The sequence below is a fragment of the Actinomadura craniellae genome, assembly GCF_003289645.1.
GTDB lineage: Bacteria > Actinomycetota > Actinomycetes > Streptosporangiales > Streptosporangiaceae > Actinomadura_D > Actinomadura_D craniellae.
The window spans coordinates 223,953-582,755 of record NZ_QLYX01000003.1 but is presented as its reverse complement, the minus strand read 5'-3'; the positions used below and the strand labels follow the sequence as shown (position 1 = coordinate 582,755).

The window sequence follows — 358,803 nt, the reverse complement described above, 5'->3', positions numbered from 1 at the left end:
GCCAACACACCCAATGAAATACGATCCGTCAACCGCACAGACGAAGAATCGCTGTCAGCAACCTTTACCTGTCCAATTCGAGCCATCCAAGAACCGTACCACTCAAACACTTAACTTAGTGGCATTGACTTAGAGGAGGGTAGATAAACCACCCTATAGAATTCGATAGTTTTCATATTTCCCAGTTAGCGAGATCGATGCCGCTGCCGCAACGTCCTCGCGATAACCTGTGCACTCGGTGAGAAAATCGCGAATACGCTGGCCATGCCAACCGGCAGCAGCCACTGCGGGCCAGAAACGAAGGCTATCCTCCGAAAGCCTCCCATCAAGACAATCTAGAATGCGATTAATTGTAGGTTCATCAGGCACCATTCGCAGCATTGCCATAGCCCGAAAAGCGCCATCAATAAGTGTCCAATTGCTCGTATCCATACACCAGTGCAGAATGCTACTATCGCGCCCTCCATCTCCACCCAAACGTACTATAGCGTCACCAACTGCACACTGGACCGCCGCATTGCCGACTCGATGAAGTGCGAATTCTTTGAGATCGGGAATTGCCTGCCTATAGCTACATGCCGATATTGCCATAACCATATGATATTGAGTCTCCCAAGTTCGAGGGTCCTCAACCTCGCGATGAAGTACCTCAAGCAATACTCTGCCTGCAGATGGATCTCCGAGGCTTCGAAGCCTTTTTGCTGCAGCTCGGCGACGACTTGACGAACGATTATTAAGTTGCCCAATTGCCTCTTCGGCACTAAGCGCCATTTAAACCCTCCAAAATTATCACTACATCTATATTCTCCATTCATGCCAGGGGTTTCTCATCTATGGATTCCTCCTTCTCGGGAACATTCCTCAGGCATACTGCCCTCAGGGATCCCCACCGTCGCAGACCTGGGATACCTCGGCGTCGAGGGCATCGACACCGTCCCGATCAAGCGGCCCCAAGCGCGAACTCTGCGACTGCGACAAGGAATTCAACACGGCATTGCCAAGGTCCGATCACTCAACGAGCAGGCCGTCGCACATTTCAAGGGATGGCGGATGATGAGCGAGGAAGGCGGCCACTGCCACATCCCAATCCACAAATTCGAAGAGGCACTTCAAGCGATCATCGGGCTAACACTCTTCAGATACTATTCCTTGCCGCGCCAATTAGTGCAGTCGCATCTGCATCACGGCCCGCAAGTGCCGCAGCCTCAATAATTTCAGCATCTGTCATTGTGCGAGCCATTTGAATAGCCTCATGAATGCCATCACCATCCTCAAAATCGAGCATCTTGAGGAACCATCGCACAGCTTCAATCTTGTCAATTTTTCCACCCACACCCTCAGCGCACCATTTTCCAAGCGTGAACATTACGCCAGGCATTCCTCCATTAGCCGCAGCGGAATAAAGATTTCTTGCCCGCGCATATTCTTCCTTGTCTGCGTACCAGTCCGCCAACAAAGCCGCAGCTGGGGCAACTCCCGCCAAAGCGGCCTTCTCCAAGAATTCAACGGCCTTATTCTCGTCGACAGGAACCCCTATTCCCATCAAGAGCATCTTCCCCAAATTGAATGAGGCAATCAAATCACCGGCTTCAGCGGCAGCTTTAAATAGGCTTGCGGCCTCGGAAGTATCCTGTTCCACACCGATACCATTGGCCAGCATGTGACCAAGACCACGCTGTCCAGCAGGATGACCCGCCTCAGCAGCCATTTTAAAATAGCGCAATGCAGCTTCCGCATTATTTATGTACTCAAGGGCCAAACCACCCACCAAAGCCTGAGCATCGGCACGTCCAGCGTCCGCCGCTTTCTGAAGAGTTGGGAAAACTTGTGACATCTCCTTTCGCGCTCCGGGAATGTTGCCCTTGATGGCATCAAGAATTTCCTCGCATCGAGCAACTATGTCGCCACTCAACTTATCTAAGCCTCTCGTCTAGCAACCAACTCACCACAACCCCACAGAGGTTGATCTATCCCCAGCCTATCAGTAAGTCCAGTTGCTACGGGTCAAAATGGTAGGGGCCACTAGGGTCTCTGACCGTATGCCTCCTACCTGTGGCCCGAGCCAGGTCAATAAAGAACTGGAAGCAGTCATCACACATCGGTTTAGTTACCGTTACCTCACTTCTAGGGCGCAAGACAATCGCCTGCTTCTCTGCGTGCGAGAGATAATAAGCACCATCCCCGGCATTGTTATCCATGAAAAATGGAACCCGGTCCTTGCCAATAAGGTTCTGCAATCGCAAAACTTGCCGGAGTGCTGGCCTCAAGAATCCAGCCGGAACGTCACTAGAATAGCCACTTAGGGTGAACACCCCATCAGCATGTGCTGCTGCCTTTCCAGTGTCGTGCTCCGGGAAGCAAAGCTCGGGCCGAGGCTCGTCATTATGGATGAGGATGGGATCGCCACCCGCTACCACGTGGTAGGTGTGGTCTCCGGTGGTGGTGAGGTTGTGGACGCGCTGGTTCTTGGCGGTGCGGTGGTCCAGGGCGGTGATCTGGGTCCAGGTGCCGGTGGAGGTGCGTAGCCACATGCCGGTTTTGAGGTCGGCGGCTTCGGCCCAGCGTGATTCGTGGGGGAGCCAGAAGGGGTGGTTATCGGTGGCCGTCAGCTTGCCGGTTTTGGTGCCGTGTTTCCCGTCGGTGTCGATGGTGATCTGGACCAGGTGTTTGGTGCCCTTGCTGGTGGAGAGGTGGGTGACCGTCTGAGCACGATTTTTGTCGGTGTTGGGGTCGCCGGCCAGGATTTTGTCGCCGACCTTGATCTGCTCGATGGGTTTGGTGGTCCCATCGGCCATCAGCACCTGGGTGCCTGGTACGAAGCTGTGGCGGCGCCCGCGCCCCTGACCTGGGTCCGGTGGTGGAATCGGGCAGGAGGTGGCGCCTTGCAGCGGCGTGAACCCCACCACCCCGGCCAGTCCCTCGCCCACCGACGGCACCGTCGGCAGCGCCAGACCGAAGTCAGCCGCCATGTCGGCGGCGTCTTGGGCTCGTCCGAGGACTTCTTGTGCGCGGGTGAAGGTGTCTTGGATTTTGTTGAGGACGTTGCGTGCGTTTTGTGCTGCTTTTTGTAGTGGTGGGCGGGCGGCCGGGGTCATGGCCCGGTTGCGGATGATCTGCGCCAGCGTCGGCTTCGGTTTGGCCCTGGGCGTCACCCTGCCGCCGCCGCTGGCGCTCTTGCTCCCGCCGCGACTGACGGCCTTGCCACCGCGTCCGGTGCTGCGCGTGACCGATCTGGAGCCGGTGGAGTGGCTGGCCCGTCGCACCACCGATTTGACCGGCTTGTACTTGGGCTTGTAGCGGATCTTCGGGCGTGGGGAGTATCTGGGCCGGTAGCTGGGTTTGGCCTTCGGTTTGGGCTTGTAGCGTTTGGCGGACTTGGCGACGCTGCGGGCGGCTTTCAGTCCCTTGGCGAGGATTTTTCCGCCGGGGATCGCTCCGGCCATGGCGTAGGCGGCGGCTCCCCAGTTGCCGGAGGCGGCGTAGATCCCGGCGTTGGCGACGCTGGCCACCACCCCGACCGGGCCGGGGATGTAGGAGGCGGCGTTGAGTACCCGCTGGGTCCATTTCTTGAACCCCCAGTGCCCGGTGGGGTCGGTGGTGACCAGCGGGTCCGCGCTGCCGTAGGTGTAGCGGTTGGCCTCCACCGAGGGGTCGGGGTCCAGTAGGTAGTCATCGCGGGAGATGAAGGCGCCAAGTTCGGGGCTGTACCAGCGGGCGTGCATGTTCACCAAACCGGTGCCCGGGTCGGTGAACTCGCCCTGGAACCCCAGCGACACACCTGTCCCGGAGGTGGCCACCGGTTGGCCGAACGGGTCGTAGGCGGTGGAGGACTGCACCTGCCCGGTGTCGGGGTCGAAGGTGCCCGTCACGTCGGTGTGCAGGTTGGTCAGCACGCTGGCGGCGGTGCCGCCGCCGGTCTGCTTGGACAGCGGCTCGCCGAACGGGTCGCGGGCGAACGTGGTGGAGCCGTCGGAGACCGGGTTGTTGTCCAGCCCGGCGTAGACCATCGACCCCGTGCCCCGGGTGACCATCCGGCCCAGGGCGTCGTAGGCGAACGTGGTGGTGCCGTCCCCGGTCATCCGGTCCAGGGCGTCGAAGGAGAAGTTGCGGACCACCCCGGCCTCGGTGCGCGCCGCCAGCGTCCCGCGCGGGGTCCACGAGTAGGTGGCGGGCCCGGCGGTCAGCACCCGGTTGCGCTCGTCGTAGGTGGCGACCTGGGTGCCGGCCTTGGTGCGGTTCCCGGCGGCGTCCCACTCGTAGCTGGTCAACGCTCCGGCCGGGGACGTCCACGAGGTCAGCCGGCCCGCGTGGTCGTAGGTGTAGGTGCTGGTGCCCGCGCCCGCGACCCCGGCGGTGACCTTCTCGGTGAGCCGGTCCTCCAGGTCGTACCCGTAGGTGGTGGACGCGGTGGCCGTCCCGCCGGGGGCCTTGAGCCGGTCGGCCTTCAACCGGCCAAGGTCGTCGTACTCGAACTCCCGTGTCCCGGCGCCGGCGCCGTACCCGACGTTCTCCAACTCCCCGCCGGAGCCGTACCCGTAGGTCATCGACTGGCCGGTCAGCGGGTCGGTGACCGCGGTCAGGTCGTCGGCGTTGTTCCACCCGAACACGGTGGTCCCGGCCGTGTCCGCACGCTGGGTCATCCGGCTGCGGCCGTCATAGGCGAACGTGGCGTTGCCCGACGGCCCGGCGGTCGACAGCAGGTTGCCGCGGTCGTCCCAGGTGAAGGTGTTGTTCCCGAGCGGCGCGGAGGCCGAGGTCATCCGCCCGGCGAGGTCGTACCCGAAGGTCCGGGGCGCAGTGGTGCCGGTGCCGGTGCCGGTTTCCTCGGTCAGCCGGTCGAGATTGTCGAACGTGCGGGTGGCGGTGACGCCGCCGGGCTTGCGGATCTCGGTGGGGCGGCCGGCCGCGTCGTACACCATCGTGTAGGTGCGGTCCGAAAGCGCCGGGTGCGCGGTGGTCGAGGGTTCGACCACCGACTGGATCAGGCCCCACGGGTTGAACGTGTAGTCGGTGACGTTCCCGCGCCCGTCGGTCAGCCGGGTGCGGTTGCCGTCGGCGTCGTACCCGAACCCGGTGGTGATCGACGCCACCCCGGACACCGGCTCGACGAGCTGGGTCAGCCGCCCGCCGGCGTCGAACGTCCGCTGGGTGACGCGGTTCAGCGCGTCGGTCTGGGTGATCGGGTTGTCGTCGGGGTCGTAGCCGACGGTGCGCCGCCGCAGCTCGGTGCCGGCGGGCTTCTCGTCGATCTGGTCGGTGGGCCGCCCGGCCTCGTCGAACAGGGTGCGGGAGACCAGGCCGGTCGGCTCGGTCATTCGGTTCTGCCGCCCGGCCAGGTCGTAGCCGAAGGTCGTCTGCCGGTTCTGCGGGTCGGTGACCTTGGTGGGTTCGCCGGCCGCGTTGTACTCGGTCGTCTCCGTCCCGCCGCCGGGCAACTGCACGGTCACCGGGTTGTCGTCGTCGTCGTAGCCGACGGTGGTGGTATGCGCGGCGGGCGCGGGGACGCGCTCGATCTCGGTGCCGGTGATCGGGCGGCCGAGGTCGTCGTAGGTGGCCTCGGTGCGGGCGCCGAGCGGGTTCTCCGTCCACAGCCGCTCGCCGAGCGGCGTGTACCCGTGCCGCCAGACCGGGGAGTTCCCCCCGACGGCCGGCTGGACGGTCTTCACCAGGTTGCCGAGCTGGTCATAGGTGTGGGTGGTGACCCGGCCGAGCGGGTCGGACTGGGTGAGCAGGTTCCCGGCGGCGTCGTAGCCGTAGTCCGTGGTGGACACCAGCTGCGTCCCGCCGGGCGGCGTGTAGGACGGCAGGCTGGTGGAGACGACCCGGCCGTCCTTGTCGAAGGTGTAGTTGACGATGTTGCCGCGGGCGTCCTTGACGTGGGTGCGGTCGTCGAAGGCGTTGAAGCCCTGCACCATCTCGGGGCGCTGCACGGCCGGCGCGCCACCCTGGGTGACCTGCACCGGCGGCAGCTTGGTCTTCACCAGGTTCCCGGCGGGGTCGTACTCGTAGTTCGTGGTGTGGTCGGCGGGGTCGGCGCCGGGCGCGTTCCCGCGCGGGGACGTCCGCGTCAGCGGGTTGCCGAACTGGTCGTAGGTGAACGTGGTGACCAGGTCCTGCGAACCGTTGCGGACGGTCTGCCGGGTCAGGTTGTCGTGGACGTCGTAGACCATGTCGACGACCTCGGTGCGAGTGGTGCCCGCCGCCGACAGGGTGCGTCTGGTGACGTTGTCGTGGCCGTCGTAGACGAGTTCGGTGCGCCGGGCCAGGCCGCCGGGGTCCAGCACGGCGGCGACGGTGCGGCCGGCGGCGTCGACCTCCAGGTCGGTGCGCACCTGGCCGCCGCCCGTGATCTGGCGGGTCAGGTCGCCGGCAGCGTTGTAGGTGTTGGCTTCCAGGACGATGTCGCGGGTCGTCCCGTTCGCGTTGCGGAAGCCGGTGAGCGTCCGGTCGGCGAGCTCGCCGTCGTCGTAGTACTGGTAGGCGATGGTGCGGCCCATCGCGTCGGTGTGCGAGGCGAGCCGGCCGGCGGGGTCGTAGGCGTAGGAGTCCAGCACCAGGTCCTGGGGGGTGCCGGGGGTGGCGGTGCCGCCGGTGTAGCCGAGCAGCTTCACCTCGATGAGCTGGTCGCGGGGCGAGTAGGCGTAGTCGAAGACGTTGCCGCGGGGGTCGGTGCGGCGCGTCCGGTTGCCGAGGTCGTCCCAGCCGTAGGTCTCGGTGCCGCCCTGCGGGCTGGTTTCCGTGAGCGTCCGGCCGTGGCCGTCGTAGGTCCAGGAGGTGATCCGGGGCGGGTCGCCGCCCAGCAGGTCGTGGACGGCCTCGGTGAGCGGGTTGCCGTCGGCGTCGTAGGTGTGCCGGATCTCCGGCCGGTGCTGCTGGCCGTTGACGGCGTTGGTCCTGGCCGGGTGGGTCTCGGTGGTGATCCGCGAGTCGCCGTCGTAGGCGAAGGTGACGGTCAGCCCGGCGGGGTGGTCGGTGCTGGTCCGGGTCTCGGTGAGTTTCCGGCCGAGGGCGTCGTAGGTGTAGCCGAGTTTCAGCCCGTTGGGGTGGGTGACCTCGGCGACGTCCCCGGCGGCGGTGTACTTGCGTTCGGTGACGCGGGGGCCGGGTTCGGTGGTGGTGGCGGGCAGCCCGGCGGGGACGGTGCCGCCGCCGACGGCCGGTTCGGTGCCGTCGGTGTAGGTGTGCGAGGTGGTGCGGCCGCCGGGGAACCCGGCCACCGGCGGGGTGGTCGCCGACTGCAGGTCGCCGTGCGCGGTGTAGGCGTACGCGGTCAGGTAGGTGTCGTCGGTCGGGCCGGACGAGCGGGGGTCGCGTTCGCCGACGAGCTGGCCGTTGCGCGGGTCGAGCGGATCCGCGGCGTTCCAGTGGTACGCGTAGTGGGTGGTCTGGCAGTCGTTCTCGGCCCGGCAGGTGGTGCGGGAGATCTGGTTGCCGCGCTCGTCGTACCCGAGCCGGGTGGCGTTGCCGTTCTCGTCGGTGATCTGGGCGAGGAAGCCGCCCTCGTCGTAGGTGAAGCCGGTGCCCGCGCCGGTGGGGTCCCGCTGGGAGACGACACGGGAGCCGCGCAGCAGGTCGAGGACGAAGGACGAGGCGCGCTCCCGGGGGTCGGTGACGGTGACCGTCGCGGTGACGACGCCGGCCCCCTCCTCCCCGTCGTCGGGCTGGTCGAGCACCGGCGGGGACAGCTTCCAGCTCCCGCCGTCGGCGTCGGTGTACTGGATCACCCGCTCGGTGCCGGGGTCGTAGGTGACCAGCACGTCCCGCCGGCCGGACGGGAGGGTGACCTCGGTCAGCCGGGCGGTGGCCTGCGCGGCGCCGATCTGGCCGGCGATGGCGGGGGCGCCCAGCGGACGGTCGTGGACGACGACCTCGTCGATGTCGCCGTTGAAGAAGCCGCGGTCGCCGGTGGTGGCGGGCCAGTTCGTCCAGGTCCCGGCGCCGAGCGCGACGTACTTCTGCTCGTAGCCGACGATGTTGCCGGTGCGGGTGCCGACGGGGACGCCGTCCAGGTAGAGGGTCTGGGTGGTGCCGGCGGCGGTGATCAGGGCGTGGTGCCAGTTCCCGTCGTTGACCGTCTGGGCGGAGGTGATCGGGTCGATCGAGCCGTGCCAGAACTGGCCGCGCAGCTTCCCGTCCGTCCCCACGTACAGGGCGGGGGTGTAGGTGTTGGCGATGGCGTCGCTGTCGACGGGGCGGTTGTCGTAGGAGAACAGCACGCCGCCGGTCGCGGTGGTGCGGAACCGCAGGCCGATGGTGAAGTGCGCCAGGTTCTCCGGCACCAGCCCCTCGGGCAGGGCCACGTGCGAGGTGGTGCCGTTGAAGCGGGCGGCGGTGTCGGTGCCGCCGGCGACGGCGCCGGGCACGCCGAGCTGCACCTCGTTGTAGATGCCGTTGTCGGTGCCGCCCCGGCTCAGCACGGTGCTGGCCGCGGCGGTGCCGCCGGACTCGCCGAGCCGCCAGTACGAGCTCGGGTTGGTGTCGTCGATGATCGTCCGCTGGTGGGAGCCGGTCTGGTAGGTGTACTCGGTGCACGCGCCGGGGGTGTCCTCGGGTGAGCACACCTCGGTCAGCAGGTCCCCGGAGTAGGTGTAGGTCCAGCGCAGCGGCTGCGCCCCGGCGGTCGGGGCGTCGGTGGCGACCTCGGTGACGTGGTCGCCGGTCCAGGTGAAGTGCAGCCGCCGGTTCCCGGGGGCGGTGATGGTCTGCAGCTTGCCGCCGGTGCCGTAGGTGAGGGTCTGGGTGCGGCCGCGGTGGTCGGTCAGCTCGGTGAGCCGGCCGGCGGCGTCGAAGACGTAGCTGTCCTGGGCCTTGTCGGCGAGCGTCCAGCCGCCGCCGGGGTTCGCCACGAACGTGGCGTACCGGCCCGCCGGCGGCTGGTAGGTGCCGTCGGGGTTCCGGCCGAAGCGGACCTGCTGCCCGTCGGGGTAGATCACCACCACGTTGCCGGACCCGTCGGCGTCGGGGACGGCGCGCATGTCGTAGCGGGTGGACCAGCCCGCGCCGAACACGTTGCCGGTGCGCGGGTCGCGGCTGTTGTAGGTGCGGACCACCGAGATCGGCGGGCCGGCCGCGGCGACCTCCGCGTCGGTGACCGTGGTGGTGTAGTTGCCGACCTTGGGGTCGACGTCGCGGTCGGCGTCGGGGGCGGCGCCCGCCAGGTGGTGGGTGACGGCGGGCTGCTCGACGGCGGTGGTGAAGTAGTGCGGGGGTGTCTGCGGGCCGGCGGTGCCGCCCTCCCGGGCGGTGCCCTGCCAGAAGTACGTCTCGCCCCACTCCAGCTCACCGGCGGGCGCCTCCCAGCCGTTGGCGCCCCACGGCGAGGTGGTGCAGTCCACCGGTTCCTCCGGGGTGCCGCCGCACACCGTGAACTGGTACTCGTGCGTGGCGCCCGGCGGGTAGGAGTCGACGGTCTGCGTCCGCAGGTGCAGCTGCGGGGTCAGCGACGACACGTGCGCGTTGTTGCGCGGATGCACCTCGGTGACCCGGGGGCCGACGTCGATCGACTCGACCAGCAGCGACTCGACCCGCACGCCGTAGGAGGAGAACCAGCGTTTGTCCACCGGGCGGTACATGTCCAGCACCGCGTAGTACTGGCCGGGCGGGACCTGCGGGATCCGGGCGGTGACGGTCGTCTGGTTGCCGACCATCAGGGCCGCCGGCAGCTGGGTCAGCGCGCGGGCGTCCAGCTCGGTGTTGGTGGTGGCGTTGAACATCCGCACGCCGAGGCGGGCCTCGTCGTTGCCGGTCGCGGCCCAGTTGTAGTGGCCGGTGTTGGCCACCCTGATCTTGATCTCGCCGGCCTGCCCGTTGGTCGGTGAAGCGATCAGCCCGCCGACCGTCTCGTAGGTGGCGCCGAAGGCGGTGTGGGTGATCTCCAGGTAGGGCTTGTTGGCGCTGTTGGCCGAGGCGAACGCCTTCCCCCCGGGGGCGTCGGCCGCGGCCCGCAGGCTCAGGCCGTGGTTGGTGCCGCCATCGGCCCACTGGTCGACCAGGTCGATACCGCCGTCGCCGAGGTCGATCAGCTCCCAGGCGGGGGCGCAGCCGGTGCCGCCGTGCGCGAAGACCTTGGACGCGATGCTCGGCCCGTAGCTCGCTCCGGGCCAGGCCGTCAGGGTCGCGGAATCCCATGCCTGGGTGACCGGATGCACGTTGACCGGGATGGTCGTGGCGCAGTTGGCGGACCAGATGTTGTAGAGCCCGAGCCTGACGTCGACGACGTACGAGCCCTGGAGCTGGGCGGCGACGTTGTTGAACTTCAGGTAGCTGGCGGAGAGGCTGGTGGTGCTGGGGATGTTCCCGACCCTCAGCTCGACGTCGCCGGAGCGGTTGCCGGGCGCGTTCGTCCGCACGTAGGTGTCGCTGTCGCCGTCCACCACGGACGGGTCGACCTGGACGGGGTAGACCCGCGCGGGGTCGTTGAGCCACTCCTCGTCCAGGGTCACCTGGAGGACCGGGACGCCGGCGACGTTGACCAGCCGGTACTCGACCTCGCCGGTCTGGTCGGTCTCGGCGGAGTCGGCCATCCAGCCCTCGGGGATGACCGCCCGCACCGCTCCCCGGGAGTCGCGGAACTCGACGTGGCCGGCCTCGGCCAGCACGGGGGTCAGGTCGCCGACGAGGTGCAGGGGGAAGTGCCAGACCTTCGGGTCGTCCGGGGAGGCCAGGGTGATGATCTCCTTGATGCCCCCGCTCTGGGCGGTCAAGGTGATGTCGGCCCCGCCGCGCACGTCCGCGTAGCGGACCGACGAGCCGTTCACCTGGCCCGTGGCCGCGGCCCCCTCGGCGAGCCCGAACCGCACCGAGGTGCGGTCGTCCAGCGGGAGCTCGCCCAGCACCGGGTCGTTGGCCCGGGGGGCGAAGGACATCCGGCGGTCGTCGGCCTTGACCCGCAGCCGCCCGGACGGGTCGGCGGCCAGGTTCATGTCGATCTTCTGCCAGTTCCCCTGCGCGTCCTTGAAGTGGACGTCGCCCTGGTGGATGCGGGTGGTCTCGGTGCCGTCGGGGTTCCGGAAGACCTGGGAGTCGGGGCCGCGGCGGCCGGGGAGTTCCGTGCTGGTCTTCGGGTCGAACCCGCGGGGCCCGTCGGTCTGGCCGGCCAGGGCGGCGCGCACCTTCGCAGGGGGCTCGCCCGGCCGGCCGATCTGCTTGATGGGGGCCTGGGGTTCGGGGAGGGAACCGGTGGGGCGGTTCTTCTCCAGCGGCAGCGCGCCCGGGGTCGCGCCGGGGGTGCGCTCGGTGCCCGTTCCGGCGTCGGTCTGCCGCGCGCCCGCCGTGTGCGACCGGTTCGCGGCGCTGCCGGCGCGCTGGTCAGGGGTGTCCGGCCGGCTCTGCGCCTGGGCGCGGGCGGTCTCGAAGAGCGCGGCGGGCAGCAGGCCCACCGTGACCACCACCACGAGCGCGGCCGAGGCGGCGCGCCTGCCCCGCCAGCCGGCGAGGAGCCGGCCCGCGGGTCGCCCGCTCTCGGTGTCCCGACTTTCAGAACGCACCCGAAGCACCCATCCCGAAATCAGTTTTCAACAACCCGGAATTGATTAACGGACATGGCAACCAAAGCGCACCGGACTCGGTCCAATACACCCGTTGTTCATGTTGTTCACGTCGAAGACATCTATTGCCGAGTGACAAGCGACTGGAAAGTAACCCGGAAAACAAGCAAGATCAAGACCTTTTTTTAGCGGCCAGGCAATGCCTATGATCTTCTCTGGTCGGTCCCGGAAGGGGCTGCCCAGACCTCGTTCCCGACCGGCGTGAGGATCCGGATGCGATATCGACTCATCGCCTCTCTCACGCTCGGCGCGGCGATACTAGTAACCATTCCTGCGGGGAGCGTGAACGCGGCCACCCCCGCCGCGCCCGGTGACTTCAACGGCGACGACATCATCGACGTGGCCATCGGCATTCCCAGCCAGACCATCGGCGGGGACGTGCGCGCCGGAGCGGTCGTCATCGCGCGGGGCAGGTCCGGCGCTCCCCCGAACTCCGGCCAGTACATCCACCAGGACCTGCCGGACGTTCCCGGGGTCGCCGAACCCTCCGACGGCTACGGCGAGGTCCTCGCCAGCGCCGACTTCGACTCCGACGGCTACGCCGACCTCGCCATGGGCGTCTCGCAGAAGAACATCGGCGGCTTCTCCAACGCCGGCGGCCTCGTCGTCTGCTACGGCTCGGCCACCGGGCTGTCGGTCACCCGCTGCTCGGCCATCACCCAGGACTCCGGCAGCGTCTTCGGCGGCTCCGAGGCCGAGGACCACTTCGGCTACAGCCTGGCCGCGGGCGACCTGACCGGCGACGGCTACGCCGACCTCGTCATCGGCGCCCCGCTGGAGGGCATCGGCACCCAGCACGACGCCGGCGCCGTCAAGATCGTCAAGGGTGGCGCGAGCGGGCTGAGCGGCGCCATCGACCTCACCCAGGACTCACCGAACGTGCCCAGCTCCGCCGAGGCCGGCGACCGGTTCGGCGAGTCCCTGGCCGTCGGCGACATCGACGACGACGGCCACAACGACCTCGTCGTCGGCGTCAACTCCGAGCAGATCGCCGGCTCCTCGGCCCGCGGCGCCCTCAACGTCCTCTACGGCCCCTTCACCGACCGGCCCGCACGCGGCCAGGTCGTCGACGCCGCGGACGTCCCCGGGGCCGGCGAGTTCCTCGGCACCACGCTGGCGCTCGGCGACTTCAACGGCGACGACTACACCGACATCGCCACCGGCATGGGCGAGCAGATCGTGTCCGGCGCCGGGTTCGCCGGGCAGGTCGCCGTCTTCACCGGCGACCGCACCGGGGTCTCCGCGGGCCGGGTGCGGACCATGCACCAGGACTCGCCGTACGTCGCGGACGGCGTCGAACCCGAGGACGCCTTCGGCAGCGCCGTCGCCGCCGGCGACTTCGACGGCGACGGCCGCGACGACCTCCTCGTCGGCATCCGCGGCGAGGACCTCGGCACCACCCCGGCCACCGGGGCCGCCCAGGTCTTCTTCGGGGACCCGGCCAAGACGATCACGGGTGCCGCCCAGGTCTGGATCCACCAGGACCAGCCCCCCGTCCCGTCGGTCAACTGGGCGGGCGACCACTTCGGCTGGGCCGTGGCCGCCGCCGACGTCGACGGCGACGGCAAGGACGAGGCGCTGATCGGCGGCCCGGTGAACGACGACGGCGCCGTCTGGATCGTGCACCTCGACGGGCGCGCCCTCGCCTCGTCCACCCTCTTCGGGCGGGCCGAACTCGGGCTCACGGCCGGGGTCCGCGGGGACTTCTTCGGCCAGAGCCTCGCCCCCTGACCCTCCGGCGCGGCGCGGGTCAGAGGGGTTCGGTGGTCCAGTGCCAGCCGTCGGCGGCGCACACCGGGGTGACGAGGTGGGCGTCACCGGTGTCGGTGAGTTCGGTGAGGACGCGGATCAGGCGGCGGTGGAAGTCGTCCGGGGGGTGGGTGCCGACGGAGCCGTCGACGAGGGTCACCGAGACCCGGGCCTCGTCGTGCAGTTGCGCCGTCACCCGGCCGCCGCCGTCGAAACGGACGACCGTGATCGCGTCGGCGCGGATCATGTCGCGGCCGTCGGAGGTCGCGATCCAGATGTCGGGCGAGGTTCCGCTCATGGCTTCCTCCCAGGTCGGCGCGGCTCGCCTCCCCTTCCAGGGTGACACGGCGACGGGCCCGATCGGCGTTTACGAGGCCGGACAGGCCACATGCTAGGGTGGTGGCGGTTGCAGTTGTGATTCCCACGAACTCGTGCGCCCGCCGATCGACGGGCGCGTTTCTGTTTCCTCCGGGTCTCCAGGCAGGGCGATCATCGCGGCGACACCGGGCCCGCACCGTGCGGGTCCCCGGTCCCCGGCACCTGCCGGCCCCACCTCCACCACTTCCCCGGCTCGACCGCGATCCCGTCCCCACGGCACAGTGCCGCCGGACGCCCGCGGGAGCCGACGAAAGGTTCCATCATCACCACCCCGCGTTCCTCCTCCCGCAGGCGCCGCCCGGCACGTGGCCGGTCCGCGGGCGCCCCCGCGCACAACCGGCCCGCGGACTCCGCGCCGCCGGTCTCCCGCACCCCCGCACGCCCGCCCGCGGCCTCCTTCGCCGAACTGGACATGCCCGCCGCGCTGCTGGCGACCCTGGGCGGCCAGGGCGTCACCGAGCCGTTCCCGATCCAGGCCGCGACCCTGCCCGACTCCCTGGCCGGGCGCGACGTCCTCGGGCGGGGCCGCACCGGCTCCGGGAAGACCCTCGCGTTCGGCCTGCCGCTGCTCGCCCGCCTCGACGGGGCGCGCGCCGAACCGGGCCGCCCGCTCGCGCTGGTGCTCGTCCCCACCCGGGAGCTGGCCCAGCAGGTCACCGCCGCCCTCACCCCGTACGCCCAGGCCCTGCGGCTGCGGACGGTCACCGTGGTCGGCGGGATGCCCCTGCCCCGCCAGGCGAACGCGCTCAGGCGCGGCGCCGAGGTCGTCGTCGCCACCCCCGGCCGCCTCGCCGACCTGATCGACCGGGGTGACTGCCGGCTGGACCGGGTGGGCGTCACCGTCCTGGACGAGGCCGACCAGATGGCCGACATGGGCTTCCTGCCCCAGGTCACCGCCCTCCTGGAGCAGGTCGCGCCGGACGGGCAGCGCATGCTGTTCTCCGCGACCCTGGACCGCAACGTCGACCGGCTCGTCCGCCGGTTCCTCACCGACCCGGTGTCGCACTCGGTCGACCCGGTCGCGGGCGCCGTCACCACCATGGAACACCACCTGCTGCACCTGTCGGCCGAGGACAAGCACGACGTCACGCTGCGCATCGCCGCCCGCGACGGCCGCGTGATCATGTTCGTCGCCAAGAAGCACGCCGCCGACCGGCTGGCCCGCAGGCTGCGCACCGGCGGCGTCCCCGCCGCGGCCCTGCACGGCGGCAAGACCCAGCCGCAGCGCAACCGCGTCCTGGAACAGTTCAAGTCCGGGCAGGTCACCGCGCTGGTCGCCACCAACGTGGCGGCCCGCGGCATCCACATCGACGGGCTGGACCTGGTCCTCAACGTCGACCCGCCCGAGGACCACAAGGACTACCTGCACCGCGGCGGCCGCACCGCCCGCGCCGGCGAGACCGGCACCGTCGTCACCCTTGTACTGCCCGAGCAGCGCACCGAGGTGAACCGGATGACGGCCACCGCGGGCGTCACCGCCCGGACCACCCGGGTACGGCCCGGCGACGCCGAACTCGCCCGCATCACCGGCGCCCGGGCCCCCTCCGGCATCCCCGTCACGCTCCCGGCACCGGAGCCGGCCGCCGCGCCCCGCCGCTCCGGGCCCGCACGCCGGCGGCCCGCACGCCGCCGCCGGACGCCCGCCTGACACCCCGGCTCCGGGCTCGGCGGGGCGCCCCGCATCGGCGCCGGATCAGCGGGCAGGTGGGGCGCATGGAGCAGATGAGGATCCGCAGCGCCGCGTTCGCCGACCACGCGATCATCCCCCCGGAGTACTCCCACGCCGCCGGGGACGTGTCACCCCCGCTGGAGTGGTGGGACGTCCCCGACGAGGCGACCGAACTCGTGCTGCTGTGCGAGGACCCCGACGCCCCCGGCGGGACGTTCACCCACTGGCTGCTCGCCGGGATCCCGCCGGAGACCGCGGAGCTGGCGGCGGGCGAGCGTCCGGCCGGGGCCGTCGAGGGGCGCAACGACTACGGCGAACCGGGCTACGGGGGGCCGCACCCGCCGGTGGGCGACGACCCGCACCGCTACTTCTTCCGCCTGTACGCGCTGGCCGGGCCGTCCGGGCTGAAACCGGGGTTCACCGCCGAGGACCTGCGCTCCGGGATCCTCGACGACCCCCTGGCGACCGGCACCGCCGTCGGCAGGTTCGGGCGGTGACCGCCGGCCCGCCGGCCGGCCTGGACCCGTTCGAGATCTTCGACGCCGAGGCCGCCCGGCTGGACCGCTTCTTCGCGTCGCTGGACGAGGAGGGGTGGCGGAAACCGTCCCGGAACTCGGGGTGGTCGGTGCGGGACGTCCTCGGCCACCTGGCCGGGGAGGAGCTGTACAACCACGCCTGCCTCGACGACGACCTCGACGGGTTCCTGGCCGCGGTCGGCGGTGTCGGCGGCGGGGTCGATGGTTTCAACGAGTGGTGCGTGCGGGAGCGGCGTTCCCGGCCGGTCGGCGAGGTGCTGGCCGAGTGGCGGGAGAAGAACGCCCGGACGCGGCGGCGGATGCGCGCGCTGGGCCGGGACGCGCCCCTACCGACCCTGGCCGGGCCGTACCCGGCGGGACGGCAGGCGCTGCACTACTCCTCGGAGTACGCCACCCACGCCGACGACGTGGCGGCGCCCGTCACGGCGGACGAGGCCGCCGGGCGCACCGGATGGCGCGTCCTGGTGGGCCTGCTCGCGCTGGCCGAACGGGACGCGCCGGTCTCGGTCGCCACGACGGTGCCCGACCGGCGGCTACGGGTCCGGGCCGCCGAGGACGAGGCGAACCTGACCCCCGCGCAGTTCGTGGAAGCCACCGTCGGGCGGCTGCCCGACGACCGCCCGCTCATCACGGCGCTACGCTGCCTGGCCTGAGCACCCGGACGGGGTAGACGCGTTCGGTGAGCCGTTGCAGAGGCAGTCGCCCGCAACGCCCTGAACCCGGATCAAGGACTCCTTCGCCCGCGCCGAAGAAGTCCTCGGCCGGGTCCAGGACGCCGCAGACATCGCGGCCGACTTCGGTTTGGCGCTGCCTACGGTGCCGTCGGCGGGCGAGGGCCTGGCCGGGGTAATGGGGTCCACGCCACCAACCGGTGGCGAGACATGCGAGATACCGCGGCGGGACGACGATGACGGCCGGAGCAGGGAACGCCGGCACAGCTTCGTACCAGGCACCCAGGTGCTGATGGCCGACGGGACCACCAAACCCATCGAGCAGATCAAGGTCAGCGACAAGATCCTGGCCGGCAATCCCAACACCGGCAAAAACCGCCCTCAGACCGTCACCCACCTGACCACCAGCAAAGGCACCAAACACCTGGTGCAGATCACCATCGACACCGACGGAAAACGCGGCACTAAAACCGGTGAACTGACGGCCACCGACAACCACCCCTTCTGGCTCCCCAACGAATCCCGCTGGGCCGAGGCCAGCGATCTCAAACCTGGCATGTGGCTACGCACCTCTACCGGCACCTGGGTGCAGGTCACCGCCCTGGACCATCGCACCGCCAAGAATCAGCGTGTTCACAACCTCACCATCACCGGCGACCACACCTACCATGTAGAGGTCGGCGACACGCCAGTCCTCGTCCACAACTGCGGGAACCATCCAAATGATCGAGCGGGCCTCGATTTCACAGATGCTGGAAGAAACGCTGTTTATGCAGAAAATGAAGCCAGAAATGGCGGGCAACCTAAGTGTGACTACTGCGGCGTCAATGTTGTGAGAAGACCTTCGATTAGAGGAGTAAAAGGCCTTCCCGACGATGCCCAAATTGATCACGTCATAACAAGAGCAAGCGGTGGCTGTGGTTCGCCGCACAATGGTTGTGTTGCGTGTCGCCGATGCAACGGCCCAGGAGTTGGGAAGCATACCAAATCGCTCCCGGACTGGGACGATGAGTTGAGGGAATTCCTGCCTGACCCTATAGTCGATGCAAGGCATCTCAATCTGATAACCCTAGACTAGGCGAAAGGGCGTCGAAATAAAGGTGACTACTCGACCGCCAGGAATGTTCAAGGTTGCCTTTGACCTGGAGATGGTAAGTCCGACTTGGCCGCCATTTTCTACAGAGCGAATCTGGACCAAGAAGGCGCCAGGGCCGTATGAGCTTGAACTAATTAATTCGCCCTTCTTTGTCCGAGGGATTTCGCGTGGTGACATTATTCGCGCCCGCCCGGACCATGAGCGCAGAGAACTTGTTTTTGATGGGCTGGTTCGACATTGCGGGAATTCAACCATCCGCGCGATTCTCCTGAAAGGCGATCTGTGTCCCCGCGATGAAATATTTGAAACATTGCGCGATGCGGACTGCGAATGGGAATTTAGCGACAGCGACTTGCATTTTGCGGCCAACATCCCTGAGGATTGCGACTATTTTAATCTGCGGTCAAAGTTGATTTCATTCATCTCGAACGGATTTATTGAAGTCGAGGAGTCATTTATTGCCGAAGGCCATGGTGGCGCCTTCGGTGAGGATTGAAACCAGGGTCCCGGCAAAGTGGTTTAGAGCGTGCCCAATGTGGCGAATTGAACGGATATCCTACCGAGGAGCTTTGGTAGGACACATGGGGCGATGGCGATGACCGCGAAGTCCGCCGCGGCCCCGGCCGTATGCGCGGCACGGGCTGACGGGCCCCAGACCTTCAGGGTCTCGGGCCCCCGCGAGTTGGCGATGGCCGCGCGGGTGATCTGGCTTCCGGCCGCGTCCGCGCCGACGATTCCGATCGTGGTCATGGGGGCGTCTCCGCCTCAGGGTTGTGCTGAGAGGTGTTCGTCGCTTCGCGTGTCCGACGTGGGCAGCCCTGCGGACGCGAGCAGTGTGAGTTTGTCCGCGTCGCCGGACCCGGCGTCCGGGTGGTACACGACGAGCATCAGGTCCTCGGCTCCGCCGATGCTCAGTCGTTCCCGGTTGAGGGTCAGTTCCCCGACCTGCGGGTGCTGCAGCCGCAGCGGCGCCCCGCGCTGTCCCCGTACCTCATGGCGGGCCCAGAGCTGACGAAATCGAGGGCTCGCCAGTGAGAGCTCTCCGGTGAGCTCGATGAAGCGGGGATCCTCGACGTCGTTGCCCACGGCCTGCCGCAGGTTCGCGATGAAGCACTCCGTGACGTCCTTCCAGTCCGGGTGCAGAGCCTGCTCGGCCGGGTCCAGGAACAAGTCCCGCAGCTGGTTTCCCCCGGCGGCGAGGCGGGGCGAGAGTGCTCTGGCCAGGTCGTTCGAGGCCAGGATGTCGAAATACCGGTCTTCAATGAACGCGGGTTGGACGAGGGAATCCAGGAGTTTGAGGGCGCCGGGCGGCGGGGTCCCCTTGCGCGGTGGGCGGCGCCGCCGGGGGACCTCCGCCACCAGCGCCAGCATGTGGGCCATGTGGTCGTCGTCGAGGTGCAGCACGCGTGCGATCGACTCGAGCACCTGCACGGAGGGGTTGCGGTCACGGCCCCGCTCCAACCGCAGGTAGTAGTCGGCGCTGATGCCGGCGAGCATGGCGACCTCCTCGCGCCGCAGCCCGGGCACCCGTCTCACACCCACGTCGGGGATGCCCGCCTGCTGCGGTGTCACCTGCTCGCGCCGGGCACGCAGGTACGTGCCGAGGGCGTTCGTCATCTCGCTCACGAGGCGTGCCTAGGGCGCTGCGGGACGGGCAGAGGGGGGCCTGTCACACCCCAGGCTGGAGAGGGCTCTGGTAGCCGAAAGGAACTGCTCATAGCGTGAACAACGGCCTGCTCGGGCCACCTATTCCGAAAGGATAAGCATGACTGTCACGCTGATCACCGGAGCGAACAAAGGTATTGGTTTTGAGACCGCCAAACAGCTTCTGGAATTGGGGCACAAGGTCTACATCGGTGCACGTGATGTTGAGAGGGGTGAGAAGGCCGCGGCCGCTCTCGGCGCGCACTTCGTGCAGCTCGATGTGACCGATGACGCGTCGGTGAGCGGCGCGCTGGCGACGATCGGCTCGGCCGAGGGCCGGCTCGACGTCCTGGTGCACAACGCGGGCATTTTGGGGACGGAGTCGGCCGACGGTCCCACGGCGCTGCGGGTTTTCGACACCAACGCGGTGGGAATCGTGCGCGTCACGGAGGCGGCGCTACCCCTGCTGCGCAAATCCTCGAACCCTACCGTGGTGACCGTTTCCAGCAGCGCCGGGTCCTTCTGGGCGGTGAACAACCCGGACCGGCCGGAGTTCCACCTGTCGCTCGCGCTCTACTCCGCGTCCAAATCGGCAGCCACCATGCTGACGATCCAGTACGCCAAGTCCCAGCCGGGCATCAAGTTCAACGCGCTCGAGCCCGGCACCACCGCGACCGACATGACCGCCGCCTTCGGAATCGGCAGGCCGGTTGAAGAGAGCGCCAGAACCGTCGTACGACTGGCAACTCTCGGTCCGGACGGCCCCACCGGAACTTTCCACGACGAAACCGGAGAATTGCCCTGGTAAGCAGCTCAGCCATGCCCGGCGCCAAGGTGAGCCCGCGGAGCACGTCCGGCAAGGCGTCCGGAAAATGCGGGAGGTCCCGCATTTTCCGGACAGCTTTCTGACGGGTGATCTGCTGCTGCCCGGGAGCACCGTGCCGGGAGCACGGACGGAGTTTCGCTTCCTCAGCGGCCGGCCGGGACGGGTTCTGCGGTGCAGATGCAGGCCGGGGTGACCTCGACCGAGCACAGGACCGCGCCGGAGCGGACCACCGCGGCCAGCAGCGGGGGCAGCGCGGCCCGGGTGTCGGTCACCGTCAGGTCGAGTTCGGCTCCGGCGCCGCCGATCCGCCGTAGCCCGGGTAGTGCTCGCAGCGCCGCCACCGCCCGCGCCCGGTCCCCCTCGATGGTGAGGACCACCCGTCCCGTCATCGGCCGACCGCCTCAGCTCGTCCTGGTCTGGATGGGGATGTCGCGGAGCAGCGCCCACAGGAGGCCTGCGGCGACCAGGAAGCCGCTGAGGCACTGGACCATGCTGGTGGGGGCGGTCACGTCGTCGAAGGGCAGGTTCTGGTCGCTGGTGATGTCCCCGGCGAGGATGATCAGGGCCACCGCGACCGGCACCGTCAGCAGGCCCGTCCCGCTGCCCCGGTAGAACGCCGTGGAGACGAGTGCCCCGACGGACATCCAGACCAGGAACGCCCCCCAGTACGCGGCGAAGACGAGGGGGTACTCGTCCACGGCGAACGTCTGCTCGGCCGGGATGTTCCGCGGGCGGTCCAGGCCCTGGTACAGCAGCCCCTCCAGGGCGTAGCCGGCGGTCATCAGCGCGGCGCCGGCGGCCGTGACGAGCACGATGGACGCGAGGGCGTGGGCGGTGAACTGCCGGCGGGTCCGGCCGTGGCCGACGTGCATGGGCAGGTAGATCCGGATCAGGTAGATGCCGATCCCGAACATGAACCAGCGCGGCAGTTGCCCGCCCGCCACGTTGTAGACGCTGTCGTCCAGGGACCCGAAGGTGTGGATCCCGACGGCGACGGCCATGGCGAGGGCCGTGAACGCCGCCCAGATGCCCGCGGTGTAGACGCTCAGCCCGAGGACGATGAAGGACCCTGGAGCGAGTTTGCCCGTGCGGCTCATGCCGGTTCTCCCTTCGCTGCGGTGAGGTGGACGAACAGGTCCTGGAGCGCGATCGGCCCCAGTTCGAGCCCGCGCTCGCGGGCGGCGCGGCGGCGGTCGTCGTCGAGTTCGCCGTAGACCGTGACGGCCTTGGTGGGCCCCAGTTGCTGCTCGCCGAGGACGGTGAGCCCGGCCACGAAGCGGTCGACCTCGGCGGCGGGGCCGGTGACGGCCACGCCGCGGGCGCGCAGGTCGTCGGCGTCCTCGTGCAGGACGAGCCGGCCCCGGTCGATGATCACGACCTGTTCGAACAGCGGGGCGACCTCCTCGATCAGGTGGGTGGCCAGGACGATCGTGCGGGGGTGCTGCATGAAGTCGGCGAGCACCTCGTCCCGGAAGAGGTAGCGGGCGGGGGCGTCCATGCCGAGGTAGGACTCGTCGAACAGGGTCACGGGGGTCCGGCTGGCCAGCCCGACGGTCACGCCCAGGGCCGACAGTTTCCCCCGGGACAGCGCGCCGACGCTGGTGCCGGGCAGGACCTGGAACTTCTCCAGCAGCGTGCCGGCGTAGTCGCCGTCCCAGGTCGCGCGCAGGTTCTCGGCGACCTCCAGCACCTCCTTCACCTTGACGGAGTGGTGGGCCATGTCGAGGGTTTCGCGGATCAGGCAGATCCCGGCGGTGGCCGTCCCGTTCTCGAACACCGGGTGGCCGCCGACCCGGACGGTGCCGGCGGTGGGGCGGCGGAAGCCGGCCAGCAGGGACAGCAGGCTGGTCTTGCCCGAGCCGTTGCGGCCCAGCAGCCCGTAGATCCGGCCGCCGGGGAGGTTCAGGGTGAGGCCGTCCAGGGCGACGGTCTTGCCGTAGCGGAGCCGCACTCCGTCCAGTTCGATGTTCATCGCTCGTCTCCTTCGGCGAGCCGGGTGATCCGTTCGACGACGTCGGTGATCGGGATGCCGATGGCTCTGGCCTCGGTCACCATCGGGTCGACGACGTCGCTGAAGAAGCTCTCCCGGCGCTCCGCGCGGAGGGAGTCGCGGGCCTGCGGGCTGACGAACATGCCGATGCCTCGTCTCTTGTAGAGCACGCCCTCGTCCACCAGTTGTTGGAAGGCCTTCGCCGCGGTGGCGGGGTTGATCCGGTAGTAGGCCGCGTACTGGTTGGTGGACATGACCTGCTCGTCGCCCTGCAGGGTTCCGGCCAGTACCTCGGTTTTGATCCGGTCGGCGATCTGCCGGTAGATCGGGCTCCGATCGTCGAACACCGGCGCACCTCCTCGGCTTCCGTGGTTCATTACTTAACTAATGAACCATGTTGGTCCTGGTTTGTCCACTTCTCGTGGGAGATCCGTGGCGACATCCACAGACGGCGGCGCTTCCCTTTGGTGGAATAGAGGAGATCGAGAGAGGGGCTGCATGGAGCTGGCTCGGATGTCCCGGAGCGACCTGCCACGGCTGTACCGGGTCGCCTCGGACACCTCCCGCTCGGGGCAGCGGGCCACCGTCGCGCTGACCGCACTGCTGCTGCTCGCCGGCCTCGCCTCCGCGATCCTCGCGCTGGCCGGCGGGAGGGACGGGCCGTCCTGGCACGGGGCCGCCGACCTGGGCGCCGCCCTGCTGTTCGCGCTGGCCACCCTGGGCGGCGCCTGGCTGGGCGGCGGCGAGGCCCAGCGCCGCTGGTACGACGGCCGGGCCGCAGCCGAGTCGATCAAGACGATGAGCTGGAAGTACGTCATGCGCGCCGCGCCCTTCGAGGACGACGCGACGGCCGACGGCCTCTTCCTGGAGCGGATGCGGGCGATCCTGGCGTCGCTCCAGCACCTGCGGCTGGCGCATCCCCCGCCGGACGACCCGCACTTCACGATCAGCCCGGCCATGCACGCCCTGCGGGACGCCCCGCTGGAGGTCAAGCGCGCCTCCTACATCCGGTACCGGGTGCAGGACCAGATCGACTGGTACCAGGGCAAGGCCCGGCGGGTGGAGCAACTCGCCCGCCGCTGGCGCGTCCTGACCGTCACCCTCGGCGCGGCCGGATTCGCCGGCGCGCTGCTGCGGGCCACCGGAAAGATCGACCTCGACGCGCTCGGCATCGCCGCCGCCTGCCTCGCGTCGATCACCGCCTGGACGCAACTGCGCCAATATTGGCCGCTTACGGCCGCCTACCGGCTGGCGGTGAACGAACTGCTCGTCATCAGCACCGAATCCGAACAGGTCGGCGACGATCCGGCGCAATGGGCCGCATTCTGCGAGCGGTCGGAGACCGCCGTCTCCCGAGAGCACACCATGTGGCGGGCGCGCGCACGCTGATGACAAACCGCTATTCGTCACCTAGCCTGACGACGAGAACTCCATACCACTAACGCCGACTTCGTGTCATGGCTGCGGGGAGGAATCGGCAATGGGCCCCACGGAACTCGCCCTCGAAGAAATCCCGGTCCCCGATGTACGAGACGTACCGCTGGGCCGGTTGGGCACGGATCCCGGCGGAATCGTCGACGCCCTCGTCGGCCGCATTCTCGATGAGGCCGACGACCCCGAGCGGGTCCGGGTCGCGACGTTCAACTCCTGCATCTGAGCCGACCCCGTGCCGGCGGCGATCACCCAGTTCGTGGTGAAGGTCCACAGCCGCTGCAACCTCTCCTGCGACCACTGCTACGTCTACGAGCACGCCGACCAGAGCTGGCGGCGGCAACCCCCGGCGATGGCGCCGGCCACGGTGCGGCAGGCGGCCCGCCGGATCGCCGAGCACGCCGCCGCCCACCGCGTCGACGGCGTGCTCGTGGTCCTGCACGGCGGTGAGCCGACCCTGCTCGGCCCCGCCGGGCTCCGGGCCGTCCTGGCCGAACTGCGCGCCGCGATCGAGCCGGTCACCCGGCTGGACCTGCGGATCCACACCAACGGCGTGCTGCTCGACGAGCGGCTGTGCGAGTTGTTCGCCGAGTACGGCGTGCGGGTGGGCGTCTCGCTGGACGGCGACCGGCAGGCCAACGACCTGCACCGCAGGTACGCCGACGGCCGCAGCAGCCACCGGCAGGTGCTCCGCGGCCTCGCCCTGCTGCGCAGGCCCGAGTACCGGCACCTGTACGCGGGCATCCTGTGCACGGTCGACCTGGCCGCCGACCCGATCCGGGTCTACGAGGCGTTGCTCGCCGAGCGGCCGCCCCGGATCGACCTGCTTCTGCCGCACGCGACCTGGGACGCGCCGCCGCCCCGGCCCGCGGGCGTCCCGACCCCGTACGCCGACTGGCTCGGCCGCGTCCACGCCCGCTGGACGGCGGACGGCCGCCCCGTGCCCGTCCGGCTGTTCGACTCGATCTCCGCGGCGGCGCGGGGCGGGCCGAGCGGGTCCGAGGCGATCGGGCTCGACCCGGTCGGCCTGGCGACCGTCGAGACCGACGGGAGCTGGGAGCAGGCCGACTCGCTGAAGACGGCGTTCGACGGCGCGGCCGCCACCGGCATGGACGTGTTCTCCCACTCGGTCGACGACCTGGCGGCGCACCCGGGGGCCGCCGCGCGCCGGGGCGGGCTGGCGGCGCTGTGCGCGACCTGCCGCGCCTGCCCGGTGGTGCGGATCTGCGGCGGCGGCCTCTACGCGCACCGGCACCGCGCCGGCCACGGGTTCGACAACCCGTCGGTGTACTGCGCCGACCTCAAGGCGCTCATCGCCCGGACGGCGGGCGCGCCGCGTCCGCAGGCCCCGCGGCACGCCCTGCCCGAGGGCGCCTTCGACGCGCTCGCCGCGGGCCCCGGCGACGCGGCGGCGGTGACCGCGCTGGCCGAGATGCGGCTGTCCCTCACCCGGGCGCTGGTCGCCGCGGTGGCCGGCGCGGGGGAGCCGAACCGGCTCGCGGCCGACGGCTGGGCGCTGCTCGCCGACCTGGACACCGCGCGGCCGGAGGCCGTCCGCGCGGCCTTCATGCACCCCTACACCCAGGCCTGGGCGGTGCGGTGCCTGCGCCCGCCGGCCGGCGCCGACCCCGAACTCGACCGGGCGCACCTGGCCGGGGTTGCCGCGGCCGCCGCGATGCACGCCGGCGAGCGGCCCGACCTCCTCCTGCCGGTGCGGGACGGGGCGCTGCACGTCCCGGGGCACGGCGCCCTGCGGGTGGGGGCGGCGGGACACGCCGCGCCACCGCGGCCCGAGGACGGCGAGTGGCTGCCGGTGCGCCGGGCCGGCGGGCTGGCGGTGGACGACCTCGACCCGTTCCGCGACTGCCAGGACTGGCCGGCCGCCGGGCGGCTCTCCCCCGCCGGGTGGGACGCCTGGTCGGCGGCCCTGGAGGCCGCGCTGGGGGAACTGCGCCGGGAACTGCCCGGGTACGCGGCCGGGCTCGACGCCGGGCTGCGCGCCGTGGTGCCGCTGCGGCCGGACCCCGCCGGGCACGGGCGCAGCGGCACCGCGCGGCACGCGTTCGGCGCGGTGGCGGTGGCCCTGCCGCCGTCCGCCGCGGACCTGAGTGTCCTGCTGGTGCACGAGTTCCAGCACGTCAAGCTGAGCGCGCTGCTCGACATGTACGGCCTGTTCGACCCCGCGGAGCGGGTCCTGCTGCGGGTGCCGTGGCGGCCCGACCCGCGCCCGGTGGAGGGCGTGCTGCACGGGGTGTACGCGCATCTGGCGATCGCCGAGCTGTGGCGGGTGCGGGCCCGGGCCGGCCGCCCCGGGGCCGAGGCCCGCTTCGAGCGGCACCGGTCGGAGGTGCGCGACGCGATCGAGGCCGTCCGGGCGACCAGGGCGCTGACGGCGCACGGCGAGCGGTTCGTCGCGGGGATGCACGCGACCGTGACGGGCTGGTCCTGACCCTTTCTCCCGGTACCAATCGAATTCGGATACGACCGATTTTCGTCACATGACACAGGTCGGCGAGAATTACTGAGAAAGAATCACGGCGGACGCCGATGCCGAAGATCCGCCCGCTACGCTGGGGCCGGCGCGGCGGGCGAGAGAACAGGACGCGGGGTGTGCAGCGATCTCGACCCCAGGGCACCGCTGTTCTTCCTCAGTTACGCGCATACGGGCCGGGGAAAGCGCTCGGCCGGTCCCGCGCAGGAACCCAATCGGCAAGTGATCAAGTTCTTCGACGACCTTTCGGACAACCTTTCCCAGCTGGTGAGCCGCCCGCCCGGAGCCGATCCGGGATTCATCGACCGGTCGATCCCCGACGGCGGGCGATGGTCCGACGAACTGATGCACGCGGTGGGAACCTGCCAGATCTTCGTCGCGCTGCTGTCGATGCCGTATCTCACCAGCGAATGGTGCGGGATGGAATGGCACGCGTTCTCGCAGCGTACGGTCACCAAACTGCGCGAGTCCGGCTCCGACCGGACGACCGCCATCCTCCCCGTGCTGTGGGCGCCCACCCCCCGCGAGATCATCCCGCCGGTGGTCAGCAAGGTCCAGCGCTTCACACCGGCCGGGCTGCCCGACCCCAACTACACCGAGCACTACCGGAACGAAGGCGTCTTCGGCCTGACCAAAACCAGCCCGGACGCCTACGAGGCGATCGTCTGGCAACTCGCCCGGCGGATCTCCGACCTCCACTACAGCCACCGCGTCGAGCCCCGAGCGCTCCAGCGCGACCAACTGCGCAACATCTTCCTGGAGTGAGACCGTGACCGGCACCGACAAGGCAGCCGAGGGCAGCGAGCGGCGCGGCGGCTACTTCTTCCTCAGCTACGCGCACTCACCGCCGCTGGCCGGGCACGACCGGTCCGACCCCGACCAGTGGGTGCAGCAGTTCTTCGACGACCTCACCGCGGCGGTCCGGCGGGCCGCGCCCGGCTCCGGCCCGGCGCCCGGCTTCCTCGACCGGGAGATCCCGCTGGGCGCGGACTGGAAGGAGTCCTTCACCGCCGCACTGGGCCGGGCCGAGGTCTTCGTCCCGCTGTACTCGCCGGGCTACTTCGCCCGGTCCTGGCCCGGGCGCGAGTGGGCGTGCTTCCACCGGCGGATGGTCTGGGCCGGGCAACCGCAGCCGCTGCGGCGGTTCGTCCCCGCACTGTGGATCCCGCTCCCCCGCGGCCAGGACCCGCCCGGGCTGCGGGAGGCCCTGGAGGTCGGGGCCGCCGAACCCGAGTACGCCGAGAACGGGCTGCGGGCCCTGCTCCGGCTGCGCCCCTACCGCGACACCTACCGGCAGGTCGTCGACCGGCTGGCGGAACGGATCGTGACGCTCGCCGAGAACGAGCCGCTCGGCCCCTCGGCCGTGCCCGACATCGGCGAGATCGGCAGCGCGTTCGGCCCCGAGGAGTCCCCCGCCGTCTTCACGATCCTGGTCGCGTCCACCGACGGCCGGTGGCGGCCCTTCCCGCCGCAGCAGCGGCTCCCCCTGGCCGAGTACGCGGCCGAGATCGCCGAACGGCTGGACTTCGCCGTCGTCACCGAAGGAATCGGCAAAGCCGGGCGCCCGCCCACCGACCGGCCCGGCATCGTCCTGATCGACCCGCCTTTCGCCGCCGCGGACGAGGAGGGCGCCGTGCTGCGGGCGTTGCTGCGCGACCTGCCGCCCTGGATGCTGCCCGTGCTGGTGCTCGACCGGGCCGGCGGGCCGGCCGACGACGCCAGGGCGGCGATCGGCCGGGCCGGCACCCCGGCGGCCCGCCAGGCCGCGGCGGGCATCGGCTCGCTCCGCGACTTCGTCGCGCTGCTGCCCTCGCTCATCACCGAGGCCGAACGGCAGTACCTCCGGCACGCCCGGGCCCCGCGGCGGGAGCGCCCGCCGGCCCCCGAACTGAGCCGTCCCCGGCTGAGCCCCCCGACCCCACCCGAGCCTCCCCTGGAGGAGCACGATGCCTGACCGGCGCGACGGCAAGATCGTCACCTTCTACTCGTACAAGGGCGGCACCGGGCGGACGATGGCACTCGCCAACGTGGCCTGGATCCTCGCCGCCAACGGGCGCCGGGTACTGGTCGCGGACTGGGACCTGGAGTCACCCGGCCTGTACCGCTTCTACCGCCCGTTCATGGACACCGAGATCCGGGACGCCCCCGGCGTCATCGACATGATCCGCAAGTACGAGCGGGACGCCTCCGCCGTGGTCATGAAGGCCGGGGCGGAGTTCGAGGACGACGACGAGGCCGACGCCGCCGTCGCGGAACGGATCCAGCCGGTCGTCGACGACTGCGCCCGGGTCCAGCGGTACGCCTTCTCCCTGGACTGGGACTTCCCCGACGGGGGCGGCCTGGACTTCCTGTCCTCGGGCCGGCAGAACGACTACTACGTCGCGACGCTGGGCGCCCTCGACTGGGACCGCTTCTACACCGACCTGCGCGGCGCCCTGTTCTTCGACCGGCTGCGCGCCGACATGAAACGGCACTACGACTACGTCCTCATCGACAGCCGGACCGGGCTGAGCGACATCGCCGACATCTGCACCGTCCACCTGCCGGACGTGCTGGTCGACTGCTTCACCCTGAGCATCCAGGGCACCGAGGGCGCCGCCCAGGTCGCCCGGACCATCAAGGAGACCTACGCCGCCAAGGGCATCCGCATCCTGCCCGTCCCGATGCGCGTCGACCCGGCCGAGAAGGAGATGGCCGACACCGGGCGGGCCGTCGCGGCCCGGCTGTTCCACGACCTGCCGGCCGGGCTGACCGCGGAGCAGCGGCAGGAGTACTGGGGTTCGGTCGAGGTGCCCTACCAGCCCTTCTACGCCTACGAGGAGACCCTCGCGGTCTTCGGCGACCCGCCGGGCTCGCCGCGGTCGCTGCTGTCGTCCTTCGAACGCCTCACCGCGCAGATCACCGAGCACGAGATCACCGCGCTGCCGCCGCTGGACCCGTCGGTGCGGCTGTACACCAGGTCGCTGTTCACCCGGCGGCTCCCGGCCGAGACCAACAAGATCCTCCTCGACCACAGCCAGGACGACGAGTTGTGGGCCGAATGGATCGCCGGCGTCCTGCGCGCCGCCGGCCTGGACGTCGCGCCGCAACCCGCCGAGGAGACGCCCCTGCCGGAGGTGGGCGGGCCGGCGGCCCCCCGGGTGCTCTCCCTGATCACCCCCGCCTACCTGGAAGCGCGCCGCGAGCCGCCGTCCCCGGACGCCGGGGCCCTGGCCGTCTACGTCACGGACATGCGCCCGCCGGCGCACTACCCCTCGACCGGGTCGGTCTCCCTGGCCGGGATGCACGAACAGGAGGCCATCAAGTACCTGTTCCGGCTGGTGGGCATCGTCGGCCGGGCCTCGGCCCAGGCGGCGGAGGCCGCCACGCCCCGCTACCCCGGCGACGAACCGAAGATCTTCCAGGCTCCCGCCCGGAACGTCCGCTTCACCGGGCGCCAGGAGGACCTGCGGCGGCTCCGCACGGAACTGAACGCGCACCACACCGCGGTCGTCCTCCCCGTCGCGCTCCAGGGGCTCGGCGGCGTCGGTAAGACCCAGGTCGCGCTGGAGTACGCCTACCAGTACAAGTCCGACTACGACCTGGTGTGGTGGATCGACTGCGAGCAGCCGCAGTTCATCGACGCCTCGCTGGTCGACCTCGGCTGGCAGATCCAGAACGTCTACCAGGCCGGGCCGAGCACCAGCGTGGCGGAGGTCGACGTCGCCCGGACGGTGCTGACCCTGCTCAGCCAGAGCCGGGTGGTGGACCGCTGGCTCGTGGTCTTCGACAACGCCGAACTGCCCGAGAAGGTCATGCCGCTCGTGCCGTCCGGCAGCGGCCACGTGCTGATCACCTCCCGGAACCGGGCGTGGAGCGACCGCGCCCGACCGCTGACCGTCGACGTGTTCAGCCGGGCCGAAAGCGTCCAGCACCTGCACGACCGGGTCGGGTCGATCACCGACGAGGAGGCCGACCAGGTCGCCGAGGTCCTGGGCGACCTGCCCCTCGCGGTCGCCACCGCCGCCGCCTGGCTCGACGAGACCGGCACCCCGGTCGCGGACTACCTGCTCGAACTGGAACGGCAGGGCCCGCAGACCCTGTCCATCAGCCAGATCACCAACTACCCGCTGCCGCTGGCACGTGCCTGGGACCTGTCCCTCGACCGGCTGCGGCAGCACTCCCCGGCCGCCGCCCGGCTGTTCGAACTGTGCTCGGTGCTGGCCCCCGACATCGGCCTCGAACTGCTCTACAACCCGGCCATGGCCGCCGCGCTGGTGCCGCTGGACCCCGCCCTGTCCGAACCGATGGTCATGGGACGGGTGATCCAGGAGATCAACCGGCTGGCCCTGCTCAAACTCGACTCCAACGGCCGGCAGATCAAGATCCACCGGCTGGTCCAGGCGGTGGTGCGCGACCGGATGACCGAGGCCGAGATCTCCGCCGCGCGCCGCATCGTCCACGAGGTGCTCGCCGCCGCGCGGCCCCGCGAGGACGTCGACGACCCGCGCACCTGGGACCGTTACCGGCTCATCTGGCCGCACCTGCAGCCGTCCGGGGCCGTGCGATCCACCGAGGAACCGGTCCGCCAGCTGTTCATCGACCGGGTGCGCTACCTGTGGCAGCGCGACGACCTGGAACCGGGCGAATCGCAGGCCCGCCAGATCGAGGCCGACTGGGCGGAGATGCTCGCCGCCGGCGACGACCCGGCGTTGCGGCGGCAACTGCTGCACCTGCAGTTCCACCTGGCCAACATCCTGCGCGACCTGGCGCGGTTCAAGGAAAGCCACGAACTGAACCAGGCCCTGCTGGTCCGGCAGCGGGAACTGCTGGGCGAGGAGCACCCGCACACCCTGCTGACCTCGGGCAGCCTGGCCGCCGGCCTGCGGGCGCTGGGCGAGTACGCGAACGCGCTCGACCAGGACAAGGTGACGCACCGATCCTGGTCCGAGCTGTTCAACGAGAACCACTCCCGGACGCTGGCGGCGGCCAACAACCTCGCCACCTCCCACCGGCTGATGGGCGACTACGCGGCGGCCTTCGCCCTCGACACCGACATCCTCGCCCGGCGCCAGGCCACGCTCGGCACCCAGCACCCGCTCACGCTGCACTCCGCCACCTCCGTCGGGTGTGACCTGCTGGAGGCCGGCCAGTACGCGGAGGCCGCCACCCGGATGGCCGACGTGGTGCAGACCTCCGTCCAGGCCCTCGGCAGGGACTTCCGGGCCACCCTGAACGCCCAGGTGCTGCTCGGGGTGGCGCTGCGCGGCACCGGCCGGGCCGAGGAGGCCGAGCAGCACTTCACCGAGGCGGCCCGCCGGCTCGAACGCCGGTTCGGCGCCGACAGCAGCGACATGCTCGCCTGCCGGCTGAGCCGCGCGGCCAACTGGCTCGTCCTCGACCGGTTCGACCAGGCCCGGACGGAGATCCGCGCGGTCCAGGACATCTACGAGCGGCGGCTCGGCCCCGACCACCCGCACACGCTCGCCTGCGGGGTGAACCTGGTCTCCGCCCTGCGGCTCTCCGGCGACGGATCATCCGCCCTGCCCCTGGCCGAGACCACGGCCGCACGGCTGCGGGAAACGCTCGGCCCCGAGCACCCCTACACGCTGGCGGCACGGATGGTGCTGGCGGTCCTGCTGGCCGACGAGGGCGTCCGGGAGCGGGCCGCGGAGATCGAAGAGGAGACCGTGGAGCTGATGGACCGCAAGCTGAAGCCCACCCACCCCGACGCGCTCCGCTGCCGGGCGAACCTGCTGCTCACCCGGCACGAGCTCGGAGAGCACGACGCCCTGGAGGAACGTCAAATGATCATCGACCGGCTGGGCGCCCGGCTGGGCGCCGGGCACCCCAACATCGTCACCCTGCGGGAAGGCCGGAGGCTGCTGCGCGCCCTGGATCCGCAGCGGTTCTGAGACCGGCCGCCTCCGGGCGCGAAGCGGCGGGTTCGGCGATCCACGCCAGGATCCGGGGCAGGATCTCCACCGCGCCGAAATGCGCCAGGCCAGGCTCCACGCGGAGCAGGGCGCCGGGGATCCGCTCGGCCAGCCAGCGGGTGTGGCCGACCGGGGAGAACATGTCCTCGGCGCCGTGCCACAGCAGCACCGGCACCCTGATGGCCGGCAGCTCGAACCCCCAGTCGCGGCGGAAGGCCAGCACGTCGTCGATCCACCCGTCGGCGCCGAGCCGTACGGCCTCCCGGTACGTCTGGCCGAGCAACCGGCGCAGCCCGACGTCCTCGACGACCCTGCGGTCGGCCCGTTCCAGTTCCGGTAGCAGGCGGCGGACCAGGCTGTCGGGATCTTCCTGGATCTGCTTGGCCCGGTCGATCAGGTCGGCGGCCAGGAAGTCGACGTCGTCGTCGGTGGTGCGGTACTCCCGCCGGTTGGAGTCGTTCATGCCCCCGTACCAGTCGAGGCCGTCGGCGTCGCCGGGGGCCAGGCTGACCAGGGCCGCGACCCGCACCACCCGCCGCCGGAGCCGCGCCGCGCAGGCCAGCGCGTGCGGCCCGCCACCGGAACGCCCCACCACACCGAACCGCTCGACGCCGAGGGCGGTCGCGATGGTCTCGACGTCGCGTGCCGCGTCGGCGACGGTCCGGCCCGGTTGCCGGTCGGAACGCCCGTACCCCGGCCGGTCATAGGAGATCAGCCGGACGCCGAGGCGATGCAGGACGATGTCGCGGGGTCGGGGGCCGCTGCGGCTGCCCGGGGTGCCGTGCAGCAGGAACACCGGCATTCCGTCGGGGGCTCCCCAGGTCTCGACGGCGAGTTTCCGGCCGTCGCCCGCGTCGATCAACCGCACCACCCGCCGCCTCCTCCCGCCTTCGGACCGCGGAGGCCGCCCGCTCCGCGGGGCGGCAGCCGTGCCCTCCTCAGACTGGCACCGTTCCCCACCGAACGGTACTGCCAATACCGCTGTTCTTGGGTGCCCTCCGGAAGGCCGGTCGCGGCCGGATGCGCGGCGCCCTCCGGTGGTCACCATGCCGTCGCAAGGGGGCCTGCCCCGTTCGTGGACGCTGATGCGAGCGGGGGAAGACCGCCGGCCCGCCGGTGCGGTACGCGGCCGCTCTCGTGGAGCGGTTTCCACGTGCTGCCCGATCACCGGCCGGGCTCGGGCGATCAACATCGGGTCGTTTCCCCTGCCGCTCAGGTTGGTGGACGCCGATTGACGGCCGATCACCTGCCGGTGAATCCCCTGTTACCGATGGCGCACCGGCTCGGCCCCGAAACGGGCCGCCTGTACGCAGTAAGGTCAGCACAGGATCGGGTCCGCCCCTGGCGGAGCGGACCCGGGTTCTCGTCTCGGTCAGGTGATCGGCGCCTCGAACGAGGCCTTCCAGGTGTGCGGCCCGACGATCCCGTCGACCGTCAGGTGCTTCTCCCGCTGGAACTCGCGGCAGACATTCTCGCTTCTCGGCCCGTACGCCCCATCGACCTTGATGCGCCAGCCGCGTTTGAGCATCTGGACCTGCCAGATCCGCACGTCGTCACCGCGCATCAGCGGTGGCTGGGTGAGCAGACGACCGGGGAACGGCAGGACCCGGATGGCCTGGATGACGTTGGCCATGGATCGCTCCTCACTGGACGAGGACTCGACGGCCGGGCACCGGCTCTACCACCACAATCGTCGATCGAATGCCCCTCCTGGCCGCCACTTTGTTTGCCTCCAAGGATAGGGTGATCGTCTATTTCGCGCAGGACCGTAACCGGCAAGGCTCGGTTATCTGTTCACTTCACGCGGATGGCCGACCGGCTGGAAAAGTTAACCTGCAAGATTTGAACCGCATATCCTCGGCCACTTTTCCTTGTCCCGGCGGGGCGCCCGGCCGTCAGGTGAGCGGCTGGATGATCTCGGTCTCCCAGGTCTCGGGGTCCGGGCGCTCGCCGGGGTCGGTCAGGTAGATCTCCCGCGGGGGTCCCGCCGCCGACCGGCCCTCGTCCTGGATCCAGGACTCGATCACCTGGTAGGTCTCCGGAAGGCGCTCGTACGGGCCGTGGTGGATGGCCACGGCCGCCGGCCCGGCGGGGATGGTGAGCGCCTCGATGCCGTCGCCGGGCTCGTGCGGTGCGGGTGCGGCGAGCTGCACCCCTCCCTCGATGACGAGGGACCCCATGCCGATCTCCGGGTAGCGGGCGAACGGCGGCCCGCTCATGGCCAGGCCGTGCCGCTGGGCGTAGGCGAACAGCACGGGCAGGAACTCGCCGAGCGTCGCGGCCACCTCCTCGCGGGCAATGCGCCGGCGCATGATGAGCGCATACGTGACGGGCAGTTCCTTGACGACGATGTCGACGGGCACGGGGGGATTCCTCTCGGTGGTGGTCCTGCGGTACAGCCCCACGCACGGCGCCACCGCCGACACGGTGGCCGCGTGGACGGCGGCGGCCCGGTCGTCGTCGACGTGCAGGCCACGGGCCCGGTAGGTGCGCGGGCTGACGCCGAAGTGGCGGGTGAACGCCCGGGTGAAGACCTCGTGGCTGCCGAACCCGTGGTCGAGGGCGATCGCCGACGTGGCGCGGTCGGTGGACAGCAGTTCGGCGGCCGCCCGGGCCAGCCGGACCCGGGACGTGTACGCCTTGGGCGTCTCGCCCACCGCCTGGCGGAACCTGCGGTGCAGGTTGAACGGCGAGCGGTGCGCCAGCGCGGACAGGGCCGACAGCGAGACGTCGCCGCGGCGGCGGTCGTTCACCGCCGCCAGCAGCCGCAGGATGTCACGGGTCAGGGTCACGGCCACAACCTAACAACGCGCCGGGCGCCCCACTTGACCATTCTTGCCCGCCTGCCGCACCTGCGCGGCGGGCCCGCCTCCCCTCGGGCCCCTTCCGTCCGGGTGGTGGCGGCCGGTACCAACGGAGCACGAAGCAGGCGAATCGCTTTTCAGCGCACGCTACGGGGATTCCGCACGCCGGAACAGCCCGAAAGAACGCACCGGAATCTGCGGGCATTCATTTCGGCTACCCTATTTTAAGAATTTCCGAAATCCCCTTGATCCGCCACTGGCGCGACGGCGGAAACAGAATTCGATTCGACCAGAGAAAGTCATTGACCTGGCCAGGACCGAACCGCATCATTACGGCAGCACTCCTCCCACCTCACCCCTCGGAGTCCATTTTGGCCATGGCCCTGCCCCCCCAAATCCAGAAAGACATCAGGCGAGTCAACCAGCTGTCCCAGCATTGGGGCGACTGCGGGAACACCGCGAACGCCACCGTGGCCGCACTGCGCACCGCGGGGTTCACCATCGCGCCCCCGCAGGTGCAGAACTTTCCCGCCGGGGGCCAGACCGCCGCGCAGGCCGGGACCGCGCTGACCACTCTGCTGCGCGCCCCCGTCGCCCACATCACCCTGTTCAACATCGACCTCGACGGCGTGCACATCTGCGTCCTGGAGAAGCACCCCAACGGAAACGCCCTGCTCAGCCAGGGATACCGCGGCACCTACCTCCCGTGGTGGTGGCAGGGCCTCACCCGGACGGCCCTGCCCGCCCCCGTGCGCCTCGCGCTCGGCGATGACACCTCCGACAGGGTCCTGGAGATGGAGGTGACCGACGGCCCGATCGCGGCCCACGCCGCGGCGCTGACGCAGGTGCACGCCGACTACGGCGGAGAGCAGAACCTCGCGGGGACGAAATTCAACACCCTGACGCGGAACCTCGGCACGCTGATCGCGCTGGACTACTGGGGCGGCACCCCGGGCGTGGCCCGCCCGGCGACCGTGGCGGCCTGGGCCGCCCTGCCGTTCTCCCCCAACGACAGCACGGTGATCGGAACCAGCGGGCGGGCGGGCGAGGTCGCGCGCAACACGGTCCGGGCGATCGTCACCTCCCACGCGGTCACCGGCATGCCCCACCCCGGCGACACCGCGGCGGCCCGCGCCGCCCTCGGCGTGCCGGCCGGTGACTTCCTCACCGCCATGGTCATCAGGAGCGCCAAGCACCAGATCGACCTGGCCCGCTACGGCGCCGCGGTCACCGCCGCCCTCCCCTGAGCCGGACACCGCGGCCGCCCGCCACGACGCCGCCCTCCCCTTGACCGGAGCGCCGGCGTGACGTCGCCGGGGCCGCCCGCACGGCCCCGGCGACACGGCGCGAGGCGTCGCCCGCGCCACGTCTCTCCGGCGAAGAACCGCCTGCCAGATCCGTTCTCCGCGGTGCACAGCCATCGTCCTGATCCCGTCGTGAGGTGCTCATGCATTCCGCTTCCAGCCCGGATGCGATCATCAAGAAATACTTCTCCTCCGAACTCGACTCCGGTGCCGAGAAGTCCGGGGAGACCGCCCCGAGGCAGCAGACGCTCAGCGAGGTCCAGAGCAACATCGTCAAGGCGTACATCGACGGCACCGCCTACTTCGAGGCGCTCGACGACGAGATCACCGCACTGATCAACTCCAGCGCCCAGGACCGGTACTTCTACATGACGGCCTGGTGGCTGGGGCTCCTCGACGTCTCCGGGCACATCCCCGTCGTCCCGTTCGGCCCCACCGTCGGCGTGCTGGCCAAGAACTTCCCCAAGGTGGGCGAGCAGTGGTCGATCCAGGTCGTCCGGACCGGCATCAAGCTGCCCAAGAGCAAGAAGACCCTGCTCTCCCGGCTCGTCGACCTGCACGCCGCCGGGGTGGACGTGCGGGTGCTGGCCTGGACGTCGCCGTTCGCGCCCAAGTACGAGCTGGTGGGCAAGACCGCCGGGGGGATCACCACCCTGAACATCCAGACGCTGCTGAGCGTGGCCGAGCTGCGCAAGAAGTTCGGCTCCGGGCACGAGGGCCGGATCATGCTCAACACGATGGCCCATCCGCTCGGCGCCGCCCACCTCAAGACCGTCGTCTGCGGTGACTTCACGAAGACGTGCGCCTACGTGGGCGGGCTCGACCCGGCGCCCGGCCGGCAGGAGGCCGGATGGCACGATGTGGCGGTCAAGGTGCAGGGGCCCGCCGCACAGGCCGTCCACTCCTTCTTCGGGCAACTGTGGACGGAGCAGTCCGGCCAGCCCGTCGAGGCCTTCCACGTCAACAACCTGGAGATACCGTCCCGGTTCTCGTCGGCACCGAAGTTCGTCCCGATCAAGCCGATCGCCGTCCGGAAGGACACCGGCCAGTGCGTCCAGGTGTTGCGCACCGTGCCGCAGATGAACTTCACCTCGTCCGGGCCCACCTGGCTGTACCCGGAGAACTCGCTGATGCGCTTCCTGATGACGCAGGCGACCGGTTTCCAGCGCAAGCCGCTGAGCTTCGCGCCGCACGGCACCTTCGAGTTCAAGGTGGCGCTGCGCAAGGCGATCTCCAAGGCCGAACGCTACGTCTTCATCGCCGACCAGGCGTTCAGCAGCCAGGACGTCATGGACTGGCTGCACATCCGGCTGGGCGAGGTGCCCGACCTCAAGGTGATCCTGCTGCACGGCGGCGACCCGGAGGACCCGCCGACCGGTGACATGTCCGAGGCGGTCAACAACCACCTGCTCAAGGGGCTCAAACCCGACCCGGTCAAGGTCGGCGAGTTCCCGAACGTGGTCTGCTACGGGTGGGAGGGGACGGTGGTGCACGCCAAGACGGTGATCATCGACGACCTGTGGTGCGCGGTCGGCTCGGCCAACTGCATGCGCCGCAGCCTCTTCACCGACATCGAACTGTCGATCGCGATGATCGACCCCAACCCGAAGTCCGTCGTCCACAAGCTGCGCCGCGACCTGTGGGCCAAGTACTGCGGGCTCACCCTGGAGGAGGACCGCCTCGACCTGTACCAGGCGGAGCGCGAGGAACTGAACGACCTCGACCGGGCACTCGGCCTCTGGAAGCCCACCTGGCTCAAGGGCGCACCCCCGACCGCGAAACTCCAGGCCGAGATCAAGCCCTACGTCCTGCCGGTCCCGGCCGGCGCCCCCTACTCGGAGGACGACCACAACCGGTTCGACGCGGACTCCCGCAAGAAGTTCTGACCCGCGCCCTCCCCGGAGTCACCCGCCCGTCCCCGCAGCGGGCGGGCGGCTCCGGGGCTCCGATCGAGGAGGTCAGGGCTGGTGGTCGAGCCAGCGGAGCCAGTTGGCGAACTTGGTGAGGGTGGCGGCCTGCTCGGCGCTCACGGGGGTGGGGCGGAAGTGCATGACCTCGTTGCGGATCGTCTTGACCGCTCTCAGCCGCTCGACGAAGTAGCCCCGGTCCAGGTCCCACTGGAGGCGCTTCCAGATGTGCTCCTTCTCCAGGACGAGCATGGCCTGGAAGAAGGTGAGCTCGTGCACGGAGTCGACGTCCGCGGGCTTCTTCGCGCTCTGTGACGCGGCGGCCTGGAGTTCCGTCAGGTCGGGGCAGACCTTCTCGATCTGCCGCCGGATGCGGCGCTCGATCTCGCTGATCAGCAGGAACGGGCCGGTGAGCCGGGCGAACTGCAGGGAGATGTCGGCGGTGGTGACGATGCCTCGCAGTCCGGCGGTGTCCGCGACGAAGGCGAAGCCCCGCTCGTTGATGTGCTCGATCTTGTCGAGCAGCTTGTCCTTGGGGTGCAGGACCGCGGGCGACTCCGGCATGAGCGCGCCGCGCAGCGAGCCGTCGAAGCCCGCGATGCGCGCCGCCGAGATGGAACTCCAGCTGATCGCCCCGCGGAGAAGGCTGCCGTCGAGCACCGCGAGTTGCGAGTAGTCGGAATCCATCATCAGCGTCTGGGCACGCTGGAGCGGTTCGTTGATTCCGACCGAAAGCACTCCGGCGCTCGCGCTCGGCAACTCTTCCACGCACAGCGAGACCGCAGGGAAGCGGTCTTCGATGTCGGGGGGTTCGTCGCCGGTCTCGTCCTCCGCCTCGGCCTGCGGGGCGAGCGGAGCGACCGTCACCGGTTCCCGGACGTCTCTGATCCCGTCGAACGGCGGGGACGTGGTCAATCCGGCCTGGGCGAGGTCGGAGCCGATGTCCGCGACGGCCTTGGACGTGCGCGTCGCGTATCCCCAGATCGCCAGGAGGTCCCGGACGGTGATCTTCATCGGGTCGGCGGCCCCGCGGCCGGCCGCGTCGGTCAGGAACTCCTCGGGGGTCACGACTCCTCCTCGGCGCGGACGGCCTTGCGGCCCATGGCCTCCTCGATGAGGCGGACCAGCTCGGCCATCCGCCGGGCGAAGAAGGCGTCGAAGTCGCCGGCCCGCAGCGGCAGCGGTTCGATCAGGTGGGTGAGGAGGGCGTCGTCCAGCCAGTTGGGCTGGATGCCGGACTCGCGCTCCAGCACCTTGAGGTACACGTCCGGTGGGCGGGTGGTGAGGGCCCGGCTCGCGCGGTGCGAGAGCAGGGTCTTGTTGACCACGCTGTTCTGCCGCTGGGCCTCGATGCCCTGCTTCTTGCACCAGGCGGCCGGGAAGATCCGGTAGATGTCGACCTTGTAGTCGTCGATCAGGTCGCCGGTCAGCGGCTTGTCGCTGTAGAACCAGTCGGTGCACCCCTGCTTGAGCAGCAGCGCGAACACGCCGGTGTAGGCCGCGCTGTTGCGGGTGGTCATGCTCAGCAGCCGGGTCTCGACGAAGCGCGCGTCCTGCACCGAGTCGGGCGCCCGGCCGCCGCGGATCCAGCCGACCACCTGCTCGACGTCGCGGGGGAAGCGGCTGTCGGGCGAGCCGCCGTACTGCTCGCCGAACACGCCGCACCAGTACCAGCGCGCCAGCTTCTCGCGGGCCTCCGCGCCGTCGGTGCCGGCGCCCAGCACGGTGCGGATCGCGGCGAGCGGCTGGAGCTGCTGGCGGTACGGCAGGTCCTCGGGGCGGAAGACGCACTGCTCCTCCAGGAACCGGCCCGCCCAGTGCAGCGCGTCGGTGACCTTCGGCGCCCAGTCGAGGTAGGTGCCGAGCTTGAGTTCGAGCATGTCCTTGCGCTTGCAGCTCACCGCGACGCCGGGCTCGTGGTACGTCGAGGCGAGGCAGACCGCCTGGAGGAAGTCGGTGCTCTGCAACCCCGACAGCACGGGGTAGGCGGCCGACAGTTCCTCGTGCGTGCTCGCCCAGTGGTCGGGCAGGTGGAAGTCGTGCCCGTGCTCGGCCGAGTACGCCTCCTCGGCGGCGAAGGTGGCGGTCAGCAGCTCGAACACGGTGAGCGGGACGCCGCCGGTGTTGACCTTCTCGAAGACCGTGCAGACGGCGACCTTCGGCGTGTCCTTGGACAGCTTGATGATCGGCACCCGGTACTGGGTGAGATTGTCGATCACCATCGCCTTGAACGTGGTCCAGGTCGCCCGCCGCCCGGAATCGGCCCCGACGTACTGGAACATCCAATCCATCATCCGGTCGTTGTCGAAGGCCAGATGCAGCGGAAAATGCGCCTGCGCGCGTTCCCGGTCGCCGGTGCTGAGATCCAGTTCGATCTTGCGCCCGAAATCAGACCGGATAATACGGTCTTCGGGTACCGACCGAATTGCGAGTTCCCGGTCGGTCAGCGGGTCGATCGCCTGGTGAATGTCGATGTAGTACCAGCGCTTGAGCTCCTTGCCCCGCTGGTCGACCGTCTCCACCACATGGCCCGAGCGCAGCGCCTGGAACAGCGAGGTCATCCGCTGCTGCCCGTCCAGCAGCAGCTGCTCGGCCTGGCGGGCGGCGTCCTGCGTGCCCTCCAGCGGCCGGGTCTTGAAGACCGCGCCCGGCCCGCCCGTCTCCAGCGTCATGATGACGCCCATCGGGTAGCTCATCGTCACCGTGGCGAGGATCGAGATGATCCTTTCGTCGTCCCAGAGCCAGTTCCGCTGGAAATCCGGCAGCCGGATGCGCCCGTCGGCGACTTCGTCGAGAACGGTGCTCAGCGGCGGCTCGTCGAGAGGCATGGGCATCTCCGGAGGGGCGACGGCGACATTGGCGTGACTCAACGTTAGCGAGTATCACAACGCCATTCACTCCCATTTGATCGAAAACCCTTTCGCCGGCCCGCGCCGCCCCTGTCCAGCCGTAAGCTTGCTACTCCGCGACGGCATGCATGGAGGGGGCGGGGTGTCCAACCGCTGGTGGGGTCCGCGGTCCGACTTCCCCTGGGAGGAGGACGCGCTCCGGCACGTCCGCGACCAGATGCCGCGGACCGACCCCTACCGCGCCTGGCAGACGTTCACCTTCACCGCCCGGACGGGCCACGTCCGCGAGGTCGACCTGTTCGCCGCCACCCGGGCCGGCCTCTTCCTCGTCGAGATCAAGAGCCACCCCGGCCGGGCGATCAACAGCGGCGGCACCTGGATCTTCCACGGCCACGACCGGACGCGCTCGTTCGACAACCCGCTGCACCTGGCCGACCTGAAGTGCAAGCAGCTCAGGGAGCAGCTCGAGTGGGCGGCCAAGGAACTCGGCCTCACCCGGCTCCGCATCCCCTACATCGCCCCCGCGGTGTTCCTGTCCGCCCCCGACCTGCGCTGCGAGTTCGACGACGTCCAGAAGATCAACGTCTACGGCCGGGACGGCGCCGGAACCGGCCTGCCCGGCATCTGGCGGGGCCTGCTGGGCGGCCCGCCGCGCGGCGACCTGGTCCCCGTCTCCAAGCAGCTGCACAAGCTGCTCACCAAGATCGGCGTCGCCGGGCTGCGCAGGCACCGCCGGGTCGGCCCGTTCGAGCTGGCCCCCAAGGCGTTCGACGCCGGCCCCACCTGGGAGGACTACCTCGCCGAGAACACCGCCCTGCCGGGCGACCAGCCGCGGCGCATCCGCGTCTACCTGTCGGAGCTGGGCGCCACCCGGGACGACCGGCTCTCCACCCGCCGGGCCGCCCGCCGCGAGTACCTGGCGTTGCAGGGCATCTCGCACGAGGGCATCGTCCAGGCCGAGCAGTTCAGCGACGAGCACGAGGCCGGGCCGTCGATCGTGTTCCGGCACGGCGCGGCCTGGACGCGGCTCGACCACTTCATGGCCGAGCGGGGCGCCGAGCTGCCGGTCGAGACCCGGGCCGAGATGGTGCGCCAGCTCGGCGAGGCGCTCGACCACGCGCACCGCCGGCACCTCTACCACCGGGCGCTGGCCGCCCGGAGCGTCCACGTGGAGCTGGACGGTCGCTACCCGCGGCTGCGGATCTGCGACTGGCAGGTCGCGGCCCGGCCCGACACCAGCGCCACCAGCGACACCTCCCTCGACGCGCACATCGAGAACTCGGCGGGCCCGTACCTGGCCCCGGAGTTCGGCAGCCGGGAGGCCGAGGGCGCGCAGCTCGACGTGTTCGGGCTGGGCGCGCTCACCCACCTGATCCTGACCGCCCGGCCGCCCGCCCCCGACCGCCGGGAGCTGGCGCAGCGGCTGGGCGCGGAGGGCGCGCTGGTGCCGTCGGCGGTCGACGACGCGATGAGCCCGGCCATGGACGAGCTGGTGCGGCGCGCGACCGCGCTCCAGCCGGCCGACCGGTACGAGTCGGTGCGGAGCTTCCTCGACCAGCTGGAGGCGGTCGAGGACGAGCTCACCGCGCCCGACCGGGCCGACGAGCCCGACCTGCTGGAGGCCACCCGCGGCGCGACCGTGGCGGGCTGGCGGATCGAGAAGGTGCTCGGCAAGGGCTCCACCGCCAAGGCCCTGCTGGTCACCCGCGACGGTCACGAGCGGGTGCTGAAGGTGGCGCTGAGCGCGGCGGGCCGCACCCGGCTGGAGCACGAGGCCGCCCAGCTCGGCCGGCTGGGCAGCCCGTACATCGTCCGTCTGGTCGGCGGCCCGCACGAGATCGGCGATCGCACCTACCTGGTGCTGGAGCAGGCGGGGCGGCAGACCCTGGCGCAGGCGCTCAAGAGCCAGGGCAGGCTGACCATCGACGAGCTGCAGACCCTGGGCGGCCACCTGTTCCAGGCCGTCCAGTACCTGGAGGACGAGGGGGTCTGGCACCGCGACATCAAGCCGGACAACCTGGCGCTGAAGGAGCTGCCGAAGAAGGGCCGCCGCCTGGTCCTGTTCGACTTCTCGCTGGCGGACGCCGCGGACCGCAACACCCACGTCGGCACCCCGCCGTACCTCGACCCGTTCCTGGGCGGCGACCGGCGCCCGGTCTACGACGCGGCGGCCGAGCGGTACGCGGTGGCGATGACCCTGCACGAGATGGCCGGGGCCGAGCTGCCGGCCTGGGGCGACGGGGTGGTGGAGCCGCGGCTGCTGCCCGAGGGCGAGCAGGTGCCGCAGCTCGCCGAGGACAGCTTCGACCCGCTGCTGCGCGACCGGCTGGTCGCGTTCTTCCGCACCGCGCTGCACCGCGACCCGGCCCGGCGGCACGCCTCCCTCACCGAGATGACGCTCGCCTGGTCGGACGTGTTCCGCGACCTCGACGAGACGCTGCCCGCGACCACGGCCGGCACCGTCGGCGAGCGGGCCGGCACCCCCGAGGACGCCCGGGAGACGGCGGCGGCCCTGGCGACCGAGGCGACCCCGCTGGTGGCGGCCGGCCTGTCGGCCCGGGCGCTGTCGGCCGCGTTGCAGCAGCTCGGGGTCTCCACGGTCGGCGAGCTGGCCCGGATCCCGGCCACCCGGGTGCAGCGGCTGCGCGGGGTGGGGCTGGGCCCGCGCAACGAGCTGCAGCGGCGGGCCCGGGAGTGGCGGCAGCAGCTCGCGGTCGCCGAGCGGTCGCCGGAGTCCGACGTCGCGGTGGTCACCGACCTGCGCCGGCTGGGCCTGGACGAGGTCGCCGACCGGCTGCCGCCGAAGGACGCCGACGGCATCGGGTCCCGGGTGGTGCGGCTGCTGCTCGCCCTGCCCGACGCCGAGGGCCGCCCCTCCCCTGTGCCGCCCTGGGCGCCGCACGCCGAGGTGGCCGCCTACCTGGAGATGGACCCGTCCCAGGTGGCCCGGCTGCTGGGCGCGGCCCGCGCCCGGTGGACCAAGAGCGCGCGGGCGGTCACCGCGCTGCGGGCCACCGTGCTGGAGTTGCTGAACGCGCACGGCCGGGTGATGGAGGCGGGGCAGCTCGCCGCCGCGCTGCTGGCCGCCCGGGGCTGCGCGCTGGACGACCCGGCGGCCCGGCAGGCGGTGGCCGCCGCGTGCGTCCGCGCGGCGGTGGAGACCGAGGAGCACCTGGAGAACCCGCGGCTGGCCAAGCGCCGGGCGCACGACCGGGTGCTGGTCGCCGCGGTGGCCGAGGACGACCCGTCGGCCCCGGTGGAGGAGGAGCTGCTCGACTACGCGGTGGAGCTCGGCGCGCGCGCCGACCGGCTGGTGGCGCTGCCGGACGCCGCCGCGCCGTTGCCGAGCCCCGCGGCGGTGAACCGGGAGCTGTCGGCGGTGCCCCGGCCGGAGGGCATGCCGCCGCTGTCGGACACCGACCTGGTGTCGCTGGCGGCGGGGGCGTCCCGGAACGCGGCGGCGACGGCCCGGCTGGAGCTGTATCCCCGCGACCTCGACCCGGCGAAGGCGCTGACGCTCGCCCAGGCGGCCGGTTTCCTGGGCGGCCGGGGCATCGAGCCGGGCCGGCTGCGCGAGCGGGTGCTGGCCCGGTTCCCGGAGCTGGCGAACCTGCCCGAGGGGTCCGGTGACCTGCGCCGGCTGCTGCAACGCGAGCTGGGCGTCACCGTCCTGGTGGACGGCGTGGGCGAGGATTCCCGCTTCGTGCTGCGGGGCCGGACCCTGACCGGCATGTCCGGCGGGCGTCCCCCGCTGCCCGGCACCGGCACCCGGCTGGGGGCCGACACCCCCGCCGACGAGACGTGGCAGCGGCTGCGCCACGCGGTGGAGCGCGGCGGGTTCCTGGCGGTGAAGGCGTGGGCGGACGAGGCCGCGGCGGTCCGCGACGCGCTGTGCACGGTGCCCGGCGTGACCGTGCTGCACGTGGCCGACACGTTCGTGGCGGAGCTGCGGGCGATCGTCACCGAGCGGGGGAGGCCGCGCTGGGAGACGGTGCTGGCCGCCGACTCCCCCGACGCGTCCCCCGCCGCCCGCACCGGCCTGGCCCGGCTGGTCGCGGAGGCGTTCGCCCGCATCGAGGAGCGGGTGCGCGCCCTGGACGGCACCGTGCTGCTGCACGACCCGGCCCCGCTGGGCCGGTACCCCGGCGGGCTGGAGCTGCTGACCCGGCTGCGGCTGGCGGCCGGCGACCCGGCCGAACGCCCCGACGGGCTGTGGCTGCTGTGCCCGATGCCCGACCCCCGGCACGACGCCGCGTTCGACGGGCACGCCGTCGGCGCGCAGGGCGAGAGCGAACAGGTGGCCGTGCCCAGCGGCTTCACCTCCGATCTGATCAGGAGTATGTGAGTTGATCGACCCGGTTGCGCTGCTCGCCGACCTGAAGAAGCGGGTCTCCGCGCTGGAGACGGACCTGCGGGAGCGGGCCACCGACCCCGAGGGGAAGTTCCACGGGACGCTGACGGCCGAGTGGGGTCGGGCCCGCGCGAAGGGGCGGACGGCCGCGACGTACGAGTCGTGGCTGGAGGGCCGGGTCACCCAGTCCGCGGTGGCGTGGGTGCTGGGCACGGTGTTCCTGCGGTTCTGCGAGGACAACGGGCTGATCGACCTGCCGTGGCTGGCCGGCCCGGGCGAGCGGCTGGACATCGCCCGGGAGCGGCAGCAGGCGTTCTTCGAGGACCCCGCGCACGCCGCCGACACCGACCGCGAGTGGATCGTGGACGGGTTCCGGGCGCTGGGCCAGGCGTCCCCCGTCGCCGGCGGGCTGTTCGACCGTGCCCACAACCCGATGTGGCAGGTCACCCCGTCGCTGGAGGCCGCCAAGAAGCTGATCGCGTTCTGGCGGGAGCAGAAGGACGGCGAGGAGGCCGCGCTCGTCCACGACTTCACCGACCCCGGGTGGAACACCCGGTTCCTCGGCGACCTGTACCAGGACCTGTCCGAGCACGCCAAGAAGACGTACGCGCTGCTCCAGACACCCGAGTTCGTCGAGGAGTTCATCCTCGATTTGACTTTGGACCCGGCGCTGGACGAGTTCGGGCTCGACCCCGAACCGCCCGCCGCCTCCCCCGCCCACCTGGACCTGCCGCGCGGCCTACGGCTGATCGACCCGACCTGCGGGTCCGGGCACTTCCTGCTCGGCGCGTTCCACCGGCTGCTGGCCCGGTGGGAGCGGCAGGCCCCCGGGGCCGAACGGTGGGAACTGATCAGCCGGGTGCTGTACAGCGTGCACGGGGTGGACAAGAACCCGTTCGCGGTGCTGATCGCCCGGTTCCGGCTGATGATCGCCGCCATGCGGGCCGGGGGGGTGGAGCGGCTGGCGGAGGCGCCGGAGTTCATCGTCAACATCGCCATCGGCGACTCCCTGATGCACGGGCGTGGTGCGCCGGCGCCCGACCAAGGGGAGATGGACTTCTGGGCCGAGGACGAGAGCGACGAGTCGAAGGTCTTCACCTACGCGACCGAGGACGTGTCCGAGTACGTCAAGACGGTGGACCTGCTCGGCATCGGCAGCTACCACGTGGTGGTCGGCAACCCGCCTTATATCACACCCAAGGACAAGGCTGAAAACGAGTACTACCGCGTTTACAAGAGTTCCAGTGGCCTCTATGCCCTCTCCGTACCTTTCGCCGAGCGGTTTTTCCAGCTAGCCATTCGGGGCGGCCAAGATCGTGAGGGCGCTGGTCACGTTGGTCAGATAACTGCAAACTCTTTCATGAAACGTGAATTCGGAAAGAAGCTGATCGTCGAATTCTTTCCAACCATTGAACTCACTCACATAATTGATACTTCTGGGGCATATATTCCCGGCCATGGCACTCCGACGATTATATTGATTGGCCGACGCACCTGGCCGCGAACAGATATGATCCGAGCCGCCCTTGGTATCCGGGGCGAGCTCAATCAACCCAAAAATGCCGAAGATGGGTTGGTGTGGAACGCTATCGTCCAGCAAGTTAAAAATCCAGGGGATAGCGAAAGCGGCTGGATCAGCATTACTCAGATGGAGCGAAAGAACTTTGGATCTCACCCTTGGAGCCTAAGCGGTGGCGGTGCCTATGAACTTTCCCAAGCTATAGAAGGTTCCGCCACTCGCACTCTACAGTCAGCCATAACCCGCATCGGATTCTATGGTGACACTCATGCAGATGAAGCATTTTCATTCCCGGCAAGTGGACGACTCGCGCAAATTGCCGACCATCTACATGCGAAAAAATCTCACCGCGGAGATCACATCAGGGATTGGGGAGCAAAAGATTCAGATTTCCTAATATTTCCCTATAACGAAAAAAAGCAACTGATCCGCCAGGAATCACTGAACCCAGAACTACTAAAGCTACTATGGCCACTACGAACATCACTCTGGCTTAGAGGGACCTTTAATGGAACCTACCTGAGCGACGGGCGCACATGGTACGAGTGGCATCAGCTACCAAGTGATGAGACATCAGAAATAGCAGCAATTGCGTTTGCGTTTGTAGCAACACACAATCACTTTTTCATCGATCGAGACGGGAGGGTATTCAACCGCTCCGCTCCAGTCATTAAGCTCCCTAAGGGAGCAACAGAAAGTGACCACATAGCGCTCCAGGGCACACTTAACAGTTCCACTGCCTGCTTCTGGCTTAAACAGGTTAGCCAAGACAAAGGAAACCGAGGCGGGGAACGATCCACTGGTCGCTATGCCTGGGAAAGCTACTACGAGTTCACAAGCACTAAGCTCCAAAAATTTCCCCTTGCCAACAAACTGCCACTTGAAACGGGAAAGAAACTGGACGCGCTCGCGCAACGTTTGGTTGATGTTCAACCAACTAAAATCTGCGCCAACGGCGTCCCTACACGCGAGCAACTAGATTCCGCCTTCATGGAATGCATCCACCTACAAGGACAAATGATTGCACTTCAAGAGGAGTTGGATTGGGAGGTATATCAACTTTACGGATTTCTATCCGAATCAGAGGCTGTCGAACTACGAGCAGATCCAGAAAACATCCCCGATCTAAAACTTGGGGAGCGCGCATTCGAGCTTATGATTGCACCTAGCGCGGAGCGTGATGAAGCCGTAGCGCAGTGGTTTGTCCGGCACCGCTCACACCCCGTTTCAGAAATTCCTGCCTGGCCGGAGGAATATCGACGGGTGGTGAAGAAGCGCATCGAGACTATTGAGAGGCTATCTCGAACAATCGGATTGATCGAACGACCTGAATATAAGCGCCGCTGGGAATGGGAACCATGGGAGAAGAAAGAAAAGGTCGCACTGCGGAACTGGCTGCTCGATCGATGCGAAAACCAGGAACTATGGTTCACGTCAGATGAGACAGGGGTCATGCAGCCGAGAACAATAACGGTGAACCGGCTAGCAGACCACCTCCGCAAGGATGCCAACTTTGTTTCGGTAGTAGAATTGTATGCGGGTAAGGATATCGATCTCTCAGCCATTTTGGTGGAGATTCTGGACACCGAACACGTGCCATATCTATCAGCCCTACGGTACAAGGAAGCTGGCCTGCGAATTCGGGCACAGTGGGAAAGTGTCTGGGAGCTACAGCGCGATGAGGACTCCACCCAGAAGAAGCTTGATATCCCGGTACCAGACAAGTACAAAGGGGCTGACTTTATCAAACAATCGTACTGGTCCAACCGAGGGAAGTTCGACGTGCCTAAGGAGCGGTTCATCTCATATCTGGGTGGGAGTACAGACGGAGACGAATCGTTGTTGCTCGGATGGGCCGGATGGAATCACCGTGAGCAAGCACACGCACTGATGATGCTAATCGAGCAGCGAACAACTAGCGATGGGTGGGGTAGAGAGAGGCTGACTCCACTGATCGCGGGGTTGGCAGAGGTGATGCCCTGGGTGAAGCAGTGGCACGGAGAAATCGATCCGCTCTTTGGCCAGAGCCCAGCTCAAGCGTACGAGGCTTACCTGGAAGCTCAAAAGCAACGCCACGGCCTTACCGACGACGATCTCAAGGCATGGCGTCTGCCGAAAAGAACTTCCCGAAGACCTCAGGACAAGAAGACCAAGTGAGCGCTCAAGCAGATTTGCGGCTGTTCTGGCAGCAGACTGTGACTCGTTGGGTCTAGAGGCTCACAAGGGTAAAGAAGAAATAGTTGATACTAGCTACAGAAGAGCCCTTGTCAGCAGAGAGATCACTCCCTAGATGGGACAGTCAGACGTCCAAGTCACCAGCCTTCACCTGGGCTAGTAGACCACGGAACTCTGTGTGGCACACGAGCAACCGGGAACCCTCAGGGTTCTTGCTATCCCTAATGGCGATGGTCATGCCTGAGAGCGCTGCCACTTCAACGCACTCTCCGCCCTCGTCACTGCTGTGGCTGCTCTTGCGCCATTGGGGGGCTGCGAAGTCTCGCATCAACTCTCCAAGATCTTGCGGAGGAGTTCCAGTGACTCTTCCTGCGACAGGGCTGACGCCCTGATCCGGTCGAACCGTATCTGGAGATATTCCACCGCTGAGTCCTCTTCGATCAACTGTCCGCCTCCGTGCGCCTCAGCGTATGCGGCATCAGGATCTTCCTTGAAGCCGAGAATCGTGAGGGGCCCGGCCAGTCCGGGGTATGAGCCACGGTCAGCAGGTACCACTTGAATGGTGACGTTAGGCCGCTGAGACAGCTCGATGAGGTGTCTGAGCTGGTCCTTCATCACCTCGCCCGTGCCGATCTGGCGATGCAGCAGCATCTCGTCGAGGACCACCCAGAGCATCGGCGGGTCCTCGCGGTTCAGGATCTCCTGGCGTTTCATCCGCACGTCCACCAGCTGTTCGAGCCTGTCGGGCTCCTGGTTGCTGCGCAGTACCTCGGTGGCGTACGCCTCGGTCTGGAGGAGGCCGTGGACGAGGGTGAGGCTGAAGATGCAGATGGAGTTGGCCTCGGGTTCCAGGTCGGCGTAGGGGCGGAACCAGGTCGGCAGGATCTCGTTCTTGGCCAGTTTCCACAGTTCCTGGAAGTACTCGCCCGTGCCGAAGACCCGGTCGAACGCGACCGTGGTGTCCCAGGCCGGCATCCGCCGGGCCAGCTCGATCTTGCTGATCATGTCGCCGGTGCAGAACACCTTCGTCCCGAGTTCTTCCTGGGACCAGCCCCGCTCCTCCCGGAACCTGCGGACCTTGGCGCCGAGGAGGGCGGCGGCCGAGGCGGTCGGGTCGAGTTCCTTCGGGCGGCGTCCCATCGCAACCTCCAGAGCAGGACAGAGCGGTCCTCCGACGCATTCCACCTAACGCAGAGTGGTCGTCCGGCCACAGGTTAAATCGCCCACCCCGACCCCGCAGGAAAACGGCCCACCGGGCACCCCCGAAAAATCGACAACCACTCCCTGTCGAGAACCGGAACGTCCCGCTCCCGGTGACCGCGGCGACCGCATCGGGGCGCGGCCGCGTGGCCGCCGACACCGTCGTGCCCGCAGACGTCCCGCCCGCGCCCTCGTCATGGGCACCGCCGGGTCCGTCCGCCCGGGTACGGCTCCCGCCCCGGGACCGCCGGGCGAAGACGGACGGGAGGGTGACCGGCTCGATCCGGGATCAGCGGACCAGGCGCCTGATGGTGATGCCGACGATGATCGTGACGAGCAGCAGGCCCGTCACGGTGAAGGTCACCGCCAGCGCCGTCCACCGGCCGGTGCCCAGCCCCTGGGGCAGTCCCGTGCCGACGTTGAACCACAGCGCCGCCGCCAGCGTCAGCCCGGCCGGCAGGTCTCCGGGGCTGACCGCCTTCCCTGCCCCGGTCGCGGTGAGGACGAGCCCGGTGACCAGGATCCCCAGCGACAGCGCCCGGACGGGCGGCACGATGCTGACGCCCCAGCCCAACACCCCGCCGAGGACGTAGCGGCCGAGCCAGCGGCGGTGCCAGGGCAGGAACCGGACCTCGGCGTGCCGCTGCAGGAAGTAGCAGAGGTCCTCCTCGCGCATGCGCTGCCGGACCGCGAAGGCCGCGCGCAGCACGCCGTAGGCGGTGGCACCGCTCTCCCCGAAGTGCCGGTCGGCCAACTCGCGCAGGCGGGCGGTGCTGCCCACCGGCGTCGGGGGGAGCTGCACGTCGCCGATCGTGGTCACGCCCTCGATGCGGTACCTGGGCGAGGGTGCGGGGAAGGTGAGCCGTCCGTCGACCGCCGTGTCCCGGAGGATCACCTCGCCCGGCTGGGTGGCCAGCGTGACGCCGATCGACGACCCGACGGCCGATCCCGTCAAGGTCAGGACCGGGGACCCGTCGGCGGGACTCCGGAGCCGCTCGCCCTCCAGGCCGTCCCGCAGCGTGCTGCCAGTGATCAGGATGGCGGCCCGGCTGGTGACTCCACCCAGGAACAGGCGGCCCTCGCAGCGGACGTCGTCGAGGACGACCTGCCCCGTGGCGGACAGCCGGCGCAGCCGGAGGTTCCGGTCGACGAGACAGTCACGGAGGTCGACGGCCAGTACCCGGAGATCGTGGATCTCCAGGTTGTCCATGACCCGGACCCGGCTGAGGCGGATCCGCACGTCCGGCGCGGCGGTGAGCTGCTCGCCCAGCGAGACCGACTTGGCGGTGACCCGGTTGAGCTCGACCTGCCCGCGGATGCCGGTGACGGTGACGCCGCCCTGGCACTCGATCGCGTCCAGGGAGATCTCACCGACGTCGTGGATGGAGATCCGCTCGTAGTCGCCCTCGGAGACGCTCACCCCGCTCCCCGGCGGGAGGTTACGGATCACCAGCCGCTGGACGTGACAGCCGGCGATCACGATCCCCTCGGCGGCGCAGCCGCTGAGGCGCAGGTCGTCGATGAAGCAGTCGCGCAGCAGCAACGGCCCGTCGACGTCGCAGCCGGTGAGCTCCAGGCGCTCGGCCCGAACGCCTTCGAGGCAGATGGGGGCATCCGCCTCGCCGTCGTCGATGCGGCAGGACCGGCCGTCCGCCGTCGCGCCGAAGACGGCGGCCAGCTCTGTCAGTGAGGTCGGCCGGTGCACGGGTCCCTCCCTGCCGGGGAGCGGTCAGCCGCTCCGGGTGATCTCCTCCACCAGGGCGGCCACCGCGGCGGGGTCGCCCGCCCGCGCGCTCACCGCGCGGTCTATCAGGCGGGCGGCGTGCCCGGGCGCCGTCCGGTCGGTGCGGATCGCCAGGTCGAAGTCACCGGGCCCGCTCCGCGCCAGTTCCGCGGCGGTCTCGTCCCAGACCGACAGCCGCCACCCGGTGTCCGCGTCGCCCCGCCCGGCCGAGCGGCGGGCCGTGGTGTCGCGGTCGCACCACAGCAGGACGGACAGGAAGGGAGCCGCCAGCCCTCCGCGGAGCGTGCGCAGGTCGGCGAGCCGGCCCGTGTGCAGGACGGGGATCCCCCCGGCGGCCCACACGCCCTCGACCTCGACGCGATCGACCGCGTAGGTGTTGCCGTAACGGCTGTGCTGCTGGACGATCCGGCCGTCCCGGCGCAGCTCCGCCAGTTCCCGGGCCGTCGCCATGCGGTAGCCGCGGTCGTTCCCCGAACCCACCTTGACCTTCACCACCGGCCGGTACTCGGCGCGGACGCCGCCCAGAGCCGCGGTGAGGGTGTCCTTGCCGGCCGCGGGCGGGCCGTACAGGATCACTCCGCGCATGCGCGGACCTCCAGCGAGCGGACGAGCGAGGCCACCTGGTCGGCCAGCGGGAACTGGGCGTCGATCCGGTTGTCGATGACGAAGTGCGGGCAGCTCGGCAGCATCTCCGGGTCGACGTCGCTCAGGTAGTCGTCCCAGTTGGCCAGCTTCCACATGTCCCGCTCCGCGCCCCGCGACACCAGCCGCATCCGCATCGTGTCGGCGTCCGAGGCGACCCAGACGACCCGCAGCTCCACGCCGAACCGCTGGCAGCGCCGCCGGGTGCGCCGTATCCAGGCGGCGTCGTTCACCTCCCGGATGAACGGCGCCGACAGGATCACCGAGGTGCCGCAGGCCAGGTTCTCCCACCCGGCCTTCATCAGGCAGGAGTACTCCAGCGGGCGCACCCCCTCGGCGTAGACCGGGGAGTGCCGGTCGTGCGGGTCGCCGGCCAGCCGCAGCAGGAGGCTCTCGACCAAGGGCCGGGTCAGGGTGTCCTTGTCCAGCAGTGCCCACCCGGTCAGGCCCGACAGCAGCTTGCCCGTCTCGGTCTTCCCCGACCCGGCCAGCCCGGCGACGACCAGCATCGTCGGCTGCGCGCCCCCGGCACCTAAGTCGCTCGTCACCACCCGCCAAGGCTCGCACGGCACGAAACCGCGCGGCAAGGCCGTTCGCGAGGCGCCCGGGCCGCCGGTGGCCGGATCCGACAGCGGGGGGCGTCGAATAATTCCGGTTACCCGGTGTGGTCGGGTCGGGACAGGCTAGGGCGAGCGCTCAGTCCCCTGCCGAGAACGAATCGACGGATCAGAGGCCATGACCACACCATCCCCCTCCCCCGGCGCGGCCCGGCCCGCGTACTTCCTCATGATCGCGCCCAATCCGCGGGCGGCGCGGGCCGCGCGGCTGCTCGTCCGGGCCGCGCTGTCCGACTGGTCGCTGCCCCACCTCGTGGAGGACGCCACCCTGGTCGCCACCGAACTCGTCTCCAACGCGATCCGCTCCGCGGAGGCCATCTCGCTGGAGGTCTCGCTGGAGGCCGGGTCCGTCCGCGTGGAGGTCTTCGACACCAGCCGCGAGCTGCCCAAGAAGGGCGAGGGCCGCCTCCTCGACGAGCACGGCAAGGGGCTCCTCCTGGTGGAGGCGCTGGCCGCCGACTGGGGCTACCGGCTGGTCAGGGGAGGGAAGGTCGTGTGGGCGCGGTGCGGTCCGGCGTCCAGTTGATCTCCGCTGTCCGGGGATGGCCGTCTACGGTCTTTCAACGTGCTTAAACCGGTGTACGGATATAGCCTTCTTGGCTCGGGCCTCCCCTGCGCGGGGTCGGGGCGGGCCGACCGAGCGACCGGAGATCACAGGGCGACATGACCGAGCCGTTGCTGCGCGATCTGATCGAGATCCCCGAGCGGGTGCACGCCGGAGACTTCGTGCTCTCCCTCGCCAAGGGGGTGCACGACGACTCCACCCTCCGCGACTACGTGGTGACCGACCAGCTCGCCGGTTGCTTCGATGGTGCCTTGGGCTTGATCAGGTCCGCGGTCGAAGGCCGGGCCTCCCAGGCCACCTACCTCGACGGTTCCTTCGGTTCCGGCAAGAGCCACTTCATGGCCGTCCTGCACGCGATCCTGCGGCACCAGCCCGAGGCCCGAGAGAAGACCGGGTTGATCGAGATCGTCCGCGGGCACGACTCCTGGCTGAAGGGCCGCAGCTTCCTGCTGGTCCCCTTCCACATGATCGGCGCCACCTCACTGGAGTCCGCGGTGCTCGGCGGCTACGTCGACCACGTGCACAAGACGGCGCCCGGCAAGCCATTGCCCGCCGTCTACCGGGACGAAGGGCTGCTCGCCGATACAAGGGAACTGCGCGCCACCCTGGGCGACGAGAGCTTCATCGCCGGGTTGCCCGAGAGCGACGACGAATGGGGTGAACCCGCCTGGGACTCCCGGAGCCTCGACGCGGCCCTCGCGGCACCCCCCGGAGACGCCGAGCGCCGGCGGTTGGTCACCGACCTGACCGCCTCCTACTTCAAGCGGTACGCCAGGGCGGTCGGCGGCACCGACTCCTTCATCGAACTCGACAAGGGCCTGGCCGAGATCAGCCGGCACGCCAAGGACGTGATGGGAGTCGATGCCATCGTCCTGCTGCTCGACGAGCTGGTGCTCTGGTTGGCCAGCTACATCAGCGACACCCAGCGGGTGAAAGCCGAGGCGCTGAAGATCGCCAAGCTGGTCGAGTCCGCCGAGCATCACCGGCCCGCCCCGATCATCAGCTTCGTGCCGCGTCAGCGCGACCTGCGTGACCTGGTCGGCCGCGACGTCACCGGGGCCGAGACGACCAGCCTGTTCGACACCCTGAAATACGGGGACGGCCGCTTCAACATCATCAGGCTTGAAGATCGCAATCTGCCTGCCATCGTCAAGAACCGGCTGCTGCGCCTCAACCCCGACCGGCCCGACGCCCGGGCCGTGCTCGAGGAGGCGTTCGAGCGCACCCGGCACTCCCGGTCCGAGGTGCGCGAGACGCTGCTCGACGCGCAGGGCGGCCCGGCCGACTGGGAGTCCTTCCGCGACACCTACCCGTTCAGCCCGGCGTTCCTGCACACCATGGTCGACGTGTCCGGCGCGCTGCAGCGGCAGCGCACCGCGCTGAAGCTGATGCAGCAGCTCCTCGTCGACTACCGGGACACGCTGCCGGTCGGGCGGCTGATCCCGCTCGGCGCGATCTACGACGTGCTCGCGGCCGGCGCCGACCGGCCGTTCACCGACAAGCTCCGCGGCGAGTTCGAACGCGCCAAGACCTTCTACCTCACCGGGCTGCTGCCGTTCCTGCTGAAGAAGCACCGGCTGGCCGAGGACCAGCTCCGCTCGCTGCCGGGCGAGCACGCCTTCCGCGGCGACGACCTGGTGGTCAAGACGCTGCTGCTGGCGGCGCTGGTGCCGAACGTGCCCGCGCTGCGCAACCTCACCGCGGGACGGCTCGCCGCGCTCAACCACGGGTCGATCGTGACGATGCTGCCCGGGCAGGACCGCGCCATGGTCGCCAAGACGCTGCGCGACCTCGCGGCCGAGTTCGGCGAGATCCGCGTCTCCGGGGCCGACGACCCCCTGGTGGAGGTCGCGCTGATCGGGGTCGACACCCAGGGCGTGCTCCGCGACGTCAACCACGTCGACGACGGGGCGTCCCGGCGGCGGCTCGTCAAGAGCCTGCTGTGGGCCGAGTTCGGCGTCCACGAGCGGGGCGAGACCGTCACCGACCGGCCCTTCGTCTGGCGGGGCACCGAGCGGGTCGCCGAGCTGGTCTTCGGCAACGTCCGCGACCCCGACCTGGCCGACCACCAGTTCGAGCCCCAGATCACCGGCAACCTCCGGGTGGTCGTCGACTACCCCTTCGACGAGGGCACCCACACCCCGACCGAGGACCGCAACCGGGTGATGGAGCTGCGCGACCGGCTCGACCGGCCGCTCACCCTCGCCTGGCTGCCGTCGTTCCTGTCCGGCGAGCGGCTGACCGAGCTCGGCGACCTGGTCCGCATCACCTACATCCTGGAGCAGCGCGACCGGCTCGAGCAGCTCACCCCGACCTGGACCGCCGACGACCGGCACCACGCCCGCGCCCAGTTCGAGGCGCGCCGCGCCGCGCTGACCACCCGGCTGCTGGAGGCGCTCAAACGCGCCTACGGGGTGGCCGCCGCCGACGACGCCGACCTGGGCGCCCGCTCCGAGGAGCCGGTGCTGGCACTCGACTCGCGGGCCGAGGGGATCCGGCCGCCGGCCGGGCTCTCCCTCGGCGACGCCCTGGAGCGCATCTGCTGCCGGCTGCTCGACCACGCCCACCCCAAACACCCCGACTTCGACCCGCAGGGCCGGCGGCAGCCGCTGCGCCGCGCCGAGCTGGTCACCGCCCTCAAGGCCGTCGAGCTGGCCTGCGCGCACAAGACGGGCCGGGCCGAGGTGGCCAAGGGCGACATCCCCGCCCTCAAGCGCGTCCTCAACCCGCTCGGCGTCGGCACCGTCGGCGAGGTCCTGGTGCTGCGCGACGAGTGGAAGATGCTGCTCAACCGGCGGGCCGCCCAGTCCGGGCGGCCGACCGGCGAGCTGCGGGTCCGCGAGCTGCTGGACTGGATCGAGGAGGAACAGCCCGGCCTGCCCGAGCTGGTCGCCCAGTTGCTGGTGGCCTGCTACGCGTTGCAGGACGACCGGGCCTGGCTGCGCGCCGGGAAGCCGATCCCGGCCCCGGAACTCGGCCGGATCACCACCGACATGGTGCTGCGCAGCCAGGAGCTGCCGGGCGAGGAGGACTTCCGGCTGGCCGGCGAGCGGGCCTCGGCCGTCTTCGGGGCGGGGCGGCAGCCGGTGCGCACCGCCCGCGCCGTCCAGGCCCTGGCCCGGGAGGTCGGCGGCGCGGCCGGCGCGCTGCTGGAGGCCGCCGAGACGCTCGTCCTGGGCCTGGAGGAGCACCGGGCGACGCTCGGGCTGGACGACGGCACCCCCCGGCTGGTCACCGCGCGGACCGCCGCCGACCTGGTGAACTCGCTGGCCGGGGTCGCCGACCCGACCCGCCTGCTCAACACCCTGGCCGGGGCCGACCTGTCGCAGCCGTACGGCATCTACCGGGCGAGCCTGGACTCCGCCGCGGAGCTGAACGAGCGGTTCGCCCTGATCAGGTGGCCGATCCTCGACCAGTTGCCGCTGCGTGCCGGGGAGAACGGGCCGCAGCGGGAACGGGCGCGGGCGATCCTCGACCGGCTGCGTGAGGCCGCCGCCCGGGACGAGCACGGCGTCGCCCTGGCCGGTGTGCTCGCCGAGGCCGAGCACGAGGCCATCGACGTCGTCATCGAATCGGCGAACACCGGTGCTCCCCCGCTCCGCGAGTCCGCGGAGCCCGCTCCCGGCGCCACCGACTCTCGCCGCACCTACTTCTCCGGTCTGGAGCGTCGCGGCACTGGCATTTCCATGGTCGGTCCGGACACCGCCGATGCCGGTCGTGAAGAAAACGCGCAGGAGGCCGAAGAGAGCGTACGGATGATCTCCATCGCCCCGGTGGAGGCCGAGGAAGGCATACCGATGATCGACGTCGCTCCGCCGGAGGTGCCCGGAAGCACCGTCCGGCGGGTGCGGGCCGACGAGGTGAAGAAGGTGGCGGCGGAGCTGCGCAATGACGCTGCCGCCCACCCGGACGCGGTCTACGAGATCAGCTGGCGGATCATACGGCCATGACCGAAGCGACGTCCCACGGCGGCTCCCGGGGCGGCGTGCCCGAGGCGAACCGGGCGGTCGTCGAGGGGGCGCTGCGCTCCGCGCTGAAGCGGGCCGCCGAGCGCCGCCGCTCGCGCACGATCCCGGTGGGCGACGAGCGCGTGCTGCTGCTGCGGGCCGCGCCCGGATGGCGCGGGCCGCAGCGGTTGACCGTGCAGGCCGAGGACGGCCCGGTGGCGGCGACCGTCCAGGGCTGCGGCACCGTGCTCGCCGTGCTCGACGCGCTGTCCCGGCCCCGCGACCCCGGCTCCTACCTCGTCGTCCTGACCCCGTGCGACGCCGGCGAGCTGGGCACCACCGTCCTCGCCCAGGCCCTCGGCAACGAGGTCCGGCGGATCGACCGCTGGGACCTGGTCGCCGACGCCTTCGGCCCGCGCAGGCTGGACCCGCGGCTGACCCGCAGCAGCAACCGCTGGCTGGCCGAGGCGCTGCTGGACGCCCAGCCCGCGGGCGGCTGGAAGCGCGTCGGCGGGCCGGTGCTCCAGCTCGACACCGCGCTGGCCCGGCTGGCCGCCGTCCGGTTCGGCCCGGACGGAGCGGTCCCCGGCCGGGACGAGGAGCAGCGCATCGACGCCGCCGCACTCCTGGAGTGGAGCCAGGACGACCACCAGGTGGGCCGGTTCCTGAAGCTTCCCGACGAGGAGCAGGAAGGTCTGATCGGCTGGCTGGAGCGGTCGGTCGGCCCGGTCGCCGAGGTGGTGTTCCGGCTGCTGCGCAGCGGCCAGGCCCACGAGGCGATCTCGTTCGGGCTCGCCGCCGCCGAGCTCTACGCCGCCCCGGTCGAGCGTGACAGGGTCGCCGAGCGGGCCCGGATCCGCGCCGAGGAGCGGTTCCTGGGCCGGAGCAGCCTGCCCGTGCCGGCCCTGCACGCCTTCGCCGAGGCCACCGGCTCGCTGATCCTGCGGTGGAGCGACAACGGCCGCGGCGCCAGGGCCGCCGTGCTCTGCTCCCGGGCCGAGGAGATCCTGGGCGAGCTGCGCGCCGGCGAGCTCGCCGGGAACAGCATCATGCTGGACGCCGGCCTGGACGCCCGGCTCGCCGACCTGGCCGACGAGATCACCGCCGCGCTGCCCGGCCCGTCCGCCGCCGACCTCGGCCCGGTCGAGGCGGCGCTCGACCGGCTGCTGGAACACCGGCGCGGCGGCGACCGGGCCCGCGAGGTGTCGGCGGCCGTCTCGGCGGTACGGCTGCTGCGCTGGCTGGTCCGCTCCCCCGGGGAACGCCCGGTGACCGTCGCCGGAGGGGCCCGCGAGCACCTGCGCTCCTGGGGGTGGGCCGACCGCGCCACCGCGGAGATCTTCAACGCCGAGTCGCCCCGGGCGCGCGCGGCCTACGCCGCCCTGTTCGAGGCCGTGCGGGCCGAGCGGGCCGAACTCGACCGGGCGTTCGCCGAGCGGCTCGCGGCCTGGACCGCCACCGGGGGCGGCACCGAGGACCTGCTGCTGGCCGAGAACGTGCTGGAGCGCATCGCCCGGCCGGTCGCCGAGCGGGCGGCACCCCTGGTCGTCGTGCTCGACGGGATGAGCGCGGCGGCGGCCTGCGCGCTGGCCGAGGAGATCACCGCGATGCGCGCCTGGACCGAGGTCGGCCGCGAACCCACGGGCCGCGAGCCGGTACTGGCCACCATCCCCTCCACCACGGCCTTCTCCCGGGCCAGCCTGCTGTGCGGGCGGCTCGCCTCCGGCGGGCAGTCCGCCGAGCGGGCCGGGTTCGCCGCGTTCTGGCAAGGACGGCGGTCCGCGCTGTTCCACAAGGGCGACCTCGCCGGCGGGCCGGGCGCGGCGCTGGGCGACGCCCTCCGGGAGGCGCTCCAGGCCACCGGAACCGTGGTCGGCGTCGTCCTCAACTCCATCGACGACGCGCTGGCCGGCGACTTCCGGACCGGCTCCCCCACCTGGAAGGTGGACCAGGTCGACCACCTCCGGCCGCTGCTGGAGGCGGCCGAGACCGCGGGGCGGCCGGTGATCCTCACCTCCGACCACGGCCACGTGCTCGAGTACGGCTCCGGCGTCCGGCCCGTCCCGGCCGAGTCTGCCCGCCACCGCACCGGCACGCCGGGCGAGGGGGAACTGGCCGTCCGGGGGCCGCGGGTGCTCGCCACCGGCGGGCACGTCACCGTGCCCTGGGACGAGCGCATCCGGTACCTGCCCCGCAGGGCGGGCTACCACGGCGGCGTCTCCCCCGCCGAGATGGTCTTCCCCGCGCTCGTCTTCGTGCCCGACCCGGCGCTGTGCCCCAGGGGCTGGGTCCGTTACGAGAACCCGTCCCTGCACGAGCCGCCCTGGTGGACGGCGTCTCCCGACGAGACCCCGCCCGCCGTGCCCGACGACGCGATGCCCGACGACGGGACGCTCTTCACTCCCGAGCAGGCCACCGGGGAACCGGGGCTCGGCACGGCCGTCGTGACCTCCGGCATGTACGCCGAGCAGCGGAGGTTCGTCCGCAAGGCGCCCGACCCGGAGGCCGTCGCCGCGCTCGTCGACGCGCTGGCCGCCGCGGGCGGGCGGCTGCCCACGGCCGTCGCCGCGCAGGTGGTCGGCCGGCCGCCCTTCCGGATGGCCGGTCACCTGTCCACCCTCGGCCGGCTGCTGAACGTCGACGGCTACCAGGTCGTCTCCAGCGCCGACGAGGGCCGCACGGTCCAGCTCGACGTCCGGCTGCTGAAACTGCAGTTCCTGGGGGAGCCATGACGGTCAGCGCCGCCCGGCGCCGCGAGGTGATCGACGCGCTGCGGCGCGGCACCGTCCCGCGGGCCGGGCTGGACCTGTTCGCGGTCGGGCTCGACCGGTTCGCCGGCGCGATCGAGGAGGAACTCGAAACGGTCGCCGGGGGCGGGGCCGTGTTCAAGGCCGTCCGCGGCGAGTACGGCTCCGGCAAGACGTTCTTCGCCCGCTGGATGGCCGAGCGGGCCAAGCGGCACGGCTTCGCCGTCACCGAGATCCAGATCTCCGAGACCGAGACGCCGCTGCACCGGCTGGAGACCGTCTACCGGCGGCTGGTGGAGCGGCTGGCCACGGCCTCCCACCCGCCGAGCGCGCTGCGGGACGTCCTCCACGCCTGGTTCTACGCGCTGGAGGAGGACGTGCTCGCCGCGCGCTCCGGCCCGCTGGACGAGGCCGCGCTCACCCGGGAGGTCGACGAGCTGATGGAGCGGCGGCTGGCCGCCGTGGCCCGCACCACCCCGGCGTTCGCGGCCGCGCTGCGCGCGTACCGGCGGGCCCTGGTGGCCGGGGACGCGCCGGCCGCGGAGGGGCTGATCGCCTGGATCGGCGGGCAGCCCAACGTCGCGGCGGCGGCCAAGCGGCCGGCCGGGATCAAGGGCGACCTCGACCACTTCGGGGCGCTGGGCTTCCTCCAGGGGCTGCTCACCCTGCTGCGCGACTCGGGGCACCCGGGGCTGCTCGTGGTGCTCGACGAGATCGAGACCCTGCAGCGGGTGCGCGGCGACGTCCGGGAGAAGGGCCTCAACGCGCTGCGGCAGCTCATCGACGAGATCGACGGCGGGCGGTTCCCCGGCCTCTACCTCATGATCACCGGTACGCCCGCCTTCTTCGACGGGCCGCAGGGGGTCCGCCGGCTGGCCCCCCTGGCCCAGCGGCTCGCCGCCGACTTCGGCGACCCCCGGTTCGACAACCCCCGGGCCGCGCAGATCAGGCTCGCCGGGTTCGACCCGGGCGGGCTCGTCGAGCTGGGAGCCGCCGTCCGGGACCTGTACGCCGCCGGGGCGTCGCCACGGGTGCCCGCCGTCGTCGACGACGGCTACCTCGCCGAGCTGGCCGGGGCGGTCACCGGAGGGCTCGGCGGGCAGGCCGGGATCGCCCCGCGCGTCTTCCTCCGCAAGCTCGTCGAGCAGGTGCTCGACCGGGTCGACCAGTTCCCCGACTTCGACCCCCGGCGGCACTACACGCTCACCCTGTCGGCGGCCGAACTGACCGACGTCGAGCGCGAAGCCTGGACCCCGGTCGCGGGCGACGCCGACGACGTGGAGCTCGACCTCCGGTGAGCGAGGCGGTCGGGCGGCTGCACCCGTCGCTGGCGCATCATCTCGCGAACACGCTGGGCTGGACGGACCTGCGCCCGTTGCAGGAGCACGCCGTCCGCCCGCTGCTCGCCGGGGAGGACGCCCTGCTGCTCGCCCCGACGGCGGGCGGCAAAACCGAGGCGGCCCTGTTCCCGCTGCTGTCGGCCATGGCGGAACAGGAGTGGGGGGCGCCCTCCCTGGTGTACCTGGCTCCGCTCAAGGCGCTGCTGAACAACCTGCTGCCCCGGGTGGAGACCTACGCGGGGTGGCTGGGCCGCCGCGCCGCCCTCTGGCACGGCGACGTGACGGCCGGCGCGCGCGCCCGGCTGCTGCGCGAGCCGCCGGACGTCCTGCTCACCACCCCGGAGTCGCTGGAGGCGACGCTGGTCAGCGCCAAGGTCGACCACCGGCGCTGGTTCGCCGGGCTGCGCGCCGTGGTCGTCGACGAGGTGCACGCCTTCGCGGGCGACGACCGTGGATGGCACCTGCTGGCGGTGCTGGAACGGCTGTCCCGGGTGGCGGGCCGGCCGCTCCAGCGGGTCGGATTGTCGGCGACCGTGGGGAACCCCGACGAGCTGCTGGGCTGGTTGCAGGGCTCGTTCACGGGCCGGCCCCGGCGGGTCGTGGCGCCGGAGGTGTCCCCGCCCGCCGGGCGGCCGGGCGGCCACCCCTCGTTCCCCCTGGCCGAACCTGACGATCCGCCGCTGGGGGACGTCCAGCTCGACCACGTCGGGTCCGTCGCCAACGCGGCCAAGGTGATCGCGGCGCTGCACCAGGGTGAGAAGCGGCTGGTGTTCTGCGACTCCAGGAAGACCGTCGAAGAGCTCGGCGCGGCGCTCCTGGCCCGAGGGGTGACGACCTTCCTGTCGCACGCGTCCCTCTCGCTGGACGAGCGGCGGCGGGCCGAGCGGGCCTTCGCCGAGGCGCGCGACTGCGTGATCGTCTCGACCAGCACCCTGGAGCTGGGCATCGACGTCGGCGACCTCGACCGGGTCGTCCAGATCAACGCCCCCTCCTCCGTCGCCTCGTTCCTCCAGCGGCTCGGCCGGACGGGGCGGCGGCCGGGCGCCGTGCGCAACTGCCTCTTCCTGGGACTGGGCGAGGAGGGTTTCCTGCACGCCGCGGGGCTGCTGCTGCTGTGGGGCCACGGCTGGGTCGAGCCGGTCACGCCCCCGCCGGAACCCCGGCACATCGCCGCGCAGCAGATCCTCGCCCTGTGCCTGCAAGAAGGCCGGATCGGTTCCCGGACGCTTCCCGGCTGGTGGGGAGGGCTCTTCGGCGGGGCGAGCGAGCCGATCGCCCGGCACCTCGTCGGCGAGGGCTTCCTGGAGTCCGACGGGGGGATGCTGTTCGTCGGACCCGCGGCGGAGATGCGCTTCGGGCACCGCCACTTCATGGAGCTGACCACCGCGTTCACCGCGATGCCGGAGTTCACGGTCCTCACCGGCCGGGAGGAGATCGGCCGCACCGACCCGGCGCTGCTGACCGACAAGGTCGACGGGCCCCGGCTGCTGCTGCTCGCCGGGCACAGCTGGCGGGTCACCTGGATCGACTGGCGGCGCCGCCGCTGCTTCGTCGAACCCGCGGCCGACGGCGGCGGCCGGGCCCGCTGGCTCGTCCCGGGAACCGGCGGGGCCTCGTTCGCCGTAGCCCGGGCCGTACGCGAGGTGCTGCTCGGCACCGACCCGCCGGTCCGGCTCACCCGGCGTGCCCGGGCGCTGCTGGCCGACCTGCGCGCGAGCGCGGCCCCCGCGGTGCACCCGGGCGGCAACGTGGTGTGCCGGACCGGCCCGGACGTGCGCTGGTGGACCTGGGCCGGGCACCGCGCCAACGCCACCCTGAAGGCCACCCTCACCACGGTGGCCGACCCGGAGCACCGGACCGAGGACTTCCACGTCCGGCTGCGCGGCGACCTCTCCCCGCAGATCTGGCAGGCCGCCCTGCGCGAAGCCCGGCTCACCCTTCCGCCGGCCTCCGAGCAGGCCGTCGAGGGCCTGAAGTTCCGCGACGCGCTCCCCCGCCGCCTCGCGGAGGCCACCCTGTCCGCCCGCCTGGCGGATCTGACCGGCGCCGCGCTCGTCCTCGCCGAGCCGCACAGGTTCCGGCTCACCGCCTCGCCCTGAACCGGGGATCCCGGCGATCAGTACCCCGAGCCGAGCGATCCGAGGAAGGCGGAGCAGGCGCCTAGTACGACGAGCAGCACGAAGGACAGCACGAAGAAAGCACCGATCGCCTTGAGGAAAGCCTGCAAGGGAGGATCGGGCCACCGCGGGCGCATGCCGGGGTGCACGGGCGGCCGGCCGGGCGCGGGCACCATCGGTGGCGGTCCCGGATACCGTGTCGGCACCGGAGGCACGGGGTGCGGAGGACGGCCGGGGGGAGGCCCGTACCCAGGCGGTGCGTACGTCGGCACCCCGCCCACACCCGCCGGAGGAGGGAAGAACACCTCCCTGGTCGGGCCGCCCGGTGGCGGTCCGTGCCCCGGAGTCCTCCGAGGGCGTGCGGGGTACGGCGGGCGGGGCCCCGTAGGCAGGGTCCGGCGCGGGAAGCGCGGGCCCTCTCCGTGTTCACCGGGCCCGCCCGGAGGGACCCGGCGGGAGGGAACGACCAGTGTCGTCGCGTCGGTGGCCGTCGCCCGGTCCGTGTCGCAGCTCTGGCACGACGCCCGCTCCGGGATGTTCAGGACATCGCAGTACAGGCACTGCCAGTTCACCGGCCCGCTTTCCCCGGCACGGGTCTCTTCAGCGGCCGTCACGACCGGTCTCCTCGTCCGCATCCGCTCGTTCGGTCAGGCCGCCGAGAAGTTCCTCGGTCTCCGGTGTCGGCCGGAAGCTGATCCAGTCGGTGTCATTTCCCGGGGTCCCCGGCGCGGTCCCCGGCCCGGCGTCGTCCCTGCGCGACCGCCCGATCCGCCGCAGGGGAATCACAGGCTGTTCACAATGGTGTTGACGATCTCGTCCATCTCGAACTCCTCCAGTCCCTCGCCGGCCTTGGACGGGAAGTGCAGGGTCAGGTTCCACTCCTCGGCGATGTCCGTCCACGGCTGGACGTCGGGTGCGAAAAGCACCAGGCGCTTGGCCGAGTTCTCCATCACCGCGCTCTGGCTCCGGGCGTATCCCCACTGCTCCATCAGCTCATCCAGGCTCCCGGCGATCCCCTTGGGATACGTGTAAGCCGTGATCGCGTGCGGTGCGCCGAGCGGATGGGCCGGTGCGTCGGTGAACATCACGATGACATGGCGGCGGCGGTCCAGGCCCTTCTCCCACGGCGCCCCGATGGCGAGGGCCAGCGCCTCCAACCCCGATTCGGGGATGTCACCGCCGCCGCCCGCCGCCAGCCCGCGCACGAAGGTCCCGAACTCGTCCGCCCGGTCCGGGAGCAGCAGGAAGTCGGTCTCCTCGATGGCGTCGTCCGCGTGGTCTCCGAAGTCCCGGAAGGCGATGACCTTCAGCCGGAGTTGACTGATGGCCTTGCCCTTCGCCTTCATCACCGCGTCCAGCCGCTGGTGGAACGACAGGGCGCTCTCCTTCACCGTGTCGAGCACGGGCCACATGCTGTCGGTCACGTCCACGCACAGCACGATGTCCACGGCGTACTGCAGGTTTCCGGCGTACTGCCCCTGCCTGCTCATCATTGGAACTCCTCTTCGATCAGGGTTCTCGGTACGGTCAGCGGCCCTCGACGTTGATCCGGACCCGGGACGCCCGACCCGGGAACGGTCCGTCGGCCTTTCCGGCCTGCGGCGGGTGAGGCAGTTCCTCGCCGCCGCGGCCCAGCAGGCACACGTCCGGATCCCGCAGTGCCGCGAGGAAGTCATCGGCGTCCGGCCTGGCCTCCGGCTCGGGGGAGACCATGGCCAGGAGCAGCGACTGCATGGCCGGCGTCAGGCGCTCGTCGACCGACAGCCACGCTCCAGCGTTCGCCGCCTCGGCGGGGGAACCGAACTCGCCGTCGTGGCGGGGCACGGAACCGGTCAGGTACTGGTGCGCCATCAGTCCGAGCGAGAACATGTCCGCCTTCGTGGTCAGCCGGCCGGGATCCGCGGTCTCGTCGCCCCGCAGGTACGCCAGCCACTCTGGAGCGCCGAAGAAGGAGTCTCCGGCGATGATTCCGGGGTCGGGAGGGCTACCCGAGAGGTAGGAATCGTCGAAGTCGATGAGCTTGGCCGTGTAGAAGGCGTTGGCGGCCTTCTGCTGGACCAGCACGTTGGCGGGCTTCAGATCGCCGTGCACGACGCCGATTCCGTGCAGCAAGCGCAGGCTCAGCGCCAGCGTCCGCAGCAGCACCACCTTCCGGCGGGTGTCGAGGGAGTGCGGGCTCACCAGGCTGGTGGTGTCCACCCGTTCCGTCACCTTGTAGTAGGTGGACCCCGCGTGGAAGAAGTCGGCGGCGAGCACGAGGTTGCCCGCCCCGTCAGCGTCGGGCCTGAGCCGTTCCATGATCGTGCGATGCCGCTGCTCGAACTCCGCGCACTCCTCCAGGCGCAGGCGCCTGCTGGTCGCGCTCCCGCCGGAACCCTCTCGCGGGCGTTTCGGTTCCAGGAAGCGCTTGATGAAGAACTCCCCGCCGGCCCTCTCGGCGAAGGCCCACACGCATTTCCCGCCGCCCTCGTTGGTCGGCTCGGTGACGATCCGGTATCCCTGGATGACGTCGCCCCGCTTCATTCCGGCTCCTCGCCGACAGGGGGCGGCATGCGCGACTCGTAACCCAGGCGGTAGTCGTCCCATGCCTCCAGTCGCCACCGCCGCAGTTCGGTGTGGCTCCGGCCGGTCCGGGCCGCGTCACCCCAGTAGCGGCCCAGTACCGCCCTCGCCCGGGGACCGAAGCTTCTCCGCAGTTGCCGGAAATCGCGGTACCCCAGCCCCACGAGGCTCAGCGAGGCGTCGTCAGCCGTGTAGGCCGAGACGCGTTCGGCCAGCAGGCGAGCCCATTCCGCCGCATCCGCCGAGTCCTGCAAAGCGCCGAGCAGGTGGCACTCGAAGTGGGCAGGAGTGTCGACGTACCCGAAGAACCCGTCGGTGGCGCACACCAGCACGCAGGGCAGGTCGAGAAGCAGGGCCCGGGAGTCGACCTCGAACCTCCCGCCGGCGCACAGGACGTTGGTCAGCGGAGGATCCTGGAGCAACTGCTCCAGCGCGTCGGTCTCCACCGTGTGGTCTCGGGTGAGCGCCTGCAGTCCAGCGCGGGGGGACAGCACGTACGCCCTGGAGTCTCCCGCCCACAGCGCCTGGCACTCGGCCCGCCGGCCGTCGAGGCGGTAACGGACGACCGCCATCGTCGTAGGCAGGTCCTTGCGCGCGCTGCCGACCAGCTTGCCACGGCGGTGCGGCCGCATCCCGGTGAGCGCCACGTCCAACCGTCCCCGCAGGGACTCGGCGTCGAACTCCGCGGAACGTCCGACGCCGTCGCGGAACCAGGATTCGACCCCAGCACGCGCCACCCTGGCCCCCACCCACGCACCGCTGCGCGGTGTTCCGCCCGGTGACTCGTAGGCGAATGCCGAGCCCGAACCGCCCGAACCGTCGAAGACCCCGGCGACGCCCTCCCCGGTCGGCACGTGATGGACGAGCAGTGGCTCCGCGTCCTCACCATGCCCTGGCCTGCGCTCCGTCCAGACCCCGACGGCCAGCACGGAGGCATCCTCGTACTGCCATACCGCGTGGCCCGCGACCGGGCCCGTGACCGGCTCGATCCTCATGTGCACCCCTCCTCGCCCATGAGGTCACCAGTCCTCGACCGGCCGCCGGACGCCGCGGACCCTACTCGCTGGCCGGGGGTAGCTCCGGTCCTCGACCGTGTCGGCGGCTCCCCCGGCGGGCTCGTCATCGGGAGGGATGTTCACGTCCGGCGCGCCGGACGTTTCCCCGGCAGAACCCGGCGGCCGGCGTCTGGAGCCGTCGGCCCCCGGCCCGGCGGCCTCCACGGCCTTGCCCCGCCCGGACTCGCCGGGCACGAGCGACCCGCGCAGCCGGCTGGGCCGGGTCCCGCCGAAGGCGACCGTCGAACCGCCGAGCAAGCGCTGCACGACCTGGTCCTGGGCGTCCACCAGGTCGAACGGTTCCCGGTCGCCGTCCCCGTCGCGCAGCAGGGCTTGGAGTGTGCGCAACAGTTCGTCGCGCTCGGTCGCCTCGGCCTTCGCGATCCATTCGAGGGCCGCGCGAGGCCCCTCACGGGCAACGATCATCGCGAGCAGGCCCTCCGCCCCCTCCGCGCGCATCATTTCCAGATGGTGAACGCGCCGCCTGGACTCCAGCCTGAACTCGCGTTCGATGTCCCGGAACCGCCGCCCGCTGGTGAGGATCTCCTCGTCGTCGACCACGAGCTCCACATAGATGTTGCGCAGCCGCAACGCGGAATCACCGGGGAAGTCACGCACCTCCGCGTTCAACGCCTGTTCGGCCGCGTGGAGCTCGGGAATGTCGAACCGGCGGGAGACCATCCGCAGCATGTGCTTGATCGGCTCCTGCAGGGCCGCACCGACATCCCGGATCATCCGCGTCACCACGGCGGCCGGATCCCCCACCTGACAGCTCAGCGTGACCCTGCTGCGGAAGGCGAAGCCGGGATCCTTGCTGAGCAGCGGGATGTCCAGCACCAGCCGGTGCTCGGTGACGTCCACCAGGAAGCTGTACTGGTAGGTGCCGTAACGGGCTTCGGGAACCGGTTCGCCATGCCGGATCGTGGTCGGGTTGCCCTCGTACGGGACGAGGACGAGGGCCATGCCAGGCCCAGGAGCGCGCAACGGTCTCAGCAGCCGGAGTCTGGGGAGCTCCTGCTGCTCCAGGACGGGGTTGTAGGTCAACTGCTCCACCTCTGTTCCTCGGGTATCCGGAATCACGGCGCGCTGCTCATGACCGGGCGTGCCAGTGCCGCGCGGATCGCCGCGGCGGAACGGGAGCCGTCTCTCGCCCATTCGTCGAGGTACCACTCCAGCCTGCGGCGATGGCGCCCCGGCCTCGCCGCGATCTCCAGCAGGATGGCCCGGATCTCGTGCAGGGACGCCGGATCGCGGTCTGCGTAAACGTCCAGGTACTCGCGCAGCACTTCGAGCGCCTGGATCTGGGCGGGCTTGCGGGCGAGCGCCCTGGCCCACAGTTCCGCGGTCAGCGGCCGATGCTCGCGAGCATGCACGAGCGGCGGCGAGACGGCGTCCGGTCCTTCCTCGCCTCCCGGGGGCGGCGCCGACGCCACGAAGAGGAAGACCGACAGGGCCTTGGTCACCAGCGGGGAGGAGTCCTGCGGTTCCGACCATTCGAGCAAAGCTGTCAGCACCTCGGGGACCTGGCCCAACTCGACCAGGCGCAGCACGCTCAGCCCGACCGAGACCAGCCCGTCCCAGTCATTGTCGAGGACGGTGCGCAGCACCTCCAGGGCCCGCCCGGGCCGGCGGGCCCCCAACGGCCCGCCCGCCACGCTCGCCGCGGTCAGGCTCAACCGCCGCTGGAAAGCGGAGCCCTCCTCCGCGGACCACGCCTCGACCACGTCCCAGACCGGCTCGGCCAGTTCCGGGCGGCTTGCCACGATCTCCAGAGCCGTGCCGGCACCCTCCCGCACTGGACGGGAGGAGTCTCCCGCCCAGGGACGCAGGTAGCGCTGCAGCGCATGGTCATGGTCGCTCCACGCGATGATGCCGGCCGCAACCGCCGCGCGAGCCCGTACCTGGACGTCCCGGTGGACGAGCAGCCCGCGGATCCAGCGCAGGATCACCGACCGTGCGCCGTCCAGGTAGGTCCAGGCGTAACCGAGCACCGCCTGCCGCACGTGCCGGTTGCGGAACCTGACCTGGGGCAGTCCTGTGGAGACCCGGTTCGCCCCGTCACGTGGGTGCTGCGCCAGTTCGAGCCAGGAGTGATCCGATCCGAGCCGGTCACGGAATCGCAGGTCCGGGGGATGATCGGACTCGGGGGTGAGCATTTTGTACAGGCCGACGGCCGCGTCGGAGACCGTGAGGTAGCCGCTGTCCTCCAGCACCGCCGCCGCCAGCGCGAAGGAGATGGCCTCGGCGCCCCGGTGCCGGCTGAACCAGCCGTGCACCTGCCCCGCCGGGTCCCGGAGCTCCCTGACTTCGACCTCGAGATCGCCGCCCGTCTCGATCACCGAGGCCAGGCGCACCGCCATCGTCGGCTCGGGGAACTCCTCCAGCAGGTCCTGGGCGCCGGACTCCACAAGTGAGCGGCGGAGTTCCGCCATGTCCTCGGGGCCCGGGTCGGTTCCCAGGACCCGCCGGGCGATGACGAGCACCAGGTCGATGTCGCCGAGGGAGGTCAGCACCCGGCTGGAGCGGGTCGCGACCTCGACCAGGGCTCCGCGCGCTTCCCCAGTCAGGACGACCATGTAACCGCCCGTGCCCCTGACCGCGGCCGCCATCGTGTCGATCCACCGCTCGTCGATGGTGCTCGCGATCGGACCCGCCCGGTCCGGGGGCCCTCCGTCGAGATCGACCAGGTATCCCGAGTCCCGTGAGGGCGGCTTCCAGCCGGGCTCACCCAGCACCGCGGGATCGGCGACGAGATGGCAGGCGATGTCCTCGTCGGCCGCGTTCGCCGCCAGCGCCTCGACGAGCAGGTTGACGGCCGCGGCGTCCCGGCCCGTGCCCGGCCGGGACGCCAGGACCAGCAGGCGGCCTTCCCGCAGGCTCTCCAGCCCCTCCGTGAACCGGGGCGGGCGGACGTAGTACCGCGTGTGCGCGGTGATCTGGTCCCCGTCGAGCCGGAGCACGCCTGCCGCCGAGCCTCCACCGCCGCCGCCCGGAGACCGGCCGCCGACGGTGAATTCCCCACCCACGTTGACCGAATCGTTGAAGAAGGTGAAGTTCTCGATCCGCACCTCCGCGAAATCGCCCTCAAGCGACTTGAACGCGTGTTCGACGATGGATCTGAGCTGGGCGTATTCTGCTCGCTCCGCGGCGCCGGCACGACCTAACAGGGCCTTGAGCGCGCTTTCCTCGTCCTCCCTGGCGTCATTCTCCTCGCCATCGGCGTCCTTCTGCCGGTCCGCGTCCTCCTCTACCGGTCCGCGGGATCCCTCTCCCGCGGAAGCGTTCCCCGGACGGGCCGCCTCCTCGCGCTCGTGGAACCGGCGGGGCTCCTCGGCCCCGTCCTCAGGTGGCTTCTTCATGACCATGCGTCTTCCATGTGTTCTGCGTTCCGGCCGGAGCCGGAGGGGTCCGGTTCAGGAGTTGCCGATCCTCAGGTCGCCGGTGACCTCGACCTTCTCGTTGAACACCTGAGCGTTCTTGATCGTCTTAGCGTTGATCGTGACTCCACGGCCCGTGCTTTCGGCCTTCGGCTCCGGCCTCACCAGACGTCTCACCTCGACCGCGAAAGAATCGTCCCGCACCAGGTAAGCCATGATCACGCGCCGCAGCCGCTCGAGCATCTCGGAGTCGCCCGGGTTCCTTTCGACCCAGGCGAGCGCGGCCTCGTCGGCCCGGTCGTCGCTGAGCCGGACGCGCACTCGCTCGACCAGTTCGCTTCGGGGACCGGATCCGGCTTCCCCGGTGCGGCCCGCCCGTACGGCCTCCGCGATGAGCCGTACGGCGTCGGCCGCGAGTGTCTCGGTCCCGTTGTCTCCGGCATGGTCGTCGGGTGTCGTCATGTTCGCTCCGGTCTGATCAGGTGGCAGGTGGAGAGCGTCGTCCTCGTCAAGGATCTGCTGGTGGAGCCGGACGAGCCCGGGGCCGGGGTCGCTCCCGATCTCGTCGACCAGTCGCTGCCGGACGATCTGGTAGGTCTGCAACGCCTCGGCCCGGCGGCCGGCCCGGTAGTAGGCGAGCATGAGCATGCAGGCGATCTGCTCGTCGGGTGGATCGACGCCGACCAGATGCGCCAGTTCGGGAATGAGCCGGTCGTGTTCGCCGCACCTCAATTCCGCGCCCAGACAGGCGATCAAGGTGCTGCGGTGCTCCTCCCGCAGGGTGTGGCGGTAGTTGGCCGCCCAGCGGCCAGGCAGCCCCGCCAGAGGTTCACCTCCCTGCGTGCCGACCGCCTCGGCGGGCCACTGCGCGAGTGCCGCCCGGTAGAGCCGGACGGCCTCGATCCCGGCCTCCCTGCCGGCGTTCCGGTCGAGTTCGCGCGCGGACTCGACCAGGTCGTGGAAACGGTGCAGGTCGACCTGCCGCCGATCGACGACGGCCCGGTACCCGCCGTCATGCCTCGGGAGCATCCCGCCATCTCCACCCACGTGCCGGCGCAGTTTGTTGAGATAGGAGTGCACCAGGTCCCGGCAGGTCCCCGGAGGGTTCTCGTCCCACATCCGGTCGATCAGCCGCTCAGTACTCACGGCATGGCCCCCGGCGACCAGCAGCACCGCCAGGAGCAGGCGCTCCCTCAGGTGCCCCAGGTCGAGACGCCGGCCGTCCGACCTGGCCTCGACCGGACCCAGCAGGCGAAACTCCACGATCCCGCACGCTGGATGCTCGAATATCTCCATGGATGGTCCCTCAGGGGTCACGTGGAACGCGGTGGGCGATCAGGAAAGCGCTGTGGGGGCCACGGCCCGGTCGAAGCATGCCAGAGACCTCCCGGGTTTCGTCCCGAAAATCCACCAGAACTCCACCTAGAACGGAATTCGATCCTCGATCTCGACAGGACACAGCGCCATATCGAGAAACGAAAGGTCGACGACGATGGACGCCATCAAGAAGCTGGAGCACGGCACGGCCTGGACCAAGAGTTCGTGGAGCGAAGGGGCCGACGACTGCGTCGAGATCGCCATCACTCCTGTGGTCGGGCTGCGCGACTCCAAGGACCCGGACGGCCCGACCCTGTGTTTCAACAGGTCGGAATGGATCGCCTTCCTGAAGGGCGCCAAGGCCGGCGAGTTCGACATCGCTTGATTCACAGCGATTCAGGTGTGGGGCTTTCCGGTCGCGCGGCCGGAAAGCCCCACACCACCCCCGCCGGGTCCTCGGCATGTTCGTCACTCCCCCGCCTGGACCTCGGCCCGCAGGTCGGTCAGGAACGCCCGGGCCTCATCGCCGAAGATCGCCATCTGCTGAAGCAGCGACCACCGGTTCCGGTAGAGCTCCACGTCCTCCGGGTCGTTCACGGTCAGCTTCGCGTGGATCGCCTCCACGGTGACGAACGGCGCGTCGTCGTCGGGCCCTCCGTAGATGACGAATCCGTGGGAGACGAAGGTGACCGCCTGGGCCCGGTACGGAATGAGTCCGACGCGGACGTTCTCCAGAGTGCTCAGCGACGCGACCCGGTCGAGCTGCGCGGCCAGCAGCCTCGCCGGACCCGGCCGCCACCGTAGCGCGGCCTCCGTGATCAGAAACTCGAAGCGTTTGCCCTCCTCGTACAGGATGAGCTGGCGGTCCAGCCGGCCGGCGACGGCGGCCGCGATCTCTTCCTCGGTGTAGGGAACCTCCCGGAAAAGCGAGAACACCCGGCGGGAGTACTCCGCGGTCTGCAGCAGGCCGGGAACGACGGAGGGCTGGAAGGAGCACGAGAGGCGAGCCCCGGCCTCCCGCGCCCGGACCTCCCCCTGCAGGTGGGGCTTGTTCCGCAGGGATGTGCGCCAGGTGCGCACCTCGGTGAAGACCCCCTCGGTGGTGGCGACCAGCCATTCGCGGGTCTCGGCCGGCGCATCCACCGCCTCGCTCCAGGCCGTCACCTCCGGCAGCGTGGGCAGCGTGGCGCCCGACTCGATGCGCGACACCTTGGACTGGCTGATTCCGATCCGTCGCGACAGCTCACGACCGGACATGCCGGAAAGATCGCGCAGGCGCCGCAACTCGGCCGCCAGCCGCCGGCGCTTGGCGTCCGCCCCCTCACGGCCACCGGACATCGCACCCCTCACCACTCGAACCGACCCCCGGATGACATCGACCCAGAACAATGCCGAATGATGCAGGATGATGCCACTCGTTCCACACGCCGTCAAACCGGAGATCAACGAAGTATCACCTGATACGACGTGGAGACTCTTACTGTTGAGCCAGAGGATGAGAGCGAAGCAAGTTGGATTGATTCAGCCCCAACCAGATCTGTGAGCAGGGCCCCGGACCCCAGACCACCCGCCCGAGCACCGGACACGGGGGCGGCGACAAGGAGCGTGCGCCTTCCGGGGACAACCCGATACACCCACCACGGACCAATTAAAAAAATTCCAGAAATAAGACCCCACCCGAACAGGAACAATCGCCCATCCAAGGAATCCAGGGATGCCAAGAATCAGCTCCGGCCGATATGTAATCTTTACGTGCGATATCGCATCCTATAATTCCCCACAGCGAAGCGACCACGTCCGACTTCATCTTCGCGAAGAGCTGCACAAGCGGTTGCGCCGAAGTTTCGAGGAGTCGCACATCCCATTCGGCATGTGCTATCTCGAAGGTTATGGAGACGGCGTAATGGTCATTCCTCCCGCCGGAACTCCAGCTAGCCGGATGATCTCTCCACTGGCCGAACAGTTGGACGCCGAGCTCCGGCGGCAGCACGAGGTGGCCAGCCCGGTGGCCCGGATCCGGCTGCGCGCAGCGCTGCACATCGGTGAGGTGCACTCCGACGACCATGGCATCGCCGGAGCCGCAGTGAATCACGCTTTTCGCCTGCTGGAGGCCCCCAGCTTCAAACAGATCTCCGGTGACTCGAGAGCCCGGCTGGCCCTGATCGTGTCCCAGCTCCTACATGACGACGTCGTACGGCATGCGGTAGGTCTCGTCAACCCCGCGAACTACCGCCAGATCATCGTCGAGAACAAGGAGACCAGGACCACCGGCTGGATACGGCTGCTCGGCACGCCGGGCGAGGACCGGACACCCGACCCACCCGCAGACCATCCGATCCCACCGGAAAAGTTGATGAACGCCGTCGAACGGCTGCTTGAGCTGCCCATCATGAAGAGCGGGCAGGGCCGCGATCTCGTAGTCGGCGCGCTCGGCGACGACATCGCGCGGTCGGTTCCCCGGCAGCCCGAAGATCGCCTGGACGTCTACTGCATCCTTGACACCTGCCTGGACCGGCCGGGCGCCCTACGGAAGCTCCTCGATGTCCTCGACCGCTGGGAGCACGGCTCCCCCGCTCTGCGCGAAGCCGAGCGGGTCATCACCCTCACGCTCGGCCAGTCGCCCGTGTGACCCTGGTCCCCACAGGCTCGCCCGTAGATCGTCCCATGCCGGGATGCTCCGCCGGGCGGTCAGTCGTGTTGGAGGATCTCCTCCAGGACCAGGCTGGTGCCGATGCCGACCAGCCAGACGTCCTTGGCCAGGAGGATGCCCTGCTGGGACGGGCGCAGGCTGCCCGCCACCCGCATGCCGGGCGTCCTGAGGTAGAGGCCGACCAGGCCGGCGCTGAAGGCGGTGAGCGCGAGGCCCACCGGCAGTGACGGGATGACGGGGATCAGCAGTGCGGTGCCCAGGGCCATCTCGGTCCTGGAGAGCAGTTCGGTGAACCGCCGTGGCTCCAGTTGGCCCAGGAAGGGGTAGGTTCCGGCCGCCATGCCGTGCAGTCCGCCGGCGGTCTCCTCGTCGGCGCCCTGCTTCGAGAGGCCGGAGTTCAGGATGAACATCCCGGCCACCAGGCGGGCCGGGATCTGGTGGGGGCGGGCCGTCAGGCGCATGGTCACTCCTTCGGGACGGGGTCCTCGGTGGCACCCTGCCCACCGGGGACCCCGCCTCACGCCGGGGTCAGCGCCGGGCCCGCCGCACGGCGCGGACGTCGACCCAGCCGACGCGGTCGTCGGCGCGCTTCGACCGCACCGCGAGGTAGGTCATCTCGTCGCGGAAGTCGTAGCGTGTCCGGGGCTGGCAGCCCGCCGACCGCAGCGCGTCTCCTTTGCGCACGCGTTCCAGCACGTCGGAGTGCTTGCGGGCCTCCTCGCGGACGCTCGCGGGGTGCACCACCTCCCACCGGTTGCGGCAGCGGGGGTGGGCCGCCACGGGGGCGGCGGGGCGCGGCACGGCGGCGGCCACGATCTTGTCGGGGGACGGTGCCCGGACCGCGGCGGACGCCGCGGGCGGCGCGCTCGCCACGCCGCAGGCCAGCACGGCGGCGGCGAAGGAAAGGACGGCCCTGCGGCGGGCATGCTCGAATCTGTTCACGGGAGAAATCACCTTTCTGCGCATTCGGCGGGGAGCGGAGGAGCGAATCGCCTTCCACCGGCCCGGGTAAAGAAGGGCCCCCGAAGGGGTGCCGAGAGTGCGCGCTGCGGAAACTCAGCTGGTGTGCGCAGCAAGGTATAGCACGTGAACGTCCATCGAATTCACCAGCGCAAACCCAAGGGCGGGTATATTCAGCGCCGATCAACACCATTACCGGAATAGCACGAACATGCCACCGATTCCGGTTTCCCCGCCAGAAGGCGCCCCCGCACAAAGCGGCGGGGCGCGCCGGGTGTCCCGGCGCGCCCCCGCAGCGAGGTCGATCAGGTCAGCGCGCTGCCCTTCTTCCACTGCGCGTAGGGCATCTGCCAGTAGCTCCAGCCGTTGTCCCACTCGACCTGGCGGCTGGTTCCGGTCAGCTCGATGATGTCGCCGCGCTGCATGACGCCGTAGTACCAGACGGCGTTGGCGGGGCTGACGTTGAGGCAGCCGTGGCTGACGTTGGCCCGGCCCTGCGAGCCGACCGACCAGGGCGCGGAGTGGACGTACTCGCCGCTGTTGGAGAACCGCACCGCGTGGTCCACGACCTCCTTGTAGTAGCCGGGGTCGCCCTCCTTGCGGCCGGGCGAGATCATCGTGACCGGGTTGCCCTTCTCCATCAGCAGGTGGACGCCGCTGGTGGTGGTGTACTCCCTGGTCTGCCCGTTGCCCGCGCTGAACGGGATGGTGCGGAGCTTCTTGCCGTCGCGGGTGACGGTCATGTGGTGCTGGTTGATGTTCCCCTTGGTGATCTGGGCGGCGCCGATCTTGATGGTGTGCTGGGTGTCCCGCATGCCGTACATGTCGGGGGCGCCCTGCAGCCCGGCGATCCTGGCGGTGAACTGGACGTTCTGGTGCGCGGGCCAGTACGTCTTGGTCCGGTAGATGGCCAGCTGGGAGTCGATCCAGCGCCAGGCCCCCTCGACCGGCTTCTCGGCCTTGACCTCCAGGGCCTTCTCGACCAGCGCCTTGTTGGTGATCGGCGCGGTGAACCGCAGCATGATCGGCATGCCCACGCCGACGGTCTCACCCTTGATGCCGGGGGTGACGTCGGCGATGCCGAACGTCTTCTGTGGCTTCAGCGTGGTGAACTGGCTGGTCGCCGTGACGACCTTGCCGTCGTCGTTCTTGGCCTGGGCGGTCACCGTGTAGGTGGCGCCGGGGGTCAGCGTGCGGCCGGACTTCCAGGTCGTGTTGCCCGCCCCCATCTGGCCGGTGACGGCCACGCCGGTGCCCTGCACTTTGACGTCCTGGAGGGTGCCGTCGGCCACCTTGACCTCGATCGGCGCGTCCGGCTTGGTCTGGCCGGCGCCGTTGGCCGGCGTGATGGTGACGACCGCGTCCTTGGTCTCGCCGAGGGCGCCGGCGACGCCCGAACCGCTGCATCCCGCGGCGAGCACCGCCGCGGCCGCGGTCCCGGCGGCTACGCCCCAAACCCGAACATGCATGGCCACTGAGTCACCAACTTCTTGCGTTGCCTTGACGGCTGCGAACCCCTACGTCAGTAGTAGATTGTCCGAACCCCGAAAAAGTTTCCGCGAACCTGACCGAAAACTCGCCTACGTCTGGGATGCCCAGGGTAGTCGCGGCCATGCGTGCTCCGGTCAGGCGGCCCGGGCCGGCCCCTCCGCGGTGACGGCGCGGGCGAAGTCGCCGATCTCCCCGATCGCGGCGAGTCCCTCCCGGGCCAGGTCGGCGAAGATCTGGAAGACGTGCATCTGCCCGGCCCAGATCTGCAGCGTGCACGGTACGTTCGCGGCGCCCAGCCGCTCGGCCATCAGTTCGGCGTCCACCCGGAGCACCTCGATCCCGCCCGCCTGGATCAGCACCGGCGGCAGGCCGCCCAGGTCGGCGCGGACCGGTGCCAGCCGGGGGTCGGCGGGCTCCACCCCGGGGAAGACCGCGGCCACCATGCGGCCCAGCCGCCCGGCCGGGATGAACGGGTCGGTGGCGGCGCAGGGGTGCGCGAGCCTGGCCGCGCCGTCCAGGTCGAGGAAGGGCGACAGGCCGACGATCCCGGCGGGCCGGGGCAGCCCGGCGCGCAGCGCGTGCAGGGTCGCGACGAAGGCGAGGTAACCGCCCGCCGAGTCGCCGGCGACCACGACGTCGCCGGGCCGGTACCCCTGGTCGAGCAGGTGGCGGTAGGCGCGCACGCAGTCCTCGACGGTCTCCCCGATCGTCACCCGGGGCGGTTTGCGGTAGGCCACCGCCAGCGCGGGCATGCCTGCCGCCGTGGAGATCCGGGCGATCATCCGCCGGTGGGTGCGCAGCCCGCAGGCCACGAAGCCGCCGCCGTGGAAGTAGAGGATCACCCGGCGGGAGTCCGGGGCGACCCGCGGGCCGCGCACCCACTCCGCGGCGCAGCCCAGCCCGGTGACCCGGGTCCGGCGGGTGCCGCGGGGGGCGATCATGGGGAACGCGAGGGCGTCCACCGTCCAGGCCCAGCGCAGTGCCCACGGCCGCCAGGACAGCCGGGAGAACGCGGGCAGGAGCAGCAGCCGCGCCAGCCGGGCCGCGAGCCGGGCGCCCCGGCCGCAGCCGGGACGTTCCTCGATCCTGGGCGGGACGGGCACGGGGACCACCTCCGGGCCCGATCCTGCCACCCTAATAAGTGCTTGGGTACCCCGGGTGGCGCATAGAACCCCCGGCCCCGGGCAGGCGACGCTCACGAGGTCTTCGAACAGGAAGAGTGCGCCATGACCCAGGTCGACGAGATGAGGGAGCAGGCCCTACCGCTGGAGGAGGAGACCGACCTCGGGCCGCTGCTCGACCGGATCGGCGACGCCCGCTGCGTCCTGATCGGCGAGGCGAGCCACGGGAACCACGAGTACTACGCGTGGCGCGCCGCGCTCACCCGCCATCTGATCGCCGACCGCGGCTTCTCCTTCGTGGCCGTGGAGGGCGACTGGCCCGACTGCTGGGCCGTCCACCGCTCGGTGACCCTGGTGCCCACCGCCCCGACCGACCCCCGGCAGGCGCTCGACGGCTTCCGGCGCTGGCCCACCTGGATGTGGGCCAACCTGGAGACCACCCACTTCTGCCGCTGGCTGCGCGAGCACAACGCGGAGCTCCCCGCCGACCGCCGCGCCGGGTTCTACGGGCTCGACATCTACAGCCTGCAGGACTCGTTGCGCGCCATCACCGCCTACCTGGCCCGGCACCGTCCCGAGGCCGTCGACACCGCGCTGGACGCCTACCGCTGCTTCGAGCCGTACGGCGAGTGCCCGCAGACCTACGGCCGGCTCGTCCCGCCCGACTGCGCGGACGAGGTGCTGGAACTGCTGGCCCGGGTGCGCACCGCCAGTGCCGGCACCGACCCCGACCGGTTGAACGCCTGGCAGAACGCCGAGGTCGCCACGGAGGCCGAACGCTACTACCGCATCATGTTCGAGGGCGGGCCGCACTCGTGGAACCTCCGCGACACCCACATGGCCGACACGCTCGACCGGCTGCTGGACTTCCACAGGGCCGATGCCAAGGCCGTGGTGTGGGCCCACAACAGCCACATCGGCGACGCCCGCGCCACCGACCTGGCCGACACGGGGCTGATCAGCCTCGGCCAGCTTGCCCGGGAACGGCACGGCACCGGCGACGTGGTACTGGTCGGCTTCGCCGGCGGGCACGGCGAGGTGGTGGCCGCCCCCTCCTGGGGCGGCCGGGCAGAGATCATGAACGTGCCGGCACCGCCGGCCGGCTCGCTGGAGGCGCTGCTGACCGAGGCGCACCTGACGCAGGCCCTGTTCATCTGCTCCGACGCCCCCCGGGCCTCCTGGCTGAACGACCGGCTGGAACACCGCGCCATCGGGGTGGTCTACGACCCCGCGCACGACCGGCGCAACCAGGTGCCCACCCGGCTCGGCGAGCGCTACGACGCCCTGGGCTGGTTCCACCGCGTCTCGCCCATCCAGCCGCTGCACGCGGAGAGCGCCGCCCGCGGCGAACTGGAGACGATGCCCAGCGGGGTCTGACCTGCGTTACCCGCCCGCCGTGGCGGGCACGCGGACCGCAGGACGCCGTGGTCTTTCCGGAGGTGGGACGTGCCGACGTACCAGTACCGCTGTCCCGGGTGCGGGCCGTTCGAGCTGCCGCCCCCGATGGCCGGGGCCGGCGCCGGGCGGCGCTGCGCGGGGTGCGGCCGGCCGGCCCAGCGCGTGTACTGCGCGCCCGGGGGCGGCGCGCAACCTCGTCCTGAGGTCAGGGGGCCGCGAGTTCGGCCAGGTCCTCGGGGGTGAGCCGGACCCCGGCGGCGCCCATGTTCTCCTCCAGGTGGTCGAGCGCGCCCGTGCCGGGGATGGCGAGCGCGACCGGGGAGACGGCCAGCACCCAGGCCAGCGCGACCTGCACGGTGGTCGCGCCGTGCCGGGCCGCCACCGCGGCGAGCCGGGCCGGGTCGATCGGCCGGTCGCCGCCGCCGAGCGGGAAGAACGGGACGTACGCCGTCCCGTCCGCCTCGCACGCGGCGAGCAGTTCGGCGTCGGCCCGGTGCTGGAGGTGGAAGTGGTTCTGCACGGCGGCGACCGGGGCGACCTCGCGGGCCTCCGCGTACTGCTTCGCGTCGACGTTGCTGACCCCGAGGTGGCGGATCAGCCCCTCCTCCCGGAGGGCCGCCAGCGCCGCGAACCGCTCGGCGATCGGCTCCCCGCCGGGCGGGGCCAGGGCACCCACCCGCAGGTACACCAGGTCCAGCCGGTCCAGGCCGAGCCGGCGCAGGTCCTCCTCGACCAGGCCGCGCAGCTCGCCGGGGGTCGCCTGGCGGCTGGGGAAGCCGTGCTCGTCGGGGAGCGGGCCGACCTTGGTGGCGATCACCAGGCCGTCGGGGTAGGGGGACAGCGCCGCGCGGATCAGCTCGTGGGAGCGGGCGTCGCCGCGCCCGTAGAAACCCGCCGTGTCGATGTGGTCCACGCCGAGTTCCACGGCGCGCCGCAACACCGCGACACCGGTCTCCGGCGGCCGGGTGGGGCCGGAGTAGTCGTTGCCGGCCAGGCGCATCGCGCCGAAGCCGAGCCGGTGGATCCGCAGGTCGCCACCGAGGAGGAAGTCGTTCGTCATGGGGTCCAGGCTGCCGTCCGGCGGGGCGGGCGGGCCAGCCGGTGGCAGCAAGCTGCCACTCCGGCCGCTGTGGCACACTGCCCGCATGGACGTCATCACCGTCCGCGGGGAGGCCGAGCTGGCTGCCCGCAGCGCCCCCCTGTTCGCGGACATCCGCACCGAGTTCGTCTGCGCCGCCACCGACCTGAACACCTGGTCCCAGCCCGGCAGCCGCCGGGTCGTCGCCGAGCACATGCGCCCGTCGCTGGCCGCCGGCATCGTGGTCCGCAAGCTGTACACCACGGGCGCGCTGACCGACTGCGAGCAGCGGAACCACCTGCTGGAGATCATGGCCATGGGCGCCCAGGTGCGGGTCAGCCCGGCGGCCTTCCCGCACGAGACGATCATCGCTGACCGGCGGGCCATGGTCCTGGCCGGCGCCCCGGTACGCGGTGACCGCGAGTTCACCGTCACCACCTCCCCCACCCTGATCGCGGGGGTGTACGCGCTGCTCGAGGCCGCCTGGGACGCCGCCACCGACCTGCGCGACCACCTGCGCCGGGACGTTCCCGCGATCGGCCCGGAGGGGCGGGCCGTGCTCGACGCGCTCGGCGCCGGGCTCACCGACGAGGTCGCGGCCCGCCGGCTCGGCCTGTCCCTGCGCACCTACCGCCGCCGCGTCGCCGAGCTGCTGCGGCTGCTGGACGCCGACTCCCGGTTCCAGGCGGGCCTGCACGCCGCCCGGCACGGCCTGGCCCGCTGAGCGAATCCGCGGTTGAACTGCCGGGACGGCCACGACACGTGTATAAATCAGCCGGATCGGTCGGCATATCGGGGCCCGGGCCGATCGCATCGTGCGCGGAGGTTTCCATGGGTACTTGGGGCGCTTTCCTCGCCTGCCGGACCCCGGCCGACCCCCGGTCGGTCTGGCCGGAGGCCGAGATCTGGGGCGAGCCGGTGGGCGGCTGGGCGCTGGTGGTGACCGGGCTGGAGGAACGTTCGGGGCTGGCCGAGGCACTGGCCGCCCTGCCCGGGCCGGCACTGGCCGCCGAGATCTACGACAGCGACTACGCGTACGTGGCGGGGGCGGTGGACGGGAACGTCCGGTGGGAGGTCCTGCTCGACGAGGCGACGGCCGCCGAGGACGGTGTGGCGGTGCCCGAGACCCCCGCGGCCGACGACCCCGCCCTGCACGAGCGGATCGCGGAGTGGGCCGCCGGGTACGGCACCGCGGTCGCCCGCGCCGAGCTGCGCCGGGTGCTGGCGGCCGAGCACGTGTTCGTCGACGACACCCTGCACGAGCTGGCGCGGGTGCTGGGCATCCTCGACCCCGCCGCCGCTCCGCCGCAGGGCGGCGACAAGGTGGGCCCGGAGATCGAGATCCGCTTCCCGGCCGACGTCTGGGTCGAGCGCCAGGACGCCGTCGCCGAACCGCTGGACGCCCTGGCCGGCGAGCTGGACGCGGAGGTCTACGAGCATCCGGCGGAGCCCGACGGGCAGACCCTCGCCCTGCTCACCACCGGCCCCCTCGTCCCGGACGAGGTGCTGCGCCGGGTCGCCGCCCACCTGCGCGACCTGGGCCTGCCGCCGACCGTGCGGATCCGGCCCGACGACGCCGCTCCCTGGCGGAGCATCGCCGACTGCTGACCTCGGCGCATGAGCCCCCGGTCGCCGGGTACCGGCGGTCTGGGGGTGAGCTGCGATGAGCGTCACACTCGACCTCGCGGACGCCGCGGTGCAGGGGGACCTGGAGGTCCCGGACGGGGCGACCGGCGTCGTGCTCTTCGCCCACGGCAGCGGGAGTTCCCGGCACAGCCCGCGGAACCGCTCCGTCGCGGCGGGCCTGCGCCGGGCCGGGCTGGGCACGCTGCTGCTGGACCTGCTGACGCCCGAGGAGGGGGAACTCGACGCCGCCACGGGGACGCTGCGGTTCGACATCGACCTGCTGACCCGGCGGCTGGTCGGGGCGGTGGACTGGCTGGCCTGCGCGGCGCGACCGCCGATCGGGCTGTTCGGGGCGAGCACCGGCGCCGCGGCCGCGCTGGCCGCCTCCGCCCGGCGGCCCGGCCTGGTGCGCGCGGTCGTCTCGCGGGGCGGCCGGCCCGACCTGGCGTGGCATGAGCTGGAGCTGGTGCGGGCGCCGGTCCTGCTGATCGTCGGCGGGAACGACGCGCAAGTGCTGGAGCTGAACGAGATGGCCGGGCGGCGGCTGGCCGTCCCGCACCGGATGGAGGTCGTGCCGGGCGCCACCCACCTGTTCGAGGAGCCCGGCGCCCTGGAGCGGGTGACCGAACTCGCCGCCGGCTGGTTCCGCGAACACCTTCTTTTCGAGGGTTGATCGCGATTTTGGCTTCCGTTTGGTGACGAACACGGAGGGTAGTACCGCGGACCTGGGGGACTACGAAGGAGGCGAGGTGTTCTTCACACCCGCCGATGAAGGATTTCAGCGGCGGCACACCCGGCTTTCCGGCGGGCTGCTCGGCGTGGGCACCACGGTCTTCGTCGAGGAGATCCTGCTGACCAGGGTGCTGCACTGGGAGCGCGCGTACGACATGGTCGACGCGCGGGCGATCTCCGGTGGGCTCTTCCACGTGGTCGGCCTGCTGGTGGCCGTCGTGGGGCTGTTCCTGCTGGTGGACCTGCGGCGGCAGCAGGCGCTGCTGGTGAGGATGTGGTGGGCCTCCTGGTTCATCGGGACCGGCGGGTTCCAGCTGTGGTGCATCATCCTGCGGTATGGCCCGCTGGACATGTACCGGCGGTTGCCGTACGCCGACGTCGTCGCCTTCGCCGCCGCGGCGTTCCTGGCGATCGGCCTCGCCCTGGCCGCCTCCTCGTACCGGCGGCGGTCGGAGCGGCAGCGACCGGACCAGCCCGCCGAACCGGCGCCGAAACCGCCGGAGCGCGTGCCCTAGGCGGTTCCGGGAGCGGGCCCGCCGTCACGCACCGTGACGTCCCGCGGTCGGCTGTTCAAGGTTAATAGTCAATGATATGACTACTCCTAAAGTTGAATAGGAGGAGCCCATGAACACTGCCGACCGCTTCCGCATCGCCGTGGAGGAGCGCGACCTGGCGGCCATCGACCGGTTGTTCGCCGAGGACGTGCGGTTCTTCAGCCCGGTGAAGTTCACCCCGTTCGAGGGCCTGCCGATGGTCCGGGGGCTGTTCCGGGTGCTGCTGCGCACCTTCGAGGACTTCCGGTACGTCGGCGAACTGCGGGGCGAGGTCGAACTGACCGAACAGGGGCCGGCCGAGTCGCACGTCCTGGTCTTCCGGGCGACCGTGAACGGGCGGGCCATCCACGGCATCGACCTGATCCAGGTCGACGACCAGGGGCTGATCAAGGAGTTCACCGTGATGGTGCGTCCCCGCTCCGCCGTCGACGCCCTCAGCGAGGCGGTCTACGCCGGGCTGGTCGCCGACGGTCTCGTGCCCGCTCCCTGACCGGAACCGGACTTCGGCCGCCTCATGCGGCCATTTCGGTTCAAGAAGGGTCTCCTTCTGCGACGATCCCGGGCGGAGCGCCACCGGCCTCCGCTCCGAGACGATCTACGAGGGACCCAGCGCGATGAACCCCTACCAGGACCCGAACCACCCCCCGCCGCCCGGGTCGTACCCGCTCCCGCCCCCTGACGTCCAGCGGCGGCACGCCGGCTGCGCGGTCGCGGTCGCGGTCGTCCTGTTCGTCCTCATCACCGGTGCCGTGGTCATCGTGGCGGCCCTGCTCTTCCTCCGCTCCGACCCCGACGAACCCGCCGCGACGGGGCCGCCGGCCGCGGTGTCCACACCGCCCTCGGCGTCCGCGCCGTCCTCGGTGGCCCTCGCCGGGCGCTGGGAGGGCAACTACGAGTGCAACCAGGGCACGACCGGGATGCGGCTGACCCTCACCGACCCGAGGCCGGACGGCACGCTGACGGCGACCTTCGACTTCTTCTCCGTCCCGGGCAACCGGTCGGTCCCCACGGGGTCCTTCGTGATGCTGGGCACCTACCGGGAGGGGGCCCTCTCGCTCCGGGGCGACCGCTGGATCAACCGGCCGGACGGCTACCTCATGATCAACCTCAACGCGCAGATCCGGGAGGACCGCCCCACCAACATCTCGGGAACGGTGGACGGCACGGGCTGCCACACCTTCAGCGTCAACCGCGTCTCCGGCTGACCCGCGCCGCCGGGACCCGGCCGGCCGGGTCCCGATCAGGGGGCGCGGCGTACCGGTCCGATCCCCGCACCCAGCGGGAAGCATGTCCTGACCTGCGGAGTTGTACCGAATCCGGGCTCCGATCCCGGAGCAGCCACGCCGAGAGGGACATTGCCATGACCGATACAGAACTCGCGGGGCGCGTCGCCCTCGTGACCGGCGCGACCAGCGGCATCGGCGCGGCCACGGCGGCGGCCCTGGCGAAACGGGGCTCCCACGTCCTGGTCTGCGGCCGGAACCGGGCCCGTGGCGACGCGGTGGTCGACGGGATCCGGGCGGACGGCGGCAAGGCCGACTTCGTCCCGGCCGACCTGCGGGACGCCGACTCGGCCCGGACGCTGGCCCGCCGGGCGACCGAACTCGGCGGCGGCCGGGTCGACATCCTGGTCAACAACGCGGGGATCTTCCCGCTCGCGCCGACCGAGCAGGTCACCGAGGAGGACGCCGACGCCGTCTACGCCCTCAACGTGAAGGTCCCGCTGTTCCTGGTCGGCGAGCTGGCGCCGGCGATGGCCGAGCGCGGCGCGGGCGCGATCGTCAACGTGAGCACCATGGTGGCCTCGTTCGGCGTCCCCGACACGGCGCTGTACGCCTCCAGCAAGGCCGCGCTGAACCAGCTCACCAGGACGTGGGCCGCCGAGTACGGCCCGCGCGGGGTCCGGGTCAACGCCGTCGCCCTCGGCCCCACCCGGACCGAGGGGACCGAGATCCTGGGCGAGGGCCCGGACCAGCTCGCGGCGGCCGCCCCGGTCGGGCGGCAGGCCTCGCCGGAGGAGATCGCGAACGCCATCACCTACCTCGCGAGCGACGCCGCCAGCTACGTGTACGGCGCCGTACTCCCCGTCGACGGCGGCCGCACCGCCGTCTGAGGACGAGCGGCCGCTCCCGCGGAGCGCCACGATGCTCCGCGGGGGCACGCCGCCGCCCTGGCATCGCTCTCGCCGGCTATCGGCACCAGAACTCCAGGAAAGTAGATATTTCACATATTTTGACGGTGTGTCGAGTCCGCCGTTTCCATTAAAAGGCAGATTGTCCCACCCCGCCGCCGGCCTATCAGATCGAGCCGACGAGCGAACGGATGCCAGGTGAATAATCAGATCCAAATACCTGGTAGAAGCCATGGGGGCGGGCCGGAGACAGCGCGATGTGAGCGCTTCTCGAATTCGATGAAATCCGATTCCCCATTCCTTGAATACGACCCCCTCGCGCACGGGCGAGCACGTACAGTGACAGCAGAGGAACCGAATGGTGAACCTCAGAGCAAAACACCCTTTCCGCGAGTTCCGCCCACCCGGGCGGGTGTGCGGCGACCCCGCCTCCCGCCGGACCGGCCCGAGAGACATCCGAGCCTTCGGCGGTGAACGTTCCCCCGTCCCCCGACACCCGTCCGGAACCCTCCATGCCCGCCTTCCCCGCCGAGCGGCACGAGCCGAGGCCGCTGTTCTGCTCCGACCCCCGTGATCCCGACCACGACACCGCCCGGCTGCGGTTGGCCGCCCTGCCCACCGCGGTCGGCTGCGGGCGCAGGTTCGTCACCGCCCAGCTCAGCACCTGGCGGCTCGACCGCCTGACCGCCGACTGCGCCCTGGTGGCCAGCGAACTGCTCACCAACGCCGTCACCGCCACCGGCACCAAGACCACCCCCGCCACCTACGCCGAACTGCACGACCGCACCCCGGGCACCGTCGTCATCCAGCTCCGCCGCACCGGGAACAAGCTGGTCTGCGAGGTCTGGGACGGCAGCGACCGGCCCCCCGTCCCGGCCGACCCCGGCCGCTACGATGAGGGCGGTCGCGGGCTCCTTCTCGTCGCCGCCCTGGCCCACGACTGGGCCAGCTACCCCAGCCCCGCCGGCGGCAAGGTCGTCCTCGCCTGGTGGGGGCTCCACCAGCCGCCCGCCGGCACGCTCCCGGCCGCCCGGACCGCCGACCTGCTCACGCCCACCGAGGTCACCCGGGCCTTCCGCGTCGACCCCGAGATCGTCTCCCGCTGGGCCGTCGAAGGGAGGCTCACCCACATCCGCACACTCACCGGGCGCCGCCGCTACCGCCGGGCGGAGATCGAACGACTCCTCCACGCCGAGGTCAGTGGGCGCCGCCCAGGTTGAGCACGACGACGCCCGTGATGATCAGGACGATGCCGATCACCTTGGCGGCGTTGACGGGCTCGTTCAGGAACGTCACCCCGATGGCGACGATCGCCGCCGTCCCCAACCCGGACCACAGCGCGTACGCCACCCCGACCTGGACGTCCTTCACCGCCTGGGCCAGCCAGACGAACGCCAGCGCGTACGCGCCCAGGCACGCCGCCGTGGGCACGAGGCGGCTGAACCCCTCGGTGCTCTTCAGCAGGCTCGTCCCGACGACCTCGCAGGCGATCGCCAGCACCAGGAACACGTAACCCAACGCCCGCTCCTCGTCTCCCGTACCGGGCACGCCGGCCGGGGTCCCGGCGGGGCGAGCCGCTCGCGCCGGACCCTACCGGGTCCTACCAGCCGAGTTCGTCGCAGCCCTGGTGGGTGGCGGGTTCCACCTGGAGGGTGGCGTGGGCGACGCCGTGCCGCTCGCGGAGCAGGTGGCCGGCGCGGTCGAGGACGGCGTGCGAGTCGGCGTCGTCCTCGGTCACCAGGTGGGCGGTGGCCACGTGCATGCCCGAGGTGAGCGTCCACAGGTGCAGGTCGTGGACGTCCTTGACGCCCTCGACCGCGGCCAGGTCGGCCGAGACCACGTCGAGGTCCATGCCCTCGGGGACGTGCTGCCCGAGCACGGCGAAGACCTGGCGGCCCAGCGCGAGGGCGCGCACCGCCACGAACGCGCCGATGCCCAGCGCGACCACGGTGTCCCAGAGGGGCTGCCCGGTCGCCGCGACCAGCCCGCCCGCCACGATGACCCCGACCGAGCCGGCGGTGTCGGCCACCACCTCCAGGTAGGCGCCCCTGACGTTCAGGCTCTCCGCGGCCCCCGAGCGGAGCAGCAGCAGGGCGACGGCGTTGACGGCCAGGCCCAGGACGCCCACCGCGAGCATCGGCCCGGCGGCGACCTCGGGCGCCCCGCCGATCCGGCCGATCGCCTCGGCGACCACGTACACCGAGACGCCGAGCATCAGAAGCACCGCCAGCAGCGAGGCGAAGACCTCCGCGCGGTAGGAGCCGTAGGTGCGGCGGCCGGTGGTGTCGGGACGGGCCGCGATCCGGGTCGCCACCAGCGCCGCGCCCAGCGCCACCACGTCGGCGGCCATGTGCCCGGCGTCCGACAGCAGCGCCAGCGAGTCCGCCAGCAGCGCGTACACCAGCTCGACCACGAAGAACGAGCCGATCAGCCCGAACGAGACGGCCAGCCGCCACCGGTGGCGGGCGCCCGCGTGCCCGTGGCCGTGCCCGTGCCCCGCCCCCATCACAGCTCCCGTTCGGGGTGCACGGCTTCGGTGTGCTCGATGTGCGCGACGGCCACGTCCAGCAGCATCCGCACGTGGGCGTCGTCGAGCCGGTAGTAGGCCATCCGCCCGGCCCGGCGGACGGACACCACCCGGTGCGCCCGCAGCAGGCGCAGCGCGTGGGAGGCCGCCGACTCGCTCAGCCCGCTCACCGCGGCCAGGTCGCACACGCACAGTTCCCCGTCGAGCAGCGCCATCAGCATCCGCAGCCGCTTGGGGTCCGACAGCAGGCCGAAGACGTCGGCGGTGTCGACCACGTCGCGGTCGGCCGGCATCCGCTCGCACACCGAGGCGACCCGGGCCGCGTCCACCACCCGGACGGCGCAGCCGTCGATGTCCACGGCCGGAACATCTGAAGAGCTGTTCACATATCCACTCAACCGCCCGCGACGCCCCGCCGTCAACCCCCGGCGCACCGCCGCACGGCTCACCCTTCCCGCCCTGACCCTGCTGACCTGCCGGGGTGTGGAGGAGACGCGCGCGGGCCCTGGCCGCCGGGCATCCCGCTCCGGGCGAGGGCGACGGAACCGGACGGCCGGCTCGTGGCACCCGGTGCGGAAGGATGTCGGCGATGGACGACGAACCTGTGCGGCTGCTGGGCGACGCGGCGCTGGAGCGGTCGGCGGTGGTGGCCAACCGTGCGATGAACCGGGAGCGCCGGCTGGCCGGTTACGGCCGGGAGCTGGGCATCGACGTTCTCGGCGAGATCCGGGAGCGGCTGGCGCGACGCGACCGGGTGTGCTGGGTGGACCTGTGCTGCGGCGAGGGGCGGGCGCTGACCGAGGTGGCGCTCCGGCTGGCGGACGAGGGGCTGGACGCCCGTGCCGACCTGGTCGGCGTCGACCTGGTCGGCCACTTCGCGCCCGCACCGCCGGCGGTGCGGCTGGTGACCGCCTCGGTGACGGCCTGGGAGCCCGGGCGCCCGGTGGATCTGGTGACGTGCGTGCACGGCCTGCACTACGTGGGCGACAAGCTCGGGGCGCTGGCCCGGATCGCGTCCTGGCTGGCGCCGGACGGTCTGGCGGTCGCCAGCTTCGACCCCGGGTCCGTCCGCCTCGCCGGTGGCGCGCCGGCCGGGCGGCGGCTCACCGCCGCGCTCCGGGCGGCCGGGCTGGAGTACGTCTCCCGGCGGCGCCGGGTGGTGTGCCGGGGACGGCGGGACCTCGACCCGCCCTACCGCTACCTGGGCGCCGACGACCGGGCCGGGCCCAACTACACCGGCCAGCCCGCGGTGGACTCCTACTACGAACCGCGCCGGTGAACCGCCGTTTCACGGTAAAACCCGTGGCGGCCGTACTACGTATGACCTAGGTTCGACCTGGAATTCCACCCGGAGGAAGGGGAGGCCGATGCGGCTGCGCCGGCAAGTGCTGATCTTCGATGCCGATGACACGCTCTGGGAGAACAACATCCTGTTCGAGCGGGTCATCGACGACTACCTCGACTGGCTGGCGCACCCCACCCTGGGGAAGGTCGAGTTGCGGACGATCCTCGACGACATCGAGCGCGCCAACGCGGTCGTCCACGGGTACGGGTCCAAGGTGCTGCTGCGCAGCCTGGGCGAGTGCTTCGAGCGGCTGTACGAGCGGCCGGTCGACGAGCGGGAACGCCGCGAGATCGAGGCCCTGGCCGTGGCGATCGCCGAGCACCGGGTGGAGCCGATGCCCGGGGTCGCCGACACGCTCGCCGACCTCGGCTCCCGGCACGACCTGCTACTGCTCACCAAGGGCGACCCGGAGGAGCAGCAGCGCAAGCTGGACGCCTCACAGCTCGCCCCGCACTTCGGGCACGTCCACATCGTGCGCGAGAAGGACACCGACACCTACCTGCGGCTCACCGCCCAGCACACCCTGACGCCGGCCGAGACCTGGATGATCGGCAACTCCCCCAAGTCCGACATCCTCCCCGCCCGCCGAGCCGGGATGAACGCGGTGTTCATCCCCTACGAGCACACCTGGGTCCTGGAACACGACGAACTCGACCCGACCGACGACCGCGTCCTCCACCTGACCGCCTTCCCCGACCTGCTCCACCACTTCTGACCGCCCACCGACTCGGGTACCACCCGGATGGCGAGGTACGGGTCGCCGGGCGATGCCCGTCAGCCGGTGTGGGGATGCTTCACCGGCATGACCGCCAGCAGGTCCTGGAGTCCCTCGAAGTCGCCGGGATTGGTGGTGAACAGCGGGAGACGGTGGGCGATGGCGACACTCGCGATCATGAGATCGGGTACGCGGCCACGCGGTTTGCGGCCGGTCGCCAGAACCGCCGCCGAGACCCGCCCGAAGGCCCGGGCGGCCTCGGCGTCGAAGGGCAGGGGGTCGAACTCGGCCTCGGTGCGTTGCAGCACGTCGAGACGGCGGGCGCGCTCCCGAGGATCGTCGGTGTGGTGGGGGCCCGCCGAGAGCTCGGCCAGGGTGATGGCGCTGATGGACACGATGTCGGGGAGTTCGGCGTGGTCGATCTCCCGCCGGAGGATCAGGATGTTGGTGTCCAGCAGCCCGTGCGTCTCACCGCGCATAGGGATCTGACAGCTCGGTGTCGGTGATCGAGTCCAGGTCGGCGCGGAACCGGTCGGCGTCGATGACCGGTGCGTTCGCGGACATGGCCGCAAACTGCTCGCGCGTCACCGTCCGGCGGCGGCGCAGCGGGATCAGTTCCCCGATCGGGGTTCCGTTGCGGGTGACGATGAAGGCCTCGCCGTGCTCGACGGCGTCCATGATCTCCCCGGATCTCCCCCGGAGGTCCCGCTGAGTGATCTCATCCGGTGCGGTCATCCACCCATCGTACTCCCCGGTGCCACCCGGTGCCACCCGGTGCTACCGAGTGGCACCAGTGACTCGAAGGCGTTACGGAGACGGGCGGGCCGCCCATCCCATGGAATGTCAGGTGTGTTCTGAATGTGACTTAAAGGTGGAAAAGTTCCCGGCATGAATGCGTTGGAGATCAATGCTGTCTCCAAGCGGTTCGGAGACGTGGTCGCCCTGCGGGAGATGACGTTCGAGGTCCGCGCCGGAGAGATATTCGGGTTCGTCGGGAGCAACGGGGCCGGCAAGACCACGACCATGCGGATCGTGCTCGGCGTGCTGGCCGCCGACTCCGGCGAGGTCCGCTGGCGGGGCGAGCCGCTCGGGCTGGAGAGCAGGCGCCGGATCGGTTACATGCCGGAGGAGCGCGGGCTCTACCCGCGGATGAAGGTCGGCGAACAGCTGGTCTACCTGGCCCGGCTGCACGGGCTGTCGGCGGCCGACGCCCGGCGGTCGATGGAGGCGTGGACGGAGCGGCTCGGCGTCGCGGGCCGCCGCGGCGACGACGTGCAGAAGCTCAGCCTGGGCAACCAGCAGCGCGTCCAGCTCGCCGCCGCGCTGGTCCACGACCCCGAGGTCCTGGTGCTCGACGAGCCGTTCTCCGGGCTGGACCCGGTGGCCGTGGACGTGATGAGCGACGTACTGCGGGAGAAGGCCGGCGAGGGCGTCCCGGTGGTGTTCTCCAGCCACCAGCTCGACCTGGTCGAGCGGCAGTGCGACCGGGTGGGCATCGTGAGCGCCGGCCGGATGGTCGCCGCCGGCACCGTGGACGAGCTGCGCACGGGCGGAACGGTCCAGCTCCTGGTGGACGCCCCCGAGGCGCCCGACGGCTGGGCGGACGGGTTGCCGGGCATCCAGGTGGTGGGCCGGGAGGGCACGGTCACCGTCCTGGAAACCGAACCCGGCGCCGACGACCAGGCCGTGCTGCGGGCGGCGCTGGCCACCGGGCCGGTCCGCGAGTTCGTCCGCCGCCGCCCCTCCCTCACCGAGCTGTTCCGGCACGTGGTGGCCGACGACCAGAAGGAAGACACGCGATGAGCGCGCTGAGCGCACGGCAGGCCGTCCTCCTGGTCACCCGCCGCGAGATCGAGACCCGCATCCTGTCGAAGATGTTCCTGATCTTCACCGGGCTGATGCTGGTCACCGTCATCGGCGGCTCCGTCATCTTCACCCTGATCGGCGGCAGCTCGGCCGTCACCGTCGGCGTCACCGACCCCGCGCTGGCCCGGCCGCTGGCCGCCGCCGCGGACGCCCTCGGCGAGGACGTCGAGACGCGCACCGTGCCCGCCGCCACCGGCGAAAAGCAGGTCCTGGACGGCGAGCTGGACGTGTTCGTCACCGGCACGGCCACGGCGCCCAAGGCCGTGGTGAAGCGGCAACTGGACCCCGCGCTGCAGGCCGCGCTCGCCTCGATCGCCCGGCAGACCGCGCTCGACGCCGAGATCGCCCGCACCGGGGGCGACCCGGCCGCGGCCAACCGGGCGGCGGCCGCCGCGAAGGTCGACGTCCAGCGGCTGGACCCGCAGGCCGAGGGGTTCGGGGAGCGGATCGGCCTCGGCATGTTCGCCGGGATCCTGGTGTACCTGATCCTGCTGGTCTACGGGCAGACGGTGGTCCAGGGCGTGGTGGAGGAGAAGTCCAGCCGGGTCGTCGAACTGCTGCTGACCTCGATCAGGCCGACGCAGCTGTTGTTCGGCAAGGTGCTGGGCATCGGGGTCGTCGGCACGGTGCAGATGCTCCTCGTGGTCGTCGCCGGGGTCGTCAGCGCGCAGGTCACCGGGCTCTTCTCCATCCCGGCCTCGGTCATCACCTGGGCCGGTTTCTGGGCGCTGGTGTGGTTCCTGCTGGGGTACGTGATGTACGCGCTGATGTTCGCGGCCCTGGGGTCGCTGGTGTCCCGGCAGGAGGACGCCAACGGGGTGGTCACCCCCGTGATGATGCTGATCATCGTGCCGTACGTGATCGGGGTCTCGGTGCTGCCGGCGGACCCCGACAGCGGGCTGGTGGAACTCCTGTCGCTGATCCCGTTCTTCTCCCCCACGCTGATGCCGATGCGCGCCGCGTTCGACGTCCCCGCCTGGCAGGTCGCGCTGACGCTCACGCTCACCGTGCTGCTGATCGCCCTGATGATCCAGCTGGCCGGCCGGATCTACCGCAACTCCGTCCTGCGCACCGGCACCCGCATCAGACTCGCCGACGCCTTCCGCGACGCCTGAGCCGACGCCTGAGCCGACGAGGGAGCGGAGTGGACCGCGAGGGACGAGCGACCCGCGCAGCGACCGAGGAGGCTCCGGCGTCCATGAGCAGGGCCTGAGCTCCCGGGTGGGGGTGGTGTGCTCCGCCCCCACCCGCCGGTCGTGTCCTGGCGCCCCGTCGCCGGGGGCCTGCGCAACCCGATCCCCTGAGCGTGCATGAGCCCGGATCTGGCGGGGAGCACCAGAACGGCTGAAGGATCGGGGGAGCCATGGCCGTAAAAGCGATGATCTTTGCGCCGGTGCCCGTGCTGACGGTCACCATCGAGGAGGAGGACGGCCGGCCGGACGTCCACCTGCACGCGGGCGGGCAGGGGGTCTGGCAGGCCCGGGTGCTGTCCGCGCTCCGGGTGCCCACGGTGCTGTGCGGCTGCTTCGGCGGGGAGACGGGGGCCGTGCTGCGGGAGCTGATCTCGTGTGAGGGGATCGACGCCCGCGCGGTGCACCGAACCGGGCGCAACAGCGCCTACGTGCACGACCGGCGCGGCGGCTCGCGCGCCACCGTCGCCCAGTCGCCCGGTGACCCGGTCACCCGGCACGAAATGGACCAGCTCTACAACGTGGCGCTGGCCGAGGGGCTGTCGGCCGACGTCTGCCTGCTGTCCGGCCCCGCCGAGCCGCACCTGGTGCGCACCGACGTCTACCGGCGGCTCAGCCACGACCTGCGCGCCAACGGCCGGCGGGTCGTCGTCGACCTGACCGGGAAGCCGCTGGGCTCGTGCCTGTGCGCCGGGGTGGACGTTCTCAAGATCAGTCACGAGGAGCTGATCGCGGACGGCCGGGCCGAGCGGGACGAGCCCGCCGAACTGGTCGCCGCCATGCGGCGGCTGCGTGAGGAGGGCGCCGACACGGTCGTGGTGTCGCGGGAGGGCCGGCCGGCCCTGGTGCTGATCGGCGACGAGGTGCACGCCGTGCCGCTGCCGGACCTGGAACCGGTCGAGCCGCGCGGCGCCGGGGACTCGATGACGGCCGGTATCAGCGCCGGGCTGGCCACCGGCCTCTGCATCGACGACGCCATCCGGCTCGGGGTGGCCGCGGGCGCCCTGAACGTGACCCGGCACGGCCTGGGCACCGTCGACCCGCGGGCCGCCCACCGGCTCGCCCAGCAGGTCGAGCTGCACCCGCTCGAGGGCGGGGAGCGGCAGAGCTGGTGCCTGTCGCCGCGCGAGCTCGCCGAGCGGACCCGGCCGTGACCGGGTGACGGAGGAGGCCCCTGATGCCTGAGAAGGACGGCGCCGGGCCGGGCCTGGAGGACGAATTCTGCCCGAGCCGGGAGAGGGCGCTGAAACAGCCGGTGAAGACGTTCCGCCGGGCGCTGGTGACCAACGACGACGGCATCAGCTCCGAGGGGCTGCACCGGCTGGCGATGCTGGCCCAGGAGGCCGGGTTGGAGGCCGTGGTCGCCGCGCCCCGGGAGGAGGCCAGCGGCAGCAGCGCCGGCCTGACCTCGGTGCAGCACGAGGGCCGGGTGATCGTGGACAAGCGGGACATTCCCGCGCTGGAGGGCGTTCCCGCCTACGCGGTGTCCGCCGCCCCCGCCTACATCGCCCTGGTGGGGATCAACGGCGCCTTCGGCGACCCGCCGGACATCGTGCTGTCGGGCGTCAACCACGGCGCCAACACCGGGAACGCCATCCTGCACTCGGGCACCGTGGGCGCGGCGCTGACCGCCCGCGCCAACGGGCTGCCCGCACTGGCCATCTCGCTCGACACGGGACCCAGCCTGTACTGGGACACCGCGGTGGCGGTGGCCGCCGAGATGCTGACGGCGATGCTGGCCTCGGGCGCGCTGGTGACCTGCAACGTCAACGCGCCGAACATCCCGCCCGAGAAGGTACGGGGCGTGCGGCGGGCCCCGCTGGCCGGCTTCGGTGCCGTGCAGACCACGATCTCCGAGACCGGCCACGGGTTCTTCCGCACCTCGGTCCAGGCGATCGACCCGTCCGAGGAGCCCGACAGCGACGCCGGGCTGCTCGCCCAGGGCTACGCCACCTACACCTTCCTGACCCCGGTCTGCGAGTCCACCGCCCCGCCCGGCTGGCCGCGCCCCTGAAGCGTGTTTCGAAGTGGGTCGAGTGCCGATGATCCTGGCTCGCTCGCGCAGGACCCGGCCGCCCGCCACAAGCGCCTGCGCCGGTGATCGTTGAGGATAGGTGGGGCCCCAGCCCCACCTATCCTCAACGATCACGCGAGCAAGGGGCCGGAGACGGGCGTCGGTGGTACCGCCAGAGGCTGTCGGCCTCACTTGGAGACACGCCTCAGCTCCCGGAGAGGACCGCGCGGTAGGGGGCGTGGGCCACCTCGACCTCGTCGAGAGCTTCGGATTCGACCCACAGGTCGTACCACTCGTTGTCGTCGGGCCGGAACGCGCGGTCGAACACGCGCACGGCCAGGGCGCGGAACTCGGCGTCGAGCTCCGGGCCCAGCCGCCCGGCGCACACCTCGGCCTCGTCCTCGTCGTCCAGCAGGGCGGGGTCGATCCGCCCGGCCACCACGGAGGCGGCCGCGAGGGCCTGGTTCATCTCCCAGGCGTCGACGGGACTGCCGGCGTCGAGCACCTTGAGCATCGTGGCCCGCAGCTCGGGCACCGTCTCGCCCGCCGGCCGGTCGGCCAGGTCCCCCACCAGGTCCAGCGCGCTGTCGTTGTCGAACGGCCCGTAGTCCCAGGTGCCCATGCCCGCCCTCCCGCCGCGTCCGGTCCCCGCACGGTACCGGCGGGCGCCGACAACCGCGCCTCTCACTCCACGGGATGCCGGGACTGGTAGGCCAGGCGGGCGTCGGCGCCGGCGGCGAGGTCGGCCAGGATGTCGTCCAGCGTCATGAACGCCGCCCACGGCTCCTGGCCGCCCACCGCCGCCAGCCGCTCGACCAGGAGCATCTCCAGAGCCTCGACGCGCTTGCCCTTCCACACCTTGTCGGCCAGGCTGACCAGCAGGTCCTCCACCGTGGCGCCCGGGGCGTCCCAGGCGGCGTGGTCGCGGGCGAACCGGGCGAGTTCCTCGGGGACGCCGCGCTCCAGCAGCAGCCGGTGGCCGGCGGGCTCGTGCTCGGCGCCCGGCCCGGACAGCTCCGCGGGGTGCAGCGCCTTGCCGATGTCGTGCGTCGCCGCCCCGAACAGCACCGCGGCCCGGTCGAACTCCAGGGCGGGCCAGGCGGCGGCCAGCCGGCCGGTCAGCCGGTGCGCCACGTCGTGGACCAGCCGCAGGTGCGCCACCAGCCGCGGCGGCGCCCCCACCGACGCCAGCAGTTCGGCCGCCCGGTCCGGCAGCGGTTCCACAGGCGCCCCCGGAACGGTCAGAGGCCGTCGGCGAGGTCGGCCCAGAAAGCGGTTTCGTAGGCGTGCAGCATACGGGCCGCGTGCAGGGCGTCGGCGGGGTCGTCGCCGGCGTCGAGGCCCGCCTGGACGACCGCGAGCGCCTGCTCCTCCAGGCCGGGCGGGGGCTCGGCGAAGAACCGGAAGAAGGCGACCGCCGGTTCCGGCAGGTCGTAGCGGTCGCGCAGCGCCACGGCGGCCCGGCCGCAGTACTCGCCCCACTCGGCCAGGTTGGCGGCCATGCCCAGCGCCACCTCGGCGCGGGTGCCCTGCCAGGCGAGCCGGGCCAGGTAGTTGGGGTACGCCTGGGCGGCCGGCCTGGGCCGGTACGCCCGCAGGTCCTGCTCGTCCCAGCCCAGCGCGGCGGCGAAGTCGGCCAGCAGGCCGAACGCGGCCGTCTCGCCCTGGGCCATCCCCAGGAACCAGTCGCCGGCGGGCGGCGCGGCGAACCGGGACGCCAGCAACGCGAAACCGCGCCGGTCGCTGTCGACGATCCGCCACTCCTCCCCGGCGAGCCGGTGCAGCCGCTCGCGGGGCGCCTCCCCCGCCTCCAGCAGTTCGAGGAACCGGTTCCCGGTCGCCTCGGCCGCGATCTCGGCCCGGGCCCGGGCCGCCAGGTCCACCGCAGAACGTCCGTCCATGCCGACCACCGGATCATCCCCGCCCGCGCCCGTCAACCGCCCAGGACGTCAGCCAGTGGGCGAGTCAGGCCCACCAGCAGAACCACCAGCCCACATCATCACTGTCAGGGGATGACCGTGACGGTCAGGCCGGGCAGCGCCGGGACCCGGTACTCGCCGGGCTCGGCCCGGACGGCGGCGGCCAGTTCCGCCACCGGCCCGGCGGGGAGGGTGATCTCCAGGGCCTCGCCGGTGCCGTCGTGGCCGAACTCCGGGCCGGGCAGGAAGACCACGGGCCGGCCGCTGCCGCCGCGCAGGATCAGCGGGGCGCCGTGCGGGATCCGGCCGGGCAGCACCCGGGTGAACTGCGGGACGTGCTCGGCGCCGAGCGTCAGCCGCACCTCGTCGCCGGCGGCCGAGTCGAGCCGGTGGAAGAACAGGAACCCGGTGCCCGATCCCTCCTGGCGGGCGCCGTCCGCCACCGCCGACACCACTTCGGGGGTCTCGGCCAGCGAGGTCCGGTCCAGGTCGGTGAGCAGCACCGGCAGCCGCGGCTGCAACGCGCCCAGCAGCCCGCGGACGTTCCACGACTGGGCGGCGTGCAACTCGTCGGTGGTGATGCCGACGAACTGCAGGAACGTCACCTTGCCGAGGGCGGTGTCCAGCTCGCCCAGCTCGGGGTCGAGCGCGAACCCGCCCGCGCGGATCTCGGACCCGGGCCGGGCGGGGTCGATCGGTTCCGGGTACTCGATGTAGTGGCCCTCGGCGAAGTCGTTGCCGCTGCGGGCGACATAGGAGGCCAGCGACTCCAGGTGGGGCATCGCCCAGCCGGGCAGCTCGGTGTCCTCCGGAGCCCGCGGCACCCGCAGGGTGAACTCGTACCCGCGCTGCTCGAACGGGGCGGTCATCGCGTACCCGATCAGGTGCCAGTGCGGGACGGGGTCCGTCCGCGGGTAGGCGACGATCAGGTTGGTGACGTACCGGCCGATCGGGGTGGGACCGGCCGGCCGGTACGGCACCGGGGGCGCCCACTCGAGGCGGTCGGCGTCCCCGTAGCGCTCCTTGAGCACCACGTCGATCGCTTCCCAGTTCTGGTAGACGAGCATGCGCGTCCCATCGTCGTCGATGTCGGGCGAATGCGGATACCGACGTTCCCGGAGCCGCCCCCCGATCCCTCATGTGACTCATGTCACATCGACGGTTCAGTCCTCGGCGCAGGCGGCGGCGCGGTCGAGGAGCAGGGTGCGTTCGCGCTCGTTGCGGGTCAGGGACGCGGCGCGCTCGAACTCCGCGCGCGCCTCGGCCGGGCGGCCGAGCCTGGCCAGCAGGTCACCGCGGACGCTCGGCAGCAGGTGGTAGCCGCGCAGCGCCGGCTCACCGGTCAGCTCGTCGACGATCGCCAGGCCGGCGGCCGGGCCGAGCGCCATCGACAGCGCGACCGCGCGGTTTAGCTCCACCACCGGGGACGGTTCGAGCAGCTCGTAGAGGGCGGCGATGCGCGTCCAGTCGGTCTCCTCCGGGGTGTGCGCCCGGGCGTGGCACGCGGCGATGGCGGCCTGCACCGTGTAGGGGCCGGGCGTCCCGCCGAGCTCCTCGGCGCGTTCCAGCGCCGCGAGGCCGCGCCGGATCAGCAGCCGGTCCCAGCGCGACCGGTCCTGGTCGAGCAGCAGGATCGGCTCGCCGTCCGGGCCGCTCCGGGCCGCCGACCGGGACGCCTGGATCTCCAGCAGCGCGATGAGGCCGTGCACCTCGGGCTCCCGGGGCATCAGCCCGGCCAGGACGCGGCCGAGCCGGAGCGCGTCCTCGCAGAGCGCGGGGCGCATCCAGTCGTCCCCGGCGGTCGCCGAGTAGCCCTCGTTGAAGATGAGGTAGACGACCTCCAGCACGGACGCCAGCCGCTCGACCAGCTCGGCCCCCTGCGGGACCTCGTAGGGGACCTTCCGGTCGGCGATGGTGCGCTTGGCCCGGACGATCCGCTGCGCGACGGTCGGCTCGGAGACCAGGAACGCCCGGGCGATCTCCTCGGTCTTCAGGCCGCCGAGCAGGCGGAGGGTGAGCGCGACCCGCGCCTCGGTGGACAGCACCGGGTGGCAGGCGGTGAACACCAGGCGCAGCAGGTCGTCCTCGATCTCGGTGTCGAAGTCCGGCTCGGGCGTCTCCTCGGTCTCCAGCCCGCGGCCGATCTCCTCGATCTTGCGGTCGAGGCGTTCCCGGCGGCGGATCAGGTCGATCGCACGGCGCTTGGCGACGGCCGTCAGCCACGCCCCCGGGTTGTCGGGGACACCGGACCCGGGCCACTGTTCGAGCGCGGCGACCAGCGCGTCCTGCGCCAGCTCCTCGGCGACGCCGACGTCGCCGCGCATCAGCCGGGCCAACCCCGCGATGAGCCGGGGCGACTCCAGCCGCCAGACCGCGTCGATCGAGCGATGAACGTCCATGTCGGCCACGGCCCTCATCAGAGCACCTCATATCCACGTGCCGCAACACACCCGGAACTGCGACCATCCCGGCATGGGTACGGATGACCTGCCGCACAGCGACGACCCCGCCGAGCGGCTGCGGGCGCTGATCCGGCTGGACGAACGGATCACCGAGTCGGGGCCGGGCCCGGAGCTCGCCGCGCTGCTGCCCGCCTCGCCGGCCGGGCTACCGCCGGAGGGGGCGTTGCTGCTGGCCCGGCTGCACGAGCGGCTACGGGCCCACACCGGCCCGCCCCGGTGGGACCCGGCCGGGTGGCCCGCCCGGGTACGGATCGCCTGGCGGCGCGCCGAAGTGCTCGCCCGTCCGGAGATCCTGCGCGAGCCGCCCGCCGACGGGCCACCGCACCAGGCCGGGCACCACCACGGCATGGGCGGGGAGCGGCCACCCGACGAGACGCTGTACCAGGCTGTGCACTCCATCGAGGCGGCCGACGCGGACGACCCCGACCTGCTGATCGGCGAGCTGATCCGGGGAGCCGACCCGGTGCTGTGCGCCGCGGCGCTGCGGCTGACCCGGGAGGCCCTGCACCAGGGTCTGCTGTCGCCCGCGCGGGCGCGGGCGCACCTCGCCGGGCTGGCGGGGTCGGCCGCCCCTCAGGTGGCCGAGGGCGCCCAGCGCGAGCTGGCCGAACCGTGGGCGGCGCTCGACCCGCTGCCGGAGTCCGGCCTGCCGGACGGCCCGGCGATCGCCGAGGTCGCGGCCCGGCACGGTCACCCCGGGCCGCTGTGGGAGGTCGCCGCCGACCCGGACCGGCCGCCCCGGCTGCGGCGGCGGGCCCTGGAACTCCTCGGCGGCCTCGCGACGCGGGCGGACGCCCCCCGGCTCGTCCGGCTCGCCGCGACGGACCCGCTGCTGCTGGGCGGGCCCCTGTTCGGCTGCCTGGGCGAGATGCACCGGCGCGGGCACTTCGCCGGGGACGACCAGGTGCCCGCCCTGCTGGGCCTGGCGCTCGCCGACCACACGATCCCCGCCGAGACGTCAGCTACCGTCCTGTTCACCTGCCGGGACGCGATGCTCCGCACGCTGGCGGCGGCGCCCACCGACGCGCCGGACTGGCCCCGGCGGCTGGACCTGCTGGTCGCCCTGGCCGGGCAGGGCACCGGCGACCCGGACATCGGGGACACGATCACCCGCATGCTGGCCGAGGCCGGCGACCCGCGCCCGTTCCTGCGCGCCGTCCGCGCGCTCCGCCACCGGCCCGCCGAGGACGCGGTCCTCGCCGCACTGCCCCTGGCGGCCGGCGCCGCGCTCGACGCGCTGGAGGCCGTCGGCGGGCCGCGGACGGCGGCGATGCTGCGCGACGGCCTCGACGGGGAGGTCGCGCCGTACCTGCGGCCCGTCCGGCACCGGGCACTGGAACTGCTGTGGCTGCTGACCGAGGACACCGGGGAGCGCGGGCGGCTGCTCGACCGCCTCGACCCCCGCGACCTGCCCGCCCGGATCGCGGCCGACCTCGGCGGCCCGGACGAGCGTGAACTGGCCGTGCTGCGCGCCGCCCTGGACCCCGACCGTCCGGTGGACGCGCTGTGCCGGCTGGCCCGGCACGGCACCGCCGGCACCGTCCCGGCCCTCACCGACCTGCTCCTGCGCGTCGTCTCCGACCTGGCGGCGGGCGCGGCCATCTCCGGCCAGCCCGCCGGCAGGCACAGCCTCCACCCCGGCGCCCAGCCCGGCAGTGAGCACAGCGCCCAACACAGCGGCCGGCACGGCGTCCAGCCCGGCGACCGGCACAGCAATGGGCACAGCGGCCCACTCGGCAGCGGGCACGGTGGCGGGCACAGCCCCCAGCCTGGCGGCCAGCCCGGCAGCGGGTACAGCGGCCAACACAGCGATCGGCACGGCATCCAGCCCGGCGACCGGCACGGCGGTGGACACGGCGTCCAGCCCGGCAGTGGGCACCGCGGCCAACACAGCGATCGGCACGGCGTCCAGCCCGGTGGCGGGCATGACGGCGGGCATCTCGGCGGAGTGGGCGATGCCGAGGATCGCGCGCGGCGCCGCAAGGCGGGAGTCGCGGAGCCCGCGGTGCCGGCCGAGGTGATCGACGCGGTGTGCGGGCTGGGGGCCCGGCTGTACCGGCGAGGGCGGATCCGGCCGGTGTGCCTGCTCGACGCCGGCACGGCGGAGGAGGCCGGGCGGGCGCTCGTCGCGACGATGGCGCTGGATCTGCTGGAGCGGCCCGACCTGGCCGACGCCGAGCGGGCGATCCTGCTGGAACTGCTGGGCCGGGTCCCCCACCCGGCCACCCGGGCGCGGGTGCACCGGCTGCTGCGGCACCGCGACCCGCAGGTGCGCAAGCACGTGATCGCGCTGCTCGCCGGGCCGGACGCCCGGGCCCTGTCGGCGAGCCTGCTCCCGCTGACCGCCTCCGGCGACGCGCGGACCGTCCGGCAGGCGCTGCTCGCGCTCGGGAACGCGAACGCCCGCTGGGCGAGCCCGGCGATCGCCGCGGCCCTCGACCACCCCACCATGAACATCAAGAAAACGGCCGCGGCGGCGCTCGGCACGGCGGGCGACCCGGCGGCGGTACCGAAGCTGCTGTACTGGCTCGGCCGGCACGACAACCCCGGGCTGCGCGACTCCCTCACCGCGGCGCTGCGCGCGATCCTCGGCACCGCCTACCCGGCCACCGTGCTCGCCGCCGCCGAGCGCGCCGACGGCGACCGCACCCGCACCCTGCTGCTCGAAGGGCTGCACCGGACGCTGTCCGCCCGCGCCGTCGGCGCCCTGGCCGACCAGGGGTCCCCGGCCGGACCGGCCCTGCTCGAACTGCTCGCGAACGGCCGGATCGCGCTCGGCTCCGGGGCACTCGACGACCTGGCCACATACGGCGTCACCCCACGCGACCAAACACCGCGACCGGACGCCGACGCCGCCCTGCTGGCCGAACACGGCTGGGACGCCGCGGCGGCCCGGCGCCTCCTCGACCGCCCCACCGGCGACCTGGCCGACCGCTCGGCCGACCATCCAGCCGACCGCTCGGCTGACCACTCGGCCAACGATCCGGCCAGTGACCTGGCCGACCGGCACCTGGCCGGGCTGCGCCCGCTCCTGGACCGCTGGCTGGAACTGGTCGAAGCCGACCGGGCCCGCCGCGAACCCGCCCTGCGGCTGGTGCTGCGGCTGTGCCCGGCCCCCTGGACGGACGGCGAGGTCGAGGCGTTCGCCCGGTCCGCTCCCCTGCTGGCCGGCGCGCTGGCACGGGCCAGCGGGGCGTACCGCGACGGCCTGCTCTCCGTTCTGGACGCGGCCGTCCCCCGGCTGCCCGCCGAGTCCGCCTTCGACCTCGCCGGCCGGCTCCGCGCGCTGCCCGGCCCGGTCCCGCTCGGCCTGCTCCGCCGCTGCGGCGCGGTGCTCACCCGCGCCGACGTGGAACGGGCGCTGGCCGCGGCGCGCACCGGCCCCGACCCGTGGCGCGTCGAACGCCGGGTGCTCCACGACGCCTTCGGCCTCGCCGACTCCGGCCCGGACAGCACGGCACCCCACCACCCGGGTCCGGAGGAGCGCTCCCGCCCGGCTGTCTCAGCCGATTCCTGGCGCACCGACCTGGAAACCGCGGCCCGCACCCCGCGCGGTCTCCAGGAGTTCCGCAGCCGTAACGGGACTCACCGAGGCACCGGCCCGGCCGCCCGTGGCAGCGCCTGCGGCACGGCTCCTGACGGCACTCATGCCCCAGCCAGTGGCAGCGCCGGCACGACCGCTCGTGACGGTGTTCACGCCGCAGCCCCCGGCGGCGCTCATGGCTCGACCGGTGCTCATGGCGACGGCCGTGCCGATCCGCGCGGCGGTGATTCCCGCGGCGAAGTGCCCGGTGCGCGCGGTGAACGGGCCGTCGGCTCGCGGGAGAAGCTGGCCGCGCTGGCCGAGGTCTACCCGCACGCCGCCGGGCCGGAGATCCGGGCGGCTCTGCTGGACTGGATGGTCGAGCTCCAGCCCGTCGACGCCCCCGCCTGGACCCTCGCGGAGGAGGCCCGGCGGCCCGTCCAGGCGGAGCGCGTGCCGCGGGCCGGTGACCTGGACCAGCCCCGCTCGGCGGCGCTGCGCGACCGGTTGCTCGCCCTGCTGGGCGGCCCCGACGCCGACCGACGGCAGCTCGCGGCCCGGGCGCTGCGCGGCTGGCCGGAGCCGGAGGTCAGGGCCGCCGTGCTGCGGGCGCACCTGGCGGGCCGCGTGGACGTGCCGGTCACCGCCGAGCTGGCCCGGGCGCTGCCCGCCCTGGATCCGGCCGAGCTGGGCGAGGGGACGCGCGCCGCTGAGGTCGCCGCCCTGCTGATCGAGAAGGCGGGTGCCGACGCGGACCTCGGCCCGGTGGCGCGGCTGCTGCCGGAGTGGTGGCGGCGCGGCGTGCCCGCCGCCGGGCGGGCGCTGCGCCGGATGCCCGCCGACATGCTGGCCGACCTCCTGGCCGACCGGCTTGCGGCCAGGGAGTGGGGGTTCCTCGACCTCCTCGCCGACCGTCCGGTGCTGAACACCCCGCCGCTGGCCGAGGCGCGCCGGCGGTCGGGCGACGAGCGGCTCGTCCTGGTGGACGGGCCACTGCGCCCGCCCGGTGCCGCCCGCGAGGACACCGCCGCGCTGGCGGCCCTGCGCGCCCGGCCCGACCTCCCGGAGGCGGCGTCCCGGCCGTCCCGCCGGGAACTGCTGGAGCTGGCCCGGACCGGCCCGCCCGAGCAGGCGCGCCGGGCACTGTCGTCGCTGGCCGAGCAGCCCGCGGACGAGGAACTGGCGGAACTGCTCGCCGAGTTGCTCGGCCACCCCGAGCACCGGGTCCGGCTGCACGCGCACCGGATCTCGCGCCGGGTGCTCGACCGGCCAGCCCACCTCCGGCTCACCGAGCTGCTGCTCGACGACCCCCGGCCGGACGTGGTCCGCTCTGCGGTCAACACCCTGTGCCATGCGGGCTGGGAACCCGCGCTGCCCGCGGTGGCGGACCTGCTCCTGCACCCGGACCCGACCGTCCGCCGGGCGGCGGCCGACGGCCTGGTCCTGGTGGGCGGCCCGGCGGTCCCCGCGCTGCGGCACGCCGCCGGGCGGGCCCGCCCCGACCGCCGCCCCCGCTACACCGCCGTCCTCGACCGGATCACCGCCGGCTGACCCCGGCGGGTCCGGGGAACGTGTCCGCCCCGGCGGACGGGTTCCGCGGACCCGCCAGGGCCGATCGGCGGCCCACCGGTCGCCGGCACAGACCCGCACCGGCGGCTTCGCCGGGCCCCACCGCAGCCGAACCTACGGATTCGCGGAACCCGGTCACAGCCGGACCCACAGGTCCACGGAACCCGAGGCCGACGTAGCTCGAACCGCCGCCGTGCAATCCGGGTCGCAGCCGGACCCACAGGTCCACGGAACCCGTCCGTGGCCAGTCCCGCAGGCTCACAACACCCGCCCACGGTCAGATCTGCAGGTTCACGGAACCCAGCCGCAATCGAACCCGGTCGTGATCAAACCTGCGGTTCACGGAGCCCATCGGCAACCGCACCTGCAAGTTCGCGGGACCCGGCCGCAACCGAACCCGCACGTTCACAGAACCGCCCGTGGCCGGGCCCGCGGGTTCACAAGGACGTGTTCGCCAGCCAGCGGTCCAGGAGGTCGTCGCGGCCCGAGACCTTCAGCCGGTCCGGCGGCAGGCGCCGGAGGAGGGCCAGGAGCAGGTCCGTGACGGGGCCGCTCGCGGTGACGTCGGCGGCGGCTCCGGGCGCGAGCTCGGGGCCGGCCGGGGCCAGCCGGACCTGCCACTCCCCCGTGCCGGGCGCGTGGAAGCGCAGGGTCTCGCCCGAGCCGCGCAGGGCCTCCTCGTTCCCGCGGAGGGCCAGCACCATCTCCAGCGCCTCCGTCAGGGCGTCCGCCGCGAGGTCCGGCGCCAGGTCGTAGGGCCGGCCCAGGGCCAGGCAGGCGTCGGCCCGGTGCACGACGGTCTCGTGGGTCATCCGGCGGGCCCAGTAACCGGCCGACCGCTCGTCGGTCCACGTCCACACCGGCACCTCGGGACCCGCCTCGCCGAGGACGGCGACCAGGCGCGCCGCGCACTCGCGCAGGTACGCCGGGTGGTCGTCGGGGCTCTCCTGGCGCTCGGGCTTGAGGAACTCCGTGGCGCGGCGCTCCACGAGCGTGGCGGCCCACAGGTGCGCCCCGCCGACGTGCCGGACGAGCTTGTCCAGGTTCCATCGGGGGCAGGTGGGCACCGCCAGCGCGAGATCGGAGCCGGCGATCGTGTCGGCCAGCGCGTCCGTCTGGGCCGCGATCTCGGTGCGGTACCGGTCGAAGGTGAGCATGGCGGCAACGGTAGGCGGCGGGCTCGATCAAGCTCAAGGCCGGGGTGGCGTCCGCCGTGCTCCGGCCGCGGGCACGGGCAGGTGGGGCGCGCCCTCGCGGTCACCTGCATGTGAGCGGATCCAGTGGGTAGGGCCGCCGCTGACGCCGCCTCGCATCGACGCGAAGGAGGAGGCAGCCATGCCGGAGCGCGATGACATGCCCTCGACCGTCAGGCGTTCGTCGAAGGAGGCCCAGGACACCTGGGCGAAGGTGCGTGACTCCGCGGTCGAGCAGTACGGCGAGGGCCGCCGGGCGTACCAGACCGCGTACGCCGCCCTCAAGCACAAGTTCGAGAAGGTCGGTGACCACTGGCGCCGCAAGGCCCACGGGAGGAAGGGCCCCTCGGACGAGGAGGCCGCCAAGCCCCGGGCCCGGCGCGACACCCGCAAAACCGCCGAGGGGGTGGACGCCAAAGCCAGCAAGCAGCACCTCTACGAGGTGGCCAAGGCCCTCGGCATCAAGGGCCGCTCCTCAATGAGCAAGAGCGAACTGGTGGACGCCATCAAGAAGGCCAACCGCAGGGAGACCGCCCGCGCCCGCAGGTGAACCCGCCTGCGGTCACTCGTCCCAGGTCCGCCAGCGGGTGGTGTCGATCTCGATGCCGAACGGGTCGGGCAGCCTGACGAGCTCTCCGAACTCCCACGACTCCTCGTGCAGGTACGCCCCGGCGCCCTGGTCGGGGATCGAGAACAGCGTGGTGCGGGCGACCTTGGGATCCCGGTCCGCCAGCAGGTAGTACGGCACCTCGGATCGTGCGTAGCCGCTCCACTTCGTGGCCTTCCTCCGGTCCTGGAGTGAACGACGATCGTCGGCCGCGTTGGAAGGTGAAGTCACCTCGACCACCAGTTCGACCTGGTCGGGGACCAGGTGCCGTACCCCGGCCGCCCTGGCGGCGGCGAAAGCGGCCCCGTCCATCACGACGAGGTCAGGGATGTAACCGTCCCGGACACCGAACAGGTCCAAGCCCACGCCCTGGAACGCCTCCCAGGGAAAGGCCGGGTCGGCCGCGGCCGCCCGGAACACGGCCCGTGTGATGTCCTGGACGATCCCGCCGTGCTCCAGCACGGGTGCGGGTGACACGACGACCTCTCCCCCGATGACCTCGACCCGATGACCTTCCGGCACGTGGAGGAAGTCACCGAGTTCACCGCGCGCCCACATGGCGTAGGCGCTGTCCGGCAGGACGACCGCGGGCTGCCGCAACACGGTGACGCTCATGTCAGGTGACTCCTCCCGCACGACCGGCTCCACATCGTAGGGAAAGCGTCCGTTCAGCGTACCGAGGACGAGCGATCCGCTACCGCTTCGTCACCTCGAAAGACCGGCCTGGTCAGCCGATGCCGTCGGCCAGGTGCCACGATCAGGTAGGCGGAGACGGGAACCACCTGACGCCTCCCGTCAGGCGTGGCCGCCTGGGCGACTGCGAAAACGGTAGGAACACGTTCCTACCGCACGCTATGGTGGAGCCATGACCGCACGGAAGCTGTCGATCTCGGTGCCACCGGAGGTCGAGGAGACGATCAAGGCGGCGGCCGCGGAAGAGGGCAAACCGGTCTCCGCGTGGCTGGCCGAAGCAGCCGTGGAAAAGGCCCGCATCGCCGCGCTCCACGCTGCGGGCCGGGCCGCAGCCCGGGAGTTGGTGGCCGAGTACGAGAGCGAGCACGGGAAGCTCCCCGAGGAGTCCCGGCAGCGTGCCCGCGAGTTCCTGCTGGAAGCCGGGCTGCTCGACGACGAGCCGTGGCGAGCGGCCGGGTAGTGCGCACGATCGTCTACGACACTGGCGCCCTGCTCGCCGCTGAACGGCGAAACCCGGACTTCCTCGCCCTGCACAACGAGCTGATCGCCGCCCGCATCCGGCCGGTCGTTCCAGTGGTGGTCCTCGCTCAGGCATGGCGCGGCGGACCACAGCACCAGATCTCGCGCGTGCTCAGGGGCTGTGACATTCGCTCCGACGACGAGCGCACCGGCCGCGCCGCCGGTGTTGCCTGCGCGGCATCCGGGACTGCGGACGTCGTCGACGCGATCGTCGTCACCACCGCCGTCCAGTACCAGGCTGCGGCGGTCACCAGCGATCCCGAAGATCTCAACCACCTTGCCAACGCCATCGGCGTCAAGCTGCGGCTCTTTACCGTCTGACAGCCCGCGACGGTCACGTGACCACGGACGGTGTAATCACGGGCTCCGCCTGGCTACCCCGCCCCTGCCTCTGACAGTCGCCGGCGCACCCGGTCGGGCCGGGCGGGACGCGGGGGCGCGTCCCGCCCGGCCTCGCCGGTCAGGGGCCGTCCGGGGTTTCCAGTTCCAGGCCCCCGGAGAGGAAGCGGATCTGCTCTTCGGTCAGGGCGCTCTGGTAGGCCCACACGTCGTCCATCGCGTCCGGCCAGTACTCGCCGTTAAAGGCCGAGCGGCCGATCTGGAGTCCGCCGGTGGACGCGGCCGTCGTCAGGACGTCCCGCGTGACGGACCTGCTCTGATCCAGGTTGCCGTTCACGTACAGCCGCATCTCGCCGCGGAGGGCGTCGTAGACCACTGCCAGGTGGATCCAGTAGTAGGGGGAGTAATCGAAGTGCGACGCGTGCTTGCGGGGTGCGTCCGCCGCGTCGGCTTCGGCCAGTTCGAAGCGCCAGCCGCCGAAGGGCAGTTCGGGTGACTGCGTGACGTACCGCAGGGCGAACACGTCGGTGTGCTCTCCGGGCTGGGAGAGCAGGGTGGCGTTCCCGGTCGGCCCGCCGCCCATCGTGCTCGCCCAGGTGGTGATCGTGAAGCTTCGGGTGGTGTCCACCACCGGGGCGGCGGTGTGCGCGTACGCGTCGGTGCCGTTCAGCAGCAGCCCACCCGCGGAGGCCCACCAGAACCCGGAGTTCGGGTCGATGGTCGCGCCGCCCGCGAGCGTGAGGGTGTGCCCGTTGCCGGTGTCGTCGGTGCCGTCGGTGTTCAGCTTCCACCGGGCGGCCCGCACCGTGGGCCGGACGAGCATCCCGGCGACCTCGCCGTCGCCGAGGAACCGGTCGAACACCCGGACGTCGTCGAGGTCGCCCGGCCACTGGCCGGCCATGGTGCCCTCGTCCATGCCCCGGCCCAGGTACAGCGGGCCGGTGGCGTTCCACGCCGCGTCCACGGTCGCGGCCTCGCCCGGCTCGCCGTTGACGAAGATCTCCAGCTTGCCGGTGGCCTCGTTGTACATGCCGGCCAGATGCGTCCAGCGGCCGAGCCGGGCCGGGTCCTTGGAGGTCGCCTCGAACCGGCCGGCCCCGTCCGCGTCGGCCTTCGCCATGGCGAACACCCACTTGCGCGACTCGCCGTCGTAGCGCAGGGACAGGCCGCTCTGCCGGGTGCCGGCCTGGCTGACCGCGACGTAGGACTTCGCCGGGTCGGTGGCCGTCGGGCGCACCCAGGCCGAGATCGCGAAGCTCTTGGTGGTGTCCACCAGCGGGCCCGCCGTCTGCGCGTGGCCGGTGGCGCCGTCCAGCCGCATCGCCGTGCCCTCCTGGCCGTCCGCGCCGAGGGTGACCCCGCCCTGCGGCGTGGCGGAGATCGCGGGTTCGCCGGGGCGGGTGGCCGCAGTGACCGTCGCCGACCCGGCCGGCTCGTCCAGCCCGAAGTGGGCCTTCGGGGGCGTGCCCGCGCGAGCCCGGAACATGTGGATCGTCGATGCGCTGCCCTGGTTGGCCCGGGTGAACGACCGGACGTACACCTGGTTCGTGCCGGACCTGACCGGCGCCAGGAGCACCTGCCGGGGCGCTCCGTCGGTGGTGGCGACGGTCCTGGCGTGCCTGCCGTTGACCTCGATCTCGTACCTGACCGCGATCCCGCCGGGGTCGGCGATGGTGAACGTGCCGGCCCGCCCGACGCCGTCGTGCTCCTTCCCGTCGTCGGGGTAGTCCGTCGAGGTCACGGTGGGCGGCACGGGCGAGGTCGGGTCGTAGACGAAGTGGCAGCCCGCCTGCGGTTCGGCATGGCTCCACGGCCCCCACGCCGTGCCGTCCCAGGTGCGCACGCTCCAGGCGATCGGCTTCTTCTGCGGGATGGTGCCGGGCAGGGTGACGCTGACCCTGCTACCGGAACTCGTCGCCCCGGTCAGCGAGGAGGTCCACCGGACGTCGAAGCCGGTGCCGTCGTCCCACGCCGCCCGGAACTCGCCCTGTACCCGATCGCCGTCCGGGTCGGTCAGGTGGGCGTAGAGAATCGGAATGCCGGTCATCCACGGAGCCGCATCGGAGTCCGTCACGCACGGGCCACCGGGAAACGTGCTCATGCCGGCGGGGTCCGGCCGATCCGGGAGCCTGTTGTAGACGAGCCGCAGGTAGGCGTCGGAGGCGAAGCGCTTCCACCCGGCCACCGAGTTTTCGTCGGCGGCCCGCAGCCCGAAGGTGATCGACGGGTCGCCGCGGTCCGCGGCGGCCTGGACGACCGCCAGCAGGTCCGTGCCGCCGAACTCCACCCCGACTCGGGAGCAGTACGCGACGTCGCGTGTCGCCAGGTGCTTCAGCCAGCCGTTCGCGGTGCTCCGCCAGGTCGCGTCCGGTTCGAGCGCGCGGGTGTGCCAGAGCTGGACGGGGGCGGGGACGCCGCACTCGCGGGCGTGCGTCTCGTATCCGATGAACTCGGCGGACTGGATCTGTGCGTTCGCGACGGTCGTCAGCGGCAGTTCGTAGAGCAGCCGCTTCTTCTGCGGCACGGCGCAGTCGTCGTCCAGGGCGGGACGGCAGCGACCCACGCCCTCGGTCGGGTTGCCGGCGAACTTGTAGTACGACCTGTTCCGGAAGGTGCTGGACACCATCGCCCAGCCGGCGTCCAGGGAACTGGCCGTCCAGGTCGGGTCGACGTACACCGGGTAGCGGGTGGTGGGCGCGGTCAGCAGGTCCCGGTCGGGGCGCAGCGCGAGTTCGCCTCGGTTCAGCTTGACCCCCACCTGGGCGGTCCGGGCGCCCTCGCCGGGGCCGTCCGCCGGGTCGTGCCCGGCGGCGGGCGGGTGGGAGGAGTCCCACATCACGGGAGCGGGCGCCTCGAACACGGCGCCGCGGCTCGCGGGGGCGGTGGCGCGCAGGCCGCCCGCGGCGTCGGCGGAGACCGACAGCCCGGAGGCGCCCAGCTTGAGCTTCAGCTCCGCGAGCCGCGGGTCGCGGGCGGCCTGCGGGGTCTTGATCACCAGCACGTGGGCGAAGCCGTCGGGTTCCGCGCGCAGCCGCAGGTCCACGTCGGGCAGCACCGACCGGTAGGTCGCGGTGTCGCCGTCGAGCACCGGCTGTGGCAGCTTGCCCGGCCAGGTGAGCGACAGTTCCCGGGAGGCCCGGGCCATGCGCACCATGGGGGCGTCGCCGCCGGCGGAGAACGCCATGCGCGCCGAGGTGGCGGTGGGGACGACCTTGCCGTTCACCAGCTTCAGGGTGGTGTCGACGCCGACCCACCTGCCGTTCTGCACCGTCCGGACCGGGCGCAGGTGCTGGGTCACCTCGAACCTGCCGGTCGGCAGTGCCCGGACGGTCCGGGTCTCGCCGCGGCGGGACAGCACCTCGACCGGTTTGCCGGACTTGCGGGCGGCCGCCAGTGCCTGCGCGTCGGTGAACGGTGTCGCCGGCCGGTCCTCGGCCAGCGCCGGTGCGGGACGGGCCAGGGCCGGTATCTGGGCGAGCGAGGCGACCATGGTCACCGCCAGCCCCATCGCGCCCGCGCGCCGCCGTATCCCCATGCCTCATCGCCTCCGCACCGTGAGACGTACAGGGATAGCCGCATACGTCGCACAAGCCCCAGATGAAATCGATCTCCGCAAGGGTCCTTGATCATTTGGCCGACGTCAAGATCAATAATTGGTCACGGCCGTCTCCGGCCAGGGACGGCTCCCGGGCCAGGGTGCCCGCCGCCGGACCCGGGGCAGGCACTCCGACCAGGTCAGACGCGGACGGGCTCGCGGGCCGGAGCTCCCGCCGCCGGGGCCGGGGGCGGGGTGTCGGCCAGCGGGCGGAAGCGGCGCAGCCGCAGGCTGTTGGCGACCACGAAGACCGAGGAGAACGCCATCGCCGCGCCGGCGATCATCGGGTTGAGTAGGCCCGCCGCCGCCAGCGGCAGCGCGGCGACGTTGTAGCCGAAGGCCCAGAACAGGTTGCCCTGGATGGTGCGCAGGGTGCGCCGCGACAGCCGGATCGCGTCGGCCGCCACCCGCAGGTCGCCGCGGACCAGGGTGAGGTCGGCGGCCTCGATCGCCACGTCGGTGCCGGTGCCCATGGCCAGGCCCAGATCGGCCTGGGCCAGGGCGGCCGCGTCGTTGACGCCGTCGCCGACCATCGCGACCGTGCGGCCCTCGGCCTGCAGGCGCCTGACCACGTCGACCTTGCCGGCGGGCAGCACCTCGGCGATCACCTCGTCGATGCCGACCTGCCGGGCGACCGTGCGGGCCACGGTCTCGTTGTCGCCGGTCAGCAGCACCGGGCGCAGGCCCAGCTCGCGCAGCCGGGCGACGGCCTGCGCGGAGGTCGGCTTGACCTGGTCGGCCACGGTGATGACCGCCCGCGCGGCGCCGTCCCAGCCGACCGCCACGACGGTGTGGCCGGCCGCCTGGGCGGCGGCCGTCACCCGCTCCAGCTCGGCGGGCAGGTGCTGGGACCACTCGGCCAGCAGCCGGGGCCGGCCGGCCAGCACGGCGTGGCCGTCCACCATGCCCTGGACGCCCAGGCCCGCGATGTTCTCGAAGTCCGTCACGGGCTCCAGCGGGCCGAACCGGTCGCGGGCCGCCCGCGCGATGGCCTGGGCGATCGGGTGCTCGGAGGCGTCCTCCAGCGCGCCGGCCAGGCGCAGTGCCGCGGCGGCGGTCGTCCCCTCGGCGGTGTGGACGTCGACCAGCGCCATCTTCCCGGTGGTGACGGTGCCGGTCTTGTCCAGCACGACGGTGTCGACGCGGCGGGTGGACTCCAGCACCTCGGGGCCCTTGATCAGGATGCCGAGTTGGGCGCCCCGGCCGGTGCCGACCAGCAGCGCGGTGGGGGTGGCCAGGCCGAGCGCGCACGGGCAGGCGATGATCAGCACGGCCACGGCGGCGGTGAACGCCGCGGCGGCCCCGCCGCCGGCGCCCAGCCAGAAGCCCAGGGTGCCCACGGCCAGGGCGATCACGATCGGGACGAAGATCCCGGAGATCCGGTCGGCCAGCCGCTGTACCTTCGCCTTGCCGCTCTGCGCCTCCTCCACCAGGCGGGCCATCTGGGCCAGGCGGGTGTCGGCGCCGACCCGGGTGGCGCGGATCGCCAGCCGGCCGCCCGCGTTCACGGTCGCGCCGACCACGGAGTCGCCGGGGCCGACCTCGACCGGCACGGACTCGCCCGTCAGCATGGACGCGTCCACCGCCGAGGAGCCCTCCTCCACCACCCCGTCGGTGGCGATCTTCTCCCCGGGTCGGGCCACGAACAGGTCGCCGGCGGCCAGCCGGTCGATCGGGATCCGCTCCTCGCGGCCGTCCCGCAGCACGGAGACGTCCTTGGCGCCCAGTTCCAGCAGGGCGCGCAGCGCGCTGCCGGCGCGGCGCTTGGCGCGAGCCTCGAAGTAGCGGCCGGCCAGGATGAACATGGTCACCCCGGCGGCGGCCTCCAGGTAGATGTTCATCGACCCGTCGGTGCGGGTCATGCCGAACTCGAAGCCGTGCCGCATCCCGGGGTCGCCCGCCGTCCCGAAGAACAGCGCCCACAGCGACCAGCCGAACGCCGCCAGCGTCCCCATCGATACCAGGGTGTCCATGGTCGCGGCGCCGTGCCGCAGGTTCGTCCACGCCGCCCGGTGGAACGGCCATCCCCCGTACACCACGACCGGGGCGGCCAGCGTGAGCGACAGCCACTGCCAGTTCTCGAACTGCAGGGCCGGGACCATCGCCATCGCGATCACCGGGACGGACAGGGCCACCGAGACGGCCAGCCGGCGCCGTACCGGCAGCAGCTCGTCGGCCGCCGCGGCGGGGGTCTCGTCCTCCTCTGGGCGGGGCGGTTCGGCGGTGTAGCCGGCCTGCTCGACGGCGGCCACCAGGTCCTCGGGGGTGACGCCGGGCGCGTAGGAGACCGCGGCCTTCTCGGTGGCGTAGTTGACGGTCGCGGTCACGCCCGCCAGCTTGTTCAGCTTCTTCTCGATGCGGTTGGCGCACGCCGCGCACGTCATGCCGCCGATCGCCAGCTCGATCCGACCGGGCGTGTCGCCGGAAGTCATCGCTCCTCCTCCTGCACCGAACCGACGCCATGGTCGCAGGTCGTTCCGGTGACCTCGTCAGTATGCGTGCTCATCGCCGCCCCCTTTCCATCCCGTACCCCCTAGGGGTATATGACCCGCCTGATGGTGCCATGCATCGTCACCGGCTACAACACTTACCCCCTTGGGGTATCTTCCAGGATCTGTCACCTTTCTTTGGGCGGGGTGTAACGCCGCGGACTGTCCGGACATCTGCCTCAATAGCCAGGGGAAGGGAGCCGGTGTGGACGAGCCTCCGGACGGGCGGCGCTTCGAAGAGCTCTACCGGGCGCACTACGCCGCGGTCGGGCGCTACGCGCTGCGCCGCACCGAGTCCCCCGACGACGCCGTCGACGTGCTCGGCGAGACGTTCCTCGTCGCCTGGCGGCGGCTGGACGACGTGCCGCCGGGCGAGGAGGCGCGGCTGTGGCTGTACGGCGTGGCCCGCCGGGTGCTCGCCAACCACCGCCGCGGGACGGCCCGCCGCGAGCTGCTGGCCGAGCGGCTACGGGCCGAGTTCACCGAGGCCGCCCCGGAACGGGAACAAACCGGGGACCGGGCGGGCGTGCGCGCCGCCCTGGACCGGCTGTCGCCCGAGGACCGGGAACTGCTGACCCTGACCGGCTGGGAGGGGCTGGCCCCGGGCGAGATCGCCACGGTGCTCGGCTGCCGGCCCGGCACCGTGCGGGTGCGGCTGCACCGGGCGCGCCGGCGCTTCGCCCGGGAACTGGAACGGGCGGGCGTGGACACGGCACGGCTGGGCGCCCGGACCGTGGCGCTGGCGGAGGGGTGAGCGAGATGGACGTGAACGAGATCCTGCGAAGCGCCGAACCGGCGCACGCCGTACCGCCGATGGGGGCCGGCGCGGACGAACTGCTGGCCGAGATCACGGCCGTCCCGCGGCGCGCCCCGGCCCGGCGGCGGGCGCCCCGGTGGACGCTCGTACCGCTGACCGCCGGGCTGGCCCTGGCCGCCCTGGCGATCGGCTGGCTGGTCCCCGGCACGTTCGGGGCGGCCCCGGCCGAAGCCGCCCTCGACATCCGACGGGAGGGCGACCAGTACGTCATCACCGTCAAGGACGCCTTCGCCGCCCCCGAGCGCTACACCGAACAGCTGCACAGCAGGGGCATCCCCGTCTCGCTGCGGCTGGAGCCGGTGTCGCCGAGCCTGGAGGGGAGCATCTCCGGGCCCCACGACCCCCGGCAGAACGGCCTGACCCTGGAGGACGTCGCCCGGCGCAGGGACCTCATCTCCCCCATCCAGCCGCCGGGCGGCTGCGTGCGCACCGTCCGCTGCCCCATCGGCGTGCGGATCCCCGTCGGCTACCGGCCGCACCCGGACGCGGACCGGCCCGGGCTGCGCGAGATCATGCTGGGCCGCAAGGCCCGCCCCGGCGAGCGGTACCGAGCGTTCGGCCAGCTCAACAACCCCGGTGAGCCGCTGGCCTGCGTCCCGTTCGTCAACCAGACCTTCGGCCGGGTGCGGGCCATGCTGCTGGAGCGTGGCATCGCCGTCACGACGGTCGCCGTCCCGGACCAGGGGTCGCGGGCGGCCGTGCCCGCGTCCTGGTACGTCCACGAGGGGTGGGCCAACGAGCCCGGCAAAGCGGTCCTGGTCGCCGACGCCCGGCCCGGCCCCCGCCCCTGGTCGCTGAGCGAGCAGTGCCCTAAGCGCGGCTGAACCTCCGTCCCGTCCCAGCGTGTCCGCGGCGCGGACGCGCCGGCTCGCCCTGCCCGCACCCCGAGGAGTTCCCCATGAAACGCATGATCGTTCTGCTCGCCCTGGCGCCGCTGGCCGCGTGCGGCGGCGGTCCCGCCGGCGACGGGATCGCCGGCGCCACCGGTGAGACCGCCGCCTCGGCGCGGCCGTCGGGCGGGCCCGACGCGGCCCGGATCCGGTGGGCCCGCTGCCTGCGGGAGAACGGCGTCGACATGCCTGACGATCCCAAGGACCTGCCGCCGGGCGGTCTGCGCCTGCCCGACCGGGCGCTACAGGCGTGCGAAAAGCACCGGGACGGCATGGGCGGCCAGCTGATCGACAAGAACGACCCCGAGGTCCGCGACCGGTTCGCCCGGTTCTCCCGGTGCATGCGGCAGCACGGCTACGACATGCCCGACGACGCGCCACCGGACATCCACCTGAAGGACCCGGCGCTGTGGGAGAAGGCGTCCAGGTCCTGCTCGCACCTCCTGCGGGAGAACGCGCCCCGATGAGACGCAAACAGGGACTCGCCGCCGCGGCGGCCGTGCTGGCCTGCGGTGCTGCCGCGGGCCTGGTCCTCACCGGCCGGGACGCACCGGCCGCCGCACCCGAACCGCTCGCCACGGCCGAGGTGACCCGCGGCGACCTGGTCGACACCGTCTCGGTGGAGGGCGAGCTCGGCCACCGGGGCGAGCGCGAGCTCACCGCGGCGCGGGCGGGCACCGTCACGTCCGTTCCGGCGCCGGGCGCCGTGGTCGGGCAGGGCGGCGCTCTCTACGCGGTCGATCTGGAGCCGGTGGTGCTGATGTACGGGACCGTCCCCCTGTACCGGCCGTTGCGGATGGGCGTCCCGGACGGCCCGGACGTCCGCCAGCTCGAACGGGCGCTGCGAGCGCTGGGGTACGGCGCGGGACTGACCGTCGACCGGCACTTCTCCGCCGCGACCGCGCACGCCGTGCGCCGGTGGCAACACGCCGCCGGGCTGCCGCGGACCGGGGCGGTGACCGCCGGGCAGGTGGTCTTCCTGCCGAGCCAGGCCCGGATCGCCGAGACGCCGGCGGCGGTCGGCGCCGCGGTCGCCCCGGGCCGGCCCGTGCTCACCGTGACCGGCACCGCGCGGGCCGTCCACGTCGAGCTGCGGGCGAGCCGGCGGGACCTGGTGCGGAAGGGCGTCCAGGTGACCGTCGAGCTGCCCGGCGGGACGACCGCCCGCGGCCGGGTCGTGTCCGTCGGGGCGACCGCCCGCAAGCCCGAGGAGGAGGGCGCCGAGGCCACGCTCGACGTCAAGATCGAGCTGACCGGGCGGGCCGGGACCGGCGGGCTGGACCGGGCGCCGGTGACGGTCGCGCTGGCGGCCGAGCGCCGCCGGAACGTGCTCAGCGTGCCGGTCGAGGCGCTGCTCGCGCTGCGCGCGGGCGGGTACGGCGTCGAGGTGGTCGAACCCTCCGGGGCCCGGCGCGTCCTCGCCGTCCGGACCGGCGCGTACGGGAGCGGGCGGGTCGAGGTCTCCGCCGCGGGGCTGCGCGCCGGGCTGCGGGTGGGGGTGCCGGAGCTGTGATCGTCGAACTCACCGGCGTCACCCGGCGGCACGGCCGGACCTGGGCGCTGCGCGGGGTGGACCTGGCCGTCGGGGCGGGCGAACTGGTCGCCGTCACCGGGCCGTCCGGGTCGGGCAAGTCCACGCTGCTGCACCTGATGGGCACGCTGGACCGGCCCTCCTCCGGCGAGGTGCGCGTCGCTGGGCATCCGGTCGGCGCGCTGCCGGACCGGCGGCTGTCGGCGCTGCGGGCCCGGGCCATCGGGTTCGTGTTCCAGCAGTTCCACCTGACGGCCGGGGTGCCCGCGCTGGACCAGGTGGCCGGCGGGATGATCTACCGCGGCTGGTCCCGGCGCGCCCGACGCGAGCGGGCCGCCGCCGCGCTGGACCGGGTCGGGCTGGGCCACCGGCTGCGGCACCGGCCGCACGAGCTGTCGGGCGGCGAGATGCAACGGGTGGCGATCGCCCGGGCGGTGGCGGGCGAGCCCGCGCTGCTGCTCGCCGACGAGCCGACCGGCAGCCTCGACTCCGCCGCCGGCGAGGAGGTGCTCGCCGTGCTGCGGGACCTGCACCGGGCGGGCACCGCCGTGGTCGTCGTCACCCACGACCCCGACGTCGCCGCGCGCTGCCCGCGGCGGGTGCGGATGCGGGACGGCCTGGTCGTCGAGGACGGGGGGCTCCGATGACCGGCCCGCTCACCCCGGCCCGGCTGCGGCCCCGGGACCTGGCCGAGGTCGGCGCCGCGGGGCTGCGCGCCCGCCCGGCCCGGGTGGTGCTGTCGGCGCTGGGCGTCGCGCTGGGGATCGCGACCATGGTCGCGGTGCTCGGCGTCTCCGCCTCCGGGCAGGAGAGGTTGCGCAGCGAGCTGGACCGGCTGGGCACCGACCTGCTGCGGGTCCAGCCGGGGCGGACGCTCCAGGGCGGGGAGGCCCGGCTGCCGGTCGAGTCGGTGGCGATGGTGCGCCGGATCGGCCCGGTCCGGGCCGTGAGCGCCACCGGCGAACTGCCCGCCACGGTCCGCCGCACCGACCGGGTCCCGCGGGCGGAGACCGGCGGGCTCACGGTGCGGGCCGCCTCCCTCAACCTGCTGGGCACCCTGGACGGCCGCGTCCGCTCAGGGACCTGGCTGAACGCCGCGACCGAGCGGTACCCGGCCGCCGTGCTCGGGTCGGTGGCGGCGCGGCGGCTGGGCGGGCCGCGCCCCGGCACCCCGGTGTGGATCGGCGACCGGTGGTTCACCGTGGTCGGCGTCCTCGACCCGCTGCCGCTGGCCCCGGAGATCGAGCGGGCCGCGCTGGTCGGCTTCCCGGCCGCGCGGGCGCACCTGGGCTTCGACGGCCACCCCACCACGCTGTACCAGCGGTCGGCGGAGGCGTCGGTGGACGCGGTGCGCGCCGTGCTCCCCCGCACGGTGAACCCGGAACGCCCCGAGGAGGTCGAGGTGTCCCGGCCCTCGGACGCGCTGGCCGCCCGGGCCGCCGCCGAGGGGGCCCTCACCGGGCTGCTCCTGGGCCTGGGCGCGGTGGCGCTGCTGGTGGGCGGGGTGGGGATCGCCAACACCATGGTGATCTCCGTGCTGGAGCGGCGCCGGGAGATCGGGCTGCGCCGCGCGCTGGGCGCCACCCGGGGGCAGATCCGGGCGCAGTTCCTGGCCGAGTCGCTGATCCTGTCGGCGCTCGGCGGGGTGGCGGGGGTGGCGGCGGGGGCACTGTTCACCGCGGGGTACGCGCTGTGGCGGGACTGGCCGCCGGTCGTGCCGGGCTGGGCGCTGGTCGCCGCCCCGGCCGCGGCCCTGGGCGCCGGCGCGCTGGCCGGCCTCTACCCGGCGGTCCGCGCCGCCCGGCTCGCCCCGACCGCCGCGCTCAACACCCCGGCCGGGTGACCCGTTCAGCCGGTACAGGGGGCGCAGCAGGGCTTCGGTGACCCACCCCTCGGCCGGGTGACCCGTTCAGCCGGTGCAGGGGGCGCAGCCGGTGAGGGCGCGCACCACCGCCCGGGCGGCCTCCTCCGCGCCCCGGCGGGCGGGGGCCTCCGGCAGCGGCCGCTGCGCCTCGTAGTCGGGCAGCCCGAACTCGCCCACGGGACGGTCGTGGCCGCCGTACCCGACCTCGACGACGGCGTTGCGGAGCCGGACGTGGACGGCGCCCCTGCCCGCCGCGCCGATGACCTTGCTGACCGCGTACCGGGAGAACGCCTCGTCGCCCACCCCGGGCAGGGCGGTGAGCGGGCCGCCGCCGGTCTCGAACGCCCGGCCCGCCGCGCCGGGGGTCGCGGCGGCGCGGTCGCGGGCGAGGGCGTCCGCGGCGTCCTGCGCCCCCTCGTACAGCTCCACCCGCAGGGTCAGGCTCCGCTGCCCGGTCTCGCCGCCGCGCCGCCGCTCGGCCACGCGGGTGCACGACCACCGCCGGCCGGACGTCTCCGGCCGGGGCGCCGCGGTGCCGGGGAGCAGCCGCCGGGCGACGCCCGCCGGGAGCAGCCCGCAGATGTCGGTGACCGTGGTGAACTCGGGGCCGGACGAGGTCACCGACGGGCTCGCCCGGGCGGTCCACTCCGGCGGGAAGGCGAGTTCGGGCCGCCGGTCGGGGCGGTCGGGGCGGGCGGCGTCCACCGCGACGGCGGCCAGGACGATCGTGCTCAGCAGGATGGTCGCGCCCGCCACGGCGAGCGTCACCGCGCGGCCCGCGCGCTGCGGCTCCGGGGGCGGCGGGGGTGGCTGGCCGTACGGGGGGATCGGCGGGACCCCGGGCAGATGAGGGTGGCGCGGCTCGTGGGGCTGCACCCGTCCACCCTACGTCCCGTCCAGTGGGACGCCCGTCCGCGCCGGGCTGCCCGGCCCGGCAGGCTGCCGGTGAGCACTGCAGGGGAGGAGGCGTCCGTGGACGACATCCGCCGGGCCGCCGACGGCCTGCTCGGCGCGTACGCCTCGGGCGAGCCCGTCGAGCCGCTGACGACGGTGTACGCCGGGCTGACGCTGGGCGACGCGTACGCGATCCAGCTCGCGCAGATCGAGGAGTTCCGGGCCAAGGGCGCCCGGATCAAGGGCCACAAGGTCGGGCTGACCTCGGCCGCCATGCAGCGGCAGATGAACGTGGACCAGCCGGACTTCGGGGTCCTGCTCGACACCATGTTCCACCTGGACAGCGCCCCGATCGACGCCGGCGCGTTCCTCCAGCCCCGGGTCGAGCCGGAGATCGCGTTCGTGCTCGGCCGGCCGCTGGCCGGGCCCGGTGTCACGGCCGCGGAGGCCGCCGCCGCGGTGGACTTCGTGCTCCCCGCACTGGAGATCATCGACTCGCGGATCCGCGACTGGAAGATCTCGCTGGTGGACACCGTCGCCGACAACGCCTCCAGCGGCGGGGTGGTGCTCGGCACCCGGCCCGCCCCGCTGGACGCCGTGGACCTGCGGTTGGCGGGCTGCTTGCTGTACCGCAACGGCGAACTGATCAACACGGGTGCCGCCGGGGCGGCGCTGGGCTCGCCGCTGAACGCGCTGGTCTGGCTGGCCAACACGCTGGGCGAGCGCGGCGTGTCGCTGGAGGCGGGGCACGTGGTGCTGCCCGGCTCGATCACCTCGGCCGAGCCGATCTCCGCCGGGGACGTCCTCACCGCCGAGTTCGCCGGGCTCGGCACCGTCACCGCGAACTTCAAGGGGGGCTCGTGAGTCTCACCGCCGCCATCGTCGGGCCCGGGAACATCGGGACCGACCTGCTGGTGAAGTTGCTGCGCAGCGAGCACCTCCAGGTCCACTCCATGGTGGGGGTGGACCCCGGCTCCGAGGGGCTGGCGCGGGCCCGGGAGATGGGGGTGCCCGCCTCCGCCGAGGGGGTGGACTGGCTGCTGGCCCAGGACCCGCTGCCGGACCTGGTGTTCGAGGCGACCTCGGCGCGCGCCCACCTGGCCAACGCGCCCCGCTACGAGGCCGCCGGGATCAAGGCCCTCGACCTGACCCCGGCCGCGGTCGGGCCGCTGGTGTGCCCGCCGGTCAACCTGGACGACCTGGCCGACGTCCCGAACCTCAACATGATCACCTGCGGCGGGCAGGCGACGATCCCGATCGTGCACGCGGTCTCCTCGGTGGTGCCGGTGCCCTACGCCGAGATCGTCGCCTCGATCGCGTCCCGGTCGGCCGGGCCCGGCACCCGGGCCAACATCGACGAGTTCACCCAGACCACCGCCCGGGCGATCGAGCAGGTCGGCGGGGCCGGGCGCGGGAAGGCGATCATCATCCTCAATCCGGTGGACCCGCCGATGATCATGCGGGACACCGTGTACTGCGCCCTGCCCGCCGACGCCGACACCGAGGCGATCGCCGCCTCCGTCCACGCCATGGTCGAGCGGGTGGCGACGTACGTGCCCGGCTACACGCTGCGCGCCGAACCGCAGTTCGACGGCCCCCGCGACATCTGGAACGGGCACGCCCGCGTCGCGGTGTTCCTGGAGGTCAAGGGCAACGGCGACTACCTGCCGCCCTGGGCCGGCAACCTCGACATCATGACCGCCACCGCGGCCCAGGTCGGCGAGCGGCTGGCGGCCGGGCGAGACGGCGGGGACGGCACGGGCGGCAGGGGCGAAAGGGACACGGCATGAACGACGTCCGGATCACGGACTCCACGCTGCGCGACGGCTCCCACGCGATGGCCCACCGCTTCACCGAGGAGCAGGTGCGCGGGGTGGTGTACGCGCTCGACTCGGCCGGGGTGGAGGTCATCGAGGTCACCCACGGCGACGGGCTCGGCGGGTCGTCCTTCAACTACGGGTTCTCCCTCGAAGACGAGATCAAGCTGGTCTCCGCCGCCGTGGACGAGGCGACCCGGGCGCGGATCGCGGTGCTGCTGCTGCCCGGTCTCGGCACCGTGGAGGACCTGAGGAAGGCGCATGGGGTGGGCGCCTCGGTGGCCCGCATCGCCACCCACTGCACCGAGGCCGACGTCTCGCTCCAGCACTTCGCCGCCGCCCGCGATCTGGGCATGGAAACGGTCGGGTTCCTCATGCTGTCGCACCGGGTCGGCCCGGCGGAGCTGGCCCGCCAGGCGCGCATCATGGTGGACGGCGGCGCCCAGTGCGTCTACGTGGTGGACTCCGCCGGGGCCCTGGTGCTCGGGGACGCCCAGGCCCGGGTCTCGGCCCTGGTGCAGGAGATCGGCCACCAGGCCGAGGTCGGCTTCCACGGGCACCAGAACCTGTCGCTGGGGGTGGCCAACTCCGTCCTGGCGGCGCAGAACGGCGCCCGCCAGATCGACGGTGCGCTGTGCGCGCTGGGCGCCGGGGCGGGCAACGCCCCCACCGAGGTGGTGGCGGCGACCTTCGACCGCCTCGGCATCCGGACCGGGGTGGACATCCAGGGCGTCATGGCGGCGGCCGAGGACGTGGTCAAGCCGTTCCTGCACCGGCTGCCGTTCGCCGACCGGGGCGCCATCACCCAGGGCTACGCCGGTGTCTACTCCAGCTTCCTCCTGCACGCCGAGCGCGCGGCGGAACGCTACGAGGTCCCCGTCCACGAGATCCTGCAGAAGGTCGGCGAGGCCGGGTACGTCGGCGGCCAGGAGGACATGATCATCGACGTCGCCCTGCAGCTCGCGGCCGAACGCGACCGCGCCTCCTGACAAGGCCGGCGGCGGTGCGCGGACCGTCCGGGCTCCCACTCGGCCAGGGCGACTGGCCGGGTTTGTCCGGCATTGGGCATCGGCTTTGCCGTCACGTGGTGAACAGATGTGAAAACCGTTAATACGACCGCCCGGATCGAGCAGGTCCCTTGAGGGAGTGTTGGGCCTTTCGAGGGAGTGCGGGCCCGCGGGCCCGCCTACGGGAGGAGTCCCATGTTCGCCAAGCTGATCGCGACCGCCGTGCTCGCCCTCGCCGCCGTTGGCGGCCTGACCGGCACCGCCTCCGCCGACATCGAGACCACCGGCCGCGGGAGCCGGGTGCTGTCCAACGCTCTGGTCATCGCCCCGGTCTCGGTCCCCACCAACGCCTGCGCCAACAACATCCACTCGACGGGCCGCTGCCACGGCGACTCCGAGGTCGAGGTCGCCGACTGAGCCGGGGGCGCGGCGGCCGGCTCGGCCGGTGAGCAGGGAAAACAAAATCGTCGAACGAATTTCGGGTGGAATGTCGATTCCGGGTACGGCTCTTCGACGCGTGGCTGGAAGATGTTCCGGCCGATGCCGATCGGCCCTGATCGGAGAAGAGACGACGATGCGCTACCTGCTGCTGCTGAAGACCGAGGAGAACCCGGGCCTGGGCGCCCCGCCCCAGGAGCTGATGGACGCCATCGCGCGGCACGGCGAGGCGGAGGCCAAGTCCGGGCGGCTGCTGGACACGGGAGGGCTGGCACCGACCGCGATGAGCGCCCGGGTGCGGCTGGCCGGCGGGAAACTGACCACGACCGACGGTCCCTTCACCGAGGCCAAGGAAGTGATCGCCAGCTACGCCATGTTCGACGTGGGTTCCCAGGAGGAGGCGATCGAGCTCGCCACGACCTTCATGGAACTGCACAAGATCCACTGGCCCGGCTGGGAGGGCGAGTCCGAGGTCCGGCAGGTCTTCGGGCCCGCGGACTTCGCCTCCGACGGCTGACCGCCACGGCTCGGCGGCCCCGCGCCCGGATCCCGGGCGCGGGGCCGGGCGGTCACATCTCGAAGCCCGCGGAGAACATGACCGCGCGGACCTCGATGCCGAACCCCTCGACCGAAGCGTCCGGGATGAGGGCGGCCAGTTCGATCGCGCGCTCCCTGCTCTCGCAGTCCACCAGGTAGTAGCCGGCCAGGAACTCCTTGGCCTCCAGGTACGGGCCGTCGGTCACCACGGGGACACCGCCGCGCACCCGGACCACCGCGCTGTTCGCCGGGTCGGCCAGCGCCTGGGTTCCGATCATCTCCCCGGACTCGGTGATCGTCTTGATGAAGCCGTCGTGGCCGTTCATCACCTCGGTGCGCTTCTCCTCCGGCAGCGCGTCCCAGGCCGCCGGGTTCATGTGCATGATCAGCAGATATTTCACGACTTCGCTCCTCACGGTGCGGCACCCGATCGCGGGCGCCTCTCACCCATGGATCGGAGCGCCCACCGGCTTCTCGACGTCCCGGCGAAAAGATTCCGAACGGAGCCGGCGCCCCGCCCGGTCACGATACGCCGGGCCCGTCCGCCGTCACGTCACAGGAAGGCGGTCCGGCCGATAGAGACCGCGGCATTCGATGTAGTCGGCCACGGCGGCCGGCACCAGATGGCGGATCGGCTCGCCGCAACCGACCCGCCTCCTGATCGAGGTCGACGAGATGCCCCTCTCCGGGACGTGCAGCAGGGTGACCCGTTCCGGCGGCAGGCCGACGGCGAGCAACCGGTGTCCCGGCCGGGAGCAGAAGACGAAATTGGTCAGTTCGGGCAGCAGACGAGCCTCCCGCCAGGTGAGGATTCCCTTCAACACGTCGGCGCCCGCGATGAGGAACAGTTCGACCTGCTCGCCGAGGACCCGCCGTAACTCCTGGAAGGTGTCCACCGTGTAGGTGGGGCCGCCCCGGTCGATTTCCACCCGGCTCACCGAAAATCTGGGGTCCGTGGCCGTCGCGATGACCGTCATGGCGTAGCGGTCCGCAGCGGAGGAGACCTCGGCCATGTTCTTATGCCAGGGCTGGCCCGCGGGAATGAAAACGACCGCATCGAGCCCGAGGCTGCGCGCCACCACATCAGCTTTCAGTAAATGTGCGTTGTGAATAGGATCGAAAGTGCCGCCCATAATCCCCAGACGCAGTCCCATGCCTCAGTATGAGAGAAACCCCGGAAATATCTGTGTCGGATTACGCACAAGCGAGATCCGTGGCGATCCAGGATGTTGCCATGGAATTCACTAGAAACGCGATGAACGATCGCGGGACGACACGCATGCGCCGTGTGATATTACGACTGGCCGTCGTGATCGACCGGATCGGCCGGGGGAGGATCACCGCGAACACGGTGACCGCCGCCGGTGTCGGGATCCAGGCCCTGGCCGCCGGCCTGGTGGCGCTCGGCCACCTGCTCCCAGGTGCGCTGCTCCTGGCCGTGTCCCTGCCCGCCGATCTCCTTGATGGGGAACTCGCACGCCTACAAGGGCGGGCGAGTGCCCGCGGGATGCTGCTGGACGCCACCGCGGACCGGGTGTCCGAAGTGGTGCTCTTCTGCGGCATCGCCTACCACCTCACCATGACCGGCCCCCGCGGCGCCGCCGTATGGGCGGTCGCGGCCTGCGGCGCCGCACTCTGCGTGAGCTATGTCAAAGCCAAGGGCGAAGCGGCCATCGCGACCCGAGAGATGACCCACGACGCACTGAATCGCATTTTTCAAATGGGCCTCGCCCCGCTCACGAACCGCAAAAGAATTCTGATCCTCGGCTTGGTCGTCGACCAGTTGCTCCTGGCGACGATCGCCGTGGCCTTGCTCTCCTCCATCACCATCGGCCAGCGCTGGGTGGCGATCAGCCAGCGGCTGTGAACACGCCCGCAACAGGATCGCGGGGCCGTCCGGCATTGTCAGGGCCGGTGGCCGGGCGCAGAATCTTGGGCAGCGAATCCGGAGCGGGGGTCCTTCCCGTGTTCAACGTGTTCAGTGGCGCCGGTCTTTCCGCCGATCCCCCCGCGGCCCTGCCTCTCGGCGCCGCGTTCCATCACGATCTGATCGACGTATGCCTGGACGCCGCCGACGCCGTCGCCCCGGGCGTGGTCACCGCGGCGGGGCGCACGACGCTGCGGACCCGCCACTGGAACGTGATCGCCCGGTTGCACGCCTGCGCGGAACCCGGCGACGGCCACGCCGCGGCGGTACTGTCATGCTTCGGCCTGGTGGTGCCAGGTGCGGCGCACCTGCTGTCCGCCTGGCGGCTCGCGACGTCCGGCATGCATGTCACGCTCAACTTCGACGACGGCATCGAGCGCGCTTATGCGCTGCTCTCCGGCCGAGCCGACCTGCCCCCCGGAACACCCGGGTGCTTCTTCCCCGCTCTGGCCGCCTGGCGGAAACGGTTCCCACGCGACGCACCACCGCTGACCGTCGTCACCCGCCCGCGCGACCTCGGCCGGACGAACGGGGCGCTGCTGGTCAAACTGCGTGGCTCAGCGGGTTCTCCGGAGATGCTGCTACCGGCCCGCCCCCCGATGGACCTCGCCGAGTCCGTCCATCTGGGCGCGGCCCGCCTCGCGGTGCTCGACTCGCTCACCGGCAGCGGGTTCGTCCTGGTCACCGGCTACTCCGGTGCCGACCTCGACTGTGCGGACGCACTGGTGTCCCGCCTGCGCCCGGGAGCCTTCGCGTGGGTCGCCCAACGCGTCGATCCCCATCTGGCCGGCCGGCTCCGGGAGATCAGCCCGGAACAACCGGTGCTGGCCGATCCGGAGAGCGGGCTGCGGGCCACGCTCGCGGAGGACCTGCCGCCCTGGCCGCGGGTCCACGCCGCCACGGCCGGATACGCGACGGCGTTCGAGGCCTGGCGCCGGCTGCCCACCGGGCTTCCGGCGCAGGCATGCGCGTGGATGCTGTCGGACTCCGGCCGTCACGACGAGGCGATCGAAGTGTTCCGCCGGTTGAGCACGCGGATCCCGACCGCCCGCATCAAGGCCAGGCTCGCCACGGCCCTGGATCGCCGGGATGCTCCTGGGGACCGCGCCGAGGCCCGGGCGCTCCGGCTCCGAGCCGCCCGCACCCCGGGCGCCCCCGCACAGGTGCGCGCCTACGCGCTGGCCGGGCTCGCGCACTCCGCCCCCGCCTCGGCCCTGATCTCCTTGGCGGGCGGGGACCGGGTCAGGGCGGTGGAAGCCGCGGCCACCGCGATGCTGCTGCGCGGCCCGCGCCGCCGGTGGTGGCGGTGGGCGCTCGGCCGATACCTCACCGTCCTGGTGCGCCGTGCCCTCGCCCGAGCCGAGACACGGATCCCCGGGGTCGGGCGGACGCACGCGTCCCTGTGCGTCCGGCACGTGCAGTTGGCCCTGCTGCTCCGCCGCCCCGTCTCCGCGCGGATGCTCCGCGAACTCGACTGGGCCGCCCGGGTCTACGCCCATCTGGACGACCCGGCCGGGCTGGCGGAGATCGCGGCCGTGCGGGCTCGGCTCAACCCTCCGCCCGCACTGCGGCAAGCCCGGCCGAGACCTCCACGACCTCGGGCAGCCGCACGTCCACGTGCCAGGGCAGCACCGCGAACACCTCCGCCCGGGTCAACCGGGAGCCGAGCAGCCCGCCGGTGATGGCGGCGACGGTGTCGGTGTCGCCACCGAGCCGCACCGCCCGGAGCAGGCCATCACGCAGGTCGCGGGCCTCCAGCACGCAGGACAGTGCGGCCGTGACGGTCTCTCCCGGGTCCAGGCCGATGCCCTGATCCGGAGACCGCCACCGCCCGGCGGCCAGTTCGGCGAGCAGGCCCGCCAGCCGGTCACCGGCCCCGTACTCCCGCGCGGCGGCCCGTTCCTCCTCGACCGCCACCTCCAGCAGCAGCCGCGGTGACGCTCCCTCCAAAGCCCAGGACGCACAAGCGGCGACCACGCCGGCCGCGCAGGCCGCGTCCGGGTCGGGGTGGGTCGCCCGGGTCATCTCCAGGGCGAGTTGCCGCCGCCGGTCGGGGGCGTCCAGCGGAGTGGCCCAACCGACCGGAAGCGCCCGCATCGGAGCCCCGTTGGAAGTCCCGCCCGACTCGGGCGGCCGCCCGGTACGGCGGAAGTGTTCGATCGCCGCGGTCGTCGACGGGCCCATCCCGGGAACCGGCGGATCCTGTGCCGCCAGCAGTTCCAGGAACGCGTGCGCGGCGCCGTTCCCCTCCCGCTCGACCAGATGCCGGGCCACCAGCATGGTGAGCGCGGTGTCGTCCGAAGTGGCGCCCGGCGCCCAGCCCTCCCGGGGGCGCAGCCGTTCGATCTGCTCCGCGGCGGCCTCCGACGGCGGGGAACCCTCGTACGGGAGACCGAGCGCGTCACCGCAGGCGTAGGCGGTGAGCGCACCTGCAACACGGTCCGCGAGCGGGTACGCCGTCTCCGGGCGGATGCGGCGCAGCAGCCCGTACCGCTTGGACTCGATCGAGGCCCGGGCAGCGGCGGCGAGCTCGACCCCGGCCCGTTCCCGGCCGGTTGCCAGGGTCGCGGCGGCGAGGGTGACCCGCGCGTGTGTGACGTCGTAGTGCGTCCGGGTCCGGGAGAACACCTCGAGCGCGGAGCCCACCAGTTCGGCGGCCGCCACGGGGTCGCCCGCACGCAGCCTCAGTTCTCCCCGGGTGTGCGCGAGCTTCGCCCTTTCCAGCGCCTCGCCGAGATCCGCGGCAAGGCGCTCGGTCTCGGCGTACAGCGCATGGCCCCCGTTGACGTCGCCGAGCCCGATCCGGCACCGGCCAAGGGCATGCAGGCTGTGCAGTGCACCCCGGGCGTCGGCCACCTCCCGGCGTAGCCGCAGCGCCTCCGCATGGCGCTGTTCGGCCGCCGCCCAGTCTCCCTGCGCCTCGGCGACGTTGCCCAGGTTGCCGAGCAGAGTCGCGTATGCGAGCACGTCCAGTTCGTTCTCCGGCTCGTCGAGCAGCAATCGGAGCGCCTCCTCGAAACGCGTTCTGCCCTCGTCGACGTCACCCGCGAAGAACTCGGTGGCGCCCAGCATGCCCAGGCAACGGGCCCGCAACGGGACCAGGCCGGGACCGATCGTGTCGAGCGCCCGGCGGACGTGTTCCTGGGCGGCGGGAAATTCGCCCAGGTAGAGCTCGATGTCCGCGAGTTTCACCAGCGCCTCGGCAGTACGGGTGTCCAGCGCCGCCCGGGCCTCTACCCGGGCGCCGTGGAAGTCGCCGCGCACGAACCGCAGCTCCGCGCGGAGCAGTCGGACCCCTCCGTCGTCCTCGGGTAACTGGTCGATCAGTTCCTGTGCCTGGTCCCAGTTCCCCATGGTGATGAGGGCCCGGCCGAGCGGTGGGCCGATCTGTTCGATTTCCACGTAGGGCCGTGCCTTCTGGTAGAACCCGAGCGCCGAGTGGTACATCCCGGCCTGTTCGGCGTGGGACGCTGCCTCCAGCGCGGCCCGCACCATGCTCTCGATGTTCTCGGCCCGTTCGAAATGAAACGCGGCCGACGCGAAGCGCCCCTCGCGCTCGAACCACTCCGCCGCCCGGGAGTGCAGGAAACGCCGGGAGTTGGCCCCCATGTCCTGGTAGACCGCGCGCTGCATCAACGCGTGGATGAAACCGATCTCGCCGTTGGCGCCTTCCCGCATCAGGCGCAGTTCACAGGCAGCCGTCAGGGCCTGGATCGCGGCGGCCAGGTCGGCGTCCATCACGTGCGCGACGGGCTCGATCTCCTGCGCCGTCTCCACGACGACCGCGGCGGCCTCCAGGAAGCGCATGACCTGGGTGTCGGCCCGGCCCAGCCGCCGCCGCAGCACGGCGTCGACCCGTGGTGGGATGGAGACCGGTTCCGTGCCCGCCGGAGGATCCTGAGCGGAAAGCAGTTGGAGCGTCTCCTTCAGGAAGAACGGGTTCCCGCCGGTCAGCCCGAACAGCCGGTCGACCAGTTTGTCATCGGGCGGCTCACCCAGCGCCGCAGCCATCTGCACGTACTCGCCGACGTGCGCCCGCTCCAGTGGGAGCACGGTCAGCACGCCGTAGCCCTCGGCGGTCCACTGCGCCACCAGGTCGGCCAGCTGGGGGACGTCCCGCAACCGCTCTTCTTGCATGGTGAACACGGCCAGCACCCGGTGGCCTCGGATCTTGCGCAGCAGGTAGTTCAGGAAGAACAGTGTGTCCTGGTCGGCCTGGTGCAGGTCCTCGACCAGCAGGAGCAGGCCGTGCCGTTCCGAGATGCCGATCAGCACCCCGGCCAGCGCCTCGTACACGCCTTCGGTGGAGGCGCCGCGAGGTTGCCGGCCTTCCACCCAGGTCTCGCCGAGCTTGCCGAGGAACGTCCCGATGAACGGGATCGCGTCCAGCAGCCTCGGCGCGGCCCCGGTCAGCGTCCGGCGGATGCTCTCGGAGTTGCGGCCCAGGTGGATCGCCATCGCGTCCCGGATGGGCAGCAGCGGCTCCGCGCCGTGGCCGAGGCACTGCGCCGTGATGGCGAAGGTCCCCAGCCGATCGGCCTCGGCCACCGCCTCACCCGCAAGGCGTGACTTGCCGACGCCGGACTCCCCGAGCAGCAGCACCGCGTGGCCCGGCTCGCCCCGTATCACCCGGGCCAGATGCTCCTTGAGCAGGTCCAGCTCCAGCGTTCGGTTGACCATCGGCTCGGCCGGCGGCTCGATGCGGCCCGCTCCTCGGTTCCGTCTCGCCCGGCGTGGCATCAACGACCTCCGAAAGCGCCTTGCGCGGACACTGCCCGGTGGAACGCCCCCAGCCTTGCCCCTCATCGGTACCGGCCACAAGTCCCCGGGTGGCCACCCTCGCCCGCATCCCGGGTCCGGATCGCGAAGATGCAGGGGGCATGAAGTGACATCGGCCCGTATGCGGCCTGGGTCACGAATTAGAAGGTATGCATTAGAGGTTACGACCGATTGCTGCCGTGTCATCTATAGACTGGGGCCATGGCGCCCTCGACGAACGGCGACTCCCCGGCGGAGCTCAAACTGCCGCGGACGCAGAGCGGACCCCAGCCGCAGCATCTTCTCATCACCCTGCTGGGCGACTACTGGTACGGCCGGGACGAGCATCTGCCCTCGGCCGCGCTGGTGGAACTGCTCGGCGAGTTCGGGATCTCGGCGGTGGCCGCCCGGGCCGCGCTCAGCCGGCTGGCCCGGCGCGGGCTGCTGGAGTCGTCCAAGCTGGGGCGCCGCACCTCCTACGGCCTCACCGACCGGGCCGCCCGGGTGCTCAGCGACGGCATGCAGCGGATCATGTCGTTCGGCCTCGCCACCCGGCCCTGGGACGGGCTGTGGCGGGTCGTGGCCTTCTCCGTCCCCGAAGAGCAGCGCGACGTGCGGCACGCCGCGCGCAACCGGCTGCGCTGGTACGGGTTCGCCCCGCTCTACGACGGGGTGTGGGTGTCACCGCGGGACGGGGAGCAGGCCGCCGCCGAGTCGCTGGCCGAACTGGGCGTGCGCACCTACACCGTGCTCACCGCGCAGGCGCCCCCCGGCGTCCCGCAGGGCTGCGACCCGCTCGACGCCTGGGACCTCGACGACCTGCGATCCCACTACGACGCGTTCGTCGCCGAGCGGGGGGACCTGCTCGCGCGCACCCGGGCGGGCGCGATCAGCGCCGCCGAGGCGCTGCTGGCCCGCACCGCGGTGATGGACACCTGGCGGCACTTCCCCAACCTGGACCCGGAGCTGCCCGAGGAACTACTGCCCGCCGACTGGCCCCGGCGCCGGGCCTACGAGGTGTTCGTCGAACTCTACAACTCGCTCGGCCCGCTCGCCGAAATCCGCGTCCGCCAGGTCGTCGCCCGCCACTCCCCCACCCTGGCCCCCCTAGTCCACCAGCACACCGCCACCACGGCCCCCACCCACCCCTGACCAGGGCCCCTGCCCCGTGATCCTTCGGCTTTCGAGGCGCTCTGACGCCTCGAAAGCCGAAGGATCACGGATCCAAGGCAGGTGTTCGCTGATCCTTCAGGATCCAGAGCGCTACAGCGCCCGGATGCTGAAGGATCAGCGAACACCTGCCTCCCGGACGTGATCCTTATCCTTCGGCTTTCGAGGCGCTATGGCGCACCGAAAGCCGAAGGGTCACCTGGTGAGGGCGCATGTGGCCGTGATCCTTCAGCATCCGGGGCGCTGTGACGCACCGGATGCTGAAGGATCAGGGGAGCAGGGCGGTCAGTGGAGGTTGACCGGGAGGCCGACGGGGCCGTACTCCGGCCAGCGGGTCATTTCGGGGGTGCCCGCCAGTTCGAAGCCGCGGGTGGCGGCGAGGAGTTCGGTGAGGCCGACGCGCAGTTCCATCCGGGCCAGTTCGACGCCCGCGCACATGTGCGGGCCCTGGCCGAAGGCCAGGTGCCGGCCCGGGGGGCGGTCCAGGTCGAAGCGGGCGGGGTCGGTGAAGACCGACTCGTCGCGGTTGGCCGAGGTGAACACCAGCGCGATGGGTTCGCCCGCGCGGATCTCCCGGCCGCCGATCTCCACGTCGCGGACGGCGGTGCGGGCGAACCCCCGGTAGGGCGAGTACAGCCGCAGGAACTCCTCCACCGCCCGGGGCACCAGGTCCGACGCGGCGCGCAGCCGGTCCTGGAGCTCGGGGTCGCCGGCCAGGTGCGCCACCATGCTGCCGAGCGTGACGGTCGGCGCCACCATGCCGGTCACCATCACCTGCCGGACCGTTCCGACGATCATCTCGGCGGGCAGTGGCTCGCCCTTGTGCCGGGCCGCCAGCAGGGCGGTGACCGGGTCGACGGCGGGGTCGGCGGGGTCCCGCCGCCGGGCGTCCACCAGGTCGCGGGCGATCGCGTAGAGCACCAGGCTCTGCGCCTTGACCTGCTCGTCGTCGGCGTCCTGGAGTGCCCGGTTGTAGCGCAGCCAGGCGTCCTTGATGGCCTCCATGTCCGCGTCGGACACGTTGAGGAAGCGGGCGAACGTGTAGATCGGGATGCGCGCCGCGTACTCCGCCGACAGGTCGGCCGGGCCGGCCCGGCCGGTCAGCCCGGCCAGCAGGGACCGGGCGTGCTCCCGCGTCCCGGGCTCCAGGACGGCGGCCCGGGCGCGGGTCAGCAGCGGGTTGAGCGCCCGCCGGTAGGGGGTGTGCTCGGGCGGGTCGAGGTGCAGCGGCGGGCGGCGGCCGGTGAAGGCCACCTTCGGCACCACGTTCTGCACCGAGGTCACGAACGTCCGGGAGTCGCGCAGCACCTCGCGGATGTCCTCGTAGCGGAACAGCGCCCAGAACCCGTTCCAGCGCTCGCTGTGCGCGACCGGGCAGCCCTGCCGCAGCTCCGTGTACAGGCCGTGCGGGTCGTCCAGTGCCCGCTCCGACAGCGGGTCGAACTCCATCCCGCTCACCGGCCCGCCGCCAGCCGGATCGGGAGGGTGGCGGGGCCGTGCACCGGCCAGCGCAGCGGTTCGGGTTCGCCGGCGGGGGCGAACCCGGTGGTGGCGTCCAGCAGGGCGGTGAGGCCGGTCCGCAGTTCCAGGCGGGCCAGCGCCATCCCGACGCACTTGTGCACGCCGTGCCCGAAGGCCAGGTGCCGGGCGGGACGGCCGAACTCGAAGCGGTCGGGGTCGGGGAAGACCGCGGGGTCGCGGTTGGCCGCCGTGTAGACGAGCGCCACCTGCTCGCCCGCACGCACCGGGCATCCGGCGATTTCGACGTCGCGGGTGGCCGTCCGGGCGAAGCCCTGGTTGGGGGTGTGCAGCCGGAGCAGTTCCTCCACCGCGGCCGGGACCAGGTCGGGTTCCGCCCGCAGCCGGTCCTGCAAGGCGGGGTCGCCGGCCAGGTGGCCGATCGCGCTGCCCAGCCCGGCGGCCACCGCGATGTGCCCGGCGATGAAGATCTGGCGGACGGCGCCCAGCACCTCGTCGTCGTCCAGCCCGCCGGCCAGCAGCGCGCCGACCACCCCGGCGGGTTCGTCGCGGCGGGCGGCGAGCACCTCGCGGGCCTGGCCGTACAGCTCCGTGTTGGCGGCCTCGACCGCGGCGGCGTCGCCGGCGTCCTGGGCGCGTTCGAAGCGCACGCTCTGCTCCTCCAGCCGGGTGCCGAACCCGTCCGGCATGCCGAGGAAGGCGGCCAGCGCGTGGGAGGCCAGCGGTGAGGCGTACTCGGCGACCATCTCGCCGGCGCCGCGGTCCAGCAGGGGGGCGAGCAGCCGGTCGGCCACCGCCCGCACGGCGGGGTCGAGCGCGGTCACCCGGTCGGGGTGGAAGGCGGGGTTGAGCATCCGGCGGTAGGTGGTGTGCTCGGGCGGGTCGAAGTGCATCGGCAGCCGCCGCCCGGCCAGCGGGTTGATCGGGATCACCACGCCGGACTCGCTGCTGAAGGTGTGCGGAGCGGTCCCCGCGGCGGACACCTCGGCATGGCCGGTCAGCGCCCAGAAACCGCCCCAGCGCGCGCCCCGGGCGATCGGGCGGGCGGCGCGCAGCCGGGCGTAGGTGCCGTGCGGGTCGCGCAGGGTCGTCTCGTCGAAGGGGTCGAAGTCGGCCGTCAGGGCGTCGTCCGTGGTCGTCATCGTCGCACCGCCGGGATTCAAGGGGTCCGTCGTACCGCTCTATTACTTCATGCTTTGTGTCGCTCGTCTACGAAACTGTCTTGCCTATCGAAGGATCTTCCGCCTGACGGAAGCCACGGATCGGGCCGCCTGAGCTGTTCTGCGACCCTCCTGGACAGCCAAGATCGCCCTGACAGCAGGCGAGGAGCGTGGTTATGCGCAGGTCAGGGATTATCTGCACCCCATTGACCGGTCGTCGCGTGTGATGTATAACACCCGCAGACAGCCCGCTGGCCAGCGATCCCGTCTCCACCCCCATCGCGGTCCCCTTCCAGGACTCACGATCACCGCCCCGGAGGAAAGATGATCCGCCGACGCTTCGGGCGAGCAGCGTCCGTACTGACGGCAGCGTGCGCCGCCCTCACCCTCACGGCGGGTTGCGGCGGTGGCGGCGGGAACGCCACCGCCATCCCGGCCGACGCATCCCCCGCCCTCAAGAAACTGATCGAGGCCGCCCAGAAGGAAGGCGAGCTGGTCTGGTACAGCGTGCCGGCCGAGAACATCGCCAAGGCGGTCTCCGACGACTTCGCCAAGAAGTACGGCATCAAGGTCAAGTTCGTCCGGCTGACCTCCAGCGACCTGTCCCAGCGGTTCGCCGCCGAGGCCGAGACGGGCAAGCCCGCCGCCGACCTGTTCGTCGGCTCGTTCACACCGTTCGTCGTGGACGCGAACAAGAAGGGGTGGACCACCCCGCTGCCCCAGGCCGGCATCCCCGAGTACCCGGGCGACTTCCCGCAGCAGTACCTGGTGTCCGACCCGGGCACCGCCGTCGTCCAGGTCCAGCCGTCCGGGATCTCGGTGAACACCAAGGAGACCGGCGGCGCGATCAAGGACTGGAACGACATCCTCGACCCGCGCTGGAAGGGGAAGATCATCCTGGTCGACCCGCGCGCCTCCGCCGCCTACACCCCGTTCTGGAACCTGATCATCAAGGAGCTGGGCGAGGACTTCCTGACGAAGCTCAAGGCACAGAACCCGATCATCTCCCCCAGCGCGGCCCCGGCCACCCAGCAGCTCGCCGCGGGCGAGGGCGCCATCGTGATGCCCGGCGTGCAGTCGATCATCGAGGACCTGAAGAAGAAGGGCGCCCCGGTCGGCTACGTGCAGCCGCCCGCCTCCACCGGGCCCGAGATCGTCCCGGGGCTGGCCGCCAAGGCCCCGCACCCCAACGCCGCCAAGCTGTTCGTGCACTACCTGATGTCCGCGGCGGGCAACAAGGTGCTCAACACCGAGCCCGGCTCCGGATCGCCCCGCGACCCGGGTTCGCTGCCGGCCCGCTACACCTTCAACCGGGAGCTCACCGGCGTCCCCGCCGACCGGATCCACTCCCTGCTCGGCCTGGACTGATCAGTGGCCGTCAACGTACCGAGGGTGCGGGCGTGGGCCTCCGGGCTCACGCCCTTCACCCTGCTCGCCACCGTCCTGGCGGTCGGGCTCGGCCTGCTGGCGGTCTACCCGCTGGCCCTGGTGGTGACCCGGCCGTTCATCACCGACGGCCGGGTCGACCTGACCCCGGTCCGCGACACCCTCGCCCAGCCCGACCTGGACACCCTGCTGTGGCACACCGCGGTGGTGGTCGGCGCCAGCGGCCTGGCCGCGCTGGTGGTCGGCGCCGGCCTGGCCTGGCTGAACGAGCGCACCGACGCCCGGCTGGGCCTGGCCACCGACATCGTGCCGCTGGTGCCCTTCCTGCTGCCGCCGATCGCCGGCGCGGTCGGCTGGGCGCTGCTGGGCTCGGAGCGGTCGGGCTACCTCAACCTGGCGCTGCGCCCGCTGCTGGGCGCCGTGGGGATCGACCTCGACCAGGGACCGATCAACATCCACTCCTGGTACGGCCTGATCTTCGTCTACACGATCTACCAGGTGCCCTTCGTGTTCATGATCGTGTCGGCCGGGCTGCGCAACACCGACGCCGGGATGGAGGAGCAGTCGCGGATCTGCGGGGCCGGCCCGCTGACCACGCTGCGCCGCATCTCGCTGCCCGCCGTCCGGCCCAGCCTGGGCGCGGCGGGACTGCTCATGGTCTGGCTCGGCTTCGGCCTGTTCTCCGTGCCGACGATCCTGGCCACCCAGACCGACATCGACATCCTCTCCGTCCGGGTGGTGCAACTGCTGTCGTTCACCTACCCGCCCGAGACGGGGGTGGCGATCGGCCTGAACCTCATCGTCATGCTGGTCGTCACCGCGGTCTGGTACCTGCAGACGCGCATCCTGCGCAGCGACCGCAACAGCGGGATCGGCGGCAAGGGGGCGCGGACCCGGCCGCTGCGGCTCGGCCGCTGGCGCCCGCTGGCCCGGCTGGCCGTGCTGGGCTACCTGGCGCTGACCTCGATCCTGCCGCTGGGCGCCCTGGTGCTGGTCTCGCTGAGCGGGTACTGGAGCTCCTCGGTCGACTTCGGCGCGCTCAACCTCGACGCCTTCCGGCGCACGCTCAGCGACGTCACCACCCAGGAGGCGCTGGTCAACAGCCTGCTGCTGGGCGTCGCCGGGGCCACCATCGGGATGCTCGCCGCCGCGGTGGTGTCGATGCTGGTCCGCCGGTCGGGCCGGGGCGCCGGGCTGCTGGTCGACGCGGCGATCAAGTTCCCGCCGACCCTGTCGCACCTGGTCATCGCCGTCGGGTTCGTGCTCGCCTTCAGCGGCGCGCCCTTCTACATGGGCGGCACCCTGTGGATCCTGCTGCTGGCGTACGTGTCGCTGCACATGCCGCAGGCCACCACGGCGTCGGACGCGGCGATCAGCCAGATCGGCGCGGAGCTGACCGAGGCGTCCCGGCTCAGCGGCGCCGGGCCCGGCCGGACGTTCCGGCGGGTCACCCTGCCGCTGATGATGCCCGGGCTGCTGGCCGGCTGGGCGCTGCTGTTCGTCACCATCGCGGGCGACATCAGCGCGTCCGCGATCCTGGCCGGCACCGGCAACGAGGTGGTGGGCTTCCGGATCCTGGAGGTCTTCGCCAGCGGCGACTACGCGATGCTCGGCTCCCTTTCGATCATGCTGGCCGGGGCGACCGCCCTGGTCGTGGTCCCGGTGACGTGGTACGCGCGGCGCCGGACCCGGACCGGAACTCCGCCGCCGCCCGGCGGACGTCCCTGAACGAGGCGGTTGCGGATGAGGCTGATGAACGACGAGAAGAAGCAGGACGAGGCCACGGCGACGGGACCGGTGGTCCGGGTGGACGGGCTGCGCCGGCACTTCCGGCGGGCCGACGGCGCGATCACCCCCGCGATCGACGGGGTGACGCTGGACGTGGCCGCCGGGGAGTTCCTGGTGCTGCTCGGCCCCAGCGGCTGCGGCAAGACCACGCTGCTGCGGTCGATCGCCGGGCTGGAACACCCCGACGCGGGCCGGATCGAGATCGGCGGGCAGACCGTCCTGGACACCGCCGCCCGGACCGACGTGCCGCCCGAGCGCCGCGGCCTGAGCATGATGTTCCAGTCGTACGCGCTCTGGCCGCACATGACGGTCGCCGCCAACGTGGCGTACCCGCTGGAGAACCGGCGGGCCGGCCGGCTCGGCAAGACCGAGATCGCCGGGCGGGTGACCGAGGTGCTGGAACTGGTCGGCATCCCCGAACTGGCCCGCCAGTACCCCGGCGAGATGAGCGGCGGCCAGCAGCAGCGGGTGGCGCTGGCCCGGGCCCTGGTCGCCGGCGACGACCTGGTGCTCTTCGACGAGCCGCTGTCGAACGTGGACGCCAAGGTGCGCGAGCGGCTGCGGGTGGAGCTGCTGGCGATGCAGCGGCGGCTCGGCTTCGCCGCGGTGTACGTCACGCATGACCAGGCCGAGGCGATGGAGCTGGCCACCCGGATCGCGGTGATGCGGCTGGGCCGGGTCGAGCAGCTCGGCCCGCCCCGGGAGATCTACGAGCGGCCCGCCACCCGGTACGTGGCGAGCTTCGTCGGGGTCGCCAACGAGATCCCCGGCACGGTCGCGCTGCTGGACGGCGACCGGGCGGTGCTGGACACCGCCTGCGGCCGGGTCACCGGCGCGGCCGGGGCCGGGCTGGCCGAGGGCGACCCGGCGGTGGCGATCTGGCGGCCCGAGGACGGCCGGCTGCACCCCGCCGAGCCCGACACGGCCAACCGGTGGTCCGCGGAGCTGCGGATCTCCATGTTCGCCGGCCCGCACACCGAACACCACCTCACCGCGTCCGGCCTGGACTGGCGCGTCTGGTCAGGCGAGGCCGGGGACCCCGGCGCGACCTGGGTCTCGGTGGACCCGTCCCGCACCCGGATCCTGGCCGCCGACGAACCGGCGGCCTGACAGGCGTCCCGCGGCCGGCCCCGGGGCGGGAGCCGGCCGCGGGCGACTCACCAGGTGCGAAGCGGCCCGGTCGGCCGGGGTTGGGCGCCGTCGCGCAGGACTGGCCGGTGTTCGGGTCGCCGGTGGGTGCGGAGACGAGAAGACCCCGGATGAGCAGCACGGGGGAACACCGCTCATCCGGGGAGTCAGGTGCGTTCGGGCGTGGAGTCGTCGGCGATGAGTTCAGCCGGTTGGGCTCCCAGCGCGCGGGACAGCTGACCGATGATGATCAGCGAGACGGGTCTGCCGCGTTCGGCGTTTTGGATGGTGGTGACGTGGCGGCGGAGCCTGGCACCGAGTTCGGCGGCGCTCAGCCCGGTTGCCTCACGTAGTTCCCGGATGCGTGCTCCGTTGGGGATCACTGTGGGCGTGGGAGGCATCTGGCAGTCCTCAAGTCCGCTTCCGATCATTGTCCCGTTCTCACCCGAGGTCATCTGCATGGCCCGGCTTCGGTTTTGACCGCAGCCCAGGTCACTTTTCCGCTCTTCGCTGTGCTGGGCGGGGTCTCTTTGTCGTGTGGCCATGAGGTGGGTCCAGGCCATGGTTTCGCGCCGGTCTCTTCGTCTGTCAGCGGGTGCGCGGGCTGGTAGTAGCCCCACTCTTGGGAGACTGCTTCCACCAGCAGCAGCCCCCGCCCGTTTTCCTCACCCGCTCCGGGAGACTGTCGTACCGGCAGGCAGGGGGCTTGATCCCATACCTGTACCGTCACCAGCGAGCCGCCCGGACCGAGATCGGCCGTCAGCCGGAGCCGCACCACCGACGGCCCGTCCGGCACCGCCTGTTCCAGTGCGGTCACGCTGTTGGTGACCAGTTCACTGACCACCAGCCGCATCGCCTCACACGCCCCCGACAGACCCCACTCGGCCAGCGCCTGCACCACCAAGCGCCGTGCCTGTCCCGCAGCACTCGGCGCGGCGTCCAAGGTGGCCTCCAATTCGCGGGGATGGCCGCCGGGGTTCGGTTCGCTCTTCACCGTCGTGCCTCCAGATGAGCGCGCAGCACCAGCGGCGAGGTGGCCGTCACCGTTGCCGTGCGTCCCCGCATGGCCGTCCAGGTACGGTCACCGTCGTAGAAGAACGCCCACCCGGGGAACGAAGTCCGCAGGTCTGCCAGCCATTGAGCGGTAAAGTCCGCCAGGTCGATCTGTATTTCGGGAGCGCTCGGCATCCGCCTTCACCCTTGTTCGTCACGTCACCTCGCTGTTAACGCTCAGTTTTGCGACCTAACGCAGCGAAGCGGTAGCCCCCCTACACAGCCCGTATTACTCTCCCGCCATGGAGAACCCGACTCTTCCCCAAGCCTTAAATCTGATCATGGAGCAGCGGGGATGGAGCCAAAACCAACTCGCCCGCGAAATGAGCACCCCCGACGACCGTGTCACCCAAGGGTGGATATCCAACGTCTCGCGCGGCACCCGCGACCCGGGCATTGGACGCGTATCGGGCTATCTCCAACGCGTAGGGTGGGAAGTCCGGATAGTCCCCATCGGGGAGGTGGACCCCGTAGACCGTAGAGAGTTCATCGCCGCCGCCGCATCCGTGGCCTTCATCCCTTCACCCCAGGCGGGCCCATATCAAGATCCGCAATATGTCCGGGCCCTTGCCGGACGGCTGGAGCAAATGACCGGTGAAGGCGGCGGAATTCCCCTCATCCGGTCCGCGCTACGCCACGCCAACGCCGTCAAACCGGCTTTACGGGGACGCGACCGGCAGTTGCAGGCAGCCTCCGCCGACCTGGCCCGAAAAGCCTCTCTTGTGCTTTATGACGCCCAGCAGCGGACCCAGGCCGAGCACGTGGCCACCCTCGGGCTCGACCTCGCCCGCAAAGCCGGGTACGTCGAGAGCGCAGCGCACGCGTTCGAGAACCTGTGCACCTTCAACGCCCAACATGACCCGCTCAGAGCCGCCGCCTACGCCCAACACGGCCTGCAACTGCGCGGGCTGGCCGACGAAGACCGTGTCCGGCTCCGCGTCCGGCTCGCCACAGCGCTCACAGCCTCTAGCGCAAACCCCAAACGCCAAGCCCGCCAAGCGCTGGACCAAGCACGCACCATGCTCGATGATCTGTCCCCGATCTCGGCCGCCATGGTCCTGGGCAACGCGGGCATCGCCCTCGGCAGATTGAAGTTGCACGAGGAAGCCGACCAGTCCCTAGCCCAAGCGGTCCGCCTCTTCGGGCACATGCCCCAACTCAGCGCCCTCTACCTGGCCCAGCAGATCAAAGCCGCACTACACGCCAACGACCCCGACAAAGCAGCACACCAGATCCACGCCCTGACCCGCCTCACCCCGCTGGTGGAATCCGCCCGGCTGGACCAGCACATCACCGACATCCTCAAATCCTCGACACCCTGGGCGAACTCCCGAGACATGCGCAACGCACGAGAACACCTACACACCGTCGCCAGCGGAACCCTGCCGCCCTGACGGGGTGTGCCCTGTGCGTGACGAAAGTGGGTCGGAAGCCTCACTACGGATACCGGTAACGGCTGCGCCGCCTCCCGGTGCTGCCGCCTGCGTGATCCTTCAGCTTTGAGGGCGCCATGGCGCACCGGATGCTGAAGGATCACGCAGGCAGAGGGGACGCGGTTGTTGCCGGTGCCGTTAGTGAGGCTCCTGACCTTGCTTTGAGACACGCCCTAGAGGTCCCTACGCCGACGGTGGGCTGGGTGGGGGTTGCTCAGAGGGCCGGTCTGTCGCTCTTAAGACGGCTCAGGAGGGTGGCGAAGCTGTCGGATGACAGGGTGAGGTGACCGGCGTCGGGGTTCTTGGAGTCTCTGAGGCCGATGCCGCCGTCCAGGTCGGCGATCTCGATGCACTCTTGTCCGCCGAGGCCACCAGTGCCGCTGTGGGTGGATTTGCGCCATTGGGGGGTGCTCATGACGTGACCTCCATCAATTGGGTGATCAGCTTGCGGGTGGCGTTGCGGGATAGGGCATCGGGGCCGATTTGGTCATATCGTACGTGCAGCGCGTCGCGCTTGGTGGGGTCCACAATGAGCCTTCCACCACCGGCGGCTTCCATGAACGCCGAGCCCCCTCGGGGCATGGTGCCCGGCCGAACCTGGACAGGTCACCGAGAGCACGGCCGCATTCGGGAAGGTGACCTGGGCCGTAGTCACAGACGCAGGCGGAAGCCCCCACGGCCGCAGCAACGGGAACCCGTGGTAGGACCGCCGAGCGATTCGCTTCAACAAATCGAACACCATGGTGGCGGATAGGTCGCGCGTCAATATGCTTCAACGAATCGGAGAGTGAGGGTGTCGGGTGGCCGTGAGGTACCGGCAGATCGCCGAGAAGCTGCGGGAACGCGTCAACGCCGGTGAGTGGCGGCCCGGCGACACCCTCCCGCGACATATCGACCTCGCCGAGGAGTACCGCGCATCCCGTAACGTCATCGCCCGCGCCATCGGCGTCCTGGAGGACGAAGGGCTGCTGTGGGCCGTGCCGCGCCGGGCACGGTCGTACGCTCGGACAAGCGCCGCGTGATCATCAGGACCAACGTGGTCCGCCGCAACACCCGGCACGTCATCGACGGGCGACCCGCCTCGGGCGGCTACAGCTTCCCGGCCGCCCAGGGCAACGAGTTGTGGATCCACCACGTCCAGCCCAGCGTGACCACCGAGCCGATGACCGATCCCCGCCTGTCGCACATGCTCAACGTCGCGGTCGGCTCCGAGATCCTGCGACGGCGCCGGGTGACCGGCCCGGACGGCGAACCCCCGTTCCAGATCAGCACCACCTGGATCCACCCCCGAGGCGTCGCCGACGCGCCCCTGGTCGCCGAACCCTACGGAACCGGCCCCGGCGCGTGGATCGACCGACTGGAAGAAGCCGGCCACGGCCCCCTCGAATGGATGGAGCGCCGCCGGGCCCGCTTGCCTCAGCAGGACGAGGCCGACGCCCTGCAGATCCCCGTCTCCCTGCCCGTCTGGGAGATCGTCCGCATCGGCTACTCCGCCAAGGACACCAACGCCATCGAAGTCACCCAGGTCATCATCCCCAGCGACCGCATGGAAGAGATCTCCCGCCTGCAACGCGACGACTCCGCCACCTGGCCGCCCACCCCCAGCGGACCCGACGGCCGACCCGTGGCGCGACGGCCCGACTGACCGCACAGGCGGGTTCGGGGTGCCTGGACGTGCCGAAGGCCGAAGGATCACGGGGTACGGGACGGCGGAGTGTTCAGCGGGTGCGGGGCAGGACGGTTTCGGTGAGCCAGGTGCCGATGGACGTGGCGACGGAGTCGGGGTCGTAGCCGCGGGCGTCGACGTTGTCGGCTTCGATTTCGATCACCGGGATGCCGGCCGTCTCCAGGGCGCGGGTGGTGAAGTAGCTGCCGCGCGGGTCGTCGGAGACCAGGTGGACCACGCCGTCGACGCCGTGCAGCCGAGCCTCCTTGACGTACCACTCGGCCGACCACGGCGGGGTGTAGAGCTGGTCGCCGAAGGCGGCGAAGCGGGCGGCCAGGGCGCGTAGCGGGTCGCCGCCGTAGCGGAGGTAGCCGTCGGCGGCCACCGCCAGGTACATGGACCAGACGAAGACGGCGCCGTACTCGTCCTGGAACCGCTGGTAGAAGTCCATGTCGTACCAGAGGCCGCGGCCGATCCACATCAGCCGGGCGCGCTCGCCGGGGCAGGCGGCCTCGCCCGCGGCCACCCGGTCGCGCACCTCCTCGTAGAACGAGCGGGCGGCGTCCCGGCCCCACTCGGTGCCGCGGTGCCACTGCGGCACCATCACGGCGGGGATGCCCTCGGAGACGTCCAGCGGGACGGGGCGGGTCCGGGCGATCAGGTCGCGGGCCCGGCGGTTCCACTCCTCCTGCTCGTTGACGAGCGCCATCACCTCGCGGAACCGGGTCTCGCTGAACACCCGGCCGGTGGTGGTCTCCAGGAACCTGATCAGGTTCTCCAGTTCGGCGGTCAGCAGGTCGAGCCGGGCGGTGCCGACGGCCTCCTCCCAGCGGTGCGGCATCAGGTCCCACCAGTTGACGGGCACCTCGTTCTCGGCGGCGCTCTCCAGCGCGTAGAAGGTGGTGCCGGGCCGCTCGCCCCATAGGTCGAAGATCTTGCGGGTGACGTCGCCGGTGGCGTCGGCGACCACGAGGGACGGTGCGGGCAGCCCGCCCCACGGGCCGTTCTCCGGCTCGGGGTCGAACGCCGCGCCCAGCGTCAGCGAGTTGTACTGCTCGGTGTAGTCGGGGTAGCCGCGCTCCCGCACCAACTCCAGGTAGTGGGCGGACCGCTGCTTGGCGGCGACCAGCGACGCCCACCACTGGCTCACCACGTACGGGATGTCCATCGCCCGGAAGATCTCCTGCGGGACGTCCGCGTTCACCAGCGCCAGCGGCTCGCCGGCCGCCACCCGTTCCCGCAGGCCGGCGAACCACTCCCGCTGGTACCGGCCGGCCGCGGCGGCGGAGGCCAGGCTGCGCGTCCTCATCGGATTCCCTCCAGGTCGATCCGGCCGTACTCCTGGCGTTCGAGGAGGGCGGCGGGCAGTTCGGGCAGGGCCGCGCGCTGGGCGGGGAAGTCCCAGGGCGGTGCCTCGTCGCCGCGCCGGGCGTAGCCGACCAGGGCTTCGGCGCGGCAGGCGCGGGCCGCCGCCGCGGTGTGCGCGGCGCGGGCGCGGGTGGTGGCGCGCTGCGCGGTGGGGCCGTTGTGCTGGTAGCGCTCGGCCAGCGCGGTCAGGGTCCCGGTTCCGACCTGGCGCAGGTGGAGCAGGTCGCCCCAGTCGTGGTCCTCGCCGACCACGAGGTGCCCGGCGCCCTCCAGCGCCCGGTAGACCTCGGGGGTGTCGTGGCCGCTGCCGGTGAGGAAGATCCGGCGGCCGGTGTGCTCGGGCAGGTCGGCGGCCTCGGCGAGCAGCCGGCGCAGCAGGTCGAGGTGTTCGGTGACCGGTAGCACGGTGCCGGCCCCGGCCACGGCCAGGAACTCGGTGCCGGTCAGCCGGGCGGGCACCGCCCGGCGCAGTTCGGCGGCCTCGGCCAGCAGCCGGCGCTGCTCGTCGTGCCGCGCGATCGCGCCGGGCAGGTCGGCGGTGGTGCCCGTCCAGTCGTGCAGGCGGTCGCGGAACTGTTCCAGCCGGGCCCGCACGTAGCGGGTGGTGGTGCGGTGCGGCAGGTGCAGGACGTCCACCAGGTACGGCTCGGGCAGGTCCAGTTCCGGCTCCACCCGGCGCAGCTCGCGCAGCGCGTAGAACAGCCGCAGCGACGCCTCGCAGTCGCGCGACACCACCACCCGGTCGAGCGTCCCGTACGCCCCGGCCAGCAGCCGGGTCAGCACCGAGCGGGCGACGGGGTCCAGCCCCTTGCCCAGGTACCGGTCCCCGGGCGCGGTGTCGCCGGCCGGGTCGCCCCACAGCCGTACCGGCAGCACCCCGGCGGCGGTGAGCTGTTCCACCGGCACGTCCGCTCCGACGTAGCCGTACACCGGGCCGCCGCGGGCCGCCGCCGCCCGGTCGGTGTAGATCCGGGTCAGTTCCGCCAGCGCGGTCACGTCAGATCACCCCGTCGGCGGCGAGGGCGGCGAGGCGCTCGGCGTCGTAGCCCAGCAGGTCGCCGTAGATTTCGGCGTTGTGCTCGCCCAGCGCGGGGGCCGGCTCGTCGAGGGCGGTCTCCGCGGCGGAGAAGACGATGGGGACGCCGGTGCCGTACAGCTCCCCGGCCCGGTCGTACCGGGGGTGGGCCAGCGGGACGACCTCGCCGCGGTCGCGGACCAGCGGGTCGCGTACCGCCTCGGCGGGCCCGCGCACGGGGGCGGCGGGCACGCCGTGCCGGGTGAGGGTCGCCAGGACCTCGGTGAGGGGGCGCTCCGCCGACCACTCCCCGATCAGGGCGTGCAGTTCGGCGGCGTGGGTCACCCGCCCGTCGCGGTCGGCGAACCGCTCGTCCCGCGTCAGTTCGGGGCGGCCGAGCGCGGCAAGGACCCCGTGGGCGAAGGAGTCGACCGGCGCACACAGCGCGAACCACCCGTCGGCGGCCTCGAAGATCCCGAACGGGGCGAGCCGGGGGACGGTCGTCCCGGTGCGCAGCGGCAGGCCGATCTCCTCGAAGGCGTCGAACGGCTCGCAGGCCACCAGCGAGGTCAGCGCGCCCAGCATCGACACGTCGACGTGCTGGCCCTCGCCGGTCGCGTCGGCCTGGACGACCGCGGCGAGGGTGCCGATCACCGCGTAGAGGGGGGCGAGCAGGTCGGCGACCGGCAGCCCGAACCGCACCGGCGGTTCGCCGGGCGCGCCCGCCGTCATCATGATCCCGCTGAGCGCCTGGACGATGGTGTCCATCGCCTTGCCCGAGCCGGGGCCGCCCTGCGCCCCGAACCCGCTGATCGAGGTGTAGACGATGCGCGGGTTGGCGGCGCGGGCGAACGCGTAGTCGATGCCGAGTCGGCCGGTGACGCCCGCGCTGTAGTTCTCCACGACGACGTCGGCGGCCCGGACCAGGTCGGCGAAGACCTCGCGGCCGGCGGGGTGCTTGAGGTTCAGGGTGATGCCGCGCTTGTTGCGCCCGCGGAGCAGCATCGACACGGACATGTCGTCGGTGTGCTGGCGGGTGAGGGACAGCCCCTCGGCGCCGAGGTACGGCGCGTTGCCGCGGGCCGGGTCGCCCCCGGTGGCGGGGTTCTCCACCTTGATGACGCGGGCGCCCAGCCCGGCCAGCAGCAGGGTCGCGTACGGGCCGGCCAGGGCGGTGGTCAGATCGACGACGGTCCGCCCGGCCAGAGGACGGTGGGCCACCGCACCCTCCAGAGTGTGACATCAAGAAAACGATCGTCTCGATTGATGTCACACATTGCTGAGGGGTGTCAAGGAAGGGCTCCGGCAGGCGGAAGCCCGCCCGCCGGAGCCGCCGGATCAGACCTTGCCCACCCCGGCACCGGCCATGACGATGGACTTCACGTCCTGGGCCGCGTCGGGGGCGTAGGAGTAGGGGATCGCCCGCACCAGGGTGGGGTACCTCGACTGCGGGGTGCCCGAGCCGACCAGGTGGTTGCCCGCCAGGCTGAGGTAGCCGGAGGACGACTCGCCCGTCTGGGTGACCGTGGGCTGGCGGGTGTTCTCGAAGTAGTTGCGCTCGACGTACACTCCGGCCTGGTTGGTGGAGGCCACGCCGTAGCTGCCGATGTTCCGGTAGTAGTTGTTCACCACGTGCACCGGGTTGCCGAAGCGCACCCGGGGCTGCCGCTGGTTGGTCCCGTCGAAGTAGTTGTGCACGTAGGTCACCCGCAGCCGGCCCCGGTCCTGGGCGCCGTTGTCGTCGGAGTGCCCGAGCAGCATCGCCTTGTCCTGGCCGTACACCCGGTTCCAGGAGACCGTGACGTAGTCGGAGCCGCGCTTGATGTCGAGCACGCCGTCATAGGCGTCGGTCAGGTCGTTGTGGTCGATCCAGACGTTGGTCGTCGAGTCCTGGATGTTGATCGCGTCGTCGTTGGCGCCGCTGAAGGTCAGGTTCCGGATGATGACGTTCCGGACCCCGTTGAGGGTGAGCCCGCCGCCGACGATCCGGCCCGACGTGCCGACACCGATGATCGTCTTGTCGGAGGCGACCCGCTGCATCCCGGACAGCGAGATCGTGCCGGTCACCTGGATGACGTACCGGCCGCTCGCGTTGGCGTACTGCCGGAACTGCGTGGCGTTGCCGACGGTCACCGTGGTGCCGCCGGCCCCTCCGGTGGTGCCGCCGTTCATGCTCGCGTACCCGACGGGGGCACTCTCGTAGGCCGCGGCCTGCGGGGCGCCCTGCGCCGGCACCGCCCAGCCCGCCGCCGTCAGGGCGAGCACGGCGGTCCCGCCGAGGATCTTGAAGGACGTTCGCATCGTGCGCTCCTTTCTTCCCGTCACCACACGTACGGCCAGCCGGCCGCGTCGATGCCGAGGTAGTTGATGCCGAGCTTGTGCCGGCCGCCGTCCGTCCGGTCGTAGTAGTGGTAGACGAGCAGGTCCTGGGTGCCGTCGCGGTAGACGCTCTGCCCGCCCGGCCCGATCACCCGGCCGCCGTGGGTCGCCAGCACCTCGGTGCCGCCGCCGCTGGTCAGCCGGACGCCGTTGCGGTCGACGTACGGGCCGGTGATGCTCGCCGAGCGGCCGACCATGATCTTGTAGGTGCTGCCCGTGCCGCGGCAGCACAGGTCCCACGAGGTGAACAGGTAGTAGTAGCCGCCCCGGTGGACGATGTGCGGTGCCTCGATGCCCAGGTCGGTCCGGGTCCGGCCGGCCAGGCTGTGGATCGTCCGGTCGGCGTGCCGGTTGCCGGTGGCGGGGTCGATCCGGATCATCTTGATCCCCGTCCACCACGAGCCGAACGCCAGCCACCAGCGGCCCTGGGCGTCCACCGTGAGCTGCGGGTCGATGGCGTTGAAACTGTCACGTGAGGAGGACGTGATGACCCGGCCGCGGTCCCGCCAGCTGCCCGGCCGGCCGGTGCTGCTGATGGCCAGGCCGATCGCCGAGTGGTTGGAGCCGAACGAGGAGGCCGAGTAGTACATGTAGTACTGGCCGTTCTGGTACGACACGTCCGGCGCCCACAGCTCCCGGGCGTCGCCGCTGTACTGCCGGGCCCAGGACGCGCCGGACGGCAGCGCGGCACCGGCGGCGGCGAAGTCGATCCGGTTGGTCGACGAGCGGGCCTCCAGCCCGTTGTGGGTGGAGTAGGTGTAGTACGTCCCGTCCGAGGTGCGGATCATCGTGGGGTCGTGGGTGAAGACGTCGCCGCGGACCAGCCCCGGGTCGGGGTAGGCGGCGTGCGCCGTCCCGGTCAGGGTCGCGAAGATCAGCGTGCTCGCCGCCGCGATGGCTGTGATCTTCGAGACCCACGAGATGCCGCGGCGGTGCTCCCGCGGTGTGATGTCGGTCATTCCGGCTCCCGCTCCTCGACTCGGTCGCGAGTTCAACACGCGGCGAATCGGGGATCCAGAGGCCGGCCGCAACCCGGGGAGCGGCGCCACCGGACGGCCGGGAACCTTGTGCGACCGCACCCGTAACCTGGGCGATCTCGCCGATACCCGTGGGCCGGTGACCTAGATCACGCGAAGCGGTGGCCGGAGCGTGCTAGTCTAAGTGGCGTTGCAGTTGTGGTTCCCATGAGACTTTATGTGCGCCTGCTGGTTGACCCTCAGGCGCATTTCGTTTTTCTGGAGTCATCGCGGCGACACCGGGTCCGTAAGGTGCGGGTCCGGCACCCGTGAAGGAGTACAGACGGTATATGGCTACCGGCACCGTGAAGTGGTTCAACGCGGAAAAGGGCTTCGGCTTCATCGCCCAGGACGGCGGCGGCGCTGACGTCTTCGCGCACTACTCGAACATCCTGGGCAACGGCTTCCGTGAGCTCCAGGAGGGTCAGGCCGTGGAGTTCGAGGTCACCCAGGGCCAGAAGGGCCTGCAGGCCGAGTCGATCCGCGTCCTCTGATCCGAGACGCTGAAAGCCCCGCACCGGGAACGGTGCGGGGCTTTTCGTTTCCCAGTTGCGATCTGCCACCTCTGGCGCGCCCTCGATCTACCACCAATCCTGAAAGTGTCGGACATAGCGAACGCGGTTCCCGCACAGGGTTCGAACGGAGCGAGGAGTGACACCGGAGGAGGCTCGCATCCTCGCCGTGCTCGGCCACGAGCTGTTCCTGGCCAGCCAGGGCACCCCGCTGGCCGAGCGCATGCTCGCCCCGCGGCCGGGCGACCTCGTCCTGGAGATCACGGACTTCGGCCGGGGCTGGGACCCCAACCGGGTCGGCACGCTGACCCGGATCGAGGGCCGGCCGCCCGACGAGAAGTACCTGGTCGCCCCGCTGCACACGCCCGACCAGCAGCGGCGCTGGCGGAACTGCTCGTTCATCGCGCTGCCCACCCGGGCGGCACGGGAGTGGCTGATCGAGGCCCCGCTCCCGCCGCCGACCAGGTACCGGCCGCTGTCGGACTACCTCCTCCAGCACGGCGGGGAGCGGATCGAGATGACGTTCGACGACATCGAGGTCACCATGGGCGGCGTGCACCTGCCCCCGTCCGCCCGGAACCCGCGGCTGGCGCACTGGTGGGACAACGACTCACGGCAGGAGCAGGCGCAGGCGTGGATGTCGGCCGGCTACCACGTGGAGACCGTGGACATCCCCGGCCAGCGGGTGCGCTTCCGCGCCGTCCGCGCCTGAACTCACAGCTCCCAGAGCTCGGCCAGCAGTTCCAGGGAGCGCAGCCGGGCGGCGGGGTCGAAGGGCTCGCTCACCACGATCAGCTCGTCCGCGCCGGTGCGCTCGACGAACTCCAGCAGGCCGCGGCGGACGGTCCCGGGCGCGCCGACGACGGCCTCGCGCAGCATGGAACCGACGGCCTGCGCCTCGGCGGGGGTCCAGAGGGCGTCGATGTCCGCGACCGGCGGCGGCATCCCGATGTCGCCGCGGACGATCGACAGCACCCGCTGCTGCACGCTGCTGAACTCGTACCGGGCCCGCTCGTCGGTGTCGGCCACCATGACGTTGAGCCCGGCCATCGCGTGCGGCCGGTCCAGTTCGGCGGAGGGGCGGAACTCCCGCCGGTACACCTCCAGGGCCGCGTGCAGCTGGTCGGGCGCGAAGTGCGAGGCGAACGCGAACGGCAGCCCCTCCCGGGCCGCCAGCCGGGCGCTGAACAGGCTGGATCCCAGCAGCCAGACGGGCACCTGCGTCCCCTCGCCGGGAATGGCGCGGACCCGGCGGCCGGGGGTCGGGGGCGCCAGGTAGCCGCGCAGCTCGGCGACCTGGTCGGGGAAGTCCAGCCCGCCCGACGGGTCGCGGTGCAGCGCCCGGGCGGTCCAGGGGTCGGTGCCGGGCGCGCGGCCCAACCCCAGGTCGATCCGGTCCGGGTACAGCGTGGCGAGGGTGCCGAACTGCTCGGCGATGATGTACGGCGCGTGGTTGGGCAGCATGACGCCGCCCGAGCCGACCCTGATCCGGGACGTGGCTCCGGCGAGGTGCCCGATCAGGATGGACGTGGCGGAGCTGGCCACCGCCGGCATGTTGTGGTGCTCGGCCACCCAGAACCGCAGGTAGTTCCACTCCTCGGCGCGCCGCGCCTGCTCGGTGGTCGCCCGCAGCGCGTCGGCGGCGGTCCGCCCCTGCGGAATCGGCGCCAGGCTGAGCACCGACAGCGGAACCCCTGCGACGGCCATGCGTTCTCCCTTGAACCCGACATTTCCCGCAATAACCGTACGACTATATGCGGATCGTCGGACTACCGGGGTCTCAGACCACCCGGTTCAGCAGGGGCTCACCCGCCGCCAGGCGGTGGCAGTTGCCGGCGGCGGCGCGGACGCTGCGTTCCATCGTCTCCAGGGTGAGCCAGGCGGCGTGCGGGGCGACGACAACGTTGTCGAGCCGCAGCAAGGGGTCGGCCGGGTCGACGGGCTCGGCGGAGAAGACGTCCAGGCCGGCCGCGCGCAGGTGCCCGGAGCGCAGCGCCGCCACCAGGGCGGGCTGGTCCACCACCCCGCCGCGCGCGGTGTTCACCAGGATCGCCCCCGGCCGCATCAGCGCCAGCCGCCGGGCGTCGATCAGCCGGTCGGTCTCCGCGGTCAGCGGCAGGTGCAGCGAGACGATGTCGGACTCGGCGAGCAGGTCGTCCAGCGTCCGCCAGCCCGGCGTCGCCGGGCCGCCGGACGGGGTGTGGTGCAGCACCGTGGCGCCCAGCGCGGCCAGCGGGGGCGCCAGTATCCGGCCGACGGAGCCGAACCCGACCAGCCCCACGGTGCGCCCGGCGATCTCGCCCATCTTCTCCGGCAGCGAGGTGTCGACCGGCCAGCCCCGCCCGGCCCGGGTGGCGGCGTCCAGCGGGACGACCCGGCGCAGCGCGGCGAGCATCAGCGCGAGCGCCTGCTCGGCCACGGCCTGGGCGTTGGCGCCGGGCATGTTGGCAACCGCCACCCCGCCCGCCCGGGCCCGGTCGAGGTCGATGGTGTTGACGCCCGTGCCCAGCTTCTGCACCAGCCGCAGCCGCGGCGCCCGGTCGAAGTCGGCCGCGGTGATCGGCCGCAACACGTGCCAGAGCACGTCGGTGTCGGGCAGCAGCCCGGCGAACCGTTCCTCGTCCTGCTCGGCGCACCAGCGCACGTCCAGGCCCGCCAGCAGCGGCACCAACCGCTCGCGCAGCGCCGGGCCCGCGTCGAAGTGGAACAGCACCCGCAGGGAGTCGATCGGCACGCCGCTCACCGTACCGGCAGCCCGAGTACGCGGCGGTGGCATGGCGTCGCTGGTCGGCTGCTTCGCCCGGCAGGCTGTGAAATGACGTCGATCCGGTAAGAATCCCGGTAAGGGAACTTTCACCTCCCGTACACAGTCAGACCCGATGACGGCGACCGCCGTCCCGCACCGACACCCGCCCTGGAGCGCCGAGAAACCACTTATTCATCCCGTTCGTGAGCGGAGCCCCCCATGAACCACCGGAACGCAGCACCCCGCCGCGCACTACTCATCGACTTCGAGAACATGCTCTTCGAGAGCGCCCGGCTGGCCGACTACGGGCTGGTCGCCGACCGCCTGATCAGGACCGTCGAGACCGCGGGCCCCGTGCACCACCGGCTGCTGGTGGCCCGCCCCTGGGCGCTCAAGCAGCACCTGGAACTGTTCATCGCCCTGCGCCTGCCGATCGCGGTCGCCCCGCGCGGCCGGGACGGCGCCGACCACGTCCTGCTGGACCGCGGCAGGTTCCTGGCCGGCCACGGCTTCACCGAGTTCTCCATCGCCAGCCGCGACCACATCTTCGCCGACTTCGCCGCCGCGCACCCCACCGACGTCATCGTCCCCACACCGCACAGCGTCTCGCGGGCCCTCGTCCGGGCCGCGCGCCGCCTGATCGTCCTGTCCCCGAACTGACGTCCGGCGATCCCTCGGTCCCCGGGACACCGCACCCCCGGGGGCCGAAGGACCACCGGACGGCCGGGCCGCGCGGAGCCGTCGTAGCCGGGCGGGGGCCGGGCCGGATCAGTCCTCGGCGAGGACGATGACCTTGTCGTCTTCGGTGAGGGTGAGCGGGGCGGACTTGTCGGGGTTGAGGACGATGCCGTACTTCGGGGGCTCGTGGAAGCGGGCGCCCAGCCGGTAGCCGAGGGCCGTCTCGCCGCGCCGGCGGGCCGACTCGATGAGGGTGGCGAAGTTGGCGGGGACGCCGGGGACCAGGTAGTCGGCCGCGGGCTTGAGGTAGAGCTCGGAGCCCAGCGGTTCCAGCAGGTCGATGAAGACGTCGTACAGGTGCCGGTTCTCGCTGAGCTGGGTCAGGGTCAGGCTGATCAGCTTGTCGCTGACCACGAAGTCGTCGGCCTTGGTGACCTGCGCGACCTCGCGGTTGGCGTCGTCGTTGATCTCGCTGACGATGGAGTACGGGTCGCCCAGGGTCTCCTCCATGTCGCGCAGGTGCAGCAGGGTCACCAGGGTGCGGGCGTCGCAGACGGCCGGGTCGAAGCCGGCGTCCGACAGCACGATGATGTGCTGGTAGGAGCCGACGTCGAGCTTCTCCAGGTCGGTGCGGTCGGTGTCGTCGCAGTGCGTGAACCCCGTCGTCAGGTTCTTCAGCCGGGGCAGTTCACCGCTGGGGTCGGCGCGCAGCGCGGCGATCTCCAGGTACGAGCCGGGCCGGACGAACTCGTCGAGCATGCCGATGATCTTCGGGGCGCGGTGGTTCCAGCCGATCAGCAGCGTCCGCGCGGGCTCCTGCGGGTGCGGGGCGGCGGTGGCGATCGCCTCCTCGTGCACCGGCGGCCGGCCGGTGGCCAGCCGGATCAGCAGGTCGTCCTCGGCCAGCACGATGACCTCGTCGTCGGCGCGGATCGCCGTGTCCATCGGCGGGTTGACCAGGACCTCCCCGTCCGCGCGCCGCAACCCGACGGGGATGCCCAGGTCGTAGGCGTCCAGCGCGGCGGCGTAGGTCACCCCGGTCAGCGCCGGCTCGGGACGCATGTAGAACTCGTGGCCCTCGAAGTTCAGCAGGTCGGTGCAGACCGTGGACAGCCCCGACTGCCGGTGGGACTGCACGATCAGCCGGATCGCCAGGTCGTCGGCGTCGATCACGTGTGCGGACGGGCCGCCGGCCAGCCGGGCCGCGGGCAGGTTGGCCGAGTCGTGCACCGCCGCGACCACGTGCGGCCGGGGCTCGTCCCAGGTCCGGGCGCCCAGCGACAGCAGCGTCTTGATGACGTGGATGTCGGGGTCCTCGACCGGCGGTGACAGCACCACGATCGACCGGGCGGTGCCGGGGCTGACCAGTTCCAGGTCGGCGACCTTGAGCGGGTTGCCGCGCCGGCACACCACCCGGGTGCGGCCGGTGTCGCCGACCCGGGCGCGGATCGCGTCCTCCATGTCGACCTTGTCGTGGTCGGCGAGGATCGCGATGCAGGAGCGGCGCCGGCTCTGGTTGGCCTCGACCAGTTCGGTGATCACCGTGAACACCTGGTCGGACCAGCCCAGCACCACGGTGTGGCGCTGCTCGACGATCCGCGACCGGCCCTTGCGCAGCTCGGTGATCTTTCCTTCGAGGCCGGTCGTCAGCACGCCGATCAGTGCGCTGACGATGAAGATGCCGCCGACGGTGGCCGCCAGCATCAGGGCCAGGAACGGCGCCGAGCCCTCGTCGTCGCCCATGGTGCCCGGGTCGAGCGTGCGCAGCAGGCTGCGCCACAGCACTCCGGGCCAGTGCCCGTTGTCGCCCGCGTCGCGCGGCGCGATCACCATGGCCAGCGAGGCCACCGCCAGGATGAGCACCCCGGAGGCCAGGCCGAGCCAGCCGATCAGCGCCGAGGTGCCCCGCGACATGGTGTTGTCGAACCAGTACCGCATCCGGTCACGCCGCTTGAGCTGACCCACCCCGTGCTACCTCCCCCGTGGCCGGCCGGGACCCTGCGGGCTCGACCGCACGCAAAAATTAGCAGCGCAGATCCCGCGAATCCGGCGAACCGGAGATCAGTGGCTGCGCCGGACGATGTACCGGGACAGCGCGGCCAGTTCCCCGGCCGCGGCGGTGTCGAGCGCCGCGGACTCAATGATCTTCAGGGCCTCTTCCAGGTGGGTCTCGGCCTGCTCCTGGGCGAAGTCCCGGCCGCCGGCCCGATCGACCAGTTCGGCGGCGAGCCGGAGCAGGTCCTCGTCGAGCGGGCGCCCGGTTTCGAGCAGGTCCGCCAGTTGCCGGCCCGGTTCGGTGTCCGACCGCAGCGCGGCGACGACCGGCAGGGTCTTCTTGTGCTGCCGCAGGTCGTTGAAAACCGGCTTGCCGGTGGTCGCCGGGTCGCCCCAGATGCCCAGCAGGTCGTCGACGGCCTGGAAGGCGATGCCGAGCAGGCGTCCCATCCGGGCCATCTCGTCGGCCAGGGCGGCCGGGCCGCCACCGAGCAGCGCGCCGACCGCCGCGGCGCAGCCGAGCAGGGAACCGGTCTTGCCCGCGGCCATCTCCTGGTACTCCTCGACGGTGACCGCCTCCGGGCCGCTCCACGGCCGGTTCTCGAAGGCGACGTCGTCGGCCTGGCCGTTGACGAGCTCGACGAGCGTGTCCGACAGCCGGGCGAGCGCGGCCACCGCGTCCCCGCCCGACGCCTGGGCGAGGGTCCCCATGGCCAGCGCCAGCAGGGCGTCCCCGGCCAGCACCGCGGGGCCGACGCCGTAGGCCTTCCAGGCGGTCTCGCGATGCCGGCGGAGCTCGTCGCCGTCCATGATGTCGTCGTGTACCAGGGAGAAGGCGTGCACGAGTTCCACCGCGACCGCCCCGGCCACCGCGGCCTCCGGCGGGGCTCCCACGGCCCGGGCCGACAGCACGGCCAGTGCCGGGCGCATCCCCTTGCCGCCGGAGCCCTCCCGGGGGGTGCCGTCAGCCTCGATCCAGCCGAACGTGAAGGCCGCCATCCGCCCCGGCCAGGGATGCAGCCCGGCGACCGCCTCACGCAGCACCGGTTCGACCAACTCCCGGCATTGCCCCAGGGTTTCGGTCACATCAATTTCGGGTTTACACAGGCCAGAAACATCGAGCGTCACGACTGGTCATTCCCTACCCAGGTCACGGAATGATGGTGATCTTTCACCTAGAATTGCAGATAAGTCGATGAATGAGAACACCACAGTCGAAAAATGCGCGAAGTTAACGTAATCTTTCCATGATCGGAGGCGCTGACCAGCCCGATTGTCACAGTGCGTTACGCCGAAGCGGCCTGCGCCGCCAGTTCCGTCACACTGAAACCGTGGGTGTCACGCGCCATGAACCAGTGGTGATGGAAACGCACACTCCGTCGCTGCCAATCGGCGATAGCGGCCAACTCGGCGGGGAAGCTTGATAGCCCGGCCTCGAACTCGACCGTGAGCTCGGCAATATGGTCGAGCACCCGTCGAATCGCCTCGTCCTCGCTCGCGCCGGCGCTCTGGAGCACGGAGATGGCATTGTGCTTGCCTTCGCGCTTCTCCCGCTCGAACGAGCGGACGTCGTTGGCCAGCCGAATGCACGAGGCCCCTACCCGGGTCGCCGATTCGATCTGCCGTGCGTGTTCGGTCACGGCCGGCTCCGGCCCGCAGACGCCCAGGGCCGCCACCCACCACAGCGGGTAGAAACACGTGACGAGACCGTTGTCGAGGTATTCGGCGTAGGAGGGAAGGGGTGCGGTCCCGGCGGTCCAGCGCCGCTCCCGGGTCAACGCCCGCTGCGCCACCTTCAACTGCTCGATCACCTCGGCGACGTGCGCCCCCGCGATGGGCCGGGCGTGGAAGCGCTCGCTCCACAGGCTCCAGGCGGCCAGCACCTGGCCCGCGGGCCCCGCCGGGTCCCACTCGCCCGCCGCGCCACCGGCCAGGACGGCGTACAGGTCCGTGGTGAAAGACTCGAACTGTTCGTCGGTACAGCTCTCGACGATTTCGTCTGTGACGTCGTCCACGCCGAACAGCAGCATGGTCAGCGCCGCCATATCGGTCAGCACGTCGATGGCCGCGCCGGGAAAGGTGGCCGCCGCCGACAGGCAGCAGAAGGCGAGCCGGCTTTCGGTGCGCCGGCCGTCGGGATAAAGAACCGAATAGGGCCGCAACAGCTCGCTCACGGAGCGTGTCGTCGCCACCGCCCCGTCGAGCACCGCGTCGAGATCCTCGACCGGGATCCCCTTCAGCGGATGAGCATCCGGGAGCACGCTGCCCACAACGGCGTTATGGATGTCGAAGTACGAACGCCGGTCTGACTGAACCACCGAAAACCCCTCGTGAGCTGCTGCTTCGCCTCGACGAAGACCTGCCGGGGCGAAGCCGGGGCATCACCCGATCAAGATCAACATAGCTGATCAGGGACGCACCATGCTAGATCAAACCGGAGTGATAGGTACATCACTCCCATAGGCCCCAAACTATGACCTTTGCGATCTTGTCCCCCAAAGAGGGGCGTGTGATACTCCCGTTGTTCATTGATGACAAATGCAACTCACCTGTCGAGCGAGGTCACAAGGCGACAGTCGATGATCGCTATCCGTAGCGAACCCACGATCTTCGCCTGCCAAGCAGGATAATGCCACACCGCGAAGTGAGGGCGGCTCTTAATGTCAACCGATCCGAGAGCGAGACCAGCTCGAACAGTTCCGCTCCGCCGACTCGCACCCGGATTCCTCCGTGACCCGCTGGCCGCTTTCGAAAAGGTCGGCACCGACGCCTCCGGGGAGATCATTCGGCTGAATGCGGGAACGTTCCGACCGTATCTGGTGACCGATCCCGATCATGTCCAGCACGTGTTGCGCGGTAATTCCGCGAACTACCGGCGTAAAGGCATGTTCTGGAACGCTCTCGAACGCCTGCTGGGCGACGGCATCCTGGGTGACGGCCCGACCTGGGAGCACAGCCGCCGCAACCTGCAGCCCGTCTTCACCTCGCGGAACGTCACATCCCTGACCGAGCGGATGGCCGAAACCGTCAACCAGGCGGTCGATCAGATGGCCTGGCGCGGCCGGTCCGGCCGGACGGTCGAGGCCTCCCAGGAGATGAACAGCGTCGTCAACCAGACCGTCATCAAGATCTTCTTCGGTGACCGGATCTCCCAGCAGGGCAATGCCCTGCTGGTTCCCGCGTTCGAGACGATCGTGCACTCCATCGCCTTCCGCCTGCTGCTGCCCTTCGTCCCCAACGCGGTCCCGCTGCCCGGCGACCGGGCCTTCCTACGCTCCGTCAAGACGGTCGACTCCGTGGTGTACCCGGTGATCCGGGAGGTCCGGCGGCTCGACGACGGCGGTGACGACGTCATCGCCACGCTGTGCCGGGTCAGGGGACCGGACGGCGAGCCCCTCACCGACCGGCAGATCCGCGACGACGTGGTCAGCATGCTCGGAGCGGGCACCGAGACCACCTCCGTGGCGCTGACCTGGTTGTGGCCCGCCCTGGAAGCGAATCCCGAGGTGGCCGAGACCCTCTACGAGGAGATCGACCGCGTGGTCGGGTCCGATCCGGTCGGCCCCCAGCACCTGCCGGACCTGGAATACACCCGGATGGTCATCCAGGAACTGCTGCGGCTGTTCCCGGTGGGCTGGCTGTTCCCCCGCACGGCCGTCGGCTCCGACGTGATCGACGGAGTGAAGATCGAGGCCGGCGCGACCATGCTGTTCAGCCCGCTCATCACCCACCACCTGGAATCCATCTGGCCGGACCCGCTCACCTTCGACCCCGAGCGGTTCCGCCCCGAGAACGCCCGGAACCGGCACCGCTACGCCTACTTCCCGTTCGGCGGGGGGCAGCACCAGTGCCTCGGCATGCACGTCTTCAACATCGAGGCGCAGCTCATCGTGGCCGCCATCCTCAGCCGCTTCCGGCCGAAGCTGACCGACCCGAGGCCCGTCAAGGGCCGGATCGCGGCGACCGTACGCCCCCGCGACAAGATAGGGATGACGCTCCAGCCGGTGATCCGCACCGGGCACCCGGCGTGAGCGCCGGCCATCCGCCGCCGGCCCGCACCGGACCGGTGGCGGAGATCGCCGCGGCCGCCCAGGAACTGGTGGACGGCCTGCTGACCGAGCCCTGGGGCAGGGTCTCGCCCTCGGTCTACGAGACCGGCCGGGTGATCAGCCTGACGCCCTGGCTGGCCGGGCACCGGCAGCGGCTGGACTACCTGGTCGCCACCCAGCGACCGGACGGCGGCTGGGGGGCGCCCGACCCCGGTTACGCGCTCGTCCCCACGCTCAGCGCGACCGAGGCGCTGCTCGCCGCCCGGCCGCACGACCCTGAGTTGGCACGGTCCGCCGAGCGCGGTGTGGCGGTGCTGCGCCGGTGGCTCTCCGGCGGCGGCCCGGCGCTCCCCGACATGCCGGCGATCGAGCACCTCGCACCCGCCCTGATCGAACTGATCAACCGCCGGCTGGCCGAGCCGCTGCCGTCCCCCCCGAAACTGGACGGAGCGCTGCTGCCGGTCATCCGGTCCGTGCTCACCGGCGGCGGCGAGATACCGGAGAAGCTGATCCACGCCCTGGAACTCGCCGGCGACGCCGCGCGCGGCCTGCCGGCGCTCCGCCCGCAGAGCACCGGCACGATCGGTGCCTCCCCCGCCGCCACCGCCGCCTGGCTCGGCGACCAGGAGCCCGAGCCCGACCATCCGGCCCGCCGTTACCTCGAGGAGGCCGCCCGCCCGCACGGGGGACCGGTGCCGTGCGGCCTGCCCATCACCGTCTTCGAACGCGGCTGGGTACTGGGCTGGCTGGCCCGGGCCGGCATCCCGGTCACCGTGCCGGACACGCTGGTGCGCGAACTGGCGGACGCCGTCGGGGAGCGGGGCGCCCCGGCCGCCGCGGGCCTGCCGGCGGACGCCGACACCACGTCCGGGGCGTTGTACGCGCTGGCCCTGCTCGGCGCCCCGCGTCGTCCCGACCCGCTGTGGGCGTACGAGGCCGGCGCCCACTTCGCCACCTGGCCGGGCGAGGACGGGGTCTCCGTCAGCACCAACGCGCACGTGCTGGAGGCGTTCGGGCAGTACGCCGCCGCCGTGCCCGCCGAGGCTCCGCGCTACGCCGCCACGATCGCCCGGGTCGGGGCCTGGCTGGCCGGCCGCCAGGAACCCGACGGAAGCTGGCGGGATCGCTGGCACGCCTCGCCCTACTACGCGACGGCCTGTTGTGCGCTCGCACTGGAACGCTTCGGCGGCGCGACGGGCGGCCCCGCGGTGCACCGGGCCCGGCGGTGGGTGCTGGACTCCCAGCGTCCCGACGGCTCGTGGGGCCACTGGTCCGGCACCGCCGAGGAGACGGCGTACGCGATGCAGATCCTGCTCCTCTCCCGGCCCGCCGACGGCGAGAGTGCCGAGGCGGCGCGCGCCGCCGTGGCCCGGGGTCTGGACCGGCTGCCGGCCACCGCGCCGGGTCCCGACGAGCCCGCCCTGTGGCATGACAAGGATCTCTATCTGCCCACGGCGATCGTACGATCGGCCGTACTCGCCGCACGCGGACTCGCGCTGGACAACGCGCACGTTTCATCTAGATGAAATCTCACCTACCGCTTATTACCTGGGCATACGCCCCGTCTATGGCGATGTAGACGATTCACCTTGAGCGGGTTTGATGGTGTTGCTAAGGTTCTGCGCAGCGTGGGACGGTTACGAGCCACCGCCCATGCGCCCGACACCAGATGCTTCGCAACCGTTAAATTCTTCGGACCAATGCGAGCATCTCTTAATTCTTTGTTGAGGCCATGTAATGCGCTTCCGCAACTCCCGTCTGCGGACCAAGGTCACCGCGCTGATCCTGTCACTCACCGCGCTGTGGATGTTCGCCGCCTGGGTGACCGTGCGCGAGGGCCTGAACATGCTCTGGGTCGCCACACTCGACTCGAGCGTGGTGCAGCCCAGCGAACCGCTGCTCGCCGAACTGCAGCAGGAGCGCCGGCTCACCCTGGTCGCCCTCGGCAGCGGCGGGCAGCGTGCAGCCCTGGACACGCAGCGGGCCCGCACCGACCGGGCCCGGGCGAAGTTCATCGAGGGGATCGGCTCCCGCAACGTCGACCTGGCGGCCAGCGACACGCTGAAGCGGCACCTCACGGAGATGACCCGACGGCTGAACGGCCTCGCCGCCACCCGCCAGGACGTCGACGGCCGGGTGTTGGACCGTACCCGGGCGGCCACCGCGTACTCGGACACGATCAGCACGCTGTTCCAGATGTACACCTACATGGCGACCCTGGACGACAAGAAACTCGCCCAGGACACCCGGACCCTGATCGAGATGACCCGGGCCACCGAACTCCTCTCGGAGGAGGACGCCCTGCTGGCGGGCATGATCTCCGCCGGCCGGGTGACCGCCGCCGAGCACAACGAGTTCGTCCAGATGGTCGGCGCCCGGCGGCTCTTCATGGGCGACGCCCAGACCAAGCTCGCCGACGTCGACCCGGCACTGGCCCCGCGGTTGAACGCCAGCCCGGCGCTCAACCGGCTGCGGGCCACCGAGGACCTCGTGATCCAGCACGGCCGGCTCAGCCAGCGACCGCCGCTCACCGGCGAGCAGTGGCAGAACGTCACCCGGCCGGCGCTGGACGAGATCACGAAGACGACGCTGGGCGCCGGTGACAAGCTCGTCGACGCGGCCAAGCCGGTCGCCGCGGGCGTCATCGTCCGGCTGGTGCTGGCCGGTGGGCTGGGACTGCTCGCGGTCATCGCCTCCGTCATCGTCTCCATCACCACGGCCCGGGCCCTGGTCCGCCAACTGGAGAAGCTGCGGGACGCCGCGCACGACCTGGCCGACAACCGGCTGCCCCGCGTGGTCGACCGGCTCGGTCACGGCGAGACCGTGGACGTCGCCAAGGAGGCCCCGCCGCTGCAGTTCGGTGACGACGAGATCGGCCAGGTGGGCCAGGCGTTCAACGTGGTCCAGGAGACCGCGATCCGGACCGCCGTCGAGCAGGCCGAACTGCGCCGCGGCATCCGCGACATCCTGCTCAGCCTGGCCCGCCGCAGCCAGACCCTGGTGCACCGGCAACTGACCCTGCTGGACGCGATGGAACGCCGCGAGGTCGAGGAGCAGGAACTGGAGGACCTGTTCCGCCTGGACCACCTCGCCACCCGCATGCGGCGCAACGCCGAGAACCTCATCGTCCTGTCGGGCTCCACCCCGGCCCGTGGCTGGAAGAAGTCGGTCACGATGGTCGACGTCGTCCGCGCCGCGGTCGGCGAGGTCGAGGACTACACCCGGGTCACCGTGTCGCCGATGGGCCCGGTCTCGCTGACCGGCCGCGCCGTCGGTGACATCACCCACCTGCTCGCCGAGCTGATCGAGAACGCGGTCTCCTTCTCCCCGCCCTACACCCTGGTCCAGGTGAGCGGTCACATGGTCGCCAGCGGGTACGCGGTGGAGATCGAGGACCGCGGGCTCGGCATGACCGACGAGCGGCTCGCCGAGATCAACAGCCGGATCATGGACCCGCCCGAGTTCAACATGTCGAGCTCCGTGCAGCTCGGCCTGTACGTGGTCGGCCGGCTGGCCCAGCGGTACGAACTGCAGGTCTCCCTCAAGCGTTCCGCCTACGGCGGTACCACGGCCGTCGTGCTCGTCCCGCGCGAGCTGGTGGAGGACATCGAAGGCGGCGACAGCGCGGCCAGCGGCGAGACCCCGGTGCCCGCGGCCGTCGGCGCCCGGCGGAACGGCGAGCCCGTGAAGATCGATGATCTCCGCACCGCCCGTGCGGAAAGGCCGATGGTCCAGGTCGAGAAGAACGTCTCGGCCGTGCCCCGGCCCGTACCCGAGCCCCGTACCCCCCCGGAGCCCGCCATCGAAGAGATCACCAGCGGTACCGACGCGCCGGCCGAACCGGCCGAGACCGAGACCACCCCGTCGGGGCTGCCGCTCCGGGTCCCCCAGGCGAGCCTGGCCCCGGCGCTGCGCACCGACACGCCGACCACGACCGAGAGCCTGGAGGAGGAGGAGCCCGGCAGCCGGTCGCCGGAGGAGATCCGCCAGATGTTCGGCTCCTACCAGTCGGGCACTCGCCGCGGCAGGTCGGCGGCAGCGAAGAAGCTCGGGAAGGGTCCGGCAGAACAGCCGGACGAGTGACCTGACCCGGGTTCCGCGCCCACCCAGAGTCGACAACGACCGACCCGGCGCCCGATGAGCCACGGGACCGCGGCGGCGGGAAGTAGAAAAGGACAACGAGTGGTGCAGAAGACAGGTTCATCCGTTGATCTGGCCTGGTTGCTGGACGACCTGGTCAAGCGGGTCGCCGAGACCCAGCACGCGATCGTGCTCTCCGCCGACGGGCTGCTCATGGCGGCGTCCCGCGACTTCGGCCAGGACGACGCCGAGCACCTGTCGGCCGTGGCGGCCGGGATCCAGAGCCTGGCCCGCGGGGCCGGCGAGCGGTTCGGCGGTGGCACGGTCCGGCAGACCATCATCGAGATGCAGTCGGCGTTCCTCCTGGTGACCGTGGCGGGCAAGGGCGCCTGCCTGGCGGTGCTGGCCACCGAGGACGCCGACGTCGGTCTGATCGCCTACGAGATGGCCATGCTCGTGACCAGCGTCGGTCATCACCTGACCTCGCCGTCCCGGACGGCGGCGTCCACCAACGGCACGAGCTGAGGTCATGAACTCACCCGAGGATCGCAACGAGGAACGCTGGCTCGACGAGCACGCCGGGCCGATGGTCCGCCCGTACGTGATGACGAGCGGTCGCATCCAGCCCATCCGCGGCAAGTTCGACCTCATCACGCTCGTCGAGGCCACCCAGCCCGCCCCGACCTCCGAGCCGGGGCTCGGCCCCGAGCATCTGGCCATCCTGCGGCTCTGCCAGGACATCATGTCCGTGGCCGAGCTGACCGGGCATCTCGACCTGCCGGCAGGCACCGTCCGGGTCCTGCTCGGCGACCTGCTCGACAAGGGTTACGTGGCCGTCCAGGAACCCGATTCAGAGGCCGACATGGCCGACATCAGGATGTACGAGGCGGTGATCGATGGACTCCGGGCGCTCTAGACGAGGCCGCCGGATGCCCACGGCGATCAAGATTCTGATCGCCGGCGGCTTCGGGGTCGGCAAGACCACCATGGTCGGCACCGTCTCGGAGACCAAACCGCTGCGCACCGAAGAGGTCCTCACCGACCAGGGCGTGGGCGTCGACGACATCTCCGGGGTGGAGGCCAAGAACACCACCACCGTGGCGATGGACTTCGGCCGCATCACGATGGGTGAGGAGTTCGTCCTCTACCTGTTCGGCACGCCCGGTCAGGAGCGGTTCTGGTTCGTCTGGGACGAGGTGGCGCTCGGCGCGCTGGGCGCGGTGGTCCTCGCCGACACCCGCCGGCTGGCCGACTGCTTCCCCTCGGTGGACTACTTCGAGCGGCGCGGCACCCCGTTCATCGTGGCGGTCAACTGCTTCGAGGGGGCCCGCCAGTACGAGCTGGACGAGGTGAAGCTCGCGCTGAACCTGCCGCCGAACGTGCCGGTGATGCTGTGCGACGCCCGGGACCGGGAGTCGTGCAAGGACGTCCTGATCAAGCTCGTCCGGCACGCCATGGGCATGCGGGGCACCCGGCCGAAGGAGCCCTCGCCCACGTAACCGGGCCGGGGCGCTAGGTTCGGAAGCCGTGACCACTTCTCCAGGTTCTTCAGGTTCTCCTGGTTCACCCGACGAGTACCGGCAGGCCCGCTTCCAGCCGCCCGCGGGTGCCACCGAACTGCTGCTGATCCGGCACGGCGAGTCGGAGCCGGCCCGGCCTGACCGGCCGTTCCCGCTGGTCGACGGGCACGGCGATCCGGAACTGGCGCCTGGCGGGCGCGAGCAGGCCGAGCGGGTGGCGCTCCGGCTGGGCGGCGAGCACGTGGACGCGATCCACGTCACCACGCTGCGCCGTACCGTGCAGACCGCCGCGCCGCTCGCCGCCCGGCTGGGGTTGGAGCCGGTGGTGACGGCCGGGCTGCGCGAGGTCCACCTCGGTGCGTGGGAGGGCGGGCTGTTCCGCCGGATGGTCGCCGAGAACGGCCCGGTGGCGCAGCGGCTGTGGGCCGAGGAGCGGTGGGACGTGATCCCGGGCGCCGAGCCCGCGGAGAAGTTCGCCGCCCGGGTGCGCGCAGCCGTCGACGGGCTGGCCGCCGCCAACCCGGGCCGGCGGCTGGCGGTCTTCACCCACGGCGGGGTGATCGCGCAGGCGCTGGCGCTGGCCGCGCGGTCCCGGCCGTTCGCGTTCCTGGGCTGCGACAACGGCTCGATCTCCCACCTGGTCGTCGTGGGGCCGCAGTGGATCGTCCGCCGCTACAACGACACCGCCCACCTCGACCCGGGCTTCGCCGCCGCGGCCCGGCCCCTGACCTGATGGTTCAGGGGCCGTCCTGGTCAGCTCCCTTGGCTTCCCCGGCCTCCTCGGCCTCCTCCAGTTCGTCGGGGATGACCGGCAGCCGCTGGGTGAGCAGCGCCTGCGAGGTGAGCACCCCGCTGGAGAGCACGATGTTGCGGTGCTGGAGCGCGCCGTTCTCCCGGAGCAGGTCGTCGATCTCGGTCCGCAGCCGGGTCGCCCGGCGCGCCATCCGGCGGTGCACCAGCAGGCCGCCGGCGGAGAGCCCGACGACGAAGGCGGCGAGTGCGGGCTGCCAGGGGATCGCGAGCGCCGCGATCACCAGGGTCATCACGACCACCAGCACGCGCTGGTTGGCCTCTGCCCAGTCCCAGGCGGTGTTGACGCGCTTGGGAATTCTCACTCGGCGCTCCTCTTCGGCTCGGGTCCAGGTCCTGTCACCGTGCCGACAACGTCACGGACCGGAGCGGATGTTCCGGCACCACAGTGTGACGATCGCGGCACCTGATAGGTCGTATCCCGGCAGCCGCGACACGAACATGGCCCGTGCCGACTACGATCTCGCTGGTGTCGGGGAGGTTTCGGCGTGATCCATACCGAGATGGCCGAGATGGAAGATCATGGAGGCGGGCGGACGCTGCCGCCGGAGCTGAGCCGGCTCTTCGCCGACGGCGGCGCCGGGCGGGCGCTGTCGGCCGGACTTCCTCCCGGTGCCCTGGTGTGGCCGGACCCCGGATACCGCCAGCGCCAGCGCGTCCGCCGGCCGGCCTGCTGGCTGACCGACGAGCCGGCGCGGCCCGGGCTCTGGGCCCGGCTGCGGGCCGAGCACCGCGACTCGGGCCTGTGGCCGGTGCTGCTGGACGACTCGACCCAGCCCTGGTCGGCCGGGCAGGTCGCGCCCGAGCCGGTCGGTGAGATCGACGCCTACGACGCCGGGGCCTTCGTGTCCGAGGTGTGGGCCGACTGGGTGTCCGCCCAACCGCACGGCCAGCTCGACGAGATCGACCCCTACGGGCGGCACTGCCCGGGGCTGGCCCCGCCGGGCCGGCTGGTGGAGGACCCCGACCTGGCCGCCGACCGGTACGCCGACCTGCTCGTCCGGCGCGGCACCCCGCTGGGCCTGGTGGCCGCGGGCCGCGGCGCCGACGCGCTGGCCGTGATCGGCTGGCAGGGCGCGCTCAACCACAACCACTGGACCGCCCCGCTGGCCGCGGTGGTGCGCTCCTGGGAGGACCGGTTCGGCGCGCGCGTGGTCGGCCTGGGGTTCAACACGTTGGAGCTGAGCGTGGCCGCTCCCCCGGTCACCTCCCGGCACGCCCTGCACGTGGCGGCCGAGCACTGGACCTTCTGCCCGGAGAACATCGTCCAAGGGCCGGGCACGCTGGTGGAGTACGCCGAGACGATCCGCGGCGCCCGATCCTGGTCCTTCTGGTGGGACTGAACCCCGCCGGCCCGGGACGGGCCGAGCGCTGGCGGGCGGTGCGGGCCGACCTGAACCGGCGGCGGCACGAGCTGGGCCTGGCCGCGGCGGAGCTGTACCCGGGCGTGCCCCGGGTCGAGGGCACCACGCTGCTGCACCGCCCGGAGTGGCTGCCCGCCGCCCCGGTGCCGCTGGCGGACGTCCGGCTCGGCTGGGATGCCCGCCCCGGCCCGCCCGCGGTGACCGGTGCCGGGCCGGAGCTGACGGCCGGGCTGGAGTCGTACTCCGCGGCGCTGGCCGCGCTGGCCCCGTCGGCCGTGTTCGAGAACCGCCCGGCCTACCGGCTGCTCGGCGCCGACCTGGCCGGGGAGCGCGTGCTGCGGTTCGGCCCGGCGCGGTACTTCGACGGGGTGGACGTGGGCGAGGCGCTGGGCCACGAGCTCGCCGCCGGGGGGACGGCGCTGCGCGGGGCGGTCGGCGCCCCGGGGGACCTGTCCCGGCGGCCGGCGCTGCCCGCGATCACCGTCCTGACGGTCCGCGCGGGGGCCGTGCCGGAGTTCGTCCTGCACTGGCGCGACCCGGCGAAGGTGGTACACGCGGGCGGGCTGCACCAGGTGATGCCGGTGGGGGTGTTCCAGCAGGTGGCCGACGAGCGGGCCGACCTGGACCCCTGGCGGTGCATGGTCCGCGAGTACGCGGAGGAGTTCCTGGGCGCGCCCGAGGAGTACGGCCCGAACTTCGACCAGGAGTCCTGGCCGTTCCACCGGCGGCTGACCGAGGCCCGCCGGGCGGGGCTGATCCGGGTGCACTGGCTGGGTCTGGGCGCCGATCCGCTCACGCTGAGCGTCGATCTGCTGGTCGTGGCGGTGTTCGACCCGGAGGTGTTCGACGCCGAGTTCGGCGGGCTGGTGGAGACGAACGACGAGGGCCGGGTGAGCCGGGTCCCGTTCCCGCCGGAGCCGGCGGCGGTCGAGCCGATGCAGCCCGCGGGCGCCGCCGTCCTCGCCCTCGCCCGGCGGCACCGGACGGCGCTGGGGCTCTAGCAGGCCCTTCAAGCCGGTCTGCGTCGACCACGGCCTCGCGGAGCCGGGCCGGTGCTAGGGCTCTAGCAGTCCCTTCAGCTCGTCGAGGGCGTCGTCGAGGTGGTCGATCAGCTCGCCGGGGTCGGGCACCATGTCGCGGCAGGCCACGATGCCGATGTCGAGCCGGCCGTCGTAGGAGAAGACGGTGATGTTGATCCCGCCGGTCAGGTCGCTGACGACCGAGACCGGGTGGTAGGCGAGCACCCGGGCCCCGCACAGGTACAGCGGGAACTGCGGGCCCGGCACGTTCGACACCATCAGGTTGATCGGCCGGACGGACCCGGTGCGCATCGCCAGCCGGACCAGCGGGCCCGACAGCGGGACGGGCGCGAGCTGGCTGAGCGCGTCCAGCCAGCCCCCGCCGGTGACGGCGAACCGGCGCTTGGCCGCGGCCATCCCCTGCCGCATGGCGGTGAACCGCTCGGCCGGGTCGTCCAGGTGGGTGGGCAGCTGGGCGAGCATGACCGAGACCTGGTTCGCGCCGTCCGCCGCGGCGGAGCGCCGCCGCAGCGAGGCGGGCACCGCGGCGACCAGCGGGACGTCGGGCAGCCGGCCGCGCTTGTCCAGCCAGCGCCGCAGCGCCGCGGCGCACAGCGCCATCACCACGTCGTTGACGCTGCCGCCGAGGGCCCCCCGGGCGCGCTTGACCTCCGCCAGCGGGAGCGAGCCGAAGGCGACCGAGCGGCGGCGGCCGACAGGCCCGTTGAACGGGGTCGGCGGCGCGACCAGCCGGGGGCCGGGCGGCAGCGGGTCGCGGCCGAGCGCCTCCTGGAGGGCCCGGGCCACCCGGCGCGCGCCGGGAAGCTGCCCGAGCAGCGGCACCTCGTCGAGGTAGGGGGCGGCCTGGGCCAGTGACCGCGCGGCCGCGACGGGATGGAACACCGAGCGAGTGAGGCCGGCGCTCACCATGGCGGCGGGGCTGGGGGCCGGGACGGGCTCGGCGCCGGCCTCGGGCACCGGGCGGGGTTCGGGCGACAGGTCCAGCAGCGCGGCCAGGATGTCGGCGGCGAGCACCCCGTCGGTGGCGGCGTGGTGGACCTTGGCGTAGACGGCGACCCGGCCGCCCAGCAGGCCCTGGATGATGACGGCCTCCCACAGCGGCCGGGAGCGGTCGAGTTCGCGCTCGTGCAGTAGGGCCACGGTCTCGGCGAGCTGGGCGTCGTCCCCGGGGGCGGGCAGGCCCACCTCGGAGATGTGCCAGGCCGGGTCGAAGTCGGGGTCGTCGGCCCAGTAGGGCCGGTCGAGTCCCAGCGGCACCGAGACGAGCCGCTGGCGTAGCGGTGCTGCCAGCGAGGCGCGCTCGGCGACCAGCCGGGCCAGGTCCGCGCAGGTCAGTCGGTTGCCAGGACGGGTCGTCGGGTCGAGCACCGCGAGCCCGGCGATGTGGGTGAGGGTCCCACCACCCTCGGCATTCAGGAAATTTGCGTCCAAAGCGGTCAACTGGCGCATTATCGGCTACATCCCCAGGGATCGTGGATTCTGCGTGGCCATACACCACGAAGTACGCAGTACCCAGTGGTAGGTCAACGGCTGAAAGCGGAAAGTAACGGCCCTTTAACCTGATGAACAATCGTCCGAAAAACGGCCTCGTAGATCACCAGTAAACACCCCGAACCGGCCCCGGCGCGGCACTAGGCTGAAGCCCCATGACGGGACGTCCGCTGACCGAGATCGTCGAGGCCGGTTGGGCCGCCGCACTGGAGCCGGCCGCCGGCCGCATCGCCGCGATGGGCGAGTTCCTGCGCGCCGAGGTGGCCGCGGGCCGCCGCTACCTCCCCGCCGGCGACAACATCCTGCGCGCCTTCCGGCAGCCGTTCGACCAGGTGCGGGTGCTCATCGTCGGGCAGGACCCCTACCCCACCCCGGGGCACGCGGTGGGGCTGAGCTTCTCGGTGGCGCCGCAGGTGCGGCCGCTGCCCGGCAGCCTGATCAACATCTTCCGTGAGTACTGCGACGACCTCGGCCACCCCGAGCCGAGCACCGGCGACCTCACCCCCTGGACCGAGCAGGGGGTGCTGCTGCTCAACCGGGCGCTGACCGTGGCGCCGCGCAAGCCCGCCTCGCACCGGGGCAAGGGTTGGGAAGAGGTCACCGAGCAGGCGATCCGGGCGCTGGCCGGCCGCGGCCAGCCGCTGGTGGCGATCCTCTGGGGTCGTGACGCGCGCAACCTGCGTCCCCTGCTGGGCGGGGTGCCGTGCATCGAGTCGGCGCACCCGAGCCCGATGTCCGCCGACCGGGGCTTCTTCGGCTCCCGCCCGTTCAGCCGCGCCAACCAGTCGCTGGAGCGGCAGGGTGCCGCGCCGCTCGACTGGAAACTCCCCTGAGCCGTCCGCCCCGGTGACTCGGGGGTAACGAAGAGCGTAGGTTACGGTGCCTCCATGACGGAGTTCGTGTATCCCCCGGTCATCACCGCTGCGAAGACCCTCTTCCGCGTGCTGGGCATGCGGTTCCACGTCGAGGGCGCCGAGCGGATCCCGCAGACCGGCGGTGTCGTGCTGGTGAGCAACCACATCAGCTACCTCGACTTCATCTTCGCCGGGCTCGCCGCCAACCCCTCCGGGCGGCTGGTCCGGTTCATGGCGAAGAAAGAGGTCTTCGACCACCGGATCTCCGGCCCGCTGATGCGCGGGATGCACCACATCCCCGTCGACCGGGAGGCCGGGGCCGCCTCCTACCGGGCGGCCCTGAACGCGCTGAAGGGCGGCGAGGTCATCGGCGTCTTCGCCGAGGCCACCATCAGCCAGTCCTTCACCGTCAAGGACATCAAGAACGGGGCCGCGCGGATGGCCGCCGCGGCCGGCGTCCCGATGGTGCCGATCGCGCTGTGGGGCACCCAGCGGATGTGGACCAAGAACCGGCCCAAGCGGCTGTTCCAGCGCAAGATCCCGATCACGATCCTCGTCGGCGAGCCGATGTACCCCAAGCGCGGCGACGACTTCAACAAGATCAATGAAGAGCTGCGCGCCCAGATGAGCGAGCTGGTGGACCGGGCACAGCGCGAGTACCCCGACACCCCGGCCGAGAACGAGAAGTGGTGGCTGCCCGCGCACCTGGGGGGCACCGCGCCCACCCCGGAGGAGGCCGCCGAGCTCGACCGTAAGGAGCTCGAGGAGCGCGCCGCCCGGCACGCGGCCCGGGAGGCCGAGCGGGCCAAGGGCGAACCGGCCGCGTAATTCGGTGGACGGGCACGTCCCGGGCACCTGATCATCGAAGCCATGTCCACGCCTCCCGAGAAGCTGCGCCTGGTCGAGTCCGCCGACACGGGCTCGTTCGCCATGCCGCCGACGACCCTGGGGCTCAACGACAGCCAGACCGCCACCGACGTGATCGACATGCTGGCGCTGGTGCCGTTCACCTCCGGCGAGCAGCCGTGGGCGCGGTCCACCCGGTTGCAGCGGGTGCGCGGCGAGGCGACGCTCTGCCCGCCCGACGCCCGGCCGGTGCGCTCGTCCGTGGGCGGCGACGGCGCCAGATCCGTCCTGGTCGAAGGGGACGGGTGGACCCTGCTGGCCAAACGCTGGAAAGACGGGAACGCCTACCTTGAGGTCAGCGCGGTCAGCGACGAACTGGCCGAGTCGGTGCTGGCACGCTCCACCGAGAACGCCGTCGAACCGCCCGCCGACACGGACGCCTCACAGGTCGACATGGGCTTCTGGCACCTGGCCCAGCACGGCCCGGCCCGGCGGGAGCGGGTGATCTCCGCCGCCTCCTGGGCGGAGATCCGCGGCAACTACACCGCGCCGGTGGCCGCCCGGCTCGACCGGCTGATGGCGCTGACCCGCGAGGACGTCTCCGGCCGGTTGCTGCTGCTGCACGGCCCGCCCGGCACCGGCAAGACCACCGCGCTGCGGGCGCTGGCCCGCGAGTGGGCGTCATGGTGCCAGGCCGACTGCGTGCTCGACCCCGAGGCGCTGTTCGGCAGCCCGGCCTACCTGATGGAGGTCGCCGTCGGCGGCGACGACAGCGGAGAGAACCGCCGCTGGCGGCTGCTCATCCTGGAGGACTGCGACGAGCTGATCCGCGGCGAGGCCAAGCAGTCCACCGGGCAGGGCCTGTCGCGGCTGCTCAACCTGACCGACGGGATGCTCGGCCAGGGCCGGGACGTGCTCGTGGCGATCACCACCAACGAGGACCTGACCCGGCTGCACCCGGCCGTGGTCCGGCCGGGCCGCTGCCTGGCCCAGGTCGAGGTCGGCCCGCTGACCCGCGCCGAGGCGACCACCTGGCTGGACGGCACCGGCTCCGCCGACGCGGTCGGGCCCGACGGCGCCACGCTGGCCGAACTGGTGGCGCTGCGCCGCGGCGAACCCGCCCCGCAGGACTCCGCCCCGGCGACCGACACCGGCTTCTACCTGTGAGACCCGGCCCGTGGAGTGGGCCACTTTCCCCGATTGGCACTGGTCAGCCGGGGGGCGCCCGGTCGAAGGTGGACGATATGAGCCTGCACCCCGAGACCCGCGCCGTCCACCCGCCCATCCCGCAACCCGCCGCGGGGCGGCCGCTCAGCGTGCCCCTCTACCAGGGGCACCTGTTCGGTTACACCGAAGCCGACACCCTGGCCGAGGCGTTCGACGGACCCGGTGACGCCTACTTCTACAGCCGGATGGGGAACCCGACGGTCCGTGCCCTCGAGGAGGCCGTCGCCGACCTGGAGGGCGGGACCGGCGCGCTGTCCGCCTCCTCCGGGATGGGCGTCATCAGCGCGGTGCTGCTGGGCCTGCTGAGCGCCGGTGACCACTTGGTCATCCAGCACTCCCTGTACGGCGGGACGCACGCGCTGGTCCGCGACCTGGCCGAGCGCCGGGGCGTCGAGGTCACCTACGTCTCCGGCACCGACCCCGGCGAGGTGCGGGCCGCCGTCCGGCCCACCACCCGGATGCTCTACCTGGAGACGATCGCCAACCCCAGCACCCAGGTGGCCGACCTGCCCGCGCTGATCGAGGCGGCCGGCGAGGGCGTGCTGAGCGTGGTCGACAACACCTTCGCCACCCCCCTGCTCTGCCGGCCGCTGGAGTACGGCGCGGACATCTCGCTGCACTCGGCCACCAAGTACATCTGCGGCCACGCGGACGTCCTCGGCGGGGTCGCGGTGTTCGCCGACCCCGGGGTGCACCGCACGGTGTGGAACCAGTTCACCGAGCTGGGCCCGGTCACCGACCCGTTCGCCGCCTGGCTGCTGCTGCGCGGGCTCGCCACGCTGCCGCTGCGGATCGCCCGGCACTGCTCCAACGCGCAGGAACTGGCCGAGCGGCTCGCCGCGCACCCCGCGGTGGAGCGGGTGCACTACCCCGGCCTGCCCGGCCACCCGCAGCACGAGGTGGCCCGGCGGCTACTGCCCGACGGAGCCGGCGGCGTGCTCTCGTTCGAGCTGACCGGCGGCCGGGACGCGGGCCGCGCCTTCATCGAGTCGGTGCGGCTGGCCGCGCTCGCGGTGTCGCTGGGCGACGTGAAGACGCTGGTGATGCACCCCGCCAGCACCTCGCACCGGATGCTCGACGCCGAGGGGCTGGCCGCCGCCGGGATCGGTGCGGGCACCGTCCGGGTCGCGGTGGGCATCGAGCACCCCGGCGACCTGTGGGCCGACTTCGAACAGGCGCTCGCCGCCGCGAAGGAGTGATCGGGCGGCCCCCCGGCCGCCCGACCCCCGGCTCACTCTCCGCGCCCGACCCGCCGGGCCGGGCGGCACCCCCGCCGCCCGCCCCGGTCCCCTCGGATCGGGCACTCCCCTACTGCCCTCGCCGCGCTCACTCAGCTCGGACGGCACCCCCGCCGCCCTCGCCTCGCCGCGCTCCCTCGGCTCGGACACTCCCCCTGCCGCCCGCACCTCGCTCGCTACGCTCGCTCCCTCGGCTCGGGCAGCACCCCCGCCGCCCGCACCTCGCTCACTCGCTACGCTCGCTCCCTCGGCTCGGGCGGTGGTCCGGTGCGCGCCCCCTCGCACCCCGGCACCGGACCACCTCTGTATCGGACGCGGCGCCGGAGCGTGCAATCGGCGCGTACCTTCATCCGACACCCCTATGGTGTCCCCTGACCGATATGCCGGACCATCCGGGAAAACGCGTGTTCGGTCCCTGGTTCGGTGCGCCGCGGCACGCACCCGCCCCCGTACGGCCGCTCTCAGTCCTTCGCGGTGGGGGTGGGCTTGGGCGTGGTGCTGGGCGCGGTGGGCAGATCGGCGGTGAGGTCGCCGTCGCCCTGGCCGGAGGCGCGCTGCTCGGTCACCTTCCAGCCGTCGGACTCCCGCTTGAGGGCCAGGCGCAGCAGCGTGTCGGCACCGTCGTTGGCACCCTCGGGCGTCTGCAACCTGATGTCGACCAGGATGACCGCGGTGGCCAGGTCACCGATGACGTCCCCGACATAGACCTTCTTGATCTTCGAGGACATCACCAGTTGGGGGTTCTTCCCGAAAACGTTGCCCAGGTTGGGGGCGGTGCTCCGGTTGTAGGTGGCGAGGAGGTCGCCGCCCAGCAGCCGCTGGTTGCGGGCTATCTGCTGCCGGTAGTCGACGGCGGTGTAGGAGAACGCGACGTTGCCGTACTCCCCCGCCACCTTGGCCACCGCGGCGCGCTCGTCCTGCTCGGCGGCCAGGGAGCCCGCCGTCCGCCACTGCCAGGCCAGCAGGACGGCCAGGACGACGACCAGCACCGTGACCAGCGCGGCGGTCAGCCTCGGCGAGGCCGCCAGCGCCGCCGGCCGGGACGGGGCGGCGGCCTTCCGGGCCTTAGCCGCCCGGAAGGCCGCCACCGACTCGTCGTCCCCGGCCCCGGCCGGCCGCGGCTCCTCCTCGTCGGCGTCGGGCTCGACCCGCCGGGTCCTCTTCCGGGCAGGCGCCGGCCCGGCGTCCTCTTCGAGCTCGGCGCCCCGGGTCCTCTTCCGGGCAGGCGCCGGCCCGGCGTCCTCTTCGAGCTCGGCGCCCCGGGACCGCTTCCGGGCGGGCGCAGATTCCGCATCCTCTTCGAGCTCGGCGCTCCGGGACCGTTTCCCGGCCGGCGCCGGCTCGGCGTCCTCTTCGAGCTCGGCGCTCCGGGTTCGCTTCCCAGCGGGCGCCGGTTCGGCGTCCTCTTCGAGCTCGGCGCCCCGGGACCGCCGCTTCCCAGCGGGCGCCGGCTCGGCGTCCTCTTCGCGCTCAGCGCTCCGAGCCCGCTTCCGGGCGGGCGCCGGCTCGGCGTCATCCTCGGGTTCGGCGGTCCGGGCCCGCGCGGCCGACCCGTTCTCCCTCGGGCGCCGCCTGGCGGGGGGCTCGTCCTCGTCGGCCTCGTCCAGCGCGGCCAGGACCTCGTCGAGGTCCTCGTCGTCGATGACCTCGATGACCCGGACCCTACGGACCTTCTTCCGGGCCTTCCGCTCCTGCTGCTCCTCCCGTTCCTCCCGCTCGCCGGTGTCCGCGCGGCCGTCGTTCGATGTCACTGCGATGCTCCTCGGGGGGTCGTCGGGTCAGCGCTTCCTGCGCCGGCGGGCCAGGACCGGCGCCGTACCCGCCACAACCTTGATCAACACCAGCAGGGCGATCACCGGGGGCAGGTAGATCAGCCAGGCGGGCGGGCCGCCGGGGGTCCCCTCGGTGGCGGTCTTCCGTGCCCGCTCCGGCCGGTTGACCGCCGGGTCGTGGGTCGGGAAGGTGTCGCCCGGGCGCGCGCCGACGTACGACTTCTGCGCGACCTTGCCCGGGGTGCGGCCACCGGCACAGGTCCGTGGCTTGGGGATCTCCGGCTGCGGCAGCGGGTACTTGTACTCCAGCGTGGCCGGCGTGTTCGCGGTGATCATGAACATCACCCGCAGGGTGTAGTCGCCGTCCTCGCCCCTGGAGATGATGTTGTTGAGCACGTGTCCCAGCTGGGGTGACTGGGTCAGCGTGGCGCGCAGGTTCTCCAGGTAGGCCGGCGCGGCCAGCCTGGGGAAGAAGTCGCCGAGCGCGGCCAGCGAGCAGTCGAGGTCCAGCCGGGTGTCCATGAGCAGGGTGTCGAGCCGGCCGATCAGGCCCGGCCCCTGGTCGCGCAGCGCGGTCAGCTCACCCCGGACGTCGCTGAGCGCGCCGATCAGCGCCGCAAGGTCGTCGACCCCCGCGGCGAGGTCGCCCCGGTTCTCGGCCAGCACGCGGGTGATCCGGCTCAGGTCCTTGGTGAGCCCGTCCAGCAGCTCGCCGTTCTGGGCGAAGGTGGTGGTGAGCTGGTCGGTACCGCCGATGATCTGCCGCAGCGAGTCGGCGCGGCCGTTCCACGCGATGGCCAGCTCGCTGGTCAGCACCCGGACGTCCGCCGGGTCGATCGCCCCGACCGCCTTGTTCACCGCGCCGAACAGGTCGCTGTAGGCGGGCGGCACCGAGGTCCGCTGGATCGGGATCACCGAGCCCGGCTCCATCGGCGGGGCGTTGCCTCGGCCGGGGGCGGGGGTGAGCTCGACGACCGGCTCGCCCACCGCCGACTTGCGGGCGGCGGCGGCGTGCACCCCCTGCGGGATCCTGATCCCGCGGTCGATGTCGAGCACCACCACGACCTTGCCGTTCCGCAGCCGGACGGAGTCGATCTTGCCGACCTTGAGGCCGAGGTAGTCGACCTCGAAGTTGGGGTGCAGGCCGGGCGAGGAGGCGAACTCCACGGTCAGGTGGTACGGGCGCTCGAAGACGTCGAACTTGACCACGTTCTGGAACGCCCAGAACGTCAGCATCCCGCCGAGCGTCAGGAAGACGGTCAGGTTGACCAGGATCCGCCGGTTCACCGGCCACCTCCCAGCGCACCGCCGAGGGTGGGGAACGCGCCCTGCACCCCGGCGGGCAGCCGGGCGGGCGCGGCACCGCCCCCACCGCCGGTGCTCCCGGCCGGGATGATCTTTCCGTCCGCCGTCACGAACTTGAGCACCGCGTACAGCAGCAGCTGCCCGTCGTAGGTGGCCTTGGGCAGTTGCTGCTCGAACGACACCAGGCCGTTGATCAGCCGGGTCAGCCGCTGCCGGTCGCCGGCGAGCTGGGCCAGCACCGGGTCGAGCTGGTTCACCAGGGTCTTGAACCGCTGGACCCGGCCCTCCAGCACCCGGTCGTTGAGCAGTCGCGCCATCCGGGTCAGGTTCTCGACGGTTTTGAGGATCTTGTCCTTGTTCTCGTTGAGCAGCCGGGTGGTGCGCTCCAGCTCGCGGGGGGCCCGGCCCAGCTGGTCCTCGCCCCTGGCCAGCGACCGGCTCAGCTTGGCCATCCGGTCCACCGAGGCGCCGAGTTCGGCCCGCTGGGCGCCGACGATCCGGAGCAGGTCGCTGGACTTGGCGAGCATCGCGTTGAGCTTCTCGCCGTTGCCGTCCAGGGCCGTCGCCCCGGCGTTGACCACGGTGGCGACGTCGTCGCCGGCCAGTGCCTTGAGCAGCGGGCCGGCCTGCCCGACGACCTGCTCGAACTGCGGCTGCACGCTGGTCCGCGTGATCTGCCCGCCGTCGGCGATGAACGGGCCCCGGCTCAGGCTGCCGCCCGGGGGCAGGCTCAGCCGGACGAAGTTCTCGCCCAGCAGGGAGGTCACCGCGACCTCGGCCGAAGTGCCCACCGGCAGCCGGTAGCCGTCCATGAGGGACATGGTGACCTTGGTCTTGTACGTCCTGGTGTCGAGCTCGACCCCGGTGATCGAGCCGATCTTGACGTCCGCGAGCTGGACGCTGTGCCCGCTGACCAGGTTCTGGGAGTCGGCGAAGACGGCGGTGACGGTCATGTCGCCCTGCGGCGCGCCGGTGGTGGGCAGCGAGCACCCCGCCAGTCCCCACGCCGCCGCCACCGCCAGTGCGAGCAGGACGAGACCGGATCCGCGGATCACGAGGCACCTCCGTCGTCCCAGGGACAGTTGGAGTTCGGCTTCGGCAGCGGGCAGCCGATGTCGTCGGTGCCCTCGATGCTCTTCAGCCAGGTGCGCAGGAACGCGTCGGTCGCGAACCGGATGGTCAGCGCCCGGTTCTGGGCGTCGTAACCGTTGATCAGCGCCCCGCCGATGTGCGGCAGCGCCTCCAGCAACTGGCCCAGCGAGCCCACGTTGCCCTGGAGCACCAGGACCGCCCGGGTCAGCACCGCCAGGTCCTGCGGCAGCTGCCCGTCGTACTTCTTGATGATCGCGTCGCCCTTGCGGGCCAGCACCAGGATGTTGCGGACGAGTTCCTGGATCTCGCCCCGCTCGGCGCTCAGCACCCGGCTGACCTCACCGAAGTTCTGGATCATCGTGCCGATCACCTGCTCGCGGCCGCGGACCACGCCCGCCAGCCGTTGCAGGTTCCGGGCGACCTCCAGCAGTTCCTGGTCCTGGCCGGCGATGTTCTCGGTCAGCTGGGCGGCCTGCTGCAGCGCGGCGTTGAACTCCTGGCCGTTGCCCTCGAACGAGTCGGCCGTCCGGCCCAGCGCGGCGTTCACCTTGGTCGGGTCGAGCGCGTCGGCCACCTTGGTGAACGAGCGCAGCGCGTCGTCGGTCTCGACCGGGACGTGGGTGCGCTCCATCGGGATGACGTTGCCCGGCTCCTTGGGAGTGCCGGGCTTCCACGGCGGGTGCAGGACGAGGTTGCGCTCGCCCACCAGGTTCAGCGGCACGATCGAGGCGTGCACCCCCCTGGGCAGCGGGATGTCGCCCTCGATGTGGAAGTCGACCCGGATCCGGTCACCCATGTTCCGCACCCGGTCGACCCGGCCCACATCGGCACCCATGATCTTGACCTTGGACTCGGCGAAGAACGACCGGGCCCGCGGGAAGTAGACGGTCATTTGCCGCTCGTCGGCCGGCTCGATCACCGAGCAGCCGCCGAGCGCGGTGAGGATCGCCAGGCAGCCGGCGAGCATCGGCAGGGCAGGGCGCATCAGGGCCTCCGGGTGGAGTGGGGGCCGGTGGGCTGGAGCGGGCCGAGACCGGTCATCAGCCCCTCGACCCAGGGGCCGTTGCCGCGGACGTTGGCCACCTGCCGGAACGTCGGGCCGAGCAGCGCCAGGTCGGCGTTGAGGGCGTCCATGTTGGGGGCCAGCCGCGCCGTCACCAGGTGCAGATTGTCCAGCAGCCGGTTGAGATCCCGCTCGTGCCGGCCGATGACCTGGCTCAGCGTCCGCACCGTGCGGTTGCCCTGGCCGATGGTGGCGGCCAGTTCGTTGCGGCGCTGCACCAGCGCGCGCAGCAGCACCTGGCTGTTGTCGACGATCGCCTTGAGCTGCCGGTCCTTGGCGGCCAGCGTGCCGGTGATCTTCTTGCTGTTGGCGATCAGCGCCTGGATGTTGGGGTACTCCTCGTTGAGGGCGGTCGACAGCTCCTTGAAGTCCCGCAGCATCCGCGCCAGCCGTTGCCGGTCGGGGGTCTCGATCTTCGCGACCTCGTCGAGCAGCTTGTCGACCGCCCGCTGATCCAGTGTGCCGGTGAGCTCGCTGGCCCCCTCGATCGCGTCGGTGACGGTGAACGGGACGCTGGTGCGCTCCAGCGGGACGCGCCGCCGGTCCGCCGGCAGGTCCGCCATGTACGGCCGGGCCACCGGGCCCGACAGCCGCAGGTACCGGCCGCCCAGCAGGGTGGCGGTCTGGATGTCGGCCCGGGTGCGGGAACCGAGCTGGACGCCGCCGTCGACCTGCCAGGTCATGACGATGTGCCCGCGGGTGAAGTCCGGCTCGACCGACCTGACCCGGCCGACCTTCACCCCGGCCACCCGGACGTCGTCGCCGGGCTTCATGCCGCCGGTCTCGGTGAACACCCCGCTCATCTCGTAACCGCCCTCGAACAGCCTGAGCTGGCCGGCCGCGAAGGCGAACAGGCACCCCACGGTCAGCAGGGAGATCGAGACGACCGCCACCACCCGGCGGTTCATGTCCTGCAGCGATCTGAGCGCCATCAGCCGGCCCCCTGACCCTTGAGGATCTGCTCCAGCCGCTTCAGCTCCTGCTGCGAGGCGCCCGAGCCGTTGTTCCCCGACGGGAACTCCATCTTCCAGGGGCACTCCCCGGGGCTCAGGTTGAGGCAGATCACGTTGGTGCGCAGGAAGTGGCCGCCGTTGGCCGCGGCGAACAGCTGCCGCAGCGCCAGCGGCAGGTTCTGCACCAGCTTCTCCAGCTGGTTGAGGTTGAGCCGGGCCGTGTCGGTGAACTCGGTCAGGTTCCGGATGATCCGGCCGAGCTGGACCTCGTTGCCGCCGAGCACCTGGTTGAGGCTGGTGGTGACCCCGGAGATCTCCAGCACCGCGCTCTGCAGCAGCTCGTCGTTGCGGGCGAACACCTCAGTGAGTTCCTGGAGGTTGTCGATGCTCTGCGCGATCTGCCGGTCCCGCTGTGCCACCGCGTCGCTGACCGTCTTGAAGTCCCTGGTCATCTGGGTGATCGCCGTCTTGCGGGTGGAGAAGGTCTGCAGCAGCCCCTCCAGGTTGCCGATCATCAGGTTGACGTTGCCCGAGTTGCCGTCCAGGGACTGGGCGAAGGCGTTGAGCACCTTGTTGAGCTGCTGGGGGTCGAGGCTGCGGGTCAGCGGCCCGAGGCTGTTGACGACCTCGCTCAGGTCGACCACGGACTGGGTGTGCCGCACCCGGGCGCCGTCCCCGAGCATCGTCTGTTCCCGGCCCGGGATCAGGTAGACCATCCGCTGGCCGGCCATGTTGCGCCAGCGGACCGCGGCGGTCGAGTCGACCGGTACCCGGACCGCCCGGTCGACCTCCATCTCGACCACGGCCCGGCCGCCCGCGACCCCGATCTCGGTGACCTTGCCGACCGGCGCGCCCGACACCTTGACCTGGTCGCCGGTGAGCAGCCCGGTCACGTCGTCGAAGGTGGCGGTCAGGGTGTACCGGTCGGCCAGGCTCGCGCCCAGGATCTGGTTGCCGATGGCCACCGTCAGGAACCCGGTGACCAGGGCGAACGCGAGGAACCGGTAGAGCGCGCCGCGGTCGGGGCCGCGGCTCGCGGTGCCGCGCCGTCGCCTGCCCGCCATCAGCGGCCTCCCGTTCCGGTGGTGATCGGGCCGCAGACGTCCTGGATGATCCGGCAGATGTCGAGCGGCAGGTAGTTGACCGCCTGGGCGATCACCGAACCCTCGGGGCCGGGGATCCGGATCACCGAGGCGAGCCCCTCGAAGAACCCGTTCAGGCTGTCGATCAGCAGCGGTATGTTCCGCCGCTCCTGGTAGACCACGGACACCGTCCGGCCCGCCCCGTCGACGATCTGGCCGATCCGGTACCCGTGCCGGTCGAGGAGGTCGCCCACGGTGGCGCTGAGCCGGCTCGTCCCGTCGAGCAGCTTGGCGAACTGGTCCGGCTTCCCGGCCAGCGCGGGCGAGAGCTCGTTGAGGTCGCGGGCCAGGCCCACGAAGGTGTCGCCGCGGTCCTCGAACGTTCCGGTCAGCAGGTTCACGTCGGACAGCAGCGAACCGATGGCCGCCCGGTTGGCGTGGGTCAGGTCGATCAGCTTGGCGCCGTTGTCGATCGTCCGGCGCAGCGCCGGGCCCTGCCCGTTCAGCCCCGCCGAGAAGGTGTGCATCAGGACGGTGAGGTCGTCGGGGTTGATCGCCCTGGTCAGGTTGTAGGCCGGCCAGGCGATGTCGGACAGTTCCTCGGGGTCCTTGGTCTGAGTGACCTTGGCGCCGTCCGCCAGGTACGGCCCCCGGCCCTCGCCGGCGCCGAGGTCCAGGACCAGGTCCTTGGGCCCGAACACCGAGACGGGTTCGATCTGCGCGATCGTGGTGGACGGCACCCGGACGCCCTCGTCCACCCGGAACCGGACCAGTGCCCGGCCGGCGGAGTCGAGCCGGACGGATTCGACGCCGCCGACCGCGATGCCGCGGATCTTCACGTCCGAGCGCTCGTCCAGCCCCTGGCCGGCCCGGCCGAAGGAGGCCGAGTAGTAGGTCGCGCCCGGGTGCGTGGTGCGGACGCCGGCCACGGTGGCCGCGGCCCCGGCGGCCAGGATCGACAGCCCCGCCGCCGCGTAGATCAGCCGGGACTTCAGGGAAAGGGTCTCGTCGCTCAACCTGTCAACCTCACCGAGCCGCCGTGTCCCCAGAAGATGTAGGAGAGGATCAGGTTCATCACCACGATGGCCACCATGGACTCCCGGATCGCCCGGCCCGCCGCCACGCCCACCCCGACCGGCCCGCCGGCGGCGTAGTAGCCCCGGTAGCAGTGGATGAAGATGATGATGAACGCGAACACCGCCACCTTGATGACGCTGTAGAACACGTCGATCGGCGGCAGGTACAGGTGGAAGTAGTAGTCGTAGATCCCCGGGGACAGCCCGAAGTAGTAGACGGTGATCGTCCGGGTGGCGAAGAAGCTGGCGAACAGCGACAGCAGGTAGAGCGGGATCAGCGCGAGCACCGCCGCGGTGATCCGGGTGCACACCAGGTAGGCCAGCGAGTTGATGCCCATGACCTCCAGCGCGTCGATCTCCTCGGAGATCCGCATCGCGCCGATCTCGGCGGTGAAGGACGAGCCCACCTGGGCGATCAGCGCCACCCCGGCGATGATGGGGGTGACCTCGCGGACGTTGGCGAAGCTGGCCACCAGCCCGGCGAACGCCTCGACGCCGATCCGTTCCAGGCCGGGGTAGCCCTGCATGCCGACGGTGAGCCCGGTGAAGAACGACATCGCGAAGATCACGAACACCATGCCGCCGCCCAGCACCAGGGCGCCGACGCCGATCGTGATGTCGCTCATCTGCTGCACGATCGTCTTGCCGTACTTGCGGCGCAGCGCGATGTCGAAGACCAGGTGGTAGACGACCCGGCCCAGGAAGACGGGCATCCCGGCCGCGCCGGTCAACCGGGTCGCGCGGGTCTGGACGGCCCGGCCGAGCGTCCGCACGGGTGAGGTGGCGACCATCAGAACCTCGGGGGGACGAGAACGTAGTACAGCACCGTGATGACGTAGTTGGCGGCGAACACGAGGATCGAGGTGACCACCGTCGCCTGGTTGACGGCCCGCCCCACCCCGATCGGTCCGAGGGCGCAGTTCATCCCCTTGTAGCAGGCGACCGCCGCGGCGATGAAGCCGAAGATCCACGCCTTGGCCAGGGTGACCGCGAAGTCGGAGAACTGCAGCAGCGAGGTGGCGCCGTCGAAGTAGGCGCCGGGGCTCACGCCCTGCTGGACGACGTTGAAGTAGTAGCCGCCGACCACGCCGGACATGATGATCAGGGAGCAGAGCAGCACGGCGACGGTGCTGGCCGCCCAGAGCCGGGGGGTGACCAGCCGGTGGACGGGGTTGATCCCCATCACCTCCATGGCCGACAGCTCGTCCCGGATGTGCCGGGCTCCCATGTCGGCGGTGATCGCCGACCCGGCGGCCCCGGCGATGAGGAGCGCGGCGGCCAGCGGCGCCACGTCCCGGACCAGTGCGGTGATCACGGCCGCGCCGGTGGCGGACTGGGCGCCGATCTGCCGGGAGATGTCGCCGACCTGGAGTGAGATCGTCGAGCCGAGGGGCAGCGCGATCAGGATCACCGGCAGGGCCGTCACCCGGGCGATGAACCAGCACTGCTCGATGAACTCGCCCCACCAGGTGCGGACGTCCCAGCTGCGGCGCATCCCCTCCAGGAAGGTCACCGCGAGGATGCCCGCCTCGTCGAGCGCGCGCAGGACCCGCTGCCGCAGCAGGTCAGGCGTTCTCGACAGGGTCTGCACCATCAGCGGGGGCTCTCGTCGGGGGCTGGCACAGCGGACATTCCGCCCTCCTTCGTACTGGAGGCAAGTGACGTACGCCACTGATGTGATCTGGAGCACTCTATTGGAACAGGTTCTAAAAAGCGAGTACTTACCAGGCCGCTCAGCGGGATGTGTACAGGCCAAAGTGGCACACCAGAACCGGTACCAGCGGGCACTCCTACCCAGTGGGACACCCGCTGGCGAGGACTGGTCGAACCCACAACGCCAGCTCGTACGTATTTGGTGAATAATCAGCGCACTCGGTAGAAGTTGGAGCAATCTACGCCTATGCGCGATAACGGTACGCATCGTCGGCGCGCCCGCCGGGACGACCGGTATCCCCGGCCCGGTTTGCTCCGCCGCGTCCTGACCAGCAACGTCACGTTCACCCTGGGCGCGATGGCGGTGCTGTCCGCCGTGGTGGTGAACGTCGGCTTCGGCCGGGGCGAGGCACCGGCCACCGACGCCTCCGCCGACGACCTGATGCTGTTGCTCACCCGATCCGACCGCGACATGGACAAGGTCGCCGCCGACGCGGTGGCCGCCGCGAAGAAGCGCGCCTACGAGGAACAGAAGAAGGCCGAGGAGATCGCCCGCGTCAAGGCCGAGCGCGAGCGCAAGCAGGCCAGGATCCGGGCGTCCGCCTCGGCCTCCGCCGCGCTCGCCCGGAGCAACCCCAGCGCCGCGCAGAACAAGGCGTACGGCAAGCGGATGAACGCCTACAAGGGCTGGAGCCGCTGCTGGCCGTCCCTGCTGACGCTCTGGGAGCACGAGAGCAACTGGAACGAACGGGCCGAGAACCCCTCCAGCGGCGCCTACGGCATCCCGCAGGCGCTGCCCGGCAACAAAATGGCCACGGCGGGCGCCGACTGGCGGACGAGCTCGCCCACCCAGATCGCCTGGGGACTGAGCTACATCAAGGCCCGCTACAAGGATCCGTGCGGGGCCTGGAGCTTCTGGCAGCGCAACAACTGGTACTAGGGAGTGGCGCCACCGGGCGGCATCGGACCGTCCCGGCGAGGTGTGGTGCGACGATATTGGGCATGGGAACGACGCGGCAGGTGAACGAGGCCGGTGGCGGGCGGCAGTGGGCCCGGGCCGACGCCACCCGGCAGGCACTGCTCACCGCGGCACAGCAGATCTTCGCCGACCGGGGCTACCCGGACGCGGGCATCGCCGAGATCGTGGAGCGCTCCGGCATCAGCGTCGGCAGCCTCTACCACCACTACGGCGGCAAGGCCGGCCTGTACCTGGCCCTGTGGGAGGACCACACCCGGGAGCAGGAGCGGCGGGCGGCACTGGCGGTCGCCGCGGCCCGCAAGTCCGGCGAGCCGGACCCGATGGCGCTGTTCGTCGCGGGCGCCCGCGCCTACCTGGAGGTCTGCTGGGAGCACCGGGAGGTGGCCCGGCTGTTCCAGGGAGGCGAGGGGCCACCGGGGTTCTCGCTGATGCGCCGCAGCCGGTCGCGGCAGTGGCTGGCGCAGAACCTGCGGCTGCTGCGCGGCCCGGACTCGGCCGACGAGGGCCGCTCCGCCGAGGTGCTCGGCCTGGTGCTGACCAGCGTCATCGGCGAGGCCGGCCGGGAGATCGCCACCGCCGAGGACGAGGGCCAGGCCGCCGAGATCATCGACGAGATCTGCCGCATCCTGCTGAGGCTGGCCGGATGATCCCCGCCGGCCCCGGGTTCGCCGGACGAACCGCCGCCCGGACCGCTAACCTGACCTTCCAGTCACGGTGTCCTGACGGAAGCTGACGCCCATGCCCACATCGACCTGGTTCCGGCTCGACGTCGCCAAGCGCGAGCGGGTCCTCGAAGTGGCGACGCGCGAGTTCGGCGAGAACGGCTACTCCACCGGCAGCCTCAACACCATCGCCCGCGAGGCGGGCATCGCCAAGGGCTCGCTCTTCCAGTACTTCACCGACAAGCAGGAGTTCTTCGCCTACGTCTGCGACGAGGCCTCCCGCCGGGTCCGCGAGGAGATGGAACGGCGGATGGCCCAGGTCGACCTCGACCAGCCCTTCGACGAGTGGCTGGTCGACGTGCTGTTCCTGTGGACCGAGTACATGGCCGAGCACCCGCTGGACCGGGCGATCACCGCGGCCACCAACCTGGAGATCGACAACGGCGTCCGGGGCATCGTCCGCGACACCGCCGGCCGGCACACGCTCCAGGTCGTCCGGCCGGCGCTGACGATGTGGCACCAGGGCGGCGGGATCCGGGCGGACGCCGACCTCGACGTGCTCGCCGCCGTGATCCTGCTGGTCCTGCCGTACCTGGCGCTGGCGCCCTACTACGACGGGCTCGACCAGGTCTTCGGGCTGTGCGGCCGCACCCCGGAGGAGCAGCGCCCGGTCATCAGGCAGCTGGTCGCCGGAATGCGGCCGATCTTCGCGCCGCCCGAGGATCAGCGCAGCACGTAGTCCCGGGCGCGGGCCCGGCGGGTGCCCGCCCAGTACTCGAAGGTGAAGCCCGGCCACAGGGTGCGGTTGACCCCGTTCTCGTCCAGGTACCAGCTGTCGCAGCCGCCCTCGTTCCACACGGCCTTGCGCAGCCGGCGGTGGATCCGGTCGTTGAACCGGCGCAGGGCCGTCTCGGTGGGCTCGATGGTCCCGGCACCGTGCTCGGCCAGCAGCTTCAGGCAGCTCATGACGTGGGCCACCTGCTGCTCGATCATGAAGACCACCGAGTTGTGGCCGAGCCCGGTGTTGGGGCCGAGCAGCATGAAGAAGTTCGGGAAGCCGGGCAGGGTGATGCCGTGGTGCGCCTCGATGCCGTCCCGCCAGCGCTCCTGGATCTTCAGCCCGCCGCGGCCGACGATGCGCAGGTCGGCCAGCGCGTCGACGACCTTGAAGCCGGTGCCGAAGATGATCGCGTCCACCTCGTGCTCGGTGCCGTCGGCGGTGACGACCGAGCGCTCCCGGATCTCGGTGATGCCGTCGGTGACCAGGTCGACGTTGGGCCGGGTCAGCGCCGGATAGTAGTCGTTGGACAGCAGCCCCCGCTTGCAGCCGAACGTGTAGTCGGGGGTCACCTTGGCGCGCAGTTCGGGGTCGGGGATCTGCCGCTCGATGTGCCGGAGCGCCATCCGCTCCAGCGGCTTGGCGAGCCGGGGGTCGAGGGCGAAGCCGACGGCGCGGGTCTCCAGCCCCCAGTAGATGGTGTTGCGCAGCGCCCGGGTGGCGCCGGGCACCCGCTCCAGTGCCCCCTGGAACGGGCGGGAGAAGGAGAAGTCGGGCTTGGGCTGGACCCACGGCGGCGTCCGCTGGAACAGGTGCAGCCGGTCGACCCGCTCGGCGATCTGCGGCACGAACTGGACGGCCGAGGCGCCGGTGCCGATCACCGCGACCCGCTTGCCGGTCAGGTCGTAGTCGTGGTCCCACTGGGCGGAGTGGAACGTCTTTCCGGTGAAGCGCGCCAGCCCGGGCAGGTCGGGGACGGACGGGATGTGCAGCGCGCCCACGCCCGAGACCACCGCCCGCCCGCGGACCACGTCGCCGCCCGCCAGGCTGACGTCCCAGTGGCCGGCGGCGTCGTCCCACTCCATCGACTCGACCTCGGCGCCGTAGCGGATGTGCCGTTCCAGGTCGTACTTGGCGGCGACGCGGCGCATGTAGTCCCAGATCTCCTGCTGCGGCGCGAACATCCGCGACCAGCGCGGGTTCAGCTCGAAGGAGTAGGAGTACATGTGGGACGGGACGTCGCAGGCGCAGCCGGGATAGGTGTTGTCCCGCCAGGTCCCGCCGAGCTCGGCGCATTTCTCCAGGATGGCGAAGTCGTGGAAGCCGGCCTTCTTGAGCTGGATCGCCATGCCGAGGCCGGCGAATCCGGAGCCGATGATGACGATCGCGGGACGCTCGTTCATGGAGAGATCCTTAGCCTCCGACTGTTACCTACTCCGAGTAAGTTACCATCAGTAGGTCGGTCCAGGGAGATCGAGTGGATAGGGTTTCCTCGTGAGCAGCGCCACCCCCACCCGACGGCGGCGCATGTCCCGCCCCGAGCGCGAGCGCCAGATGCTCGACGTCGCCGAGCAGGTCTTCGCCGAGCGGGGCTACCGGGCCGCCTCGATGGACGAGATCGCCGAGCGGTGCGGGGTCTCCAAGCCGATGCTGTACGAGTACTTCGGCTCCAAGGACGGGCTGCTGCTGGCCTGCGTCGCCCGGGTCCGCACCGAACTGTACGACGCCACCGCCGCCGCCATGTCCGGGGTCACCGAGCCGGAGGAGATCCTGCGCCGCGGGATGTCCGCGTACTTCGCGTTCATGGACACCCGCAGCCGCTCGTTCGCGATGCTGATCCAGGAGCCGATGGCGCTGCCGTCCGCCACCTCCGAGGCCATCGAGGCCGCCCGGCGGCAGCAGAGCGGGCTGATCGCGCCCGTCCTGGCCGCCTTCGCCCCTGATGTCCCGGCGCACGCGGTCGAGGCCTACGCCGAGATCATCATCGGCGCCTGCGAGCGGCTGGCGATCTGGCGCACGCACCACCCCGAGGTCACCGCCGAAGAGGCCGCCCGGTACATGAGCGACTTCAGCTGGCACGGCCTCAAGGTGCACGTCCCCGGGCACGGCTAGCTCCGCGGCAGCCCGTCCACCGCGGCCAGCAGCAGGTCGAGGCCGAACTCGAAGTCGGCCTCGGGGTCGTGCCGGACCAGCGCGGGGGCGAACGCCAGCACATGCGGGAACTCGGCCGGGTCGACCGACTCGAACGTCCGCTCGGGCAGCCCGTCGAGCATCTTGGCCGCGCCGATCTCGCGCATCTGGGCGCCGAGGGCGTACGCCAGCAGGGCCCGCATGATGCGCACCGCGGTGTCGCCGCCGAAGCCGGCCGCGGCGGCCAGCCCCAGGGCCCGCTCGGCGGGGCGCAGCCCGATCGGGGAGTCGATCTCGTGCGTGAGGACGACGTTCATGCAGCGCGGGTAGTCGCGGGCCACCTTGCGGAACGCGCGGGCCAGCGCCCGGGCCCGCTCCCGCCAGTCCTCGGCCGGGTCGTCGGCCAGGTCCATGCCGGCCACCACGTACTCGGCCACGCCCTCCAGCAGCGCCGCCTTGCTCGGCACGTGGTTGTACAGCGACATCACCGCGACGTCGAGCGAGGCCGCCACCCGGCGCATCGACAGGGCGGCGGTGCCCTCCCGCTCGATCAGTTCCACCGCCGCCTGCACGATGCGGGCGCGGGTGAGGGCCGGGCGGGGCAGATCGGTCGGCATCGGTCGGCTCCTCTCGCCATTGACACCCGTACTACCCCGTGCCACGTTACGTACATCGTACGTTGACGTACGGCGTACGTACGGTCAACCCTCACGGAGGTGATCCATGTCGACCCACGAGCTCTACACCTTTCCCGCCGGGCGGGACACCTGGGACGTCCCGATGGCCGGGGCCACCCGCTTCAACTGGGAGTACGACGAGAACCGGGAGAAGCTGCTGGCCCTCTACCAGAAGGGCAAAGACCGGCAGTGGGACGGCACCAAGCGCATCGACTGGGACCTGGAGGTCGACCCGCACGACGTGATGGGCGTCCCCGACCAGTCGCTGGCCATCTACGGCACCAAGTACTGGGACATGCTCACCCCCGAGCAGCGCGGTGAGCTGCGCCGGCACCAGGCGTCCTGGCAGTTCTCCCAATTCGTGCACGGCGAGCAGGGCGCGATGGTGACCGCCGCCCGGATCGTGGAGTCGGTGCCGGACGTCGACGCCAAGTTCTACTCGGCCACCCAGACCATGGACGAGGCCCGGCACGTCGAGATCTTCTCCCGGTTCCTGCACGAGAAGATCGGGATGCTCTACCCGATCAACACCAAGTTGCAGGACCTGCTGAACGACACGCTGCGGGACTCCCGGTGGGACATGCCCTACCTGGGCATGCAGGTGCTCATCGAGGGCCTGGCGCTGGCCGCGTTCGGCGTCATCCGCGACGTCACCACCAAGCCGCTGCCCAAGCAGATCCTGACCTACGTGATGCAGGACGAGGCCCGGCACGTGGCCTTCGGCCGGCTGGCGCTGCGCGACTACTACAAGCAGCTCTCGGCCGCCGAGCTCCGCGAGCGCGAGGAGTTCGTCATCGAGGGCTGCCATCTGATGCGCGACCGGATCCGCGGCCGGGAGGTCTGGACCAACTTCGGCATCGACGTGAACGAGGCCGAGAAGCTCATCGACAACTCCCCCTACGTCCGGATGTTCCAGAGCCTGCTGTTCAGCCGGATCGTGCCGTGCGTGCGGGACATCGGGCTGTGGAGCGAGCGCGTCCAGGCCGCCTACGACGACATGGGCGTGCTGGAGATGTCCAAGGCCGACCTCGAAGCCCTGATGAAGCAGGACGAGGACATCGCCGACAAGCTGGACGCCGAGCGGTTCGCCGCCGAGGAGGCCGAGCGCAAGGCCGAGGTCGACGCGGTGATCGCCACCGAGGTCGCCGGGGCCTGACCGGCCCGGCGCTCAGCGCAGCAGTTCCGCCGCCGGCCGCTCGACCACCTCGGCGGCCGGCTGGTCGAGCAGGGCCAGGCAGGCCGCGTGGCCGGGGCCGGGGTCGAGCGCGCACAGCGTGATCCGGCCGGCCAGCCCGGGCCGGCCGGCCCAGTCCAGCAGGCGGGGCGGCTCGCCCGGACCGCTCACCCGCACGTCGGTCAGCGGCACCCGCAGGCCGTCGCCGGTGACCTTGAGCACCGCCTCCTTGCGGGTCCAGTACGTCAGCAGGTCCGCGGCGTCCCGAACGCGTTCGTCCGGGCCGAGCAGCTGGGCGGCCACCTCGGCGAGCGACCGGCCGGCGGCTTCGACGTCCACCCCCACCGGCCCGTGCGCCGAGACGGCCACCGCGACCCGGTCGCCGGAGTGCGAGACGGAGATGTGCGGCCCGCCGGCGATCACGGGCCGCCCGTGCGGGGCACCGCAGTCGGGACAGGTCCGGGTCAGCGGGACTCGGTCCGGCGGCAGGCCCCGCTCCCGGCCGGCGGCCAGCCGGGTGACGGCCGCGCCGAGGGTGAACCGGTCGCGGTCGACGTCACGCAGGTACCGCTCGCGCCGGGCCCGCTCCACCTCGTCGAGCAACGCCAGGTGCGCGGGGCCGGCCTCGCGCACGCTCGCCCACCAGACGGTCACCGGTTCCACCATGCCTCCTCTGCCGCCACCTCCCGATCATTCCATCACTTATCACCGATCAGTCACTACTCGGTCACCATTCAGACACCCCCCTGCCGCCGGGCGTGCACCGGCAGGAGGGGGCGTGTTTGATCGCCATCCAATCGGGCACATCAGGAGGTTCTTCGCGAGTCATGACCATTGGTAGCCGGATTATCACTGAAATTCCAACCAGTACTCTGGCTGCGAGAGTGAGGCCTTTCCCTAATGGCCGACCACCAGGGGAGACAACGGAAGCGAGGCGTTTTCACCTTCCCCCGGATACAGGAAGACCGCCGAGCGCCCCCACGCCCGACGGTCCACCGAACCTCGTCGTTCACCTGGCCCTGGCTAGACCCAGGACACTCCACCGGGTTGTGCGCTCACGTCTTTCGCCTCCTCCTCGGGGCGCACGAAGGACGGCCCCTTCGCCGTCGCTCCCACACCACTCATCCCCACCGCCGCTCCGATGCACAACCCCGCACCGGCTCGGCTCCCACCCCTTATTGGGAAATCTCACCCTACGACTCCCGGCCTGACAAATCATGCGATCGGCCGACTTTGGTCAAGAATGGTTTAAGGGAAGCCTGCAAGCACTTCTCGGGTGACCCGCGTCGCCTCAGTCAAACATCTTTCCTCACGCGCGTCGGGGGTGCCCTTACCCGCTGCCTCCTCGCTGTAACTGACCGTTATAATTGCGTTACGCAATCGCGTCGCCACGACCCCGACGGCCGTCGGCTGCCCCTTGTCGACCTTGAACCAGCGGTACGCCTCGTCCCCCAGCCCCGGCTCCGCGCGCAGGCTCACCGTGCGGGCGATGGGGTCCGCCCCCTGCCGGGCCTGGGCGAACTGGGCGGCGAAGAAGTCGCGCGCATCCCGGGTGGGCGTCTCGCTGTCCGCCGGGGCGTGCAACCGGACCTCCACCCGCAACCACCGGAACTCCGGCCCGCTCGCCGAGTACGTACAGGTCGTCAGCGTGTTGTTCGCGCTGCGCTGCAGCATCGCGCCGGGCACCAGCCGGCGCACGGTCTCCGCCGCAGGCGCGGAGCAGGCGGGCGGCAGGCGGGTGAACGCTCGGGACACCACCGACGGGGCGGCGGTCGGGCTGCCGGACGGCCGTTCCGCGGTCGGGGACGCCGGCCGGGCCACGCGCTCCGGGTCGCGATCGCCGGACAGGAAGATCACCGCCGCGGCGACCGTCCCCGCCACCGCGGCGACGACCAGCAACGCCTTGAGCACCCTGATCGCCGACCGGCGCACCTTGCCCGGTGGCTCAGGCGGCGAGTAGACCCGCTGGAAGGGCTCTGCCGAACGCCGCACTCCCGCTCCCCTCGCTCCCGGTTCAGCCGTCCCCCCGACGGTAGGCAATCCGCCCGCCCCCGCGCCACGCCTCCGCGGACGCGACCCACACGAAGATCGGGTGGGTGTGTCGGACCCCGGGGCGACAATGAGGGAATGCTGCTGGAGGAGATCGCGCTGACCTCGCGGGCCGTGGCCGACGCGTCCGCCCGGCGGGCCAAGATCGACCTGCTCGCCGGGTGCCTGCGCGCGGCCGGGCCCGACACCGTGGCGACCGTCGTGGCGTACCTGTCCGGCGAGCTTCCCCAACGCCAGATCGGGGTCGGCTGGGCGAGCCTGCGCGACCTGCCCCCGCCCGCCGCCACCGCCTCCCTCACGGTGGCCGAGGTCGACGCCGGGTTCGGCCGGATCGGCGCGCTGTCCGGGCGGGGGTCGGTGGCCGCCCGGCGCGAGGCGGTCGGCGCCCTGCTGGCCCGGGCCACCGCGGCCGAGCAGGACTTCCTGGTCCGGTTGCTGTCCGGCGAACTGCGGCAGGGGGCGCTGCACGGAGTGATGGCCGACGCGGTGGCCGCCGCGGCCAAGGTGCCGGCCGCCGAGGTGCGCCGGGCGGTGATGCTGCGCGGGGCGCTCGGGCCAGTGGCCACCGCGGCGCTCGACGGAGGCGTGGCGGCGCTACGCGGCTTCGGGCTGGAGGTCGGCCGCCCGGTCAAGCCGATGCTCGCGGCGAGCGCGCCCTCGATCGACGCGGCGCTGGAGCGCGTGTCGCCCGCCGCGGTGGAGTGGAAGCTCGACGGCGTCCGAGCGCAGATCCACATCGCCGGCGACCGGGTCCGCGTGTTCACCCGCACGCTCGACGACATCACCGACCGGCTGCCCGAGGTGGTCGCGGCGCTGCGCGCGCTGCCGGCCCGGTCCGCCGTGCTCGACGGCGAGCTGATCGCGCTGCGCCCCGACGGGCGTCCCCGCCCGTTCCAGGAAACCGCCGCCCGCACCGCCACCCGGGCGGGCGGTACCGCCGAACTGTCGGTGTTCCTGTTCGACGCCCTGCACCTGGACGGCACCGACCTGCTCGACCGGCCCGGCGCCGAACGCTGGGCGGCGCTGGCCGCGATCGCGCCGGAACCCCTGCTGATCCCGCGCACGGTCACCGGCTCGCCGGCCGCAGCGGCCGACTTCTTCGCCGAGGCGGTGCGGCTCGGACACGAGGGGGTGGTGGTCAAGTCGCTCGACACCCCGTACACGGCGGGCCGTCGCGGCGCCGGGTGGATCAAGGTCAAGCCCCGGCACACGCTCGACCTGGTCGTGCTCGCCGTCGAGCGGGGCAACGGCCGCCGCCGCGGCTACCTGTCCAACCTGCACCTGGGCGCCCGCGACCCCGCCACCGGCGGCTTCGTCATGCTCGGCAAGACGTTCAAGGGGCTCACCGACGAGCTGCTGGCCTGGCAGACCGAGCGGTTCCGCGAACTGGCCGTGCACGACGACTCCTACACGGTGCACCTGCGCCCCGAACAGGTCGTCGAGATCGCCTTCGACGGGGTGCAGCGCAGCCCCCGCTACCCCGGCGGCCTGGCCCTGCGCTTCGCCCGGGTCCTGCGCTACCGCGACGACAAGACCGCCGCCGAGGCCGACACCATCGACACCGTCCGCGCCCTGGCGACCTTCGACGACTGACAAAGATGACATAGGTGAGCACCTCCCGCCGGGTCCACCCCGGCGGCCGACCGACCTGGGGTCTTCAACGGGACCTGCCCCCCACCCCCGCACTCCCGGCCGTATCCCGCCGGCAGACGCATCGCGCTCCGGAGGTGCGGCGGGGCACGGTGCCGCGAGAGTGACCTACCGGTGAGAGTCGTCATTTCGGCGTACAGGACACGACCCCGGGTGCAACGATGACCACTGAGGGAGCTCGGAGGGTCACGATGCGCTACTCGTTCACCGGCGCCCGCCGGACCATACGGCTCGCGGCCGGGGCAGCCGCCACCGCGGTGGTGCTGCTCGGCACCGCGGCACCCGCCGTCGCCCTGTCCCCACCGGCACCCGCGCACTGTGCGCTCCTGCCGGTCCCGGTTCTCGGCTGCCCGCCGCCGGGCCCCCGCCCGCCTCAGCCCGCGCCACGGCCTCCGGCACCGCCGCTCGCGCCACGGCCCCCGGCACCGCCGGTCGCGCCGGTGCCGCCGGGCGAGGTCCGTGGTTATCCGCCGCCCGCCTCCATCCCACCCCCCGCACCGGCGGCCACCTCGCGCCGTACCGGGGGTTCCGCGCGGCCCGCCGGGAGCACGCCTGCGCGGCCCCGAACGAGCGCGAAGCCCCTGCTCTGCACTCCCCTCACTCCCGTGGTCTGTGCCGACCCGCCGATCGGGTCCGTACCGCCGTCCGGTGCGGTCCCGCCGGTGCCGCCGGGTTCCGCGGCGCTCCTGCCGCCTGGGGGAACCTCGTCGGATCTCTGCGCGGCCCCCGGGCAGGTGGGGTGTGCCCCGCTGTCCGTCTCACTCTCGGGCGACCTGGCGATCGACGTCTCGGCCGGCCCCACGACACCGGTCTCCGGGACGATCTCCCTGCCGGGGGCTTCGGTGGCGGCGCACTGTTCCGTGCCGGGCCTGCTGTCCTGTGGCGGAACGCCGCCGGCGACGCTCGCGTACGTGACGGTGTCGCCGTCCGGGCTCTCGCTCGCACCCTGCGTCGTCCGGCGGCCGGTGCCCCGGCCCGCGGTGCCCGGCGGGACGCCGGTGCTGGTCGCGGTACCGGTCTCCCTGGTGCCGTGCGTGACCGTCACGGCGCCCGTGATCTGCGTGGACGTGCCGGTACTGCCAGTACCGCCGATCTCGGTGGCGATCCTGCCGCCCGCGGTGCACATCCCGGCCCAGTGCAGCCCGGCGGCACCGCCGCCGAAGCCGCCGGTACCCGTGCCTTCTCCGCCGTCCCCCGCCCTGCCGGTGCCACCCCCGCCCGCGCCGGAGCAGCCCGCCCCGCCGGTCGTGCCGGTGGTCCCCGCCCGCCCGGCCCCGGCGCCCGCCGCGCCCCGGCCGGTGGCGGCCGCACCGGTGGTGCCCCGGCCCCTGCCCGCGCCCGCGCCCCGCCCCCGGGCGGTGCCCAGCCAGCGGGAGCAACGCGTCCCGCCCGCCCGGATCGGAGCGAAGCGGCGTGGCCCACTACAGAAGATCTTGGTGCTGATCGTGCTCACGGTCGTCATCTCGGCCGGGACGACCGCGGTCTTCGCCAAAACCCGCTGATCACCGGCCGTACGGCGTACGCCGCACTGTTGGGTTCCAGGCGGTGCGGCCGCCCCCGCCCGACTTCGATACCCGGGTTGCGTCTCGGCCGGTGCCGGCAACCCCGGCGGCACGTCACGCGCAGGGCCCATGTCGGCCTGATCCTGCACGAGCCGACCGGGACCACCAACACCCGCCTCCGGTTCCTTGCTCAAGTGATCGTTGAGGATAGGTGGGGCCAGAACACCACCTATCCTCAATGATCATCGGTGCAGGCACTTGTGCCAGGTGGTGGGCTTCTGGTCGGGTTGGCGGGTGAGCCGGGGCGGTACCGGAGACCCCGGCGGCACGTCACCTGCGAGGCGCGCCCCGCCAGGGCCGCCTGGTCCTGCGCGAGGGAACCGGGACCACCAGCGCCCAGGCCCTTCGAGACCAGTCTCAGGGGACTCGTGAGATCTCCTGGTGGGCGTCGGTGAACGCCTCCGGGCCCACGCCCAGGCCGCCGGAGAAGGCCTGGTCGATGTCGAAGACCAGGTACATGCCGACGCCCAGCAGGGCGGCCATCACGCCCAGGGCGGCCAGGGTCATGCCGCGGGGCCGGGCACCCACCATGAAGGGGAAGACGATCATGATCACTCCGGTCAGGACCATGAAGAACAGCACCCCGGCCGGCAGCCCGGACGCGGCGTCGGACGCGCGCTGGCGGCGGGCCGCGTAGACCTCGCGGATCCGCTCCGCGGTGTCGGCGCGGGCGTCCGAGGCGTCATCGTCCTTCAGCCGGAGCGCGGCCAGCCGGGCGCGGATCGCGTCCAGCCGCCGCCAGCCCTCGGGGCTGAGCTCACCCCGGCCCATCAGCGGCCACTCCTCCCGGACCACGAAGTCGATGTACCCCCTGATCTCGTTGCGGACGGCGGCCCGGTCGGCCTCGGGCAGCCCTTCGGCCCGCCAGTACGCCTCGACCAGACCCTGCGACTCCACTCCGGTGTTGCGCTCGGCCTCGTCGGCCGTGGTCCACGGAATGATCACGGCGATCGCGAAGATGAGCAGGAACAGCGCGGAGAGCATCGACCCGGCGTGCCCGGCGGTGGCCCCGTCGGGGTCGCCGTCGCTGGTGCCGCGCCCCCGCGTCACCAGTGCGACGACCACGACCAGGGCCACCGCCGCCAGCGCGGCGAGAACGGGTTCGATCGACAACGTCAACATCGCCTCCGAGGGGTGATCATTTCACTGCGAAGCGTTACCGTTCATTGAACCCCAGCCGACCCCCCGGGCGCAGCTCTTACCCCGCCGTCCCGTGGCACGTGCGGAGATATCGTGAAGGCCATGAGCCGGTCCGCCGACCACCCCGACCCGCCGTGCCGGGCATGGGTCGCCGAAGCGATCCGCCGGGTGGAGGCCGACGCCAACCGCAGCGCCGACACCCACCTGCACGTCTTCCCGCTGCCGGAGCGCTGGGGCATCGACCTGTACCTCAAGGACGAGTCGGTGCACCCGACCGGTTCGCTCAAGCACCGCCTGGCCCGCTCGCTCTTCCTGTACAGCCTGGCCAACGGCTGGATCCGCGCCGGCACCACGATCATCGAGGCGTCCAGCGGCTCCACCGCGGTCAGCGAGGCGTACTTCGCCCGGCTGCTCGGGCTGCCGTTCGTCGCGGTGATCCCCCGGGGCACCAGCCCCGAGAAGATCGCGCTGATCGAGTTCCAGGGCGGGCGCTGCCACCTGGTCGACAACCCGTCGGAGATCTACGCCGAGTCGCGCCGGCTGGCCGCGGAGACCGGCGGCCACTACATGGACCAGTTCACCTACGCCGAGCGCGCCACCGACTGGCGCGGCAACAACAACATCGCCGAGTCGATCTTCGAGCAGATGGCGCTGGAACGCTTCCCCGAACCGACCTGGGTGGTGGTCGGCGCGGGCACCGGCGGCACCTCGGCCACCATCGGCCGGTACGCGCGCTACCGCCGCTTCCAGACCCGGGTCGCGGTGGTCGACCCCGAAGGCTCGGCCTTCTTCGGCGGCTGGGTGGACGCCGACCCCACCCGCACCGCACCCGGCTCACGCATCGAGGGCATCGGCCGCCCGCGGGTCGAGCCGTCCTTCCTGCCCACCGTGATCGACCGCATGATCCAGGTACCGGACGGTGCCTCCATCGCGGCCATGCGCTGGACCACCGAGGTCACCGGCCGCAGCGTCGGCGCCTCAACCGGCACCGCCATGTGGGGCGTCGCGGAACTGATCGCCGAAATGCTCGCCCGCGGCGAACGGGGCAGCGTCGTCACCCTGATCTGCGACGGCGGCGAACGCTACACCGACACCTACGGCTCGAACACCTGGCTGACCACCCAGGGCATCGACATCGCCCCCTACCTGAAAACCCTCCGCGCCTTCCCCACCACCGGCACCATGAACAACATCCCCGACACCCCTTGACCCGCTCCGCCCCTACGCCCTTCCGTCCAGCACCCCCAGCGCCCCTGCCCTCCCCCGCCCGGACCGAGCCCACTGCAAACCAGCCGGACGAGATAGGTGCCGATGCGAAGCGAGGCGGTCAGGGAGCGGCGCCCGCGTCGTCTGGACTGAGGAGTGGTGAAGATCGTGAGGAACGAGCGATCTTCACCACGACGAGGGAAGACGGCGCGCCGAAGGCGCCGCGACAAGCGAGCGAAGCGAGCCAAGCAAACACCGGACAAGCGCGAGGAACGAGCGCCAAGCAAACACAGCCCACTATCCCTGGAAGTGGATCGGGTTGACCAGGTCGGCGTAGATGAGCAGGGCGCCCATCACCATGAGGACGACCGCCACCACGTAGGTGAGCGGCAACGCCTTGGCCACGTCCACGTACCCGGGGTCGGGTCTGCGCAGGACGCGGGCCGCGCCGCGCTTGATGGCCTCCCACAGGGCGCCGGCGATGTGCCCGCCGTCGAGGGGCAGCAGGGGGACCAGGTTGAACATGCCGACGGCGAAGTTCACCCCGGCGAGCAGCATGATGAACCAGGAGAGCTTGTCGAGCGCCTGGTGTTCGGAGGCCAGGACCTCGCCGCCGATCCGGCTGGCGCCGACCACTCCGATCGGCCCTTCGGGGTCGCGTTCCTCACCGCCGAAGGCGGCATCCCAGACCCCGACCATTTTCTGCGGCATCTGGATCAGCGCGGTGACGGTGTGCACGGTCATGTCGCCCATGTGCGAGACGACGGCCCCGGGGCCCTGCCGTTCCCGTTCCAGCATCGAGGCGATGCCGAGGAAACCGACCGTCTCGATCTTGTCGGGGTCGTCCAGTGACTGCAGCTGGTTGGAGGTGATCGGGACGCTCTTCCTGATCTGCTGCCCGTCCCGGGATACGACGATCTCGACCGTGCGGCCCGCGGAGTCGCGGATCAGCCGCTGCATCTGCGGGTACGACTCGATCCGCTGCCCGTCGTAGGAGATGAAGCGGTCGCCGGGCCGCAGGCCCATCGCCGCGGCGGGGGTGAGCGGCTCGCCGGGCCGGCACTCGCGGCCGGCCTCCGCGGCGGGGATGGAGCACTGGTAGACCGCGCCGACCACGGGTTGTGGCTGGCTGGTGCCGATACCCATGATCAGGATGCCGAAGAACAGGATCGCCAGGAGGATGTTCATCGCGGGGCCGGCGAACATGATGATGAGCTTCTGCCACCACTTCTTGGCGTAGAAGACGCGGTTCTCGTCGCCGGGCCGCACTTCCTCCAGGGCGGCGCCGCGGGCCGAGTCGATCAGGCCCTGGAACGGCCCGGTCCGCATCGTGCGGGCCTGGCCGGGGGTGTCGCCCTTCTGCGGGGGCAGCATGCCGATCATGCGGATGTAGCCGCCGAGCGGGATCCACTTGATGCCGTACTCGGTCTCGCCCTTGTGCCGGGACCACATGGTCGGGCCGAACCCCACCATGAACTGGGTGGTGCGCACGCCGAAGAGCTTGGCGAACGAGAAGTGCCCCAGCTCGTGCAGGCCGATCGAGACCAGGAGCAGCAGGAAGAACAGCAGCGCGCCGCCCAGCACGATCAGCGATTCCATCGGTCCTCCGTGATCTCCGGCAATCCGTCCCAGGGTACGTGATCCGGGCCTGTCGCCCGGTGGTTCCGCGGGCTCGACCGGTCGGCGACCGGTCCCGGGCGGATGAGTGGGACGATTACTGTCACATGGGCTGTCACGTGTGCTCTCACGTGCCCGCGAGAAGGAGTTGCACCATGTCCGCGTCCAAAAAGACGCCGCTGCACGACGTGCACGTCGAGCTCGACGCCACCCTCGTCGACTTCGCGGGCTACGCCATGCCCCTGCGGTACGCCGGGGAGACCGTCGAGCACCGGGCGGTGCGCACCTCCGCGGGGCTGTTCGACCTCTCGCACATGGGCGAGATCTTCCTGTCCGGCCCGCAGGCCGGCGCGGCCCTCGACCATGCCCTGGTCGGCGAGATCTCGGCGCTGGCGGTGGGCCGGGCGCGTTACACGATGATCTGCAACCCGGCGGGCGGGGTGCTCGACGACCTGATCGTCTACCGGCTCGCGGATGAGACGTTCATGGTCGTCGCCAATGCCGCCAACGCCGCGACGGTGCTGGCCGAGTTGCTCGACCGCGCCGCCGGGTTCGACACGGTCGTCACCGACCGGTCCGCCGAGTACGCGCTGATCGCGCTGCAGGGCCCCCGGGCGCAGGAGATCCTGGCGGGGTTCACCGACGCGCCGCTCGCCGACCTGCGGTACTACGCGATCATGGACGGTGTGGTGGCGGGCGCCGACGCGCTGCTCGCCCGGACCGGCTACACCGGCGAGGACGGGTTCGAGCTGTTCGTCTCGGCCGGGGACGCGGTACCGCTGTGGCGGGCGCTGGCCGGGGTCGAGGGGGTCACCCCGGCGGGGCTGTCGGCGCGCGACACGCTCCGGCTGGAGGCGGGCATGCCGCTGTACGGAAACGAGCTCACCACCGAGACGACGCCGTACGAGGCGGGTCTGGGCCGGGTGGTGAAGCTCGGCAAGCCCGGCGACTTCGTGGGCAAGGAGGCGTTGACGGCGCTGTCGCGGACACCGCCCGGCCGTACCCTCGTGGGGCTGGTGGCGCGGGGGCGCCGGGCCCCGCGCCAGGGGTACGCGGTGGTCACGTCCGACGGCACGCCGTGCGGCGCCGTGACGAGCGGCGCGCCGTCGCCGACACTGGGCACGCCCATCGCCATGGCCTACCTGGACGCCGGGCACTCCGGCGAACTGGCCGTGGACGTACGGGGTAGGCAGGAGCCTGTCGACGTGGTGGCCCTGCCTTTCTACAAGAGGAGTTAACGTGAGCGTTCCCGAGCAGCTTCAGTACAGCGAAGAGCACGAGTGGGTGGCGGGCCTGGCGGACGGGGCCGGAGACGTCGTCACCGTGGGCATCACGGCGCATGCCGCGGACGCCCTGGGTGAGATCGTCTACCTGGAGTTGAACAAGGGCGAGGGCGAGCGGGTCGAGGCGGGCGAGCCCTGTGGCGAGATCGAGTCGACCAAGTCGGTCAGCGACCTGTTCTCGCCGGTGAGCGGTGAGATCACCGCGATCAACCCCGCCGCGATCGAGCAGCCCAAGGTGATCAACGACGACCCGTACGGCGAGGGCTGGATCTTCAAGGTCCGGGTCGAGGGAGAGCCCGGCGACCTGCTGGACGCCGAGGCCTACACCCGGCTCACCGACGAGTCGGCCTGAACCGAGCGATCCCGAAGGAGCACGAGCGATGACACTGTACGACTCACTCGCCGCGGTCGATCCCGAGGTGGCGGCGGCCGTCGACGCCGAGGTGCGCCGGCAGCAGTCCACGCTGGAGATGATCGCGTCGGAGAACTTCGCCCCGGTGGCGGTGCTGGAGGCGCAGGGCTCGGTCCTGACCAACAAGTACGCCGAGGGTTACCCCGGCCGGCGCTACTACGGCGGTTGCGAGTACGTCGACGTGACCGAGAGCCTGGCCATCGAGCGGGCCAAGGCGCTGTTCGGCGCCGAGCACGCCAATGTCCAGCCGCACTCGGGGGCGCAGGCCAACACGGCGGTCTACTTCGCGCTGCTCCAGCACGGCGACACGATCCTGGGCCTGGACCTGGCACACGGCGGGCACCTGACCCACGGGATGCGGCTCAACTACTCCGGCAAGACGCTGAACGTGGTGCCGTACCACGTGCGTCCCGGTGACGGCCTGGTCGACATGGACGAGGTCGCGGCGCTGGCGGCGGAGCACCGGCCCAAGATGATCATCGCGGGCTGGTCGGCCTACCCGCGGCAGCTCGACTTCGCGGCGTTCCGCGAGATCGCCGACTCGGTGGGCGCGCTGCTGATGGTCGACATGGCGCACTTCGCCGGTCTGGTGGCGGCGGGGCTGCACCCCTCCCCGGTGCCGCACGCCGACATCGTCACCACCACCACGCACAAGACGCTGGGCGGTCCGCGCGGTGGGCTGATCCTGTGCCGCGAGGAGTACGCCAAGAAGATCAACTCGGCGGTCTTCCCCGGCATGCAGGGCGGGCCGCTGGAGCACGTGATCGCGGCCAAGGCGGTGGCGCTGAAGGTCGCCGCGTCCGAGGAGTTCAAGGACCGGCAGGTCCGGACGCTGGAGGGTGCCCGGCTGATCGCCGAGCGGCTGCTGGCGGAGGACTCCGCCAAGGCCGGGGTGAAGGTGCTGACCGGCGGCACGGACGTCCACCTGGTGCTGGTCGACCTGGTCGACTCCGAGATCACCGGCCGGGACGCCGAGGACCGGCTGCACGAGATCGGCATCACGGTCAACCGGAACGCGGTGCCCAACGACCCGCGCCCGCCGATGGTGACCTCCGGGCTGCGGATCGGCACCCCCGCGCTGGCCACCCGGGGCTTCGGGGCCGACGACTTCGCCGAGGTCGCGGACATCATCGCGCTGGCGTTGCAGCCGTCCTACGACGGCGCCGCGCTGGCCGCCCGGGTGCGCGCGCTGGCCGACAAGCACCCGCTCTACCCGGGGCTGTGAACCGCTGGGACCCGGTGGCGGTCGCCCCGCCACCGGGTCCGCGTCAGTCGACGAAGTGCACCCGGACGGTGGCGGGCGGCACCGCCGGTTCCAGCGCGGTGCGCAGCCGCGGCAGCGCCTCCCGCTCGATGTGCCGGCGCAGCTCCGCGAGGTCGGCGCGGTCGGCATAGCCGACGGAGATCAGCAGCCGGGGGCGGTCCGGGTCGCCCCGGACCCGGACCCGGGCCCACCGCACGCCCGGCAGCGCCGCGACGTCGGACTCCAGCGCGGTGGCCGCGGCCCGGGTGAGAACCCGGGTGGCGCCGCCCTCGTCCGGCAGGGGGAGCGTGAGGCGGGCCGGCCGGTCGGCGTCGCCCTGGAGGATCAGCCAGCGCAGCCCGGTGAGCGCGACCGCGGCGACCAGCGTGGCGACCAGCGGCCAGAACCAGGCGTGTTCGGCGGCGAACCGGCGCATCTCGTCGGTGAGCAGCGGGGCGGCTGCCCGGTCCCGGCCCCAGCCGCCCAGCGCCCGGCCCAGCCCGGCCAGCCCCACCGCCAGCAGCAGCACGCCGGTGACGGTGAGCCCCCGCCGGGGGTCGCCGGGACGCCGCGGGGCGGGCACGGTCAGCCGTCCAGCGGGCGGGACCGGATCACGGGCTCGATCGGCCGCACCCCCAGTTCGCCGAGCCGGACCCGGACGGCGTCCTCCACCCGGCGGCCCAGGTCGTCCTCGGCGCGGGCGGGGCCGACGGGGACACGCCGCTCGCCGGCCACGTCGATCGTCACCCGGTCGCCGTGCAGCCTGACCCGGCGGACCCGCGCCACCCCGTCGACGTCCTCGGCCGCGGCGGCCAGCGTCCGGCACAGCCCGCCCCGGGTCACCCCGAACACCGGGTCCCGGCCGTCCGCGCGCAGCGGGAGCAGGCGGGGCCGGCCCGGCAGCACGCCCAGCAGCAGGGAACCCAGGCCCAGCAGGGAGACGACGGCGGTCGTCGCGATGACCGCAGGGTCGTTCCACCGCGTCCCCGCCGCCCAGGCCGCCAGGCGGTCGTAGCGGACCAGGTACCAGGGCCGGCCCGCCAGCGCGGTGACCACTTCGAGGGCGACGACCGCCCCGGCGACGGTCAGGGCCGTGGCCGCCAGCGCGGCCGGCGTGGTCCGCGCCGGCGGGAACGTCCGCCGCGCGGCCCGCACGGCGAGCGTCCGCCCCCGGACGGTCACCGGTCCGGCTCCAACTCGGTGACCTCGATGTCCACCTGATGGACGGGCAGGCCGGTCATCTGCCGGACCCGGGTGGCGATCTCCTGGCGCATCCGGTCGGCGGCCGGGCCGATCGGCACCGGGTACGGCATCGCCACCGCCACCCAGGCCAGGACGCCGCCCCGCTCGACGGTGGCCATGGCGGCGGACCCGCCGGTGGCGTGGGCAGCGATCCGGGCGATGGCCCGGTCGGTGACCGTGGTGGTGCCGCGCACCGTGGTCACGGCGACTTCCGGCGGGTCACGACCGTGCCGAGCAGTTCGCCCAGGTCCAGTTCCCCCGTCAGGGCCCGGCCGGCCAGCAGGCCGACCACGCCGAGCAGCAGCACGAGGACGAACGCCTGGAACCCCCCGAACGCGCCCGCGAAGCCCAGCGCGCTGCCGAAGCTCAACCCGGCCAGCGAAAAGATCGTGTTCTCGGCCATCCGGCCCTCCCCTCGGCGGGCGTCGCCCCCGGCGGCCCGGCCGTTCCCGGTTCTCTCATCGGCGTCAGGGCGGTGTCGTCGGGCAGGTACACGTCGTCGACCACCACGTTCACCTCGACCACTTCCAGGCCGCACATCTGCTCGACCTCGGCGGCCACGTTGCGGCGGACCGCGGCGGCCAGATCGGGGATCGAGACCCCGTAGTCGACGACGAGGTCGAGGTCGATGGCGGCCCGGCGCTCGCCGGGACCTGTGGCCGGGCCGGACAGCGTCACCCGGGGCAGCCGCTCGCCGCCCGCACCGAGGCGGGCCGAGCCCGGGCCCAGCCCGTGGACGCCGCCGACCTCGCGCGCCGCCAGACTCGCGATCTTCGCCACGACCGAGTCGACGACGCTCGTCCGCCCGCCCCCGGCGGGATCGCCTTCCGGCCGACCGCGCTGCATCACGCTTCCTCCGACTCCCCGGCGTCCGAGACAGCGCATACATACCCGATCACTGGGTGTTATCCCAGCTCAGGCGAGTCAGGACTGGCGGAACACCACGGTCTTGTCACCGTTGAGCAGCACCCGGTGCTCGGCGTGCCAGCGCACCGCGCGGGCCAGCGCCAGGCACTCCATGTCCCGGCCGACCGCCATCAGGTCGGCCGGGCTGTGGGCGTGGTCGACCCGGGCGACCTCCTGCTCGATGATCGGCCCCTCGTCGAGCGCGGCGGTGACGTAGTGCGCGGTGGCGCCGATCAGCTTGACCCCGCGGGCGTGCGCCTGGTGGTACGGCCGGGCGCCCTTGAAGCTCGGCAGGAAGGAGTGGTGGATGTTGATGATGCGGCCCGGCAGCTTGGCGCACAGGTCGTCGGAGAGCACCTGCATGTAGCGGGCGAGCACCACCAGGTCGGCCTGGTAGTGCTGGACCAGGGTCAGCACCTCGGCCTCCTGGGCGGCCTTGCCGCCCGGCCCGATCGGCAGGTGGTGGTAGTCGACGCCGTAGGACTGGGTGAGCGGGCGCAGGTCCGGGTGGTTGGAGACCACCGCGACGACGTCGATGTCGAGCAGGCCGGAGCGCTGCCGGTAGAGCAGGTCGTTCAGGCAGTGCCCGCCCTTGGAGACCATGATCAGCACTCGGGCCCGGGCGGACGCGTCGTCCAGCCGCCAGTCGAGCGCGAACTCGGGGGCCAGTGCGGCAAAGTCGGCCCGCAGGACGTCTGCCAGGTCGCCGTCCGGGATGGTGAACCGCACCCGCATGAAGAACCGGCCGGTGTCCGGGTCGCCGTACTGCTGGCTCTCCAGGATGTTGCAGCCGCGCGCCGCGAGCGCTCCGGAAACGGCCGCCACGATGCCGGGACGGTCGGGGCACGACAGGGTCAGGATGTGGTTCACGGATCGGTTCTCCCAGCGTACGGCGGGTGTGCCAACTCTACGCCGGTCGGCCTGCCGGGTTGCGCGCCCTGGGGGAACTGAACGGAGTGTTCATACATAACGACGCAAAAATAAGTCCGACCTGTCAACGATCGTGCCTGTTGTCCGACTCCGGCAGGACGGTAGACCACTCGGCATGCGCATTTCGGTCCTGTCCCTGTCGCTGTTCTCCCTGTTGTTCTTCCTGTTGCCTTCTCTGCTCGTTCCCGGACCCGCCGCCGCCGAGACCCTGCCGCCGGGCACGCACACCCGCAAGGTGACGACGCCCGACGGACTCGTCCGCGACTACCTGCTGCACGTCCCGCCGGGCCGGGCCCGGCCCCGGCCCCTGGTGATCGCCATGCACGGCGGGGGCAGCAACATGAGCGGGTTGCGCGAACTGGCCGGGCTGGACGAACTCGCCGACCGCGACGGCGTCCTGGTCGCCTACCCCAACGGGGTGCTGCGCACCTGGAACGCGGGCGGCTGCTGCGTGTTCGCCCGCGCGCTCGGCATCGACGACGTGACCTTCCTCGACATGCTGATCGACTCGCTGGTGCGGGCCGGGCTGGCCGACCCGCACCGAATCCACCTCACCGGGTTCTCCAACGGCGGCGGCATGGCCTACCGGTACGCCTGCGAGCGCCCGGGCCGGGTGGCCTCGGTGGGGGTGGTCTCCGGCGCGCTAGGCACCCCGTGCAAGCCCGAGCGCCGGGTCCCGGTGATCACCTTCCACGGCACCTGGGACATCCTCGTGCCCTACGGCGGGGGCGGGAACATGGACCTGGGCAGCGACACCCCGTTCGCCCCGGTGGAGGAGACGATCGACTTCTGGCGCCGGATCAACCGGCAGCCCCCGTTCGGCCCGCCGGTGCTGGACGAGGCGTGGACGCAGTGCCGCACCACCGGCCCCCGGCATGTGGCCGAGGTGATGTTCTGCAAGATCACCGGAGGCGGGCACGAGTGGCACCGCGGCGGGGGCCTCATCGGAGTCGACCTGACCCCGGTGCTGTGGGACTTCTTCGCGCGGCACCGGCGCGGGTTCCCCGCCCCGCCGTCGCCGTCGCCGTCACAGGGAAGTCAGTGACCGCTTCTATACGGCGTTCACTACTCACCCGAACCGGCCGGAGGATAGATCAACTAGCATGCGAATCGCCGTCCTGTGCTCCGCCGTGCTCGCACTCGTGCTCGCCCTCCTCCCGGCCGGGCCCACCCCCGAGGCGGCCGCCGGAGCCGTCCGCCCGGGAACGTACAAGCGCACGATGAAGACGCCCGGCGAGTGGGACCGCCAGTTCCTGCTGCGGGTGCCGCCCCGGACCGCCGGCCGCCGGCCGCTGGTCATCGCCCTGCACGGCGGGCTGAACGACATGCACATCATGCGCGACATGACGGGGCTGGACGCGGTCGCCGACCGGGAGGGCTTCCTGGTCGCCTATCCCGACGGGATCCTGAGCACCTGGAACGCGGGCGGCTGCTGCGTGTTCGCCCGCGCGCTCGGCATCGACGACGTGACCTTCCTCGACCGGCTGATCGACTCGCTGGTGCGCTTGGGGCTGGCCGATCCCCGCCGCGTGTACCTCACCGGGTTCTCCAACGGCGGCGGCATGGCCTACCGGTACGCCTGCGAGCGCCCGGACCGGGTGGCCGCCGTCGGGGTGGTCGCCGGCGCGCTGGCCACCTCCTGCAACCCCAGCCGAGGCACCTCGGTAATCACCTTCCACGGCACCGAGGACGGCTCCGTGCCGTTCGAGGGCGGCGGGATGATGGACTGGAACAACTGGCGGCCGTTCCCGTCGACGATGTCGGTGATCGACCGCTGGCGGCAGCTCAACCAGGTCGGCCCGCTGAGCCGGCTGGTGCTGAACCGGTCCTCGACGGAGTGCCGGGCCACCGAACGCGGCCCGCTGCGCACCGAGGTCCGGTTCTGCAAGGTCATCGACGGTATCCACCAGTGGCCGCGCGGAACCGGCAAGGGCGTCGATGCCAGCGCCACGATCTGGGACTTCTTCGAGCAGGAGCGCCTAGGCGCGGCCTGATGCGGGGGCGCTCCCGTTTACCGGGGCGTGGGCCGGTTAGATCGGTGCCCATGAGAAGGATCCTCCCCTTGTCGAGAAGGACCCTCCCCCCGTTCCTGGCCGTGCTGCTCGCCCTGGCCGGATGCGAACCCGTGGACGGCGAGCAGCCGGGCGAGGACGGCCGGCCGACCGCCGTGCGGGGGCTGCCGACCGCGGCGGGCACGCACCGGCTGAAGCTGGACGTCAAGGGCCCCGGCCATCGCGAGTACCTGCTGCACGTGCCGCCCAGGCTGGCCCGGGGGCGGTTCCGGAACGGCCGGCCCGCCCGGCCGCTGCCGCTGGTGCTGGCGATGCACGGCGGCGCGAGCACCATGGACCGGATGCGCAGGCTGACGGGCTTCGACGGGCCGGCCGACGAGCACGGGTTCCTCGTCGCCTACCCCGACGGCTTCATGCTGTCGTGGAACGCGGGCGACTGCTGCGGTCCGGCCAAGGTGGGGAACGTCGATGACGTCGGCTTCCTCACCAAGCTGGCCGACACGCTGGTCGACGCGGGCTTCGCCGACCCCGACCGGATCTACGCCACCGGCTTCTCCAACGGTGCGGGCATGGCGTACCGGCTGGCCTGCGAGGGGCCGGGCCGGTTCGCCGCGATCGGGGTGGTCTCGGCGGCCCTGGTGATGAAGCGCTGCGAGCCGTCCCGCCCGGTGCCGGTGCTGGTCTACCACGGCACGGCCGACCGCAGCGTGCCCTACGACGGCGGCGGGCGGCGGGACATCAACGACGAGCGGCCGTTCCCTCCGGTGCAGTACTCGATCGATTTCTGGCGGCGGGCCAACGGGCTGCCGGCGCTGCGGCGGACCACCCTGAACCGGTCGTCCACGCTCTGCCGGACCACCGGCCGGGGCCGTGGCGGGGCCGAGGTGGAACTGTGCCGGGTGGCGGGCGGCGGGCATCGCTGGCCGGGCACCGCCACGGAACGGCTGTGGGACTTCTTCGCCGCTCATCCGCGGAGCTGAGCAAAATATGTGAGCACTATTCATCTTTTTCCGGATGGTGTGACACGCTGAGCAGCATGGACCTCCGGGCGCGCTACGACCTCGCCACCGCCGGGCTCGACGCGCCCTTCGCCGCCGTCGACATGGACGCCTTCCACGCCAACGCCGCCGACCTGACCCGCCGGGCGGGCGGCAAGCCGATCCGGGTGGCGAGCAAGTCGGTGCGCTGCCGCCCGCTGCTCGAACGGGTCCTGGCCCTCGACGGCTTCGCCGGGATCATGGCCTTCACCCTGCCCGAGGCGCTCTGGCTGGCCGGGCACCGGCTGAGCGACGACATCCTCGTCGCGTACCCGACCGCCGACCGGGCGGCCCTCGCCGCGCTCGCCGCCGACGAGCACGCGGCCGCCACCGTGACGCTGATGGTCGACTCAGCCGACCACCTCGACCTGATCGAGGAGTGCGCGGGCGGCCGGGAGATCCGGGTCTGCATCGACATCGACGCCGGCTACCGGCCGCTCGGTGGCCGGGTCCGGATCGGCGCCCGCCGCTCCCCGCTGCACACCCCCGAACAGGTCGCCGCGCTGGCCGAGCAGATCGCCAAGCGGCCGGGCCTGCGCCTGGTCGGCCTGATGGCCTACGAGTCGCAGATCGCCGGGGTCGGCGACCGGCCCCCCGGCCGGCCCGGGCGGGCCCGGGCGATCCGCGCCATGCAAGCCCGCTCCCGGCTGGAACTGGCCCGGCGCCGGGCCGCCATCGTGCGCGCGGTACGCCGGATCGCCGAACTGGAGTTCGTCAACGGCGGCGGCACCGGCAGCGTGGAGAAGACCGCCGCCGAGCGCGCCGTCACCGAGGTCGCCGCCGGATCCGGGCTGTACCAGCCGCACCTGTTCGACCACTACTCCAACTTCACCGGCCGGCCCGCCGCGCTGTTCGCGCTGCCGGTGGTCCGGCGGCCCGGCCCCAAGGTGGTCACCTGCCTGGGCGGCGGCTACCTGGCGTCCGGCCCGGGCGACACCATGCGGCTACCCCGGCCGTACCTGCCCGCCGGGCTCTCCTACGACGGTGAGGAGGGCGCCGGTGAGGTACAGACGCCCCTGCTCGGCGACGCCGCCGACCTGCTGGGCCTGGGCGACCGGGTGTGGTTCCGGCACACCAAGGCCGGTGAGCTGTGCGAACGGTTCGACGCCCTGCACCTGATCGAGGGCGACCAGGTGACCGGGACCGTCCCCACCTACCGGGGCGAAGGACACGCCTTCCTCTGACCTCCGGTAGGTAGGTTGGGCCGCATGAGCGATGTTCCGATCATCAGTGTGCGGGGTGAAGCCGTCATCGAAGTCGAGCCGGAGATCGCTCGGCTGGCGGTGTACGTCCAGTCCAAGGACGACGACCGGCGGGCCGCGCTGGACCGGCTGACCGAACACAACCGGCGCTGTCTCGACCTGATCGAGTCCTACGGCGAGGCGGTCGAACGGGTGGAGACCGGCGGCCTGTCGATCACTCCGGTGCTGCGTTACGGACGGCGCGAGGGTGAGATCAGGCACTACCAGGGCACCGTCCTGATCAAGGTCGTGGTCACCGACTTCACCGCGCTGGGCGAGTTGGTCGCCCGGCTCGGCGACCTGGAACGCACCGAGGTCCACGGCCCGTTCTGGGAGCTGCGGCCGGACAGCGAGGTCTACCGGCAGGCCGCCGGGCAAGCCGCCGAGCGGGCGGTCGAGCGGGCACGCGGCTACGCGGCGGCGCTGGGCTGCCGGATCACCGGGCTGGTCGAGCTCTCCGACGAGGGGCTGGGCAGCCGGGGCACGGTCGACATGGACGGCGCGGTGCCGATGGCGGCCTTCGCCGTCGGCGGAGTGGGCCAGGGCGAGCCCGAAGCCATCGACCTGGCGCCCGCGACGCAGACCGTGCGGGTCTCCGTGGAGGCGCGCTTCACCGCCACCGCACCCGAGCTGGGCTGAAGGCGCACACTGTCATGACCCGCCGGTAGTGTCTGCGGCGCTGAGCCGCATCGGGGAGGCACGATGAGTTATCGGCCGCCTCCGGGAACCGTCCCGGAGCCACAGCTGAACGACCCCTGCGCCGAGCGCGAGCTGGTCGCCGACCGACTGCCCGATCTGGACACGGAACTCGACGTCTTCCTGTCCGGCCGGGTCTTCATGGACATGATCTTCACCGGCCTGCCCGGCCTGCCACCGCCCGGCACCGAACTGGTCACCGACGGGCTGGGGTCGGCCCCCGGCGGCATCGCCAACATCGCGGTGGCGATGAGCCGGCTCGGCCTGCACGTGGGGCTGGCCGCCGCCTTCGGCGACGACATGTTCGGCTCCTACCTGTGGCGCACCCTGGCCGAGCAGGAGGGCGTGGACCTGCGCTGGGCGCGGCGGATGCCCGGCTGGCCGACACCCGTCACCGTCTCACTGGGCTACGCCGCCGACCGCAGCATGGTCACCTACAGCCGGCCGCCCGCCACCCCGCCCGAGGAACTGGTCACCGCCCCGCCCCGGGCCGCCGTCTGCTTCGTCGACCTCGCCCACCCCGTCCCCGACTGGGCGGCACGGATGCGCGCGGCCGGCTCGCTGGTCTTCGCCGACCTGGGCTGGGACCACACCGAGACCTGGTGCGCCTCCGTGCTCGACCGGCTGGAACACGTCGACGTGTTCCTGCCCAACGCGGTCGAGGCGATGGCCTACACCCGCACCGACTCGCCCGAACGGGCGCTCGACGCGCTGGCCGAACGGCTACCGGTGGTGGCGGTCAAGCTGGGCGCGGCCGGCGCGATCGCGCTCGACTCGGCCACCGGCGAGCGGGCCGCCGCACCGGCGCTGCCGGTCCAGGCACTGGACCCCACCGGGGCGGGCGACGTGTTCGCCGCGGGGTTCGTCTTCGGCACGCTGGCCGGCTGGCCGCTGGACCGGCGGCTGCGCTTCGCCAACCTGTGCGCCGGGCTGTCGGTGCGCCACTACAGCGGCTCGCTGGGCGCCCCCTGCTGGGGCGAGATCGCGGCGTTCGGCGAGGGCGGCGAGGTGCCCGTCGAGGTGCTGGCCGAGTACGACTTCGTGGTGCCCTACATCCCGGAGACCGAGCTGGAGCGCGGCGCCGACTCCGTCGCCCGCGCCCAGCCGACGCTGCGCGAGACCCTCACCTGAACGACCCGGAGAGAACCGACCATGAGCACACCGAAGATCGCCGTCATCGGGGCGGGCAGCGGCTACATGCCCGGGGTGATCCGCGGGCTGCTGCACCGGGCCGGCGACCTGGCCGGGGCCGAACTGGCGCTGTACGACATCGACGCCGACCACCTGGCGCTGATGACCCGGCTGGCGACCGCCATGTTCGCCGCCCGGGGCGCCGACCTCACGGTGGTGGCGCACACCGAGCTCAAGCCCGCGCTCGACGGCGCCGGATACGTGTTCACCACCTTCCGGCCGGGCGGCATGCACGCCCGGCACCTGGACGAGTCGATCCCGCTGCGGCACGGGGTGGTGGGGCAGGAGACGGCCGGGCCGGGCGGGTTCCTGATGGCCTGCCGGTCGGTGCCGGTGCTGCTGGAGATCGCCCGTGCGGCCGACCCCGAGGCGTGGATCGTCAACTACACCAACCCCACCAGCATCGTGACCGACGCCGTGGTCCGGCACGGCGGCGGCGCCCGGATCATCGGCCTGTGCGACCAGCACGTGGGCGACACCGAGATGTGGGCCGAGTTGCTCGGCCTGCCCGCCGCCGGGCTGGAGGCCGACTGGATCGGCCTCAACCACGTCACCTGGGCCGAGCGGCTGCGGCTGCACGGGCGCGAGCTGGACCTGCCGGCGCTGCTGGCCGACCTGGAGATCCCCGCGGGCGGGGCGACCCCCTGGCGCGACCCCGTCCTGATGGCCGAACTGGCCAAGGCGCTGGGCCTGCTGCCCAACTCGTACGCCAAGTACTACTTCTTCCACGACGAGGTCGTGGCGGAGCTGCGGGCCAAGGGCACCACCCGGGCGCAGGACATCATGGCCACGCTGCCCGGCTACTACGCGGGTGTGGCCGCCGAGGCCCGGCGGGCCGACCCCGACCCCAGCCGGGAGCGGGGCGGCGGCGAGCACGGCGAGTTCGCGGTCGACGTGATCTGCGCCCTGCACCGGGACGAGAACCGCCGCGTCATCGTCAACACCCCCAACCGGGGCGCGATCTCGTCCTTGGAGCCGGACGCCGTGGTCGAGGTCCCCGCGCTGGTGGGCGCCGCGGGCCCCATCCCGCTGGTGATGGGCCCGCTCCCCCGGGTCGTGCGCGGCCTCACCCAGGCCGTCCACGAGTACGAGCGGCTGGCCGCGGACGCCGCGGTCACCGGCGACCGGTGGACTGCGCTGCAGGCCCTGATGGCGCACCCCTTCGTCCGCAGCAAGCACACCGCCGAGAAGATCCTCGACGAGGGCCTGGCCGCCCACCGCGCCCACCTGCCCCAGTTCGCAAGCTGAGCGGAGTTCAGTCGGGCAGCATGTCGGTCTGGCGGGCGACGGCCCGGCGGACGAGGGCCTCGACCGCCTCCGGATGCGCGGCGGCCTCGGTGTAGGGGACGTGGCGCAGGTAGCGGCCCGCACCACGCAGCAGGTCGGCGGGGTCGTCGAGCAGCACCCCCTTGTGGAAGACCAGGTTCACCACCCGGTCCGTGACGGCGACCGCGCACAGCCAGTGGTGCCAGTCGTCGCGCACGGTGAAGGTGAGCCGCCCCCACTTGATCGCCTCGGTCACCTCCCCGCCGGCGGCGTGCACCCGGGCGGCCAGGGCCTCCACCCGGGCACGCTGCTCGGGGCTCCACCGCTCCAGCCACTCTTCGATTTCCTGGGGTCGGCCGTCCATCATGCGTCTCTCCTCGATGTTCCGGCTCGTCCACCATGCTCGCACCGGGGTCCGACATCCGGGACGCTCCGCCACGTCGGTCACTCGGGATCCTGATGCAGAACTTTCACGCGGAACGCCCGCCGGCCGGACGCCACCACCCTGATCCGGACCACCGCCCCCAACTGGGCCTGGTGGTACCCGACCGGGTCAACCTCGTGGACCAGGGCGATGTCGGAGTGCCCGTCGTCGAGCGCGATGTAACGGAAGCGGCGATCGCTGTCCCCGTACTTCTCGTGGAACTCCCTGCGGTAGACGACCGCTCCCTCCAGCCAGAAGGCGTTCGCCCGGTCGAGCCACCACCGGACCACCCGCCAGAGCAGGAGGACGCACGCCGCCGGCAGCCACAGCAGCAGGAAGGCGGTCAGCAGGAGCAGCCCGTACACCGGGTCGTCCATGGCGACCTCGCCGCCGGTGAGGGGACCGTCCGCCAGTTCCACCGTCGCGAAGGCGGCCGCGCCCAGCACCGGCAGGCCACACGCGGCGAGGAGGAGGCCCCGGAACCGGCCCCGCCCGGGCTCCGGCCAGCGGAGCGTGACCCGCCGCCCGGGCTCACCGTAGTGGGCCTGGACCGGGTGGGAGAGGCCGTGCCCCGAGGGAACCAAAGTCACGGCCATCGACCGCCCGCCGCCGCTCCGGTGCGCTCGGCGCCCATCGTCCACCTCCGGCTCGCTCGGGCTCCTCTCCTTGAGACGCGCCCGGCCGCGACCGGTTCAATAATGGCCGGGTTGGGCCATCCGTTCCGGACGGCGACCGCGTTCCCCGACGCCGGAGCGCCGGACCCCGTCCGGGATCCGGCGCTCCAGAAGGCGAGCCGGCGGCCTGCCGTCACGTCTCGCTTCGTCCGCTACGCGGCCCGGCGGTGCCGCACCTCGCTACGCGGCTGATCGTCCCGCGCGGCCCCGCTCCGCTCGTTCCGGCGGCTCAGCGGTGGGAGCGGCGCCACAGCAGCAGGGCGGTGACGGTGACGGCCACCCCCACACCGACCGCCACGACGACCTTGCGGTCGGGGCCGGCGGCGGGCTCGTCCTCCCCGGCGGGCCGGCCGAGGCGGACCAGTTCCCCGACGGCCGAGGTGAACTGACCGGCCTCCGTCTTGACGCGGTCGACGCCGCGCCGGGCGGCGTTCTTGGGGTTGAGCCGGTCGGCGAGCTCGTCGATGGCGAGCGCCAGTTCCTCTCGGGTCCGCTCGATCTCCCGCTCCAGCGCCTCCGGGTCGTCAGCCATTGCCGTTGTCCTTATCGTCCGAGCATCAAAAGACGCATGATCGGTCAGTCTGTCAGGTGTTTCCCGGGAACGCCGCCCCCACCCGTCCCCGCGACGGCCGTGACGCCGGTACGGTGGGAGACCGACCACCTACCCGGAACGGAGAACCGGTGTCCGAACGGCTGCAGCCAGGCGATGTCGCCCCCGAGTTCGAGCTTCCCGACGCCGACGGCAAGCCGGTGTCCCTGGCCTCGCTGCGCGGCCGGCGCGTCATCCTCTACTTCTATCCTGCGGCCATGACCCCCGGGTGCACCAAGGAATCGGTCGATTTCCGCGACAGTCTGCCCGAGCTGGAGTCCGAGAACGTCACCGTGATCGGCATCTCCCCGGACGCTCCGGCCAAGCTGGCGAAGTTCCGCGACCGTGACGGGCTCACCTTCCCGCTGCTGTCCGACCCGGAGAAGACCGCCCTGCAGGCCTACGGCGCGTACGGCGAGAAGAAGCTGTACGGGAAGACCACGGTCGGCGTCATCCGCTCCACCTTCGTCATCGACGCCGAAGGGCTGGTCGAGAAGGCCTACTACAACGTGAAGGCCACGGGCCACGTCGCCCGCCTCCGCAAGGACCTCGGCGTCTGAGGAACGGCCGGCACGACCGGCGGGGCCGTAGTCCAACGGCAGGAGACGCATGACTTAGGATCATGACAGTGTGGGTTCGACTCCCACCGGCCCCACGACGAATGGACGGCTTTTCAGCCGTCCATTTCGCGTTTCCGGCCAGTCCGGCCGCTCCAGCCGAATGGTCGAGGGGTCAGCCGTGGGTTTCCAGGAGGTCGGCGAGGAGGGGGGCGAGGGCGCGGAAGGCGTGGCCACGGTGGCTGATGGCGTCCTTCTCCGCCGCGGGGAGTTCCGCCGTGGTGCGGCCATCGCCGTCGTCAGGGACGAAGATGGGGTCGTAGCCGAAGCCGCCGTCGCCGCGCGGGGCGTCGATCACCCGGCCGGTCATCCGGCCCTCGGCGACGCACTCGGTGCCGTCCGGCAGGGCCACCGCCGCGGCGCAGGCGAAGTGGGCCCCGCGGCGGGCGGGTTCGACGTCGGCGAGCTGGTCGAGCAGCAGCTCCAGGTTGGCCGTGTCCTTGTCACCAGCACCGTCACCAGCACTGGTGCCGAAGCGGCCCGACCAGCGGGCCGACAGCACCCCGGGCATCCCGTTCAGGGCGTCCACGCAGAGGCCGGAGTCGTCGGCCACCGCGGGCAGCCCGGTGTGCGCGGCGATGGCGTGCGCCTTGAGCAGCGCGTTGCCGGTGAAGGTCGGTGCGGTCTCGGGCACGTCGGGGGCGTCGGGGTAGGACTCCAGCCCGACGACCTCGACGCCGTCGAGGATGCGCCGCAGTTCGGCGATCTTCCCGGGGTTGCGGGTGGCCAGCACGACCTTCATGCGCCCAGGGCCTCCCGCTGGAGCCGGGTCAGCTCGGCGCAGCCGCCGAGCGCCAGGTCGAGCAGCGCGTCCAGTTCGGACCGGTCGAACGGCTGGCCCTCGGCGGTGCCCTGCACCTCGACGAACCGGCCGTCGCCGGTGCAGACCACGTTCATGTCGGTCTCGGCCTTCACGTCCTCGGCGTAGCAGAGGTCGAGCCGGGGTTCGCCGCCGATCACGCCGACGCTCACCGCGGCCACCGAGCCGATCAGCGGGTCGCCCTTGGTCAGCCGGCGCTCCCGCATCCAGCGCACGGCGTCGGCCAGCGCCACGTAGGCGCCGGTGATCGCCGCCGTGCGGGTGCCGCCGTCGGCCTGGAGGACGTCGCAGTCGAGCGTCACGGTGTTCTCGCCGAGCGCCTTGAAGTCGACGCACGCCCGGATGGACCGGCCGATCAGCCGCGAGATCTCCTGGGTGCGCCCGCCGAGCCGCCCCTTGACGGACTCGCGGTCGTTGCGGGTGTTGGTGGCCCGGGGCAGCATCGCGTACTCGGCGGTCAGCCAGCCGAGCCCGCTCTCGCGCCGCCATCGGGGCACCGAGTCCTGGACGGACGCCGCGCACAGCACCCGGGTGCCGCCGAACTCGACGAGCACGGAGCCCTCGGCGTGGTCGAGCCAGCCGCGCTGGATTCGGACGTCTCTGAGCTGGTCGGCCGTGCGGCCGTCGGGGCGGGACATGCCCTCACCCTAGCCAACCGGCGGGGACACCGCCGAACGACGCGATCGGCCCCTTCTCCACCGGGGGTTCCCGTGCGATTATGGCGATAAGCCCGCAATTCATGGGCCGCCTTATGCCCGGCCCCGGTGAACTGGACGGTTCCATGGACGACCTGGCCCGCATACGGTGTGATCTGGTTCAGGCCGCGGCGAGCGGAGATCCGGCCGCGGAAATGCGCGGCGTACTCCGCGACCGCCCCGCTCTGGAAACCGTATTCGACGAATCCATGGCGGTCGGCCACGTGCTCGGCTTCTACCAGTTGCAGTTGGGCGAACATGACGGGCGGTCCGTCAGGCTTCATCTGTGGGAACCCGAAAGGGTGGAGGACACCGACGAGGCTGACGACATCCATTCGCATATCTGGGGGTTCCACAGCCACCTGCTGGCCGGATATATCTCCAGCACCACCTATGAGGTCGAGCTGGGCGATTCCGGCCCCGGCGACCTCTATGCGGTCAGCTATTCAAACAACCGTTCACATCGCACCAGAACGGGCACGTGCGCCTCCTGGTGGCAGCGGGCCACCCGGCATATGGAACGCGACGAGCACTACGGCATCGACGGAACCGACTTTCACACCTCCCGGATCGGTGCCGCCGGCGCGGTGACTTTGATCGTCGCGGACGGAAGTGCCGAACGCACTCCCTACGTCATCAGGGAACGAGAACGGCCGAGCACCGAGGAATATCCCTTCCAGTACCTTTCGGGGGACGAACTCAAAAAGGTCTTCCAGCAGGTGCTCACCATGCTCACCCGCTGAGCCGATACCGAACGATCCCCGCTGGCCGCCGGACGGGCGATGTTAGATTGTCCCCGTGGGATTAGTGGAAGAACTGCGCGGTCTCGAACTCCCCGCCGACAGCTTCATCGTCGTGGGCAGCGGGCTGCTGGAGGTGCTGGGGATCCGCCCGGCCGGCGACATCGACGTGATCGTCGCCCAGTCGGTCCTCGGCCTGCTGGAGACACCCCCGTGGCAGGTCGAGGAGCGGGCCGGTGGCAAGCAAGTCCTGTCCCGTGGCCGGTTCGAGGTGAGCACGAGCTGGTCCACGCCGACCGGCGAGGCCGGGCTTGCGGAGCTGCGGACCGATCGCCTGGTCGTGGCCGGGTTCCAGTTCATCAGCATGGCTCGCCTGCTGGCCTGGAAGACCGGGATGCGCCGGGCCAAGGACCTCGACGACATCAAGCTGATCGAGAGTCATCTCGCCGGCCGTCCGGTGCAGCGGCTCGGACCCCCGACAACCGAATGATCTCGGCGACGATCGTCTCGGGCGGGCGTTCCACGTCGAGGCGGTGCAACGGCCACCTCGCCGCGAACTCCGCGCCGATCGCCTCGATCGAGCTCCGGTACTCGGCATAGCGGTCGCGCAGCCGGTCGGGTGCGTCGTCGGGCCGCCGCACGATGGCGGGGGACGCGCAGCAGGCGCCGTCCAGTGACGTCTCGTTCCCGCAGTTGGCGCAGGTCTCCCGGGCGCGGGTGCGCCGCTCGATCGTCTCGGCGGTGACCTCGAAGAGGAACCCGGTGATCGCTGGATCCGCCAGCCCGCCGGCGGCGAGCAGTTCCGGCACGGAGTCGCACTGCCGGACGCTCTTGGGGTACCCGTCGAACACCAGCGGCCCGGGCTCGGCCTCCCGGAACGCGTCCCGCACCGCGCGCAGGTAGACCTCGGGCGGGACGGGTGCGCTCGTCGGCAGGTACTCCATGAGGGTCCGGCGCAGCGCCGCGTCGGGCGACTCCGCGGCGACCCGCCGCAGCATCTCGCCGCTACGCACGGGGCGGGCACCGGTGCGCTCGGCGAACAGCGTCGCCATCGTTGTCTTGCCGGCCCCGGGCGGCCCCATCAGGAACACCGCGGCGAACCCGCCCATCAGCGGGCCCGGTACTGCTGCAGCAGGTCGATGATCTCGCGTTTCAGCTCGCCCACGAACTCCTGTGCGGGGATGTTCCGGAACTCGTCCTCGGAGGCCCACCAGATCTGCGAGTGGTTGGTGGAGTCCGGCTTGTTGTCACCGACCGGGCGGCACAGGAACCGGATTCCCGGGATCACCGGGGCGTCGGGCTCCCTGATCTCGTAGAAGCAGTGCAGGTCCGTCAGGACCTCGACGTCCATGCCCAGTTCGAACTGGAAGTGGCGTTGCACGCCCTCACCGAACGTCTCGGAGTGGCGCAGTTGCCCACCGCACCCCTCGATCTTGCCGGGGAAGAGTTGGCGGTCGGCGGACCTGCGCGCCAGCAGCAGCCGGAGCCTGCGTTCGGAGTCCTCGGCGAAGCACATGCCGGCGATGTGCACCTCGGGGGTCTCGCGCAGCCGTTCCCGCGGCACGAACTGCGACGCGATCTCCGGGGTCACCCAGACCGCCACGTCGCCGATGCCGCGCAGCCGCCGCACCTGGCGCACGAACTTCCCGGAGTCCCGGGGCAACTGGGGGAAGTCGTCCCGGTCGATCACGATGCCGAAGGGACGCGCCTCCCCGCACAGCCGGGAGCACTTGTTGAGGTTGTGGCCGGCCCAGTCGTCGCCGGTGCGGAGCACCTTCCCCCGGACGATCCCCCAGCCCAGGTTCAGCTGGGCGTCGTGCCCGATGCTCTTGCCGAATTCGGCGCAGTGCCGCTGGAAGTCCCGCTCGACCTTGGCGATCGTGTTGAGCACGCGGGCGAGCAGTTGCGTCACCTCGCGCTGTGTCTGGTTCGGGGGAAGTTGCGAAAGCAGGAGTGCGCCGTCGCCCAGCGGTTTCACGCTGTAGCGCTCCGCGGGGAAGTGCTTGTGCAGGATTTTCAGATAGCCGCCGATAAAGCTGTCGAGGTTGATGAAAACCTCATTCGCCTCGGACCATTTGGTGAACCCTCGGACGTCAACGAATATCACCAATGCCGTCTGATCTTCAGCCACTGTGGGGGGCTCTCTTTCCGTCACGCGACGATTCTATCATCCGATCTTGAAGTGACCCTGCACTCACGCGAGAAGGCATCCGGTGCGTACAGCTCCGACAAATCGCGCTTAATTTCCAATCCGCGACACCGTGTCGTTCGCGCAACTCACTTAACATGGGAGAATTCCACAGCTCGCTGAAGCTGTTCCGCCGGAGCGAGCCAACGAAGTAGTTCTTGTGCCCGCCCCAGTCGCTCACCACGTTGCAGCACATCTTGAGCCGTCCTTGATAGTCGATCGCCGCGGCGGCGACCGTGGCGTTGCACGGGTGGGTGCGCACGTAGTCCCCGTCAGACAGGGACCGCACCGTTCCGCCGCGGTCGAGGAAGTGCGCGGCGATATCGGGGAGGAGCAGTTCCACCCGCACCGAGGACCGCTGGACGACCGCCATCATCCCGTTGTGCTGCCGGACCGGATGCACCGGGAAGTCCGCGCCCAGCGCGGTTCTGGCCCAGTTCCGGACGCTCGCCACCTGCTCCCGCGGGTCGGCCTCCGCCCGCCGCGGGTACCGGGTGATCCGCATGCGCGCCACCCCGGCCGAACTCAGCCTGCCGAAGAGGCCGGGGCTCATGTAGTCGCCGTTCGTGTACAGCGTGAGGGAGGCGGCCGGCAGGGTCTCGTGCGCCAGGATGTACTCGTCCACGATCCGGTCGCTGGCCAGCGGTTCGTTGTAATTGTGCAGCGACAACTCACTGCGGAAGTCGATGGATCGCAGGTCGTTCAGTATCTTGACAAAGAGCCGCCAGGGCATATGGCGCTGCTCCGAACGGTCCACGACCACGCCGTTAGGGCACCATAAGCATTTTCTGTTGCACTTCCTGGAGGTCTCCAGCTCAACAAAATCCGGCCAATTGGTCTCCGGCGTCTCGGGACCCTTGCCCGGCGTTTCCATACTGGATCCTCGCCACTAGATGCATCCACCGCCGCGGACGCATTAGCTGCGATTGTCCCTTAGATCCCCCGGTCCAGCCAGACCCAGTAATGTGTATATTTCCACTCAGCCATGCGCTCGCCTACAGTACGTACCGGTCCCCTTCGCGGGCGAGCGTGATGTCGCCGGAGAAGCCGCTTTCCTTGGCGGCCGTGAGCGTGCGCTGCGGCCCGTCCGTCTCCCAGGGGATGAGGTGGGTCAGCACGAGCTTGTCCGCCCCCGCCCGGATGGCGTGCTCTCCCGCCTCGCGGCCGGTGAGGTGGAGGTCAGGGGTCAGGCACCGCTCGGACCAGGAGGCCTCGCACAGGAACATGTCCGCCTGATCGGCGAGGCGCACCAGGGTGTCGGACTCGCCGGTGTCGGCCGAGTAGGCGAAGGCCGCCCCGCCCTGCTCGATCCGGAGGCCGAAGGTCTCGGTCGGGTGGTTCATGCGCGCCGTCGTCACCGCGAAGGGCCCGATGTCGAACGACCCCGGGGTCAGCGTCTGGAAATCGAACGACTCCTGCATCCCGATCCCCGGCCCGGGGGAGAGGTTGCACGCGCGGGCGAGTTGCGCCTCGGTGTCGGCCGGTCCGTAGACGGGGATCTTGGGCATCATGCCCTCGGGCCCGAAGCGCCGCGCCACCCAATAACCGCAGAGGTCGATGCAGTGGTCGTAGTGCAGGTGGGAGATGTAGATGGCGTCGATGTCGTGCACGTCGTGATACCGGGCGAGTGCGCCGAGCGCCCCGCTGCCCAGGTCGATCATCAGGGTGAACCCCTCGGCTTCGACCAGGTAACAGGACGCGGCGTTCTCAGGGCCGGGGAAACTGCCGGAGCAGCCAATGATGGTGACCCTCACACTCGACTCCTCACTCGTGTCATTCGGGACGGCTTTCGGTCAGGCCAGGGGGGCGAGTGCGGACTCGACCTGTCCGATCTCCGGGCCGAGGAAGCGGCGACCGAGGGCGGCGAAAACGGCAGGGTCTCCGGTGGCGAGGAACCGGTGAACGGGCGGGGGCAGCGTGACAGCCCGTGCCAGACCCTGGTCGTGCAGCACTCGATAGACGTCCTTGGCGGTTTCGTCGGCACTCGAAACCAGTGTTACCCCGTCTCCGACCACGTAAGAGATCACACCGGTGAGTAGTGGGTAGTGGGTGCACCCGAGGATGAGGGTGTCGCAGCCCGCCGTGGAGATCGGCCGCAGGTATTCGCGCGCCGCCGCGAGCAGCTCGTCGCCCATCGTCACCCCGCTCTCCACGAACTCCACGAAACGGGGGCAGGCCACCCCGGTGAGCTCGATGTGCGGGGCGGCGGCGAAGGCGTCCTCGTAGGCGCGGCTGGTGACGGTCGCGTGGGTGGCGATCAGGCCGACGCGCCCGTTGGTGGTGGCGCGCGCCGCCCGGCGGGTGGCCGGCTTGATCACTTCGACGATGGGGACGTCGTAGCGTTCGCGGGCGTCGCGCAGCATCGCGGCGCTGGCGCTGTTGCAGGCGATCACGAGCATCTTCACGCCCTCGGCGACGAGGGCGTCGAGCATCTCCAGGGCGAACGCGCGGACCTCCGCGATCGGCCGAGGTCCGTAGGGCTGTCGCGCCGAGTCACCGAGGTACAGAATGGGCTCGTCCGGCAACTGGTCGAGAATCGCCCGAGCGACGGTCAGGCCCCCGAAGCTGCTGTCGAATATCCCGATCGGCGCATCAGACATGGTCCATTAGGCTAGGCGACAACCTGCGAAATCAGTGTGTCATGCGTCGTACATCACAGGTGGCGCGTCGCGCCGGGGCCTGGGCCTTCCGAACCGGGGGCGTGGGGTCAGCCGCGACCGGCCCGGGCGATCTGGCGGCTCTGCGCGACCAGCCGGCCGGCCGAGTCCCAGATCTCGACTTCCTCGTCGAACCAGCCGTCGCTGAACAGCCGGCCGCCGGCATGCATCGCCAGCCAGCCGGGGGCGGGAACGCCGCGCATGTGCCAGGTCAGCTCGACGGTGGGCGCCCAGCCCTTCACCCCCAGGTTCAGTACCACCGGGGGCAGCGCGTCGACCGCCAGCGCCAGGACGGCCGCGTCCGGTTCGTGGCCGGGCAGCCGGAACCAGCCGCGCATCTCGGGGCGGCCGATGGGACGCCCGTCCAGCCAGCCCAGGGTGGACGTGTCGAAGCGGAGCTCGACCCGGTCGGCGAAGCTGTCGCCGCCCGGGCGGCGGGCGGGGGTGGAGCATTCGTCGAGGGCCGGCATCGCGGGCGCCGCCCCGGCCCAGCCGGCGGCGGCACCGGCGGTGAGGGTGCCGGTGGTCATCGTGGCGTCGAGCAGGGTGCGGCCTTCCTGGACGACGGCGAGCCGCAGCGTCGCCACGCTGCGCCCGGCCCGGAGCGTCTCGACCGTGATCTCGGCCGGGCCGCCCCGGCCCGCCCGCAGGAAGGTGGTGGCGGTGGAGATGGGGTGCGGGAACGGGGAGGCGTCGTGGGCGGCCTTGGTCAGCAGGGCCATCAGGTAGCCGCCGTTGATGACTCCGCCGAAGGCGAATCCGGGGTCGAGATCGGCGCGGTAACGGCCCTCGGCCACCCGGTGGACTGCGGTGGCCGCGTCGAACTCGCTCATGCGCACCCCGATTCTAGAATCCTATTCCAGGACGCAGCATATCGGTTTCCGGATGTCGGGGTCATGGGGCCCTCCTCCTACCAACTACGCTGGCCCCACCCATTCCTCTGCGGAGACGATCTGTGACGCTGCACGAATCGAAGCACGGCGGTTTCGGCGACCTGGGCCGGTTTCACCAGCATTTCCTCGGCGACCAGTCCCGCTCCCCCTCGCTTCCGCCACAACCACCCGTTCCCCGGCGGCCGCAGCGGGCGCTCTACGAGCACGCCGACCCGGGACCGCTCCGGATCGACGACCCCTCGGCCGAGCCCGACTGCTTCGACCAGCTGGCCCGGCTGGCCCAGCCGGAGAACTGGGCGGGCCCGGCCGCCGCGCGGCACGACGACACCTGGACGCTGCGCGAGTACGTCGAGCAGACCTTCGAGCGGCACCACCGCCGGCAGGCCGTCCCGACCTCGCCCGACGGCACCCGCACCGTCTTCAACACCGGGCTGGCCACCGTCCGGCAGGAGACGATCTACGGGCTGTTCACGCGCAACCCCGACCCCCAGGGGCCGCCGTGGCGGTTCGACACCTGGCTGCCCGAGAGCGACCGCGGGCTGACCGACCACTTCGCCGAGCCGCCCGGGTTCGCCGAGTACACCGACCACCCCGCCGACCTCGTCTACGACCGGCGGCACGAGCTGGTGGTGGTACCCGCGCGCCTGCTGGAGTCCGACGGCAACCTCGCCGCGCTGCCCGATCCGCTGCGCAGCAACCCCTACCAGGCCGGGCTGGTGCTGGAGGGCGCGGTGCGCCGGGCGGAGACCCGGGTGCACCGCGACCACCGGGCCGCGGTGCCCTGCTGGGACCCGGACCTGGAGCGGGTCCAGTTGCTGCTCCCGCTCTCGCTCACCCGGCCCGAGACGGTGGACGTGGCCCTGCTCGTCGCCCGGGAGGGCGAGACCTACCGCGGCCGGATGCTGCTCGGCCTCGATCTCGCCCATGCCCGGGCGCGCGTCATCTCCCGGGCCGAGGAGTGGCTGGACGCCTGATCAGGCCCAGAGCTGGCCCTCCAGCCGGGCCTCGGCCTCCTCCAGGGTGCCGTTGTAGGCCCCGGTGGACAGGTACTTCCAGCCGCCGTCGGCGACGATGAAGGCGATGTCGGCGCGCTCACCGGCCTTGACGGCCTTGGCCGCCATGCCCAGCGCCGCGTGCAGGGCGCCGCCGGTGGAGATGCCGGCGAAGATGCCCTCCTGCTCCAGCAGCTCCCGGGTGCGGCGCAGCGCGTCGCGGGAGCCGACGGAGAACCGGGTGGTCAGCACCGACTCGTCGTACAGCTCGGGGATGAACCCCTCGTCGATGTTGCGCAGGCCGTACACCAGCTCGCCGTACCGCGGCTCGGCCGCGACGATCTTGACCTCGGGGACCTGCTCGCGCAGGTAGCGCCCCACGCCCATCAGCGTCCCGGTGGTGCCCAGCCCGGCCACGAAGTGGGTGATCGTGGGCAGGTCGGCGAGCAGTTCGGGGCCGGTGCTCTCGTAGTGCGCCCGGGCGTTGGCCTCGTTGCCGTACTGGTAGAGCATCACCCAGTCGGGGTTCTCTGCGGCCAGGCCCTTGGCCACCCGGACCGCCTCGTTGGACCCGCCGGCGGCCGGGGAGAAGATGATCCGGGCCCCCCACATCTCCAGCAGCTGGCGGCGCTCGGCCGAGGTGTTCTCGGGCATCACGCAGATCATCTGGTAACCGCGCAGCTTGGCCACCATCGCCAGCGAGATGCCGGTGTTGCCGGAGGTCGGCTCCAGGATGGTGCACCCCGGGGTGAGCAGCCCGTCCTTCTCGGCCTTCTCGATCATCCAGAAGGCGGGACGGTCCTTCACCGAGCCGGTCGGGTTGCGGTCGTCCAGCTTGGCCCACAGCCGCACTTCGGGCGACGGCGACAGTCGGGGCAGGCCGACCAGCGGCGTGCCGCCGACCGAGTCCAGCAGCGATTCGAAGCGCATGCGGCTCAGCCGCCGGCCACTGCGGGAAGCACGGTGACGGTGTCGCCGTCGGAGAGCTCGGTCTCCAGCCCGCCCAGGAAGCGCACGTCCTCGTCGTTGAGGTAGACGTTGACGAACTTGCGCAGGCCCTTCTCGTCGACCAGCCGCTCACGCAGGCCGGGGTGGCGGGAGTCCAGGTCGGCGAACAGTTCCTCGATGGTGGCGCCCTTGCCCTCGACCACCTTGTTGCCGTCGGTGTAGGTGCGCAGGATCGTCGGGATACGGACCTCGATCGCCATCGTGGTGATCTCCTTAACGTCGTGGTGGTAACCGGCGCCCCCGCGGAACAACGCGGCGGGGCACCGGCGGATTCCGGAACCGGTGGCGGGGCTCAGCGACAGTCGTAGACGACTTCGGCGCGCGAATGCCCGAACAGGAAGCTCTGGACGACCGGCGGCACGGCGCGAGGCGGCACGGGCTCGATCGTCTGCATGACCCCGAGTTTACCGATTCAGCCGTAGGCCTCCACGACGCGGACCTCCTCCTCGGTCACCTCGCCGTCCACGATGCGGTAGGAGCGGAACTCCTCGGTGTCGGGGTCACGGGTGGAGACCAGGACGTAGTGCACGTTCAGCCCGACCGGCGACTCGGTGGCGATGCCGATGTCCGTCCGCGACGGGTACGCCTCGGTGGCGGTGTGCGAGTGGTAGAGGACGACCGGCTCCTCGTCGTCGTCGTCCATGTCCCGCCACACCTGGAACTGCTCGGTGGAGTCGAACTGGTAGAAGGTCGGCGAACGCGCCGCGTTGATCATCGGGATGAAACGGGTGGGCCGGCCGGACCCCACGGCGCCCGCGATGATGCCGCACGCCTCGTCCGGGTGGTCGGCGCGGGCATGCGCAACGATCTTCTCGACGAGGGCACGTTCGATGGTCAGCATGGCTCCGAGGTTACCCAGCGGGCCCCGCGCCGCTCATCCGGCCTCCAGGGCCCGGACGAGGGCGTCCTGGATGCCGGTCAGCCGGTCGTAGGCCGCGTACAGCGGGTACCGGGGGTCCTCCCAGTCGACCTCCTCCTCGTACCGCTCCTCGGTGATTTCCAGCCGGGTGCCCAGCGCCAGCCGCACGTCGTTGAGCGCGCGCAGCCACGCGTGGGACTCGCCCTCGTCGAGGACGACCCGCTCGCCGGGGCGCAGCGTGTCGAGCACGGTCTGCGCGGCGGCCCGCTTGCCGTCCCGCAGCCCCGCCTCGGTGTACCGGCGGAACTCGCCGGCCGCCTCGTCGTCGCCCTGGTAGGCGTCCGGGAGCAGCCGGGCGAGCACCGGGTCGTCGGGCGGCCTCGCGTCCGTCGCGATGCCCAGCGCGGCCAGTTCGTCGCCCGGGTCGGGCGGGTCGCCGAGCAGGGCCAGCAACTGTTCCACCAGGGCGCGCAGCAGTTCCGCGTCGTCCCGCACCAGCAGGAGCGCCACGCCCTTCTCGTCACGTCCGATCCAGCTCATCAGTCGTCCCGTTTCACGGTCGCCCACAGCCCGTAGGAGTGCAGGATCTCGACGTCGCGCTCCATTTCCTCACGGGTGCCGCTGGCCACCACCGCCCGGCCCTTGTGGTGGACGTCGAGCATCAGCTTCTCGGCCTTGGACTTGGTATAGCCGAACACCGTCTGGAACACGTACGTCACATACGACATCAGGTTGATCGGGTCGTTCCAGACGATCGCCAGCCAGGGCCGGTCGGCCGCGTGGTCCTCCTCTGACTTCGGCCGGTCGAGCTCCACCGGCGCAGTGCCCGTCGGGCTCACTTTGGCGTGCCTCCCCCCGTCGGATGACCTGCTTTCCATCGTGCACACATCGCAGCCTAGGGTTCCACTCGTGGACCTCGGCTACAGCACGGCACTCCTGACAGATCACTACGAACTGACCATGGTGCGGGCCGCGCTGCACAGCGGGGTGGCGCAGCGGCGCGCCGTCTTCGAGGTGTTCGCCCGCCGGCTGCCGCCCGGCCGGCGGTACGGCGTGGTGACGGGCACCGGGCGGCTGCTGGACGCGCTGGCGGCGTACACCTTCGACGAGGCGGCGCTGGAGTACCTGACCTCCCACGGGGTGCTCGACGAGGCCACCGCCACCTGGGCGGCCGGCTACCGGTTCACCGGGAACGTCTGGGGCTACGCCGAGGGCGAGTGCTTCTTCCCCGGCTCGCCGATCCTCGTCGTCGAGGGGACGTTCGCCGAGGCGGTCGTGCTGGAGACGCTGGTGCTGTCGATCCTCAACCACGACTGCGCGATCGCCGCCGCCGCGTCCCGGATGGCGACGGCCGCCGGCGACCGCCCACTGATCGAGATGGGCTCCCGGCGCACCCACGAGGAGGCCGCGGTGGCGGCGGCCCGAGCCGCCTACGTCGCCGGGTTCGCCACCACCTCCAACCTGGCGGCCGGGCGGCGGTACGGCCTGCCCACGGCGGGCACCGCGGCGCACGCGTTCACCCTGCTGCACGACGGCGAGCGGAACGCCTTCGCCGCCCAGCTCGCCGCGCTCGGCCCCGACACGACCCTGCTGGTGGACACCTACGACGTGCCCCGGGCGGTCCGCACCGCGGTGGACCTGGCCGGGCCGGCGCTCGGCGCGGTGCGCATCGACAGCGGCGATCTCGGCGCGGTGGCCCGCGAGGTGCGGGAGCAGCTCGACTCGCTGGGCGCCCCCGGCACCCGGATCGTGGTGACCGGCGACCTCGACGAGTACGGCATCGCGGCGCTGGCGGCCGCACCGGTGAACGGCTACGGCGTGGGCACCTCGCTGGTCACCGGATCGGGCGCGCCGACCGCCTCGCTCGTCTACAAGCTGGTGGCGCGCGCCGACTCCGCCGCGCCCGGCTCGCCGCTGCGCCCGGTGGCCAAGCGCTCGGTGGGCAAACCCAGCCGAGGCGGGCGCAAGGCGGCGCTGCGCCGGCGGAACTCCCACGGCACCGCCACGGCCGAGGTCGTCACGCTCGGCGAGCCGGCGCCCGCCCCGAACGACCGGGTGCTGCTGCGCCCCCTGGTCCGGAACGGCGAGATCGTCGGCCGCGAGCCCCTCGCCGCGGCCCGCGACCGGCACGCCGCCGCCCTCCGCGAGCTGCCGCCCACCGCCCGGCAGCTCTCCGCCGGCGACCCGGCGGTTCCCACCGAGTTCCTCGGCAGGCCCTGATCGGGCGCTGAGCGTCAGAACAGGACATGCGGGGTAGCGTCCATATCGGTCCGGGACGGTCGAATATTCGAATATGAGGGGAACGGGCGGATGCGCAAGGCTTTGATCATCGTGGATGTACAGAACGACTTCTGCGAGGGCGGCTCGCTGGCCGTGACCGGGGGCGCGGAGGTGGCCACCGCCATCTCGGCGTACACCGCCGGGCACCGCGGCGAGTACCGGCACATCGTGGCCACCCGCGACTTCCACCTCGACCCCGGAGCGCACTTCTCCGACACGCCCGACTACGCCGACAGCTGGCCGCCGCACTGCGTGGTCGGCACCGAGGGCGCCGACTTCCACCCCAACCTGGCGCTGGGGCCGATCGAGACGGTGTTCAGCAAGGGCCGGAACACCGCCGCCTACAGCGGCTTCGAGGGGGCGGCCGACGACGGCACCCCGCTCGGCGACTGGCTGCGCGGGCGCGGGGTGGACACGGTCGACGTGGTCGGCATCGCCACTGACCACTGCGTGCGGGCCACCGCGCTCGACGCCGCCCGGGCCGGGTTCCGCACCACGGTGCTGCTGGACCTGACGGTCGGGGTGACGCCGGAGACCATCGAGCGGGCCCTCGGCGAGTTCCGCGCCGCCGGCATCGCCCTGACCGGCACTCCGGTGGTCGGGCAGGCCGAAGTCGCCGTGCGCGAGCCGGCCCCGCCCGTCCTGGACTGAGGCCCGCCCGGCCGTGATCACGGCCTTCGAGTGGGTAAGGGGGGTCTCGTGGCAGACGACGACGCGATCCCCGCGCGGATCATCATGGTGATGGGCGTCTCCGGCAGCGGCAAGACCACCATCGGCAAGGGGCTGGCCGAGCGGCTGGGCTGGGAGTACGCCGACGCCGACGAATTCCACCCGCGGGCCAACGTGCTCAAGATGGAGGCGGGCACCCCGCTGACCGACGCCGACCGGATGCCCTGGCTGGCGGCGATCGGCGACTGGATGGACGCCCGGCTGGCCGCCGGGACCCGGGCGGTGGTGAGCTGCTCGGCCCTCAAGCGCGCCTACCGCGACCTGCTGGCCAAGGGCCGGCCCGACGTCCGGATCGTCCACCTCGACGGCGACCGCGCGCTGATCCAGCGGCGCATCACCGCCCGGCACGGGCACTTCTTCCCGCCGTCCATGCTCGACAGCCAGTTCCGCGACCTCGAACCGCCCGAGCCCGACGAGAACGTGGTCAGCGTCCCGATCACGGGAACCCCGGAGGAGACCGTCGAGGCGGCGCTGGCGGGTCTGGCCGGCTGAACCGGCCGGGAGCCCGAGCCGGCGGGAGGTGCTCACCCGCCTCGGCTCCGTCAGTCGCGGCGGCGGGTCGCCCACTCGCGGATCTTGGCGATGCGGCGGCGGATGTCCTCGGCGGAGGCCTGCGCGGCCGGCGGGCCGCCACAGGTGCGGCGCAGTTCGGTGTGGATGACGCCGTGCGGCTGGCCGGTGCGGTGGTTCCAGGCCCCCACCAGGCCGTTCAGTTCCTTGCGCAGGGCGTGCAGGTCCTCGGCGGCGGTGCGCTGCTCCCCGTCACCCGCCTCGGCCCGGTCGGCCCGCGGGTCGCCGGTCTTGGCCCTGCGCTGGGCGGCCATCTGCTCGGCCTGCCGCTTGCGCAGCAGCGCGGTCACCTGGTCGGGCTCCAGCAGCCCGGGGATGCCCAGGAAGTCCTCCTCCTCGACCGAGCCGGGGGCCGCCTGCATGCCGAACTCGCCGCCGTCGTAGAGCACCCGGTCGAACTGGGCGGACGCCTCGACCGTCTCGAACGGCAGCTCCTCCCCCACGTCAGGGCTGTCGTCGCGGCGGTTGGCCTCGGCGATCAGGTCGTCGTCGAGGCCGTCCTCGCGGACCGGCCGGTCGAGCACGTGGTCGCGCTCGGTCTCCATCTCGGCCGCGTGCCCCATCAGTGTCGGTACCGACGGGAGGAAGACCGAAGCGGTCTCGCCGCGCCGCCGGGCCCGGACGAACCGGCCGATCGCCTGGGCGAAGAACAGCGGGGTGCTGGTGCTGGTGGCGTAGACCCCGACGGCCAGCCGGGGGATGTCGACCCCTTCGGAGACCATGCGCACCGCGACCAGCCAGCGCTCGTCCGACTCGCCGAACTGTTTGATCTTCTTGCTCGCGCCGGGGTCGTCGGACAGCACGACGGTCACGCGCTGCCCGGTCAGCTCGCGGATCATCTTGGCGTACGCGCGGGCCGTCTCGTGGTCGCTGGCGATGGCCATCGCCCCCGCGTCGGGCATCGCCCGCCGGACCTCGGTCAGCCGCCGGTCGGCCGCCTTGATCACCTGGCGGATCCAGTCGCCCTTGGGGTCGAGCGCGGCCCGCCAGGCCTGCGCGGTCTGGTCCTGGGTCAGCGGCTGCCCCAGGGTGGCGGTGATCTCGTCGCCGGCCCGAGTGCGCCAGCGCATCTCGCCCGCGTAGGCCAGGAAGATCACCGGCCGGACGACCCCGTCGGCCAGTGCCGGCCCGTACCCGTAGGTGTAGTCGGCCCGGCTGCGCCGGATGCCGTCGGGCCCCTCCTCGTACAGGACGAACGGGATCGGGTTGATGTCGGTGCGGAACGGGGTGCCCGACAGCGACAGCCGCCGCGCGGCCGGCTCGAACGACTCGCGGATCGCATCGCCCCACGAGAGGCCGTCGCCCGCGTGGTGCACCTCGTCGAGGATGACCAGGGTCTTGCGGTTCTCGGTGCGGCCCCGGTGCAACGCGGGGTGCGCGGCCACCTGGGCGTAGGTCACCGCCACCCCGACGAAGTCCTTGCCGACCCGGCCCTGCGAGTTCTTGAACTCCGGGTCGATCTTGATGCCGACCCGGGCGGCGGACTCGGCCCACTGCCGCTTCAGGTGCTCGGTCGGGCAGACCACGGTGATCGCGGCGATCGCGCGCCGGTCGAGCAGTTCGCGGGCGAGCCGCAGCGCGAAGGTCGTCTTGCCGGCGCCGGGCGTCGCGACGGTGAGGAAGTCACGCGGCCCGGCCTCGGTACGGAAGTAGGCCTCCAGCGCCTGCTGCTGCCAGGCGCGCAGCGACGACGCGGTTCCCCAGGCGGCCCGTTCGGGGAAGGCGGGGGGCATGCTCGAAGCGGCGAAGGTACTCACGGTCCTAAGAGGCTACAGAGCCGCACCGACAGGACGTGCGGGGCACACCGGCCTCCGCCGCTTCGCCGCCGCGGCGTGCTAGGCCCGGTACGCCGCCCAGGCGGCCCGGATCGCCCGGCCCTGACCTGCGGTGAACTCCCGCATGCAGACGTCCCAGGAGTAGTCCATGAAGTTGTGCACGGCGTCCATGCCCGGCTCGGGACAGGTGTCCTTGCCCACAGGACAGTTGTTGGTGGCCGTGCGCTGGTACGGCGTGTCGGCCACCCCGTCGCCCGGCGCCTGGCAGCCGTTCTCGAACGTGTGGAACAGGCCGAGCCAGTGCCCGATCTCGTGCACGGCGGTGTGGCCCCGGTTGTAGTTGCGGTACGTCCCGCCCGGCAGGCTGCGGTAGTCGACCACCACCCCGTCGAGGACGGGCATCGCGCTGTACGCCTGCGGGAAGGTCGAGAAGCCGAGCACCGCCGCGCCCACCGCCGCGCTGTACAGGTTGAGGGTGCCGCGCCCGCCGCGGCGCAGCGCCTGCTTCATCTGGCGCTCGTGCTGCTGCGGGCCGCGGAACCAGGCGGGGTTGTCCACCACGGTGAACGAGTCGAGCCGGAACCGCACACCGGTGTCGGCGCCGCCGGCCCGGCCGCCGTAGGCGGCGTTCATCGCCCCGATCTGCCGCTCGACCGTGGCCCGGGGCAGCCGGCCGGCGGACCCGGAGGAGATCGCGTGGAAATGCACCGGGACGGTGATCGCGGCCCGGCGCTCTCCTGACCCGAGCCTGTCGGGGTCGGCGTGGCCGTACCGGCGGATCAGCGTGCGGCGCACGTCCTGGATCATCTCGACCACCCGGGCGCGGCCGAGGTGGTGGTGGTCACGCGGTCCGAAATCCCGTGGCCCGCCGCGCAGGCGGGCCGCGCAGGGCGGGGCGTCGGGGGCCTGGGCCGCCGCCCGTGCCGGGCGCTCTTCGATGTGCCCGGCCCCGGCCAGACACCCCAGGGCCATTGAAAGAACGCAGAACAGAGCGGCTGCGCGCGCCCACCTCATGACCACTCCGAACTGTAGCCGTCCGATCACTGTGCGCACTGATCGTACGGCTACGGGGTCCGGCGTGCACCCGACAAGAGCCGGTCGGTGTTATTCCTCGCCGCCGCCCAGCGGCATGGACTCGTAAATCTCCTTGCACTCCGGGCATACCGGGTACTTCTTGGGGTCCCTGTTCGGCACCCAGACCTTGCCGCACAGGGCGATCACCGGCGTGCCGGTAACGGCGCTTTCGGTGATTTTCGCCTTCTTGACGTAGTGCGCGAAACGCTCATGATCGCCGTCGCCGTGCGAAAGATCCGGCCGGACATCACTCTCGGGAAGAATCTTGGTGCTCACGCGCCCAGCCTAATTCAGCGTCGGGTCGTCCGGAAAAGTGGAGACGAAAGCCAGCTCACCGCCCTGCCGGCGGAGCACGTCCGGCCACAGCCGCTCCGGATCAGCCGCGAAGGCGTCGCCCGGCTCCCCCGGCACCAGGTACCAGGCGCCCTCCTCGATCTCGGCCTGGAGCTGGCCGGCGCCCCAGCCGGCGTACCCCGCGAAGACCCGGAAGCGGAGCACGTCCGCCGCGACCAGCGCCGGCGGCATGTCGAGATCGACCACCCCGATCCGTCCCGCCGCGAAGCCGCCGCCCAGCGCGCGCCAGCCCAGCGGCTCGTCCGCCCCCGGCATCAGCGCCAGCGCCAGCGCGCTGTCGAGCGCCACCGGCCCGCCCTCGAACAGCACCGGCGGCCCGGAGGCCAGCTCGGCCCAGGGCGGCAGCACCTGGTCCACGGAGACATCGGTCGGGCGGTTGAGGATGACGCCGATCGTGCCCTCGGCGGAGTCGTGTTCCATCAGCAGGACGACACTGCGCCGGAAGTTGGGATCGTCCAGCAGCGGAGTCGCCACCAGCAGCCGTCCCACCGCGATCCCGTCGATCCCGTCTTCCATGCCCTCCATGATGCGGCGGGCGGCACCCGCGGGAACACACGCCCCTCCGGCCCGGAGCGCCGCCCCTGGAAACGGTCACGTCCGGATCAGGATCAGTCCATGACCGGAATGGCCATGCACGGCCAAGTAGGTTTGTGCACGATCGGCAGAGGGCACCTCGGCAGCGTGCCCACGCTCCACAGCCCCTTCCGGCCGGGTCGGCCGGCGTGCTGAAACCGGCGGGCTCCTGGATGTACATTCAGCGAAGCCTCCGTCACCGAGCGCCGCAGGGCACCGGCCGGTCCCGTCCACCACCCGGGAACCCGGCGAATACGGCTTGAAATGCGCTCGCCGACGAGCACACTTCAAGTAGCAGCGAGCGGGTCCAGGTAAGAGCGATCTAGGATCTCGGGGTACGCGCCGGACGCGCGCCCCGCCGGGAGGACGCGATGCAGTTGCCCAGGGTCGTCATCGCGGCCGTCTTCTTCGTGATCGGGGCGCTCATCGCGATCCCCGCCCTCACCCGGATGGCCTCGTCGTCGAGCGCCTCGGGCACCCCCAGCCCGAGCCCGTCCGCCGGTCTCACCGGAACGGTCACGCCGACGGCCACCGGCACCCCCCGGCGGACCCGCACTCCCACGCCCACCCCGACCCGGACCACGCCGCGGCCCACGCCCACGCCCACCCCCACCCGGACCCGGGTGGCGCCGCCCCCGGTGCCCCCCACGACCGTCCCCGCCCGGCCGCTCCAGGTCAGCATCGGCGCGGTGCGCTGCCCCGGCCGCATGGTCGCGGTGACGGTCCGCAACATCGGCCCCCGGACCGAGGACTACGCCATCGAGCAGAACGGCTCGGCCACCATCGCCGACCGGATCGCGCCGGGCGCCTCCCGCACCCGCCAGGTCGAGCTGACCGAGGGCCGCGCCACCAACATCACCGTCACCTGGAAGAACGCGCCCGTGCGCTCGGCCGGCCGGACCGCGAACTGCGCCGGCGACGACCCCGCGCCGCCGCCCGGGAACGACCCGCCCGAGGACCGGCTGCCGCACACCGGCCCCGAGGACGGCGTGCTGACGGCCCGGATCGCGACCGGCGTGGCGGCCATGATCACTGGCGGGATCATCCTGTGGTGGGGTGGCCTGTGGCCGCGCCGCCGGGAGCGGATCTTCCAGAAGGACTGACGGTCAGGCGCCCGCGACCTCGCGGACCGCGGCGGCCACCGCCTGCGTCACGTCCGGGTGGAAGACGCTCGGCACGATGTAGTTCGGGCCCAGCTCCTCGTCCGTCACCACGGCGGACAGCGCCCGCGCGGCGGCGAGCATCATGTCGCGGCTGACCCCGTCGGCCTGGGCGTCGAGCAGACCGCGGAACACCCCGGGGAAGGCCAGCACGTTGTTGATCTGGTTGGGGTAGTCGCTGCGCCCGGTCGCCACCACCGCGGCGTGCTCGCGGGCCTGGTCGGGCGAGACCTCGGGCTCGGGGTTGGCCAGCGCGAACACGATCGCGTCGTCGTTCATCGCCGCGACGTCGTCGCCGGTGAGGATGCCCGGCGCCGAGACGCCGATGAACACGTCGGCGCCCTTCACCGCGCCCTTGAGGTCGCCCGCGTAGTTGTCGGCGTTGGTGTGCTCGGCGATCCAGCGCAGCGAGTCGTCGAGGTCGTCGCGCCCCCGGTGCACCGCGCCGTGGTAGTCGCAGACCACGACCTGCTCGGCGCCCGCGTGCATCAGCAGCTTGAGGATGGCGGTGCCGGCCGCCCCGGCGCCGGCCATCGCGATGCGCACCGCGCCGAGGTCCTTACCGACCACCCGCAGCGCGTTGGTGAGCGCGGCGAGCACGCAGATCGCGGTGCCGTGCTGGTCGTCGTGGAAGACCGGGATGTCGAGCAGTTCGCGCAGCCGGGCCTCCACCTCGAAGCAGCGAGGTGCGGAGATGTCCTCCAGGTTGATGCCGCCGAACGCGGGGGCGATGATCTGGACCGTCCGGACGATCTCGTCGGTGTCCTGGGTGTCGAGGCAGATCGGCCAGGCGTCGATGTCGGCGAACCGTTTGAACAGCGCGGCCTTGCCCTCCATGACCGGCAGCGCCGCCTCCGGGCCGATGTTGCCCAGCCCCAGCACCGCCGACCCGTCGGTGACGACCGCCACGCTGTTGCGCTTGACCGTCAGCCTGCGGACGTCCTCGCGGTTGCGGGCGATGGCCAGCGAGACCCGGGCCACACCCGGGGTGTAGGCCATGGAGAGCTCGTCCCGGGTGCGCAGCGGCACCTTCGACTTCATCTCGATCTTGCCGCCGAGGTGCATCAGGAACGTACGGTCGCTGACCTTGTGGATCTTGAGATCCTCGATCGCGTCGAGCGCGGTGACGATCTCCTCGGCGTGCTCGGTGTCGCGGGTGGCGATCGTCACGTCGATGCGCAGCGTCTCGTGACCGGCGGTGGTGACGTCGAGGGCGGTGACGATGCCACCGGCGCTCTCGACCTCGTGGGTGATCTGGCTTACCGCCTTGCCGCCTGCCGGAACCTCCAGCCGAACGGTGATCGAGTACGACACGCTGGGCGCGGTCACGTCACTTGCCTCTCTTGCTCGGGACGCGTCATCGCTCCACCGGCCGCCGGCATGGCGGTGAGCGGTGGATGCGGACATTCTGCGAAATGGACATACGAGCCGGATGCCGCCGGTGGCTCCTGCGGCGCGTCCGGTCGACCGCGCGCCGTGGGCTCGACCGGCCCCTGCGGGCCGGGAGTCTCATACCGCCGGGCAGGGAGGGGGATGCCCGGCACGGGCCGCGCGGACGCGGTCGCCTCACCGAGCATACGCCGCGCCCCCGCCATTCGTTCCCGAACGCCACGAGAGCGACGTCCGGGCCGCCCAGGTGCGGGCGGCCCGGTACGGGCTAGAAGAGCGCGGAGCTGAGCGCCCGGCGCGCCTTGCCGACCCGCGGGTCGTCGGCCGGCAGCACGTCCAGCAGCTTCAGCAGGTGCAGCCGGGCGGCGTCGCGCTCCTCGCCGGCGGTGCGCCGCACGGTGGCGACCAGCCGCTCGAAGGCGTCCTCGATCCGGCCGGAGACCATCTCGACGTCGGCGGCGCGGATCTGTGCGGCGGCGTCGCCCGGCTCCGCGGCGGCGTCGCTCAGCGCCTGCTCGGGGTCGAGGGCGCGGGCCCGGGTGCTCAGCTCGACCAGCGCCAGGCCGCGCTTGGCCTGGGCGTCCCGCGGCCGCTGGGCGATGATCGCGCGGAACGCGGTCGCGGCGGCGTCGAGGTCGCCCCGCTGCAACGCGGCCTCAGCCTCGGCGTAGACGGGGTCGGCCGGCGGCCCGGCGGGCGCGCCCTCCTCGGCGGGCTCGGGGCCGCCCTCGGGCAGCAGGCCCTCCTGCTCCAGCGTGGCGAAGAGCTGGTCGATGGCCTGGCGGACCTGCGGCTCGGGTGCGGCGCCGTTCATGAACGGCAGCAGCTGCCCGCCGATGACGGCCGCGACGAACGGGATGCCGCGCACCCCCATCTGCTGCATGTACGCGGCGAGCTGCGGGTTGGCGTCGACGTCGACCTTGGCGAGGACCCACTTCCCGGCCGCCTCGGTGGCCAGCTTCTCCAGGATCGGGCCGAGCTGCTTGCAGGGCCCGCACCACTCGGCCCAGAAGTCCACGAGCACGGGCACGGTCTGCGACCGCTCGACGACCTCGCGGTTGAAGGTCTCGTCGGTGACGTCGACCACGTACACGTCGCCGCCACCACCGCCGCCGCTGCCGTTCCCGGGCGCCTGGGCCTGGGCCTGGCGTTCCTGCTTCCTCTTGGCGGCCGTCTGGCGAGCCCCGAGATCGATCGCTCCGTGCAGCGAGAAGTCCGGTGAAGGCATGTCCCCATCCTGCCCCATAAGAGGCGCGCTCCGTCTCCCGACCACTCCACTCCTGTCCGGCCCCGCGACGGCGGCCACCGGGCCCCGTCCGGTACGGAAGGCGACACACGGGGCGGCGCGGGGTGTCACCGTCCCTAGTGGACGGATGACGACCATTCAATAAATACCCTCATTTCCCGTAGCGGCAATCAAGATTCGATCACGGCGCAACACAAAAAGAGAGCTGACAGCCCTCGCCAAGGGTGGTTATAGTTCATGGGTCGCCACGTGTTGCGACAGCAAAGGGGCCGCTGCCCCGAGACCCGCCAGAAACGGCGGAGGCTCAGCGGGCCGGACCGACACGAGGGAAATTCCGTCACGAGATCGCCCTCCGGTCGCCGTCATCCATGACGAAATCACGGGAGGGTGTGGATGATCGTGGAGAACTCCACGGTCGTGGCCCGGGGCCTGGCCGTCCGGCGTGCCGGACGCTGGTTGCTACGGCCGGCGACGTTCGGGGTGCGGGCCGGAGTGGTCGGCCTGGCCGGCCCGGCGAAGACCGGCAAGTCCACCCTGCTGGCCACGCTCGCCACGCTGCGCCGCCCACACTCCGGATCACTCGAAATACTCGGATTCGACATCGGCGACAATACGAGCCTGCGCTCCATAAGAGCTCGGATCGGATTCCTTCCCGAACATTTCTCCTGGGCCGCCAATCTCACGGTGGGCCAGTTCGTCGCTTATGCGGCCTACTACAAATGCGTGCCGGGCGACCGGGTGCGCGCGGTCCTGGAACGGATGGAACTCGCCGACACCACCTCCATGGAGTTGTCGCTGCTGCCGCCCGACGTCCGGCTGCGCGTCGGGCTCGCCGCGACCTGCGTGCACGGCCCCGACCTGGTGCTGCTGGACGAGCCGCTGGCCGGGCTCGACGAGCGGGCCACGGCCGAGATCACGGCGCTGCTCCCGACGCTGGCGCCCACCGTGCTCGTCACCGCCGAGGACTCCGCCGCGCTCGGCCGGTGCGACCAGTTGTTCACCGTGACCCGCGGCCGGCTGGTCGAGACCTCCAGAGCCCCCGACGCCGCCTGCGCCGGAGGCCGCGACCGTGTCTGACCTGGGACGGGTGCTCCGGGCCGACGCCCGGCGGACCGCCCTGGTGTTCGCGGTGCCCATCCTCGCCCTGGCGGGCGTGGCCACCGCCTGGCAGGCCACGCTGGCCGGGCTGCCCGGCGTCGCGTACTGGGACAACACCGTGGTCGCGCTGGCCTCCGCGGTACGCCTGCTCGGCCCGTGCGCCGCGGCCCTGGCCGCCTGGGTGGCCGTCCGCGAGCACCGGCTCGACTACCTGCGCGGGCTCACCCCGCGTTCCCCCGCCATCGGGCCGCTGCTGGACCTGATGCTGCTCACCGGGGTGGCGCTGGCCGCCTACGGCGTCGTGGCCCTGGTGACCGTCTGCGACACGCTGCTGCGTGAGGGGGCCGGCCGGCCGCACCCGCTGGGCATCGTGGCGGGGGCCGCCGCGCTGGCCCCGCACGTGGTCCTCGGCTACCTCTGCGGACGGATCGCCCCGTTCCCGATGGTCGTCCTGCCCGTCGCCGGGGCCGCGGGGCTGTGGACGGCGCTGCGCGGCGGCGGCTGGTGGAGCCTGCTGCCGCCCGCCGCGATCCGGCCGGTCGAGCTCTTCACCGGGCTGCGCACCCGGGTGCTCGCCGACCAGACGCTCTGGGCGCTGGGCCTGGCCGCGACGCTGACGCTGGCGTACGTCTGGACGCTCACCCGGCGCCGGACGCTCGCCGTCCCGCTCGCCGTGGCGGTGGCCGTCACCGCGATCAGCACCGTGCGGCTGGAGGCGTCCGGCGGCAGCGCGGTGGTCCCCGCCCCCATCGACCACGTCTGCCGCGAATGGCCGCTGACCGTGTGCGTGCACCCGGCGCTGCGGCCGGCCCTGCCCGCGCTCGACGCGGCCATGACCCCGCTGGCCGCCCGGCTCGCCGGCACCCCCGGGGCGTTCTCCCGGGTCGAGCAGCGACCGGTGGGCGAACCCGCCCGGATCTGGCGCGGGGTGGCCTACATCCGCGTCCCGGACCTGTCCCCCGGATTCGAGTGGCGGGCCGTCCGGGAACTGCGCGCCTCGCTGATCGACGCGCAGTCCTGCGCCGAACCGCACCGGCGGCACGGTGCCGCCTACCGCGGGCTGGTCGACGCCTGGCTGCTCGACGAGCGGGCGCCGGAGATGTTCGACGCCGAGACCGCCCGCCGCTTCGGCTCCTGGAGCGAGCGGGAACGCCGGCTGTGGCTGCGCCTCAACTACGCCGACTACCGCCGGTGCACCCTGGTCCGGCAGAGCTTCGGCGGCTGAGCGCCCCTCGGCTCAGGCTGTGCCGATGCCGTCCGCACCTCACCCGTTCGCTACGCGGACCACTCGTCCCTCGGGCCCACTCCGCTCACTCCCTCGGCTCAGACGGTCTCAGGGGCGCGGGCGGGGGTGGGGGTGCCGCGGAGCCAGTGCCGCTCGACGAAGTACGGGGCGACGGGGAGGACGGCGGCGACCAGGGCGAGTACGGTGCGGCCGCCGGTCCAGGCGAGCTGCGGGCGGGCCAGGACGACCAGGGCGACGTACGCGAGGAACAGCACCCCGTGGATCGGGCCCAGCACCGTCACGCCCAGCTCGAACTCGGCGGTCCGCTTGAGCACGCTGGCCACGAGCAGCAGCAGGAAGGACGTCGCCTCGGCGATCGAGATGATCCGGAGAATACGCACGGTGTCCACGCCGCCAACGTATCGGCCCCTCCGGGGAACCCTCATCCGGGGTGGTCGGACGAGGGCGGCGTATCACATCCCCGCCCAGTAAGGTAAAGCGGGGTTTCTGGGGGAATGCTCGTGCCATGACACGCCCCGAGACATCAGGCACCGACGACAAGCGGGCCGAACGCGAACTGACGACGGACCGGGTCGACCGGCGGCGCGGGCTGCGCAACTCCCTGCTGCTCGCGGTCGCGGTGGTCGCGATCGTGCTGGGGGCCCAGGCGCTGAACCTGGTGCCGGGCTGGATGAACCCCTTCGGAGTCGAGACCAAGGACCGCAGCGGCCCGGTCGTGCTCAAGTCGATCCGCGACCTGGCGCGCTTCGAGGCCGCCAGCGGCAACTTCCAGGTGATCGTGGACCTGGAGAAGGACGCCAAGTTCCTCCCCGACGCGGTGCGCGGGCAGCGCACCCTCTTCGTGGGCAACGGCTCGGTCGACGCCTACGTCGACTTCTCCAAGCTGTCCTCCGGCGCCGTCACGGTCAACGCGGACCGCACCGTCGCCACCATCAAGCTCCCCCGCGCCCAGCTCGAACCGGCCAACCTCGACCAGAAGCGCAGCTACGTCTTCGCCACCCAGCGCGGGCTGTTCAACCGGCTGGGGGACGCGCTGAGCAGCAACCCGGCCGACCAGCAGCAGCTCTACGTCCTCGCCCAGCAGAAGATCACGGCCGCGGCGAACGAGAGCGGGCTGCGCCAGCGCGCCGACCAGAACACCAAGCTCATGCTGGAGAACCTGCTGAAGTCGCTCGGCTTCACGACCGTCACGGTGACCGTCACCAACGCGCAGTGAGCCGCCGGCCCCGGGTCGCCGCCCGGGGCCGGGAGAACTTCTCCGTCAGGAAGGAACGCGGAGGATCAGTGCGTCGCCCTGGCCGCCGCCGCCGCACAGCCCGGCCGCGCCGAGGCCGCCGCCGCGCCGCTTGAGCTCGTGCGCCAGGTGCAGCACGATGCGGGCCCCGGACATGCCGACCGGGTGACCCAGCGCGATCGCGCCGCCGTTGACGTTCACCTGCTCCGGGCTCACGCCCAGCTCGCGCATCGACTGGACGCCGACCGAGGCGAACGCCTCGTTGATCTCCACCAGGTCGAGGTCGCCGACGTCCAGGCCCTGCTTGCCCAGCGCGTGCTTGATGGCGTTGGCCGGCTGGGAGTGCAGCGAGTTGTCGGGGCCCGCCACGTTGCCGTGCGCACCGATCTCGGCCAGCCAGGTCAGCCCCAGCTCCTCGGCCTTCGCCTTGGACATCACGACCACGGCGGCGGCGCCGTCGGAGAGCTGTGAGGACGACCCGGCGGTGATGCTGCCCTCCGCGCCGAACGCCGGGCGCAGCCTGGCCAGCGTCTCGACGGTGGTGTCGCCCCGGACGCCCTCGTCGGCGGCGAACGCCACCGGGTCACCCTTACGCTGCGGGATCTCCACAGGCACGATCTCGTCGTCGAACACGCCGTTCTTGATCGCCTCGGCGGCGCGCTGGTGGGAGCGGGCCGCGAACTCGTCCTGCTCGGCCCGGGTGAGGCCCAGCTTCGCGTTGTGCCGGTCGGTCGACTCGCCCATCGAGAGCTGGTCGAAGACGTCGGTGAGGGCGTCGTAGGCCAGGTGGTCGAGCACCTCGATCGACCCGTACTTGTAGCCGGTGCGCGCGTTGGGCAGCAGGTGCGGGGCGTTGGTCATCGACTCCATGCCGCCGGCCACCACGATGTCGAACTCGCCCGCCCGGATGAGCTGGTCGGCCAGCGCGATGGCGTCCAGCCCGGAGAGGCAGACCTTGTTGATCGTGATCGACGGGACGCTCATCGGGATGCCGCCCTTGACCGCCGCCTGCCGGGACGGGATCTGGCCGGCGCCCGCCTGGAGCACCTGACCCATGATCACGTAATCCACCTGGTCACCGGCGACGCCGGCCCGCTCCAGCGCCGCCTTGATCGCCAGTCCGCCGAGGTCGACTGCGCTGAAGTCCTTGAGTGAGCCGAGCAACCGCCCGATGGGGGTCCTGGCTCCTGCGACGATCACGGATTCGGGCATGACTGGCCCCTCCCACAAAGTACGGCGGCGTCGTTTGTCACCATACCTAGGACAAAGCACTCGCCTTCCGGGAGGGCCGGGCCTCATGCTCACGCGCATCGACCACATCGGGATCGCCTGCCACGACCTCGACGCGACCGTCGAGTTCTACCGGCGGACGTACGGCTTCACCGAGGTCCACATCGAGGTGAACGAGGAGCAGGGCGTCCGGGAGGCCATGCTCAAGGTCAACGACGCCGGGGACGGCGGGACGACCTCGATCCAGCTGCTGGAGCCGATCCGCGACGACTCCCCGATCGCCAAGTTCCTGGCCCGCAGCGGCGAGGGCGTGCACCACATCGCCTTCGGCACCGACGGTGACGTGCAGGAGGAGGCCGACGGCATCGCCGGCCAGGGCGTCCGGGTGCTGTACGACAGCCCGCGGCGCGGCTCGATGGGCTCCCGCATCACCTTCTTGCACCCCAAGGACTGCCATGGCGTCCTGACGGAGCTCGTCCAGGCCGCCGAGGCCGGCGAAAGGGTCAGCGAAGGGTGAGGTCGATGGTCCCCATGGCCGGGATGTACAGCGACAGGGACTTCTGCCCGGTGTCGCCGGGCAGCGGGAAGTAGGCGAAGCCGTACCGCGGCCAGCCGTTGAGGGTTTCGCCGGCGCCGTAGCCGTCCTTGGCCTGCCAGCCCGCACCGCTGGTGATGACCTCGAGCTGCTGCCCGGCCTTCTTGTCCAGCAGGACTCCCCGGTACCTGGTCTGGCCGTAGCTGGTACTGCCGTTGAAGATCGCCGAGTAGCGGAGCTCGGTGCTCTGCGCCGAGTTGACCAGCCGGGTGTAGTAGCCGACCCGGAGCGTTCTGCCCTCCCGGGCGAACTCGGTGACGTCGATCCGGACGGTCCAGCGGCCGCCCTGGTTCTCGATGTCGCGCTGGGTGGAGAACAGCGGCCGGACCGGCAGGTCGGCGGCCTGGGCGGCGGCCGCCGGGGCGGGGGCGGCGAGCGGCTGCGCGATCACGTACTCGGAGCCGGGGGGCGGAGGTTGTGCCGCCGGCGGCCGGTAGGCGATCACCACTCGGCGGTTCTGCGCCCGCGCGGTCTCGGTGGCCTCCTTGACCCGGGGCTCGGTCTCGCCCTTGCCCTCGGCGACCAGGGTGATCCCGGTGTTGGCGAGCAGCGGTTGCAGCGCGGAGCGGACCGCCTCGGCCCGTTCCCGGGAGAGCCGGAGGTTGTCGGCGTCGGCGCCCACGTCGTCGGTGTGGCCGACCACCTGAGCCTGGCCGCTGACCCCGGACTTGCGCAGCTTGTCCGCCACGTCCTGGAGGCTCGCCTGCGCCCCGCCGGTCAGTTCGGCGCTGCCGCTTTTGAACAGGACGTCCGAGGAGAGCGAGTAGCCGCTGCGGCCGCCGCTCTCCTGGGTGTCCTCGACGGCGACGTAGGGCTTGCGGAGTTCCTGGAGCGTGTAGCCCTCGGGCTTGCCGGTGATCGGGAGCGGGCTGCCGCTCACCGCCGCCCCGGGCGTCCGGGCGGCGCCGGGCACCGGCCAGGTCGGGCTGGGCGTGGGCGTCGGCTCGGCGTGCGCCGGAGCCCCGGTCGCCGGCCCGGTCACCAGCACGGTTACCAGCCCTGCCGCCAGGACGAGGGGCGCGAGCGCGGGGCGCCTCAAGAGACCTTCACCCCCGGGATCGGGCCCACCTTGGGGATGACCACCGTCAGCCGGTCGGGTTCGGCGGGCGGGACGGGGAAGTCGACGTACAGCAGGGTCGGCGTGTCGAGGGGGTACTTGCCCAGGCCCGATGAGCACGCGCAGCCGTCCTTGCCGACGACCATGGGCTGGTAGGCGCGCAGGCCCTCGGTGTCGACCAGGCCGACCCCGCCGGCGTTGCCGTTGTTGAACGAGCCGCCGAACGCGTCGGCGGGGAACTCGTCATTGTTGCCCTTGGCCCGCGGGATCACCGCGAACACCAGCCGCAGCGCCTTGTCGTACTTGCGCAGCGACAGGATGTCGACGTGGACCTCGTAGCCGCCCCACAGCCGGTCGACGGCGGTGACGGCGCCCTTCACGTTGCCCTTGGCATCGGTTTCGATCTTGGGCAGGGCGCCCCCGCCGGGGTCCTCGCCGCCGAACAGCGAGCATCCGGTCAGGAGCAGGCCGGCCAGGAGGAGCGATCCTGTTCGCAGGGCGCGGCGCATGGGGGTTCTCCAGGTTTGTCCGGACATGAGGAAGACCCTAGCGAGGCCCCCGGTCGGGCGCGTCGCACTGTGATACGGCACAATGACCTGATTGTGACGTGATCGAAATCACCTGGTCACGGAGCGGATAGATCACCACCTCCAACTGCCTGTTCGTGGGGTTCTGACGGTTTCGCCAGATGGTCGAAGAGTCCGCTTCCGGCCTTGCTGACACCCGGACAAATCCGACAAAACACGCAGTGCGTTCAGATGAGCCCCCAACAAGGCAGTGGCGGGAGTACGCTGCTTTCGCCGGAAGAGGTCTGGGGCCGTCAACGTCCGATCAGGCCGGTCTACCGGTCCCGGAGTCACCCCGTAGCCCTCGTCACAGCCAGGATTGAGCCACATGCAGTCCGACATCGACGCCCAGCTCAGCAACTTCTTCGAAGAGACGCCCCCGCGCGAGTTCGACGTGGTGCTTCGCGGTTACGACCGGCACCAGGTCGACGAGCAGATCAAGCAGCTCGAGAACGAGGTCCGGCAAACTCGCGAGCAGACCCAGGCTCTGCAGCGCGAGCTGTCCGACGCTCACCGGCAGCTTCAGGAGCAGGAGCGCCCGACCTATTCCGGCCTCGGCGCCCGCATCGAACAGCTCCTGCGGCTCGCCGAGGAGCAGGCCACCGAGCTCGTCCAGGCCGCCCGGTCCGAAGCCAACGAGATCAAGGCCGCCGCCAAGGTCGACGCCGCCGAACTCCGCGCCACGGTGGAGAACGAGGCGGCCGAGCTCCGCGCCACCGCCCAGCGCGAGGGCGACGACATGCGCAACGCGGCCGAGCGGGAGGCCGAGGAGGTCCGCACCTCCGCCCGCCGCGAGGCCGACGAGCTGACCTCCACCACCGAGCGCGAGGTCGCCAAGCTCCGCGCCACCGCCGACCACGAGGTCGCCGAGAAGCGCGCCTCCGCCGAGCGCGAGATCGCCAAGCTCCGCACGACCACCGAGCGCGAGGTCGCCCAGCTGCGCGCCTCGACCAAGCGCGAGCGCGACGAGATCCTCACCACCGCCAAGCGGCAGGCCGACGAGATGCGGGCCCAGGCCCAGCGCATCCTGGAGGAGAGCGAGGCCCAGCGCGCCCAGGCCGAGGCCGAGTTCGAGATCCAGCTCGCCGCCCGTCGCGAGGAGGCCGACCGGCAGGACGCCGAGCGGCACGCCGCGGCCCAGGCCGCCACGCAGAAGCTCGTCGCCGAGGCCGAGCAGCGTGCGGCCTCCGCCGAGCAGCGGGCCGCCAAGGCGACCCAGCAGGCCGAGCAGACCCGGCGCGAGGCCGACTCGCACGCCAAGCAGCTCATGGCCAACGCCCGGAAGAACTCCGACCAGGTCATCGCCGAGGCGAAGTCGCAGGCCGAGCAGTTGCTGGCCGAGACCAAGGCCGAGGCCGAGCGCATCCGCACCGCCGCGCAGCGCCAGGTCGACGAGCTCACCCGCCAGCGCGACGGCATCACCAGCCACCTCAACCAGCTGCGCCAGCTCATCGGTGGTGTGTCGCCGATGATGCCGGAGCCCGAGGCGGTCTCCGCTCCGGCCGAGAAGCCGGCCCTGTCCGCGCCGGAGCCCAAGCCCGCCCCCGCACCGGCCCGCCAGCCCGCCGCCGCCAAGGCCAAGGCCGCCCCGCCCGCCGCCAAGCCGAAGAAGGACGACGACGAAGACTGGTGGCAGGAGTGACCTGGGACTGAACTCCGCCGGTCCGGAGACGACCTTCCGTCCCCGGACCGGCGTCGGTCCGCATGGCCCTGAAGCCTAGGGGGAAAGTCCCTCTAGGCTTTTCGGCGTCCACGGCAACGTGCGGCGATCCATTTCGACGAGGAGAACGGCGTGCCCAACGACACCCCCCACGAGAGCAACCTCGGCGCGCCGCCCACCGAACCGCCCGCCGAGGACGCCCCCACCGGCACCGGGGAGGGCGAGCGCGTACCGACCGTCGACAACCCCGCGGTGGTCCAGACGCCACCGGACGAGGAACCCGCCGAGGAGGACCCGCCGGTCACCGCCACGGACCCCGTCCCGGTCGCCCACGACGTCTCCCCCACCGTGGCCCCGGCGAAGCCCGCCGCCCCGCCGGTGGAGACCCTGCACGCCCCCGACCCACTGGAGGACCTGGAGCAGCGCAAGCGGGAGGCGGGGGCCGACAAGATGTCCCCCTTCGGCCGCCCGGGCCAGCCGCTGGGCAAGGCCCACCCGTTCGTCTTCGGCTTCATCGGGGCGCTCGGCGTGTTCACCGCCTGGATGCTGATCCAGGCCATCACCAGCGCCCGCCAGGTGATCGTGCTGATCGTGGTGGCGATGTTCCTGGCCATCGGGCTCAACCCGGCGGTCGAGGCGCTGCAGCGCACCCGGCTGTCCCGGCGGGCCTCGGTGGGCGTGGTGTTCGTCGGGGTGATCCTGGTGTTCGTCGGCTTCGGCTCGGCGATCGTGCCGCCGCTCACCCACCAGATCACCGAGTTCATCGACGAGGTGCCCACCTACATCGCCCAGTTGCAGCGCAACGAGAGCATCCGGGAGTTCGACCAGCGGTACGAGGTGCTGAAGAAGGCCCAGGAGGCGGTGGCCAGCCCGGACTTCGGGCAGACCGCGCTGGACGGCATCGTCGGGGTGGGCCGGCGGGTGGTCAGCGGTCTCTTCAGCGTCTTCACCGTGCTGATCCTGACCCTGTACTTCCTGGCCTCGCTGCCCACGATCAAGACCTTCTTCTACCGGCTCGCGCCGCGCTCCCGGCGGGCCCGGGTGGCGCTGCTCGGCGACGAGGTCCTGCTCCGGATCGGCGGCTACGTGGCCGGCACGATCACGGTGGCGACGATCGCCGGGACCGTGGCGTACGTCTTCATGCTGATCATGGACATCCCGTTCGCGCTGCCGCTCGCCCTGTTCGTCGGGCTCACCGCACTGATACCGCTGGTCGGCGCGACGATCGGCGCGATCCTGGTCTGCACGGTGGCGTTCTTCCAGGGACCGGCCGTCGGGATCATCTGCGTGATCTTCTTCCTGCTCTACCAGCAGGTGGAGAACTACTTCATCCATCCGCGGGTGATGAAACGGGCGGTCGACGTCCAGCCCGCCGTCACGATCATCGCCGCGCTGCTGGGCGGCGCACTGCTGGGCATCGTCGGCGCGCTGCTCGCGATCCCCACCGCCGCCGCGATCGCCCTCATCGTCCGCGAGGTCGTCGTCCCGCGCCAGGAGACCCTTTAGCGCGCGGTGCGGGCCAGCGCCGAGACGAACTCGGCGACGGCCTGGTTGAACAGGTCGGGCTGCTCGATCGCCGACAGGTGCCCGGCCCGGGGGATCACCATCAGTTCGGCGTTGGGCAGGGCCTCGGTCATGGCCCGGGCGTCGTCCTCGGTGGTCAGCCGGTCCTCGTCGCCGACCAGCACCAGGGCCGGCACCCGGGTGTCGCGCAGCGTCCCGAACGCGTCGGGCCGGGCCGCCATCGCCCGCTGCGCCCAGGCCGCCGCCCCGGCCGGGGTGGCCTGCATCAGCCCGCGCACCCGCCCGTAGACCAGCGCCCGCTGCCGGAAGGTGGTGGGGCCGAGCAGGTTGGGCAGCCCCTCGTCCACCAGGACCCGCACAGACCGCTCGGCCTCCATCACCTCGGCCTGGCGCAGCCGGTTGCGCCGCGCCTCCTCGGTGTCGGCGCTCGCCTTGGTGTCGGCCAGGACCAGCCCGAGCAGCCGGTCGGGGTGCCGGCGGGCCAGCGCCATGGCCACGTACCCGCCCATGGAGAGCCCGCCGACCACGGCCCGGGCGATGCCCTGGCGGCGCATCAGCAGCGCCACGTCGTCGGCCATCGCGTCGATGGACGGCTCGTCGGCGCCCAGCAGGGAACCACCGAAACCGCGCAGGTCGGGGGTGACGATCCGGAACCGCCCGGCCAGCCCTTCACGCTGCGCCAGCCACATCGCGGAGGAGAGGGGGAAGGCGTGCAGCAGCACGAGTGGCGTTCCGCCTCCGACGTCCCTGGCATACAACTGCACGCTCATGCTGGGCCGGACCTCCTCGGTCGCCCCCGGACATTAACCGCTGATTGCCGCGCCCGTCATCCCCCGGTGCCCGAACCGCGGGCGAAGTGGCCGCGATCGGCCGCCGGTGTTTACGCGTCGGGTGACTCCGTGGGCAACGGATGCGCCGCCGGGGCGACCCGCCGGACGATCTCGTTCAGCACGATGCGCACGTAGGGTTCGCCGACCCACAGGTGCTTGGCCCCGTCCACCGCCACCACCTCGGCCTGCGGGATCCGCTTGAACCGCGCGCGCGCCTCGGCGGGCCGCAGGTAGTCGTCGTGCTCGGGCACCAGGGCCACCACCGGACGGCCGTCGGCCCCCCACGCGTCGAGGTCGGCGTCGGACGCCCGGTGCAGCGGCGGGGACAGCAACAGCAACCCCGCCACCAGCGGGTCGCGCCCCCACTTCAGTGCGAGTTCGGTGCCGAACGACCAGCCGAGCAGCCAGGGGCGGGGCAGGTCGTGGTACTCGACGTACTCCAGCGCCGCCGCCACGTCGTACCGCTCGGTCTCGCCCCCGCCGAACTCGCCCTGGCTGGTGCCGCGGGCCGAGGACGTCCCCCGGGTGTTGAAGCGCAGCACCGCCACGTCGGCCAGCGCGGGCAGCCGGTAGGAGGCCTTGCGCAGCACGTGGCTGTCCATCATGCCCTCGGCGGTGGGCAGCGGGTGCAGGCAGACCAGGGTCGCCGCCGGCGGGCGGCCGTCGGGCGGCAGCGCCAGTTCGCCGACCAGTTCCAGCCCGTCCGTGGTGTGCAGGATGATCTCTTCGCGCCGTGCCGGCAGCACCGTGCTCGCCCGGATGTCGCCCATGCCCGTCCTCTCTGTGCCGGTCAGAACCGGCGTCCGGTGGGACCCCGCCGGGTCCGGGCCCGCCAGCAGGGCTGGTGCCAGTGCCTGCGGTCCTCGATGCTGCCGACGTCGGCGGGCCAGGCCACCAGGTGGCCCGTGCCCGGGGGGATCTCCTGGTCACAGCCGGGGCAGCGGTACGCCTTGACCGCGCTCGCCCCGGAGACGACCCGGACGATCCACTCGCCGTCCGGGCCGTCCTCGGTCCGCTCAAGCCATGCGCCGCCACCCGGAGGGCGTTCGTCGGGACCGCCGTCGCGGCGGTTCCTGCGGGGGCTCATGGTTTCCAGGGTAAGGGCGGTGATCAGCGCAGCGGCCGGTCCGCGACGACGTGCTCGGTCAGCAGCGGGACGGGGGCCAGCGCGGGCTCCCGGGTCTGGGCGTACAGGGCGTCCAGCACCGCCACCGCCCGGTCGAGACCCAGCCGGTCCAGTTCGGCGATCGGCCCGGCGGGGTAGCCGCAGCCGAGCGTCATGGCGGCGTCGATCGAGTCGGCGCCGGCGTAGCCGGAGCCGAGCATCCCGGCCGCGTCGTTGAGGTAGGGGAAGCGCAGCGCGTCGACGATGAAGCCGGCCCGGTCGCGGCAGCGCACCGGGGTCAGGCCGAGCCGTCCGGCCAGGGCCGCGGCGCGCTCGGCCACCTCCGGGGCGGTCAGCACGGTGGCGGCCAGTTCCACCAGCCGGCCGCCGGGCTCGGCGAAGTGCAGGCCGACCACGTCGGCGGGCCGGTCGGTGGCCGTGGCCAGCTCGATCACCGGGGTGGTGGAGGTGGTGGTGGCGAGCACCGCGCCCGCCTTGACGACGTCGTCGACCGCGGCGAACAGCGAGCGCTTGACCGAGACGTCCTCGGCCACCGCCTCGACGACCAGGTCGCAGTCGGCCAGCAGGGCCAGGTCCTGGCCGCCGTCGACCCGGGCCAGCGCGGCGGCGCGCTCGGCGCCCGCGAGGTCGGCGAGCGCGGCCTCCAGCGCGGACCGGACGCCCCGCGCCCGCTCGGCGTCACCGGCCACGAACCGCACCTCGCTACCGGCGCGGGCGGCCGCGGCGACGATCGAGGCGGCCAGCGGGCCGGAGCCGACCACGCCGACCAGCGGCTGCTCGACGGTGCTCTCCGGCTCCCGGGCCGGCTCGGCCTCGCCGTAGGAGTAGAAGCCGCGGCCGGTCTTGCGGCCGAGCAGCCCGGCGGTGACGAGTTCCCGCAGCACGGGGGCGGCGGCGTGCCGCCGGTCACGCGACTCGCGGTAGACGGCCTCCAGCACCTCCAGGCAGGTGTCCAGGCCGATCAGGTCCATCAGGGTGAGCGGGCCCATCGGCAGGCCACCGCCCAGGCGCATCGCGGTGTCGATGTCCTCGCGGGTGGCGTGCCCGTCGGCGTACATGTTCGCGGCCTGGTTGAGGTAGCCGAACAGCAGCCGGTTGGCGACGAACCCGGCCCGGTCGCCGACGACCACCGGGGTCTTGCCGAGGCCCGCCACCAGGTCGGCCACCCGGCCCACGTGGCCCGGCCCGGTGAGCACCGTGCCGATCACCTCGACGAGCCGCATCACCGGGGCGGGGTTGAAGAAGTGCACCCCGACGATCTGTTCCGGCCGGCCGGTGGAGACCGCGATCTCGGTGACCGACAGGGAGGAGGTGTTGGTGGCGAGCACGGCGTCGGCGCGGCAAACCTTGTCGAGTTCGGCGAAGACGCGGCGCTTGAGTTCCAGCCGTTCGGGGACTGCCTCGATCACCAGGTCGCAGCCGGCGAGGTCCGCGAAGGCGGTGGTGAGGGCGACCCGGTCGAGGATCTCGCGCCGCCCCTCCTCGGTGAGCCGGCCCCGGCCGACCGCGCGGCCGGTGGATTTCTCCAGGTGGCCGCGGCCCCGGGTCAGCGCCGCATCGTCGATCTCGACGCCCACCACGGGCAGGCCGCCCCGGGCCAGCACTTCGGCGATCCCGGCACCCATGGTGCCCAGTCCCACGACTCCGATCTTGCTGAAACTCATGGTCGCAGTCTCCCAAAGGGGCGCCCCGCTGGTACGACTGGGGCGTGCGCTTCGGAGTCTTCCTGCTCGCGGCCCGGTACCCCGGCCAGTCCGACGACGCGGCGCTGGCCCGCACGGTCGAGGCGGCCGTGCTCGCGGAGCGGGCGGGGTTCGACTCCGCCTGGCTGGCCGAGCACCACTTCATGTCCTACGGGGTGTGCCCGTCCGCGACGACGCTGGCCGGGTACGTGCTGGGGGCGACCACCCGGCTGCGGGTGGGCACGGCGGTCAGCGTGCTGCCGGTCCGGCATCCGGTGGCGCTCGCCGAGCAGGCGGCGCTGCTCGCCTCGGTCTCCGGCGGCCGGTTCACGCTGGGGGTGGGCCGCGGCGGCCCCTGGGTGGACCTGGAGGTCTTCGGCACCGGGCTCGGGCGGTACGAGTCCGGCTTCGCCGAGTCGCTGGACCTGCTGCTCGCCTGGCTGGGCTCGGCGCGGGTCGGCTGGTCCGGGCCGACGTTCGAGTTCCGCGAGGTGCCGGTGGTGCCCCGGCCCGCGCAGCCGCCCCCGGTCGTCGTCGCCTGCACCTCCCCCGCCACCGAGGCGCTGGCCGCAGCCCGCGGCCTGCCCATGCTCCTGGGCATGCATGTCGGCGACACGGAACGGGCGGACGCCGTCGCCCGCTACGGCGGGCCCGGCCCCGGGCACGTGTCCGCGCACCTGGCGCAGGTGGCCGGCAGCCGGGCCGCGGCGGTGGACCTGCTGATGCGCGAGATGCCGCGGTGGCTGGGGCCGGGGCTGGACGGATACGTGCCGATCGACGGGCGGGCCCGGGAGCGGCGCGACCCGGTGGCCTACACCCGGCGGCTGTGCGACCTGCACCCGGTGGGCTCGCCGGACGACTGCGTCGAGTCGCTGGTCACGACCGCACGGCGCACGGGCGTCCGGGAGGTGATCCTGCTGGTCGAGGCGGCCGGCTCGCACGAACGCACCCTGGAGAACATCACCCGGCTGGGCGCCGAGGTGCTGCCGCGCGTCCGCGCCGCCGTCCCCGGCTGAAGGGACGGCGGCACGGGAGCTCAGCAGTCGCGGAACTCGGGCGACTGGTTGAGGATCTGGGACCGCGGCGAGACGAAACGCCGGTACGACTCGGTGTCCCCGGTCGGGAAGACGGCGAGCCGGTGGCAGTTCTGGAAGGCGAGCTTGATGCCGAAGTGCCGTTCCAGCGTTCCCCGCATGGCGTCGCTGGCCAGGACCCGCAGCAGTTGGCCCCGGGCCTGCTCGTCCGGGGGCGGGGTCTGGTTGTCGGCGAAGTCACCGCCGTCCACCTGGAGGCGCGCCACCAGTTCGGTGATCATCCCCCAGGCGTAGGGGAGGGACTCGCGGATGCATTCGACGAACGCGGCGTCGTCGATGTCGCCCCGCTCCGCCTGCTCCAGCAGTTGGGGGGAAACGTCGAGGGACATAGGGGGATTCCTTTCACTGGCTGTGCTGAGCACCCACCACCTGCGACGCTAATCAGCCGACCCTGAGAATTCCAGACCTTGACAATCATTCCCACTCGCGTAGGGTCCCGCCGCTAGTCGACGCGGCGGGCCATCAGGACGTCGTCGACGTAGCTCCCCTCGATGTGGAACTCGGCGGAGAGCACCCCCTCCACCACGAAGCCCGCCGACTCGTACAGCCGGCGGGCCGAGGTGTTGCCCGACAGCACCCGCAGGGTGACCCGCCAGGCGCCCTGGCGGGCGGCCTCGGCGCACGCCGCCTCCAGCAGCGCCCGCCCGACACCCCGCCCCTGCTCGGCCGGGTCGACGGCCAGGCCCTGGATCTGCCGGACGTGGGCGCCGCTGGGATAGGGCGTCGGCTGCACCAGCCGCACGTAACCGATCACCTTGCGCCGGGTCGCCACCAGGAACTGGTCGGGTGAGTGATTCGGCCCGAAGAAGCGGGCCCCCGGGCGGGGCCGGGGCATCACCGAGCCCTCGGGCGCCCACGTCCGCAGATCGAGGTCGGCCAGCGCCTTCTCGTCCGCCGACACGCCCCGCCGGATCCTGAAGTCGTGCACGACAGGAGTCTGCCACCGGGCTCAGAACCGGGGGAACCTCCGGTTCCCCCCCCGGGGCGCTCGAAACCGCGGGCGCAACGGTCGTACCCGTCTGGCATCCTCGCGGCATGAGTGATCCGTTGGACGGGCTGGACGCCGTCGAGTGGAGCGAGCTGGGGCACGCGTACGGGACGGCCGGCGACGTGCCTAGCCTGCTGCGGGAGCTGCGCTCGGCCGACGAGAGCGAACGCCACGGGGCGCTCGGCGAGCTGTACGGCAACATCTTCCACCAGGGCAGCCGGTACCCGGCGTCCGCGCCCGCCGTGCCGTTCCTGCTGGCACTGGCCGCCGACCCGGCCACGCCCGACCGGGACGCCGTGGTGCAACTCCTGTCGGCGCTCGCCATCGGCTACGACGGGGGGCACCTGCCCGGCGGGGTCGCCGTGGCGGAGTGGCGGGCCCGGGTCGCCCGGTTGCAGGCGACGACCGCCGAGGCGGAGAAGCAGCGGATCGACGCCTGGGTCGCCGCGGCGGCCGACGCGCGCGAGCGCCGCTCCCGGCAGTTCCACCGCGACGGCTACGACTTCGCGTACGAGCGGCGGATGGCGACGGCGGAACTCGCCGCCTACGACGCCGTCCGGGCCGGGGTTCCGGTGCTGTGCGGGCTGCTCGGCGACTCCGACCGGTGGGTTCGGGCCGCCGCGGCCCACGCGCTGGGCTGGTTTCCCGAGGAGGCCGCGGTCACCCTGCCGGTCCTGCTGGAGCGGGACGAGCCGAACGCGGTCATCGCCGCCGGGCTGGTCGGCGACGCCTCGATCGTCCCCCGGATCCGGCCGCACCTGGCGGCCGGCGAGCCGGTGCTCCGCTGGGCGGCGGCCATCGCCCTGGCCCGGGTGGGCACGACCGGCCCGGAGGTGATCGCCGAGCTGGCGGCGTTCGCCGCCCGGCCGCCCGAGGACTCGGGCGTGCTCTTCCTCGACGGCGACCTCCGCGGGCTGTCAGCCACCGTGCTGGCGGAACTCGCCGACCCACCGCCGGAGGCCGCCGCCGCCCTGCTCGACGGGCTGTCACGCACCTCCGAAACCTCCTCGTTCACCATCACCGCGGCGGCCCTGCGCATGGTCTTCGGGCCGGACGCCCGCCGCCCGCTCCCCCCGCACGCCGAGCTCACCGACGTCCAGCGGCGGGCCGTCCGCACCCTTGCCGACCTCGACGAGGAGACCTGGCGGTGGCTCAACTTCACGGAAATCCTCGACCACTGGAACCTCCCGTCGAAGCGGGCCGACCTCCGTGGCTACGCGGAGCTCGATTGAGCGGACGGGAGGTTCGCGGGCTGGCTAGGGTTGGGGGTCGTGCGTCTCGTCATCGCGCGGTGCAGCGTCGACTATGTCGGACGGCTCACCGCCCACCTGCCCATGGCCCCCCGGCTCGTCCTGATCAAGGCCGACGGTTCGGTCTCCATTCACGCGGACGACCGCGCGTTCAAGCCGCTGAACTGGATGAACCCGCCGTGTTCGCTGCGCGAGCAGCCGTACTCGGAGAACGGGGCGACCGCCCGGTGGACGGTCACGCACGGCAAGTCGGGCGAGCAGCTCATCCTCACCATCGAGGAGATCCTGCACGACTCCAGCCACGAGCTGGGGATCGACCCCGGCCTGCAGAAGGACGGGGTCGAGGCGCACCTACAGGAGCTGCTGGCCGAGCACATCACCACGCTCGGCGACGGCTACCGGCTGATCCGCCGCGAGTACCCCACCGCGATCGGGCCGGTCGACATCCTGTGCCGGGACGCCACCGGGGCCACGGTCGCGGTGGAGCTGAAGCGGCGCGGCGACATCGACGGTGTGGAGCAGCTCACCCGCTACCTGGAACTGCTCAACCGCGACCCGCTGCTGGCCCCGGTCCGCGGCGTCTTCGCCGCCCAGGAGATCAAGCCGCAGGCCCGGGTGCTCGCCACCGACCGGGGCATCGACTGCGTCACCCTCGACTACGACGCCCTCCGCGGCATCGAACGCGCCGACACCCTCTTCTGACCCGCGGCCCTTCAGCGCTCAGGGCGTCACAGCGCCTCGGATCCAGAAGGATCACAGGACGGGGATCGTTCGCGGGAAATGTCCGACCCGGTTGGCATCATGGGGCGGATGAGCGAGAAAGCCAGTGGCACCTTCGACATCGACGTCTGGGACTCCAAGGACCCCTACGACGACCGCGACGGCGTGACCCTGACCCCGGTGCAGGTCGAGAAGACCTTCAAGGGTGACCTCGTGGGCACCAGCGTCGCCCACCTCCAGACGGTCACCACCCCGGCCGGTCCGGTCGCATATGTGGGGGTCGAGCGGGTGGAGGGCACGCTGAACGGCCGCAAGGGCTCCTTCGTGCTCCGGCACCAGGCCGCGGACGGTCCCGAGGGGCCGTGGCTCACCTGGGTCATCGTCCCGACGTCGGGCACCGGCGAGCTGGCCGGCATCCGCGGCGAGGGTCAGATCCAGGTGGGCCCCGACGGCGCCCACTCCTTCACCCTCGACTACGACCTGGCCTGAGCCGGCCGGCCCGCGCGAAGCCGTCCCGGCCCACCGCCCCCGGCTCAGGGCCGGTATCCGCCCCGAGCCGGGCGGCAGCGATGATCCACATCGTCTGCTGCGGGCTACCGCGCGGACGATGCGGCCGGGGCTTTTGACGCGGGTCGTACACCGGCGCCGGTAACCTCACGGTCGTCGGGTGATCGAGGAAAGGGCAGGGCATGGGTACGGTCAGCGAAATGCGCAGCGGGGTCAGGCCCAGCCCGGTCTTCCTCGGCATCCTGGGCGCCTGCGTGCTGCTGGGCGTGGTGACCTGGCAGTACGGCCCCGTCACCATGGCGCCGGAGATGGCGCCCCGGCTGGCCGTCTTCGGGTTCGTGGTGACGGGCTGGATCGTGTCGCTCTGCCTGCACGAGTTCGGCCACGCCTACCTGGCGTACCGGTCGGGCGATCACACGGTCGCCGCCAAGGGCTATCTCGGGCTCAACCCGCTCAAGTACGGCGACATCACGCTGAGCTTCGCGCTGCCCGTGCTGTTCGTCCTGCTCGGCGGCATCGGCCTGCCCGGTGGCGCGGTGTGGATCGAGCGCCACCGGATCAGGGGGCGGCTGCGGCACAGCCTGATCTCCGCCGCCGGGCCGCTGGCCAACCTGGCCTTCGCGGTGGTGCTGGCGCTGGCGGTCACCAACCTGATCCACGAGCAGCGCGGCTTCTTCTGGTCGGCGCTGTCCTTCCTGGTCTTCCTCCAGGTGACGGCGGCGCTGCTCAACCTGCTGCCCGTCCCCGGGCTGGACGGGTTCGGCATCATCGAGCCGTACCTGCCGCGCGCCTGGAGCGACAAGGCCGCCGAGATCGGCGGCTATGCGTTCTTCGGTCTGATCGCCCTGCTGTGGATCCCTGCGATCAACAGCGCCTTCTTCGACATGGTCTTCCACCTGACCGACCTGCTCGGCGTGGAGGAGTTCCCGATCCAACTGGGCCACGCCCTCTTCCGGTTCTGGCAGAACGGCTAGCCCGCCAGCTGATCCTTCAGCATCCGGGGCGTTGTAGCGCCCCGGATGCTGAAGGATCACCAGGTCAGGGCTCTTGCTCGCTGATCCTTCAGGATCCGGCGCGCCATAGCGGCCTGAAAGCTGGAGGATCACGTGCTCAGCGGCGGAGCCTGATGCGGGTGCCGCCCAGGTCGACGGCGGCCGGGCGGGCGCGCCGGGGGATGTCGTAGACGACGGCCCCCCGGATGGTCTCGCCGGGGCCGATCTCCTCGAACAGCGGGCCGGCCCGGTCGCCGAGGGCGAAGGTGGCGCCGAGGTCGGCCGCGTACCGCTGGCCGCCAGCGATGAGCTTCGGCGGCGCGCCGATGTCCCGCGCCCGCCGGCCGCGGTTGGTGACGGCGAGGTGCACCTGGACGTACTGGCCCTGGGGTCGCTCGGCGCCGATCCGGCGCGGCCCCGGCCGGACGCCGGTCACCCGGTAGGTCAGCCCGCCGTCCCGGACGGGGGCGCCGATCCGCACCGACCCGGCCCCGGACCCGCCGGACGCCCCGTCCTTGCCGGAGGAGAAGTACGCGCCTCCGGCGGACGCGGAGACCTCGGTGCGGCGTTCGCAGCCTCCGGCGCACAGCGCGACGGCGGTGACCGCGAGCAGGACGAGCTTCAGTCGCATGGCGAACCCCTCCAGCCAGAAAACGCGTAGCGAGCACCCAGGGTAACGCCAGGTGGTGACACGTTTCCGTTGGGTGATAATTCGCGCCTCCGAAACCGGCCGCGACCACCACGAGAAGGGCATGGCATCCTCAGGGCGCCCGAGGATGCTTTACTGGAAAGCAAACACTTACCTCAGTCCCTCCCGGGAGGTCCCATGTCCGTGGCGACGGAGCGCACGACCTTCGAATCGCTCAACCCGGCCACCGGCGAGGTCGTCGCCGAGCACCCGATCCATGACGAGCAGGCCGTCCGGGACGCCATCGAGCGCGCCCGCAAGGCCACCGCCTGGTGGCGGGAACTGGGCTGGACGGAACGCAGGACCCGCCTGCTGAACTTCAAGGGCGCGCTGACCCGCAACCTGAACCGGATGGCGGAACTGATCCACCAGGAGACCGGCAAGCCACTCCAGGACGCCCAGCTCGAAACGGTCATGGCGATCTCGCATCTCGACTGGGCCGCCCGCAACGCCCAGAAGGTGCTCGGCCAGCGCACCGTCTTCCCCGGCCTGATGTCGATCAACCAGAAGTGCCTGCTGGAGTACCAGCCGCTCGGCGTGGTCGGCGTGATCGGCCCGTGGAACTACCCGATCTTCACCCCGATGGGCTCGATCGGATACGCCCTGGCCGCCGGCAACGCGGTCGTCTTCAAGCCCTCCGAGTTCACCCCGGGCGTCGGCGTGCTGCTCGCCGAGATCTTCGACACGGCGGTGCCCGAGCAGCCGGTGCTCCAGACCGTCACCGGGCTGGGCCCGACCGGGGCGGCGCTGGCCGGGGCCGGCACCGACAAGATCGCCTTCACCGGCTCCACCCGCACCGCCAAGCGCGTGATGGCCGCCTGCGCCGAGCACCTGACCCCGATGGTGGCCGAGTGCGGCGGCAAGGACGCCTTCATCGTCGACGCCGACGCGGACCTCGACGCCGCCGCCGATGCCGCGCTGTGGGGCGCCATGGCCAACGCGGGCCAGACCTGCATCGGCGTCGAGCGCGTCTACGTCGTGGACTCGGTGTACGACGCCTTCCTCGGCAAGGTGAGCGAGAAGGCCCGGGAGCTGCGGCCCGGCTTCGACCGCGAGGCCGCGTACGGGCCGATCACCATGCCGGGCCAGCTCGACATCATCGAACGGCACATCAAGGACGCGCTGGAGAAGGGCGGCACAGCCGTGGTCGGCGGCGCCGACTCGGTGCGCCGGCCCTACGTCGAGCCGGTCGTGCTGGCCGACGTGCCCGACGACTCGGCCGCGGTGTGCGAGGAGACCTTCGGGCCGACCATCACCGTGCACCGGGTCGCCGACCTCGACGAGGCCGTGCGCAAGGCCAACGACACCTCCTACGGCCTGGCCGGCACGATCTTCTCGGGCAGCCGGGCCCGGGCCGTCGAGGCCGCCCGGCGGCTGCGCGGCGGCATGACCTCGATCAACGCGTTCGCCGCGTTCGCCATGGTCGGCGCGCTGCCGTTCGGCGGGGTGGGCGAGTCGGGCTTCGGCCGGATCCACGGCGCCGACGGCCTGCGCGAGTTCGCCCGCTCCAAGGCCGTCACCCGGCAGCGCTTCGCCCTGCCGACCAACCTGGTCTCCTTCTCCCGCACCGAGAAGGACATGGAACGCGTCCTGCGGCTGGTCGCTATGGTCCACGCCAAGCGCCATAAGTAGGCCGGCGCCGGCTTAGGCCCCGGCCGTACGCGGCCGGGGCCTCAGATAAGGCGTTCTCCCGATGTGGGCGGCGTGCCTTAGCGCGAGTCTTTGATGCAGCGGGCCGGTAGGGCACCGGCCCCGGACAGAGGAGAGCGCGATGCACCCCGACATGGCGAAGGCCATCATGAAGGACCGGGCACGCCGGCTGCGGGAGGAGGCCCGGCGGGCCGCCGAGGCGAAGAAGAAGGCCCGGTGAGAACCTTGCCGCCGCCCGCCCTCCCGGGCTGCCGACTCCCGAGACGCCCGCACCGCGACCCGCGGTGCGGGCGTTCCCTTTCCCGGGGCCCCGGATTCCCCGGGCTCGGCACCGCCACGGCTCAGCCGGATTCGCCGCCGCCCGTATCGCGCCGGTCCCGCACGACACGCTGCGCCACCCTGAAGCCACCGGCTTGACATGCCGGCGCCATGTGTCCAGCGCCGAACCCCCTCCCCGGCCCGCGAGACGCCGCTCTAGGCTGGAGCGCATGGCGAAGAGCAAAGAGACCCCGGTCGTGCTGTCGAAGATCTACACCCGGACCGGAGACGACGGCAGCACCGCGCTGGGCGACGGCAGCCGCACCGCCAAGACCGACCCCCGGCTGGCCGCCTACGCCGACGTCGAGGAGACCAACGCCGCCATCGGCGTCGCCGTAACCCTCGGCGACCTGCCCGCCGAGCTCGTCGAACTGCTCCGCCGGGTGCAGAACGAGCTGTTCGACGTGGGCGCCGACCTGTGCGCCCCCGTGGTCGACGACCCGCCCTACCCGCCGCTGCGCATCGACGCCGGCTACGTCGACCGGCTGGAGGCCGACTGCGACGTCCACAACGAGCGGCTGGAACCGCTGCGCAGCTTCATCCTGCCCGGCGGCACCCCGGGCGCCGCCCTGCTCCACGTCGCCCGGACCGTCTCCCGGCGGGCCGAACGCTCCGCCTGGGTCGCCATCGAGGCGCACGGCGACACGGTCAACCCGCTCACCGCCCGCTACCTCAACCGCCTCTCCGACCTGCTGTTCATCCTCTGCCGGGTCGCCAACGCCGGCCACGGCGACGTCCTCTGGAAGCCCGGCGGCCCCTGAGCATGGTGGGGTTGGCCCCACCCCGGATCGGCGGGCGGGCCTCCTGTCGCCGGCCGGACGGAGCCTGGATGCTGTAAGGGTGCCGGACGGGGCGAACAGCGGAGGCGAGCAGACGTGAAGCGCGTGACGGGAGCGGCCACGGCGGCCGCGCTGACGATGGCCGTGCTCGGCGGTTGCGGTGTGGACACCCAGTACGAGAACCGCCGCTACGACGTCTCCGGCGTCACCTCGATCAAGGTCGATTCCGACCACGACCTGGTGGAGGTCGTCGGCTCCGACGTGCGCACGGTCCGGGTGCACGAGCGGCTGGCCTACAAGACCGACCGCGACCGGCCCAAGCCCACGCACACCGTCAAGAACGGCGTCCTCGACCTGCGCTACCGCTGCGACACCCTCATCATCGGCCTCAGCGCCTGCGGGGTGCGCTACCGGGTGGAGGTCCCCCGGGGCACCGCCGTCCAGGTGGACCTGGACAGCGGCCCACTGCGGCTCGTCGGGCTGACGGGCACGGTGCGGGCCCATGTCGACTCGGGGTCGGTCGAGGCCGAAGGGCTGCGGGCCGCCGCGGTGAACATCACCTCCCACTCCGGCCGGATCAGGGTCTCCGGCCAGGCCCAGTCCATGCGGCTGAACACCGACTCCGGCGCCATCGACGCGACCGGCCTGCGCGTCCTCTCCGTGCAGGCGACGACCGACTCCGGCGCCGTGCGGCTGGCGTTCCTGGCCCCGCCCACCAACGTGCAGGCGCGCAGCGACTCCGGCGCGGTCGCGGTGCGACTGCCGGACAACGGCGTGAAATACCGGGTCACCGCCCACACCGACAGCGGGGGGCGCAGCATCACCGTCCCCCAGGACGGCGACTCGCCGCGGGTCATCACCGCCAGCACCGACTCCGGCGCCGTGACCATCCTGCCGTCCTGAACGGGGCTCAGCCGGGCTCCACCGGGAAGCCCGGCGGCGCGGCCTCCATCCAGGCGAGGAAGCCGGTCAGCGCCGCCGGGCTCATCGCCAGTTCCACGTTCAAGTCACCGTCGCGCAACTCGATGATCGAGACGTCCGGGCTGACCAGGGCCGCCTCGTCGGCCTCCGGCGACCGGCGGTTGCACACGACGAGGCCCCGGCGGTGAATCACCTGCCGGGGCCTTGACCGGAAACCGAAGACACGGTGCCAGTGCAGCTCGTCGCCTTTGTACCGGCCGATCCCGAGCCGCCATACGCCGGGCTCGCCGCCGGCCGGTAGCCGGCGCAGGCTGCACTCCACGGTGCCGCCCTTACGCTCGAACAGCCAGCGCCGGGCGGACAGGACCACGAAGACCAGGACCACCGCCAGGACGACGGCGGCGAGCACCCCACCGATCTCCTGGAGCAGTTCCCCACCCTCGGCGATCACGCCCCCCATCGCCGCGGCCCCCGCTGCCGGGTTTCGCTAGGACTCGTGCCCGGCGGCCCGCAGCCGCGCCTCAGCGCGCCGCCGGGTCACCGACACGTCGTTCATGCCGTCGCCGTCGCCGGCCAGCGCCTGCTCCAGCTGGAGCCGCGCCGCCTCAACGTCGATCTCGCCGGCCAGTTCCGCCTGCTCGGCGAGGATGGCGACCTCGTTGTCGGCCACGGAGAAGAACCCGCTGCCGACCATCGCCACGACCTCGTCGCCGCCGTCGGCGGGCTGGATCTTCACTACGCTGCCGTCGAGGAGGACGCCGAGCACCGGGGCGTGACCCGCCAGGATGCCGAGCTGGCCCTCGATGGTCTGCGCGACCACCTGCTTGGCCTCGCCGGACCAGATCTCACGCTCCGGTGAGACCAGCCCGACCTTCAGGGTTGCCACGTGAATTCCTCCGGATGACGGAGCGGACCGGGGCACTCGGTGCCCCGGCCCGCCGGGAGCGGATTACTTCTCCAGCTCCTTGGCCTTCTTCTCCACGTCCTCGATGCCGCCGCACATGAAGAACGCCTGCTCGGGGATGTGGTCGTACTTGCCCTCGGCGATCGCCTTGAACGAGGCGATCGTGTCCTCCAGCGGCACGAACACACCGGGCTGACCGGTGAAGGCCTCGGCCACGAACATCGGGTGCGACAAGAAACGCTCGATGCGCCGCGCCCGGTTGACCGTGACCTTGTCCTCCTCGGACAGCTCGTCGATACCGAGGATCGCGATGATGTCCTGCAGCTCCTTGTACTTCTGCAGGATCCGGATCACTTCCTGGGCCACGTTGTAGTGGTCCTGGCCGATGATCTGCGGGTCCATGATCCGCGAGGTGGAGTCGAGCGGGTCCACCGCGGGGTAGATGCCCTTCTCCGTGATCGCCCGGGAGAGCACGGTCGTCGCGTCGAGGTGCGCGAACGTGGTGTGCGGGGCCGGGTCGGTGATGTCGTCCGCGGGGACGTAGATCGCCTGCATCGAGGTGATCGAGTGACCCCGGGTCGAGGTGATCCGCTCCTGCAGCACACCCATCTCGTCGGCCAGCGTCGGCTGGTAACCCACCGCCGACGGCATGCGGCCGAGCAGCGTGGAGACCTCCGAACCCGCCTGGGTGAACCGGAAGATGTTGTCGATGAACAGCAGCACGTCCTGCTTCTGGACGTCCCGGAAGTACTCGGCCATGGTCAGCGCGGACAGCGCCACCCGGAGCCGGGTGCCCGGCGGCTCGTCCATCTGGCCGAACACCAGGGCGGTGTCCTTGAGGACGTCCGCCTCGTCCATCTCCACCCAGAGGTCGTTGCCCTCACGGGTGCGCTCGCCGACACCGGCGAAGCAGGAGGTGCCACCGAAGTTCTTGGCGACCCGGCGGATCATCTCCTGGATGAGGACGGTCTTGCCGACGCCCGCACCACCGAACAGCCCGATCTTCCCGCCCTTGACGTACGGGGTGAGCAGGTCGATGACCTTGATGCCGGTCTCCAGCATCTCGGTCTTCGACTCGAGCTGGTCGAAGGGCGGGGCGCTGCGGTGGATGCCCCAGCGCTCGTTGACCTCCAGGGAGGCCGTGGGAACGTCCAGCGACTCGCCCAGGGCGTTCCACACGTGGCCCTTGGTCACGTCGCCGACCGGCACCGAGATCGGCTTGCCGGTGTCGGCGACGGCCGCGCCGCGGACCAGGCCGTCGGTGGGCTGCATCGAGATGCCGCGCACCACGTTGTCGCCGAGGTGCTGGGCGACCTCGAGCGTCAGCGTCTTGGTCTCCTCCCCCAGCGTCACCTCGACGTGGAGGGCGTTGTAAATCTCCGGCATGGCGTCGGCGGGGAATTCCACGTCGACGACCGGGCCGATGACTCGGACGACGCGCCCGGTCGCCGTCGTCGTCTCTACCTGAGCAGTCATTAGTCACTCCCCGCGCTCGACTCGGCAAGCGCGTTGGCGCCCCCGACGATCTCGCTGATTTCCTGGGTGATCTCGGCCTGCCGCGCCTGGTTGGCCTGACGCGAGTAGAGCCCGATCAGTTCGTTCGCGTTGTCGGTCGCCGACTTCATCGCCCGTCGCCGGGACGCGTGCTCGGACGCGGCCGACTGGAGCAGCATGTGGAAGATCCGGCTCTCGATGTAGTTCGGCAACAGCAGGTCCAGCGCGGCCTCGGCCGAGGGCTCGAAGTCGTACGTCGGCAGCACCTCGTCGGCGGCCTCCTCCACGACCTCCAGCGGCAGCAGCCGCCGGACCTGGACCTGCTGGGTCAGCATCGAGACGAACTCGGTGTAGACCACGTGGATCTCACCGACGCCGCCCTCCTCGTCCGTCTTGAGGAAGTCCTCGGCCAGCCGCCGGCCGATCCGCTCGGCGCTCGGGAAGTCGGGGCGGTCGCTGAACCCGCTCCACTGCTCGGCCATCTCCCGGCCCCGGAACCGGTACCAGGTGATGCCCTTGTTCCCGATGACGTAGGGGATCGGCTCCCGGCCCTGCTCGCGCAGCCGCGCGACCAGGGACTCGGCCTCGCGGAGCACGTTGGCGTTGTACCCGCCGGCGAACCCGCGGTCACTGGTGATGATCAGCACCGCGCTGCGCCGGTCCTCCGGCTGCTCCTTGAGCAGCGGGTGGCCGATGCCGACCCGGTGGCTGATCAGCGCGGACAGCGCCCGCGTGATCTGGTCGGCGTACGGGCGGGAGGCCCGCACGTTCTCCTGCGCCTTGACGATGCGCGAGGTGGCGATCAGCTCCTGGGCACGCGTGATCTTGGCGGTCGACTTGACCGACCTGATCTGCCGTCGAAGCTGGCGAAGCTGTGCACCCATCGCCGATCAGGCCTTCTTGGTGACGGTGGTCGCCTTGATGGTCTCCTGGCCGACGGCGCCCTCGTCGATCGGGGTGGCCGGCTCGTCCTCGACGAGCGTGCCGCCCTCGCTGACCTGGAACTCCTTCTTGAAGTCCGTGATCCCGGACTCCAGCGCTTCCAGGGCGTCGTCGGAGAGCTGGCCGGTCTCCCGGATCGCGGCGAGCAGGTCACCGGCGTTGCGCTCGACGTAGTCGAGGAACTCGGCCTCGAAGCGCTTGATGTCGGCCACCGGCACGTCGTCGAGCTGGCCGGTCGTGCCCGACCACACCGAGACGACCTGCTTCTCCACCGGGTACGGGCTGTACTGCGGCTGCTTGAGCAGCTCGACCAGCCGCGCGCCGCGCTCCAGCTGCGCCCGGGAGGCGGCGTCGAGGTCGGACGCGAAGGCCGCGAAGGCCTCCAGGTCACGGTACTGCGACAGCGCCAGCCGGAGCGTACCGGCGACCTTCCGCATCGCCTTCACCTGCGCGGAGCCACCGACCCGGGAGACCGAGACACCGACGTTGATCGCCGGCCGGACGCCCTGGTTGAACAGGTCGGTCTCCAGGAAGCACTGGCCGTCGGTGATGGAGATGACGTTGGTCGGGATGAACGCCGACACGTCGTTGCCCTTGGTCTCGATGATCGGCAGACCCGTCATCGAGCCGGCGCCCATGTCGTCCGACAGCTTCGCGCAGCGCTCCAGCAGCCGGGAGTGCAGGTAGAAGACGTCACCGGGGTACGCCTCGCGGCCCGGCGGGCGACGCAGCAGCAGCGAGATCGCGCGGTAGGCCTCGGCCTGCTTCGACAGGTCGTCGAAGACGATCAGGACGTGCTTGCCCTGGTACATCCAGTGCTGGCCGATCGCGGACCCGGTGTAGGGCGCGATGTACTTGTACCCCGAGGGGTCGGAGGCGGGAGCCGCCACGATCGTGGTGTACTCCAGCGCGCCGGCCTCCTCCAGGGTGCGGCGCACGTTGGCGATCGTGGAGCCCTTCTGGCCGATCGCGACGTAGATGCAGCGGACCTGCTTCTTCTCGTCGCCGGAGAGCCAGTTCTCCTTCTGGTTGATGATCGTGTCGATGCAGATCGTCGTCTTGCCGGTCTGCCGGTCACCGATCACCAGCTGCCGCTGGCCGCGGCCGATCGGCGTCATCGCGTCGATCGCCTTGATGCCGGTCTGCAGGGGCTCGCCCACCGACTGCCGCTGCACGACGGTCGGGGCCTGCAGTTCCAGCGCGCGGCGCTCGGCCGACTCGATGGCGCCCTTGCCGTCCAGCGGGTTGCCCAGCGCGTCGACGACGCGGCCCAGGAAGCCGTCGCCGACCGGGACCGAGAGGACCTCGCCGGTGCGGCGGACCTTCTGGCCCTCCTCGATCTTGCTGAAGTCACCCAGGACAACGGCGCCGATCTCGCGCACGTCCAGGTTCAGAGCCAGGCCACGGGTCCCGTCCTCGAATTCGAGGAGTTCGTTCGCCATCGCCGAGGGCAGGCCCTCAACGTGGGCGATACCGTCGCCGGAATCGACGACGGTGCCGACCTCGTCCCGCGCGGCCGCCTCAGGCTCGTACGACTGGACGAAGCGCTCCAGCGCGTTCCGGATCTCGTCCGGACGGATCGTCAGCTCCGCCATGATTCCTCTCTTGCTCCCTTAAAGGTCGGCTCGCGCCGGGCTCAGCTTGCGAGCCGGCGGCGGACGTCGTCCAGCCGCCCCGCGATCGTGCCGTCGATTACTTCGTCGCCGAGCTGGATGGACAGGCCGCCCACCACCGTCGGGTCGAGCTCGATGTTCAGGTGTACTTCGTGGCCGTACGCCGCGGCCAGCACGGCGGCCAGCCGGGTGCGCTGGGCCTCGGTGAGATCGACCGCCGAGCGGACCAGTGCCACCAGCCGCTGCCGCCGCTGGGTCACGACCCGGCCGTACTCGGCCAGCCCGCTCTCCAGGCTACGGCCCCGCGGGCGCAGCACGACCTCGGTGACGAGCCGCAGCGTCGAGGGGGTGGCCTTGCCGGCGAGCAGCGCCTCGAGGAGACCCTGCTTGCGGTCGGCGGGCAGCGCCGGGTCGGTGAGCGCGGAGCGCAGCTCCGGCTCGCCCTCGACCACCCGGGAGAACCGGAACAGCTCGTCCTCCAGGTCGTCGATCCGGCCGTCGGCCTCGGCCCGCGCGGCCTCGGCCGTGACCGCCAGGGTCTCGACCGCGTCGGCCAGCTCGGACGGCCGCGACCAGCGCAGCCGCACCACGTCCGCGACCAGCGCGACCGCGGCGGGAGACACCTTGCCGTCGAGCAGGCCCTCGATCAGAGCCGCCTTGGCGTCGCCGGCCCGCGCCGGGTCGGCGAGGGCACGGCGCAGGCCGTGCTCCCGGTCGATCAGGTTCAGCACCCCGAACAGCTCTCCGCCGAGCACGGCGAGGTCGGCCGAGGGAACGAGGGCTTCCAGCCGCTCCTTCACCTCGGCCAGCGACGCCCTGCTCACGGCGCCCAGAGCGCTGCTCATGAGACCTGCTCACCGGCGCGGGTGCGGCCTTCGAGCTCCTCGAGGAACCGGTCGACGACGCGCCGCTGCCGGGCCTCGTCCTCCAGCGACTCGCCGACGACCTTGCCGGCCAGCTCGACCGACAGGGCGCCGACCTCGGCGCGGAGCCGGGTGAGCGCCTGCTGGCGCTCGGCCTCGATCTGCGCCTGGGCCGACTCGGTGATGCGGCGCGCCTCGGCCTGGGCCTGCTCGCGCATCTCGGCCACGATCTGGGCGCCCTCCTCGCGGGCCTTCTCACGCAGCCGGCCGGCCTCCTTGCGAGCCTCGGCGAGCTGGGAGCGGTACTGCTCCAGCGTGGCCTGGGCCTCCTTCTGGGAGACCTCGGCCTGCTTGAGCCCGCCCTCGATCGCCTCGGTCCGCTCCTCCAGCGTCTTCTGGATGCGCGGGACGAGCATCTTTCCTACGACGAGGACGACGACGGCAAAGGAGAAGATGCCGACGACCAGCTCATAGGTGTGCGGGAGCAGAGGGTTGTTCGCTTCTTCCGCCAGCAGTCCGGCTGCCGTGTACATATCCGCGTCCCTCCCTCAGAGAATGGATCGCATCAGCCGTAGATGAACGGCGCGACCAGACCGATCAGCGCCAGCGCCTCGGTAAGAACGAAGCCCAGCAGCATGTTCTGGCGGATCACACCGGTCAGCTCGGGCTGGCGGGCGATCGCGTTCACGCCCTGGCCGAAGATGATGCCGACACCGATGCCAGGGCCGATCGCGGCCAGGCCGTAGCCGATGGCGCCGATGTTGCCTTCGACCGCGGCGAGGACTCCCGTCATTGGTTCATTCCTTTTCTGTCGGCCGGTGGGGGATCCACCGGTCTGATGGGTCGAGCCGGTTCTAGTGGTCCGCGTGCAGCCCGCTGCCGATGTACATGGCGGCGAGCATCGTGAACAGGAAGGCCTGCAGGAACTGGATGAACATCTCGAAGCCGGTCATGACGATGGTCATGATCACCCCGACCACGCCCAGGGGCACGCCCAGCGGGGTCGGCTTCTCGAACAGGAACCAGAAGCCCACCAGGCTGAAGAAGGCCAGGATGATGTGACCGGCGAACATGTTGGCGAACAGTCGCACCGCGTGCGTGAAGGGCGCCAGCACGAAGGTCGAGAGGTACTCGATCGGGATCAGCAGCACGTAGGTCGCCTTGGGCAGGCCCTTGGGGATCATGTCGCCGAAGTAACCCTTGAAGCCCTGGTGCTTGATGCCCAGGTAGATCTTCAGCAGGTAGATGCTGATCGCGAGCACCACGGGGAAGGCGATGTGCGAGGCGATCGGGAACTGGATCACCGGCACCACGGCCATGATGTTCCAGGTCCAGATCAGGAAGAACAGCGAGAGCAGGAGGGGCATCCAGCGATCGGAGTCCTTGCCCAGGAACGGGCGGGCGACCTGGTCGCGAACGAACACGTAGCCGACTTCGCCGAGGTTCTGCATGCCCCGGGGCACCAGCTTGGGGTTGGCGAAGGCGCTCCACGCCAGCACGCACACCAGGAGCGCGCCGACAACGGCGAAGACCACCGGCTTGGTCAGCCATTCCGGGCCGCCGGCGAACAGCGGCGGGAATTCGAAGAGTTCGGGCCCCGGGGCCTTGAACTCCTCGGCTGGGGCGGCGAGGACCGTCAGCGCGCTCACGCGGCGTTCCCTTCGGTGTGGTGTTGGATCACGATGGCTTCCTCGGCGGCGGGGCCGCTCTGAGGGGTCAGCGACCGTACTTCACGTAGACCAGGTAGATGGCGAGCCCGATCCCGAGGACGAGGCCGAACGGGAAGAAGAGTTCCAGGCCCGTCCACCGCGCCAGCAGCCAGCCGGCCCCGCCCCAGATCGCCATTCCTGAGAGCAGGTAGCTGGGGACCGACCAGAGTGCGTCGGCGAAGGCGCGCTGTTCTTCCGCGGCTCGACGTTCGTGCTCGCTCATCGCGCTCCGGACGATAGCAGGCCATGCAAGGGATGGTCATATCGGAGTAGTCATTGCTCATCAGGAGCCCCGGCCGGCCGGCGCCTCGACGTCGCCGTCGGCGGGTTCATCGACGTACGCGATCTTGGTCCGCAGGAAGTACCGCGCCTCCGCGACGACCCAGACCAGGGTGAGTGCGAGCACCGACCAGGCGAACGCCTTGGTGTCCCACACGGTCACGTTCTGCAGCGCGGACAGCGCGACGGAGAGGACCAGGAGCTTGATGATGTAGCTACCGAGCGCGGCGGGAAGCATCGCCTGCGGCGAGATCTTCGCCGCGTAGGACACGGCCAGCACGCTGATCGTAAAGAAGATCGACACCATGGCCAGCGCCATGATCGCCGCGATTACTCCCTTGGATCCGGACAGAACACCACAGAGCACCACCGCGAGCACCCCAGCGAGGGCGGTCGGGATCGCGGCGCTCCGGAGAATCCGGGCGTCGGAAGGCTGCATATGGGCTCCGAGCGGTCACGTTTTGTATTCAACCCTTGCTCGTGAAAGGTATCACAAGCTATTGGATGCCCTGCAATTACCCATCACGTAAGGGACAAAGAGGACGTGAGCGGCGTGTTCGGGCAGCTCATGCGGGCTGGTGCGGGCGGGTTGCGGGGGCCTGCGGCGGCGTCTTCGCCTGGGCCCGGCGCAGCCGCGGCTCGGCGAGCATCACGACCAACCCGGCCACGGCCAGGAACACCGCGGCGACCACCATGCAGATGATCGCGATTTGGGGATCCAGTGAGAAGGCCTTGGCGAGGTAGCCCACCAGGGAGAGGCCGACCACGCACATCGCCAGCAGGCCGACCCAGAAATACATGATCAGAACGGCCCGGCGGTGGGAGTGGCCGAGTTCCAGCAACCGGTGGTGCAGATGCAGCTTGTCGGGGGCGAACGGGGAACGCCCCTGGTTCGTCCGCCGCCAGACCGCCAGCAGCATGTCGATGAACGGCACGGCCACCACGGCCGCGACCATGACCAGCGGCACGAAGAAGGGGAACAGCTTGTAACCGCCGATGATCGCCGGGTCGAACTGCCCGGTGAGCATGATCGTCGAGGCGCTCAGCAGCAGCCCGATGAGCATCGAGCCGGTGTCGCCCATGAAGATGCGGGCGGGGTTGAAGTTGTGCGGCAGGAAGCCGGCGCACATCCCGAAGAGCACCGCGGTGATCAGCGTGGCCCCGCCCAGCCGGGTCAGCCCGTTGGCGAACGACAGCAGCGAGGCGTAGGTGAACAGGGCGAACGAGGCGATACCCACCACCCCGGCGGCCAGGCCGTCGAGCCCGTCGATGAAGTTCACCGCGTTGATCGTGGCGACCACGATGAAGATGGTGAGCGGCACGCCGTACTCGGGCGGCAGCGACAGCGGCTCGCCGCTGGGCAGCGGGATCACGTAGATCTGAATGCCGTGCAGGATGAAGATGCCCGCCGCGGCGACCTGGCCCGCGAACTTCGTCAGCGGGTCGATCTCCCACCGGTCGTCGGCGATGCCGACCAGCACGATCAGCCCGGCCGCGATCAGCACCGCGCGGCCGACGTTCTCGCGCGCCAGCACCTCGCTCATCTTGGGCAGCTGCGAGGCCACCAGCAGCGCGGCGACCATGCCGCCGAACATCGCCAGCCCGCCCAGCCGGGGGGTGGGGATCGCGTGCACGTCGCGTGCCCGCACCGCCGTCATCGCCCCAAAGGAGATCGCGAACCGGCGGACCACCGGGGTGATCAGGTAGGTGACCACCGCGGCGATGAGGACCGTGAGCAGGTACTCCCGCACGCACCGCCCCCTTCGCCGACAGGCCCGCGCCCGCCGCGTGCCGCGTCCAACTTTATTCGGACTGGCGGATCGCCGCCGCCGGTTCCTTCCGGTCCGACCGGAAGATCACGAATCCGATGATCACACAACCGAGACCCGCGAGGGCCGGATCGCCGATCGAGGCCGCCCACAGCCCCCCGGCCAGGACGTCGTCGGCGGCGTCCACGGCCAGCACCACCAGCCCCGCCGCCCCGAGCGCGAGCCCCGCCCCACGGCGAACCGGTACCCGGCGGACGGCGATCGACGCCCCGGCGGCAGCGGCCAGCAGCGCCCAGCCCAGGCCGGTCCACTCCAGATGCGGTTCCGCGTAGCGCGGCGGCGACGCCCGCAGCGCGCCACGGGGCAGCGTCAGCCTGATGGTCATGCCCTCGCCCGGGCGCAGCCCCGACTGGCTGAAAACTAGTCCGTATGGGCCAGCCCGTTCGGACCCGCACCGCGTGCCGGCCGGGCGGGTGCCCGCGGTGCACTCGGCCCGCCCCGCCCCCGGGGCCCGGCCCAGCGGGATCGGGGACCGGACCCGGACCACGGCCTCACCGATCGCCCCGCTCCGGCCGGGGCCGATCGCGTCCCAGACCAGGGTGTCCAGGGTCCGGCCGGGGGTCACCGCGCCGGCGACCTCGTACTCGATCACGTAGGACTGCAGGCCACCCGACCGGGACCGGCCCTCACCCACCCTGAGCTGGACCTCGTGCATGAACTTCACGGCCTGGGGCAGTGCGGGCGCGCCGGTGGAGCTACTCGCCCGCACCCGCCGGATCTCGTACAGCCGGTCGCCCGCCCGGTACGGCACCCGGCGGACGATGCCCCGCCGGCCCGCCGCCACGAAGTCGACGGTGACCGTCTCGCGGACGTGCAGCACGCCGTCCGGGCGGAGCGTGAGGACCACGTCGTAGGTGGGGATGCCACCGTCCGCGGCCCGCGCGGAAGCGGGCAGCGTGAGGACGAGGAGCGCCGCACACGCCCCCAGGACTCCCATCGCCGCGGCTTTCATCCCGCCAGCCATGCCCCTGACGCCCCACCGTTAATGGTGATCCGGCCCACATGCCGTCAACCCAAGGTAACGAAGGGTCCGGGCGAGCGGAGTCCTTCCAGCTCGCAAGGTGGCTTTCGGCGCCCCAAGACTCCCCTTCAGGTCAGGGAGTCACCCGCCCTCGTCCTCCTTGCGGAGCGCCGGCGCGGCGGCATCCTCCCCGCGAGACTCCGGCGCGGCGTCGTCCCCCTCGCGAGGCGTCAGCGCGGCGGCGTCCTCCTTGCGGAGCGTCGGCGCGGGGGCGTCCTCCTTGCGGAGCGTCGGGGCGGCGGCGTCCTCCCCGCGAGGCTCCGGTGCCGCATCGTCCTCCTTGCGGAGCGTCGGCGGGGTGGCGTCGAGGTCGTCGTCCTCCTCGTCATCGTCGTCGGTGAGGATGACGCCGACCACCGAGCGCAACTTCTGCTCGGAGACCGCACCGGCCCGCAGCAGCCGCGGCACCGGCCCGGTCAGGTCGATGATGGTGGACGCCTCGCCCTGCCCCGCCGGGCCCGCGTCGAGGTAGACCGAGACGGCGTCACCGAGCCGTTCCTCCGCCTCCTCCGCGGTCCGGGCGGCGGGCTCGCCGCTCAGGTTGGCGCTGCTGACCGCCAGCGGCCCGGCCTCCTTGAGCAGTTCCAGGGCCACCTCGTGCAGGGGCATCCGCACGGCCACCGTGCCCTTGGTCTCGCCCAGGTCCCACGCCAGGTTGCGGTTGGCCCGGCAGACGATCGTCAGCGCGCCCGGCCAGAACTCGTCGATCAGGTCCTGCCCGTACGTCCCCAGGTCCTCGACCAGCGCGGTGGCGGCCCGCACCGAGCCGACCAGCACCGGCGGCGGCATCTCCCGCCCCCGCCCCTTGGCGTCGAGCAGCGTCGTCACCGCGGCCGGCGTGAACGCGTCACACCCGACCCCGTACACCGTGTCAGTCGGCAGAACCACCAGCTCACCACGGCGAAGCGCCGAGATCGCCTCGGCGATCCCCTTCGCCCGCTCCACCGGCTCCGCGCAGTCAAAACGTCGGCTCACGCCCGCCATACTGCCACGCGCCGGCGAACCCTCATGCCGCCTCGATCACCGCCACGCTCACCGTCGAGGGCTCCGGAACCTCGGCTCCCGCCTCTCGCAGCCCCTCCAGATGGAACACGATCGCCTCACGCATCAGGGCGAGCGTCTCCTCCTCGGTCTCCCCGACCGCCACACAACCGGGAAGATCCGGGGCATAAGCACCGTAGCCACCATCGTCGGCACGCTCGACGACCACTGCATACCTGCCCATCAAGGCCTCCGTTCCCGCTGGAAGGTGACCAGGACCGCTCAGTCCGCGGCGAGGCGGGCGGTGACGAAGCGGTCGCGGTCGGTGAGGTCGCGGCGGTTGCGGACGTCGCGCCAGCCGTGTTCCTCGGCGAACACCCAGTAGACCTCGTTGCCCTGGAGGTCGCTGTGTTCGACGGCGACGTAGCCGCCGGGGCGGAGCAGGCGGCGGGCGGTGCGCTCGACCGCGCGGATCGCGTCCAGGCCGTCGTCGCCGCCGCCCCACAGCGCGTCGGCCGGGTCGTGGTCGCGCACGTCGGGCGGCACGTACTCCCACTCGCTCATCGGAATGTAGGGCGGGTTGCTGATCACCAGATCGACGGTTCCGTCGAGTTCCGCCAGGGCGGTGGCGAAGTCGTCCAGATGCAGCCGGACGCGCCCTCGTTCGTCCAGAGCGTCGATGTTGCGGGTGGCGTGCACGAAGGCCTTCGGGTCCTTCTCCACGGCATGCACGCGGGCCCTGGGGGCCTCCTGGGCGATGGACAGCGCGATCGCCGCCGAACCGGTGCCCAGGTCGACCACCAGCGGGTCGTTGACGTCCATGGCGCGCAGCGTGTCGATGGCCCAGCCCGCCATCACCTCGGTCTCGGGGCGGGGCACGAACACCCCGGGTCCCACCCGCAGTTCCAGGTAGCGGAAGAAGGCCCGGCCGGTGATGTGCTGCAACGGCTCGCCGGCCTCACGGCGGGCGATGCCCTCCCAGTACCGGGCGTCGAACGCGGCGTCGGCCACGGTGTGCAGCTCGGAGCGCTTGACGCCGTGCACGGCCGCGGCCAGTTCCTCGGCGTCCGCGCGCGGCGAGGCCACCCCGGCCTCGGCCAGCCGGGCCGTGGCCCGCGCGATCTCGTCGAGGAGCAGGTTCATGATCCTTGGGCGTCGGCCAGCCGGCGTTCGGTGTCGGCGTCGACCAGGGCCTGGATGACGTTGTGCAGGTCGCCGTCGAGCACCTGGTCGAGGTTATACGCCTTGTAGCCGACGCGGTGGTCGGAGATGCGATTCTCCGGGAAGTTGTAGGTGCGGACCCGCTCGGACCGGTCGACCGTGCGCACCTGGCTCTTGCGCTCGGCCGCCGCGGCGGCGTCGGCCTCCTCCTGCGCGATGGCCAGCAGCCGCGACCGCAGGATGCGCAGCGCCTGCTCCTTGTTCTGCAGCTGGCTCTTCTCGTTCTGGCAGGACACCACCACGCCCGTCGGCAGGTGGGTGATCCGCACCGCCGAGTCGGTGGTGTTGACGCTCTGCCCGCCCGGCCCGCTGGACCGGTAGACGTCGATGCGCAGGTCGTTCGGGTCGACCTGGACGTCGACGTCCTCGGCCTCCGGCGAGACGAGCACGCCCGCCGCGCTGGTGTGGATGCGCCCCTGCGACTCGGTGACCGGCACCCGCTGGACGCGGTGCACGCCGCCCTCGAACCGCAGCCGCTCCCAGACGCCGTCCCGGCCCTTGATGGCGACGGTGACGTCCTTGTAGCCGCCCAGGTCGGACGGGTGGGAGTCGATGACCTCGGTCTTCCAGCCGGTGCGCTCGGCGTACCGCAGGTACATCCGCAGCAGGTCGCCGGCGAACAGCGCCGACTCCTCGCCGCCCTCCCCGGCCTTGATCTCCAGGATGACGTCCTTGTCGGCGTTGGGGTCGCGCGGCACCAGCAGCAGGCGCAGCCGGTCGGACAGGTCCTCCAGCCGCTTCTCCAGCTCGGTGGCCTCGGCGGCGAAGGTGTCGTCCTCGCCGGCCAGCTCGCGCGCCGTACCCAGGTCGGCCTCGGTGGCCCGCACCTCGCGGTACGTCTCGACGATCGGGCGCAGTTCCGCGTACCGCTTGCCCAGCCGGCGGGCCTCGCCCGGATCGGCGTGCACGGCGGGATCGGCGAGCCTGCCCTCGATGTCGGCGTACTCGCTGAGGAGGTCGTCAAGATTCACGGTGACACCCAACGGCCGGCCCGGGGGCACGCGCCCCCGGCCGGCCGACGTAGTGAACGGGTCTTACTTCTTGTCGGCCTTCTTGCCGAACCGCTTCTCGAACCGGGCGACCCGGCCGCCGGTGTCGAGGATCTTCTGCTTGCCCGTGTAGAACGGGTGGCAGTTGGAGCACACGTCGGCGTGGATGACGCCGTTCGCGGCCGTGCTGCGGGTCTCGAAGGTGTTGCCGCACGTACACGTCACGGTCGTGACGACGTAGTCCGGGTGGATGTCAGACTTCACGGGTTCTCCTCGCCTAGAGCGGTCGCCGGGTCGCCTCAGGGCACGCGCGCAGAGTCTCGCGGGAGTCTGGGGACGTGAACCGGTACCGCAGCGGTTGCACTCCAAGTGTGCCAGACGCCAGAACGTCCCTCGGTCACCGGTCATTCCCCGGCGCCGAGATAGGCCAGCACCGCCCGCACCCTGCGGTGATCGTCGGTGGCCGGGGCCAGCCCGAGTTTGGCGAAGATGTTGGAGATGTGCTTTTCCACCGCGCCGTCGGTGACCACCAGGTCCCGGGCGATGGCGGTGTTGGACCGGCCCTGCGCCATCAGCGCCAGCACCTCGCTCTCCCGCGGGGTCAGCGCCTCCAGCGGGTCGTCGCGCCGCCGCCGGCCCAGCAACTGGCCGATCACCTCGGGGTCGATCACCGTGCCGCCCGCGGCGATCCGGCGCACCGCGTCCATGAACTCGCTCACCTCGGCCACCCGCTCCTTCAGCAGGTAGCCCACGCCCTGCGCGCCGCCGCCGATCAGGTCGGTGGCGTACCGCTCCTCGACGTACTGCGACAGCACCAGGATCGGCATGCCGGGCACCCGCTCGCGCACCGCCAGCGCGGCCCGCAGGCCCTCGTCGGTGAACGAGGGCGGCATCCGGACGTCGACGATCGCCAGGTCGGGCCGGTGCTCGGTCACGATGCCGAGCAGTCCGGGGCCGTCGCCGACGGTCGCCACGGTCTCGATTCCCTCGTCCGCCAGCAGGCGGACGAGCCCCTCCCGCAACAGCACCGAGTCTTCGGCGATCACTACGCGCATGGGCCCCATTCTGCTGGGCCCATGCGCGTCCGCGTCACCAGGCGCAGGGCAGATCCGCCCGGATCACGGTGGGGCCGCCGGCCGGGCTGTCCACGGTGAGGATGCCGTCGATGGTGGCGGCCCGGTCGGCCAGCCCGGACAGCCCGCCGCCGGGGAGGGCGGTGGCACCGCCGACCCCGTTGTCGGACACCTCGACCACGATCCACTGGTCCTGGCGCATCACCTGGACGGCCGCCCGGGTGGCCCGGGCGTACTTGGCCACGTTGGCCAGCGACTCCGCGACGATGAAGTACGCGATGCTCTCCACCGCCGCCGGGGGGCGCTCGTCCAGGTCCACCTGGACCTCCACCGGCACCGGTGCCCGGGCGGCCAGCGAGGACAGCGCCGGGTCCAGGCCCCGGTCGGTGAGGATCGCCGGGTAGATGCCGCGGGCCAGGTCACGCAGTTCGGCGATGGCCTCCCGGGTGCCGGCGTGCGCCTGCTCGATCAGCGCCCGGGCGCCCTCGGGGTCGTCCTCCAGCTTGGCCCGCGCCCGGCCGATGTCCATCGCCACGGCCAGCAGGCGCTGCTGGGCGCCGTCGTGCAGGTCGCGCTCGATCCGCCGGCGCTCGGCCTCGGCCGCGTCCACCCCGCGGGCCCGGCTGGCCTGCAGGTGGTCGGCGCGGGCCCGCAGCGCCCGCGCCTCGGCCTGGCTCTCGCTGGGCCCGAGCAGGAACCGGGCCACGGTGACGTGCCCGATGCCCATGATCCGGGAGGTGTACAGCGCGGGCAGCACCAGGGCCAGGCCCAGCAGGCTGAGCGGCAGCGCGGTCACCGGGTCGTCCGCCCAGTAGGGAACACCGAAGTTGATCTCCACCCCGCCGGGGGTGAGCGCGATCGCCGGCGCCGCGACGAGGATCCCGACGAACGCCCACATCGACACCGACACCACGAACTCCAGCAGCGTGATGGGGAACAGCAGCACCAGGTAGGTGAAGTCCTTCCAGGTGGCGAGGTCGCCGGCCATCGTCCGCCACTTGGTGAACACCCCGCCCTCGGGCAGCCGCCGGTACGGGGTGGGGATCCTGACGCCGAACGCCGCGCGCATCAGCTGCCGCTCCAGCATCGCGCCGCCCCGCCAGGCGACCATCAGCAGCGCCGCCAGCGGGACGCCGACCCAGATGATCAGCAACCCGGCGGCCAGGGAGGTGCCGGTAACAAGGAAGACGAACCAGAACAGCCCGACGGCCATGCTGCCCAGCAGGTAGACCGCGGCCCGCCAGCTCAGCGGGTCACGGATCATCCGCAGGGGCCGCCAGGACGCCGTCTCGATCGTCGCCTTCGTGCTCATCACGCCTCGCTCCCGTCCGCTCTGGGTCTCCAGCCTCGCGGATCGGCCGGATCCCGGCCATGGAGCGGCCCGCCGGGCTCGGGGTGGGGCTGGCCCCACCCCGAGCCCGGCGGGCCGGGCGCCTCAGCGGTCGTCGGAGACCGTGGTCTTCTGCACCTGGAGCAGGAACTCGGCGTTGGACTTGGTCTCGCGCATCTTCTCCAGCAGGAGTTCCAGCGCCTGCTGGGTCTCCAGCGCGTGGAGCACCCGGCGGAGCTGCCAGACCACCCGCAGCTCCTCGGCCGCCATCAGGATCTCCTCCTTGCGGGTGCCGGACGCGTCGACGTCCACCGCCGGGAAGATCCGCTTGTCGGCGAGCTGCCGGTTGAGCTTGAGCTCCATGTTGCCGGTGCCCTTGAACTCCTCGAAGATGACCTCGTCCATCCGGGAGCCGGTCTCGACCAGCGCGGTGGCCAGGATCGTCAGCGAGCCGCCGTTCTCGATGTTGCGGGCGGCGCCGAAGAACCGCTTCGGCGGGTACAGCGCGGTCGAGTCGACACCACCGGACAGGATGCGGCCGGACGCCGGGGCGGCCAGGTTGTAGGCGCGGCCCAGCCGGGTGATCGAGTCGAGCAGCACGACCACGTCGTGGCCCAGCTCGACCAGCCGCTTGGCCCGCTCGATGGCCAGCTCGGCGACCGTGGTGTGGTCCTCGGCGGGCCGGTCGAAGGTCGAGTGGATGACCTCGCCCTTCACCGACCGCTGCATGTCGGTGACCTCTTCGGGCCGCTCGTCGACCAGCACGACCATCAGGTGGCACTCGGGGTTGTTCTTGGTGATCGCGTTGGCGATCGCCTGGAGCACCATGGTCTTGCCGGCCTTGGGCGGCGACACGATGAGCCCGCGCTGGCCCTTGCCGATCGGCGAGACCAGGTCGATGATGCGGGTCGTCAGCACGCCGGGGTCGGTCTCCAGCCGCAGCCGCTCCTGCGGGTACAGCGGGGTGAGCTTGGAGAAGTCGACCCGGCTCCGGGCCTGGTCGGGCTCCATGCCGTTGACCGTGTCGAGGCGGACCAGCGCGTTGAACTTCTCGCGGCGCTCGCCCTCGCGCGGCTGCCGGACGGCGCCGGTGACCACGTCGCCCTTGCGCAGCCCGTTCTTGCGGACCTGGGCCAGGGAGACGTACACGTCGTTGGGGCCGGGCAGGTAGCCGGTGGTGCGGACGAAGGCGTAGTTGTCGAGGATGTCGAGGATGCCCGCGACCGGGATCAGGACGTCGTCCTCGTTGATCACCGGCTCCTCGTAGCGCTCGCGGCCACCGCGGCCACCGCGGTTGCGCTCGCGGAACCGCCGGCCGCGCCGGCCCCGGCCCTCGCCGTCGTCGTCGCCCTGGCCACCGCCGCCCTGGCCACCGCCACCGCCCTGGCCACCGCCCTGGCCGCGCTGCCGGCCACCGTCACGGTCGCGGTCGCCGCGGTCGCCGCGGCCCTCGCGGTTGTCCCGGTTGTCGCGGCCGCCCCGGCCGCGCTGCCGGCCACCGTCGCGGTCACCGCGTTCCCGGCCCCCGCCGCTGCTCTCACCGCCGCCGTCGTCGGACTTGGCGGGCCGCTGCCCGCCCGTGTCCGTCTTGTCGGCCCGGTCGGCCTTGTCGTCGGCCGCGGCGGGCTGCTCGTCGGTCGTCTCGTCACGGCTGTCGTCCCGGCGGCCCCGGCTCCGCCGGGACCGGTTCGCGGGGCGCTGCTCGTCCGCGGGCGCGGCGGCACCACCCTCGACCGCGCCCTCGCCCCCGCCCGCGGCGGGGCGCTCTTCGCTGGTCTGCTGGGCGACCGGCGCGGTGGTGACGGCTCCCTGCTCGCCACCGCCCGCGTTCGCGCCCTGCTTCTCCTGGATGGCCGCGATGAGCTGGCTCTTGCGCATACCGGTCGTGCCGGTGATGCCGAGGCTGGTCGCCAGCGCCTTCAGTTCCGGCAGCACCATGGCCGTGAGGCCGGTGCCGGACCTGCGGCGCCGGGGGGCGCCGGCGCGCTCGACCTCGGGCTGGGCGGGCGCGATGTCAGGCGCCGTGCTCGAAGCGTCCGTAAGGAGTTCGCTGGTTTCGCTCACTAAGGGTCCTTCCCAGGGAGCGGGTGTAGGCCATCGTCGGCCAGGCAACCCGGTGGTGCGACACGGCGGGGGCGCCGGGTCGTGCTCCGCTGATCACGATGGGCTCGTCATCGGCGATATCTGGGCACAGCCAGATGGTCGGGACGGTTCTCGCGCCGTCCCCGGTTCCATCACGTCCGAGATGAATCAGGGATGTTAAGGAATCGGGAAGCCACATGCGCGGGGCGGACGCGACCACTGGGCCGGCCGGGCGATGCGAGGCTGACGAGCACTGGGCCCCGAGCGGGGCATCTGGTGCGGCATTCAGCCTAACATCACCCGAGCACACTGCTATTCCCCAGAGGTCTATGTCGCACTCAAGATCCGTCGGGCCGGACGCATACGCCATCGGCGTCGACGGTCAGCGGGTGTTTGTGCCACCCATTACCCACTTTCGCACCGATCGAATCGCGTGCGGAACGGGTGGTGAAGGCGAGAACGGTGGGTCCGGCCCCCGAAATCACCGCCGGAACGCCCGCCGCCCGTAGCCGGGCGACCAGTTCGGCCGACTCGGGCATCGCGGGCGCCCGGTACTCCTGGTGCAGCCGGTCCTCGGTCGCGTCCAGCAGCACGTCCGCGTCTAGCCGCCCGGTCAGCGCCGCGATCAGCAGCGCGGCCCGGCCCGCGTTGGCCGCGGCGTCCGCGTGCGGCACGACCGCCGGCAGCAGGCCGCGGGCCCGCTCGGTGTCCAGCCGCTGCTCCGGGACGAACACCACCACCTCGGCGTCGAGGTCCAGCCGCACCATCCTGGGACCGGCCGGGGTCGTCCAGGCGATGGTGAGCCCGCCGGCCAGGCACGGCGCGACGTTGTCGGGGTGTCCCTCGATCTCGGTGGCGAGGGCCAGCGCGGCCGCCTCGTCCAGCAGCGCGCCGGCGGGGTGCAGGGCGCGCGCCGCGGTCAGGCCCGCGACGATCGCCGCCGACGACGAACCCAGCCCGCGGCTGTGCGGGATGCGGTTCACGCAGCTCAGCCGGAGCCCGGGCGGCTGCCCGACCGGGCTGCCGGACAGCTCGTCGAGCAGTTCGAAGGTCCGGCGCACCACCTTGACGATCAGGTGGTCCTCGCCGCGGTCGGCCACCTCGGCGCCCTCACCGGTCACCTCGATCTCCAGCCCGGAGCCGGTGACCTCCAGGGTGATGTCGTCGTGGCGGCTCAGCGCCAGCCCCAGCGAGTCGAAGCCCGGGCCGAGGTTGGCGCTGGTGGCGGGCACCCGCACCGAGACCCGGCGGAACTCCCAGCTCAAGCCAGCCCCAGCGCAGACGCCGCAGCGTGCGCGTCCACCTTGACGGTGGTGGGGGCAGGCGCACCGGAGATCGCCCAGTCGGGGTCCTTGAGGCCGTTGCCGGTGACCGTGCAGACCACCCGGGAGCCGGGCTCCAGCAGGCCACGCTCGGCGGACTGGAGCAGCCCGGCGACGCTCGCGGCCGAGGCGGGCTCCACGAACACGCCCTCGTCGCGGGCCAGCAGCCGGTACGCGGCCAGGATCTGCCGGTCGGTGACGGAGTCGATCAACCCGCCGGAGTCGTCGCGGGCGGCGGTCGCCAGGTCCCACGAGGCGGGGTTGCCGATCCGGATCGCGGTGGCGATCGTCTGCGGCTTGGCGACCGGCCCGCCCCGCACAAACGGCGCCGCACCACTGGCCTGGAAACCGAACATCCGCGGGGTGCGGGTCGCCAGCCCGTCGCCGGCGTACTCCTGGTAGCCCATCCAGTACGCCGAGATGTTCCCCGCGTTCCCCACCGGCAGGCAGTGCACGTCGGGGGCGTCGCCGAACGCGTCGACGATCTCGAACGCGGCGGTCTTCTGGCCCTGCAGCCGGTACTTGTTCACCGAGTTGACCAGCGCCACCGGGTAGTCCACGGCGAGCTTGCGGGCCAGTTCCAGGCAGTCGTCGAAGTTGCCGTCCACCTGGAGCAATCGCGCCCCGTGCACCAGGGCCTGCGCCAGCTTGCCCATCGCGATCTTGCCCTGCGGGACGAGCACCGCGCAGGTCATGCCCGCCCGCACAGCGTAGGCCGCGGCCGAGGCGGAGGTGTTGCCGGTGGAGGCGCAGATGACCGCCTTGGCGCCCTCCTCGGCGGCCTTGCTGATCGCCAGGGTCATGCCGCGGTCCTTGAACGACCCCGTGGGGTTGGCGCCCTCGACCTTGAGGAAGACCTCGCAACCGGTCAGCTTCGACACCCGCAGTGCCGGGAGCAGCGGCGTACCGCCCTCCAGCAAGGTGACGACCGGGGTCGCCCCGGTCACCGGGAGCCGATCACGGTACTCCTCGATGAGCCCACGCCATACCCTGGCCATGGTTCCTCCGTACTGGGATGACCTGCGGTATCGCGCCGCAGTCTAGGGCTGATCGGCGTCCCGGCGGAAACCTTTACGGGGTCTCGTCGGCCTCCACCCGCATGACGCTCGCCACCCGGCGCACGATGTCGAGCCCGCGCAGGCCCTCGACGGTCGCCGCGAGCGCCGCGTCGGGGGCGCGGTGGGTGACGACGACGAGCTGCGCGTCCTCGCCCTGCCCGTCCTGGCTGACCGCCTGGATCGACACGTCGTGCCGGGCGAACTCCTCGGCGACCTGGGCGAGCACGCCGGAGCGGTCGGCCACGTCGAGCTGGATGTAGTAGCGGGTGATCGTCTCGCCCATCGGCAGCACGGGCAGCTCCGCGTAGGTGACCTCGACGGGGCCGCGGGAGCCGATCACCCGGTTGCGGGCCACCGCGACGAGGTCGCCGAGCACCGCCGACGCGGTCGGCGCGCCGCCGGCGCCGGCCCCGTAGAACATCAGCGAGCCCGCCGAGCGGGCCTCCACGAACACCGCGTTGTAGGCCTCGCGCACGCTGGCCAGCGGGTGCGACCGGGGGATCATCGCCGGGTAGACGCGCACCGACACGCCACGGCCGCCGTCGCCGTCGTCCCCCGGGACGCGCTCGCAGATCGCCAGCAGCTTCACCACGCTGCCGCGCGCCCGGGCGCCCGCCACGTCCGCGGCGGTGACCTCGGTGATGCCCTCGCGGTGCACGTCGGCCGCCGTCACGTGGGTGTGGAACGCGAGCTGAGCCAGGATCGCCGCCTTGGCCGCCGCGTCGAAACCCTCGACGTCCGCGGTGGGGTCGGCCTCGGCGTACCCCAGCTCCTGCGCCTCCTCCAGCGCCTCGCCGAACCCGGCGCCGTGCGTGTCCATCTGGTCGAGGATGTAGTTGGTGGTGCCGTTCACGATGCCCAGCACCCGGTGGACGTGGTCGCCGACCAGCGACTCGCGCAGCGGGCGCAGCAGCGGGATCGCGCCCGCCACCGCCGCCTCGTAGTACAGGTCGGCGCCGTACTCCCGGGCCGCGCCGAAGACCGTCTCGCCGTCCTGGGCGAGCAGCGCCTTGTTGGCCGTGACCACCGCCTTGCCCGCCTTCATCGCGGCCAGCAGCAGCTGCCGGGCCGGCTCGATGCCGCCGATCACCTCCACCACGATGTCGACGTCGTCGCGGGTGACCAGGCTCAGCGCGTCGGTCGTCAGCAACGCCGGGTCGATGCCCTCGCGGCGCCGGTCGAGCCGGCGCACCGCGATGCCCGCCAGCTCCAGCGGGACGCCGATCCGGGCTTCGAGGTCGGCGGCCTGCTCACGCATCAGCCGCGCGACCTCGCTGCCGACGGTGCCGCAGCCCAGCAGCGCCACGCGGAGCCCGGGTTTCGACTCGGTTGGTTTCATGCTCCGACCTCCGCGTCCAGCCTCAACAGATCGTCCTCGGTCTCGCGGCGGACGATGACCCGCGCCGCGCCGTCGCGCACCGCGACCACGGCGGGCCGCGGCACGAAGTTGTAGTTGTTCGCCATCGACCGGCAGTACGCGCCCGTCGCCGCCACCGCCACGATGTCGCCTACCGCAAGATCTGCCGGGAACCACAGATCCCGGACGACAATGTCCCCACTTTCGCAGTGCTTGCCGACCAATCTACTGAGCATCGGGTCGGCCGCCGAGGACCGGCTGGCGAGCACGCAGGTGTACTCGGCGCCGTACAGCGCGGTGCGCAGGTTGTCGCTCATCCCGCCGTCGACGCTCACGTAGGTGCGCAGCCCCTCGACGTCCTTGACCGTGCCGACGTCGTAGAGGGTCACTCCCCCCGGCCCGGCAATGGCGCGCCCCGGCTCGACGGTCAGCCGCGGCATCGGCAGGTCGGCGGACTCGCACTCGCGGCTCACGATGCGCCGCAGGTTGTCGGCGATCAGCTTGGGGTCCAGCGGGTCGTCCCCCGCGACGTAGGCGATGCCGAGGCCGCCGCCCAGATCCAGTTCGGGCAGCACCACCCCGTGCTCGTCCCGGATCGCCCGCAGCAGCTCCACCACCCGGCGGGCGGCCACCTCGAACGCGTCGGTGTCGAAGATCTGCGAGCCGATGTGGGAGTGCAGGCCGACCAGGTCGAGCTGATCGAGCTCCAACACCCGGCGGACGGCCTCCAGCGCCGCGCCCGTGCTGCGCGCGAAACCGAACTTCTGGTCGTCGTGCGCGGTCGCGATGAACTCGTGGGTGTGCGCCTCGACCCCAGTGGTGACGCGGACGAGCACCTTGGGACGCCGGCCGAGCCGGTCCGCGAGGTAACCCAGCCGGGCGATCTCCTCGAAGGAGTCGACGACGATCCGGCCGACGCCCCGCTCCAGGGCGGTGGTCAGCTCCGCAGTGGACTTGTTGTTGCCGTGCAACGCCAGGTTCGCCGGATCGACCCCCGCGGCCAACGCGAGCGCGAGCTCACCGCCGGAACAGACGTCCAGGCCCAGGCCCTCCTCGCCGATCCAGCGGGCCACCGCGCCGCACAGGAACGCCTTGCCCGCGTAGAACACGTCGGCGTCGTGGAAGGCCGCCTTGAACTCCCGGCAGCGGGCCCGGAAGTCGTCTTCGTCGTAGACGTACAGCGGCGACCCGTACTCGGCGACCAGGTCACGGACGTCGACACCGCCGATGGTCATGACCCCCTGCTCGCGCCGGGCGCTCCGCGGCCAGATGCGCGGGTCCAGCGCGTTGAGGTCGGCCGGCGGCGGCAGCGGGTGCTCCTCCGGCAGGACGTCCGCGTGTCGGGGGCCGGCGGGGTGAACTCTGCTCATATTCGCTCTCTAGGACTCTCACCGATCATGTGCATGCCGTTGGCCAGGGCGACGCACACCGCCTCCGCGAGGGTCCGGCGGGCACCGTGCGCCGCCCCGGGTTTCTCGTCGCCCACCGGCAGCGCCGGGCACCGCTCGTAGACGTCGTGATACGCCTCGGCGAGCCGTTCGAGGTGCTTGCGGAGCGGGATCGGATCGTCCTGCCGGGCGGCCTGGTCGGCGCGGGCTGGCAGCTCGGCCAGCGCCCGCAGCAGGGCGCGCTCGGCCGGATGGCGCAGGTCCGCGGACCCGCCCTCCGGGACGCCCAGCTCCCCCGCCCGGCGGACGGTCGCGGCGGCCCTGGCATAGGCGTAGCGCACGGCGAAGCCCGGGTTCTCGAACGTGCGAGGCCGATCCGGCCAGGCCGGCCCCTCGGCGATCGGGGCCCGGCGGGCGTAGGTGCGCCGCTGGCCGAGGATGCTCGTGGCCAGGGCCTCGGGACGCTCCACGGTGATGGTCAGGAAACCGTCCGCCCCCGCCTCGACCCGGCCGATACCCGGAGCCCCGCTCAACCGCCGGGCGATCTCCGCGGCGGGCCGGCCCGTGCGCAGCGCGATCGGCGACCGGTAGACACCGGCGTCCACGCACGCCAGGGGCGCCTCGGCGGCGCCGCCGGCCGCAGCCATGACGGCGCTGCTCACCTCGGCTGGGGTCACTCGGACGAGAGTATCTGACCAGAATGCGGACTGATCCGCGGTCGCCCGCTCCCCGAGCCGTCCGGAACCGGCCGGGATTTCAGCCGACCCGGCCGGTGGCCAGCTCGCGCACCGTACGGATCAGCTCGTTGGGGTCGAACGGCTTGGTGATGTAGGCATCGACGCCGATCTCGTGCCCGCGCCGGATGTCGTGGTCCTGCGCCCGAGCGGTGATCATGATGACCTTGACGTGCCGGGTGGCCTCGTCCTCCCGCAACCGCACGGCGGTCACCCAGCCGTCCAGCCGCGGCATCATCACGTCCAGGGTGATCACGTGCGGATCGACCTCGACGACCTTGTCGAGACAGTCCTGCCCGTCCACGGCCGTCGCGACCTCGAACCCCTCAAGCTGGAGGTTCACGGCGATCAACTGCCTGATCACCTCGTCGTCGTCGACGACCAGCACGCGCCCCAGCGGCTCGTTCAACGACCCTCCCGCCCGACCCGGCACACGTTCCCTACGCGCACGTCACCTGCCAGCATCCCACCCCGGTCACGGTCCGGCACGCTCATCGCCGCGAGGCTAGTCGCTCCCCCGGCCCATCGCACCCCAAACAACTCAGGTGCACGTCACCCCCCGGACCCTGGTAACGTTCTTTCCACGCCAGCCCCCTTAGCTCAGGGGATAGAGCAACGGCCTCCGGAGCCGTGTGCGCAGGTTCGAATCCTGCAGGGGGCACCGCAAGGCGACAAGCCAAAACCCCGGTCGACCAGCCACGATGCTGCTCACCGGGGTTTCGCGTGTGTGCAGCCATGTGCCGCCGATTGTCATGGTTCCCGGAACATACGTGGAACGGGATCCGGGGCGTTCGGCCAGGTGGGAGCGGACGAAAGAGGAACCCGAACCAGGTCAGGGCACGGTCTACTGGCACATCCTCGTAGGCAACCATCCCGAAGCGCGCGACCTTGCCCAAGCAGCTCAAGAACGGCTCTCTGGCTTCACTGGCCTGCACATGACTCCGGCCGAATGGCTGCACATCACGCTCCTCGTGGCCGGACCCACGAACGAGATCACCAACGATCAGCAGCAGGACATGCTCACCACAGCGTCGAGCCTCCTCGCCAAGATCCCTCCAGTTGCCGTAACGCTCAGCCGCATCCTCTATCACCCCGAGGCGATCGCCCTTGCCGCCCATCCCACGAACCTCCTGGAACAAGTTCGTGAAGCCATCCAGGCAGCCACCCTCAAGGTGACCGGCCGCGAAGGCCACACCGAAGAGCCCACCCGATGGACCCCGCATATGACGATCGCCTACAGCCAGGCAGAACAACCGGCCCAGCCGCTCATCACCGCTCTCGGCCGAGAACTCCCCAACCGCGAACTCACCATCAACGCCGTGGACCTCGTCGTTCAACGTGGCAAAGAACGCCTTTGGGACTGGCACCCCGTAGGACGTGCCCTCCTACTCGGCCGCCACTGACCACCAACAGGGGACCTCCGACTCCGGGAAGACTTCCCCCGCACCGTCGAGGCGGACGAGGTCTGAGGTAGCGAGCTTCCCGTCCGCCGCCGTCGCGCGCTCTGCGCTACCAGGGCGGGGGACGACGGCGGACGGGAAGCTCGGGGCTGAGGTGCACCAGCGCAAGTCACACCTCATCGCAGCGGACGGCTCGACCTTGCTCCGGGGCATACTGCCGCTCCCTCGGCCAAGCCCCGTGCGAAGGGATCGCGCTCAGCGCCTCGTCTCGTACCTGGTCAGGACCACGCCGCCGGGGAACGTCCGCGTCTCCACCAGGTTCAGGTTCACCCGGCTTTCCAGTGCGGTGAAGAACGGTGTGCCGCCGCCCACGAGGGCCGGATGGGTGACGATCTCGTACTCGTCGATCAGCCCGGCCTGCATGACCGCCCCGGCGAGCGTTGCGCCGCCGACCCTCATCGGCCCGCCGTCCTCGGCCTTGAGCCGGGTGATCTCGGCGATCGCGTCGCCGGTGACCAGGCGCGTGTTCCAGTCGACCTTGTCGATCGTCGAGGAGAACACCACCTTCGGTGTGTCCCGCCAGTTCCGCGCGAACTCGATCTGCGCCGGGGTGGCGCCCGGCTGCTGGTCGCCGGTCGGCCAGTAGGCGCTCATGTTCTCCCACAGTCGGCGCCCGTACAGAAACATGCTGATCACCCGCTCCTGATCGAGCCACCACTGGAACAGCTCGTCGCTCGGCTCGCTCCAGCCGAGGTCGTCGCCGGGTGCGGAAATGTAGCCGTCCAGGGACAGGTTCATGCCGTAGATCAGTTTCCGCATAGCGCCATGCCTTCCGTCAGTCGGTCTCGGAAGACTAGACCCGTCGAGCGGAGGGAACTGATCGGTGCGCAATCTGTTCATACGGACCCGGCTCCTGACCCTCGTTCAAGACTTCCAAGCCGCTCGTCCCGTACACCTTGGTTCGTGATGGCACGGCCCTCGTGACGGCACCCGGGATATACGCGGGTTGGCGGACCGACCCATCCGGGTCATGACAGCCCCGATACGGCGTGCCCGTTGCGTGCCCGCCAGAGTGGCGATCAAGGGGTACTCACGGGGAATCACGGGCACTACCGCATAGCGTCTGAGCTGTGACGGGGCTGGTTACAAGATCGCGGACCGATATCTTCCAAACTGGTGGCTCGATCGCGACTGTCACGGGTGATCGGTAGCCTGCCTTTGTTGGAGACCGGTCAGAGAACCCTTCGTGGGTCCGCGGCTCAGGGAGGGTGGGTATGGAACCGTTCCCGGATACGTCTCGGAGCAGGCAGAATCCCGTGACCCCACCCTCCTTCCGGCCGCATTTCCCGCGGAACCGTCCCACGTGGCCTCACCGCACCACCGCCGCACGCACGCGGGATGTGCACAGGATGCCCAGAGCAGAGCGCGCTCTACTGGCACGCCCTCGTATCCCTGGGATTCGAGACCGGGTGCCGTAGAGCTTCAGTGGTCGCCCTGGGAATGCATGAACTGTTCGGCGAACCATTGCACGCGGTCTTTGGTAATGCCGGTTCGCTGCTCGACGGCGAGCGGATGATCGGTGGGTTCGAGTTCGACGAAGGGGCGCTCGCCGACCGGCCGGGTGTGCACATTGGTCTTGAGGTTCAAGGTGGGGTGGTCGTATAGGAACAGCTCGGTGGCCAGCCAGCCGAAGTAGGGGGGTTCCTGTTCGCGGCCGGAGGTCTCCCACAGTTCACTCATGCGGACGAAGTTCTGGGGGCTGAGCGAGACCCAGACGGCCCAGGAGAAAACATCACCGTCGATGACGGGAATCTCGATCAAGCCCTTGACGAACAGGTGCTCCCCCTCGATCACGCACTGGTCCGAGGTGAGTTCGCTGTCGGGGTGCGCGGCGACGGTCTCCGACCAGTACGCCGGAGCCGCCGAGTTGTAGTGCATGGGCAGCGTGTCATGCTCGCCGCCGCAGCAGGAGCAGGTGAACCCGACATAGCTGGACATGCAAGGATCCTAGTTCGGGCGCTCGCCAGTCAGCCGGATAATCGTTTCCCGGCGGAGTGGCGGTGTGCCAGGCTCGGCCGATGAGCGGATCGCACCATGACCTGCTGCGTTGGCAGTTCGAGCTGACCTGGTCGCTGTTCGAGTACCACTTGGAGCGGCTGGTGCCCGAGGACTTCCTGTGGGAACCGGCCGCCCACTGCTGGACGGTGCGTCCGGACGGTGCCGGGAGGTGGACGGCGGACTGGGCCGAGACCGAGCCCGACCCCGTCCCCGTTCCCACGATCGGCTGGCTGAGCTGGCACATGGGCTGGTGGTGGAGCGTGACCCTCGACCATGTCCAGGGACGGACGCCGCGCGAACGGACCGAGATCGTCTGGCCGGGCGCGGGAAAGGCGACCGTCGAGTGGCTACGCGGCCTCCGCGAGGAATGGCTGGCGGCCCTGGGGCGGCTCACCGGCACCGACCTGGACGCTCCTGCCCCTTTCCCGTGGCAGAACGCCCCCGAGCACACCGTCACCCACATGATCGGCTGGGTGAACGCCGAGCTGATGAAGAACGCCGCCGAGATCGGCCAGCTCCGGCTCCTACGTGCCGCGTCCGCCGGCCGGAGCCTCGGCAAGGTCTGAACCATCACGCCCTGGCAGTGCCTGCGCCTCGTTGCGCGGCCGCTCCGGCAGGGGCGGCCGCCGCAGGCGAGACCGGGTGACAGGACGGATCCGCCCGATCGTCCGGTTCACCTGCGGGTGTGGGGGCATTTGCGGGCGCTGGCCAGCAGGGACTGGATCTGGAGCATCGCGTGGGCGGGGTCGCGCGGGCGGACGGGGAAGGGCAGGCGGACGTCGTGGGTGCCGCCCGTGCGCTGGAGGCGCAGGACGATCCCGTACTGGTCGAGCCGCAGCGGGTCCACCCGCGTGACGCCGTACAGCAGTCGCCGGCCCACCAGTTGTGACAGCAGTTCGACGGCGTCGCCGTGCGCGTCGGCGAGGTGGGTGAGCAGGTCCGCCTCGATCGCGGCCAGCGGGTCCGGCTCGGCGCCGCCGAGCTCGTCGGGGTCGACGTCGGTGGACCGGCCGTCGTGTTCCAGGTTGATGAGCGCGGATTCGAAGCACAGCGCGGCCGAGCCCGGACCGGCGGGGCTGAGCCAGCCGCCCAGTACCACCTTGGCCCGGACCCGGTCCGGTACCGCGACCGGCGCCACGTCGGTGAACTCCACCGTGGCGGCCAGGTCGCCGCCGGGGGCGTGCGCGACCTCGCTGTGCAGGTGGCTTCCGGCCGGGACGTCCAGCCGCAGGCGCCCGGGCGTCGTCACCGTGTGCAGCCCGGCCAGCCCGACCCGGTGTCCCTCGGTGGTGAGGGTCAGGGATCCCGCCGTTGCGAGGACGGACAGGACGAGTTCCGCGGCGCTGGGCCCGGCGGGCGGGGCGACGACGGGATCGATGGCGGACATCCGGCCTCCTTAGCTAAGGTAAGGCTAACCTTAGTCATGGAAAGGATGTTCGTGAACCAGTCCCGCCCGAAAGTCAAGCGTTCCCGCGCCCTCGGGATCCCGCTCACCCCCAAGTGCGTGCGGTACTTCGAACGCCGCCCCTACCCGCCCGGCGTGCACGGCCGCGGCCGCAAGCAGTCGACGGACTACAAGACCCGCCTGCTGGAGAAGCAGCGGCTGCGCGCGCAGTACGACATGAGCGAGAAGCAGCTCCGCCGCGCCTTCGACCGCGCCGCACGCAGGACGGGCAGGACCGGCGACGTGCTGCTGGCCGACCTGGAGACCCGGCTGGACGCGGTCGTCCTACGGGCCGGGTTCGCCCGCACGATCTACCAGGCGCGGCAGTTCGTCTCCCACCGGCACGTCGAGGTCGATGGCGCGCGCGTCAACATCCCCTCCTACCGGGTGCGCCCGGGCGCCGTGGTCACCATCGCCGAGCGGAGCCGCACGAAGCCGCCCTTCGTCCTGGCCGCGGCGGGCGCGCACGTCCCGGAGCGCGTCCCGGACTACCTACAGGCCGACCACACCACGCTCACCGCGCAGCTGGTCCGCCTACCCGAGCGCCACGAGATCCCGGTCATCTGCGACGTGCAACTGGTCGTGGAGTACTACTCGCGCTGAGCCCGCCGTGGAGCCGATGCCCGGACCGGGCCGAATTCCAGCCGCTCCCGGGCAACGGCTCCGCCGGCTCGTACCGCGGCCGGCGGAGGAGGCGGCGCGCGACGGTGGTGATGTGGAGTTCGTCGAGGGCCCGGGCCGTCCAGCCGGTGCGGGGCAGGGCGGAGTGCCGGGGCCGGCCGAGTGGGCGCCGCCATCTAATTTCGGACGCTCGATTTCTTCGGTTGGGGGCCGCCGAATCGGGCAAGGCCGGAATGACAGAAGTCGGGCGGCGGGCAGGCGATTTCCTCCTGGACGAGCCCGGATGCAACCAGGCACACCGTTGGGAGTTGTCTTGCCTCAAACCCGTGAACTGTTCGACAGCCTGATGGCGCAAGCCCCGCTCGACGGCGAGACGCTCGCGTCCCTCGCCGACGTGCTCGCCCACTGCGAGGAGGCCACCACGGCCTGCGCGGCCGGGATGCTGGCCCGGGAGGACGCCGGCCATCTCCACATGGCCGTGCTCCACGATCTGGACTGCGCCGACGTGGTCACCAGCACCCGGCGGCTGCTCACCCGCACGAAGATCGACGACAGTGCGCTACTGACCGCGCAGCTGGAGGTGTGCCTGCTGGCATGCCAGCGCAGCAACGAGACGTGCAGTCGGCACGCTTCCCACCACGAGCACTGCCGCATCTGCTCGCAGGCCACCCAGCGCGCGATCGACACCTGCCACCAGGCCCTGAACGCGCTCCGCCCCTGACAGCCACCTACCGCGATCGCCTGGGCCACGGAGGCCGCCCGTGTCACGGGCTCCCGGTCGGACCAGGAACCCGCGACGGAGGATGACGGCGGCATGCCAGGAGGGGCGACAGGCACATGCTTGTCGCCCCTCCGCACGATGCGCGGAAACGCCGCTCCGGCTCCGCCGTCGAGTCGATGATCTTGCGACTATCGTGCCAGCAGATCAGCGACCACCGTGCCAGCCGAGAGCCTCCTCCGCCGACCGAGCCGGGTGGAAAACGAAACACGGACACCCCCACGTCCGGGCTGGTTCCTGCTCGCCGGGGCGGCTCGGTGGGTGCCCGGCGGCCGGGCGAGTGGGCTCACACCGAGGTGATCTCCAGGGTGACCAGGGAGTAGATGCTGGAGACGGTGCCCAGGCCGGCGGTGCACTGCAGGATGTCGGTGGCCAGGCCGGTGACGGTCTGCAGCACGGTGCCGCCGGCGAACAGGCCGGAGGTGACCGTGCCGGTGAAGGTCACCACCAGGGTGGCGCCGACGATGTTGGAGATCTTGTTGACCGTGACGGTGCTGGTCTGACCGGTGTTCCAGGTGATGGTGAAGGTCTCGGTGCCGGCCTGGACCAGGCCCAGGCAGGAGCGGCTGCCCGTGCCCTGGAAGCTGCGCGAACCGGACGTCACCCCGGGCTCGCCAAGCGAGACGCACGGCCCGTACTGGGTGGCGGCGTTGATGGAGACGTTCTGCGCGGTCGTGGTCAGCGGCGGGCTGTAGGTGACCAGGTCGCTGCTGGGCGGGATGCAGGTCACGTCCAGCACGCCGGCCGAGGCCGGGACGGGCGCCGGTAGCACGACGGTCGCCAGGGCCGCCACCAGGGCGACGAGGAGACGCAGCGGTCGGGGCATGAAGGCAGGTTCCGTTCGGGGGTGCCGGTGAGCCCACGCCGGCGGTGTCGGTACCGCCCTCGGTGTTCCCTCGCCGTGGGAGCCCAGTGTGCGTCCGGTGACCGGTGGAGAAACAGCCACATGGACGACACCCTCATGTCACCGTTCGTCACCACCCGCTCACCACGACGGCCCAGCGGCTGCGGGCAGGAGCCGGTCCCCGGAATGTGGAGCACCGGACCGGACGGGCGCGACCGGCAACCGGGCGGCAACCGGTGGCCCGTATCCATGGAATGCACATCACGAGAAGGGGGCATTTCATGGAACTCGACATGGACAGGATGAACGCGTTCCTGCACCGGTTCGTCGGCGACCTGGGGGCGGTGATGGCGGCGGGCGGCATCGTGGTCGGTGACCGGCTCGGGCTGTACCGGGCGCTCGCCGACAAACCCTGGCAGCCGGCGGAACTCGCCGAGCACACCGGGACCGCATCGCGTTACGTGGAGGAGTGGCTGCGCGGCCAGGCCGCCGGGGGCTACGTCGAGTACGACCCGGACTCCGGGGCCTACTCCCTCACCGCCGAGCAGGCGTTCGCGCTGACCGACCCCGACGGGCTGCTGTACGCGCCGGGCGCCTTCCAACTCGCCCTCGGCGCGTTGCGCGCCCTGCCGGAGATCACCGACGCGTTCCGCACGGGGGAAGGAGTTGGCTGGCACGAGCACGACGAGGACGTGTTCACCGGATGCGAGCGGTTCTTCCGCCCGGGCTACGCCGCCCACCTGCTCACCGAATGGCTGCCCGCCCTCGACGGGGTCACCGCCAAGTTGGGCGCCGGCGCCCGGGTCGCCGACGTCGGCTGCGGGCTGGGGGCGTCGACCATCCTCATGGCCAGGGCGTTCCCGCAGTCGGAGTTCATCGGCTCCGACTACCACGAGGGGTCGATCGTCCAAGCGCGCTCCCGGGCCGCCGACGCCGGCTGCGACGGCCGGCTGACGTTCCAGGTCGCCTCCGCGCAGACCTTCGCCGGCGGTCCCTACGAGCTCGTCACCACGTTCGACTGCCTGCACGACATGGGCAACCCGGTCGCCGCGGCCCGGCACATCCGCCGGTCCCTGGCCGACGACGGCACCTGGATGATCGTCGAGCCGTTCGCCGGTGACACCGTCGCGGACAACCTCAACCCGGTCGGCCGCGTCTACTACTCCTTCTCCACCTTCCTGTGCGTACCCAACGCCCTCTCGCAGGACGGCGGTCACGCGCTCGGCGCCCAGGCCGGCGAGCGGTCGATCCACAAGATCGCGGCCGAGGCGGGGTTCACCCGCTTCCGGCGTGTCGGCGAGACCCCGTTCAACATCGTCTACGAAGCCCGTCCCTGAGCCCTGCGCGGCCTGCTCACCGCCGGCCCGGCACGATCGTCGTGGTGGTGACCTGCCGGTGGTGTGCGCCCGGGCGGACCCAGCGTGGATCAGTGGGGGCCGCCCGGGCCGGTTCGCGGGCTTCAGCCCTCGCGGTTCCGATCGGTGGCCGTTTTGGCGATGTCGGCCAGGAGCCGGTCTCGGCGGCCCGAGTCGGGGAGGGAACAAGCCAGACGTTCGGCCTCGGCCGGGTCGAGCCCGGCCAGCGATCGCGCGATCAGCGTCAACGCCCTGTCCTGCCCGTCGGGGTCGGGCAGGGCGCGGGCGAGGCGTTCGGCTTCGGTCAGCAGGTTGCGGGCATGGCTCGGATCCCGCTCGCGGCGGTCGTAGGGAAACCCGAGAAAGCCTGGAGTGCCGGCCAGCACGCAGGCGATCTTCGCCAGTGCCAGGGCCTTCGTGCAGGGGTCGGTGAAAGTGCGGGCGAGGTGTTCCGCCTCGGCCGGATCCCGGCCGGCGAGCACCGTCGTGACGGCCTCCAGCGCGCTGGCCCGGCCCTCGGGGTCGGTGATCGACCGGGCGACGCGTTCGGCTCCGGCGGGATCGTGTCCGGCCAGTACCTCCGCGATGGCCTCCAGCGGGCAACCCCAGCGGTCGGGGTCGGCGAACCGCCGGTTCAACCGGTCAAGCCCTTCGTCCGCGGCTGAGCGGCGCCCGGCGAACGGTCTGGTGACGCGCTTCAGCAGCCGGTCCGTCCGGACGGTGCGTTCGGCTTCCGCCAGTAGCCGGCGGGCGCGGTCGGGGTTCCGTTCGCCCAGCGTGGCGGCGACCTTCACCAGCGCCGTGGCCCGGTCTCCAGGGTCGGAGAGGGTGCGGGCGACGCGCTCGGCCCGCGCCGGATCGCGGGTGGCCAGGAGCCTGACGATGCGGTTCAGCAGCCGGTCGCGGGACTCGGGCAGGGTGCGGGTGCGGGCGATCTGCTCGGCCTCGGCCAGCAGGTCGGGGATGCGAGCCCCCCGCCCTGCGGCGATCGACTCCTCCCACATGGGGAGGGACTGCAGCGCCTCGCTCGGCGGACGCCAGCCTCGCGCGTCCCGCCGCCACATGGCCAGCCGGTACGCGAGGTCCACCAGGGCCTCGGCCCGGATCGAGGGTTCGGTGATGGTACGGATGACGCGTTCGGCCTCGGCCGGGTCGCGGTCGGCGAGCGTCCCGGCGACGCCGCTCAGCGCCCTGGCCTGGACGAGAGGGTCGGTGATGGTGCGGGCGAGGCGTTCGGCCTCGGCCGGGTTCAGCTCGGCGAGCACCACAACCTGCTCGTGGAGGTCGGTGATGGCGCGGGCGACGCGTTCCGCCCCGGCCGGGTCGCGCCCGGCCAGCACACGTGCGACCTCCGCCAGCGCTCTGCTCCTGGCCCGAGGGTCGGTGATGGCGCGGGCGAGGCGTTCGGCCTCGGCCGGGTCCGGCTCGGCGAGCACCACGACCTGCTCGTGGAGGTCGGTAATGGCGCGGGCGGCGCGTTCGGCCTCGGCCGGGTCCGGCTCGGCCGGCGCGCCAGGGTCGGTGATCGGCGAGGCGGCACGGTCGGTCTCACCCGGCCGGGCGCCGGGCTCAGGACGCGCGGCGGGCACGGTGATCTCGGGACGCGCGGCGGGCCCGACAGACCTGGGACGCACGACAGGCTCGGCGGGCTCGGGACGCGTAGCGGGCACGGGACTCACGGCGGCGCGGAGTACCGAGGAGACGGTGGCGGCGTCGGGGCGCCGAGCGGGATCCTTGTCGAGGAGGGTGAGCAGGAAGGCGTCGAGTTCCGCGGAGATGCCGGGCCGGAGGGTACGGGGACTCTCGGGTGGTGTCGCCTGGTGCATGGCCAGCACGGCGGGCACGTTGTCGGCGGGAAACACGACGCGGCCGGTGAGCAGGTGGAACAGGGTGCAGCCGAGGGCGTAGACGTCCGCCCGGCCGTCGACGGGCCGGCCCTGGGACTGTTCGGGCGGCATGTAGCGCGCGGTGCCCATCGGGGCTCCGGTCACGGACAGGTCGGCGGTGGCGTCTTCGAGCCGGGCTATCCCGAAGTCGCAGATCTTCACCTGCCCGTCGTCCTGAAGCATCAGGTTGGCGGGTTTGATGTCGCGGTGCACGACGCCTTCGGCGTGGGCGGCGGCCAGGCCCGCGGCGACCCAGGCTCCGTAGTCGAGGACCTGGCCGATCGGCAGCCCTTCCGGAGCCTGCTCCAGCAGGGTTTTCAGGTTCGGCCCGCGCAGCAGTTCCAGTACCAGGAACGGCCGCCGGTCGTGGACGCCGACGTCATGGATCTCGGTGATCGCCGGATGCCTGAGCCTGGCGACGGCCCTGCCCTCGCGGTGGAAGCGGCGCAGCGCGCGGTCGTCGGCCCGGTCGCCATGGGACGGGTCGGTCAGCAGCACCTTGACCGCGACGGGCCGGTCCAGGTGCAGGTCGATGCCGCGCCACACCTCGCCCATGCCGCCGCGGCCCAGGAGTTCCTCCACGCGGTACCGGCTCGCCAGTTCGTCTCCTGCGCGCATCCTCAGCCCGCCTTCGCCGTCTCGCAGCCCGCCGGCGCCGATGAGTGGTCGACCATCAACCTATAGTGACGCCCGCCGGTCCGGCATGGTTCTCGTCCGCCCAAGAGTGGACGCCGCCCTCGCGCGACGAACCGCCCGGGCCGGTGGCCGGCGGCGTGGGCGGCACGATCAGCGGCATCCGGCGGCCACGACCGTGACGGGCACCGCGTCGTGGTGGTCGCCGCCCTCCGGGACGAGCCCGGCCGCCACCGCCGATAATTGACACTTGTCCTTTTTCTAACGACTGTCCATCATCGTGGGCATGAGGTCTCCGCCGGCGAGCACTCCCGTCCAGGACCGCCGGGTGCGCCGCTCCCGCGCCGCGCTCATGCGGGCCGCGGTCACCCTGGTGGCCGAGCGGGGCACGGCCGCCGTCCCGATCTCCGACCTCGCCGAGGCCGCGGACGTGAGCCGGCAGGTGGTGTACCAGCAGTTCGGCGACCGCGACACGCTCCTGCTGGAGGCCGCGCTCGACCTCGCCCGGCACGAACTGGCACCGCACCTCACGGACGTCGCGCAGGCGCCGGCCGGACGCGCCCGGGCGCTGGCCGTGGCCCGGCACTTCGCGGACCACCGGGTGTTCTACCGGGCGCTCATGACCGGCTCCTGCGGGTACGCCCTGAACAGGGCGCTGACCGACCTGCTCATCCCGCTCAACCGGCAGGTCGCCCACCTGCTCCTCGGAGAACGGCTGGACCCGCGCACGTCCGAGGACCTCGCCACGTTCCTGACCGGCGGCGCGGCGGCGGTCGTCAACACCTGGGTCGTGGAGGGCGCGGACCCGCTCGACCCCGAAGAGCTCACCGACCGGCTCATGCGGGCGATGTCCTTCGTCGCCGCCACGGTACGCCGGCCCGCCCACGACGAGGAGCACGACCGATGAACCTGGGCAGCCTTCTCCTCCAACGCTCGCTGCAACTCCCCCCGCCGGCGACCCGGGACCTCGCCGTCCAGCGGGACCTCCGGGTGCCGATGCCCGACGGGGTCGAGCTGCTGGCCGACCGGTGGGCGCCGCGCACCGGGGGCGACGGGCTGCCGGTCGCGCTGCTCCGCTGCCCCTACGGCCGGCGGGGGCCGATCGGCTGGGGCATGGCCAGGCCGCTGGCCGAACGCGGGTTCCAGGTGCTGTTCCAGAGCACCCGCGGCGGGTTCGGCTCCGGCGGGGACTTCGACCCGATGCGCCAGGAGCGCGAGGACGGCCTGGCGACGCTGGACTGGGTGGTGAAGCAGCCGTGGTTCGGCGGCTCGATCGTGCTGGTCGGCATGAGCTACCTGGGGTACGCGCAGTGGGCGGTCGCCGACAGCCTGCCGCCGGAGGTCAAGGCGATGATCCCGCAGGTGACCGAGTCCGCGCTGACCCTGGAGTTCCTCCGCGCGGACGGCTTCTCGCTGGAGACACCGTTCGGCTGGGGCGCCATGATCGCCGGCATCGAGCGCCGCGGGGCGATGCTCCGGCAACTCCGCCAGGAACGGCGGACGAGCCGCGCGCTGCGCACCCTCCCGCTCGACCAGGCCGACGTCGCCGCCATCGGGCACCGCTCGGACTACATCCAGGACATCCTCGCCCACGACGCCGGCTCCCCGCGCTGGGCCGGGCTCGACCACCGGCACCGCGTGGCGAAGGTGACCGTGCCGGTCAGCTCGATCGGCGGCTGGTACGACATCTTCCTGCCCGGCCAGCTGCGCGACTTCCGGGCCCTGCAAGAAGCCGGGCGCCCGGCCCGGCTGACCGTCGGGCCCTGGACCCACCTCTCCCGCACCGGCACCGCGACACACGAAGCCCTCGAGTTCGGGCTGGCCCACGCGCGCGGCGAGCAGCCACCGGACCGCGCGCCGGTGCGGCTGTTCGTGATGGGCGAGGACGCGTGGCGCGACTTCGAGTCCTGGCCGCCGAGCGGGTACCCGCCGCAGCGGTTCCACCTCCAGGCGGACGGCGTGCTGTCCACCGACCCGCCCGGCGAGGCGGAACCCGACCGGTACCGCTACGACCCGGCGGACCCGACGCCCGCAGTCGGCGGCGTGCGCATGGCCCGCGACAGCGGCAGCGTCGACAACACCGCCCTGGAGGCCCGGGCGGACGTGCTCACCTACACCACGGCCGTCCTCGACCAAGATGTCGAGGTCGTCGGCGAGGTCGGCGCCGAGATCTGGTTCCAGTCCAACCTGCCCCACGCCGACGTCTTCGTCCGGCTCTGCGACGTCGACGCGCAGGGCCGCTCGTGCAACGTCTGCGACGGCCTGACCAGCCTGTCCGGCGCCGACGAGATCTCGTGCGCCACCGTCCGGCTGTGGCCGACCGCGTACCGTTTCAAGCGCGGGCACCGCATCAGGGTCCAGGTCTCCAGCGGCGCCTTCCCGCGCTACGCCCGCAACCCCGGCACCGGCGAACCGCTCGCCACCGCCACCACCCTCCGCGCCGCCGAGCAGACGGTCCACCACGACCCGGCCCACCCCTCGGCGGTGATCCTGCCGGTCCGCGACACCACCTAGGAATTCCCGCGCCTCCGGCCGCCGCGGAGCCGGTCAACCGGTTTCGGAGGCCGCGCGGAGGTATCGTCGACGGTTCCGGCCAGGAGCATCGCTGCGTCGTAGGCCGGGCCAGCGCGCTCTCCGGCGGGCAGGGCCCGGTTCCGGCCGGGCCCCGCCCCGGAGCCGTCTCGTCAGGTGGTGGCGGGTGGCGACGGGACGTGCGGGATCGCGGAGCGGGGGTTCGCGCCGGAGAACGCCAGCCCGATGACGAATCCCGCCACCTGCTCGAGCTGGTGGACGCGGTCCAGCGAGCCCAGGACGGCCGGCTCCCCGCCGACGTCGCGCACCAGGTCGCCGACCGCCCGCAGTGCCGCCGGGTCGTCGCCGCACATCGCCACCGTCACGGGCGGCCCGCCGTCCGTCCACTGCGCGGCGGGGAAGAGGTGGAACGCCTTGACGACGTGCGCTCCCGGGGCGAGCGCGGCGATCCGCCGTGCCATTGATTCGCCGGGGGCGGTGAGCAGTTCGCCGACGCCGTGTTCGACGGCGTTCGTGGGGTCGATCAGTGGTGTGCCGGCCAGCAGGCCGTCGGTTGCTCCGGCGCTGCGCAGCATGTCCTCGACGCCGTTCCAGGTCACCGCGAGCAGCACCGCGTCGCGGCCGGCGGCGGCCTCGCGCGGTGTGGCGGCGCGGGCCGCCGGGCCCAGCCGGTCGGCGAGCCGCCGCGCCCGGTCCGGGGATCGTCCGCCGATCACCAGTTCGTGTCCCGCACGCGCCCAGCCGGTGCCCAGACCTTCGGCCAGCGCTCCCGTGCCCAGAATTCCGATCCGCATCGTCTCTCCTTCAGCAGTGGTTCTCTGGCCGTCACGGTAGGGAGGCCGATGCGCACCGATCGGTGCGTATCGGGTGGGCGATGATGGGTGGCGAGATGAGCGATCACGACTGCTATGAGCTGATTGCCGACTGCCGCCTGCGCGCGGTCACCGACCTCTTCACGCACACCTGGGACCCCGTCGTCCTGGCCGCCCTGCACGAGGGCCCGCGCCGGCGCCGCGAACTGCGTGCCGCGATCGGCGGCATCAGCGACAAGGCCCTGACCGAGGCGTTGCGCCGCCTGCTCGCCAGTGGCCTGGTCGGCCGGCGCGCGTACGCCGAGGCCCCGCCGCGGGTCGAGTACGGCCTGACCGGCCTGGGACGGAGCCTGGTCGACGGCCCGATCAGGGAGCTTGGCCGCTGGACGCTCGAACACGGCGACGAGCTCGTCGCCGCGCAGGAGAACGCGGAACGGGCGTCGTCGGCGCACGGATGACCGGCCGGCCCCGGCGGGCCGTCAGAGGTGGGAGCCGCCGGTGGCGTCAAGGGTGGCGCCGGTGACCCAGCGGCCGTCCGGGGAGGCGGCGAACGCCACGACGTCGGCGATGTCGGCGGGCCGGCCGACCCTGCCGAGAGCCGCCGCGCTCGCGGCGTAGGCCGTACCGTCGGGATCTCCGCGCAGCCAGTCGGCGTTCATGTCGGTGTCGACGATGCCGGGCGCCACGTTGTTGACCGTGATCCGGCGCGGGCCCAGGTGCTTGGCCAGGGCGAGGGTGAAGGTGTCGATCGCGCCCTTGGTCATCGAGTAGGCGATCTCTTCGGGAAAGGCGATCCGGGTGACCCCGGAGGTGACGTTGATGATCCGGCCGCCGTCGCGCAGCAGGGTCAGCGCGCGCTGGGTGACGAAGAACAGGGCCCGGGTGTTGACGGCGAAGACCCGGTCGTAGTCCTCCGCGGTCACCTGCTCGATGGGGCCGTTGGAGCCGATGCCCGCGTTGTTGACCAGGATGTCCAGGCCGCCGGAGGCGTCCTGCTCGCGGAGTCCTCGCTCGAGACCGGCGAAGAGCGCGGCGACGTCTCCCGCCGTGCCCAGTTCGGCGCGCACCGGGAAGGCCCGGCCGCCCGCCGCCGCGATCTTCGCGATCGTCTCCTCGGCGGCCGCTTCGTTGCGGGCGAAGTGCACCGCCACCAGGGCGCCGTCCGCCGCGAGGCGCTCGGCGATGGCCCGCCCGATCCCTCTGCTCGCACCGGTCACCAGAGCCGTCTTGCCGGCCAGTCCGCCCATGGCACTACCCCCGCCCAATTATGTATCGATCACTACATAATTACCGTAGCAGGATTTTTTAGCGACCGCTATAGAATGTGGCCATGGCAGTCGGACGACCGCGCGGCTTCGACCGCGACACCGCGCTGGAGCGGGCGCTGGAGGAGTTCTGGCGGCACGGCTACGAGGCCGCCTCCATCACGGCGCTCACCGCCGCGATGGGAATCCGGCCACCGAGCCTGTACGCCGCCTTCGGGGACAAGCGACGGCTCTTCGGCGAAGCGGTGCGGCACTACCAGCGAACCCACGGCGCGTTCACCACCAGGGCACTGGCCGAGGAGCCCACCGCGCGGCAGGCCGTCGAGCGGATGCTGCGCGAGGCGGCCGTGCACTACACCGATCCGGCCCACCCGCCCGGCTGCCTGGTGATCAGTGCCGCCGTCAACCACGGCCCCGACTCGGCCGATGTGGAGGCCGAGTTGCGCGCGCTGCGCGAAGCCGCCAAGCACGCCGTCGTCGAGCGGATCTCCCGCGACATCGCCGCGGGCCTGCTGCCCGCGGACACGGATGCCGAGGCGCTCGGCACCTATTACGCCGTCATCGTGCAGGGCATGTCGCGACAGGCCCAGGACGGCGCCGACGCCCGCGCACTCGACCGGGTCGCCACCCTGGCGATGGCCGCCTGGCCCGCAGAGCACCCCTGACCCGGGCTCGCAAGGCGATCACCTCGCGCCGCCCCCCGGATCGGCCAGGTGACCGGGACCACGGCGATCGCCCGCAGGGTCCTCCCGACCGCCGGCGGGGCTCTCTCGTCCTGCGCACGGCTCCGTTCGAGGAGCGCCGCCGACCCGTTCGGGCCTCGGTTCGCGGGGTAGGGCGCGGGCGGAGGAGGTGGGTGCGATGGACTCCCTCGTGAAGGACCTGCTGCGGGAGGCCGGCCGGACGTACGCCGCGGAGGCCGGCATCGCCCTCAAGAACCAGCCCGCCCCGCTGTTCCAGTTGCTGACCATGGCCAACCTGCTGAGCGCCCGGATCGGCGCGGGCGTCGCGATCGCCGCCACCCGCGAACTGCTGGCCGCGGGCGGCACCACGCCGCGAAAGATGCTCGGGCTCGGCTGGCAGGAGCGAGTGGACGCGCTCGGCCGCGGCCACTACGTGCGCTACGACGAGAGCACCGCCACCCGGCTCGGCAAGATGAGCGAGCTGGTGCTCGGCGAGTACGGGGGCGACCTGCGGGAACTCCCCCGACGGGTCGGGCACGACCCCGGCCGGACCCGCGCGGCGCTCCAGGAGTTCCCCGGCATCGGGCCCACCGGCGCCGACATCTTCTGCCGGGAGGCGCAGGCGGTGTGGTCGTGGCTGCGTCCCTACCTCGACGACCAGACGATCGAGGGGGCGCGGCGACTCGGGCTGCCCGAGGACGTCAAGCGGCTCGTCGACCTGGTGCCCGAGCGCGACCTCGCCCAGTTCGCGGCCGCACTGGTGCGCGTCGCCCGGGACCGGAAACTCGCCGACGCCCTGCGCGGCTGAGGATCCCCGGTTCAGTCGAAGACGATGACGCGGCGGCCGCCGCCGGCCCCGCGGCCCATGGCCTCCAGCGTCGCCGGGACCTCGTCCAGGGTGATCGCGGTGACGCCGGGCAGGATGCGGTGCTGTGCGGAGAAGGCCAGCGTGTCGCGCAGGTCGTGCGGCGATCCGGACGGCGACGCCATGACCCGCAGCCGGTTGAGCACCATCGGCTGGACCGGCAGGGTGAGCGGCGTGCCGTCGTACCCGCAGAGGATCAGCGTGCCGTCGGGGGCGAGCCCGCCGAGGGTCGCGGCGGCGGCCGCGTTGGACGGGGCGGCGTTCAGAATGACGTCCGCGCCGCCGTCCCACGCCTTGAGCGCGGCGGCGGGGTCGGTGTCGCGGCTGGCCACGAACAGTTCCGCGCCGAGTTCCCGCGCGCCCGCCGCGCCGCCGGCCGACCGGCCGATCACGGCGACTCGCGCGCCCATGGCCACGGCGTAGCGAACGGCGAGCGCGCCGACGCCCCCGCTGCCGCCAACGACCGCCACCCGGGAGTTCGGGGTGATTCCGGCCTGCCGCAGGCCGTTGAACGCGGTCAGGCCCGCGCACATCAGCGGCGCCGCGGCCACCGGATCAAGCCCGGCCGGCAGCGGGGTCACGTACCGGCCCTTGAACAGGGCGTACTCGGCGTACCCGCCGTCGGCGACGATGCCGGTGAAGCGCTTGGCCCGGCAGAGGATCTGGTCGCCGGCCACGCAGTAGTCGCAGTGGCCGCACGAGTCGTACAGGAACTGGGCTCCGACCGGGTCGCCCTCGATGAGGCCGGGCACGCCCTCCCCGACCGCGGCGACCGTGCCGGTGATCTCATGGCCGGGGACGACCGGGAAGCGGGCGAACGGGAAGTGCCCGCGGAGCAAGGTCAGGTCCGTGAAGCACACCCCGCAGGCGGTGATCTTGACGAGGACCTCGCCGGGCCCCGGTTCCGGGATCTCGCGTTCGGTGAAGGACAGCGGGGCGTCCACCCCGGTGGCGAGCGCTGCGCGCATCACGGTCTTCTCCTCGGCTCGGGAACCTCGGGGGTGAACTCCCCCGCTTCTCCAGGGTGTCCCGGGCCGGGCCGTGCGCGGGCCGCGCAGCCTGGGGTGGTCAACCCCAGGTTCCGAGCAGGCCGAACGCCGGGCCCGGCGTGTCCCGCCACACCTCGGCGGGGTCGAGTGCGTGCAGCTTCGGCACGACGCCGGGGTCGTCGGGGACGAACCACAGCAGCCGCTGTGCGGCGTCGGTGGTGACGATGCCGTTGCAGGTGACCTTGAGGACGCCGAGGGCCGGGTTGACGATCCGCTTGTAGTCCTCGTGCCGCGCCCGCACCTGCCGCTCCTGCCACAGCTCGGCGAACTCGGTGCTGGCGGCCAGCAGGTGGCCGACCAGTTCGGCGCCGGCCGGGTCGGCGGGGCCGCGCCGGGCGACGGCGGCGCGGAGGTCGGAGACGAGCAGATGGGAGTGGTGGTCGTGATCCTCGGGCGGGTAGAGGTCACGGGTCGCCGGGGCGGTGAACCAGTGGTAGAGGAAGCCGGCCCGGACGCCGGTCAGCCCCGCCTGCGGGCCGACCAGGACCTCCGCGGCCCGGTTCTGCAGCAGCACCTCGTGCAGGTCGGTGATCACCATGGCGGGAGTGTCCGCCAGCCGCTCCATGAGCTGGCGCAGCGCGACCTGCGTCCGGACCGGCTCGGCGCCGAGCGGCGCGGGGCGCCCCGCCAGGCGGAACAGGTGGTCGGTCTCGTCCGCGTCCAGGCGCAGGGCCTGGGCCAGCGCGTGCAGCACCGGCTCCGACGGGCTCTGCCCGCGGCCCTGCTCCAGTTCGGTGTAGTAGTCGGCGGACACGCTGGCCAGCAGCGCCACCTCGTCCCGGCGCAGGCCGGGCACCCGCCGCCTGGTGCCGGGCGGCAGCCCGACGGCCTCCGGGCGCAACCGGTCCCTGCGCGACTTCAGGAACAGCCCCAGCTCACCAAGGTCCACGGTGTCCTCCGTCCTGGCATGGCCCCGCCCCCTTCACTTCGGCAACGCCGAGAACCATGCCGGGCTTCCCTGCGGACGCGGACCGGCGGGCGCCAAATCGGCAGGGCCGCGCTGCTCCGCGGCTCCACCGGCGCCGGCCGGGGATCCTTGGCGTGCCCTCCGCCGCCACCTGACGAACACGCCGGACCGGATCGCGGCACCCCGCGGCCGACCAGCCGGTCAGCCCGCTTCGCGCAGGGGTTGGAACCGGACGCTCAGCCGCATCTCCAACGCTTCCGCCAGCCGCTCCAGCATCGGGATCGTGGGCATCGTGCCACCGGCCTCGAACCGGGCCACCGCCGGCTGCTTCAACCCCGCACGCTCGGCCAACTGCGCCTGGGTCAGCCCCAGTTCCTCCCGACGCGACCGGACGGCCTCGCCCAGCTCGAACCGGATCCGCGCCGCCTCGTACGCCGTCCCGGCGCCCGGACGCCCCATCACCTCGGCTCGCTTGTCGGTCCACGCCCTGCGCTCACCCATGTCGCTCACTCCTCACCGACGGTGTGCTCCTCGGCGACGCACCGCCGCATGGCCCGCCACGCCCGCTCGACCTCGGCGACCTCACGCATCCGTTGCTTGCAGAACACCGTCAGCAACACGATCCGCCGCCCCGGCGCGATCCAGTAGGTGATCCGCGCCGACTGCCGGTCGAGATGAAACCGAAGCTCCCTCAGCTTGCCACGCAACTGCCGGGTGTACGGCTCCCCGAGCAGTACCCCACGCTCGGCCAACAGATCAATGTAGAAGACCACCGTCTCCTGATCTGCCTGACCGAGTGTGTCGAACCACTCGTCCACCTCGGGTTCCAGCTCCACCTCTCCCCAATTCATAACACGGACGTTATATTGCCGGCAAGGTGTCCACACGCCGAATCGGTGAAGAAGCAGCATCACTCCGTCACCGACGGAAGGTGCAAACTGCGGCGTACAACTCACAGGGGGGCCATTTCCCTGCGGGGGTGTCGGGGGTAGCGTCGGACCATGAACGTCGGTGACGTGGTGGACGACTTCGAGCTGCCGGACGAGACGGGCGAGCCCCGGACGCTGAGCGGCCTGCTGGAGAAGGGGCCGGTGGTGCTGTTCTTCTACCCGGCCGCGATGACCCCGGGGTGCACCGCCGAAGCGTGCCATTTCCGGGATCTGGTGGCGGAACTGGCGGAACTGGGCGCGCACCCGGTCGGCATCAGCGCCGACTCGGTGGACAAGCAGAAGGAGTTCGCCGACAAGCACTCCCTCGGCTACCCGCTGCTGTCCGACCCGGAGGGGAAGGTGCGCGCCCAGTTCGGCGTGAAGCGCGGCCTGGCGATGATGCCGACCCGGCGCCAGACGTTCGTCATCGACACCGATCGCCGGGTGCTGGACGTCATCAAGAGCGAGGTCCGCATGAACGTGCACGCAGACCGCGCGCTGCAGGCCCTCCGCACCCGCACCGCCTGACCGTCAGCGCGGCTTCGGGGGCAGCCGAACCCAGCCGCGGGTCTCCTCGCAGGTGACGCGCAACTCCCGGTAGGCGTCCGGTTCATGGTTGGAAACGGGCGGGGGCGGGTGGCACGCTGCGTGCCATGGAGCGGCGTGAACTGTGGGAAGTGATCGAGGAGGCCCGGCGGCGGGCGCCCGGTGACGCGGAGGCGGTCGCCGAGGAGATGGTGGCGATCCTCGCAGCGCTGCCCCGGGAGCGGATCGTCGCCGCGGCGCAGCCGCTGTGGGACCTGCTGACCGACGCCTACCGGATCGACCTGTGGGCCGCCGCCTACCTGATCAACGGCGGGGCCTCCGACGACGGGTTCGTCTACTTCCGCGGGTGGCTGGTCGCGCAGGGACGCGAGGCGTTCGAGCGCGCCGTCGCCGAACCGGACTCCCTGGCCGGCCTGCCCGCGGTACGGGCCGCGGCGGAGCGGGACGAGGATCTGGAGGCGCCGGACATCGTCAGCACCGTCTGGAACGCCCACCTCAAGGCGACCGGCGAGGAACTCCCGCCCGGCTCGTTCGCGATCCGCCACCCAGCCCTGGACGACTGGGACTTCGACGACCCCGCCCAGGTGCGCGCCCGCCTGCCCCGCCTCGCCGCGCTCTACCTGGACTGAACCGGGTCAGCCGACGTCGATCCGCGCCGCCAGGTAGGCCGCGAAGTCGGCGGCGGGCCAGTCAGGGCGCGGCTACACGCGGTCCAGCAGGTCGGAGCTCGGCGAGTAGTCGATTTTCCAGTCGGCGCAGTAGCCCAGCCTCCCGTCACGGACGCAGCGGACGCCCACGCTCACCCAGCGCACCTCGTCCGTCTCGTCGGCGCCGGTCCGCATCGTGAAGCCGACCGCGACCTCGAACTCCTCCCCGCCGCATTCGCACTCGATCACCTCGGGGTCGGCGTCGTCCCAGTAGTCCTCGCTGTCGAGCATGAGCGCGGACTCGCCGCAGCCGGCGCACGTCCGGCGCACGACGCTCTCGGCGTCGTCGGCGAGCAGGCCGAAGGTCGTACCGGAGCAGGCGGCGCAGACCGCCACGACGACCCGGTGGACGGGGTAGCCGTCCGGGTCGTCCTGCTCCAGGTACGCCACGAGGTCGGCCGTACCATCACCGCTCCGCCGCTCTCCACTCACTTCCAGGGCCATTGCGGCAGGTTATCCATCAACCCCGACAAACCCCGAGCCAAAGGAACGATCATGGGTTCCGCATTCCGGTGGAACAGGTTCTAATGGCGCATGGCTGTTTCGGTGCCCCCACCCCGCTCCGTCCAGATCGGCTACGGGATCGGGTCGTTCTGCTCCGGTACCTTCTCGACCGTCCCCGGGCTGCTGCTGCTCTACTACCTGACCAACGTGCTCGCCGTGCCCGCGGGGGTGGCGGGGCTGGTGGTCTTCCTGCCCAAGGCATGGGACCTGGTGATCAACCCGTACGTGGGGCGGTGGTCGGACCGGTCGGGCACGCGCCGGCCCTGGCTGCTGGGCGGTGCGGCGACGCTGCCGGTGGCGTTCGTGCTGGTCTTCGCCGGGCCGCCGCTGCGGGGCATGGCCGCCGCGCTGTTCGTCGGCGCGATGTTCTTCCTCGCCGCGACCGCGTACGCCCTGTTCGAGGTCCCCTACAAGGCGATGCCGGCGGAGATGACCGACGACTACCACGAGCAGTCACGCCTGCTGAGCTGGCGGATGGCCTTCGTGGGCATCGCGATCCTGCTGTCGGGCGCGGTGGCCCCGGCGCTCGTCAACATCGAGGGCGGCGAGGCGAGCATCGGCGGCTACCGGCTGATGGGGGTGGTCGTCGGCGTCATCCTGCTGGTGGCCATGGTCGCCACGTACCTGGGGACGGCGGGGGCGCCGCGGATCGCGCGGGGGCAGACCGAGCAGCACGTACCGCTGAGCCGGCAGCTGTGGGCGGCCAGGGAGAACCGCGACTTCGTCCAGCTGGTCGCCTTCACCTCCGTCCAGATGCTCGCCGTCGGGATCATGCTGGCCGGCGCCCCGTACTTCGCCACCTACGTGCTGGGGGACACCCGCGCCACCACCACGATGTTCCTCGCCCTGGTCGGTCCGATCATCATCACCATGCCGCTGTGGACGCGCCTGGCCCGGCGGCTGGAGAAGCGCGGCGCGATGATCCTGGCCTCGGTCCTGTTCCTGGCCGGCGGCGGCGCGATGGTCCTCACCCCGGCGTTCGGCGCGGGGTACGCGCACGCCTGCGTGGTGGTCATCGGGATCGGCTACGCGGGGGTCCAGCTGCTGCAGTTCTCCATGCTCGCCGACACGCTCGTCGCGGACGCGCTGCGCTCCGGCAAGCACCGCACCGGCGTCTTCACCGGCCTGTGGACGGCGATCGAGACCGTGGTGCTCGCCCTCGGCGCGCTGCTCCTGGGCTGGACGCTGAGCCTGGTGGGCTTCATCGAGTCGGAGGCCGACGAGACCGTCACCCAGTCCGACCGGGTGGTCGACACCATCCTGTACGGCGGCTCGCTGCTGCCCGCGGCGCTGATCGCCGTCGCCATCGCGCTCACCCTGCGCTACCGCCTCACCGCCGATCACCTGGCCGAGCTGCACGCCCGCACGGCGGACCCGGAACGGGCGGGGTGATCCGGCCCGCACGATGCCCGCACGTTGCCCGCACAATGGAGGCATGGCCGAACTCCCCTGCCCGTGCGGGCTGCCCGCGCCGTACCGCGACTGCTGCGGGCCGATCCACCGCGGCGCGGCGCGGGCCGAGACCGCCGAACGGCTGATGCGGTCCCGGTTCAGCGCCTTCGCCGTGCAGAACGCCGGTTACCTGCGGCGCAGCTGGCATCCCAGCACCCGGCCGCCGGTGGTCGACTTCGATCCGGCCCTGCGCTGGTCGCGCCTGGAGGTCCTGGCCACCTCGCGCGGCGGCCCCGCCCACCTCGAGGGGACGGTGGAGTTCCGTGCCCACTACACCCGGGGCGGGCGGCCGGGCCGGCTGCACGAGGTCAGCCGGTTCGTGAAGCACGACCGGGCCTGGGTGTACCTCGACGGCGAGGCGGGCTGACCCCGGTTCAGCGGCCCGGCGTGGCGCGCAGGTCGCGCGGGCTCATCCCGTAGCGCTGCCGGAAGGCCGCGCTGAGGGCGCTGGCGGAGGAGAAGCCCGCGGCGTGGGCCACGTCCGTGATGGGCAGGTGCCGGTGCGCGGGGCTGAGCAGCCGTTCCCGCGCCAGCCGCAGCCGCTCCTCCCGGATCAGCTCGCGGGGCGTGGTGCCGGCCCGCTGGAGGGCCAGTTGCACCTGCCGCAGCGACCAGCCCAGCGCCTGCGCCATCGCGGCGCCGGTGAGGTCCGGGTCGGCGGCGTGTGCCCGCGCGTACCGCCGGACCATCGCCTCGACCTCGGCCAGGTGCCCCGGCCCGTCGGGGCGGTCGTCGCCCGCGAGGAGCATGCGCAGCAGCTCCACGATCCGGTCGCACACCGCGTCGAACCCGGCGGCGGTGAGGTGGTCGCGTTCCCCGGCCAGGCCGGTCAGCATGTCGCGGGCCACCCGGCCCAGGCCCGTGGTCAGGTCCAGCCCGGCGGCCAGCGGCGACGGGCGGTCCAGCTCGCGCGCCGGGATCGTCAGCATCAGGCCGTGCGCCGCGGGGCCCTCCACCAGCTCGAACGGCGCGGTCAGCGTCATCAGGATCGCCGTGCCGGGGGCGAACCGGCGCTGCCGGCCGTCCTGCCGCATCCGCCGCTCGCCGGCGAGCGGGAGCACGAACCGGTAGTCCTCGTCGGCGTCGCGGCGGGCCCGGGCGGCGGTCTGGACGTAGCCGACCTCGCCGGACCAGTACTCGACGAGCCTGTAGGAGCCGGTGCGCTGGCAGATCGTCGTGCCGTCGAAGGCGGCGCCCGGGTACCGGCAGTCGAGCCGGGGCTGGCACGCCGCGACGAGCTCGCTCCAGAAGGCGGTGCGCGCGCCGGGCTCCAGGTCGTCGGTCGTGGTCGACTTCACCGTGTAGGTCCCCGTGGTCAACTGAAACATCCTTCCGGTCACCCCGAGGCCGACGATGAGCGCGTTCCACCGCCTGCCGGGCAAGCGGGGTTCGGCGCCCTCGCAGGGTAGTCCGGATCGTCCCGGAAGCCCGAGATCGACATGCGCGCCGGCACAACTTCCTTGCGCGTGGGCGCAAGTGCACTGCGCTGCGTAGTCGTAATGTCGCGATACCCGGAGGTCAGGTCACCCCGACCGCGGTCCGGCCGACCCACATCCGCTGGAGACTGGAATTCCGATGGCGCCATTCCTGTGGGCGGCGGTGTTCGCGTACGCCGCCGCCGGGGTCCTGTTGCTACGCGAACGACGCATCCGCACCGCCCTGACCCGGCAGAACGCCTCGCTCACCACCGAACTGCGCGCCCGGGACGGGGAACTGCGGCACCTGGTCTCGACCCGGCTGCCGGAGCTGGCGGACTCCCTGCGCAACCCGGCCGTGACCGTGTCCGGCCCGCTGTACGAGCGGGAACTCGCCGGGACGGAGTACGCCCGCGGGCTGCAGTCGGTCATGGACATGTTCACCGAGTCCGCCGGGCGGGCCGGCGAGCGGGCCGACCAGTCCGCCAAGACCACCCTGCGGGCCATGATGCGCGTGGTGCAGAGCCTGGCGAACGAGCAGCAGGTCGCCATCTCCGACATGCAGGAACGCCACGACGACCCCGCCGTGCTGGCGGACCTGCTGCGGATCGACCACATGAACGCCCAGCTCGGCCGGCGGGTGCAGGCCACCGCCGTGCTGTGCGGGTCCTGGCCGGGACAGCAGCGGTCGGCCTCCGCCCTCACCGACGTGGTGCGCGGGGCCACCTCCCGGATCCGCGACTACCTGCGCGTCCGGCTCTACGCGCAGATGAACATGGCGGTGGTCAGCCGCGCGGTGGAGCCCGTCGTGCTGACCCTGGCCGAGCTGCTGGACAACGCCGCGCGCCACTCGCAGCCCAACACCTCGGTCGAGGTCAACTTCCAGGCGACGCACAACGGCGTCGCCATGATGATCGACGACGCGGGCGTCGCCATGGGCGCCGAGGAACTGCACCAGGCCGCCCGGCGGCTGTCCGGGCAGCAGGCCCTGGACATCCACCGGCTCGGCGACCCGCCCCAGGTCGGCTTCGCGGTGGCCGGGGTGCTGGCCGCCCGGTACGGGTTCACCGTCTCCGTGGACACCCAGTCCCCCTACGGCGGGGTGCGCGCCGTGGTGTTCCTGCCCATGGACCTGCTCACCCGGATCCCCGCCGAGACCGGCGCGCCGGGCGCCGCACCCGAGCAGCCCGCCGCCAGGGAAGACCGGGCGGGCCAGACCTCCAGCGGCCTGCCCAAGCGCCGCCGGATGGAGGTCGCCGCCGCCGTCGCACCGTCCCCGGAGCCCGCGGACCGGCCGGCCCGCCCGGCCCGGGAGATCGCCGCCGGGATGGGCGCCTGGCAGCGCGGCACCCGCTCCGGGCGCGCCGCCCCGCTCGACAGTGAAGGGAAGGAACCCCGGGCATGATCGACGTGACCAACAACAGGCTCGGCTGGATGCTGGACGACGCCCTGCGGATGCCGGAGACCCGGCACGGGATCCTGCTCTCGGCCGACGGGCTGCTGATGGCCCACTCCGAGCGGATCGACCGGGACGAGGCCGAGCGGCAGGCCGCCGCGATGGCCGGGTTGCAGTCGCTCGCCCGGGGCACCGCCGAGTTCTGCGGCGACCCGGGCACCACCTGGCGGCAGACCATCAGCGAGTTCGACGACGGGTACGTCTTCCTGGTGGCCGCCGGCGCGGGCGCGTACCTGGCGGTCTCCGCCTCGCCCCAGGTGGACATGGAGGCCGTCTCGTTCCGGCTCCAGGAACTGGTCCAGCGGCTGGGCAAGGAGTTGACCAGCCCGCCGCGGGAGAGCCGGCCCGCATGACGCCGCGGCCCAGGCGGGCGCTGGTCCGGCCGCACGTGGTGACGGGCGGCCGGGCGCACCCGACCCGCAACGTCTTCGACCTGGTCACCCTGGTGGTCGCGGGGAGCGGCGGCGGCCCGACGGCCGGGCTGAACCCGGAGCAGCGCCGGCTGCTCGACCTGTGCCGGGGCGGCCCGCTGTCGGTCGCCGAGATCGCCGGCCATCTCGACCTGCCGACCAGCGTCACCAAGGTCCTGCTCTCCGACCTCGTGGACGGCGGCCACCTCTCCGTCCGGGCGCCGGCCGCGCCGTCCCAGCTCCCCTCCGTCCCGCTGCTGCAGGAGGTGCTCGATGGACTCCGCGCTCGTCTCTGACTCCCGCTACCTGCGCGACACCGTGCAGACCGCGGTGAAACTGCTGATCGTGGGCCACTTCGCGGTCGGCAAGACCACGTTCGTCGGCACCCTGTCGGAGATCCGGCCGCTGCGCACCGAGGAGCGGATGACGCAGGCCGGGACGTTCGTGGACGACCTGGCCGGGATCGAGGACAAGACCACCACGACCGTCGCCATGGACTTCGGCCGCCTCACCCTCAGCGACCGGCTCGTCCTCTACCTGTTCGGCACGCCCGGGCAGCAGCGCTTCACCCGGCTGTGGCAGGACCTGTCGCGCGGCGCGCTCGGCGCGCTGGTGCTGGTGGACACCACCCGCCTCGACAGCTCCTTCGAGGTGATGGACCTGGTGGAGCGGCAGGGCCTGCCGTACGCGGTGGCGGTCAACCGGTTCGACGGGTCGCCGGCCGTGCCCGAGGCCGAGCTGCGCGAGGCCCTTGACCTGCTCCCCACCACCCCGCTCGTGCAGTGCGACGCCCGCGACGAGGCGTCCTCCCTGCGGGCGCTGATCGCCCTCGTCGACCACCTGCTCACCCTGGACCAGGAGCCCGCATGACCTCCGACGCCCCGCCCGCCCGGGAACCGATGTACGGGCCGGAGTTCGCCGCCGACCCGGGCGCCGTCTACGCCCGGCTGCGCCGGCACGGCCCGTTCGGCCCGGTCGAGCTCGCCCCGGGCGTCCCGGCGACACTCGTCGTCGGCTACGAGGCCGCGCTCCAGGTGCTGCGCGACCCCGCGACGTTCCCCAAGGACGCCCGCCGGTGGGAGAAGGACGTGCCCGCCGACTGCCCGGTGCTGCCGATGATGGGGTACCGGCCGAACTGCCTGATGACCGACGGCGGCGTGCACGCGCGGCTGCGCGGCGCCGTGACCGACAGCCTGGAGCGGATCGACACGGGTGCGCTGCGCGACCACGTCGAGCGCACCGCCGACGACCTGATCGACCGCTTCACGACCGCCGGGGAGGCCGACCTGGTCGCCCGGTACGCGCGGGCGCTGCCCCTGCTGGTCCTCATCGAGATGTTCGGCTGCCCGCGCGAGATCGCCGACCGCATCGTCACCGGGATGAGCGGGATCTTCGAGGGTCTGGACGCCGAACGCGCGAACGCCGAGATCAACCGGGGCGTGGCGGACCTGATCGCGCTCAAGCGCGCGCGGCCGGGCGCGGACGTGACGACCTGGATGCTGAACCATCCCGCCGAGCTGACCGAGGACGAGCTGGGGCAGCAACTCGTCGTGCTCATCGGCGCCGGGGCCGAGCCCGAGCAGAACCTGATCGCCAACACGCTGCGGCTGCTGCTGGCCGACGACCGGTTCGCGGGCGACCTGTCCGGCGGCAGCCTCCCCGTCGAGGACGCGCTCGACGAGGTGCTGTGGACGGACCCTCCGATGGCCAACTACGGGGTCACCTACCCGGAGCGGGACCTCGTGCTGGGCGACGCGCTGCTGCCCGCGGACCAGCCGGTCGTCGTCAGCTTCGCCGCCGCCAACACCGACCCGGCGATGGCCTCCGACCACCGGACGGGCAACCGGGCCCACCTGGCGTGGAGCACCGGCCCGCACACCTGCCCGGCCAAGGGCCCCGCCCGGCTGATCGCCTCCGTCGCCATCGAGCGGCTGCTCGACCGGCTGCCGGACCTCGAACTGGCCGTGCCCGCCGCGGAGCTGGAGTGGCGGCCGGGCCCGTTCCACCGCGCCCTGGCGGCTCTGCCGGTCCGGTTCCCCCCGGTGCCGGTCCCGGACCGGACCGAGCCGGCCGGCGCGCCCGTTGCCGGGCCCGTCCCGCCGGCGGCGGCTCCGGCGCCCCGCCGCGCCCGGTGGTGGGACCCGCTGGTCCGCTGGTGGAACGGCCGGTAAGCCAGCGGGCCAAGGGAGTCAGGGGAGGATCGCGTCGGTGTAGCCGCCGTCCACGCGCAGCGCGCCGCCGGTGGTGGCCGAGGCGTGCGGGGAGCTGAGGTAGACCACCATGTTCGCGATCTCCGCGGGCTCGATCAGCCGTTGCAGCAGCGACCCGGGGCGGTATTCGCGCATGAAGGCCCGCTGGGCCTCGTCCCACGGCAGGTCGCGGTCCACCAGGCTGTAGACGAAGTCCTCCACTCCCCCGGTGTGGGTGGGGCCGGCGATGACGGAGTTCACCGTGACGCCGGTGCCGGCGGCCGCCTTGGCGAAGCCGCGGGAGACCGCCAGCAGTGAGGTTTTGCTCATGCCGTAGTGGATCATTTCCTCGGGCGTCATGACCGCCGAGTCGCTGGCGATGTACTGGACGCGTCCCCAGCCCCGCTCCACCATGCCGGGCAGGTAGGTCCGGGTGAGCCGGACCCCCGCCAGGACGTTCACCTCGAAGTACCGCCGCCACTCGGCGTCGGTGATCTCCAGGGCGGGCCGCGCCCCGAAGATCCCCAGGTTGTTGACCAGGATGTCCACGTCGGGCAGCAGGTCGGTGACCTGCCGGGCGCCCTCCTCGGTCGCGAGGTCGGCGGCGGCCGGCACCACTTCGGCGCCGGTGACCTCGGCGCGCAGCGCGTCGGCGGCGGCCTGGACGGTGTCGGGCGTGCGCCCGTTGACGGCCACCCGCGCCCCGGCCCGGGCGAGGCCGGCGGCGATCGCGGCCCCGATGCCCTGGGTCGATCCGGTCACGAGCGCGGTCCTGCCGGTGAGATCGATCTGCATGCCGGGAGCCCTTCCCTCCTCCCAGCCGGTATGCGCGCGGGCCGCGACCGCTGACCGCCCGAAGCACCTAAGGACCCCGGGACCTTACCCATCCCCACATTCCGGGGTAAGCATGGTGTGACCATCAAATCACGATGAGTCGCCAGGGGGCGGTGAAATGGCCACGACCACCGGCCTGGAGGAGATCCACATCCTGTGGACATCCGAGGGCATGAGCTGTGACGGGGACACGGTCTCGATGACCGCGGCCGGGCTGCCCAGCCTGGAGGACGTGCTGCTCGGGCTGATCCCGGGCCTGCCCAAGGTGCACCTGCACAACAAGGTGCTGGCGGCCGAGACCGGGGACGAGTTCATGGCCGCGTTCCACCGGGCCGCGCGGGACGAGCTCGGGCCGTTCATCCTGGTCGTGGAGGGGTCGATCCCCAACGAGCGGATCAACGGGGACGGTTACTGGACCTCGATGGGCAACGACCCGGTGACCGGGGAGCCCATCACCGTCAACGACTGGATCGACCGGCTGGCCCCCAGGGCGTGGGCGGTGGTGACCGCCGGCACCTGCTCGGCGTACGGCGGGATCCACGCGATGGCCGGGAACCCGACCGGCTGCATGGGCCTGGGCGACTACCTGGGCGGGGACTTCCGCTCGGCCGGCGGGCTGCCGATCGTCAACGTGCCCGGCTGCCCCATCCAGCCCGACAACTTCATGGAAACCCTGCTCTGGCTGCTCTACCAGGCCGCGGGCCGGGCCCCCACCATCCCGCTGGACGACAAGCTGCGGCCCACCTGGCTGTTCGGCAAGACCGTGCACGAGGGCTGCGACCGGGCCGGCTACTACGAGCAGGGCGACTTCGCGCTCGACTACAACTCACCCAAATGCCAGGTCAAGATCGGCTGCTGGGGGCCGGTGGTGAACTGCAACGTCCCCAAGCGCGGCTGGATGGACGGCATCGGCGGCTGCCCCAACGTGGGCGGCATCTGCATCGGCTGCACGATGCCCGGCTTCCCGGACAAGTTCATGCCCTTCATGGACCAGCCGCCCGGCGCGACGATCTCCTCGACCGTCGCCGGTGTCTACGGGCCGCTGATGCGCAGGCTGCGCGGCATCACCAACAAGACGGTCAACGAGGAGCCGAAGTGGCACCACGACCGTCCCGAACTGACCAGCGGCTACCGCCCGTGAAGGCCGACCGCCAAGGACGCCGAGGACACGAAGGACACGAGGAGACATGGTCCAGAACCTGAGCCAGAGCGCCGGGCAGGAGACCCGGGAACTGGTCGAGATGTCCTGGGATCCGATCACCCGGATCATCGGCAACCTCGGCATCCACACAAAGATCGACTTCGCCAACCGGGAAGTCGTCGAGTGCCGGAGCACCTCGTCGCTGTTCCGCGGCTACAGCGTCTTCATGAAGGGCAAGGACCCGCGCGACGCGCACTTCATCACCAGCCGGATCTGCGGCATCTGCGGCGACAACCACGCCACCTGCTCGGTCTACGCGCAGAACATGGCCTACGGGGTCAAGATGCCCCACCTGGCCGAATGGATCGTCAACCTCGGCGAGGCCGCCGAGTTCATGTTCGACCACACGATCTTCCAGGACAACCTGGTGTTCGTCGACTTCTGCGAGCAGATGGTCAAGGAGACGAACCCGAGCCTGCTGCACCGCGCGGAGAACACCGCCGCGCCCCGGTCCGACGAGCACGGGCACCGCACGATCGCCGACATCATGCGCGCGTTCAACCCGTTCACCGGCGGCATGTACCGCGAGGCGCTGCAGATGAGCCGGCTCACCCGGGAGATGTTCTGCCTGATGGAGGGGCGGCACGTGCACCCCTCCACCCTGTACCCGGGCGGGGTGGGCACGGTCGCCACGCCGCAGCTCTTCAGCGACTACCTGGCCCGGCTGCTGAAGGTGCTGGACTTCGTGAAGAAGGCCGTCCCGATGAACGACGACCTGTTCGACTTCTTCTACGCGGCGCTGCCCGGCTACGAGGAGGTCGGCCGGCGGCGCATCATGCTGGGCTGCTGGGGCGCCTTCCAGAACCCGGACGTCGTCGACTACACCTACCGGAACATGCCCGAGTGGGGCCGCAAGCAGTTCGTCACCCCAGGGATCATCGTCGACGGGGAACTGGTCACCAACAGCCTGGTCGACATCAACGTCGGCATCCGCATCCTGCTGGGCAGCTCCTACTACGACGACTGGGAGAACGACGGCGAGGTGTTCGTCACCCGCGACCCGCTCGGCAACCCGATCGACCGGCGGCACCCGTGGAACCAGACCACGATCCCCCGCCCGCAGAAACGCGACCTCGGCGAGGGCGGCAAGTACAGCTGGGTGATGAGCCCCCGCTGGCTCGACCCGCGCACCGGCGACCTGCTGGCGCTGGACACCGGGGGCGGCCCGCTGGCCCGGCTGTGGTCCACCGCGCTGAACGGGCTGGTCGAGACCGACCTGATCCGGGCGACCGGGCACAGCGTCAAGATCACCCTGCCGAAGAGCGAGGGCAGCCCGGAGAAGCACCTGGAGTGGCACATCCCCAAGTGGTCCAACACCATCGAGCGCGACCGGGCCCGGGTCTACTTCATCGCGTACGCCGCGGCGGCGGCCTTCCACTTCGTGACGCAGGCGATGGACGAGGTGCGGGCCGGCCGGACCAAGGTCTTCCAGGACTTCGCGGTCCCCGACGACGCCATCGGCTGCGGCTTCCACGAGGCGGTGCGCGGGGTGCTGTCCCACCACCTGGTGATCCGGGACGGCAAGATCGCGAACTACCACCCGTACCCGCCCACCCCCTGGAACGCCAGCCCGCGGGACGTCCACGGCACCCCGGGCCCCTACGAGGACGCCGTCCAGGGGCTGCCGATCTTCGAGGAGAACGGCCCGGAGAACTTCAAGGGCATCGACATCATGCGCACGGTGCGCAGCTTCGACCCGTGCCTGCCGTGCGGGGTGCACATGTACCTCGGCGGCGGGCGCACCCTGAAGCGGCTGCACTCGCCGACGCTGGGCGCCGGAGCCTAGCCGTGGACGACCAGGCCGTACGCGCCCGGGTGGCCCGGATCGAGGAACTGCTCGGGCTGCTGGAGGACCGCTCCGACGACACCGCGCTGGAGGCGGTGCGGGCCCTGCTGGAGCTCTACGGGGAGGGGCTGGCGCGCGTCCTGCGGCACGTCCCCGACCCGGCCGCCTGCACCCGCGACGAGCTCGTGGCGCACCTGCTGGAGCTGCACGGCCTGCGCCCCGCGGCACCGCAGGCGTTCATCCCGCTGACCGCGCTCGGAGTGCGCGCATGACCCTGACCACCCCGCGGCTGGGCCGGCTGTCCCGGCGCCCGCCGGAACCGGAGCCGGAGCGGTGCGAGCTGTGCGCCGAGCCGCTGCCCGACCGGCACCGGCACCTGCTGGAGTCGCGCTCCCGCGAGCTGCGCTGCGCCTGCCGGGCCTGCACGGTGCTGTTCGACCGGCGGGAGGCGGGCGGCGGGTCGTACCGGCTGGTGCCCGACCGGTGCCGGTACCTGCCGGGCCTGGAGATCGACGACGCCTGGCGGGCGCTGGGCGTCCCGGTCGGGCTGGCGTTCGTGTTCCACGACTCGGCCGAGGACCGGCCGGTGGCCCGCTACCCGGGCCCGGCCGGGGCCACCGCGGCGGCGGTGCCCGCCGCGGCGTGGGAGTCGATCCGCGCGGCCCACCCGGTGCTGCGGGAGATGGCGCCCGACGTGGAGGCGCTGCTGGTGAACCGCGTCCGGGACGCGCGGGAGCAGTGGCTGGCCCCGATCGACGACTGCTACGCGCTGGCCGGCCTGGTCCGCGCCCGGCGGGGGCCGGCCGGCGGCGGGGAGACGTGGCGGGCGGTCGAGGAGTTCCTCGCGGACCTGCGCGAGCGGTCCGTGACCGTGGAGGACTAGGAGGCGACATGGCCAGGATTCGGGTGGGCCGGCCGGACGTGCGGCCGGACGCGCCGTCGCACGTCCGCGGCATCCGGGAGGGCAACGAGCCCGGCGGTTACGAGAAGACGCCGGGCCTGCGGCCCGACGGGACCGCGACCGCCCGCCGCTCCACGGGCATCAACCCCGGGGCGCGGGATCCGATCGACCCGAGCATGCCGAACCTCCCCCCGGCATGAGGCGGCCGGACATGGACACCATCGCCCCGCCCGGGCTGGCGATCGCCGTCGAGGACGCCGCCGTCCAGGAGTTCGCGGCCGTCCCCACGCTCCGGTTCACGCTGGCGCTGCGCGGCGAGGGGGAGATCCGCTCGGTCATGCTGCGCGCCCAGATCCGGGTGGCGGCGCCGCGGCGGTCCTACGACACCGCCACCCGGGAACGGCTCGCGGACCTGTTCGGCGCCCCGCACCAGTGGAGCACCACCCTGCGCAGCCTGCTGTGGACGCACACGCACCTGTCGGTCCCGGAGTTCTCCGGGGAGACCCGGGCCGACCTGCTCGTGGGCTGCACCTACGACTTCGACGCCGGGATCGTCACCTACTTCCGGGCGCTGGCGGAGGGCGACATCCCGCTGGAGTTCCTGTTCAGCGGGACGATCTTCTACTCCGGCCCGGACGGCGCCCTCCAGGCCGCCATGATCCCGTGGGACACCGAGGCGGAGTTCCGCCTGCCGGTCACCGCCTGGGACCAGCTGATCGACGCCTACTACCCGGGCACCGCCTGGCTGCGGCTGCGCCGCGACACGGCCGAGCGGCTGTCGGCGTACCGGACCTGGCACATGCTGGCCACCGTCGACGACGCGGTGGCGTCCCTGCTCGACGGCGGGTTGGACGGGGGGCCGCGATGAGCGACGAGGTGCGGGAGATCGCCGCCGCGCTGCTGTACGAGGGCTACCTGCTGTGGCCCTACCGCCGGTCGGCCCTCAAGAACGGCCGGCGCTGGACGTTCGGCGGGGTGCTCCCCGCGGCCTACGACCCGGGCCCCGGCGACGGCGACCGCTGCACCGTGCTGACCGAGTGCCTGGTCGAGGCGCCCGCGGGCCCGCTCGCCGTCGAGCTGCGGTTCCTGCACACCGTGCGGCGCGAGGTCCGCCGGCACGGCAGGCCGGTGGACGAGTTCACCGCGGCCGGCCGCCGGTACCTGCCCGGCGAGGAGGCCGTCGAGCGGACCGTGCGCGCGGTCGGCGCCGCCCGCACCGAGATCGAGGTCCCGGCCGGCGAGGCCGCCGAGCGGCTGCCCGGCGGCGGGTCCGTCGTCCGCTCCTGGCAGGGGCTGCACGGCACGATGGCGGTCCTGACCCGCCCGATCCTCGACGACGTGCACGTGGTGACGGTGGAGGTGCGCAACACCACCCCGGGCGACTTCCCCAGCCGGGACGCCGCGCTGCCGTGCGCGTTCAACTCGGCGCACCTGATCATCACCGCGGGCGGGCGGTTCCTCTCCCTGGCCGACCCGCCGGAGCGGCTGCGCACCGCCGCCGCGAGCTGCCGCAACGTCGGCCTGTGGCCGGTGCCGGCCGGGACCGGCGGCGACACGGCACTGGCCGCCCCGATCATCCTCCCGGACCATCCGCGGGTCGCCCCGGAGAGCCCCGGGGACCTGTTCGACGCCACCGAGATCGACCAGTTGCTGACCCTGGGCCTGCTGTCGCTGGGCGAGGAGGAGCGCCGGGAGATCCGGGACGGCGACCCCCGGGCGCGGGAGATCCTCGACCGGATCGCCGCGCTCTCCCCCGAGGACCTGATGCGGCTGAACGGCGTGATCCGCGAGTTCCGCCCGCTACGAGAGGCGTGAAACGCCATGAGGACGAAGGAGACAGGTGGACTTCTGGGCTGAGATGGCGGGCAGGGGGCCGGAGACGGCCCTGGTGGGAGGTGCCGAGGTACGGGCGGGCAGCCGGGTCCGGCTGCGCCCCCAGGGCCGGGCCGACCTGCTCGACCTGGCACTGGACGGCCGGATCGCGGTGGTGGAGTGCGTCGAGCACGACGACACCGGGGCGGTCAGCCTCGCGGTGACGGTCGAGGACGATCCCGGACGCGACCTGGGCGACGCGCGGATGCCCGGGCACCGGTTCTTCTTCTCCCCCGCCGAGGTCGAACCGGTGGCCGACGACGGGCCGCGGATCCTGGTGGCCGGCATCGGCAACGTGTTCCTCGGCGACGACGGGTTCGGCGTCGAGGTGGTGCGCGAGATGGCCCGCCGCCCGCAGCCGCCCGGGGTGGACGTCGTCGACTTCGGTATCCGCGGCATGGACCTGCTGTACGCGCTGCAACGCGACTACGACGCCGTGGTGTTCGTCGACGCCGCCCCGCGCGGCGAACCGCCCGGCACGGTCTCCCTGCTGGAGCCCGACCACCCGGCGGCGGGGAACGCGGCGTCGATGGAGACCCACGGCATGGACCCGGTCGCGGTGCTGCGGCTGGCCCGGGAGATCTGCCGGATCCCCGCCCGCGCGCTGGTCGTGGCGTGCGAGCCGGGGGCCCTGCCCGGCGAGGCGTCCGGGGACGTCGTCGTGGGGCTGAGCGAGCCGGTGCGGGCGGCGGTTCCGGCCGCCGCCCGGCTGGTGGAGTCACTGCTGGACGAGCTGAGAAGGAACCGCGATGGGAACGAAGACGCGCACGGCGATGGTGCTGGTCGGGCTGGGCACGGGGGCGGCGATCGCCGTCCAGTGGCCGGAGATCCGGCGGTACATGAAGATGCGGCGGATGTGAGCCACGATGCATGAGCTGGGAATCTGCGAACCGCTGGTGACGGCGGTGGAGGAGAGCGCGGCGGGCCGCACGGTCACCGGGGTCCGCGTCCGGGTGGGGGCGCTGCACGCGGTGGCGCCCGACGCGTTCGACCAGGCCTTCACGGTGGCCGCGCGGGGCACCGTGGCCGAGGGCGCCGAGATCGACCTGGTGGTGGTCCCGGCGCTGGTCTGCTGCGCCGAGTGCGGCGCCCGGACGGAGGCCGCCGAGCCCCATCCGGCGTGCCCGGTGTGCGGCAGCTCGAACGCCGAGGTCTCCGGCGGCGACGACCTCGTCCTGGAATCGATCCGGGTCCGGGAGGTGGCCGCCGATGTGCCTGGGGATCCCCGGTGAGCTGATCGCGTTCCACGACGATCCGCCCGACCTGGCGACCGTGGACGTGAGCGGCGTCCGCCGGAAGATCAATATCGCCCTGCTGGCCGAGGAGGAGCTGCGGCCCGGTGACTGGGTGCTCGTCCACGTCGGGTTCGCGATGTCCCGGATCTCCGAGTCGGAGGCCCGGGCCGTCCTGGACTTCCTCGAGGAGATGGGGCCGGCCTACGACGACGAGCTCGCGGCGCTGCGCGACTCCGCCCGCGACTCCGCCCGTGACGAAGGCGAGCTGCTGGCGTTGCGGGACTCCATGCGGGCCGGGCTGAACCCCGACGACCTGCGCGCACTACGGGACTGAGAGGAGGGACGTTGCGCTACGTCGACGAGTACCGCGACGCGGGGAAGGCCCGGGCGCTGGCCGCCCGGATCGCCGGGCTGTGCGAGCCGGGCCGGACGTACCGGCTGATGGAGGTGTGCGGCGGCCACACCCACACGATCTACAAGCACGGCCTGGAGGACCACCTGCCCGAGGCGGTCGAGCTGGTGCACGGTCCGGGCTGCCCGGTGTGCGTCATCCCGATGGGCCGGGTGGACGACGCCATCGCGATCGCCGCGGAACCCGACGTGATCATGACGTCGTTCGGTGACATGATGCGGGTGCCGGGCGGGAACGGCTCGTTCCTGGACGCCAAGGCGGCCGGCGCCGACATCCGCATGGTCTACTCGCCGCTGGACGCGCTGAAGATCGCCCGGGCCGAGCCCGACCGCCGGGTGGTGTTCATGGGCATCGGGTTCGAGACCACCGCGCCGTCCACCGCGATGACCGTGAAACGCGCCGCGGCGGAGGGCCTGGCGAACTTCTCGGTGTTCTGCAACCACGTGATGATCATCCCGGCGATCAAGGCGATCCTGGACTCGCCCGACCTGCGGCTGGACGGGTTCCTGGGCCCCGGCCACGTGTCGACCGTGATCGGCTGCCGGCCGTACGAGTTCATCGCCCGCGACCACGGCCGGCCGCTGGTCTGCGCCGGGTTCGAGCCGCTGGACGTCCTCCAGGCGGTCTACCTGGCGATGCGGCAGCTCGCCGAGGGCCGGGCCGAGGTGGAGAACCAGTACGCCCGGGTGGTGCCGTGGGACGGGAATCCGGTGGCGCTGCGGGCGATCGGCGAGGTGATGGAGCCGCGCCCCTACTTCGAGTGGCGCGGGCTGGGGATCATCTCGCACTCCGCGCTGCGGATGCGCGACACCTACGCGCAGCACGACGCCGAGCGGATCTTCGACCTGCCCGGGGTGCGGGTCGCCGACCCCAAGGCGTGCCAGTGCGGCGAGGTGCTCAAGGGGGTGCTCAAGCCCTGGGAGTGCAAGGTCTTCGGCACCGCCTGCACCCCCGAGACACCGATCGGGACGTGCATGGTCTCGTCCGAGGGGGCCTGCGCCGCGTACTACAACTTCGGCCGGTTCAGCCGGGAACGGTTCAGGGAGACGAGCGCGCCATGACGGTGGAGGAGTCCCGGGAACGGGAGGTGCTGGACCGGATCGAACGGGCCCGGCGCCGCCGCCCCCGGGTGCGGGAGGAGCGGATCACGCTCGCGCACGGCGCGGGCGGCAAGGCCACGCACGCGCTGATCGACGCGGTGTTCCTGGAGGCGTTCCGCAACCCGGCGCTGGAGGCGCTGGCGGACGGGGCCGCGGTGCGGGCGGGCGGCACCCGGCTGGCCTTCACCACCGACTCCTACGTGGTGTCGCCGCTGTTCTTCCCCGGCGGCGACATCGGCGACCTGGCCGTCAACGGGACGGTCAACGACCTGGCCGTGTGCGGGGCCCGGCCGCTGTACCTGTCCGCGGCGTTCGTCGTCGAGGAGGGCTTCCCGGTCGAGGACCTGCGCCGGATCGCCGACTCGATGGGCGCCGCCGCCCGCGCCGCCGGGGTCGAGGTGGTCACCGGCGACACCAAGGTGGTGCAGCGCGGCAAGGGCGACGGCTGCTACGTCACCACCGCCGGGATCGGGGTGCTGGAGCGCCCGGCGGAGCTGTCCGCGACGCAGGTCCGGCCCGGGGACGCGGTGCTGGTGTCCGGCCCGGTCGGCGACCACGGCGTCACCATCATGCTGGCCCGGGGCGGGCTGGACATCGAGGCGAACCTGGTCTCCGACACCGCCCCGCTGCACGGCCTGGCCGGCGCGCTGCTGGACGCCGCGCCCGGCGCCCGGGTGCTGCGCGACGCCACCCGGGGCGGGGTCGCCACCGTCCTCAACGAGATCGCCACCACCGCCGAGGCCGGGGTGGTGATCGACGAGGCGGCGGTCCCGGTGCGTCCCGAGGTGGCCGGCGCCGGGGAACTGCTCGGCATCGACCCGCTCTACGTCGCCTGCGAGGGCCGCCTGGTCGCCGTCGTCCCCGGAGAGCAGTCAGCCGTCGCCCTGGCGGCCCTGCACGCCCACCCGCTGGGCGCCGGCGCCGCCGTGATCGGCGAGGTCCGCGCCGACCCGCCCGGGCTGGTCCTCGCCCGGACGGCCTTCGGCGGCACCCGCATCGTGGACCTCCTGGTCGGCGACCCGCTACCCCGCATCTGCTAAGCCGGGGATCACCCGCCGCGGCGAACGGCCCGGCAGCCGCACAGGTGATCGTTGAGGATAGGTGGGGCTGGAGCACCGTCCATCCTCAACGATCACGGCGGCGACCGGTTGAGCCTTGTCGGACCTTCCCGGAAGACTAGGCGGAATGAGACGTACCACCTCGCCCCGGAGGGCCGCCTGATGGCGAACCCTCGCTTCGACCGGGCGCTGGAGTCGATGCGGAGCCCGGACCCGCTGGCCCGGGAGCGGGGGTTCGACTTCCTGCGCGAGCACGCCGACGCCTACGTCGACGACCTTCTCGCCGCGTTCGACCGGGAACCCGCGGACGACCCGCTCCGCTGCCAACTGCTGGAACTGGTCGCCGAGGCCCGCTCGCCGCGGGCGCTGCCCGTCCTCGCCGCCCAGCTCGGCGGCTACGACGAGTCCCTGCAGTTCTGGGCGATCCGCGGGCTGGAGATGCTCGACACCCGCGAGGCCGAGGAGGAACTCGAACGCGCCCGCGTCGAGGGCTGGATCGTCTGACTCCCCGGTACCGGCCGGGCCCGGCAGGCCGAAGCCGCCTCGCGCACCCGATCCCTACCGCAGTGCCGGCCCAACAGGCTGAAGCCGCCTCCCGAAGGCGCATCGCCTGATCCCTACCTCGGTGCCGGCCCGGCAGGCCGAAGCCGCCTCTCGGAGCCGGATCGTCCCACCCCCTACCGCGGTGCCAGCCGCGGTCTCGTACTCCGGGGGCACGCGCTCCGACCTGCGCGGTGCGTAGCCTGACCCGGTATGACCGAGGGTCAGGCGGAGATCCAGAGCATGGCACGGCGCGTCGGGCGGGCGGTGGTGGCCGCGCTGCTGACCGGGGTCGCCGACCCCCCGCCGCCGGACCAGGAGTGGCCGGCGTGGCTGCGCTGGACCCGGCGGCTCGGCCTCCGCCGCGTCCGGTTCGGTTCCCTGGTGGGCGGGCTCGACCTGGTCCTCGCCCTGATCCTGACGCTCGGGACCTACGGCGCGCTGGACGCCGAGGTCCACAAGGTCGATCCCGACTACCCCCCGATCGGCCTCCTGCTGTACGCCGCGCTGCTGGCCGTGCCGATCGTGCTGCGCCACCGGCATCCGGTCGCCGCCTGGCGGATGGCCGCGCTGGCGGTGCTCTGGACGAGTCCCCGGCACATGCTGGACCTCCCCTACGTCCCCGGGGGAGTCATCGCCGTGCTGCTCTGCCTGTACTCGGTGGCGGTACGGGCGCCACGGGAGGTCACCCTCGGCGTCGGCGTCCTGTCCATCGCCGGCGCGTGGCTGATGGACCCGCCGACCGCGGTCTCCGCCACCCTGCTGCTCCTGGTGCCGCTGCTGCTCGGGTACACCGTCCGCCAGCGCCGCAGCGCCCAGCACGAGCTGGCCGAGCAGCGACGCCGGCACCGGGACGCCGAGGCGGTGCTGACCGAGCGGCAGCGCATCGCCCGCGAACTGCACGACGTGGTGGCGCACCACATGTCGATGATCGCCATCCAGGCCGAGGCGTCGCCGTACACCGTCCCCGAACTGCCGGACAGGACCCGGCAGGACCTCGCCGAGATCCGGGCCACCGCGCTGGCGGCGCTGACCGAGATGCGGCGGATCCTGGGCGTGCTCCGCAGCGAGGACGCCGCGGGCGACACCGCACCGCAGCCCGGCCTCGGCCGCCTCAACGACCTGGTCGAGGGCGCCCGGGCCACCGGCCTGACCATCGAGTCCGCAGTGGCCGGGCGGCCCCGGCCGCTCCCGCCCGGGCTCGACCTGTCGGCCTACCGGATCGTCCAGGAGGCGCTGAGCAACGCCATGCGCCACGCCCCCGGCTCCCGGGTCCAGGTCGAAGTCGGTTACGACCGCGCCGCGCTCCGGCTGAGGGTCGTCAACTCGGCGCCGCCCGCCGGGCCCACCCCGCGCCCGCATCCCGCCGGCGGCGGGCACGGCGTCATCGGGATGCGGGAGCGGGCCGCGATGCTGGGCGGCGAGCTCACCGCCGGGCCGACCCCGCAGGACGGCTTCGCCGTCGCCGCCGTGCTGCCGCTGGAGGGAGACGCGTGACCATCACCGTGGTGATCGTCGACGATCAGGGCATGGTGCGCAGCGGCTTCGGCGTGCTGCTCGACGCCCAGCCCGACATCGAGGTGGTCGGGGAGGCCGCCGACGGCGCGGCCGGGCTGCGCGAGGTCGCCCGGCTCCGCCCCGACGTCGTGCTGATGGACGTCCGGATGCCGGTGCTGGACGGGCTGGCGGCCACCCGGAAGCTGCTCGGCGAGCCCGGCGGGCCGAAGGTCCTCATGCTCACCACCTTCGACCTCGACGACTACGTGTACGAGGCGCTGCGCGCCGGGGCGAGCGGCTTCCTCCTCAAGGACGCCTCCGCCGCCGAACTCGCCGCGGCGGTCCGGGTGGTCGCCGCGGGCGACGCGCTGCTGTCCCCCTCGATCACCCGGCGGCTGATCGCCGAGTTCTCCCGGCTGGGCGCTCCCCGGGCCCCCTCCCGGGAGCGGCTGGCGGGCCTGACCGAACGGGAAACCGAGGTGCTGGCCCTGGTCGCCCGGGGGCTGTCCAACGGCGAGATCGCGGCCGAACTGGTGGTGGCCGAGCAGACGGTCAAGACCCACTTCGGCCGGATCCTGACGAAGCTGGGCCTGCGCGACCGCCCCCAGGCGATCGTCTACGCCTACGAAACGGGCCTGGTCCGCCCCGGCGACTAGACCGCACCTCGAAGCGAGCTCAGCGACCTCCCCGCGGCACCAGTACCGGCCACGCCCGCCCTCCAGCGCCTCCACCAGCGTGACCCTTCAGCATCCGAGGCGCCATAACGCCCTGGACGCTGAAGGATCAGTGTGCGTCCGCCTCTTGGAACGTGGTCCTTCGGCTTTTGCGGCGCTGTAGCGCCCTGGAGGATCTTTCATGGTGCGGAGCGGGTGCGTTGGTCCCCGTAGTACCCGGGTCGTAGCTGGAAGACGGCTCCCCGGACCGATCCGCGCTACAAGGCCGGATTCCTACCTTCCTGGTACCGCGACACCACGGCCGACCAGGAAGGACGTCCGACATGCGCCTCCCCCCGCACGCCGTCATGGCGATCACGGCCGTCGTGGCGGTCGTTCCGGCCGCCGGGGCGGCCCGGCCGGATCCCTATCCCGTGCCCCGCCCGCTGCCCGCGCTCTCGGCCACCACGATCGACGCCCGTTACGCCGCCGCGGACCGGGAGATCCGGTCCGCCCTGGAAGTCGCCGGGTGGGCGCGGGACACCGGCCGGGTCCGGGCGCTGACCGCGCTGCTGCGGCCGGGGCGGCGGTTCCTGTCCTTCGACGGGCGCGGGGACGGGCGCGCCGTCGAGGTGATCGGCGATCTCGCCAGGGCCGAGCGGGTGGCGGTCGTGGTGCCGGGGGCCGACAACTCCCTGGACAACTACGACGGCTCCTGGAAGTTCGTCGGAGGAGGCGCCCGGGCGCTGGGCGAGGAGGTGCGGCGGCTCGCTCCGGGATCGCGGACCGCCGTCGTCGCCTGGCTGGGCTACGACCCGCCCGCCACGTCGAGCTTCGCCGTCCTCGGCACCCGGCGGGCCGACGCGGGGGCCCGCGAGCTGCGCCGGTTCGTCGCCGGGCTGCGCCGGGGCGGTCGGGCGCGGATCGGGTTGCTGTGTCACAGCTACGGCTCGGTCGTCTGCGCCCGCGCCCTGCCGGGCCTGCCCGTGGACGACGTCGCCCTGTACGGCAGTCCCGGCACCACGGCCCGCTCGGCCGCCGGGCTGCGGACCCCGGCACGGGTCTGGGCCGGCCGGTCCTCAGGCGACTGGATGGCTTACATCCCGCATATCCGGGTGTTCGGAGCGGGGTTCGGTGCTGATCCGGTCTCCCCCGCTTTCGGCGCCCGGATCTTTGCCGCCGGGTCCGGCACGCACGCCGACTACCTGCGTCCCGGCACCCGCTCGCTCCGCAACCTGGCCCTGATCGCGCTGGGCCACGTCCCCGAACCCGCCTGAACCGGTACGCCGCGACCACGCGGCGCACGAACCGCACCGCCCGACATCTGACCGCCCTGCCCGCCAACCGACTGGCCTGCCACCGCCTGGCCCGCTGACCACCTAGCCCACTGACCGCCCAGCCCGCTGACCGCCCAGCCCGCTGACCGACGACGACCTGGAGGACGACCGTGCCCGGTTCCGCCCCGCCCGCCCCACCGAAGGGCCTGGTGGCCCGCATCGAGGCCATGACCCCGCCGGGCCGGGACCGCACGGTGGACGCGCTGCGCGCCCTGGCGATCCTCGGCGTCGTCGCCGGCCACTGGCTGGTCACCGCGCTCGTGGTGACCGGCGACGGCCGGCTCCGGGTGGCCAGCCCGCTGGCGTCCGTGCCCGCCTTCGTCCCGGTGTCCTGGCTGCTCCAGACGCTGGCGGTGTTCTTCCTGGTCGGCGGCTACTCCGCGGCGCGCGGCCGGCGGCAGGGCACCCCGTACCTCCCCTGGGCGCGGCGGCGCCTGACCAGGTTGCTCCGCCCGGTGCCCGCCCTGCTGCTCGGGTGGACACTCCTCACCACCGTGCTGTGGGCGGCCGGGTTCACGTCCGGCGAGTTGCGGCCGCTGGTCAAGCTCGTGCTCAGCCCGCTGTGGTTCCTGCTGGTGTTCGGCGCGCTCACCGCGCTCGCCCCGCTGGTGGTGGCGCTGTGGCACCGGCTGGGCCTGGCGGGGGTGCTGCTCCCGCTCGGGGTGACGGCGCTGGTCGACGTGTGCCGGTTCGGGCCCGGGACGGCGGACGGGGACCCCTGGGGGTTCGGCGGCCCGGCCTGGCTCGGCTGGGCGAACGTGCTCGCCGGCTGGCTGGTCCCGTACTACCTGGGGGTGGCCTGGGCCGGCGGCGCGCTGGCCTCCCGGCGGGCCGCGGCCGCCCTGCTGGCCGGTGGCACGGCCGCCACGGCCGCCCTCGTCCTGTGGGCCGGTTACCCGGCGAGCATGGTGGGGGTCCCGGGCGAACCGGTCTCCAACCTGAACCCGCCCACCCTCGCCGCCATGACCTTCGGGGCCGCCCAGGTCGGCCTGGCCCTGCTCGCCCGGGACCGACTGGCCCGGTGGACGCGCCGGCCCCGCGTGTGGGCCGGGGTGGCACTGGCCAACATGTCGGCGATGACGGTGTTCCTGTGGCACCAGACCGCGATGATGGCCGTCGCGCTGATCGCCCTGCCCTGCGGCGTCCTGCCCGGCCTGCACACCGCCCCCGACGGCGCGGGCTGGGCGGCGGCCCGGCTGCTCTGGCTGCCCGCGTTCGCCACCGCCCTGGCCGCCCTCTGGTTCGCCTTCCGCCGCCTCGAACACGGCCGATCCCGATAACGCCGAGCCGGGCCCGGGCGGATTCCACCGCCCCGGCGGTCCGCATCCCGCGACTCGGCCGGTCCCGATGACCACGAACGGGCCCGGGGGCACTGCCCGACCCCACCACCGCGGCGGCCCGCACCACACGTTCCGGCCGGTCGCCGGGGCGACGGGCCGGCCGGGTCTGTCCCGGACGGCTGGCCACCTTGTGGACCGGGGCGAGACGGCCGTGGACTCCTGGCGTGACGCCACACCGCGTCACCCGCCGGACGGGCGTGGACCCGTTCGCGGCGGTGCCCCACCGGCTGCCCGTCTCAAGGAGGGACACATGCAGCAGACCACCACCCGGCCCCTCTCCGGTGGGTCGAGGCCCGCCACCCCGGTGCGCAAGGCGTCCAGGAGGAGGCGGCGGGCGCTGACCGGCTCGCTGGTCATGGCCGCGACGGCCGGGGCGCTGGTGCTCACGCCGGGAACGGCCCACGCGTACCCCGTCGAGAGCACACGGCACTGCATGGGAGACCAGGTCGAGCGGTGCGCCTGGATCAACTACGACCCGGCGAACAACCGCATCCGCGGCTACGCCACCGTGCGGGACGTCCCCGGCAGGACCAGCTACACCGTGGATGTCTTCTACGTCCGGATCCTGCAGTGCAACTCCCAGGGCGGGAACTGCACCACCGAGGTGGTCAACACCTACAACGGTGACGCGGGCGGTTCCGGATCCTCCGACACCGGATCCAGCGGCCTCATGCAATGCGGTTACGGCGCGGTGGTCCGCGCCGAGGCCGGGGTCGGCTGGCACGCCCCCGGCGAGGTGTGGACCGTCGGGCTCCCGGTGAGTCACACCTTCCGCTGCTGAACCCGGCGCCCTGCCGGGCGGCCGGTCCCGGCCGCCCGGCAGGGGTTCCACGGGTCGCAGGCCCGGCGCCCGCCCTTGCGGCCGCGCGGCCCTACGAGGGGGTCCGTTCGGGTTGCCTGGGCGCCGTGAAGGTGCGGGCGAGGAAGTCCCGGATGATCGGGGTGGCCTCGTCGAGATGCGATTCCAGGAGGAAGTGGCCGCCGTCGAGAAGGTGGATCTCGGCGTCGGGGAGGTCGCGCATGAAGGCCCGTGCCCCGTCCGGGCCGAAGATCTCGTCGTTGCGCCCCCAGACGGCGAGCAGCGGCACCCGCGAGGAGCGGAAGTAGTCGTGCACGGCCGGGTACAGGGCCACGTTCGAGGGATAGTCCGCGAACAGGGCGAGCTGGATCTCCGGGTTGCCCGGGCGGCTGACCTGGTAGTAGTCGTGCATCCAGGTGTCCGGGCTGACGACCGCCGGGTCCGGCACGCCGTGGGTGTACTGCCAGCGGATCATGTCCAGGCTCAGCGCGTCCAGCAGTGGCACGGCGTTCTCCGGCGTGCGGTGCCCGGCGTAACGCCACAGCGGCTCCCAGAACGCCGGGACGAAACCCTCGTCGTAGGCGTTGCCGTTCTGCGTGATGACCGCGGTGACGTGCTCCGGGTGCCGCAGCGCCAGGCGCCAGCCCACCGGGGCGCCGTAGTCCTGCACGTAGAGGGCGTAGTCGTGCAGGCTGAGGTCGGTGAGCAGGGCGTCGACCACGTCGGTCAGCCCGTCGAAGGTGTAGTCGAACTCGTCCGTCCGCGGCGCCCCGCTCAGCCCGAAGCCGATGTAGTCGGGCGCCACGACGTGGTAGTCCTCGGCCAGCCGCGGGATCAGGTCGCGGAACATGAACGAACTCGTCGGCGTCCCGTGCAGCAGCACGACGCCCGGTCCCCCCGGATCCCCCGCCTCCCGGTAGAAGACATCCAGCCCGTTCACCCGAGTGGTGTGGTGACGCGTCACAGCCATGAGCAACCCCCGATGCTCTTCGCCCGCCACCGCCGGTGAACGGCACGCCCACCGGCGTGGTCAGCCCGATGGCGGTCCGGCAGGCGGCCGGAACCGGGCACTTGAGCCACACCCGATCCGCACCCGCCTACACCTTGCTGTCCAGGAACAACTACTAGTTACCACTTTGCTGGAACTTATCCCTGACGAGCGGCGACAACCGGGCCGGCTGTGGGAGAACGCCGAGCGGGCCGTGGCCGCGTGGGAGCGCCACGGCCGCCCCGCCCAGGACAGTTACCTTCTCACCATCGCCCCGCAGGGCCAGACCGTGACCGGCCCGGTGTGAACTGGAGCATGGCCGGGCTAGAAGCCCGATCCGGCCCGCTTCACACGGTCCAGAAGGGCGGCGAAGCCCTCGGGGGAGAGAGTTAGATAGCCGGCGGCGGGGGCCTTGCTATCGCGCACGCCGATGTTTCCGGCGAGATTCGCAACCTCCACGCAGGCTCCGCCACTGGTGTTGCTGCGACTGGACTTGCGCCACTTGCTCATCGGTGACTCTCCAGCATGCCGGCCTTGATCCGGTGGAGGATGTCGGCGAAGTCTGCCGCCGGGAAGACCAGGGCGGGGCCGTCTGGATCCTTGGAATCCCGAAGCGCCACGTGGGAGGCGAGCCCTGCCAACTCGACACAGTTCCCGCCCGTGTCTCCGCTGCGACTGCTCCTGCGCCACCGGGCGGCCGACAGGTCCGGCGTGTTCATAGACCCTCCACGATGCGATGAAGCAAGGACAGGGACTCGTCGGCGCTCATCGCCGCCCTCCCAGGACAAGTATCTCCTCACCGTCGCCCCGCAGGGCCAGACCGTGACCGGCCCGGTGTGAACCGGAGCGTGGCCAGGCTAGAAGCCCGATCCGGCCCGCTTCACACGGTCCAGAAGGGCGGCGAAGCCCTCAGGGGAGAGAGTGAGGTGGCCGGCATCGGGGGCCTTGCTGTCGCGCACGCCGATGTTTCCGGCGAGGTTCGCGATCTCCACGCAGGCTCCGCCACTGGAGTTGCTGCGACTGGACTTGCGCCACTTGCTCATCGGTAGCTCTCCATCGCTTTCTCGATCAGGGCCCGTGACGGGCCCACGGGGGCTGCCATGTCGCCGATGCGGTCGAACCGCACCGCAATGTTGTGCACCTCGGCCAGATCGCGGATCAACCGCCCGCCGTGGGGGGCGTCCGCGTAGCCGATGTCCCTATCATCCACCGTAAAGAGCATGCAGGAACCGTCCAGTCCCACATGAGCCGCGGAGCCCTGCTCCACCACTCGCACGCTGACGTTGGGGAGTTCTCCCACTTCGAGCAGGCGGGCCAGTTGCTCCCGCATCACTTTCGCGCTTCCCACCGGCTGCGCGAGCACGGTCCAATTCAGGAGGACCGAGATGTACGGCGGCTTGGGGCGGCCGAAAACCGCCGCCTGGCGAGACATTCTCTTTTCCAGAGCGGCTTCCGGGTCGTCGACTATGCCCACGGCCAAGGCCGCCCGCGCGTAGTCGGGGGTTTGGAGCAGACCGGGAACCCACGAAACCTCCCACATCTTGATTCTTGTTGCGTACGCCTCGTACTCGGTCAGGCCGATGAACCAGTCCTCGCTGTTCTTGGACTTCGCGTAATGAACAAGTCGGGCAAATAGCCCTTCCGTCCCCCATTCGCGGTCGAGGATCTTGGCGTGCTTGATTGGAAGCTTGAGGATCCCGGATTCGTACCTGGAAACAGTGGAGCGGTCGCAGTCGAGTACCACCCCCAGTCGAGAGCCGGAGAGCCTGTTCAGCTCGCGCTGTCTGCGCAGTTCAACGGCTATGAGATGCCACAGGGAGCGGTCGGGGTCGAGCAGTTCTCGGACGGTGGTCATCACTCCTCCAGCGTTGCGATCGGTTCGGGAACGTAGCGACATTACTTCTCCTCCCGCCACTCTGTGTCGTAATTCGCAGAGATTTTCGGGAGATGCCGATGACGGCCACAAGGAGCAACATCATCTATTGCCGGGACGTTCTCGCAAGCAAGGCGGTGGCGGGTCTGGCGCGTTCAGCCGTGACCGAAGTCCTGCTGAACATCGGCCTTCCCCACGCCGTGGACGACGGAATTCTGATCATGGCCGAATTGGTGAACAACGCCGTGGCCGTCACGCCGCCGGGTGGCATCATCCGGCTCTTCGCCGGGCCCCGGATGGAAGGGATCGTCATGGCCGTCTGGGACGCGGACGACCGGATTCCCAAGCCCGGCCCGCCCCCGGCCATCACCGCGGAATCGCTCGATCTCCGACCGGAGAACTTCGACCGGAACGGTGGCTGGGGTCTCGGTATCGTCGCCACGCTCGCCCGCGAGTGCTGGATCGAGCGGACCCGTCCCGGCAAGTGGGTCTGTGCCTCGCTCGATGCCTGACCCCGGCGGGCCGCGTACCCTCGCGGAGGTGCGACTCGACCTGATCACGATCGTCGTGGACGACTACGACCGAGCCATCGAGTTCTTCACCGGCCCCCTGGGATTCGACCTGGTCGAGGACGCGCCGTCGCTGACGAACGACGGCCGTCCGAAACGCTGGGTCGTCGTCCGGCCGCCGGGCGCCGAAACCGGAATCCTGCTCGCCCGGGCGGACGGCGAACGGCAGACCGCCGCCGTCGGCGACCAGGTCGCCGGCCGTGTCGGCTTCTTCCTCCGGGTGGACGACTTCGACGCCGCCCACGCACGGATGAGCGCGGCCGGCGTCGAGTTCGTCACCCCACCGCGCACCGAGCCCTACGGCCGGGTCGCCGTGTTCCTCGACCTCGCCGGCAACCGCTGGGACCTGCTCGGTCCCACCTGAAGAACGGCGATCCCCACCCGGCGAACGCCCCGGTCGAAACCCCGACCTCAACGCAGAGCGCCCCGGCAACGTTAAAGATCCTTCAGCATCCGGCGCGCTATGGCGCCCTGGATCCTGAAGGATCACCACTGCTTAGGCTCTGACCAGGTGATCCTTCAGCTTTCAGGGCGCCACGGCACCTCGGATGCTGAAGGATCAGCTGTGTATTTCTTCGCTGGAGGTGGGCGGCCCGCCCCGCCTCGCGATGGTGCGCCGCCGGGCTGGGGATGGCGAGCCCTGTCAGCCGGTTGAGGGACCGATCACTTGAGGGAGGGGTCGGCGCCGCATTCGAACAATCTCTGTACGACGTATAATGTACGGCGTACAGAGATTGATGACGGGCTCCAGGGAGGGCACTTGAAGATCACCGCTTCGGCCGTGTCGTTGAACGTGGAGGACGTCGAGGCGTCCAGCGGCTTCCTCGTGCGGCACTTCGGGTTCCAGGTCGTGATGAGCGCCGACGGGTTCGCGTCGCTGACCCGGGACGACGCGGGCATGAACGTCATCTACCTGCGGCGCGGGCTGCCGACACTGCCCGCCGACCAGCGCGACGACCACGCCGGCGGGCTGATCCTCGCGTTCACGGTGGACGACCTGGAGGGCGAACTGGCCCGGCTGGAGGGCGAGGGCGTCACCATCACCATGCCGCTGACCGCCGAGGAGTGGGGCGAGCGCGCCTTCCAGGTGCGGGACCCCAACGGCGTCATCGTCCAGCTCGTCGACTGGAACGCGCCCGCCGACGGCTGAACCGCCCGTCCCGGTGCGCCCGCCCGACCACGGGAGCGCCCTCCGGCGAGCGTTCTCCCGTCACCCCCGCCCGCAGCGGGCCGCGGCGACGGCGGCCTGGCCGAGGCTCAGGCCGCCGTCGCCCGGCGGGACGCGGGTGTGGGTGAGGACGCGCAGGCCCCGGCGCTCCAGCCGCTCGACGGTCAGGCCCAGCAGCAGCACGTTCTGGAAGACACCGCCGGACAGCGCGACCGTGGCCAGGCCAGTGCGGTCGCGAAGGATCTCGACGGTGCGGGCGATCGCGTCCGCCAGGCCGCGGTGGAACCGGGCCGCGATCACCCCGGCGGTCGCCCCAGCGAGCAGGTCGTCAACCGCGGCCCGGAACAGGTCGGTGCCGCGGACCACCAGCGGATCCCCTTCGGCAACCTCCGCCGGGTAGGCGCCGGGCTCGGCGGGGTCGGCGCACTGCTCCAGGTCGATCGCGGCCTGACCCTCGTAGGTCACCGTGTCGCGCAGGTCGAGCACGGCGGCCACGGCGTCGAACAGGCGGCCGGCGCTGGACGTCCACGGGGCGCGCGTCCCCCGGCGGGCCAGCAAGGTCACCAGCCGCCACCGCTCGCCGTGCCGGACGGCCACGGGCAGGTCCGGGGCGTTCGCGCCGCAGGCGGCGAGCAGGTAGGCGGCGGCCATCCGCCAGGGCTCGCGGACCGCCGCGTCGCCGCCGGGCAGCCGGACGGGCTCCAGGTGCGCGACGCGCTCGAAGCCGGCGAGGTCCGCGACCAGGAACTCGCCGCCCCAGACCGTCCCGTCGAGGCCGTGGCCGGTGCCGTCGAACGCGACGCCCAGCACCGGGCCCGCCGCCCCGTTGTCGGCCAGGCAGGACGCGATGTGCGCGTGGTGGTGCTGGACGCCGACGGTCTCGACACCGTCCAGCTCCAGCGCGTACCCGGTGGACGGGTAGCCGGGGTGCAGGTCGTGCGCCACCACCTCGGGCCGGATGCCGAACAGCAGCCGGAAATGCTCGATCCCCTCGGTGAACGCCCGGTAGGTGGCGTGGTCGGCCAGGTCACCGACGTGCGGGGACAGGAACGCGCGCCGCCCCCGCGCCAGGCAGAAGGTGTTCTTCAGCTCGCCGCCGCAGGCCAGCACCGGGCGGGCGGCCGGCACCGGCAGCGGCACCGGCTCGGGGGCGTACCCCCGGGAGCGCCGGACGGGCAGCTCCCGGCCGCGGAAGATCCGCACCACCGAGTCGTCGGCGCGGGCGTGGATCGGCCGGTCATGGGCGAGGACGCCGTCCACCAGCCCGGCCAGCCGCGGCACCTCCTCGTCCAGGTGAACGATCGGCTCGGACGCGACGTTCGCGCTGGTCAGCACCATCGGGCGGCCCAGCTCCCGGGCGAGCAGGTGGTGCAGCGGCGTGCTCGGCAACATCACCCCCAGCTCCCGCCGGCCGGGCGCCACCGAGGGCGCCACCGGCGCGGCGGGACGGCGCGGCAGCAGCACGATCGGCCGGCGCCGCCCGGCCAGCACCGGCAGCGCCCCGGTCACCCCCTCGCACAGCTCGCGGACGGCGTCCGCGTTCGCCGCCAGCAGCGCGAACGGCTTGTCCGGCCGGCGCTTGCGGGCCCGCAGCGCCGCCACGGCGGTCTCGTCGGACGCGTCCACGGCCAGGTGGTACCCGCCCAGCCCCTTGACCGCCAGCACCGCCCCGGCCGCCAGCAGCCGTGCGGCCTCGGCAACCAGGTCACCCGCCACCCCGACCCCCCGCGAGGGGGCCGTCCCGGTGGCCGGGTCGGCCATCGCGCCGGCGCCTGGCAGCCAAGCAGCCGGGTCACCCCCCACCCCGGCACCCGGTGACCGGGCCGCCCCCGTGGCCGGGTCGCCGGTCGCTCCGGCACCCGGCGGCCGAGCAGCCCCGATGGCCGGGGCGTCCGCCACCTCGGCGCCCGATGACCGGGCCGTCCCGACACCCGGCGGCCAAGCGGCCTCGACGGCCAAGCCGCCCGTCGCCCCGGCACCCGGTGACCGGGCGGCCAGGTCGCCGGGCTCCCGGACGGTCAGTTCGAGGCGGGGCCCGCAGCGGGGGCAGCAGGTGGGCTGGGCGTGGAAGCGGCGGTCGGCCGGGTCCGCGTACTCGTGGCGGCAGTCGTCGCACAGCGCGAAACCCACCATGGTGGTCCGGGCGCGGTCGTAGGGGACGCCGGTGACGACGGTGAAGCGCGGGCCGCAGCCGGTGCAGTTGGCGAAGGGGTGCCGGTACCGGCGGTCGGCGGGGTCGAGCACCTCGGCGAGGCAGGCGACGCAGGTGGCGGTGTCGGCGGAGATGAGCGTCCGGCCGGGCCCGCCGTCCCCGCTGGGGACGATGGTGAAGCCGGGGAGGCCGGCCGGCGGCAGGTCCTCCACCTGGATGCGCTCGACCACGGCCAGCGCCGGGGGGCCGGTCTCCAGGCCGGCCAGCAGCCGGTCCAGCGCACCGCGGTCGCCCTCGGCGTCGATGAGCACGCCGCCGGGGTCGTTGCGCACGCTGCCCCGAACGCCCAGCCGGGTGGCCAGCCCGTACACGAACGGCCGGAAGCCGACGCCCTGGACGATCCCCTCGACCCGGATGCGTTGACGCGCGCTCATGCGGCCTGAACCGCTTCCCACAGCACGTGGTACAGGGTGGTCTGCGCCTCCTGGATCCGGTGCACCGAGGACGAGGGCACCACGAACAGGTGGTCCACCCGGTCGCGCATCCGGCCGCCGTCGTACCCGGCGAAACCCACGGTGATCATCCCCATCCGGCCGGCCTCGCCCAGCGCGCGGATCACGTTCGCGGAGTCGCCGCTGGTCGACAGCCCGACGGCGATGTCGCCCGCCCGGCCCAGCGCGGCAAGCCGCCGGGCGAAGACGACCTCGAAGCCGATGTCGTTGCCGAGCGCGGTGATGACGGCGACGTCGCTGGTCAGAGCGAGTGCGGGCAGCGGCCGGCGGCCGGGGCCAGGGTTGGCGAACAGCTCCGCGAGCGCGTGCCCGTCAGTGCCACTGCCGCCGTTGCCGAAAGCGAACAGCCGGCCGCCCGCGGCGAACGCGCGGGCGAGCGCGGCAGCGCACCCGGCCAGCCGGTCCGCGTGCAGTCGGCCCGTCTCCTCACGGAGCGCGACGATCTCCCGGGCCTTCTCCGCGGTGGAGCCCGCGACCTCCGCCAAGACTTCCTCGACGCCGGGCGCGGCCGCGTACAGGCCGGGGTACAGGGTCTCGTGGGTCATCGGTCTCCCTCGATCCGGGCGATGGCCTCGCCGGCGTGCACCAGGACCAGGTCACCGGGCCGGACGTCCACCAGCGCCACGCTGATCTCCGCCGGGCCGGCGCCCGTGTCGGCCCGGGCGAGGCCGTCGCCGAGCAGGTCCACGACCCGTGCCGGGACGGCCGCGTCGGAACAGGTGAAGCAGCTGCCTTCGGGACTCACGGGGCGGGCCCCCGGTGGGCACGGCCCGCCGGCTGGTGACCTGTTGCCTCCGGGGATCACGGGGCGGGCTCCGCGGCGAGCCGGCCCGGCCGCTCCAGGAAGACGTGCACCAGCTCCCACAGCAGGTGGTAGGCGGTCACCACGATCTCCTTCACCACCCGGGGATCGGCGGAGTCCACCACCAGCGCGTGGTCGGCCGGCATGGGCCCACCGCCCAGCGCGACCGTGAGCAGGCCACGGTCCCGGGCGGCGGCCAGCCCCCGGCGGACGTTCTCGCACCGCCCGTCCGGGGAAAGCCCGACAGCGATGTCGGCGGGCTCGGCCAGCGGGTACAGCTGGGCCGCGTACACCTGGTCGAAGCCGGCGGTGCGGGCGACGCCGGTCAGGACGCCGGGGTCGGCCGCCAGCGAGATCGCGGGCAGCGCGCGCCGGCCCACCGTCACCGGGTGCGCGAACTCGACGGCGAGGTGCGCCGCGTCCGTGGCCTGCGCGCCGTTACCGAAGGCGATCATCTTCCCGCCGTCCTGGAACCGGGCCGCCATGGCGTGACAGGCGCGGGCGATCCGGTCGGCCTCGCCGGCAAGCGCCAGCCCGGGTGCGGACCGGCGGGCAAAGGCTTCGGCGATCATGGGACCCTCCCTGTTGGCTTGGCGCTCGTTCCTCGCGCTGGTCGCGACGCCTCCGACGCGCCGTCTTCCCTCGTCGCAGCGAAGATCGCTCGTACCTCACGATCTTCACCACTCCTCAGTCCAGACGACACGGGCACCGCTCCCTGCTTGTTTGGCTCGCTTCGCTCGCTGGTCACGGCGCCTCCGGCGCGCCGTCTTCCCTCGTCGCAGCGAAGATCGCTCGTACCTCACGATCTTCACCACTCCTCAGTCCAGACGACGCGGGCGCCGCTCCCTGTTGGCCTGGCGCTCGTTCCTCGCGCTTGTCGCGGCGCCTCCGGCGCGCCGTCTTCCCTCGTCGCAGCGAAGATCGCTCGTACCTCACGATCTTCACCACTCCTCAGTCCAGACGACGCGGGCGCCGCTCCCTGTTGGCCTGGCGCTCGTTCCTCGCGCTTGTCGCGGCGCCTCCGGCGCGCCGTCTTCCCTCGTCGCAGCGAAGATCGCTCGTACCTCACGATCTTCACCACTCCTCAGTCCAGACGACGCGGGCGCCGCTCCCTACTGGTCTGGCTCGCTTCGCTCGCTGGTCACGGCGCTCTTGGCACCGCTCCCTGCCGGCTTGGCGCTCGGGGCGGTGCGGCGGCCCTGGCGTGCCGGCCGAGGTAGTAGTCGAGCCGGCGGCGCGTCTCGGCCAGGGCGTCGCCCCGGCTGCGCAGCAGTGCGTCGCCGCGTTCGGTCAGGTGGTAGGTGCGCCGGGCCGGGCCGATGTCGGAGAGTTCCCACTCCGAGCGGACCATCCCGGCCTGCTCCAGCGCGCGCAGCCTGCGGTACACGGCGGTGGGCTCGCCGTCGGCGACGCCGAACGGGCCAAGCCGTTCGTACAGGTCGTAGCCGTGGGCGGGCCGCTCCCGGAGCAGCAGGAGCAGGCAGCACTGGAGGAAGTTCCTCGGCTCGCCGTCACGCACGGATACGCCTTTCTCGCCTGGTTCCGGCCCCGGCGCGGCCTGCCGGGTACGGTTCGTGGGACGGGGCGGCCCGCCGCCAGCGGCGTCCGTCGCTCGGCCGGAGCGCGTTCCCGCACGCGCGATCCATGGTCGGCCCGCTCGGCGCCCCTCGCCCGTTGACTACCCTTCGCGCTAGATCGCACACATCAAGTGATGACAGGCGGATCTGTCTGACAAATCCGGCCACAGTCGGCCAATTGCCCTACGAGCGCGGCGCGAACTCGGCAGGATCAAGATCCATGAGCGAGATCCAGGACCTGGGAATCGACGACTCCATCCCGCACACCGCGCGGATCTACGACTACCTGCTCCAGGGCAAGGACAACTACGAGGTCGACCGGGCCGCGGCCCAGCAGATCATGGAGGTCCTGCCAGAGGCTCCCCGGATGGCCCGCGACAACCGGGACTTCCTGGTCCGCGCCGTGACGGCACTGGCGGAACTGGGCGTCGACCAGTTCATCGACCTGGGCTCGGGGCTGCCGACGGCCGACAACGTCCACCAGGTGGCGCAGCGCGTCAACCCCGCGGCCCGGGTGGCCTACGTGGACCACGACCCGATCGTGCTGGCGCACGGTCGGGCACTGCTCGCCGGCGACGGACGCACCCGGATGATCACCGCTGACATGCGCGATCCCGACACGGTGCTCTCCGACCCGACGCTGCTGGAACTGATCGACCTGTCCCGGCCCGTGGCCGTCCTCATGGTCTCGGTGCTGCACTTCATCGCGGAGGCCCGGGAACTGGTCGCCAAGTACACCTCCCGGACCGTGCCGGGCAGCCACCTGGCGCTCTCGCTCGCCACCTCGGAGGGCACCCTGCCCGAGGTGATCACCCGGGTCAGCGCCGTCTACGCCAAGTCCAGCTCGCCGATCGTCTTCCGCGACCACCGGGAGATCCACGCCCTGGTCGAGCACCTGGACCTGCTCGAACCGGGTCTCGTCGACCTGCACGCCTGGCGCCCGGCGGACGACACCGAACGAGTCGCCCCGCCCCCCATCCGCGGTCTGGCCGGCGTCGCCGTCATCCCGGGCTGAGCCGGGTCAGCCGCCGGTGGTGTACCTGCGGCGGACCCCGGTGAACTCGCCGAGATCACCCCGGCCGCTTCGGCACTGCTAATCGTCCCGATCCGGTTCGTCCTCACCGCCGGCCCGCTCCGGCACGGAAACCGGTGGCGGCGCCCCGGCGGGCACGGGCTCCGCGGTGGCGTGGAAGGTGGCGATGACACGGTAGGTGACGGCGGTCAGCGGGACGGCGATCACCGCTCCGGCGATGCCGCCCAGCAGGGTGCCCGCGGTGACCGCCATCAGCACCACGGCGGGGTGCAGCCGGAGCGCCCGGCCCATGATCAGCGGCTGCAGGAGGTGCCCCTCGGCCTGCTGCACCAGCAGGACCGCGCCCAGCACCAGCAGCGCGTCCGTGACGCCGTTGCTCACCAGGGCGACGAGCACCGCCACCGCGCCCGCGACCGTCGCGCCGACGATCGGGATGAACGCGGCCATGAAGGTCAGCAAGGTCAGCGGCAGGGCCAGCGGCACACCGATCAGCAGCAGCGCCGTCCCGATGCCCAGCGCGTCCACCAGCGCCACCAGGACCGTGCCCCGCACGTAGGAGACGATGGTCTGCCAGCCGGCCCGGGCGGCAACGTCCACCCGGTGGCGCGCCTGCTCGGGCGCGGCCCGCAACGCCCACTGCCAGATCTGCGGCCCGTCGCGCAGCAGGAAGAACAGCAGCACCAGGGCGAGCAGGATCCCGGTGACGACCTCGGCGGCGGCGGTCGCCCCGCCCACCGGGTCGGGGGCGGCCTTGCGCGCCGCCTTGACGAGCCCGTCCACGGCGGAGTCCAGCTGCCGCTGGGTGATCGGCAGCGGGCCGTTGAGCAGCAGGTCGCGCAGGTGCTGGAGCCCCCCGCCGACGCTGCGGCGCAGTTCGGGCCACTGGGCCGCGGTGCGGTTGCTCACCACCGCCAGTGGCAGCGCGATGGCGAGCAGCAGGCTCAGCAGGCCGCCCAGCGCGGCCAGCCAGGACGGCGCGCCGATCCGGCGCAGCACGGCGGCGACCGGCGAGATCAGTGCCGTCAGCAGCAGCGCCACCACGACGGCCAGGCTGAGCGGGGCGACCCGGCCGAGCAGGGACCCGACCGCGTAGATCGTCGCGCCCACGATCAGGACGCACGCGCCGCCGAGGGCCGCCACGCGGAGCGCGAGGGGCACCCGGTCCATGACCTCGGAGGTCTGCCGTCGGCTGGAGCTCACCCAGCCGAACTACCCGCCCTGCCGGGCCGAACCCAATCCGGTCAGCGCAGCGGGGCGAGAGGGCCGCCCGGGTTCGCCCGGCGGCGCTCGACAACCGCCTCGGCGACGGCCGCGACCTCGTCCTCGGGCAGCCTGCGGTAGCCGTCGGCCGTGGCGGTCACGATCACCGGGTAGATGCGCCGGGTGAGGTCGGGGCCGCCGGTGGCCGAGTCGTCGTCGGCGGCGTCGTACAGCGCCTCGACGCACACGGTGGCGGCGTCCTCGACCGACAGGTCGGGCCGGTAGAGCTTCTTCAGCGCGCCCTCCGCGAACGGTGAGCCCGACCCCTCGGCAAGGAAGTGCTTGGACTCGGCCGGGGCGCCGGTGATGTCGTAGCCGAAGATCCGCCCGGTGCCGGTGTCGACGTCGTAGCCCGCGTACAGCGGCACCACCGCCAGCCCCTGCATCGCCAGCCCGAGGTTGGCCTTGATCACCGCGCCCAGCCGGCGGGCCTTGGCGTTCAGCGACAGCGTGACCAGTTGCATCTTCTCGTAGTGCGCCAGCTCCACCTGGAAGAGCCGCACCATCTCGACGGCCAGCCCCACCGTGCCGGCGAAGGCCACCACCGAGTACTCGTCGGCGCGCTGCACCTTCTCCAGGTCGCGCTGGGCGATCACGTTGCCCATGGTCGCGCGCCGGTCGCCGGCCATCATCACGCCACCCGGGAAGGTGAGCGCCAGCACGGTCGTCCCGTGCGGGGCCAGGTCGGCACCGGCCGCCCGGTTGACCGGCAGCAGCTCGGGTTCGTGCGCGCTCAGGTACTCGACGAAGGACGTCGACTCGACGGAGAACAACCCCTGGTCCCTCACGAACGCTCCTCCCGCCTCGATCCGCGGCACCACCCTTTCACACCCGGCGGCCGGCCCGGCAAGGTCAGGGGGCGAGGCTGCGGCGGACCATGGCCAGGGCGCCGCGCCTGGCCGCCACCAGGTCGAAGCCGTCCGGGTCCACCAGCCACTGGAGGGTGATGCCGCGGATCAGGCCCTGGAGGAGACCGGCCTCGACCGCCGGATCGACGTCGGGGCGGACCGTGCCGTCCTCGACTCCCCTGGTCAGCCAGCCGCCGAACCGGCGGCGCAGCACGGCGTTGAGCGACTGGACGGCGGTGCGCAGCTCGGGCAGCTCGCTGATCGACTCGACCATCAGCACGAGCAGCACCGTGTTGCGGTTCGGCCGGCCGCCGAGCCGGGTCAGGTAGCTGTCGATCATCTCCAGGATCGCGTCGAGGCCGGCCGGATCGCCGGCGTCGAGCTCCTTGACGACCTCGTCGGCGTAGTCCTGCCGGATGCTGTCGATCAGCGCTTCCAGCAGGCCCTGCTTGGAGCCGAAGTGGTAGCCCACCAGGCCCCGGCTGAGCCCGGCGACCTCCTGGATGCGGGCCACCGTCATGTTGCGGTAGCCCTCCTCGGCGAGGACCTTGAGGGCGGCCTCGATGATGCGCCGCCGGGACGCCTCGGTGCGCTCCTCCTGCGTGGCCTGCGGAGCCACGGATGCCACCCCCTTCCGGATCTTCCTCGCGACGGCACCCTACCGGCGCGGCGTCCCGCCCACCCGACCTTCCGGAAGGCGCGGGCGCCCCGGCGGCCTGTATGCCCAGAATCGAACACGGGCCGGCGGCGACCCGCGGGAAACTACGGGTGCGGCCGGAAGGAGACGCCCATGCACCCCGCCCCTCCAGACGACCACTCCCTGCTCGCCGAGGAACTCGTCGCCGTCCGCGGTGAGCTGGTGCGCGCCGACGGCAAGTCGGCGGCGCTACTGGCCCTGGCCGGCGCGGGCTTCGTCCTGGCCACCACCGCCCAGCCGCGGAACGCGCTCGCCGCCTGGCTGCTCGGCGGGGCCCTGGTCACGGCCGCCTGCGCGATCCTCCAGCTCCTCTTCGTCGTCCGCCCCCGGCTGGAGAACGGCGGGTTCTGCCTGCACGCCGCCGACGCCCCCCTGCCGGAACACGACCCGGACGCCTGGCGGCACCGGGAGCTGAGCGTCCTGTCGCGCATCGCGCTCGACAAGTTCCGGCTGCTCCAGACGGCCGTGAACCTGCTGGCCTGCGCGCTGGTCCTGGTGCTGTGCGCCCGCCTGGCCGACCTGCTCTGAGCCCCGGCAGGGCACCGGATCGCAACGATTTACCCGCCCGCCGGACGCCCGGCGGGCGGGCGGGCGACCATGGACGCATGAGCGGTCTGAAGTCGATGGTCAGCCCGCAACTGTGGGCCCGCATCGTCGCGGCGGGCCACCCCCAGGTGTTCGCGCGCGGGGAGACCCTGCTTTTCCAGGGAGATCCCGCCGGCCACGTGCTGGCCCTGCTGTCGGGCCGGGTGAAGATCACCCGGCTGGAGGCCGACGGCAGTTCGCTGCTGCTGGCCATCCGGCATCCGGGCGAGCTGCTGGGCGAGATCGCGGTGCTGGGCGGCGGCACCCGCACCACCACCGTCACGGCCATGGACGAGTGCCGCACCCATGTGATCGCCGGGGACCGGTTCACGTCGCTCGTCGCGGAACTCGACCTGAAGGACCTGCTGCTGCGGCACGCGTTCCAGCGGCTCCAGCAGTCCGAGCGGGTCTCGACCGAACTGGCCGCCCTGCCGGCCCGCCCCCGGGTGATCCGGGGACTGCTCCGGCTGGCCTCCCCGCTGCCGCCGCACGCCTCCGCCGCCCCCCGGCAGGCCGAGATCGGCCTCGACCAGACGGAGTTCGGGGAGGCCATCGGCCTGTCCCGGGCCAGCGTGGCCGTCCAGCTCGCCTGGCTGCGCCGGCTGGGCCTCGTCGTCACCCGGCGCGGCGAGATCGTCGTCACTGACGTCGGCCGCCTCCAGGAGCTGTCCGAGACGTTGGACGGTTAGCCGGCCGCCTCTCTCGCAGGGCGGTGAGGTCAGGTTCCTTCCCGCCGCGCGGCAACGGCTGCCGCTCGCAGGCGGTGCCACCACTGCCCGGCCCGGTCCGCGGCCCGGCGGACCCGGTTCGCCGGCTCCGGAGCCGCGACCGGTTCGGCCGCCTCCGCCGCGGCGACCCGCTCGTGCAGCCGGTTCCTGATCTCCTCGGGGGTGTACGCCCGGCGGCGGCGCTCCGACCGGACAATCACCACTCCGGTGGCCGCGACACCGACGAAACCCGCCAGGCCCAGCGCTTTCCACCACTTCATCCGCCTAGGCTAGCGAGCATGTCCGGCTCGACCATCAGCCTCACGGAGGCTCTGGACCTAACCCGCACGGGTGACCTCTGGCTGTTCCGGGGCAGGGCACCGGCCGACCGGGCCATCCAGCTGACCACCAACAGCCCGGTCAACCACGTCGGCATGGCCATCGTCATCGACGACCTACCGCCGCTGATGTGGCACGCCGAACTCGGCCGCTCGCTCCCCGACCTGTGGTCGGGCGGCCACCACCGGGGCGCCCAACTGCACGACCTGCGGGCGGCCGTCCTGGCCTGGGCCGAGCGGTACGGGCAGCGGGCCTGGCTGCGGCAGCTCACCCCGCCGCCCACCCGGACGATGGAGGACGCGGCGCTACGCACCGTCGCCAGGCTGGACGGCACCCCGTTCCCGTCCACCGCCCGGCTCGCCTCCCGCTGGGCGCGCGGCCGGGTGCCGCGGCGGGCCCGGCCGGCGGCGGACCTGGAGAGCGCCTTCTGCGCCGAGATCGTCGCGGTCACGTACCAGGACATGGGTCTGCTGCCGCGCGACCGGCGGCCCAACTGGTACGACCCCGGCCGGTTCTGGAGCGGAGACGACCTCGGTCTCCTGGGCGGGGCCCGGCTGGGCGGCGAGATCTCCGTGTCCGTACCTGCCCGGAAGCCCGCCGGTTAGCGTCCCCGCAGCCGCCCCCCGCACCTCCACGGCCAGGTCGTGCACCCGCTCGTGCCGGTGCTCCATCCGCCGCAGGAGTTCCGCGTGCGGGCCGGGCCGCACCACGCCGCCCTGCTCGTGGCGGCCGTCACCGCCTCTCCGCGCGGTGTTCCGGGACCGTATGCCCCGGGTGGGTCAGCGCATCCGGGGACAATCGGGCAGTATCGGCAGAGAGAGGACACCGTTCCATATCGGCCGAGGCCGGCGGGTGAGACACCGCCTCCGCTGGGCAAGGATCAGAAACCCCGGAGCGGTTCCGCGCCCCGGCAAGGACAAGAGGAGGCATGGCCGACGTGGGAGCGCTGGACCAACCGGCCGAGGACGTCACTTTCCCTCCCGCGGCCGACGACGCGCTCCGGCGACGGTTCGAGACCGCGTACGGGCCGCTGGTAGGGCTGTACCAGCTCTTCGAGGGGCGGCTGCGAGAAACCCCCGCCCCGCCCGGAACGCTCGGCTGGACCGCGGACCTGGCAGCGCTGCGCGCCCTGCGCGACGGCCAGGTGCACGGCGACCCCGGCGAGCTCATCCGCATGATGAGCGACCCCTCCGCCCTCCCCCCGGTCGCGTTCCCCGACGCTTCTGCCCCGGCGGAACCGGCGGACGCTCCCGCCCCGGCGGAGGACGACGCGACGAGCCCGCCCGCCAGCACCCTCCCCACCCCGGCGGAGAGTGGCGCGACGGACCCGCCTGCCGACCCCGCCAGCACCCTCCCCACCCCGGCAGAGGATCTGCTGCCTGACACCACCACTTCCCCCGCGGCGGACGGCGCGACGGACCCGCCTGCCGACCCCACCAACACCCTCCCCACCCCGGCAGAGGGCCTGCCGTCCGGTACCGCCTCCTCCGGCTCCCGCCCCGCCCCGGCGGAGGGCAGCACGACGAGCCCACCCGCCGACCCCACCAGCACCCTCCCCACCCCGGTCGAGGATCTGCCGTCCGGTACCGCCTCCTCCGGCTCCCGCCCCGCCCCGGTCGAGGACCTGCCATCCGGCACCGCCTCCTCCCCCGCGGCAGACGGCGCGACGAGCCCGCCCGCCGACGCCACCAGCACCCTCCCCGAGCCGGTCGAGGAGGCACCGGTCGAGCAGTGGACGCCGCCCGACTCCACCGAGACCGTCCGGCTCTCGATCCCCAGCGACGCCGTACTGCAGGAGGGCCCGGAGCCCCCCGCGGACGTACCGTCCGAGGAGAGCTCCGAGAGCATTCCGGCCGAGGACGCGCCCGCGGGCGCCGCCGAAACCGTGCAGACGTCGGTTCCCGAGCCGGCCGTCGGCACAACGGACGAGATCATCGGAAGGGTGCTGGAGACACCGGCCGCGTGCCTGGTCGAGGCGCCGGCCGGGGCGGCGCGCGCCGCGTTCGTCGGCGAGGTCGTCCGGCGGCTGGCCGCCGCCGGGGAGCGGGTCCTGGTGTGCGGCCCCGACGTGGCCGGCGCGGCCGAGGCGATCGGCGCGGCCGAGGTGCGTGCGGTACGCGTCCAGGCGACCGGGGACCCGCGCACGTCGGCGGGCTGGACGGTCCGCCCGGTGGGCGAAACGCACCACCGGGAATGGGCCACCGAGCTGCGGCGGCTGCGGCGCGAACTGCTCCTGCTGGAGCAGTGGCCGCGCGACCGGGCGGCCCTGGACGCGCTCCGGGCCGAGCGCGACGAGCGCGAGCGGGCGCTGGCGGCCCGCAGGGAACGGCTGACCGCCCAGGTCGCGGCCGAGCGCACCGCGATCGAGACGGGGCGGCGCGAGCTGGCGGCGGCGCGCGAGGCACGGGAACGGCTGGCCGCCGACCGGCAGCGGCTCGGCGAGGAGACCGAGACGTTCCGCGCCGAGCAGGAGACGTTGCAGGCGGCCGCGGACGAGGCCGCGGGAACGGCCGACGAGCACACCCGGAAGGCCGAGGACGCCTACTCCCACGCCGTGGCCGTCGAGGAGCGGCTGGCCACCTGCTCCCGGGAGCTGGGCGCGGCCCGCGAGCGCGCCGGCACCCTGACCGAGGATCTGGGCCAAGCTGAGCGCGCGCTGCCCAAGGCGGCGGCGGAGGCCGAGCGGCTGGCCGCGGATTCGACCGCGGCGGAGGCTGAGGGGCACGCGTGCTACTACCGGCTGCGCGCGGCCGAGTCGGCGCTGGCCGCGGCCCGGCAGAAGCTCAGCCTGGGCCAGCGGATGCACGTGCTGCCGTCTCCGCCGGAGGTGGTGGAACTGCGGCGGCAGGTGACGGAGCGCAACCTGGAGGCGGAGGAGGCGGCCGAGCACGGGCGCCGGGTCCACGAGGCGTTCGTCCGGGCCGACGCGCACCACGCCCGGCTCGCCACGTTCCTCACCGAGGGCGGCCGCGAGCTGGTCGCCCTGAAGGAGATGATCGAGCGGCTGGCGGGCGAGTTGGAGCGGCTGCCGGCCGAGCTGGAGCAGGCCCGGGCGGAGCAGCAGGCGCTCGCCCGGGAGGCGGCCGCGGCCGTCGAGCGGTCCGTGCAGGCCAGCGCGGCCGCGCGGCACGCCGGGCAGCTCCTCCGGCAGGCCGAGGAACGGCTCGGCGACGCGGAACTCGCCGCCCGCAACGCGGCGGCCGACGTGGAGCGGACCGAGGCCGCCATCGAGGCCGCCGGGCGGCGGCAGGCCGAGGCCGAGACCGGGCTGACCGCGCTGGCCGAGGAGGCGGCGGTGGAATTGCCGCGGGCGGAGGCCGAGATCGGGGCGGCCGTCGAGACCGAGGCGCACTCCCGGGAACGGGTCGCCGGCATCTGCGGCGCCGGCCCGGACGACAACCTGGCGAGCCTGGTCGAGCCGGTCCGGCGGCGGGCGGTGGCGGAGGTCGAGCAGCTGGCCCGCCGCACGGAACTCGTCGGCACCGTGACCGACCCGTCCGGTATCGGCGCGCCGGTCCCGGGCGGCAACCCCGCCGAGGCGACCGCTCCGCTGTCCCCGCCGCCGGAGCCGGTCCGGGAGGCGGGCTCCGGAATCGGCCGGCCCCGCCCGGCCACCGCCGAGTTCGGCATCCGCCCGGCGACCCCCGCGGCGCCGCGGCAGGCGGCGCCGGCCCCGGCGGCGGACGAGGCCGAGCTCGCGAAGGTCCTGCTGGCGGACGCCGCCGTGGTGTGCGGTCCGCCGGTGGCCGTGGCGGCGCTGCCCGCGCTGGCGGAGGCCGGTTTCGACGTCCTGGTCGTCGACGACGCCGGCCGGGTGCCGGACGGTGACTTCCTGGTCGCCGCGAGCCGGGCCGGCCGCTGGATCCTGGTCGGGGACACCGCCCCGCCGCCACGCCCGTACGAGGTGTACGAGGACCACGTCCGCGCGCTGGGGGCGCTGCACCGTGCGGCGGACGCCGGCGACCTGGCATCGGCCGTCGAGGCCGTCCCCGAGGACCGGCGGGGCCCGGTCCGGGCGGAGGCCGAGCGGCTGCTCGCCACGGAGCTGTGGGCCCGGCACTACCGGTTCTCGTACGCCCAGGTGGCGGCCCGGCTCGGCGACGACCCGCAGGCCGAGCTGGAGCGGGCCATCGCCGACCGGCTCGGCCGCGGCGTGCTCGCCCGCTGCGCACCGGCGCTGCACGCCTCCCGCCGCAACGTCCTGCGCGCCGAATCCGCATCCGACCCCTGGGCCGGCTGACGGCGCCTACGCTCGCACCGAAACGACCGCGGGAGGCAGGTTGCGATGGCGGGGGAACTGAGCGGGTTCCTGTTCGAGCTCGGGGTGCTGAAGCGGTACCCGCGGTCCGGATGGCTGGTGGCCGGGGTGGCCGACCCCGAGAGCGTGGCCGACCACTCGTTCCGGACGGCGATCCTGGCGAGCGTGCTGGCCGTGCAGGAGGGGGCCGACCCGGAGCGGGCCGCACTGCTGGGCCTGTTCCACGACACCCAGGAGGCCCGGCTGACGGACCTGCACCATCTGGCGCAGCGGTACGCCACCCGGGCACCCAACGAGCAGGTCACGGCCGACCAGGTGCGCGGCCTGCCGGAGCCGGTCGCGAAGATGATCTCCCGGGTGGTCGGTGAGTACGAGGGCGGCGAGAGCTCCGAGGCGGTGTGCGCCCGCGACGCCGACGCGCTGGAGTGCCTGATCCAGGCCGTCGAGTACCGCGAGCAGGGCAACCGCAACATGCAGCCCTTCATCGACACCGCCCTGCCCCGGCTCCGCACCCCGTCCGCCCGCCGGCTGGCCGAGGAGGTCCTCGCCACCGGCACCGTCGCCTGGGCCGAACGCGCCCTCGACTGAACCCCCGCCGGCGCGGGTTCCGACGTTTCCGGTGCCGCGATCCCCTTCAGTCGGAGGACGAACCCGGACGCGTGGGCGTACATTGCCGGGGAATACGGTGATGTCGAGGGGCGGGCGAAGTTCGGTCCGAACTCGTGCGCACCTGGACGCCATCACATACTCATACAAGGCCCGCACATTCGGATAGGCTGCCCTGCCTTCCGTGGTCGGCGGGGTCATCGGCCAAGGCATCTCCCTCAACATCCGACCCGTAGTTGAGGACGAAAAAGGGGGTAGAGGGGGATCGTGTCGTGACAAAGCAGCACGAGCCCGGCGGCGAGAACGAGTGGGTTCCGCTGGCCTCATCACGCCAGACGGGCGCACCGGTTGAAACGGACGAATCGTCCGAAGCGGTTGAGCCGGACCCCGCCGAGGCGTCCCGCACCATCCCCGTCGAAACGCCCCTGACCCTCACCGTCGCCCCGCCCGTCTGGTCTCCCCCGCCCGCCGATCCGCTGGACGACCTCGAGTTCGCACCCCCCGCCACCGGGCCGGCGGTACTCGCCGGCCCGCAGGACGACGTTCCCGACCCGCCCGACGTCCTGGAGTTCAGGTCGTCCACCGGCACCCGGGAAGCACCGCCTCACTCCCCGGCCGAGGACGCGCCGGCCGAGCCTTCCCGCGCTTCCGACACCCTCGAGTTCAGGCCGCCCGCCAGGTCGGGCGGCTCGGCGACACCGCCCGGCGACGATCCCGGGACGGCACCGGCCGGCGGTCCCGGAGCGGTGCCGCTCGCCGCACCGGTCCCCGTCCCCGAGGCGGCGGCGCCCCAGGCTCCACCGCGCCAGGACATCGGGGAGCCCGCGCAGGACGCCCCCCGCCCCACCGGGGAACCCGCGGCCTCCGGGCCGACCCCACCGGCGCAGGGCCCGCCGGACACGGGGCCGCGCGCCGCTCCGCCACCCGCCGCCGCACCGGACCGGGAGCCGCCCGGCGACCCGGAAACCTCGCCGGACGACGCGACCACCGGCGGTACGGGACCGGTCCAGGAAGACCGTCCCGCCGCACCACCCGCAGCCCAGGCCGTGCCCGGCGGTACCGCCCGGGCCGTGCCGCCCGCACCGCCCGCGGAGGCGCCCGCCCGGAACTCCGCCGAGGCCGCGCGGCCCGCGCCCGAACGCCCCGCCGCCGAGCCGCCCGCGGCGCCCCCCGCCGGGCACCCGTCCGGCCCGCGGGAACCGGACACCGCCGAAACCCCGGACGGCCGGACCGCCACCGCGGACTTCCGCGTCGAGCGGCCCCGGCCGAAGGAGCAGGAGGGCGACGACCGTCCGGCGGCCGAGCCCCGGCCCGGGCCAGGCCCCTGGCCGCCCCCGCCCGGTCCCGCCGAACGCCCGCCCGCCTTCGGCCGGCACCACGTCCAGCCCGCCGCACCCGAGCAACCCCGCTCCGCGGACCCCGGCCCTGACGACGAGCGACCGCGCCCGTCCCCCGCTCAGGCCACGCCCGGCGGTACCGCCGAGGCGGTGCCGCCCGCACCGCACGGCACCGCCCCCGCGGCCCGGCCGGCGCCCGAGGCACCCGCGCAGGACACTCCCCGCCCCGCCGGGGAACCCGCCGCCTCCGGGCCGACCCCGCCGGCGCAGGGCCCCGGGCACCGGCAGGACGCGCGGCAGCACCCGCACGACGCCCCCGACCGGCCCCGACCGCCGCGCGCCGCGTACCCGGCGGCCGAACACGCCCCGCCGCCGGGGCCGGGTGCACCCGGCGAGCGCACCCCGCCACAGAGCACCACACCCACCCCAGAACCAAGAAGCACGTCATGGGACGGCCCCACCGGCCGCACCGAACACACCCCACCGGCAAGGCCGGGTGCGCCCAGCGAGCACACCCCGCCACAGGACACCACACCCACCCCAGAACCAAGAAGCACGTCATGGGACGGCCCCACCGGCCGCACCGAACACACCCCACCGGCAAGGCCGGGTGCGCCCAGCGAGCACACCCCGCCACAGAGCACCACACCCACCCCAGAACCAAGAGGCGCGTCATGGGACGGTCCCGGCGACCACGCCGGGCAGGCCCCGCCGCCGGTCCGGCACGCCGCGCCGCCGCCGGGTGCCCCGCCCGCTCCCCGCGAAGACGCGAACCTGTACTGGCGTGACGAGCAGCACCGGCGGACCCCGCCGCCCGAAGACCCGGGGATGCACCGTCCCGGCGCGCCACGGTCCGAGCCGATGTTCGGCCCCCACCGGCAGGCTTCGTCGCACGACCAGGCCGCCGCGCCGGCGCCCCAGCCCCCGCCCTCGCCCCACGGAGCGGAACACCACTGGCCGGGGGCCGAGCCCGCACCCCATGCGGACCCCGCCCGGGGCCGAGCCGCACCCTGGGAACAACCCCGGGACGAACCGCCGCACGGGCAGGCCGCCGGGCCGGCGCCCCGGACCGCACCGCACGGGCAGGGGCCCGCCGCCGACCCGGCCCGCGGACGGGCGGCCTGGTGGGAGCAATCCCCACCGGCGGCCGACCCGTCGTACGGGGAGGCCACCCGGGCCCCGCACCGTGCGGACCCCGGAACGCCGCACGCAGGGGTCCAGGGAGCCGAGGGGAGCGCGGGGGTCGCGGGGATGCGGCACGACGCGCCGCCGCGCGGACCGCACTGGCCGGACGACCGGTTCCCCGCCGCATATCCGCAGGAGGCGCCGTACGGCGCCGAGCCGCCCCCGGCCGAGGCCGCGCCGTACGGGCGGGCGTCCGGGGCGTGGGAGTACGCCGGCGAGGGCGTGGACCTCCAGGACGAACCGTGGCCGGCCGCGCCGGCCGGGGACACCGCCTACGGCCCGGAGCCGCACCAGGGCGGCACGTCCGACGAGGACGGGTACCCGTGGCAGGAGAAGAAGCCGAAGCGCAAGAAGCGGCGGCGAGTCCTGCTGGCGGTCTTCTTCGTCCTGATCCTGCTGGTCTCCGGGGCGACGTTCCAGATCGTCCGCCCGCTGCCCGACCCGGCACTGCGGCTGACCACCGCCTCCGCGCACACCTTCCCGGGCGCCCCGCCCCGGCTGCCCTGGCCCGCGCAGGGTCAGGCGGCGGTCGACGTCGAGGGGCTGGGCACGATGGGCGCGTTCGGGCCGACCACCCCGACGCCCACAGCCAGCGTGGCCAAGGTGATGACCGCGTACGTCTTCCTCAGCGACCACCCGCTGCGGTCCGGCGAGGAGGGTCCCACCTTCACCATCTCGCCGCAGGAGGCCGCCCGGCTGCCGATGCGCATCAGCCGCGGCGAGTCGCTGGTCGAGGTGACCGCGGGGCAGAAGTTCAGCCAGCGGGAGGCGCTGGAAGCGTTGATGATCGTCTCCGCGAACAACATCGCGCACGAGCTGGCCCGCTGGGACTCGGGGAACCTGACGGCCTTCGTGGCCAAGATGAACGCCACCGCCCGCGAGCTGGGCATGGACTCGACCACCTACACCGACCCCAGCGGCTACGACTCGCGCACCGTGAGCACCGCGGCCGACCAGGTCAAGCTGCTGCGCGCGGCGATGCGCGTCCCCGCCTTCGCCGAGATCGTGGCCAAGCAGACCTACGTCCCCCGCAACGGGGACACCGCCCGGCCGGGCGGGAACATCCTGCTCGGCCGGAACGGCTTCGTGGGCGGCAAGACCGGTTACACCGACCTGGCCGGCGGCAACTACGTGTTCGCGGCGCGGCGGCGGGTCGGCGGGGTCGACGCCCTCATCGTCGGCGCCGTGCTGGACCAGCCCACCGGCAACGGCGCGATGCCCGCGATGACCGCCGCCCACCAGCTCGTCCTCGCCGCGGGCGGCGCGATGACCAGCGCCTCCCTGGCCGCCTCCGGCGCCCGGGTGGGCATGGTCGACGACGGGCTGGGCGGCGGTTCCCCGCTGGTCGCGGCGACTCCGGTCACCGTGGTCGGCTGGCCCGGCCTGACGGTGCGGATCTCGGCCGAGGGCATCCCGCCCCGCAGCGCCGCCGCGGGCCACAAGGTCGGCACGCTGATCGTCGGCGCGACCCGCACGGACCTCCGGCTCCAGCACCGTTTCCAGCCACCGGACGTCCTGCACCGGATCATCCGCCGCGACCCGCCCACCCGCTGAGCCAAGCGAGCGGGGTGGCCGCTAGCACGGTGTCCGGCAATGTTCACCGACCTCACCGCGCGGCTTGCCCGGAACGTGATCGTTGAGGATAGGTGGGGCTGGAGGCCCACCCATCCTCAACGATCACGTTCCGGGGCAGGGGTGGGCCCGGTGAACGCTGCTGGACACCGCACCAGCGGGTGAGCGGGTGAAGCGGGGACGAGCGCCGCCGGGCGGGGCGGGCGGCGGCGAGCGCCGCTGAATCCCGGGCCCGCGCCGGTGGCGGCGGGTCGCCCACCGGCCGGACCGGGCGGTCAGTCCTCGGCCAGGGCTTCGATCGACGCCGCCAGCGCCTCCCGTAGGGCCGGGAGGACGTGGCGGGGCAGGTCGAGCAGGGTGTGCCCGGTCAGGTCGGCCCGGCCGGTCGCCGCGATCGCGGCGCGCGCCCGGGCCTTGGTGAGCGTCCGGCCGCGGGCCCGGTCGAGGGCGATCAGCCCCTCCCGCCAGGAGTTGCCGATCTTGCCGTGGGCCCGCGCGTAGACGTGGGCGGCCAGGACGGCCGGCGGGTCCGCGGGGTCCGGTTCGGCCCGCTCGGCGACGACGACCGCCAGGTCGGGGGCGGGGGTGCTGCGGAGCAGCCGGGCGATGCGGTACTTGGGCGCCACCAGTTCCGCCAGCCGGCGCTGGCCCGCCGCGTCGCGCAGCTCCGGCAGGTCGCTCCGGCACAGCACGGCGACCCGGTCCGCGCCGGCGGCCAGCAGCGCCCGGAGCAGGGACGCGCCGTACCCGGGGTGGAGGTCGACGGCCACCCCGTCGTGGCCCTGCGCACCCCGGGGCAGGGGGGCCGCCAGGAAGGGGGCCAGCCCGACGCGCCGGCCCGGCACGTCCTCCGGCCAGCCGTCCCCGACCAGGAGGTTCCGCCCGCCCGCCAGACCGGCGAGGTCCAGCACCCGGGCCGCCGCCGCGGGGTCCAGGCCCGCGGGCTTCGCCTCCACCGACTGCACGCCGTGGGTGTACACGCCCGGCCCCGTCCCGGCCGGGGCCTCGGCCGCCGCCCGGCTGCGACGGGTGGGCCGCAGCACGTAGAGCGCGGCGGCGGCGCCGATCGCCTGCGCGCCGGTGAAACGGTTGAACCCGGGCAGCACCGCCTCGTAGACGAGGTGCAGCGGGGCCAGCGCCTCCTGGACGGCCAGCCCGAGCGCGGGCTGCCGCTCGCCGAACCCGTAGGCGACGAGCAGCCGCCCGTTGTGCTGGTCGGCCAGCGCCGCCAGCCCGCGGGCGGCGAACAGGCGGACGCCCTCGGGGGTGTACGGCGGGTCGGTGAAGACGAGGTCGCACGAGTCGCGCAGGGCGGCCGGGAGACCGAGTCGCAGGTCCGCGTAGTGGACGCGCACATCGAAGCCGAGCCGGCGGGCCTGGACATCGATGTACTCCAGGGTGCGCTCGTCGATGTCGACCACGGTGACGCCGAGGCCGGCCGCACCGCCGGCCAGGAAGAGCGCCAGCGAGGTCAGGTCGTGGTCCCCGACGCAGAGGACGCGCGCGCCCCGCAGGTCGTAGCCGCGCAGCATGAAGTGCGCCCGTTTCAGCGCGGTCTCGGCCGTGGCCGGCACGTGGTCGAGGGACTGGAGCGGCGCGGGCACCTCCGCGACGAGCCGCCGCATCTCCGCCAGGGCGGCGGGGTCGGCGGCGGCCGGGGCGTCCCACGGGTCGGCCGGCGGCGCCGCGTACCCGCCGCACCGGAACCGGTCCCGGTAGGCCAGGACGTGCTCGGGGGCGACCCGGAACGCGTCGCCGGAGGTCTCCAGCCGGTCTCCGGCCGCCGCGATCGTCATCTCCACGGTGCGCCGGGAGGAGCCCGTCCGGGAGACGATCTCGGCCACCGAGAGGTACGCGCCGCCCGCGAGCAGGCAGCAGATGTCCGCGATGCGGCGCCGGTCGATGCCGAACCCGTCCATCAGCTCCTGGAGCGGCCCGAACCCGTCGTCCGGCTCGGGGCCGGCCGTGGCGGAAGGGGCGCTGGAAGGGGTCGGATCCATCCCGTGATTGTCCCAGGGTGGCGCCGCCCGCCGGACGTCTCCGGCGGGCGGCACCGGCTCAGCGGTGCTCGCCGCCGGCGGCGCGGCGGCCCGCGGTGGGGCGGCGGTTGCCGGCCAGGGAGATCACGTCGGCGGAGGACTCGGCGGTCTCCGTCCCCTCCGACGACAGCCACACGTGCAGCACCATCTCCATCTCCAGCCGCAGTGTCGGGTCGTAGAGCCGCTCGCCGAACAGCTCTTCGAGCTGGTGCAGCCGGTACCGGACGGTCTGCGGGTGGACGTGCAGCCGGGCGGCCACTTCGGTGGCGTTGAACCCGTTCTGCAGGCAGGCCAGCATGGTGCGGGCCAGCCGGTCGCGGTGCCGGGGCCGGACCTCCTCCAGCGGGGCCAGCCGCTGGACGGCGACCGCCCGCACCAGCTCCTCGTCCTTGAAGATCACCAGGGTCGGCATGTGCTCGACGCAGCGGACCAGCCGGTCGTCGGGCAGCACCCCGCGGCGGGCCAGGCGCATGGCCTCCCGGGCCCAGCGCAGCGACTTGGCGGTGTCCTCCAGCCGCACCGTGGGGCCGACCGCGGCGACCCACTCGCGCAGCGCGTTCTCCAGCATCGCGCCGCGGCCGGGGCCGTCCGGGTCGGGTACGACCAGGCAGGGCTCGCGCCGGTTGACGTCCGACAGCACCTCCGGCGGCAGCGACGGGTGCGAGAAACGCGCCTGCCCCCGCTCGTGCAGCACCACCACGGCGACCGAGCGCGGCACCCGCCACTGCGCCACCCGGGCCAGGTCGCTGATCGCCTGCTGGGCCGCGGGCGGCTCGGCGAGCAGCAGGTCGAGCAGCCGCCGGCGGCGGTGTTCCAGTTCCCCGGCCACCTGCTCGCGGGCCTTGGTGTAGCCCTCGGTCGCCGCGGCGGCGATCTCGTCCAGGAACGCGAAGATGGCCTCGGCCAGCCGGCCGAGCGTGCGCCGGGAGACGTTCATCTGCTCCGCTTCGGCCGCCAGCCGCCGCCAGGCCACCCGGGCGCCCAGCCGCAGCGCGGTCTGCAGGGCGTCGAGGCTGCGCCCCTCCCTGGCCTCCGCCCACCCGATCTCCCGGTAGACGGCGGCGACCGGCTCCCACGAGGAGTCGGAGTCGCCGATCAGGTCGACGAACTGCTGCAGCGCGCCCTCCACGGCGAGCCGCACCATCCGCACGTACTCCTCGTCCAGCGGGCGGGCGTACTCCGGTACGCCGCGCTGGATCTCGTCGATCATCTCCTCGGCGACGCCGCTGAGCTTGGGCCGGAACAGGCCGGCCATCTCCCGCGGCACCCCGGTCCAGGGCTGCAGGTTCGCGTACTGTCCGATCGTCGATGTGGACACCGGTGGCACCTCCTGACCCGAACTGGCACAAACCGTCGGGAGCCCGAAGTTACCTGGGTGTGACGTACGACACTGCTGGGCGACAAACACAATCGGGGCGGTCGATTAGCACACGGCTGACAAAGCGCGATCGAGGGGTGGCCGCGGGAGTCCCACCGGAAACGGCTCCCGCGACCACCTGCTCTCGGTGCCAGGCGGGGAGTGCGCCGGCTCCGTACGAGGGAAATCCTGCCGCCCGGCCTGGGCCGTCACCATAGGGATAAACGCGAATTAACCGGTAAAGAACTGTCAGTAAGTTCATGGGCCCGACACGGCGGCCCGCCCCACCATCAGGCGCGCAGCGGTGCGCACCATGGTGCGCACCTCCTCGGCCGGCCGGCCCAGCGCGGTCAGGCTGACCAACGCCGACAGCAGCAGATGCCCCAGCACCAGCTCGACGTCGTCGCGTTCGAGCAGCGGCTCGCCGATCGCGGTGGCCAGCCGGTCACGGACGAACAGGAACAGTTCCGTGCGCTCGGGGTCCACCGCGGGGTCGGACGAGGTGACCGCCTGAATTATCGCGGAGGTGAGCGTGCGCTCGGCCGCGGCCACCTCGACGATCCGCTCCAGCAGCTCGGCCAGCCGCTCCACCGGGGTCCCGCCGACGGCCCGGGCGTCGAGATCGGCGGTGGTCTCGCGGGCCCAGACGGCCGCCACCTCGATGAGCAGGTGGTCCTTGGAGGCGAAGTAACGGTAGACGGTGGCCCGCCCGGCCTCGGCCCGGTCGGCCACGTCATGCATGGTCACGGCGGCGTACCCGCCTTCGAGCGCGAGTTCCCGCGCCGCCTCGACCAGCCGGCTCCGGCGGGCCTGCTGGTCCTTGCTGGGGGTCCGGCCGGTCACGGTGCCTCCTCGGATGAGGAATCCATCCTGTCGTACAGCGTTTGCGGGATCCGCGCGGCGCCCGGAAACGACATCGTCGGAGCATGCACCCCATCCGCGTCCTGATCGTGGACGACCACACGCTGTTCGCCGAGGCCCTCTCGGCCCGTCTGGGCCACGAGCCCGGCCTGGTCCTGCTGCCCGTGGCCGCCGACGTCCGCCGGGCCCTCGCGCTGATCGCCACCGAGCGGCCCCGGGTGGTGGTGCTGGACCTGGCGCTCGGCCCGGAGAGCGGCCTCGACCTGCTGGACCGGATCCGGGCCGACCACCCCGGGGTGCGGGCGGTGATGCTGACCGCGACCGGCGACACGCACCTGATCGTCGAGGCGGTGCGGCGCGGTGCCGTCGGCTGGCTGTCGAAGACCGAGAGCCCCGATCTGGTCGCCCAGGTGATCCGCGACGCGGCCGGGCGGGGCGGCCGGCTGCCGCCGGACTCGCTGGGCGACGTGCTGCGCGCGCTGCTGG

At 72.1% G+C, this 358,803-nt stretch carries 347 protein-coding genes and 2 tRNA genes (1 of these 349 cut by a window edge); 169 read left to right on the top strand and 180 right to left on the bottom strand.

Features of this window, described 5'->3' with window-relative positions; translation table 11 throughout:
• Nucleotides 1-1,135: 1,135 nt before the first annotated feature.
• Nucleotides 1,136-1,912, bottom strand: a complete 777-nt coding sequence (locus DPM19_RS09500; RefSeq protein WP_146778791.1) for a tetratricopeptide repeat protein — start codon at nucleotides 1,910-1,912, stop codon at nucleotides 1,136-1,138.
• Between the two features lie 85 nt (nucleotides 1,913-1,997).
• Complete coding sequence (locus DPM19_RS09495) at nucleotides 1,998-11,486, bottom strand: DNRLRE domain-containing protein (protein WP_111864918.1); 9,489 nt, start codon at nucleotides 11,484-11,486, stop codon at nucleotides 1,998-2,000.
• 342 nt (nucleotides 11,487-11,828) lie between these two features.
• Here DPM19_RS09495 and DPM19_RS09490 point away from each other — a divergent pair, with 342 nt between their 5' ends.
• Nucleotides 11,829-13,277 (top strand): FG-GAP repeat protein, encoded by a 1,449-nt coding sequence (locus tag DPM19_RS09490; protein WP_158566741.1) that lies wholly within the window; start codon nucleotides 11,829-11,831, stop codon nucleotides 13,275-13,277.
• A 19-nt stretch (nucleotides 13,278-13,296) separates the two neighbouring features.
• Here the strand turns inward: DPM19_RS09490 and DPM19_RS09485 are convergent, their stop codons facing one another.
• Nucleotides 13,297-13,593 carry a hypothetical protein gene (locus DPM19_RS09485; protein ID WP_111864912.1) on the bottom strand — a complete coding sequence of 99 codons (297 nt, stop codon included), beginning with the start codon at nucleotides 13,591-13,593 and terminating at the stop codon, nucleotides 13,297-13,299.
• Nucleotides 13,594-14,085: 492 nt separating this feature from the next.
• Between DPM19_RS09485 and DPM19_RS09480 the strand changes: the two genes are divergently transcribed.
• From DPM19_RS09480 to DPM19_RS09460, 5 genes are all read left to right on the top strand, one after another.
• On the top strand, nucleotides 14,086-15,321 hold the full coding sequence (locus DPM19_RS09480) for a DEAD/DEAH box helicase (protein ID WP_199484944.1): 1,236 nt from the start codon (nucleotides 14,086-14,088) through the stop codon (nucleotides 15,319-15,321).
• 65 nt (nucleotides 15,322-15,386) lie between these two features.
• A complete protein-coding gene (locus tag DPM19_RS09475; protein WP_111864908.1) occupies nucleotides 15,387-15,839 on the top strand; it encodes a YbhB/YbcL family Raf kinase inhibitor-like protein in 453 nt (150 codons plus the stop codon).
• Entirely contained in the window at nucleotides 15,836-16,531 is a 696-nt protein-coding gene (locus tag DPM19_RS09470; protein WP_111864905.1) for a maleylpyruvate isomerase family mycothiol-dependent enzyme, read from the top strand. Before DPM19_RS09475 ends, DPM19_RS09470 begins: the two co-directional genes overlap by 4 nt.
• Before the next feature lie 196 nt (nucleotides 16,532-16,727).
• A complete protein-coding gene (locus DPM19_RS09465; protein ID WP_111865102.1) occupies nucleotides 16,728-17,627 on the top strand; it encodes an HNH endonuclease in 900 nt (299 codons plus the stop codon).
• A gap of 43 nt (nucleotides 17,628-17,670) precedes the next feature.
• Nucleotides 17,671-18,141, top strand: coding sequence for a DUF4265 domain-containing protein (locus DPM19_RS09460; RefSeq protein ID WP_111864902.1), 471 nt, complete (start codon nucleotides 17,671-17,673; stop codon nucleotides 18,139-18,141).
• Nucleotides 18,142-18,164: 23 nt separating this feature from the next.
• Here DPM19_RS09460 and DPM19_RS35660 read toward each other — a convergent pair whose 3' ends face one another.
• A complete protein-coding gene (locus tag DPM19_RS35660) occupies nucleotides 18,165-18,395 on the bottom strand; it encodes a hypothetical protein (protein ID WP_199484942.1) in 231 nt (76 codons plus the stop codon).
• Nucleotides 18,396-18,410: 15 nt separating this feature from the next.
• Nucleotides 18,411-19,262: a helix-turn-helix transcriptional regulator gene (locus DPM19_RS09450; RefSeq protein WP_199484963.1), complete on the bottom strand. Its 852-nt coding sequence runs from the start codon at nucleotides 19,260-19,262 to the stop codon at nucleotides 18,411-18,413.
• Nucleotides 19,263-19,410: 148 nt separating this feature from the next.
• Between DPM19_RS09450 and DPM19_RS09445 the strand changes: the two genes are divergently transcribed.
• On the top strand, nucleotides 19,411-20,097 hold the full coding sequence (locus DPM19_RS09445; RefSeq protein ID WP_111864896.1) for an SDR family NAD(P)-dependent oxidoreductase: 687 nt from the start codon (nucleotides 19,411-19,413) through the stop codon (nucleotides 20,095-20,097).
• A 161-nt stretch (nucleotides 20,098-20,258) separates the two neighbouring features.
• Here DPM19_RS09445 and DPM19_RS09440 read toward each other — a convergent pair whose 3' ends face one another.
• The 4 genes from DPM19_RS09440 to DPM19_RS09425 are packed head-to-tail and all read right to left on the bottom strand — an operon-like array spanning nucleotide 20,259 to nucleotide 22,452.
• Entirely contained in the window at nucleotides 20,259-20,504 is a 246-nt protein-coding gene (locus DPM19_RS09440) for a hypothetical protein (protein ID WP_111864894.1), read from the bottom strand.
• A gap of 12 nt (nucleotides 20,505-20,516) precedes the next feature.
• Nucleotides 20,517-21,212 (bottom strand): hypothetical protein, encoded by a 696-nt coding sequence (locus DPM19_RS09435; protein ID WP_111864891.1) that lies wholly within the window; start codon nucleotides 21,210-21,212, stop codon nucleotides 20,517-20,519.
• Entirely contained in the window at nucleotides 21,209-22,087 is an 879-nt protein-coding gene (locus DPM19_RS09430) for an ATP-binding cassette domain-containing protein (RefSeq protein WP_111864887.1), read from the bottom strand. The genes DPM19_RS09435 and DPM19_RS09430 overlap by 4 nt, the downstream gene beginning before the upstream one ends.
• Nucleotides 22,084-22,452 (bottom strand): GntR family transcriptional regulator, encoded by a 369-nt coding sequence (locus DPM19_RS09425; protein WP_111864884.1) that lies wholly within the window; start codon nucleotides 22,450-22,452, stop codon nucleotides 22,084-22,086. The genes DPM19_RS09430 and DPM19_RS09425 overlap by 4 nt, the downstream gene beginning before the upstream one ends.
• Nucleotides 22,453-22,603: 151 nt before the next feature.
• Between DPM19_RS09425 and DPM19_RS09420 the strand changes: the two genes are divergently transcribed.
• From DPM19_RS09420 to fxsT, 6 genes are all read left to right on the top strand, one after another.
• Entirely contained in the window at nucleotides 22,604-23,494 is an 891-nt protein-coding gene (locus DPM19_RS09420; RefSeq protein WP_158566740.1) for a DUF4231 domain-containing protein, read from the top strand.
• Between the two features lie 91 nt (nucleotides 23,495-23,585).
• Nucleotides 23,586-23,762 carry an FxSxx-COOH cyclophane-containing RiPP peptide gene (gene fxsA, locus DPM19_RS09415; protein WP_111864879.1) on the top strand — a complete coding sequence of 59 codons (177 nt, stop codon included), beginning with the start codon at nucleotides 23,586-23,588 and terminating at the stop codon, nucleotides 23,760-23,762.
• Between the two features lie 9 nt (nucleotides 23,763-23,771).
• Nucleotides 23,772-25,985, top strand: coding sequence for an FxsB family cyclophane-forming radical SAM/SPASM peptide maturase (locus tag DPM19_RS09410; RefSeq protein ID WP_199484941.1), 2,214 nt, complete (start codon nucleotides 23,772-23,774; stop codon nucleotides 25,983-25,985).
• A gap of 159 nt (nucleotides 25,986-26,144) precedes the next feature.
• Nucleotides 26,145-26,792, top strand: coding sequence for a TIR-like protein FxsC (locus DPM19_RS09405; protein WP_233510007.1), 648 nt, complete (start codon nucleotides 26,145-26,147; stop codon nucleotides 26,790-26,792).
• 4 nt (nucleotides 26,793-26,796) lie between these two features.
• Nucleotides 26,797-27,981 carry a TIR-like protein FxsC gene (locus DPM19_RS09400; protein ID WP_111864874.1) on the top strand — a complete coding sequence of 395 codons (1,185 nt, stop codon included), beginning with the start codon at nucleotides 26,797-26,799 and terminating at the stop codon, nucleotides 27,979-27,981.
• Nucleotides 27,974-31,921, top strand: coding sequence for an FxSxx-COOH system tetratricopeptide repeat protein (fxsT, locus tag DPM19_RS09395; protein ID WP_111864872.1), 3,948 nt, complete (start codon nucleotides 27,974-27,976; stop codon nucleotides 31,919-31,921). The genes DPM19_RS09400 and fxsT overlap by 8 nt, the downstream gene beginning before the upstream one ends.
• Here the strand turns inward: fxsT and DPM19_RS09390 are convergent.
• The 3 genes from DPM19_RS09390 to DPM19_RS09380 all read right to left on the bottom strand — a co-directional run bounded on the left by DPM19_RS09390 (nucleotide 31,866) and on the right by DPM19_RS09380 (nucleotide 34,734).
• Nucleotides 31,866-32,813 (bottom strand): alpha/beta fold hydrolase, encoded by a 948-nt coding sequence (locus DPM19_RS09390; protein ID WP_199484940.1) that lies wholly within the window; start codon nucleotides 32,811-32,813, stop codon nucleotides 31,866-31,868. The genes fxsT and DPM19_RS09390 overlap by 56 nt on opposite strands.
• Nucleotides 32,814-33,314: 501 nt before the next feature.
• On the bottom strand, nucleotides 33,315-33,575 hold the full coding sequence (locus tag DPM19_RS09385) for a peptidoglycan-binding domain-containing protein (RefSeq protein WP_111864867.1): 261 nt from the start codon (nucleotides 33,573-33,575) through the stop codon (nucleotides 33,315-33,317).
• Between the two features lie 262 nt (nucleotides 33,576-33,837).
• Complete coding sequence (locus DPM19_RS09380; RefSeq protein ID WP_158566738.1) at nucleotides 33,838-34,734, bottom strand: helix-turn-helix domain-containing protein; 897 nt, start codon at nucleotides 34,732-34,734, stop codon at nucleotides 33,838-33,840.
• 389 nt (nucleotides 34,735-35,123) lie between these two features.
• On the opposite strand from DPM19_RS09380, the gene DPM19_RS09375 reads away from it, so the two are divergent.
• Nucleotides 35,124-35,993: a hypothetical protein gene (locus DPM19_RS09375; RefSeq protein WP_146778790.1), complete on the top strand. Its 870-nt coding sequence runs from the start codon at nucleotides 35,124-35,126 to the stop codon at nucleotides 35,991-35,993.
• A 200-nt stretch (nucleotides 35,994-36,193) separates the two neighbouring features.
• A complete protein-coding gene (locus DPM19_RS09370) occupies nucleotides 36,194-37,936 on the top strand; it encodes a phospholipase D family protein (protein WP_111864859.1) in 1,743 nt (580 codons plus the stop codon).
• A gap of 72 nt (nucleotides 37,937-38,008) precedes the next feature.
• On the opposite strand, the gene DPM19_RS09365 is transcribed toward DPM19_RS09370, so the two are convergent.
• Together DPM19_RS09365 and DPM19_RS09360 are read right to left on the bottom strand one after the other, a co-directional pair.
• Complete coding sequence (locus DPM19_RS09365) at nucleotides 38,009-39,025, bottom strand: CBS domain-containing protein (protein WP_111864856.1); 1,017 nt, start codon at nucleotides 39,023-39,025, stop codon at nucleotides 38,009-38,011.
• Entirely contained in the window at nucleotides 39,022-40,785 is a 1,764-nt protein-coding gene (locus tag DPM19_RS09360) for a DUF262 domain-containing protein (protein WP_111864854.1), read from the bottom strand. Before DPM19_RS09360 ends, DPM19_RS09365 begins: the two co-directional genes overlap by 4 nt.
• A gap of 163 nt (nucleotides 40,786-40,948) precedes the next feature.
• Here DPM19_RS09360 and pglW point away from each other — a divergent pair, with 163 nt between their 5' ends.
• Nucleotides 40,949-45,151 carry a BREX system serine/threonine kinase PglW gene (pglW, locus tag DPM19_RS09355; RefSeq protein WP_158566737.1) on the top strand — a complete coding sequence of 1,401 codons (4,203 nt, stop codon included), beginning with the start codon at nucleotides 40,949-40,951 and terminating at the stop codon, nucleotides 45,149-45,151.
• A gap of 1 nt (nucleotide 45,152) precedes the next feature.
• Nucleotides 45,153-48,833, top strand: a complete 3,681-nt coding sequence (gene pglX, locus DPM19_RS09350; protein ID WP_111864848.1) for a BREX-2 system adenine-specific DNA-methyltransferase PglX — start codon at nucleotides 45,153-45,155, stop codon at nucleotides 48,831-48,833.
• Between the two features lie 142 nt (nucleotides 48,834-48,975).
• Here pglX and DPM19_RS09345 read toward each other — a convergent pair whose 3' ends face one another.
• From DPM19_RS09345 to DPM19_RS09325, 5 genes are all read right to left on the bottom strand, one after another.
• Nucleotides 48,976-49,179 (bottom strand): DUF397 domain-containing protein, encoded by a 204-nt coding sequence (locus DPM19_RS09345; RefSeq protein WP_111864845.1) that lies wholly within the window; start codon nucleotides 49,177-49,179, stop codon nucleotides 48,976-48,978.
• Nucleotides 49,179-49,991: a helix-turn-helix domain-containing protein gene (locus DPM19_RS09340; RefSeq protein ID WP_111864842.1), complete on the bottom strand. Its 813-nt coding sequence runs from the start codon at nucleotides 49,989-49,991 to the stop codon at nucleotides 49,179-49,181. The genes DPM19_RS09345 and DPM19_RS09340 overlap by 1 nt, the downstream gene beginning before the upstream one ends.
• A gap of 349 nt (nucleotides 49,992-50,340) precedes the next feature.
• Nucleotides 50,341-51,756 (bottom strand): hypothetical protein, encoded by a 1,416-nt coding sequence (locus DPM19_RS09335; RefSeq protein WP_111864839.1) that lies wholly within the window; start codon nucleotides 51,754-51,756, stop codon nucleotides 50,341-50,343.
• Nucleotides 51,757-51,780: 24 nt separating this feature from the next.
• Complete coding sequence (locus tag DPM19_RS09330) at nucleotides 51,781-52,380, bottom strand: guanylate kinase (protein ID WP_111864836.1); 600 nt, start codon at nucleotides 52,378-52,380, stop codon at nucleotides 51,781-51,783.
• The gene (locus tag DPM19_RS09325; protein WP_233510006.1) at nucleotides 52,368-52,988 is read right to left on the bottom strand and encodes an AAA family ATPase; all 621 of its coding nucleotides are present in this window, start codon (nucleotides 52,986-52,988) and stop codon (nucleotides 52,368-52,370) included. Before DPM19_RS09325 ends, DPM19_RS09330 begins: the two co-directional genes overlap by 13 nt.
• Before the next feature lie 184 nt (nucleotides 52,989-53,172).
• Between DPM19_RS09325 and DPM19_RS09320 the strand changes: the two genes are divergently transcribed.
• The 5 genes from DPM19_RS09320 to DPM19_RS09300 all read left to right on the top strand — a co-directional run bounded on the left by DPM19_RS09320 (nucleotide 53,173) and on the right by DPM19_RS09300 (nucleotide 63,752).
• Entirely contained in the window at nucleotides 53,173-53,580 is a 408-nt protein-coding gene (locus tag DPM19_RS09320) for an ATP-binding protein (RefSeq protein WP_199484939.1), read from the top strand.
• 137 nt (nucleotides 53,581-53,717) lie between these two features.
• On the top strand, nucleotides 53,718-57,569 hold the full coding sequence (locus DPM19_RS09315; RefSeq protein ID WP_111864830.1) for a phage resistance protein: 3,852 nt from the start codon (nucleotides 53,718-53,720) through the stop codon (nucleotides 57,567-57,569).
• Nucleotides 57,566-60,298, top strand: coding sequence for a BREX-2 system phosphatase PglZ (pglZ, locus tag DPM19_RS09310; protein WP_111864827.1), 2,733 nt, complete (start codon nucleotides 57,566-57,568; stop codon nucleotides 60,296-60,298). The genes DPM19_RS09315 and pglZ overlap by 4 nt, the downstream gene beginning before the upstream one ends.
• Nucleotides 60,295-61,611 carry a BREX system ATP-binding protein BrxD gene (brxD, locus tag DPM19_RS09305; protein ID WP_111864824.1) on the top strand — a complete coding sequence of 439 codons (1,317 nt, stop codon included), beginning with the start codon at nucleotides 60,295-60,297 and terminating at the stop codon, nucleotides 61,609-61,611. Before pglZ ends, brxD begins: the two co-directional genes overlap by 4 nt.
• A complete protein-coding gene (locus DPM19_RS09300) occupies nucleotides 61,608-63,752 on the top strand; it encodes a DEAD/DEAH box helicase (RefSeq protein WP_111864821.1) in 2,145 nt (714 codons plus the stop codon). Before brxD ends, DPM19_RS09300 begins: the two co-directional genes overlap by 4 nt.
• An 800-nt stretch (nucleotides 63,753-64,552) precedes the next feature.
• Here the strand turns inward: DPM19_RS09300 and DPM19_RS09290 are convergent.
• From DPM19_RS09290 to DPM19_RS09265, 6 genes are read right to left on the bottom strand one after another with little or no spacing between them, the layout of a single operon-like run.
• The gene (locus DPM19_RS09290) at nucleotides 64,553-65,263 is read right to left on the bottom strand and encodes a vWA domain-containing protein (protein WP_233510005.1); all 711 of its coding nucleotides are present in this window, start codon (nucleotides 65,261-65,263) and stop codon (nucleotides 64,553-64,555) included.
• Between the two features lie 34 nt (nucleotides 65,264-65,297).
• Nucleotides 65,298-66,293, bottom strand: coding sequence for a protein kinase domain-containing protein (locus tag DPM19_RS09285; protein WP_111864816.1), 996 nt, complete (start codon nucleotides 66,291-66,293; stop codon nucleotides 65,298-65,300).
• Nucleotides 66,290-67,327 carry a hypothetical protein gene (locus DPM19_RS09280; RefSeq protein WP_199484938.1) on the bottom strand — a complete coding sequence of 346 codons (1,038 nt, stop codon included), beginning with the start codon at nucleotides 67,325-67,327 and terminating at the stop codon, nucleotides 66,290-66,292. Before DPM19_RS09280 ends, DPM19_RS09285 begins: the two co-directional genes overlap by 4 nt.
• A gap of 24 nt (nucleotides 67,328-67,351) precedes the next feature.
• Nucleotides 67,352-68,440, bottom strand: a complete 1,089-nt coding sequence (locus tag DPM19_RS09275; RefSeq protein ID WP_146778789.1) for a hypothetical protein — start codon at nucleotides 68,438-68,440, stop codon at nucleotides 67,352-67,354.
• Nucleotides 68,441-68,463: 23 nt separating this feature from the next.
• Complete coding sequence (locus DPM19_RS09270; RefSeq protein WP_146778788.1) at nucleotides 68,464-70,746, bottom strand: hypothetical protein; 2,283 nt, start codon at nucleotides 70,744-70,746, stop codon at nucleotides 68,464-68,466.
• 54 nt (nucleotides 70,747-70,800) lie between these two features.
• Nucleotides 70,801-72,027, bottom strand: a complete 1,227-nt coding sequence (locus tag DPM19_RS09265) for an AfsR/SARP family transcriptional regulator (RefSeq protein ID WP_158566736.1) — start codon at nucleotides 72,025-72,027, stop codon at nucleotides 70,801-70,803.
• 229 nt (nucleotides 72,028-72,256) lie between these two features.
• Between DPM19_RS09265 and DPM19_RS09260 the strand changes: the two genes are divergently transcribed.
• A complete protein-coding gene (locus DPM19_RS09260; protein WP_111864806.1) occupies nucleotides 72,257-72,466 on the top strand; it encodes a DUF397 domain-containing protein in 210 nt (69 codons plus the stop codon).
• Nucleotides 72,467-72,549: 83 nt separating this feature from the next.
• Here the strand turns inward: DPM19_RS09260 and DPM19_RS09255 are convergent, their stop codons facing one another.
• The gene (locus DPM19_RS09255) at nucleotides 72,550-73,419 is read right to left on the bottom strand and encodes a helix-turn-helix domain-containing protein (RefSeq protein WP_111864803.1); all 870 of its coding nucleotides are present in this window, start codon (nucleotides 73,417-73,419) and stop codon (nucleotides 72,550-72,552) included.
• 601 nt (nucleotides 73,420-74,020) lie between these two features.
• On the opposite strand from DPM19_RS09255, the gene DPM19_RS09250 reads away from it, so the two are divergent.
• A complete protein-coding gene (locus DPM19_RS09250; protein ID WP_111864801.1) occupies nucleotides 74,021-74,710 on the top strand; it encodes an effector-associated domain 2-containing protein in 690 nt (229 codons plus the stop codon).
• 59 nt (nucleotides 74,711-74,769) lie between these two features.
• Here DPM19_RS09250 and DPM19_RS09245 read toward each other — a convergent pair whose 3' ends face one another.
• From DPM19_RS09245 to DPM19_RS09230, 4 genes are all read right to left on the bottom strand, one after another.
• On the bottom strand, nucleotides 74,770-75,192 hold the full coding sequence (locus tag DPM19_RS09245) for a hypothetical protein (RefSeq protein ID WP_111864798.1): 423 nt from the start codon (nucleotides 75,190-75,192) through the stop codon (nucleotides 74,770-74,772).
• A gap of 67 nt (nucleotides 75,193-75,259) precedes the next feature.
• The gene (locus DPM19_RS09240) at nucleotides 75,260-75,673 is read right to left on the bottom strand and encodes a hypothetical protein (protein ID WP_111864796.1); all 414 of its coding nucleotides are present in this window, start codon (nucleotides 75,671-75,673) and stop codon (nucleotides 75,260-75,262) included.
• A 323-nt stretch (nucleotides 75,674-75,996) separates the two neighbouring features.
• Nucleotides 75,997-77,160 (bottom strand): L,D-transpeptidase, encoded by a 1,164-nt coding sequence (locus DPM19_RS09235; RefSeq protein WP_111864793.1) that lies wholly within the window; start codon nucleotides 77,158-77,160, stop codon nucleotides 75,997-75,999.
• A gap of 156 nt (nucleotides 77,161-77,316) precedes the next feature.
• Complete coding sequence (locus DPM19_RS09230; protein ID WP_111865089.1) at nucleotides 77,317-78,285, bottom strand: alpha/beta hydrolase; 969 nt, start codon at nucleotides 78,283-78,285, stop codon at nucleotides 77,317-77,319.
• 123 nt (nucleotides 78,286-78,408) lie between these two features.
• On the opposite strand from DPM19_RS09230, the gene DPM19_RS09225 reads away from it, so the two are divergent.
• Nucleotides 78,409-79,680, top strand: a complete 1,272-nt coding sequence (locus tag DPM19_RS09225) for an erythromycin esterase family protein (RefSeq protein ID WP_199484937.1) — start codon at nucleotides 78,409-78,411, stop codon at nucleotides 79,678-79,680.
• Nucleotides 79,681-79,906: 226 nt separating this feature from the next.
• Here the strand turns inward: DPM19_RS09225 and DPM19_RS09220 are convergent, their stop codons facing one another.
• On the bottom strand, nucleotides 79,907-80,761 hold the full coding sequence (locus DPM19_RS09220) for an oxidoreductase (RefSeq protein ID WP_111864790.1): 855 nt from the start codon (nucleotides 80,759-80,761) through the stop codon (nucleotides 79,907-79,909).
• Between the two features lie 85 nt (nucleotides 80,762-80,846).
• On the opposite strand from DPM19_RS09220, the gene DPM19_RS09215 reads away from it, so the two are divergent.
• The 8 genes from DPM19_RS09215 (at nucleotide 80,847) to DPM19_RS37045 (ending at nucleotide 87,042) form a co-directional block, all read left to right on the top strand.
• On the top strand, nucleotides 80,847-81,503 hold the full coding sequence (locus tag DPM19_RS09215) for a helix-turn-helix transcriptional regulator (RefSeq protein ID WP_111865085.1): 657 nt from the start codon (nucleotides 80,847-80,849) through the stop codon (nucleotides 81,501-81,503).
• Nucleotides 81,504-81,610: 107 nt separating this feature from the next.
• Nucleotides 81,611-82,387: a hypothetical protein gene (locus DPM19_RS09210; protein WP_111864788.1), complete on the top strand. Its 777-nt coding sequence runs from the start codon at nucleotides 81,611-81,613 to the stop codon at nucleotides 82,385-82,387.
• Nucleotides 82,388-82,442: 55 nt separating this feature from the next.
• Nucleotides 82,443-83,078 carry a dienelactone hydrolase family protein gene (locus DPM19_RS09205; RefSeq protein WP_111864785.1) on the top strand — a complete coding sequence of 212 codons (636 nt, stop codon included), beginning with the start codon at nucleotides 82,443-82,445 and terminating at the stop codon, nucleotides 83,076-83,078.
• A 76-nt stretch (nucleotides 83,079-83,154) separates the two neighbouring features.
• Nucleotides 83,155-83,652 (top strand): DUF2243 domain-containing protein, encoded by a 498-nt coding sequence (locus DPM19_RS09200; protein ID WP_158566735.1) that lies wholly within the window; start codon nucleotides 83,155-83,157, stop codon nucleotides 83,650-83,652.
• 109 nt (nucleotides 83,653-83,761) lie between these two features.
• The gene (locus DPM19_RS09195; protein ID WP_111864779.1) at nucleotides 83,762-84,181 is read left to right on the top strand and encodes a nuclear transport factor 2 family protein; all 420 of its coding nucleotides are present in this window, start codon (nucleotides 83,762-83,764) and stop codon (nucleotides 84,179-84,181) included.
• A 124-nt stretch (nucleotides 84,182-84,305) separates the two neighbouring features.
• Nucleotides 84,306-84,896 carry a hypothetical protein gene (locus DPM19_RS09190; protein ID WP_111864776.1) on the top strand — a complete coding sequence of 197 codons (591 nt, stop codon included), beginning with the start codon at nucleotides 84,306-84,308 and terminating at the stop codon, nucleotides 84,894-84,896.
• Nucleotides 84,897-85,051: 155 nt separating this feature from the next.
• A complete protein-coding gene (locus DPM19_RS09185; protein WP_111864773.1) occupies nucleotides 85,052-85,804 on the top strand; it encodes an SDR family NAD(P)-dependent oxidoreductase in 753 nt (250 codons plus the stop codon).
• Between the two features lie 488 nt (nucleotides 85,805-86,292).
• Complete coding sequence (locus DPM19_RS37045) at nucleotides 86,293-87,042, top strand: ATP-binding protein (protein ID WP_146778787.1); 750 nt, start codon at nucleotides 86,293-86,295, stop codon at nucleotides 87,040-87,042.
• On the opposite strand, the gene DPM19_RS09175 is transcribed toward DPM19_RS37045, so the two are convergent.
• Genes DPM19_RS09175 through DPM19_RS09165 form a run of 3 tightly spaced genes read right to left on the bottom strand, consistent with a single transcriptional unit; the run spans nucleotide 87,020 to nucleotide 88,735 of the window.
• Entirely contained in the window at nucleotides 87,020-87,370 is a 351-nt protein-coding gene (locus DPM19_RS09175) for a DMT family transporter (protein WP_325050203.1), read from the bottom strand. The two genes, DPM19_RS37045 and DPM19_RS09175, sit on opposite strands and share 23 nt — an antisense overlap.
• A gap of 52 nt (nucleotides 87,371-87,422) precedes the next feature.
• Nucleotides 87,423-88,328 (bottom strand): cation diffusion facilitator family transporter, encoded by a 906-nt coding sequence (locus DPM19_RS09170; protein ID WP_111864766.1) that lies wholly within the window; start codon nucleotides 88,326-88,328, stop codon nucleotides 87,423-87,425.
• On the bottom strand, nucleotides 88,328-88,735 hold the full coding sequence (locus DPM19_RS09165; protein ID WP_233510004.1) for an ArsR/SmtB family transcription factor: 408 nt from the start codon (nucleotides 88,733-88,735) through the stop codon (nucleotides 88,328-88,330). Before DPM19_RS09165 ends, DPM19_RS09170 begins: the two co-directional genes overlap by 1 nt.
• A 203-nt stretch (nucleotides 88,736-88,938) precedes the next feature.
• Between DPM19_RS09165 and DPM19_RS09160 the strand changes: the two genes are divergently transcribed.
• Together DPM19_RS09160 and DPM19_RS09155 are read left to right on the top strand one after the other, a co-directional pair.
• On the top strand, nucleotides 88,939-89,628 hold the full coding sequence (locus DPM19_RS09160) for a class I SAM-dependent methyltransferase (RefSeq protein WP_233510003.1): 690 nt from the start codon (nucleotides 88,939-88,941) through the stop codon (nucleotides 89,626-89,628).
• Nucleotides 89,629-89,716: 88 nt separating this feature from the next.
• On the top strand, nucleotides 89,717-90,409 hold the full coding sequence (locus tag DPM19_RS09155) for an HAD family hydrolase (RefSeq protein WP_111864760.1): 693 nt from the start codon (nucleotides 89,717-89,719) through the stop codon (nucleotides 90,407-90,409).
• A gap of 59 nt (nucleotides 90,410-90,468) precedes the next feature.
• Here DPM19_RS09155 and DPM19_RS09150 read toward each other — a convergent pair whose 3' ends face one another.
• Entirely contained in the window at nucleotides 90,469-90,888 is a 420-nt protein-coding gene (locus DPM19_RS09150) for a type II toxin-antitoxin system VapC family toxin (protein ID WP_111864758.1), read from the bottom strand.
• Nucleotides 90,878-91,144, bottom strand: coding sequence for a type II toxin-antitoxin system Phd/YefM family antitoxin (locus DPM19_RS09145; protein ID WP_111864755.1), 267 nt, complete (start codon nucleotides 91,142-91,144; stop codon nucleotides 90,878-90,880). Before DPM19_RS09145 ends, DPM19_RS09150 begins: the two co-directional genes overlap by 11 nt.
• 153 nt (nucleotides 91,145-91,297) lie before the next feature.
• Between DPM19_RS09145 and DPM19_RS09140 the strand changes: the two genes are divergently transcribed.
• The 4 genes from DPM19_RS09140 to surE all read left to right on the top strand — a co-directional run bounded on the left by DPM19_RS09140 (nucleotide 91,298) and on the right by surE (nucleotide 95,479).
• Entirely contained in the window at nucleotides 91,298-92,212 is a 915-nt protein-coding gene (locus tag DPM19_RS09140; RefSeq protein ID WP_111864753.1) for an ABC transporter ATP-binding protein, read from the top strand.
• A complete protein-coding gene (locus DPM19_RS09135; protein ID WP_111864750.1) occupies nucleotides 92,209-93,390 on the top strand; it encodes an ABC transporter permease in 1,182 nt (393 codons plus the stop codon). The genes DPM19_RS09140 and DPM19_RS09135 overlap by 4 nt, the downstream gene beginning before the upstream one ends.
• A gap of 248 nt (nucleotides 93,391-93,638) precedes the next feature.
• Nucleotides 93,639-94,619, top strand: a complete 981-nt coding sequence (locus DPM19_RS09130) for a 1-phosphofructokinase family hexose kinase (RefSeq protein ID WP_199484936.1) — start codon at nucleotides 93,639-93,641, stop codon at nucleotides 94,617-94,619.
• A 23-nt stretch (nucleotides 94,620-94,642) separates the two neighbouring features.
• Nucleotides 94,643-95,479, top strand: coding sequence for a 5'/3'-nucleotidase SurE (gene surE, locus DPM19_RS09125; RefSeq protein WP_111864745.1), 837 nt, complete (start codon nucleotides 94,643-94,645; stop codon nucleotides 95,477-95,479).
• Nucleotides 95,480-95,684: 205 nt separating this feature from the next.
• Here the strand turns inward: surE and DPM19_RS09120 are convergent, their stop codons facing one another.
• The 5 genes from DPM19_RS09120 to DPM19_RS09100 form a co-directional block, all read right to left on the bottom strand.
• On the bottom strand, nucleotides 95,685-96,101 hold the full coding sequence (locus tag DPM19_RS09120) for a DUF4259 domain-containing protein (protein ID WP_111864742.1): 417 nt from the start codon (nucleotides 96,099-96,101) through the stop codon (nucleotides 95,685-95,687).
• Nucleotides 96,102-96,163: 62 nt separating this feature from the next.
• A complete protein-coding gene (locus tag DPM19_RS09115; RefSeq protein ID WP_199484935.1) occupies nucleotides 96,164-96,703 on the bottom strand; it encodes an HD domain-containing protein in 540 nt (179 codons plus the stop codon).
• A gap of 17 nt (nucleotides 96,704-96,720) precedes the next feature.
• Nucleotides 96,721-97,380: a thiaminase II/PqqC family protein gene (locus tag DPM19_RS09110; protein ID WP_146778786.1), complete on the bottom strand. Its 660-nt coding sequence runs from the start codon at nucleotides 97,378-97,380 to the stop codon at nucleotides 96,721-96,723.
• A gap of 104 nt (nucleotides 97,381-97,484) precedes the next feature.
• On the bottom strand, nucleotides 97,485-98,465 hold the full coding sequence (locus tag DPM19_RS09105) for a suppressor of fused domain protein (protein WP_111864736.1): 981 nt from the start codon (nucleotides 98,463-98,465) through the stop codon (nucleotides 97,485-97,487).
• A gap of 96 nt (nucleotides 98,466-98,561) precedes the next feature.
• On the bottom strand, nucleotides 98,562-99,815 hold the full coding sequence (locus DPM19_RS09100; RefSeq protein ID WP_111864733.1) for an RNA polymerase sigma factor: 1,254 nt from the start codon (nucleotides 99,813-99,815) through the stop codon (nucleotides 98,562-98,564).
• Between the two features lie 55 nt (nucleotides 99,816-99,870).
• On the opposite strand from DPM19_RS09100, the gene DPM19_RS09095 reads away from it, so the two are divergent.
• On the top strand, nucleotides 99,871-104,934 hold the full coding sequence (locus tag DPM19_RS09095) for a HEAT repeat domain-containing protein (protein ID WP_111864731.1): 5,064 nt from the start codon (nucleotides 99,871-99,873) through the stop codon (nucleotides 104,932-104,934).
• Between the two features lie 455 nt (nucleotides 104,935-105,389).
• On the opposite strand, the gene DPM19_RS09090 is transcribed toward DPM19_RS09095, so the two are convergent.
• Nucleotides 105,390-106,109, bottom strand: a complete 720-nt coding sequence (locus DPM19_RS09090; protein ID WP_111864728.1) for a maleylpyruvate isomerase family mycothiol-dependent enzyme — start codon at nucleotides 106,107-106,109, stop codon at nucleotides 105,390-105,392.
• Between the two features lie 178 nt (nucleotides 106,110-106,287).
• Here DPM19_RS09090 and DPM19_RS09085 point away from each other — a divergent pair, with 178 nt between their 5' ends.
• On the top strand, nucleotides 106,288-106,695 hold the full coding sequence (locus DPM19_RS09085) for a ChaB family protein (protein WP_111864725.1): 408 nt from the start codon (nucleotides 106,288-106,290) through the stop codon (nucleotides 106,693-106,695).
• Nucleotides 106,696-106,707: 12 nt separating this feature from the next.
• On the opposite strand, the gene DPM19_RS09080 is transcribed toward DPM19_RS09085, so the two are convergent.
• Nucleotides 106,708-107,367 carry a Uma2 family endonuclease gene (locus tag DPM19_RS09080; protein WP_111864722.1) on the bottom strand — a complete coding sequence of 220 codons (660 nt, stop codon included), beginning with the start codon at nucleotides 107,365-107,367 and terminating at the stop codon, nucleotides 106,708-106,710.
• Between the two features lie 250 nt (nucleotides 107,368-107,617).
• Here DPM19_RS09080 and DPM19_RS09075 point away from each other — a divergent pair, with 250 nt between their 5' ends.
• Together DPM19_RS09075 and DPM19_RS09070 are read left to right on the top strand one after the other, a co-directional pair.
• Nucleotides 107,618-107,905, top strand: coding sequence for a hypothetical protein (locus tag DPM19_RS09075; protein WP_111864719.1), 288 nt, complete (start codon nucleotides 107,618-107,620; stop codon nucleotides 107,903-107,905).
• The gene (locus DPM19_RS09070) at nucleotides 107,905-108,285 is read left to right on the top strand and encodes a PIN domain nuclease (RefSeq protein WP_111865077.1); all 381 of its coding nucleotides are present in this window, start codon (nucleotides 107,905-107,907) and stop codon (nucleotides 108,283-108,285) included. Before DPM19_RS09075 ends, DPM19_RS09070 begins: the two co-directional genes overlap by 1 nt.
• A 139-nt stretch (nucleotides 108,286-108,424) precedes the next feature.
• Here DPM19_RS09070 and DPM19_RS09065 read toward each other — a convergent pair whose 3' ends face one another.
• On the bottom strand, nucleotides 108,425-111,838 hold the full coding sequence (locus DPM19_RS09065) for a LamG domain-containing protein (protein ID WP_158566734.1): 3,414 nt from the start codon (nucleotides 111,836-111,838) through the stop codon (nucleotides 108,425-108,427).
• Nucleotides 111,839-112,038: 200 nt separating this feature from the next.
• Nucleotides 112,039-114,330, bottom strand: a complete 2,292-nt coding sequence (locus tag DPM19_RS09060) for a heavy metal translocating P-type ATPase (RefSeq protein WP_111864714.1) — start codon at nucleotides 114,328-114,330, stop codon at nucleotides 112,039-112,041.
• 262 nt (nucleotides 114,331-114,592) lie between these two features.
• Here DPM19_RS09060 and DPM19_RS09055 point away from each other — a divergent pair, with 262 nt between their 5' ends.
• The 6 genes from DPM19_RS09055 to DPM19_RS09030 all read left to right on the top strand — a co-directional run bounded on the left by DPM19_RS09055 (nucleotide 114,593) and on the right by DPM19_RS09030 (nucleotide 119,468).
• Nucleotides 114,593-115,141 carry an RNA polymerase sigma factor gene (locus DPM19_RS09055; protein ID WP_111864711.1) on the top strand — a complete coding sequence of 183 codons (549 nt, stop codon included), beginning with the start codon at nucleotides 114,593-114,595 and terminating at the stop codon, nucleotides 115,139-115,141.
• A 5-nt stretch (nucleotides 115,142-115,146) separates the two neighbouring features.
• A complete protein-coding gene (locus DPM19_RS09050; protein WP_146778784.1) occupies nucleotides 115,147-116,028 on the top strand; it encodes a hypothetical protein in 882 nt (293 codons plus the stop codon).
• A gap of 74 nt (nucleotides 116,029-116,102) precedes the next feature.
• Nucleotides 116,103-116,561: a hypothetical protein gene (locus DPM19_RS09045; protein ID WP_111864705.1), complete on the top strand. Its 459-nt coding sequence runs from the start codon at nucleotides 116,103-116,105 to the stop codon at nucleotides 116,559-116,561.
• Entirely contained in the window at nucleotides 116,558-117,607 is a 1,050-nt protein-coding gene (locus DPM19_RS09040; RefSeq protein ID WP_111864702.1) for a peptidoglycan-binding protein, read from the top strand. Before DPM19_RS09045 ends, DPM19_RS09040 begins: the two co-directional genes overlap by 4 nt.
• Entirely contained in the window at nucleotides 117,604-118,272 is a 669-nt protein-coding gene (locus DPM19_RS09035) for an ABC transporter ATP-binding protein (protein WP_407642497.1), read from the top strand. The genes DPM19_RS09040 and DPM19_RS09035 overlap by 4 nt, the downstream gene beginning before the upstream one ends.
• Complete coding sequence (locus DPM19_RS09030; protein WP_111864699.1) at nucleotides 118,269-119,468, top strand: ABC transporter permease; 1,200 nt, start codon at nucleotides 118,269-118,271, stop codon at nucleotides 119,466-119,468. The genes DPM19_RS09035 and DPM19_RS09030 overlap by 4 nt, the downstream gene beginning before the upstream one ends.
• 66 nt (nucleotides 119,469-119,534) lie before the next feature.
• On the opposite strand, the gene DPM19_RS09025 is transcribed toward DPM19_RS09030, so the two are convergent.
• Nucleotides 119,535-120,365 carry a hypothetical protein gene (locus DPM19_RS09025; RefSeq protein ID WP_146778783.1) on the bottom strand — a complete coding sequence of 277 codons (831 nt, stop codon included), beginning with the start codon at nucleotides 120,363-120,365 and terminating at the stop codon, nucleotides 119,535-119,537.
• 96 nt (nucleotides 120,366-120,461) lie between these two features.
• On the opposite strand from DPM19_RS09025, the gene DPM19_RS09020 reads away from it, so the two are divergent.
• The 5 genes from DPM19_RS09020 (at nucleotide 120,462) to DPM19_RS09000 (ending at nucleotide 124,162) form a co-directional block, all read left to right on the top strand.
• Nucleotides 120,462-121,247 carry a 2-keto-4-pentenoate hydratase gene (locus DPM19_RS09020; protein ID WP_233509996.1) on the top strand — a complete coding sequence of 262 codons (786 nt, stop codon included), beginning with the start codon at nucleotides 120,462-120,464 and terminating at the stop codon, nucleotides 121,245-121,247.
• Complete coding sequence (locus DPM19_RS09015; RefSeq protein ID WP_111864692.1) at nucleotides 121,244-122,173, top strand: acetaldehyde dehydrogenase (acetylating); 930 nt, start codon at nucleotides 121,244-121,246, stop codon at nucleotides 122,171-122,173. Before DPM19_RS09020 ends, DPM19_RS09015 begins: the two co-directional genes overlap by 4 nt.
• Entirely contained in the window at nucleotides 122,170-123,189 is a 1,020-nt protein-coding gene (dmpG, locus tag DPM19_RS09010; RefSeq protein WP_111864689.1) for a 4-hydroxy-2-oxovalerate aldolase, read from the top strand. The genes DPM19_RS09015 and dmpG overlap by 4 nt, the downstream gene beginning before the upstream one ends.
• Nucleotides 123,190-123,402: 213 nt before the next feature.
• On the top strand, nucleotides 123,403-123,624 hold the full coding sequence (locus tag DPM19_RS09005) for a chaplin (RefSeq protein ID WP_111864687.1): 222 nt from the start codon (nucleotides 123,403-123,405) through the stop codon (nucleotides 123,622-123,624).
• A 157-nt stretch (nucleotides 123,625-123,781) separates the two neighbouring features.
• A complete protein-coding gene (locus DPM19_RS09000) occupies nucleotides 123,782-124,162 on the top strand; it encodes a YciI family protein (RefSeq protein ID WP_111864684.1) in 381 nt (126 codons plus the stop codon).
• A 52-nt stretch (nucleotides 124,163-124,214) separates the two neighbouring features.
• On the opposite strand, the gene DPM19_RS08995 is transcribed toward DPM19_RS09000, so the two are convergent.
• Both DPM19_RS08995 and nadD read right to left on the bottom strand, forming a co-directional pair.
• Nucleotides 124,215-124,583, bottom strand: coding sequence for a YciI family protein (locus DPM19_RS08995; RefSeq protein ID WP_111864681.1), 369 nt, complete (start codon nucleotides 124,581-124,583; stop codon nucleotides 124,215-124,217).
• A 147-nt stretch (nucleotides 124,584-124,730) separates the two neighbouring features.
• Nucleotides 124,731-125,336 carry a nicotinate-nucleotide adenylyltransferase gene (gene nadD / locus DPM19_RS08990; protein ID WP_233509995.1) on the bottom strand — a complete coding sequence of 202 codons (606 nt, stop codon included), beginning with the start codon at nucleotides 125,334-125,336 and terminating at the stop codon, nucleotides 124,731-124,733.
• A gap of 59 nt (nucleotides 125,337-125,395) precedes the next feature.
• Between nadD and DPM19_RS08985 the strand changes: the two genes are divergently transcribed.
• The gene (locus tag DPM19_RS08985; RefSeq protein ID WP_158566733.1) at nucleotides 125,396-126,049 is read left to right on the top strand and encodes a CDP-alcohol phosphatidyltransferase family protein; all 654 of its coding nucleotides are present in this window, start codon (nucleotides 125,396-125,398) and stop codon (nucleotides 126,047-126,049) included.
• Nucleotides 126,050-127,657: 1,608 nt separating this feature from the next.
• Here DPM19_RS08985 and DPM19_RS08980 read toward each other — a convergent pair.
• Nucleotides 127,658-130,789 (bottom strand): ADP-ribosylglycohydrolase family protein, encoded by a 3,132-nt coding sequence (locus DPM19_RS08980; protein ID WP_158566732.1) that lies wholly within the window; start codon nucleotides 130,787-130,789, stop codon nucleotides 127,658-127,660.
• A 300-nt stretch (nucleotides 130,790-131,089) separates the two neighbouring features.
• Between DPM19_RS08980 and DPM19_RS08975 the strand changes: the two genes are divergently transcribed.
• Complete coding sequence (locus tag DPM19_RS08975) at nucleotides 131,090-132,019, top strand: PaaX family transcriptional regulator (protein WP_111864673.1); 930 nt, start codon at nucleotides 131,090-131,092, stop codon at nucleotides 132,017-132,019.
• 303 nt (nucleotides 132,020-132,322) lie between these two features.
• Here DPM19_RS08975 and DPM19_RS08970 read toward each other — a convergent pair whose 3' ends face one another.
• Nucleotides 132,323-133,486 (bottom strand): cytochrome P450, encoded by a 1,164-nt coding sequence (locus DPM19_RS08970; protein WP_111864670.1) that lies wholly within the window; start codon nucleotides 133,484-133,486, stop codon nucleotides 132,323-132,325.
• A 5-nt stretch (nucleotides 133,487-133,491) separates the two neighbouring features.
• A complete protein-coding gene (locus DPM19_RS08965) occupies nucleotides 133,492-134,658 on the bottom strand; it encodes a cytochrome P450 (protein ID WP_111864667.1) in 1,167 nt (388 codons plus the stop codon).
• Between the two features lie 342 nt (nucleotides 134,659-135,000).
• Between DPM19_RS08965 and DPM19_RS08960 the strand changes: the two genes are divergently transcribed.
• Genes DPM19_RS08960 through DPM19_RS08950 form a run of 3 tightly spaced genes read left to right on the top strand, consistent with a single transcriptional unit; the run spans nucleotide 135,001 to nucleotide 138,960 of the window.
• The gene (locus DPM19_RS08960; RefSeq protein WP_111864664.1) at nucleotides 135,001-136,044 is read left to right on the top strand and encodes an ABC transporter substrate-binding protein; all 1,044 of its coding nucleotides are present in this window, start codon (nucleotides 135,001-135,003) and stop codon (nucleotides 136,042-136,044) included.
• A gap of 24 nt (nucleotides 136,045-136,068) precedes the next feature.
• Entirely contained in the window at nucleotides 136,069-137,790 is a 1,722-nt protein-coding gene (locus tag DPM19_RS08955; RefSeq protein ID WP_158566731.1) for an ABC transporter permease, read from the top strand.
• Nucleotides 137,791-137,814: 24 nt separating this feature from the next.
• Nucleotides 137,815-138,960, top strand: a complete 1,146-nt coding sequence (locus DPM19_RS08950) for an ABC transporter ATP-binding protein (protein WP_111865068.1) — start codon at nucleotides 137,815-137,817, stop codon at nucleotides 138,958-138,960.
• 185 nt (nucleotides 138,961-139,145) lie between these two features.
• On the opposite strand, the gene DPM19_RS35180 is transcribed toward DPM19_RS08950, so the two are convergent.
• Genes DPM19_RS35180 through DPM19_RS08935 form a run of 3 tightly spaced genes read right to left on the bottom strand, consistent with a single transcriptional unit; the run spans nucleotide 139,146 to nucleotide 140,166 of the window.
• Nucleotides 139,146-139,379, bottom strand: coding sequence for a helix-turn-helix domain-containing protein (locus tag DPM19_RS35180; RefSeq protein WP_158566730.1), 234 nt, complete (start codon nucleotides 139,377-139,379; stop codon nucleotides 139,146-139,148).
• A 50-nt stretch (nucleotides 139,380-139,429) separates the two neighbouring features.
• Nucleotides 139,430-139,972 (bottom strand): ATP-binding protein, encoded by a 543-nt coding sequence (locus DPM19_RS08940; RefSeq protein ID WP_158566729.1) that lies wholly within the window; start codon nucleotides 139,970-139,972, stop codon nucleotides 139,430-139,432.
• Complete coding sequence (locus tag DPM19_RS08935) at nucleotides 139,969-140,166, bottom strand: hypothetical protein (RefSeq protein ID WP_111864653.1); 198 nt, start codon at nucleotides 140,164-140,166, stop codon at nucleotides 139,969-139,971. The genes DPM19_RS08940 and DPM19_RS08935 overlap by 4 nt, the downstream gene beginning before the upstream one ends.
• 107 nt (nucleotides 140,167-140,273) lie before the next feature.
• Between DPM19_RS08935 and DPM19_RS34785 the strand changes: the two genes are divergently transcribed.
• Entirely contained in the window at nucleotides 140,274-141,425 is a 1,152-nt protein-coding gene (locus DPM19_RS34785) for a helix-turn-helix domain-containing protein (protein ID WP_146778782.1), read from the top strand.
• Nucleotides 141,426-141,678: 253 nt separating this feature from the next.
• Here the strand turns inward: DPM19_RS34785 and DPM19_RS08925 are convergent, their stop codons facing one another.
• Nucleotides 141,679-141,879 (bottom strand): DUF397 domain-containing protein, encoded by a 201-nt coding sequence (locus tag DPM19_RS08925; protein WP_111864648.1) that lies wholly within the window; start codon nucleotides 141,877-141,879, stop codon nucleotides 141,679-141,681.
• Nucleotides 141,876-142,022, bottom strand: a complete 147-nt coding sequence (locus DPM19_RS35175; RefSeq protein ID WP_158566728.1) for a hypothetical protein — start codon at nucleotides 142,020-142,022, stop codon at nucleotides 141,876-141,878. Before DPM19_RS35175 ends, DPM19_RS08925 begins: the two co-directional genes overlap by 4 nt.
• A 242-nt stretch (nucleotides 142,023-142,264) precedes the next feature.
• Here DPM19_RS35175 and DPM19_RS36165 point away from each other — a divergent pair, with 242 nt between their 5' ends.
• Together DPM19_RS36165 and DPM19_RS08920 are read left to right on the top strand one after the other, a co-directional pair.
• The gene (locus DPM19_RS36165) at nucleotides 142,265-142,486 is read left to right on the top strand and encodes a winged helix-turn-helix domain-containing protein (RefSeq protein ID WP_233509993.1); all 222 of its coding nucleotides are present in this window, start codon (nucleotides 142,265-142,267) and stop codon (nucleotides 142,484-142,486) included.
• Complete coding sequence (locus tag DPM19_RS08920) at nucleotides 142,483-143,109, top strand: UTRA domain-containing protein (protein WP_233509985.1); 627 nt, start codon at nucleotides 142,483-142,485, stop codon at nucleotides 143,107-143,109. Before DPM19_RS36165 ends, DPM19_RS08920 begins: the two co-directional genes overlap by 4 nt.
• A 73-nt stretch (nucleotides 143,110-143,182) precedes the next feature.
• Here the strand turns inward: DPM19_RS08920 and DPM19_RS08915 are convergent, their stop codons facing one another.
• The 5 genes from DPM19_RS08915 to DPM19_RS08895 form a co-directional block, all read right to left on the bottom strand.
• Nucleotides 143,183-144,439 carry a 2-hydroxyacyl-CoA dehydratase family protein gene (locus tag DPM19_RS08915; RefSeq protein ID WP_111864645.1) on the bottom strand — a complete coding sequence of 419 codons (1,257 nt, stop codon included), beginning with the start codon at nucleotides 144,437-144,439 and terminating at the stop codon, nucleotides 143,183-143,185.
• On the bottom strand, nucleotides 144,436-145,494 hold the full coding sequence (locus tag DPM19_RS08910) for a 2-hydroxyacyl-CoA dehydratase family protein (protein WP_233509984.1): 1,059 nt from the start codon (nucleotides 145,492-145,494) through the stop codon (nucleotides 144,436-144,438). Before DPM19_RS08910 ends, DPM19_RS08915 begins: the two co-directional genes overlap by 4 nt.
• A 1-nt stretch (nucleotide 145,495) precedes the next feature.
• Nucleotides 145,496-146,734, bottom strand: a complete 1,239-nt coding sequence (locus DPM19_RS08905; protein ID WP_111864643.1) for a CaiB/BaiF CoA transferase family protein — start codon at nucleotides 146,732-146,734, stop codon at nucleotides 145,496-145,498.
• 117 nt (nucleotides 146,735-146,851) lie between these two features.
• The gene (locus DPM19_RS08900; protein WP_111864640.1) at nucleotides 146,852-147,814 is read right to left on the bottom strand and encodes a pectate lyase family protein; all 963 of its coding nucleotides are present in this window, start codon (nucleotides 147,812-147,814) and stop codon (nucleotides 146,852-146,854) included.
• Between the two features lie 20 nt (nucleotides 147,815-147,834).
• Entirely contained in the window at nucleotides 147,835-148,851 is a 1,017-nt protein-coding gene (locus tag DPM19_RS08895) for an arabinan endo-1,5-alpha-L-arabinosidase (protein WP_111864638.1), read from the bottom strand.
• 347 nt (nucleotides 148,852-149,198) lie between these two features.
• Between DPM19_RS08895 and DPM19_RS08890 the strand changes: the two genes are divergently transcribed.
• The gene (locus DPM19_RS08890; RefSeq protein WP_111864635.1) at nucleotides 149,199-149,402 is read left to right on the top strand and encodes a cold-shock protein; all 204 of its coding nucleotides are present in this window, start codon (nucleotides 149,199-149,201) and stop codon (nucleotides 149,400-149,402) included.
• A 157-nt stretch (nucleotides 149,403-149,559) separates the two neighbouring features.
• Nucleotides 149,560-150,132, top strand: a complete 573-nt coding sequence (locus tag DPM19_RS08885; protein ID WP_111864632.1) for a DUF7662 domain-containing protein — start codon at nucleotides 149,560-149,562, stop codon at nucleotides 150,130-150,132.
• 2 nt (nucleotides 150,133-150,134) lie between these two features.
• Here DPM19_RS08885 and DPM19_RS08880 read toward each other — a convergent pair whose 3' ends face one another.
• On the bottom strand, nucleotides 150,135-151,127 hold the full coding sequence (locus DPM19_RS08880) for an LLM class flavin-dependent oxidoreductase (protein ID WP_111864629.1): 993 nt from the start codon (nucleotides 151,125-151,127) through the stop codon (nucleotides 150,135-150,137).
• A 73-nt stretch (nucleotides 151,128-151,200) separates the two neighbouring features.
• On the bottom strand, nucleotides 151,201-152,154 hold the full coding sequence (locus DPM19_RS08875; RefSeq protein WP_233509983.1) for a 2-hydroxyacid dehydrogenase: 954 nt from the start codon (nucleotides 152,152-152,154) through the stop codon (nucleotides 151,201-151,203).
• A gap of 231 nt (nucleotides 152,155-152,385) precedes the next feature.
• Between DPM19_RS08875 and DPM19_RS08870 the strand changes: the two genes are divergently transcribed.
• Nucleotides 152,386-152,826 carry a hypothetical protein gene (locus DPM19_RS08870; RefSeq protein ID WP_111864623.1) on the top strand — a complete coding sequence of 147 codons (441 nt, stop codon included), beginning with the start codon at nucleotides 152,386-152,388 and terminating at the stop codon, nucleotides 152,824-152,826.
• A 108-nt stretch (nucleotides 152,827-152,934) separates the two neighbouring features.
• On the opposite strand, the gene DPM19_RS08865 is transcribed toward DPM19_RS08870, so the two are convergent.
• The 3 genes from DPM19_RS08865 to DPM19_RS08855 form a co-directional block, all read right to left on the bottom strand.
• Nucleotides 152,935-154,809 carry a CASTOR/POLLUX-related putative ion channel gene (locus DPM19_RS08865; protein WP_325050201.1) on the bottom strand — a complete coding sequence of 625 codons (1,875 nt, stop codon included), beginning with the start codon at nucleotides 154,807-154,809 and terminating at the stop codon, nucleotides 152,935-152,937.
• A gap of 96 nt (nucleotides 154,810-154,905) precedes the next feature.
• Complete coding sequence (locus DPM19_RS08860; protein ID WP_233509982.1) at nucleotides 154,906-155,925, bottom strand: polyprenyl synthetase family protein; 1,020 nt, start codon at nucleotides 155,923-155,925, stop codon at nucleotides 154,906-154,908.
• A 200-nt stretch (nucleotides 155,926-156,125) separates the two neighbouring features.
• The gene (locus DPM19_RS08855; protein ID WP_111864620.1) at nucleotides 156,126-157,157 is read right to left on the bottom strand and encodes a terpene synthase family protein; all 1,032 of its coding nucleotides are present in this window, start codon (nucleotides 157,155-157,157) and stop codon (nucleotides 156,126-156,128) included.
• Nucleotides 157,158-157,499: 342 nt separating this feature from the next.
• Between DPM19_RS08855 and DPM19_RS08850 the strand changes: the two genes are divergently transcribed.
• The 7 genes from DPM19_RS08850 to DPM19_RS08820 all read left to right on the top strand — a co-directional run bounded on the left by DPM19_RS08850 (nucleotide 157,500) and on the right by DPM19_RS08820 (nucleotide 165,221).
• A complete protein-coding gene (locus DPM19_RS08850) occupies nucleotides 157,500-158,870 on the top strand; it encodes a cytochrome P450 (RefSeq protein ID WP_111864618.1) in 1,371 nt (456 codons plus the stop codon).
• Complete coding sequence (locus DPM19_RS08845) at nucleotides 158,867-160,414, top strand: prenyltransferase/squalene oxidase repeat-containing protein (RefSeq protein WP_199484933.1); 1,548 nt, start codon at nucleotides 158,867-158,869, stop codon at nucleotides 160,412-160,414. Before DPM19_RS08850 ends, DPM19_RS08845 begins: the two co-directional genes overlap by 4 nt.
• 211 nt (nucleotides 160,415-160,625) lie before the next feature.
• Nucleotides 160,626-162,971, top strand: coding sequence for a sensor histidine kinase (locus tag DPM19_RS08840; protein WP_111864616.1), 2,346 nt, complete (start codon nucleotides 160,626-160,628; stop codon nucleotides 162,969-162,971).
• Nucleotides 162,972-163,073: 102 nt separating this feature from the next.
• On the top strand, nucleotides 163,074-163,493 hold the full coding sequence (locus DPM19_RS08835; RefSeq protein ID WP_233510013.1) for a roadblock/LC7 domain-containing protein: 420 nt from the start codon (nucleotides 163,074-163,076) through the stop codon (nucleotides 163,491-163,493).
• Between the two features lie 4 nt (nucleotides 163,494-163,497).
• The gene (locus tag DPM19_RS08830) at nucleotides 163,498-163,884 is read left to right on the top strand and encodes a DUF742 domain-containing protein (RefSeq protein ID WP_111864610.1); all 387 of its coding nucleotides are present in this window, start codon (nucleotides 163,498-163,500) and stop codon (nucleotides 163,882-163,884) included.
• Complete coding sequence (locus DPM19_RS08825; protein ID WP_111864607.1) at nucleotides 163,865-164,467, top strand: GTP-binding protein; 603 nt, start codon at nucleotides 163,865-163,867, stop codon at nucleotides 164,465-164,467. The genes DPM19_RS08830 and DPM19_RS08825 overlap by 20 nt, the downstream gene beginning before the upstream one ends.
• A 28-nt stretch (nucleotides 164,468-164,495) precedes the next feature.
• Nucleotides 164,496-165,221, top strand: a complete 726-nt coding sequence (locus DPM19_RS08820) for a histidine phosphatase family protein (protein ID WP_111864604.1) — start codon at nucleotides 164,496-164,498, stop codon at nucleotides 165,219-165,221.
• 4 nt (nucleotides 165,222-165,225) lie between these two features.
• On the opposite strand, the gene DPM19_RS08815 is transcribed toward DPM19_RS08820, so the two are convergent.
• Nucleotides 165,226-165,603 (bottom strand): hypothetical protein, encoded by a 378-nt coding sequence (locus DPM19_RS08815; protein WP_111864601.1) that lies wholly within the window; start codon nucleotides 165,601-165,603, stop codon nucleotides 165,226-165,228.
• A gap of 183 nt (nucleotides 165,604-165,786) precedes the next feature.
• Between DPM19_RS08815 and DPM19_RS08810 the strand changes: the two genes are divergently transcribed.
• Nucleotides 165,787-166,641 carry a DUF4253 domain-containing protein gene (locus tag DPM19_RS08810; RefSeq protein ID WP_233509981.1) on the top strand — a complete coding sequence of 285 codons (855 nt, stop codon included), beginning with the start codon at nucleotides 165,787-165,789 and terminating at the stop codon, nucleotides 166,639-166,641.
• Nucleotides 166,632-167,663, top strand: coding sequence for a hypothetical protein (locus DPM19_RS08805; protein WP_199484931.1), 1,032 nt, complete (start codon nucleotides 166,632-166,634; stop codon nucleotides 167,661-167,663). Before DPM19_RS08810 ends, DPM19_RS08805 begins: the two co-directional genes overlap by 10 nt.
• Before the next feature lie 54 nt (nucleotides 167,664-167,717).
• On the opposite strand, the gene DPM19_RS08800 is transcribed toward DPM19_RS08805, so the two are convergent.
• Entirely contained in the window at nucleotides 167,718-169,151 is a 1,434-nt protein-coding gene (locus DPM19_RS08800) for a WS/DGAT/MGAT family O-acyltransferase (protein ID WP_111864598.1), read from the bottom strand.
• 197 nt (nucleotides 169,152-169,348) lie between these two features.
• Between DPM19_RS08800 and DPM19_RS08795 the strand changes: the two genes are divergently transcribed.
• The 4 genes from DPM19_RS08795 to DPM19_RS08780 all read left to right on the top strand — a co-directional run bounded on the left by DPM19_RS08795 (nucleotide 169,349) and on the right by DPM19_RS08780 (nucleotide 173,319).
• Nucleotides 169,349-170,026 carry a uracil-DNA glycosylase gene (locus DPM19_RS08795; RefSeq protein ID WP_111864595.1) on the top strand — a complete coding sequence of 226 codons (678 nt, stop codon included), beginning with the start codon at nucleotides 169,349-169,351 and terminating at the stop codon, nucleotides 170,024-170,026.
• Between the two features lie 54 nt (nucleotides 170,027-170,080).
• Nucleotides 170,081-170,875, top strand: a complete 795-nt coding sequence (locus tag DPM19_RS08790; RefSeq protein WP_111864593.1) for a lysophospholipid acyltransferase family protein — start codon at nucleotides 170,081-170,083, stop codon at nucleotides 170,873-170,875.
• A 42-nt stretch (nucleotides 170,876-170,917) separates the two neighbouring features.
• Entirely contained in the window at nucleotides 170,918-172,060 is a 1,143-nt protein-coding gene (locus DPM19_RS08785; RefSeq protein WP_111864590.1) for a DUF5925 domain-containing protein, read from the top strand.
• A gap of 77 nt (nucleotides 172,061-172,137) precedes the next feature.
• A complete protein-coding gene (locus DPM19_RS08780; RefSeq protein WP_111864587.1) occupies nucleotides 172,138-173,319 on the top strand; it encodes a trans-sulfuration enzyme family protein in 1,182 nt (393 codons plus the stop codon).
• A 500-nt stretch (nucleotides 173,320-173,819) separates the two neighbouring features.
• Here the strand turns inward: DPM19_RS08780 and DPM19_RS08775 are convergent, their stop codons facing one another.
• The 9 genes from DPM19_RS08775 to DPM19_RS08735 are packed head-to-tail and all read right to left on the bottom strand — an operon-like array spanning nucleotide 173,820 to nucleotide 183,295.
• Entirely contained in the window at nucleotides 173,820-175,109 is a 1,290-nt protein-coding gene (locus tag DPM19_RS08775) for a hypothetical protein (RefSeq protein WP_111864585.1), read from the bottom strand.
• Nucleotides 175,110-175,136: 27 nt separating this feature from the next.
• Nucleotides 175,137-176,417, bottom strand: coding sequence for an MCE family protein (locus DPM19_RS08770; RefSeq protein ID WP_111864582.1), 1,281 nt, complete (start codon nucleotides 176,415-176,417; stop codon nucleotides 175,137-175,139).
• On the bottom strand, nucleotides 176,414-177,490 hold the full coding sequence (locus DPM19_RS08765; RefSeq protein ID WP_233509980.1) for an MCE family protein: 1,077 nt from the start codon (nucleotides 177,488-177,490) through the stop codon (nucleotides 176,414-176,416). The genes DPM19_RS08770 and DPM19_RS08765 overlap by 4 nt, the downstream gene beginning before the upstream one ends.
• Nucleotides 177,487-178,512 (bottom strand): MCE family protein, encoded by a 1,026-nt coding sequence (locus DPM19_RS08760; RefSeq protein ID WP_111864580.1) that lies wholly within the window; start codon nucleotides 178,510-178,512, stop codon nucleotides 177,487-177,489. The genes DPM19_RS08765 and DPM19_RS08760 overlap by 4 nt, the downstream gene beginning before the upstream one ends.
• The gene (locus DPM19_RS08755; RefSeq protein WP_111864577.1) at nucleotides 178,512-179,522 is read right to left on the bottom strand and encodes an MCE family protein; all 1,011 of its coding nucleotides are present in this window, start codon (nucleotides 179,520-179,522) and stop codon (nucleotides 178,512-178,514) included. The genes DPM19_RS08760 and DPM19_RS08755 overlap by 1 nt, the downstream gene beginning before the upstream one ends.
• Complete coding sequence (locus tag DPM19_RS08750; RefSeq protein WP_111864575.1) at nucleotides 179,522-180,607, bottom strand: MCE family protein; 1,086 nt, start codon at nucleotides 180,605-180,607, stop codon at nucleotides 179,522-179,524. The genes DPM19_RS08755 and DPM19_RS08750 overlap by 1 nt, the downstream gene beginning before the upstream one ends.
• The gene (locus tag DPM19_RS08745; protein ID WP_111864572.1) at nucleotides 180,607-181,641 is read right to left on the bottom strand and encodes an MCE family protein; all 1,035 of its coding nucleotides are present in this window, start codon (nucleotides 181,639-181,641) and stop codon (nucleotides 180,607-180,609) included. The genes DPM19_RS08750 and DPM19_RS08745 overlap by 1 nt, the downstream gene beginning before the upstream one ends.
• Nucleotides 181,638-182,492 (bottom strand): MlaE family ABC transporter permease, encoded by an 855-nt coding sequence (locus DPM19_RS08740; protein ID WP_111864569.1) that lies wholly within the window; start codon nucleotides 182,490-182,492, stop codon nucleotides 181,638-181,640. Before DPM19_RS08740 ends, DPM19_RS08745 begins: the two co-directional genes overlap by 4 nt.
• Nucleotides 182,492-183,295, bottom strand: coding sequence for an MlaE family ABC transporter permease (locus DPM19_RS08735; protein WP_111864566.1), 804 nt, complete (start codon nucleotides 183,293-183,295; stop codon nucleotides 182,492-182,494). The genes DPM19_RS08740 and DPM19_RS08735 overlap by 1 nt, the downstream gene beginning before the upstream one ends.
• A gap of 306 nt (nucleotides 183,296-183,601) precedes the next feature.
• On the opposite strand from DPM19_RS08735, the gene DPM19_RS36160 reads away from it, so the two are divergent.
• The 3 genes from DPM19_RS36160 (at nucleotide 183,602) to DPM19_RS08720 (ending at nucleotide 185,734) form a co-directional block, all read left to right on the top strand.
• Nucleotides 183,602-184,294, top strand: coding sequence for an aggregation-promoting factor C-terminal-like domain-containing protein (locus tag DPM19_RS36160; protein ID WP_146778781.1), 693 nt, complete (start codon nucleotides 183,602-183,604; stop codon nucleotides 184,292-184,294).
• Between the two features lie 62 nt (nucleotides 184,295-184,356).
• Nucleotides 184,357-184,980 (top strand): TetR/AcrR family transcriptional regulator, encoded by a 624-nt coding sequence (locus tag DPM19_RS08725; protein WP_111864560.1) that lies wholly within the window; start codon nucleotides 184,357-184,359, stop codon nucleotides 184,978-184,980.
• Between the two features lie 91 nt (nucleotides 184,981-185,071).
• Nucleotides 185,072-185,734, top strand: coding sequence for a TetR/AcrR family transcriptional regulator (locus DPM19_RS08720; RefSeq protein ID WP_111864558.1), 663 nt, complete (start codon nucleotides 185,072-185,074; stop codon nucleotides 185,732-185,734).
• Here DPM19_RS08720 and DPM19_RS08715 read toward each other — a convergent pair.
• Nucleotides 185,719-187,176, bottom strand: coding sequence for a flavin-containing monooxygenase (locus DPM19_RS08715; RefSeq protein WP_111864555.1), 1,458 nt, complete (start codon nucleotides 187,174-187,176; stop codon nucleotides 185,719-185,721). The two genes, DPM19_RS08720 and DPM19_RS08715, sit on opposite strands and share 16 nt — an antisense overlap.
• A 91-nt stretch (nucleotides 187,177-187,267) precedes the next feature.
• Between DPM19_RS08715 and DPM19_RS08710 the strand changes: the two genes are divergently transcribed.
• Nucleotides 187,268-187,885 carry a TetR/AcrR family transcriptional regulator gene (locus DPM19_RS08710; protein ID WP_233509979.1) on the top strand — a complete coding sequence of 206 codons (618 nt, stop codon included), beginning with the start codon at nucleotides 187,268-187,270 and terminating at the stop codon, nucleotides 187,883-187,885.
• Here the strand turns inward: DPM19_RS08710 and DPM19_RS08705 are convergent.
• Nucleotides 187,882-188,520, bottom strand: a complete 639-nt coding sequence (locus DPM19_RS08705; RefSeq protein ID WP_111864550.1) for a TetR/AcrR family transcriptional regulator — start codon at nucleotides 188,518-188,520, stop codon at nucleotides 187,882-187,884. The genes DPM19_RS08710 and DPM19_RS08705 overlap by 4 nt on opposite strands.
• 106 nt (nucleotides 188,521-188,626) lie before the next feature.
• Here DPM19_RS08705 and DPM19_RS08700 point away from each other — a divergent pair, with 106 nt between their 5' ends.
• Nucleotides 188,627-189,736, top strand: a complete 1,110-nt coding sequence (locus DPM19_RS08700; protein ID WP_111864548.1) for a ferritin-like domain-containing protein — start codon at nucleotides 188,627-188,629, stop codon at nucleotides 189,734-189,736.
• A gap of 12 nt (nucleotides 189,737-189,748) precedes the next feature.
• Here DPM19_RS08700 and DPM19_RS08695 read toward each other — a convergent pair whose 3' ends face one another.
• Nucleotides 189,749-190,420 (bottom strand): 4'-phosphopantetheinyl transferase family protein, encoded by a 672-nt coding sequence (locus tag DPM19_RS08695; RefSeq protein ID WP_233509978.1) that lies wholly within the window; start codon nucleotides 190,418-190,420, stop codon nucleotides 189,749-189,751.
• A gap of 582 nt (nucleotides 190,421-191,002) precedes the next feature.
• Nucleotides 191,003-191,746 (bottom strand): hypothetical protein, encoded by a 744-nt coding sequence (locus DPM19_RS34780; RefSeq protein WP_146778780.1) that lies wholly within the window; start codon nucleotides 191,744-191,746, stop codon nucleotides 191,003-191,005.
• A 135-nt stretch (nucleotides 191,747-191,881) separates the two neighbouring features.
• Between DPM19_RS34780 and DPM19_RS08680 the strand changes: the two genes are divergently transcribed.
• Together DPM19_RS08680 and DPM19_RS34775 are read left to right on the top strand one after the other, a co-directional pair.
• Nucleotides 191,882-193,396, top strand: a complete 1,515-nt coding sequence (locus tag DPM19_RS08680; protein WP_111864540.1) for an ATP-dependent DNA ligase — start codon at nucleotides 191,882-191,884, stop codon at nucleotides 193,394-193,396.
• Nucleotides 193,397-194,058: 662 nt separating this feature from the next.
• Nucleotides 194,059-194,955: a hypothetical protein gene (locus tag DPM19_RS34775; RefSeq protein ID WP_146778779.1), complete on the top strand. Its 897-nt coding sequence runs from the start codon at nucleotides 194,059-194,061 to the stop codon at nucleotides 194,953-194,955.
• A 417-nt stretch (nucleotides 194,956-195,372) separates the two neighbouring features.
• Here the strand turns inward: DPM19_RS34775 and DPM19_RS08670 are convergent, their stop codons facing one another.
• Entirely contained in the window at nucleotides 195,373-196,137 is a 765-nt protein-coding gene (locus DPM19_RS08670) for a bestrophin-like domain (protein ID WP_111864535.1), read from the bottom strand.
• A gap of 120 nt (nucleotides 196,138-196,257) precedes the next feature.
• Between DPM19_RS08670 and cds1 the strand changes: the two genes are divergently transcribed.
• Entirely contained in the window at nucleotides 196,258-197,364 is a 1,107-nt protein-coding gene (gene cds1, locus DPM19_RS08665) for an L-cysteine desulfhydrase Cds1 (RefSeq protein ID WP_111865051.1), read from the top strand.
• A 294-nt stretch (nucleotides 197,365-197,658) separates the two neighbouring features.
• Here cds1 and DPM19_RS08660 read toward each other — a convergent pair whose 3' ends face one another.
• Complete coding sequence (locus DPM19_RS08660) at nucleotides 197,659-198,960, bottom strand: M50 family metallopeptidase (protein WP_111864532.1); 1,302 nt, start codon at nucleotides 198,958-198,960, stop codon at nucleotides 197,659-197,661.
• A gap of 173 nt (nucleotides 198,961-199,133) precedes the next feature.
• Between DPM19_RS08660 and gcvT the strand changes: the two genes are divergently transcribed.
• The 3 genes from gcvT to DPM19_RS08645 are packed head-to-tail and all read left to right on the top strand — an operon-like array spanning nucleotide 199,134 to nucleotide 201,898.
• Nucleotides 199,134-200,216: a glycine cleavage system aminomethyltransferase GcvT gene (gene gcvT, locus DPM19_RS08655; protein ID WP_111864529.1), complete on the top strand. Its 1,083-nt coding sequence runs from the start codon at nucleotides 199,134-199,136 to the stop codon at nucleotides 200,214-200,216.
• 1 nt (nucleotide 200,217) lies between these two features.
• On the top strand, nucleotides 200,218-200,613 hold the full coding sequence (gcvH, locus tag DPM19_RS08650) for a glycine cleavage system protein GcvH (protein WP_111864527.1): 396 nt from the start codon (nucleotides 200,218-200,220) through the stop codon (nucleotides 200,611-200,613).
• A gap of 28 nt (nucleotides 200,614-200,641) precedes the next feature.
• Entirely contained in the window at nucleotides 200,642-201,898 is a 1,257-nt protein-coding gene (locus DPM19_RS08645) for a serine hydroxymethyltransferase (RefSeq protein ID WP_111864524.1), read from the top strand.
• Nucleotides 201,899-201,941: 43 nt separating this feature from the next.
• On the opposite strand, the gene DPM19_RS08640 is transcribed toward DPM19_RS08645, so the two are convergent.
• The 6 genes from DPM19_RS08640 to purU all read right to left on the bottom strand — a co-directional run bounded on the left by DPM19_RS08640 (nucleotide 201,942) and on the right by purU (nucleotide 204,934).
• Nucleotides 201,942-202,499 (bottom strand): Asp23/Gls24 family envelope stress response protein, encoded by a 558-nt coding sequence (locus DPM19_RS08640; protein ID WP_111864523.1) that lies wholly within the window; start codon nucleotides 202,497-202,499, stop codon nucleotides 201,942-201,944.
• Nucleotides 202,500-202,501: 2 nt separating this feature from the next.
• Nucleotides 202,502-203,098 carry a DUF6286 domain-containing protein gene (locus DPM19_RS08635; RefSeq protein WP_111864522.1) on the bottom strand — a complete coding sequence of 199 codons (597 nt, stop codon included), beginning with the start codon at nucleotides 203,096-203,098 and terminating at the stop codon, nucleotides 202,502-202,504.
• Entirely contained in the window at nucleotides 203,095-203,361 is a 267-nt protein-coding gene (locus DPM19_RS08630; protein ID WP_111864519.1) for an Asp23/Gls24 family envelope stress response protein, read from the bottom strand. Before DPM19_RS08630 ends, DPM19_RS08635 begins: the two co-directional genes overlap by 4 nt.
• Complete coding sequence (locus DPM19_RS08625) at nucleotides 203,358-203,561, bottom strand: hypothetical protein (protein WP_407642495.1); 204 nt, start codon at nucleotides 203,559-203,561, stop codon at nucleotides 203,358-203,360. Before DPM19_RS08625 ends, DPM19_RS08630 begins: the two co-directional genes overlap by 4 nt.
• On the bottom strand, nucleotides 203,525-204,004 hold the full coding sequence (locus DPM19_RS08620) for an Asp23/Gls24 family envelope stress response protein (protein WP_233509977.1): 480 nt from the start codon (nucleotides 204,002-204,004) through the stop codon (nucleotides 203,525-203,527). Before DPM19_RS08620 ends, DPM19_RS08625 begins: the two co-directional genes overlap by 37 nt.
• Nucleotides 204,005-204,082: 78 nt before the next feature.
• On the bottom strand, nucleotides 204,083-204,934 hold the full coding sequence (purU, locus tag DPM19_RS08615; RefSeq protein WP_111864515.1) for a formyltetrahydrofolate deformylase: 852 nt from the start codon (nucleotides 204,932-204,934) through the stop codon (nucleotides 204,083-204,085).
• Nucleotides 204,935-205,109: 175 nt separating this feature from the next.
• On the opposite strand from purU, the gene DPM19_RS08610 reads away from it, so the two are divergent.
• From DPM19_RS08610 to DPM19_RS08580, 7 genes are all read left to right on the top strand, one after another.
• The gene (locus tag DPM19_RS08610) at nucleotides 205,110-206,039 is read left to right on the top strand and encodes an alpha/beta hydrolase family esterase (protein WP_111864513.1); all 930 of its coding nucleotides are present in this window, start codon (nucleotides 205,110-205,112) and stop codon (nucleotides 206,037-206,039) included.
• A gap of 58 nt (nucleotides 206,040-206,097) precedes the next feature.
• Complete coding sequence (locus DPM19_RS08605) at nucleotides 206,098-206,988, top strand: alpha/beta hydrolase family esterase (RefSeq protein WP_111864511.1); 891 nt, start codon at nucleotides 206,098-206,100, stop codon at nucleotides 206,986-206,988.
• A 68-nt stretch (nucleotides 206,989-207,056) separates the two neighbouring features.
• On the top strand, nucleotides 207,057-207,986 hold the full coding sequence (locus tag DPM19_RS08600) for an alpha/beta hydrolase family esterase (protein WP_233509976.1): 930 nt from the start codon (nucleotides 207,057-207,059) through the stop codon (nucleotides 207,984-207,986).
• Nucleotides 207,987-208,042: 56 nt separating this feature from the next.
• Nucleotides 208,043-209,227: an amino acid deaminase/aldolase gene (locus DPM19_RS08595; protein ID WP_199484930.1), complete on the top strand. Its 1,185-nt coding sequence runs from the start codon at nucleotides 208,043-208,045 to the stop codon at nucleotides 209,225-209,227.
• A 24-nt stretch (nucleotides 209,228-209,251) separates the two neighbouring features.
• The gene (locus tag DPM19_RS08590; RefSeq protein WP_111864506.1) at nucleotides 209,252-209,923 is read left to right on the top strand and encodes an SIMPL domain-containing protein; all 672 of its coding nucleotides are present in this window, start codon (nucleotides 209,252-209,254) and stop codon (nucleotides 209,921-209,923) included.
• Nucleotides 209,924-209,986: 63 nt separating this feature from the next.
• Nucleotides 209,987-211,111 carry a carbohydrate kinase family protein gene (locus tag DPM19_RS08585; RefSeq protein WP_111864504.1) on the top strand — a complete coding sequence of 375 codons (1,125 nt, stop codon included), beginning with the start codon at nucleotides 209,987-209,989 and terminating at the stop codon, nucleotides 211,109-211,111.
• A gap of 21 nt (nucleotides 211,112-211,132) precedes the next feature.
• The gene (locus tag DPM19_RS08580; protein ID WP_111864502.1) at nucleotides 211,133-212,419 is read left to right on the top strand and encodes a family 4 glycosyl hydrolase; all 1,287 of its coding nucleotides are present in this window, start codon (nucleotides 211,133-211,135) and stop codon (nucleotides 212,417-212,419) included.
• Between the two features lie 7 nt (nucleotides 212,420-212,426).
• Here DPM19_RS08580 and DPM19_RS08575 read toward each other — a convergent pair whose 3' ends face one another.
• The 3 genes from DPM19_RS08575 to DPM19_RS08565 all read right to left on the bottom strand — a co-directional run bounded on the left by DPM19_RS08575 (nucleotide 212,427) and on the right by DPM19_RS08565 (nucleotide 214,067).
• On the bottom strand, nucleotides 212,427-212,804 hold the full coding sequence (locus DPM19_RS08575; protein WP_111864499.1) for a DUF1801 domain-containing protein: 378 nt from the start codon (nucleotides 212,802-212,804) through the stop codon (nucleotides 212,427-212,429).
• A 77-nt stretch (nucleotides 212,805-212,881) separates the two neighbouring features.
• The gene (locus DPM19_RS08570; RefSeq protein WP_146778778.1) at nucleotides 212,882-213,451 is read right to left on the bottom strand and encodes a hypothetical protein; all 570 of its coding nucleotides are present in this window, start codon (nucleotides 213,449-213,451) and stop codon (nucleotides 212,882-212,884) included.
• Between the two features lie 313 nt (nucleotides 213,452-213,764).
• A complete protein-coding gene (locus DPM19_RS08565) occupies nucleotides 213,765-214,067 on the bottom strand; it encodes a DUF3618 domain-containing protein (protein WP_111864493.1) in 303 nt (100 codons plus the stop codon).
• Between the two features lie 149 nt (nucleotides 214,068-214,216).
• Here DPM19_RS08565 and bcp point away from each other — a divergent pair, with 149 nt between their 5' ends.
• Together bcp and DPM19_RS08555 are read left to right on the top strand one after the other, a co-directional pair.
• Entirely contained in the window at nucleotides 214,217-214,684 is a 468-nt protein-coding gene (bcp, locus tag DPM19_RS08560; protein ID WP_111864491.1) for a thioredoxin-dependent thiol peroxidase, read from the top strand.
• A 21-nt stretch (nucleotides 214,685-214,705) separates the two neighbouring features.
• Nucleotides 214,706-214,779 (top strand) — tRNA-Leu (locus tag DPM19_RS08555).
• Nucleotides 214,780-214,856: 77 nt separating this feature from the next.
• On the opposite strand, the gene rdgB is transcribed toward DPM19_RS08555, so the two are convergent.
• Both rdgB and rph read right to left on the bottom strand, forming a co-directional pair.
• The gene (gene rdgB, locus DPM19_RS08550; protein WP_111864489.1) at nucleotides 214,857-215,483 is read right to left on the bottom strand and encodes an RdgB/HAM1 family non-canonical purine NTP pyrophosphatase; all 627 of its coding nucleotides are present in this window, start codon (nucleotides 215,481-215,483) and stop codon (nucleotides 214,857-214,859) included.
• Nucleotides 215,480-216,199 (bottom strand): ribonuclease PH, encoded by a 720-nt coding sequence (gene rph / locus DPM19_RS08545; protein WP_111864487.1) that lies wholly within the window; start codon nucleotides 216,197-216,199, stop codon nucleotides 215,480-215,482. The genes rdgB and rph overlap by 4 nt, the downstream gene beginning before the upstream one ends.
• 143 nt (nucleotides 216,200-216,342) lie before the next feature.
• On the opposite strand from rph, the gene DPM19_RS08540 reads away from it, so the two are divergent.
• Nucleotides 216,343-216,999: a hypothetical protein gene (locus DPM19_RS08540; protein WP_146778777.1), complete on the top strand. Its 657-nt coding sequence runs from the start codon at nucleotides 216,343-216,345 to the stop codon at nucleotides 216,997-216,999.
• Nucleotides 217,000-217,054: 55 nt separating this feature from the next.
• Nucleotides 217,055-217,486: a hypothetical protein gene (locus DPM19_RS08535; RefSeq protein ID WP_146778776.1), complete on the top strand. Its 432-nt coding sequence runs from the start codon at nucleotides 217,055-217,057 to the stop codon at nucleotides 217,484-217,486.
• On the opposite strand, the gene DPM19_RS08530 is transcribed toward DPM19_RS08535, so the two are convergent.
• The 6 genes from DPM19_RS08530 to DPM19_RS08505 form a co-directional block, all read right to left on the bottom strand.
• Nucleotides 217,419-218,105, bottom strand: coding sequence for a nucleoside monophosphate kinase (locus DPM19_RS08530; RefSeq protein WP_111864478.1), 687 nt, complete (start codon nucleotides 218,103-218,105; stop codon nucleotides 217,419-217,421). The genes DPM19_RS08535 and DPM19_RS08530 overlap by 68 nt on opposite strands.
• Nucleotides 218,105-218,974: an NUDIX domain-containing protein gene (locus DPM19_RS08525; RefSeq protein WP_158566727.1), complete on the bottom strand. Its 870-nt coding sequence runs from the start codon at nucleotides 218,972-218,974 to the stop codon at nucleotides 218,105-218,107. Before DPM19_RS08525 ends, DPM19_RS08530 begins: the two co-directional genes overlap by 1 nt.
• A gap of 145 nt (nucleotides 218,975-219,119) precedes the next feature.
• Nucleotides 219,120-220,058 carry a radical SAM/SPASM domain-containing protein gene (locus DPM19_RS08520; RefSeq protein ID WP_146778774.1) on the bottom strand — a complete coding sequence of 313 codons (939 nt, stop codon included), beginning with the start codon at nucleotides 220,056-220,058 and terminating at the stop codon, nucleotides 219,120-219,122.
• Between the two features lie 121 nt (nucleotides 220,059-220,179).
• Nucleotides 220,180-220,938 carry an MBL fold metallo-hydrolase gene (locus DPM19_RS08515; protein WP_111864470.1) on the bottom strand — a complete coding sequence of 253 codons (759 nt, stop codon included), beginning with the start codon at nucleotides 220,936-220,938 and terminating at the stop codon, nucleotides 220,180-220,182.
• 39 nt (nucleotides 220,939-220,977) lie between these two features.
• A complete protein-coding gene (gene murI, locus DPM19_RS08510) occupies nucleotides 220,978-221,784 on the bottom strand; it encodes a glutamate racemase (RefSeq protein WP_111864467.1) in 807 nt (268 codons plus the stop codon).
• A gap of 107 nt (nucleotides 221,785-221,891) precedes the next feature.
• On the bottom strand, nucleotides 221,892-222,674 hold the full coding sequence (locus DPM19_RS08505; RefSeq protein ID WP_111864465.1) for a thioesterase family protein: 783 nt from the start codon (nucleotides 222,672-222,674) through the stop codon (nucleotides 221,892-221,894).
• 122 nt (nucleotides 222,675-222,796) lie between these two features.
• On the opposite strand from DPM19_RS08505, the gene DPM19_RS08500 reads away from it, so the two are divergent.
• Complete coding sequence (locus tag DPM19_RS08500; protein WP_158566726.1) at nucleotides 222,797-223,708, top strand: DUF3825 domain-containing protein; 912 nt, start codon at nucleotides 222,797-222,799, stop codon at nucleotides 223,706-223,708.
• Here the strand turns inward: DPM19_RS08500 and DPM19_RS08495 are convergent, their stop codons facing one another.
• From DPM19_RS08495 to clpS, 5 genes are all read right to left on the bottom strand, one after another.
• Nucleotides 223,709-224,656 carry a PLP-dependent cysteine synthase family protein gene (locus DPM19_RS08495; RefSeq protein ID WP_111864460.1) on the bottom strand — a complete coding sequence of 316 codons (948 nt, stop codon included), beginning with the start codon at nucleotides 224,654-224,656 and terminating at the stop codon, nucleotides 223,709-223,711.
• Nucleotides 224,657-224,661: 5 nt separating this feature from the next.
• Complete coding sequence (locus tag DPM19_RS08490) at nucleotides 224,662-224,934, bottom strand: MoaD/ThiS family protein (RefSeq protein ID WP_111865045.1); 273 nt, start codon at nucleotides 224,932-224,934, stop codon at nucleotides 224,662-224,664.
• 212 nt (nucleotides 224,935-225,146) lie between these two features.
• Nucleotides 225,147-225,575: a Mov34/MPN/PAD-1 family protein gene (locus DPM19_RS08485; protein WP_111864458.1), complete on the bottom strand. Its 429-nt coding sequence runs from the start codon at nucleotides 225,573-225,575 to the stop codon at nucleotides 225,147-225,149.
• Nucleotides 225,576-225,608: 33 nt separating this feature from the next.
• Nucleotides 225,609-226,133 carry a DUF2017 domain-containing protein gene (locus DPM19_RS08480; RefSeq protein WP_111864455.1) on the bottom strand — a complete coding sequence of 175 codons (525 nt, stop codon included), beginning with the start codon at nucleotides 226,131-226,133 and terminating at the stop codon, nucleotides 225,609-225,611.
• Nucleotides 226,133-226,432: an ATP-dependent Clp protease adapter ClpS gene (gene clpS, locus DPM19_RS08475; protein WP_233509975.1), complete on the bottom strand. Its 300-nt coding sequence runs from the start codon at nucleotides 226,430-226,432 to the stop codon at nucleotides 226,133-226,135. Before clpS ends, DPM19_RS08480 begins: the two co-directional genes overlap by 1 nt.
• 121 nt (nucleotides 226,433-226,553) lie before the next feature.
• On the opposite strand from clpS, the gene DPM19_RS08470 reads away from it, so the two are divergent.
• The 3 genes from DPM19_RS08470 (at nucleotide 226,554) to DPM19_RS08460 (ending at nucleotide 229,094) form a co-directional block, all read left to right on the top strand.
• On the top strand, nucleotides 226,554-227,813 hold the full coding sequence (locus tag DPM19_RS08470; RefSeq protein ID WP_233510012.1) for a nicotinate phosphoribosyltransferase: 1,260 nt from the start codon (nucleotides 226,554-226,556) through the stop codon (nucleotides 227,811-227,813).
• A 90-nt stretch (nucleotides 227,814-227,903) separates the two neighbouring features.
• Nucleotides 227,904-228,524 carry a nicotinamidase gene (locus DPM19_RS08465; protein WP_111864447.1) on the top strand — a complete coding sequence of 207 codons (621 nt, stop codon included), beginning with the start codon at nucleotides 227,904-227,906 and terminating at the stop codon, nucleotides 228,522-228,524.
• 48 nt (nucleotides 228,525-228,572) lie between these two features.
• The gene (locus DPM19_RS08460) at nucleotides 228,573-229,094 is read left to right on the top strand and encodes a gluconokinase (protein ID WP_233509974.1); all 522 of its coding nucleotides are present in this window, start codon (nucleotides 228,573-228,575) and stop codon (nucleotides 229,092-229,094) included.
• Nucleotides 229,095-229,144: 50 nt separating this feature from the next.
• Here DPM19_RS08460 and DPM19_RS08455 read toward each other — a convergent pair whose 3' ends face one another.
• The 4 genes from DPM19_RS08455 to DPM19_RS08440 all read right to left on the bottom strand — a co-directional run bounded on the left by DPM19_RS08455 (nucleotide 229,145) and on the right by DPM19_RS08440 (nucleotide 232,891).
• On the bottom strand, nucleotides 229,145-230,905 hold the full coding sequence (locus DPM19_RS08455; RefSeq protein WP_111864444.1) for a DEAD/DEAH box helicase: 1,761 nt from the start codon (nucleotides 230,903-230,905) through the stop codon (nucleotides 229,145-229,147).
• Nucleotides 230,906-231,007: 102 nt separating this feature from the next.
• Complete coding sequence (locus DPM19_RS08450) at nucleotides 231,008-231,919, bottom strand: zinc metalloprotease (RefSeq protein WP_199484929.1); 912 nt, start codon at nucleotides 231,917-231,919, stop codon at nucleotides 231,008-231,010.
• A 132-nt stretch (nucleotides 231,920-232,051) separates the two neighbouring features.
• Nucleotides 232,052-232,297, bottom strand: coding sequence for a DUF3039 domain-containing protein (locus DPM19_RS08445; protein WP_111864441.1), 246 nt, complete (start codon nucleotides 232,295-232,297; stop codon nucleotides 232,052-232,054).
• Nucleotides 232,298-232,306: 9 nt separating this feature from the next.
• The gene (locus DPM19_RS08440) at nucleotides 232,307-232,891 is read right to left on the bottom strand and encodes a YqgE/AlgH family protein (protein ID WP_111864438.1); all 585 of its coding nucleotides are present in this window, start codon (nucleotides 232,889-232,891) and stop codon (nucleotides 232,307-232,309) included.
• Between the two features lie 428 nt (nucleotides 232,892-233,319).
• Here DPM19_RS08440 and DPM19_RS34770 point away from each other — a divergent pair, with 428 nt between their 5' ends.
• Nucleotides 233,320-234,051: a hypothetical protein gene (locus DPM19_RS34770; RefSeq protein ID WP_146778773.1), complete on the top strand. Its 732-nt coding sequence runs from the start codon at nucleotides 233,320-233,322 to the stop codon at nucleotides 234,049-234,051.
• Nucleotides 234,052-234,054: 3 nt separating this feature from the next.
• On the opposite strand, the gene DPM19_RS08425 is transcribed toward DPM19_RS34770, so the two are convergent.
• Together DPM19_RS08425 and DPM19_RS08420 are read right to left on the bottom strand one after the other, a co-directional pair.
• A complete protein-coding gene (locus DPM19_RS08425) occupies nucleotides 234,055-235,437 on the bottom strand; it encodes an NAD-dependent malic enzyme (protein ID WP_111864429.1) in 1,383 nt (460 codons plus the stop codon).
• A 328-nt stretch (nucleotides 235,438-235,765) separates the two neighbouring features.
• Nucleotides 235,766-236,725, bottom strand: coding sequence for a tetratricopeptide repeat protein (locus tag DPM19_RS08420; protein WP_111864426.1), 960 nt, complete (start codon nucleotides 236,723-236,725; stop codon nucleotides 235,766-235,768).
• A 411-nt stretch (nucleotides 236,726-237,136) separates the two neighbouring features.
• Between DPM19_RS08420 and DPM19_RS08415 the strand changes: the two genes are divergently transcribed.
• Both DPM19_RS08415 and DPM19_RS08410 read left to right on the top strand, forming a co-directional pair.
• Nucleotides 237,137-237,820: an ATP-binding cassette domain-containing protein gene (locus DPM19_RS08415; protein ID WP_111865039.1), complete on the top strand. Its 684-nt coding sequence runs from the start codon at nucleotides 237,137-237,139 to the stop codon at nucleotides 237,818-237,820.
• A complete protein-coding gene (locus DPM19_RS08410; protein ID WP_111864423.1) occupies nucleotides 237,813-239,066 on the top strand; it encodes a hypothetical protein in 1,254 nt (417 codons plus the stop codon). The genes DPM19_RS08415 and DPM19_RS08410 overlap by 8 nt, the downstream gene beginning before the upstream one ends.
• A gap of 98 nt (nucleotides 239,067-239,164) precedes the next feature.
• Here DPM19_RS08410 and DPM19_RS08405 read toward each other — a convergent pair whose 3' ends face one another.
• A complete protein-coding gene (locus DPM19_RS08405) occupies nucleotides 239,165-239,476 on the bottom strand; it encodes a DUF3817 domain-containing protein (RefSeq protein ID WP_199484928.1) in 312 nt (103 codons plus the stop codon).
• 116 nt (nucleotides 239,477-239,592) lie between these two features.
• Here DPM19_RS08405 and DPM19_RS08400 point away from each other — a divergent pair, with 116 nt between their 5' ends.
• Nucleotides 239,593-240,303 (top strand): DUF4230 domain-containing protein, encoded by a 711-nt coding sequence (locus DPM19_RS08400; protein ID WP_111864417.1) that lies wholly within the window; start codon nucleotides 239,593-239,595, stop codon nucleotides 240,301-240,303.
• 45 nt (nucleotides 240,304-240,348) lie between these two features.
• Here the strand turns inward: DPM19_RS08400 and DPM19_RS08395 are convergent, their stop codons facing one another.
• Nucleotides 240,349-241,533 (bottom strand): acetyl-CoA C-acetyltransferase, encoded by a 1,185-nt coding sequence (locus DPM19_RS08395; RefSeq protein WP_199484927.1) that lies wholly within the window; start codon nucleotides 241,531-241,533, stop codon nucleotides 240,349-240,351.
• Between the two features lie 85 nt (nucleotides 241,534-241,618).
• Here DPM19_RS08395 and mce point away from each other — a divergent pair, with 85 nt between their 5' ends.
• Entirely contained in the window at nucleotides 241,619-242,068 is a 450-nt protein-coding gene (mce, locus tag DPM19_RS08390; protein ID WP_111864415.1) for a methylmalonyl-CoA epimerase, read from the top strand.
• On the opposite strand, the gene DPM19_RS08385 is transcribed toward mce, so the two are convergent.
• Complete coding sequence (locus DPM19_RS08385; protein ID WP_146778772.1) at nucleotides 242,055-243,185, bottom strand: OmpA family protein; 1,131 nt, start codon at nucleotides 243,183-243,185, stop codon at nucleotides 242,055-242,057. The two genes, mce and DPM19_RS08385, sit on opposite strands and share 14 nt — an antisense overlap.
• The gene (locus DPM19_RS34765) at nucleotides 243,182-243,739 is read right to left on the bottom strand and encodes a hypothetical protein (RefSeq protein WP_146778771.1); all 558 of its coding nucleotides are present in this window, start codon (nucleotides 243,737-243,739) and stop codon (nucleotides 243,182-243,184) included. Before DPM19_RS34765 ends, DPM19_RS08385 begins: the two co-directional genes overlap by 4 nt.
• 358 nt (nucleotides 243,740-244,097) lie before the next feature.
• Between DPM19_RS34765 and DPM19_RS08380 the strand changes: the two genes are divergently transcribed.
• Both DPM19_RS08380 and DPM19_RS08375 read left to right on the top strand, forming a co-directional pair.
• The gene (locus DPM19_RS08380; RefSeq protein ID WP_111864410.1) at nucleotides 244,098-245,411 is read left to right on the top strand and encodes a DivIVA domain-containing protein; all 1,314 of its coding nucleotides are present in this window, start codon (nucleotides 244,098-244,100) and stop codon (nucleotides 245,409-245,411) included.
• A gap of 150 nt (nucleotides 245,412-245,561) precedes the next feature.
• Entirely contained in the window at nucleotides 245,562-246,935 is a 1,374-nt protein-coding gene (locus tag DPM19_RS08375) for an AI-2E family transporter (RefSeq protein ID WP_233509973.1), read from the top strand.
• Here the strand turns inward: DPM19_RS08375 and DPM19_RS08370 are convergent.
• From DPM19_RS08370 to DPM19_RS08355, 4 genes are all read right to left on the bottom strand, one after another.
• Nucleotides 246,932-247,723 carry an alpha/beta fold hydrolase gene (locus DPM19_RS08370; RefSeq protein ID WP_111864407.1) on the bottom strand — a complete coding sequence of 264 codons (792 nt, stop codon included), beginning with the start codon at nucleotides 247,721-247,723 and terminating at the stop codon, nucleotides 246,932-246,934. The two genes, DPM19_RS08375 and DPM19_RS08370, sit on opposite strands and share 4 nt — an antisense overlap.
• 110 nt (nucleotides 247,724-247,833) lie before the next feature.
• A complete protein-coding gene (locus DPM19_RS08365; RefSeq protein ID WP_111864404.1) occupies nucleotides 247,834-248,553 on the bottom strand; it encodes an alpha/beta hydrolase in 720 nt (239 codons plus the stop codon).
• A 20-nt stretch (nucleotides 248,554-248,573) separates the two neighbouring features.
• Nucleotides 248,574-248,870 (bottom strand): hypothetical protein, encoded by a 297-nt coding sequence (locus DPM19_RS08360; protein WP_111864402.1) that lies wholly within the window; start codon nucleotides 248,868-248,870, stop codon nucleotides 248,574-248,576.
• A gap of 23 nt (nucleotides 248,871-248,893) precedes the next feature.
• Nucleotides 248,894-250,573, bottom strand: a complete 1,680-nt coding sequence (locus tag DPM19_RS08355; protein WP_111864399.1) for a 3-hydroxyacyl-CoA dehydrogenase family protein — start codon at nucleotides 250,571-250,573, stop codon at nucleotides 248,894-248,896.
• Between the two features lie 44 nt (nucleotides 250,574-250,617).
• On the opposite strand from DPM19_RS08355, the gene DPM19_RS08350 reads away from it, so the two are divergent.
• Nucleotides 250,618-251,607, top strand: a complete 990-nt coding sequence (locus tag DPM19_RS08350) for an LLM class flavin-dependent oxidoreductase (RefSeq protein ID WP_111864396.1) — start codon at nucleotides 250,618-250,620, stop codon at nucleotides 251,605-251,607.
• 20 nt (nucleotides 251,608-251,627) lie between these two features.
• On the opposite strand, the gene DPM19_RS08345 is transcribed toward DPM19_RS08350, so the two are convergent.
• On the bottom strand, nucleotides 251,628-252,014 hold the full coding sequence (locus DPM19_RS08345; protein WP_111864393.1) for an SCO5389 family protein: 387 nt from the start codon (nucleotides 252,012-252,014) through the stop codon (nucleotides 251,628-251,630).
• 113 nt (nucleotides 252,015-252,127) lie between these two features.
• Complete coding sequence (locus DPM19_RS08340) at nucleotides 252,128-252,613, bottom strand: GNAT family N-acetyltransferase (protein WP_233509972.1); 486 nt, start codon at nucleotides 252,611-252,613, stop codon at nucleotides 252,128-252,130.
• A gap of 107 nt (nucleotides 252,614-252,720) precedes the next feature.
• On the opposite strand from DPM19_RS08340, the gene DPM19_RS08335 reads away from it, so the two are divergent.
• The 4 genes from DPM19_RS08335 to DPM19_RS08320 all read left to right on the top strand — a co-directional run bounded on the left by DPM19_RS08335 (nucleotide 252,721) and on the right by DPM19_RS08320 (nucleotide 256,124).
• Complete coding sequence (locus tag DPM19_RS08335; RefSeq protein WP_111864391.1) at nucleotides 252,721-253,905, top strand: HEAT repeat domain-containing protein; 1,185 nt, start codon at nucleotides 252,721-252,723, stop codon at nucleotides 253,903-253,905.
• Nucleotides 253,906-253,944: 39 nt separating this feature from the next.
• Complete coding sequence (gene nucS, locus DPM19_RS08330; RefSeq protein WP_111864388.1) at nucleotides 253,945-254,625, top strand: endonuclease NucS; 681 nt, start codon at nucleotides 253,945-253,947, stop codon at nucleotides 254,623-254,625.
• 108 nt (nucleotides 254,626-254,733) lie between these two features.
• Nucleotides 254,734-255,132, top strand: a complete 399-nt coding sequence (locus tag DPM19_RS08325) for a DUF3224 domain-containing protein (protein ID WP_233509971.1) — start codon at nucleotides 254,734-254,736, stop codon at nucleotides 255,130-255,132.
• Nucleotides 255,133-255,332: 200 nt separating this feature from the next.
• On the top strand, nucleotides 255,333-256,124 hold the full coding sequence (locus tag DPM19_RS08320; protein WP_111864386.1) for a site-2 protease family protein: 792 nt from the start codon (nucleotides 255,333-255,335) through the stop codon (nucleotides 256,122-256,124).
• Between the two features lie 136 nt (nucleotides 256,125-256,260).
• Here the strand turns inward: DPM19_RS08320 and DPM19_RS08315 are convergent, their stop codons facing one another.
• On the bottom strand, nucleotides 256,261-256,773 hold the full coding sequence (locus DPM19_RS08315; RefSeq protein WP_158566725.1) for a DUF4352 domain-containing protein: 513 nt from the start codon (nucleotides 256,771-256,773) through the stop codon (nucleotides 256,261-256,263).
• A 195-nt stretch (nucleotides 256,774-256,968) separates the two neighbouring features.
• Here DPM19_RS08315 and DPM19_RS08310 point away from each other — a divergent pair, with 195 nt between their 5' ends.
• From DPM19_RS08310 to DPM19_RS08300, 3 genes are all read left to right on the top strand, one after another.
• Nucleotides 256,969-258,462, top strand: coding sequence for an aldehyde dehydrogenase family protein (locus DPM19_RS08310; RefSeq protein WP_111864381.1), 1,494 nt, complete (start codon nucleotides 256,969-256,971; stop codon nucleotides 258,460-258,462).
• A 506-nt stretch (nucleotides 258,463-258,968) separates the two neighbouring features.
• Nucleotides 258,969-259,559 carry a cob(I)yrinic acid a,c-diamide adenosyltransferase gene (locus tag DPM19_RS08305; protein WP_111864378.1) on the top strand — a complete coding sequence of 197 codons (591 nt, stop codon included), beginning with the start codon at nucleotides 258,969-258,971 and terminating at the stop codon, nucleotides 259,557-259,559.
• 114 nt (nucleotides 259,560-259,673) lie between these two features.
• A complete protein-coding gene (locus DPM19_RS08300) occupies nucleotides 259,674-260,480 on the top strand; it encodes a DUF4097 family beta strand repeat-containing protein (RefSeq protein ID WP_111864376.1) in 807 nt (268 codons plus the stop codon).
• A gap of 7 nt (nucleotides 260,481-260,487) precedes the next feature.
• On the opposite strand, the gene DPM19_RS08295 is transcribed toward DPM19_RS08300, so the two are convergent.
• From DPM19_RS08295 to DPM19_RS08165, 27 genes are all read right to left on the bottom strand, one after another.
• Nucleotides 260,488-260,958, bottom strand: a complete 471-nt coding sequence (locus tag DPM19_RS08295) for a DUF2550 domain-containing protein (protein WP_111864373.1) — start codon at nucleotides 260,956-260,958, stop codon at nucleotides 260,488-260,490.
• Between the two features lie 27 nt (nucleotides 260,959-260,985).
• The gene (locus DPM19_RS08290) at nucleotides 260,986-261,384 is read right to left on the bottom strand and encodes a F0F1 ATP synthase subunit epsilon (RefSeq protein WP_111864370.1); all 399 of its coding nucleotides are present in this window, start codon (nucleotides 261,382-261,384) and stop codon (nucleotides 260,986-260,988) included.
• Nucleotides 261,385-261,447: 63 nt separating this feature from the next.
• Entirely contained in the window at nucleotides 261,448-262,878 is a 1,431-nt protein-coding gene (gene atpD / locus DPM19_RS08285; RefSeq protein WP_111864367.1) for a F0F1 ATP synthase subunit beta, read from the bottom strand.
• Nucleotides 262,878-263,780: a F0F1 ATP synthase subunit gamma gene (locus tag DPM19_RS08280; RefSeq protein WP_111864364.1), complete on the bottom strand. Its 903-nt coding sequence runs from the start codon at nucleotides 263,778-263,780 to the stop codon at nucleotides 262,878-262,880. The genes atpD and DPM19_RS08280 overlap by 1 nt, the downstream gene beginning before the upstream one ends.
• 6 nt (nucleotides 263,781-263,786) lie before the next feature.
• A complete protein-coding gene (gene atpA / locus DPM19_RS08275; protein ID WP_111864362.1) occupies nucleotides 263,787-265,433 on the bottom strand; it encodes a F0F1 ATP synthase subunit alpha in 1,647 nt (548 codons plus the stop codon).
• Nucleotides 265,434-265,474: 41 nt separating this feature from the next.
• The gene (locus DPM19_RS08270; RefSeq protein ID WP_199484926.1) at nucleotides 265,475-266,296 is read right to left on the bottom strand and encodes a F0F1 ATP synthase subunit delta; all 822 of its coding nucleotides are present in this window, start codon (nucleotides 266,294-266,296) and stop codon (nucleotides 265,475-265,477) included.
• Nucleotides 266,293-266,847 (bottom strand): F0F1 ATP synthase subunit B, encoded by a 555-nt coding sequence (locus DPM19_RS08265; RefSeq protein ID WP_111864359.1) that lies wholly within the window; start codon nucleotides 266,845-266,847, stop codon nucleotides 266,293-266,295. Before DPM19_RS08265 ends, DPM19_RS08270 begins: the two co-directional genes overlap by 4 nt.
• Nucleotides 266,848-266,879: 32 nt before the next feature.
• On the bottom strand, nucleotides 266,880-267,107 hold the full coding sequence (gene atpE, locus DPM19_RS08260; protein ID WP_111864356.1) for an ATP synthase F0 subunit C: 228 nt from the start codon (nucleotides 267,105-267,107) through the stop codon (nucleotides 266,880-266,882).
• 61 nt (nucleotides 267,108-267,168) lie between these two features.
• Nucleotides 267,169-267,963: a F0F1 ATP synthase subunit A gene (gene atpB / locus DPM19_RS08255; protein WP_111864353.1), complete on the bottom strand. Its 795-nt coding sequence runs from the start codon at nucleotides 267,961-267,963 to the stop codon at nucleotides 267,169-267,171.
• Nucleotides 267,964-268,030: 67 nt separating this feature from the next.
• Nucleotides 268,031-268,246, bottom strand: a complete 216-nt coding sequence (locus tag DPM19_RS08250; RefSeq protein WP_111864351.1) for a hypothetical protein — start codon at nucleotides 268,244-268,246, stop codon at nucleotides 268,031-268,033.
• Between the two features lie 60 nt (nucleotides 268,247-268,306).
• Nucleotides 268,307-268,741, bottom strand: a complete 435-nt coding sequence (locus DPM19_RS08245) for a hypothetical protein (RefSeq protein WP_111864349.1) — start codon at nucleotides 268,739-268,741, stop codon at nucleotides 268,307-268,309.
• 127 nt (nucleotides 268,742-268,868) lie between these two features.
• Entirely contained in the window at nucleotides 268,869-270,053 is a 1,185-nt protein-coding gene (locus DPM19_RS08240) for an MraY family glycosyltransferase (protein WP_111864346.1), read from the bottom strand.
• A gap of 52 nt (nucleotides 270,054-270,105) precedes the next feature.
• Nucleotides 270,106-271,095 carry a DUF2207 domain-containing protein gene (locus DPM19_RS08235; RefSeq protein WP_111864343.1) on the bottom strand — a complete coding sequence of 330 codons (990 nt, stop codon included), beginning with the start codon at nucleotides 271,093-271,095 and terminating at the stop codon, nucleotides 270,106-270,108.
• A gap of 138 nt (nucleotides 271,096-271,233) precedes the next feature.
• Nucleotides 271,234-272,127, bottom strand: a complete 894-nt coding sequence (locus DPM19_RS08230) for an L-threonylcarbamoyladenylate synthase (RefSeq protein ID WP_111865030.1) — start codon at nucleotides 272,125-272,127, stop codon at nucleotides 271,234-271,236.
• A 31-nt stretch (nucleotides 272,128-272,158) separates the two neighbouring features.
• On the bottom strand, nucleotides 272,159-272,377 hold the full coding sequence (locus DPM19_RS08225) for a type II toxin-antitoxin system HicB family antitoxin (RefSeq protein WP_111864341.1): 219 nt from the start codon (nucleotides 272,375-272,377) through the stop codon (nucleotides 272,159-272,161).
• Between the two features lie 38 nt (nucleotides 272,378-272,415).
• Nucleotides 272,416-273,276, bottom strand: a complete 861-nt coding sequence (gene prmC / locus DPM19_RS08220; RefSeq protein WP_111864338.1) for a peptide chain release factor N(5)-glutamine methyltransferase — start codon at nucleotides 273,274-273,276, stop codon at nucleotides 272,416-272,418.
• On the bottom strand, nucleotides 273,273-274,325 hold the full coding sequence (gene prfA, locus DPM19_RS08215) for a peptide chain release factor 1 (RefSeq protein ID WP_111865028.1): 1,053 nt from the start codon (nucleotides 274,323-274,325) through the stop codon (nucleotides 273,273-273,275). Before prfA ends, prmC begins: the two co-directional genes overlap by 4 nt.
• A 63-nt stretch (nucleotides 274,326-274,388) precedes the next feature.
• A complete protein-coding gene (rpmE, locus tag DPM19_RS08210; RefSeq protein ID WP_111864335.1) occupies nucleotides 274,389-274,607 on the bottom strand; it encodes a 50S ribosomal protein L31 in 219 nt (72 codons plus the stop codon).
• A gap of 140 nt (nucleotides 274,608-274,747) precedes the next feature.
• Entirely contained in the window at nucleotides 274,748-275,398 is a 651-nt protein-coding gene (locus DPM19_RS08205; RefSeq protein WP_111864332.1) for a response regulator transcription factor, read from the bottom strand.
• Between the two features lie 34 nt (nucleotides 275,399-275,432).
• Nucleotides 275,433-276,728, bottom strand: a complete 1,296-nt coding sequence (locus DPM19_RS08200) for a sensor histidine kinase (RefSeq protein ID WP_111864330.1) — start codon at nucleotides 276,726-276,728, stop codon at nucleotides 275,433-275,435.
• A 123-nt stretch (nucleotides 276,729-276,851) separates the two neighbouring features.
• Nucleotides 276,852-278,810 (bottom strand): transcription termination factor Rho, encoded by a 1,959-nt coding sequence (gene rho, locus DPM19_RS08195; protein ID WP_111864328.1) that lies wholly within the window; start codon nucleotides 278,808-278,810, stop codon nucleotides 276,852-276,854.
• 356 nt (nucleotides 278,811-279,166) lie between these two features.
• A complete protein-coding gene (gene thrB / locus DPM19_RS08190) occupies nucleotides 279,167-280,093 on the bottom strand; it encodes a homoserine kinase (protein WP_111864326.1) in 927 nt (308 codons plus the stop codon).
• A complete protein-coding gene (gene thrC / locus DPM19_RS08185) occupies nucleotides 280,090-281,148 on the bottom strand; it encodes a threonine synthase (RefSeq protein ID WP_111864324.1) in 1,059 nt (352 codons plus the stop codon). The genes thrB and thrC overlap by 4 nt, the downstream gene beginning before the upstream one ends.
• A 73-nt stretch (nucleotides 281,149-281,221) precedes the next feature.
• Nucleotides 281,222-282,547, bottom strand: coding sequence for a homoserine dehydrogenase (locus DPM19_RS08180; RefSeq protein ID WP_111864321.1), 1,326 nt, complete (start codon nucleotides 282,545-282,547; stop codon nucleotides 281,222-281,224).
• A complete protein-coding gene (gene lysA / locus DPM19_RS08175) occupies nucleotides 282,544-283,935 on the bottom strand; it encodes a diaminopimelate decarboxylase (RefSeq protein ID WP_111864319.1) in 1,392 nt (463 codons plus the stop codon). The genes DPM19_RS08180 and lysA overlap by 4 nt, the downstream gene beginning before the upstream one ends.
• Nucleotides 283,932-284,630, bottom strand: a complete 699-nt coding sequence (locus DPM19_RS08170) for a DALR anticodon-binding domain-containing protein (protein WP_111864316.1) — start codon at nucleotides 284,628-284,630, stop codon at nucleotides 283,932-283,934. The genes lysA and DPM19_RS08170 overlap by 4 nt, the downstream gene beginning before the upstream one ends.
• 79 nt (nucleotides 284,631-284,709) lie before the next feature.
• Complete coding sequence (locus tag DPM19_RS08165) at nucleotides 284,710-285,075, bottom strand: response regulator transcription factor (protein WP_111865025.1); 366 nt, start codon at nucleotides 285,073-285,075, stop codon at nucleotides 284,710-284,712.
• Between the two features lie 201 nt (nucleotides 285,076-285,276).
• Between DPM19_RS08165 and DPM19_RS08160 the strand changes: the two genes are divergently transcribed.
• Both DPM19_RS08160 and DPM19_RS08155 read left to right on the top strand, forming a co-directional pair.
• A tRNA-Arg gene (locus tag DPM19_RS08160) sits at nucleotides 285,277-285,348 on the top strand.
• A gap of 40 nt (nucleotides 285,349-285,388) precedes the next feature.
• Nucleotides 285,389-286,090, top strand: coding sequence for a 2'-5' RNA ligase family protein (locus DPM19_RS08155; RefSeq protein ID WP_111864314.1), 702 nt, complete (start codon nucleotides 285,389-285,391; stop codon nucleotides 286,088-286,090).
• Between the two features lie 252 nt (nucleotides 286,091-286,342).
• Here DPM19_RS08155 and DPM19_RS08145 read toward each other — a convergent pair whose 3' ends face one another.
• The gene (locus DPM19_RS08145; protein WP_111864309.1) at nucleotides 286,343-286,906 is read right to left on the bottom strand and encodes a dihydrofolate reductase family protein; all 564 of its coding nucleotides are present in this window, start codon (nucleotides 286,904-286,906) and stop codon (nucleotides 286,343-286,345) included.
• 663 nt (nucleotides 286,907-287,569) lie between these two features.
• Nucleotides 287,570-288,085, bottom strand: a complete 516-nt coding sequence (locus DPM19_RS08140; RefSeq protein WP_111864306.1) for a DUF2199 domain-containing protein — start codon at nucleotides 288,083-288,085, stop codon at nucleotides 287,570-287,572.
• 80 nt (nucleotides 288,086-288,165) lie between these two features.
• Between DPM19_RS08140 and DPM19_RS08135 the strand changes: the two genes are divergently transcribed.
• The gene (locus tag DPM19_RS08135; protein ID WP_111864303.1) at nucleotides 288,166-288,711 is read left to right on the top strand and encodes a DinB family protein; all 546 of its coding nucleotides are present in this window, start codon (nucleotides 288,166-288,168) and stop codon (nucleotides 288,709-288,711) included.
• Between the two features lie 107 nt (nucleotides 288,712-288,818).
• Here DPM19_RS08135 and DPM19_RS08130 read toward each other — a convergent pair whose 3' ends face one another.
• Nucleotides 288,819-289,532, bottom strand: coding sequence for a DUF2470 domain-containing protein (locus tag DPM19_RS08130; RefSeq protein ID WP_111864300.1), 714 nt, complete (start codon nucleotides 289,530-289,532; stop codon nucleotides 288,819-288,821).
• 51 nt (nucleotides 289,533-289,583) lie between these two features.
• Between DPM19_RS08130 and rpsD the strand changes: the two genes are divergently transcribed.
• Complete coding sequence (rpsD, locus tag DPM19_RS08125; protein WP_111865022.1) at nucleotides 289,584-290,192, top strand: 30S ribosomal protein S4; 609 nt, start codon at nucleotides 289,584-289,586, stop codon at nucleotides 290,190-290,192.
• 331 nt (nucleotides 290,193-290,523) lie between these two features.
• On the top strand, nucleotides 290,524-290,931 hold the full coding sequence (locus DPM19_RS08120) for a hypothetical protein (RefSeq protein WP_111864297.1): 408 nt from the start codon (nucleotides 290,524-290,526) through the stop codon (nucleotides 290,929-290,931).
• 343 nt (nucleotides 290,932-291,274) lie between these two features.
• Here DPM19_RS08120 and DPM19_RS08115 read toward each other — a convergent pair whose 3' ends face one another.
• On the bottom strand, nucleotides 291,275-291,814 hold the full coding sequence (locus DPM19_RS08115) for a hypothetical protein (RefSeq protein ID WP_111864295.1): 540 nt from the start codon (nucleotides 291,812-291,814) through the stop codon (nucleotides 291,275-291,277).
• A gap of 299 nt (nucleotides 291,815-292,113) precedes the next feature.
• Here DPM19_RS08115 and DPM19_RS08110 point away from each other — a divergent pair, with 299 nt between their 5' ends.
• Entirely contained in the window at nucleotides 292,114-293,169 is a 1,056-nt protein-coding gene (locus tag DPM19_RS08110) for a methyltransferase domain-containing protein (RefSeq protein WP_111864293.1), read from the top strand.
• A 122-nt stretch (nucleotides 293,170-293,291) separates the two neighbouring features.
• Here DPM19_RS08110 and DPM19_RS08105 read toward each other — a convergent pair whose 3' ends face one another.
• Nucleotides 293,292-295,691 carry a serine/threonine-protein kinase gene (locus DPM19_RS08105; RefSeq protein ID WP_111864290.1) on the bottom strand — a complete coding sequence of 800 codons (2,400 nt, stop codon included), beginning with the start codon at nucleotides 295,689-295,691 and terminating at the stop codon, nucleotides 293,292-293,294.
• A 301-nt stretch (nucleotides 295,692-295,992) separates the two neighbouring features.
• Here DPM19_RS08105 and DPM19_RS08100 point away from each other — a divergent pair, with 301 nt between their 5' ends.
• Both DPM19_RS08100 and DPM19_RS08095 read left to right on the top strand, forming a co-directional pair.
• The gene (locus tag DPM19_RS08100; protein WP_111864287.1) at nucleotides 295,993-296,613 is read left to right on the top strand and encodes a TetR/AcrR family transcriptional regulator; all 621 of its coding nucleotides are present in this window, start codon (nucleotides 295,993-295,995) and stop codon (nucleotides 296,611-296,613) included.
• Entirely contained in the window at nucleotides 296,610-298,220 is a 1,611-nt protein-coding gene (locus DPM19_RS08095; RefSeq protein WP_199484923.1) for a CocE/NonD family hydrolase, read from the top strand. Before DPM19_RS08100 ends, DPM19_RS08095 begins: the two co-directional genes overlap by 4 nt.
• Nucleotides 298,221-298,390: 170 nt before the next feature.
• Here DPM19_RS08095 and DPM19_RS08090 read toward each other — a convergent pair whose 3' ends face one another.
• Nucleotides 298,391-299,032, bottom strand: coding sequence for an NADPH-dependent F420 reductase (locus DPM19_RS08090; protein WP_111864284.1), 642 nt, complete (start codon nucleotides 299,030-299,032; stop codon nucleotides 298,391-298,393).
• 95 nt (nucleotides 299,033-299,127) lie between these two features.
• Between DPM19_RS08090 and DPM19_RS08085 the strand changes: the two genes are divergently transcribed.
• Nucleotides 299,128-299,508: a winged helix-turn-helix transcriptional regulator gene (locus DPM19_RS08085; RefSeq protein ID WP_199484922.1), complete on the top strand. Its 381-nt coding sequence runs from the start codon at nucleotides 299,128-299,130 to the stop codon at nucleotides 299,506-299,508.
• Between the two features lie 21 nt (nucleotides 299,509-299,529).
• Here the strand turns inward: DPM19_RS08085 and DPM19_RS08080 are convergent, their stop codons facing one another.
• Nucleotides 299,530-300,297 (bottom strand): SDR family oxidoreductase, encoded by a 768-nt coding sequence (locus tag DPM19_RS08080; RefSeq protein WP_111864279.1) that lies wholly within the window; start codon nucleotides 300,295-300,297, stop codon nucleotides 299,530-299,532.
• Nucleotides 300,298-300,380: 83 nt separating this feature from the next.
• Here DPM19_RS08080 and DPM19_RS08075 point away from each other — a divergent pair, with 83 nt between their 5' ends.
• The gene (locus tag DPM19_RS08075; protein WP_111864277.1) at nucleotides 300,381-300,980 is read left to right on the top strand and encodes a TetR/AcrR family transcriptional regulator; all 600 of its coding nucleotides are present in this window, start codon (nucleotides 300,381-300,383) and stop codon (nucleotides 300,978-300,980) included.
• Nucleotides 300,981-301,176: 196 nt separating this feature from the next.
• Nucleotides 301,177-301,806 carry an HhH-GDP family DNA glycosylase gene (locus DPM19_RS08070; RefSeq protein ID WP_111864274.1) on the top strand — a complete coding sequence of 210 codons (630 nt, stop codon included), beginning with the start codon at nucleotides 301,177-301,179 and terminating at the stop codon, nucleotides 301,804-301,806.
• An 11-nt stretch (nucleotides 301,807-301,817) separates the two neighbouring features.
• Here the strand turns inward: DPM19_RS08070 and DPM19_RS08065 are convergent, their stop codons facing one another.
• The 4 genes from DPM19_RS08065 to DPM19_RS08050 all read right to left on the bottom strand — a co-directional run bounded on the left by DPM19_RS08065 (nucleotide 301,818) and on the right by DPM19_RS08050 (nucleotide 304,670).
• Nucleotides 301,818-302,831 carry an alcohol dehydrogenase catalytic domain-containing protein gene (locus tag DPM19_RS08065; protein WP_111864271.1) on the bottom strand — a complete coding sequence of 338 codons (1,014 nt, stop codon included), beginning with the start codon at nucleotides 302,829-302,831 and terminating at the stop codon, nucleotides 301,818-301,820.
• A gap of 100 nt (nucleotides 302,832-302,931) precedes the next feature.
• On the bottom strand, nucleotides 302,932-303,801 hold the full coding sequence (locus DPM19_RS08060) for a helix-turn-helix transcriptional regulator (protein ID WP_111864268.1): 870 nt from the start codon (nucleotides 303,799-303,801) through the stop codon (nucleotides 302,932-302,934).
• Between the two features lie 219 nt (nucleotides 303,802-304,020).
• Complete coding sequence (locus DPM19_RS08055) at nucleotides 304,021-304,320, bottom strand: helix-turn-helix domain-containing protein (protein WP_111865017.1); 300 nt, start codon at nucleotides 304,318-304,320, stop codon at nucleotides 304,021-304,023.
• A 5-nt stretch (nucleotides 304,321-304,325) separates the two neighbouring features.
• Nucleotides 304,326-304,670: a type II toxin-antitoxin system RelE/ParE family toxin gene (locus tag DPM19_RS08050; RefSeq protein WP_111864265.1), complete on the bottom strand. Its 345-nt coding sequence runs from the start codon at nucleotides 304,668-304,670 to the stop codon at nucleotides 304,326-304,328.
• Nucleotides 304,671-304,820: 150 nt separating this feature from the next.
• Between DPM19_RS08050 and DPM19_RS08045 the strand changes: the two genes are divergently transcribed.
• Nucleotides 304,821-305,276: a peroxiredoxin gene (locus DPM19_RS08045; protein WP_111864263.1), complete on the top strand. Its 456-nt coding sequence runs from the start codon at nucleotides 304,821-304,823 to the stop codon at nucleotides 305,274-305,276.
• Nucleotides 305,277-305,401: 125 nt separating this feature from the next.
• Nucleotides 305,402-305,923: a DUF4240 domain-containing protein gene (locus DPM19_RS08040; RefSeq protein WP_111864262.1), complete on the top strand. Its 522-nt coding sequence runs from the start codon at nucleotides 305,402-305,404 to the stop codon at nucleotides 305,921-305,923.
• 72 nt (nucleotides 305,924-305,995) lie between these two features.
• Here the strand turns inward: DPM19_RS08040 and DPM19_RS08035 are convergent, their stop codons facing one another.
• A complete protein-coding gene (locus DPM19_RS08035) occupies nucleotides 305,996-306,445 on the bottom strand; it encodes a hypothetical protein (protein ID WP_111864259.1) in 450 nt (149 codons plus the stop codon).
• Nucleotides 306,446-306,535: 90 nt separating this feature from the next.
• Here DPM19_RS08035 and DPM19_RS08030 point away from each other — a divergent pair, with 90 nt between their 5' ends.
• Nucleotides 306,536-307,897: an MFS transporter gene (locus DPM19_RS08030; RefSeq protein ID WP_111864256.1), complete on the top strand. Its 1,362-nt coding sequence runs from the start codon at nucleotides 306,536-306,538 to the stop codon at nucleotides 307,895-307,897.
• A gap of 43 nt (nucleotides 307,898-307,940) precedes the next feature.
• Nucleotides 307,941-308,324 (top strand): YchJ family protein, encoded by a 384-nt coding sequence (locus tag DPM19_RS08025; protein ID WP_199484921.1) that lies wholly within the window; start codon nucleotides 307,941-307,943, stop codon nucleotides 308,322-308,324.
• A gap of 7 nt (nucleotides 308,325-308,331) precedes the next feature.
• On the opposite strand, the gene DPM19_RS08020 is transcribed toward DPM19_RS08025, so the two are convergent.
• On the bottom strand, nucleotides 308,332-309,276 hold the full coding sequence (locus DPM19_RS08020) for a cupin domain-containing protein (protein WP_233509970.1): 945 nt from the start codon (nucleotides 309,274-309,276) through the stop codon (nucleotides 308,332-308,334).
• A gap of 256 nt (nucleotides 309,277-309,532) precedes the next feature.
• On the opposite strand from DPM19_RS08020, the gene DPM19_RS08015 reads away from it, so the two are divergent.
• From DPM19_RS08015 to DPM19_RS07995, 5 genes are read left to right on the top strand one after another with little or no spacing between them, the layout of a single operon-like run.
• Nucleotides 309,533-310,777, top strand: a complete 1,245-nt coding sequence (locus tag DPM19_RS08015) for an ATP-binding protein (RefSeq protein WP_111864251.1) — start codon at nucleotides 309,533-309,535, stop codon at nucleotides 310,775-310,777.
• Complete coding sequence (locus tag DPM19_RS08010; protein WP_111864248.1) at nucleotides 310,774-311,181, top strand: roadblock/LC7 domain-containing protein; 408 nt, start codon at nucleotides 310,774-310,776, stop codon at nucleotides 311,179-311,181. Before DPM19_RS08015 ends, DPM19_RS08010 begins: the two co-directional genes overlap by 4 nt.
• A complete protein-coding gene (locus DPM19_RS08005; RefSeq protein WP_111864246.1) occupies nucleotides 311,178-311,534 on the top strand; it encodes a DUF742 domain-containing protein in 357 nt (118 codons plus the stop codon). Before DPM19_RS08010 ends, DPM19_RS08005 begins: the two co-directional genes overlap by 4 nt.
• The gene (locus DPM19_RS08000) at nucleotides 311,512-312,108 is read left to right on the top strand and encodes a GTP-binding protein (protein WP_111864243.1); all 597 of its coding nucleotides are present in this window, start codon (nucleotides 311,512-311,514) and stop codon (nucleotides 312,106-312,108) included. Before DPM19_RS08005 ends, DPM19_RS08000 begins: the two co-directional genes overlap by 23 nt.
• Nucleotides 312,105-313,409, top strand: coding sequence for a cytochrome P450 (locus DPM19_RS07995; RefSeq protein ID WP_199484919.1), 1,305 nt, complete (start codon nucleotides 312,105-312,107; stop codon nucleotides 313,407-313,409). The genes DPM19_RS08000 and DPM19_RS07995 overlap by 4 nt, the downstream gene beginning before the upstream one ends.
• 18 nt (nucleotides 313,410-313,427) lie before the next feature.
• Here DPM19_RS07995 and DPM19_RS07990 read toward each other — a convergent pair whose 3' ends face one another.
• Complete coding sequence (locus DPM19_RS07990; RefSeq protein WP_111864240.1) at nucleotides 313,428-314,222, bottom strand: SDR family NAD(P)-dependent oxidoreductase; 795 nt, start codon at nucleotides 314,220-314,222, stop codon at nucleotides 313,428-313,430.
• A 157-nt stretch (nucleotides 314,223-314,379) separates the two neighbouring features.
• Between DPM19_RS07990 and DPM19_RS07985 the strand changes: the two genes are divergently transcribed.
• The 18 genes from DPM19_RS07985 to DPM19_RS07900 all read left to right on the top strand — a co-directional run bounded on the left by DPM19_RS07985 (nucleotide 314,380) and on the right by DPM19_RS07900 (nucleotide 329,974).
• Nucleotides 314,380-315,402, top strand: coding sequence for an NADH-quinone oxidoreductase subunit B family protein (locus DPM19_RS07985; RefSeq protein ID WP_111864238.1), 1,023 nt, complete (start codon nucleotides 314,380-314,382; stop codon nucleotides 315,400-315,402).
• 46 nt (nucleotides 315,403-315,448) lie between these two features.
• Nucleotides 315,449-317,248 carry a nickel-dependent hydrogenase large subunit gene (locus DPM19_RS07980; RefSeq protein WP_111864235.1) on the top strand — a complete coding sequence of 600 codons (1,800 nt, stop codon included), beginning with the start codon at nucleotides 315,449-315,451 and terminating at the stop codon, nucleotides 317,246-317,248.
• Between the two features lie 2 nt (nucleotides 317,249-317,250).
• Nucleotides 317,251-317,520 carry a hypothetical protein gene (locus tag DPM19_RS07975; protein WP_111864233.1) on the top strand — a complete coding sequence of 90 codons (270 nt, stop codon included), beginning with the start codon at nucleotides 317,251-317,253 and terminating at the stop codon, nucleotides 317,518-317,520.
• Entirely contained in the window at nucleotides 317,517-318,131 is a 615-nt protein-coding gene (locus DPM19_RS07970) for a DUF5947 family protein (RefSeq protein WP_111864230.1), read from the top strand. Before DPM19_RS07975 ends, DPM19_RS07970 begins: the two co-directional genes overlap by 4 nt.
• 8 nt (nucleotides 318,132-318,139) lie before the next feature.
• Nucleotides 318,140-318,349 (top strand): hypothetical protein, encoded by a 210-nt coding sequence (locus DPM19_RS07965; RefSeq protein ID WP_111864227.1) that lies wholly within the window; start codon nucleotides 318,140-318,142, stop codon nucleotides 318,347-318,349.
• An 11-nt stretch (nucleotides 318,350-318,360) separates the two neighbouring features.
• Nucleotides 318,361-319,017, top strand: a complete 657-nt coding sequence (locus tag DPM19_RS07960; RefSeq protein ID WP_111864224.1) for a DUF6084 family protein — start codon at nucleotides 318,361-318,363, stop codon at nucleotides 319,015-319,017.
• Complete coding sequence (locus DPM19_RS07955) at nucleotides 319,014-319,964, top strand: hypothetical protein (RefSeq protein WP_111864221.1); 951 nt, start codon at nucleotides 319,014-319,016, stop codon at nucleotides 319,962-319,964. Before DPM19_RS07960 ends, DPM19_RS07955 begins: the two co-directional genes overlap by 4 nt.
• 25 nt (nucleotides 319,965-319,989) lie before the next feature.
• Nucleotides 319,990-320,895 (top strand): hydrogenase maturation protease, encoded by a 906-nt coding sequence (locus DPM19_RS07950; protein ID WP_199484918.1) that lies wholly within the window; start codon nucleotides 319,990-319,992, stop codon nucleotides 320,893-320,895.
• The gene (locus DPM19_RS07945; RefSeq protein WP_111864218.1) at nucleotides 320,888-321,253 is read left to right on the top strand and encodes a hydrogenase maturation nickel metallochaperone HypA/HybF; all 366 of its coding nucleotides are present in this window, start codon (nucleotides 320,888-320,890) and stop codon (nucleotides 321,251-321,253) included. Before DPM19_RS07950 ends, DPM19_RS07945 begins: the two co-directional genes overlap by 8 nt.
• A complete protein-coding gene (locus DPM19_RS37035) occupies nucleotides 321,231-321,590 on the top strand; it encodes a HypC/HybG/HupF family hydrogenase formation chaperone (protein WP_111864215.1) in 360 nt (119 codons plus the stop codon). The genes DPM19_RS07945 and DPM19_RS37035 overlap by 23 nt, the downstream gene beginning before the upstream one ends.
• An 11-nt stretch (nucleotides 321,591-321,601) precedes the next feature.
• Entirely contained in the window at nucleotides 321,602-322,729 is a 1,128-nt protein-coding gene (hypD, locus tag DPM19_RS07935) for a hydrogenase formation protein HypD (RefSeq protein ID WP_111864212.1), read from the top strand.
• Nucleotides 322,726-323,808: a hydrogenase expression/formation protein HypE gene (hypE, locus tag DPM19_RS07930; RefSeq protein ID WP_111864209.1), complete on the top strand. Its 1,083-nt coding sequence runs from the start codon at nucleotides 322,726-322,728 to the stop codon at nucleotides 323,806-323,808. Before hypD ends, hypE begins: the two co-directional genes overlap by 4 nt.
• 180 nt (nucleotides 323,809-323,988) lie before the next feature.
• On the top strand, nucleotides 323,989-324,330 hold the full coding sequence (locus tag DPM19_RS07925; protein WP_111864206.1) for a HEAT repeat domain-containing protein: 342 nt from the start codon (nucleotides 323,989-323,991) through the stop codon (nucleotides 324,328-324,330).
• A gap of 249 nt (nucleotides 324,331-324,579) precedes the next feature.
• A complete protein-coding gene (locus tag DPM19_RS07920) occupies nucleotides 324,580-325,863 on the top strand; it encodes a sensor histidine kinase (RefSeq protein ID WP_111864203.1) in 1,284 nt (427 codons plus the stop codon).
• On the top strand, nucleotides 325,860-326,519 hold the full coding sequence (locus DPM19_RS07915; RefSeq protein ID WP_111864201.1) for a response regulator: 660 nt from the start codon (nucleotides 325,860-325,862) through the stop codon (nucleotides 326,517-326,519). The genes DPM19_RS07920 and DPM19_RS07915 overlap by 4 nt, the downstream gene beginning before the upstream one ends.
• 341 nt (nucleotides 326,520-326,860) lie before the next feature.
• On the top strand, nucleotides 326,861-327,793 hold the full coding sequence (locus DPM19_RS07910; protein WP_111864198.1) for an alpha/beta hydrolase: 933 nt from the start codon (nucleotides 326,861-326,863) through the stop codon (nucleotides 327,791-327,793).
• Between the two features lie 170 nt (nucleotides 327,794-327,963).
• On the top strand, nucleotides 327,964-329,133 hold the full coding sequence (locus DPM19_RS07905; protein WP_233509969.1) for an acyltransferase family protein: 1,170 nt from the start codon (nucleotides 327,964-327,966) through the stop codon (nucleotides 329,131-329,133).
• Nucleotides 329,134-329,443: 310 nt separating this feature from the next.
• Entirely contained in the window at nucleotides 329,444-329,974 is a 531-nt protein-coding gene (locus tag DPM19_RS07900) for a hypothetical protein (protein WP_111864196.1), read from the top strand.
• 91 nt (nucleotides 329,975-330,065) lie between these two features.
• Here DPM19_RS07900 and DPM19_RS07895 read toward each other — a convergent pair whose 3' ends face one another.
• Nucleotides 330,066-330,932, bottom strand: coding sequence for an alpha/beta fold hydrolase (locus tag DPM19_RS07895; protein WP_407642493.1), 867 nt, complete (start codon nucleotides 330,930-330,932; stop codon nucleotides 330,066-330,068).
• 196 nt (nucleotides 330,933-331,128) lie between these two features.
• On the opposite strand from DPM19_RS07895, the gene DPM19_RS35170 reads away from it, so the two are divergent.
• The gene (locus DPM19_RS35170; protein WP_158566724.1) at nucleotides 331,129-331,287 is read left to right on the top strand and encodes a hypothetical protein; all 159 of its coding nucleotides are present in this window, start codon (nucleotides 331,129-331,131) and stop codon (nucleotides 331,285-331,287) included.
• 17 nt (nucleotides 331,288-331,304) lie between these two features.
• Here DPM19_RS35170 and DPM19_RS07890 read toward each other — a convergent pair whose 3' ends face one another.
• From DPM19_RS07890 to DPM19_RS07875, 4 genes are all read right to left on the bottom strand, one after another.
• The gene (locus tag DPM19_RS07890) at nucleotides 331,305-331,490 is read right to left on the bottom strand and encodes a DUF397 domain-containing protein (RefSeq protein ID WP_111864192.1); all 186 of its coding nucleotides are present in this window, start codon (nucleotides 331,488-331,490) and stop codon (nucleotides 331,305-331,307) included.
• On the bottom strand, nucleotides 331,487-331,699 hold the full coding sequence (locus DPM19_RS07885; RefSeq protein WP_111864189.1) for a DUF397 domain-containing protein: 213 nt from the start codon (nucleotides 331,697-331,699) through the stop codon (nucleotides 331,487-331,489). Before DPM19_RS07885 ends, DPM19_RS07890 begins: the two co-directional genes overlap by 4 nt.
• 138 nt (nucleotides 331,700-331,837) lie before the next feature.
• Complete coding sequence (locus DPM19_RS07880) at nucleotides 331,838-332,023, bottom strand: DUF397 domain-containing protein (protein ID WP_111864186.1); 186 nt, start codon at nucleotides 332,021-332,023, stop codon at nucleotides 331,838-331,840.
• Nucleotides 332,020-332,835, bottom strand: coding sequence for a helix-turn-helix domain-containing protein (locus DPM19_RS07875; RefSeq protein ID WP_111864183.1), 816 nt, complete (start codon nucleotides 332,833-332,835; stop codon nucleotides 332,020-332,022). Before DPM19_RS07875 ends, DPM19_RS07880 begins: the two co-directional genes overlap by 4 nt.
• 92 nt (nucleotides 332,836-332,927) lie before the next feature.
• On the opposite strand from DPM19_RS07875, the gene DPM19_RS07870 reads away from it, so the two are divergent.
• The 3 genes from DPM19_RS07870 (at nucleotide 332,928) to DPM19_RS07860 (ending at nucleotide 334,572) form a co-directional block, all read left to right on the top strand.
• Complete coding sequence (locus tag DPM19_RS07870) at nucleotides 332,928-333,365, top strand: ATP-binding protein (RefSeq protein WP_146778770.1); 438 nt, start codon at nucleotides 332,928-332,930, stop codon at nucleotides 333,363-333,365.
• Between the two features lie 28 nt (nucleotides 333,366-333,393).
• A complete protein-coding gene (locus tag DPM19_RS07865; RefSeq protein ID WP_111865004.1) occupies nucleotides 333,394-333,786 on the top strand; it encodes a VOC family protein in 393 nt (130 codons plus the stop codon).
• Between the two features lie 396 nt (nucleotides 333,787-334,182).
• Nucleotides 334,183-334,572, top strand: a complete 390-nt coding sequence (locus tag DPM19_RS07860; protein ID WP_111864177.1) for a VOC family protein — start codon at nucleotides 334,183-334,185, stop codon at nucleotides 334,570-334,572.
• Nucleotides 334,573-334,632: 60 nt separating this feature from the next.
• Here DPM19_RS07860 and hypF read toward each other — a convergent pair whose 3' ends face one another.
• The 5 genes from hypF to DPM19_RS07835 form a co-directional block, all read right to left on the bottom strand.
• Entirely contained in the window at nucleotides 334,633-337,176 is a 2,544-nt protein-coding gene (hypF, locus tag DPM19_RS07855; RefSeq protein ID WP_111864175.1) for a carbamoyltransferase HypF, read from the bottom strand.
• Nucleotides 337,173-337,799, bottom strand: coding sequence for a D-sedoheptulose-7-phosphate isomerase (locus DPM19_RS07850; protein ID WP_111864172.1), 627 nt, complete (start codon nucleotides 337,797-337,799; stop codon nucleotides 337,173-337,175). Before DPM19_RS07850 ends, hypF begins: the two co-directional genes overlap by 4 nt.
• Complete coding sequence (locus tag DPM19_RS07845) at nucleotides 337,796-337,999, bottom strand: HypC/HybG/HupF family hydrogenase formation chaperone (RefSeq protein ID WP_111864170.1); 204 nt, start codon at nucleotides 337,997-337,999, stop codon at nucleotides 337,796-337,798. The genes DPM19_RS07850 and DPM19_RS07845 overlap by 4 nt, the downstream gene beginning before the upstream one ends.
• A 56-nt stretch (nucleotides 338,000-338,055) precedes the next feature.
• Nucleotides 338,056-338,628: a D-sedoheptulose-7-phosphate isomerase gene (locus tag DPM19_RS07840; RefSeq protein WP_111864167.1), complete on the bottom strand. Its 573-nt coding sequence runs from the start codon at nucleotides 338,626-338,628 to the stop codon at nucleotides 338,056-338,058.
• A 569-nt stretch (nucleotides 338,629-339,197) separates the two neighbouring features.
• Complete coding sequence (locus DPM19_RS07835) at nucleotides 339,198-339,575, bottom strand: helix-turn-helix transcriptional regulator (protein WP_158566723.1); 378 nt, start codon at nucleotides 339,573-339,575, stop codon at nucleotides 339,198-339,200.
• A 278-nt stretch (nucleotides 339,576-339,853) separates the two neighbouring features.
• Here DPM19_RS07835 and DPM19_RS07830 point away from each other — a divergent pair, with 278 nt between their 5' ends.
• Nucleotides 339,854-340,648 (top strand): SAM-dependent methyltransferase, encoded by a 795-nt coding sequence (locus DPM19_RS07830; RefSeq protein WP_199484916.1) that lies wholly within the window; start codon nucleotides 339,854-339,856, stop codon nucleotides 340,646-340,648.
• Nucleotides 340,649-340,726: 78 nt separating this feature from the next.
• Here the strand turns inward: DPM19_RS07830 and DPM19_RS07825 are convergent, their stop codons facing one another.
• The 3 genes from DPM19_RS07825 to DPM19_RS07815 all read right to left on the bottom strand — a co-directional run bounded on the left by DPM19_RS07825 (nucleotide 340,727) and on the right by DPM19_RS07815 (nucleotide 343,393).
• Nucleotides 340,727-341,866, bottom strand: coding sequence for an AI-2E family transporter (locus DPM19_RS07825; protein WP_233509968.1), 1,140 nt, complete (start codon nucleotides 341,864-341,866; stop codon nucleotides 340,727-340,729).
• Between the two features lie 41 nt (nucleotides 341,867-341,907).
• Nucleotides 341,908-342,714, bottom strand: coding sequence for a proteasome subunit beta (prcB, locus tag DPM19_RS07820; protein WP_233509967.1), 807 nt, complete (start codon nucleotides 342,712-342,714; stop codon nucleotides 341,908-341,910).
• Nucleotides 342,715-342,778: 64 nt separating this feature from the next.
• A complete protein-coding gene (locus DPM19_RS07815) occupies nucleotides 342,779-343,393 on the bottom strand; it encodes a TetR/AcrR family transcriptional regulator (protein ID WP_146778769.1) in 615 nt (204 codons plus the stop codon).
• Nucleotides 343,394-343,564: 171 nt separating this feature from the next.
• Between DPM19_RS07815 and DPM19_RS07810 the strand changes: the two genes are divergently transcribed.
• Both DPM19_RS07810 and DPM19_RS07805 read left to right on the top strand, forming a co-directional pair.
• Nucleotides 343,565-343,999, top strand: a complete 435-nt coding sequence (locus DPM19_RS07810; RefSeq protein WP_111864159.1) for a Pycsar system effector family protein — start codon at nucleotides 343,565-343,567, stop codon at nucleotides 343,997-343,999.
• A gap of 77 nt (nucleotides 344,000-344,076) precedes the next feature.
• Entirely contained in the window at nucleotides 344,077-344,745 is a 669-nt protein-coding gene (locus tag DPM19_RS07805; protein ID WP_233509966.1) for a Crp/Fnr family transcriptional regulator, read from the top strand.
• A gap of 29 nt (nucleotides 344,746-344,774) precedes the next feature.
• Here the strand turns inward: DPM19_RS07805 and DPM19_RS07800 are convergent, their stop codons facing one another.
• Entirely contained in the window at nucleotides 344,775-345,044 is a 270-nt protein-coding gene (locus DPM19_RS07800) for a hypothetical protein (protein ID WP_111864153.1), read from the bottom strand.
• A gap of 18 nt (nucleotides 345,045-345,062) precedes the next feature.
• Between DPM19_RS07800 and DPM19_RS07795 the strand changes: the two genes are divergently transcribed.
• From DPM19_RS07795 to DPM19_RS36740, 4 genes are all read left to right on the top strand, one after another.
• The gene (locus DPM19_RS07795; RefSeq protein WP_111864151.1) at nucleotides 345,063-345,707 is read left to right on the top strand and encodes a C40 family peptidase; all 645 of its coding nucleotides are present in this window, start codon (nucleotides 345,063-345,065) and stop codon (nucleotides 345,705-345,707) included.
• A 323-nt stretch (nucleotides 345,708-346,030) separates the two neighbouring features.
• The gene (locus DPM19_RS07790) at nucleotides 346,031-349,342 is read left to right on the top strand and encodes a hypothetical protein (RefSeq protein ID WP_111864148.1); all 3,312 of its coding nucleotides are present in this window, start codon (nucleotides 346,031-346,033) and stop codon (nucleotides 349,340-349,342) included.
• 45 nt (nucleotides 349,343-349,387) lie between these two features.
• Nucleotides 349,388-349,948 (top strand): HD domain-containing protein, encoded by a 561-nt coding sequence (locus tag DPM19_RS07785; protein WP_111864146.1) that lies wholly within the window; start codon nucleotides 349,388-349,390, stop codon nucleotides 349,946-349,948.
• A 290-nt stretch (nucleotides 349,949-350,238) separates the two neighbouring features.
• Nucleotides 350,239-354,042, top strand: coding sequence for a D-alanyl-D-alanine carboxypeptidase family protein (locus tag DPM19_RS36740; RefSeq protein ID WP_267900867.1), 3,804 nt, complete (start codon nucleotides 350,239-350,241; stop codon nucleotides 354,040-354,042).
• Between the two features lie 293 nt (nucleotides 354,043-354,335).
• Here DPM19_RS36740 and DPM19_RS07775 read toward each other — a convergent pair whose 3' ends face one another.
• From DPM19_RS07775 to DPM19_RS07765, 3 genes are all read right to left on the bottom strand, one after another.
• Nucleotides 354,336-356,060 carry a bis-aminopropyl spermidine synthase family protein gene (locus DPM19_RS07775; RefSeq protein WP_111864141.1) on the bottom strand — a complete coding sequence of 575 codons (1,725 nt, stop codon included), beginning with the start codon at nucleotides 356,058-356,060 and terminating at the stop codon, nucleotides 354,336-354,338.
• Between the two features lie 58 nt (nucleotides 356,061-356,118).
• Complete coding sequence (locus DPM19_RS07770; RefSeq protein ID WP_233509965.1) at nucleotides 356,119-357,417, bottom strand: PucR family transcriptional regulator; 1,299 nt, start codon at nucleotides 357,415-357,417, stop codon at nucleotides 356,119-356,121.
• Between the two features lie 297 nt (nucleotides 357,418-357,714).
• A complete protein-coding gene (locus DPM19_RS07765; protein ID WP_233509964.1) occupies nucleotides 357,715-358,299 on the bottom strand; it encodes a TetR/AcrR family transcriptional regulator in 585 nt (194 codons plus the stop codon).
• A gap of 83 nt (nucleotides 358,300-358,382) precedes the next feature.
• On the opposite strand from DPM19_RS07765, the gene DPM19_RS07760 reads away from it, so the two are divergent.
• Nucleotides 358,383-358,803 carry the 5' portion of a response regulator gene (locus DPM19_RS07760; protein ID WP_111864136.1) on the top strand. The gene runs 245 nt beyond the window's last position, so the window shows 421 of its 666 coding nt (coding positions 1-421); it begins with the start codon at nucleotides 358,383-358,385; its stop codon lies beyond the right edge, outside the window.

Bases quoted from the DNA above. Each gene is read 5' to 3' on its own strand.
- DPM19_RS09485 (WP_111864912.1), bottom strand. From the start codon at position 13,593: ATGAGCGGAACCTCGCCCGACATCTGGATCGCGACCTCCGACGGCCGC.
- DPM19_RS09480 (WP_199484944.1), top strand. From the start codon at position 14,086: ATGCCCGCCGCGCTGCTGGCGACCCTGGGCGGCCAGGGCGTCACCGAG.
- DPM19_RS09475 (WP_111864908.1), top strand. From the start codon at position 15,387: ATGGAGCAGATGAGGATCCGCAGCGCCGCGTTCGCCGACCACGCGATC.
- DPM19_RS09465 (WP_111865102.1), top strand. From the start codon at position 16,728: ATGGGGTCCACGCCACCAACCGGTGGCGAGACATGCGAGATACCGCGG.
- DPM19_RS09460 (WP_111864902.1), top strand. From the start codon at position 17,671: ATGTTCAAGGTTGCCTTTGACCTGGAGATGGTAAGTCCGACTTGGCCG.
- DPM19_RS35660 (WP_199484942.1), bottom strand. From the start codon at position 18,395: ATGACCACGATCGGAATCGTCGGCGCGGACGCGGCCGGAAGCCAGATC.
- DPM19_RS09450 (WP_199484963.1), bottom strand. From the start codon at position 19,262: ATGACGAACGCCCTCGGCACGTACCTGCGTGCCCGGCGCGAGCAGGTG.
- DPM19_RS09445 (WP_111864896.1), top strand. From the start codon at position 19,411: ATGACTGTCACGCTGATCACCGGAGCGAACAAAGGTATTGGTTTTGAG.
- DPM19_RS09440 (WP_111864894.1), bottom strand. From the start codon at position 20,504: ATGACGGGACGGGTGGTCCTCACCATCGAGGGGGACCGGGCGCGGGCG.
- DPM19_RS09435 (WP_111864891.1), bottom strand. From the start codon at position 21,212: ATGAGCCGCACGGGCAAACTCGCTCCAGGGTCCTTCATCGTCCTCGGG.
- DPM19_RS09430 (WP_111864887.1), bottom strand. From the start codon at position 22,087: ATGAACATCGAACTGGACGGAGTGCGGCTCCGCTACGGCAAGACCGTC.
- DPM19_RS09420 (WP_158566740.1), top strand. From the start codon at position 22,604: ATGGAGCTGGCTCGGATGTCCCGGAGCGACCTGCCACGGCTGTACCGG.
- fxsA (WP_111864879.1), top strand. From the start codon at position 23,586: ATGGGCCCCACGGAACTCGCCCTCGAAGAAATCCCGGTCCCCGATGTA.
- fxsT (WP_111864872.1), top strand. From the start codon at position 27,974: ATGCCTGACCGGCGCGACGGCAAGATCGTCACCTTCTACTCGTACAAG.
- DPM19_RS09385 (WP_111864867.1), bottom strand. From the start codon at position 33,575: ATGGCCAACGTCATCCAGGCCATCCGGGTCCTGCCGTTCCCCGGTCGT.
- DPM19_RS09375 (WP_146778790.1), top strand. From the start codon at position 35,124: ATGGCCCTGCCCCCCCAAATCCAGAAAGACATCAGGCGAGTCAACCAG.
- DPM19_RS09370 (WP_111864859.1), top strand. From the start codon at position 36,194: ATGCATTCCGCTTCCAGCCCGGATGCGATCATCAAGAAATACTTCTCC.
- DPM19_RS09360 (WP_111864854.1), bottom strand. From the start codon at position 40,785: ATGCCTCTCGACGAGCCGCCGCTGAGCACCGTTCTCGACGAAGTCGCC.
- DPM19_RS09345 (WP_111864845.1), bottom strand. From the start codon at position 49,179: ATGCGAGACTTCGCAGCCCCCCAATGGCGCAAGAGCAGCCACAGCAGT.
- DPM19_RS09340 (WP_111864842.1), bottom strand. From the start codon at position 49,991: ATGGGACGCCGCCCGAAGGAACTCGACCCGACCGCCTCGGCCGCCGCC.
- DPM19_RS09330 (WP_111864836.1), bottom strand. From the start codon at position 52,380: ATGCGCGGAGTGATCCTGTACGGCCCGCCCGCGGCCGGCAAGGACACC.
- DPM19_RS09320 (WP_199484939.1), top strand. From the start codon at position 53,173: ATGACCACACCATCCCCCTCCCCCGGCGCGGCCCGGCCCGCGTACTTC.
- DPM19_RS09315 (WP_111864830.1), top strand. From the start codon at position 53,718: ATGACCGAGCCGTTGCTGCGCGATCTGATCGAGATCCCCGAGCGGGTG.
- pglZ (WP_111864827.1), top strand. From the start codon at position 57,566: ATGACCGAAGCGACGTCCCACGGCGGCTCCCGGGGCGGCGTGCCCGAG.
- brxD (WP_111864824.1), top strand. From the start codon at position 60,295: ATGACGGTCAGCGCCGCCCGGCGCCGCGAGGTGATCGACGCGCTGCGG.
- DPM19_RS09290 (WP_233510005.1), bottom strand. From the start codon at position 65,263: ATGATGAGCAGGCAGGGGCAGTACGCCGGAAACCTGCAGTACGCCGTG.
- DPM19_RS09285 (WP_111864816.1), bottom strand. From the start codon at position 66,293: ATGAAGCGGGGCGACGTCATCCAGGGATACCGGATCGTCACCGAGCCG.
- DPM19_RS09280 (WP_199484938.1), bottom strand. From the start codon at position 67,327: ATGAGGATCGAGCCGGTCACGGGCCCGGTCGCGGGCCACGCGGTATGG.
- DPM19_RS09270 (WP_146778788.1), bottom strand. From the start codon at position 70,746: ATGAAGAAGCCACCTGAGGACGGGGCCGAGGAGCCCCGCCGGTTCCAC.
- DPM19_RS09260 (WP_111864806.1), top strand. From the start codon at position 72,257: ATGGACGCCATCAAGAAGCTGGAGCACGGCACGGCCTGGACCAAGAGT.
- DPM19_RS09255 (WP_111864803.1), bottom strand. From the start codon at position 73,419: ATGTCCGGTGGCCGTGAGGGGGCGGACGCCAAGCGCCGGCGGCTGGCG.
- DPM19_RS09250 (WP_111864801.1), top strand. From the start codon at position 74,021: ATGATCTCTCCACTGGCCGAACAGTTGGACGCCGAGCTCCGGCGGCAG.
- DPM19_RS09245 (WP_111864798.1), bottom strand. From the start codon at position 75,192: ATGCGCCTGACGGCCCGCCCCCACCAGATCCCGGCCCGCCTGGTGGCC.
- DPM19_RS09235 (WP_111864793.1), bottom strand. From the start codon at position 77,160: ATGCATGTTCGGGTTTGGGGCGTAGCCGCCGGGACCGCGGCCGCGGCG.
- DPM19_RS09225 (WP_199484937.1), top strand. From the start codon at position 78,409: ATGACCCAGGTCGACGAGATGAGGGAGCAGGCCCTACCGCTGGAGGAG.
- DPM19_RS09220 (WP_111864790.1), bottom strand. From the start codon at position 80,761: ATGACGAACGACTTCCTCCTCGGTGGCGACCTGCGGATCCACCGGCTC.
- DPM19_RS09215 (WP_111865085.1), top strand. From the start codon at position 80,847: ATGGACGTCATCACCGTCCGCGGGGAGGCCGAGCTGGCTGCCCGCAGC.
- DPM19_RS09210 (WP_111864788.1), top strand. From the start codon at position 81,611: ATGGGTACTTGGGGCGCTTTCCTCGCCTGCCGGACCCCGGCCGACCCC.
- DPM19_RS09205 (WP_111864785.1), top strand. From the start codon at position 82,443: ATGAGCGTCACACTCGACCTCGCGGACGCCGCGGTGCAGGGGGACCTG.
- DPM19_RS09195 (WP_111864779.1), top strand. From the start codon at position 83,762: ATGAACACTGCCGACCGCTTCCGCATCGCCGTGGAGGAGCGCGACCTG.
- DPM19_RS09190 (WP_111864776.1), top strand. From the start codon at position 84,306: ATGAACCCCTACCAGGACCCGAACCACCCCCCGCCGCCCGGGTCGTAC.
- DPM19_RS09185 (WP_111864773.1), top strand. From the start codon at position 85,052: ATGACCGATACAGAACTCGCGGGGCGCGTCGCCCTCGTGACCGGCGCG.
- DPM19_RS09170 (WP_111864766.1), bottom strand. From the start codon at position 88,328: ATGGGGGCGGGGCACGGGCACGGCCACGGGCACGCGGGCGCCCGCCAC.
- DPM19_RS09160 (WP_233510003.1), top strand. From the start codon at position 88,939: ATGGACGACGAACCTGTGCGGCTGCTGGGCGACGCGGCGCTGGAGCGG.
- DPM19_RS09155 (WP_111864760.1), top strand. From the start codon at position 89,717: ATGCGGCTGCGCCGGCAAGTGCTGATCTTCGATGCCGATGACACGCTC.
- DPM19_RS09150 (WP_111864758.1), bottom strand. From the start codon at position 90,888: ATGCGCGGTGAGACGCACGGGCTGCTGGACACCAACATCCTGATCCTC.
- DPM19_RS09145 (WP_111864755.1), bottom strand. From the start codon at position 91,144: ATGACCGCACCGGATGAGATCACTCAGCGGGACCTCCGGGGGAGATCC.
- DPM19_RS09140 (WP_111864753.1), top strand. From the start codon at position 91,298: ATGAATGCGTTGGAGATCAATGCTGTCTCCAAGCGGTTCGGAGACGTG.
- DPM19_RS09135 (WP_111864750.1), top strand. From the start codon at position 92,209: ATGAGCGCGCTGAGCGCACGGCAGGCCGTCCTCCTGGTCACCCGCCGC.
- DPM19_RS09130 (WP_199484936.1), top strand. From the start codon at position 93,639: ATGGCCGTAAAAGCGATGATCTTTGCGCCGGTGCCCGTGCTGACGGTC.
- surE (WP_111864745.1), top strand. From the start codon at position 94,643: ATGCCTGAGAAGGACGGCGCCGGGCCGGGCCTGGAGGACGAATTCTGC.
- DPM19_RS09120 (WP_111864742.1), bottom strand. From the start codon at position 96,101: ATGGGCACCTGGGACTACGGGCCGTTCGACAACGACAGCGCGCTGGAC.
- DPM19_RS09110 (WP_146778786.1), bottom strand. From the start codon at position 97,380: ATGGACGGACGTTCTGCGGTGGACCTGGCGGCCCGGGCCCGGGCCGAG.
- DPM19_RS09105 (WP_111864736.1), bottom strand. From the start codon at position 98,465: ATGCTCGTCTACCAGAACTGGGAAGCGATCGACGTGGTGCTCAAGGAG.
- DPM19_RS09100 (WP_111864733.1), bottom strand. From the start codon at position 99,815: ATGAGGGCCGTGGCCGACATGGACGTTCATCGCTCGATCGACGCGGTC.
- DPM19_RS09095 (WP_111864731.1), top strand. From the start codon at position 99,871: ATGGGTACGGATGACCTGCCGCACAGCGACGACCCCGCCGAGCGGCTG.
- DPM19_RS09090 (WP_111864728.1), bottom strand. From the start codon at position 106,109: ATGCTCACCTTCGACCGGTACCGCACCGAGATCGCGGCCCAGACGGAC.
- DPM19_RS09085 (WP_111864725.1), top strand. From the start codon at position 106,288: ATGCCGGAGCGCGATGACATGCCCTCGACCGTCAGGCGTTCGTCGAAG.
- DPM19_RS09080 (WP_111864722.1), bottom strand. From the start codon at position 107,367: ATGAGCGTCACCGTGTTGCGGCAGCCCGCGGTCGTCCTGCCGGACAGC.
- DPM19_RS09075 (WP_111864719.1), top strand. From the start codon at position 107,618: ATGACCGCACGGAAGCTGTCGATCTCGGTGCCACCGGAGGTCGAGGAG.
- DPM19_RS09065 (WP_158566734.1), bottom strand. From the start codon at position 111,838: ATGGGGATACGGCGGCGCGCGGGCGCGATGGGGCTGGCGGTGACCATG.
- DPM19_RS09060 (WP_111864714.1), bottom strand. From the start codon at position 114,330: ATGACTTCCGGCGACACGCCCGGTCGGATCGAGCTGGCGATCGGCGGC.
- DPM19_RS09050 (WP_146778784.1), top strand. From the start codon at position 115,147: ATGGACGTGAACGAGATCCTGCGAAGCGCCGAACCGGCGCACGCCGTA.
- DPM19_RS09045 (WP_111864705.1), top strand. From the start codon at position 116,103: ATGAAACGCATGATCGTTCTGCTCGCCCTGGCGCCGCTGGCCGCGTGC.
- DPM19_RS09040 (WP_111864702.1), top strand. From the start codon at position 116,558: ATGAGACGCAAACAGGGACTCGCCGCCGCGGCGGCCGTGCTGGCCTGC.
- DPM19_RS09030 (WP_111864699.1), top strand. From the start codon at position 118,269: ATGACCGGCCCGCTCACCCCGGCCCGGCTGCGGCCCCGGGACCTGGCC.
- dmpG (WP_111864689.1), top strand. From the start codon at position 122,170: ATGAACGACGTCCGGATCACGGACTCCACGCTGCGCGACGGCTCCCAC.
- DPM19_RS09005 (WP_111864687.1), top strand. From the start codon at position 123,403: ATGTTCGCCAAGCTGATCGCGACCGCCGTGCTCGCCCTCGCCGCCGTT.
- DPM19_RS09000 (WP_111864684.1), top strand. From the start codon at position 123,782: ATGCGCTACCTGCTGCTGCTGAAGACCGAGGAGAACCCGGGCCTGGGC.
- nadD (WP_233509995.1), bottom strand. From the start codon at position 125,336: ATGGGACTGCGTCTGGGGATTATGGGCGGCACTTTCGATCCTATTCAC.
- DPM19_RS08980 (WP_158566732.1), bottom strand. From the start codon at position 130,789: ATGGTCAACCGAACGCTGGAGCTGGACCTGCTCAAGGAGCATCTGGCC.
- DPM19_RS08975 (WP_111864673.1), top strand. From the start codon at position 131,090: ATGGCGCCCTCGACGAACGGCGACTCCCCGGCGGAGCTCAAACTGCCG.
- DPM19_RS08970 (WP_111864670.1), bottom strand. From the start codon at position 133,486: ATGGAGTTCGACCCGCTGTCGGAGCGGGCACTGGACGACCCGCACGGC.
- DPM19_RS08965 (WP_111864667.1), bottom strand. From the start codon at position 134,658: ATGACGACCACGGACGACGCCCTGACGGCCGACTTCGACCCCTTCGAC.
- DPM19_RS08960 (WP_111864664.1), top strand. From the start codon at position 135,001: ATGATCCGCCGACGCTTCGGGCGAGCAGCGTCCGTACTGACGGCAGCG.
- DPM19_RS08950 (WP_111865068.1), top strand. From the start codon at position 137,815: ATGAACGACGAGAAGAAGCAGGACGAGGCCACGGCGACGGGACCGGTG.
- DPM19_RS35180 (WP_158566730.1), bottom strand. From the start codon at position 139,379: ATGCCTCCCACGCCCACAGTGATCCCCAACGGAGCACGCATCCGGGAA.
- DPM19_RS08935 (WP_111864653.1), bottom strand. From the start codon at position 140,166: ATGCCGAGCGCTCCCGAAATACAGATCGACCTGGCGGACTTTACCGCT.
- DPM19_RS34785 (WP_146778782.1), top strand. From the start codon at position 140,274: ATGGAGAACCCGACTCTTCCCCAAGCCTTAAATCTGATCATGGAGCAG.
- DPM19_RS08925 (WP_111864648.1), bottom strand. From the start codon at position 141,879: ATGAGCACCCCCCAATGGCGCAAATCCACCCACAGCGGCACTGGTGGC.
- DPM19_RS35175 (WP_158566728.1), bottom strand. From the start codon at position 142,022: ATGGAAGCCGCCGGTGGTGGAAGGCTCATTGTGGACCCCACCAAGCGC.
- DPM19_RS08915 (WP_111864645.1), bottom strand. From the start codon at position 144,439: ATGAGGACGCGCAGCCTGGCCTCCGCCGCCGCGGCCGGCCGGTACCAG.
- DPM19_RS08900 (WP_111864640.1), bottom strand. From the start codon at position 147,814: ATGCGAACGTCCTTCAAGATCCTCGGCGGGACCGCCGTGCTCGCCCTG.
- DPM19_RS08895 (WP_111864638.1), bottom strand. From the start codon at position 148,851: ATGACCGACATCACACCGCGGGAGCACCGCCGCGGCATCTCGTGGGTC.
- DPM19_RS08890 (WP_111864635.1), top strand. From the start codon at position 149,199: ATGGCTACCGGCACCGTGAAGTGGTTCAACGCGGAAAAGGGCTTCGGC.
- DPM19_RS08880 (WP_111864629.1), bottom strand. From the start codon at position 151,127: ATGGCCGTCGCAGGGGTTCCGCTGTCGGTGCTCAGCCTGGCGCCGATT.
- DPM19_RS08870 (WP_111864623.1), top strand. From the start codon at position 152,386: ATGAACCACCGGAACGCAGCACCCCGCCGCGCACTACTCATCGACTTC.
- DPM19_RS08850 (WP_111864618.1), top strand. From the start codon at position 157,500: ATGTCAACCGATCCGAGAGCGAGACCAGCTCGAACAGTTCCGCTCCGC.
- DPM19_RS08840 (WP_111864616.1), top strand. From the start codon at position 160,626: ATGCGCTTCCGCAACTCCCGTCTGCGGACCAAGGTCACCGCGCTGATC.
- DPM19_RS08830 (WP_111864610.1), top strand. From the start codon at position 163,498: ATGAACTCACCCGAGGATCGCAACGAGGAACGCTGGCTCGACGAGCAC.
- DPM19_RS08825 (WP_111864607.1), top strand. From the start codon at position 163,865: ATGGACTCCGGGCGCTCTAGACGAGGCCGCCGGATGCCCACGGCGATC.
- DPM19_RS08800 (WP_111864598.1), bottom strand. From the start codon at position 169,151: ATGCGCCAGTTGACCGCTTTGGACGCAAATTTCCTGAATGCCGAGGGT.
- DPM19_RS08795 (WP_111864595.1), top strand. From the start codon at position 169,349: ATGACGGGACGTCCGCTGACCGAGATCGTCGAGGCCGGTTGGGCCGCC.
- DPM19_RS08790 (WP_111864593.1), top strand. From the start codon at position 170,081: ATGACGGAGTTCGTGTATCCCCCGGTCATCACCGCTGCGAAGACCCTC.
- DPM19_RS08785 (WP_111864590.1), top strand. From the start codon at position 170,918: ATGTCCACGCCTCCCGAGAAGCTGCGCCTGGTCGAGTCCGCCGACACG.
- DPM19_RS08780 (WP_111864587.1), top strand. From the start codon at position 172,138: ATGAGCCTGCACCCCGAGACCCGCGCCGTCCACCCGCCCATCCCGCAA.
- DPM19_RS08760 (WP_111864580.1), bottom strand. From the start codon at position 178,512: ATGCGCCCTGCCCTGCCGATGCTCGCCGGCTGCCTGGCGATCCTCACC.
- DPM19_RS08755 (WP_111864577.1), bottom strand. From the start codon at position 179,522: ATGGCGCTCAGATCGCTGCAGGACATGAACCGCCGGGTGGTGGCGGTC.
- DPM19_RS08750 (WP_111864575.1), bottom strand. From the start codon at position 180,607: ATGGCGGGCAGGCGACGGCGCGGCACCGCGAGCCGCGGCCCCGACCGC.
- DPM19_RS08740 (WP_111864569.1), bottom strand. From the start codon at position 182,492: ATGGTCGCCACCTCACCCGTGCGGACGCTCGGCCGGGCCGTCCAGACC.
- DPM19_RS08735 (WP_111864566.1), bottom strand. From the start codon at position 183,295: ATGGTGCAGACCCTGTCGAGAACGCCTGACCTGCTGCGGCAGCGGGTC.
- DPM19_RS36160 (WP_146778781.1), top strand. From the start codon at position 183,602: ATGCGCGATAACGGTACGCATCGTCGGCGCGCCCGCCGGGACGACCGG.
- DPM19_RS08725 (WP_111864560.1), top strand. From the start codon at position 184,357: ATGGGAACGACGCGGCAGGTGAACGAGGCCGGTGGCGGGCGGCAGTGG.
- DPM19_RS08720 (WP_111864558.1), top strand. From the start codon at position 185,072: ATGCCCACATCGACCTGGTTCCGGCTCGACGTCGCCAAGCGCGAGCGG.
- DPM19_RS08715 (WP_111864555.1), bottom strand. From the start codon at position 187,176: ATGAACGAGCGTCCCGCGATCGTCATCATCGGCTCCGGATTCGCCGGC.
- DPM19_RS08705 (WP_111864550.1), bottom strand. From the start codon at position 188,520: ATGCCGACCGATCTGCCCCGCCCGGCCCTCACCCGCGCCCGCATCGTG.
- DPM19_RS08700 (WP_111864548.1), top strand. From the start codon at position 188,627: ATGTCGACCCACGAGCTCTACACCTTTCCCGCCGGGCGGGACACCTGG.
- DPM19_RS08695 (WP_233509978.1), bottom strand. From the start codon at position 190,420: ATGGTGGAACCGGTGACCGTCTGGTGGGCGAGCGTGCGCGAGGCCGGC.
- DPM19_RS08680 (WP_111864540.1), top strand. From the start codon at position 191,882: ATGCTGCTGGAGGAGATCGCGCTGACCTCGCGGGCCGTGGCCGACGCG.
- DPM19_RS08670 (WP_111864535.1), bottom strand. From the start codon at position 196,137: ATGTTGACGTTGTCGATCGAACCCGTTCTCGCCGCGCTGGCGGCGGTG.
- cds1 (WP_111865051.1), top strand. From the start codon at position 196,258: ATGAGCCGGTCCGCCGACCACCCCGACCCGCCGTGCCGGGCATGGGTC.
- DPM19_RS08660 (WP_111864532.1), bottom strand. From the start codon at position 198,960: ATGGAATCGCTGATCGTGCTGGGCGGCGCGCTGCTGTTCTTCCTGCTG.
- gcvT (WP_111864529.1), top strand. From the start codon at position 199,134: ATGTCCGCGTCCAAAAAGACGCCGCTGCACGACGTGCACGTCGAGCTC.
- DPM19_RS08645 (WP_111864524.1), top strand. From the start codon at position 200,642: ATGACACTGTACGACTCACTCGCCGCGGTCGATCCCGAGGTGGCGGCG.
- DPM19_RS08625 (WP_407642495.1), bottom strand. From the start codon at position 203,561: ATGGCCGAGAACACGATCTTTTCGCTGGCCGGGTTGAGCTTCGGCAGC.
- DPM19_RS08620 (WP_233509977.1), bottom strand. From the start codon at position 204,004: ATGCAGCGCGGTCGGCCGGAAGGCGATCCCGCCGGGGGCGGGCGGACG.
- DPM19_RS08610 (WP_111864513.1), top strand. From the start codon at position 205,110: ATGCGCATTTCGGTCCTGTCCCTGTCGCTGTTCTCCCTGTTGTTCTTC.
- DPM19_RS08605 (WP_111864511.1), top strand. From the start codon at position 206,098: ATGCGAATCGCCGTCCTGTGCTCCGCCGTGCTCGCACTCGTGCTCGCC.
- DPM19_RS08595 (WP_199484930.1), top strand. From the start codon at position 208,043: ATGGACCTCCGGGCGCGCTACGACCTCGCCACCGCCGGGCTCGACGCG.
- DPM19_RS08590 (WP_111864506.1), top strand. From the start codon at position 209,252: ATGAGCGATGTTCCGATCATCAGTGTGCGGGGTGAAGCCGTCATCGAA.
- DPM19_RS08585 (WP_111864504.1), top strand. From the start codon at position 209,987: ATGAGTTATCGGCCGCCTCCGGGAACCGTCCCGGAGCCACAGCTGAAC.
- DPM19_RS08580 (WP_111864502.1), top strand. From the start codon at position 211,133: ATGAGCACACCGAAGATCGCCGTCATCGGGGCGGGCAGCGGCTACATG.
- DPM19_RS08575 (WP_111864499.1), bottom strand. From the start codon at position 212,804: ATGATGGACGGCCGACCCCAGGAAATCGAAGAGTGGCTGGAGCGGTGG.
- DPM19_RS08565 (WP_111864493.1), bottom strand. From the start codon at position 214,067: ATGGCTGACGACCCGGAGGCGCTGGAGCGGGAGATCGAGCGGACCCGA.
- rdgB (WP_111864489.1), bottom strand. From the start codon at position 215,483: ATGAAGGTCGTGCTGGCCACCCGCAACCCCGGGAAGATCGCCGAACTG.
- rph (WP_111864487.1), bottom strand. From the start codon at position 216,199: ATGTCCCGCCCCGACGGCCGCACGGCCGACCAGCTCAGAGACGTCCGA.
- DPM19_RS08540 (WP_146778777.1), top strand. From the start codon at position 216,343: ATGGACGACCTGGCCCGCATACGGTGTGATCTGGTTCAGGCCGCGGCG.
- DPM19_RS08530 (WP_111864478.1), bottom strand. From the start codon at position 218,105: ATGGGCGGGTTCGCCGCGGTGTTCCTGATGGGGCCGCCCGGGGCCGGC.
- DPM19_RS08520 (WP_146778774.1), bottom strand. From the start codon at position 220,058: ATGGAAACGCCGGGCAAGGGTCCCGAGACGCCGGAGACCAATTGGCCG.
- murI (WP_111864467.1), bottom strand. From the start codon at position 221,784: ATGTCTGATGCGCCGATCGGGATATTCGACAGCAGCTTCGGGGGCCTG.
- DPM19_RS08505 (WP_111864465.1), bottom strand. From the start codon at position 222,674: ATGAGCGAGTTCGACGCGGCCACCGCAGTCCACCGGGTGGCCGAGGGC.
- DPM19_RS08495 (WP_111864460.1), bottom strand. From the start codon at position 224,656: ATGCGCTTCGAATCGCTGCTGGACTCGGTCGGCGGCACGCCGCTGGTC.
- DPM19_RS08490 (WP_111865045.1), bottom strand. From the start codon at position 224,934: ATGGCGATCGAGGTCCGTATCCCGACGATCCTGCGCACCTACACCGAC.
- DPM19_RS08485 (WP_111864458.1), bottom strand. From the start codon at position 225,575: ATGCTGACCATCGAACGTGCCCTCGTCGAGAAGATCGTTGCGCATGCC.
- DPM19_RS08480 (WP_111864455.1), bottom strand. From the start codon at position 226,133: ATGAGCTGGATCGGACGTGACGAGAAGGGCGTGGCGCTCCTGCTGGTG.
- DPM19_RS08470 (WP_233510012.1), top strand. From the start codon at position 226,554: ATGGTGCGGGCCGCGCTGCACAGCGGGGTGGCGCAGCGGCGCGCCGTC.
- DPM19_RS08465 (WP_111864447.1), top strand. From the start codon at position 227,904: ATGCGCAAGGCTTTGATCATCGTGGATGTACAGAACGACTTCTGCGAG.
- DPM19_RS08455 (WP_111864444.1), bottom strand. From the start codon at position 230,905: ATGCCCCCCGCCTTCCCCGAACGGGCCGCCTGGGGAACCGCGTCGTCG.
- DPM19_RS08450 (WP_199484929.1), bottom strand. From the start codon at position 231,919: ATGGCCCTGGGGTGTCTGGCCGGGGCCGGGCACATCGAAGAGCGCCCG.
- DPM19_RS08440 (WP_111864438.1), bottom strand. From the start codon at position 232,891: ATGGAAGACGGGATCGACGGGATCGCGGTGGGACGGCTGCTGGTGGCG.
- DPM19_RS34770 (WP_146778773.1), top strand. From the start codon at position 233,320: ATGCAGTTGCCCAGGGTCGTCATCGCGGCCGTCTTCTTCGTGATCGGG.
- DPM19_RS08420 (WP_111864426.1), bottom strand. From the start codon at position 236,725: ATGCCTTCACCGGACTTCTCGCTGCACGGAGCGATCGATCTCGGGGCT.
- DPM19_RS08415 (WP_111865039.1), top strand. From the start codon at position 237,137: ATGATCGTGGAGAACTCCACGGTCGTGGCCCGGGGCCTGGCCGTCCGG.
- DPM19_RS08400 (WP_111864417.1), top strand. From the start codon at position 239,593: ATGACACGCCCCGAGACATCAGGCACCGACGACAAGCGGGCCGAACGC.
- DPM19_RS08395 (WP_199484927.1), bottom strand. From the start codon at position 241,533: ATGCCCGAATCCGTGATCGTCGCAGGAGCCAGGACCCCCATCGGGCGG.
- mce (WP_111864415.1), top strand. From the start codon at position 241,619: ATGCTCACGCGCATCGACCACATCGGGATCGCCTGCCACGACCTCGAC.
- DPM19_RS34765 (WP_146778771.1), bottom strand. From the start codon at position 243,739: ATGTCCGGACAAACCTGGAGAACCCCCATGCGCCGCGCCCTGCGAACA.
- DPM19_RS08380 (WP_111864410.1), top strand. From the start codon at position 244,098: ATGCAGTCCGACATCGACGCCCAGCTCAGCAACTTCTTCGAAGAGACG.
- DPM19_RS08370 (WP_111864407.1), bottom strand. From the start codon at position 247,723: ATGAGCGTGCAGTTGTATGCCAGGGACGTCGGAGGCGGAACGCCACTC.
- DPM19_RS08365 (WP_111864404.1), bottom strand. From the start codon at position 248,553: ATGGGCGACATCCGGGCGAGCACGGTGCTGCCGGCACGGCGCGAAGAG.
- DPM19_RS08360 (WP_111864402.1), bottom strand. From the start codon at position 248,870: ATGAGCCCCCGCAGGAACCGCCGCGACGGCGGTCCCGACGAACGCCCT.
- DPM19_RS08355 (WP_111864399.1), bottom strand. From the start codon at position 250,573: ATGAGTTTCAGCAAGATCGGAGTCGTGGGACTGGGCACCATGGGTGCC.
- DPM19_RS08345 (WP_111864393.1), bottom strand. From the start codon at position 252,014: ATGTCCCTCGACGTTTCCCCCCAACTGCTGGAGCAGGCGGAGCGGGGC.
- DPM19_RS08335 (WP_111864391.1), top strand. From the start codon at position 252,721: ATGAGTGATCCGTTGGACGGGCTGGACGCCGTCGAGTGGAGCGAGCTG.
- DPM19_RS08325 (WP_233509971.1), top strand. From the start codon at position 254,734: ATGAGCGAGAAAGCCAGTGGCACCTTCGACATCGACGTCTGGGACTCC.
- DPM19_RS08320 (WP_111864386.1), top strand. From the start codon at position 255,333: ATGGGTACGGTCAGCGAAATGCGCAGCGGGGTCAGGCCCAGCCCGGTC.
- DPM19_RS08315 (WP_158566725.1), bottom strand. From the start codon at position 256,773: ATGCGACTGAAGCTCGTCCTGCTCGCGGTCACCGCCGTCGCGCTGTGC.
- DPM19_RS08310 (WP_111864381.1), top strand. From the start codon at position 256,969: ATGTCCGTGGCGACGGAGCGCACGACCTTCGAATCGCTCAACCCGGCC.
- DPM19_RS08305 (WP_111864378.1), top strand. From the start codon at position 258,969: ATGGCGAAGAGCAAAGAGACCCCGGTCGTGCTGTCGAAGATCTACACC.
- DPM19_RS08295 (WP_111864373.1), bottom strand. From the start codon at position 260,958: ATGGGGGGCGTGATCGCCGAGGGTGGGGAACTGCTCCAGGAGATCGGT.
- atpD (WP_111864367.1), bottom strand. From the start codon at position 262,878: ATGACTGCTCAGGTAGAGACGACGACGGCGACCGGGCGCGTCGTCCGA.
- DPM19_RS08280 (WP_111864364.1), bottom strand. From the start codon at position 263,780: ATGGGTGCACAGCTTCGCCAGCTTCGACGGCAGATCAGGTCGGTCAAG.
- atpA (WP_111864362.1), bottom strand. From the start codon at position 265,433: ATGGCGGAGCTGACGATCCGTCCGGACGAGATCCGGAACGCGCTGGAG.
- DPM19_RS08270 (WP_199484926.1), bottom strand. From the start codon at position 266,296: ATGAGCAGCGCTCTGGGCGCCGTGAGCAGGGCGTCGCTGGCCGAGGTG.
- DPM19_RS08265 (WP_111864359.1), bottom strand. From the start codon at position 266,847: ATGTACACGGCAGCCGGACTGCTGGCGGAAGAAGCGAACAACCCTCTG.
- atpE (WP_111864356.1), bottom strand. From the start codon at position 267,107: ATGACGGGAGTCCTCGCCGCGGTCGAAGGCAACATCGGCGCCATCGGC.
- DPM19_RS08250 (WP_111864351.1), bottom strand. From the start codon at position 268,246: ATGAGCGAGCACGAACGTCGAGCCGCGGAAGAACAGCGCGCCTTCGCC.
- DPM19_RS08245 (WP_111864349.1), bottom strand. From the start codon at position 268,741: ATGCAGCCTTCCGACGCCCGGATTCTCCGGAGCGCCGCGATCCCGACC.
- DPM19_RS08235 (WP_111864343.1), bottom strand. From the start codon at position 271,095: ATGGCTGGCGGGATGAAAGCCGCGGCGATGGGAGTCCTGGGGGCGTGT.
- DPM19_RS08225 (WP_111864341.1), bottom strand. From the start codon at position 272,377: ATGGGCAGGTATGCAGTGGTCGTCGAGCGTGCCGACGATGGTGGCTAC.
- prmC (WP_111864338.1), bottom strand. From the start codon at position 273,276: ATGAACCTGCTCCTCGACGAGATCGCGCGGGCCACGGCCCGGCTGGCC.
- DPM19_RS08205 (WP_111864332.1), bottom strand. From the start codon at position 275,398: ATGCGCGTAGTGATCGCCGAAGACTCGGTGCTGTTGCGGGAGGGGCTC.
- DPM19_RS08200 (WP_111864330.1), bottom strand. From the start codon at position 276,728: ATGAGCACGAAGGCGACGATCGAGACGGCGTCCTGGCGGCCCCTGCGG.
- thrC (WP_111864324.1), bottom strand. From the start codon at position 281,148: ATGGCCAGGGTATGGCGTGGGCTCATCGAGGAGTACCGTGATCGGCTC.
- DPM19_RS08180 (WP_111864321.1), bottom strand. From the start codon at position 282,547: ATGAAACCAACCGAGTCGAAACCCGGGCTCCGCGTGGCGCTGCTGGGC.
- lysA (WP_111864319.1), bottom strand. From the start codon at position 283,935: ATGAGCAGAGTTCACCCCGCCGGCCCCCGACACGCGGACGTCCTGCCG.
- DPM19_RS08155 (WP_111864314.1), top strand. From the start codon at position 285,389: ATGCTGCTCACCGGGGTTTCGCGTGTGTGCAGCCATGTGCCGCCGATT.
- DPM19_RS08145 (WP_111864309.1), bottom strand. From the start codon at position 286,906: ATGCGGAAACTGATCTACGGCATGAACCTGTCCCTGGACGGCTACATT.
- DPM19_RS08140 (WP_111864306.1), bottom strand. From the start codon at position 288,085: ATGTCCAGCTATGTCGGGTTCACCTGCTCCTGCTGCGGCGGCGAGCAT.
- DPM19_RS08135 (WP_111864303.1), top strand. From the start codon at position 288,166: ATGAGCGGATCGCACCATGACCTGCTGCGTTGGCAGTTCGAGCTGACC.
- DPM19_RS08130 (WP_111864300.1), bottom strand. From the start codon at position 289,532: ATGTCCGCCATCGATCCCGTCGTCGCCCCGCCCGCCGGGCCCAGCGCC.
- DPM19_RS08115 (WP_111864295.1), bottom strand. From the start codon at position 291,814: ATGCCCCGACCGCTGCGTCTCCTCGTCGCCCTGGTGGCGGCCCTGGCG.
- DPM19_RS08110 (WP_111864293.1), top strand. From the start codon at position 292,114: ATGGAACTCGACATGGACAGGATGAACGCGTTCCTGCACCGGTTCGTC.
- DPM19_RS08105 (WP_111864290.1), bottom strand. From the start codon at position 295,691: ATGCGCGCAGGAGACGAACTGGCGAGCCGGTACCGCGTGGAGGAACTC.
- DPM19_RS08100 (WP_111864287.1), top strand. From the start codon at position 295,993: ATGAGGTCTCCGCCGGCGAGCACTCCCGTCCAGGACCGCCGGGTGCGC.
- DPM19_RS08095 (WP_199484923.1), top strand. From the start codon at position 296,610: ATGAACCTGGGCAGCCTTCTCCTCCAACGCTCGCTGCAACTCCCCCCG.
- DPM19_RS08090 (WP_111864284.1), bottom strand. From the start codon at position 299,032: ATGCGGATCGGAATTCTGGGCACGGGAGCGCTGGCCGAAGGTCTGGGC.
- DPM19_RS08085 (WP_199484922.1), top strand. From the start codon at position 299,128: ATGAGCGATCACGACTGCTATGAGCTGATTGCCGACTGCCGCCTGCGC.
- DPM19_RS08080 (WP_111864279.1), bottom strand. From the start codon at position 300,297: ATGGGCGGACTGGCCGGCAAGACGGCTCTGGTGACCGGTGCGAGCAGA.
- DPM19_RS08075 (WP_111864277.1), top strand. From the start codon at position 300,381: ATGGCAGTCGGACGACCGCGCGGCTTCGACCGCGACACCGCGCTGGAG.
- DPM19_RS08070 (WP_111864274.1), top strand. From the start codon at position 301,177: ATGGACTCCCTCGTGAAGGACCTGCTGCGGGAGGCCGGCCGGACGTAC.
- DPM19_RS08065 (WP_111864271.1), bottom strand. From the start codon at position 302,831: ATGCGCGCAGCGCTCGCCACCGGGGTGGACGCCCCGCTGTCCTTCACC.
- DPM19_RS08055 (WP_111865017.1), bottom strand. From the start codon at position 304,320: ATGGGTGAGCGCAGGGCGTGGACCGACAAGCGAGCCGAGGTGATGGGG.
- DPM19_RS08050 (WP_111864265.1), bottom strand. From the start codon at position 304,670: ATGAATTGGGGAGAGGTGGAGCTGGAACCCGAGGTGGACGAGTGGTTC.
- DPM19_RS08045 (WP_111864263.1), top strand. From the start codon at position 304,821: ATGAACGTCGGTGACGTGGTGGACGACTTCGAGCTGCCGGACGAGACG.
- DPM19_RS08040 (WP_111864262.1), top strand. From the start codon at position 305,402: ATGGAGCGGCGTGAACTGTGGGAAGTGATCGAGGAGGCCCGGCGGCGG.
- DPM19_RS08035 (WP_111864259.1), bottom strand. From the start codon at position 306,445: ATGGCCCTGGAAGTGAGTGGAGAGCGGCGGAGCGGTGATGGTACGGCC.
- DPM19_RS08030 (WP_111864256.1), top strand. From the start codon at position 306,536: ATGGCTGTTTCGGTGCCCCCACCCCGCTCCGTCCAGATCGGCTACGGG.
- DPM19_RS08025 (WP_199484921.1), top strand. From the start codon at position 307,941: ATGGCCGAACTCCCCTGCCCGTGCGGGCTGCCCGCGCCGTACCGCGAC.
- DPM19_RS08015 (WP_111864251.1), top strand. From the start codon at position 309,533: ATGGCGCCATTCCTGTGGGCGGCGGTGTTCGCGTACGCCGCCGCCGGG.
- DPM19_RS08010 (WP_111864248.1), top strand. From the start codon at position 310,774: ATGATCGACGTGACCAACAACAGGCTCGGCTGGATGCTGGACGACGCC.
- DPM19_RS08005 (WP_111864246.1), top strand. From the start codon at position 311,178: ATGACGCCGCGGCCCAGGCGGGCGCTGGTCCGGCCGCACGTGGTGACG.
- DPM19_RS08000 (WP_111864243.1), top strand. From the start codon at position 311,512: ATGGACTCCGCGCTCGTCTCTGACTCCCGCTACCTGCGCGACACCGTG.
- DPM19_RS07995 (WP_199484919.1), top strand. From the start codon at position 312,105: ATGACCTCCGACGCCCCGCCCGCCCGGGAACCGATGTACGGGCCGGAG.
- DPM19_RS07990 (WP_111864240.1), bottom strand. From the start codon at position 314,222: ATGCAGATCGATCTCACCGGCAGGACCGCGCTCGTGACCGGATCGACC.
- DPM19_RS07985 (WP_111864238.1), top strand. From the start codon at position 314,380: ATGGCCACGACCACCGGCCTGGAGGAGATCCACATCCTGTGGACATCC.
- DPM19_RS07980 (WP_111864235.1), top strand. From the start codon at position 315,449: ATGGTCCAGAACCTGAGCCAGAGCGCCGGGCAGGAGACCCGGGAACTG.
- DPM19_RS07970 (WP_111864230.1), top strand. From the start codon at position 317,517: ATGACCCTGACCACCCCGCGGCTGGGCCGGCTGTCCCGGCGCCCGCCG.
- DPM19_RS07965 (WP_111864227.1), top strand. From the start codon at position 318,140: ATGGCCAGGATTCGGGTGGGCCGGCCGGACGTGCGGCCGGACGCGCCG.
- DPM19_RS07960 (WP_111864224.1), top strand. From the start codon at position 318,361: ATGGACACCATCGCCCCGCCCGGGCTGGCGATCGCCGTCGAGGACGCC.
- DPM19_RS07955 (WP_111864221.1), top strand. From the start codon at position 319,014: ATGAGCGACGAGGTGCGGGAGATCGCCGCCGCGCTGCTGTACGAGGGC.
- DPM19_RS07945 (WP_111864218.1), top strand. From the start codon at position 320,888: ATGCATGAGCTGGGAATCTGCGAACCGCTGGTGACGGCGGTGGAGGAG.
- DPM19_RS37035 (WP_111864215.1), top strand. From the start codon at position 321,231: ATGTGCCTGGGGATCCCCGGTGAGCTGATCGCGTTCCACGACGATCCG.
- hypE (WP_111864209.1), top strand. From the start codon at position 322,726: ATGACGGTGGAGGAGTCCCGGGAACGGGAGGTGCTGGACCGGATCGAA.
- DPM19_RS07925 (WP_111864206.1), top strand. From the start codon at position 323,989: ATGGCGAACCCTCGCTTCGACCGGGCGCTGGAGTCGATGCGGAGCCCG.
- DPM19_RS07920 (WP_111864203.1), top strand. From the start codon at position 324,580: ATGACCGAGGGTCAGGCGGAGATCCAGAGCATGGCACGGCGCGTCGGG.
- DPM19_RS07910 (WP_111864198.1), top strand. From the start codon at position 326,861: ATGCGCCTCCCCCCGCACGCCGTCATGGCGATCACGGCCGTCGTGGCG.
- DPM19_RS07900 (WP_111864196.1), top strand. From the start codon at position 329,444: ATGCAGCAGACCACCACCCGGCCCCTCTCCGGTGGGTCGAGGCCCGCC.
- DPM19_RS07890 (WP_111864192.1), bottom strand. From the start codon at position 331,490: ATGAGCAAGTGGCGCAAGTCCAGTCGCAGCAACACCAGTGGCGGAGCC.
- DPM19_RS07885 (WP_111864189.1), bottom strand. From the start codon at position 331,699: ATGAACACGCCGGACCTGTCGGCCGCCCGGTGGCGCAGGAGCAGTCGC.
- DPM19_RS07880 (WP_111864186.1), bottom strand. From the start codon at position 332,023: ATGAGCAAGTGGCGCAAGTCCAGTCGCAGCAACTCCAGTGGCGGAGCC.
- DPM19_RS07875 (WP_111864183.1), bottom strand. From the start codon at position 332,835: ATGACCACCGTCCGAGAACTGCTCGACCCCGACCGCTCCCTGTGGCAT.
- DPM19_RS07870 (WP_146778770.1), top strand. From the start codon at position 332,928: ATGCCGATGACGGCCACAAGGAGCAACATCATCTATTGCCGGGACGTT.
- hypF (WP_111864175.1), bottom strand. From the start codon at position 337,176: ATGAGCGCGCGTCAACGCATCCGGGTCGAGGGGATCGTCCAGGGCGTC.
- DPM19_RS07850 (WP_111864172.1), bottom strand. From the start codon at position 337,799: ATGACCCACGAGACCCTGTACCCCGGCCTGTACGCGGCCGCGCCCGGC.
- DPM19_RS07840 (WP_111864167.1), bottom strand. From the start codon at position 338,628: ATGATCGCCGAAGCCTTTGCCCGCCGGTCCGCACCCGGGCTGGCGCTT.
- DPM19_RS07830 (WP_199484916.1), top strand. From the start codon at position 339,854: ATGAGCGAGATCCAGGACCTGGGAATCGACGACTCCATCCCGCACACC.
- DPM19_RS07810 (WP_111864159.1), top strand. From the start codon at position 343,565: ATGCACCCCGCCCCTCCAGACGACCACTCCCTGCTCGCCGAGGAACTC.
- DPM19_RS07805 (WP_233509966.1), top strand. From the start codon at position 344,077: ATGAGCGGTCTGAAGTCGATGGTCAGCCCGCAACTGTGGGCCCGCATC.
- DPM19_RS07800 (WP_111864153.1), bottom strand. From the start codon at position 345,044: ATGAAGTGGTGGAAAGCGCTGGGCCTGGCGGGTTTCGTCGGTGTCGCG.
- DPM19_RS07795 (WP_111864151.1), top strand. From the start codon at position 345,063: ATGTCCGGCTCGACCATCAGCCTCACGGAGGCTCTGGACCTAACCCGC.
- DPM19_RS07790 (WP_111864148.1), top strand. From the start codon at position 346,031: ATGGCCGACGTGGGAGCGCTGGACCAACCGGCCGAGGACGTCACTTTC.
- DPM19_RS07785 (WP_111864146.1), top strand. From the start codon at position 349,388: ATGGCGGGGGAACTGAGCGGGTTCCTGTTCGAGCTCGGGGTGCTGAAG.
- DPM19_RS07775 (WP_111864141.1), bottom strand. From the start codon at position 356,060: ATGGATCCGACCCCTTCCAGCGCCCCTTCCGCCACGGCCGGCCCCGAG.